Source organism: Bradyrhizobium sp. GW821-FHT13H05 (genome assembly GCF_058804065.1).
Genome location: NZ_JBXAPO010000004.1, coordinates 394423 through 775090, shown reverse-complemented (window position 1 = coordinate 775090; position 380668 = coordinate 394423). Strand labels below are relative to the sequence as shown.

Below are 380668 nucleotides of genomic sequence, written 5' to 3'. Positions count from 1 at the left end.
TCCGACAGCAATCTCGGCGCGATGCCGATCATCGGCCTGTCCGCGCTGGTGTCGCCGGCGGCGATCGAGCGCGGCCGTCAGGCCGGCTTCCACGACTATGTCGCCAAGTTCGACCGTCCCGGCCTGATCGCGGCGCTGAAGGAACAGACCGCGGGCGCTGCCGGCGCCTCCGAGCTGAGCCGGGCGGCGGCGTAAGCAGAACAGGGACCAGGAGACACCAGGATGAGCAAGAAGACCCAAATTGGCGAAGGCGCCATGGTCGAATACGTCACCGCGATGATCGGCGGCCAGCTGTTTGGGCTGCCGATCTCCCGCGTCCAGGACGTGTTCATGCCCGAGCGCGTCACCCGCGTTCCGCTGTCCTCGCGCGAGATCGCGGGCGTTTTGAACCTGCGCGGCCGCATCGTCACCGTGGTCGACATGCGCGCCCGGCTCGGCCTGCCCAAGCCCGAGGACGGCAAGGTGCCGATGGCGGTCGGTGTCGACCTGCGCGGTGAATCCTATGGCCTCCTGATCGACCAGATCGGCGAGGTGCTGCGGCTTGCCGAGGACGGCAAGGAAGAGAACCCCGTCAACCTCGACCCCCGCATGGCCAAGCTCGCCGGCGGTGTCCACCGCCTTGACGGCCAGCTCATGGTCGTCCTCGACGTCGATCGCGTGCTCGAGCTCGCGCCCGAGATGATGGCAGCCTGATACGGCGGCATCGTCGCCGACGGGACTTGCAATTGGAAGTGCCCCCGCAAAGGGGGAAGGAAGCAGAGGTTCAGATGCGAACTTGTCTCGTCGTTGATGATTCCAGCGTCATCCGCAAGGTTGCGCGCCGGATCCTGGAGGGCCTCGACTTCCAGATCCTCGAAGCCGAGGACGGTGAGAAGGCGCTTGAGGCCTGCAAGCGCGGCTTGCCCGACGCGGTGCTGCTCGACTGGAACATGCCGGTCATGGACGGCTACGAGTTCCTCGGCCACCTCCGCCGCATGCCCGGCGGCGACCAGCCGAAGGTGGTGTTCTGCACCACCGAGAACGACGTTGCGCACATCGCGCGTGCGTTGCATGCCGGCGCCAACGAGTACATCATGAAGCCGTTCGACAAGGACATCGTGACGGCGAAATTCCAGGAAGTCGGCTTGATCTGAGCGAACGTCTGGAGCCTGGGCGGGTCCTTCGGCGTTTGTTTTCAACTGAACCGTTTTAGTCTGAGTTGGTGAGTAATGAGTGTTGCGTTCGCAGGTAATTCGACTACGGGCTCGTCGCGCGAAGCCGGGCCTCTGCGAGTGATGATCGTCGACGACTCCGTCGTCATCCGCGGTCTGATCTCGCGCTGGATCGGTGCCGAGCACGACATGGAGGTCGCGGCCTCCTTGCGCACCGGGCTCGAGGCGGTCAACCAGATCGAGCGCATCAATCCCGACGTCGCCGTGCTTGATATCGAAATGCCCGAGCTCGACGGCATCTCGGCGCTGCCGCAATTGCTGGCGAAGAAGCGCGACCTCGTCATCATCATGGCCTCGACGCTGACCCGCCGCAACGCGGAGATCAGCTTCAAGGCGCTGTCGCTCGGCGCGGCCGACTACATTCCGAAGCCGGAGTCGACACGCGAGGCGTCGGCCGCGGACATCTTTCATCACGACCTGATCCAGAAGATCCGTCACCTCGGTGCGCGGCTGCGTCGCAAGCCCGCGGTCGCGAGCCCGCCGCTGGCGCCCGCGAGCCCCGCACCGGCCGCACGTGCACCGGCTGTCGCGCGGCCCGCTGCGCCCGCACCCGCTCCCGCTCTGCATGCTCCGTCGTCAGGGACGCTGTCCACGCGTCCGTTCTCGACCCAGGCACCGAAGGTGCTGCTGATCGGCTCTTCGACCGGCGGCCCGCAGGCGCTGATGGCGCTCGTCACCGAACTCGGCCCTGTCATCGACCGCTTCCCGGTGCTGATCACCCAGCACATGCCGCCGACCTTCACGACCATTCTGGCCGAGCATCTGGCGCGCGCGAGCCGCAAGCCGGCAGCCGAGGCGGTCGATGGCGAGCCCGTGAAGCCGGGACGAATTTATCTCGCGCCGGGCGGCAAGCACATGCGTGTCGTGCGCAGTGGTGCCGACGTCGCGATCGCGCTCGACGACGGCCCCGCCGTCAATTTCTGCAAGCCCGCGGTCGATCCGCTGTTCACGTCCGCCATCGACATCTGGCACGGCAGCATCCTCTCCGTGATCCTGACGGGCATGGGCTCGGACGGTATGCGCGGCGGCAAGGACATCGTCGCCGCCGGCGGCAGCGTGATCGCCCAGGACGAAGCTTCCAGCGTGGTCTGGGGCATGCCCGGTGCGGCCGCGAATGCCGGCATCTGCGCGGCGATCCTGCCACTCAACCAGATCGGCGCCAAGGTCAACCGCCTGTTCGCGGGAGACCGCGCGTGACGCCCACAGATTACGACTATCTGCGCAAGTTCCTGAAAGAGCGCTCCGGTCTCGATCTCTCGCCCGACAAGCAGTATCTGGTCGAGAGCCGGTTGCTGCCGCTCGCGCGCAAGGCCAGCCTTCCCGGCATTCCCGATCTCGTGTTGAAGATCAGGAACGGCGACGGCCGGCTTGCGACCGACGTGGTCGAAGCGATGACCACCAACGAGACCTTCTTCTATCGCGACAAGATCCCGTTCGACCATTTGCGCGAAACCATCCTGCCGGGCCTGATCCAGACGCGCGCGGCGCGCCGGAGCTTGCGCATCTGGTCGGCGGCGTCCTCGACGGGGCAGGAGCCCTATTCGATCGCGACGTGCGTGAAGGAGATGGGTGCGGCCCTCGCCGGCTGGCGCATCGAGATCGTCGCCACCGACCTGTCGCAGGAAGTGCTGGAGAAATCCAAGGCCGGCGTCTACAGCCAGTTCGAGGTGCAGCGCGGATTGCCGATCCAGCATCTGATGAAGTATTTCACGCAAGCCGGCGAGCTCTGGCAGCTCAACGCCGACATTCGCGCGATGGTGCAGTTCCGCCAGCTCAATCTGTTGCAGGACTTCTCCCATCTCGGCATGTTCGACATCATCTTCTGCCGCAACGTGCTGATCTATTTCGACCAGGACACCAAGGCGGTGATCTTCGAGCGCATGGCGAAGGTTCTGGAAGCCGACGGCACGCTGCTGCTCGGGGCTGCAGAATCCGTCGTCGGCATCACCGATGCGTTCCGCCCGATTACCGAGCGCCGCGGTCTCTACCAGCTCAACCCGGCGCGTTCCGGCCGCCCGATGGGTGGACTGATGCCGCAGCCGCTGAAGGTTGCGGCGGCAAGGTGAACTTCTCCTCGTCATTCCGGGCTCACGACTTTGTCGCGCCCCGGAATGACAGAGCTTCTCACAAAATCGCATGCGGCAAAAACCGCGAGCTGTTGCCGGTGATCGGACTCTCGTCCTCGCGGATCGACAGGCCGCACGGCTCGTGATTCACCAGCCAGCTTCCCACCACCGCATAGGAGCCTGAGAAGTTAGGCAGCGGCGACAGTGCCTGCCGGATAAAGCCCTCCGCGCCGTAGGGGCCTGCGTGCTCGTCAAGCGATACGCCGCCGGACACCAGCGTGACATTGGCGCCTTCGCGCGACAGCAGCGGCTTGCGCACATAGGAGCTGCCGAGCTCGGCTGCGCGCGGATCGTCCTCGAAGAAGGCCGGCAGCAAATTGGGATGGTTCGGAAACATCTCCCAGAGCAGCGGCAGGATGCCCTTGTTGGAGAGCACGGCCTTCCACGGCGGCTCGATCCAGCGCGTCGGTGCGTCCTTCAGCTTCGCGCCGAAGGCGTCGTGGAACATCCATTCCCAGGGATAGAGCTTGAAGGCGAGTGCGATGTCGTTGTTATCGAGATCGACGAAGCCGCCCACCTCGTCGCGCCAGCCGATCTCCTCGATGTCGAGCAGCGTGGTCGAGAGCCCCGCCTGCTGTGCTGTGTCCTCGAGATAAGCGAGCGTGCCGGCGTCCTCGTCATTGCCGGTGGTGCCTGTGAGATGCAGATGGCGGCCGGCTGCAATGTCCTTCCACGCTGCGATCAGCTGCTCGTGGATCGAGTTGAACTGATCGGCGCGCGCCGGGATGATGCGGCGTTCGATGGCCTGCTCGAGCCAGGTCCATTGAAACACGGCGGCCTCGAAGATCGAGGTCGGCGTGTCGGCATTGTATTCGAGCAGCTTTGCCGGACCGCGACCATCGAATTTCAGGTCGAGCCGGCCGTAAAGGCTGCGGTCGTCGCGCTCCCAGCTCTCGGCGATCAGGCTCCAGAACGTTTCCGGGATCTGCAAGCGCCGCAGATGCCGTTCGTCGCCGATCACGCGGCCGGCAAGCTCCAGGCACATCGCGTCGATCTCGCCGGTCGGCGTCTCGATGCCGCGCTCGATCTCGTCCAACGTGAAGGCGTAATAGGCGCGCTCGTCCCAATAGCGCTCGCCGTCGATGGTGTGGAAGGCGAAGCCGCATTGCTCGGCGGTCTGCTGCCAATCGTCGCGCTCGGGGCAAATGATGCGTTGCATGGATCAGCCGCCGCCGTGGCCGCCATGGCCATGCCCGCCATGACCATGCCCGCCGTGACTGTGCATGCGATGCAGCGTGCCGCCGAAGCCGCCATAGCTCGGCCGGCAATAAGGCTTGCCGTCGATGCCGGGAACGGCATCGAGTCCTGGGCCGCATGGACGTTCGCGCTTGGTGAATCCCATCGAGACGGCGCCGACTGCGGCGCTTCCCATCAGGGTGAGCATGACCCTTCGCGAGCGTTTCATGTTGTGCTTCCTCCCGCGCGACTTAAAGCAGACCCGCGTGCCGCGTTGAATTCAAAAGCTCGCGCGTCAGCCGCCGCCCGAAAAGCCGTGGCCGAACGAGCCGAAGCCGCCGCGGCTCACGCCACCGGAGCCCGAGTCGGACGACGTCCCCGACGAGGAATGGCTCGAGGAGTCGCTGCTGAAGAAGCTCGATCGCGACGACCAGCGCGAGCCGCCGCTGCCGCCTGACGAACTGCTGCTACTGCTGCAGCTCGTGGTCGTTTGCCCCGGCACGGCTCCGGGAGAGGGCTCGCAATGCTGCCGGGGCATCAGCGTGTAGGCGGTGGTGCCGACCGCGATCGTGCCCATCACCAGCAGCGCGACATGGCCGGAGCGCTTCACCGGCTCGCGCGGTGTCGGCGGCACCGGTGCCGGCCGGCGCTTGCCGAACTCCTTGCTGGAGGGTTTGTTGGCCATGTCAGTTGATCACGTCAGTAGATCATGCAGGCAGCGTTCAGCAGGCCCGCCGCGAGCGAGGACAGCCCGAGCCAGATTGCCGGGGCAAGCTCGCCGGCGGCGATCCGCGCCGACAGGTTCGGCACCGGGACCTTGACGAGGAAGAACACGACGATCTGCACGACCAGCGCGATCGTCGCCCAGATCAGACAGTCCAACACATTGGCCGAATGGGCGATGGCGCTGACCAGCGGTGCCACGAAGCCGAGCAGGCTGAGGCCGAGCGCAATCGCCGCGGCCGGATCGTTCTCGCGGATCAGCTGGAATTCGTTGTGGGGGGTGATGCGGGTATAGACGAACAGATACGCCACGATCGCGACCAGGCCGGTGCAGAAATAGACCAGGAAGGCGGGCAGGCCGGCGAGTGATTGCAGGATCATCGTTCCCCCATCGTGCAGCGACCATTCGTCGGCGGGAGGAGGATAGCGGTTCAACGGCGGAACGGCGATGAAGCCGCGTTCGCATCCCCCCAAAAAACAAAACCCCGCCATTTGCGGCGGGGTCCAGGCTGGGAGGAGCAAGCCCTGACGGGCTCGCGGGTAAAACCTTGGGATCAGGCGGGAATGCGCTCTTCGTGCTCGTGCGGCTCGCGCAGCACGTAGCCGCGGCCCCACACGGTCTCGATGAAGTTGCGGCCTTCGGAAGCGTTGGCGAGCTTCTTGCGGAGCTTGCAGATGAAGACGTCGATGATCTTCAGCTCGGGCTCGTCCATGCCGCCATAGAGGTGGTTGAGGAACATTTCCTTGGTCAAGGTCGTACCCTTGCGGAGCGAGAGCAGCTCCAGCATCTGGTATTCCTTGCCGGTCAGGTGCACGCGCTGGCCGCCGACTTCGACCGTCTTGGTGTCGAGGTTGACGACGAGGTCGCCGGTCTGGATGACCGACTGGGCGTGACCCTTGGAGCGGCGCACGATCGCGTGGATGCGGGCAACCAGCTCGTCCTTGTGGAAGGGTTTGGTCATGTAGTCGTCGGCGCCGACGCCGAGACCCTTGACCTTGTCCTCGATGCCGGCGAGGCCGGAGAGGATCAGGATCGGTGTCTTGATCTTGGAGACCCGGAGCTGCTTGAGCACGTCGTAACCCGACATGTCCGGCAGGTTGAGGTCGAGAAGAATGATGTCGTAATCGTATAATTTACCGAGATCGACGCCTTCTTCCCCCAAATCGGTCGTGTAGACGTTGAAGCTCTCAGACTTCAGCATCAGCTCGATCGACTGCGCGACGGCGCTGTCATCTTCAATCAGCAAAACGCGCATGCCAGTTCCCCATAGTCGCCGCTCCTGGGCGTCAGGTCGGCCGCATTCGCGGCACTCAACAAAACGCCTTTGAACAACTGATTCGGATCCTGACAACAGATGGTTAACAAATCCTGATTCTGGAACGCAAGTCCCTCGGTGCAATTTTTCTCGAATCGCCCTAAGGTCTTGCGCGCGAAGCAGCTTTCGTTATCCGGTTCCGTTCAAGTTCCACTTTAAGAGACGGGCCTAACCGACTCCCGCGACTCAGCCTTCTTCTGAAGGGGAGCCACGCTCAGTCACAAAGACAGTGACGCAATGATTAACGATGCGGGTAAACACGAAGTTAAGCGCCGTTCAGAAATATGGCGAAACTTAAGAGTTTCACCGTGAAGGCCCGGATTTCGAAGGCGACCGCCTTAACGAAGGCCCTGCTATGAAGGCGCGCCCCCTTATAAAGGCCCTCCGATGAAAGCTCTGGCCGAACAGATCGGCGACATCGACGGCGTCAATATCTACGGCCGTGTGGTCGGCGTGCGCGGCCTGATGGTCGAGGTGGCCGGCCCGATCCACGCGATGTCGGTCGGTGCGCGGCTGGTGATCGAGACCGGCGCCAGCCGTTCCATCCCCTGCGAGGTGATCGGCTTCTCCGGCAACAATGCTGTCGTGATGCCCTTTGCCGGGCTCGACGGCGTGCGCCGCGGCTGCAAGGCTGTCATCGCCAATGCCGCCAACCAGGTGCGTCCGTCAATGGCCTGGCTCGGCCGTGTCGTCAACGCGCTGGGCGAGCCGATCGACGGCAAGGGGCCGTTGCCGCAGGGGCCCTCGCCAATGCCGTTCCGCAATACGCCGCCGCCGGCGCATTCGCGCAAGCGCGTCGGCAGCCCGCTCGATCTCGGCGTGCGCGCGATGAACACCTTCCTCACCTGCTGCCGCGGCCAGCGCATGGGCATCTTCGCAGGGTCCGGCGTCGGCAAGTCCGTCCTTCTTTCGATGCTCGCGCGCAACGTCGATGCCGCCGTCAGCGTCATCGGGCTGATCGGCGAACGCGGCCGCGAGGTGCAGGAATTCTTGCAGGACGACCTCGGCGAGGAGGGCCTGGCGCGCTCCGTCGTCGTCGTTGCGACCTCCGACGAGCCGGCGCTGATGCGCCGGCAGGCGGCGTATCTGACGCTCGCGGTCGCCGAGTATTTTCGCGACGAGGACAAGGACGTCCTCTGCCTGATGGACTCGGTGACCCGCTTTGCCATGGCCCAGCGCGAGATCGGGCTGTCCGCCGGCGAGCCGCCGACCGCCAAGGGCTATACGCCGACCGTGTTCACCGAGCTGCCGAAGCTTCTGGAGCGGGCCGGACCGGGCCTGGGGGAGGGCGCGATCACCGCGATCTTCACGGTGCTGGTCGACGGCGACGATCATAACGAGCCGATCGCGGACGCCGTCCGCGGCATCCTCGACGGCCATATCGTGATGCAGCGCTCGATCGCCGAGCGCGGCCGTTACCCCGCCATCAACATCCTCAAATCCGTCTCCCGCACCATGCCGAAATCGGCCGATCCGGAGTTCTGGCCTGTGATCCAGAAGGCGCGGGCGGTGATGGCGACCTATGCCGACATGGAGGAATTGATCCGTCTGGGCGCCTACCGGGCCGGCTCCAGCCCCGAGGTCGACGAGGCGATCCGCCTGCACGAGCCGCTGGAAGCCTTCCTGCGCCAGCGCAAGGACGAAAATGCCTCACTCGCCGACGGCTACCGCCAGTTGGCGCAAATCCTCGGTAATTTGGAAACGGAACGCTAACTTTGTCAGGTCATCATCCGCTCTCACAGAGTAGCAGAGCCGGTCTTGGCCCCGATCGGGCCTGTGGGGAGACCGGTATTGTCCCACGTGCAGCCAGGGGACTTCTGGGGAGTATGAGTCGATGAAGTCACGTGATACCCTCATCCGCCTGAAGAAATTTCAGGTCGACGAGAAGCGCCGCCGGGTCACCCAGATCGAGACCATGATTGCCGACTTCCAGCGGATGTCGACCGATCTCGAGCGCGAGATCTCGACCGAGCAGGAACGTGCCGGGATCAATGATCCCTCGCACTTCGCCTATCCGACCTATGCCAAGGCCGCGATCCAGCGCCGCGAGAACCTGACCCGCTCGGCCGACGAGCTCAAGGGCCAGCTCGACGAAGCCAAGGCCGCTTTGGCCGAGGCCTTCGAGGAGCTGAAGAAGGTCGAGCTCCTCGACGAGCGCGACCAGGCCCGCGAGCGCGCCGAAGAGAACGCCCGCGAACAGGCTGATCTCGACAGCATCGGCCTGATGCGCGCCCGCATCGGCGCCGTCGCCTGAGGCGCCAGCAGCAAGACTTGCGACAACCAGATTTGCGCGAATTTGCAGAACCCGGACCCGCAAGGTCCGGGTTTTCGCATTTGCTATCCACAGCGTGGCGGTCCCGCCCCTTGGTGATGGGCTTTGCCGCGCGCTATGGTAGCGGATGGTTCGCCTCGCCCCGCTTGCGGGGAGAGGCCGGATCGCATCGCCAGATGCGATCCGGGTGAGGGGGACTCTCCGCGAATCCGTCTGCAACCTCCTTTGCGGAGACTCCCCCTCACCCCAACCCTCTCCCCGCAGGCGGGGAGAGGGAGCAGATTAGGGGGCTGAATGCTGACGCCAGCGGAGCTGGTCGGGCTGATTGGGGAGGTCGCCAAGGGCGATCAGGCCGCGTTCGAGCGCCTCTACGTCGCCACGCGCGCGAAACTCTATGGCGTCGTGCTCCGTATCTTGCGCCGACAGGATCTCTCGGAGGAGGTCATTCAGGAGACCTACGTCAAGATCTGGAACAGTGCCGGCCAGTTCAATCCGGCGCTGTCGTCGCCGATCACGTGGATGGCGTCGATCGCGCGCAATCGTGCGATCGATATCGTGCGCAAGAAGACGGAAGTCTCCATCGAGGAAGAGCCTCAGGCGATGGAGGTTGCGGCCGACAGCCCCGATCCGCTGGCGCGCCGCGAGATGACCGAGGAGTTGAAGCGGCTCCTGGAATGCGTCGGCCGGCTCGAGCCGGATCGCCAGAGGCTCGTGCTTCTCGCCTATTACAACGGCTGGAGCCGCGAGCAATTGGCGGAGAAATTTTCTGCGCCCGTCAACACGGTGAAGACGTGGCTGCGGCGCAGCATGTTGGATATCCGGGAGTGCCTCGGACTTTAGAGGAATGATGAGAGTGTCTATGCTGGCGCGGCGTTCTCGCTTCACCTTTCCCATAGGGAGAGGTCGGATTGCATCGCAAGATGCAATCCGGGTGAGGGGGCACGTTCTCTCATGGGACCTGAGCCCCTCACCCGATTTGCTGCGCAAATCGACCTCTCCCTATGGGAGAGGTGAAGGAAGGTGATGGCCTACACGGAGGACCATATCGCGCTCGCCGCGGAATATGCGCTCGGCACCCTCGACGCCGGTGAGCGCGCGCAGGTCGAGACCATGATGGCGGTGGACAAGGCGTTCGCCGATGCCGTCCAGGCCTGGGCCTACCGGCTCGGCGTCCTCAACCAGATGGTCGGCACGATCGAGCCGCGTCCGATCGTGTGGGAGAACATCCGCTCCGAGCTCGAACGGACGGGCTTTGCGCAGGAGCCGCTCGCGCTGTCGGAAGCTGCGCCGCTTCCACCACCCATGCCGGAGTCGTCTTCGTTCGAAGCCGTACCGCCGGAGGCATCATCGGATCGCGCGCAGCAACCGGCGCCGCAGCCGCCCGAGGCGGAGCAGCCCGGCACCGTGCAACCGGCGCCCGATGCAATTCCCGACATCGCGCCGATCTTCATGCCGCAGGTCCATGCGCCCGATCCGGAAGTCGTGCGCGCGCCACCGCCGCCGGTCGTCGACAACAGCAACGTCATCCGGCTCGAGAGCCGCGTGAAGCGCTGGCGCACAATTGCATCGGCCGTCGGCGCGCTTGCGGCTGCGCTGTTGGTGACGCTGTCGCTTCAGATCTTCCAGCCCGATGTGCTGCCGGGCGGCTTGCGTCCTGCGCCGCGCATCCAGACGGTCGAGGTGAAGACACCGGCGCCGCTTGCGGCGTCCTCGCAATATGTCGCGCTGTTGCAAGGTCAGGCCGGCGGTCCCGCCTTCATTCTCACCGTTGACGGCGCGACCAAGAATTTTACCGTACGCAAGGTCGGTGCGACGCCGGAGCCCGGCAAGAGTTTTGAGCTCTGGCTGATCTCCGACAAGCTGCCGCGCCCGCGCTCGCTCGGCGTGATCGGCGCTGGCGATTTCACCGCGCGTCCGGTGCTCGGCGGCTTTGATGCCGAGGTCGTCAACGGCGCCACCTACGCCGTCACCGTCGAGCAGGCCGGCGGCTCGCCCAACGGCCAGCCGACCTCGGCGCCGGTCTTTACCGGCAAGCTGATCGAGACCGTGCCGCCGGCGCAGACGCAGGCGCCGGCGAAGAAGTAGCCGCTTTCGTAGCCCGGATGGAGCGCAGCGCAATCCGGGACCTTCGTGCCACGCGGCGTGAACCCCCGGATTTCGCTTTGCTCCATCCGGGCTACAGTTCCTTGTTCCTGTCGTCACGGTCCATTCCGCCGTCGCATCCCGACAAGTCCCGTCGAATCCACCCCTGATTTGAACCTCCGTCCATTTCGCGGCGTCAAATCCCCGGAATTTGCAGTCGGCGCCGCCGATCATGGTGCCGGAGAGGGGCTAGAAATCAGATGGATGCAGCAAAGACGCCGGGCATCTTCGTCCACCAATATGCGGGGCTACCGCATGGTCCGGCTTTCGAACATTGGCGCGAGCGAGCCTTCGGTTCCTGCGGCCTCGACATCGGGCCGAGCCATGGCGACAGCATCGATTGCCGGCTCCAGATCAGCGTGGTCGACAATATCGCGCTGGCCATTCCGGAGGGCGCTTCTGCGCAATACTCACGCAGTCAGAGCCACCTTGCCGACGGCAGCGACGATCTCGTGCTGATCTCGGCGCATGCGGGCCTCGTCCGCGTCGGACAGAACGGCCACACCGTCGAACTCGCACCGGCGCAAATGGTGCTCGTCGACATGGGCGTCACCGGCACCGTCGGTCACACCGACGACGACCGCTTCACCAGCATCCGCATGCCGCGCCGCGCGCTGCTCGACATCAATCCGCGCGCCGAGGAGAAGCTCTCGCAGGTGCTCTCCGACGGCGCCGTCGCCGAGACCATCTTCCGCTACCACGCGCTCGCCGCCAGTCACGGGCCGCATCTGGATGCCGTCGGCCAGCGCCTGACCGCGCAGCATATGGTCGATCTCGTCGGCCTCCTGCTCGGCACCGATGCCGAGCATGCAAGCCTTGCGCGCGGACGCGGACATGCCGCGGCCCGCCTCGATCTCATGCGCGCCGACGTGATGGCTGCGCTCGGTCGCAACGATCTCTGCCTGTCCGAAGTTGCGACGCGCTCTGGCTTGAGCCCGCGCCAGGCGCAGCGCCTGTTCGAGCAGGTCGGCACCACCTTCACCGAGTTCGTGCTGGAGCAGCGCCTGCTGCAGGCGCGCAAGCTGCTCGGCGATCCCCGTGCGAGGACGCGCAAGATCAGCGACATCGCACATTCCTCGGGCTTCTCCGATCTGTCCTATTTCAACCGCGCCTTCCGCAAGCGCTTTGGCGCGACGCCGTCGGAATTGCGCGAGGGCTAGAGCGTTTTCGAGCGAAGTGGCTACCGGTTCGCGTAAAGAAAACGCGTCAAAACAAAAACCTGGAGCCCCGTTCCGATTTCATCGGAACGGAAAAGGCTCCGAGGCCACGATTTTGTACGGCGGCACACCGCTGTTGCAGTTGGTCGATCCCGGCGAATGAGCTATATCTGCCTGCGCGGGGCAGGCCGCAGGGTTCCTTTGGAAAGCGCAAGTAGGCGAACATGGCGCGTATCGTCGTGCTCGGCGCCGGGTTTGCAGGCCTGTGGGCGGCCATCGGTGCCGCGCGCAAGCGCGACGAGATCGGCGCTAACGGCGACATCGAGATCCGCGTTGTCGACCGCAATCCCTATCACAACATCCGCGTGCGCAATTACGAGGCCGATCTCAGCCAGGTCGCGCTTCCGCTTGGACAATTGCTCGATCCGATCGGTGTCACTCATGGCATCGGCGAGGTCGAGGCGATCGATCCGGTGCGTCGCCAGATCTCGCTGGTCACCAGCGGCGGTGAGGAGATTCTGGCTTATGATCGGTTGGTGCTCGCACTCGGCAGCGAGGTGATGCGCCCCGACATTCCCGGTCTTGCCGACCATGCGTTCGATGTCGATACCTATGCCGCCGCGCTCCGCCTCGAGGATCATCTCACCTCGCTCGGGCGCAGCGCGCCGTCGCTGGGGCGTTCGACCATCGTGGTGGTCGGTGCCGGCTTCACCGGCATCGAGGTCGCGGCCGAGATGCCGGATCGGCTGGCCCGCGCCGGTATCACCGGAAGCCGCCGCATCCTCCTGGTCGATCCCAATCCGGCCGTTGGCGCCACCATCGGCGCGCATGCACGTCCTGTCATCGAGACGGCGTTGGCTTCGCTCGATGTCGAGACGCGGCTCGGCGTGCGCGTCGTCTCGGTCGAGGCCGCCGGCCTGCGCCTGAGCTCGGGCGAGTTCATCCCGGCCCAGACGGTGATCTGGTGCGCCGGCATGCGCGCGAGCCGGCTGGCCGCAAGTTTTCCGGACGCGCGCGATCGTCTCGGTCGTCTTCTCGTCGATCCGTTCATGCGGGTTGCCGATGTCGGCGGTGTGTTCGCAGCCGGCGACGTCGCCTCCAGCGTGGTCGACGGACTGCATCCGACCGTGATGTCCTGCCAGTTCGCGCGCCCCATGGGCCGCTTCGCCGGGCATAACGTCGTCGCCGATCTCGCCGGCCTGCCGATGCTGCCGCTGCGGATCGACTGGTACGTCACCGTGCTCGATCTCGGCGATTGGGGCGCGCTCTATACCGAGGGCTGGGATCGCGAGGTGCGCAGCACAGGCGCAGCCGCCAAGGCGACCAAGCAGACCATCAACCGCAAGCGCATCTATCCGCCGCTATCAGGCAGCAAGGACGAGCTGTTCGCGGCGGCCGCGCCGACCGTGCAGGCGCCGCCGCCGACCTACGGGGCGCCGCGCCGTTGAGCCGGGCCGTGCAGCCGTCGGCCAATCGCCGGCAAATGGCCTGAAGCAGACCTCCAACGCCGCCGCCTATTGAGCTTCAACATAGCGGATGATGCTCTGGTTCTGAACGTTTGCGACCAGTTCATCCGCGCGGGACAAAAGGCGACGGAGCAAGGGCGACGGATTGGCCCGATTGTATCCCAGCGCCAAATCGACCGTTGGCGTGCCGTCCTCGAGCGCTCTGGCGACGACGTTCGGTGCCAGCATGTTCTGCGCATAGAGGGGGACGAGGCTGATTCCGCCCGTGGAGGCCACGAGCGACATGGCCGATGATATGTTTTCGCCTTCGTACTTCGCCTTCAGCGTAATGCCGACCCGAGATGCGTAATTCTGTATGACCTCCTGCAGGACGGGGGACGTTCTTGCCGAGCTGACATAGATCTCGCGGGCCAGATCCTGGGGACGAATCTTCTTGCGCGATGCCAGACGATGTTCGGCCGGCAGCACGGCGATCAAGGGCTCCTTCGCCAATATCTTGAAGACGACGCCCTCCTTGTCTTTCTCGGGACGAAGGAAAGCTATGTCCAGCTTTCCCCGCATCAATGCGAGCGCGAGTTCTGGTGAAGACTGCGTGCTGAGCGTGACTTCAACATCGGGCGCTTCCTCGCGGAGGATGCGCAGAAGCTGGGGGAGCCACATCACCTCCAACCCGACGAGAAAACCCATCGAGAGAACGGGCCTTTGCGGTTGCGCCGTCTGCCGGGCCCCCTCCGTTGCGGCCTCCACCTGCAGCAGCGCCAGCCGCGCATGATCGAGAAACACGCGTCCGGCGGCGGTCAGCGTCACGCCGCGCGCCTGGCGCTCCAATAACTGAACGCCGATCTCGGCTTCCAGATCGCGGATCTGCCGGCTCAGCGATGGCTGAGAGGTGTTCAGTCGCCGCTGGGCGGCGGTCAGCAGGCTGCCTTCTTCAGCGACGGCAACGAAATAGCGCAGGTGCCGGAGCTCCATGACCCCTCGTATATCTTCCAGGCATAGCTCGGAGCCTACAAGGTCTTGGTCATCGGCCAAAGAGGGATTTAGCGTCTCGCGGTCTGCAACCAAAAAGGGACAAGAACAATGTCGACGCCGAAGCCTCGTATCCCCTTCAGCAAAGTGATCCCAGCACTCCAGGCCGATAGGCACGGCGTGATCGCAATTCAGTACGGCCTCAACAATTCTGCAGCGTTATCGAGAGTGGCATCCCTCATTTAGCGGGAAACGCGCGCGAATGCGCAGGAGCGACGAATAGCGCCGCGCCGGATCCGGCGATAACGCGTCGGCGATCGGGTGTTGCCGCGGCAAGGGCTCGCCGGCGAGGCCGCTGAACATCGTGTCTTTTGGAAAGCCAGGGGGCGCGATGTCTGGCCTGATCAGCTTGGGCCTGCCTGGTTTTTTTAGACCCCCGTCCGCAAACTTTTTCAACAAATATCCAACAGCACAGATGGAGCGACTCGATGTCCACGATCACGACTACAGACGGCGTAAGCATCTTCTACAAGGACTGGGGGGCAGGCCAGCCGATCGTTTTCAGCCACGGCTGGCCGCTGTCAGCGGACGACTGGGACGCCCAGATGATGTTCTTCCTTCATCACGGGTATCGTGTGATCGCCCACGACCGGCGCGGCCACGGCCGGTCCGACCAGCCCAGCACCGGCAACGACATGGACCACTGGGTTGCCGACCTCGCGGCCCTGACTGAACACCTCAACCTGCGCGACGCGATCCACATCGGGCACTCTACAGGTGGCGGTGAGGTGGCTCGCTATGTCGCTCGCCACCAGAAGCGCGTCGCGAAGGCGGTTCTGGTCGCTTCATTGACGCCGAATATGTACCGGAGCGAGAACAACGCGTCCGGTCAACCGCCGGAGTGGTTCGAAGCGATCCGGGCAGGCGTGCTGGGCAACCGGTCGGAATTTTACCGCTTCGTGCCTGAGAATCCGTTCTACGGCTACAATCTCGACGGGGCCAAGCCTTCCGAGGCCATCATCGCCAACTGGTGGCGCCAAGGCATGGCCGGTGGTGCCCTCGCTCACTATGCGACTGTCGCCTCCTGGCTCGAAGACTATACCGAGGACCTCAAGAAGATCACCGTGCCGGTGCTGGTGATGCATGGCGAGGCGGATCAAGTCGTCCCGTTCGCAAGTTCCGTGCCGCGTGCGGTCAACCTGCTTAAGAACGGGTCGCTGAAAACTTATCCAGGCTACCCCCATGGCATGCTGACCACCCATGCGGATGTCCTCAACCCCGACCTGCTCTCGTTCATCAGGTCTTGACGACATCTCTCATCCATCATCGCCTCCCGCACGAAGGAGATGCCGTTTGCAAGGCGGCTTCTCCTTCCGGTTCAAGAGACGGCATACGACAGCCGCTTTTGGCTCTAGCGGACCAACGACGACAGGCACGGCGAAGCCCGCTTGTGACCCAGAACAGACCTTCGCCTTTGGAGGTTCTGCCAAGGTTCGCAGCTGCCGATCAATTCTCATACGGATGTGATTTGGGTCTATTGCGCCGCGGTGCCAATACTATTTGGTCGGGCAAAGGACTTATTGGCAGGAGCTAACATGCTCGCGTCGATCCTGTTTAGCCTCGTCGTTATCGGGTTGATGCTTTGGTGCGGGCGCGTAACCGCCAACTTCGCGGCAGAGAGAGGCCGGTCTAAGCGCATTTGGTTCCTCTGGGGAGCGCTGTTCTTTCCCTTCTTTCCGGCTCAATGGTTCGTCTTGGGGCTGCTACCAAAAAAGTAAGGTCGCCTCAGTTGGCGGCCTCTTTCATCTTCCCTGATCCGCCACATTTTGTGCAGGGACGGAACTCATTCTTCTCGCCAAAGCGAAACGGATGCATGCCCCTCTCCTGGCCTGTCCCGTCACACTCTGGACAGTTGCGTTCGACTTCCTTCCGGTTGGTCATGTGCACCTCTCAGTGGCAACTTGTTGAATATCGAGCCAGCGGAGAATGTCTCCCCAAGGGCGGAGACCGCAATATTGACGCGAATGACCCGCAACGGAAGTCGCGCTCATGGACGAACGGCCACAGGATGCCTCGAAAATAACTGGTTTCTTAAGCGCTCCGTCGAGCGACATAGAGATGCGTTTCGTAATCCATGTCGAACTGCCCTCCTAGATCATCTATCGCTGTCGCAATTTCATGGAGCACCTCGTCGCGCTTCGCAGGCTCCATCATCCGGTGATCCGACCGCGTACGCAAATAAGCAGTATAGCTCGATGTCGTGTGCGACCATTTCCACGGATAGCACTTGTGCTCTACGGGTTCGAATACCCCTGACTGGTCAAACCACTCCTTGAAGGGGCCATTTGGCAGGTACCAAGCCTCAGGGGGCGGCCCCCATTTGCCGATTTGACGCAGATAAATTTCCTTGAACTGATCGAGTAACGCGGTCGGTAGTCCCGCTGGAACATGTCCAAACACGGCGAGTGACCCGTCCGGCGAAAGCGCCTCAGCAGCTTTCAAAAACCGTACCTCTGGAGAAATCCAGTGCCAAGACTGCGCGGCAATTATCAGTCGGAACACGGCTGGGGTTGCGGGCAATGCTTCGAAAGTAGTTTCCAATAACTCAACGTTGCTGAAGCCTACTAGGCTCTCACGTGCGCCACGAAGCATTTCCGATCCAGGGTCAGTTGCGATGATCGGAAAGCCTCGCCTAGCGAAGCTCTTCGTTGCTTGACCCGTGCCACAGCCGACTTCGAGGATCTTATCGTTTGGCTTCAAATCGGCATATGAGACGACATCGTCGATTAGCGCATCGGGATAATCGGGGCGTGCCGTCCTGTAGACACTTGCAACTTGATTGAATGTGAAGCGCTGCTCCATGGGTTTTCCTCCGATCGGACTGTGCGGAGTGCGTCGCATTAAAGCTGTTCGTTAGCCATCGTACAATCCATGCGACGACATTGGCCATGACCGTTGTTGGCCCGTAGCTGACCTTGCAGTGCAGTTCGCTGACCGTCAGCTTTGATTCCAGTTGCAGAAATTTGACATGAAGGCGGCTGACCGGGACCTGTTCGGCTGCTTGGCCCAGCCACAAGCCCTGGCGTTGCCCGACGGGCAAAACACTCAGCCTGTCGGTCAATCCGCATGGCCAAAAATATTCCACTTTACCGAAATTCGGAAACGGCGTATGTGTCGCGCAACCCGGCCCAAGGAAGAGGGGCGTATCGCGATCGTCACGAACGCGGGCCGGGCGGCGGTGGACGTGGGTCACATCGGCGCGAAGTGCTTCGCAGGGCGGGCAACCGTGAGCGAAAGCGTCGCGCACACGACCGGTGTGATCGGCGTACGGCAAAATCGTGTGGTCCTGGCGCCCGGGGTCTGTGCGCCAAGTGTTGCGGTGATGCGTGCGGCCCAACCGGGTCCGCAGCATCAGTCATCCGCAAGGCGACGGGGGCAATAGTGCAACGCTCCCCGGGGAGAGCGCGACATAAGCCGTAAGCCCACTGCGCAGGGAAGGCCGGATGTTCAGGCTTCACCTGTATGCCGCTGTGCAGATTCTTGTTGCCACCTTTCGCACAGTGGACCGTGGGTGCCCGGCCGGCACCCGGTCTTCCCTGCGCCCTCTTTCAATTGGGGGTGAGGCGATCATGCAAAGCTCGGGCGAGATGAGCCGCGAGAAGGCGAACGTATGTCAGCGGTAAAGCTGCGAACGATGAAGCGGCCAGTGCTACCCCATACTCCGTCATTGCGAGCGCAGCGAAGCAATCCAGAGTCTTTCCGCGGAGGGATTCTGGATTGCTTCGCTGCGCTCGCAATGACGAGGATGATGCAGTTGTGTGCTCCCAGCGCGTCCGGGACACGAGAGTGGCAACTGTCGTCAACCACACGAATTCAGCGGAGAGTTTGCGCCGGCCCAGCATACCCAGACATGAGAAAGCGCCCGTGGGGGGCGGGCGCTTTCTGTAGTCGACTTGGGGTTGGGGTCGTCTACATATCCACGTGGCGACTTTGGGGGGCTGGTAAAGAGCCGCGTGAATTCATGAAACTCGTCAAATCTCCTTATCGAACGAGGGATGCGTTCGAGCTGGTGATAACAACCGGCTTGCCGGCCTTGATGACGCGGGCGGTCTGGGTCAGACCTTCGTCGGAACCCGTGCGCGCCGTGATGCCGAAGCCTGCCACCGCGATCCCTGCGACGAGGGCGACGACCACGATCTTCAGGTGGGTCGAGCGATCTGCGCTGTAAATCGAGTGGTTCATGGAAGGCTCCTGCCGCCATCTACCCGAAGTAGTCGCTACCCTGTTCAGGCAGGTTCATGCTTCCGGTGCCCAACAACCTAGTATTGGGGGGATTCGTTCCCAAGGGGCGATCACAAGAGCGTGAAATGACGTGAAAGGTCGCGATCGAAAACGACCCTGGATCGTGCGATTTAGTAATTATTTCAAAGCCGTAATGTACCTGCCAGGCGCCTTTTCCGCATTTGGTCGACAAGGCGCCGGGAACTCAAAAACCATTTGCCTGTGGCCGAAAAACACACGGCTTCTTAAGGCAAATCAGATGCTTCCGACCGTTTTCAACCTCGCCCTGGGGTGGATTTCGGCCTGCGAGAGCACGGTCGTCTGGGCCCGGAACCGCTCGACCAGAGAGCGCACGAAGGGACGAATTGCCGCAGAGGTGACCAGCACCGGCGCCTCGCCTTCGCGCGCGGCGCGCTCGAACGCCTCGCGCACGCCGGTCATGAACTCGGACAGTTTCGAGGGCTGCATGGCGAGGCTGCGCTCCTCGCCCTGGCCGATGATGGATTCGGCAAAGGCCTGTTCCCAGCGCGCCGACAGCGCGATCAGCGGCAGATAGCCGTTGTAGGAGGTGTTTTGCGCGCAGATCTGCCGGGCGAGGCGGGCGCGGACGTGCTCGACCATGGTGGACGGATTGCGCGAGAAGGCCAGCGAATCCGCGATGCCTTCGAGGATGGTCGAGAGGTCGCGGATCGAGATGCGCTCGGCGAGCAGCAATTGCAGCACGCGCTGGATGCCGGAGACCGTGACCTGGCCGGGGACGATGTCCTTGACCAGCTCGCTCTGCTCCTTCGGCAGCTCCTTGAGCAGCTTCTGCACCTCGCCATAGGAGAGCAGGTCCGACATGTTGGCCTTGAGCAGCTCGGTGAGATGGGTCGAGAGCACGGTCGCGGCATCGACGACGGTGTAGCCCTTGAGCGAGGCTTCCTCCTTGAGGCTGGCATCGACCCAGGTCGCGGGCAGGCCGAAGGTCGGCTCGGTGGTGTGGATGCCGGGCACCTGCACCTGGCTGCCGCCGGGGTCCATGACCATGAACTGGTTCGGCCAGATCTTGCCGCTGCCGGCGTCGACCTCCTTGATCTTGATGATGTAGGTGTTGGCTTCGAGCTGGACGTTGTCGAGGATGCGCACGGCCGGCATCACGAAACCCATCTCGATCGCGAGCGAACGGCGCAACGCCTTGATCTGCTCGGTGAGGCGGTCGGTGCCGTCGGGGCCGTTGACGAGCGGCAGCAGCGCGTAGCCGAGCTCGATCTTGAGGTCGTCGATCTTGAGCGCCGCGGAGATCGGCTCCTCGGCCGCAGCGGCGCCCGGTGCACCCGGCGTTCCCGGGGCAGGTGCGGTCTTTGCGACTTCGTCAGCCCTGGCCGTCGCCCGGTTGCGGTTGCGGGCGTGCCAGGCGAGCGCGCCGGCGCCGGCGCCGAGCGCCAGGAAGGGAATGGTGGGGATGCCCGGCAGCGCCGCCAGCACCAGCATGACCGCCGCGGACATCGCCAGCGCCTGGGGATAGCCGGAGAACTGCTTCATCAGCGCCTTGTCGGCAGCACCCGAGACACCGGCCTTGGAGACGAGCAGGCCGGCCGCGGTCGAGACGATCAGCGCCGGCACTTGGGTGACGAGGCCGTCACCGACGGTCAGCAGCGTGTAGCTGCGCCCGGCGTCGGCGAAGGACAGGCCCTGCTGCGCGACGCCGATGATCATGCCGCCGACGACGTTGATGAAGACGATCAGGAGGCCCGCGATGGCGTCGCCGCGGACGAATTTGGAGGCACCGTCCATGGCGCCGAAGAAGCCGCTCTCGTCCTCCAGCTCCTTGCGCCGGTGCTTGGCGACCTTCTCGTCGATCAGGCCGGCGGAGAGGTCGGCGTCGATCGCCATCTGCTTGCCGGGCATGGCGTCGAGGTGGAAGCGCGCGGCGACCTCGGCGATACGGCCCGAACCCTTGGTGATGACGACGAAGTTGACGATGATCAGGATGGCGAAGACGATGATGCCGATGACGAAATTGCCGCCCATCACGAAGCTGCCGAAGGCCTCGATGACGTGACCGGCGGCATCCGTGCCCTCGTGCCCGTGCGACAGGATCAGGCGGGTCGAGGCCATGTTGAGCGACAGGCGCAGCATGGTCGAGATCAAGAGCACGGTCGGGAAGGCGGAGAATTCCAGCGGCGCCTGGATGAACAGCGACGTCATCAGGATCAGGATCGAGAGCGTGATCGAAATCGCCAGGAACAGGTCCAGCACGATCGCCGGCAAGGGGAGGATCAGCACCACCAGGATGGTGAGGACGCCGAGCGCCAGCGCGATATCGCCGCGCTTGAGGATGTTGCCGATCTCGGCAAGGGTGGGGAAGCCGGCGTTCGTGCTGCCTACGCCCTGTCCCGCGGTGACGTCGACCATGCTAGCTGCTCCCCCGCGCGACTGACGTCCGCGCGCCCCAATTGTCTGCGCGGCGGCCGAGGGGCCGCCGTTCCGAAAGTGAGGCACCGCACTGGCGTCCACGGGGGATCTCCCGTTTTACGCGGCTGACGACACTCGACTTCACCCGGCAATTCTTGCCGGGTGTATGGTTAGCAAAGGGTTAACGAAGGGTGCGGCAGGAGATCAGACCGGGGTGTTTCGGGGCCCCGGGATGCCGTAAGATCGTAGCCGTCAGGGTGGCAGCCGATGGGAAAGGGCAGGCCGGACGCTCGAACCGCCTAGAGCGCCTTGACGACGTCGGCTGCGCCCATTGGCAATTGGTCGTTCGACTCTTTCCTAATCGACTCCGCGACGTAACGGAGCTCGCGGTTCTTGACGAACCAATAGATCGCAAAGGCCCACAGACCGGATCCCTCCACATACAGAATGTAGGAATCGTTGGCTCGATCCGTGTGCAGGAAATGCATCAGCACCGAGCCCCCCATTGCCAGCAACATGTAGGCGCCGATCAGGAAGTAGGCTGTCTTGAACCGGTTGCGGGTCTTGCTGCTGTTGATTTTCGACAGCGTCGAGTCCGAGTACCAGAATATGATGATGCCGATACACACGAACGCCAGCACCGCGCTGATGCCGTGCAGGGTGACATTCGGGAAGCCGAAATAGGCAAGGGTGAATGGACTCGCTTTGCCGGAGACGGCCATCGGAAAGATTGCGACGAACAAGGTGAAAACGCCAGTCAGGCTGAGCCAGCGGTCTTCATTTTTCGAGAAGCCCTTGTAGCGGTACAGGAACACGCCGACGGCGAAGAGCAGGCCGCAGAACCAAAGTCGGACGGGATAGAGATCCGCCATGCCTTGAGCGGGATTCTGGGCAAAATAGTAATCGCTCAATGTGGGCTGGCGGTGAATTCCCCAAGCCCATCCAACTAAAACCACGACGACCGGAAAAGCCGCAGTGAGCAGGCCCATTCGATTTCGCAGTGTCTGGTAGTTCTCAACGATGGCCTTATCGATATGATTTTGGTCGATGCCCATAATGCGCTCCTATGACTGTAATGAGCGCCATTCTTCCATTATTTAAGGTTGTGGAAAAGAAACAAACTTCACAAAGGGTGTGTAGCTGGGCGGCGTGGTGCGCGAGCACGGTTTGGATTGGTCGCGGTTGGCAGATACCTGCGGTGTCCCAAATGGGCAGCCAGCCCTGATGGGCAGGCGATCCCCAATGCGCCATTGCGCATCGGGGCGCCCAGACCTTTCGGACGCAACGCCCGGGTTAGTGTTTGAGCAGAGGCGACCTACCTTGCCTTCTGCAGCTTCGTCACCGTGTACCCCGAAGCCGCCTCCTCCGCCTCGAAGGTCACCTTGTCGCCGACCTTCACCTGCTTGAGCAAAGCGGGGTCCTTGATGCGGTAGACCATGGTCATGGGTTCATCCATGCCGAGGCTCTTGGCGGGCCCGTGCTTGAGCGTGATCTTGCCGGCGCCCTCGTCGATCTTCTTGACCTCGCCGCTGATCGAGGCGCTCTGCGCCGCGGCCGCGGCGAAGGTCAGACCGAGCGTCAGCGCGAGCGCTGCGGCACTGCGGGTGATCGATTTCATGGCTCTCTCCATTGCTTCAATTCACGGTGACGTGGCCGACCATGCCGTAGTCGCGATGGCCGGGGATCAGGCAGGAAAATTCGAACGTGCCGGCCTTGGTGAACTTCCAGAGGATCTCGGCCGTCTTGCTCGGTGCGAGCCGCACGCCGTTGGGCTCGTCGTGCTCCATGTGCGGATGCTTCTTCATCACCTCGGCATGCGCGAGATTTTCCTTGGGTGTGGCGAGCAGGAATTCATGGTCCTCCTTGCCGACATTGCGCAGCACGAAGCGGACCTGCTCGCCTTGTTTGACCTCGATCTTGGCGGGGGCGTAGTCCATCTCGTTCATCAGGATCTCGATGGTGCGGGCGGGCTTCTTGGGGTCGCCGGGCTCACCGGCCGAAAAGGACTCATGCCCGTGCTGTTCGTGAGCAAGGGACGGTGCGATTGAAAGCGCAGCCAGCGCGGTGGCGAGTTTGATCGTCTTCATCGTCAACTTCTTCTTCTCCAGTTGGTGGTTCATCGAAACTCTCACATCTTCATGTTCTTCATCGGAGGGGCGCTTCCTTTCTGTCGCGCCGGCTCTGCGGCCGGTGGCGTAACTTCGTAGGCGACGGTGCCTTGCGGGAATTTGTAGGGGCCGGGATCGCGGTAATCGTCGCGCGCGAGGCCTTCGCGGATCTTCATCACGGTGAACATGCCGCCCATCTCGATCGGGCCGAACTGGCCGGTGCCGGTCATCATCGGCAGCGTGTTGTCGGGCGCGGGCATCTCCATGGTGCCCATCGCCATGCCGGTCGAGCCCATCGCCATGGCATCCGGCGCGAGCTTGCCGACGGCCTTGGCGAGATCCTTGCGCGACACGCCGATCAGGGTGCGGACCTCGTGGCCCATCGCGTTCATGGTGTGGTGCGACTTGTGGCAGTGGAACGCCCAGTCGCCGGGATTGTCGGCGAGCACGTCGAACACCCTGACCGCGCCGACGGGGACGTCGGTGGTCGTCTCGGGAATCTGCGCGCTCTCCGGAATCCAGCCGCCGTCGGTGCAGGTCACCGCGAAGCTGTGGCCGTGCAGATGGATCGGATGGTTGGTCATGCTGAGATTGCCAACGCGCACGCGCACCTTGTCGCCGAGCCGCACCGGCAGCGGATCGATCCCCGGAAACACCCGCGAATTCCAGGCCCACATGTTGAAGTCGGTCATCTCGTTGACCTGCGGCAGATAGGAGCCGGGATCGACGCGGTAGGTGCTCATCACGAAGACGTAGTCGCGGTCGACGGGGCGGAAGTCCGGATCGCGCGGATGCACGACGACCATGCCCATCATGCCCATCGCCATCTGCACCATCTCGTCGGAATGCGGGTGGTACATGAAGGTCCCGCTTTTCTTCATTTCGAACTCGTAGACGAAGGTCTTGCCCGGCTCGATGTGCGGCTGGTTCAGTCCGCCGACGCCGTCCATGCCGCTCGGCACGATCATGCCGTGCCAGTGCACGGTGGTGTATTCGGGCAGCTTGTTGGTGACGAAGATGCGGACCTTGTCGCCCTCGACCGCCTCGATGGTCGGGCCCGGGGACTGGCCGTTATAGCCCCACAAATTCACCTTCATGCCTTCGGCGAACTCGCGCACCACGGGTTCGGCGACGAGGTGGAATTCCTTCCAGTCGCCGTTCATGCGGAACGGCAGCGACCAGCCGTTCAGCGTGACCACGGGACGATAGTCGGGGCCACTGATCGGATGCAGCGGCGGCTGCATCACCACCTTGTCCATGGTGGGGGCTTCCGGAATCGATGCGGCCTGGACGCGGCCGCTGATGGCCGACGCGCTGGCAAGGGCGGCGCTGCCCAAAAATCCTCGGCGGGAAAACATGCTGGCCTCCATCTCAGTGGTCGCCATCGGCAGGCGCTGCCGCGGCGATGGTGGTTGAATTGTCGCCGCCGGACGCAAGCGCGCCGCCGCCGTTGACGGCGGTCTGCAAGTCGGACTGGGCGAGGAAGAATTTTTGTCTGGCGTCGATCGCGCCTCGCAGCGAGGCCAGGCGCTGCCGCGCCTCTGTGAGCAGCGCGAAGATATCGACCTGCATGCTGGAGAAGCGCAGTTGCATCTCCTCGGTGATGATCTTTCGCAAGGGAACAATCTCGCGCTGGTAGTGGCTGGCGATGTCGTAGGTCGAGCGATAGGCGCGATAGGCATCGCGTGCCTCCGAGCGAACGTTCACGGCGCGCTCGGTGAGGCGGTTGAAGGCGAGACTGTAGGTCTCGGCTGCCTGCCGCACCCGAACCTCCCCGCCGTCGAAGATCGGGATCTGGAACTGCACGTCGAAGCCCCGTTCGCGGAACGGTGAGCCCTCGGGGTCCTGGGTGCGGCGGGAGATGCCGGCGAGATCGAGCAGCGTCACGAAGCGCGTCGCCTCGGTGAGGTTCAGCGACTTCGCCAGCGCCGTCAGCTCCAGCCGCGCGATCTGCAAGTCGATGCGATGGCCGACCGCGTCGGCTTCGATTGAAGGCAACGCCTGCGGCCGGCGCGGCAGCGGCGGCAACTGGTTGGGCAGACGGAAATCGAGGCCGTCGTCCCACAGCCCCATCAGGCGGGCGAGCCTTTCGCGTGCGCTGGTCGCGGCTTGCCGCGCGGTGGCGAGGTCGGCGGTGGTCTCGGCGTAGAACACCTGCTCGCGGGCCTGGTCGAGCTTGTTGATCGAGCCGGTTTCGCCCAGCTTGGCCGCAAGCTGCGCGGTCGATTCCGCCGTTGACTTCGCGTCCGTCAGCAGCACCACCAGCTCGTTGCAGGTGACCGCGCGGACATAGGCGCGGCGCACCTCGGTGGCGAGCCGCAGCGTCGCCAGCGCCGCGCGCAATTGGGCCTGGCGGAAGCGGTCGCGTGCGATCTCGGAGCGGAACGGCAGCGTTGCCAAGGCGAGGATGTCGCCGACCACCTGGCGTTCGATCTCGCTCGCACCATTGCCCGATATCCGCGAGACCGAGAAGACGGGATTGGGCGGCAGGCTCTGCTCCACCATCTCGGTTTCGGCCAGCGCCAGCTCGTTATAGGACGCTTGCAATCCCTTGTTGTTGAGCAGCGCGATCTGCACGGTGGTCTCGATGGTCAGCGTGCGCGCCAGCAACCGGTGGACGGTCGCGTTGATGGTCTCGGCGCCCTCGGCCGTTCGCACGAAGGCGACGTCCTTCTTGATGGCCTCGCCGGTGAGATCCGAGACCGTCGTCATGCCTCCGTCCGGCGAGAACGCCATGCAGCCGGAGAGTCCGAACGCGGTGAGCACAAGCAGGCCGCGCGCGAGATGGTGTGTCATGGCGCGGCTCCTACCGGTCTTGCTTCGGCTGCGGCGCGACGGCGTCGTTGCGGTCGCGCCATGGTGCCGGCGTCGCAGGCCGCCGGCTGGTGTAGGGCGCGATGGTCGACCGATAGCCGACTGGTGCGACCTTCGCTGCCGGATCGGCAGGATCGGCGTCAGCAACCTGCGTCGTTGCCGGCATGCAGCCGGACAGCGTGAGCGCAAGCGCGGCCAGCAGCGGCCAATTCAATGGATAGTGTCGTCCACGCACCGCGGATGCGGCCGCGGGCTTCGCCCCGGAAAGCGTCAACATGATTCATCCCTGATCTGTCGTATGACCACAGGTTCGCGCGCGCGGATGCGCGTGCGGCCCGACGTCGTCGTGTCAGATCAGGCGATGGGGGGACGGTAGAGCCGGGGCGGCGCCTCGCTGTGCAGGCTGACCACGATCTCGGGCGCACAGGCGGAGATCGGCTGAAGCGGCTTGGCGACGATGGGCAGATCGGCCGGAAGTGCGCTCACGCACATCATCGCGCAGCACGGGCCCACTGTCCCCTTGCCGTCATGATGATGCGGGGCAGGAGCGTCCTGTGCGGCGGTCTGGTGATGCGCGTGTGGTCCGGCGTGGTCATGCGACGCGCCGTCATGCACATGGCCGGCTGACATCTGGTCATGCACCGGCACGAGGTCGGCGTGGAGAGCGTCGTCGAAGCACGGTGCCGGACCGTTGCCCCAAGCAAGGCTCGCGGCCGGCGCGAGCACGCAGAACAGGTAGGCGAGGGCGATGATCCGCCCCACCCTGATCCGCATCGATCGCGTCAATCGCAACAGCATTCCGCCGATAGGCTCCTCGCGCGGCAATGTTGCACACGCTGATTGCAAACTAATGGCAAAACGCGCATCCGCCTAGCCGTTCGTATGCAACCGGCTGCGCTTATCCAGCAAATCTGCGACCGCGCCTACACCAAAGTGACGCATGGTCAGACGGAAATTAACCCTTGCGCAATTGTATGGTTAGGCAGACAATCATTCAAATAGGGACCGACACTGTGGTTGGTGCAATGCAGGACGTGGGCGAGAGCTTGCCGGTGCTGGAGGCGGATTGGGTCAATCCTCCGCTCGATCGCACGTCGCCACTTCCGCTTTATGCTCAAATAAAACAAAGGCTTATTGGCTCGATCCTGCGCTGGGAACAGCCCGACCGGCGATTTTTCTCGGACGAGCAGCTGTGCGAGATGTTCTGCGTAAGCCGGGACACAGTGCGCCAGGCGCTGTCCGAACTGGTTCGCGAAGGCATGCTCACCCGTAGCCGCGGGCTCGGCACCTTCGTTGCCGTCCGCAAGCTGGAAGAGCGGTTCGGTCCTGGCATGGACTTCATGCGGCAGTGGGAAGCTGCCGGCACGCCGATCCAGCCTACGCTTCTTGTTTTCGAGCGATGCGGCGCTGACGACCAGATCGCCGCCGCGCTGGAGGTTGAGGTCGGCGCACGCGTTCTCTTCATCAAGCGTACCCGCGCCGCGGCGCGCGTACCCGTCGCCATCGACTATCGCTACCTGCCTGCCGATCTCGTTGACGACTGGGATGAAAGCGCGGCGCTCGCTTCGCCGCTTCATCTCTTGTGGCAGCGCGTCGAGCTTCGCACCGGCGACTTCGGCATCGAGGCCGGCGTCGCGGGCCCCGAGGAGGTTGAATACCTGCATCTTGCCGCCGGCGCGCCGGTGCTGACGCGCACGCTGCGCTACCGCGACGCGACCGGCCGTTTGGTGATGGCGGGCCACACCGTCCATCGCGGCGACCTCGTGCGCTACTCGCTGAGCATGCCGCTGTCGCGTGACGGCAAGGCGCCTGCGGGCGAGATCGACAAGAGCGGCGTGCACGACGATTGAACGACGGGCAACGGGCGGCCGCAAGGCACCCAATTCGAGTGGAGGGGTATCGTGAATTTTGACCGGCGCAACTTCCTGCAACTCATGGGCGGCACGGCATTGGCCGCGACGGGCGCGCGGACCGGCTGGGCGGCGGACGAGCCGATACGCGTCGGCTCGATCCTCTCGGTCACCGGCGCCGCCGCGTTCCTCGGCGAGGACATGAAGGCCGGCCTCCAGCTCGCTGTCGACGAGATCAACGCTGCGGGCGGCATCGGCGGCCGCAAGATCGCCTGGACCTTCTACGACGCCGAGAGCCAGACCCAGAAGGCAATCTCGGCGACGAAGCGCCTGATCAGCCAGGACAAGGTCGAGCTCATCCTCAGCGGCGGCAACATGAGCGGGATCGCGCTCGCGATGGCGCCGATGGCGGAGTCCGCCGGCATTCCCTTCATCTCGAGCGAGGGCGCGCTCGCCATCGTCACGCCGGTCACCGAGCGTAAATGGGTGTTCAAGAGCACGGTCGACGACGAGGACGTGCTCGAGCGTATCGCCGATTATTTCGCCAAGAAGAACATCAAGAAAGTCGCGCTGATCGCGGATACCAGTGGTTTCGGCCAGGGCGCGGTCACGCAGATGAAGAAGGTCGGCCCTCGCCGCAATCTCGACGTCTCTTACGAATCGTTCGACCCCGCCGACACCGACATGATGCCGCAGCTCACCCGCATCCGCGACAGCGGGGCCGAGGCGATCATCTGCTGGACCGTGACGCCCGCCGGCGTCGTGTTCCTCAAGCAGGCACAGCAGCTCGGTCTCGACAACCGCACGCTGGTCCACAGCTATGGCTTCGTCTCGTCCCACTACATGACGCTGGCCGGCGACGCCGCGAAATCGGTGCTGCTGGCGAGCCTGAAATTTCCGGTCGGCGAGCAGCTTCCCGACAGCGATCCGCTCAAGGCCGGCATTCTCCGGCTATTCCGGTCCTATCAGGCGCGCTTCAACCGCGCGGCCAGTCTCTATGCCGCGGAATCCTACGACGCTGCGATGCTGGCGAAAGAAGCGCTGGGCAAGGTCGGCGGCGACGTCTCCAAGCTTCCGCAGGGCATGGAGCAGGTCAAGAATTTCGCCGGGATGAGCGGCGTGTTCAGCTTCTCGCCGGAGCGCCACTCCGGCCTGTCGAAGAAGGACATCGTGCTGATCAACTGGCGCGACGGCCGTTTCAACCTCGCCGACTACGAATAGCCCAAAACAGGAGGGAGGATGCCATGGCACTCTCGCGTGACATGTCGCAAGATCAGGCTTTCGAAATGGTGCAGACCCTGCTCGATGCGCCCGAAAGCCGTTTTCCGCTGACTTTCAACTCGGATCTGCCGCGAATCCGCGAGCTGTTCCACGCAGCGACGCGCAACCAGTGGGATCCGAAGACCGACGTCGACTGGGATCAGCTCAAGCCGGAGAGTTATACGGAAGAGCAGCGCTATGCGGCGCGGCTATACTGGAGCCGTCGCGCCTGGAGCGAGTACGGTGCGATCTCGGAGAGCCCCTCGCTCCAGCTCCGCTTCGGCCTGGAGAACCGTCCCTCCGACATGCAGCTCTTCTTCACCATCCGCTCCCAGGAAGAGGCGCGCCACGCCGAGGTCTGTCACACCATGGCGGAGAAGCTCGGCGGCTACATTGAAAAGCCGGTGCAGCAATTGTTCGAGGGGTCGGTGTCGACCCACGGCGTGCGCCGCGCGACGCTGAATGCGGACGTTCCGCTCGAGGGGATCATCGCCGCGCTGGTCTGCACCGCCGAGGAGATCGCCTTCGACGTGTTCAAGCATCTCGACGACGTGACCCGCGATCCCGTCGCCAAACAGATCGTCCGCTACATCATGCGCGATGAATCACGCCACTGCGCCTTCGGCTGGTACTTCCTCGAGGCGATCTGCGAGACGCTGACGCCGGAGCAGAAGAAGATGATCGAGAACTCCGTCATCACCATGATGGAGAAGGTCGAGCTCAACGGCTACCATTCGAGCTGGCTCGCGCCGGAGAACCCGGCCTCGCGGGCCGAGGTCGAGGCCGACCGCATCACCTACGAAGCCGGGCTCGGCTCGACGGTGGAAGAGGCCGAGAAGCCGGTGTTCGTCGCGACCGTGCAGCGCATCCGCGACCAGATGAAGCCGCTCGGCATCAATCTGCCGCCGTTCCATCACGACAAGCTCGGGGCGATCTGACGTGCAGAGGGCCATGCATCAGGTCAAGCCGACCTTGCCACCGTCGCGCTTGCTGATCGAACGGCGTTTTCCGCTCGAGATGAACGTGACGCTCCCGGAGATCCGGGAGCTCTACGACACCGGCAAGGCCGGCCGCTGGAATCCGCATCGCGACGTCGACTGGACGGCGCTCGACCCCTCGCAATACGACAAGCCGGTGCGGCAGGCGGCGCGGCGCAGCTGGAGCCGCAGGCTCTGGGTCGAGGCGACGGGCCTCACCGAGACCCCCGCGCTGCTGATGCGCTTCTGCATGGAGGCCGGCCGCGAGATCGATCCAAAATTCTATCTCACGGTCCGCAATACCGAGGAGGCCTGGCACGTCGAGTGTTTCGACCGTCTTGCCGAGGCATTTGGCGGACGGATCGCTTCGCCGGCCGACCGCGCCTATGAGGCCACCTTCAACCGCAATCTGCACCGGCGGGCGATGGATGCGGGACAGAACCTCGACAGCTACGTGGCGTCGTTCGCGGCGTTCGAGGACGGCCTCGAACTCGAGCTCTGCCGCACCTGGCGTACCCACACCACCAACCCAACCGTCAAGGCCGTGCTCGATCGCGTCATCATCGACAAGGAGCGTCACGCTGCGTTTGGCTGGCTTTATCTCGACTCGCGCGCGCCGCATTGGAGCGCCAGAGATCGGGCGCTGATTGCCGACGAATTGACCGCGCATGTGCGCGAGACCGAGCTGAAAGGATATCACTGCCCCTGGCTCGCGCCGGAACATGCGGCGGTCGAGGCCGAGGCCGATGCGCTGACGGCTTCGACCGGTCTCGGTGGCGCGTCGCGCGCGGCGGAGGAAGATACGCTGGTGAACTATGCCGCGAATGCGCGGGCCAAGCTCGCGGAGCTTGGAATTGCCTTGCCCCTGTTCGAGTCCAACCGCATGCGAACGTTCTGAGCGCCATGACGACTGCCGTCCTCCAACTGCTCGTCGCCGGGATCGGCACCGGCAGCATCTATGCGCTGATCGCCCTCGGATTCAATGTCGTGTTCAAGAGCACGGGAGCGATGAATTTTGCGCAAGGTGAGTGGGTGGTGATGGGCGGGATGATCTCGGCGCTGCTGTTTGCGGCGACGAGCAATATCGGGCTCGCCTGCGCGCTCGCGGTGGTCATCGTCATCATGGTCGGCATCGTGTCGGAACGACTGGTGATCTGGCCGTTGCGGCGCCCGAACACGCTGTTGATCACGCTCGTCAGCATCGGGCTCGCGATCTGCACGCGCAGCCTGGTCATGCTGGTGCTCGGCAAGAAGCCGGTCGGCTATCCCGGCTTCTCGCAGATGCCGACGCTGGTGGTAGGCGGCATCGCGGTGCAAACGCAGACGCTGTGGATCATCGGCCTGACGATCGCCTTCCTGATCGCGATGCATCTGTTCTTCGAGCGCAGCATGCTCGGCAAGGCGCTGCGTGCGGCGGCGGCCGATCGCGACGCGGCCGCCATCGTCGGGGTGCGCGTCGAGACCACGGTGACGCTCTCGTTCGCGATCGCTGCCTTTGCCGGTGCGCTCGCCGGTGCCATCATCACGCCGCTGACGCTGTCTTCCTACGATCAGGGCGCCATGTTCGGCTTCAAGGGATTCAGTGCCGCGATGCTCGGTGGCGTCGGCAGTCTGCCGGGCGCGGTGGTCGGTGGGCTCGCCCTCGGCCTCCTCGAGGCGTTCGGCAGCTTCTACATCTCCTCCGATTTCAAGGACGCGATCGCCTTCACCGTACTGCTCCTCATCCTGTTTGCGCGTCCCTCCGGCCTGCTTGGCCGCGCCGACGTGGTCAAGGTCTGACCGGATGGCCCAGGCCCGCGCCAAACCCGCTTCGTTGTCGTCCGCTCCGGTCGAGGCGGTATCGCAGCCTCTGCGGCAGCCGGCCTGGACGACCAACGGCCTGTCGGATCACCGGCTCCTGCTGATTGTGTGGCTCGCGCTGCTGGTGGTGCCGTTGGTGGCGCCGAATGCCTATTTCGTCTCGCTCGCCAATATGATGCTGATCAATCTCATCCTGATTGCGAGCCTGAACCTCCTGATGGGCTATGGCGGACAGATTTCGCTCGGCCATGCCGGGTTCTACGGGCTCGGCGCCTATGTCAGTGGTGTGCTCGGCGTGAAGCTCGGACTGAGCGCGTGGATTGGCCTGCCGGTGGCGGCGCTGTTCACGGGGCTCGCGGCGCTGATCATCGGCATTCCGGCACTGCGCCTGCGCGGGCTCTATCTGTCGATGGCGACGCTCGGCTGGAACGCCATCCTGGTGGTGTTGTTCAATCGGCTGATCGACGTGACCGGCGGCCCCAATGGCCTGTTGGGCGTCCGCCCGTTCGCGGTCGGCGGCTTCGCGCTCGACAACGACCTGCGCCAGTTTCCGCTGGTCTGGCTGGTGTCGCTGCTGGTCATGCTCGCCGTCCTCAACCTGTTGCGCTCGCGCATCGGCCGCGCCTTGCGCGCCGTCGCGACCAACGAGCTTGGCGCGGACGCCGTCGGCATCGACAGCTTTCGCACCAAGCTTCTGGTCTTCGTCCTCTCCGCCGGCATGGCCGGGATTGCCGGCAGCCTCTATGTCCATGTCAACCAGTTCGCTTCGCCGGAGACGTTCAGCGTCTCCAACTCGATCCTGCTGGTCGTGATGGTCGCGATCGGCGGCAGCGGATTATATTGGGGCCCGCTGTTCGGTGCGCTGATCTACACCGCCGTGCCGCCGCTGCTTCTTGAATACGAAGACGCCGAGCTGATGCTGTTCGGCTTGGCGATGCTGGTCGTGCTGATCGCGTCCCCAACGGGGATCGCGGGATTGCCGACGATCCTGCGACGCCGGCTCGCAAGGGGGCGGACATGACCGCGCCCCTGCTGCGCACTCAGGCGCTGAATTGCTACTTCGACGGCTTGCGCGCCGTTGCCGACTTGAGCTTCGAGGTCCGTCCCGGCGAGATCAAGGCGGTGATCGGACCCAACGGCGCCGGCAAGAGCACGCTGTTCAACATGATAGCAGGCGTGACCCGCCCGACCTCGGGCCAGATCTTCTACGATGGCATCCGCATCGACGTCATGCCGACTTTTCGCCGCGCCAGACTTGGCATCGCCCGTACCTTCCAGAACCTCCAGATCTTCCGCGAGATGACCGTGCTCGAGAACGTCATGACCGGCCGCCACATCCACGGCCGCGCCGGCGTCATCGGCGCGCTGCTGCACGGCCCGTCGCTGCGTGCGGAGAACCGGGCGATGGCGGATGCCGCAATGGACCTGCTGGCGCGCTTCGAACTCGACGGCAAGGCGGATGTGCTGGCCGGCGATCTCGGCTTCGGCCAGATGAAGGTGCTGGAGCTTGCGCGCGCGCTCGCAAGCGAGCCGAGGCTTCTATTGCTCGACGAACCCGCTGCCGGGCTGCCGCAGGCGGAGGCCGAGCATATCGGCAAGATCATCTCCGCGCTCAATCGTGACGGCATGACGGTGCTGCTGGTCGAGCACAACATGCGCATGGTGATGTCGCTCTCTCACGACATTCTTGTGCTCAACAATGGCATGCGGATTGCCGAAGGCGATGCCGACAGCGTGCGCCGCCATCCCGATGTGCTCGCGGCCTATCTTGGGGAGGGCGAGCATGCTTGAGGTCGTGGGGCTGTCGGCCGGCTACGGACACGTCTCCGTGCTGCACAACATTTCGCTGCGTGTGGAATCGGGCCAGTCGGTTTGCCTGATCGGCGCCAACGGCGCCGGGAAGACCACGCTGCTGCGCTGCCTCGCCGGGCTGTTGCGGCCGAGCAGCGGGCAGATTCGGGTCGAAGGCAACGACATCGCCGGGCGGTCGGCCTCCACGCGGCTCGATTTCGGGGTAACGCTGGTGCCGGAAGGCCGCCGCGTCTTTGCGCCGATGAGCGTGCGCGAGAATCTCGAAATGGGCGCGTTCCGCCGGCTGTGGCCGCGGCGCGACCGCAAGGTCGAAGCCGACATGGATGCCGTCTTCGACATGTTTCCACGCTTGCGCGAGCGGCAGAGCCAGCCGGCGGGGCTGCTCTCCGGCGGCGAGCAGCAGATGCTGGCGATCGGGCGTGCGCTGATGTCGCGGCCGCGCCTGCTGCTGCTTGACGAGCCGTCCATGGGGCTCGCACCCCGGGTCGTGCAGGACATCTTCGCCACCATCCGGCGGCTCAATCAGCAGGGCATCTCGATCCTGCTCGCCGAGCAGAACGCCAACATGGCGCTGCAAAGCGCCGGCTGGGGCTACGTCATCGCGGAAGGCGAGATTGTGCGCGAGGCGGAGAGCGCCGCGCTCGCGCGCGATCCGATCATACGCACCGCCTATCTTGGACTCTGATCATGCATTCTGGAAACGAAATCCTGCACGGCATCGATGACGGGCTCGAGGCGCAATATGCGCTCCGCAACCGTCACCCCGAGCGGGAGGACATCTACCGCGATCACCAGCAGCGCAGCGCCGCGCTGCGTGCGATGGGGAATTGCTGGCTCGACGTTCGTTATGGCGCCGGCCCGCGCTGTTTGCTTGACGTGTTTCCGGCGGGCGAGGGCGCGCCCGTGTTCTTCTTCATCCATGGCGGCTACTGGCGCGCGCTGGACAAGTCCTACGTCTCCTTCATCGCCGAGCACTATCGAAACGCCGGCATGACGGTGGTGATGCCGACCTACGATCTGGTGCCGGAGGTGCGCGTCAGCGGCATCGTCGAGCAGATTCGCCTCGCCCTTACCTGGACGCTGGGCCAACTGAGGCCGGCCCGCGTGGTCGTCGCCGGGCACTCTGCCGGCGGTCAGTTGGCGGCGATGCTCGCGTTGGATCAGGCAGAGAGAGGCCTGGGGCGCATCGCCGGACTGGTCGGTGTCAGCGGTGCCTTCGATCTGCGTCCGCTCCTCAAGACCTCGATCAACCGCGACCTGACGCTGTCGGCCGAGGAGGCCGAGGAGGAGAGCCCGCTCCTGCGGCTTCATCGCCTGCCCAAGCAGGCTAGCCTGGTGCCGCTGCTGGGTGTCGTCGGCGGCGACGAGACCGCGGGATTCAAGCGCTGGACCTCGGACCTGGTTTCCGGCTGGCGCGAACGGGGCAGGGAGGCCCAGTATTGCGAGATCGCCGGTTGCAATCATTTCACGGTGCTCGATCGGATCGCGGAGGTTGATGGGAGCGTCCTGCGCGCCGTGACCGCGATGGTCGCCTGACACGAAAGCGCCTGCTCAGACCGCCTGTCCCACCTTCAGCAACGAGCAGCCAGTGATCTTGTAGCTGCCGTCGCCCTGCTGCTCCAGCGTGTACAGCGCTTCCCAGGCCTCGCCATTGGCGTCGACAATATGGACGTGCTGGGAGATCCAGCTGCCTTCACTCTTGCTCTCGCCGAATTCAAAGCTCTTGTGCCGGTAGACCGGCGGGTAGCCGTTCTGCACCATCGACATGAAGATGTCGGGCGCGGGGAATATCTCCCGGATTGCCGGCGCGGCATGGGAATAGGCTGCGGCCGCATCGTCGCGCGCAAAAGCCTGTTCCTGGGCGCGGATGACGCCCTGCGCCGCCGTGACGTCGCCGGCGAATGCTGGAGCGGCACTGAGGGTGATGATAAAGGCGACGAGCACGGCGGCAATGCGCATGACAGGCTCCGCGTTGAAATCCCGGCGGGGCTGATCCTAGCACGCCCCATGGGACATACGGGCGTGTTATCGCTTCCGTTTCACCGTCGGTTTCGCGGACCTGGCTGTGCGAGCCTTGGTCTTGGGGCCGGGCTTGCCGACCGGCTGCACCCGCAGCCCGTCGACGAATACGTCGAGCATCCGCAGCACCGAGGATTGCCAGCCGGGCTGGTCGTGCATGTAGCACATCCCAAAAAATGCCCGCAGCAAATCCTCCGGGCTGACATCGCCGCGCATCTGGCCGGCCACGATCGCGCGATCGAGCAGCGAGCCGATCGCCTTGGTCAGCCGGTCCATCGAGAACGCCGCGAGCTCCGATGAACTCTGCACCGCGAGCGCCAGGGCAGCCGTCATGCCCTTCTTGGTGGCAACGAATTCGACACCTGAGCGCAGCCAGCGCCTGAGCGCATCGACCGGATCCTTGGCATTCTTCAATTGTTCGGCAAGCTCGCTGAGCTGCTCGACCTCGCGCCGGTACACCGCCTCGAACAAATCCTCGCGGGTCGGAAAATGCCGGTAGAGCGTGCCGATGCCGACGCCGGCGCGTTTGGCGACGGCCTCCAGGCTCGCTTCCGGCCCGCCCGCGTTGAACACGACCTTGGCCGCCTCGAGCACGCGCTCTCGATTGCGCACGGCATCGGCGCGGGGTTTGCGAATCTGGTCGGCCTGGTGGTCCATGCAGGCAATGTAGATCACGAATTGGTTAGATTGAACCCTTGCAATGAACCCATGCAGCGCTGCACCGCGTTGTCCGCGCATGGGCTTTTGACGAATTCCAAATATTTTTCTGCGGCCCTTGTTAAGCGGAGGGTGCCTCCGTATCTTCGTTGGGATGTTGGCCGGGTTTCGCTTGGCCTGCGCATATCGACGGCGGCCACGGAGGTGGCGCGCTGGCCGATGACTCATGTCCATATCTGATCGGAGCCTTGTATGAACCACTCCATCAGCCTCACCGTGAACGGTGCGCGGCGCGACTTCGTCCTCGACGATCCGCGCGTCACGCTGCTCGATCTCCTGCGTGAGCGCCTCCATCTGACCGGAACCAAGAAGGGATGCGACCGCGGCCAGTGCGGCGCCTGCACGATTCTCGTCGACGGCAAGCGCATCAATTCCTGCCTCGCGCTCGCCATCAGCCATGACGGCGCCGACATCCTTACCATCGAAGGCGTCGCGCGCGGCGACCAGCTTCACCCCGTCCAGGCTGCCTTCATCGCCCATGACGGATTTCAGTGCGGCTTCTGCACGCCCGGCCAGATCATGAGTGCGATCGGCATGATGCAGGAAGCACAGGCCGGCAACGATCCCGAGCGCATCCGCGAATGCATGAGCGGCAATCTCTGCCGCTGCGGCGCCTATGCCGGCATCGTCGATGCCGTGCTGGAAGCGCAGGCTGGCATGGACGAATCCAATCAGAGGCGCTCCGCATGAAACAGTTCGATTATGTCAGGCCGGCCACGGTCGCAGAGGCCGTTGCCGCCGCCGCGCAGCCGGGCGCTGTTTATCTCGCCGCCGGCACCAACCTGCTCGATCTGATGAAGGGCGGCGTCAGCCGTCCGGATCGCCTGGTCGATGTCACGCATCTCGGCGGGCTCGATCAAATCGAGACTCTCGCCGACGGATCATTGCGTATCGGCGCGCTGGTGAGCAATGCCGATCTCGCGCATGACGCAAACTTCGCAAAGTCTTATCCGGCGGTCGCCGAAGCGCTGCTCTCCGGCGCGTCGGCGCAATTGCGCAACGCCGCCACCGTCGGCGGCAACCTGCTGCAACGGACGCGCTGTGCGTATTTCTACGATACCGCCAGCCGCTGCAACAAGCGCGAGGCCGGAAGCGGTTGCGATGCGCGCGAGGGCGAGAACCGCACCCATGCCGTGCTCGGCTGGAGCGAGAGCTGCATCGCCACCCATCCGTCCGATTTCTGCGTGCCGCTTGTGGCGCTCGATGCCGTCGTCGAGATCGAGGGCAGGGGCGGCCGACGCGAGATCGCGCTCGACCAACTGCATCGCCTGCCGGGCAACACGCCCGAGCGTGACTCCGCACTTGAACCCGGCGACCTCATCGTCGCGGTGCGCCTGCCGCCTGCGGCGCGCGGCTTTGCCACACATGCGCGCTATCTCAAGGTTCGTGAGCGCACCTCTTACGCCTTTGCTGTCGTCGCGGCCGCGGCTGCGTTGCGGATCGAGAACGGCAAGATCGCGGAAGCACGGCTTGCGCTCGGCGGCGTCGCCGCAAAGCCCTGGCGCGCCCGCGCCGCGGAAGACGTGCTCAAGGGTGTCGCGCCCACGGCGGACGCCTTCCAGGAGGCCGCCTGGCGCGCGCTCACCGACGCAAAGCCATCCGGCGATAATGCCTTCAAGATCGAGCTAGCACGCCGCATCGTCGTGCGTGCGCTGACACTCGCTGCCGCCGGGACGCCCGCGCGTATTGCCGCGCTGCCGGCCTCTCCCTTTGCCTCGACCTCCGGAGCCATCCATGCCTGAGCTTAATCTCACCAGCGCGCCTGCCCATCTGCGCCACGGCTCCAGCATCGGCCAGCCACTGACTCGCCGCGACGGCGTTCTCAAGGTCAAGGGGCAGGCGACCTTTGCCGCCGACAATCATCCGCCCGGCCTGCTGTTTGCCGTCATGGCGGTATCCAGCATCGCGCATGGCCGCGTCACCTCGCTCGATGTCGCTGCCGCAAAGCGCCATCCCGGCGTCGTTGACGTCATGACGCCGAACCACAAGCCGCAGCTCGCGATCGACCCCGAGATCAAGACCAATCCATTCGTGTTCCGGATGGAGGTCTTGCAGAGCAATGAGGTCCGCTACGCCAACCAGCCGATCGCCGTCGTGATCGCCGAGACACTGGAGGCGGCAACGGAAGGTGCGGTGCTGCTGGCGCCGCGCTACGAGGTGCTGCCCGCACTCGTCGGCCTCGATGCCGGCGAAAGCTTTGTGCCGCCGGTCGTCGGCGTCGGTAACCCCACCGAAAATCATCGCGGGGATGTCGAAGCCGGCCTCGCCTCAGCCGACAAGCAGATTGATGCGGTTTACGAAACGCCGCCGCAATATCACAACGCGATGGAGCCGCATGCGATCGTGGCCAGCTGGGACGGCGATCGTCTGCAGATCGACATGCCGACCCAGGGCTTGATGCTGTCGCTGGCGCGCGTGGCCGAGCTGTTCGGCATCGCGCATGACAAGATCCACATCCGCAGTCCGTTCCTCGGCGGCGGCTTCGGCTCCAAGGGGCTGATGTCCGGCCCGCCGACGCTCGGCATCATGGCCGCCAAGCTCGTCGGGCGACCCGTCAAGCTCGTGCTGCGCCGTGAGCAGATGTATGGCCCGGTCGGCCATCGCGCGCCGACGCGTCAGCGGCTGCGCATCGGCGCCGATGGTGAGGGGCGCCTGACCGCGCTCGATCACCACGCCAGGACCGTGTCGAGCACGTTCGACGATTTCTACGAGCCTGCGGCGGACGCCTCGCACACCCTCTATGCGGCACCTGCGATCCGCACCGCGCATGACGCCGTGCGCGTCAACACCGGTACGCCGCTGTTCATGCGCGCGCCGGGCGAGGCGACCGGTTCGATCGCGCTCGAAAGCGCAATCGACGAGATCGCCTGGGCGTGTGGTGTCGATCCGCTCGCCTTCCGCCTGAAGAACTACGCCGAGGTCGAGCCGATCACCGGCAAGCCATTCTCGTCCAAGGCACTGCGCGCCTGCTACGAGCAAGGTGCCGCGCGCTTCGGCTGGTCGAAGCGTTCGCTTCAGCCGCGGCAGATGCGCGACGATGCTGGCCTCTTGGTCGGCTGGGGCATGGGTACTGCGACCTTCCCGGCGCTGATGTTCCAGGCCGAGGCGCGCGCGGTGCTCCGCCGCGACGGCAGTGGTGCGATGGAGATCGGCGCGCATGACATGGGGCAGGGCGCCTGGACCGCGCTGGCCCAGATCGCGGCCGACGAGCTCGGCCTCGATATCGACCGTGTCGAGTTCAAGGCGGGAAGCTCAGACCTGCCTGATGCCGGCATCGCAGGCGGCTCGGCGCATACGGCAACCGCGGGTGCCGCGATCCACAGTGCCGGTGCGGCCGTGATCGCAAAGCTCGCCGATCTCGCCACGACTGACGAGCGCTCGCCGCTGTTCGGTGCCGGCAATGCCGGCGTCATCGCGCGCGACGGCAGGCTGATCCGGCGCGACGACGAAAGCCGCGGCGAGAGCTATGTCGAGATCCTCGCGCGCGCCGGCGTCGCGGAGGTCGAGGCGCGCGGCACCGGCGCGCCAAATCCTGCGGCGATGGAAGAGTATGCCATGCATGCCCATGGCGCAGTGTTCGCCGAGGTGAAGGTCGATCCCGAGCTCGGCCAGGTCCGCGTCACGCGCATGGTCGGCGCTTTCGCGGCGGGGCGCATCGTCAATCCGCATCTGGTGAAGAGCCAGCTGTTCGGCGGCATGATCTGGGGCATGTCGTTCGCGCTGCACGAGGAAGCCATCACCGATCGCCGCAGCGGCCGGATCATGAACGCCAATCTCGGCGAGTATCATATCCCGGTGAATGCCGACGTGCCGCCGCTCGACGTGATCACGGTCGAGGAGCACGATCCGCACGTCAATGCGCTCGGCATCAAGGGCGTCGGCGAGATCGGTATCACCGGCAGCGCCGGTGCAGTTGCCAACGCGGTCTGGCATGCGACCGGCGTACGTGTCCGTCGCTTTCCGATCAAGATCGAGGAATTTCTGACGCAGCGTTGAGGCAAGAGGCGGGGCGAGGCTTGCTCGCTCCGCCGCGGACTAGTGCAGCTTCTTGCGGAGGGCCTTGAGCGCTTCGCGCTGCGTCTCGATATATTCAGCTATAGCCTTGCGCAGCTCCTGCGAATGGAGCTTGTCAGTGTCGCGCTGCACTTCGTCGAGCGCGGCTTCTGCATTGGCGAGCGTGATCTTCATCTGCGAGCCCTGTTACGAAGCGGCCCCGGAGTGCCTAGGAGTCCGGGGCCATAACCTCAGCACCTTTAAGCCAGGCTGCTCGGCTACGTTTCGCAATATATAGAGGTTTGGCGCGCGGAAATTGAGATGGCTCAAGCTCCGTAAGATATCGGAGGCTCCGTAATATCCCGGATAGCGCCGGTGCGCGTCAAAACGTCGGCGGCGTGCAGGCCGAGATCACTTCGCACGGCTTGCCGCCGACGCAGCGGAAGCGATGCGGGCGGCGGCTCTCGAAATAATAGGCATCGCCGGGATTGAGGATGCGGCGCTCGTCCTCGACGGTAACTTCGAGCTTGCCCGAGATCACGATGCCGCCTTCCTCGCCGTCATGGACGAGATGCACGCGTCCGGTGTCGCTGCCGGGCTCGTAACGCTCTTTCAAAATCTGCAGGCTGCGGCCGAACAGATTGTCGCCGACTTGCCGATAGGAGATCGGCTTCTTGCCGACTTCGGTCAGCTCTTCGGAGCGATAGAAGATCTTGCGCCGGCTTTCCGGCTCCAGCGCGAAGAACTCGGCGAGCCCCATCGGGATGCCGTCGAGGATGCGCTTGAGCGCGCCGACCGACGGGTTCATCTGGTTGGATTCGATCAGCGAAATCGTCGAATTGGTGACGCCGGCACGCTTGGCGAGTGCCCGCTGCGACAGCTTGTGGCGGGCCCGGATGAATCGCAGCCGTCCACCGATGTCGACGCTCATGCCCAAATCCCTGTTGCAGGTGTTGCGGATCGCACAAATATGGACCCGCAGCCCCAGTGAAATCAATGGCTTGCAGCTGATCAGAAAAGGACTTGTTGCGCTTCGGAAGCCGTGGCTCTGCTGGCAGGTCAGCAAAGGAGCGTGGCCCGTGACCCTTCATCAGATTCCGAACACTATCAAGACCGACTCGTTCTGGATGCCGTTCACGGCCAACCGTCAGTTCAAGAAGGCGCCGCGCCTGTTCTCCTCGGCCGAGGGCATGCATTACACCACCGTCGACGGCCGCAAGGTGATCGACGGCTCCGCCGGCCTCTGGTGCGTCAATGCCGGCCACGGCCGCAAGCAGATCGCCGCCGCGGTCGAGCGGCAGCTGATGACGCTGGACTTCGCGCCGTCGTTCCAGATGGGCCATCCGCTGGCGTTCGACTTCGCCGAGCGTCTCGCCGAGATCGCGCCCAAGGGCCTCGATCGTATCTTCTTCACCAATTCCGGCTCCGAGTCGGTCGACACCGCGCTGAAGATCGCGCTCGCCTATCATCGCGCCAATGGCCAGGCGAGCCGCACCCGCCTGATCGGCCGCGAGCGCGGCTATCACGGCGTCGGCTTCGGCGGCACCTCGGTCGGCGGCATGGTCGCCAACCGCCGCGCCTTCGCGACCCTGCTGCCGGGTGTCGACCATATCCGCCACACCCATGATCTCTCCCGCAACGCCTTCGCCAAGGACCAGCCGGAGCATGGCGCCGAGCTCGCCGACGATCTCGAGCGTCTCGTCGCTCTGCACGGCGCCGAGACGATCGCCGCCGTCATCGTCGAGCCGGTGCCGGGCTCGACCGCGGTGCTGCCGCCGCCGAAGGGCTATCTCAAGCGCCTGCGCGAGATCTGCGACAAGCACGGCATCCTCCTGATCTTCGACGAGGTCATCACCGGCTTCGGCCGCCTCGGCACGCCGTTCGCCGCCGACTTCTTCGGTGTCACGCCCGATATGATGACGACGGCCAAGGGCATCACCAACGGCACCATTCCCTGTGGCGCGGTGTTCGCGCACCGCAAGGTGCACGACGCCATGATGATCGGCCCCGAAAACGCGATGGAGCTGTTCCACGGCTACACCTATTCGGCGCATCCGACCGCCTGCGCCGCCGGCATCGCGACGCTCGACATCTACAAGGACGAAGGCCTGCTCACGCGCGGTGCGTCGATCGCCGAATACTGGCGCGATGCGCTGCATTCGCTGAAGGGCCTGCCGAATGTCATCGACATCCGCAATTGCGGCCTGATGGGCGCGGTCGAGATGTCGCCGCGGGACGGTACGGTCGGTGCGCGTGGTTACGACGTGATGGTCGATTGCTTCAATCGCGGGCTGTACTTCCGCATGAGCGGCGATAGTTTCGCGCTGTCGCCGCCCCTCATCGTCGAGAAGAGCCACATCGACGACATCGTGTCGATCCTGGGTGATGCCATCAAGCGGGTGGCCTGATAATTGCTCTCGCCGTTGCGAGTGGTTTCCTTGCAGCGGCGAGCGTGATGCCGCGGGAGTTTGACGAAGCGTGAAAGTTCTGATCCTCGGCAGCGGTGTCATCGGTGTCACCTCTGCCTACTACCTCGCACGTGCCGGCCACGACGTGACGGTCGTCGACCGTCAACCAGAGCCGGCACTGGAGACCTCTTTCGCCAATGCCGGCGAAGTGTCGCCCGGCTATTCCTCGCCCTGGGCCGGCCCCGGCGTGCCGGTGAAGGCGATCAAGTGGCTTCTGATGAAGCACGGCCCGCTGGTGATCCGGCCGAAGCTCGATCCTGTGATGTGGGTCTGGCTCGCCAAGATGCTGCGCAACTGCACCAGTGCGCGCTACGCGGTCAACAAGAGCCGGATGATCCCGATCGCGGAATACAGCCGTGATTGCCTGCGTGATCTCCGCCGCGACATCGGCATCCAGTATGACGAGCGTTCGCAGGGTACGCTGCAGCTGTTCCGTTACCAGGCGCAACTCGACGGCACCGGCGAGGACGTCGCCGTGCTCAAGCAGTACGGCGTGCCCTACGAGGCGCTGAGTCGCGAGGGCTGCATCGCGGTCGAACCGGCGCTATCAGGCGTGAAGGAAAAATTCGTCGGCGGACTTCGCCTGCCGCAGGACGAGACCGGCGACTGCCACATGTTCACGCAGGCACTGGCCAAGCATGCCCAGGCGCTCGGCGTGCGCTTCCTGTTCAACACCGGCATCGACCGCATTGTCACCGACGGCGCGCGCGTCAGCGGCGTCGCGACCAGCGCCGGGATGTTGCAGGCTGACTCTTATGTTCTCGCACTCGGAAGCTATTCGTCGCGGATGGCCGCGCCGCTCGGCATTTCGCTGCCGGTCTATCCGGTGAAGGGCTATTCGATCACGGTACCGATCAAGGATGCCTCCGGTGCGCCGGAATCGACCGTGATGGACGAGAGCTACAAGGTCGCGATCACGCGTCTCGGCAACCGCATCCGCGTCGGCGGCACCGCGGAAATCTCGGGCTTCTCGACCAAGCTCTACGATGCACGCCGCGCCACGCTCGACCATTCGCTGACCGACCTGTTCCCGCGCGGCGGCGATCTGTCCAAGGCGACGTTCTGGAGCGGCCTGCGCCCGATGACGCCGGACGGCCCGCCCGTGATCGGCCCGACGCAGTACGGCAACCTCCATCTCAACACGGGCCATGGCACGCTCGGCTGGACCATGTCCTGCGGTTCGGGACGGGTGCTCGCGGATCTGCTGTCGGGCAAGAAGCCGGATGTCGATGTGAGTGCGCTGACGGTGGATCGGTATAATCACCGGTTTGGCTAAGACTCTATCCCCTCGTCATTGCGAGGAGCGTAGCGACGAAGCAATCCAGAATGCCTCCGCGGCGGCAGCCTGGATTGCTTCGCTGCGCTCGCAATGACGATGTGGAGGCGGCGGCGCCTCCCCTCCATCACCGTCATCCTGAGGTGCGAGCTGCACGAGCACCTCAGGATGACGGATTGAGATCGAGCGCGCGGAGCGATGGGAGAGCTACCCCGCACCCGTCACGCAATTTACCCACAGCACGACCGCCTTCGCATCGTTCGCCGGATTTGAAAACCGGTGCGGCCTTCGGCTCGCAAATCTAAAGCTGTCGCCGGTCTTCAGCGACCACGTCTCGCTGTCCACCGTCAGCATCATCTCGCCTTCGAGCACGAGGCCGGCTTCTTCGCCGTCATGGGTGTAGAGCTCGTCGCCGGTGGAGCCGTCGGGCTCCAGATGCACCAGGAACAGGTTCAGCTTGTTGTCGGCGCTGGCCGGGCTGAGCAATTGCTTGGACACGCCGGTTCGCCAGAGCTTGAGTTCAGGCCGCTGAAGTCCGCGCGTCACCACCTGGTCGGAGGCGCCGTCGGCGCCCGGGTTCGCGCCGAACAATGCGGCGATGCCGACGCCGAGCACATCGGCGAGCGTCGCCAGCACGCGCAGCGACGGGGAGGACAGGCCGCGTTCGATCTGGCTGAGAAAGCCGATCGACAGTTCGGTGCGCGCGGCGACGGCCTCCAGCGAGAACTGCCTGATACGCCTGAGATCGCGGATGCGACGGCCGACCGCGACATCCATCGCAGGCTCGGCCGGCGTGGTGATCGCCTTGGCTTTCACCATCTTGGCCGGCTTCTTCGCCGGCTTTGCGGCGGCCGGTTTGCGCATTCTTTTGCCACCGCTCACGTCAAACCGCTTCCTTCATGTGCATGAAAACCGCTTGCATCACTCGCGAAAGTGTGACCAAATTTTCATATTGGTGAAAATAGGCCGAAACGGCTCGGCCCGCAATGTCTGCGATGACGACATTTGCGAGCGCCGCATCGGCCGGACCCAAAGGGGAATGCGATGAAGCGTTTTGGTCTGGCCGCGGTCGCGGCGCTCGCAATTGCAGCCGTGGCGCCGGCCTCGGCGCAGCAGGTGCTGAAGGTCGGCTCGACGCCGACGGGCATTCCCTTCACCTTCCTCGATACCAAGACCAACACCATCCAGGGCATCATGGTCGATCTCGTCACCGAGATCGGCAAGGACGCCGGCCTCAATGTGCAGATCGAGCCGATGGCGTTCTCGGCGCTGATCCCCTCGCTGACCTCGAGCAAGATCGACATCATCGCGGCCGCGATGTTCATCACCGCGCCGCGGAAAGAGGTCGTCGACTTCTCCGACCCCATCTACACCTATGGTGAAGGCCTCGTGGTGCCGAAGACCGACACCAAGGCTTATGCCACACAGGAGGATTTGAAGGGCGAGACCGTCGGCGCCCAGGTCGGCACCGCCTTCGTCGACGCGCTGAAGAAGTCCGGCCTGTTTGCCGACGTCAAGGCCTACGACACCATTCCCGACATCCTGCGCGACGTGAACACCGGCCGCCTCAAGGCCGGCTACGCCGACTACCCGATCCTCGCCTACAATCTGAAGCAGGGCGGCTTCCCCGAGGTGCGGCTCGTCGACAGCTACAAGCCGGCCACGGTCGGCTCGGTCGGCATCGGCGTGCGCAAGGGCGAGACCGCGCTGCTCGGCAAGATCAACGCGTCGCTGGCGAAGCTGAAGGCCAACGGCACCATCGACAAGATCCTCGAGAAGTGGGGCCAGAAGGCGCAAGGCTGAGACATACAGGCTGATCGACAGAGGCTGGTAAGGCTGCCCGATGAAAGGCTTCTGGCACGACGCCGCCGAGTTCTTCCCGATCCTGATGAGCGGCGTCGTACTGACGATCGTCGTCACCATCGGCTCGCTGCTGCTTTCGACGGTGCTCGGCCTGATCTGGGCGATGATGCGGGTCTCCGGCATCAGGGCGCTGTCGATGCTCAGCGCCAGCCTGATCAACGTGATCCGCGGCATCCCGATCATCGTGCTGCTTTTCTACCTCTACTTCGTGATGCCCGATCTCGGCGTCACGCTCTCGGCATTGCAGGCCGCCATCCTCGGGCTCGGCATCGCCTATTCGGCCTATCAGGCAGAAAATTTCCGCGCCGGCATCGAGGCCATCGACAAGGGTCAGATCGAGGCGGCGCAGTCGATCGGCATGGGCTGGTGGCTCACCATGCGCCGCGTGGTGCTGCCGCAGGCGGTGCGCATCGTGCTGCCGCCCTACGGCAACGTCATGATCATGATGCTGAAGGACTCCTCGCAAGCCTCGACCATCACGGTCGCCGAGCTCGCGCTGCAAGGCAAGCTGATCGCATCTTCGACCTTCAAGAACACCAACGTGTTCACGATGGTCGCGCTGATGTATCTCACCATGAGCATTCCGCTGATCCTGCTGGTCCGTCACTTCGAGAAACGGGCCGGCAAGAAATGATCGAGCTCAACGACGTCCACAAGAGCTTTGGCGAGAACGAGGTGCTCAAGGGCATCACCGCCTCCGTCCAGAAGGGCGAGGTGGTCTGCATCGTCGGTCCCTCCGGTTCGGGCAAATCGACGATCCTGCGTTGCATCAACGGGCTGGAAAGCTACGACCGCGGCGAGATCAGCGTCGAGGGCCTGAAGGTCGACCGCGATGCGCCCTCCATCGTGAAGGTCCGCACCCAGGTCTCGATGGTGTTCCAGCGCTTCAACCTGTTTCCACATCGGACCGTGCTGGAGAACGTCGTCGAGGGGCCGCTGTTCGTGAAGAGGGAGCCGCGCGCGCAGGTGCTCGAGCGCGGCCGCGCGCTGCTTGCCCAGGTGGGCCTCGCTGAGAAAGCCGACGCGCATCCGCCGCAGCTCTCCGGCGGCCAGCAGCAGCGCGTTGCGATCGCACGCGCACTCGCGATGCAGCCCAAGGCGATCCTGTTCGACGAGCCAACTTCGGCGCTTGACCCCGAGCTCGTCGGCGACGTCCTCGGCGTGATGCGCAAGCTCGCCGATGATGGCATGACCATGGTCGTCGTCACCCATGAAATGGGCTTTGCCCGCGACGTCGCCGACCGCGTGCTGTTCATCGATGGCGGCGTCATCGTCGAGCAGGGAGCGGCGAAGGCCGTTCTCAATCAACCCCAGCATCCGCGCACGCAGGACTTTTTGCGGCGTGTGCTGCATCCGCTCTGATCGGTCTGTCATGAATACGCGTCTGCCTTTGCCGCCCTCGCTCTATGCCGACACTGCGGTTGCACCTGTCGCAACGCCGCCGCTCGATACGGACAAAAATGTCTCCGTCGCAATCGTCGGCGGCGGTTACACCGGTCTCTCCACCGCGCTGCATCTGGCCGAGCAGGGCGTCGAGGCGCTGGTGCTGGAAGCGCAGGAGCCGGGCTGGGGCGCGTCGGGCAACAATGGCGGCCACACCAATCCCGGCCTGAAGCACGATCCAGATCAGATCGAGGCGGACTTCGGCGCTGAGCTTGGCCGGCGCATGATCGAATTTTCCTACGGCACGCCAAACTTCACGCATGATCTGATCCGCCGCTATCAGATCCCGTGCGAAGCACGGCAGAACGGTACGCTGCGTGCGGCCTATCACGAGGCCAGCGCCGCGGCGATCGAGAAAACGGCGCAGCAATGCATCGCTCGCGGCATGCCGGTGACATATCTGAACCGCGAGCAGTTGCGCGAGATGACCGGCACCGATCGCTATATCGGTGCGATGCTCGATACGCGCGGCGGCGATCTGCATCCTCTGAGCTATGCTCGCGGCCTCGCGCGCGCCGCGATCTCGGCAGGCGCGAAGGTCCATGGCGAGACGCCGGCGCTATCGCTTCGCCGCGACGGTTCGCGTTGGCGCATCCAAACGCCGCGCGCGGTCGTGCGCGCGGATAAGGTGTTGCTCGCCACCAACGGTTTCACGGACGATCTCTGGCCGGCGCTCCGCCGCACCATCGTGCCGGTGTTTTCCTCGATCGCCGCCACCGCGCCGTTGTCCGACGAGGTCGCCCGCTCGATCATGCCGACACGCCCCGTTCTCTACGAGAGCGGCCACATCACAGTCTATTACCGCATCGACCAGCACAACCGCCTCCTGATGGGCGGCCGCGGCCCGATGCGCTGGATCAGCTCGCCGCACGACGTCGCCTATCTCATGCGCTATGCCGAGCGTCTATGGCCGCAGCTCAAGGGCGTCGCCTGGACCCATGGCTGGAACAGCCGGCTGGCCATCACCAAGGATCATTATCCGCATGTGCACGAGCCGGCGGAGCACATCCTGATCTCGCTCGGCTGCAACGGCCGCGGCGTCGCGCTCTCGACCGCGATGGGCGCGCAACTCGCCCGCCGGCTGATCGGCGGCGCCAAGGCCGAGATCGACATGCCTGTCACCGGCATCAATCCGATCCCGATGCACGCATTCTGGCCGGTGGGTGTAACGACCGCCGTGATCGCAGGCCGTGTGCGGGATCGGCTGGGGATCTAACCTCAGCCTTCCGCCACCGCATCGGCCCAAGGCTGAAAGATATCGACCGCGCCGGAATTCGTGTCGCCGTCGCGCATCACCACGCTCGGGCAGGCGAATTTCTGCGGCAAGGCCTGCACGCGGGTCTCCTCATAGTCGAAGCGCGCGACGAGCGCCTTGCGTGCGTCTTCCGGCAGACGCGCGTCGCCGATCACGACAGCGCCTTCGCTGGCGTCGATGCGCGGCTGGTGGATCGCGGCGTCGAGGTCCATGCCGAAATCCATCGCAAAGGACACGAGCTGCATCACCGACGGCAGGATGCGGCGGCCGCCGGAGGCGCCGACCGCGAGCCGTCTGCCGTCCCTGGTCTCGGCGATGACGGGCGTGTAGTTGGTGAGGCAGCGCTTGCCGGGGGCGAGCGAGTTGGTGGTGCCCGGCGTCGGGTCGAACCACATGATGCCGTTGTTCATGGCGATGCCGGTATGCGGCGTCACATATTTCGAGCCGAACGACGAGAGCAGCGTCTGCGTCACCGCCGCGATATTGCCGTGACGGTCGACGACGGAGAAATGCGTGGTGCAGGCGGGTGCGAGATAGTCGGCGCCGAGCGAGCGCTTGCCGTCGGCATCGCCCATGTCTTTGAGCCGCTCACGATAGGCCGACTGCAACGCCACGGCGTATTCGGCGTAGGCGGCCGCGTCGGGCGCGCCCGCGGGCTTGAGATTTTCCTGCAGCAGGCGCAGCGCATGCGCCAGCGTCGGTCCGGCGGTGAGCTCCGGCGTCGCAAATACCTTGCCGCCGCGATAGGGGATCGCCAGCGGCTCGCGCAGATGGCTACGGAACGCGGCGAGATCCTCCACCGACAGCGAGCCGCCGTCGGCCTTGATGTCGGATGCGATGCTCTTGGCGAGATCACCCTGGTAGAAATCGCGCGGGCCGGCCTCGGCGAGGTGCGACAGCGTCGCCTTCAACTTGTCCAGCGGCAGCCGCGTCGCGGATTTGATGCCCCATGGCGCGCTCGGCGGCAGGCCGTCCTTCAGGAACGTGGCCGCGCTTGCGGGATAGCGCCGAAGATCGGCCGCTGATGCTGCGATCGTCAGCGTGGTCCACCAATCGACCAGCAGGCCTTCGCCGGCGAGGGCGACGGCCGGCGTGACCAGATCCTTCCACGGTAGCTTGGCGTGGCGGCGATGCGCCTCCTCCATGCCGGCGACGACGCCGGGCACGGCGACCGCGCCGGGGCCGTGGATGTTGCGATCGTCCTTCACCCGCTGCCAGGGAAACAGATCGGAGGCCGCGCCTTCGCCGCTGAGCGGATAATCGGCGGTGCGCAGGCTCTGCGGGGCGCACATGCCGTAGTCGATCACCTCATAGCGATTTTCCTTGGCGCGGTAGAGCACCATCGCGCCGCCGCCGCCGATGCCGCTGTTCCAGGGCTCCAGAACGTTCAGCGCAAAGGTGGTCGCCACGATTGCATCGACGCAATCGCCGCCCGCTGCCAGCACCTGCGCTCCTACCTCCGCTGCCCGCCGCGATTGCGAGGCCACGATGCCGCCCTTGGACGTGACGGCGGGTTTGCGGACGGTTTGGTTGAGGCTGAACTGATGAGGCATGATGTCGCTTGCTTGTCTTGTCGGTTGTCTTTTCGGTTGTCTTGGCTTCGTTGCGCTGACGTCGAAGCTCTGCATTTGGCGGAGCGCGCGAAGAATGGCACATTGCCGCCAACGAGAACATCAAAAGGGAGAGGCGACATGGCAGGTGTGAAACAGGCGCGGGATGGAGCTGTCGGCATATTGACGCTCGATGAGCCGGCGAGCCTGAACGCGATGACGCCGGATCTGCTCGGCGCGCTCGCCGCCGCCGTCGCCGCGATGACTGGGGATGACGGCGTGCGCGCTCTGGTCCTCACCGGCGCGGGACGCGGCTTCTGCTCGGGCCAGAATTTGAAGGCCTCCGAAGCACTGGGTGAGGACATCGCCGCCGGCGTCATGCGCTTCTACTGGCCGGCCTTCAGGGCGCTGCGCGAATGCCGCGTGCCTGTCGTCGTCGCCGTCAACGGGGTGGCGGCTGGCGGCGGTTTCAGCCTCGCAATGGCCGGCGACATGATCGTCGCGGCGCGGTCGGCGAGCTTTGTCCAGGTGTTCAGCCGCATCGCGCTGGTGCCCGATCTCGGCTCGACCTGGCTGTTGCCGCGCCTGATCGGCCGGCAGCGCGCGCTCGAGCTGATGCTGCTCAACGAGCCGCTGACGGCGGAACGCGCCGAGGAGATCGGTCTGGTGCGGCAGGTTGTCGACGACGACAAGCTGATGGGGGAGGCTTTGGTGCTGGCGCGGCGCCTCGCCGACGGCCCGACGCGTGCTCTGGTCGCAACCCGCGCACTGGTCGAGGAGAGCGAGCACACGACCTACGAGGCGCAGTTCCGCAGCGAGATCGAGCTGCAGGCCACGATCCGCAAAAGCGCAGATGCCATCGAAGGCCGCAACGCCTTCGTCGAGAAGCGCAAGGCGAAGTTTACAGGGCGGTGAAGGAAGGTCGTCTCCCAAACGTATCATGGCCGGGACAAGCCCGGCCACGATACGGAGGAGACGGAAGATCAGCTGGGAAGCGAAGCCGCAGGGCTCAGAGCGAGCGGTCCAGCCGGCTGGCCTGATACTTGGCGTGCCATTTCGGGCCGGGGCCGCGCATGTAGTGGAGCTCGGGGCGGTAGGGGTTGCCCGCGATCCGTACCAGCTTCAGCCATTTGGTGGTGACGAAGGTGAGGGGCTGGCGGAGCAGGGTCAATGAGGCGAACAGCATGGCATCACCTCAATGCGGCTTGCCGAGCATGGCAGTGAAGGGGAGATCGAAAAGATCCTCGCCGTCGGAGCCGCTGACATGGATCACCCAGTCGCGCCAGTCTTCCTCGCCCGGCGTCTGGATCATCGAATTCATGATCTGGGCCGCCCGGTCGCGCGCCTCGGTCAGGCTGGCCACCGCGGTTCCGCTGCGGTCGATCAGCGTGCCGTCCATGTTGGAGCAGTGAAAATAGACCTGGACCATATGCGTCTCCTATTGGGAGCGATCAGGATGGCAAACCGATACCACTCGAAGCATTCGCGAAACATTCGGGCCGAGCCCGGTAAGGGAATCTACGGAGATTGGTCGGAACGAAGGTCGTTACAGGTTTAATCACAGGCGGGTGATGGCTGGACGGCGTTCAGGCGGCATGGAACAAGTTTCACGGAAAGTCCGGGAGGCCACCGTGAACCAGTTCACATTCGGGTGCGAACGCCGAAATCCGCGCGTGTTTGCAGCGGTTTTGGCGGCAGCGCTGCTCGGCTTAACCCCGGCCTCGTCCGAGCCGGTCAGGAAGAGCGGCTATGCCATCGGCACGGACACCTGCGGCAGCGGCGATCTTGCTTTTCCCAGGATCCAGATCGACATGAAGGCGGGATTTTGCGCCGGCCTCGTCGCCAGCGAAGAGGACCACCTCAAATTTCCGCGTTCGATCGTCCAGGTGCCCGGCCGTGAGCTGTTCGTGGTCGCCGACATGGGCGGCTGGGGCCACACCGACGGACGGCTGTTGCTGCTCGATCCGCATGCGTCCCAGGGGCAGCGTTTCAAGGAGCTGCTCACCGGTGTTGAATATCCATTCGGCCTCGTGATCGGTCCGGACAAGAAGCTCTACGCCTCGACCGCCGAGACGATATTCCGGTTCGATCCGCTGGCGGACAATCCGCGCGGCACGGTCGAGACCATTATCCGTCACATGCCGGGCCGCCGGATCACATTGCCTGATGGAACGAGGCTCGACGAGAGCGCGCATCCACTCAAGCAGTTTGTGTTTGATAAGAACGGCCGGCTGTTCGTCAATATCGGCTCCCACAGCGACGACTGCATCACGCCGGCGCCGATCACAAAGCCTTGCGCGGCGGCCGAAGGCGCCTCCGCCATGGCGTCGATCTGGCTGTTTACGCCGTCCGCAGGCGGCATCTTCCCGGCGTTGACGCCGAAGGATCCGGACCCGCCGCACATCGTTTATGCCCGCGGCCTGCGCAACTCGATGGCGCTGGCGCTGCATCCGAATTTTCCGGACGCCGGCTACGCCTTCCTGCAAGGCGAGAATGGCCGCGACCTGCCTGATATCTTCAAGCCGAACGAGGAGATCAACGCGATCGAGCAGGGCAGGCATTACGGCTGGCCCTATTGCTACGACCTGGCGACGCCGAGCCCCGAATTCAGGATCGTGCTGCAATCGGGGACCTACAAATCGCTCTGCACGGCCAATGCGCTGTACAAGCCGCCATTCTCGCTGATGCCGCCGCACGGCGCGCCGCTGGCGATGCTGTATTATCACGGCGCCAAATTTCCGGAGCTGGAGGGCAAGCTGCTGGTCGGCCTGCACGGCTATCGCCCGACCGGCAGCCGTGTCCTCATCTACGATGTCGACGACCACGGCTTTCCCAAGCCGAGCCCTCCGCCGGTGCGCTACCACGTCAGCTGCGCGGCCGATCCGACCCACAGCTTCCAAGCCGACGCGGGCGAGGTCGCCGCCGCGCCGTTCGAGGAGCTGATCGCAGGCTGGCACCGTGTCAACGGCGCGCGGCCGCAGGGCGCGCCGGTCGGCATGACGGTCGCGGAGGACGGCGCGATCTGGCTGGTCGAGGACAAGAACCAGACCGTGATCCGGATCGATCGCGCTGCGGGCGACGCGCCTCAGCCGCTGCCCTGCGACACGCGCAGCCAGGCAATGATCGATCAGCTCGCGGCCTTCGTTGCAAGAGACGCACAGAACAGCGTCCGCCTCACCAGCTTGCGCAAGGGCCTCGTCGAGAAGCATTGCCTCGGCTGCCATTCCGATTTCGGCCTGAAGGCGGGACAATCGGACGCACAGAAGGATTCGACCGTGCTCCGCTTCATGCTCTCGCAGGACGGCTGGATCTATCCCGGCGATCCTGATGCCGGCAGGCTGCGGACACGGTTGCGCGGTCTCGGTGCCGAAAAGCTGATGCCGCCGGGCGGAGAGAGCCTGCCGAGGACCGAGCCCGGTTACACGCGCCTGCTCGATACCGCGGACCTGCTCGCTGCCAGGATGGTCCCGGGCACGCGGATGCGGATCAAGCCTGGCCCGCCGCAGCGCAAGTTCTTCGGCAAAACCAACAAGGAATGCGGCGAAATACCGGCCGCCAAGGTCGTTGTGGTGACACAAAGGAGCGCTGTAGACAAACCCGGCTTCAGCCGATTCTTTCGGCCGGCCGATCCCTATCTCAATGGCGAGTGCAGCGACGACGATGGCTATTACATCCGGCAGGAATTTCTGGTGCCTGTGCAGTAGCATCCTGCTTGTCGCGACGCCGCTTGTCGCTGCGGACACAAAACTGTTCGAGAGCGTGCAGGTGACGCCCGGCAGCGAATATACGTTCGGCATCGAAGGGCCCGCCGCCGATCTCGACGGCAATCTGTTCGTCGTCAATCTCGGCAAGCCCGGCACCATCGGCAAGCTGCCTGCGGGCGGCGTGGCGTCGGAGCTGTTCACGGCACTCCCCGAGGGCAGCGTCGGCAACGCGATCCGTTTCGATCGCAGCGGCACCATGTTCATTGCCGACTACAAGAAGCACAACATCTTCGCCATTTCGAAGGGCGCGACCGAGCCCCTCGTGTGGTTTCATTCCGACGAGATGAACCAGCCCAACGACATCACCATCGGGCGCGACGGCACGATCTATGCGAGCGATCCGAACTGGAAGGGACGCGAGGGCCACATCTGGCGCATCGCGAAAGCCGCGGACGGAACGGTGCAGGGGCAGGTGATGCCGGCGTCGCGCGCGATGGGTACCACCAATGGCATCGATCTCAGTCCTGACGGCAAGACGCTCTATGTCGGGGAATCCAGCAGTGGCCAGATCTGGTCCTATGCGATCAATGGCAGCGAGCTCACCGGCGCAAAGCTGGTCAAGGCGTTTCAGCCGGACACCATCGACGGCTTGCGCACTGACGTCAGCGGTCGCCTCTATGTCGCGCGCATCCTCAAGGGCACGATCGCGGTGATGAGGCCGAACGGCGCGGTCGAGCGCGAGATCCCGCTGAAAGGCAAGGAGCCGACCAATCTCGCCTTCGGCGGCAGCGACGGCAAGACCATCTTCGTCACCCAGCGCCAGGGCGGCTTCATCGAGGCCTTCCGCACCGACCAGCAGGGCCGTGAGCACTGTCTTCAGCGCGGTCGCTGCTGAGCTGCGCGAGCGCTCTGCTTTTTGCGCAGAGGGGCGTGAGAGGGGGCGGCATTCTTCTTGCTTGCACAGGGCCGCCGCAGGGATTTAGACATCTGTGGGCATCGTTAGAGAGCACGCGACCACGGAGTGTTTGAGTGAAAGCCGTCCATACCGAACTGCACCGCAGCCATGATCCGCAATTCTTCCTGGTCCGCGGTGTCGTCAAGCGCACCACTGAGCAGCCCGAGCGCGCCGACCGCCTGCTGAAGGGATTGAAGGACGGCAAGCATCAACTGGTCGCGCCCAAGACATTCGGACAGGGGCCGCGCGCGCGCATTCACAGCCCCGAATATCTGTCGTTCCTGAGCGAAGCCTGGGACGCCTGGAACGCACTCGGCGATTCCGGTCCGGAGATGATCGGCAACATCCATCCGGTGCGCCATGCGGCGACCTATCCGACCCACATCGTCGGCAAGCTCGGCTGGCACACCGCGGACACCGCAGCACCGATCGGCCCGGGCACCTGGGCCGCGGCCTGTGCGGCAACCGACGTCGCGACCACGGCGGCGCAGATGGTGATGGACGGCGAGGATGCGGTCTACGCGCTCTGCCGTCCGCCCGGCCATCACGCCTATCGCGACATGGCCGGCGGCTTCTGCTTCCTCAACAACAGCGCGATCGCCGCCGCGCATCTGCGGCTCAAGCACGAGCGTGTCGTGATCCTCGACGTCGACGTCCATCACGGCAACGGCACGCAAGGCATCTTCTACGCACGGCCTGACGTCTACACGGTGTCGATCCACGCCGATCCCGCCGCGTATTATCCTTACGTGTGGGGCTATGCCCATGAGCGTGGCGAAGGTCCGGGTCTGGGCGCCAATCTCAATATTCCCCTGGCCATCGGCACCGGAGACGACGGTTACATCCAGGCCATGGACGTCGCGCGCAAGGCGATCGAGTCCTTTGCTCCGGGTGCCCTCGTCATCGCGCTCGGCCTCGATGCCTCCGAGCACGATCCGCTCAAGGGTCTCGCCGTCACGACGCCCGGCTTCCGCCGCATCGGCCAGGCCATCGCGAAGATGGGCCTGCCAACCGTGTTCGTGCAGGAGGGCGGCTATCTCTCGGATATCCTGGGTGCGAACCTGACCTCGGTGCTGGCCGGATTTGAAGAGGCGCGGTGATTTCTTCGCCTCTCCCCGCGCCTGTCCCGCCGAAGCCTTGGCGAAGGCGGATGCGGGGAGAGGCGGGACTCAAAACATCCCGCTCGCCGCGAGTGCCTTGCAGACGTGCTGCATCTCTTCCTCGTCCGCGACCATGTCGAGCATAACAGTGGTCAGGCCCTTTGCCGCAAAATCCTTCAGCTTCGCCCCGATCTCTTCGTAGCTGCCGACGAGATAAGGGCAGTCGGCCTGGAACGTCAGGAACGGCAGCAGCCAGTAGCCATTGTCCTGGAGTTCGCCGCTCTGTCCCTCATACAGCCGCCGCTTCCACACGGAGTCGCTGTTCTCCACGGTGAGCGCGAGCAGCTCGCGATCGTCCGCGTTGTCGCGGAAACGTGCCTTCGCGGCTTGCCGTGCCTCCTCGCGGCTCTCGCGCGCAAAGATTCCAAAGTTCATGCCTGGCGCATCGAGGCCGCGATCGAGATCGGGTGGCAGCATCTGCATCTTGATGCAGCCGGTTTCCCTCGCGACACGCTGCGCCGCGTCCGACTGGCCCGCGACCAGAAATTCCGGCATCAGTTCCGCGGGCAGGCGCGGGCGCAGTTGAAGATTGGCCGCGCGGTAGAACCGGCCCTCGAAATTCACCGGCCGTGGGCTTGCCAGCAACTGGCGCATCAGCGCGACGAATTCGCCAAGCCGGACATAGCGGTCGCCATGCGACTGCTCGTCGCCCAGCCCCTGCAAATCGCTGACCGCGGTCCCCGTGATCATGTTGAGATAGATCTTGCGGCCATGGAGCTGCGCAAAGGACGAGACGAATTTTGCCGCCGTGAATGGGTGCATGTAGACCGGATTGACCGCGATCAGCGGCGAGGATCGCGTCGTCGCGGCCATGATGTGCTGAGCCATCGCCCAGGGCTCGACGAACACGTCGTTGCCTTCGAACAGCAAGATGCCTTCGAAGCCGTTGCGGTCGGCGAACTGCGCCACCCGCATCAACTCGCCGACATATTTTTTGGGATCGCGGTTGCGCGAGATCGCGGGAAAGACGCGCAGCCGCGCCGGCGTCATTCAGCCGCTTCCTGGAGCGGCCAGGCATTGCGGGTGATGGGAAGGCCGCCGGTCGCGCGGGAGCCGTCGGCGATCGCGAGGCGATGCGAGGGCGAGGGCGAGCACAGCGAGAAGCGCCATCCCGACGGATCGTCGGCGATATCGGGCTTGAAGCTGATCTCGATGGCCTCGCGCGACACCTGCATCGCGAAGGCGTCGAGCGGCAGATTGAGCCCGAAACCCCTGGCCTTCAGATAGGCCTCCTTGAGCGTCCAGTAGTCGAAGAATCGCTCGATCGCGGCGGGCTCGGGCAGTCCGCGCAGGGTTTCGACCTCTTCCGGCGCAAAGAAGCGAAGCGCGGTGGACAATGGGGCCACCCGGCGCGACACGGTCTCGACGTCGACGCCGACGGCCTCATGCCCCGACACGACGCAGGCGACGCAGCCGTCGGCATGGGACAGGCTGAAATGCAGCGGGGTCGCGGCCGCAGGCGCTGCGACATACGGCCGCCCATAGCGGCCGGCCCCGAAGGACCAGTCGGAGGGCGCGACGTCGGGTGCGACCTGCGACAGAGCCAGGCGCAGCATGGCGTGCGCGAAAATATATTGCCGTCGGTGCCGCTCGAACATGAAGCGGTCGGCGCGGATACGTTCGTCGACCGAGAGTAGTCGTCGGCACGCATCGACTGCGCCCGGCGCGTCAATGGTCTCGATCAGTCCGACAAACAGTTCAATTCTGTCGTCTGCCATCAATTGGGCCCATGGCGTCAGTCGGGGGCGAAATCCCCGGCGCTGACGGAAGAATCAACTGAGCAAGAAATAACTAAGCGGACCGCTTCTAACGGTCCACCCGGGCAATTTCTTGTCGATTTGCAGGCGGGTTTACAGGCGCAAGCTTGTGCGAGACCCCAACTCGACAAACGAGCGGCCCATGTCCCTAAAGTGAAGCCTGAGGATTCGTGCGGCGTCCCGGCCGACGAACCTTACTTCTTCTTCTTGGCTTTCTTCGAGCCGCCCAGCATCGAAAGGCTGGAGTCGACGTCCTTCAGCGCGGACTGGAGCTTCTTCTTCTCGTCGGTCAGCAACTTTTGCAGGGCCTTGCGGTCCTTGTCGCTCAACGAGGTGCCCTTGGTAAATTTGATGAAACCCATAACACTCCCCCGGTTGAAAATAATCGTCCAAATCAAAACGCGAGAATAATCTTGCGCGCTGGCGCCAAATAATCAAGATGCAACTTGCTCATTCACAGCTTTGACGAGTGAATACATGTTCGCCCGTCCTGTACAGCCGGTCATGCCGCCCTGCGGGCGAGCAATCGGCCGAGCGGCGTATTGGGTTGGGCGACGGCGGCCCCCAGCAGAGCGACGAGATCCGTCATCCACGCGCCGACTGTGCCGCCGTCGAGCAGTTCGCCCTTGTAATTGCATGAGCCGGTGATTCCGGTCGGGCGCTCCTTGAGCATCAGCGACAGCCAGGTCTGGTCGATCGGCAGCACCGGCTGCCCCTCGCGCGCGACATTGCCGATCGATTCCATCGTGATGTCAGGCAGATCGAGCGGTTGGCGCAGTGGATTTTGCAGGGTGAAATAGACCTGGAGCAGCGCGGCCGGATCGATCCCCTCCTGCTCCAGATGGTCGGCCAGGATGTTGAACGGCAGTTCCTGCCGCGCATGCGCATCGAGCACGCTCTGGCGCACCCGGGCCAAAGCCTGCGCGAACGACAGATCGGACGTGATTCGGGTGCGGACGATCACCGTGTTCTCGAACGGGCCGACGATTCGGTCGGTGTCCGGCTGGGCGCGGTTGGCCATGGCGGTGGCGATCGAGATGTCGCTGCGGCCGGTCTGGGCCTGCAGCAGCGCCTTCAAGCCGGTCAGGAGGCACATGAAGAGCGTCGCGTTGTGCTGGCCGGCGAACGCCGTCAGCCTGCCGATCAGCTCGCGCTCGAGGCTGACCGGATAATGCCCGCTGGATGCGCCCGGGCTCGCTTCGCCGTCGAAGACCGGGGCCGCGCCGCGCAAATTCTCGGTCCAGTCGGCGGCCTGGCGGCGGGCGGCGTCGGTGCCGCACCACCAGCGTTGCCAGCGCCCGACGTCTGAAAAGGCCGGCGGCAGCTTCGGCAGTGGCGCCGCGGGACGTCCAGCCAGCGCCGCATAGCGGCTCGACAATTCCTCGAACAGCACGCCGATCGACCAGCCGTCGGCGACGGCATGATGCAGCGTCAGCAGCAGCACGTGGTCGTCGGCATGGAGCCGCAACAGCCGCGCCCGCAACAGCGGCGGCCGCGCCGTGTCGAACGGGGTGTAGGTTTCCTGCTGGATCAGCAGATCGATCTTCCTGGATTCGAGGGCCCTGCGCCGCTTGTTGTTGTGCGGATGCCCGTCGCCGATGATTTCGACGGTGAAGGCGGGTCCGAGCTCGCTGGGTGTGGCGATGCGGCTAACGGGTTCCCCGCCGCTCCAGCCGAACGCGGTCCGCAGCGATTCGTGGCGGCGGACGATGTCGCCGAAGGCCTGGGCGAGGGCGGCCGGATCGAGCGGGCCGTGGAGGTGGAAGGCAAAGGGCAGGTTGAACAGCGGCAGGCCCGGCAGGTTCTGCTCGATCCGCATCATCTGGTCCTGCGCGATCGAGAGCGTGGGAAGCCCGCTGTCAGCCAGGCGCGGTACGCTTGCGGCCGGCGTGCGCGGCTTCGCCGCCACGGCCTCGTCGACCCGACGGGCGAGTTCCTCGATCGTCGGCGCCTCGAAGATGGTCTTGATCGGCAGCGACACGCCGAGCGCACGCGCGACGCGCGCCATCGCCTGGCCCGCCAGCAGCGAATGGCCGCCGAGATCGAAGAAATTGTCGGTGACACCGATGCTCTCGACCTTCAGCAGGTCGATCCAGATGTCCGAGAGCACTTTTTCCGTGAAGCGCCGCGCCGGCACCGCCGCATCCGGCGCGGAGGTTTCCTGCTGGGCAGGCGCCAGCAGCGCGGACCGGTCAATCTTGCCATGGGCATTGAGCGGCACCTGATCCAGGAACAGGAATGCAGACGGGACGGCGTGGCCCGGCAGCCGGCTCTTCAGGAACTCGCGCAGCCCGCTGGCGCTGACGCGGTTACCGGACCTTGCGACGATATGGGCGATCAGCCTGACATCGCCGCCGGCCTCGCGACGTGGCTCGACGATGCCCGTGTGCACACTCGGATGGTCAGCCAGCGCGTTCTCGATCTCCTTGAGCTCGATCCGGTAGCCGCGGACCTTGACCTGTTGGTCGGCGCGGCCAAGGCATTCGATCGTGCCATCGGCCCGGCGGCGGGCGAGGTCGCCGGTACGGTAGAGCCGCGCACCTTCCTGGCGCGAGAATGGATCGGGCAGGAAGCGCTGCCGGCTCTGCGCGGGATCGTTGACATAGCCGCGGCCGATTCCGGCGCCCGTGATGCAGAGCTCGCCAGTCACGCCGATCGGCTGCGGCTGAAGATTTTGATCGAGCACATGGAGCTGGGTGTTGGGCAGCGCCGCCCCGACCGGAACATTGGTCGTCGCGGTCGCCGGTGCTTTGGTCAGGCGATGCAGGGAGACGTCGTCAGAACATTCCGACGCGCCGTAGGCGTTGATCAGCGGCACCCTGGGGCAGCGGGCGAACCAGGCGTTGCAGAGATCGACCGGCAACGGCTCGCCGGTCGAGATCAGGACGCGCAGCCTTGCAAAGGCACGCTGGACCTGTGCCTCGTCCATGCGGTCGAGGATCACGCGCAGCAGCGACGGGACGATCTCGAGCACGGTAACGTGCTCGCGCTCGATCTCCTGCGCGAGCAGGATCGGGTCCTGCACGACCGCGTTGCCGCAGATATGCACGCGCGCGCCGACCATGGGTCCTGCGAGGAACTGCCAGACCGAGATCACAAAACTCTGCGGCGCGGTCTGCGCGATCACGTCCCTGGCCGTGAGGCCGAGTTCGGAAATCAGCGACGCCAGATGGTTCGACAGGCCGCGCTGCTCGATCATGACGCCCTTCGGCGCACCGGAGGAGCCGGACGTATAGACGAGATAGGCAAGGCTCGAGCCCGCGCGCCGCGCCGCGCGGGCCGGCTTGGTCGCCCCAGGCGCAATCGTATCCTCGAGCTCGGCCACCTGGATACGCTCGACCAGTGGTTCGAGCAGTGCTTCGACCATGGATGATTGCGCGCGTCCGGTCAGCAGCACCCGGGCCAAGCTCGATCCGAGGATGGTCGCAAGCCGTGCCGGCGGCTGATCGGGATCGAGGTTCAGGAAGGCCGCGCCCACGCGCTGTACCGCGATCATTGCGGCGAGCAGATCGGGACCGCGCTCGACGAGCAAGGCAACCAATGTCTCCGCGCCGACGCCTTCGCGGGCCAGCCAGCGCGCGATCGCCTGGCTACGGCGCGCCAGCTCGCGATAGGTCAGGGAGGTGCGGCCATCTGACACTGCGATTGCGTTCGGCGACTTCTTCGCCTCGCGGTCAAAGCGTTCGCTCAAATTGCCGCGCGTGGTGAAATTGGCCGGCATGCCGTGGCCTTTCGCCAGCAACTGCCGGCGTTCGGCCTCGGTCAGCAGCGGCAGGCGCGAGACGCGCTGCTCCGGATTGGCGATGACCGCCTTGAGCAGGGTCTTGAACTGAGCGGCCATGCCTTCGATCGTCGCCGCGTCGAACAGGTCGGTGGCGTATTCGAAGAAGCCGGTAAAGCGGCCGTCGGCCTCGACCAGTTCGAGCGTGATGTCGAAGCGCGCCACCTTCGGATCGACCTCCAGCCGCCGCGTCGACAGGCCCGGGAAACGTGCCGCCTCGATCGAGGCGTTCTGGAGGATGAACATGATCCGGAACAGCGGATTTCCGTCGCTCCGCCGCGCGATCTGGAGCGCGCGCAGCACCTCCTCGATCGGGAGGTCCTGGTTGCGATAGGCATCCAGCGTGACCTGGCGCACCCGCCGCAACATCTCGCCGAAGCTGGGGTCGCCGCCAAAATCGTTGCGCAGGATCAGGGTGTTGGCGAACAGCCCGATCAGGCGCTCGCTCTCGATCTGGTTGCGGTTGGCGATCAGCGATCCCGTTGCGACATCCTCATGCGCGGTGTGACGGAACAGCAGGCACTGGAACACCGCGAGCAGCGTCATGAAGGGGGTGACGCCCTGGTCCTGGCTCAGTGCGCGGACATCGCCCGAGAGGGCCTTGGAGAACTCGAAATAATGGCGGGCGCCGTGGCCGCTCCAGACCTCCGGCCGTGGCCGGTCGGTCCGCAGCGGCAGCGTGGTGACGCTATCGAGCTGAGTCCGCCAGTAATCGAGCTGCTCCTTCGCCGCCGGTGTCCGCGCCCAGCTCTGCTGCCACAGCGCAAAGTCACGATACTGGAAGGCGGTCGAGGGCAGTGCCGCCACGCTCTTCTTGCGTGCGGCGGAATAATGCGCGGCGAGCTCCTCCCAGAACAGTCGCTGCGACCAGCCGTCAGTGACGAGGTGATGGACGTTGACCACCAGCGCGTGGCTGGATTTGTCGAACGACAGCAGCGTGACCTGCAGCGGCGGCTCGTGCGCCAGATCGAACTGATATTGCGCGAGCTTCAGCGCCTCGCGCCTGACAGTCGCCGCCTGCTTGTCTGCGGGGCAGGGTTTCAGCTTGATGCGCTCGAACCGCGGCGGCGATTGCAGCACGAGCTGCGCCGGCTCGCCCTGCCGTTCGATGAAGACCGAGCGCAGCGCCTCGTGGCGGGCGCAGATCGCGGTGAGACCCGCAGAAAGCGCCGCGACGTCAACCAGGCCCTTGAGGAGCGCGACTTCGACGACATTGTAGTTGTAGCGGGTCGGATCAAGCCGCGACAGCACGTACATTCGCTGCTGCTGGAACGACAGCGGCGCATCCGCCGCTGCGGCCTGGCGCCACGCCGGCAGCATCGTCTGGCGATGGGTCGTGGCGGTCTCGATCCGGGCCGCAAGCGCGGTGACCGTGGCGCAATCGAAGATATCCTCGAACGAGAAGTCGACGTTGAAGCGTTCGCGCAGGCGCGAGCGCATCTGCGTCGCCGCGAGCGAGTCGGCGCCGAGCGCGAACACGTCCTGATCGACGCCGACCTGCGGGAGCTCGAGCAGACCGGCCCAGATCTCCGCAAGCTGGATCTCCAGTGCGTTGCGCGGCAGCTGCACTTCGTCGCGGTCGCCCACTGTTGCGATCAACTCGGCCAGCGCATTACGCTTGACCTTGCCGCTGGCGCCCTTCGGCAGCGCCGCCACGCTGCGGATCAGGCTCGGCACCTTGTAGGCCGCAAGACGCTTTCGTGCGAACTGGCGCAATCCGTCCGAGGTCGCCTCGGAATCCGGACGCAGCACCACGACGGCAGCGACGTTCTCGCCGAGCTTTGGGTGCGGGACGGCGAACACGCCGGCCTCCAGCACGGCCGGATGGCTGAGCAGGACCTCTTCCACCTCGAGCGGCGAGATCTTCTGCCCGCCGCGGTTGATGACGTCCTTGATGCGGCCGACGATGAAGAGATAGCCGTCGGCATCGAGATAGCCGAGATCGCCGGTTCGGAACCAGCCGTTGCGGAACGCGGCCTGCGTCGCCGCCTCGTCGTTATAATAGCCGCGGCTCATATTCGGTCCGCGCAGCATGATCTCGCCGTGCTCGCCGCTCGCAAGCGCGCGGCCCGCCCCGTCCATGATCGCGATCTCGGGACCCGCGGCGCGACCGACCGATCCGATCTTGCGCAGCTCGAACGGATTGGCCGCGATCTGCGAGGCCGCTTCCGTCATGCCGTAGGTTTCGAGCACGGGAACGCCGAAAATCGCCTCCAGCCCGTTGAGGATCGCAGGCGCGAGCGAGGACGAGGCCGAGCGGATCACGCGCAGCGACGAGAACCTCGCGCGGTCTGGGTTCGCTTCGGCTGCCGTCAGCAGCGCGCGATGAATGGTCGGCACCGCCGTGTACCAGGTCGGTTGCAGCTCCCGCATCCAGCCGAAGAACGACAATGCGTCGAAACCGTCGGTGCAGACCACGCTGGAGCCCGCGGCCAGCGCCGTCAGCAGACCGGAGATCAGGCCATGGGCATGAAACAGCGGCAGGGCGTTGAGCAGGCGATCGCGGGATCCGAGCGACAGCACGTGGCCGGCATTATAGGCGGACAGGCACACATTGCGATGCGTGAGCGGCACCATTTTCGGCCGTGCCGCCGTGCCCGAGGTCAGCAGGATGAATGCATCGTCGTCGCCGCGCGAGGCGCCGCTCGTGCTCGCCGGTCCGATCACCGGGCCCGTGAACGCGCAGCCGCCGAGATCGTCTTTCGGCCCCGGCACGAAATCGATCACGGCGATGCCCAGCGCCTTGGCGACATCACGGCTCGGTGAGTTCATATCGGCTCGGGTGACGAGCGCGGTCAGCTTCAATTCGCTGAAATAGCGCTGCAGCTCGTCCGCTGTCAGATCCGGATTGACGGGGATGCAGGCGCCGGCCGACGCCACCGCGATCAGCGCCAGCGCGCTGTCGGCGCCGCGCGGCAGTGCAACGGCGATCCGGTCACTGGGTGCGATGCCGAGCCCGCGCAGCGTGCGGACGAGGACTTGCGTCCGCTCACCAAGCGCGCCGTAGGTGAGAGCCGGCCGGCCCAGCGCAAGCAAGGCAGGGGCTGCGGGCGTCTTGCGGGCGTAGAAGTCGAGAAGGCCGCCGATATGCGCGAATATCTTCGTTTCGGCGCTCGCGCCGACTGATCCGTCTTCCGCTCCGGATGCAATGTCCGACAACGCCATTCCCTTTTGATCCGATTGGTCTATTCTTCCCAAGACTTAGCGAACGCGTCCAGTCTGAGGTGAAGTTCGGGCCCCAAAATCTGTGGTTGAGGGGTCTAAAGCCCTTCGACGGAGTGAAGGTCGGGCAGAATCACCATGCTGGAGAATGAGCCTGTTACGGGGACGGAAGGCGGGCTGAAGCGCTGGCTCGAAGGCATCGGTCTCGGTCACTATACCGATCTCTTCGCGCAGCACCGCCTCGATCTCGATGTCATGGGGGACCTCACCGAGGCCGATCTGGTCGAGCTCGGGTTGCCGCTCGGCGATCGCAAGCGGCTCCGGCGGGCGATGGCGGCGATGTTCCAGGCTGAAACCGCGGAGCCGCCGGCGGCAGTGGCGCGGCCACAGACCCGGACGGAGGTCGGGGCCGAACGGCGCCAGCTCACCACCATGTTCTGCGACATGGTGGATTCCACCGCGCTCTCGGCACAGTTCGATCCGGAAGACGTGCGCGACATGATCGCGAGCTTCCGCGAAACCTGCGTTCGTGTGGTCAAGCATTACGAGGGCTTTGCCGCCCGTTTCGTCGGCGACGGTATCCTGGTCTATTTCGGCTATCCGACCGCGCATGAAGACGACGCCGAGCGCGCGGTTCGCGCGGGGATCGAGATCGTGCGAGTGTTATCGACCGCGCGGGCGATCGAGCCACGTGGCGCACTCAGCCACTCGCCCGCCGTCCGCATCGGCATCGCGACCGGTCTCGTCGTGGTCGGCGATCTCGTCGGGCAGGGCACCGAAGAGCGCGACTCCGCGGTCGGCGAAACCGTCAATCTCGCCGCGCGCCTGCAAGCGCTGGCGCCGCCCAATGGCGTGGTGATCTCCAACTCGACGCAGTCGTTGCTGAAGGGCAAATTCGACTACCGCGATCTCGGCGTCCATGCGCTGAAGGGCATCTCGGAGAAGGCGCAGGCCTGGCACGTGATGCGCGCCACGCGGGTGGAGACCCGCTTCGCCGCCGCCATGGGCGGACGGCTGACGCCGCTCGTCAACCGCGAGGAGGAGATTGCGCTTCTGATGGGGCGCTGGCAGCAGGTCAAGGATGGCGACGGGCAGGTCGTGGTCAAGTTCGGCGAGCCCGGCATCGGCAAGTCGCGCATCATCCAGGAGATATTCGAGCGGATCGCGGGCGACCGGCATGGACAGGTCTCGTTCCAGTGCTCGCCTTATTACACCTCCACCGCGTTCTATCCGTTCGCCGAGCAGCTCAAATTCTCCCTCGGCCTCGACCGCGAGGATGCGTCCGCGCTGTCGCTGGCGAGCCTGGAGACCGCGATCGCCGCCGCTCATGGCGACATCGAGCAGATCACGCCACTGTTTGCCGCGCTGTTGTCGATTCCGACCGGGGATCGCTATCCGCCGCTCGAATTATCGCCGCAGCAGCAGAAGGACGCCACCGTCGCGGCGCTGGTCAATCACTTCCTCGGCCTCGCGCGCGAAATGCCGCTGGTGATCGCGTTCGAGGATCTGCACTGGATCGACCCGACCTCTCGCGAGGTGATCGACCTCCTGGTCGACCGGGTGCAGAACCAGTCGATCCTGGTCGTCATCACCGCCCGCTCCGAATTCCAGCCGAGCTGGAACGCGCATTCGCACATCACCACTTTGGTGCTGAACCGTCTGAGCCGGCAGCTGCGCACGACGCTGGTCGAGCGCGTCGCGGGCCGCGAGCTTCCCAAGGAGGTCGTCGAGGAGATCATCGTCAAGACCGACGGCGTGCCGCTGTTCCTGGAGGAGCTCACCAAGACCGTCCTGGAATCCAACCTGCTGACCGAGCGGCATGGGCGTTACGTGCTGTCAGGTCCGTGGCGCCAGCTCGCGATCCCGGCAACGCTGACGGATTCGCTGATGGCGCGGCTCGACCGGATGGGGCCGTTCAAGCGGATCGCGCAGATCGGCGCCACCATCGGCCGTGAGTTCTCCTACGAGACGCTTCAGGCGGTTGCCAACACGCCGGCGGAGCAGATCGAGGCCGCGCTCGATCATCTGGAGGAAGCCGGGCTGATCATGCGCCGCGGCCATCCGCCGGACGCGCTCTATTCCTTCAAGCATGTGATGATCCAGAACGCCGCGCATGAGAGCCTGTTGCACAGCGAGCGGCGCAAGCTGCATGCGCGGATCGCGCAGGTGCTTGCCGAGATGTATCCGGAGAAGACCGACCGCGAACCTGAGCTGCTCGCCCATCATCTGACCGAGTCAGGCCAGAGCGAGGGCGCCGCCAGCTTCTGGCTCAAGGCCGGCAAGCAGGCGGCCAAGAGCGGCGCCAATCTGGAGGCGATCGGCCATCTGCGCCGGGGCCTCAGTGTCGTGCAGGCCAATGCGCGCATGCAGGGCGCGGACGAGATGGAGCTCGAGCTGCGCATCGCGCTCGGCAACGCGCTGATCGCCGCCAAGGGCTATGCCGTTCAGGAGGTCGAGGAAAACTACATCCGCGCGCTCGAGCTCGGCCAGCAGCTCGACGACGACGAAAAGGCCTTCGCCGCCACGCGCGGGCTCTGGGTATGTCATTTCATCCGAGCCGATCTCACCCGTGCGCACGATCTCAGCGTCGAGCTGCTGAAGTTCGCCAAGCGCGAGCGGCTGAACGAGGGGACGCAGCCGGCGCAGCAGACCGGCTATCTGATCGAGGCGCATCGCTCGATCGCGATGACCATGCTCTATCGCGGCCGCTTCGCCGCCGCACAGCACCATCTGCATCGTTGCATCAACCTCTACAGCCCTGATCTGCACTCCGATCTGATGGAGCGCCACGGCACCGATCCCGGCGTGGTCTCGCTGTCCTATCTCGGCTATCTCCTGTGGTTCCTGGGCCGGCCCGACGCGGCACGCCAGCACAGCGAGCAGGCCATCCTGCACGCGGAGAAGATCCGTCATCCGTTCTCGCTCGCCTTCGCGCTCGTGTTCGGCGCCTATCTCTGCCAGCATCTGCGCGATATCGAGGGCACGCGCGACCATGCCAATCGCGCCATGATCATCGCCACCGAGCACAATTTCCTGCACTGGAAACAGCAGGCCGCGATCCTGCGCGGCTGGGCGCTGGCGCAGCTCGGCGAGGCTGACGAGGGGATCAGCCAGATGCGCTTCGGCCTCGACGAATACGAGGCGATGGATTCCTGGCTGGCCGGCTGCTGGTTCCGCTGCCTGCTCGCGGAAGCCTACGCCAAGGTCGGGATGCGTGATGCCGCCCTGCGCGCACTGGACGGTGCGCTCGCGACCGCCAGGCGGACCGGCGATCACTCCTATCTCGCCGAGGTTTATCGCCTGCAGGGCGAGATTACGCTGTCGGACGGCGACCCGATGTCGGTGCAGGAGGCGGAGGATTTGTTCGAGCTGTCGCTGGAGACCGCGCGCAAGCAGGGCGCGCTGTCCTGGGAGCTTCGCACCGCCGTCAGCCTCGCGCGGCTGTCGCACGATTCCGGCAAGCGCGAGCACGCAAGTCTTCTGCTTTTGCCGATCGTCGGCAAATTCAACGAGGGATTCCTGACGCCTGATCTGAAGCAGGCCATGCAGCTCGTGCGCGAGCTCGGAGGAGACGCGCCTGTCCGTCAGCAGGCCGATCCGGTGTGATGAGCGATCTTGCCGCCGCGCGTGCGCGCTACGTGGAGGGAATCGCAAAGCGCGAGCGGATCGCCTCAAAGCGCCTGCTTGACGCGCTGGCCGCCGTTCCGCGCGAGGATTTCCTGGCGCGCGGACCCTGGCGCATCAAGAGCGAGGCGGGGAGCAGCTACCGGCTGACGCCGGATGCCGATCCCGTTCATCTCTACGACAATGTGCTGGTTGCGATCGACGCGCGCCGCAAGCTCGACACCGGGCTGCCGAGCCTGTGGGCGCATTTCATCGACCTGCTCGACGTCAAGGAGAGGGACAGTGTCGTGCAGATCGGCTGCGGGCTCGGCTATTTTTCAGCGGTGCTGTCGAACATCGTCGGACCAAAGGGCAGGGTGCACGCCATCGAATGCGACGAGCGACTTGCCGTTCGCGCAGCGAATTACCTTCGCCGCTATCGCAACGTCGCGGTCGTCCGTGGTGACGGATGCGAGGACATTGGCGAGCCCGCCGACGTGATCATCGTGCATGCCGGCTTCTCACACCCGCATCCACTTTGGCTCCAGTCGCTTCGTCCGCGCGGCCGGCTCCTGGTGCCGCTGACCCAGCGGGACCGCGAGGGCGCCGCCCTCAAGATCACCCGCAGGGGCAAAGGGTTCGAAGCGGAGGCGGTCCAGCAGATCCGGATCTTCCCCGGCCAGGGCCGCGGCGCAACCGCGCTCGACGACCGCGTCGCCGACTGGTGGCAGCGCGCCTCCGCTTTGGCCCCGCTGCGCTTCCGCGGCGTCGAGCAGGGGCTGCCGTCGGACGGCTAATGCTTCGTTTCATTTTACCTTGATTGCGAATGTAAGTATCCAACGCCTTCCAGCGCCGCTATGACTGCGGCCTAATGGCCATTTGAGCGCGCTCCATGCATTCCGTTGCACTGCTGACTGCCAGCTATGCCAAGGATATCGAACGCTTTTCGCTGCTCAGCGAGAGCATCGACACCTGGCTGACGGGATATACGCGGCATTATGTTCTCGTTAACGATGAGGACGTGCCGTTGTTTGCGCGGTTCGCGTCCGACAAGCGCGTCATCGTTCCGGCCTCGCGCTACCTGCCGAAATGGCTCTTCGCGCTGCCGCCGGCGCTTCAGTTCATCAGCAATCGCCGGGTCTGGGTATCGCTGCTGTCGTCACCCGTGCACGGCTGGCACATCCAGCAGATCCTCAAGATCGCGGGCGTCCTCAACGCGCCTGAGCAGCGCGTCTGCATCCTGGATTCGGACAATCTGTTCTTTCGCGAATTCGACGTCGGCCAATATGCCGGTGGTGAGACGACGCCGCTTTTCGTCACCCGCAAGGGTATCGACGCCACCCACCCGTTGCATGTCCTGTGGCTTCAGACCGTCGATCAGCTTCTCGGCGTCAAGGAGCGCTCGCTCCCCGCCGACGACTATGTCGGCAACGCGCTGGTCTGGGACAAGGATGCCGCGCGGGCGATGACCGACGCCATCAAGTCGGCGACCGGCCTGAGCTGGGCCCTGGCGCTGTGCCGGAAGAAGAAATTCTCCGAGTATCTGCTGTACGGAAACTTCGTCGCGAACTCGCCGGAACATCTGGCGCGGCATCGGGTCACCGAGGACAGCATCGCCGTCTCGCATTGGGACGATACGCGCCTCGATCGTCCGGCCATCGAAGCGATGATGCGGGCCGCCTCGCCCGAGCAGGTCGCGCTCTGCATCCAGTCCTATTCGTCGACCTCGATCGACGACATCCGCGATGTGTTCCGTCTCAGCTCGCGCGATCGTCGCGGCCCGAGCCTGTCGCCCGACCATATCGGCGATGAGGCCGGATTCGAAGTGCGAACGCGCCAGGCTCCGCGTTAAACGTCCTTCGTGAACTTGCTGATCACGTCCATGAACGGCTTTGGCTTGAACTCGCCGTCGAGCGGCAGCGGCCGGTTCGGCTGTTTGTCCTTGCGCGCGAAGGTGCCGTTGATCCAGCTGTAGCGGTCCGAGAGGCCCCAGGTCAGGATCGAGCGCACCGCGCCGCTGGTTGAAATGGCGGTCAGCAGATCGTCGACGCGCTTGGCGACGATGGCGTCGCGCTCCGCCGGATTGCCGGTCAGCTTCTGATCGTCGACGTCGAGCTCGGTGACATACACTTCGAGCCCCCAGGACCGCAGCTCGGTGACGAACTCGGCAAGCCCATGCGTGTCGATCTCGAGCTCGGCGTGCAGATGCGATTGCAGCCCCACGGCGTGCAGCGGAACGCCCTGGTCGAGCAGTTCCATGATGAGGTGGCGGTAGGCCGCGCGCTTGGCGATGAACGAGTCCTTCGCGGACTCGATGTCATATTCGTTGATCGCGAGCTTGACGAAGGGATCGGCGGCGGCCGCGGTGCGGAAGGCCAGCGGAATCCAGCCTTTGCCCAGATGCTGCGTCCAGAACGTATCGCGCCGGTCGGTGATCCCCTTCGGATTGTCCGGGATCGGCTCGTTGACGACGTCCCACGACGTCAGCTTGTCCTTGTAGTAGGACACGACGGTGCCGATGTGGTCGACATAGGCCCGCTCGACGCCCTTGCTGTCCTTGATCTGCTTGGTCCAGTCCGGAATGTCGTGATACCAGGCGAGCGCGTGGCCCCGCATCGTGAGATCGTTGTCCCGGGCAAAGTCCCAAATCGCGTCCGCACGCTCGAAGTTGAACGTGTGTGCGTTCGGCCGCAGCATCGGCCATTTCAGCTCGAGCACCGGCACGACCTGCGTGCAATAGGTGCTGATGGCTTCGCCGAGCCTGGGATCGGCCTGCAAGTCCCAGAGCGTCGCCGCGGCACCAAAGCCTGGGCGCCGCTGCGCAAGCTTCGACGCCGGCAATGCTGACGCGGATGCGCCCGCCGCGAGCGTCGCGGCGCTGCCGAGGAGAAATTCGCGTCTGTCGAGCTTGGCCAATTGCGGTGTTCCTTTGGGAACCAACGCGCCATCGTACCAAGCGGCGCCCTGCAACGCCGGGGTTTCCGATTGTTGGGTTAACTTTGCCGGACGTCGTCAGCCGGTCTGACGCTGCAAGACCGCCTCGGCAATCGCGTAATAATGCAGCGCGCCCTTCTCGAGCGTCAGATTCTCCATCACATAGTCGCGAGGTGCGAAGTCGCCGGCGCCGACATGCGACCAGAAGTCGCCCCACGCGGCGACGAAGCCACCCGCATCGGTGAAAATCGTGCCGCAGCGTGGGTCGAAATAGGGCACCGAGGACACGCCACCCTCGTATCTGACCCGATGCGGGAAATATTCCGGATCCTGCCACGGCCCGCCGCGATCCCAGGCGAACACGGGAACGCCGCTCGACAGCGCCTGCTGGCAGGCGATGCCCTGGCTCTCATGCTCGCACAGGAAGACCATGCTGCGGCAACGCGCCAGCGCAGCCTTGTAGTCGTCTTCCTTGTACTGGCCGTAGCGGATGACTTCGACCGTGCGGCCGCTGGCCTCGAGATGCCGGCGGATCGGCTCGATCAGCTCCGCATCGAAGCGGTCGTGCTCCCAGCGCACCTTGTCGTAGAGCAGCACGTCGACGCTTTTCTGCTCAGGAGGCGCCGGCGTCCACAGATCGGTCTCGATGCCGACCGGCCAGATCTCGACATGGGGCCAGTAGGGCCGGCACATCTCGGCATACCAGCTGCACGGCACCAGGATGGTCTTCGTGTGCAGGTCTGTGAGATGTGCTGGTGCTTCCACCGGGTGGTTGTACATGGCGACCCCGAGCAGGAGAGGGTTCTTCCATGCGAACCAGTCCAGCACGAACGGCCGCCCGATGATGCAGGCAAGCTCTTGCGGATGCTTGCGGATGTAGCCGTAATCGTTGACGCGATAGGGAATGCCCACCCGGTCGAGGCCGGCACAGAGATTGAGGAACACGCGCCGCTGGCCGCTGATCCATGACTTGCCGAGCAGCATCCGCCGCAGCAGCGGCCGGATGTGGCGGTCACCCGGAAACCAGCGATCGTCCCGTTCCTCGAAAAACAGGTTAAGCGTCATCCGCTCGCCGCCATCAGGGGCCGCCGGAACCAGCGGAGCGTCGGCACCGCCATGCGGCAGGTGAGCCGGGTTCGCCCGTATACGCTCGGCAACGTCCATTTCGGTCACGTCCAGGCACTGAAAAACGTCGGACGACGTTTTGAAATCATGGTTTCTTTTCGATGATCGCGGCGGCCGGTTCAAGCACAGGGCAAATTTAACGCTAACGCGCGAAATCCGCCGCAACGTCCCATTCGCGGACCGATTTGCAGACTTATGTGACATTCTTCGGGGATGCTGCGGCGCAGTCCGATTGCCAAGCCTTCGATCGTCAAGCCAAGGTCAAGCCAAGGTCCAACTGATTAACGGCCGCAGAACTCGCAAGACCGCTTCCGGTCCCGTGCCCGCATGCTGAACCGCCATTTCTCCATCTACCTCGTCGCCTACATCCTGCCCGCGGCGGTGGGCTTCTTTGCCGTCACCGCCTACACGCGGCTACTCACGCCCGCCGAATACGGCGTCTATGTCGTCGGCATCAGCCTTGCCGGCATCCTGGGCGCGATCTTCTTTGCCTGGATCAAGCTGTCGGTGTCGCGCTATCAGGCGATGTCGGCGGAGGTGGATTTTCGCGGCACGGCGATGGTCGCCTTTGGGCTCACGGTCGCGGTGCTCTGCGCCGCCACCCCACTGGTCTTCTTGTTCCGCAGCGATGTCAGCGTCGAGCTGCTGCTGGCCAGCATGTTCGTCGCGATCATGGCCAATGCGGTCGATGTCGGCCAGGAGTTCGAGCGCGCCAAGCTGCGGCCGTATCGCTTTGCGGCGATTTCGATCGTGCGCAGCGTATCGAGCGTCGGCTTCGGCCTCGCCGGCATCTGGCTCGGCTGGGGCGGCATGGGCTTGCTGGCGGCGTTCGGCCTCGGCTCACTCACAGGGATCATTCTCAATCTCGTCGGAGACCGCACCACGATCTCCGGTTTCCAGCGCAGCCAGTTCATGCAGCTGGCGCGCTATGGCCTGCCGCTGACGCTCGCGGGCCTCTCGGTCGCGCTGTACTCGACCTGCGACCGTCTGATCGTCGCCTATCTGCTCGGCAAGGACGCTGCCGGCATCTTTGGCGTCGCCGCCGATCTGCCGCGGCAATTCATGGTCATGATAGCCTCGAGCGTCGCCGCGGCAACTGTGCCGCTGGTGTTCCGGTCGCTGTCGGAGAAAAACAACGAGACGACACGCGAGCGGTTGAGCGAGAGTCTCGAGCTGCTGCTCGTGGTCGTCGCGCCCGTCGCGATCTGGCTGGCGCTCGCGGCGGACCAGGTCGCAGGCACGCTCGTCGGCGTCGATTTCCGCGCCGGCGTGTCGGCGCTGCTGCCGATCCTGGTGCTCGCCCGCTTCTTCGGCATCGCCAACCAGTTCTACGTCCAGATCAGTTTTCAGCTCGCCGAGCGTCCCTTCATGCTGGCGGCGCAGTCCTTCCTCACGCTGGTGGTGAGCGTGGCGCTGATGTTCACACTGGTTGCGGGCTACGGCCTCCACGGCGCGGCGCTGGCGACGCTCGCGACCGAAGCGCTCGGCTTCGTCGTCGCAATCGTCCTGATGCACCGTGCCCATCCCGTGCCGTTCGACGTCAACCGTCTCGCCGGTGTGGCGGTGTCTGCGGTGGCGATGGCGGCTGCGATCCTCGTCGCGCGATCGCAGGTCAATGGCTCCGGCCTCGTCCCGCTCATTGTCGTGAGCCTTGCCGGCGGTCTCGCTTACGCCGCCGCGGCATGGCTGTTGAACGTCGCGAATATACGGACGCTGTCCCTGCGCTTCCTGAGAACGTTCAATCGGAAGGCACTGGGCGTCTAGCCGCGCTGTCTCACGAGGCTGCGGTCGCGCTACCCCGGGACGCCGCGGAAATCAGCCGATTCGTCTGCTGCGATACCGCGCTCCGGGGGCGGCCACCGTTTAATATGGCTCACAACCCGCAAAAATGCGGGCTGGCCGGCAAATATGTCCGCCGCTTGATGACGGCGGGATGGTTGTGCTGGCTTTCGGTCTCGGTCGCGGGGTATTGTACAGTCGGCGGGAGCGCTGGCTCTTGGCGTGAGCAATGTCGCTCGGCCCGATATCCAGGCACGAATCAATATGAGAATGCGCGGGGCGCAACGGCCGGAGGCGGCCGTGGGCAACAACCGTGCCTCTCAAGGCGGGCATTTTCAGGAGCAGACCAGTTATGACTCAAAGGACGCCGGAAATCCGCGCATCGGCGCAGTTGCTCGCGCGTTATCGCGAGCCCGACAGTGCGCGCGGTGTCCTCGAACTGGCGATCACGGCGGTGCCGTTCCTCATCATCTGGGCTCTGATCTGGGTCGCTCTCGATCACGGCTATTGGCTGGCTCTGCTGCTCGAGGTGCCCGCGGCGGGCTTGCTGGTCCGCCTCTTCATGATCCAGCACGATTGCGGACACGGCTCGTTCTTCCGCGGCCGCGTTGTCAACGACTGGGTCGGCCGGGCCATCGGTGTCGTGACGCTGACGCCCTACGGTTACTGGCGGCATAACCATGCACACCATCATGCCGGCTCCGGCAATCTCGATCACAGGGGCCTGGGCGACATCGATACGTTGACCGTGCGCGAGTTTCTCGCGCAGCCGCGATGGCGTCGGACGCTCTATCGTTTGTATCGGCATCCTATGGTGATGTTTGGCGTAGGTCCATCGTATCTGTTCATCCTGAAGCATCGATTGCCGCTCGGGATGATGCGCGGCGGCTGGAAACCCTGGCTGAGCACGATGGGCACGAACACCGCGATCGCGGTTCTCGTCGCCGCCATGATCTGGCTGGTCGGCTACGGGCCGCTGCTGCTCGTACATCTGCCGATCATCGTTCTGGCGGCGTCGATCGGTGTCTGGCTGTTTTACGTCCAGCATCAGTTCGAGCACACATACTGGTCCAATGGCGAGACCTGGAATTTTCACGACGCTGCGCTGCACGGCAGCTCCCATTACCAATTGCCGGGTGTCCTGCGATGGTTCACGGCCAATATCGGCGTCCACCACATCCATCATTTGTCCAGTCGAATTCCCAGCTATCGGTTGCCGGACGTGCTGCGCGACCACCCGCAGCTCGCTGGAATCGGGCGAATAACGCTGCTCCAGAGTTTGCGGACCGTGCGGCTGGCCTTGTGGGATGAGGAGCGCTTGCGGCTCGTCTCCTTTGGCGAGGCTGGCCGGTCCGCCGGCCGTCGGTGACACCTTCTTCGGCATCGCCATACAGCTCGCGGCGGTGCCGCTGTTCGCACGCGGCGTTCGTTCGGCGCGGTCAGCGTTTGCCGCTGGCCGCCGCCGTCATGGTGGTCGCCTCAAAACTCTGCTGCCAATATTGCTCGACCTGCTGGATCAGGGCCGGCGGCAACGGAACGTAGTTGAGCGTTTCGGCTTGCGACTTTCCGCTGTCCAGCGACCAGCGGATGAAGTCGATGGCCGCGGCCGATCTCTCCGGCGATTTCGGCTGCCTGGACATCAACACGAATGTCGTGGCCGTGATCGGGTAGGCATCCTCGCCCGGAGCATTGGTGAGAACGAGATGGAAATCCTTCTCGGCCTTCCAGTCAGCACTCGAGGCTGCCGCCTGGAACGAGGCGGCGTCGGGGACAACGAAATGACCGGCGTTGTTCTGCACCACCCCGAACGAGATCTTGTCGAGCCGCTGCAGGGCATAGGCATATTCGAGATAGCCGATCGAGCCCGGAACGAGGCCGACGAGCGAGGCGACGCCGTCATTGCCCTTGCCGCCGAGCCCCACCGGCCATTCGACTGCGGTGCCTTCGCCGACGGTCGTCCTCCACTGCGAGCTGACTTTTGAAAGATAGTTCGACCAGTTGAATGTCGTGCCGGAGCCGTCGACACGGTGAACGACGGTGATCGGCGTATTCGGAAGCGTCAGCTCGGGATTGATCGCGCGAATGGCGGGATCGTTCCAGGATCTGAGCTTGCCGAGATAGATGTCCGCAAGCACCTGCCCGGTGAAATGAATCTGGCCCGGCTTGACGCCGTCGATATTGACGACCGGAACGACGCCGCCGATCACGATCGGGAACTGGATCATGTGGAGCTTCTCCAGCTCCGCTGGATCGAGCGGCATGTCGGTCGCACCGAAATCGACGGCGGCCTTCTTGATCAGGACGACGCCGATGCTGGATCCCACCGCCTGATAGCTGACGCTATTGCCGGTCTTCGCCTTGTAGGCGTCGATCCATTTCGTCATGACGGGCGAAACGAAAGTTGAACCTGCACCGGTGGTTTCGGCAGCGAAGCTTTGCGTCGCGACCAGCAGAACCGTGAGGGCGATCGGTAGGCTGATATGTTTCATCATGCGTCCGACGTTAGCAGCACGCCCGGAACGCCTCTGTGGCTTACGTCACAAGAATGTAATGGAAACAAGAACCATCTAGTTTGGTCTCTGTGTGATGCAGGACCTGGCGACTGAACAGCTCTCTGCACATCTCCGTGATCCCGGTCACATCCTGCTGCCTTGGCGGACGCCGTTCGCCCGGCTCCCGTCCGCGCCGCCTCTGAAGGCGGACATTCTGCGCAGCGATTGACCGCCAGCGCCAGGCCAGCCTCGGCCACAGGCCGCCCTTCCGCCCGCGCGGGCGGTCGTATATGAGAGATTTGTCACCCGAGCGGGCCGAATATCGCTGGATACGGAACGGATGGTGGCTGCGATTTCTTAATCCAAAGATCGCAATCTGATTTTTGACCGGCGGACTGCATTTCGACCGAGGATGGCATGAAAAACCTGATGACAACGGCGCAATCCACCGTGGCGATGCGGCGTTGGGGGCCTCCCGGAATTGTGGCGTTGGCGGCGATGCTCGCATTTGCGGCAGGAGGCCCGGCGACCGCAGCCAAGCAGCCGCGCCAGCCGGCCGAGGCGGTGGCGCCGCGCGAGGCCGGCGAGCCGATCATGGCGGTGGTGTCGATCAAGAGCCAGCAGGTCACCTTCTACGACGCCGATGGCTGGATCCTGCGCGCGCCGGTCTCGACCGGCACCACGGGACGCGAGACGCCGGCCGGCGTCTTCGCCATCGTCGAGAAGGACAAGGACCACCACTCGACCATGTACGACGATGCCTGGATGCCGAACATGCAGCGCATCACCTGGAACGGCATCGCGCTGCATGGCGGGCCGCTGCCGGGCTATGCGGCCTCGCACGGCTGCGTGCGCATGCCGTTCAATTTCGCCGAGGGCCTGTTCGACAAGACCAACATCGGCATGCGGGTGATCATCTCGCCGAACGACGCCGCCCCGGTCGATTTCATCCATCCCTCGCTGTTCGTGCCGAAGCGCGAGGCCATCGCGGCCGCGCCCGGTCGGATCGGCAAGCTCTCCGGCGAGGCCGAGGAGGCCACCCGGGCTGCCGACGAAACCAAGAAGGCTGCGGCAGCGGCAGCGAAAGAGGCGCAATCGCTCCCGGCTTCGCTCCGCAAGCTCGAGCAGCAAAAGGCGCGCGCCGACGCCGAGAACGCCTATGCCGACAAATTGGTTGCGAATGCCCGGAACGATCAGGCCAAGGCAAAGGCCGACGAGCTGAAGCAGAAGGCCGCGACCAAGGCCGCGGATGCGGCCACCCAGCTTGACGCCGCCAAGGCCGCTGCCCAGCCCAAGCGCGACGCCGTCGCTGCAACGAAGGAAGCCGCCAAGCTGGCTGCGACGAAAAAAGCTGACGCCGTGAAGGCTGCGACCGACGCAAAACTCGCGCTCGAGCCGGTCTCCGTCTACATCAGCCGTTCGACCCAGAAGCTCTACGTGCGGCGGAACACGCACAAGCCGGCGCCGGATGGCGGCGGCGAGGTGTTCGACACCAGCATCGAGGTTCCCGTCACGATCCGCAATCCCGACCAGCCGCTCGGCACGCACATCTTCACGGCGATGGCGAAGAACGATACCGGCCTGCGCTGGAGCGTGGTCACGATCGACAGCGGCGACGACGCCAAGAACGCGCTCGACCGCATCACCATTCCGCAGGACGTGTGGGATCGCATCGGCCCGACCGCGTTGCCGCGCTCGTCGATCGTCATCTCGGACGAGCCGCTGAGCGCCGAGACCAACTACCGCACCGAATTCGTCGCCGTGCTGAGCAATCACCCGCAGGGCGGCTTCATCACCCGCAAGCCGACCGCGCCGCCGCCGATGGAAATGGCGAGCGACGACGGCTGGGGCGGCAACGGTTTTGGTTTCTTCTTTGGGCAGCGCGATCCGAACCCGCAGCCGGTCAATCCGCGCCGCCAGCGCGGCGGCCAGTACCAGTATTATCAGCCGGCCCAGCCGATGCAGCGGAGTTTTTGGTAGGACGCGGGGCGCAAGCTGAAGCCTCCTTCGCTTACGGCCGTGCCGTGATCACCAGCGCCTGGATCTTCGCCTCGACGGGGCCGGGTCCATAGCGAGTTCGGATCTCCTCGCCGACGGCGTCCGTCGCGGCCTGAAGCTTGCTCGCATCCCTGGCCTCGATCTCGTTGCGGAGTGGCGTTCCCTGGCAATATGCGAACGCGACATATTCTGGTGTCGGCGCGCGGCTCACCGCAGCAAGCGTCTCGATCGAGATGTGGCGGAAGCCCGCCTGCTCCAGATCGGCCTTGATGACCGCCTTGTCGTGATAGCCGTGCGGCGTCCGCTCCATGAAACGGGGCGGATCATCGGGAAAGATTTTTCCGAGCATGGCCGTCGCCTCGTCCGCGAACACATTCTCCTCGATGCGGTCCCAGACGTTGAATACGAACGTGCCCTCCGGCCGCAACACCCGCTTCGCCTCCTTGTAGCCCTTGACGCGGTCGGGAAAGAACATGGCGCCGAACTGGCAGCAGACCACGTCGAATGTGGCATCGTCGAAGGGCAAGGCGGTGGCATCCGCCTGGCGCCACGTCACACGCTGGTCCTCACCCTGCCGCTGCGCCGCGATCGCGAGCATCGGCTCGTTGAGATCGGTTGCGACGTAACGGATTCCGGGCGGCAGCGCCGCGGTCACGGCCCGCGTGACGGCGCCGGTGCCTGCGGCGGTCTCCAGCAACGTTGACGGGGAGAGAGCGGCGACGCGCCTTGCGATGTCGGCGGCGTAGTGGGCGAAGATCAGCGGAACGAGATACTCGTCGTAGATTTTCGGGATCGAGCCGGCGAATACCTTGTCGGTGGCAGCCATGCTGGCCTCGCTGAAGGTTCGGACGCGAACTCAGGCTACCATGGATCGGCCTCTAGCGCGCCAGCAATGACGTGAACCCGGCCGGTTCCTGCATTGCCTTGCGCGCTTCCAGCGACATCGGCTCATAGCGGCTACCGCTGGCGATGCTGAGCCGGCTTTCGATGCCGTTTGAACCCGCGTAGCAACCTTCGGGCGTGTAGCTGACATAGCCGTCGTCGCCGAATCCGATGGCGGTGAGGAGCACGCGGCGTTCGGCAATGTCCCAGACCTTGATCGTCTTGTCCTCGCTCGCCGAGATCAGTCGCGTGCCGCCGGGGAAGAACGCGACCGCCTCGATGTCCTCCTGATGGCCGGCAAAGCTGGCGAGCAGCCGGCCGCTGTCGGCGTCCCACAAATTCACCGACTTGTCGCGCCCGCCGCCGCCGGTCACGATGCGTCGGCTGTCCGCCGACCAGCCTGCCGACACGACATAATCGCGGTGTCCGGCCAGAAGCCGCGACGCACCGCTCTTGACGTCGAAGATCTTCGCGGCGCCGAGTTCCACATCGGAGCCGGCGGTGACGACGCGCGTTCCGTCGGGCGAATAGGCCACGCGCAGTGCCTTGCGGCCGTACGCGTCCTTCGCATCGATGATGCCGCTGGTGCGATAGAACCTGATCTTGCCGTCGAAGCCGGCCGAGACGAACTCGCCGGAGCCTGATGGCGCGTAGCTCAGCGAGCGCACCGCGGCGCGGGCGGAATCGGAGTTCTGGTGATCGAGCCTGCTCCTGGCCAGCTCGCGGGTTTGCAGGTTCCAGATCCGCACGACGCCATCCTCGCCGGCCGAGGCCAGATATTTGAGTGACGGCTCCGGCGCGAAGGCGACCGCGAATTGCTTGGTGCCGGCGTCAAAAGTCAGGATCTGGCCGTCGGTTTTGAGATCCCAGACCTTCACCTTGCCGTCCCATCCGGCAGAGGCAAGCATCGTGCTGTCAGTCCAGTAGTCGAGCGCATAGACCGCGCCGGCATGTCCCTTCAACACGCGCGTCTGGCGGAACGAGGCTGCGTCCCAGAGCCGGATCGCGCCGTCGTCGCCGGAGGTCGCAATCTGCCTTCCGTCGGGGGAGACGGCGATGGTGCGGACGCTCGCGCCCTCGACATTGGGCTTGATCGAGACCGGAATGAAAGGACCGCCGACGGCGTCATTGCCGCGCCGCGCGGTCCGCGTGGTGCAGGTCGAGGACGGAACGGCGGCGACGCTCTTCGTCTCGGCCACCGGAGGGGCGGCGAGCGCGAGTGGCGTGACGGTCGCCGGAGCGGCCGCGAGCTTCGGTGCGACGACGGGCTTTGCTGCCTCCGGCTGCGGCGGCAGCACAGGCGCGGTCTGCACCTTCTTCGCTTCGACCTCGACGGTGGCGGGCGTCGTGCGAGGCGTCGCCGCGGCAAGCCTGTTGCGCTGAACTTTTGCAAGTTCGGTGTAGAACCCGCTCGGATGTGCGGCGATGTAGAGGTCCCAGGCCTCCACGGTGCCGACGCGCTCGGCGAACTCGTAGTCGCGCGAGGCGCTGTTGTCCGTGGATGCGACCGGAGCAGGTGGCGAAGCAGCGGGCGCGGCCGCCGGTGCCAGTACGACGTCGTCGCCGCCGAGTGAGCCGTAGATGAAAGGCTCCTGCCGGTTGGTTGTGGCTTGCAGCACCTCGTCGCGGACATAGCCGAACGCCTTGCGCAGATCGAGGCCGGGCGTTGCGAGATGATGCGCCAGCGCGGTGGCGAACGGGCTGTTCTTGCCGTCGCCATCGAGCGCGGTGAGCCCGGCCTTGGCGGCGAAGGCCACCAGCGTGTTCGGGCTCGACGGCTCGACCTTGGCAAGGCCCCGCGCAACTGCGCGCGAGGCCATCGTGCGTTTCATGTTCTTGGCGAACGGATTGTCGCGGCAGGCATCGAGGATGACGAGCCGCAGCCGCTTCGCCGGCTCGATGGCGACGAGAATGCGGTCGAGCCCGATGGTCTCGTCATAGACGTCGGTGTCGTTCTCGAGCTGGGCGTCGACCGGAACGATATAATTGTTGCCGTCGATCTCGATGCCGTGGCCGGCGTAATAGACCACCGCGATATCCGCGCTGCGGGCTTTGGCGCCGAAATCGCGCAGCGTGCGCCGCATGTCCTGAGCGGAGAGGTCGTTGCGGGCATCGACCACGGTGAAACCGGCCTTCTTGAAGGTCTCGACCAGAAGATTGGCATCGTTGGTGGCATTGGCGAGCTTGGGGGCGCGCTGATAGGCCGAATTGCCCATCACCAGCGCCATGCGCTGGTCGGCAAGCGCCGCGGGCGGCTGGATAACAAGCGCCAGGGCGGCGAGAGCAAAGAGATAAAAAAACTTCATCACGGCCCCCAAGCCGGGATCTGGAAATGCCGGAAAGAATATCCGACCGGGGCCGCAATACAATTTCTATTTGGTGCTCGCGGATGCTTCTCCGCGTCGCAGCGCCTGCGGTTACGATTTCGTGACGACCTCGCGGATCGGTCGTGAGCCGTCCCAGCTCAAGGCCGCCTGCCGGACTTTTTCGAAGAACGGCCCCTTGGTGCCGCTGATGTCGGAGATCTCGATCACGGTTCCCGGATGCGCCTGGGTGTCGAAATAGGCAAAGCGTCCCTTCTCGCCGCCGATCTGGCCTTCATGGCCGATCCTGTAGCCGAGCCCGATCGCCTTGTCGTAGAGCGCCTGATAGTCGTGGCTCCAGTAGGACATGTGTTGGAGGCCTTCATGGCCGGCGTCCAAAAACTCCCTGTACAGCGAGGGCGCGTCGTTGCGCTGCTGGATCAGCTCGATCTGGAGATCGCCGGAATTGGCCAACGCGATGCTCATCTCGACGGCGGAATCTTGCCCGCGATGGCGGAACCAGTCGGTCTTGACCCGGTCCATGTAGTACCAGGGGCCGACGCCCATGGTGTCGATCCAGTGCGTCATCGCGGCGTGGATGTCCCGCACCACATATCCGTTCTGGCGCACCGCGCCGAAGATGCGGCTCATGCCCGCGCTCCTCTTCTTACCTTGTTCACTTCGGGGCTATCGCATATGGCCGCAGCACGCTGCCGGCCGAGCACGGCCTGCATGGTTCGAGACGCCCGCTTTGGCGGGCTCCTCACCATGAGGGTCTGATACCTCGCCGCAAAACGGGACCTCATCCTGAGGGTCCGCCGCAGGCGGGCGTCTCGAAGGATGGCCGCAAGCGAGCTCTCCGCGACGTCTTTCCTCATTTGCGCCACCCGCGGTTCACTTGACCTCGATGCCTGCGTCCTTGGCAACCTGCTTCCAGGCCGCGATGTCGCGGGCGTTGATGTCGCGCTGCTCGTCGCCCGGCACGAATTGCGGCGTGATGCCGAGCCCCAGAAGCTTCTCCTTCACTTCGGCATCGCCGAGCGCATCCTTGAGCGCCGCCGACAGCTTCTGCGCGATCGGCGGCGCAAGGCCCGCCGGCGCGTACATCGCCCAGGACAGGCTGCGGTCGAACGGCACGCCCTGTTCCTTGTAGCTGGCGACATCAGGCAAGCTCGGCGAGCGCTCGCCGCAGGCGGCCAGCGCCTTGATCGAGCCGTCCTTCACCAGCGGCGTCGCGGTCGCCACGTCGAGCGTGGCAAGGGAGATGTGGCCGCCGAGCAAATCGCCTGCGAGCTTGGCGATGCCGTTGAACGGCACGTGCTCCATCTTGATGCCGGTCTGCTGCATCAGGATTTCCGCGCAGAATTGCCCGGTCGAGCCGATGCCCCAGCTGCCGTACTGGATCGGCTCGCCCTTCTTGGCGAGCGCGATCAGGCCCTTGATGTCATTGGCGGCAAAATCCTTGGTCGCCACCAGGATGATCGCGGAGACGCCGACGCGCCCGATCGTCGTAAAATCCTTGATTGAATCGTAAGGCAGCTTTGGATAGATCGCCGGCGCCAGCACATGCGTGGTCATGCCGCCGACGGTGATGGTGTAGCCGTCGTTCGGCGATGCCGCGACCATCTGCGTGCCGAGCGTGCCGGCAGCTCCGGTGTGGTTCTCGATATAGATGCTCTGCCCGAGCGTCTTGCCCATCTTGTCGGCCAGCAGCCGGCCGACCACGTCGCCGCCGCCACCAGCCGCGTAAGGCAGCAGCATCCGGATCTTGCGGGTGGGATAGGCGGCGGGATCTTCGGCGCGCGACGGCAGCGCCGCCGACAGCAATGCGAGAAACGAAAGCGTGACAGTGCGCAGCATCATGATGGCATTCCCTAATCTTCGAAAAGAAATCTGTAGGCATCGCCGTACCGGATCACACGACCGGCGGTCGGCGTCGGAAAATGGCCGGTGAGCAGATAGCTCGGCGTATCCGCGATCTCTTCCAGCAGCGCCATCCGTGTCGCCACCGCGGCGGCCGGATCGACGTCGGCGGCATTGGACAGCCACGGCGCCGCGCACTGGATCGGATGATGGATCACGTCGCCGGACATCACCGCGTGATCGTGGCCGCCATTGAGGTGGATCTGCATGTTGCCGGCGGTGTGGCCGGGTGCCGGCGCGAAGCGCAAGGCGGCGTCGCGATCGCTGAACAGGCGATGGTCGGTCTCGACGAACTCGGCAAGGCCGGCCGCGACCACCGGCAGCACGGAATCCTCGAACGAGCCGTGGTTCACCGGGCTCCTCGGCGCCGCATTGTGCGCGGCCTCGAAATGCCGGTATTCCTCGCGCCCCATCAGATAGCGCGCGTTGGGGAAGGTCGGTACCCAGCGGCCGTCGAGGAGCCGCGTGTTCCAGCCGACGTGATCGACATGCAGATGCGTGCACATCACGAAGTCGACCTCTTCCGGCGCAACGCCGAGCGCCCGCATGTTGTCGAGATAGGGCTGGTTGAGGTCGTTCCAGACCGGGACGCGCGGCCGATGCTTGTGATTGCCGCAGCAGGTGTCGACGATGGCGGTCCAGCGCGGCGTGCGCACGAGATAGGAGTGATGGCTGAGGATGAAGCGGCCGGTCTCCGGCTCGATATAGCGGTGATCGAGCCAGCTCCGGTTCTCCGCGATCACGGCGTCGGTAACGTTGGCGAACAGCCAGGTCTTGTCGAATGCAAGCGAAGCGATCTCGCTGACGAGGTCGACCCGCATGCTGCCGATTTTGACCTGCCGCATGCTTCAGTTCTTCAGGAGACCGCCGAACGGCACCCAGCGCGTGCCGTCGAAGCGGATCAGCTGGAGGCTGGTCATCGGCGTGGTGTGCTCGGGCGAGTTGCTCACCGCGGTGCCGTTGATCAGCATCGGCAGCTTGACGTCCTTGAGCGACGTCGCCTGCTTCATCACATTGGCGCGGGTGAGGTCGTTGCCGGACGCCTTCAGCACCGTCACCAGCGTCTGTGCGATGGTGTAGCCGTAGACGTTGAGCCAGTCGCTCTTGTTGGCGTCGGGCAGGTACTTGTCCATGAAGGCGAGCCATTCCTTATAGCCGGCATCGTCCTTGTTGGCCGGGTCGGTTGCGTCCTTCAGGTACTGGCTGGAAATGACGCCGGTGGAATTGTCCTTGCCGGCCGGTTCCAGCACGCCGCTGATCGAGGCCGAGACGTTGGAGATGATGGTGACAGGCTTCCAGCCGATCTCGCCGATCTTGCGGATGGCTTGCGCTGCGAATTTCGGCGTCGCTGCGACCAACACGACGTCGGCGCCGGCGGTCTTGAGCTGGAGGATCTGCGTGTCGACCGTCGGCGCCGAGGTCTCATAGGCCACGCGCGCGACGATGGCTTCGCCGCTGCCGAGCCCTTCTTCCAGCGCCTTCAGATAGTCCTTGCCGAGATCGTCGTTCTGGTAGAGCACGCCGATCTTCGCATTGGCGTGGCTCGCCTTGATATATTTGGCGTAGGCGATCGCCTCGTCGCGGTAGGTCGGCTGCCAGCCGACGGTCCACGGAAAGTTCTTGGGATCGTCCCATTTCGCCGCGCCCGACCCCAGAAACAGCTGCGGCACCTTGCGGTCGTTGAGATATTTGTGCACAGCGCTGTTGGTCGGCGTGCCGACGCCGCCGAAGATCAGCAGCACCTCTTCGCTTTCGACCAGCCGCCGCGTCTGCTCGACCGTCTTCGGCGGGCTGTAGGCGTCATCGGCGATGATCATCTGGATGCGCCGCCCGTTGACGCCGCCATCGTCGTTCACCTTGCGGAAATAGGCTTCGGCCGATTTCGCGATCTGCGCGAACGCCGAGACCGGGCCGCTCAGCGGCGCGGTGGTGCCGATCTTGATGGTCTTGTCGTCGGCGCCGGAATCGTACTTGCTTTGGGCGGAGGCGGCGCCGCCTGCAAGCAGCGGCAACAGGATGCAGGCCGCACGAAGGCTGGCAAAGCGCGCCATGACGTCGTCTCCCCAAATTGCTCTCCGCCTCTCAAGGGGCGGAGTTGAAACACGAGAACAGCGCCCGCGGACTTGCGGGCCACGATCGTTGCCGCCAGACTGACAAAACGAACGATCGTTCGTACGGTTGACTAGCGAACGATCGTTCGTTAGTCAAGCCGTCATGGCTGTCCACACCACCAGTGCGGTTGAAGCGGCTGCGCCCACCACGCGCGAACGCATCCTGACCGAAGCGCTCAATCTGTTCGCGCAGAGCGGCTATGGCGGCGCCTCGATGCGCGAGCTGGCGCGTCGCGTCGGCATCCGCGAGAGCAGCCTCTACAACCACTTCTCCGGCAAGGCCGCGATCCTGGAAGCGATCGTGGCCGAGCACGGCCCTGCAAGCTCGGCGAGCCGGCTGGAAGAAGTGCGCTACAAGCAGCTCGCGCGTCAGCCCGCCGCGTTCTGCCGGCAGTTTGCACTGGACCTCGTCGAGCAATGGTCCGATCCGCGCGAGCACCAGTTCCAGAAAGTCATCACCGCCGAGCGCAACCGCGTGCCCGGCATCCGCGCCAAGTTCGCCGATCATTTCTACGCGCGCGAGCAGAGCATGATGACGGACTATTTTCGCGGTTTTGCGCTCGCGGGTCTCGTCTCGACGCCTGACCCGCGCGAGACGGCACGGCTGTTTGCGGCGGGCCTGATCTATATCCGCCTCGAACATTATGTGATGGGCGCGGCGCCCTCGCCGCGGCCGAAGGTGATCGAGGCGATCGATCGCTATCTCGCCTTCTTCCTGTCGCTGATCGCGGCGGGTAACGACGCTGACAACAAGAAACGAAAACCCAAGGGAGAAACGCGTGGCAAGGCTGCCCCTGATTGATCCGGAGACGACGAGCGGCGACATCCGCGCCTCGTTCGACCGCATGCCGGTCAAGCTCAACATCTTTCGCATGATGGCCCATGCCGAGGCCAACATGATCCCGGCAATGCGGCTCGGCAATTCGATCCTGCACAAGCAGAAGCTCTCGGCCGTCAACCGCGAGCTGCTGATCCTCCAGGCGGCGCAGCTGGAGGGCGGCGCCTATGAATGGCGCCAGCACGTGCCGATCGCGCTCGGCGTCGGCTGCACGCAGGGGCAGGTCGATGCAGTGGAGCGCAGCGATTACGATGCTGCCGCGTTGAACGAATCCGAGCGGGCGCTGTTGAAGTTCGGCCGCGAAGTGGTTGAGAACGTCCGCGTTCCCGAAGCCACCTTTGCTGCCGCGCGAAAACATTTCAGCGACCAGGAGATCGTCGAATCCATCGTCGCGCTCGGCTTCTACATGATGATGGCGCGCGTTACCGAGGCGACCGAGACCGATCTCGATCCCGCGGCCGGCATGAAGGTCTATGACGGCGGCAAGAAATAGGGCGGCTGACATGGCGGAAACCGATAGCAAGCCGGACCGTTACGTCCGTCCACCAAGCGCGGAGTCGCTTGGCGAAGCGCCGGGCAGGGGACGCCTGAAGGGACGCCGCATTCTCATCGTCGGCGGCGGCCAGCGCGTGTTCGACGCCGCCACCGATCCGATCGGCAACGGCCGCGCCATGAGCATTTTATGCGCACGCGAGGGCGCCAGGGTTGCGGTGGCCGATCTCAATCGCGCCTCCGCGCAGCAGACCGTCAAGCACATCACCGATGAAGGCGGAGAGGGCTTTGCCATCGCGGCCGACGTCACGAGCGAAGCCGACGTCCAGCGCATGATCGAGGAAGCCCATCGCGCCATGGGCGGCCTCGACGGCATGGTGCTGAACATCGGCACTTTCGGCAAGACCGGGCTCGATAACGTCAGCCCCGAAGAGTGGAACAGGATCTACGACGTCAACGTCCGCGGCCCCATGCTGTGCTGCCGGGCGGCGATGCCAAAGTTCGACAATGGCAGCGCCATCGTCTTCATTTCCTCCATTGCCGCGCTGAGAGCCGGTTCGCAGATGGCGGTGTATGATTCCTCGAAAGCCGCGCTCGGCGGCCTGATGCGCAACATCGCCCATCTCGGCGCGCGCCGCGGCGTCCGCGCCAACCTCGTCTATCCCGGCCTCGTCGACACCCCCAACGGCCGCGAAGCCGGCGCCGGCCGCCCCAACCGCGGCAAGGGCCACGTCCCCTTCGGCCGCCAGGCCACAGCGTGGGAGATTGCTTATGCCGTGCTGTTCTTCCTGTCGGATGAAAGCGTCTATGTCACCGCGCAGACGCTCGCGGTGGATAGTGGCCTGAGCGGGATGTAAGCGGAGATCCGTAGCCCGGATGGAGCGAAGCGCAATCCGGGACCGCCACCTCATCGTGCGAGCCGCCCCGGATTTCGCTGCGCTTCATCCGGGCTACGAAGTAAGCAACGCGTGCCTATCGCTCCTGCGATAACGCGCGCCCGATCAGATAGTCGAGCGAGACGCGCCCCGGGCCGTAAGCCATGATCGCCAGCGCCATCGCCGCCCAGGTGAGATGGATCGGCCAGCCGTCAGGCACCGTGAGCTCGACGATGAGCGTCATGAACAGCAGTCCGAGACCAGCGAATCGCGTGCCGAGGCCCAGTACGAGCAGGATCGGAAACATGATCTCGCCGCAGCCCGACAGGAACGCCATCACCATCGGCGCGGGAAAGTTGGTAGGGTCCACCGGGCAGATGCAGCATGAACTCGTCGCTGAATAGCGTCACCGCGGTGTCGTTGAGCTTGAGGAAGCCACCCCATTTCAGCATGCCGGAGCGCCAGAACGGCACGGCCAGCGCGAGGCGCAGTACGAGCTGGACGAGCGAGGGCGCCGCGATCGTCTGCACCAGCTGATTGGCCTTGTCGACGAGCAGCCCGAGTGACGGCAAGCTGCCACCCGTCGCCATGCGTTGGTCGGTGATCATCATGCGTCTCCGAAAGCAATTGAGGTGAATGCGCCGGCCTCGATCAGGCCGGCGACGTTGGTGGCGATGTCGAAATCGGGCGACGCATCCAGCGCCGACGCGGCGGCTTCGCCGAGCGATTGACCGGATGCGAGGCAAGTGGCGAAGACGGCACCGCCGGGCGGCAGATGCCGGACCGTGACGTCGAATGCGGGTCGCGTGATCAGCGCGTCTTCCGGTGTGGACGCGTCGATGCGTGTGACTGGTGCGTTGTCGCGGTTGGCGGCGAAGATCGTCACGGCCGAAAATATCGAGCGCACGATCCGCGTCGCCGGATGCGGGACGAAGGCGGTGTCGGCCAACTGTTCCGGCGCGATCGCGGACAACCGGGCAGGGGACAGCGGCGCGGCATCGTGCGCATGATAGGCGTCCAGCCAGGCCCGCTCGATGCGGGCGACGTCGGCGAGCCAGGGCATCGTCTGCGCATGCTCGTATCCGGCGATAAAGTCCGGAAAATCCCGCCCGTATTCGAACAGCAACGGCGATACCGGCGGGTTGCCGCGGACGTGGAAGCGCGCTATGGCGCGGAAGAAATCGGGACCGGTGATGCGCTGCACCGCCGGATAGATCGCAGCGAGCGCCTCGATCAGGCTCACGGTGACGTTGTTGCGGTAGACGTCGTAGCGCTTCCCCGCCGCCTTGCCGTTCGGGCCGGTCACGATCGCGGGTGCGGTCCGCGCCGGATCGAGCAGCGCCGGTGCAAAGGCTGATGCAAAGGACAGAATTTGCTCAGGCAGCATGACGCCCTCCCGTCGCACCACAGCGATCGAGAATCGCCTGCGCCGCGGCGGCTTCCGCTCGCAGCACCGGCCAGTCGGGAATCTTGCTGTCCCATTCGATCAGCGTCGGCACAGGGCCGCGGCGGCCGATGACGATCTCATAGAGCTTCCACACGGCGTCTGCGACCGGACCATCATGGCTGTCGATCAGCAGCAGATCGCCTTCGTCGTCCGCCTGCTCGGCGTGGCCGGCGAGGTGGATTTCCCCGACGCGCGCCAGCGGAAAGTCGGCGAGATAGTCCAGCGCCGAGAATCCGTGATTGGTCGCGGACACGAACACGTTGTTGATGTCGAGCAGCAGCCCGCAGCCGGTGCGCGCCACGATGGCGCGGATGAAATCGGTCTCGCTCATCGACGACTCGCGAAACGCGACATAGGTCGACGGGTTCTCCAGCAGCAGCGGACGGCGGATCGCCTCCTGCACCTGGTCGATGTGGTCGCAGACGCAGGCGAGCGTCGCCGCCGTGTAGGGCAGCGGCAAGAGATCGTTGAAGAAGCTGGTCTCGTGCGTCGACCAGGCCAGATGCTCGGAGACCAGCGCCGGCTGGTAACGCGCAACGAGGCCGCGGAAACGCGCGAGATGCGTCTTGTCCAGCGGCTGAGGGCCGCCGATCGACATGCAGACGCCATGCAGCGACAGCGGATGATCGCGGCGGATCACTTCCAGCGCGCGATGCGACGGCCCGCCGGCGCCCATGTAGTTCTCGGCATGGACCTCGAAGAAGCCGCGTTGCGGACCGGCCTCAAGAATCGCCGGAAGATGTTCCGGCTTGAAGCTGGTTCCGGCAACGCCGCCGATGGGGCTGGAATAGCGGAGCGGCACCGCAGACGTCCTGAGCGTGATAGCCGTCGTCATGATGTCGCTCCGCTGTTCCCTGTTGTCGTAATCGCGACGCGTCAGACCGGCTTCAGCGAACCCTTCTTGCCGCCCGGCAGGTCGATGCTGGTGCAGGTGCCGCCCTGGACGAATTTCCAGGCGTTGCCCTGGAAGTCGACGGTCGAGGTGCCCTGGCAGGTCGTGCCCGGTCCGGCCGCGCAATCGTTCTGGCCCTTCAGCGCGACGCCGAAGCATTTTTCTTTCTTGGCGGCCACGGCCGCATCGGCCTCGGCCTTGGTCAGCGGGCCGGCGGCGGCGAGGGTGGCGAGCGCGGTCGACATCGCGCCGGCGAGAGCGAGCGTGGTGATGACGTGTTTGGCAGACATCAGGTTCTCCTTTTGAGATGGCATCGCTGGCAAGCGAAATGCGCATTGTCTCGTTCGCCTCGTTCACAACCCGCGTTACTTTTGAGCTGCTCACGAGTCCGTGAGACCATTGGGGCAGTGCGCACAGGCTTGTGCGCCCGGGCCGGGATTAGCGGGCAACCGGCCGGTCAAATCCAATGCCTTGGCGCTATCGAGACGTTAGCGGGCGGGCATTGGCGACGGCTGATCCGGCCTGCCAGAGGTAACGAACGGCGGAAGCCTCGCGTAAATGTCAGGAACGGTGCCTGCTTCAACGGCGGAAACAGCGATGAACGTCGATCCCGCACGGCAGTTTCGCGAAATCGCCAGGCTGACGGTGAGCATTCGCCTTGCCGTCTCGGCGCTGGTGCTCGCCGCGATCCTGCTGACGGCGGCGCTGTCGAGCCTGTTGTGGTGGCGCACGGCGGAGGCGACCAGCCGGCAGCTGGCCTCGACCATCAACGAGCAGATCGTCGCGGCGGTGCGCAAGGAGGTCGCGGCCATCGTGGACGAGGCGCGCGCCGCGCACACCGCGATCCGCACCCTGTTCCTCCAGAACGTGCTCGACACCCGCGAAGCCGACAAGCGCGAATTCGTGTTCCTCTCGCAATTGCAGTCACAGGCCACGATCTCCTGGGTCGCCTTCGGCTGGCCCGACGGCTCCTTCTTCGCCGCGCACAAGCTCGGCGATCGCCGCCTGGAGATGATGGAGATTTCGCTGACCGATCATCCCGGCGAGCGCCGCGTCGATGAATATGACGTCGTGCCGGGCGATATCGAGTTCGCCAATCGCCGCTTCGAGCCGACCGATTTTCATGTTGCTGAACGCACCTGGTTCAAGACCGGGCTCGCGGCCGAGCAGCCGCAATGGTTCAAGGTCAACGATCATCCGACCGGCGAGCGGCCGTCGATCGCCTTTGCCGGCCCGATCGACGTCTATCAGGAGCGCCAGGGTGTGCTCGCGATCATGATCGAATATACGCGGCTTGCGCGCTTCCTGTCGCAGCTCGAGGTCGGGCGCACCGGAACGGCGTTCATCGTCGATGGCAGCGGCGAACTCGTCGCAGCGCCCGACAAGGATGCCGACGAGCTGCATCCGGCCCGCGGCGACACCAGGCTGCTTCCGCTCGCGCGCGTCGCGCTCGAAGCGGCGGGCGAGGCCGGCCGCAAGGAGGCCTGGCGGAGCCGGCTCATTTCAGGCGGCGCGGCTTACGAGGTCGCGCTGACACCGCTGCCGTTTCCCGGCTGGTCGCTCGCGACCGTGATCCCTGAAGCCGAATTTCTCGGGCCCGTCGAGACGACACTGCGGCGGCTGATCCTTGGCCTTGCCATCGGTTCCGTGCTCGCGGCACTGGCCTCGGCCATGCTGGCACGCTCCGTCATTGCCGCGCCGCTGTCGCGTGTCGTCGGCGAGCTTCGCCATGTCGAGGCGTTTGCGCTGGAACAGGTCCGCCGCCATCCGTCGCGGCTCAAGGAGATTGCCAGCCTGTCGGGTGCCATCGCCGAGATGGCGTCCGGTCTCTCCGCGTTCCGCAAATTCATCCCGGCCGATCTCGTCCGCGCGCTGCTGCGTCAGGGCGTCGAGGCGCGGCCCGGCGGCAGCATCCAGGAACTCAGCGTGATGTTCATCGACATCGCCGGCTTCACCGGATTGTCCGAGCGCCTCGGCGACCGCGTGGTGCCGCTGCTGTCGCGCTATCTCGACCTCACGTCGGAGATCATCGTTGCCAATGGCGGGACCATCGACAAGTTCATCGGCGACGCCGTCATGGCGTTCTGGGGCGCACCGCAGCCGCAAGCCGATCACGCGCTGCGCTGTTGCCGCGCGGCGCTCGGCTGTCGCGAGGCGATCGAGACGTCCGGCCTTGCCGACGATCTCGGCCAGCCGCTCCAGATCCGGATCGGTATCAATTCCGGCCGTATGCTGGTCGGCAATATCGGCTCGGAGCTGCGGTTGAACTACACCGTGATCGGCGACGCCGTGAACGTCGCGAGCCGGCTCGAGGGCGCCAACAAGTCCTACGGCACGCAGATCCTGATTGGGGAAGCGACCGAACGGCTGGCCCGCGGCGCCATCGTCTCGCGCGAGATCGACAGCATCGCCGTGTACGGGCGCGAGGAGGGGCTCTGCGTTCACGAATTGATCGGCATCGCAGATGAAAGCGCCGCTGTGGCCGGCTGGATCGCGGATTACGAACACGGTCTTGCCAACTATCGCGCCCGCCGGTTTGCCGCCGCGCTCGCCGATTTCGACGCCGTGCTGAAGCAACGTGCTCACGATCGCCCCGCCGAGCTGATGCGCGTCCGCTGCCGACAGCTTGCCGCGGCCCCGCCTGATGCGGAATGGCGTCCGATCGCGGCGCTGACGACGAAATAGCCATGAGGCGGAGGTGGCGCGAGCGTCAAATCCTCCCCGGTGGGCGCAGAGATTCACATTGCACCCGCTGGCCATTCCCTCTAATTGTCTTGGACAAATGACCAAATAACATGGTCGCGCGCCGAAGGGGCGCGGTTCGGGATGGAAGCGCAGCATGTCGCAGGACGGATTTGGACTGGCGGGTGTGATCGGAATGCCGGTCGCGCATTCGCGTTCGCCGGTCATTCACAATTACTGGCTGAAGGCGCACGGCATCCGCGGCTCCTATGTGCCGCTGGCGGTGAAGCCGGAGCGGCTGGAGGACGCGCTCGACGGGTTGATCGCGCTCGGCTTCCGCGGCTGCAACGTCACCATGCCGCACAAGCAGACGGCGATGCCGCTGCTCGACCACGTCAACGAGACCGCGAGGCGCATCGGCGCCGTCAACACCATCGTCGTCGAGCAGGACGGCACCCTCACCGGCTTCAACAATGACGGCAACGGCTTTGTGCAGAGCCTGCGCGACGCCAAGGCCGACTGGCGCGGCGATGCGGGGCCGATCCTGCTGCTCGGTGCAGGCGGCGCTTCGCGCGCGGTTGTGGTCGCGCTGCTCGAAAACGGCGCGCGCGAGATCCGCATCGCCAACCGAACGGCGGAGAAGGCAGAGGCCATTGCGAAGGAATTCGGCTCCGCCGTCAGCACGGTGACCTGGGACGATCGCGGCGCCGCGCTCAGCGACGTTGCGCTCCTCGTCAACTGCACCGATCGCGGCATGGTCGGCAAAGGCGCGCTCGAGATCGACCTGTCGCGGCTGAAGCCCACGACGCTCACCGCCGATCTCATCTACACGCCGCTGGAGACGCCGTTCCTGGCGGATGCCCGCGCGCGCGGCTGCACCACTGTCAACGGGCTCGGCCTGCTGCTCAACCAGGCCCGGCTTGCCTTCAAGGCCTGGTTCGGTGTCATGCCCGACGTGACGCCCGAGCTGATCAAGGCCATCGAGGCAACGTTCTGATACGAACCCCGGGGAGTTTTGCGCCATGACAATGCCGGCGTCCCCCAGGATCGATTGCCACATCCACGCTCTCGATCCCGTCCGCTTCCCCTACGCCGACGATACGCCGTATCGGCCGAGCGGGCAGGAGATTGCGCCCGCAGCGCAGCTCATCCGCGTGTTCGACGCCTTCGATGTCAGGCACGCGCTCGTCGTCGCCACCAACACCGGCTATGGCAGCGACAGCCGCATCCTGCTCGACACCTTGAGGCAGGGCGGCGGCCGCTTCAAGGGCGTCGCCGTCGTCGAGAACGACGTCGACATCGCCGAGCTCGAACGACTGAAAGCCGCCGGCGTGATCGGTGTTGCCTTCAACGTGCCGTTTCACGGCGCCGGCTATTATCTCAAGGCCGCGCCGCTGCTGGAGAAGCTGACCAGCCTCGGCCTGTTCCTCCAGATCCAGGTCGAGCACGACCAGTTGCTCGATCTGCTGCCGCTGATCGAAAAATCGGACGTAGCGCTGGTGTTCGACCATTGCGGTCGTCCCTCGGTCGCGCAAGGACTGCAGGGCAAGGCCTTCCAGGCATTGCTGGCCATCGGCCGCGAGCGCGGCGCACACGTCAAGCTGTCCGGCTATTACAAATTCTCGCAGCAGCCGCATCCCTACGAAGACACCTGGCCGTTCATCGCCGCGCTCGTCGAGACCTTCACGCTCGACCGCTGCGTCTGGGGCTCGGACTATCCGTTCCTGCGCGCGCCGGAACGGCTGGATTACGGCCCGCTGCTCGCGGTGCTGACAAAGCTGTTTCCGGATCCAGGCGATCAGCATCGCCTGTTATGGCGAACGCCGGCGCGGCTGCTCGGCTTCGACGAGGCGGCAGACAAAACAAGATAAAAGTAAAAAGGGAGGGAGAACGTCATGAGGCACTTTACACGGCCGGTCGGCATCGCGATTGCGGCATCGCTGTGGGCGAGCGTCGCGCAGGCGCAGAGCACCGTGTACATCCCCGACGTGATCGAGCTGTCCGGGCCCGGCGCGGTCTCCGGCACCAACTGGCGCGACGGCGTCGTGCTCGCCGTCGACGAGATCAATGCTGCCGGCGGCATTCTCGGCCGCAAGATCCAGACCGAGCATCTGGACACCCAGAGCAATCCCGGCATCTCGCGCGCGCAGGTGCAGAAGGTGTTGGACAAGGATCCCTATGTCGTGCTCGGGCCGATCTATTCCGGCTCGGTCAAGGTCAACATGGCGCTGACGCAACAGGCCGAGATCCCGCAGATTGTCGGCGCCGAGGCCGCCGACATCACCACGCAGGGCAATCCCTGGGTGTTCCGCACCGCCTTCGGCCAGCAGTTTTCGATGCCGAAGATCGCCAACTATCTGCACGACAAGCTCAAGGTGAAGACGGTCGCGGTGGTCTGGGTCAACAATGATTTCGGCAAGGGCGGCCGCGACAATTTCGTCAAGGAGATGAAGGCGCGCAATATCGATATCGCGGCTGATATCTCCACCGAGCAAGGCCAGGTCGATTTCGGCTCGGACGTCATCAAGCTCAAGAGCGCAAAGGCCGACGCGATCTTCGTCTACACCAATGAGGAGGAGAGCGCGCGCTTCCTGATCGAGGCGAAGCGGCAGGGCGTCGCAACGCCGCTGTTCGGCGAGACCACGCTGCTGAGCCAGAAAGTGGTCGAGCTCGCCGGCCCCGCCGCCAATGGCGTGCGCGGCCATGTCGGCCTTTCCGCCGACGCTCCGATTCCCGCCATCGAAGACTTCACCAGGAAATTCAGCGAACGTTTCAAATACCGGCCCGACCACAACGGCATCAAGGGCTACACCGCCGTCTATCTCGTCAAATACGTCACCGAGACAATCGGCAAGTTCGACAGCAAGGCCTTTGGCGCGGCGATGAAGGGCCTGACGCTGACGCCCGACAAGGCGCCGGGCATGCTGATGGAAGCAAGCTGGGACCAGAACGGCGACATCGACCGCGCCAGCTTCCTCGCCGAGATCATCGACGGCAAGCAGAAGATCGTCGAGACGCTGCCGAAGCTGAAGGGCGGCAAGGGCGAGTGAGAGCCGCATAGCCCGGATGACGCTTCGCTCCATCCGGGCTACCGGCAGCGTTCAGACCAGCTCAGCCACAAGACGGCCGCTGCGCCGCCTTGCCATGGCGGCCTTCCCGCGCGATAATGGCGTCCATATTGAAGCCTTAAGTTGAGACTACGCCGGTTGCCGGCGATTGATTTCATCAGAACCATCTGTTTTCCGGAGCGGTCATGCGCCTGCTGAAGGTCGACGGAAAGCCGCAAGAGGTGAATGTCGAGGACGACATGCCTTTGCTGTGGTGGCTGCGCGATGAGCTCGGCGTCACCGGCCCGAAATATGGTTGTGGCATTGCGATGTGCGGCGCCTGCACGGTGCATGTCGGCGGCAGGCCCGTGCGGTCGTGCTCGCTCAGGATCGGTGACGTCAATGACGGCGCCGAGATCACCACGATCGCGGGAACGACGCAGGCGCTGCAGGCGGTGCAGGCGGCGTGGATCGAGCATCAGGTGGCGCAATGCGGCTATTGCCAGCCCGGGCAGATCATGGCCGCGGCGGCGTTGCTGCGGGCCAGGGTGGTTGAAGGCAACCCGCCGCTGGCTGAGAAGGACTTGGACGATACCATCAATCACGTGATGTCGGCCAATCTGTGCCGCTGCGGCACCTACACCCGCATCCGCGCGGCCATCAAAGCAGCGGCCGCGAAACTGCAAGGACAAAAGCCGTGAGCCGCATCGGCACGATCTCGCGGCGTCTCGCGCTGCTCGGAGCAGCCGGCGTGGCGGGCGGTCTCGTCTTCGGCTTCTACTATTCCGAGCCGTTCCGCGTGAACCGGCGCCTCGGGAATGGCCTCAAGAAGGGCCAGCACATGCTGACGCCCTATGTGCGGATCGACCGTGACGGCGTCACCATCATCACGCCGCGTGCCGATCTCGGCCAGGGTGCGTATTCCATCCAGGCCGCGCTCGTCGCCGAAGAGCTGGACATCGCCTGGAGCGACATCAGGGTCGATCCGGGCGCGCCAAGCTCGGTCTATTACAACGCCCGGGTGCTCAGGGAGGGCCTTCCGGTTGCCGCCACCAATGACCGGCTCGATTCGATTGCGGAGATCATCAGCGACGGTGTCGGCAGGCTTCTGGGGTTTCAGATGACCGGCGGCTCGTCGACGGTGGCCGATTCCTGCAACAAGCTGCGTCTCGCCGGCGCCGCCGCGCGCGAGGTGCTGCTGCGCGCGGCCGAGAAGCAGACGGGCGTTGCCCGGGACAAGCTCGAGACGCGCGACGGCGCGGTGATCGTCCCGGGCGGACGTGCGCTCAGCTATGCCTCGCTCGCCGAGATTGCGGCGACGATCGCGCTGCCGACCGACGTCAAGCTCCGCGACGAGAAGGATTGGCGCTATCTCGGCAAGCCGATGCAGCGGATCGACATGGTCGCCAAGTGCACGGGCACGGCCACGTTCGGCATCGACATCCGGCTGCCCGGCATGGTCTACGCCACGGTTTGCGCCAATCCGAATCTCGGCGGTGCGCTGCGAAGCTATGACGATTCCCTGGCCACGAAGGCGCGGGGCGTCCTCAAGATCGTGCCGCTCAAGGGCGGCGTCGGCGTCATCGCCGACAACACCTGGCGCGCCTTCCAGGCGGCCAAGCTCATCAAGTTCGAATGGGGCAAGGCGCCCTATCCGGCGAGCACCGCAGCGATGTTCAGGAAGGTGAAGGCCTCCTTCATCCCGAAGCGCCGCGACAGTCACTGCAAGAATGATGGCGACGTCGATGCCGCGCTCGCCGGCGCAAAGGTGATCAGGGCCGAATATCGCGTGCCTTACCTTGCCCATGCGCCGCTCGAGCCGATGAACGTCGTGGCCCAGCTCAAGGACGGCCGCCTCGATATCTGGACGGGAACGCAGATTCCGGCGTTCCTGGTCAAGACCGCGCGTGAGATGACCGGGCTTGCCGAACAAGACATCCACGTTCACGCCCAGCTCTGCGGCGGAAGTTTCGGTCGTCGCCTGGAGGACGACTATGTGCGCCAGGGCATCGAGCTCGCAATGGCGTATCAGGGTCATCCGATCAAGATGACGTGGACGCGCGAGGAGGACATGACGCACGACTTCCCGCGCCCGCTCGCCGTCGCCCGCATGCGCGGAGCGGCCAAGGATCGCCAGGTCGATGCCTACGATCTCGCCATCGCATCTCCCTCCGTGGTCGCCTCGCAGTTCGGTCGCCTGGGCCTCTACATACCGGGACCAGACATGTCGATCGTCGCCGGAGCCTGGGATCAGCCGTTCGCCATTCCGCACTACCGCGTCACGGGCTATCGCGTGCCGGAACTCGTGCCGGTCAGTTCCTGGCGCTCGGTCGGCGCGTCCGGCAACGCCTTCATGCACGAGTGCTTCCTCGACGAGCTGATTCATGCCGCCGGTGCCGATCCGCTCCAGGAGCGGCGCAGGCTCTGCTCGCACGGGCCGTCCGGCGACGTGCTCAAGGCCGTCGGCGAGATGTCGGACTGGGGCCGCGACCTCGGGCCCAACCGCGGACGGGGCCTTGCGTTCACGCTGTCTTTCGGCGTGCCCGTCGCCGAAGTGGTCGAGGTGACTTCCACTCAGGATGGCGAGCGCAGGATCATCACGATCGATCGTGTCTTCGTCGCGGCCGAGGTCGGCAAGGTGCTGGACCCCGGCAATCTGAAGAACCAGGTCGAAGGCGCCGTGATCTGGGGGCTCGGGCACGCGATGAATGCCGAGCTTACCTTTGTCGACGGCAAGACCGTTCAGACCAATTATCATCAGTATGAGGGCATGCGGCTGCATCAGGCGCCGCAGATCGAGGTCAGGGCGCTGGAGACCACCAAGCTCGAGCACATCCGCGGCATCGGCGAGCCCGCCGTTCCGCCAGCCGCGCCTGCGCTCGCCAACGCCATCTTCGCCGCGACCGGGATCCGCGCACGCCGGTTGCCGCTGATCAGCCACGACAAGATCAGGTTCGTCTGAGAGGAGGGAGCCGATGATCCGCTACGCGCTCGCCATCCTGCTGGTCGCGGGTCCTGCGCAGGTGCTGGCCCAGGATTCCACGCCCGGCCTCGCGCTCTGGGGCAAGATCCACGAGGTCTTCTCGCACCCGCGCTGCGCCAATTGTCACGCCGGAACCGATCGCGTGCCGATGTGGTCCGGACCGGAATACGGAGCCGCGCCGCGGCCACACGGCATGAACATCAGCGGCAAGGGCGCCGACGATGGCGCCAACTATCTCGTTTGCACGACGTGCCACTCGAAGCAGAACTCCGCTGCGCCGCACGGTCCGCCCGGGGCTACGAAAAAGGGCGCCGCGGAGTGGCAGCTGGCGCCGGTCGAAATGCAGTGGTTCGGCAAGTCGAGTGCCGAGATCTGCAAGCAGTTCAAGGCTCCCGAGAGCAATGGCCATCGCGAGACGATTGACAAGCTCGTCGATCACGTCACGACAGAGCCTCTGGTGCGTTGGGCATGGACGGTCGAGCCTGAGCGAAGGCCGCCTTATTCGGCGGACGAACTTGGCAAGCTCGTCGAGGACTGGGGCAAGGCGGGTTCGCCTTGTCCGTCGAAATAGAGAAATTCGCGCCCGTCGAACCCGTTGGCAAAACAGGCCCATCTCGCGCATGATGCACGGATGATATCGGCCCCATGCCTCCCGGACGGCTTCACGACATGAAAACCACGCTGCTCAAATCCGAAGACTACGCCCGCTCGCCGTGGAAGAACGGCGGCGGCATCTTCACCGATATTGCGGGCGCCCATCGCGCAAACAGCCCGGTGAAGGATTGGGACAGCCTGCTGTGGCGCTTCGCGTCCACGCCGATCGTTGCGCCCGGTCCGTTCTCCTACATGCCCGGTATCGACCGCCTGCAGATGGTCGTCGCTGGGCGCGGGCTGGTGCTGAAGTCGCCCACGCAGGAATTCGACGAGCGTAACCCTTTTACGACCGTGCGCTTTACCGGCGAGATGGAGATCGTGACCGAGCTCGAAGCCGGCCCCGTCGAGGTCGTGAATTTGATGGCCCGGCGCGGTGCGGCGGAAATCGAGCTTGTGGCGCTGAGAGAGCCCGGCGACCGGGCATTGCCGACCGGCACGCATCTCGTCTATGCGGTTTCCGGCGATTGCGGCATTCGTCTCAATGGCGAGGCGTTCGTCATCTCCGACGGCAGCACGCTGAAGGTCGAGCTGACCGAAGCGTCGAGGCTGGCGCTCATCTCGGGGATTGCGGTGCTGGCGTCGATTCAGCTCGTCGGCTAGATCGCAGCTGCCGTGCGTTTGCGAACAATCCGTGCAACTGGCTAGGTTGACGCGGGCCGGTCGGCGCACGATATCTGCTGTGACGCAGATCGCTGCCCAGAGCCAGGATATGAACGCGCCAGACCAAAATCCCCCCGCCACGCTGTCCGATGGCGTCGTCCACTGGCTGACCAACGGCACGCGCGACGAGCGCTTCATCGACAACATCTTTGCCGAGATGTGCATCCGCCTTCAGCAGGCCGGCATTCCGCTCAAGCGGTCGACGCTTCACGTCCGGATCCAGCACCCGCAATGGCTCGGGGCGCGCTTCATGTGGTCCGACGGCATGCGCGAGGCGGAGATCGCGCGGATCGACTTCGATGTCCTGGAGCGGTCCGAGTTCATCGGCAGTCCCGCCAACGAAATTCTGGAAGGCGCCACCGAGATCCGCGAGAAGCTCGAAGGCGATCCCTCGCTCGGACGCCAGCACGCGCTCTATCACGAGATGCGCGCGAAGGGGCTGACCGACTATGTGGCCTGGCCGCTCTACCACACCCTCGGCAAGCAGCATCTCATCACCTTCGCGACCGACCGCCCCGGCGGTTTCGATGAGGCGCATATCGCTGCGCTGAAGAACCTGTTGCCGGTGCTGGCGCTGGTCAGCGAAATCCGTATCAAGAACCGCCTGGCACGGACGCTGCTCGAGACCTATGTCGGCGCCCATGCCGGCGAGCTGATCCTGGCCGGCGCCACAAGGCGCGGCACCGGCACCACGGTGCGCGCCGCGATCATGATCTGCGACTTGCGCGATTTCACCAAGATCTCCGACAATTGGCCGCGCGACGACGTCATCGATCTGCTCAACGACTATTTCGACGCGATGTCGGAGCCGATCGCGCGGCACGGCGGCGAGATCCTGAAATTCATCGGCGATGGCCTGCTCGCGATCTTTCCGCTTCATGAGCCCAACGCCTGTGCAAACCTGCTGCATGCCGTGACCGAGGCCCGAGCGGCCATGGCCGCGCTGAACGAGCGGAACAACGGTACCGGCCGCGCGCCGCTGAACTACGGCATCGGCGTCCATGTCGGCGACGTCATGTACGGCAATATCGGCTCGGCCACCCGGCTCGACTTCACCGTGATCGGCCCCGCCGTCAACATGGCCTCGCGCCTCGAAGCGCTGACCAAGCAGCTCGGGCGCCCGGTGCTGCTGTCGCGCGACTTCGCCGAGCTGGTGCAGCCGAAATTCGAGCTGGAGCGCGTCGGCAAATACGAGGTGCGCGGCTTCAGCGATCCGATCGAGCTGTTCGCGTTTCAGGGATGATGGTCGGAGCAAGCTCCGGAAGTTCGACGACCGACCGGGTGGTCACCAGATGTGACCAAAGGTCTTCCGCACGCCGGTTGAGGCGTCGCTGCGGCCGATAGATGCGGATGTCGAGATCGACATCCAGTTCCGGCGAACCCGTGCGAACGAGACGGCCGCGGAGGATGTCCTGATGGGTCGTGGTCAGCGGCAGCCAGGCCACGCCGAGCCCGGACAGCGCCATCGATCGCAGTCCATCGGCCAACGAGTTTTCATAGATGCGATTGAGTTGAGGCAGGTCAGTCGCCTCAGTGAGCTTCTGCTCGACGGCCCAGCCGAGCGAGCATTCGCTGCTATAACCGAGATAGGAGATCGACCGGCGCGGCTCCGGCGCCAGATCATGGATGGGCCGCTTGTCGTCGCCGACGGCTGACAACGGTACGAGCTTCTCCTGGCCAATGGTCAGCCACTGGCATGTCGAGATCGACAGCGTCTTTCCGCCGGCCGAATTCAGTCTGCTGGCTTGATCCATGTAGCAGACGACGAAATCGACGGCACCGTCGTCGAAGGCCTCGCAGCATCCCGGGAGGTTGTCGGACAGGATCGTCAGCCGCGTCGATCCGATCGTCGTCTGGATCTGCGGCAGCCACTTCGGAAAGAACGTCACCGACAGCAAATGCGGGGCCGCGAAGCGCACGCTGCGCGTCGCCTTGTCCTGGTCCTCCCGCAGGGCCCGTCTTGTGGCATTGAGCCGCCCGATCACGTCGTTCGCCGTGGCCAGCAGCTGCAACCCCGCCTCGGTCAACTCAACCGGCGATTTGCGGCGGTCGAGCAATGCTGCGCCGGCCCAATGCTCGAGCGATTGCAGCCGGCGGCTCAACCCGGATTGGCTGACACTCCGCAACTCGGCCGCGCGTGTCAGGTTCTTGGTCTCCGCTACGGCGGCCAGATCCTCAAGCCAGCGTACATCGAGCATGATCATCGCTCTCCAGTATCTCTTCTCGTGACCATCATAGCCGGCTTCCACCGATGAGCCGATGCCAATTCCGCATCGCGTCCGCTCGCATTCGCATTGGCAATCCTCAGTGCCCGCAAAGTAGGCTCCCCGCGGGCTGACCGGGTGGGAGAACATCCAATGAGACTGGGCAAATTCGGCATCGTGACGCTGGCATCGATCGCAATCGCGACGGGCTTGGTCACCGCGGCTTCGGCGGAGGCGCCCCCGGCGCAGCAGGGGCCCGGTAACAGCATCATTCTCAAACGGATCCTGGAGCGCGGGGCCATTGACATCGGCCATCGCGAAGCCTCAGTGCCGTTCGCCTACGTCAACGACAAGCAACAGGTAGAAGGCTATTCCGTCGATCTCTGCATGAAGGTGGTTGATGCCGTGAAGCAACGGCTGAACAAGCCTGACCTCAAGGTGACGTTCACGCCGATCAACGTGACCAATCGAATCCCGCTCGTCGCCAACGGCACGATCGACCTCGAATGCGGCACCACCTCGAATTTCCTGACACGCCAGGAGCAGGTCGAGTTCTCGCCGATCTACTACGTCACCGGCACGCAGTTGCTGGTGAAGTCGGCATCGGTGGTCCGGGAGATCGAGGATCTCAAAGGCAAGCGCGTCGCCGCCCTCCAGGGCTCGTCGAACGAGGCCGCGGTTCGCAAGCTCAATGACGAGAAGGCGCTCGGCATCCAGCTCGTCTATGTAAAAGACCTTCCCGAGGGTGTGCTCCTGGTCGAGAACGACCGCGTCGACGCCTTCGTCGCGGACGGTGTGCAGATCAAGGTCTACGCTGCCACCAAAGCGAGGCCGGCAGGTTCGCTTGCGGTCGTCGGGCGCCTGCTCACCTACGACCCCTATAGCGCGATGATACAGCGCGGCGACCAGGATTTCGCCTTGCTCGTACGCGCTGCCTTTGCCGACGCGTTCCGGTCGGGCGAGGCCGAGAAGATCTATGCCAAATGGTTCGACCCGCTGGGTCTGAAGATCGACGGCGAGCTTCTGGCCGCCTTCCGGGTTCAGGCTCTGCCGCGCTGACGATTTCGGCAGGCACGCGATGCAATACCGCTGGAACTGGAGCATCCTGTTCGTCGAGCCATATTTTGGTTGGCTCGTCGCGGGCTTGACATGGACGCTTCTTGTTGCGGGCGCGGCATGGACCATCGCACTTGCAATTGGCTGCGCCGTTGGCGTGTTGAGCACGCTACCGAGCCGGATCGCCCGTGCCATCGCCGCGGCGTACGTGGATCTGTTCCGCAACGTCCCGCTGCTGCTCCAGCTGTTCCTCTGGTACTTCGTGCTGCCTGAACTGCTGCCGGGCTCATTCGGGTTGTGGGTCAAACGCGACTTGCCCATGCCCGAATACTGGTTCTCCGTGGCTGGGCTCGGGTGTTTCACGGCCGCGCGCATCGCCGAGCAAGTCCGCGCCGGGATCGAATCGATCGGCAGTGGTCAGCGCATGGCGGCTGCGGCGTCAGGTTTCACCACCGCGCAAACCTATCGCTACATCCTGTTGCCCCTCGCGGCGCGCAACGTGCTGCCCCCGCTGACGTCGGAGGCCCTCAACATCGTCAAGAACTCGTCGCTCGCATTGACCATAGGGGTGTTGGAGTTGACGGGGCAGAGCCGGCAGATCGAAGCCAATACCTTCCAGGGGATCGAAGCGCTGACGGCCGCGACCGTTCTCTATGTCATGTTGACGCTCTGCGTGATCGTCGGGATGCGTGCCGTCGAAAGACGGGTCTCGATTCCCGGTACCCTGGGGCGAAGCTGATCATGCGGAACCTCGATTGGAGCGCGGTGAGTCACGCCCTGCCATTCCTTTGGCAGGGATTGCAGACGACGTTCCTCCTCGTGGCGCTCGCGATGGCGGGCGGAATCATGCTCGGGACACTCCTTGCGGTCCTGCGCCTGTCGGCGCCTCGTCCTGTCGCCGCGGTCGCCGCCGGTTATGTCAACGGGCTGCGCGCGATTCCGCTGATCATGGTGATCTTCTGGTTCTATCTGCTGGTGCCGCTGTTCATCGGACGGTCGGTGGGCGCGTTCACGTCTGCCCTGATCGCGTTCACCTTGTTCGAAGCCGCCTACTATTCCGAAATCATGCGCGCCGGCATCAATGGCATCTCCCAGGGGCAGATGGGAGCGGCGCTCGCGATGGGCATGAGCAGGATGCAGGCCTACCGCTACGTGGTCCTGCCGCAAGCCTTGCGTCGCATGATGCCCATCCTGCTCACGCAGAGCATCGCCCTGTTCCAGGACAGCTCGCTGGTCTACGTCATCGGTCTCCATGACTTCATGACATCGGTTGGCATCGTGGCCAATCGGGAGGCCCGCTTGATCGAATTCTATCTGTTCGCAGCCCTGGTCTACTTCGCGATCTGCTTCTCGGCATCGCGCGTGGTGAAGCGGCTTCAGCACCGGATGGCCACCACATGACCAGTGCTTTGGCCGCCGGGGTTGTGATGCCGGTCTCGCTGGTCGTATCATCCTGATGGATCAGGGACAGTTCGCCAGAGGAGGCGACGCAGTTTCTGTCAAAAATCCTCAATCATTGAAAGAGACGACGATGAACGCGAATCTTCCAAAGACCAACGCGCCGGGTGGCGACTATGTGTCGGTCATCGTTCACGGCGGCGTTGCCTATGTCAGCGGGCAATTGCCGCGCCGGGGCGATGAACTCGTCTTCAAAGGCAAGGTTGGCGCCGAGATCGATCTGGCGACGGCGCAGCGTGCGGCCGCCGTCTGCGCCGAACTGTGCCTCGCGGCACTCGCGGACGCCGTCGGCGGGCTCGACCGGGTCGAACAGATTCTCCGGATCACCGGCTACGTCGCCTCGGCGCCCGGGTTCGTGCAGCAGTCGCAGGTCATGAACGGCGCCTCGGAAGTCTTCGTCGCGCATCTTGGCAGCAGAGGCCGGCACGCGCGAACGTCGGTGGGCGTGGCCGAACTTCCGCGCGGTGCCCCGGTCGAGATCGACATCATCGCGGCCGTCGGAACCGGGTAATGATCTCCAGGGGATCCCGGCGAGGCCCGTCGGCGGCAGTGGGCGAGAGAGGCGTCTTTACGCATCTGAACGCCGCGGGCGCCGGCCTGATGCCCGCGAGTGTCGTTGCGGCGATCAAGTCTCACCTCGATCTCGAGGCCCGGCGCGGCGTGCACTGGGCGATGGCCGATGCGATGGACGCCATCGACGAGACCCGTATCCTGGCAGCCCGCTTGATGGGCGTCGCCCCGACGCATCTCGCCTTCGGCGAGCAGGCAAGCCGGCTCTGGGCGCTTGCCTTGGCATCGATGCCGCTGAAGCGCGGGGATCGGGTTTTGATCGCACGGAACGATTGGGGCGGAAATATTCTGGGTGCCGTGCGGCGTGCAGTCAGTGCCGGAGCGGAGCTGGTCAGGCTGCCGATGACCAGCAAGGGGCTGATTGACATCGAGGAGGCCGCTGCCCTGGTCGACGAGCGCACTGTCGCGATCTGCGCGTCGGCCGTTGCCAGCAGTTTTGGACTGCGCCAGCCGGTCGAAGCACTTGGTTCGATTCCGCGACCGGAGACCTGCCTCTACTTCCTCGATGGAGCGCAAGCCATCGGTCAATTCGATTTGACACTGCCGGGGCTATCTGCCGACATCTTGGTTGCGCCGGGTCGGAAGTGGCTCAGGGGCGGTCGCGGGCAGGCAATGATGGCGCTATCGGATCGTGCGTTGCGCTGTCTGGCGCAGCCGGTCATCATCGACCAGAGTGCCGGTACCTGGTGCCCGGACGACAGTTTCCTGTTGCGGCAGGATGCCAGACGCTTCGAGGCGTGGGAGTTCTCCGCGGCCGGTCGTCTTGGCTTGCGGGCGTCTCTTCAAGAGCTCAATCGCATTGGCCGATCGAATGTTCGGGCCCACAACATTGCAAAGTTGCACTCTTTGGACGCAAACTTGCGCGACGTCCCCGGTCTCACGGTGTTCGAGGACGAGGCCGCCGACGCGGCCTTCCTCACGTTCCGGCATGCGTTTCTGCCCGCGGATATCGTTGTGGACGAATTGGCAATGCGCGGCATCGCGATCGCGTCTGTGGGCCTCGACTATGCCCGATGGGAGCTCGAAGCGCGGGGCCTCGACAAGATCGTGCGCGTGGCGCCTCATGTCTATTCGTCGGACGATGATATCGGGCGATTCACCGACGAACTCATGCGTCTCGCGAAACGGGCAAGCCAGGGTCGCCGCCACTCAGCCCGGTAAGAGCGCCAGAGCCATTGGCAGATCTTCGACCGCGGGCCCTGTTGCCAACGCAGGAACGTGCAATTACGCTTGATCCCAGGCCCGCCCAAACCTTCCATCGATTGGCCGCACGTTCATGCCAAAATTCCTGCGTATCGGTCTCCACCAGTCGAACGTATCAGGGTACACGTCGAAGGCGTGGTGCGTCAGGCGCGTTGGCTCGACGATTTTCCTGAAATGGGGGGCTGTCGAGGTCCAGGGGGCCGGGGACGGACGACGAGTCCACTGGACGCGTCTGCCGCAGGAGAAGACGATCCGCTGCCGCACGGCGGAGCGTGCCCAGGATTATGCAAAGGCCGCGATCGCGCGGCGACGCAACCATCGCTACGAACCGCTGGCCGGGCCTATTGCGAACCGGCGGCCGTCCGCCGAGCCCAGTGCCAAGCTCAAGCAGGCGCTCGCCACCATCCTGATCGTCGATATCGTCGGCTCCACCGCAAAAGCGGCCAAGCTTGGCGATGCGCGCTGGACCAAGGTGATGGGTCATTATTACGCCGCGGTCCGCAAGGAGCTGAAGAGCTCGCGCGGCAAGGAGGTCGTGACGACCGGCGATGGCGTGGTCGCGACATTCAAGGCGCCGGTCGCCGGCGTCAATTGCGCGACTGCGATGCAGAAGGCGGTGCGCACGCTGGGGCTTGAGATCAGGGTGGGGCTTCACCACGGCGAGTACACGATCAGCGGCGGCGAAATGGTTGGTCTCGCCTTCCACATCGTCACCCGCGTCGCTGCCAAGGCGCGCGCCGGCGAGGTTCTGGTCTCGAGCGCGGTGAAGGATCTGCTGAAGGCGCAATCCGCGATCAGCTTGCGGGATCACGGCATCCACCAGCTCAAGGGCGTGCCGGAGCGGTGGCGGCTGTATCGGGTGGAGGGGTGAGGGAAGCTGCAAGTGCAGCGAGCCCTTCGTCGTCCGCGCCATCGCGGCTGCGCCACGCGGACACCAGGCCCTCCAGCTCGCGGCGAACGCTGTCCACCACGCCGGCCCAGTCGCCTCGCTTCGGCTGCCTGAACAGCCGCATCGAGCGATACCACGGGCTGTCGTCGCGGCCCAGCAGCCAGCGCCAATCCGGATTGAAGGGCAACAGCGTCCAGACCGGAGCGCCCAGCGCGCCCGCGAGGTGAACGACGCTGGTGTCGACCGAGATCACCAGGTCGAGACAGGACACCAGCGCCGCCGTGTCGCTGAAATCCGTCAGCTGTTCCGTCAGGTCGACGATATCTGGACGTTCGCCGAGGAAGGCCCGGTCCTGGTCCCGGACGCCTTTTTGCAGGCTGACGAACTGAACGTCGCAATCCAGCAGGGGAGCAAGCGTGTTGAGTGCAATCGATCGATCGTGATCGTTCTTGTGAGCCGGATTGCCCGACCAGACAAGACCGACGCGGAAGCGATTGCGGGCGCCAAGCCGGTCCTCCCACGCCTTCACGCGCGCCGCCGGGGGCGCGGGAAGATACGGCTCCGGGTTCGGAATCGTATCGAGCCGTGTCCTGAGCGCCAATTGCAGGGTTCCAAGCGGACAGTGCAGGTCGAACGCCAGCGACGCCGCAGACGGTCGGCCGACGCAAGTCGCGACGCCGGACACACCGGCCAGCAGCGACTGGATCGGAGGCTGGACCTCCAGGATGACTCGCGCTCCGAGCGCGGCCACCATGGGGACGTAGCGCGCAAACTGAATGGCGTCGCCGAATCCCTCGTCGGCGTGAAGCAGGATGGTCTTGCCTTCGATCGGTTGGTCACCAAGCCAAAGCGGTTGGGAAAAACCGCGATTGAGCAAACCGACAGGAAGTTTCCAGCGCGCTTCGCGCCCAAGCCAGCCTCGTTCGAAGTCTCCGGTCAGCAACTGAAGTGTCGCCAGATTGTAGGTCGCCACCGCATTGTTCGGGTCGACCGCCAGCGATCTGCGAAAGGTCGTGAACGCTTCATCCAGCAATTGCAGATTCAACAAGACCAGTGCCTTGTTGGAAAGCGCTCCGGAAAAAACCGGTTGAAGTTCGAGCGCCCGATCGAAACACGCAATGGCCTGTTCCATCCGGCCAAGTTTCGCATGAAGCACGCCAAGCTTGTTGTGCGCGTCCGCCAGGCTGGGGTCCAGCGCGATGGACGTCTCGTAAGCCGCCTCCGCTTCCTCGAACCGCTTCGCCTCCTGGAGGCAATCGCCGCGCATTTGATGCAGGATCGCGGAAGTCGGGTCCAGTTTCGCGGCGACATCGAGGCATTCGAGGGCTTCGGCATACCGGCCGAGACTGAACAGCAACTGCCCGCAACTGTTCGCCGCCTCCAGGTACTGGGGATACAGCTGTAGCGCCCGCTGGAAATGCAGCACGGCCTCGTCCGTGCGCTTGCGTTGCCAGAGCATGTGGCCGAGGCAATGCGAGACAACCGCATCCTGCGGTTTGGTAATCGGAGCCTTGCCCTGGTGTTGCCGTGCTCCCGACCGCCATTCGGAAACCAGCCCATCGAGCTCGCGGCGGACGCAGTCCACGACACTGGCCCAGTCGCCTCGCTTGGGCTGCCTGAACAGCCTCATCGACGAATACCACGGGCTATCGTCGCGGCCCAGCAGCCAGCGCCAATCCGGGTTGAAGGGCAACATCGTCCAGACCGGCGTGCCGAGCGCGCCGGCGAGGTGGACGACGCTGGTGTCGACCGAGATCACGAGGTCGAGACAGCCAGCCAGCGCCGCCGTTTCGCTGAAATCCGTCAGCTGGTCCGTCAGGTCGATGATGTCAGGGTGTTCGCCGAGGAAGGCCCGGTCCTGGTCCCGGACGCCCTTTTGCAGGCTGACGAACTGGACGTCGCAATCGACGAGAGCCGCAAGCTCGCGCAGTGCGATCGACCGATTGTGGTCGTTGTTGTGATCCGGATTCCCCGACCAGGCAAGGCCGACGCGGAAGCGGTTGCGCGGGCCAAGCCGGTCCCCCCACGCCTGCACGTGCGCCGCCGGGGGCGAGGGAAGGTAAGTGTCCGCGAACGGGATCGTGTCGAGCTGCGTCCCGAATGCCAGCGGCAGGCTTCCGAGAGGACAGTGCAGGTCGAACGCCAGCGATGTTGAGGACGACCGGCCGACACATGCTGCGACCCCGCTGATGCCACCCAGAAGCTGCTGGATCGGCGGCGGGACCTCCAGGATGACTTTTGCCCCGAGCGCGGCCACCATGGGCGCATAGCGCGCAAACTGGATCGAGTCGCCCAGTCCCTCGTCGGCATGAAGCAGGATGGTTTTGCCTTCGAGCGGGAGGTCGCCAAGCCAGAGGGGTTGCGAAAAGCCGCGATCGACGAGGCCGAGCGACGCCTTCCAGCGGGCCTCGCGGCCGGGCCAGCCTCGCTCGAAATCTCCGGTCAGCATCTGGAGCAGCGCGAGATTCCAGATCGTGTGCGCATTGCGCGGATCGGCCGCCAGCGATGCCTGGAAGGCGGCGAAAGCCTCATCCAGCAATTGCATGCTCCACAACGCCCGTGCCTTTTCGGTCAGCGCTGCGGAAAAATTCGGACGAAGCGCGAGCGCGCGATCGATGCTCGCAAAGGCCTGCTCCATCCGGCCAAGTCTCGAATGAAGCGTGCCGAGGTTCTTGTGCGTCTCCGCCTCGAGGGGGCCCAGCGCAATGGATCTCTCGAAGTCGGCCTGCGCCTCCTCGAACCGGCCCAATCGTTGGAGGCAGAGGCCACGCGTTTGATAGAGCGGCGCGATGCCAGGATTGTGCTTCTCGAAGAGATTGAAGCACGCCAGCGCTTCGGCATGGCGGCCGAGATCAAACAGCTGTTTGCCCTGCTTCAAGACCTCAAAATGTTGCGGCAAATGTTGAGGTGCTACCGTCTTGGCTTGTTGCTTGGCGGCGGCCCGGCGCTCTTGGCGATTCATAAGCTGACCAAAAAAGAGACTACGTGGAATGCTGACCGATCTTCAGTCGCGCGAAGGAGGCGTCCGCCATACTTGCCTTCTCGTTCCGTCAGTTCGCTTCAGCTGTGCATGCGGGACCCGCCGAGCGCGACCTTAGCGACCCGTTGACGCAGTTTCTGGTGCAAAGCTGGTGCGAGGCTGGCGGGGTGAGCATTCTGGTGGGCGGCAACTGCCCGGATCAGCCGGAATCCGGTATGGCTGTGCTCGGTTTTGTTGGGATATAGATCATCCTCCCGACTGGAGGAAAGCTTCGTGGAAATCAGAGAGACACTTGACGATGAAGAGCACGGCGGGGAGCGGCTGAGATTCTGCGTGGTCGATGGCCTTGAAGTCATCGAGTGCTTCGACACACGAGAACAAGCAGAAGCGAAGCTGGAAGAGCTGCAAAACCCGCGCCCCCGATTCTAGGCGGCCGATCTACGGGGCCCTGTCTCCGAGAGCAGGACCCCTTTCTTCCGGGTCACCTCGATATCACCGCACCCCCGTGCCTTTGCAGCGCTGGCACTTCACCACCTTGTCGCCCTTCTTGAGCAGACCCTTGCCCTCGCAGTTCTTGCATTTCTGCTTCTTCTTGATGTTCGGGCCTTTTTCGCTAACCATGGCATTCTCCTGCCGCCAGAGAGCGGTCTTGCGCGGGGGCTCGGCGGAACAGCCGGGCGGTGCCCGGTAAGCCCTACACCCATGCCGGCTTCGGCACCACCGACACCGGCACGCATCCCACCAGGACCTCGGATGTCCGGCTGCCCGGGAGCAGCTTCCTGTCCGACATCGCGCGTCGTAAAGGGGAACGGCGCCGCGCGTTGGGATCACTGCCCCGTCAGTTCATATTTGACCTCGCGGCGAAAGCGCTCCAGCGAGCCGTCCGCCTTCATCTCTTTCAGAACCGCGGCCAGGCGGCCCGCCAGATCGGCATGCTTCCTGTGCAGATAGGGATGAAGCGCGATCGTATCGCCATAGGTCAACAGCAGGCGAACCGAGGTGACAGTCTTGAATTCAGGCAGATACAGCGCGTTCAGCACGGCGCCGTCCAGCTCGCAATAGAAGTCGACACGCCCGGCCAACAACATTTGCAGCCCAAGCTCCGTGGTCGACACGCTCGACAGGCGGTCGCCTGGCAGCACCCCGGACAAGGCGTTCTCGCACTGCTCGACACCACGTCGATAGATCCCGGTCCAGCCTGTCGCGGCCAGATCTCCCAGGCGCGACAGATTGAGCGCCGGATTGCTCACCCACAGCCCGAACACCACGTGATAGAGCGGCTCCTCCACCCGCATTTGCTCCGGATGCGCATCCGCGTAGGCAAAAACGCGCACGAACTGGCCATCGACGGCACCGGAGTCCGCCATCGCGGTCATGCGCGGCGTCGGCATCAGCGTCACCTCGAAGGGAATTCCGAGGCGCCTGAACGCCTCCGCATAGACCCGCCGCTGCCATTTGCCTTCGTAAGTGCTGTCCGGCTGGTTCGTGGCCATGACCAGCGGTTTTATCGGTTCCGACCGGAGGCGGGCAGGCACCACTGCAAACGATGCGAGCAGAGCCGCGATCAGGAGGGACTGCAAATATTGGCGCGGACGGTTGCTGGAAGCCTGGGACATACAGAACGGCATGGCCTGCCTTCGCAAAACGAGTGTCGCGGACCCGACATTCGTTTCGCCGCGAGCACCTTGCGCATTTTCCGCGACAGATTTCGTGATCGTGCCGAAGTGCCCGTTGGGCAAGGCCATGATGATCCAAAAATTGCGCGATGATGGAATAGTGTCGTTGATTTGCCCGACCTGTCAAAATGTTTCTTGCAGGGTTGGCCCAAAGGCATCGATGCCGGCGACGCCCTGTTACTTTGCAGGAGGTTGTTTTCGATATTTGAGTTGGGCGCGCGAGCCATGGCTGCAGGCGCGGCCTCTACCCCGATCGCATCGCGAAAGGACCCGTCTCTGTTCTGAGAGCCGACTGGACGTCCCATGGTGCTCCTGTCCGTTATCCGGACCGCGAATAAGCGCGTTGCAAGATTGGCGCGAATGGAGGGAGAGGATCAACTCCCAATTGACATGATCGAGGTTCCACGAATACGCTTTAAGCTGGGGATGCGCTAACAAGGGGGCGCGCCAATGCGTTGGCGGGTGGCAGTTGTATTTTGCCTAGTTGTACTCATGTCGGGCTGTGCCGATCCTAGGTTCGTTCATGATCCGCAGATCGGATTTTTTGATAAGACCCAATTGCCGCCGCTGTTGAAGTCGCTCCGTTGCGAGTTGGCCACATATATTGCGGCGAATAATCAGCGGAAAATTATTAATGTCGGTCTTTACGATACGAATCCAATTCGCGCCGACAACGAATTTCCTTTCTTTCAGATTGACCCGTCCCGTTTTGGAGGTTTTTCGCTTGAGCTGAAAATTCAGGATTCGCTTGGAACGCAAAGCGGGACGACGGCCGATTGGAAGCGCACCATAGATCCTCTGCACACGAGGGTGTGGCACATTGCTCCAACTGCAGGCGAGCAGAATAGCTATGATCTAGTGGCGGCCTTCCTCCTGCCGCAAGATATTTACGGCCTGCACGAATCCGACGGCAACGAAAGAAAAAACGACGCGCTTGACCGTGTAGTCACGCGGCCAGACCTGCCCTACCTTTGCTACAAAAACATTCCGCGCGAACCTGGAAAGCTGTTTAAGGCAGACATCTATAATGAGATTTTTACTGAACAGAATCTCGTCGACGTTGCTCGAGGGCTATCTGGAGAACCGCAGTTTGATCGCGTGCGCGTAAATGCTGATCTGCCACTAGCCGCGTGGTTGCTGGACGTCGGCACGACGATGAGCACAACTTCGCTCAATGCGCTACCTGGAAAAGACAATGAGCAAATCATTCCAGGGCAAGTGAGCTACGTCTTTACTATTCAAACCAATGTTGGTCTGGACGTTCGAAATACCATCAGCACCTCGTTGTGGACCAGTTTGGGCGCCGAAGCGAGTGGCGGCTTTCAGCACACCGGGACGCTAACTCTGGTGTTGAATGGGTTGGACGCAGTCACGACTTCGGGCGTCAAGTCGGGAAACACAAGCAGGATCTTCAGCAGGCCAATCAAACCTACGACCGTCAGCGTAGCGCAATACTGCCCGTTGCCGAAAATCGGGGCTAAGCCCGGTCCGGGATATCAAATTGGAGAGTATTGTTTGTGGCCTCAGCGAGAGCCCGCTCGTCAGATTGCTGCAGCCCAGCCCAAAAAGCCAAAGTCTGAGAGCGGCGTGGCAAGGCCAGCAGAGGCGCCGCTGGAGGGTGTCCTGCCGACCCAGCCTGTACCGAGGCCGACTCCATCGCCGACGCCGTTGCCACAGCTCGCGCCAGCGCCAGCCGCTAGGCCGTTCTTAAATCGACCGCACGGGACGATCGAGTATCCAGAGTCGCTATCGCCACTAGGACGATAAGCTTTGTCATGGGGAAATAGGATCAGGGGCTTGCTCCATTGAACTCGGGCGAACCTAGGTTGTGAAAGACCGCCAGAGGGCTTCGGTGATTGTTCTCGTTCTTATCCGTGGAAAGTCCCTACATGCGATCGAGCACCTCCGCATCGCACGCTAAGCAACTTGGCTTCGTCGTTAAGAAGATGCTGGCGGTCGCCTGGTGGGTGCAGCCGCGGGCAAAGCTGGTCCCATAGTAGTCTGAAACAAGAAAGCCTCGCCAGCGACGGCGGGGTTTTTCATTTCGGATGTCGTGGGTCGAGGACGAACGTTGATCTATCGGACGGGTGCAGCGCAGTGCAGCATTAGGTCGGCGGCTTGAACCCGCCGCCTGGCTCGGGCTCATCGTCGGATTTTTGTACCAGCTTTGGTTTCGGTCTGAATTCGAGACCTTCGTAGATACCCCGCAGCGACAGAGAGGCCTTCAGCTTTGTAAGCTCGACCACCGCATCGAGAAACCTTAGTAACCTCGTCCTGCCAAAGCCCTTTACTGCCACGTGAACCGTCGGATTTTCTGTATCTACGAACAGTATGCAGTCAAGGGAAGGAACGGCCTGATATTCTGTTAGCTATGGAGACAAGTCGGCCGTGGAAAATGCTACCCGCTCCGAACGATCCCGCAGCGTCGCTCTCGACGCAGCCGCAGCCTTGGCCATCATTGCACGCGACGGTCCGGGCCGGCTGACGCTTGACGCGATTGCGCGCGAGAGCGGCTTTAGCAAAGGCGGCGTGGTGCATCAATTTCGCACTAAGGAGGGGATGCTTAGGGCGCTCTTTGAGCGGCGGATGGTGCGCTTCTAGGAGTTCTCGGCACGTTACAGGACAAAATCACGCTCGGAGTCGCGAATCCTGAACTCGCGACTGAAATCGCCACCGTACGCGCGGCAGCTAAACGCCGAACTCAACGGCGCTGGCTCTGTTGGCCGCGACGGTCGAGAGCCCGGATTTGATGGCTCTTCCTCATGAAAACGACCTCAAGACTATTGCCGCCATCAAGGCGGAGACCGCCGATCGCGACCTACAGCGCCAAGCTCATGCCTGATCTCAGATGGAGATTTTGCGCAGCAAATAATCCAGGGCGATCCGTTCGGCTTGGTTGAGCCCTTGCACTGTAACTTCGCTTATCTGGCGCGCCTCTGGGATTGTAGCCTCGAGGAGTGCCCCGCCAGCGGCGGTCAGGGAGATCACAACCTTTCGTCCATCGTCTTTGTCGCGCTTGAGCGCAATCAGCCCACGGGCTTTCAATCGCTCGACGACGCCTCGGATCGTCGCCTGATCGACCGCCGTCGCGCGAACGAGATCGACCTGCGAGCTATCGCCCTGGTCCCGCAGCGTGCACAACGTCACGAATTGAGCCGACGTCAGTTGGTATGTCGCGAGCCCTTCGTGGAAGATCGCCAAATGACGCTGATAGGCCTTGCGGAGCAGGTGCCCGACCTGCTGCGTTACATCGTAATGGGACGCCGCCGCGTGGCCCAATGGATCGCTCATCGTCGCTCCGAGTTTGCTCGACATTAGCGTTGTGCCCGGTTGCGTGGAAGCTTCCGTGACCGAACCTGTCGTCCTTTATATTGGAGTGTGTACACTTTGTTTGGTAGGAGGTTCTCGGGTGCGGGCTTGATGTGATGTCCAAAAAAGAAGCGAAATAGCAAAGATTGAATTCTATTGAAGCTTGCCAGAAAGAGTGCAGGCGCTATTATTATGGTACCCGAGCTCCCAATGGGCAAGTCTCTGCCGAGCCGCGATGGGGAATTGAAGTGTGACAACGTGCCGCCAAATGCGTCTGGTCGCCTATTCGAAGACCGGCCCAACTGCTCGCCACATGGGCGGTTGGCGGCACCCTGAGTCAGTGTTGGGGGACTTCCTGACGCCCGGTCGTTATACCCAATACGCGCGGACGCTCGAAGATGCGAAGTTCGATGGTTGCTTCTTCGCCGATCTGATCGGGATCTATGATGTCTACGGCGACAGCTACGACACCTACGTGCGCAACGGTGGTCAGATCAGTTACCTCGATCCGATGGTGGTTCTGCCGGTGATGGCCGCAGCGACCAGTCGCCTTGGTCTCGGAATCACGCTTTCAACGACCTTCCATAATCCCTATCACCTCGCGCGCTGGCTGGCCTCGCTGGATGTGATGAGCGGCGGGCGTGTCGCTTGGAACGTGGTCACGTCCGCCGCCGACCTTGAGGCCAGGAATGTCGGCGGAGTCCTTCCGCCGCGAGAGGAGCGCTACGACCGCGCCGATGAGGTGCTCGAGGCTTGTTGCGCGTTGTGGGACAGTTGGGACGAGGATGCCTTCGTCCTCGACAAGGAGAGTGGTGTCTTCGCTGATCCCAGCAAGGTCCATTATGTCGACTACGAAGGCAAATGGGTCCGCACGCGCGGTCCGCTGCCGACTCCCCGCTGTCCCCAGGGGCGCCCCTTTCTCATGCAGGCGGGCAGTTCCGACCGCGGCCGCGATTTCGCAGCGCGCTGGGCCGAGGCAATTTTCACCGATCAGCGGAGCCTTGCGGCGCTGAAGAGCTTCTACGATGACATCAAAGGTCGAATGGTCGGTCTCGGCCGGCGACCAGAGAGCTGCGCGATCCTGCAGGCAAGCACTTTCGTGCTTGGAGAGACGGAATCTATCGCGCGGGAGCGTGCAGCCTACCTCAAGAGCCTGGTGATGCCGGAGACATGGGCGGCTCGGGTCTCGGGCAGCCTCGGTGTGGATGTCGCCAAGGTGCGCGATGCGGAGAGCCTTGCCGCCATGCAGGGCAACCAGGGAATTCGGGGTGCGGAGGACCGCCTCCACGAGGCCATGAAAGAGAAGGGCATCTCCATCGCGGAAGCGGTGAAGGAAGACAAGAACGATGAGATCGTCGGCACGCCATCGCAGGTGGCCGATCATCTGCAGCATCTGTTCGAGTCTGGCGCCTGCGACGGATTCGTCGTTGCTCCGACCTATTTCCCCGGCATGATCGAACAATTCTGTCGGATGGTCGTGCCGGAGCTGCAGCGCCGCGGCATCTTCCGGACTGAATATGCCGGTAAAACACTGCGCGAAAATATGCTGGGATTAAATTGATGGGCGATCGGGCTGGTCAAAGGATGTTCCGGACGTGACCTGGGTTCGATGAAACGCCGAGCGGGAGAGGCGACTGAAATGACTATCACGAAGAGAGTCTTGAACTGGGTCGTTGGGGCAGTTCTCCTGGCGCCTGTGTTTCTACCGGGCATCGTCGAAAAGGCCGCTGCTCAGGCGGTGGACGAGACCGCGCGCGCTGCGCTCCCGGTTGCGGTCCGTGACGGCGGCATATTGCGGGTGGCGACCGCGTTGCAATGGGCGCCCTTCGCGTATCGCTCCGAGAAGGACGAGCCGGTCGGTATTGACATTGGTCTGGCGAAGATCATCGCCGCGAAGCTCGGCCTCAAGGCCGAGTTCGACGATATGAAATTTCCCGGCATCGTTCCGGGGGTCGCCTCCGGCCGCTACGACATTGGAGTGAACCAGATCTCGATCACGCCCGAACGCCTCGGCGCGGCCGACATGATTCCCTACTTCGACACGTCGAGCGTGGTTCTCGTGCAAAAGGGACGCCCTATCAAGGACATTGCCAATCTGTGCGGTCTGACCTTCGTTGTCACGCAGGGCAGCGTCCAAGTCCGGCAACTCAACCAGCTTTCTGAAATCTGCGTCTCCAAAAACGGCAAGCCAATCGCGCAGGAGCTTTACCCGAGCAGTGCCGAAACGCTGCTCGCGGTGGCCAATGGCCGCGGCGATGCCTTTCTCACGGCCGCTCCCCAGGGGGCCTACATTTCGCGTATCAATCCGCGCGTCGAACTGATGCCGGGAGATGTGCCGAATGTCGAGCGCTCGCCGGCCGGTATCGTCGTTGCGAAGGGCAATCTCGCAATGCGCAAGGCGGTCGCGCTGGCCCTCGCCAGCGCTATCGAAGATGGCTCGTACAAGAAGTTGCTTGACGAATACGGCGTCGGCTCCTCGGCCGTCTCGGCCGAGGCTGCGCGTAAATCAGCCGAATGAAGCCGCGGGCAATCGGTGCTCCCAATCGTTCGTGCCAGGCCTTCGTGACAATGCGTTTCGCCGGATCGGCGGTGAACACGAAAACAGGGAAGTTGCAATGACGCTGAATATCGCTGCCGAAACGCAACCCTGGCCCGGCCCTGATGCCGCAGCCGAACATATCGTCGATCCCCCGCGCGTCTGGCGCTGGCTTTGCGTTGCTGCGGTCGCGGTCGGACTCGTCTGGATTGCAAATCAGCTCCTCACCAATCCCGGCTTCCAATGGGACGTCGTGGGGCGATACATGTTGAATCCCACCGTGTTGCGCGGCGTCGCCATGACGATCCAGCTGACAGTGCTGATCATGGTCATCGGCGTTCTCATCGGCATCCTCGTGGCGCTGATGCGGATGTCGCGCGATCCGTTCCTGAATCTCTGCGCGCACGGCTTCGTCTGGTTCTTCCGTGGAACTCCCGTCCTGGTTCAGCTCGTCTTCTGGTACAATCTGGCCGCTCTGTTCCCGCAGCTCTCCCTCGGTATTCCATTTGGCGGGCCGAAGTTCTTTGAGATATCGGCAACTGCCGCGATTTCGTCGTTCACCGCCGCGCTGCTCGGGCTGGGCTTAAATGAAGGTGCGTACATGGCCGAGATCATCCGCGCGGGGCTGGTCTCGGTGGATGCCGGCCAGACGGAAGCCTCGAAGGCTCTCGGCCACAAGCCGTTCCAGACATTTCGCGTTATCGTGCTGCCGCAGGCGATGAAGGCAATCGTGCCGCCGACGGGAAATCAGTTCATCGGGATGCTGAAGTACACATCTATCGCCAGCGTGGTCGCGCTTCACGAGTTGATGCACTCTGTCGAGACGATCTATAGCCGCACGTTCGAGACCATGCCTCTGCTGATCGTCGCCGCGCTTTGGTATCTCATCATGGTGAGCATCCTCTCAGTGGTCCAGCACTTCATTGAGCGACACTACCTGAAGGGTTGGCAGGCGGAGAAGCATCCGCAACCGGCGCAAGCCTGACCGTTCGTCGCTGAAAACTGAAGGAAGCTTCGCGCAATGCCCCAACTCAACGGCGAACATTTTCCACTGGTGCGTATCACCAACGTCTGGAAGAAGCGCGGCGCAAATGTCGTTCTCAAGGGCATCGACATGACGGTCCATCAGGGCAAAGTGGTCTGTCTTCTGGGCCCCTCGGGCGCCGGCAAAAGCACACTGCTGCGCTGTATCAATGCAATCGAGATGCCCGACCGCGGCATGGTCTATGTCGACGGCGCCGCTATCGGTTGTCGCCAGGAAGGAAGCACGTTCATCCGCATGTCGGAAGCCCAAGTCAGTCGGCAGCGCGCCGACATCGGTATGGTGTTTCAGAATTTCAATCTTTTTCCGCACATGTCGGTGCTCGAGAACATTATCGACGCGCCGATACGGGTGCGCGGAGAACGTCGCGCGGTCGCGATCGAGCGCGCGCAGGAGTTGCTGGAGCGCGTCGGGCTTGCAAACAAGATCAAGTCCTATCCGCGCCACCTTTCTGGCGGTCAGCAGCAGCGCATCGCGATAGCACGTGCGCTTGCCATGAAGCCGAAGCTGATGCTGTTCGACGAGCCAACCTCGGCGCTCGACCCGCACCTGACCGATGAAGTCCTCGACGTCATGAAGGGGTTGGCGGGCGCCGGCATGACGATGATTGTGGTCACCCATGAGATCCAGTTCGCACGCCAGGTCGCGGATGTCGCCGCTGTCATGGCGGATGGCGTGATCATCGAATCGGGTCCCGCGTCCGAGGTGTTGACGCGACCGCAGGATCCCCGCACCCGGAAGTTCCTCGCCAAGTCTCTGCCGGAAGAAAAATGACAAGGCGCCCGTTGTGGCGAGGTTCCGCGTCATGGTCGAAGGCGGCCAGATGACCGCGCACAAAGTGGAGAAATGACTATGCAGAGAATGATGCATCTTGGATCGCTGTCGCATGGGGTCGGCGGTCACGTTGCCGGTTGGCGCATGCCGGGTGCTGAATCCGAGAAGGAGAAATTCGAGAGCGTAGCTCGCGCGGTCAAAACTGCGGAGCGCGGCAAGTTCGACTTCGTATTCTTCGCGGACGCTGTGAACACCGGGGCGGACGCTGCGCCGATGTTCGTCGTTCGCTTCGAGCCGTTGACGCTACTCGGGGCGCTATCGGTGGTGACCGATCGCGTCGGTCTGGTGGCGACGGTTTCGACGACATATTCCGAGCCCTACAACGTCGCGCGAGCCCTTGCCTCGCTTGACCATCTCAGCGAGGGCCGCATCGGCTGGAACGTCGTGACGGGGTCCAGTCCCGACGCGGCCGCAAATTTCTCCAGGGACAAGCATCCGCCGCACGCCGAACGTTATGCAATGGCGGACGAGTATCTGAAGGTGACCAAAGGGCTCTGGGACAGCTGGGAAGACGGTGCAGTCGTGGCTGACCGGAGCACCGGTGTGTTCATCGATGCCAGCAAGATGCATGTGCTCGATCATGTCGGCAAGTACTATCAGATCAAGGGGCCGCTGAACGCAAGCCGGCCGCCGCAAGGCTATCCGGTGATCTTTCAGGCCGGCGCCTCGGACCGAGGCCTGGACCTCGCGGGCGCGACGGCCGAGGTTGTTTTCGCCTCGCAGTCCTTTGTCGAGGAGGCCGTTGCGTTTGTCGAAAAGCTGCGCGATTGCGCTGAGGCGGCGGGGCGTCCGCGCGATGCGATCAAGGTCATGCTCGGCGTCTCGCCCATCATCGGCGAGACAGAGGCCGAGGCGCATGAAATTATCGCCCAGCTCGGTGCGATGGTCGATCCCGTTTCCGCCATGCGTGTGCTCTCGGATCGGCTCGGCGCGGACATGAATCAGTTCGATCTCGATGGTCCGGTACCCGAGTTGCCGCCGTCGACGATGATGCAGGGGCATGCCCGCGTGCTGACCTCTGTGGCCAAGCGTCACAATATGACGATCCGCCAGTTGCGCGACTATGCTGCCGTCAGCTCCGGACATCGCGTCGTCGTTGGAACGCCGGTGCAGATCGCTGACGATCTCGAGCACTGGTTTCGCAGTGGTGCCTGTGACGGTTTCGCGATCATGACTCCGTTCTCACCACAGCCCTTTGAGAAATTCGTCGACAAGGTCGTGCCGATTCTGCAGCAGCGTGGGCTGTTTCGGACCGAATATAGCGGTAGGACCCTGCGGGAGCATCTTGGGCTTGCTCGTCCTGTGCATCCCGCGGCCCGGCCTGCTGCGGCAAGTTCGGCGGCTTGATCATGGCATCGTCCTAACCGGCTGATCGATATCAGGCGTGACCTGCCGCTGAGGTCTTGCCGATGTGTGTCTATGGGGCCGCCGCGGATTGTCGCTTCCCGCGGGCCTCAAGTGAGAACGGTCCATGCCTGTGCTCGGCGCGCCGCTTGTCAAGGTCCGCCTGTCCCCAATGAGAGGAGGTCGCTATGTCAACCCAACCTGTTTCCGCCGATGCCGGCGTCGCCGCCGAAGCCATTGACCCGAAGGTGTTCCGTGCCGCCGCGGGAAACTTCGTCACCGGCGTCACCATCGCCACGACGATCGCGGAGGATGGCAAGCCGCGTGGCGTCACGGTGAACTCGTTCACCACGGTCTCATTGAGTCCTCCGCTTGTGTTGTTCTGCGTTGGCCGCAGCAGCCGCAGCTTTGCCGCGTTCAACGACGCGCAGTCCTTTGCCGTCAACATCCTGTCGTCGGAGCAACGGCCGCTTTCGTTGACCTTTGGCTCGAAAGTCGAGGACAAGTTCGCAGGGCAGGACTGGATCAGGGGACGAAGTGGAAGCCCAATCTTCGCAGGCTCTCTCTCAAGTTTCGATTGCGTGCTGCACCAGAAGGTCGAAGCCGGCGATCATATCATTCTGATTGGTCGCGTCATCGACACGAGACGGGCTTCCGGCACTCCACTCGGCTATTTCAGCGGCAACTATATCGATTTTGACATGCAACGCGAAACCGTCGAAGCCTCGAGCGTGGCCGGGCACCGGTTCGGCGGGCTGTTCCACCACGCCGGAAGGCTGCTTTTCCTCGAGGAAGAGGGGAAGCTGTCCCTGCCGTTCGCGCAAAGCCTGGGCGAGGACGAGCGCGAAAGCGGCAGCCTGCTCGGTCGGCTGGACGCGTTGGGTGTGAAAGCTCGGCTGGGCTTCGTCTATTCCGTTTTCAGTGAAGGAGGACGGGATGGACCCTCGATGGTCTATCTCGGCGAGATCGATCAAATAGAGGAGCCAACACGGCCGGAGGTTCAGCTGTTTCGACCCGAGGAAATCCCCTTCGAGCGCATTAGCCAGTTCGGTGGGCTCGTTCGTCGCTACATTCAGGAGCGCGCGGAAGACACGTTCGGACTCTATGTTGGTACTGCCAGCAAGGGGAGAGTGCACCGTGCGCGCTGAGGAGTTCGGCGGACCATGACGTGGGCCGGCGCAGCGCTTGGCACAAACCTTCGCTGCGGGCGGTCTTCGCCGCAACGCCCCGCCTCAGTGAATAATGTTCAGGGCGACGAGAAACCGCGATACCATATTGTAGGCGGCCACGGTGGCGATCGCTTCGACCAGGCCGCGGGCGTCGAAGCGGTTGCGTAGACGCTTGATTAGCGCATCCGGGACGATGACATCGCGGGTCATGCTGTCGGTGAGTTCCAGCACCAGTCGCTCTTCGTCGCTGAAGCGGTCGGCCTCGGCTGGCCAGGTTCTGACAGCCTCGATCTTCTGGTCTGACACGCCCGCCGAACGGGCGTGGGGCGCGTGAGCGGCGAATTCGAAGGTCGCGCGGTTGATCACGGCAACGCGCAGGATCATGAGTTCGCGCAGGCCGGCGGGAATCTGGGTGCGATTGCGCACGGCGGTGAGCATCTTTTCCCACCCGGAGGCAATGGCGGGGCTGTTCAGCAGGGCCTGATAGAGCACGGCGATCTCGCCTCCGCGCTCGGCGCGAATTGTTGCTTCGATCTCGGCAAGTTCCGGGCGGCTCCCTGGTTCGACCAGCGGCACGCGAATGGATGCGGACATGTATGGCTCCTTTTTGGCGCGGCGTATTCAACGGGCAAGAACGAGGCGGCCCTTGACCTGGCCGGCGCGCAGGCGTCCGAGTGCGTCATTCACGGCGTCGAATGCGACCGCCTCAACCGGCAGCGGCTCGACGCGGCCCGACTTGACGATCGCGATCAACTCCTTCAGTTCGTCGACGGTGCCGACATAGGACCCTCGGACGGTGATCGCGCGCTGCACGAGTGGGGGCAGCGGGATCGTCAGTTCCCCGCCGAACAGGCCGACCACGATGCAGGTGCCGCCCTTTTGCAGGGAGGTGACCGCGAACTCCGCCGTGGTCTTGTTCCCGACGAAGTCGATGGCAGCGGCGACGCCGCCGGCGGCCGCGAGCTTTGCTGCCGCATCGGGGGTGCGAGGATCGAGTGCGAGCATCGCGCCGCGGGTGATCGCCAGCTCGTGCTTCGCAGTATCGACATCCGCAACTGCAATGCGGCGGAAGCCCAGCGCCGATGCGATCTGAAGGCCGTTGAGGCCCACCCCACCAAGACCCAGCAGGAGCAGCAGGTCGCGTTCGCGGTCGATCTCGACCTTGCGCAGGGCGCTATAGGCCGTGAGCCCCGAGCAGGCATAAGTTGCGGCCAGCGTGGGCTCAATGCCCGTGACATCGACCAGATATCTCGGGTGCGGCACCACGCATCGTTCGGCGTAACCGCCCGGACGGAAGACGCCGATCGACCTCGGGGTGGCGCACAGGTTTTCCCTTCCGTCGATGCATACGCGGCACTTGCCGCAGCCGATCCATGGATAGACGAGGAAGCTCTTTCCGATCTCCGCGTCGCTGATCGGTGCCTGCGGTCCTTTCGACAACAGACGACCGAGGACTTCATGTCCCAGGATGACGGGCGGGTTGATGCCGCGATCTGCCAGGTTCAGGCGCTTGCCGCCGCCCAGGTCGTAGTAGCCGTCCTGGAGGTGCAGATCGGTGTGACAGACGCCGCACCGGGTCACCTCCACGACAACCTCCGTGTCGACGGGGTCTGGATCGGCCCATTCGACCGGAGTGACTGGTTCGCAGAAGCACCGAACGGCGTATGCGCGCATGTGTTGCTCTCGATTTAAGATTGTCTTCGATCGGCGCTCTCGAGCCGATAACCGTCGTCCCAACGCCGGACGTATCCCACCGGCGAGGCGGGAAAATGGGCCGTGCAACACAGAGTCGGTGTTTCGCAGTAGCGATCCAGAAACGCGCGCCGGGTGCGGGCTGCCAGCGCGGGATCCCTGTCCTTCACGAACGACAGTTCGGGGTAGCGCATCTGCAGAGGGACGTGCAGCAGATCACCCGTCATCACCACGTCGTCGTGCCTCTTGCCGAAGCAGAATGACAGATGTCCCTCGGTATGCCCGGCTGTCGGCAGGATGCGTACGTGATCGCCGATTCGATAGTCGTCGGCGACGATCTCGGCGCGCCCGGCGCTAACGACGGGAAGTACGCTGTCGACATATGCCGGATTCTCCGATTGCCGATTGGCTGCCTCCGTTGCCGCATACTCGCGGCGACCGAATATGTAGCGGGCCCTGGGGAAGGTGGGTACCCATGCGCCGTTCAGCAGGCGTGTGTTCCATCCGACGTGATCGACATGAAGGTGGGTGCACATGACGAAATCGATGTCGTTCACCGACAGGCCAACGGCCGCCAGCGCTTGCATGTACGTGTCGTCGGATCTCATGTGCCATTCGGGCCGAGGCCGATGCTTGTCATTGCCGAGGCAACTGTCCACGAGGATCGTGTGGTGCGGCGTCCGGACGACATAGGATTGATAGCAGAGAAGAAATTCGTCGTTGGCGCCCAGCGCATGCGGCTGCAGCCAGCCGCGGTTCTGCTCGAGCAATTCCGGCGTCAATCCCGGCAGCATCTCGAGCGCGGGCAGGAACGGAGCTTCAAGCTCGACGATGCGGTGAACGGTCAGGTCTTGAACGTGAAATGTCTTGTTCATGGCGGTGCAAGGTATGACGTTAGTCGGCCGACATGGGCACGCCGGTTGTATCCGGCGCCACGGCCCGCGCGTGCGTTGCCCCGATATGCTGGCGCATGCGCCGCTCCGCCAGATCGGCGTTGCGTGCCTTGATGGCCGACATGATTTGCGCGTGAATGCCGATCACCTGTTTACGGGTGTCGGGCGTATCATATTCCTCCGTCGTGGTCGAAACGGCGATGCCATAGGAGATCGCGTACAGGAACGCAGACAGCAGCTCGTTGCCGCTGGCGCGGGCGATTGCGTTGTGCCATTTGACGTTTGCCAGGGAGAATTGCTGAAAGTTGCCGATCGCGTCGATCAACTCCTGATGCAGCGTCCTCAGGACCTCTAGATCCTCTTCGGTGCGGTGGAGCGCGGCCAGGCGCGCCAGCGCCGGCTCGAGAGCGTATCTCGTTTCGTGCAACGTCCGCAGGGAAAGCTTGCGCCCACGAATGAACTGGCCAATGCTGTTGGCCATGGTCTCCTTTCCAGGCAACAAAACGATATTGCCGCCGTAGCGGCCGGGGCGCGCCTGCACGAGACCTTCCGTGGCCAGCATACGCAACGCTTCGCGCACGGACCCCCGGGTCAGCCCCGTCTGTTCGACCAGTTCACGCTCGGGCGGCAGCGCAGCTCCTTCGGAGATTTCGCCGCGCAGAATGGCTTCACGCAGTTGATCCGCGAGCAGATCGTGCGGTTTGGGCGCGGAGACCCGGCTGACGACGACGGTCTTACTCTTGCGCGTTTCCATCTTGCTCCTTCCTCCGGTTGCGGCCGAGTGTGAAGCAGTGAGGATAGGGGGAAAGCGCTAGCGCCAGAAAGGCCTTTCTCACGAGACGATCTTCTAGTTGGGGGAAAGTCATAGCCGCACAAGCTGCTTGCCGAGATTGTCACCGCGCATCATTCGTATGAAGGCGTGTGGCACGTTTTCGAACCCGTTCACGACGTCCTCCTGGAATCGAAGCAGTCCTGCCTTCGTCAACGTCGCAAGGCGCTGAAGGGCCTCGTCGCGCCGATGCCACCAGTCGTACACGACAAACCCCTGAACCAGTGCGCGCGTGGCAATTAGCCTGGAACTGGCGCGCAGCCCGGTATCCTCGCCGGCCGGCCTGCTGGCAACGGCGACGCGACCGACGATGGCGACGCGTGCTGCGGTCGCCAGGTTCTTCATGACGGCGTCGTGGATCTCGCCGCCGGTGCCGTCGAAGAACACGTTGACGCCACCGGGGCAAATCCGTCCGACTGCAGCGGTCAGGTCGGGCGTCTTCTTGTAGTTGATCGTCTCGTCGAAGCCGACGGTCTTGCACCAGTCCAGCTTTCGATCCGAGCCGGCGATGCCGACAACGCGGCAGCCCGCCAATTTGGCGATCTGGCCAGCGAGTTGCCCCACGGCGCCGGCCGCCGCCGATACCACAACGGTGTCGCCGGGCCTCGGGCGCCCGACGTCAAGCATGCCGAAGTACGCCGTCAGGCCCGGCATCCCGAGCCAGGACAGCGCGGCCTGTGGCGGCGTGGTGTTGGCGTCGATCTTGTTTACTCTCGATGCACCAGGAAGATCGGGTGTGAGGACTGCGTATTCCTGCCACCCCACGTCCAGGCTCTCGGCAAGATCGCCGACCTTCCATGCCGGATGATTGGATGCGACGACCTCGCCAACGCCGCCTCCTTGCATGAGGTCGCCGATCCCCATGCCCGCGCCTGCATTCAGTTTGCCGCGCATGTAGGGGTCTACCGACAGCCAGAGGGTCTTGACGAGGATCTGCCGTCCGCCGGGCTCTGGCACCTCGCTCGCTGTCAGTCTCCAGCTGGTCTCGTCCACCTCGCCTTGAGCGTGCGCGGCCAATACCCACTGTCGATTTTTCATCTGACGACCTTCCGTTTCCAGGCCGTTGTGCTCCGCCTGGCAATGTCCGAAAAGCAAAGTATCCAGGCAATAGTTAAATGTCAACCATTGACTTTGATAAGGTCGATTGTCCGAGAAAATACGTCTATTTGCTGGACATCGTCGCGCAACATTGCTAATGGTCAACCATTAAGTTTGAGGTGGCGCTGACGCGGCCACCATCCCAGAGGGATCTCTATGCTCAACCTGACGGAAGAACAGCGGGCGATTACCGATGGCGTTTCCGCCATCTGCAAGCGGTTCAATGACGACTACTGGGTCGACTGCGAGCGAGAGGAACGGTTTCCGAGGGAGTTCCATCGGGCGATGGCCGACGACGGATGGCTTGGGGTGACGATGCCGCAGGAGTACGGCGGCGCGGGACTGGGCATCAAGGAGGCCATGCTCGTGATGCACACCGTGGCATCGCACGGTGGAGGAATGGCGGCGACCTCGTCCATCCACATGAACATGTTCGGCCCGCATCCGATGGTGGTTCATGGCACAGCAGAACAGAAAGAGCGCTGGATTCCGAGGCTGATCTCCGGACAGGACCAGGTCTGCTTCGGCGTAACCGAGCCGGATGCAGGTCTCGACACAACCAGCATCAAGACCTTCGCCAGGAAGGTCGACTCCGGCTATCGCGTCTCGGGCCGTAAGATGTGGATCTCCACGGCGCAGGTCGCCAACAAGATCCTGCTGCTGGTGCGGACGTCACCCAAGCCAGAGAAGGGAAAGGGCAGGGCGACCGAAGGCATGACTCTGTTCTACACGGATCTGGATCGTGCCCACATAGAGGTGCGACGCATTCCCAAGCACGGCCGCGCCGCCGTCGACTCCAATGCAGTCTTCATCGACGATCTGTTCGTTCCCGATTCCGATCGTATTGGAGAGGAGGGGCGGGGATTTCACTATCTCCTGGACGGTCTCAATCCCGAGCGCGTGCTCATCGCAGTCGAAGCCATCGGGATCGGCCAGGATGCCCTGCAACGCGCGGTCCGCTACGCGCGGGAACGCGTGGTGTTCGGCCGTCCAATTGGCAAGAACCAGGGCATTCAGCACCCGCTGGCCGAGTGCTGGGTGAATCTGGAAGCTGCGCTGTTGATGGCCGAGCGGGCAGCCGACCTCTATGATGCCGGCTTGCCCTGCGGTGCACAGGCGAACAGCGCCAAGCTTCTGGGGTCGCGCGCGGGTTACCAGACCTGCCAGCAAGCGGTGCTGACGCTCGGCGGCATGGGCTACGCCAAGGAGTATCACGTCGAGCGGTTGCTGCGCGAAGTGCTTGTGACGCGCATCGGACCGATCACCGACCAGATGATCCTGAACTTCATCGGCGAGAAGGTCCTTGACCTTCCAAAATCCTATTGACGAGGGGAGGCTGCAGACATGCCGGGCCTGTACTATGAAGATCTCTCCGTGGGGCAGACATTCGATCACGCCGTCAGGCGTACCGTGACCGAAATGGACAATGTCCTGTTCTCGGCCCTCACCCACAATCCGGCTCCACTCCACATCGACGAGGAGTACTGCCGAAAGCATACGGAATACGGTCAACGCATCGTCAACAGTGCGTTCACACTGGGGCTAATGGTCGGCGTGACCGTCGAGGACACGACGCTTGGCACCACGATCGGCAATCTCGGATGGAACGAGGTTCGCTTTCCAAGGCCGGTGCTGCACGGCGACACGATCCATGTGCGGACGACGGTCAAGGAATTGCGAGAGAGCCAGTCGCGCCCGAACGCCGGCATTACGATCTTTCTGCACGAAGCCTTCAATCAGCGTGACGAGTTGGTCGCCACCTGTACGCGGGTCGCGTTGATGATGAAAAAGCCGAAGGGCTGAAAGATGAAACCGCTGGCTGGTATCAAGGTTCTCGACTTCTCCAAGGTTTTGGCGGGTCCGCTATGCACTCAGACGCTCGGCGAACTCGGTGCGGAGGTCATCAAGGTGGAGCCGCTCGTGCTTGGAGACGACACCCGCGGCTGGCCGCCGTTTCGCGCGGAAGGGCTCGGCGCTGTCTTCCTGAGCGTCAACAGAAACAAGCGAAGCATCGCGCTCGACCTGAAGACCGAGGCCGGACGGTCGATCGCGCATCAACTTGCCAGGTCGGCCGATATCGCAATCGAGAGCTTCGGCTCGGGCGTCGCCGAGCGCCTCGGCATCGACGCAGACAGCCTGCGGCCGCTGAACGAGCGTCTTGTCCATTGCAGCATATCCGGGTTTGGCCGTAGCGGTCCCCTCAAAAACCTGCCGGGTTACGATGTGATACTCCAGGCGTTCAGCGGCATGATGTCGCTGACCGGCGACGAAGGCAGTGGATATGTCCGCAGCCCGATCTCGCCGATCGACCAGATGACGGGCGCCCATGCACTCGCGGGCATCCTGGCGGCGCTGCTCGAACGGAATCAGACGGGGAAGGGAACGACCGTCAAGGTCAACCTTTTCGAAACGTCGCTCGGTCTGCTTCGATACAATTTGCAGAGCTTCTGGGAGCGCGGGGAGCAGCCGCCGAAGTGTGGCTCCTCTCACGAATCCATGTGTCCCTATCGGGCCTTCGAGGCGGCTGACGGACCGCTTCTGCTGGGCGTGGCGAATGATGGGTTGTGGCGGAAGTTCTGCGCCGTCGCCGATCTGGGCGAAATCGTCGACCATCCGAAATTCCGCAGCAATGCCGATCGCGTGGCGCACCGAGCCGAAACCGATGAGCTCGTGCAGAGGGCTATCGTCAAGCGTTCCGTGGCCGAGTGGAATGATAGTCTTGCCAAGGTCGGCGTGCCCTGCGCGCCGATCAACACGATCAAGCAGGTGCTGGAGCACCCGCATACGGAAGCCACGGGACTCGTTGTGAAATACGATCATCCGCGCGGTGGACCCATCCGATCGGTTGGGCTTCCCTTCACGCTGGGCGATCAACCTCGCGAGGCCGGCAGACCGGCGCCGACGCACGGCGAGCATACCCTGGACATTCTTCAGGAGATGGGTTTTTCCCTGAGGGACATCGAAGGGCTGCGGACGGCAAAGGCCATTGCCTGAGCGCCGTGAGTGCATTCACGATCGGGAGAGGACGCTGATCATGTACCTCCGTTCCATGCTGTATATTCCAGGTGACAACCTCAGAAAGCTCGGCAGGGCGGACGGAAGTGGCGCTGACGCCATCGTGCTCGATCTGGAGGATTCCGTTGCCCCCGGCAATCGGGCCGATGCGCGGAAGAAGGTCCGGGAGTTTCTCGATGCGCGGCCAGCCGGCGCGCGCAAATGCCAGCTCTGGGTGCGCATCAATGCGTTCGACGATTCCGCGCTCGTCGACCTCGCCGCCGTCGTAGGCGGGAATCCAGACGGTGTCGTGCTGCCGAAGATCGATGGGCCCGACGATATTGAACACCTGAGCCACTGTCTGGATTCGTTGGAGGTGCGGGAAGACGTCGCGCCCGGCAGAATCAAGATCTGTGCCGTGGCGACCGAAACCCCTGCCGCCGTTCTGCGCCTGCCGGAATTTGCCGGAGCGAAGCTGCCCCGTCTCGTGGCCCTGAACTGGGGCGCTGAAGATCTCAGTGCTGCCATTGGCGCTTCGACCAACGTCGACAGTTCAGGCGCTTGGGCGCTCACCTACCGCTGGACGCGTTCGGCCGTGCTGCTCGCCGCCAAGGCGGCAGGCGTGCAGGCCATCGAGACGGTTCATGTGGATTATCGCGACGTCGAAGGCTTGCGCGTTTCCTCCAAGGAGGCGGCTAGGGAAGGCTTCACCGGTCGCGCGGCCATTCATCCAGATCAGGTCGGGCCTATCAATGAGGCTTTTGCTCCGTCGTCCGAGGAACTGGAGATCGCGAGGAAGATCATTGCGGCGTTCGACGGGGCGGAAGGGGTCGGCACCGTCGGCATCGATGGCAAGATGTTCGATATTCCGCATCTCAAGCGCGCCCGGAACCTGCTCGCGTTGCACGAGAAATATCGCGGCTCTTGATGCTGGTTCGACAGGAGCCGCCCTCGGGCGGCTCCTGTCTATTCCTGAGGCGCTTGTCCTGAGGCGCTTGGCGGCGATACGGGCGCCGCGGGAATTGTCCTGAGTGCCCGGCGATTCTAGGCCGCGAGGTCTTGTCGAGCCCGGTCTGGGGCCAGCATGGCTCCAACGATCGTCAGGGCACCCGTGAGCAGCACGATGAGCGGAACGGCGTAGACATTCGGCGGGCCGCCAGCGGCCGCCAGGATCGAGGAGGCGACCAGAGGACCGAGCCCCGCGACTGCGCCGGCGCCGATCTGATAGGCGATCGAAACCCCGGTGTAGCGGGTGCGCGTGTCGAACAACTCGGCCAGGAATGCGCCCATTGGACCATACACCATGGAATGCCCGATCTCGAGCAAGGTCAGCGAGACCGGAATAAGCGCCATGTTGGCGTTGTTGAGCGACCAGAACAGCAAGTACATGGCTGGTGGGACGATGATGCTGCCCGCGATCGCCAACACGCGTCGTCCGGTCTTGTCCGAAAGCCAGCCGAAGAACACCGTCAGCACCATCGCGAGAACGCCGTTCACGAACTGGAACAGCAGGATCGTGCTCATGGGCAGATGGAGCGCACCCGCATACGACGTCGCAAACGTCGCGTAGATTTGGTACGATGCTGCGCCGGTCGCGATGAAGATGGCGGTGATCGTCGCTTTCTTGTGCTTCTGAAACAGATCGGCAATAGGCAGTTTTTTCCGTTCTGCGCCTTTCGTCTCCCGTTCTGCCTTGACGAAAATTGGCGTTTCGCTGACGCCCATCCGGACCCAGAGCCCGACGAGCACCAACGCCGCCGACGCAATGAAGGGCACACGCCAGGCCCAGTCCTGGGTCTCTTGTGGCAGGCGGGTGATCCCGGCAAAAATCAGCGTGCCGATCGCGATGCCGAGCCAGATGCCGAAGTTGGCGAGGCTGCCCCAGAATCCGCGATGGTTCTTGTCCATATGCTCGACGAGCATCAGCACTCCACCGCCCCATTCGGCCCCGGCTCCGAGCCCTTGGCAGAGCCGCGCGAGGATGAGCAAGGCGGGCGCCAGGATCCCGATCGTCGCGTAGCTCGGCAGGATCCCGACCGCGAATGTGCTCGCGCCCATAGTGATCATGCTGGCAACGAGAACCTTCTTGCGACCATAGCGGTCGCCGAAATGACCGCCGATAATGCCGCCGATCGGCCGTACCAGAAAGCCGCTGGCCAGGGTTCCGAACGATGCGATCACCCCGACAGCCGGGCTTGTGTTTGGAAAGAACAGGTGAGCGAAGTAGAGGCCCGCCGCCAAGCCGTAAATGTAGACGTCGAAGAATTCGATCGTCGTTCCCAGCAGCGTCGAGAGGATCAGCCGTTGGCGTGATCTTGCCTGCATCGTCGAGACGGAGATTGCCCGCTCTGCTGCCGTCGTCGCGGTCGGCTCGCCGGTCAAATACATTGGCTCCTCCTCTTTGCATTTTTTGCCCCGGCTTGCTGGCCGGCGATTTAGGGACACGGGAGCGGCTCTCGATAATCGCCGTTACACGCGTCAATGGTTAACCATAGGCCTTCGGGCCGGCATCCGCAACAGAATTGATTAGATACTAACGGTCAGCCATTCATCATCTGACGAAATCGTAAATGGTTTAATTGTTGACCAATGGCCGGATGCCGTTAACCTGCGGCGAAGTTCGCCCGACGAGAGGCGGCGCCTGCCGGTGACCGGCTGTGCAGTGGGAGGAATGCGATGCGAATGTGGGCAGTGGTTGAAAACGGCCGACCGTTACAGGCAATCGAACTGGAGACGCCTGATCCTTCGGGGGAACAGGTTCTGGTGGAGGTGTCGCACTGCGGCGTGTGCCACTCCGACCTCCATTTCTGGGAGGGCGAATACAACCTGGGCTACGGAAAGAAGGTCCGTCTCGCAGAGCGGGGAGTGGTGTTGCCCCGGGCTCCAGGTCACGAGGTCGTCGGCACTGTCGTGGCGCTGGGGCCGGACGCCAAAGGCGCCAAGGTGGGTGAGCGCCGGATCGTCTTTCCATGGATTGGCTGCGGACAATGCGACCGATGCGCGGCCGGCGAAGACAATATGTGCACGAGACAGTCGAGCATTGGCGTCGTTCGACACGGCGGCTTCAGCTCGCACGTATTGGTGCCGCATTGGAGATATCTTGTTGATCCCGGAAACCTCGACCCGGCGGTGGCTGCCACCTACGCCTGTTCAGGAATTACTGTCCTCTCGGCTATCCGCAAGCTTGGGTCGATGCCGCCCGACAGCGCGGCGCTGCTGATCGGGGCGGGCGGGCTCGGACATTCCGCGATCGCCATGCTCCGCGCTCTCGGCCACCGCAATATCGTCGTCGTTGATACCGACGAGAACAAGCGCGCGGCGGTGATGGAAGCCGGTGCGACGGCCTTCGTGGATGGGAGAGTGGATGACCTCGCGGCGGAGATCGTCAAGTGTGCCGGTGGATCGGTCCTGTATGCGATCGATTTCGTGAACAACACCAAGACCGCGAATGCCGCATTCAACAGTCTCGGCAAGGGCGGCAAGCTTGTGCTGATCGGACTCGGCGGCGGTGAACTCGATATCCCTCTTGCGAGTATGGTGTTTCTGCCCAGAAGCGTGATGGGGTCGTCGACTGGAACGCTTCAGGACCTGAAGGATGTGGTCGAGCTGGCGAATTCCGGAAAACTCAAGCCCATTCCGATCGATCACATGCCTCGTGATCAGGCGAATGAGGCATTGGACAGATTGAGGGCAGGCCGGGTCACCGGACGAGTTGTTCTATGCGACAACTGCGCGGTTTAGGCTGAAGTAGATCACCAACTCCGCAATCCGAGCCTGTTTCGAGGAACGGCTCGGCCGGATTCGCGATGCGAGTGAGCGGCCGCGCATGCACGGCAACCTTGGGCTGAGCGAGGATTGCCGCGCGTTTCGCCTTGGCGGAGAGCGGATCGCTGTCGTTGACTCGCGGGATAGCCGGCCAAGCAAAGGCACAGCGATCGCGAATGCAAGGCGGCCAAGCACGATCGTGGGCGCCCTGCACTGACCAGGGACGGCGGCACCCCACGAGGCGGATCGATGATGCCATAGCGGCTTCTTCAGCGCTCCTCAGTCGGGTTGCCTCCAGTTTATTGCGCACCATTCCGATAAATCTCATCGGTGACCAACTCCATCCAGGTCACGGTGTTTCCGTTCAGCGCCTCGGCGATGGCGAAATGCGTCATCGGCTGGTCGGCGCTCGCGCCGTGCCAATGGCGCACGTTCGGCGGAATCCAGACCACGTCACCGGGACCGACTTCCTGTCTCGGTCCGCCTTCCTTCTGCACCCAGCCGCGGCCTGAGATGATGAACAGCGTCTGGCCGAGCGGATGGGTGTGCCACGCGGTCCGGGCGCCCGCGGCGAACGCGACCGTGCCACCTCCGATGCGGGCCGGCTCCTCGCCCCGATACAGGCCCGAGACGTGCACCTCGCCGGTGAAGCGATCGGCAGGGCCGATCGACGTTGTTTCAGGCGTCGAGCGGATGATCCGCAAAGCGGCCTCCGGCACAGCAGACGGTTGCGCGGTGGCTTCTCGACTGGCGAATACGCGCTCGAGAACGGGGACCGCCGAGATTGCGCGCGGCCATCCTGCATAGAAGCCGAGATGTGTCGCAACTTCGGCCGCTTCCGTGCGGGTCAGGCCATTGTCCATGGCACGATTGGCATGGAAGGCGAGCTGTTCGGGCTGCCCGATGGCTATGAGCGCCGCCATGGTGACGAGGCTGCGGTCGCGTGGCGACAGCTCCGGTCGGCGCCAGAGATCGCCGAACAGCACGCGGTTCGTGAGCTCGGCGAAAGCCGGGGCGGTCGGTCCTACCGTGCTGTTCACTCTGGCTGCTCGCGCGACTTCCGTCGCAGCTTCGAGCGTGATCGGAGTGGCATCGCCGGACTTGACGGCGCCGATCCTGCGCTCATCGAACACCTTCTTCACCTCGGTGACGGCGGAAATGGCGTTCGGCCAGCCCGTATAGAAAGCAAGTTGGGTGATGAGTTCGCCGATCTCGCCGGGCTTCACGCCGTTGTCGAGCGCCCGCCGGACGTGTCCGGGGATTTGCCCCGTCTTGCCGGTCGAGACGAGCCCGGCCACCGTGACCAGGCTGCGGTCGCGCGGGGCGAGCTCCTTGCGGAGCCACACCTCGCCGAACAGCACATCGTCGGTGAAATGGCCGAGCCCAGGAGCCACTTCATAGACCGCTGGCGGGGCAACGCGATTGCGCTTCACCTCTTCCGCCTCGACGCCTGCCGCGGCGAGTGCCGAGAGCGCAATTCCGGCAGCGATTGTCTTCATGATGCCGTCTCCTTGATCGAGTGTCGGTGCCGCGTCCTCAGCTCATACCGAGATCGAAGTTCTTCAGTGGCAGATTGCGAACCCGCTTGCCGGTTGCTGCGAAGACCGCGTTCAGGACGGCGGGAGCCGCGACGGCGATCGTTGGCTCGCCGACGCCGCCCCAGAAACCTCCGGACGGCATCGCGATCACCTTGACCTCCGGCATCTCGTCGAGGCGCATCACGTTGTATGTATCAAAGTTCTGCTGCTCGATCCGCCCGTCCTTCACGGTGCATTCGCCATAGAGCATGGCGGAGAGACCGTAGACGAAGGAACCCGCCACCTGCGCTTCGACCTGCTGCGGGTTGACGACGTGGCCGGGGTCGGTGGCCGCGACGATGCGGTGGATTTTCAGCTTGCCCCGTGAGACCGACACTTCGGCCGCGGCAGCCACATAGCTGCCGAAGCCCATCACCTGGGCGAGGCCGCGATAGACGCCCTGCGGCGGCTTGGTCTCCCAGCCGATGCCCTTGGCCGCGGCTTCGAGCACCGCGAGGTGCTTGGGATGGTTCGCCATCAGCTTGCGGCGGAAAGCCAGCGGATCCTGGCCCGCGGCGTGTGCGAGCTCGTCGACGAAGCATTCGAGATAGACGGCGTTCTGGTTGAGGTTCACGCCGCGCCACGCGCCCGGACGGATGTGCGGGTTGCGCATGGCATGGTCGATCAGTACGTTCGGAAAGGTGTACCCGATCGCCATTTCCGCGCCACCGGGCATCAGCCCCTGAAAAACGAAGGGATCGCCATTGTTCGTCATCGCCGACGGGTAGGCATAGATCGCGATCGACTGGCCGGAGATGCGCATGTGCAGGGCTTCAACGTTGCCGTCGCTCGTCAGCGAAGCGCGCAGGCGACACTGGGTGACCGGGTGGAAGCGGCCTTGCGCCATGTCTTCCTCGCGGGTCCACATCATCTTCACCGGTGTGCCCGGCACTTGCTTGGCGATCAGCGTGGCGATGCGCAGATAGTCGGTCTGGAGCCTCCGGCCGAAGCTGCCGCCGATGCGCATGACGTGTATTTCGCACGCTTCCGGCGGAAGTCCGGCGGTGGTGGCCACGGTGTTGAGCGCCGCATCGGCTACCTGTGTCGGCCCCCAGACGTCACAGCGCTCGGTCGTCCAGCGCACGGTCGCGCACAGCACCTCCATCGGGGCGTGGTTCTGGTAGGGAAAGCTGTAGTCCGCCTCGATGACCCGTGCAGCTTTCGTCAGCGTGCCCTTGGCATCACCGGCTTGATTGCCGATATAGGATGTGTCCGCGCCCAGGCCCTCGCGCAGCGTTTCGGCGATGGTCGCGCTGGAGACTTTCCCGTTCGGCCCTTCGTCCCATTCGATCGGCAGGGCGTCGAGCGCGGTCTTGGCGCGCCAGAAGGTGTCGGCGACGACTGCCACGGTCTCGTCGTCGACGCGCAGCACATGCTTGACGCCGCGCATGCCGGTGATCGCCTTTGCGTCAAAGCTCTTCAGCTTGCCGCCATGGACAGGACAGCCCCTGGGAACGGCGACAAGCATGCCCGGCATGCTGTAGTCCATGCCGTAGACCAGCGAGCCATTGAGCTTGTCGCGCGTGTCGAGACGCTTCAAGGGCTTGCCGGCGATCGTCCAGTCCTTCGGATCCTTGAGCTTGATGTCGGTCGGCGGGGTGATTCCGTTCGCCGCCGCGGCAACGGCGCCATACGTGGTCGAGCGCCGGGTGCCGGCATGGGTAATCACGCCCTTCATCGCCGTGCATTGTGCGGCGGGTACGCCCCACTGAGTTGCCGCGGCCTGGACCAGCATCGCGCGCGCCGTAGCTCCGCCCATGCGCACATATTCCTGCGAGCCGCGAATGGCGCGAGACCCGCCGGTCGACAAATCCCGCCACACGCGATCGCGCCGCCGGTTCTCGCCGGGCTTGACCAGTTCGAAGCGCACCTTGTCCCAATCGCACTCGAGTTCCTCGGCAACGAGTTGGGCGAGGCCGGTGAGCGAGCCCTGTCCCATCTCAGTGCGGGCGATGCGGATGATCACGGTCTCATCCGGCTGGATCACGACCCAGGCGTTGACCTCCGGCGCAACCGTTTGAGCGACGGCGCGCATCGGCAACGGAAACGAGAAGCCGAACGTGAAGGCGCCTGCGATGGCGCCCGAGCCGGCGAGGAATCCGCGGCGCGAGAGGTTGCTGTCGCGCTTGCCAGTCTGGCTCTGCATGGTCATCGATCTCTCCTCAGCCACGGTTCGTCGCCATCCGCTCGGCGGCGAGCTTCACACCGGCGAGCACGCGCGGATAGGTGCCGCAACGGCAGATATTGGTGATCTCGGAGCGAATATCGTCATCGCTCGGGCGAGGGTTCTGTGCGAGCAGCGCGGATACGGCCATGATCATGCCGACCTGGCAGTAGCCGCATTGGGCGACATCGAGCTCGGCCCAGACGTCCTGCACCGGATGCGGCTTGTCGGCGCCAAGTCCTTCGATGGTGACGATCTTCTGGTCCTCGGTCACGGCACTGATCGGCAGTGCGCAGGAGCGCGTGGCGGCGCCGTCGACATGCACGGTGCAGGCCCCGCACTGGGCGACGCCGCAGCCATACTTCGTGCCGGTCAGGCGGACATGCTCACGGATAACCCAGAGCAGCGGCGTGTCGTCCTCGACGTCGACTTCGGCGACTTTCCCGTTGATGTTGAGCTTGGCCATCTTGTGTTCCGGTTTGGTATGGAGGGGGCGAGCTAGTTGGGCGCTGCCAATCCCAGGAGATAGGCAACGATGTTGGTGCGATCGGTCTCATCGGGCACGGAGACCGTCATCGTCGTGTCGGCGACCATCGCGCGCGGATTTGAAATGAACGTGCTGATCCGTGCGGCATCCCACGTCACGCCAAGATTGCGCATGCCCTGTGAGTAGCGGGCGCCATCGACGCTGCCCGCCTTCCGACCGGCGATGCCGGCAAGCGATGGACCAATCCGGTTCTGCCCCGGCTGGACGGTGTGGCAGGCTCCGCAACGTTGACGGAATAGACGTTCACCTGTTGCCGCATCCTGTCCGCACGCCGGTCCGGGCATTGTGGCCAGCATGACCAAGAGACGTATGACAGCCCGTTTCATTATTGCTTCGCCATTGATTAAGTGCCGCCGATGTCGATGTGGAGATGCCTGACGTAGCCCGTCGCGGTTGTCTGCCTCGACACTTCGCAACATGCGGCGGGTTCGCGTTCATGCGAGCGCCAAGCTATCAGCCGCGACCGATACCGATTAGGTCGGCGGCATGGCATGCGCTTATGCTCTTGATTCATGAATGGTGCAGAATCGCACGGCTAGTCGGTGAAACGGCCGCATATCGGCGACCACGACACCGTCCATGCACAGCTGCGCACGAAACTGCGGCAACGTGACACGGCCATTCCCTAACCGTCCTCGGCTCGCACCAACCGCAACCCGATGCTGATGCCGCGGTAGTCCGGCTGATAGGGACGACGTGCGGATGACCGCCAGCCGTCGCCTGTCTCATGCCAACTGCCACCGCGGACGACCCGGCCTGAACCCGAGGCCGGACCTTGCGGGTCGCGTGCCGGGCTGCTCGCGTAGTAGCGCTCATCAAACCAGTCCTGTACCCACTCCCACACATTGCCGTGGATGTCGTACAGACCCCATGAGTTGGGCTGCTTTTGCCCGACCGGGTGCGTCGAACCCGTCGCGAAGCTCTCGCCGTGCCAGGCGTGGCGGCTCAGCTCCCGTGCGTCGTTGCCGAACGAGTAGATGGTCGTCGTTCCCGCCCGCGCGGCGTACTCCCACTCCGCCTCGGTCGGCAGCCGATATTTGTTGTGACCTTCCGTCGCATTGAGCCGGCGGATGAACTCCTGAGCATCATTCCAGGACACCGTCGCTGGATTGGTCGGATGCCTCAATCGCTCGGCCATGCCGGGGAGTTCGTAGAACGGATTCGACCGTGACTGTGTGTAGGGGTTGGACCCCATCACGGCTTCCCATTGTGCCTGCGTGACCTCGTAGCGGCTGAGATAGAACGGCTTGCTGATCGTGACTTGATGTGGCGGCCTCTCGCTGCCAAGCGCTTGGCGGTCGTCCGGTGCCGCGCCCATCGGGAAGTCACCGGCCGGAATCCGGACAAACTCCATGCCGACGCTGTTTCGCAGCGTCGCGCCTGCCGACATTTGCGTGGTTTCGGCGCTGGCGGCTCTTATCGGAAGGGCCGCCGGAAGAGCGCCTGCGATCACGCCGCTGGCGATGCCTGCCCTCATCATTTTTCTGCTCGACATGATCTTTATGCTTCCGCCGGTGTCCTCAATTCGTTCCGGATAACACCTCGTCGAATGGATGATTAGTCGTTCAATACCGAACGCACTTATCCGTTCGATTCATGGATGCGACGAAGTCGGGATGCACCGGTTTTCCTGCAATCGAGCCAAAACCGCTCGTGCGGCGGCGCTCGCTTATGAATCCCAGACATATGCGTATGCCGAATTCATGAACTAGCGTGTGCGTGTGACGACGAGTAGTATCGAAGGTAAGTTAGAGACCACCAGCGACGTCGCTCTCTCGATCGCTTCGCGGTCAACAATGCACGAAAGGAAATCGTCATGAGCAGCGTCATCGTCGTCATCGGACCAGGATCTATCGGGCAGGCCATCGCGCGGCGTGTCGGCGTCGGGAAGAAGGTGTTGCTGGCTGACCTGCGCCAGGAGAACGCGGAAGCCGCGGCTGTTGTGTTGAGCAACGCCGGCTATGAGGTGAGCACCGCAACGGTCAACGTATCCTCGCGCGAATCGGTCCGTGCGCTCGTTGAAAAGGCCACCGCCCTTGGCGACGTCACCGGCGTCATCCATGCTGCCGGCGTTTCGCCGTCGCAGGCGTCGCCGGCGACGATCCTTTCGGTGGATCTCTATGGCACCGCATTGATCCTCGAGGAGTTCGGCAATGTGATCGCCCGCGGTGGTGCGGGCGTTGTCATCGCATCCCAGTCCGGGCACCGCCTCGGCGCGCTGACCGCGGAACAGAACAAGGCGCTGGCGACGACGCCCGCCGACGAATTGCTGTCTCTGCCCTTCCTGCAACTCGACCAGGTAAAGGATTCGCTCCACGCCTATCAGCTTTCAAAGCGCGGTAACTCGCTTCGGGTGATGGCCGAGGCCGTGCGATGGGGCAAGCGCGGGGCGCGCGTCAACACGATCAGCCCCGGCATCATCATCACGCCGCTGGCCAAGGACGAGCTGAGCGGTCCGCGCGCCGAGGGATATCGCCGCATGATCGACCTGTGTCCCGTTGGACGGGCGGGCACGCCCGATGAAGTCGGCAACGTCGGTGCCCTGCTTATGGGGCAGGATGGTGCATTCATCACCGGTAGCGACTTCCTGATGGATGGCGGCGTCACGGCCTCCTACTGGTTCGGCGAACTGGCTCCGCAGTAACTGACGCCGTTCATCGCACACCATGACCCACAATAACCCTACTTCGCGCGCCGCGGTTGCCGTCGTGGCGGAGCCGATCGATACTGATTCCGCGGCTGTATCTCCGCCGGCAAAACCTGATGCCCGCCGACAAGGCTGGTGGGTGCTGGGCATCCTTAGCCTCCTGATGGGCTTCGCCTCGATCTCGACGGATCTTTATTTGCCGGCCATGCCGGCGATGGGCCTGGCGCTCGGGGCCAGCAGCGGCGCGGTCGAGTGGACCGTTTCCGGCTATCTGATCGGCTTCAGCCTTGGTCAGCTCCTGTGGGGATCGATCAGCGACCGTTATGGCCGCCGTGTACCGATCGCAATCGGGATTGTGCTGTTCGTGATCGGCTCGGCGGGCTGTGCGATGGCGGGCAGCGCTCCAGCCATCATCGATTGGCGCATCGTGCAGGCGATCGGAGCATCCGCCGGCGTCGTATTATCGCGGGCTATGGTCCGTGATCTCTATGAAGGCGCACGGGCGGCGCGGATGCTGTCGACCTTGATCACGGTGATGGCGATCGCTCCTCTGCTTGGGCCGACGGTCGGCGGCGAGATTCTCGCTGTCGCCGGATGGCGCGCGATCTTCTGGACCTTGGTCGGCATCGGCTTTGCGACGCTGGTCGCCTTGCTGAGCCTCCCGGAAACACTGCCAGCCGAGCGGCGCAGCCAGGAGCCCCTGAGCGGCGCATTGATCCGCTACGGCGAATTGCTTCGTAACCGGCGACTGCTCGGCTACGCCGGCGCGGGCGGCTTTTTCTACGGCGGCATGTTCGCCTATGTCGCGGGAACGCCATTCGCCTACATCGTCTATCACCATCTGCCGGTTGAGCTCTACGGCTTGCTCTTCGCATCGGGCATCGCCGGCATCATGATCACCAACATGATCAACGCGCGCCTGGTCGGGCGCTTCGACAGTGACCGGCTGCTGGTCTATGGCACGGTGATGGCTGCCGTCGCGGCTCTTGTGCTTGCCCTCACGGCCTGGACCGATTGGGGCGGTCTTTGGGGTCTCGCCGTGCCACTCTTCGTCTTCGCATCGGCAACGGGCTTCATCGTCGCGAACTCGATCGCGGGTGCGTTGAGTGATTTTCCGGATCGGGCCGGGGCGGTGTCGGCGCTGATCGGGGCGTTGCAATACGGCAGCGGCATCATAGGCTCCGGACTGGTCGGTGCGCTTGCCGACGGCACTGCCTGGCCGATGGGGCTGGTGATTGCACTGGCTGGGCTGGGCAGTCTTCTCAGCACGCGGCTCTTGGCGTCGCCGGCCGCCACGCGATAACGAGGAGCAGCACCCATGCGCCCGAAGATCATTTGCCACATGGTGAGTTCGATTGATGGGCGGCTCATCGTCAAGCGCTGGACACCGCCGGCATCGGGGATCGACCGCGCCGCGCTCCTCGATTACTACGAGGAGGTCGCCGGCCGGTTCGAGGCCGATGGGTGGATTGTCGGCCGTAAGACCATGGAAGAACTTACCCGGAATGTCGTGCGGCGACGCACGCCGACGCAAGCTCCGAGCGCCGGGCGATTGCCGCATGTCGCCGAACATCATGGGCGAAACCTCGCGATCGCCATCGACCCGCAGGGACGAGTGCACTACGGCGCGGATAACATCGGTGGTGACCACGTCGTCGCTGTGTTGGGGGCACAGGTTTCCGATGACTATCTCGCCGAGCTGCGAGCGAGTGGGCTCTCCTACGTTTTCGCCGGGACGGACGGGCGCGATCTATGCTCGGCCATGGACACGATCGGCGAAGCCTTCCGCGTTCGCACGCTCTTGCTCGAAGGCGGTGGAGGAATCAACGGCAGCTTTCTGAAGGCGGGACTGATCGACGAGATCAGTCTGCTTGTCTATCCCGGCATCGATGGGCTTGCCGGTGTGCCGAGTATCTTTGAGTATGCCGGACGTAGCGATGAACGACCAGCGGCCGGGCTGTCGCTTCGACATCTTGCCAGCGAGACGCTTGAGGGTGGTATCGTTTGGCTACGCTACTCGGTCGAAGCCGTTTCCGGACCAAACTGAGCCTTCAGCCGTGGTGCCGCGCTGAGTTTAGTCAGGGCCGCGATGGCTTCCTCGGCGGCGCGAACGCCACTTTGATAGGCGCCATGAGCTGTCGAGAAATCGGTGACGTGTGTCGCTTCGCCGGCAAAAAACAGCCGATCGTCGAATGGGCGCGCCAATGCGAGGCGGGCGGCGGCCTCACCCGGCAGGGCGTGACTGTAGCCTCCACCAATCGTTGGCATCCCTGCCCAGTCGGACGCAATCAGGGGACGTAGGTGTTTGCGCACATCCGCGCCGAACAGCGCGGCGAGCTGATCGATCGCGCGCGCATAAGGGGCGTCGGCCCCATGGGTGTGCGCGGCGCGAGCGCCGTCTCCGCCAAGGAAGCATTCGACCACCGGCCAACCGAACGGACGGATATAGTAGGCTCCCGTCGCAGCGTCGTGCGGATCGCCCAGAACATAGGTTTCGGGCTCGAATGGGCCTTTGCGTCCGATCTCGAGGAAAATCTTCTCATTGTTGCCGAGCGGCAGGCGCGCGGCGGCATCGCGCCAGGGATCGAGCGCCGCCGGCCAGCGGATCTCATCGCCGGCAAGAACATGTGTTGAAGCGGTAATGATGACGACCCTTGGGCGGATTGTCCCTCGCGCGGTTTGGAGAACGACGCGTTGTTCATCGAGCCTCAGGGCTTCGACCGGCGTTGCAAACGACCGTCCGGCCGATCGCGGCAGGCTCGCCGCGATCAACGTTCCGTATCCGGCCGGTACGCGCCAGTTGCGATGGGTCGAGGCCGTGTCATAGGCCGCGTAGTCTTGCGCGGAGATGCGTTCCAGCTCGTCGCCGCTGATGAAGCCGCTCATCGCCTGAAGGTACGCCGTCCATCGGCCTTCAGGAACGAGCGCGTCGGCAGCGCAGTCGCTGGCCGGAGGCGTCTCGATGATCCGCTTGCCCCAGACGGCGAAGGCCTGCCTTGCTTCGGCACGATCGGAAGGTGGAAAGCCAAGATCCTGGTATTGCATACCCCAGGCGTCGGGTCCGCGGTCGATGGCGAAGCCCTGCTCCTTGGCCATGCGAGTCCATGGATTGCGGTCGGCCGAGTGCAGCCAGCCGCAACCGAGGTCGAGCGGAAGTCCCGCGACGTTGCAGGTCCAGGACCGGCCGCCGGGACGCGGCAAGGCTTCGACCAACAGCGTGTTGAGCCTGGTTTGCGCGAGGCGCTGGGCGGCACCAATGCCGGCTGCACCGGCGCCGATAATCGCAATATCGGGTTTTGCCTTCATGGCTTGCCGCGCGGCGGGTGCTTAATCTAGTGCGTGACGCCGAGCAGACGACGCAGCTCGGCGAGGCCAGTGTTGGCCCTGAAGCCCGGACCATGGCGCTGGAAGCTTCTGGCGGCGGCAAGATTGCCCACTGCCAGTGGCTCGCATCCCGCGTCGCGCACGAGCTGGACGGCAATTTCGACCGCTTCCTTGTCGTCGCCCGCGAGCGGCACGGCGAGCTTTCGGCCGCCATTGGCGGAGGTTTCGACGGCAGTGGCGTCGACGGCGCTGAAGGCGCGGACCAGCCGCGTACCTGGCAGAAGCCGGGCCGAGGTCTCGCCCACACCTTCGAGCTCGGCCTCCCCCTGAAGTGGTTCGCCGCCCCAGGGATTGCTTGCGTCAAGGACGATCTTGCCTTTGAGCGCGGCCGCATGCTCGCGACCGATGGCGGGCAGCGCGGCGTAAGGCGTTGCGACCAAAGCAACCGGACCGAAGGCCGCCGCCGCGGCCACCGTTCCGGTGCTTGCGCGGGGCCCAAGCTTGTGCGTCATGGGGGCGAGCTTCTCCGGGTTTCGTGACGAGAACAGCACCTCGTGGCCGGACTTGACCCAGGCACGTCCGACCGAACCTCCCAACCAGCCGGCACCAATCACACCAATGCGCATCTGCATTCTCCCGGTTATTTGGAGCCGCCGTACTCATCATCCGTCACCTTCTGCATCCAGGTGACCGCCGATCCGTCCTTCATCTCGGCGACGGCGATGTGCGACATCGCGCAATGAGGCGCCGCTCCGTGCCAGTGCTTCTCGCCGGGCTCGAACCAGATCATGTCGCCCGGTCTGATCTCTTCGATCGGCCCGCCTTCACGCTGCACCCGGCCGAGACCGGCCACGACCAGCAATGTCTGCCCGAGCGGATGCGTGTGCCAAGCGGTCCGAGCACCAGGTTCGAAGGTAACGGTGGCCGCGCTCAACGCGCCGCTTCCCGAGAACGGCGCGTCTACCCGCACGGCGCCCGTAAAATATGCTTCAGGCCCTTTGTTCGAAGGGTGCGAACCACTGCGTTTGATATCCATCTTCGACCTCGCGGCAAGCGCCTGCGGCATTCTGACCGCCAGCAACAGGATTCATTGTAAGCAAGATGCGTCTCGTGAATTAGCCGTTGTAAAATGCATGCGCTCATGTCCATAGTTCATGAATGCAGCGCGAAGACCTTGTCGATCTCAATGCGTTCCTGATCGTGGCCGAGGAGAAGAGCTTCACGCGCGCGGCGGCGAAGATGGGTACCTCCCAGTCGGCCCTGAGCCACACCATTCGGCGGCTTGAGGCACGGGTCGGCGTGCGCCTGCTCACCCGAACGACCAGAAGCGTTGCGCCGACCGAAGCCGGGGAGCGGTTGCTTGGTACCTTGCGGCCCGCGCTCGATAATATCGGTACTGAACTGGCATCTCTGGGTGAACTGCGCGAGAGACCCGCGGGGACCATCCGCATAACCACATCTGAACACGCGGCGAATACGGTGCTTTGGCCAGCGCTCGAACGTGTACTCCCCAGCTATCCCGACGTCCACGTCGAGCTCAGCCTCAATTCTGGCTTGACGGACATCGTGGCGGAGCGTTTCGATGCCGGTGTCCGCCTCGGCGAGGCGCTCGCGAAAGGCATGATCGCCGTGCGGATCGGCCCCGACCTGCGGATGGCGGTCGTCGGTTCACCGTCCTATTTCAAGAAGAGGCCGATCCCCAAGACGCCGCATGACCTTGCGGAGCATCAATGTATCAACCTTCGTATGCTGAGTTCTGGCGGTTTCTACGCCTGGGAGCTTGAGAAAAACGGTCGCGAGGTGCGTGTTCGCGTCGACGGCCAGCTTGCCTTCAACAGCGCAACAATGATCGTGCGGGCCGCATTGTCAGGCGCGGGCCTCGGCTTTGTGATGGAAGACACCGTCGCGGACCACTTGGCGCGCGGGCGTCTTGTGCGCGTCCTTGAAGACTGGTGTCCTCCTTTCACAGGATACCACCTCTATTACCCTAGCCGCCGCCAACCGTCGGCCGCGTTCACAATGCTTGTCGACGCGCTGCGCTACCGCAAGAAATAGCAATCCTTTATTTTCGGCGGCTCGGCCGGCAACATCCTCGCGCTGAAACCGTCAACTCACTCATGAATTCAAGTCATGAGCTTATGCGCAAGTCGATCTCTAATGCCATCGCGCGAACACTTCTAGAGTTGCTCCATCTGCTGGCCAAGACGGGATGCGGCCGGGCCTCGGCTTGAAATGACGAATGGCCGATCACGGCCGCTTTCGGTTTCAGCAGGACCGGCGCGTCAGACGTTCGCCCTCCCGGCGATCGGGCGACCTCTGACGAGGCCAACGCAATGAAGTTAAGGAGAAAGAGATGCTGGGAACAATCATGCATGGACCGCGCGATGTGCGTTGCGAGGAGGTCCCCGAACCGAAGATACTCCATCCGACTGACGCCATCATTCGGCTGTCGGCGACCTGCATCTGCGGCTCGGACCTGTGGCCCTTCCGCGGCCTGAACGAAATCACCTCGCCGCTCTCGATGGGGCACGAATATTGCGGCATTGTCGAAGAGGTCGGCAGTGCGGTCACCACCGTTCGGCCGGGGCAGTTCGTGGTCGGCTCGTTCTGCATCTCCGACAACACCTGCCCCCATTGCCGATTCGGCTTTCAGTCGTCCTGCGAGAAGCGCGAGTTCATGACCGGTGCGCAGGCGCCGCTTGCCCGTGTGCCGCTTGCCGACGGCACGCTGGTCGCAACCGCGGAGCTGCCTTCGGACGATTTGATCCCGAGCCTGCTCGCGACATCCGACGTTCTCGGCACCGGCTGGTACGCAGCCGATGCGGCGCGCGTGCAACCCGGTTCGACCGCCGTCGTCGTCGGCGATGGCGCGGTCGGCCTCATGGGGGTCCTCTCCGCAAAACAAATGGGCGCTGGTCGCATCATCGCAATGAGCCGGCATAAAACACGCCAGAATCTGGCCCTCGAATTCGGCGCGACCGATATCATCTCGGAGCGCGGTGATGAGGGGGTGGCCCGGATCAAGGAGCTAACCGGCGGGGTCGGCGCGGATTCTGTTCTCGAATGCGTCGGCACGCAGGAATCCATGATGCAGGCGATCAATTGCGCGCGTCCTGGCGGCTCTATCGGGTTTGTCGGCGTGCCGCATGGCGTCCAGCTCGACGGGCAAGGATTGTTCTTTGCTCAAAAGAATCTGCTGGGAGGTCCTGCTCCCGTGCGTCGGTTCCTTCCGCATCTGTTGGGCCTCGTGCTGGAGCGCAAGATCGAGCCCGGCAAGGTCTTCGACCTGACGCTACCGCTCGCCGACGTGGCGGAGGGGTACCGCGCGATGGACGAGCGGCGCGCGATCAAGACGCTTCTTCGCGTCTGATCGCCGACGTTCTGACACAGAGAGAAAGCGTGGCGGCTCCGGCTCGGACGCACCGCGTCCGACCGGACTGCCACGGATCATCACTTAGACGGATATCGAGCGGGTGACGCGCCAGCCTGTTGCGTCCAGTTTAGCTCAGGCCGGCTGACGCCAGGCGCATCAAGGCTTCGGGAACGCCGACGCGCCGGTAGGACTCGGTGACGAGGCCATCATTCCTCAAATCCTGGCGGCGCTTCTCGACGAAGGCTCGCTCTTCGTCGGTCACGTCGTGCTCACGTTTGCGCAGCCATTCCATGTACGACGGGTCGACCTCCTTGACCGGCCTAGCCGCTGTGGATACCGAAGGCGGCCTGTTGTCGGTGTAGCGGGGTCGCAAGACGCTGTTCGGATTGTACTCCGTCCGCGTGTCGTTGCCGGCGATGACGAGATCGGGATCGGTGACTCGCCCCGACGGGCTGTAGACGAATGCCGACGTAATCCGGTCGAGTGCCGCGTCGACTTCTTTGGGACGATGGATGACGTCTCGCGGTTGCCGCTCCGGAACGGCCAGCCGCGTGATGCCGCGATCGTTGATGGCGTCGAGGACCTCGCGATGGTCGAGCGAGGTGATGATCTCGCGCCGCGCTGGCCAGAAATCATAGGGCGCGTGAGCGCCATAACCCCTGCCGATGTGAAAGGCATAGATTTCCGGGTAGACCGTCAGCTCGGTCCGACGGCTCGGCTTGATGTCGTAGAAGGAGGTGATGGCGATCTGGAGCAGATGAGTGGCGCCGATGCCGCCAAGAGCTTCGTCGATCACCAGGCCGAACCGGTCGTGCGGATTCCAGTTCGGCAGCACTTCGGCGATCGAAGCCGGCTTTCCCTCGATCGCCACGTCGAACATGTCCGCCTTCAGTAATTTCACGACATGCATTTCGTGCCTCCTGGAAGTGCGTCGAGCGCGCGACTGATTGCCGCTAGGAGACGTCGCGCTGCCAGGCAGGGCTCGGCAACGAATGTAACCGCGCGGCTGCCTCCACCGTGTTGCGCAAGAGGCAGGCGATGGTCATGGGGCCGACGCCACCCGGCACCGGCGTGATGGCTCCCGCCACTTTGCTGGCTTCATCGAACGCGACGTCGCCGAGGAGCCTGGTCTTACCCTCGTCCGTGGTGATTCGATTGATGCCGACATCAATGACCAGCGCGCCAGGCTTGATCCAATCGCCGCGCACAAACCGCGGTCGACCAACCGCGGCGACGAGGATGTCCGCCCGCCGACAAACGTCAGGCAGGTTTTTTGTGCGAGAGTGGGCGACCGTCACCGTGCAGCTCGCCCGCATGAGCAACTGCGCCATCGGCTTGCCGACGATGTTCGACCGTCCAATCACCACGGCATCCAACCCGGCGAGATCCGGGCGTATCGACCTCAGCATGAGCATGCAACCAAGCGGGGTGCAGGGGACAAGGCTCGGCGCGCCCGTCGCGAGACGGCCGACATTGCTCGGATGGAAGCCGTCGACGTCCTTTGCAGGCTCGATCGCCTCGAGAATTTTCTGCGCGTCGATGTGAGCCGGGAGAGGCAGTTGAACGAGGATGCCGGAGACACGCACATCCGCATTGAGCTGTGCGATCAGTGCAAGCAGGCTTGACTCATCGATGGACGCCGGCAGGGCATGGTCGAATGAGACGATGCCGGCGCTGCTCGCCTGACCGATCTTGTTGCGGACATAGACTTGGCTCGCAGGATCGTCGCCGACGATGACAACAGCCAGTCCCGGGCGCACGTTCCGACGGACCAGATCGGCGGCGGCTTCGGCGACCTCTGCGCGGAGACGGGCGGCGAATTCCTTGCCGTCGATGATTTGAGGCTCGCTCATGGGAATATCACCGTCCGATTACCGCTCAGGAGGACGCGGCGCTCGACGTGGAGTCGTACGGCACGGGCTAGAACGGCGGCCTCGACGTCGCGGCCGGCCGCGACGAGATCCTCCGGCTCGAGCGAATGCTCCGCGCGCGCGACATCCTGTTCGATGATCGGACCTTCATCCAGATCGGCCGTCACGTAGTGCGCGGTTGCGCCGATCAGCTTCACGCCACGGGCGTGAGCCTGATGATACGGTTTGGCGCCCTTGAAGCTGGGGAGGAAGGAATGATGGATGTTGATCGCCCGGCCTTCGAGGTTTCGGCAAAGCTCGTCGGAGAGGACCTGCATGTATCGCGCGAGCACGACGAGGTCGACGCGCTCCTGTCGCACGATTTCGAGCAGGCGCGCCTCCTGGACGGCTTTGGAATCCGGAGTAACCGGCAGATGATGGAAGGGAATATCGTAGGAAGCGGCGAGCTTGTAGAAGTCCCGATGGTTGGAAACGATCGCCGGGATCTCGATGCTCAGCGCGCCGGTGCCGTAGCGAAACAGCAGATCGTTGAGACAGTGCCCGAACCGCGAGACCATCAGAAGCACGCGCGGCTTCACCTTGCAGTCGTGGATCCGCCAACTCATGGCGAACTCGCCGGCAACCGGCGCGAACGCGTCCGTCAACGTGGCGGGTGCGACCGGGGATTGCGCGGCAAAGGAGACCCGCATGAAGAAGGTCTGGGTCGGGCGTTCGAGGAACTGGGCGCTGTCGAGAATGTTGCAGCCGTTCGCTACGAGGAAGCCCGAGACGGCGTGGACGATTCCGATCCTGTCCGGACAGGAGAGCGTCAACACATAGTCGGGGAGCGGTGCTGCCATCGTCGCGATTCCAGCCGTTGTTGCAGAGGAAAGAGATTTCGGATCGGAGGGCGGCGTTGGCCGAGTGGACCTGGGCTGCGCATTCCGCGCCTTGCGGACGCCGCCCCGTGGTCTCTCGGGCATCGAGAGGCTCAATAGTGAGGTGGCGTAATGATCCAGACGACCTTGGTCGGGATCTCGGATGGATTTGCACAGCGGTGGACGTCGGTGCTCTTGAAGGAGAAGCTGTCGCCCTCTTCGAGCCGATAGAACTGGCCGGACACCCAGAGATCGAGCGTCCCGGAGAGAACCAGCCCTGCCTCGACGCCATCGTGGCTGTAGTCGCCACTGTCGGCGCCCGGCTCGATAGTGCTCAGCAGGACCTCGAGCGGACCCGACAGGTTGGGTGACAGCAGCTCTTCGGTGATGCCGAGCCCGGTGAAGGTGAGGCGGCGTCGATTTCCCCGTCGCACCACGACATCGCGCTCCTCCGGGGGACTGGCGGTGTCAGTCTGGAAGAACCAGTTCATGTGAACGCCGAGGACGTCGCTGATCTTCTTGAGGACCCCGATCGGCAGCTTCGATTGGTTGCGTTCGATCTGGCTGAGGTATCCGACCGATATGCCTGCCTCCGCCGCCACATGCTGCAACGTGACGCGCTTTGCCTTCCGCAGATCGCGAAGCTGTGCCCCGATATCCAGCTCATGATCGAGTTGGTCCTCCGCCACGAGGGGACTGGACTTGTCGGCCATTTGCAACTTGCGAACTGCCATGTCTTTCCTCTGTCTTGTCAGGCGACGGCGAGAGCCGATTCAGCGGCCTCGCCGAGATCCCTCACCCGCAAATTGGTCGGGTCATAGAACGGGCGCAGCGATACCTTTGCAGGGATGCGTTCTCCCGCCACTTCTATCTCATATGTTCCGCTGTTCACGAAGGCTGCGTCCACAGGATTGCCGCCGTTGTCGATGTAACCGAGGCCAAGCGGCTTGCCGATCGTGTGGCCGAACATTCCCGACGTGATGCGCCCCAGGAGCTTGCCGTCACGCCAGATCGGCTCATTGTGGTAGAGAAGCCGTCCGGGGTCGCTGAGTGCCACATGAACCAGACGCCGCTTCAGACCGCCTTCCTTCTGGCGAAGCAGCGCGTCACGTCCGATGAAGCCGCCGGCCTTGTCCCAGGCGACGGTGAAGCCCAGTCCGGCCTCCAGGGGCGTGTCTTCGTCGGTGATGTCGTGGCCCCAGTGGCGGTAGGCTTTTTCCATGCGCAGCGAATTCAGGGCGTGGTAGCCGGCCAGCCGAAGGCCGAGATCCCGCCCGGTTTCCGTGATCCGGTCATAGACGCCCTGTACGAATTCGGTCGGCACGTATAGTTCCCATCCAAGCTCGCCGACATAGGTGATGCGGCTTGCTCGGACCCGCGCATAGGCGAGATCGATCACTTGTGAGGTCGCGAAGGGGAAGGCCTCGTTCGAAAGGTCGGCGTCCGTCAGGCGCGACAGGAGCTGGCGCGACCTGGGTCCCATCACACCGAGCACCGCCTGGGCGGACGTGGAATCGAAGGCGATGGCCCGCGCCCCGTCGGGGATGTTCCGGCGCAGCCAGGCGAGGTCGCGTGTCTGGGTCGCTGCGGCCGTCACGATCAGGTACCGGTCCTCGGCCTCGCGTGTAATCGTGAGGTCGGCCTCGATCCCGCCGCGTTCGTTCAGCCATTGCGTGTAGACGATCTTGCCGACTGGAACCGCGACGTTATTGGCGCAGATGCGATTGAGGATCGCTTCCGCATCCGGCCCCTCCAGCACGTACTTGCCGAACGAGGACTGGTCGAAGAGGCCGACGGCATTACGCACAGCTGCATGTTCCGCACCTGAATGGTCGAACCAGTTCTGGCGTCCGTAGCTGTACTCATATTTCGGTTCGACGCCCGGCGGCGCGTACCAATTCGGCCGCTCCCATCCGGCAACCTCGCCGAAGCAGGCGCCGCTGGCAAGGAGGCGGTCATGCAGCGCGGAGCGGCGCACGCCTCGCGCCGTCTCCGGCTGCCGGAACGGCCAGTGCATCGCGTAGAGCAGGCCGAGCGCCTCGACTGTGCGGTCTTGAAGGTAGCTGCGATTGCGCTGGAACGGCATCACGCGGCGGATGTCGACATCCCAAAGATCCATCGGCGGATGGCCATCGACAATCCAGTCGGCCAGCACCTTGCCGGCTCCTCCCGCAGACTGGATGCCGATCGAATTGAAGCCGGCCGCGACGAACAGATTTCGTACCTCGGGCGTTTCGCCGAGGAGGTAACGGTCGTCGGGCGTAAAGCTCTCGGGGCCGTTGAAGAAGAGCTGGATGCCGGCAGTCTCGAGCGCGGGCACGCGCCGAATCGCGGCTTCGAGCAAAGGCTCGATATGTTCGAGATCGTCGGGCAGGGAGTCGAAGGAGAAGTTTTCCGGGATACCCTGCATGCCCCATGGCTTGGCCACGGGTTCGAACCAGCCAACAAGAAGCTTTCCGGCATCCTCCTTGAAATAGGTGCAGGCATCGCCATCCCGCAGCACCGGAAGATGGCGGGGCAGCCCCGGGATCGGTTCGGTCACGATGTAAAAGTGTTCGGCGGCATGAAGCGGTACCGTCGTCCCGGCGGCCGCGCCAAGCCGATGCGCCCACATTCCCGCGGCATTGACGACGACATCAGCTTTGATGTCGCCGACGCCGGTCCTTACCCCAACGGCCCTGCCGCCCTCGACGATGATCTCCTCGACCTTGACGTTCTCGAAGATGCGCGCGCCACGCGCCTTGGCGGCCTTCGCCAAGGCCTGGGTCGTGTCGATCGGATTGGTCTGGCCGTCCTTGGGAAGATGCACGGCGCCAACGAGGTCTTCCGTCACCATGAAGGGCCAGAGTTCGCCGGCACGCTGGGGAGTTAGAACCTCGACATCGAGTCCGAAGCAGCGCGCCATGGATGCGCCGCGCTTCAGCTCCTCAAAGCGCCCTTCATTGGTGGCCAGCGCCAATGATCCAATTTGCAGGAAGCCGGTTGCCTGGTCGGTTGCCTTCTCGAGAGAGGCATAGAGTTCGGTGGTGTATTGGGCCAGACGCGTCAGGTTGTGCGTTGCCCTGAGCTGCCCCACGAGGCCAGCGGCGTGCCAGGTCGTTCCCGACGTCAGCTGCTTGCGCTCCAGCAAGACGATATCGGTCACGCCACGCAAGGTGAGGTGGTAGGCGATGCTGCATCCAACGATGCCACCACCAACGATGACCACCTGCGCTGCTCGGGGTATTTCGGCCACCGGGGGAATCCTTGTCCATGCGTGTCGACGATGCGTCGCCGTGAATATTAAGTCCAAAATTTCATATTTGTGAATACATTTTTTTGAAACGGTGTCCTCGTTGGCACGGACGCGCGTCGAGAATGGAGCGCTCAAGGTTGTGCTGACGTTTCCAAAGCGCTCGCCTTCAATCGGACCATCGCTATTCTCGAAATTAAATACTCCAATATCGTCAGTGTGTTGGTTCTATTTCTCCAGCGCTGCGGCTATCGTCACTTAGAAAGCGTATGAATTTTATGTTGTCAAATTATCACCTTTGTGAAAAACTTCAGTATATTTTCACGTGCTGCAAGCGCGAAACGCGCTATCGAAGAGGAAGTGAAGCGTGTCCCTTGCCTCTGCTGCCGATAAGCACGGAGCGTCCGCAACAGACCACCGCACGCCGCCGTCGCTGACGCGACGTTTCCGAGAGCCGCTCGTTACATTGGCACTCCTCGGCCCCGTCCTGATCTTTCTGGCAGCCTGCTTCATCATTCCTTTGATTGGGCTCCTGAGGATCTCCTTCTCGGCGCCGGCGGGCCCGCTTTCGGCCTATCGCGCGATCGTGGCGACCGCCGTCTATCGTGAGGTCTTCCTCAATACCTTCGTTCTCGCGCTCAACATCGCGACCCTCTCGGTCCTGTTCGCGTATCCAACCGCCTACATGCTATCGCGGCTAAAGGGCTTCGCGCTGACTCTCGCGTTTTGGTGCGTACTCCTTCCGCTCTGGATCAGTGTGCTGGTTCGCACCTTCGCGTGGATCCTGCTGCTGGGGCAGAACGGACCGGTCAACAACATCCTGGTGGCGAGCGGGCTGGTGGGGCAGCCCCTACAATTCCTCTTCAACAGCGCCGGCGTCTATATCGGCATGCTGCATGTGCTGATGCCCTATGCACTGCTACCGATCTACAGCGCGATGCGAAGCGTCGATCCGCGGTTACTCCAAGCGAGCGAGGGGCTTGGCGCAAGTCCACTCCGAACCTTCGCGCAAGTCTATCTGCCACTGACTTTGCCGGGCCTCGCGGCTGGCTTCCTACTGGTCTTTCTGATGGCGTTGGGTTTCTTCGTCACCCCGGCGCTTCTGGGCGGCATCAAGAACCTGACGGTCGCGATGCTCATCGACCTTTTCGTGACCGAGCAACTGGTTTGGCCGCTCGCCGCGGCCGCGGCGTTCTGGCTGCTCCTGGTCGTGCTCGTTCTGGTCGTCCTGGCGAGCCGCTTCATCAACGTGACCGCCACGGTTGTAGCCCGATGAACCGCATTCCGCGCGTTGCCGCGTACACCGTCGGTTCGGCCGTCATCGCCTTCCTGATCTTACCTATCCTCGCGGTTGTCCCTGCGTCATTTAACCACGCGAGCTTCATCAGACTGCCTCCGGACACCGTGTCGCTGCGCTGGTACCGCGCTTTCTTCGCCGACAGCGAGTGGTACAGCGCATTGCTGACGAGCCTCGAAGTCGCCGCGCTGGCAACGTTGTTGTCCGTCGGCCTCGGGACCGCTGCGGCCCTTGGCTTGGAACGGATCTCGCCCGGCAAGCGGGCGATCGTCACGGGCCTCGTGATTTCGCCGATGGTCGTGCCGGTCATCATGACTAGCATCGCGCTGTATTACGTGATGCGCCCCTTGGGCCTCCACGGGACGCTCGTCGGCCTTGCACTGGGACACACTTTGCTCGCGCTGCCGTTTGTGGTCGTCAACGTCGGCCTCGCGCTCAGGAGCGTTGATCCCATTTGTCTTCGCGCAGCTGAAGGACTTGGTGCTTCTCCAGTGAGGGTATTTCTGACGATTACGCTACCCTTGATCATACCGGGGCTGGCCGGCGGTGCGGCCTTCGCTTTCATCACATCCTTCGACGAGGTTGTCGTGTCGATCTTCCTTGCGGGCGTTCAGGCAAAGCCCTTGTCCGTGAAGATGTGGGAGACGATCCGCGTCGAATTCACGCCGGTGACAGCCGTGGCTTCGACCATTTTGTTGGTGGTCACCTTGGTCGTGTTCGCGGCCGTCAAACTGCTGGCCGAACGGCGCCAAGGTCGGGAGAATCTCAATGCAGGCTGAAACCTTTACTCTCAGTTTTCGTGATGTCGCCAAGACGTTCGACGGTGTCCGGGTCCTGCACCCGCTATCGCTGGACATAGCCGCCGGCGAATTCGTGACCCTTCTCGGCCCCAGCGGATCCGGCAAGACGACCTTGCTCAACATTGCCGCAGGCTTCATCACGCCGGACCAAGGCTCGCTATCGATTGGTGCCACCGACATTACGGCGCTGGCTCCGCGGAAGCGCAACATAGGCATGGTCTTCCAGAACTATGCACTCTTTCCTCATATGAGCGTTTTCGACAATGTCGCCTACGGGCTCCGCGCGCGCGGCGTTTCCGTTGCCGACATCAAGAGCCGCGTCGGCCGCGCGCTTGAGATGGTCAGGCTGGAGGCCTTGGGAGCGCGAAGCATTCGGCAGCTGTCGGGCGGTCAGCAACAGCGCGCGGCGCTGGCGCGCGCATTGGTGATTGAACCTTCCGTTCTGCTGATGGACGAGCCGCTCGGCGCTCTCGATCGGCAATTGCGCAAGCACGTTCAGCTCGAGATCCGCCGCCTCCATCGCGAGTTCCGAAGAACCACGCTCTTCGTTACGCATGATCAGGAAGAAGCCCTGGCGATGAGCGACCGCATTGCCGTCATGCGCGACGGACGGATCGAGCAGATCGGCCGGCCGAACGATCTCTATCAGAAGCCCGCGAATTTCTTCGTCGCGTCGTTTCTCGGCGAGTCGAACATCCTCGAGGGCCGCGTCACCGAAATTTCCGGCGGCGTGGCGCGCATCGACGTACCGAGTCTCCAAATGGACGTGCTGGGCGATGCCGCGCCGGGCGTTGTGGTCGGAGCGGAGGCTGCCGCGCTCATCCGGCCCGAGGCCGTCTCGCTGGCTGCTTCAGACGCAGACGGTCTTCCAGCCGATATCCGGGAAGTCGTGCATTTGGGTGAGATCCTCGCGATACGGCTTGCTTTATCGTCCGGGCAGGATTTCTGGCTGCGTTGTTTCTCCGGCGTGGACGTGCCGGACGGTGGCCGCGCAGCACGGCTCACCTGGCGGGCACAGGATGTCCGCATCGTTCCGCTCCAATCACCGCAACCGTAGGAGAACTGCCATGCATACCAGACGTCAGACACTCCAACTTCTCGGCGCAGCCAGTGCCACCGGACTGCTCGGGGTAACTCAAGCCAGGGCACAAGGACGCCCGTTCACCTTCTGCTCCTTCGGCGGTGCGTCCGGCGGCGCTATGAAGGCCGCGTTCATGGATCCGGCATCCAAGAAATTTGGAGCTCCGATCGCCAACGTGTCGCCGACCAACTACGCTAAAGTCAAAGCGATGGTCGAAGCCAAGGCCGTCGAATGGGATCTCGTCGACGTCGGAGGTCAGTTCATATTCCAGGGACGCGATCAGGGTCTGCTCGAGAAGCTCGATTACTCCATCATCGATGCGTCGAAGCTCGATAAGAGGTGGGTCAGCGAGTACGGCATCTACACGTTCGTCGGCGCCACGGTCTTCGCTTACAATACGAAGGCTTTTCCTGAAGGGAAGGCGCCAACCTCGTGGAAGGACTTCTGGAACGTCAAGGATTTTCCCGGACCGCGCTCGCTCTATACGCGCATGTGGTACAACTATGAGGCCGCGTTGCTGGCCGCGGGTGTGCCCCGCGACCAAGTCTATCCAGCGACGGACGACAAGGTGAAGCTTGCCTTCGACAAGCTGAGAGAGATCAAGCCGCACGTAAAGGTGTGGTGGTCGACAGGTGCCCAGCCGGCGCAGCTTCTTTCATCCGGTGAGGTTGCGCTTGCTTTGGCCTGGAGCGGTCGCATCCTCGACGTGATGAAGGAAAATGCCCCTGTCGGATTTACCTACAAGGACTCGCTTGCGTGGGGCGAAGCCTTTGTCGTTCCGAAAGGTACGCCGAACCGCGATCTCGCGATGAAGGTGATCGACTATTGCATCAGCGACGAGGCGCAGTCGGCCCTATTGCCACAGGAAGTCTACGGTCCAGCGCTCGCTTCCGCTGCTGCAAAGGCAAGTGCGGCGCAGGCCAAGATCTTCGTCTCCCATCCGGACAATCTCAAGGATGCCTGCATCATCAACGACGAAGAGGTCGCGAAGTACGCCACAAAATATGAGGAAGAATGGAAGAAATTCCAGCTCTCCTGATTGTGGGCGCCGGGCTTGCCGCCCGGCGCACCGTCCATCTCTGCCTTGAATGGCATTCGCAGTGCCGGCCAAACCGGACAACGAAGGCACAATAGAATGGCTACCTTCGAGCGTTTGTTCTCGCCTCTAACGCTACGCAAAACCGAGATACGAAACCGCATCCTCTCGACCGGACATCAGACCAATCTGGCGCAGGGCGGGGTCCCGGGAGATGATCTTGCTGCCTATCACGAAGCGCGGGCTCGCGGCGGTGCCGGCCTGATCATCGTCGAGTCGGCCCGGTTTCATGAAACCGCGTTGAGCGATTCCTCCGAACTCAACGTCAGTCACGATGATTGCATTCCGGGCTATCGAGGTATCGCTGAAGCCGTGCACCGGCATGGGGCGAAGGTCTTCGGGCAGCTTTCGCATGCCGGGCGCGTTTCGAAACGCATGCGGGGAGGACTGCGCGACGTCGCCTATGCGCCGTCGGCCGTCCCCGACAATCGCTTCCATACCATGCCACGGGCAATGCCGCTGGACCTGGTGGAGGAGATCGTTGCCGCTTGCGGGATGGCAGCAGGCCGCTTTGCGCAAGCTGGGCTCGATGGCGTCGAACTGGTGGCGAGCCATGGGCTTCTGTTCGCCCAATTCCTCAATCCGATGACGAACCGGCGTACGGACAAGTATGGCGGTAGCCGTGAGAACCGGATGCGCTTCGTCACGGAATGCCTTCGCGCGGTCCGTGTCAATGTAGGCGATGATCTCGTGGTCGGCATGCGGATCTCCGTGGAAGAGATCGAGGCCGATGGTCTCGATGCCAACGAAGTCATTGCAATAACCAAAGAGCTGGCTGCGCGCGGTGCGCTGGACTACATCAACACGACCATCGGTTCGATGGCAGGTCCTGGCGGATCAGTCCATGTCGTACCGCCGATGGACATCAAGCCGGCCTATGTGGCGCCAAAGGCCGGGGCCCTGCGTGCGGCGGTCGGATTGCCGGTGTTCGTGGCCGGCCGCATCAATCAACCTCAAATCGCGGAGGAGGTTCTTGCTGCCGGTTTGGCCGACATGTGCGGAATGACCCGGGCCATGATCTCCGACCCCGATATGGCAAATAAAGCCAAGGCCGGACAGCTAGATGACATTCGCGCCTGCATCGCGTGCAACCAGGCCTGCATCGGCCATTTCCAGGCCGGCTTCTCGATTTCCTGCATCCAGAACCCGGTCACGGGGCGCGAGCGCAGGCTGGGACCCGCCGTGCCTGCGGCCGTGCGCAAGTCCGTGCTCGTGGCCGGCGGCGGACCGGCCGGCATGAAGGCAGCGGTGACGGCAGCTGAACGCGGTCATCGCGTCGTTCTCTGCGAAAGCGCGAACCGTCTCGGCGGGCAGGCGCTGCTTGCGCAACTCTTGCCGGATCGCGCCGAGTTTGGCGGCTTGATCACCAATCTCGAGCAGGAACTTCATCGACTCGGTGTCGACATCCGCCTGAACACTGCCGTCGACAAGGCCTTGGCCGAGCGGCTGGCCGTCGACGTTGTGGTCATAGCTACTGGCGCCACGCCATATGCCCCCCCGATCGAGGGGCGGGAGGACGCGCATGTTGTGGAGGCCTGGGATGTGTTGACCGCTCGCGCAAACCCGGGTTCGAAGGTGCTCATCGCCGACTGGCGCTGCGATTGGGTGGGCATGGGGCTTGCCGAAAAACTCGTTCGCGACGGACGTCACGTCCGTCTCGCCGTCAACGGAACCCACGCCGGTCTGAATCTTCAGACGTATCTGCGTGATTCCTGGGAGGCAAAGCTGCACGCGCTCGGCGTCGAAATCATTCCCCATGCACGCATCTACGGTGTCGACGCCGATACGGTCTATCTTACGCACACCATTTCAGGCTCGCCGATCATCTGCGAAGATGTCGAGACAGTGGTGATGGCCGCAGGCCATGAATCCGTGACAAGCCTAGAACAGGAGCTTGCGTCATGGACCGGCCAAATCTACCTCGCGGGTGATTGCCTGTCGCCACGCACCGCGGAGGAAGCGGTCTACGAGGGCCTGCTTGTAGGGCGGCAGATATGATGGGTGATCCAGCTGAGATCATCAAGTGATCCGCGGGACGTTCCCAAGGGTCGCGTCGGAACATCGAGCGCAGAGGTCGATCAACCGACGCGGGTCATGGGGCACGGACAGGAGATATCATCCGTTTGTGCCAACATCTCAAATGGCCACAATAAGCGAATGTCGGTATCGCTGGTTGCGCCTCCCCGCAACTCGATGGGACGGGGACACCTGCGATGCTTCTCCTGCTACCCAGCCTTGGAGATCCGCTGACGCCTGAAGAGGCCAAGCCCTTCACGGGCTTTCTGCTTCAACATCATCGTGCTGGAGCCGTACTCGGCTCCGTTTGTGCAGGGGCTTTTCTGCTCGGCGAGACCGGATTGCTAACGCGCCAGGCAGTCACGACTCATTGGACCCACGCTGATCTGTTCAGGTCGCGATTTTCTGAGGCACAGGTCGATGCCATCGATCAGGGTACGTTCAATTGACCAAGCTGATGCTCAAGGCGCAGTCGGCTTGCATGTGATTTTGCGGCGAGGCGCTTCCATTCCTCTAGATATGTGCAAACGTACTCTGCAATCACCTTCGGCGCGCGCAACACGGCCTTTAACCCGTTAGAACTGCACTTTCCACGGTGTCCAAATAGAAAGTCTTGGCGTCAGGACACGTGCCGCTCTCCGTCGCAGCCGAGCAGCTAATTCTCGGGTTGGTAGGGCTGGTTGCCCTCCACAATTGACGTTTTTAGATCTCGACAGCTCAGCGGCCGGCAGGACTTAGCCAAAACGATCTGACGGCACTTGCCAATAACATTTCTGAATAGTTCAATTCGTTCATGGTATTGGACCCCGGCCCCGCTGTCTCCATACCGTCACATAGGGGCAGATCTATTCTTCCGGGGCTATGAAGAGCAGCGGAATGATGCAGGGGAAAGGCGTGAGTATGGTAAAGGCTTTCCAATCAGTCGTCGCGGTTGGGGTGCTTAGTGCACTGGCAAGTCTTTCGCCTTTCACCACAGTGCGTGCGGCCACCACAACAGACAAAATTCTCAGCGAAAAGAAGCTGACGGCTGGCATTCATGGCGGAAGGCCGTGGGGCTATCGCACGCCAGACGGCAAGGTTGAGGGATTCAACGTCGACATCGTGCGGGCGGTGTTCGAGCCACTCGGTGTGACGGAGATCAACTTCGTTACGGGAGATTTCGGTTCTCTCATTCCTGGTCTCATCTCCAACCGCTTCGATATTGTCGATTCAAGTGTGGTGATAACGGCGGAACGCTGCAAGCTCGTCAGCTTTGGGGATCCCGAACTCACGAGTATCGATGCGCTTTTGGTGAAGAAGGGAAATCCTCACAAGATCGCCAGCTTCAACGATGTCATCAAAGATCCTGCCTTGAAAATTGGCGGAAGCCGCGGCAGTCAGCAAGCGAAGAACGCCGAGTTGGCAGGTCTGAAAGACCAACTGCAACTGTTCCAGAATACGGAATCGACCGTGTCCGCCCTTGTCGCCGGACGCGTCGATGGAATTACCTTCACCTCGGGCACCGTCAACGCTCTTCTGGCGACCCCCGCAATCGGGGCTTCCACCGAACGCGCGAAGCCGTTTGTCGGGCTCAGCGATGCAAATGGCAAGCCTGTCGCTTCCTACGTGGCGGCCGTCTTCCGCCAGCAAGATACGGACCTGCGCGACCTCTTCAACAAGCGCCTGGCGGAATTGAAGGCCGATGGGACGATCGCCAAGATCATGGCGCGCTATGGGTTCGAACCGGACGAAAAGGCGCCCGACGGATTAACCGGGACGGAAGTCTGCGCTGGCAAGAACTAGGAAGTCCGTTCCCAGATGAGCTTCCTGGATATCCTTGCCATCATATGGAGCGGTGCGGGCGTGACGGCGGAAGTCACACTGCTGAGCTTGGCCTATGGTATTCCCTTCGCGCTGATTTTCGGAGTTCTCCAATATAGCGCGACAGGGTGGCAGAGGGCGCCGGTTACCGTGGTGATCGAGTTCTGGCGTAGCTCGCCGGTCGTGATCCTGCTGTTCGTCTTCTATTATGCGTTGCCGCTTGCCGGCCTGACGCTGCAGGCAATGACCGTCAGCACCATGGTGCTGGGATTGAATATAGGCGGCTACGGAAGCCAATCGGTGCGCGCCGCCCTCCAGGCACTTGATCGTGGCCAGTATGAGGCGGGCATGGCGATCGGTCTCAGCCGGTTTCAAACGCTGATATGGGTCGAATTGCCCCAGGCGCTCAAGGCGATGATCCCGAACTTCGTGAATCTCCTGATCCAACTCGTCAAGGGCACGGCGCTTGTCTCGCTGCTCACGCTCGCGGATATGACCTTCAGGGCCAAGGAGCTCGCGTTCTCGACCTTCGACCCAGCTTCGACCTATGTCGCGCTGCTGCTGTCGTATTTCGTCATCTGCTATCCACTGACCGTTCTTGGTCGTCAATTGGAGCGCCGGCTTCGCGTGGGAACGGAGCGCGGCCGTGTTTGACGTCTCCTTCATGCTGTCTGCGGTTCCGATCATCGTGAAGGCGATGGGGACGACGATCTGGGTAGCTATTGTCAGCAGCATGGGAGCTGCGGCACTGGGCTTTTCCTTTGAAATCGCCAGACGCTCCGGCCCGATACCCGGCGTGGTGATGAGGTTTCTGATCGACTTCATTCGCTCGACGCCGATCCTGGTGCAGATCTACTTCTTCTATTTTGTGCTGCCGCACTATGGCGTGACTCTGCCGGCACTTGTCATCGGCGTGTTCGCCCTGAGCTTGTACTACTCGGGATATCTTGCGGAAGTATTCAAAGCGGGCATCGATAGCATTTCTCGCGGTCAGTTCGAAGCCGCGCAAGCTCTGGGCCTCAGCGGATGGGACACGACCCTGCGCGTGATATTTCCGCAAATGCTGCGCGCTGTCGCTGCGCCAATGGGAAACTATTTTGTCTCCGTGTTGAAGGCGACGCCGTATCTGGCGGTCATCTCCGTACATGAAATGCTCGGAGCGGCTCTCGACATTGGCTCGGAGAGCTTCCGCTATCCTGAACCCATGATTGCGGTCGGAATCATTTTCCTGTGCCTCGCTCTGATTATTGCGCAGGCGGTTCGCTGGATGGAGCTTCGTCTCCTGGCATCTGACAAACGCTGATGACGGAAAAACCATGACAACTAGTCAACCAGGCGACGACGGCAAAGGGTGCATCGTGGAAATCGGTGGCCTGCATAAGTGGTACGGCCAACACCACGTTCTAAAGGATATCAACCTCGACGTTCGAAACGGCGAGAAGATCGTGATTTGCGGGCCTTCCGGGTCGGGGAAGTCGACCCTGATCCGATGCATCAATGGGCTCGAACGCTACAGCAAGGGCAGCATCCTGGCGAATGGGCAGCTGGTCAATGATCAACCGCGACATCTGCGCCAAATCCGCCAGGAAGTTGGAATGGTATTTCAAAATTTCAATCTATTCCCGCATCTCACCGTCATAGAAAATTGCACACTCGCCCTCACCAGGGTGAAGAAGATGCCTCGCGCGGAAGCAATCGAGATTGCCAGATACTATCTCGAGCGAGTGCGCATTCCAGAGCAGGGCAGCAAGTATCCTAGTCAGCTATCGGGCGGGCAACAGCAACGCGTTGCCATCGCGCGGTCGCTTTGCATGAAACCGAAGGTCATGCTCTTCGATGAACCGACATCCGCGCTAGACCCTGAGATGATCAAGGAAGTGCTGGATGTCATGACAGGACTGGCTCGAGACGGCATGACGATGCTCTGCGTCACTCATGAGATGGGATTCGCAAGGGAAGTCGCCGACCGCATCGTGTTCATGGACGCCGGCGCGATAGTGGAGGAGGGTGATCCTGAAGCGTTCTTTGGTGCGCCCAAGCACGAGCGCAGTCGCAAATTCCTGTCCCAGCTGCTGCATTGATGTTCAGTTGCGTGCGCGCACGCCAATGATCTGGCGCGGACCGCGAGGAAGGCGGACGTCGCCAATAACGTTCGTGAATAGATGCACCCTTCCTTGGTATTGGAAGAGGCCCTGCTGTTTTCATACGGTGCGCGCATTGGGGCCGTCTCTCGTCAAGAAGTCGGTGCAGCCAAACGAAAGTCATCGGATCGTCTAGAATGCACGTCATTCAAGAACTCTCTGAATTCACCGCCGCACACCGCGAGGGTAGTCTGCCAGACTCGGCTCGTGAGATGTGCTCGCTGCTGATCATGGATCTTGTTTCGGCCAGTGCCGCCGGTCTCAATTCAGATCTCGCCAAGGCGGCGCGCGACACGTCAGCAGGCATCTTTGGCGGCGGCGATGCGTCGGTCTGGTTCACGTCGAGCTCTCAGAGCATAGCCGGGGCTGCAATGGCCAACGCCGCTGCAGCAAGCGCTCTCGATATCGATGACGGTCATCGCGGCGCGGCCGGGCATCCTGGAGCCGGTATCATACCCGCCGTATTCGCTGTGGCTCAGTCCCTCAATTCGCCTGACGAGCGGATATTCGATGCCTTGGCGCTCGGATATGACGTCGGACTTAGGATCGCGGCATCGCGACCGACGCCGACAATCGAGACGTATAGCAGCGGACGCTGGGTCAACTACGGAGTTGCCGCTGCCGTTGGCCGCTTATTGGGCCTCAGTGCGGACGAGATCGCCCATGCTATGGCCATTGCAGGTGCGGAAGGGCCGATAAGCTTTCCCAAGGGAAGTTCTCTCTACCAGGGCAGTACAGTCAAGGAAGTCATCCCGCCAGCAGTCGTGGCCGGTTTGACCGGAGCGTATCGCGCAAAGGCAGGCGCTACTGGCCCTCGGGATCTGCTTGACCGGAACGACAACTTCGACCGCTCGATCGTCACGGGAGGATTGGGCGAAACGTGGTGGCTCGAAGGTTGTTACCTGAAGCCCTACGCCTGCTGTCGTCATATGCACGCGGCGATCGACGCAATCGACGCCTTGAGGCGATCCGGAACGCCGATTATCAGTCTCCGAATCGAGACATTTCCTCGTGCGCTAGGCCTTGCCAATGAGCGCGCGCCGAAAACCCTTGAGGGCGCCCAGTACAGCTTTTACTTCAGCTGCGCGCTTGCGGCGATCCACGGAGCCAACGCGCTTCAACCAGTTGATCCCAAATGGTTGGAAGACGAGCGTGTCCTCGAGCTTGCCAGCCGGATAGAACTCATCGCGCACGACGATTTTCGCGATGCGTTTCCCAAGGCGACGCCTGGTCGCGTGATCATGGATCAGGGGCAAGGTCCGGAACGTCTCAACGTACCGCATCCTCGGGGCGATGTCGCAAATCCGATGAACCGGACGCAGGTCGTCGAGAAGTTCAAGCGGATTAGCCGGCATACGCTAAGGGAGGAAACGCGGGCGGCGGCTATCTCCGCTGTCGACAGACTGTCGAGGGAGGGTTTCCAGCCACTCTTCGCCGCGCTTAGGGGAAGCTGAACGATGCTGACGATCATCAGTCTTCGCACCTTGGAACTCCGCAGCTGACGTCAGCGTCCTTCAATTGTCGAACGGCGTTGCCGGATACGGCGCCGCCGTTATCGACCACCAACCGAAGTGAGAGTTCAATGAAAATTCGCGAAGTCAGGATCTACTGCGCCAAGACGGGCCGCCTGCACCCGGTCGTCATCGAAATTCTTACCGACGAGGGCATCACGGGCGTGGGCGAGGCAGGTGTCGCCTACGGGCTGGGCCAAACGGCAGCGGCGGGCATGATCAAGGAAATTGCCGAGCGAATGCTGATTGGCAAGGACCCATCGCGCATCGAGGCGCTCTGGTCGGAGATGTACGATCATACGTTCTGGGCAAAGGGCGGGGGAGCGATCGTCTTTGCGGCCATCAGCGCAATCGAGCAGGCCCTCTGGGATATCAAAGGCAAAGCGCTGGGTGTCCCGGTGTACGAGTTGTTCGGCGGAAAGTTTCGCGACGAAGTCCGGGTTTACGCCAACGGCTGGGGGCAAGAACACGTGCAGGTCAAGCCGTTCGCGGACGCGGCCGAGAAGGCCGTGGCGGAAGGGTATGACGCGCTCAAGTGCTATCCTTTCGCCTACCGCGACCCGGACCCGCGGGCGACGTCCCGGCATCCATCGTTGCGTTCGCTAGATAAGGATATCCTGAAACTCGCCTATGAGAAGGTAAAAGCCCTGCGATCGGCGGTCGGTCCGGATGTGGACATCATGTTGGACCTCAGCGGAGGTTTGACCTGCGACGAGACGATCAGATTCTGCCGTAAGCTCGAAGATCTCGACATATTCTTTGTCGAGGAACCCTGCGACCCCTTCGATGTTGGCGCGCTCAAGAAGATCTCTGATCATGTGCACATGCCGATCGCGGCCGGAGAGCGTCTTTACACGCGATACGGATTCCGAAAGGTATTCGAAGCGCATGCCATCGACATTGCGCAACCGGATATCTGCCTCACTGGCGGTCTGATGGAGACGAAGAAGATCGCCGCGATGGCTGAAGCCTATGACATGCGCGTTCAACCGCACATTTGCGGCAGCCCGTTGGCGACCGCGGCGGCGCTCCAGATTGGAGCGTGTATCTCGAACTTTGCGATTCAAGAGCTCTATCCATATTGGCGGACCTCTCCCGGCTACGTCGAGATTACGGACAATCCGCCTGAGGCACGCGTCAAGAATGGGAAGATCGACATACCCAACACGCCTGGCCTGGGCATAAATCTGGTTGCCAAAGCGGTGGAGCCGTTTCTCTGGGGCACCGTGAACAGCAACTGAGGTGGACCGAGTCCCTCGCGGCCTCCCTGCAAAGCGTCAGGTTGCTGTTGTACCTCCGGGATCCGCGCGCTCCCATGCGAGCGAATCCGATCCCATACATGATGGTCGAAGGGCGTGACGTTATGGCAGCCGCAGGAAGTTGGCTTTTGGCGCCTCGAATCTACGTCGAGAATGTTCGCGGCCGGGATCCTGCCTACGACGTCACGGGCGAGGCCGTTTTGCGAAGCCTCGATCCAATATACCGCCCGGTACAATTGACGTGCCGCTTTTCCGATGAGCGCGATCTAGATGCTTTCCGATGCGCCGACATCCTCATTGCCGGCAGGCTGCCTACGTCGGTCATTGCTTCCGACGCCAAAGCTCTAAAGATCATCCAGTGCACCAGCGCAGGCGTGGAGAATTATGCTCCTTTTGATTGGCTGCGACCGACAACCACGCTGACCAATGCGAGTGGCGTCCATGCCGCCAAGGTTGGCGAGTTCAGCCTTATGGCAGCGCTGATGCTCTCTGAGGGTGTACCGGCTATCGCCACATACCAACGGCACCATATATGGAGAAGAAAATTGCGCGGCATATCGGCCGGACGTCGCGTGTTGATCTATGGTGTCGGTGCCCTTGGCGGAGCTGTTGCCGAGCGACTGCATGCTGCCGGCTTCCGTATCACCGGCATCAGCCGCAGTGGACGGCCACATACCGCCGTCGAACGCATGACAACGCCCGATCGCCTGCATGACGAACTGCCCCTGACGGACATTCTGATCCTCGCATGTCCGCTGACGCCGGAGACGCGCGGAATCATTGGCGTCCGCGAATATGCTGCCCTACCCGAAGGGGCCAGTGTTCTCAACATTGCACGTGCAGGCGTGATTGATCATGCCGCGCTCGCATCGTTTCTGGAAAGCGGCCATCTGTCTGGAGCCATTCTCGATGTATTCGAGACGGAACCTCTGCCCGCCGATGCGGCTCTGTGGGATGTGCGGAATTTGATGGTTTTCCCGCATGTCTCCGCGGACGCGCCTGACGGATACATTGATCGCTGCCTTGCAATCCTTTCCGAGAATCTCCGGCGAGCAAGCGATGGTTTGCCCTTGCGCAACATAGTGGATCCGCAACTAGGCTACTGATCGGCCGGCCTCGGGCGATTGGCTTGGACGAGGGCCCTAATCCGCTTGGCTCCGTGGATTCCGAATCCACGGCCCGGGCGGCGCAATCTTTCCAATGGCGCTTTTGCTCTCCTCGTCGCTGATAATTGCGTGGTCCTCAAATATCTTCTGCAAGAAATCAACAATATGGGTATGCGCGATCTTGCGGAAGGCTTTGACAGCCGGCGACATCTGTCTGTCAGGTGGGTAGATCATCAGCGCGCGAAAGGTAACCCGTGGTACAAAAGGGCGGGCAATCAACTCGCCTACCGCGACACCAGAGAGAGAGTACGGATTGGTGAGGCCGACACCCATTCCTCTTGAGACGAGTTGACAGATGGAAAGGGCGAAATGTGTTTCGTGGACTACATTTCTCGTTACTCCGCATTTTTCGAAGACGGCGTCGATGCGTTGCCGCGTCGCGTCTACATGCGATAACGAGATGAATGGCTGCTCGGCCAAATCCTCTGGCTTGATCACCGATTTTTTGGCAAGCGGGTGGCCGGGCGGCATGACGCAGACCACAGGCGGTGCCACAAAATGTTCGGAGATGATTCCGGATAGGTCGATCTCGTCAGCTGCGAAGCCTATGTCAAATTGATCGTTTGCAACGCCATCTCTGACAACGGCAGAGCTAACAATATCCATCTCGATGATTGTTTTTAGTTTCGCCTTCGAGAAACGCGCAACCATGTCTGGTATGAATGAAAAACCAAGCGAAGGAAGCGCGGCTACCCTCAGATGTCCCAGCGCATGCGTGCGGATATCCTGAGCGATGACTTCCAATTTCCGGAGCGACAGGAACGCGCGGTCGACTCCCTGATGGAATGCCCGCCCCTCGGGTGTGGGTCGCATCCGGCCACTCTCGCGATCGAACAACTTCAGCCTGACCTCAGATTCAAGTTGGCTAATCAGTCGGCTCACGGCAGGCTGTGATATTCCCAACAGCTGCGCTGCCTTGATCGTCGTTCCCATTGTCATAAGCGCGTTGAAGGCTTCAATTTGCCGATGACTGATCATGTTATTACATTTCTGAATAGCTTTGGGTTGACACCGTATTAGTCATATTCCACCCGCAGGCGCTATCCTCAAAAACAGTTGTCTGCGAAAAAAGCGCTGAGGCGATCGTTGACTAGGTCGGCCCCAGCATAGCTATGACGCCGGTCAGGATACTTCCGGCGGTCACACGTTTCATATCCGAGTGAGAAGTCGATGGAGGCGACATTTTCGCGCGGAGTTTCTGACCCGATCGCATGCAACGAGCATCCGCCATCGCGTGTGCTTCATCGATGTCTTGCCGACGCGCTGCCCGAATTGTTGAGAAGGTCGTGCGCGACATGCCGGCCAGGCCGTCGCAATTCTTCCAGCGTCCAGCGATGGGCAGGAGCTACACCGAGACGTGACCGTCGGGCTGCTCCATGACCGAACTTGGCATCCACGGGGCCGGGTTTTCCTGTTCATCGTCAAGTATGCCCTCTGCACGCTCGGCCACCAGGAGATCGGGCCTGCGATCGTATTCGGATGGTGTGCCGCGATAGATGCCGCAGGTGCTTTGGATCATTATCTTGAGTGCACCTCCGTTATTGAAACCGGGTGATGTTGGTGGCCTGCCAATTCTACGTCCAGCTCAGATCTGGCCGAAATCCCCAACGCCTTCGGCCAAGGAGCTCGGAGCGAACTTTGGTGAGCCCGCGATTGCGCGCTAGCCGGAAACAGTGTCCTTGCGTGAATAGAGCGCCGCCGCAACGACGATCACCGCGCCTTTGATGATCAGTTGAGCCTGGACCGGCACGCCGAGCAGCAGCACCTCGTTGGCGAGAGTGACGATGATGGCCGCCCCGGTGAGCGCGCCGAGGATCGAGCCGCGGCCGCCGCGCAGCGACACCCGTCCAACGACACAGGCGACGATCGAATCGAGCTCGTAGCCTTGTCCCACCCAGTTGTCGACGAGCCCGACATAGCCGCTCAGGATCAACCCGGCGATGACCGCAAGGCAGCTCGAGATCAGGTAGCAGGCGATCGTCACCGCGTCGGCGCGGATGCCGAACAGGTGCCCGGTCACCGGATTGCCGCCGACGATGAAGATCCTCCGTCCGAATGCGGAGCGATGCAGCACCACGGCCAGCACCGCCGCCAGCACCAGCAGAACCAGCGCATTGTAGGGCACGCCATGGAATTTGCCGGAGCCGAGCACGCGCAGGAACGGCGGCACGTTTCCGGACGGCGCGCCTTGGGTATAGGCGAACCTGAATCCCTGCAGCAGGATCATGGTCGCGAGCGTTGCCAGGAACGGGGAGACCTGGCGCTTGGTGACGAGGAAGCCGTTGAGCAGGCCGACGCCAATGGCAACCCCCACCGCCGTCGCGACGATGACGGGCACATTCTGGTCGGCCCCCGCGAAGCCGGTCGCGATCACCGCGGCCGTCGCCATCATCGAGGCGACCGAGAGATCGAGGCCGCGAACCACCATCACCAGGCTTTGTCCCATGGCGACGATCGCGAGCGGCGCGACCTGCAGCAGCAGGTTGGACAGGTTGCCGGGACTGACAAAGGCCGGCGACGTCACGCCGCCGAGCAGGAGCAGCAGCGGCAGTGCGAGGGCTGCGCCATAGCGCGCCATCAGGTTGCGGACCGACCAGTACGGTGCGGTGGGGCCGGCGATTTCGGCGGAGCCTGACATCCCCTGGGTCACCCCATCCTGCGGCGTTCGACATAGACGGAGACGGCCAGGATGATGATCACCGCCTGCGCCACCAGCTGATAGTGCTTCGATACGTCCATGAAGTTGAGCAGATTGTTCAGCAGCGCAATCAGGAAGGCGCCGAACAGCGTGCCGATCACGCCGCCTTTGCCGCCGCTCAGCAACGTGCCGCCGAGCACCACTGGGGTGATCGAGGCCAGCGTGTAGTTGACGCCGGTATAGGGTTGTCCGACACCGAACCTCGCGGCGAGGTAAAGCCCGGCCGCCGCGCAGCAGAAACCCGAACTGCCGTAGACAAGCATCAGGATGCGCGTCCGCCGCAGCCCGACCAGGCGGGCGGAATTCGCATCGTCGCCGAGCGCGTATATCTGCCGGCCGAGCGGCAGATATCGCAGTAGCAGCGCGATCAGGATGCCGAGCACGACCGCCAGCGTGGCCCCGATGGGAATGCCCGCAACTCGCCCATAAGCGAGCACGGTGAAGCTACGCGGCACCCGACCGACTGGTCCGAGCGTGTAGAGCAGGGTCACGCCTTGCAGCACCGCGCCCATGCCAAGCGTCACGATCAGCGGATGGACACGCAAGGCGACGACCAGGCCGGCGTTGAGCATGCCGATGCATGTCCCGAGCGCGAGCACGCCGATGACGACCGCAACGACCCGATCCGGATTGCCGTTGATGAGGCCTGAGGTCAGGCACGACGTCAGACTGATCAGCGATCCGACCGAGAGGTCGATGCCACCGCTCAGCAGGGTTAGGGTTTGCCCGATGCTGACCAGCGCAAGGTCGGTGGTCTGCTCATAGACGTTGAGCAGATTACCCAGCGTCAGGAACCGGTCGGATACCGTTGCGCCGACGAGATAGACGGTGCAGATCAGCACGAGCACGCCGGCAAGTCCCGCATTGCTGCGCAGCCACCAGGGTGTTGTGAGACGGGCGGCGATCGCGCTCATGCGGCGCGCTCGCTGGTGGCCAGATGCATGATGCTTTCCTCCGTGGCGTCGCATCCCGGCAATTCGCCGGTGACCCGTCCTTCGCGCATGACGATGACGCGGTCAGCCATGCCGATGATTTCGGTCAACTCCGAACTGATCATCAGGATGGCAAGGCCGGACGCGGCAAGCTCGCGCATGATCCGGTAGATATCGGCCTTGGCGCCGACATCGACGCCGCGTGTCGGTTCGTCGAGGATCAGCACCGATCTGCACAGACGCGCCCAGCGCGCAATGATCACCTTCTGCTGGTTGCCGCCGGACATCGTCGCGACCGGCGTCGCGGGTCCGCGGCAGGCGATGCGGTATCGTGCGATTTCGCGGGCGGCGATCGCCGTTTCGCGCTCGCGCTCGATCACGCCGTAACGCGTCACCTCGCCAAGCGCGGGCCCGCTGATGTTGGCAGAAATATCAAGCAGCATCGCCAGCCCCTGCGATTTGCGATCTTCGGTGACGAGGCCCATGCCGAGCCGGATCGCCCTGGCGGGCGACATTGACGTCAAGCGCTCGCCGGCGACGTGGAGCGTGCCCTGCGAGATCGGGACCGCGCCGAACAGGCCAAGCGCGAGGTCGGTCCGTCCGGCGCCGACCATACCTGCGAGCGCGACGATCTCGCCGGCATGCAATGCGATCGAGACGTCCCGGACCCGGTCGCCGATACAGATGGCGTCGGTTCGCAGCACCGGTTGATCCGTCCTCGTTGCTGTCGCCCGCGGCGGAAACAGATCGCCGAGATCGCGTCCGACCATCATCGAGATCAGCCGTTCGCGGGTGACTTTGGCGGTATCCGTGGTCCCGACCAGACGGCCGTCCTTCAGGATCGTGGCGCGATCGCACAACGCGAAGACTTCGTCGAGACGGTGCGAGATGAAGAGAACGGAGACGCCGGTTTCGCGCAGCCGGCGCAGGCGCTCGAACAGCAATGCGACCTCGCGCCCGGCGATCACGGCGGTGGGCTCATCGAGGATCAGCAGGCGCACATTGTGCGTCATGGCGCGCGCGATCTCGACCATCTGCTGGTCGGCGATCGAGAGCGACGCCACCGTCGCGCGAGGATCGAAAGAGATGCCGAGCTTGCGCATCAGTTCGGCCGCCTCCTTTCGTGTCCGCCGGTGATCGACCATGCCGAGCGCGTTGCGCCGTTCGTTGCCGAGGAAAATATTCTCGGCAACGGACAGTTGCGGGAACAGTGCGAATTCCTGGTAGACGACGTGGACTCCGGCGAGTTTTGCCTCGCGCGGCGACGACCAGCTCGCGGGGTGACCTGCGAAGATGATCTCGCCCTCGTCGGGCGCAATCGCGCCGGCGATGATCTTGATCAGGGTGGATTTGCCGGCGCCGTTTTCGCCGAGCAGGCCGTGGATTTCGCCGGGCCGAACCTCGAGGTTCACGCCGCCGAGGGCGCGTACGCCGGGAAAACTCTTGGAAATGCCTTTGAGCGTGAGCATGCGGCTGGTCTTGCCCCGATTCTTACCCCGTTGGCGCATCGGCCGGGCCGGTACGCCAAATGCTCGCGCTTCAGTGCGGATAGTCGATCTTGAACGTGCTCGGATTGTAGCCGGGGCCCATGCCGCCGGACACCAGCATGTCGTCGGGACCATCGGGCACGATGTGCTGTTCGGCATACATGTCGGGCTTCGGGATCGAGGACGTCTCATCGCCGTGGGTCAGCACGATGTTGCTGTTGATGGTGTAGACGCAGGGGACCGAGGCGCCGGACAGGACTTTCAAGGCAACGTCGAGCGCCGTGCCCATCATCGCCGGCGGATAGTCGATGTCGAGCAGCGGGAACTTGTTCTTGATGGCCATCTTCATCGGCCCGTTCATGTCGGCCGAGGTCATCGGCGGAATCTCGCTGCCCTTCCAGCCGGCTTCGAGGAAGGCCTCGATCGCGCCTGGCACCTGCAATCCATGCGGCGCGAACACCGCGTTGATGCTGTGGCCGTATTTGGCGATCATCGCCTGCATCACCTGCTTGCCCTTCACCGGGCTCCAGTCGGAGTAGACGGTCTCCAGGATCTTGATGCCGGGATTGGCCGAGAACACCTGCATCGCGGGCTTGACGCGGTTCTCGTTCGGGCTGGAGCCGGCCTGCCCGCCCAGGATGATCACATTGCCCTTGCCGTTCAGCTTCTCGACGATCCACTGCGCGAACAGGCGGCCCATCATCGCGTCGGAGGCGGTGACGAAGGTGACGAAGTTGTCGGAATCGACCCGGCGGTCCACCATCACGACCGGGATGCCGCGTTCGCTCGCCTGCGTGACGGCAGGATCGAGCGCCTGCGAGGTATTGGCGCTGACGATCAGGAGGTCGACGCCGCGGGATACCAGGTCCTGGATGTCGGCGACCTGCTTCGCATCGTCGTGGCCGGCATCGGTGATCAGCAGTTTCTTCACCACGTCGGCGTGGTCATGCGCAGCTTTCTGGAGCGAGTGCAGGCCGACCACGCGCCAGCTGTCGCCGAGGCCGGCATTGGAAAAGCCGATGACATAGGGCGGCGCCTTCTTGAACTTCGCGGTGTCGCGAATGCAGACGTCGAGCGCCGGGTTGAACAGGAACGTGCGTGGCGCACCGGAATATTGCGCCCGTGCGGCGTTCGGTATCGCTACGGCCAGGCCGGCCAGCAACAGACAGCTCGCGATGTTGGCTCTCATTGGTAGTCCTCCCCTTTGATCTTCGTGATCATGGCGACTTGAGCGTCGCTCTAACCAATCAACCCCGGTTCTGGCGCCGTCTCACGACGGCGCCGCCAGTTGCGTCGACACGAGTATCTTCAGCTTGTTGTTACTCGGCGCGGTGAGGACATCGAAGCCCTTCGACACGACGTCCTCGGCACGGATGCGGCCGTCGATGATCTTCGAGATCGGTAGCTTGCCGGACTCGACGAGCCCGATGATGCGCGGCCACATCGTGATGGGATAACACCAGGTCGCCTCGATGGTGATGTCCTTCAGTGCCCACAGCATCGGGTCGGTCGAGGCCTTGCCGACATGCAGGCCGGCCTGGACCACGACGCCGCGCCGGCGCACGGCTTCGACGCAGGTGTTCAGTGCGCTTTCGTTGCCGACACACTCGATGGCGACGTCGACGCCGACATTCTCTTCGGTCTGCTCCTTGACGCGTGCGACCACGTCTGTGGTCTTGGGATCATAGACCCCGGCACAGATGCCCCAGCTCTCGATCGTTTGCCGCCGCGATGCATTGGGCTCGGACACGTAGATTTTGGCGGCGCCGGCCGCATGCGCGCACAGGATCGTCAGCGCGCCAATCGGGCCTGCACCCGCAATCAGGACGGTGCTGCCGGCCTGGACGCCGCCGCGGTCCACCGCATAGAGCGCAACGGCTGCCGGCTCGATCATCGCGGCTTCCTCGTCACTGACGGACTCGGGTACTCTGATCGCGTTGTAGTCGTTGATGACGGCGAGGTCGGACATGCCGCCCCACGCCCAGCTAAGGCCGACGCAGCCCATTTTCTCGCTGAGATGATTGAGGCCGCGCCGGCTGTAATAGTCGTTCATCGGCATCACCAGTGGCTGCACCGAGATGCGATCGCCGCGCCGGACATGCGTCACGTCGCGGCCAACATCCAGAACTTCCGCCGAGAATTCGTGGCCGAGGATCTGCGGCAAGGTCGCTGCGGTGAACACATGCGGCGACGCAGGCGTGACGATGGGCCCCGCAATGTATTCGTGGAGGTCGGTGCCGCAGATGCCGGTCCACAGCGGTTTCACCAGGAGCTGGTTGGCGCCCATCTCCTTGGGTTCAGCGACGGGTTCGACACGAATGTCTTTCCGTCCGTAATAGCGAACTGCCTTCACGGGGCGCTCTTCCCTTTTTAGACGGAGGGGGTTGCCCGCTCCTTATTTTGTTACCGGTCGAAACTGTTCCGAGAAGGGGAATTTTGGTCCCCACACTGGAGCTGCCGGTTCCAAAAGGTTAGAATAGACGCCTTGGAGCCACAATATGCAGTGATTTCCCTTCACTGGGGAATGAAGCGCCCTAATTGGCCCATTCTACAAAGAAAAAGAAGAAGTCTCGCCCAACGAACGCGACGACACGAGAGGGAGGCGGCAGAATGGCCATCGACCGCATGAAGGACATCAGCGTCTTCGTCCATGTCGCGGAAGCCAAGAGCTTCACGGCTGCTGCCGAACGCATCGGGCTTTCGCGATCGGCCGTCGGAAAAAGCATCGTTCGGCTCGAGGATCGGCTCGGCGTGAGACTGCTCCAGCGAACCACGCGTAGCGTCTCCTTGACCGGGGAGGGCGCGGCCTTTCATGAGCGCTGCGTGCGGCTCCTCGCCGATCTCGACGAAGCGGAGATGGCGATGCTCAGTCATTCGCAAGCGCCGCGCGGACGACTCCGGCTGGATCTTCCCGTCTCATTTGGGCGATTGCACGTGCTGCCAGTCCTCAATGCCTTCATGCGCAAATGGCCGGAGATTTCGGTCAGTGCCTCCTTTGGCGATCGTTACGTCGATCTCATCGACGAGGGCGTCGATCTCGCGATCAGGATCGGCGGAAGCGAGGACTCGCGCCTGATGACCCGGCAGCTGGCGCCGCATCGTCTGGTGACTTGCGCATCGCCTTCGTATTTCGCCGGCAGAAGCCCGCCACAGGCCATTGAGGAATTAGGCGACCATAGCTGCCTCGCCTTCGTCCATGGCGGCCGGCCCGTCGAATGGCGCTTCAGCGAGAACGGGCAATCCCGATCCGTCGCGATCAGCGGCCGCTTCGCCGCAACGAACGCGGAAGCGCTGCGCGACGCGACGCTTGCGGGATACGGGATCGCGCGCCTTGCCACGTTCCTGATCAGTGACGATCTGCGTGCCGGTCGATTGGTTCCTGTGCTCGAGGGGGTTGATGCCGACGGCCCTCCAATCCGCGCCGTCTATCCGTCGAGTCGGCACCTGTCCCCGAAGGTGCGCACCTTTATCGACGCGTTGCTCGATGCGTGGCGTCCGGAGCCGCCATGGGATAAGCGAGACTGAGATATTGGCGGTTTGCGGTTGATCAGGCTTCAGCGCTTCGGATACGCTCAATACCGCCGAGGATTGAACACTATCCTGATCGGCATTGTGCAATCGCCACAAACCTTGCGGGCGTCAGAACGAACTGAACGAGAATCGATGCTCCGGAAGGCCCTGCGCGACGCCGTGAATGGCAAGAACATGACCGGCGTGGGGTTCGATGCTCAGCTGCTGCGGATCCAGGAATTTTCTGGCCGTCGTCACAAACAGCGTTTTGAGATCATTTCCTCCGAAGCACAGGCACGTCGGACTGGTCACAGGCATCGGGACAACGGTGTCAATCTGCCCGTTCGGCCGATAGCGGACAATCCGGCCACCCGAAAAGAAAGCCGTCCATAGTCCGCCGGCTACATCAATGCACGCGCCGTCAGGTCTTTCCTTCGAGGCACTGTAGTCCGCAAACAAGCGTCTGTTCCGGATCACGCCATCATCGAGATCGAAGTCGAACATCCACGTACAGTATCGCCGTGTGTCCGTGAAATAGAGCGTGCGATTGTCTGGCGAGAACGCAATGCCGTTGGTCACGATGACGCCGTCGAAGATGTGCGCCACCTGACCGTCGCCGGTCACGCGATACAGCGCGCCGTTCGGACGATGCAGCTGGTTGTCCATAGTGCCGATCCACAGGCGGCCGCGCGCGTCCACGCGGCCGTCATTGAGACGGTTGTCCAGGCCACGTTCGACCTCGATGACGGCCTGACGATGGTGGAGCGTCAGATCCTGCGCGAGCAGATGCGAGCCGTCTGCCGTCAGGGCCTGGCTGCCGAGGAATTGGCAATCGTAGGACGTGACGTGATGGGCGCCGGTCGCCGGATCGAAAGATTGATGCAGCCTGCCGTCGATGTCGACCCACCACAGCCTGCGGGACTGGTCGCACCACAAGGGCGTCTCGCCGAGAATGTCTGCGCTGCTGACGGCGGTCTCGACTTTGCCAGGGGAAATCGAGTTCACAGTCATGCCGGAATCCGGTTCCAGCCGCGGGCGTCGTCACCAAAGGCCTGATAACCGTCCGGCGTCACGGCAATCGTATCCTCCAGCTTGATGAAGCCCCGCCGCGGATGCGGCAGCGTCGTTTCGATCGAGATGACCATGCCAGCCTCCAGAGGCGCGTTGGCGTCGTCGGCGGGATACGGAATGGGGCCGTTCGCCGTCAGGCGCGGCGCTTCGTGGCTGACGATGCCCATGCCATGGGCGACGAAGTGCATCTGCTTGCCGTGGGCGGATCGCGCGAGCGCTTCGTTCGCGGCGGTGTAGATATCGGTACCGATAAGACCCGCTCGTATCGGAGCGCGGGCCGCCTGCTGGATCTGGTCGATCTCCGCGAGCAGATCGACAAGCTCGCGGTTCGGTGTCCCGTGCACGGCCATCCGGCAGAGATCGCCGATATAGCCTCGATAGTTCCCGCCCGAATCCAGCGAGACGATATCGCCGGGCTCGAGGCGCTGCTCGGACGGCGCCCGGTTGAGGCTCGTTCCCATCGTCACCAGCGCGTATTCGAAGATCATGTCGCGCGACAGCTCCGCGTGGCGCAGATGATCGATAATCTCGCGCTTGCTCTGACCGGCGCGGGTACGGCTGGCCGCGTCCGTCATCGACGCGACCACGCGCTCGGACGCCTCACGGAGAATCTCCAGCTCGGCCGCGGTCTTGATCGACCGCAGTTTCTCCAGCGGCCGCATCGCCTCGACGAGTTGGCAATCCAGTAGCTCCCTGCGCAGCACGTCTGCCGCGTCAGTCGGCAGGAACGACAGCTCGGCGCCGACACGAAGCGCGGGTGTCGCGATAGCCTTGATACGCTTGAGCGCGAGCGTCATCGCCTCGACCGAGGTGGACGATCCGAACACGACCGGCGGCATCCAATAGCCGGCGCTGGTTCGGTTCTGGACGCTGTCCCGCTCGTTCCGGTTGGCAATATAGGCCGACTTGTCCAGGTCGCCCTTCACATAGACGAAGATCGGCAGAAACCGGCTGATGCCGATCGCTTCCATGTAGTCGAACTGGAAGTGATGGTACCCGCCGAGAAGATACTGGATGTTGTGCTTCGACGTCACGACCACGACGTCGATGCCGGCATCATCGAGCAAGCCGTCGAGCCTGGCCGTGGAAAATGGAATGTTGGCGTGCATTGATCGTTCTTCTGCGTCGACGATTTGCTTCTGCTTGGCAGGCGAGGGCGCTCAGACGTCCTTCCAGGAGGACAGGGCATGCGCGACGCAGCCATTGATGTGCTCGCTCAATACGGCCCGGGCGCTCTTGATGTCCCGCTTCAGCGCGCATTCCAGCAGCGCCTTGTGCTGGTTGATCGTCTCCGTGCCGCGATAGCGCAGCGCGTAGCGGAAATATTTGTCGAATACGATGGCGTGCGTGTGCATCAACTCGCGTGAGCCGCAGCTCGAGATCAGCGCCTGGTGGAATTCTCCGTCGTAGCGTTTGCGCAGCTCGGGATCGTCGCCCTCGGCGAGAACGGTGCGCTCGGTCGCCGCCAGCTTGTGATGCGCCGAGACCACGCGGCCTTCCCATTCGACATCGCCGGCGCGGAACGACTCGGCCATCGCATGATGCTCGAGCAGGATGCGCAGATCGGCGAGCTCGCGCAGGTTCTGGATCGAGATCGGCGCTACCTCGAAGCCGCGCTGGCCTTCGGCCACCACGAAACCTTCTGACGTCAGGCGATTGAGGATCTCACGCAACGTCGAGATGCTGACGCCGTAATCCTCCTTCATGGCATCGAGCTTGAGGCGCCCGGAGGGCGTCAGCACGCCGAAAATGATGTCGGACCTGATGCGCTGATAGCCGCTGTCGCCCGCCGACAAAGGCCGTTCCTCGAGTGCCGTCATGCCGTCTGATCCCGCTCGTCCACATCGCCCGCCGCATGTCGGACGGCCGAACCATCAATGTTGCCAGCACTATAGCAGAATCCAAACATCAGAGGTCTATCGAAATCTCATATGAAATTGATAATATAGTTTGACGCCGGAATATATGTATGATGTGTAAATCAACTGAGGGCATGGAAAACAAGCGCGCTTAAGCCGCCGTTCGTGCCCGTGGGAACAGGGAGGAAACGATGAGCTTGTGGGTACGGGCGCTGTCAGCGACGGCGATCTGCGTGGCGTTGACGGCCGGCGCATCCGCCGCGGATGACATTCAGGAGCGGACGATCAGGTGGGGCCACCTGAACAACACCGATCACCCCGTCAGCTTTGGCGTGCAGAAATTCGCCGAGATCCTGCTGGCCAAGAGCGGGGGCAAGATGAAGGTCCGCGAGTTCGCGGCCTCCCAGCTCGGCAACGAGTTGCAGCAGCAATCCGCGCTGCGCGGCGGCACCCAGGAGATGCTGTCGGCCTCGACGACATCGCTCGCGACCGTCATTCCCGAATTCGGCCTTGTCGATTTCCCGTTCCTGTTCAACACGACCGAGCAGGCCGACGCGCTCGCCACCGGCAAATTCGGCACGGCGATGCTCGATACCTTGCCGTCGAAAGGTCTGATCGGTCTCGGCTATTGGGGCCTCGGCTTCCGCAACGTCACCAACAGCACCCGTCCCATCACCAAGCTCGAGGATTTCAGCGGGCTCAAGCTTCGCGTGATTCCGAACCCAGTCTATCTCGAGACCTTCGGCGCCTTCAAAGCCAATCCGGTCCCGATGGCTTTCGGCGAGCTGTATTCGGCGCTGGAGACCCGCACCGTCGACGGCGAGGAGAATCCCTACACGGTCATCCTGTCAAACAAGTTCTACGAAGTGCAGAAATACGTCTCCGCCACCAATCACACCTTCACCCTGAACATTATCCTGGTGAGCAAGATCTTTTGGGACAAGCTGTCACCGACCGAGCAGCGGCTGATGCGCGAAGCCTATGAAGAGAGCCGCGGCTACCAGAAGCAGCAGACGCGCATTCAGACCGAGAAGGCGCTGGCGGAATTGCAGGCCAAGGGCATGCAGTACAACGCGATCACCCCCGAGGAGACCGAGCGCATGCGCAAGACGTCGCAGCCGGTCGCGGACAGGATTTCTGCCAGCTTTCGCCCCGAGACGGTGAAGCTCTTCCACGACGAAGTCGAGCGCATTCGCAAGGATGTGAAGTAGTCGACTTCTTCATCACGCAGGCGCCGGAGCCGGCCCATGGCCGGCTCACACCCCACATTCGGCTGGAAGTCACTCATGGCGCGCGCTCTCGACCTCTATTGCAGCTTCCTGAAGGCCGTCATTGCCGCCTGTCTCGCGGTCATGGTGGTCCTCGTCTTCGGCAACGTCGTTCTGCGTTACGGCTTCAACTCCGGCATCACGATTTCCGAGGAGCTGTCGCGCTGGCTGCTGGTCTGGCTCACTTTCCTTGGCGCCATCGTCGCGCTGCGCGAGCACGCCCATCTCGGCGTCGATAGTCTGGTCCGGATGTTGCCAGCCTACGGCAAGCGCATCTGCTTCGTCATCAACTACGGCCTGATGCTGTTTGCCGATTGGCTGCTGCTCTCGGGCAGCTGGCGTCAGACCATCATCAACATCGACGATCGGGCGCCGGCGACCGGCCTGTCGCTCGGTATCTTCTACGCCGTCGGCGTGGTGTTCGGCGTGTCCGCCGCGGTGATCCTTTTCTACGACCTCTTCCGTGTCTTCACCGGGCAGGCCAGCGAAGCCGACATGGTGGCCATCAAGGAATCGGAAGAGCACTGATGTCGCCGCGCCGATTCTTGCCGTTTGGCACTCGCATCCTGCAAACTACCAGGACCATGCCATGACGATAGCCGTCTTCACGTTCTCGCTGCTGGGCGCCATGGCGCTCGGCATGCCAATCGCCTTCGCGCTGATCGTCTGCGGCGTGGCCTTGATGAGCACGATCGACATGTTCGATGCCCAGATCGTGGCGCAGAACGTCATCAATGGCGCGGACAGCTTTCCGCTGATGGCCATTCCCTTCTTCATGCTGGCGGGTGAGGTCATGAACAAGGGCGGCCTGGCCAAGCGCATCGTCAATGTCGCGCTCGTTGCAGTCGGGCATTTTCGCGGCGGACTTGGTTACGTCACGATCCTGGCGTCCTGCATTCTCGCCTCGCTGTCGGGCTCGGCCGCGGCCGACGCCGCGGCGCTTGCATCCCTTCTGGTGCCGATGATGGTGGCGGCTGGACACAAGAAGTCCTATGCGGCGGGTCTCGTGGCGGCCGGCGGCATCATTGCTCCCGTCATTCCGCCCAGCATCGGGTTCGTCATTTTCGGCGTCGCCGCCGGCGTCTCGATCTCAAAACTGTTTCTGGCGGGTATCGTGCCCGGGCTGCTGCTCGGGGCCGGACTCTGCTTCGCCTGGGCGTGGGTGGTGCGGCAGGAAAACCTGACGCCGCCGCCGCGAGCCTCCTTGTCCGAGATGATGAAGGCCGTCATCGACGGGTTCTGGGCGCTGATGCTGCCTGTTATCATCGTGGTCGGTCTGCGTTTCGGTATCTTCACGCCCACGGAAGCTGCGGTCGTCGTCGCCGTCTATGCGCTGTTCGTGGCGACCTGCATCTATCGTGAATTGAAGCTGTCGCAGCTTTACGAGGTGTTCGTTTCCTCCGCGGTGACGACGAGCATCGTGATGTTCCTGGTCGCGGCCGCGCTGGTGTCCTCCTGGCTCATCACCGTATCGGAGATTTCCGCACAGGTAGTTGATCTCCTGAAGCCGTTCATGGGCAACAACACATTGTTGATGCTCGCGATCATGGTCGTGGTGGTGATCGTCGGAACGGCGCTCGACATGACGCCGACGATCCTGATCCTGACGCCGATTTTGATGCCGATCATCAAGGCCGCGCATATCGATCCCGTCTATTTCGGCGTGCTCTTCATCATCAACAATGCCATTGGCCTGATCACGCCGCCAGTCGGCGTGGTGCTGAACGTCGTTTGCGGTGTTTCCAGGATCAGCATGGACGACATCATCAAGGGCGTCTGGCCCTTCATGATCGCGCAACTGATCGTCCTGTTCGCGATGGTATTATTCCCGGGACTGGTGACGATCCCAGCGAAATGGTTCGGCGGCTAGCCGTATCGGAAACAACGGAACGGAGTAGGGACAATGGCCGCGAACATCATGATCCTCAATGGGCCCAATCTCAATTTTCTCGGCATCCGGGAGCCGCACATCTACGGCCGGACGACGCTGCAGGAGATCGAGGCGAACTGCCAGGCGCTGGCCGATCAGCTCGGCGCGTCGGTCTCGTTCCATCAGTCCAACATGGAAGGCGAGCTCGTCGGCCTGATCCAGTCCGCTCATGGCAAGGCGGACGCGATCATCATCAACCCGGCAGCCTATTCCTTCACCTCGATCGCGTTGATTGATGCACTGAAGATTTTTGAAGGCGTGAAGATCGAGCTCCATATCTCCAACATCCATGCGCGCGACGAGCTTCACCGTCATTCGATCACGTCGAGCGCCTGCACGGCCGTCATTTGTGGCCTCGGCCCATACGGCTATCTCGCCGCGATGCTGGCGGCCGTCCAAAAGCTCGGACGATTGCCTGACACGATTCCGCCGGCTCTTCACGGGCTTGCCGCCGCCGGCAAGGCGTAAGCTAAGGGGAGAGCGGGATGCGTGGAGCGGGATTTCTTGCCATCTGGAGCGACGTCGCGGCGCCCGATCTGACCGATTACCGGCATTGGCTGACGCGCGAGCACACGACCGAGCGCGTCACGACCAGGGGCTTCCTGGCAACGCGTGTCTTTCGCGCGGCAAGGGACGACATCAACCGCTTCTTCATCCTGTACGAGCTGGACGCGCCCGAGGTCCTCGACGGCGAGGCCTATCTGGCGCGCCTCAACGCACCGACGCCATGGTCGCAGCGCATCATGCCAAAGCTCGGCAATTTCATGCGGGGCGGGGGCACCATGGTCGTGCGCGCTGGGCGGGGCGAGGGGGCCACCATCATGGCGCTGCGGATCGAGACATTGCCAAAAGACCCGCAAAAGCTGGCTGAGGCGCTCGTCGCGTGCGACGGGGTCGCCGCCGTGCAGATTGGGACGACCGACGAAGCGCGGACATCGGTGCAAACAGCCGAAAAGGGCATGCGGAAGGACGAGGGCTTTTTCGCGGGGCTTTTGCTGATCGAGGCGCTCGACGCGGCCTCGTTGCGGGGTGCCTTGCACCAGGCGCGCGCGATTGCACCCGAAATCCTGGGCCAGGCAAGCGAGCCGGAAGTCTATCGGGGCATGTTCGCGCTCGACGCCCGCATTGCCGATTTCGGCTGATGGCGATTTTCTCGCTTGCCGCGTTGACCGCACTCGAGCTCGCGCCGCCCGAGCTGATCGAGGTGGCGGCCCGCTGCTGCTACGACAAAGTCGGGCTCAGGTTGTTGCCGGCGACGCCTGGCGGGATTGCCTATTGCCTGATGGACGATGCGCCGCTGTTGCGGGAGACGCTGCGGCGGCTGCAATCGACGAGGGTGACGGTCGCCGATCTCGAGGTCGTTGCGTTCAGGCCGGAGGCGGACATCGCGTCCTTCACTCTCTTCTTCGAGGTGGACGGCGGAAAAAATCATCAGATGTGAGTCAGAGCCCTTATTCCATGCAGAAACACAACGGAACTGAGTGCGACTGGGGTACTCACCGACGGGCGAAGCACGTTCCCTTGTCATGCCAACAAGATCAGACATCCTTGCCGACCGTCATGATCGAATTGGAATGATGCCCTGAACGTCACACCGCCTCCCTGGGGGTCAGCGAACGTTGTGACCACGCGTCGACGTGCTGAAGTAATACTTGCCGTAATTTCTGCTTGCGCGGTTGTATATCTCGGGTGGGTCCAACGAGAGTGACCGATGCTACGACCTCTCCGCGCTGATTGCGGACGGTTGTCCCGAGAGCGGACCGTGTACCCGACAATCGCACGTTTTCCGCAATCCGAGTTCTCCTGATTTCCTCGTACTCGCTCAAAAACGCATCGACGGCCTCCGTCTCATCCGGATTTCGTCGCCGGATATAGGCCTGAAGATCGGCGTCCTGCCGCGCGGCCAGTAATGCCTTGCCGCCCGCCGTAGTTAGCAAAGTGCGGCGAATGTTTGAACGAGACTCCACCGCGGACAGAGCGTCTCCGCCAGCTTCTGCGATGTAGATCAACTGGTCGCCTGCCGCGACACCCAGAAATACAGGCACACCAGTTTTTTCGTGCAGCGCAACGAGATCTGCGTGCGTGACGAGGCCGGCGCGAATATGACCGCTGACGAGCGTCAATCCATATACCGCCGGGCCCAGGTAGAAGCCACGCTGTTCTTCGTAGAGCCATCCCTTGGCCAACAATCCGCGAACGAAGCCGTGGACCGAGCTCGGTGGGGCATTGAGCGCTCGAGCGAGTTCGGCAAAAGCGATGCCAGGCTTGTAGACCACTTCTTCAAGAATGCGCGTGACCCGATCAACTGTTCGATGAGTTGGCGGCTCGGGCGCGGGACGCGTCGCCAGCTTACGTTTAGCCTCCTTAGGCATTGATCGGATACTCCGCAAAGACGAATTGACCTCGTTGATATCATCTTTCGAAGGTTGCGTTCAAAGAGATTGACGAACCTGAATCAAGAAGATCGATCGCAGCTTCTCGATTCGAAGATCTCGGAGACGCACGAACCGCGCCAAAGCGCCCTTGACACGGCTGGTCGATGCCCGCTATAGCCATTCAGAATAGCGAATAAGAATTCGTATATACGAAGGAGGAGGCATGCTCGAGACGGAAGAATTCACCAACGAATTGGCGCGCGGTAAGTTTACCGACGAGCTATTTGCCAAGATGCGCGGAATGATCGGCACCGAGCTGCGCACCGACGGTTGCGTGAACAACGAACATGCTACTCGGCTCGCGATCCTGCGCTTCTGCGAGGGTATCGGCGACGATAACCCGCTGTGGACCGATCCCGTCTATGCGTCTCGAACACACTTTGGTCGATTGGTTGCGCCACCAAGCTTCATATTTGCCTGCCTGGCCTCGGTACAGTTCGGCTGGCCGGGACTCGGAGGCTTCCACGTCGAAACCATCCTCGACTTCTTCCAGCCGATCCGCGAGGGCGATCAGATCAAGGCAAAAGTCTGGTTTGACGGATTTGACGATCCGGTCGACAGCAAATTCGGCGGTCGCCGCATCAAGGATTATGTGCGGCAGGAGTATTGGAATCAGAACAACGAACTAGTCGCGAAATTCATTTGCTCGCGTATGCGCTTTGAGCGTACGGAAATGCAGGCCCGGCGAGAGAGCCGCAAGATCCAGCTTCCGCATCCGTGGACAGAGGAGCAGATTGCGGAGATCGAATCCAGCATCCTCGCTGAGAAGGAGCGCGGTGCGACGCCGCGGTTCTGGGAGGATGTAGATGTCGGTCACGAACTCGACACGATAACCAAAGGCCCAATCGGCCTGACCGATGAGATTGCTTTCGTCTGCGCCGGGGCAGCCCCAATCCCGCGGCTTTCAGCGCATAAGGTTTCCCTGAAGAACTATCGCAAGCACCCGAAATGGGCATTTCGGGATCCATCCACTCTTGCACTCGAGCCCGTCTATTCAGTGCATTACAACGATTATGCCGCCCGCTTTCAGGGGGCTCAAGCTGCTTACGACGTGGGCATCCAGCGGACCTGCTGGCAAGTCCACTCGCTCACTCACTGGATGGGCGATGCAGGAACAATAAAGCGCGCCACATCTCAGTATCGCAGCCACGTTTATCTCTCCGACGTCGTAAAGCTTAGCGGGCGCGTTGTGGCAAAGGAAATCGATGCTGACGGCGATCATGTCGTACAGGTCGACACCTGGGCCACCAACCAGCGCGGGCAGAACGTGATGCCGGGAACAGCGACAATACGGCTTCCACTGCGGGACTTAGCAACGACAACTAACAACAGTTAGAAGACATGCCAGTGGCCGGCAACAAGTGCGAACAGGTCGCGAGCAACGCAGCATTGTCTTCCAGGGATGTTACCGCAAATGGAAGCGTCGCATCGTGGATTGGCGCGGGCGGCGGATCGACCGAGGCGCTCAACCTGCACGGAAGATATCCGAATCGCGCTCAAAGGAGCAACGATATGTCTGAGGCAGCGATCTTCTGGGGTGATCAGATCGAAGTGGAGGAGATCGCCGGCGTACCGTTTAAGATGTACGCAAACCGGCCGCATCACATCGACGAATTGCTTCCGTTTGCGGACCGCTGGGATGAGCGACCTTATGTCATTCAAGGCGAACGCATTCTTACTTTCCGCGATATGCGGCTTGCGAGCGCAGCCAAAGCACGGACACTCGTCGAAGACGGAGTCAAACCAGGCCAGCACGTGCTGATCTTGGGCTGGAATAGTCCGGATTGGGTGGTCAATTTTTGGGCCTGCATACAGATGGGCGCTGTGCCTGTATTGGGCAATGCGTGGTGGAGTGAGGGCGACCTCGCGTATGCGCTGTCCTTGCTGGAACCCACACTGGTACTTGCCGATCAGCGCGGGGCGTCGAGAATGCCAAGCGGATGGCGTCGCGGACAGTGGGAGTTGGACGAGAAGTCCCTCGTCACGCCAACTTCTGCGAGTCCGGGGGCAGTCGGAGGCAAGCCAGACGAGAACTCCCCGGCCGTCATAATATTCACTTCCGGCACCGAGGGACGAGCCAAGGCAGTTGTGCTGTCACATCGAACATTCCTCGCGTCGATGTTGATGATGCTCAATGTCACGCGTCAGTTGCCCTACAAGTTCAATGAGACAATTGGTGAAATCTGCCTCCACACGGGTCCGCTGTTCCACATTGGGGGACCACATGTCCTGCTGCGGAGCGTCACTGTCGGCAATACGCTCGTTTTTCCGAGCGGTCGCGTTGAAGCAGCCGAGGTTTTGGCGCTGATTGAGCGGCATCGCGTCGCTCGTTGGACAGCCGTAGTACCGACTGTCGTGAATCGCCTTCTCGGTCACCCGGACGCAGTACGACGCGATCTCAGTAGTTTGCGAGCGATCGGGATGGGCGGCGCACCCGTGCATGCCGAACTACTGGGGCGCATTCATGAGAAGCTACCAGGTGTAGAGGCGCGTATCGCCGTTGGTTACGGCCTGAGTGAAAACGCTGGCCAAGCGACCGCAGCCTCTGGAGCGAGCACTGCAAAACGGCCAGGCTCAGCGGGCAGACCTCTGCCACTGGTCGAAATCAGGGTGGATCCGCGCGAAGGCCTGCCGGATGGAGAGATTCTGGTGCGTTCGCCAACCCAGATGTCCGGCTACTACGGCACGACCAATTCACCGATTGACGCAGAGGGCTGGCTTCATACAGGTGACTTGGGACGAATCGACGACGACGGACTACTTTGGATCACCGGTCGTACCAAGGACATCATCATCCGCGGCGGCGAAAACATAGCGCCGGCCGCGGTAGAGAAGGCGCTGACGACGCTGCCGGTCGTGGCGGAGGCGGCAGTGATAGGAGTGCCACATCCCGATCTCGGCGAGGAGGTCATGGCATTCGTTGTGCTGAAGGACGAAGCGACCGTAGAACAACTCAAGCAACAGCTACGGGACAACCTGCCGTCATTCGCGATGCCGAGCCGATGGAGCCTTCAGACCGAGCCTTTGCCGACTAACCAAACCGGCAAAATTGACAAACCGTCGCTTCGAGCCAGAGCACAGGCAGCAATCAGTTCAATACACAAGCAATGTAGCGCAATTGAACTAGGGCTCTCTGACTAGCAATTGACGCTGGACAATAATCTAGCGCGCTAAGGGAGAAATGGCATGCCCGGACTAGGGATTAGGTGTGGCCGCGAGTTTGCGGCAATACTCTTCGCTTCGGTGATGCTTTCGGGTTCGGTGGGAGCACAGGTGCCTGGCGTCATAGGCCCGATTCTTGCGGCAATGCCACCCGGCGCTGATCTTGCGCACGATTACTCGCATTTGGCGTCGGAACCGAAATTCGATTTGTCACGCCGCGGATATCTCGAGACGGAGTATTTTCTCGAAGGTAGGCCCGCCGCCGTCGATGTACCAATCGCTACGAACACAGGATCGAACGGCGGGGAGTCGTGCTGCAACCTGTATGGCTCTAACGAGCCATTCAGCCAAGAGAAGGTCGCATCGCTTTATCCGACCCACGATGACTATGTTCAAAAGGTCCGGGATGTCGCGATGAAAAATCTGGAGGACGGATTTCTTCTCAAGGAGGACGCCGATGATATGGTTCAGGCGACAGAGTCGCGTATCGGGACGCCATGGCCCGCGCCGATTCCGTGAGGTCTCCTATTGGAGCGTCGTTTGATATTTCGGAGAGAGGCGCCTGTGGTTGAAGATGAAGACGCGCGTCGTAGCGACAGCCCATTTCTAAGATGGTTGAACACAGCTGTCGAGGAATGGCGGGACGGTTATGCTCGCGTCGCTCTCGTGCTTCAGGCGCATCATCTGAACAGATCGGGGGTCGTTCACGGCGGTGTGTTGGCTGCGCTGCTTGATCATGCCGCGGGCTTGTCGGGATTGTATTGTCCGGTACAGGGCAACAAGCGTTACGGCACGACTCTGTCCTTGACTTCCAATTTCTTGGGACAGAGCCGAGCTGGCAGGGTGATCTCGATCGGCAACCGTATCTCGGGCGGAAGAAAGGTGTTCTTTTCTAATGCGGAGGTGCGCTCGGATGCGGGCATTCTGTTGGCAACAGGTTCAGCGGTGTACCGTTATCGAAGCGGCAGCGAAATTCCGACGGGAGTCCCGGCAAAGCGGACGGCGTAATCAACTCGTGCATCGGAAGTGCAGAATCGACGACGAAGGCCCGTAGCGCGAACAAACTACCGAAACAATCAGATCTACATAGGGAGGGCAGCAAAGATGAGCGCTCTGGAGGCATTGAAGACTGCAGCGCCCGTCGATCGGGAGAACGCGATCGAATTTCAAGGTGTTGTTGCGCGGTTCGCAAACTTTCATGCAATGGGCCCGACGACCTTGTCCGTCAAGCGTGGAGAGTTTTTGGCGATCGTAGGCCCGAGCGGCTGCGGGAAGTCGACGCTTCTCAATATGGTAGCCGGGACTCTGAGACCCGCCGAGGGCTTGGTCCGCTATAAGGGAGATCTCGTCGAAAGTATCAACTATGATGTTGGCTATCTCACGCAGAAGAATTTCTGCCTGCCTTGGCGTACGGTCGAGGCGAATGTGCGTCTCCCGCTTGAGTTTCGCCGAATTCCAAAGACGGAGATGGACGAAAAGGTTCGTTGGGCCCTGGAGAAAGTGGGCTTGAAGGGCTTTGAAAAGGCTTATCCAAAACAACTTTCCGGCGGCATGCTCCAACGCGTGATGATTGCGCGCACACTGGTTTATAGCCCGGACATTTACCTCTTGGACGAGCCCTTCGGCAGCCTCGATGCTCAATTGAGGACGCGCATGCACGGAGAGTTATTGAAACTCTGGCAGGAGACGGGCGCCACGTTTGTGTTTGTTACGCATGACCTACAGGAGGCGATTACGCTGGCGGATCGTGTCGTCGTAATGTCGAAGAGGCCAGGGCGACCAAAGGTCGTGTTGGACATCGACCTTCCGCGTCCGCGCGATGTCATCGACATTCAGGGCAACGCCGCGTTTGGAGCCTATTTTAGGCGGCTCTGGGCGGCACTAGACGTGCATTGAGGAGCCAGAAATGTCCAAGATCGACGAAGACCGCGATCAGAAGCGGAATCCTGGTCAGAGGCGGCGGCTGGGCGCCGACTGGGCGCTGCAAATTGCGATAGCGCTGGTTGCGCTGATCTGTTGGGAAGCGATTGCGCGTATTTTCCAGACTGAATTCTGGACGAGTAGCCCAAGCGCTGTTGCGATCGAGCTTGGCACTTGGGCCTCCTCCGGACAACTTGCGTCAGACCTGCGGCTAACCCTGCTGGAGGCAGGCGTTGGCTTCTTGATTGGGAGCGTTGCAGGTGGCTTGACTGGGTTCGTGTTGGGGTGGGTTCGTCGATTGGGCGATCTGTTGGAGCCGTTCATCTTGTCGCTTTACACGCTGCCGAAGATCGCACTCGCACCTCTATTCGTCTTGTGGTTTGGCATAGGCGCTTTCAACAAGATCATGTTCGCGGCAATGCTCGTATTCTTCATGGTGTTCTTTACGACGTACCAGGGGACCAGGCAGGTCGATCGTGACTTGGTCGAGAACGCCAAGTTGCTAGGCGCCCGGCGCTGGGACATCTGGACCAAAATTGCGATTCCGTATTCGGCCGTTTGGGTGTTTACCGGCATCCGGATCGGACTGCCTTACGCCCTGATCGGTGCGATCGTCGGTGAGTTTGTCGCCGCGGAAGGCGGGGTAGGCTTTCACATTAAGGAGGCGACTTCTTTCTTCAATACGGCTGCTGTATTCGCGGGACTCATCGTGCTGATGGTCATTAGCATGATCCTCCTGCTACTATTGAAGCTGCTCGAAGCCCACGCGCTCGGCTGGCAGGAAGCGAAGGGCTCTATCCAGAGCGATACGACGGTCTAACCAAGAAGAAGACTAGCCGGCCCGCCTGCGAGGCGGAGCACCAATGTTCTGCGCGCCGGCGCGGGACCATCCATGACTATAGTTCGGCTTGCCCCCAAATGTTCATATCCCCGCGATCGGTGTCACGCATTGCCGCGCCAGCCAACGGCATCACCCAGCCTTCCGCAGTCGGCGATCTACCCGACGCTATGCCAACCGACTCGAGCGTGGCTTTTGCAGGCGAAGCGCGCATCGTCTTGTCAGCGCGTCCCGGGGCCAGCGCGGTTGACGGTGTCGATCGCCTTCACGTTCCAAACCGGCCTCGCGGTCTCGAAATCGCCGTGCGCTCCATTGACAGACCCGCAGGTCCAACGTAGTAAATTCATATATCTGAATAAGAATTCGTATATACGAAGTAGCGGCCGGAGGAGATCAAATGAAATTCCGCTCTGTCATGCGAGTTCTCGCTTCTGCGGCTTTCGTGGTGGCTGCTTCAAATACGGTGTACGCCCAACCGAAACGAGAAGTCTCGATAGGACTGTCTTCCAGCAGCTTTCTCACAGCCGGCCTCCGCGTCGGGCAGGAACTGGGACTCTTCGACAAGTACGATCTTGAAGCGAAATTCGTCATCCTCGATGGGTCGACAGCCGCACTATCCGGATTGATGGCCGGTTCTATGAACCTGATCGTCGTCGGGTTGCCCGACTTCATTGCCACTTACGCGCGCAATAACAACGTCGTCGCGATTGGTACAGCCTATCAGGGATTCGGTACGTCCCTGGTTGTTTCGAAGGCCTTTGCCGACAACGTCGCGGTTTCGCCGAACGCGCCCTTGAACGAAAGGTTGATGGCGCTCCAGGGCCACGCGATCGCTTCAGTAGCAGCCACTTCAATCGGTACGGTGCCTTATAAGACCGCTATGCAAGCTGCGCGCACAAATCTCAGCATGACCTATATGAGCTTGGCCGCGATGCAAGCAGCACTCGAGCGCGGCGCGATCGTCGGCTATATCGCGAGCGCACCCTTCTGGGCGCTCCCCGTCGCCAAAGGTACTGCCGTGCTCTGGATCAATGGACCCAAGGGCGAACTACCAAGCGAATCGACCCCGGACATTAACGCAATTCTCCTTACGACCCGGAGTTTCGCGGCGGCAAATGCCGACCTGACCAAGAAATTGAGGGACATCCTTGCGGATCTCGCTGTAGCGGTTCGAGAACGACCGCAAGAGGTGAAAGCGGCGGTGGCCAAATTGTATCCTAGCCTCGATGCTTCGACGCTTGATCTTCTGGCTGCGACGGAGGCGCAGGGTTGGGCGGCGATGCCCCTCACGAAAGAGATATTAGCTCGCAATATCTCCGCCGTGCGTACATCCGGCATCCCCGTTCCTGGCATAGCCACGCTTGATGCGGGGCAGATGATTGTACCATGACCGCAGCGCTTTGCGCTGAACGCTCTAAGCAAGCGATCATCACAAATTGATTGCGCCACGGAGAAATACCTGATGACGATTGCGAGTGGAAAACAAGCCGACACGGACCTGCCCCGCTATCCGCTGTCGGGAATCACCGTTCTCGACTTAACGCAAATTTACAACGGTCCGTACGCCACGTTTCTGATGGCGTTAGCTGGCGCTGAAGTCATCAAGATTGAGCCGAAGACAGGGGAAAACCTCCGCAGTCGAGGCGACCTCGGCGGAGTGGCCTATCCATTCGCGATGCTCAATTCAAATAAGAAGCCTGTGACCCTCAATCTCAAGACCGAGAAAGGCAAGCAGCTACTTCGCGAGATGGTTCCGAAGGCCGATATCCTAGTCGAGAACTTTGCTCCCGGTGTTATGGAGCGACTTGGCCTCGACGCCATTAAACTCCAGAAGCTCAATCCACGCCTCATCTATGGATCAAGCTCCGGTTACGGCAGTGATGGTCCTTATCGCGATTACCCGGCCATGGACTTGGTAATGCAGGCGATGTGTGGCGTACTCAATTCGACGGGCTTCGCGGACGCACCGCCCGTCAAATCTGGGGCCGCGTTGTGCGACTTCTTCGCCGGCATCCACCTGTTTTCCGCGATCATGCTGGCACTTTATGATCGAGAGCGAACGGGCGTCGGGCGAGTGGTGGAAGTTTCAATGCAGGATGCCACGTACTGCTCGTTAGGATCAAATTACGGCATGCTGCATGCACGTGGCGACGCTGCGCCCGAACGCACCGGTAACCGGCACGGCGGCTTAGGGGTGGCTCCGTATAACGCCTACCAGACGTCCGACGGTTTCGTTGTCGTGAATGCTCCGGCGGACCATCACTTCCAGGCAATACTCGATGTGATCGGTCGATCCGATTTGAAGACCGACCCTCGACTAAAGACCCGCACCGACCGGGTTATCAACTTCGAACTCGTAGACGAGTTGGTTGAGACTTGGACAAGGAGCAGGACAAAAAATGAGGCCGCCGACTTGATGCTCGCGCGGTCAGTTCCCTGCGCGCCCGTGCGCAATTTGAAGGAGGTCATGAGCGACGCGAACATGCTGGCACGGGGGAGCCTCCAACCAATCGATCATCCAGAGCTCGGGCGGATTAACGTTCCCCACACACCCTTGAACATTGCAGGTGTACCGCGACGGCCAATCGAACCCAGCCGGCCGCTTGGGGGCAGCAATACCGAGATATTCGGAACGTGGCTTGGTCACACGAAGGAGGAACTCGATCAACTGCAAGCGGAAGGGGTCATCTAGCTGCAAGGGGCGAGTGTGGCGCCGCGAAAGAGGGCGGAGCCATCAGCTGAGCGCAAGGCGGCAGATTGAATACCAGGAAAGTGAAAATGCGGCCATTCCAACATTTCGAACCGGCGCTACGTCTCCATGTGGGAGCGGGGTCTCTCGCAAATCTTGGCCACGAACTCGATCGGCTTGATTGTCGGAGGGCCGTGATCTTCTCGGGGTCGACGTTAGCGCGCAGTCCGCTGCTCGATGGTGTGCGGAATGCACTGAAGGAGAAGTGTGCTGGCGTCTTTCCCGGCGTTCGGGTGCACAGCCCGATCAATGTCGTTCTTTCCGCGGCAGACGAACTCAGACGTCTCGAAGCTGATTCCGTGATTGCCGTCGGAGGTGGATCAGCCATCGTAACCGCGAGAGCAGCAAGCATTGTACTTGCGGAAGGTGCAGACATTGCGTCTCTTTCCACCTCGATGGATGCCACAGGTCAATTGATAAGCCCAAAGCTCCTCGCTGCTAAGATACCTCAATTTGTAGTGCCGACGACACCGACCACGGCGATCGTCAAAGCCGGAAGCGCCGTTTTCGACACCGAGGCCAAGAAGCGTCGTGCTTTGTTCGATCCGAAGACGCGGGCGCAGGCAGTCTTCATAGATCCCGATCTGGTTCGCTCAACTCCTTCGCAAGTCATCATCGGCGCGGGCCTCAACACGCTAGTAATGTCAATTGAAGGGCTTGCGTCTCGTCGCGGGGATCCGGTGTCCGATGCGCTCTTGATGCACGCAGTGCGTCTCACAGCGAAGTGCTTCCAGGAGAGGAGGGTGATAGACGAGGAATCAGCGCGAACCGAATTGACGCTTGCGGCGATCATGTGTGGAAAAGGGACCGACCATACGGGGGCCGGAATCGCATTGACGATGGGTCATGTGATCGGATCACGTCATGAGATAGACAACGGCATCGCAAACGCGATTCTCTTGCCAGCAGTAGTCCGGTTTAACGGAGACGCGGCGAAGGCGGCTTATGAAAAGGTGGCCGCTGCGATGGGCCTCGCGCACGCGATAGGCGATGACTTGATTCCAGTTCTGACCGAGAAGTTCGGCCAACTCTTCGATGCGCTTGGTGTGCCTCGTCGCCTCCGCGATGTCGGAATCCAGCAGGGCGCTCTCCCGGAGATCGCTGCACTCGCTATGGAGGACTGGTTTCTGCGCGGTAATCCGAGGGCTGTGATGCACGTTTCGGAGCTTGAAGAAATTCTCCGGGAGGCCTGGTGAGGCGCCGCGACGACGTCAGCAGCGTCGTCATGAACCAGTCGGCAACCGTGGCCTGGAGTATCTGAACCAAGCGCGCAGTCGCCGCGCCGAGAGCCTCAAGTCTGACATCGCCAAATCCTCGTTCATCGATATTGCCGACGTCGGTTTCGCCGACAGAAAGGCGCCAGGCGGGACAGGAAAGAACCCTTTTCATCCGGCAACGAAGCGGCTATGTCCGAGCTGTCCGAAGATTGTCCGACGGCATACCAGTATGGCTATGAACGATATGCTCGTGGAAAGACCTGTCGCCTTGCGCGAACAGGTCGTCGGCAATTTGCGCAATGCCATCATCAACGGACAGTTTGCGCCGGGAGCCCGGCTTGTCGAGCGTCAGATGTGCGAGCTTCTTGGCGTGAGCAGGACGCTGGTCCGCGAAGCGCTCCGCCAGCTGGAAGCGGAAGGCTGGGTTCGTATCCTGCCCTATCGCGGTCCGATCGTGGCCAGCATGACACCCGAGGAGGTTCGCGATCTCTATGAGGTGCGCTCCGCCCTTGAGGGAATTGCGGCTTTGCGGGCGGCGGAGCGCGCAACGCCGGAACAGCTGGATCGCCTTGCCGCGGCCGTCGATGCCATGACAAGGGCGCAGAGTCGGGGCGATTCGACGCGCCATCGCCAGCAGGTGCACGTCTTTTATGAAGTTCTGCGCGAAGCCGCGGGCAACGCGCTGCTTCAGGCCCAGTTAGAGACGATGAGCGCCCGCATGGCCTGGCTGCGAAGTTTTACGCTGGTGCGGCCGGAGCGCGCGGCAATAGCGGTCAAGGAGGAGGCGCGCCTTCTTGCTGCGCTTCGCGCCAGGGACGGCGCGCGCGCACGCGAGCTCTGTGAGATGCATCTCCGCGCCGCTGGCGAAGCCGTGGTGGCGGCCTTTCAGGCACGCTCGGCTCAGGATTTACGCAGCCGGAAGAAATAATGCCATCAGGGCAGCTCTCGCTTGCCGCGAACTACGGCGCCCCGGCAATGCGCTTTCCGTAGCATTCTTGGTGACATGCCTCACCCGTCGTTCGCGAGTTTGATGGTGAGCGGCCGCGGCGATCCCTGCATTGCCCCGCATCAGTCGCGCCCAAATTCTCCGCACGGCGGTCGGTTGACCGAGGCTCAGATTGTATTACGGTCTACGATATAAGAAAAAGCGGAAGCAAAGGGTGATGCGCCCGCCCAACAACAGAGTGGATCAAAGATGATCGCCAAGCTTGGTTACGCAGCCTCACGCGCCATCCTGTCCGCCTTGGTCGCGGCCGTCCCCTTCGCCGCATCGGCCGAGACGATCACCGCCGCTTCCGACGTGGGCTTACCGCCCTTCGCATTCAGCGGGGACGACGGCAAATATCGCGGCATCGACATGGACATCGCCGCGGCGCTGTCCGAGCAGATCGGTGCGACGATCGAGATCATCGACCAGCCCTGGTCGACCACCTATCCTGGATTAAACGCCAAGAAATTCGATATCGTGCTTGCACCCGCAACCGTTTCGGCGGAACGCGCCAAGGCGATGCTGTTCGTGGAACCTTATGGTGACGCCATCTACGGCTTCCTCACAAAGAAAGCCGGCCCCAAGATCACGACGATCGACGATTTGCGGGGCAAGACCATCGCGGTGAACAAGGGCAATTTGTTCGACCGATGGCTCAGCCAGCGCGAGGCCCAGTATGGCTGGACCATCAACCGGTTCGACAAGACCAGCGATGCCGCCGCCGCCGTGGCGTCGGGCCAGGCCGATGCGGCGATGATGTATGTGGCGGCGGCGGGCTGGATGTCGAAGCAGAACGCAGCGCTTGCGCCCTCGACCTTCACGATCAACAACGGCGAGGTCTATGCCTATTCGGTGCGTCTGGCCGACAAGGAGCTGCGCGAACGCCTCGATCGCGGGCTCGAATGCCTGAAACAGAAGGGGACGCTGGCGACGATCTTCAAGAAATGGACGGATCTCGATCCAGCTCCCGGAGGAGCTGTGGTGACGATCGCCGCCGGTTATGGGGTGCCGGGCTTTGCGAATTACGACGAGGCTCCGCACAGCCTGACCTGCAAATGAGCGCCACTGTCGCCATGCTCGACGTAGATCCAGGCGCGAGCAGCGCGACCGCGACGCGTCGGCCGGTGCTCGAGTTGTATGGGCTTCGCAAATCATTTGGGGTGGTCGAGGTCCTGAAAGGTGTCGATCTCGTCGTGCGCGAGGGCGAGATGGTGTTCATCATCGGCTCGTCCGGCAGCGGCAAGAGCACTCTCCTGCGATGCTGCAATCGGCTGGAGGAGCCGTCGGACGGCGCCGTCATGGTCGAAGGGGTCAATATCCTGCGACACGGCGTCGATCTCAACCAGGTCCGCCGCCGGATCGGGATGGTGTTCCAGTCGTTCAATCTCTATCCCCATATGACGGCCCGACAGAACGTCACGCTGGCGCTGCGAAAAGTTGCGAAGAAAGATCGCGCCGAGGCCGATGCGATCGCCGAGCGCATGCTGGCCCGCGTGGGCCTCGGCGACCGCTTCGATTTCTATCCGGGCGCGCTGTCGGGCGGTCAGCAGCAGCGCGTGGCGATCGCGCGCACCCTTGCGCTCGATCCCCGCATCGTCCTTTTCGACGAACCGACCAGCGCCCTCGACCCGGAACTGGTGAACGGCGTGCTTGGCGTCATGCGCATGCTGCGCGACGAAGGCATGACCATGGTCGTGGTCAGTCACGAGATGCGGTTCGCCCGGGATGCCGCCGACCGTATCGTGTTCATGGCGGAGGGGCAGATCGTCGAGGAGGGGGCGCCCCGCGAGATCTTCGGCGCCCCCCGGCATCCAAGGTTGCGCGAGTTTCTCTCCAGTGTCGGAGGAGCCTGACGGCATGGACTCCTTCGCGGACAATTTCCTCAACTGGTCGGTGGCAGGGGACTACATGCCCGAGCTGCTGGCCGGCATGTGGCTGACGCTGAAGCTCGCGGTCATCGTCAATGTCTGCGGCCTCGTGGCGGGAACCCTGCTTGCACTGCTGCGCTCGTTGCGCGTTGGGGTCGTGAGCTTCCTTGTGGTTCTGTTCGCGGACGTCATGCGCGCGTTGCCGCCATTGATGCTGATGGTGGTGGCCTATTTCGGACTGCCCTATTTCGGCATGAAGCTGAACGGCTTTGCGGTGGCGTCAATCGTGCTCGCCGCGGTGCTTGCGTCGTTCACCGAAGAGCTGCTCTGGGCGGGATTGGCCGCCATTGCCAGGGGCCAGTACGAGGCGGCCCGCTCGACCGGGCTGACCTTTATCCAGATGATGCGATATGTCGTCCTGCCCCAGGCCTTTCGGCTGATCCTGGCGCCACTGACAAGCCGGATCATTGCCACCACCAAGAACACGGCGCTGGCGTCGGTGGTTGCGGTTCCCGAGTTGCTGTCGCAGGCAAATGCTGCGCAAGGCTATTCCGGCAATGCCTCGCCGCTGACGGTCGCTTCCATCGGCTATCTCGTCATCCTGCTGCCGATGGTGATCGTCGCCAGACGGCTTGAACGCGTGAGGAAGCTGGCGTGATGGGCGGGTTCGCGGACGCATTCCTCAATACGGCGGTGTTGGCGCGGGTCTGGCCGCTGCTGCTGTCCGGATTCGGAACCACCGTCATTCTGTCGGTCCTCGTCGTGCCAGCGGGGCTGATGGTTGGGCTCTGGGTCGCGCTCCTGCAAACGGTTCCGGTTCGGCCGCTGCGCTGGATCATGGTGGTCTATACTGACCTGTTCCGCGCCTTTCCGCCGCTCGTTCTCCTGATCTACGTCTACTACGGACTGCCGTTCTTCGGCATCAACACCAACGCGCTGTGGTCCGTGGTGATGGCGCTGACGCTGAACACGTCGGCCTATTTCGGCGAGGTCTTCCGCGCCGGAATCGAGAGCATCCCGCGCGGGCAAATCCAGGCCGCGCGCGCGACCGGACTGACGGCAGGCCAGACCACGGCCTATGTCGTGTTGCCGCAGGCCGTCCGCAACCTGCTTCCTGATCTGACCAGCAACGTTCTCGAGACGATCAAGCTCACCTCGCTTGCCAGCGTCGTCACGTTGCCCGAATTGTTGCGCGCGGCGCGGCTCGCCCAGGGCAACACCACCAATGCCACACCGTTGATTGCCGCCGCCGCGATCTACCTGGTCTGCCTCTGGCCGCTGGTACGGCTGACCAGCCGCTTCGAGCGCCAGCTTCTGGCGGCAAGAACATGAGTATGAAGGCCATGCAGCTTCAGACGTTGACGGCACGCAGAGGTGCGCGTCTTTCCTTCGACATCGGCGGGACATTCACGGATTTCGTGCTGGAGGAAGGCACGACGGGCAAGCGACATTTCTGGAAAGTGCTGTCCACGCACCAGGATCCGGCGGCGGCCGTGATGGAAGGCATCGAGCATCTGTTGTCGGAGGCGCAATTCGGCGCCGGCGATGTCGAAGTGGTGCTCCACGCCACGACCGTCGCCACCAATGCGATTCTGGAGCGCAAGGGAGCGCGAACCGCGCTCGTGACCACGAAGGGATTCCGCGACATCCTGCTGATGGGGCGGCAGAAGCGCTACGACACCGACGATCTGCGGCTCGTCAAGCCCGAACCGCTGATCAGGCGCCGCGACATCTTCGAGCTCGACGAGCGCGTCAGCCACGACGGAGCCGTGTTGCGCGAGCCCGACGCGGCCCATATCGATGCAACCGTCCGGCAGTTGCTGGATGGCGGATACGAAGCGATCAGCGTCAGTCTGCTGCATGCCTATGCCAATCCCGGCCACGAGCAGGCGCTGGCGATGGCCTTGCGGCGCGCCGCGCCCGGAATCTGCGTCTCGCTCTCCAGCGCGGTGTCGCCAAAATTCCGGGAATATGAACGCACCAGCACCACGGTTGCCAACGCCTACGTGCAGCCGATCGTCACGCGCTACGTCACCCGGCTGAGCGAGGCGCTGGGAGGACGCGGATTGCGACCAGATCTGATGGTGATGCAGTCCAATGGCGGCCTGGTTTCGCCGGCGCTTGCGTGCGAGACACCGATCCGCATCGTGGAATCCGGTCCGGCGGCCGGCGTCCTGATGTGTCGTTCGGTCGGCCTCCAGGAAGGGATCGCCAACCTCCTGACCTTCGACATGGGCGGCACGACCGCAAAGCTCGGCGCCATCGACAACGGCGAGCCCGCAACCCTCGCCACTTTCGAGGTCGACCAGGTTCGCTATACCAAGGGAAGCGGGCTGCCGCTCAACATCTCCGCGATCGAGATGCTCGAGATTGGCGCTGGCGGCGGCAGCATCGCGCGCGCGGAATTGGGGACGATTGCCGTCGGGCCCGCCAGCGCCGGCTCCGAGCCCGGTCCGATCTGCTATGGCCGCGGCGGCAAGCTGCCCACCGTGACCGACGCCAACGCCGTCCTCGGCTATCTCAATCCTGCGTTCTTCAATGGCGGCCGGATGGGATTGGACGTCGAGGCGGCGCGACGCGGAATCGAGACAGAATTGGCCAGGCCGCTCGGTCTCGACACGGCCAGCGCCGCCTGGGGGATTCACCGCATGGCGACAGCGAACATGGAGCGCGCGCTTCGGATCGTCTCCGTCGAGCACGGCCGTGATCCTCGCCGCTACGCGCTGGTGGGGTTTGGCGGCGCCGGTCCGCTCCACGCCGCGCGCCTTGCCAGGCAGGTCGGCATCCCCAAGGTGATCATCCCGCATGGCGCGGGATTGGGATCCGCGGTCGGGCTGATGGAGGCCGCGCCGAAACTGGACCATGCGTTGACCCGCATCACGCCGCTGGCATCGGGATGCCTGCGCGTCGCGCAGGCCACGCTGCGGGAACTTGAAAGTTGGGCGCGAACGAATCTTGCGCGCCTGGAGGGCGCAGAGGCTGCGTCGTTGCGCTACGGCGTGACCGCACGCTACGTCGGTCAAGGCTACGAAGTCGCCTTTGATCTCCCGTCGGCGGCCGCGGGCGAGAGCGCCTTCATTGCCGAGTTTGGACGACGGTTCGGTGCCGCCTATCGGGCCTTGTACGGCTTTGATGACCCGTCTCGCGCCATCGAGGTCATCGACTGGTCGGTGACCGCATGCGTCGAGGCACCGGCGGCCTCGCCAGCGCAGCGTCAATCGCCGTCATCGCCGGAGCGGCGCTCGGCCGTGCGGAGCAGGCCGGTCTATTTTCCGGAGTGCGGCGGATACAGCGAATGCGCCGTCTACGATCGCTACGCGCTCAAGGTGAATGAAGCTGTCGAGGGGCCTGCCATCGTGGAGGAGCGGGAATCGACCATCGTGCTCTTGCCCGGCGACGTCGCACGAACGAGCGCGGCCGGCCATCTGATCGTCTCGATCCGGGAGCGGGAGTCGTCATGAGTGGCATGTCTCTTCAGCTCGCCGGGACGCCCACCGTCGACGCGATCGATCTATCGGTGATCTGGAGCACGCTGGTTTCGATCGCGGAAGAGATGGGGACGACGTTGCGCGCAACGGCGTTTTCCGAGGCCGTGCGAGAGGCGGATGATTTCTCGACCGGTCTGTTCGACCGGCACGGCCGCCTGATCTCGCAAGGCAATTTCACGCCCGGCCATCTCGGCTCGATGCCCTACGTGGTCCAGGCTGTCGAGCACTATTATCCACGGGGTACCCTGGAACCCGGCGACAGCGTGATCCTCAACGATAGTTGGATGGGATCAGGCCACTTCCCGGACTTCTACATGGTGACGCCGGTTTTCGCGGAGACGGAGTTCTGCGGATACGTCGTCAATATCGCCCATCATGTCGATGTCGGCGGCGCGGCCCCCGGCAGCCAGAAGGTGATGGGCGTAACAGAGGCCTTCCAGGAGGGCATTCGCATCCTTCCGGTTCGCGCACTGCGCGGCGGCAAATGGGACGAGGAGCTGCTGCGCGTTCTGCTTGCCAACGTCCGGCTCCCCGACATCGTCCGTGGCGATCTCGATGCGCAGCGCAATGCGAACTTCACGGGCGCTGCGCGGTTTCGTGAGCTCATCGGCAGCTATGGCAGCGCAAAGGTCGAAGCGGTCGTGGAGGAAATTCTCGACCGCTCCGAGCAGCGCACACGCGAGTTGATCCGCGCTGTGCCCGAAGGTAGCTACGCATTCGAGGATGTGCTCGAGACCTGCATCCCCGGCGATCCGCTGGTCCGCGTCGCCGTCGACGTAACGGTGGCGGGCGGCGAGGTCGTCGTCGATTTTTCCCGCAGTGGCGATCAGGTCGCCGCCGCCATCAACGCCTACATCAATTTCACGCGCGCTCACGGTTTCTTTGCCATCAAGGTCTTCACGGGCGCGCGGCTGCCGCACAATGAGGGCGGCCTTCGCCCGATCAAGGTGATCGCGCGGGAGGGGAGCTTCTTCAACCCGCGCTTTCCCGCGCCGAGCGGCGGCCGAGCCGCCATCCAGATCCGCATCTTCGAGGTCATCAACGGCGCGCTCGCGAAAGCGCTGCCGTCGCGCGCGATGGCGGGATTCTCGCATTGGAGCAACCCGATCATCAGCGGCTCGCATCCGCGCACGGGCGGGCGGTTCATCTATTACGATCTGATTTTCGCCGGATATGGCGCGCGCGAAGGCGTCGACGGCATCGAAGGGCTCGCCCCGGTTTTGAACTGCGCCAACATTCCGGTCGAGGTCCACGAGGCCTACAATCCGGTCCTGATCCGCTGCCTTGAAGCCATTCCGGATTCGGGCGGCGCCGGCACGCATCGCGGCGGCTGCGGTGTTCGCAAGGACATCGAGCTGCTCGCCGACGAGGCGACCGTCACGCTTCTCGGCGATCGGCACATGCGGCCGCCCTATGGCCTGTTTGGAGGCGAGCCCGGCGCGCTTGCGCGAACGGTCCTGAATCCCGATGGCGCTGCTGAAGAGTTGTTGTCCAAGCAGACCGCGACCTTGCGCAAAGGTGATGTCCTCAGTCTCAGGCTCGCGGGCGCCGGCGGCTACGGCCCGCCGGGCGGGCGGACCACTTCTGCAATCGAAGAAGATCTTGCCGACGGTTACGTCACCCCGGAAGGCGCCCGTGCGCGTTACGGCCGGACCTAGCCGCCGTCGCTTATCCCCGAAGGAGAACGTCTTGTCCCAATTGCTCGCCAACAGTCCGCATGCCCGCGACATTGCGTCCGTGCTGCACCCCCAGACCAACCTTCGCAAGCACCTCGAGGTCGGTCCCTCGATCATCACGGGCGGCGAGGGCATCTGGGTCACCGATATAAATGGCAAACGGTACATGGAGGCGACCGCGGCGCTGTGGTGTGCCTCCCTCGGGTTCAAGAGCGAGCGGCTGGCAAAAGTCGCCTATGAGGCGATGCGTACGCTTGGCTACTATCAGATCTTCCGTCACGCATCCCACGAACCTGCGATCGATCTCTGTGAGAAGCTGCTGCAGATCGCGCCGGTCCCGATGTCGAAGGTGCTGCTCCAGTGCTCCGGTTCGGAAGCCAACGATACCGCGGTCAAGCTCGTATGGTATCACTGGAATGCCCAGGAGAAGCCGGAAAAGCGCAAGATCATCAGCCGGCTGTCGAGCTATCACGGCTCGACCTGCGTTGCCGTGTGCTTGACCGGAAAGCCCGAATACCACCGGGGATTCGGCTTGCCTTTCGATGGCTTCCTCTACACCGATTGCCCGCACTACTATCGTGACAAACTGGAAGGTGAGAGCGAGGACGCCTTCTCGACCCGGATGGCGGATTCGCTCGAGAAGTTGATCCTCGCCGAAGGGCCGGAAACGATCGCAGCTTTCTGGGCCGATCCGGTCCAGGGCGCGGCGGGCGCGTTGCCGCCACCGGCGGGCTATTTCGAGAAGATTCAGGCGGTGCTGCGCCGCTACGACATCCTGCTGGTCGCCGACGAAGTCATTTGCGGCTTTGGCCGCACCGGGCGGATGTGGGGTTGTGAAACCTACGGAATGGTTCCTGATATCATCACCTGCGCCAAGGCGCTCTCCGCGGCGATGCAGCCGATCTCCGCGGTGTTGATGAACGAGCGCATCTTTCAATCGATGCTGGTGCAGAGCGATCGTCTCGGGTCGTTCGTGCACGGCTACACTTATGCCGGCCATCCCGTTGCTTCGGCGGTGGCACTGGAAGCGCTGCGCATCTACGACGAAATGGATCTGGTCGGCCGGGTGAGGGCGCTCGAGCCGGTATTCCTGCGCGCGTTCGGGGCCTTGACCGACCATCCGCTCGTCGGCGACTTCTCGGGTGTCGGTCTGATCGGGGGTGTCGAGCTCGTGACCGACAAGGCGACGCGGCGCGCGGTCCCGGCAAGCGTCGCGGCGCGCGTCGAATATCATGCGCGGGAGCAGCAGGGCTTGATCTTGCGGCTGGTCGGCAACCGGGTCGCACTGTCGCCCCCGCTGATCATCTCAGCGGATGAGATCGAGGAGATGGCCGCGCGACTGCGCGGTGCACTCGATGCGACCTGGGCCGAGCTGTCGTCCAATTCCGTTGAAATGGCCGTGTGATGGAAGGTATCGCAATGAATGGTGCCAGAGCCGATGCCGAATGGAAGGCAAGGTGCGACCTTGCCGGGCTCTACCGGCTGATCGCTCACTTCCGCATGACGGACCTGATCTACACCCATATCAGCGCGCGGGTGCCCGGTGCCGAAGGCCATTTCCTCATCAACAACTATGGTGTCGCCTTCGACGAGATGCGCGCCTCTGACCTCGTCAAGATCGACTACGACGGCAACATCGTGGACGAGGCCGAGCAGGCCAAGCGGGTCAACAAGGCTGGGTTCGTCATCCACTCCGCGATCCACATGGCCCGCCATGACCTGACCTGCGTGGTGCACACCCACACGGCTGCCGGCATTGCGGTGTCGTGCCAGGAACAGGGCCTGTTGCCGATCAGCCAGCACGCACTGAAATATTACGGCCATATCGGCTATCACGGCTACGAGGGGATCGCGCTCGATCTCGACGAACGCGAGAGCCTTGTTCGCGATCTCGGTCCGCACCGGGCGATGATCCTGCGCAACCACGGCCTGCTTGCCGGAGGACGAACGATTCCCGAGGCTTTCGACCACATCTATTTCCTGGAGCGCGCCTGTCAGGCCCAGATCGCGGCTCAGGCAGGGGGCGGCAAGCTGGTTCTGCCGCCGGAAAGCGTACGGCTGCGAACTGCTGCGCAGTTTCACGACCTTCCCGACGTACCCTTCTATTGCGATCTCGCCTGGGAAGCCGCGCTGCGCGGCTTGCCCGGCGGACCGGCAGCGCATTGTTGCTGATGACCACCGGACTTTGAATGACTGCTTGCGGGCGCAGAGAGGGTCTTCGCAAGAAGACCCCGGCTGAGTTGGATGACGTTGGAAGAATCTGGCTTGCAAAGTCCGGCTACTCGGATTGCAGTTTGGAACAACTGCTCTGGCTCGGCGGTCGATCTTGATCTCCTGATTGGTGAGCGCATTCCAGAGGGCACGGCACTCCTCGCGCGAAAGGGTTTCAGGTCGATTCTCGGGAAGTCGGACAGAAGGGCGACGTTTTCTTTCGTCGCCAACTGGGAGACGGAGGTCGCGAGCACTCCGAAGAAATCGGTGTCGGACAGCCGCTTCAGCAGGTCCTCCGCACCCCGCCGAATTCGTGCCTCAGAAGCCGCACATCGTCGCTGAGGAGGTGACCAAGAGACATCTGGGGCTCTCGCGCGCTGTCGTGGCAAACCGTCCAGCCCGGCGGGCCTGAGGGCATTCCGCGGCGCTGCCATCCCTTCTCGGAATAAGCAAAGACATGGGAGGGCGAATGCATCTCCAATGAGGCCCACACTGGACTCGCGGAGGTCTTTGACTGGGATCCGGGATATGCAAGTCGCGGGAAAAGGCTGAACTGACCCCCCTCGCTTTTTTCGAGCTCCAGAAGCGGAGAAAAAATCGAGGCGAAATTCGAAAGTTCTTTCAGGAGGATGCGGGATCGAGTCGTTCTCAAAACGAAATCGAGTCGTTCTCAAAGTGTCCGCACAGCATTTGCGACCATGCGGAGCGCGCTGCGGAATACGCGATTGGCATCTTATTCGGTTATCTGGCGCCGTGCTTCGTTGACTTGGCGCTGATGGCGAGTTTCTCCGCTCCCTGGGTGCCGTGCTTTTCGAAATCGGCCAAAATGCCCTCGTCGGACAGATCAAGTTTCTTGGAATTCTTCCAGTCACGGCGCGATGTCTTGACGAGCCGTTTCACGACATGCTTGGCGTCGGTCTCGACGGCCAGTTCTCGTCTTGCATCGAAACTGCCCGGTGTGAGGTTGATCGATCCCACAATCGCGCGCTTCTCGTCTGCGAGCAGCATCTTGCCGTGCAGCTTGAGATCCTTGAGTTTATGGACCTTCGCCCCTACGTCGTGCATGATACGAAGACCGCCGACCGCTTCAACTAGTTTGTTCTTCTTCAGCTTGTGGGCGGGGCGGGCCATGATTCGGACGCGAACGCCGCGATTCAGGGCTTGAACCAGCCGCTCGATAATGACCGTGTCCTGATAGCGTTCGTTCTGGATCCAGAGGCTCTTCTTGGCTCCGTCGATGAAAGCCGCAATACGCTCGCGGCCGTCGTTCGGACACCAGATGAGGCGTGATGTGGAATCGGGTTTGAACGGCTTTCGCGACCAATCGGCGTTGAAGCACGCTATCATCTCGGCAACTTCGCGCTTGCTCGTGGTTACGACGGCATAGTCACGGGTTTCCGTGAGGTCTCGCGTCTCCCAGTTGAGGGATTCGACAAAGCCAAATGTATCGTCGATCACCATCGACTTCTGATGCGTCAGCGCAAAAGCTTCGCTGCTGTTCCGGACTTTGACGCCAGCTTTGAGCAATAGCTTGCGAGACTTTTCGTTATCGATTTTCCCGTCGCGTCGCGCTGGGTTTAGCATCACACGGACGTTGACGCCGCGGCGTTTCGCGGCGATCACCGCGCTCAGCAGCGTCGGATCGGTGAACAGAAACATTCGAATGTTGAGGGAATGTACGGCCGCATCGATAGGATCAAGTATTGATTTGGCGGTGTCGTCCGGGAGGACGATTAACCTATGCGACATGGCTTAGACTCCTCAAACTGGCGAAGGCGACTGGCCGATCCGTGCCTATGCCGCGCTGGTCGGTCTTGCGACGGCTGGTTCATACTGGACACGGTGCAATTCGGCGTAGACGCCCCCGCGTGCAACGAGTTCGTCATTTGAGCCTTCTTCGGCCACGACGCCGTCCTTCAGGACGATGATCTTGTCGGCGTCGACGATGGTACTGAGGCGGTGCGCGATCATGATGACCGTACGGCCCTTCATCAGACGTTCCAGGCCCTCGATGACGAGACGCTCGGATTCCGTATCGAGCGCTGCCGTGGGCTCGTCGAGGATCATGATGGGACTGTTGCGAATGACTGCGCGCGCTATGCCGATGCGCTGGCGCTGGCCGCCGGAAAGTGTGTCACCTCGCTCGCCGACAGGGGAGTCGTAGCCGTACGGCATGCGACGAATGAACTCATCCGCGTTGGCAATTGTTGCGGCCGCGATGATCTCTTCATCGGTCGCTCCGGGGCGTCCATAAGCAATGTTCTCGCGAATGGTGCCGCGAAACAGTACTGTTTCCTGCAGCACGAAACCGACCTGGGAACGCAGCGATGCGAGCTTGTACGTGGATACGTCTTGCCCGTCGATCAGCACTCGCCCGCCGGTAGGATCGTAAAATCGGGGAACGAGGCTCAACACCGTCGATTTTCCGGAACCCGTTGGGCCGACAATACCCACGACTTGGCCGGGCTCGATACTGAACGAAACGTTGCGCAATACCGGGGCATCGTCACCGTAGCCGAAGGCGACATGGTCGAAAGTGATGGCGCCCTTGACGCGGCCGGGGTCTGTGGCATCGGCGCGCTCTTGGATGATGTCGTCGGCGGACAGGATGGTTTGGATACGCTCCAGAGCCACCGTCGTCTGCGCGATCGCGCTCGTCATGCTTGCAAGGTCTTTGACCGGTTTGAAAAATTTTGACAGATACGCCAGATACACGGTCAGCGCTCCGGCTGTCATCGTTCCCGCAACGATCAGGGAAGTGCCCTGCCAAAGCACAATCGCTGTACAGATCGCCACCACGATATTGACCATCGGTGACAGCAGCGATTTCACCTTTCGCGCCTTGAGCGCGGCTTCAACGGTCGCGTGGCTCGCGGCCTCCAAATGGGCGACTTCGAGATCCTGCCTTCCAAATGCCTTGACTGCACGAACAGAACCGAGCCCCTCCTGGACGACCGCGACGATGTCGCTCTGTCGCGCACGGACAGTTCGCGTGACTTCCTTCACCGCTTTCTTGAAATGAAAGAGAAACACCACCAGGAAGGGGGTGAAACCGACGGCGATCAGGGTGAAATCCCAATCGAGCCAGAACATCAGCCCGACCATGAAGACGATGGTGATCAGGTCAACGACGATGTCGAGTGTAGATGATGACGCAAAGCTTTGAATCGTCGCAACATCACTGGTGATGGTGGACATCAGCGCGCCAGTCTTGACGTTGTCGTAGTAGCGCAGAGAGAGGCGGTGTAAATGCTCGTAAATGCGAATACGCAAGTCGTTTGCTACCCACTGCCCCACGCTTGTGGTGTAGTAATTGTCGATATAGGTGGCGATCGCTCCGAAGACGGCGATAAACAGGGTCGCGACTCCTGCGAACAGGGCAACACCGAGTGTATGACGTCCAAAGCCGTAATCGTGCGCCCATGCGAGCCAGTACGGAAGCTTGTGGTGTCCGAGGGCGTCGTCGAGCACGAGCTTGAGTGGCCACGGTGCCGCGAGGCTCATGGCGATCTCGACCAGCATTGCGATGAAAACAATGATTAGCCAGCCTCGGTATGGCCGGAGGAGGTCAAGAACCAGGCGGCTCAACCGGCCGCTCTTCGCCGGCTGTGCGTGGGTCGCCTCGTCTACTGAAACGGCGGTCTCCGCGACGGATTTCGGAAGCGGCATTGCTGATCACCTGGTCATGGCGGCCTTCTGGTTCAGCCAAAATTCCACGGTGTTACGTCGCCCGCTATGCAAAATCGGCAGGTCGTGGAGGCCAGATTAGTCGCGTGAGAGAGCTCAAATTCCGATCGGGCAGGACTCCGAGCTTCGGTTCGATATCGTGGGAGTTGTCGTCCCGCGGTCGGATTTTGCATAGACGGCGCCACGCCTGGATAGACATGATTGGCGAAAGCGGTCTCGTCGTGGCCGTTGAGCCAAAACACGAATGAGGATCCAGCAGATGCCCATCTCGATTTCAATGATCGTTCTGAGCTCGCAACTGGTCATGCCGGTGGCTGATGGCGTGCCGAAGTTCGATATCGCGCGGAGTTGCAAGCTCGATGTTGCTGCTACCGTCGGCCTCTCCGTTGATCAGTCGCTAAAGAGCTGCATCTTTGACGAACAGCAGGCTAAGCGGCAGCTCGCCGGCCAGTGGTCGAAATTTCCCGTGCCGAGCCGGGCAAGCTGTGTCTCGCAAGAGAGCGTCGGCGGCACGCCAAGCTACGTCAGCTTGCAGACCTGCCTCCAAATGGGGCAGTGGGTGCGTTAGTAGCTCAACCGTAGTGATCATATTCGCTCAGCGCAATCCGAACTTCACGTGCAAAATCTACCAGCGAGATGGTGAACCCGCCGAGCGAAATCATGAAGAAGATAGCGACCCCTCGCTCGTGCTGTATCTGAAGGAACGCCGTTACAAAAGCGACGATCACGAGAAGCGTCACCGCGATACTTGCGATCACTGCCCAGAAGATCGCCCGATTCATCATCGCCGCGCGCTGCATCAGGCGCGGCAGATCGGCCTTCAGTCGGCACCGGACCGGATCGTCGTCAGATATCCCGTTCAGGATCATCGTGCGGTCAACGATCCGGTTCAGGCGGGAGATCAGAATAGCGATGAAGGCGCCCAGTGCGCCCAACAGGAAGGCGGGGGCCGCTGATTGCGCGATGACATGAGATAGCTGGGTTACGGTTGGCGTATCGGTCAACATTGAGCGGGCTTCCGGTTCACGATCAGGCCGCGTCGTTCAGGCCGCCCAACCTGTTCGCCGTCAAGTAACGCACCATCCGATGGATCGACTATGCAAAATCGGCGTCGTCTGCGTTGCGCCGTCGATTCATTGGGATGGATAATCGGCGTTGCGCGCCGATCGCGGTCCGATTTTGCATAGGCAGATGACGACACCGGTTCGTATAGCTACTCCCGCGCATCGTCTCGAGCAGGGGCTCATCTACAGCAGCGGGCATGCGCGACCCGCGGAGTGATCAATCATGCCCGACCACCGCTTTATCAAAGTTGTAGGTCTCGCCGCGCTGGTGCTCTTGTGCCCGGCGTTTGTCTCGGCACAGCAGCCCCCTCCGGGCGTCCAGGCCGGTATGCTGACCTGCAACCTCGCGCCGAGCATCGGTCTGATTGTCGCCGAGAGCCAGCGGATGAGCTGCCGGTATGCGCCCAACGGGCCTTATCCGCCCGAGGACTATAATGGTGTGCTGAACACGGTCGGGCTCGAACTCGGCATCACCGCAGGCGGAGCCATGGCGTGGGGCGTGTTTGCTCCGACTCAGGGGACGCCGATCGGAGCGTTGGCCGGCGAGTACGTGGGCGCCAGCGGCGACATCGCAGTCGGGGTCGGAGTCGGCGCTAATGTCCTGTTCGGCGGCTCAAATCGTACGATTGCGCTGCAACCCTTGTCGGTCGAGGGGCAGGCGGGTTTGAACGTGTCCCTGGGAGTGTCGGGCCTGACACTCGCTTTAGCGCCCTGACGCCGATGGCAAGCCCCACGATCGCACGGTGGCCACGATGGCTGAGGCTGACGATCGTAGGGGCTGCGACCGCGGGAGTCATAACCGCCGGTTGGCTTTCGTATCGCCACTTCGCCAAGCCAATCGTTTTGACAGTCGCGGCCGGCTCGGTTGATGGCGAGGCGCTGGCGCTGATTTCAGCGGTCGCTGCGCGTCTTACAGCCTCGAACGCACATGTCCGATTGAGAGTGGTAGATAGCGATACCTCCGCCGGAGCATCGGGACTGCTGGCTGCGCACAAGGCCGACCTCGCCGTCGTTCGCGGCGATACCGGCGGCCTGGAGGATGCCAGGAGCGTGCTCCTGCTGACCCACGGCGTGGTTCTGCTCATGGCGCCTTCAGCGGCGAGCGGCGATAGTCTTGGTGAGCTTCGCAATACGACGATCGGCGTCATCGGTGGGGCGATTAACCGGCCGACGGTGGATGCGCTGAAGCAAATTTATCCGTTTGATCGCGCCAACGTCATTTTCCAGGATGTTGCCTTGGCCGACGGTGGGACCGCGCTTTCGTCCGGCCAGGTTCATGCCCTTCTTGCGGTCATCCCGCTGACCGGGAAGTACCTGGCCAAAGTCAGGCAGTTCTTCCGGCAGGACCGGATCAAAGGATCGGCCCCGAAACTGATCGAAATCGAGTCGGCCGGCGCCGTCGCCAACATCGCCCAGTATTACGAAAGTTACGACATCCCAAAGGGAACCTTGCGCGGCGCGCCACCTGTTCCATCTGATGATCTGACGTCGCTTCGCGTTTCGTATTTTCTTGTCGCAAACAAGTCAGTGGGTGACAGTGCCATCACTGACCTGGCCCAGTCCCTGGTCGATGTCCGGAGGGACCTGTTGTCGCAATTTCCTATATTGGCGCAAGCTGCCGCACCGAGCACCGACGCCGATGCGCTGATCCCTATCCATCCGGGAGCTGCGACGTACTACAACGGAAACCAGCAGAGCTTCCTCGATAAGTATGATGACAAGCTCTATTACGGATCGCTGCTGCTGGGCTCCCTGATTTCGATTGTGGTTGCTGCGTGGCGCTTCGCCGGTTCCGGGACCGCCTCCCAAAGCATGCTTGAGCCGCTCTACGAGCTCGGCAATGAGATCAAGGCCGCAGGCAGCGAGAGCGAGTTGGAGCAGATTGAGAAGCGGATCGATTACATTCTGAGGTCGGAAATGGCCCGGAACGCGAGCGGCGAGGGGGCGGACAGCACGGACATGGCCGCGTTAGGCTTGGCGGCCCACAGGCTTCAGTATCTGATGAGCCATCGCAGGATATGTCTTCGCGGTGCCACATCCGCCGAAACAGCGTAATTTTGGCTCCCGCTTCGGCCTTGTCTCCCCCTGACGAACGAGTCTGCCCAGCCAAATCTCGCCATCGCTGGCATAAGGATCACCTTCGCCGTTGCGCCCGTTCAGGGTGGGACCAATTCCCTCTGATAAATGTTTTCGGCATCCCGGCCTTGTTCAGCCCTTCAATGAGTTGATCCCGTTCTTCATCGATATTCGGAGCGATCTTGTGCGTTACCTGGCTAGTGTCGCGGCTCAGGGTGACTCCGCTGTCGAAGAGTATGGTCGCAGACGCGGAATTGATTGCCCTATTTGTTCACCATCCGCCGTGTCGGCGTCACGGTGCTGGTCGGCGCCATCGGCGAGATCGAGAACGTCAGCCAGGTATTCCAGCCCGATGGACGATTTTCGGCGGCGAACTCGCCATAGGCTTTGACGTTGAGATATCCCTGCATGCCCCCAACGGGGAAGAGGTATCCGAGTTGCGGACCAATTCCGAAGACTCGGGATCGAAAACCACCGAGGATGGGATTCTGACCGAAGTCGTCCGTGACCTGCTGATAGGCATATCCCACCAAGCCGACGAAAACCTGCTTGGAAAGAAACTGGGAAACGCCCCAGTCGAGATGGAAATCGATGCCGTTCTGATACTGCGTGTCCTGGTTCTTGAAGTTGTAGGTGAAGCCGGCAACGGCGGAAAACTCCCGACCGGCCGCCGGATTAAAAAATGTGTATCCGCCGCCGCCATCGATTGCGCCATGACCGATGCCAAGGTTGGAGAGGCGTGTAGGATCATAAGCGCCCACCGGGATGTCGCCGGTCACATAGGTCATGAAATTATGTACGCCCGCATTCCATTTCAGCGTGGCTTGCGGATACAGATCTCCCACCGACGTAAGCGAATCGGACAGGCTTCCCGTCCGGGTCGTCGCAAAGGGACCAACCGCCGTGGTGAGCGTTCCGTCGATGCCGGTAGCGGCGCGACCGAACAGGCCGGTAACGCCGATGGCCAGCTGTCCACCCAGGACAGGTGTTGCGAACGTGTAGGTCGGATTGAGCAGCACGAGGTCGGCCTGCGCGTTGAGATTTGCGTTCAGGCTGACATTGATGTTCGCCGGGATCCTTCCAATCTGGATCTGTTTTGCGGCAGCTACCGCGCCGGAAGCTTCGACCGAGGTGTGATAGTAGACCTCGGCCCAGGACCAGCCTGGTACCTGAGGAGTGGCGGCGAGGCTTCCGAACCGACCGGGAAGCCAGTAGGACACCCCGCTTTCGTCCGCGCAGGCCGCCCCGGGCAGCGAAGCAGATATCGCCATGGCGAGGCCGGCGGAGTGTGCAAGCCAATGCACGGCGCCCCGTGTGAAGATATTGCCCGTCATCTGCATGTCTCTCTCAATGCCGTTATGCTCAGAGTCGCGATTGAACTTTGGAATTGCAGCAGTGACTATGCAAAATCGGCCACGTCACGCGCGCCGGCTCTTGCTGTGGCGCTAATGTCACGCTCAGGTTGTCTCCCGATGTGCACGGTAGAAACGCGAATTCTCACACGTAGATATCGGCTCGGTCCTGGTGATCAGCGGTATGGTTCGCGTGCGCTGTGGCAGCCGAAGCGTGCTGCAAGGTCTGAGAGGGGCTTTCGCCAAAGACCTTGCGGTACTCAACCGAAAATCGTCCCAACTCGGCGAAGCCAAAGCAGGTCGCAATCTCCGTTACTGTCGAGAGATGACCATCAGTCGCCATCAGGGCGCGCCTTGCCTGCTTGAGGCGCAGCATTCTCAGATGGCGGCAGGGCGGCAAGCCATGGATTCTGTGAAAAGCTTTGCGAAGGGTCCGCTCGCTGACTGAAAGGGCGGCACACAAGGCCGAAATCTGGATCGGCTCGTCGACTTCCGCGAGTGCGAGAATTTCAGCCTGTTCGACGAGGCCGCGGCACGAATTGTCTCGGGCTGCACGGTTTGATTCCGTCTTGGTTATGGCCGTCATATGAATTGTCATCGTGGCACCCGCACTGCGCAAGAAACACAGCAGATCGTTCTGCCCGGCACCAAAACACCACAGCGCCGCGGCGCGGCCTATTGTCCTTGAGGGCAACGTCAGGTGGTCGGGCTGCCGATCACCCGATCGGTTGGTGCCGGCAGCTTCGATTCTTCCGGTGATAACGGGTCGGCGCCTATGCAAAATCGGACAACAGTCGCCTTTGAGTGACTATGCGACTGACTGCCATCTCGTTTGGAACAACCTTTCCGTCCCTGCCATTGTCGGTTTCTGCATAGCCGCTGCGGATCACGTTCTGCACATTTACCGTTCGTTCGAAGCGTTCGCGCAATCCCGATTCGAAAGAATGGACAGAGCATGAGGAATCGATTTCTTGCAGTTGGTTTAATCGCGCCGCTCATTGTGAGCGGATCTCTGACCAACGCGGACGCTCTACAGCTATTGGGCCAACCTCCGGCGCTTCACGATGCTGTTTCGCCGGGAGCCGAACCTGTCGCCGTTCGGCGGGGTGCCGTCGTCGCGCGTGGGCCGCAGGGAGGTGTGGTCGCCGCCGGCAGGACGACCGTCGTTCGTCCCGGCGTGCGCCCGGTGCATCCAATCGCTCGCCCCGGCGTGCGACCTGTGCATCCGATTGCTCGCCCTGGCGTTCGTCCATGGGTGCGTCCGGCGCGGTATTACTGGCTCCCAGGAGGCGCCATCGCGGCTGGTGCGGCCATCGGCTTTGTCACCGCGGCATCCGTCGGGGCATATGCTGGCATAGCTCCAGGCCCGAATTATTGCTGGTACTATACCGACGCCAGCCGCACCAAGGGCTTCTGGGACGTGTGTCCTTGAGCTGACGTCGCGAAGACGCGCCTTGTCTTGCGGCGATTCGAAGTTGCGATCTCGTCGAAAATCTCGATCAGGGATTTTCGAAGTCCTTTGCCGGCGGCGCGAGCAATCCCGTCTTTTCGGCGATCGAGACGGCCTCCGCAAAAGATCGTACCTGCAGCTTTTCCATCACCATATGCCGATGTGCCTTGATGGTTCGCTCGGATGTACCAAGCTCAAAGGCAATCTGCTTGTTCATCTTGCCCCGAACCATAAGCGCAAAGACTTCGTTTTCCCGAGGTGTCAGGGTTGCGATCAGGGATCTGAGCGAATTGATCTGATCCTGTTGTTGCCTGGTTGCCGCAAATCTGGCCAGCGCGCGACCTATCGCATCCAGCAAGATCTCCTTGGATACGGGTTTCATCAGAAAGTCTTCGGCGCCGGCCTTGATCGCGCGCACGCTGGTGGGAACGTCACCCCGGCCGGTCATGAAGACAATCGGCCAGCCGTGCGACAGCTTCGCGAGCTCTTCCTGGAGTTGCAGTCCATCGAACGACGGCATATTCACATCGAGGAGAATGCAACCGGGCTTGGCAGTCTCGATGCTGCGCAAAAACGAACTTGCGGAGTCATGATCGGCGATCTCGAAGCCGGAAACCTTCAATACACGCGAAATGGCCGCCCGGAACGAGGCGTCGTCATCTACAATATGTATTACGGGTGCACTGGTCATTCTCTCGTTCGGAATCACTTCGGTAGCTGTGATGCAGCAACTGGCGGCGGGCGCTTTAGTTAAGTCAGAAACGATACCAGGCGTCGTCGGGTTATCCGATTGGAAATATAACGCCGAGGGCTGAAACTAGCCAGTCCACGGCAGCAACGCCCAGCAGTATTTTGGCATCCATTATGTGAAGTACGCCGGGGCCCCCGCGCGAAGCGGATCGCGTTGGCTAGAGGTAGGCCGTGTAGGAGCTGACCCAGACCAGAATGGAGGCGAGCAGCCCGATAACGCCCGCATTCGCGGCAAAAGCGGTTGCGCTTCCGGACATCCCGAGCCGGAGCGAGTCGCGGTTCAGCTCGTCGGGAATGGATATCTCTGCCGGAAAGGCCGACGCCCCACCGATCGCATTGGTCCGCGCCAGTGTACCGGATGTCGCAATTTGTCCTTGGCCGATCCCCTTTGGAATTTCAGTGATTTTGGCGCGGTAGATTCGGCCCGGAGCGTTTTCGAACACGATATCGACGGGCACGCCGGCCTTGATCGTCTGGAAGCCGTTCTGTGAAAATACTCCGACAATTGTAATTTCATTCTCGACGACAAACGACATCGTCGAGCGCGCCTGGAGAGCACGATCTCCGACGGTGAGCGCAACAGACGTGACGTAACCGTCGGCCGGCGCGCGAATGCTTGTCTGCGATAGCTCCCAACTGGCATTCTCCAGTTGGGCCAGAATCTGGGCAACGGAGGTGTTCACCCCACCGATTTCCGAATCCAGGGCGAGCTTGGCGCTCTGCTGAGCGGCTTTGGCCACGTTGAGCTGCGCCAGTGACGTTTCGTATTGATTCTGCCGATCCTGTCCCTGGAATTGTGAATTGGCTTCGTCAGCCACGAGTTTCTGAATGTCTGCCAGGCGCTTCGCGCTATACGAAACTTGCGCGGTCAGACCTGCGACATTTGCGGCTGCCTGGTCGTAGTTCGACTTCAGGATCTCGGTTTGCTGTTTGGCGGCAGCAAGCGACGCCTGCAATTGCGTGACCTTGTATTGAAATGGTGCCGGATCAATCTGAAACAGGATGTCTCCTGACTTCACCGCGACGTTCGGCTTTACCGGAATCGCCACCACCTGACCCGTCACATTCGGCGTCACCTCGACCACCCGGCCAGCGACCGTCACCTTGCCCGACGGTGTCAGATAGTTAAACAGCGCGAGGAACGTCGCGAGGATGGACGCGCCGACTAGTATCGAGATCGTTCCCGACAGCCAGCCCCAGCGCACGAGCCTGAACCTGAAGAACACGGCCCACATCGCAGCGATATAGAGGCACAGGATAATGACCACGGCGGAGCCCCATCGTTCGGGTGCGAGATCGCCATTTGCCGGCAATCGATCTATGCGGGCTATGCAAAATCGGCGCGGTGAAAATCTTCGGACCAAACGGTCAGCGTGCTGGTTTTTGCATAGTCGATGCAGCGTGACTTCTCCATGGTGGCCGGCAAGCGAGACCATTCGCCGGAATCATCGTGACCAACAGGGAGAGCGCTATGAGGCAGGCGTCGATACGCAAAGTCGGAGCGTTCAGCCTCGTCGCGGCCGGGCTGGCGTCGGCCCTGATTGTTTCGGGCATGCCAGATGCCCACGCTCAGGAAGATGGCGCGGGAAAACTTCTCAAGGCCATGTCGGACTATGTGGCGAGCCAGAAGACCATATCGGTCACCTACGATTCGGACATCGAAGTCGTCACCTCCACCCTGCAGAAGATTCAGTTCACCAGCTCCGGGCAGGTGCAATTGTTGCGTCCGGACAAGCTCCGCGCCACGCGCACGGGCGGCTATCGCGACGTCGAAGTCGTGTTCGATGGCAAGCTGGTTACCGTGAACGACAAGGATACGAAGAACTACGCTCAGATCGAAGCCGAAGGGACTGCCGACCAACTGATCGACGTGCTGCGCGACAAGAGCGGCGTCGTGGCCCCCGGGGCCGACCTGCTGCTGCCGAACGTGTTCGATGTGATGATGGCGGACGTTGTCGAAGGCACCGTGATCGGAAAGGGCGTCATCGACGGCGTCGAATGCGACCATTTGGCATTCCGCAACGTCGAAACGGATTGGCAGATCTGGGTTGAATCCGGCGCCAGGCCGATCCCGCGCAAATATGTGATCACGAGCAAAGGCGTCGGCGAAGCGCCGCAATACACCCTGCGCATCAAGGAATGGAAGAGCGATCTGCCGGCGGATGCGTTTGCGTTCAAGCCGGAACAGTCCGCCAAGAAGCTGGCCCTGGGTGAACTCGGCGACATCGACGAAGTACCGCACGGCGTCGCCAGCACAGGAGGCAAGAAATGATCCGCATATCGAAAACTCTGGTTCGTCTCTCGACTGTCACGATCGTCGGCGCAGCGGCGCTGTTGTGGAGCGGGCGATCGCCGCTGGACCCGAACGCCGCTCTGGTCTCCTCCGCCGAGGCGAGGATCGGGCGGCCGCTTACGCCGATGAGTTATGCCGGCGTGGCCCGACGGACGACGCGGCGCGCCGTTGCCGTGGGCGCGGTGGCGGCTGGAGCCGCCTATGCTGCGCCGGTCGTGGCGGCACCTGTGCCGGTTGCCGCGCCTCGTTGCGTTCAGGCGGTCGATCCCTACGGACGCATTTACACGCGCTGCTATTAGGGCTGGCGTTGGGCGGCGGGGGCAGTCAACCGCCGTCGACCAATATGTGCGAAGGGCGGACATTCAGGCGAGTCAGGTTTGCCTGTTCTTGCATAGCCAGCCGTCGCACAGGACGCCAACCATTTACCTGTTGCCAAACTCGCTTGACCGCAAGCTGCGAACCGAAAGGAATTGTTCTGATGTTTACAAAACGCGATCTGCTTCGTTCCGCAGCCCTGGCTGCGATCACTGTCACGACGGCGAAAGCTGTTCCGGCAAACGCACAGGCCAAAGCGGAATGGCCCGACATCCGCGAGGCCAAGGCGATCGCCGAGGAAGGTTTCATCTACGGGCTGCCGATCGTAATGAATTACGCGGTCATGTATGAGTATTCAGTCGACAGGAACTCGGGGCAATTCAAGGCGCCGTTCAATCAGATCAATAACGAGGCGAGGGTCTTCACATACAAAGACACGGCCGTCATAACCCCCAACAGCGACACACCGTACTCGGTCGTATGGACCGATCTGCGTGCCGAACCGATCGTGTTTTCGGTGCCGGCTGTCGAGAAGACTCGCTATTATTCGGTGATGCTGTGCGACGGCAACACGTTCAACTACGGATATGTCGGTAGCCGCGCGACCGGCGGCGAGGCCGGTGACTATATGGTGGTCGGTCCCGATTGGAAGGGCGCTACCCCGCCCGGTATCAAGAAGGTCTTCCAGTCCTCGACGCAGTTCTCGATCGTTGTCTACCGCACACAACTTTTCGATGCTGCAGACATGCCGAATGTCGAGAAGATCCAGGCGGGCTACAAAGTGCAGCCCCTGTCGGCCTATCTCAAGCAACCGGCACCGGCCGCCGTACCGGCCATCGACTTTCCCAAAGCCAATGCGGAGTTGGTGAAGAAGAATTTCTTCGAGTACCTCGACTTCGCCTTGCAGTTCGCCCCGGCCGGGCCGGAGGAAACGCAAATTCGCGCCAAGCTCGCCCGAATTGGCGTCGGAGCCGGAAAAACCTTCGACTTCAGGGATCTTCCACTGACGCACAAGATTGAAGTCGGGCTGGGAATGAGAGACGGCGAAGAGAAGGTCGAAAAGTATCTTGCCGGCGGGCAGAAAAATGTAAACGGATGGAAAATCGGATCGCTGTTCGGAGACCGGCAATTCTTCAGCGGCGACTGGTTGAAGCGCGCCGCTGCGGCCAAGGGCGGCATCTACGGCAACGACGCGGTTGAGGCCGTCTATCCGCAGACGAGGACGGTTGCCGATGGCGAGGCCCTCGATGGTTCCAGGCACAGTTACACCCTTACTTTCGCAGCTGGACAATTGCCGCCGGTGAACGCGTTCTGGTCGGTGACGATGTACGACGGCAAGACACAGTTGCTGATCGAAAATCCGATCAACCGCTACCTGATCAACTCGCCGATGCTGTCCGGCATGAAGAAGAATGCCGATGGGTCGCTGACGCTTTACATCCAGAATAAATCGCCGGGCGCCGACAAGGAGGCGAATTGGCTCCCCGCGCCGAACGGAGAAATCTATCTCGTTATGCGTCTGTACTGGCCGAGGCCGGAAGCGCCGTCGGTCCTGCCGGCGGGCGAGGGAACGTGGCAGCCGCCTGGTATCAAGCGGGTCTGATGGCACTTGGACCAATCATGCCGCCCGGAAAGTGACTTGAGCGCGCGGACTCGTGCGGGCCGTTTTTGGCCGGCGCGAGTTCGGGTGTGACTCACAGGCGCCTCCGCAGATAGCAAGGAATGCTTCAACGCTCAGTTGCCGACCTGTGCTCAACTTGCGGGCGCCCGGCAGGAAGACGCGGAGTTGCTCAACACGTCGCAGAGCGGCTGCTGCAGGCCTCGCACGTGAGCATCGTCGCAACGTCAGAGAGCGAAAGAAGCGGGCGAGAAGTCGTTCAGTGCTGCAAGGCCTGGCCCAGCAAGTCGGTCATCGAAGCAATTGCTGTCGTGTTCAAGGGCGTGCGGGCGATGCCTGGTATCAAGACGAAGCCGCAGGCGGGTCTGTACGAAGCCGAATCGGAGGACGTTTCCGTTGGGGGCTGCTAGCGACGTATCATTACACAGCCTTAGCTTTGACGAATATTCTGACACGGTTATCGGAGCGGCGGTGAACTTCCTGCTGACCGGTCCCAGTCAGGCGCCCTGGTCGGTCGGTCATTGCAAATTGGATTCGATCGTCTTGCAATTTGGCGTGGAGGGAGGCTCCAAGATCTTGCACGGAATTTCGCGTTCGGATGCCCTGACCTTTGTTTTTCAGGACCTGAAAATTGCCGATCGCCTGATTTTTGACGGTCATATTCTTCAGCCTCGGGACTTTGTTGTGCTTCCGCCTGCAAGCGATTTTACGTTCGCCTCGTGCGGCATCCATCGATGGATGTCGATTTCGATGCCGGTTGGCCTCTTTGAATCGTTTGCTGTTAAGGCCGACAGAAAATATCTTGCTCAGGTCGAGAAAGAAAAGTGCGTTATTTCGCCTCCGCACCAATTGCTCGGATGTTTGACCGCGGCAGCAGCCAGCACCGCCGTGCTCATACGCCAGAGACAAGCGTCGATGCTCCATGGCGGTGGTATTGCCCGCTTGTTAAACCAATTGATCGCTGCAATTGCGGATTCGGACTACCGAATATGTCTCCCAACAGAGAAGTCACGCTTGTCCAGCGACATCGTGACAAAGGCGTTGAAGTATGCGCGTGGTCAGAAATGGGAAGGGCTTCAGGTTTCTAAGCTGGCCCTCGCGGCTGATGTCACAAGCCGGACGCTGCTGAGGACGTTCCGGCAGCAGCTGGGCGTTGGACCGGCAAGCTACCTTAAGCTACGTCGGCTCAACATGGTTCGCCGTGCGCTCCGCGGAAAATGTGAGCCGTCAGGTAAAATCACAGACATCATGAGCGAGCACGGCGTTACTGAATTCGGTCGGTTTGCCTCTGAATACAAAGCGCTTTTTGGAGAGCGTCCATCGGAGACGGTGGCGAGGTCGAGGCCGCAAAAAGTAGGCTGAGGCGATCCGCTTCAGCCGCAATGTGCAAATTCGGCAAGTGCAGTTCGCGCCGCCGACGAAACAGAGGGGGCGTTACGCTGCAATGTATCGAATTTGCAACGGGCCAGTTTCTTTCGGTTGGTTGTCCGATTTTACATAGCGACCGAAAGTTGACCCAAATACTTTCGGTGCAGGCCCTCAAACTTGCGGCTGATGTGTTTCCAGAGGATTTGAAAAAATGAGAAAGATCGTACTCACGGCTGCGGCCTTCGCTGCATTCGCTGCCCCCGCGTTCGCTGCCGACCTGCCGCAGCGGGCTTACGCCCCGGTCAAGGCTCCCGTAATGGCTGCGGTCTACGACTGGACCGGATTCTACATCGGCGGCAATGGCGGATATGGAACGAGCCGTAACTGCTGGGGTGTCGTACCGGCGGGTGGCGTGGTCATTTCTGACGGTTGCCACAGTCAGTCGGGAGGCGTCATCGGTGGACAGGTGGGCTACCGCTGGCAGGCTGGTCAGTTTGTGTTCGGCCTGGAAGGCCAGGGCGACTGGGCAAGCATGCGCAGTTCACACGTGAGTGTTGTCAATCCGCTTCTTACCGATTCCTCCAAGGTCACTGGCTTGGGCCTTTTCACCGGCCAGATTGGCTACGCCTGGAACGCGGCGTTGCTGTATCTGAAAGGCGGCGCAGCGGTGACGAACAACAATCTGCTTCAAGCGACCACGCCTGGAGGCGTTGGCCTGAACTATGCGACCTCAACCCGCTGGGGCGGCGCCATAGGCGTTGGGTTTGAATACGGCTTCACGCCGAACTGGTCGGCGGCCATTGAATACGATCGCCTGATCATGGGCAATGCGAACAACTCCTTTTCAGTACCGGCAGGTGCTGCTGCTGTGGTCAATCGCATCAGTCAGGATGTGGATTTGGTCACCGTGCGCGTGAACTACAAATTCGGTGGACCCGTCGTCGCGGCATATTGATCGTTGATGGCTAACGCGGGGGCCGGCTTGGCAGTCGGCCCCCGTCCATAAGAGCGCGCCCGCGACTTGATTGAACGGTTCTTCGACAAGATCAAGCGATGTCGGCGAGTTGGAACCTGATACGACAGGTTCGCAGCCTACTATTTGGCGTTCGCCAAATTCGCATCAATCTGAGTCGAGCTACGCGCGATGAGTCCGCGCCCTGGCTCAAACATCCGTCATGAAAAGTCGCCGTGGTTCGGCAAAGCGGACATTCGCACGCTGCGCGGCATGCCGAAGCTGTCGATGGGCCGACAAGACGTGTCGGAGTTCGATGTCTCGTCCGGAGGCGGCCCGCTCAATGTTTTCCGATCGGTTCGTTTTTGCATAGTCGGTGTTTCATCGCGCACCCATAGTGCCTGATAGCGCGACCGATTGCTGATGACATTGGCGGTAACCCGAATCCCAACAGGAGAGGTAGAGATGACGAGTACAAGATTTGTTCAGATGGCTGGGCTGCTCGCCGTGACGGCGATATTGGGCAGCATGGCGACGGCCGGCGCCCAAACTGCACCGGCGCCGTTCGCGTTGAAAACGATTGGCGCGCCGGCCGCCGCAGCCAAGCCTGAGATCGTTCCCTCGCTGTTCGTGCTCAATTCCCGTGCGGCGACGTTGCAGGGCGAGACGCTGGTGCTGACGGGCATTGCCCCGAGCTCCATCATATTTGCCGACCGCCCGGTGCGATCCGCCGGCCACCAGCCCACCGCCGACGTCATCGCGGAATGGGGATCGGGTGACGACAGCTTCACCAAGAATCCTCCGAACGCGACCTTGTCCGTATTCGGCAAGGACGGCGCGGTGAAGGACGCGGTCGTGGTGCTGAAGAATCCGAAGCTGGAGGGTGACAAGCTGACGTTTACCGTTCAGACCCTCGAAGGGGATATTGCCGGCGCGGACGGCGGGGCCGCGCTGTTCATTGACATCATCGGCCGGCCGCTCACGCCGCTGTCGTTTGCCGGTGTCGCACGGCGTACGGCATTCCGGGGCGCGATGTATGCCGGTGCGGTCGGGGCGGCCGCGTATGGAGCGGCTGCCTACTACCATCCGTACGCTTACGCCTATCCCCGTCCGGTCTGCGGCTACTACCCCTATCCGCCCTGTTACTGAGAAGAGAGGCGGCGGGGGAGATGCAGACTCCCCCGCTTCGATTCAGCGACCATGCGACGAGCTCGGCAGGAGAATGGAATGGAGTGCAAGATGTACAGGGCCCTGATTTTCGCAACGATACTGTCCGCGACGACGATTCCGGTTGCCCGCGCTCAGGTTGATTTGAGCACCTATGCCGACGCCAACGGCTTCTTGAATGTGCAGACGCTGACATGCGCTCAACTTGCTGGGACCTGGCAAGGCGATGCCGACCGGCTGACGGCCTGGTATAGCGGCTGGTACAACGGGCTCGCTCGCAAGCATTATATGGATATCGTCAAATCAAAAGAGGCCGAGCATGAGGTCATCGTCTATTGCAAGGCGAACCCCGGTCAATTGATCATCGAGGCCATCGCCGTCGTGTTCAAGGACATGCGGGCGAAGCTGGGGATTGAAATGAAGCCGTGAAATCTCGCGGTTTGATGTTACGACAATCTGGGCGCCCTTGCCGCAGGGCGGATTTTGCATAGTGCCAAAAGGACATCGGTGCAGAACTGTTGTTTGCAAGCCGCGCGCTGGAACCAATTCGATCGCGGCTCGTATCTGATCTGGGATTGCGTTTCTTGCCGAGCGGATAACTGCAAACAGCCAATGATCGTATCGTCATGCGCACCATAGCTGTCGTCGATGACAATCCCAGCATGCTGCAAGGTCTGAACCGCCTTTTGTCGGCCCACGGCTTCCAGGTCAGAACGTTTGCCTCGGCGGAGGCGTTCCTGGAGGCCGATGTCGGGTGCGAGGCGGACTGTTTGCTCCTGGATATTCACCTTGGGGGAATCTCAGGCATCGATCTGCAACGGCAATTGATCGCGTCAGGTAGGGAATTGCCGGTTATTATGATGACGGCCATCGATAATGAGATCACCCGGCAGGAGGCGTTCGACGCGGGTTGCTTTGCGTATTTGAAGAAGCCGTTTCTGTCAAAACTGCTCATCGATGCCATTGGAAGGATTCCTTGAGGAATCGAGCTCGGTTTCTCGACGAGTGCAGGGGGTTGTCGCGGAACTTGATGCTTATAATTACTCTCCCAAGCGCTGGGCAAGCCGAGTAGGATTGGGTTCTCGTCACATTGTGACATCTCGCGTAAACGGCTGCCCTGTCGCATGATAGCTCGAATACTGTTCAACTCGATCGTTCTGCTCCTGGCGATGACCGGTGCGGCGTTCTCCCAGTCTAAGCGGGTGCTGATTGTTCATTCGGTTGGCCGAGATTTTTCGCCGTGGGATGACTACGCAAGAAAGATCCGCGAAGAGTTGAAGCTTCAGTCGAAAGATCCCATCGATATCTTTGAGGTGTCGCTGTCGACGGCCCGCTTCCCCGACGGAAATGAAGACGCCTTTGTCAGCTATTTGAACGCGGTTTTTACCGAGCGCAAACTCGACCTCATCGTGACGATCGGCGGCCCCGCGGCACGATTCTTTCAGCAAAACCGTCAGCGGATTTTTCCTTCGATCCCGGCCTTGTACGCGGCCCTCGCGCAGCGGATGTCGTCGGACGCGCCGGCGACCGATGCAATGGTTTCGGTAACTGTCGATGTATTGAGCACTCCCGACCAGATCCTGAAGCTGGTTCCGGAGACGACCAGGCTCTTCATCGTGATCGGAAGTTCTCCGATCGAGAAGCTATGGCTGGAGGAGATGCGCAAGCTGTTCCAACCGCTGACAAGCCGGATCGACATCACTTATTCCAATGAACTGTCGCTGGAGAAGATCCTTGAGCAGGTGGCTATCCTGCCGCCCCGGACTTTCATCGTCTACGGACAGATGTTGGTGGACGCCGCCGGCGTCGTGCACGAAGGCAATCGAGCCATAGATCGGATACATGCGGTCGCCAATGCGCCAATCTTTTCAGAACAGGACGCGTTCTTCGGCCAGGGGATCATCGGCGGCCGGATGACGAACATATCCGATGTCAGCCGACAGACCGCCGCCGTTGCCGTTCGCATTCTGGGCGGAGAGTCGCCGGGCAGCATCAAAACGCCTCCAATCCCCGCTGCATCGCCGAGATACGACTGGAGAGAGCTGAAGCGCTGGAATATCAGCGAGAGCCAGCTGCCGCCAGGCAGCGAGGTCATGTTTCGCGTTCCGAGTGTGTGGGAGCAGTACCGGCTGCAGGTGTCGGCTGTTACGGCTGCTATCCTGCTGCAGGCCGGTATCATTGGATTGCTGCTGGTCGAGCGGCGCCGGCGCCATGTCGCCCAAGCCGAGGCCAACAGTCGTCGTCAGGAAGTGGTCCGCTTGAACCGCGTTACAACCGCCAGTGTTCTATCGTCGTCCATAGCGCACGAACTTAACCAGCCGCTCGGAGCGATTTTGAGCAATACCGAAGCTGCGCAGGTGCTGCTGAAGGCGAATCCACCGGACGTTGCTCAGCTCGGCGAGATTCTTTCCGATATCGTCCGGGACGAGCAACGGGCCAGCGACATCATCAGCGGACTGCGAAATTTGCTGAACAACAGGACGGAATCCGATTTGCGAACGTTCGATTTGAACGATTCCGTGCGGGACATAGTCAAAATTGTCTCTCCTGAAATCACGAGGCGGGGGGTGAACTTGCGTACCATTCTCACGCCCGAGCCGTTACGGGTGCGGTGTGATCCGATTCATCTGCAGCAGGTCCTCATGAACCTCGTGATGAATGGCGTGGATGCGATGGACGAGGTGATCCCGCGCAATCTTTCGATCCGGACCGCGCTGGCTGACGCTGATGGCATCGAGGTCCAGATATCCGACTCAGGAACGGGTATTCCCGACAGCAAGCTGGCCAGCATCTTCAATGCATTCGTCACAACGAAGCCGCAAGGGACGGGGCTGGGACTCCCGATCGCTCGAACGATCCTTGAAAGCTATGGGGGCGAACTCTGGGCTGAGAACCGCGCCCGCGGGGCCGTGTTTTCTTTTAAGCTTCCGCTGGCCAAGGCTTAGGTAATAAGAGGAGTGGTCACATTCGCCGCACCGATTTGGCCCAGCGTGACGACTTTATCTTTCCATTAATGGCACGAACGGTCGGTCACAGCTCCACTGGTGCGCCAGGACCCTTTCCATCGGAAGGGTACCTCATCGCGAGTCGGGCGCCTTTGATGATTATGGATTTTGATCCACGGACGCAGGCGAGACGACCAAATTGGCAACTTATCCGAGGCGGTTTGAAAAAAACGCCACTTCCCGCCATACAAGAAGTGCCTGATTTTATTGGTGAGCCTTCTTGGACACGTATCGAACTCTTTGTGTAGTGCCGGGAGCGGAACTTCGCGAGACCTTTGAAAAAGTTAAAATGCTTTCAGCGATGTAGCTGACACAGAGGGCGGGATTCCTATGTCCCGGCCCTCTCGATAGTCACTGGATCTTGGTGGATTGCAGGCTAGCGTTTCTTGGTCGTTGCCCGCTTCTTCGGGCCGGCAATCGAGCGTTTGCGTGCTTGGAATGCCGCGCCAGAATCGTAGGGAATCCACCAGGCATGACCTCCTTCGTCGGGGATAGCAGGAAGACGACCGTCAATCTTGTCCGGACTGATTCCCGCCAGGACCTGAAGCACGTCTTCAATGACCCACGGAGACAAGCGGTAATATTGGTGGCCGTAGTGCGTTTCGCCGTTATCGCCTTGGGTCCGCCCCACATCCGAGCAATCTACTGAAGTGACCGTTTTCGGAAGCTTGCCGAGGTCGCGCGGTCCCCAAGCTCCAAGGCGGGGAAAGCCGTTGATGGCATTGCTTGCTGAAAGCGCGAGGTCGCCGCCGTTCTTGTAAACGGGAACCTTCTTGGCAAGCACTATAAGCGGCTTGAGTTCGTTTGCTTTAGATAGGGCATCGTAGTTTTCGTCGGCCGCCATCAGGAATGCGCTTTCAAACAAGGTTTTGCTGCGCTCCTTCGCGGGGATCAACTGTATTGCATTCCTCAGTGCGTAATTGCCCATCGAATGTGCGACAATGTGCAAAACGGGAAGATTCGATTTCGACGCCGCAAGTACGGCAAAGAGCCTCCGGAGAGAATCTGCAATCGCATTCGCGGATTTTGCGGCCGCGTCGCGATCCGCCTTATAGCTGGGAATGTCGACCTTGCCTTGCGAAGGCCATGAGAAGCAGAAGATATCCGCGGCCTTATAGCTGTCCATTACCTGGGCGGCTCGGCTCATCGAATCGAGGAATTTCGAATCGAAGCCTGGGAGCAACACCAAGCCGTACGACGGGTTTCCGACCGTGGTCAGCTCGGCCGCGACGCGATCGCGTGCAAACGACGCTATATCGTTTCCGCTGTGCATATCCGGGCGATAGATTGCTGCGTCGATGGGTGGATCGACTTGTAGGGAATTGGGATCAGGCACCCAACCGCTGTCGGGCAAGTTCGATCGGTGGATGACGTTGATGGATCCAGTGACATAGTGCTTCGGATTATTATCCCGGAATTTTGGGCCGAAGAGTTCGGGCCCTGAGACAGGGTTTCGATTTGTGGCAAATCGGACGCGAATAGTGTCGGGCATGATGGCTTCCTCTGCTGACGAACTTTGAATATCTGGCAACCGTCGAACGCGCCTTAGTTGGCTCGCTGTTTTGCCGTAAATCCGAAGCCACGTAAGCAGCTCCGGATTCGCTTGGCCGCGAGGTGCTATGCGGCGGCGCTATTTACTGCAGCCGGCCTGAAGTACCGGACTAGTTGTGCTTTCGCGGTAGGCAACGAGGACGTTGTCAGGCCAGTCATTCCGGAAGGCATAGGCTGCACCGATCGCCGCGAACCCGGGTTGTTCGGCGAGCGCGCGAGCAAGATCGGCCTGAGATGATCTCGCCGGACTCTTTGCGAAGTCTATCGCCTTGACATTTGGATCATGTAGCGAGCACGCGAGTAGGTTAAGTCCAGGGGCTTGAGCACCACAAGAGCCGGTGACAGTCGGGCTAAATTTGTGTTCGCAAAGTTTGTCCGGCGCGGCCGAATCGATCGAACATGTTCCCACTGGATTGTTGGCTTGAAAAAAGGTGCACGTGAACTTTGCCGCCTGAGCGGGAAGGCTCAAAGCTGTAACGACTGCGACTGCAGCCGGAATAGTGAGCTTATGCATTTTGATCCTCCATGAAAGCCACTTGAGTATGGCGCGGAGGAGCATGCACGGATGGCGTGAGGCGTCCGTCAGACCAGCGCAAGTAAGTCGTGAAAAATGAGAGGCAAGAAAAGAAAATACTGTTTGACTGCGTACGCACAGGGCTCGCCGACGAGGACGTAATGGAGCGGTCGCGGGCAATGTGCTGCGCTGCCACGCAGGGTGTCCTGTCGTTGGGGCGGCTCGCGCAATGCCGATCGCTGCTCGAGCGAAGCAGTTGTTTAACGCGGGATCGACGTTGGTCGCGTCAGCACTTGGGCTGGCAAAGGAAATCGAGCGACGGCTCAACGCCCTCATGACTATTTGTGGTGATCGTCCGAAATGTTCTCAGGATCTCTTGACCGCAGGATATCTGCGTTTCGGGATTTTCGGATCACGAGCCGGCTGGAAGATAAACTTCCCAAGACGCGCCTGATCCGTAGGTGGCACCGGGATGATGACGTCGCCCTCGCCAGACGCAACCGGCGCGACCGTGGTGGCGAGCGCGTCGTAAGTAGGTGAGTTCATTATCTGCAGCTGTTCTGCCGCGTAGCGCACGATCTGCGGCGCAGCGACGCTCGTCCCCCTCATCGCAACGACCGATCCGCTGAACGTTCCTGCGGCAAGCTTACCCCAATGCGCGTCGCCGTCGTCGGCAAAGGCGGAGTTGTCTGGGCCAGGCCGGAGCCTGGTCGGGCCGCTCGATGTGTAATCGGCCGGAGGATGATTGTCGGTCGCTTCCGCAGCCCCAACGACGATCGTGCGACCGGGCGGGTATGTCGCAATCGACGACAGAGTATCCTCGTAGATGATCGGACAACCGGGCGCCTGCCGGCGATAGTCGCCGGTTTTCTCGTCCCGTTCGTATGCGAGGGGATGATCGAGATGCGACTGCCGCCCGCGACGCGGGTATCCGAACGGCGTATCGTCGCGCTGGACATAGAAATGCGCAGCGATCGTTCGCCGGCCCAGATTTTTGACCGACACTCTCCATCGGCCGGACGGTGCCAGATGACGATGTTGATCGTTGCGCGCTGTCGGGTTGATAACAAAAACAAGGCGTTCCCGCGTCTCAAAGGCATCGCAATAGACGCCGGCAATCGCCAGATCATCCACCATGAGTTCATTCATGATCCCTGCCTTGGGGCAGATTGGATAGGGCGCGACACTCTCCGGCGGAGCCAACGTCACTTCGACCGGAAACAGTGAAGGCGAACCGGCTACGTCTTCGAGCCAAATCTCGAGGTAGTTCGAAGTGGCATCGTCTGGAAGGATAACCCATTCCAGAACCTTATGCTTATCGGCATCGAGCTCGATTCTTGCGGTGGCGCGGGCGCGATAGCTATTGCCTGCAGGCAAAACCAGCTGCGTCAACCCCACATGTTTGTTCCGGTATTCGACCAGTTCAGTGAGCGCCTTTTCAATATGCTGCGTGCCATCCTTCGGGCCCGCCCAAAGGCCGTAGCTGAAATTGATGACGAGCGGTACTGCCCGTTTTCGTCTTCCGTCCAACTTGATTCTATCGGCCCAGACCATGATCATTCTGGCAGCTTGCAGCACATAGCTGCCCATGGTGACGCCGGATGTGTCGATGGTCGCTACCGATGGCAACTGAACAGCTAGAATCGGGCGAGCTTGAGGATTGCCGTAACCGCTCGCGAGATCGAGCACGTGGGTCCCGTGCGTGGCACGTGATGCAAGTGGATTGTAGGTATTGTAGCGGAAATCAGTTACGCCGACTGCGCGGTAAATTTCTTCCTCAGTGTCCCAAGTTTTGAGACACTGGTTGATGCTGTCGTTGTCGAGCCGCTTGCCGAACACGACGCCTTTGTCCGGGACGCGAGCGTGCTCGATCTGCTGAATCCATAGCGCTTTGATCCGAGACGCCTGCGGGCCGCTGCGGAACTGTTCGTGCGCAAAAGCAATTCCATCGTCGATGATGCCGATCGCAACTGTTTCGTTCAGCAATAGCGATGGCGGAAATGTTAGCGGCTTGCGTTTGACGCTGCGGTTGTTGAACCTCAGTCCTTCAATTGGAGGGCCGGTATCGATCGTCAAATAAAAGGACGTCTGCCCGTAACCTCCACTCCGCGTATAGACGTACGATTCCAGGCGATAGATGAAAAACTGCATCTGAACGTCTTCAAACGGCGGACCAACTTGATGGCTCGCTATGTCGTCAATCAGGTCACAAAGGTGCTTAAATTCATCATCTGACATGCGAATGGTAAGATAATCCGGCTCAGCACCGTCGTCGGGCAAGCTACCATTCTCGACTGCATCGCGCAGTTCGCAAAGGCTCAGCAAATAGTCACCATTAATTGGAACGACCTGGATTCGAGCAGAGCACCAGCTTTCGCCGTCTTTGGGTGTGATCCTCCGCGTCCGGTATTCCCAGTCTAGATAGGGATCTGGACGTTCGCGGTTGCTCTCACGCCACTCCGCGTTCATGACGCCCTCTTGGGTTTGGAGTGGACCACCAACCTGCATTCCGCGAGCGCTTCATTCCAAAGATATTCCAGCAGGTCTGATTTATCGACATCGAATGGCTTGCCACCTTTGTGGATGATGGCACTATCGTCTCCCTTGCGCTTATAATTCATCGCCAGCACGCTCTTGTAACTGAAGTCGCCTTCGAACCCGCGACCGTCGAAGACGAGCGGCTGCACCGTTCGCTGGCAGAAACGCGCTAGGTAGAATTCGGCCAATGTAACGCCAAGCACCATGCCAGCGACGCTATCAACCGGAAAGTGAACGCCGGCTACAGTGCGGTTGATCGCAATTCGTTCGGCAATTCGCATGAGCTGGACGAAGGTCTGGTCGACGGGTGTGACAGCTTGCTTCGTTTTTTTGGGGTTCCTGGCCGCAACTATCAATCCGTAGAAAACTAAGGCGGCAGCGAATGACTCCGTTGCGTGACCGCTGGGCAGAGAACTGTGGCCTGGTGTTGGAATCATCGGCTGAATCTGTGGTGAGTATTCCGCGGGGCGGCGGCAGGCCAACGCGTGTTTGACCCGCATCTCTATGATTCCAGTTACCTCAAGCACTAGGTTCAATAGCTCGGCCGTCCGCCGCATCCGATTTGGATGCAGAAACCCGACTGATCCCAGAAACGATAGGATATCGGTTATCTCGGATACAATCTCACCGCTACGTTCCATCCGCAGAGCCGCGTAGTTACTCACATATTCAAGCTGAGCGGCGAAATCCCGCTCTTGCGGTCGGAACATGTGGATCAACATATGTCGACTACCCGTTCGACCGCGGTATTCGACCGCGACCGAGTCTTTGCCGTCTTTGCCGCCGTCATCGTATTGGATTCCGGATAGCATCTCGGCTTGCATAGTCCGCAGTCTGACCGGAGTCGACCAGAGATCCAGAGCGGTTTCATCCGCAGGATAGTGTGGCGGTGGCGCATGGATCGAATGCCATGGTCCAACTACACCTTCACGATTGGAAACCAGTGCCCGCGCGCCAGTGAATGAACCGATGCGTGCACCCTCGCCACTTTCACCACTTTCACCACTCTCACCGCTCTCGCCACTTTCACCGCTCTCGCCGCTTAGCCGCGCCATCGGATTCCTCCCTCGCAAAAGCCTATCGGCCGAATATCAAAGCCCTTTCGCGGACAATGTTCGGTTTGGAGGAGCCGAGGGTCAAGGCGGCGGCTCGCGAATTAACGCGATTTCACGCCGATTTCACGTTGACAGTTCTATCGTTCAGAGGTTCACTATCATGGGTTGTATTGGTGTTTTTTGCTGTATCCATTTTTGCGAGGCAGGCGAATCATTCGTCGCGAGCCAACCATAGGAAGTTTAGGCGCAAAGCTGTGTATCCGGCTTGTCGGACCCTTTCGGGTGCACGGGCCGGGCGGTCACGATTGCACACCGAGGGGACGCAAGGCCTGTGCGATCCTCGCGATGTTGGCCTTGTCTCCGGACAACAAGCGCTCGCGCGTCTGGCTGCAGGACAGGTTGTGGGGAAGCCGCGCGGCTGAGCAAGGCGCTGCCAGCTTGCGCCAAAGCCTCTCCGAGATACGCCGGGCGCTGGGAGCGGAGCAGGGCGCTCTCGTCGCAGATCGTTACGTGCTGGCGCTCGATCAAAGCCGGTTCGAGTTAGACATCGATCGACGTGCTTCCGACGGAATGGTGTCTGGATCGGATCTGTTGGAAGGCCTCGATATTGGCGAAGAAGGGTTTGAAGACTGGCTGCGCGGCCAGCGGCAGACGGTAAGCGATCGTTCAACCGCCGCAACGGACGAATGCCGTGTTGTTCAGTCTGCAATTTCCTCTCGTGCAGAACACCCGAGCTATCTTCAAGACCGAGTAGTCATTGTCCGCGGATCGCAAGCTGGTATGCAGGACGTCTCGCTGATCGCAAACAGCCTGCTGGATTCTGTGGCTAAGACGATAACCGAGCTCGGCGCCGCTAAAGTTCTGGATTGCCGTGTAGTCGGTGCTCATATCGAAAATGACGATGATCTTTCGGATTCCCGTGAAACGCTTTCGTTGCGTTCCGACGTGTTTGGATCGGACACCAAGCAAATTGTCAGGCTCGCCCTCTTGCAGCTGCCGAACAATACTCTGTCATGGTCGTCGACAATTCAGCTATCTGGAAACGATGCGCTCGATCTGAACGACCCGAGCATAATGCGATGCATCAATCTGGTGGTCAGCGTCGCGATCGACCACTTCACCAAGGTCCGCTTGAAAGGGTCTGAAAGAACCGCAGCTTCTGCACTATGTCATTCGGGTATCCTTCACCTTTTTCGTTTGGGTAAGATGAATTTTGAGGCAGCTGATAGGCTGTTTGCTAACGCATACGAAATTGAGCGTCGGGGCATCTATCTGGCATGGCGTGCCTATTTAAGGACGTTCTCTCTTGCGGAGCGGCAATATTCTTGTCGCCAAACGATCGAAGCTGAGGCCCTCGATTTCATGCATCGCGCGCTGGAGATGGAGCCGTACAATTCCTATGTGGCGGGGTTAAGTGCGCATGTCCAGACCATGATGCGGCGCTCATATGTTGCCGCGTATGAGTTAGCGGAGCGTAGCATTCAGTTGAACCATGCCAACCCTATTGGCTGGGCTTGCCTCGGGATCGCTAAGAGCTATCTTGGAAAATCCGAGGAAGGCTTTCAGCATACGCTGCTGGCGCGTGCGATTGCGGGCTCGGCACCATTCCGATATCAAATCGATGCGTTAAGTTGTATCGCGGGGACTATCGCGGGCGACCTCGGGAAGGCTATCCATTTGGCTGAGGCGAGCCACGCGTTGGCCCCCAAGTTTGCCCCACCGCTGCGCTATCTGTCTGCGCTCTATGCGCATGAAGGGCAGCACGACCTTTCCGCCGAAATGGTTCGAAGGCTCCAAGCGAGCGAGCCTGATTTTTGTTACGACAAGCTGCGGGACAAATCTTACCCCGCGGCCGGTTTGCATCGAACATCGATCATCGCCTCGTTGCCCCGAGGACAGACTTAACGAATTGGTCTTGCGAAGATCCGCCCAGATAGGACTCGAACAAGAAAGTTGCGACCGATCACCATATTGAGGGCGCAGGTCGAAAGCCGTTTCCCAACTGCTTGTTTGTTAAATGGAAATTCTACGTGGTGGGCCCGGCAGGACTCGAACCTGCAACCAGACCGTTATGAGCGGCCGGCTCTAACCATTGAGCTACAGGCCCCGCCGCGGGACGGCGCGCGAAACTTGCGCGGCCGGCAACGGTGCGCGGTTCGTTTACAGGGATGGAGGCGGGGGTGCAATGCTGGCCTGATCGAGACGGAACGCGGGATTGCGCGGAAAGCGCACGCGGGTCGGACGAGGATAGAATTCGGAATAATCGCATTATGCCCCTGTTTTGCCCGACGAGTCAAAGGGTCTTTGGCGCATGGGCCGGCGCCTCTCTTGGGGCTTCCCTAAGCCTTTGTGATTGCTCAATTCTTCTACTGTGCATGGGGTTGTTTTCGCGCTTTTTGTGTTTGAGAGGCCTGTTGGCCCCTCAAACGTCTTGACGGTGAGTCTTGATCCCGCGGCGGCTACTGCCTAGTCCACCGACACCCCCGCGAACTCCACCACCTTCCGCCATTTCTCCGTCTCGTCCGCGACCAGCTTGCCGAACTCGGCCGGCGTCATCGGCTTGGGGATGCCGCCGGTCTCGGCGAGGCGGGCGACCAGCTTCGGGTCCTTCAGGGCCTCGTTGACGGCCTTGTTGAGGATCTCGACGATCTCGGGCGGCGTGCCCTTCGGCGCGGAGATGCCGTAGAAGCCGACCGATTCGAAGCCGGGCACGGTCTCGGCGATCGCGGGCACGTCGGGCACACCAGGCCAGCGCTGCGGCGAGGTCACGCCGAGGGCGCGGACATTGCCGCCCTTCGCCTGCTCAAGCGCGGACGGCAGATTGTCGAAGATCAGCTGCACCTTGTTGGAGATGATGTCGGGGAAGGCGATCGCCGAGCCGCGATAGGGCACGTGCACCATGTCGCACTTGGTCATCGCCTTGAACAGCTCGGCCGACATGTGCACCGAGGTGCCGTTGCCGGACGAGGCAAACGAGATCTTGCCGGGATTGGCCTTGCAGTAGTCGATGAACTCCTGGACCGTCTTCACCGGCATCGCGTTGGAGACGACCAGCATGTTGGTGAGCTGCATGATGCTGGCCACCGGCACGGTGTCGCGCAGAAAATCGTAAGGCAGCTTCTTGTACAGCGAGGTCGAGATCGCGTTGTTGGGCGCGACGAACAGCAGCGTGTAGCCGTCCGGCGGCGAATTGATCGCGGCGGCGGCCGCGATGTTGCCGCCGGAGCCGGCCTTGTTCTCGACGATGAACTGCTGGCCGAAACGATCCGACAGCCACTGCGCCATGATCCGCGCCACGATGTCGACCGGCCCGCCGGCGGCAAAGCCGATCATCCAGTGCACGGGGCGCTCGGGGTAGCCAGCGGAGGCGGGAGGGGCAGCGCTGAAAAGACCAAAGAGAAAAACCAGCCCGAAAACACTGTTACGCAAAATTCGCAACATGACGCCTCCCATTGTTCTATTGTCGTTGGGTTGCATGCTTTCACAAAATCGGGCCGCTGCCTACTTCGCCGCAAGTCGGTGTTGACGCAGGCCCGCCGGGACCGACCATGAGATTCGCATCTCCTATCCTTCTCGCCGCGGTGCTGCTCGCCAGCCCTGCCGCTGCTCAAACCGGAGGCACGGCCATTCCGACCACGACACTCAGCCTTTCTCTCAGTCTTGGCACCGCGACGCCCGGCGGCGGCTTCCCACTCTATGGCAATGCCTTTGCGCAAGCGATGAACGCGGCTGATGCGCACATCACCATCGCTCCGCGCAACACCAAGGGCAGCAACGAGAACATTCCGCTGCTGGAGAAGGGCGAGCTCGATCTCGCTTTGGTCGCAGGCGAGCCGGCCTATGAGGCCTTCGCCGGCATCGGCCGCGCACCAGTGCGGCTGAAGATTCTGACTGCGATCTATTCCAACCCCGGCATGTTCGTGGTGCGTGCGGACAGTCCGTACAAGACCATCCGCGATCTCGTCGGACAGCCGGTGGCGTTCGGCGCCAAAGGCTCGGGCCTGCCGATCCTGGCGCGCTATGTGCTCGATGGCCTCGGTCTCAAGCAGGACGAGGATTTCAAGGCCATCTATCTCGATCGCGCCGGCGATGGCCCCGCGATGGTCGAGGATGGCCGCGTCGCCGCACTGTGGGGCGCCGGCATCGGCTGGCCCGGTTTCGCCGCGGTGGCATCGAGCGCATCAGGCGCGCGCTTCATCGCGCCGAGCGCCGAAGAGATCACGCGCATCCGCGCCAAGCACGCGTTCCTGAAGCCGATGATCGTGCCCGCCGGCAGCTACCCAAAACAGTCCGAACCGATCGCCTCGCTCGGCTCCTGGAGCTTTGTGCTGACGCGCGAAGATCTGCCCGACGATGTCGCCTATCGCCTGGCGAAGACGCTGCACGGCGCCGAGGCGATGTTCTGCAAGCAGCTCGCGCAGGCCTGCGAGACCACCGCGTCGAACACGGTCGCGGCGGCGCCGAAGCCCGAGCTGATTCATCCCGGCGTGATGAAGTACTTTCGCGAGATCGGGCTGGTGAAGTAGCCACGCACTTACTTCCCTTCTCCCCTTGTGGGAGAAGGTGGCGCGAAGCGCCGGATGAGGGGTATCTATCCGCGAACTCGAAGCTGAAAGACGACTCGCGGAAGCAACCCCTCACCCGGCTTCGCTTCGCGAATCCACCCTCTCCCACAAGGGGAGAGGGTGCACCGTCACCACGGCCTCAGACTCGCCAATCTCACTTCTTCACCATCGCACATGCCGGGTCCGGCGGGCCAAAGGCCTTCTCCCCCGAGATCGTTGTGAGGATCTTGTAGTAGTCCCACGGATATTTGCTCTCTTCCGGCGTCTTCACCTGCACCAGCCAGAGGTCGTGCACCATCAGATTGTCCTCGCGAAGCTTGCCGTTGCGGGCGAAGAAATCCTCGACCGGCTTCTCGCGCATTTTTGCCGCGACCTTGAGCGGGTCGTCGGTGCCGGCTTCCTTGATGGCGTTGAGATAGTGGATCACGCTCGAATAGACGCCGGCCTGCCACATCGACGGCATCTTGTTCATCTTGGCGAAATAGCGCTTCGACCATTCGCGGGTCTTGTCGTCCATGTCCCAATAGAACGACGTCGTCAGCAACAGGCCTTGCGCGGCCTGCAATCCGAGGCCGTGGATGTCGGTGATCAGCGCCAGCAGCGCCGCCATCTGCTGGCCGCCCTTGAACACGCCGAACTCCGAGCCGGTCTTGATCTCGTTCATGTTGTTGGGGGGGCCTGCCGCAATGCCGATGATCTTGGCCTTGGAGGCCTGGGCCTGCAGCACGAACGACGAGAGATCCGGCGTTGCCAGCGGCGGTCGCACCGAGCCCAGCACCTTGCCGCCATTGGCGGTGATGACGCTGGAGGCATCACGTTCGAGGGAGTGGCCGAAAGCGTAATCGTCGGTGATGAAGAACCAGCTGTCACCGCCGCGCTTGACCACCGCGTCCGCCGTGCCGACCGCGAGCGCGCGGGTGTCGAAGACCCACTGCATCGCGTAGGGCGAGCAGAACTTGCCGTGGAAATCGGCGGTGCCGGTGGAGTGGGTGATGAACAGCCGCTTCTTCTCATTGGCGACGTTCTGCACCGCGAGCCCGACCGCGGAGACCGGCACGTCGACGATCAGATCGACCTGGTCGACGTCGTACCAGCGCCGCGCGATCGCGCCGCCGATGTCGGCCTTGAGCTGATGATCGCCGATCACGATGCTGATCGGCTTGCCGAGCACGGTGCCACCGAAATCGTCGATCGCCATCTGCGCCGCCGTCACCGAGCCCTGGCCGGTCGGCGCCGAGGCCGGGCCGTTCATGTCGGTGAGCACGCCGATCTTGACGACGTCGTCGGACACCTGCGCCATTGCGGCGCCCGGCAGCAGCGCCGCCACCAAGGCGGCCGCGACCGGCAGTCCAAATCTCGCTGGATTCACGCTTGTCCTCCCCTGATCCGGCTCGTTGGCCGGTGTTGCTTTTTCCCGGGTACGGCCCGGCTGAATTGGTTTCTTTTGCAACTATTTTGGGGTGGGCGTCAATCTCAGGCCGCGAAGCGGATTTGCCCCGCAGGTGAGGGATCGTAGCCGGTCAGCTCCTCGGCGCGCTGGCGCAGCCGCCGTTCGCTGAGAAACCGGATCAGCGCCTGCATCGGCGGGCGGAAATAGCTGCGCTGCCGCATTGCCAAGTCAAGGTTCTCCCAGACCAGCGGGACGAAATCCAGCCCGGCCGAGCGCGCCGCGGCGCGCGTCGCGATCCCGCAATCGGCTTGTCCAGCGCGGACCATTTCGGAAAGATCCGGCCCGGTGAGGGCCGGCGTCTCCACCCGGCGCAAATCGCGGGTGGTGGCGTCCGTGCGCTTCAGCAGCACGTCGAGCAGCATCTGCGCGCCCGTGCCCTGTTGTCGCATCGCCATTTTGGCGCCGAGTGCGAGCACGTCGGTGAGACTGCGCAGCCGCTTCGGATTACCCGGCGGCAGCACCAAGCCCTGCTCACGGCGCACAAAAGCGACCAGCAGCGCGTCATGCAGGTCCGGCGCGTCCCGCAGCGCCGTCACACTGGCGTCGGAGGCAACATTGCCGGCGGCATCCAGGCTGTGGAAGTGCACTGCCACGGCCGTCACCTCGTCGCGCTGCAGGCGCTCGAGCCCGCGTGCGCTTCCCTCGCTCATCGATCCCAGGCCGGAACCGGATTCGCGCAGGCTCCAATCCAGCAGTTCGTCCTGGCTGCCGCCCATGACGGGTGGCGGCTCCGTGGCCAGCATGCCCGCAGGGCGCGCCAGTCCGGACAGCACCCAGAGATCGAGCTCGTGCCGCGGGAATAGCCACTTCCCGGTCACCTTGCTGCAGGGGATCGCGCCGGTCGTGACAAGTTCGTAGAGCTTGCGTTCGCCAAGTCGGAGGTAATCAGCGGCTTCACTGGTCGTCAGGAATTCCATCCTGCATTCCTATGCAAATTCTTGCTTCTTTTTGGACTTTCGTCGCAGGTGGAATTCTGCATTTCACTTTATGTCCGCCAGGACCATGCCTGATCATCTCGTTGCTTTGCAACACATCCTGAGACGCGATGTGATCTTGGTTGACGATCTTGCGACGCGCGAATGGTGCGGGCCTTGCGACTGCCTCGTTCGTGATTGCAATCAACGTGCCGGTTGATTGATTGCCGAAATTTCCCGAGTGGACCGCCGCAACGCGATCGGCCGCGCGCAGCGAAGCCCGCTGCCGGTAGTGATATGATTTCTGCTCTATCTCTTGGTGTTCCGGCCGGGCTCGCAATCGGCAAACACGTCACGAGTGCGGCGCAATCGATCATCATGATTGCGCACATCAAAGGGAACCAGCCATGGCTGCTCGCCGCCTGCCTATTGGACTAGCGCTTCTTTGCGGCCTTGCTGCGAGTGTTTCGGCCTCGATCGCGGAGGACCGAACTATTGTGCTGGCCTCGACCTCATCGACGCAGGAGTCCGGCCTGCTCGATCATCTTCTGCCGATCTTCCGTGACAAGACCGGCATCGACGTCAAGGTGATTGCGCGGCGCGCCGACGAGGTGCTCGACGGGGCGCGCAAGGGCGAGGCGGATGTCGTGCTGATTCATGCGCGGCCGCAGGAGGAAAAATTCGTCGCCGACGGTTTTGCCGTGAAGCGCCTCGACGTGATGTACAACGATTATGTGCTGGTCGGGCCGAAGAGCGATCCCGCCGGCGTGAAGGGCAAGGACATCGCGACCGCGCTGAAGGCGATCGAGGCCAAGGGTACGCCGTTTGTGACGCGCGGCGATCGCTCCGGCAGCCACGCCGCAGAGCTCGCGCTCTGGATCGTCGCCGGCATCGACATCGCCGCGGCCAAGGGCGCCTGGTATCGTGAGGCCAAAGAGGGCATGGGCGCGGCGCTCGAAGCTGCGCGCGTCGCAAATGCCTATGTGCTGTCGGACCGCGGCAGCTGGATCGCCTTCAGGGAGCGCGGCGACCTCGACATTATCGTCGAAGGCGACAAGCGCTTGCTCAACCAGTACGGCGTGATGCTGGTGAACCCCGAAAAATTTCCAGGCGTGAAGAAGGATCTGGGGCAAAGCTTCGTCGACTGGCTGATCTCGCCGGAGGGACAGGCGGCGATCGCCGGCTACAAGGTCGACGGGCAGCAGCTGTTCTTTCCAAATGCGGACAGATCGGGCGGCTGACATCCGGATCTTCCTGCAGTTGCCAAAGCGGGCGATGCATGGTCCATCATGGCGTATGACCCAGCGCCTGCCGCCATCGCTGACGCCGCTCGACACCGCGCTCGCCGCGTTGCTGAACGAGTTGACGCCGCTTGCACCGGTGGAACTGCCGCTGACCGAAGCGGCCGGCTGCATTGCGGCGGGGGCGCCGCTGCTTGCGGCCCATCCGCCGCACGACACTGCCGCCGCGGACGGATGGGCGTTGCGTGCCAACGATCTCGTCGGTGCGTCCGCCTATTCGCCGCTACATCTGACTCATGTGCCGCCATGGGTCGAGGCCGGCGATGCGATGCCGGAGGGGTGCGACTGTGTGCTCGATGCCGACGCCGTCGAAATATCCGGTCCGCTTGCGCAGGTGCTGGCCGAGGGCGTGCCGGGGCAGGGCATCAGGCGCGCCGGAAGCGACATCGCCGCCGGCACGCCGGCCGGTGCAGAGGGGCATCCGATCGGTCCGGCCGATCTGTTGCTCGCGGATGTCGCGGCGCTGAACAGGCTGAGTGTGCGACGGCCGCGGCTGCGTATCGTCAATGTCCCCGGCGCGTCGACGACGGCGCATATGATCGCCGGGACCGCACGCGGGGCGGGACTGGCCGCGACGGCGCTTGAGGCGGCCGCGCGCGATGAAGCATCGATTGCCGATGCGCTCGATGCTTCCGCCTGCGATCTGCTCCTGATTGTCGGCGGCAGCGGCGTCGGCCGCCATGATGCTGCCGTGACCGCGTTGGGGCGGCGCGGCGAGGTGATCGCCCACGGCATTGCGCTTCAGCCGGGCCGCACCGCCGCGGTCGGGCGGCTTGGACAAGTTCCCGTCCTTGTCTTGCCCGGCTCGCCGGATCATGCGCTCGCGGCATGGCTCGCGCTCGTGCTCCCTCTCGTCGATCGTCTGTCGGCCCGCCGACCGCGCCGGCAGATGACCTTGCCGCTCGCGCGAAAAATCGCGTCCGGCGTCGGCATTGCCGAAATCGCATTGCTGGCCGAGGAACATCAGGCGTGGGTTCCGATAGCGGTGGGCGAATGGTCGTTCAACGCGATCGCCCGTGCGCATGCTTGGCTGATCATTCCCGGCAGCCACGAGGGATTTGCGGCAGGCGCGACCGTCGGTGCTTATCTGATGCGGGAGTGATATGGGTTCCGGCATGACCATGATCCCGCAATCGCAAGACCGCAGCGTGCTCGAACAGGAGCAGTTCCTCAAGATCCTCTCGCGTGAGGAAGCGATGGCGCGGTTCGAGTCGGCTCTGTTCCCACGCGCGATCCCGGGTGAGGCGCGCAGGCTCGGCGCTGCGCTGGGTGGGGCACTTGCCGAAGACGTCACGGCGCCGATCGACGTTCCACCTTTCGACCGTTCCAATGTCGACGGCTTCGCCGTCCGCTCGGCGGACCTCGCTACGGCCGGCGAAGGCGCACCTGTCCGCCTCGTGCTGAACGCCGAGATCATTCACTGCGGCACTGCGCCGACGCTGCAAGTCGCAGCAGGAACCGCGACGCTGATCGCCACCGGAGGCCCGCTGCCGCGTGGTGCCGACGCCGTCGTCATGGTCGAGTATACCCAGCCGACCGGATCTGACGCGATCGAGGTGCGTCGTGCTGTCTCGCCGGGACAGTTCGTGTCCTATGCGGGCTCGGACATCGCGCGCGGCGAGGCGCTACTGCGTGCCGGCACGATCGTCGGATCGCGCGAGATCGGCATGCTGGCGGCCAGCGGCATCGCCGAGGTGAAAGTCGCGCGCAAGCCGCGTGTCGCGGTGATCTCCACCGGCGACGAACTGGTCCAGCCCGGTGAGGCGCTCGCGCGCGCGGAGATCTACGACACCAACGGCGCGATTGTCGCGGCGGCGATTGACGAGAACGGTGGCACGGCAATCTTCCTCGGCGCCATTCCCGACGATGAAACGCAGCTCGAATCCGCGATGCGCCGCGCGCTGGCGGATGCCGACATGCTGGTGCTGTCGGGCGGCACCTCGAAAGGCGCTGGCGATGTGTCCCATCGCATCATCGGCCGGCTCGGTGCGCCGGGCATCATCGCGCATGGCGTTGCGCTCAAGCCCGGCAAGCCGCTCTGCCTTGCGGTTTGCGACGGCAAGCCGGTGGTGATCCTGCCGGGCTTTCCGACCTCGGCGATGTTCACCTTCCACGACATGATCGTGCCGGTGTTGCGCAGGATGGCCGGCCTTCCGCCGCGCTCGGACGCGAAGGTGAATGCGACCGTGCCGGTGCGGATCTCTTCCGAGCTCGGCCGCACCGAATTCGTCATGGTCTCGCTGGTCGAGGGCAATGACGGCCTGATCGCCTATCCCACCGGCAAGGGATCCGGTGCGATCACGTCCTTTGCGCAGGCCGACGGCTTTTTGCGCATCGATGCGCTCGCTGATCAGATGCCGGCGGGGACCGACGCCGAGGTCACGCTGTTCACGCCGCATGTGCGTGTCCCCGATCTCGTTATCGTCGGCAGCCATTGCACCGGCCTCGACCTCGTCACCGCGCAGCTTGCACATGCCGGCATCACCGTGCGCTCGATCGCGGTTGGCAGCCTCGGCGGCCTTGCGGCGGCGAAGCGCGGCGAATGCGATCTGGCGCCGATCCATCTGTTCGACGACAAGAGCGAAAGCTACAACACGCCGTACCTCGTCGAGGGGCTCGAGCTCGTGCCAGGCTGGCGGCGAATGCAGGGTATCGTGTTCCGCAAGGGCGACAAGCGCTTCGAGGGGCTCGGCGCAAAGGAAGCCGTCGCCGCTGCGCTCGCTGATCCCACCTGCATCATGGTCAACCGCAACCAGGGCGCGGGCACGCGCATCCTGATTGACCGGCTGCTCGGCGGTACGCGGCCCGAAGGTTACTGGAACCAGCCGCGCTCGCACAACGCCGTGGCCGCCGCTGTCGCGCAGCACCGCGCCGACTGGGGCATGACCATTGCGCCGGTCGCCCATGCGGTCGGCCTCGGTTTCATTCCGCTGGCGGAAGAGCATTATGATTTCGCGCTGGTGGCGGCGCGCAAGCAGCGTCCGGCGGTGCAGGCTTTTCTCGATGCACTCGGCTCGGACGAAGCGCGCGCGGCGCTGGAGCGAGCGGGCTTTCGGCCTGCGTAGTGTAGACGACGACGCGGCATTCAAGCCACGCGGAGAACAGGGTGGGGGACGCAATGGCAAGGCCGCTTTCGGTTGCGATCGTCGGTGCCGGCATGGGCGGGCTCGCGACCGCCGCGGCGCTCAGGCGCGTCGGCATCAATGTGATGGTCTACGAGCAGGCCTCCCAATTCGCCCGCATCGGCGCCGGCATCCAGATCGGCTGCAACGCCATGAAGGTGTTGCGCGCGCTCGGGCTGGAAGCGCGGATGCGAGCCCAGTCCTTCTATCCACGCTCCTGGAACAACCGCGACTGGAAGAGCGGCGACATCAAGTTCGACATGATCTTTGGCGAGAGCGCCGAAGAGAAATTTGGTGCGCCCTATCTGCTCGCCCATCGCGGCGATCTGCATGCGGCGCTGGCAAGCGTGGTGCCGAGTGAGCTCGTGAAGCTCAATCATAAGCTCGTTGGCCTTGACGAAACCGGCGACGGCGTCCGGCTGAGCTTTGCCGACGGCAGCAGCGCAGTGGCCGATGCCGTGGTCGGCGCGGACGGTGTGCATTCAGCTGTGCGCGACATCCTGTTCGACACCGCGCCCGTCAAATTCACCGGCCGCATCGCTTATCGCACGACCTTTCCCGCTGCGCTGCTCGGCGGCGAGACAATCGACGACTGCACCAAATGGTGGGGCGAGGACCGCCACATCGTGATCTACTACGTCAAGCCCGACCGCAGCGAGGTCTATCTCGTCACCAGCCAGCCCGAGCCGGATTTTCGTATCGAGTCCTGGTCGGCCAAGGGTGACGTGCGCGATCTGCGTGCTTCGTTCGAAGGCTTTCATCCGCAGGTCGGGCAGGTGCTGGCGGCATGCCCCGACGTGCACAAATGGGCGATCATGGATCGCGAGGCGCTCGATCACTGGGCCGACGGCAAGGTGACGCTGCTCGGCGATGCCTGCCATCCGATGACGCCTTACATGGCGCAGGGTGCGGCCATGGCGATCGAGGACGCCGCCGTATTGTCGCGCTGCCTCGACGGTATCGACCGCGACGGTGTCGCAGATGCGTTCCGCCGCTTCGAGACGACACGGAAAGAGCGGACGACACGGGTGCAGGAGACCTCGCGCGCCAACGTCTGGCTCAGGGAGCGGACCGATACGAGCTGGGTCTACGGCTACGACGCCTGGTCGGTGCCGCTGGCGGCTTGAGCTCGATTAAGACGCCTCATCCAGCGCCGCCAGCCGTTCGGCTTCCGCGATATCCTCGACCGTATTGGCATTGAAGAACGGATCGAGCGGCTCGGTCGGCCATGTCACTGTTGCGAGCGGATGGCGCGCAGTCCAGCGATCGATCCTGCGGACGTCCTCGACCACCAGCGCGTGACGCAGTTGCTCGCGCAAATCCACGCGCCAAAGTCCGATCACCGGATGCGTCTGGTCGCCTGATGCCGCAACGGCGAGCTGCGCGTTCTCTTTGCCCCGCGCTTCATGCAGGCGCGCGACGAGATCGCGCGGCAGGAACGGGCAGTCACCGGCGGCGCTGAGCACCCATTCGACCTCCGGCCGGTTCGCCGCGGACCAGTCGAGCGCGGCGAGGATGCCGGCGAGCGGGCCGGGAAAGCCGGGCACGTCGTCGGCGACGACCTGCAAGCCGAATGCGGCGAAGCGCGCGGGATCGCCATTGGCGTTGAGGATCAATCCTTCGCATTGCGGCTTAAGGCGCGCGACTACGCGCTCCAGAATGGTGCGGCCGCCGATGGTGCGCATCGGCTTGTCGCCGCCGCCCATGCGTCGTGCGAGACCGCCGGCGAGCAGCACGCCTTGCGTGGCTGGAAAGTCAGTCGTCACCAGCTTCACCCTTGCGCTTGTGCTTTGCGGACTCTTCCTCGACATAGTCGAGGTTCTGGTCGTAGACGATGCGCTCTTCACCCGCGAGCGCCATGAAGCGTTTTCCGCGTGCACGCCCGACCAGCGTCAAGCCCACCTGTCTTGCAAGATCGACGCCCCAGGCGGTGAAACCGGAGCGCGACACCAGGATCGGAATGCCCATCCGCACCGTCTTGATCACCATCTCCGAGGTAAGGCGCCCCGTGGTGTAGAGGATCTTGTCGCCTGCATCGACGCCGTGGCGGTACATCCAGCCTGCGATCTTGTCGACGGCGTTGTGGCGGCCGACGTCTTCGGTGTAGCAGAGCGGCTCGCCTTCCTTGCACAGCACGCAGCCGTGGATCGCGCCGGCTTCCAGATAGAGGGAGGGCATGGTGTTGATGGTCTGCGTCATCTGGTAGAGCCAGGAGGTGCGCAGCTCAGCCTTCGGCAGCGCGACGCTCTCGACGGCTTCGAGCAGATCGCCGAAGGCGGTGCCCTGCGCGCAGCCCGAGGTCTGGGTCCGCTTCTTCAGCTTGGCTTCGAAATTGGTGTGATGCTCGGTGCGCACCACGACCACCTGGAGGTCGTCGTCGTATTCGACCTCGGTGACCGCGTCATTGTATTTCAGCATGTTCTGGTTCAGCAGATAGCCCAGCGCCAGATATTCCGGGTAGTCGCCGATCGTCATCATGGTGACGATCTCCTGCGAATTCAAATAGAGCGTCAGTGGTCGCTCCATCGGCACCTTGATCTCGACCTTGGCGCCGGACTGGTCGGTCCCGGTCACGCGCTGGGTCAGGCGCGGATCGTCGGGATTTGGGACGATCAGGGGCACCGGGACTTTGTCGATCTTCATCATGGCCGTGACGTTAGCATGACATTCGGGTCAAGCCGATATAAGCATGGCGGGAGAGAGCGCAAAATGCCGCCTCTTTGTCATTGCGAGCGAAGCGAAGCAATCCAGACTATTTCCGCGGCGGCAGTCTGGATTGCTTCGTCGCTACGCTCCTCGCAATGACGAAAGAGAACGGCGGTTCCACAGGACCAGGTCGCTCGCGGAGACGGAGCTGGAATGAAAGTCATCGGCCTTGCAGGCTGGAGCGGTGCGGGCAAGACCACGCTGCTGACGCGGCTGATCCCGCATTTCAATGCGCAGGGCCTGCGGGTCTCTGTCATCAAGCATGCGCATCACCAGTTCGACGTCGATGTGCCCGGCAAGGATTCCTGGCGCCATCGCGAGGCGGGCGCGGCCGAGGTGCTGGTGGCTTCGTCGAACCGCTGGGCGATCATGCACGAGCTGCGCGGCGCGGCCGAGCCGCGGCTGCCGGAACTATTGAGCAAGCTGTCGGCCGTCGATCTCGTCGTGGTGGAAGGTTTCAAGCGTGAGCCGCATCGTAAGATCGAGGTGTATCGCGCCGCCAATGGCAAGCCGCTGCTGTTTCCCGACGATCCCGGCATCGCTGGGATCGCGACCGATATAGCGGTTGACACTCGCCTACCGACTGTCCATCTCGATGATATCGAGGCCGCGGCGGCGCTGCTGCTGCGTGCGGCGATGCCGGTCGAGGAAGCGGTGGCAAAAAGCGCCGCGATGCGCTGACGAGGTACCATGGCGCAACTGTCGGACGATTGTTTTGCCTTCGGCGGACCGATGATGTCGGTCGACGAGGCCGTTGGCCTGATCACGACTCGTGTCAATGCGATCGCCGGTTTCGAAACCGTGGGACTCGTCGATGCGGACGGGCGCGTGCTGGCGCGCGATATCGCGGCACCATTGCCGCTGCCGCCGTTCACCAACTCGGCCGTCGACGGCTATGCCGTGCGCAGCGCCGATCTTCCTGATAGCGCGGAGCAGGCGTTTCCGCTCGACGGCCGCATCCAGGCCGGCGGCCTTGCGCAAGCGTCGATCAAGCCCGGCCACACCGCGCGCATCTTCACGGGTGCGCCGATGCCGCCCGAGGCCGAGACGGTCTTCATGCAGGAGGATGTCTGCATCGACGAGGCCGGCAAGATCGTGCTCCCGCCCGGGCTTAAGCCCGGCGCGAATGTCCGCCCCGCGGGCGAGGACATTCCGCAAGGACACGTCGCGCTGCGCGCCGGCCAGCGCCTGCGGCCGCAGCATGTTGCGCTTGCCGCGGCCTTCGGACTGACCAGGCTCGATGTGGTCAGGCGCATTCGCGTCGCGGTGTTCTCGACCGGCGACGAACTGGCCTCGCCCGGCGAGCCGCGCGCGGCCTCGCAGCTGTTCGATTCCAACCGCTTCATGCTGATGGCAATGCTGCGCCGGCTTGGCTGTGAGGTCAGCGATCTCGGCATCCTGCGGGACGAGCGGGCTTCGCTCGCGAATGGCCTGAAGCAGGTGGCAGGCGGCCATGACCTGATCCTCACCACCGGTGGCGTCTCCACCGGCGAGGAGGATCACGTCAAGGCGGCGGTGGAGAGCATTGGTTCGCTGGTGCTGTGGCGGATGGCGATCAAGCCCGGCCGACCCGTTGCGATGGGCATCATCGGCGGCACGCCGCTGATCGGATTGCCCGGCAATCCCGTTGCGAGCTTTGTCACCTTCGTCCACGTGGTGCGGCCGACCGTGCTGGCGCTGGCAGGCAGTCTGCCGGAGACGCTGTTGCCGATCCCGGTGCGTTCGGCGTTCGCCTACAAGAAGAAGATCGGCCGCCGCGAATATGTTCGCGCCTCGTTGCGGCGCGGAGAGGACGGCGCTCTTGAAGCGGTCAAGTTCCCGCGCGAAGGCGCCGGGCTGTTGTCGTCGCTAGTCGAGACCGATGGCCTGATTGAACTCGGCGAGGACATCATGCGTGTCGAGCCGGGGCAGGGCGTAGGTTTCTTGTCCTATGCCGATCTGCTCTGATGCAGTTGCGTTGACGCCATCGCCTCACCCCGCCATGTTGCGCCCATGACTAGAATGAAGACCAGAACCACGCTCGATCTTACCGGGTTGAAATGCCCGCTACCCGCCCTGAAGACGCGCAAGGCGCTCAAACCGTTACAGCCGGGCGATCAGCTCGAAGTCCACTGCACCGATCCCCTGTCGGTGATTGACATTCCGAACCTGATCCGCGAGACCGGCGACACGGTGGAGATCACCGAGCGCAACGACGCGCGCATCGTGTTCTTGATAGAAAAATCAAATGGTTCGATAGAGGGCGTCAATGGTGCGCTGCGTTCGTGAGAACGTTACCGCGCTGATACCGACCTTTTGTCTATCGACATCGATCATGGCTTCTGCCCAAATTGACTTTCTCCGTGCAGGCGCGGAGGTTGAGTCTTGTCTGCGATACGCGGATCAACGGGCCGCACACGAAGCTTGCACGTCGTATCGGGACAGAGCCCCGCTCGAGGGGTTAACTTTTGGATGTGCGTGACGATCCTGGCGCGCGTCGGATGATTGTGCGGAGCAGCAGGGACAGAGGCTGCACCGCAACGGGCTGAGGACAGGATCTTAGCGGCAGGTTGCTCAGAAGGGCAGCTGAGGGGAGGAATCTATGGCTACTATCGAGAGCGCTGGGACCATTTCGGGCGCTGGCGCGGGTTTTCTTGATCGCGAGCGGACCATCGCAACCGCCGGCTTCAATCGCTGGCTGGTGCCGCCGGCGGCGCTCTGTATCCATCTCTGCATCGGCATGGCTTACGGCTTCTCGGTGTTCTGGCTGCCGCTCTCGCGCGCGGTCGGCTTGACCGCGCCGAAGGCGTGCGCAGACATGTCGCTATTCCAGGAACTGTTCACGACCAGCTGCGACTGGAAGGTCGCCAGCATGGGGTGGATGTACACGCTGTTCTTCGTGCTGCTCGGTATTGCGGCTGCGGTCTGGGGTGGCTGGCTGGAACGCGTGGGTCCGCGCAAGGCCGGCTTCGTCTCGGCGCTGTGCTGGTGCGGCGGCCTCTTCCTCGGTGCCATCGGGGTCTACACCCATCAGCTCTGGCTGCTGTGGCTGGGTTCGGGCGTGATCGGCGGCATCGGTCTTGGCCTTGGCTACATCTCGCCGGTATCGACGCTGGTGAAGTGGTTCCCGGACCGCCGCGGCATGGCGACCGGCATGGCCATCATGGGCTTCGGCGGCGGCGCCATGATCGGCGCGCCGCTGGCGAACCTGCTGATGAACTACTTCAAGACTCCGACCTCGGTCGGCGTCTGGGAGACCTTCGTCGCGATGGGCGTCATCTACTTCGTGTTCATGATGATCGGCGCGTTCCGCTATCGCCTGCCGCCGCCCGGCTGGCAGCCCGAGGGCTGGACCCCGCCGTCCAAGGCCAACGCGATGATTTCGAAGGCCAACGTCCATCTCAACGACGCGCACAAGACACCGCAGTTCTGGCTGATCTGGTGGGTGCTCTGCCTGAACGTGTCGGCGGGTATCGGCGTGATCGGTATGGCCTCGCCGATGTTGCAGGAGATCTTCGCCGGCAAGCTGATCGGCCTGCCGGATGTCGGCTTCAACGCGCTCGATGCCGGGCAGAAGGCGCAGATCGCGGGTATCGCCGCGGGCTTCGCCGGATTGCTGTCGCTGTTCAACATCGGCGGCCGCTTCTTCTGGGCCTCGCTGTCGGACAAGATCGGACGCAAGAACACCTACTATACGTTCTTCATCCTCGGCATCGTGCTCTATGCGTTGGCGCCGACCTTTGCGGCGATGGGCTCGAAGCTGCTGTTCGTGCTCGGCTTCGGCATCATCCTGTCGATGTATGGCGGCGGCTTCGCGACCGTGCCGGCCTATCTCGCCGACATGTTCGGCACGCAGTTTGTGGGCGCCATCCACGGAAGGCTGCTGACGGCATGGTCCACCGCGGGCATTATCGGCCCCGTCGTGGTCAACTATATCCGCGAGTTCCAGCTCGCGGCCGGCGTGCCGCGTGACCAGCTCTACAACACCACCATGTACATCCTGTGCGCGATGCTGATCGCGGGCCTGATCTGCAACTATTTGATCAAGCCGGTCGATCCGAAATGGCACATGAAGGAGGCCGATGTCGCCAAGTTGCAGGCGGCGAGCGCCAGCGCCGCTGCTGCGGGGCCGCACGGTTCCTACGGCATCGGATTTGGCGGGCTTGACGCCAAGGCGGCGCTGTTCTGGGCCTTCGTCGGCGTTCCCCTGCTCTGGGGTGTCTGGAAGACGCTGGAGAGCGCGGTCAAGATCTTCTGATCGCCGTCGAGACAGAAGCGGGACGCTTATCAAAGGCGTCCCGCGGCGTTCGTCCTTTTAGACATCATCGAGAATGGGACTTAGGGGGATTCTGATGCTTCGTACCCGTATCTGCCTTGCCGCCGTGCTGCTGGCCGCAAGCGTTCATGCCGCGTCCGCGCAAACCGCGGCGGCGCCTGCCACCACCGCACCGGCCGCGACCACCGAGGCCAAGCCGGGCAAGATCAAGCTCACCGTGCAGAAGCTGAAGGACATGAAGGCGAAGTGGACCGCCAACAAGCCGAAGCTGAAGGCCTGCCGCACTGACGTGAAGGCCAAGGGCCTGATCGGCGACGACCGCTGGTTCTACATCGAAGAGTGCATGAACAAGACCTGATGCGGGTTCCACGTCGCGTTTGCGTAAGGGGGCGTGGCAGCGCGACTGCCCGCCTCCTAAATGGTTATAGAGACGTTCTAAATTTGCTTGGCGTCTGGTATACCAGAAGCTAGAATCGCCCGGAATGAGACCTGACCGAGGGGATGCGGGCGACGCGATTCCCGAATGTCAGGCCTGGAAATGCGGGTGGATCGCGATGGCAATCTCGCCCTGAGATCATCGCGCTTTTAGGGAGAACGCGGCGTTTCCATGAGCAGCAACGACGACGTTCACAAGGTCAGAGAATTCGAGCATCCGGGGGAGGGGCGCCGGCGCGCCAAATCCACGCCCAAAGGGCGCCAGGTCGATCCGACCGCCGCGCATGAGATCGAGCAGCTGCTTGGCGACCGGCCGCGGCGGCGCGACCTGCTGATCGAATATCTGCACCTGGTCCAGGACAGATATCACCAGATCTCGGCCGCACATCTCGCCGCGCTCGCCGACGAGATGAAGCTTGCGTTTGCCGAAGTATTCGAGACCGCGACGTTCTACGCGCATTTCGACGTGGTAAAGGAAGGCGAGCCCGATATCGCGCCGCTGACGATCCGCGTCTGCGACTCGCTGACCTGCGCAATGCTCGGCGGCGAAAAACTGCTCGCGGATTTGCAAGACGCCGCGGGCCCCGGCATCCGCGTCGTGCGCGCGCCCTGCGTCGGTCGCTGCGACACTGCACCTGCTGCGGAAGTCGGACATAATTTCGTCGACCATGCCACCGTCGCCAACGTGCTGGCCGCAGCGAAGGCCGGCGAGACGCACGCGCATCTGCCCAAATATATCGACTACGACGCCTATGTCGCCGGCGGCGGCTACAAGCTGCTCAATCGCGTGCTATCAGGCGAATTGCCGAAGGACGATCTGCTGAAGGGGCTCGACGACGCCTCGCTGCGCGGCCTCGGCGGCGCCGGCTTCCCGACCGGGCGCAAATGGCGCGCGGTACTCGGCGAGCCCGGTCCGCGGCTGATGGCGATCAACGGCGACGAGGGCGAGCCCGGCACGTTCAAGGATCGCGTCTACCTCGAAAGCGATCCGCATCGTTTCATCGAGGGCATGCTGATCGGTGCGCATGTCGTGCAGGCCTCCGATGTCTACATCTATCTGCGCGACGAATATCCAGCCTCGCGCGAGATTCTCGAGCGCGAGATCGCCAAGCTCCCGCCGGGCGGTCCGACGCTGCACATGCGCCGCGGCGCCGGCGCCTATATCTGCGGCGAGGAATCCTCGCTGCTCGAAAGCATCGAGGGCAAGCGCGGCTTGCCCCGGCACAAGCCGCCTTATCCGTTCCAGGTCGGCCTGTTCGGCTTGCCGACGCTGATCAACAACATCGAGACGCTGTGGTGGGTGCGCGACATCGTCGAGAAGGGCGCCGATTGGTGGAAGGGCCATGGCCGCCATGAGCGTCACGGCCTGCGCAGCTTCTCGGTCTCGGGGCGCGTGAAGAATCCCGGCATGAAGCTCGCGCCTGCGGGCATCACGGTGCGCGAGCTGATCGACGAATATTGCGGCGGCATGGCCGACGGCCATCAGTTCTACGCTTACCTGCCGGGCGGGGCCTCCGGCGGCATTTTGCCGGCGGCGATGGACGACATCCCGCTCGATTTCGGCACGCTGGAGAAATACGGCTGCTTCATCGGCTCGGCCGCGATCGTGATCCTGTCGCAGAAGGACAGCGTGCGCGCGGCGGCGCTGAACCTGATGAAGTTCTTCGAGGACGAGAGCTGCGGCCAGTGCACGCCGTGCCGCGTCGGAACCCAGAAGGCGGCGTTGCTGATGCAGAAGCCGGTCTGGAACCGCGCCCTGCTGGAAGAATTGAGCCAGGCGATGCGCGATGCCTCGATCTGCGGGCTTGGACAGGCGGCATCGAACCCGCTGACCACCGTGATCAAATATTTCCCTGACGAGTTCAAGGAAGCGGCCGAATGACCAAGATTACGTTCGAACTCGACGGCAAGCAGGTCGAGGCCAGTCCCGGCGAGACGATCTGGCAGGTCGCGCACCGCCAGGGTCGCGAGATCCCGCACCTCTGCTATTCGCCGGCGCCCGACTATCGCCCCGACGGCAATTGCCGCGCCTGCATGGTCGAGATCGAGGGCGAGCGCGTGCTTGCGGCATCCTGCAAGCGCACGCCGTCAGTCGGCATGAAGGTGAAGACCGAGAGCGCGCGTGCGGTGTCTGCGCAAAAAATGGTGATGGAGCTGCTCGTCGCCGACCAGCCGGCGCGCGAGACCTCGCACGATCCGGACTCGAAATTCTGGCACTGGGCCGAGACGACCGGCGTCACCGAGAGCCGCTTCCCCGCGGCGGAGCGTTGGGCAACCGACGCCAGCCATCCGGCGATGCGCGTCAATCTCGATGCCTGCATCCAGTGCGGCCTGTGCGTGCGTGCCTGCCGCGAGGTCCAGGTCAACGACGTCATCGGCATGGCTTATCGTAGTCACGGCTCCAAAATCGTGTTCGACTTCGACGATCCCATGGGCGAGTCCACGTGCGTCGCCTGCGGCGAATGCGTGCAGGCCTGTCCGACCGGAGCCCTGATGCCGGCCGTGATGCTCGACGAGAACCAGACCCGCGTCACCTATGCCGACAAGAAGGTGGATTCGCTCTGCCCGTTCTGCGGCGTCGGCTGCCAGGTCACCTACGAGGTCAAGGACGAGAAGGTGATTTATGCGGAAGGCCGCGATGGCCCCGCCAACCACAATCGCCTCTGCGTCAAGGGCCGCTTCGGCTTCGACTACATCCACCATCCGCATCGCCTGACCAAGCCGTTGGTGCGGCTGCCGAATGCGAAGAAGGATTCCAACGACCAAGTCGATCCCGCCAATCCCTTCACCCATTTCCGCGAAGCGTCGTGGGAAGAGGCGCTCGACATCGCCGCCAAGGGTCTCGTCAAGATCCGTGACACCAATGGCGTGAAAGCGCTGGCGGGCTTCGGCTCGGCCAAGGGCTCGAACGAAGAAGCCTATCTGTTCCAGAAGCTGGTGCGCACCGGTTTTGGTTCGAACAATGTCGATCACTGCACACGGCTGTGCCACGCCTCGTCGGTGGCGGCGCTGTTCGAAGGCCTGAGCTCTGGCGCGGTGTCGGCGCCGTTCGCGGCCGCCATGGACGCCGAGGTCATCATCGTGATCGGCGCCAACCCGACCGTGAACCACCCGGTCGCCGCGACCTTTATCAAGAACGCCGTCAAGCAGAACGGCGCAAAACTGTTCGTGATGGATCCGCGCCGGCAGACGCTGTCGCGCCATGCGACCAAGCATCTGCAGTTCAAGCCCGGCTCCGACGTCGCCATGCTGAACGCGATGATCAACACGATCATCACGGAAGGCCTGACCGACGACCAGTACATTGCCGGCTATACCGAGGGCTTCGACGACCTCAAGGAGAAGATCAAGGAGTTCACGCCGGAGAAGATGGAGGCGATCTGCGGCATCCCGGCGCAGACGCTGCGCGAGGTCGCGCGGACCTACGCGCGCGCGAAATCGTCGATCATCTTCTGGGGCATGGGCATCAGCCAGCACGTCCACGGCACCGACAATGCGCGCTGCCTGATTGCGCTGGCGCTGATCACCGGCCAGGTCGGTCGGCCCGGCACCGGCCTGCATCCGCTGCGCGGCCAGAACAACGTGCAGGGCGCCTCCGACGCCGGTCTGATCCCGATGTTCCTGCCGGACTATCAGCCGGTCGGCCGCGACGATTTGCGCGGGGCCTTCGAGAAGCTGTGGGACCAGGACCTCGATCCCGTGCGCGGCCTCACCGTGGTCGAGATCATGAACGCGATCCATGCCGGTGAGATCAAGGGCATGTATATCGAGGGCGAGAATCCCGCGATGTCCGATCCCGATCTCCAGCATGCGCGCCAGGCGCTCGCCATGCTCGATCATCTCGTGGTGCAGGATCTCTTCGTCACCGAGACCGCATTCCATGCCGATGTCATCCTGCCGGCCTCGGCCTTCGCCGAGAAGGAAGGCTCCTTCACCAACACCGACCGGCGCGTGCAGCTCGCGCGCCAGGTGATCAAGCCGCCGGGCGATGCACGGCAGGATCTCTGGATCATCCAGGAGATCGGCAAGCGCATGGGCCTGCCGTGGAATTATGCCGGTCCCGGCGATGTCTTCACCGAGATGGCGCAATTGATGCCGTCGCTGAAGAACATCACCTGGGAGCGGCTGGTGCGCGAAGGCGCGGTGACCTATCCAGTCGACGGTCCCGACATGCCCGGCAACGAGATCATCTTCACCACGGGCTTCCCGACCGCGAGCGGGCGGGGCAAGATCGTGCCGGCTCACGTCATCCCGCCGGACGAGATCCCCGACGACGAGTATCCGATGGTGCTTTCGACTGGCCGCGTACTGGAACACTGGCACACCGGCTCGATGACCCGCCGTGCGCAGGTGCTCGACCAGATCGAGCCGGAGGCGGTCGCGTTCATGAGCCCGAAGGACATGCGGAAGAAGAAGCTCGCCCCCGGCGATTTCATTCGTCTGGAGACCCGCCGCGGTGCGGTCGAGGTCAAGGTCCGCTCCGATCGCGACGTGCCGGAGAACATGGTGTTCATGCCGTTCTGCTATGCCGAGGCGGCTGCGAACCTGCTTACCAATCCGGCGCTCGATCCGTTCGGCAAGATTCCGGAATTCAAGTTCTGCGCGGCGCGGGCAGAGCGCGCGGAGATGAGGGACGCGGCGGAGTAGGGGAAGGCCTCGTCGTCATCGCGCACGAGGCTTGCCACATAAACCGCTGTCATTCCCCGCGGAGGCGGGGAATCCAGTACGCCGCCGCCCATCGATTCAATCATAACTGTCTCGGCGTACTGGATCGCCCGGTCAAGCCGGGCGATCCAGTGGTTGTGTGGTGCCAGCTTGCCCTACCGTCATTGCGAGCGCAGCGAAGCAATCCAGATTGTCTCCGCGGGAAGACTCTGGATTGCTTCGTCGCTTCGCTCCTCGCAATGACGGTGGTAAACGTAGCCGATGTCCAAAGTCACTCCCGCCACACGCGCGCTTACGGCCGCCGGTGTTCCATTCACCGTTCACACCTATGACTACGATCCCGACGCCGAGAGCATCGGCCTTCAGGCAGCCTCTGCGCTCGGCGAAGACCCGGCGCGCGTGTTGAAGACGCTGATGGCGCTGGTCGACGGCAAGCCGGTCTGCGTCATCGTTCCGTCACACCAGGAAGTCTCGATGAAGAAACTCGCTGCCGCGGCCGGCGGCAAGTCGGCGCAGATGATGAAGCCGCCCGAGGCCGAGCGCGTTACCGGCTACAAGGTTGGCGGCATCAGCCCGTTCGGGCAACGCAAGCAGGTAGGCACCGTGATCGAGCAGAGCGCGCTCGCGCATGAGTATGTGTATGTCAATGGCGGCCAGCGTGGACTGCAGGTGCGGCTCAAGCCGGCCGATGTGCGGGACGTGTCGAGGGCGGTCGCCGCGGAATTGGTCGCCTGATCGGCGCGCTCTGCTACTGCTTCTGCAGCAGCTTGAGCCGGCAGCGCAGCGCCTCGCGGATGTGCGCGCGGGCGAGCTGCTCGGCCCTGTCGCCGTCGCGTGCGGCAATCGCGTCGATGATCTTCTGGTGCTCGCCGTGGCTGGTCGAGGGGCGTCCCGTCACCGTGAAGGTGGTCGGACCGAGCAGCGCGATCCAGTCCTGTAGTTCCCGGGAGGCGTTGTCGAGATAGCGGTTGCGCGCGGCGCGGCAGATGGCCTCGTGGAAGGCGCGGTTGAGCCGGGCCATCTCCGCGGCGTCGGTCCCGGACGCCTCGACAAAGGACTGTTCGATATCCCTGAGCGCGTGGACCTCTGGCGCTGAGGCGTGCTCAGCGGCTAGGCGCGCGGCGGCGCCTTCCATGATCTCGCGCATGGCATAGAGCTCGAGCACTTCTGATATGTCGAGGTTGCGCACGATCAGGCCGCGGCCGCCGGCGGGCTCGACGAAGCCGCGCGCCGCGAGGCGGCCGAAGGCTTCGCGAACCGGTGTGCGGCTGACCTTGAGCCGCTGCGCGACCTCTTCCTCGCGCAGGCGGTCGCCGGCGCGGTAGCTGCCGGCCTGGAGCGACTCGCAAAGCGAGCGGAACACGGCTTCGCCCAGTGCGACACCGGCACCGCGCGCGATCAATCCGCCTGCCTTTGCCGGGCGTCTGGCCATGCATCCTCATCGGCCGCCAAGCGCATCCTGCCCATGCAGAGATGCCGCTTGCGCCGGTTTTGTATATCTTTGTATACAAAGGTGCGCAATGGCAGGCCGCATTGACCGGGTCTGCCGGCGGGCAGAATGTCTCTAACTTCGTCGCATCGGGCAGACGGCATGAGCAGCAAATACGACGTGCTGGTGATCGGCGGCGGCAACGCTGCGCTATGTGCGGCGATTAGCGCCCGGCGCGGCGGCGCCTCGGTGCTGGTGCTTGAAGGCGCGCCGAAATTCTATCGCGGTGGTAACACCCGCCACACCCGCAACATGCGTTGCGCCCATGATGCCGCCACCGAGATTCTGACGGGCCCCTATACCGAAGACGAGTTCTGGGAGGATCTGTTACGCGTCACCGGCGGGCAGACCGACGAGGTGCTCGCCCGCCACATGATCCGCGAGTCCAAGGACATCCTGAACTGGATCGTGGAGCAGGGCGTACGCTGGCAACCCTCGCTCGGCGGCACGCTGAGCCTCGGCCGCACCAACTCCTTCTTCCTCGGCGGCGGCCGCGCGATGCTGAATGCACTCTATCTGACTGCCGAGCGGCTTGGCGTCGACGTGGAATACGACGCCGAGGTCACTGACCTCGTGATCGAGGACGGCATGTTCCTCGCAGCTCGCCTCAAGCGGCCGATCAAGGGCGAGACCGAGATCCGCGCGACGTCGCTGGTCGCCGCCGCCGGCGGGTTCGAGGCCAACATCGAGTGGCTGAAGCAATATTGGGGTGAGGCCGCCGACAATTTTCTGATCCGCGGCACGCCCTATAACCGCGGCTCGATCCTGAAGATGCTGCTCGACAAGGGCGTGGAGGAGGTCGGCGATCCCACCCAGTGCCATGCGGTCGCGATCGACGCCCGCGCGCCGAAATTCGACGGCGGCATCATCACGCGCCACGACTCCGTCGTGTTCGGCATCGTCGTCAACAAGCATTCGCAGCGCTTCTACGACGAGGGCGAGGATATCTGGCCGAAGCGCTATGCGATCTGGGGCCGGCTGGTCGCGGCGCAGCCCGACCAGATCGCTTACATCATCTTCGATTCCACTGTCGTCACCAGCTTCATGCCGACGCTGTTCCCACCGATCGCCGGGCAGACGATTGCTGAGCTCGCCGGCAGGCTCGAGCTCGACCCAGTTGCTCTGGAAAAGACGATCACCGAATTCAACGCCGCGGTGCGGCCCGGTACGTTCGATCATACGATCCTGGACGATTGCGTGACCGAAGGCGTTACGCCGCCAAAGACGCATTGGGCACGCCGGATAGAGACGCCGCCCTATCTCGCCTATCCGGTGCGGCCCGGCATCACCTTCACCTATCTCGGCACGCGCGTGACCAAGGAGGCGCGGATGCTGATGGCGGACGGCAAGCCGTCGGCCAACATGTTCGCGGCCGGCGAGATCATGGCCGGCAACGTGCTCGGCAAGGGCTATGCTGCCGGCATGGGCATGACCATCGGCAGCGTGTTCGGGCGGATCGCAGGGCGGGAAGCGGCGCGCCATGCCAAGAACTAGAATGAAGAAAAGATACAGGGAACAACCATGTCACGCATTGCCATTGCTTCGATCACGGCGCTGCTGATCGCCGGCCAGGCCCGCGCCGCCGAGCCGATCACCCTGCGCGACATGGGCTCGTTCCATGTCGGCGGACGCCTTGTCGAAATCTCCGGCAAGCCGGTGAGGGAGGTCGTGTTCGCGCCTGGCGGCGTGCCGGCCAAGGTCGATCCCAACGGCACCTATCAGGTCGAGCAGATGTACGTGCAGTATTTCCTGCCGGCAAACGAGAAGGGCGCCTATCCGCTGCTGATGTGGCATGGCGGTGGACTGACCGGCGTGACTTACGAGACCACGCCTGACGGACGCGAAGGCTGGCTGAATTATTTCCTGCGCAAGGGATGGGCGGTCTACAATTCCGACGCGGTGGAGCGCGGACGCGCAGGCTGGGCGCAATACCCCGATATCTTCAAGGGTGAGCCGGTCTTCCTCACCACGGCCAATCCGTTCGAGCGCTTCCGCATCGGCGATGGGCCGAACTCCTACGATCCCGATCCGGCCAAGCGGAAATTGTTGCCGGGCAACCAGTTTCCGGTCGAAGGCTACGAGAATTTCGTCAAGCAGAACGTGCCGCGCTGGACCACGACTGACGACGCGACCGTCGCCGCCTATATCGCGGAGATCGATCGCGTCGGTCCCTCGGTGATCCTGTTCCATAGCCAGGCTGGCACCTTCGGCTTCAAGGTCGCGCAAGCCCGGCCCGACAAGGTCAAGGCGCTGATCGCAATCGAGCCGGCCGGCATCGGCGATCTCGCCAAGGCAGATGTGCTGAAGAACATTCCGACCCTCATCATCTATGGCGACTATATCGAGCGCGATTCGCGCTGGCCCAAGATCCGCGCCAACGGCATCGCCTTTGCGGACGCCATCAAGGCGGCCGGGGGCAGCGTCGACATCGTCGATCTCCCGCAGGCCGGCATCAAGGGCAATTCGCATATGGTGATGATGGACAAGAACAACCTCGAGGTCGCAGCCCTGATCCAGAAATGGCTCGAGGGCAAAGGCCTGACGAAGTAAAAGCCATGCACGGAACCCAAATTCTGGACGAAGCCGACCGCCTGATGACGGTCTGCAATTCCTGCCGCTACTGCGAGGGTCTTTGCGCGGTATTTCCCGCCATGGAGATGCGGCGCGCCTTCTCCGACGGCGACCTCAACTATCTCGCCAACCTCTGCCATTCCTGCGGCGCCTGCTACGTCGACTGCCAGTTCTCGCCGCCGCATGAATTCAACGTCAACGTCCCGCAGACGCTTGCGATCGCGCGCGCCGAATCCTATGCGGCCTATGCCTGGCCGCAGGCGCTGTCGGGCGCCTTTGCACGCAACGGCCTCGTCATCAGCATCGTTGCCGCGCTCAGCATGGCAGCGTTCATCCTTGGTTTCGCCGCGCTGAACGACCGCGGCGTGCTGTTCGGCGTCCATACCGGGCCGGGCGCGTTCTACAGACTGATGCCGCACAATGCGATGGCCGCGCTGTTCAGCGCCGCATTTCTCTACGCCATCCTCGCGCTGGCCATGAGTGTACGCGCGTTCTGGCGCGACATCGGCACGCCGATCGGCGGCCGGGCCGATGGCGGCTCGATCTTCCAGGCGATCCGCGATGCCGGCGAGCTGCGCTATCTCCATGGCGGCGGCGTCGGCTGCTACAACGAGGACGACAAGCCGACCGACCGGCGCAAGCTTTTCCATCACCTCACATTCTACGGCTTCCTGCTGTGTTTTGCCGCGACGTCGGTCGCAACGCTCTATCACTACCTCTGGGGACGCGAAGCGCCGTATCCGTGGTGGGATCTGCCCGTGGTGCTCGGCACGCTCGGCGGCATCGGCCTCATCGTCGGACCAATCGGGCTGTTTGTCGCGAAGTCACGCCGCGCGCCGGAGCTGCTCGACGAGAGCCGCTACGGCATGGATGTCGGCTTCATCGCCATGCTGTTCCTGACCGGGCTCACCGGCATGCTGCTTCTGATCCTGCGCGAGACTGCTGCGATGGGGCCGCTGCTGGCATTGCACCTTGGCGCGGTGTTCGCGCTGTTCATCACCATGCCCTACGGCAAGTTCGTGCACGGCATCTATCGCTTCGCGGCGCTGGTGCGTTACGCGCAGGAGCGGCCTAGCGAAGCTGGCTCCTGAGAGTCAGACGGTGCGGAATCGGCCTTCGTGCAGGAAGGCGATTGTCTGTGCGATCGCGGCGGAGTGACGCGGCAGCCCGGTGTGGGTCGCCTTCACGACGACATGGTCGGCCATGCCGGCCAGCATCGCGCTTTGCACCGAGACGCGCCCGTCATTCGGCTTCGGCAGGACGAAGAGGCCAGCGACGGGATCGATGAAGCGGTTTCCCGCGATCACGCCGACGGGATAGTCCACGGCGGGCAGGGCGTTCGGCCGGGGCTCGGTCGTGAGCTCGAGCCCCGCAGGCCCGTAGAATGCGCGGTACAGCCGAGATCCACTCAGGAGATCGGCGATTTCACTGCCGCCGTTGGGGGTGCCCAGCATCACGATGCCGGCGAGCCGCGCCGGGCGATATCTGGCGATATAGGCGCGCGCCACGAGGCCGCCCATTGAATGCGCGACGAAGTGCAAGGGTGCGTCGCGCTGAGTGAAGCTCGTGACCGCCGGATGGATGTCGTCCGCCAGGGCCGCGATCGGCTTGCGGCGGCTGGCATAGTCGATGTTGAGCGTTGTGAAGCCGCCCCCCTGAAGCGACCGCTCAAGGCTTTTCATGGATGCCGAGGTGCGCGCGATGCCGTGAAGCAGAACCACTCCCGGGCATCGCGCGTCGCCTGATTGAGGTGCCTCGTGCATCTTGGCTTACGCCACCTCGCGCTCCGGCGCGGACGCCTGCTCGCGGGCCATCGTCGTCGCCGTGACATAGTCGGTCTTGCCGGTGCCGAGCAGCGGCACCTTGTCGACCACCATGATCGCCGCGGGAACGGTTAGCTCAGAGGCGCCGATCGCCTTGGCCTGGGTCTGCATCGCGCTGCGCTCGGCACTCTTCTCCGTGGTCAGCAGCACGATGCGCTCGCCCTTGCGCTGGTCCGGGATCGACACGGCGACCGAGCCGGCCTGCGGCCATAGCGTTGTCGCGATAGCCTCGACCGCCGACAGCGAGACCATTTCGCCGGCGATCTTGGCAAAGCGCTTGGCGCGGCCCTTGATGGTGATGAAGCCGGCGGCGTCGATCGCCACGATGTCGCCGGTGTCGTGCCAGCCCTCGGCTAGCGGTTCGAGCACGCCAGGATTCTCCGCGCGCAAGTAACCGAGCATTACGTTCGGTCCGCGCACCGAGAGGCGTCCGCCTTCCTCGATGCCGGGGACCGGATCGAGCTTGCTTTCCATCAGCGGCGAGAGGCGGCCGACGGTGCCGGGGCGGTTGGCCATCGGCGTGTTCATCGCCAGCACGGGCGCCGTCTCGGTGACGCCATAGCCTTCGAGGATGCGGATGCCGTAGCGCTCCATGAATACTTGCCTCGTGCGGTCCTTGACCGCCTCGGCGCCGGCGATCACGAGGCGTAAGGTGCGGAAGTCGTAGGCATGGGCCGAGCGTGCATAGCCGGTGAGGAACGTGTCTGTGCCGAACAGGATGGTGGCGCCGGTCTGGTAGATCAGCTCGGGCACGATCCGGTAGTGCAGCGGCGAGGGATACATGTAGATCGGAATGCCCGCGAGCAGTGGCATCATCATTCCGCCCGTCAGCCCGAACGAGTGGAACACCGGCAGCACGTTGAACACCTTGTCATTGGCGTTGGCATCGACCCGCGCCAGTGCTTGCGCCGCGTTGGCAAGGATGTTGCGATGGGACAGCACCACACCCTTGGGCGTGCCTTCCGAGCCCGACGTGAACAGCACGACGGCCGGATCGTTGGCCTGGCGGGCAACGCGCGGCGTCGTGCCGGCGAGCAGGCCCTTGATCTTGTCGGCGGTGCCGATCGAGGCGCGGACATCCTCGAGATAGACGACGCGCGCCTCCGCGGAGATTGCGGCCATCAGCTTGTCGAGCTTGCCCTTCTCGATGAAGGCCTTCGAGGTCAGCACGGTCTTGACCTGCGCGGCCTTCATGGCGGCGAGAACATTGACCGGGCCGGCCGAGAAGTTGAGCATCGCCGGGACACGGCCGATGTTCTGCAGTGCCATGAAGACGACGGCGACGCCTGCGGAGTTCGGCAGCAGCACGCCGACATTCTCGCCGACGGAGGTGCCGGTCTCGAGCTTGCGGCTCAGGACCTGCGCGCCGAGGATCAGCTTGCGATAGGTCAGCTGGGTGCCGAGCGCGTCCTCGACGATGACCTTGCCGGTGTCGCGGTCGCGATAGGCGTGTCCGAGCGCTTCGAACAGCGTGTGATCGAGCATGGCATTCTTGACCATCGCGTCGATCATCACGTCCTGGAGCGCGGCGCCAGCGGCATTGCGGCGCGCCTTGCCCTTCAGCGCCGGATCGACCGGAAGCTTGACCGGCGGCAGGATCGTGACCGTCACCCGCGGAAACCACGAGCGCTTGATCTGACTGCTGTTGAGGTAGCTTAGATGCGAGCGCTGCGCGCCTTCGATGCGGACGGGCACGACCACGGCGTCGGCCTTGTCCGCGATCATCGCGGTGCCGTCATAGACCTTCATCAGCGAGCCGGAGACGGTGATGCGTCCCTCCGGGAAGATGACGACTGGTTCGCCGGCGGCGACGAGCTTGATCAGGTCGCGCGCGGCCAGCGGCTTGGTCGGGTCCATGGTGTAGTGCTTGACCACGCGCAGGAACGGCTTGGCCCACCAGGCCTTGGCGATGCCGGTATCCACCGCGAAGCTCGCGTCGATCGGCAGCACGGCGTGCAGCAGCGGGCCGTCGATCAGGCTGACATGGTTGGGCGCGATCAGCATGCGGGTGCCAGGAGGCGGCAGGTTCTCGAGCCCGCGAACCTCGGTGCGGAACAGGGCGCGAAACAGCAGTCCGCCGAAGTCGCGCACGCCCTCCTTGCCCCATTTCGTCAGCACGAACCACACCGCGCCGAAGCTGGCGAGGCCGAGGCCGAAGAAGATCCAGCCGACATGCAATCCGCCCGCCTGGAGCAGCGCGACGAACAGCGAGCCGACCACCATGAAGGCGGCCTGCAGCACGTTGCCGGCGGCGATGATGCGGGCGCGCTCGGACGGAGCCGACCAGGCCTGGACGGCGGCGAACGAGGGGACGACGAACAAGCCGCCGCCGAATGCGAAGGCGACGAAGTCGGCCAGCATGCGCAGTCCCGCGAACGAGGTTGCGAAATCGGCCGCGGTGATCTCGTGACCCTTGCTGGTCACAGCGATGGCCCATGCGAGATCGAGGCCGGCGCAGCCCATGATGATGGCGCCGATCGGCACCAGCGCGAGGTTCGGGCGAACGTGACTCAGGCTGGCCGCGAACAGCGAGCCGATGGCAATGCCGATCGCGAAGGTCGCAAGGCACAGCGTGACCACGCCTTCGGTGCCGCCGACGACCTCCTTGACCAGTGCCGGCAGCAGCGAGAGCACGATGGCGCCGACCAGCCAGAACCAGGAGACGATCACGGTCCCATCCCACAGACGGTGGTCGGCGTGCAACGTCTTGAGCAGGCCGAGCGTCGAGGTCCAGGGATTGGCGTCGACGGGCAGATCGGGCGCGGAGGGTGTTGTCTGCGGGATGCGGGAAGCGAACGCCCAGGACAGCAGGGCCAGCACGACCACGGCCGAAGCGACCCAGCCCATATGCGCGGAGCCGGCCACGAACTGCCCGCCGGCGACGGTACCGAGCAAGATGGCCATGAAGGTCGCGCCTTCGACCAGCGCGTTGCCGGTCGCGAGTTCGCCGAGTTCGAGCTGATCCGGCAGCATCGAGTATTTCACGGGGCCGAACAGGGCGGCGATGATGCCGAACAGCGCGAGCGCTGCGAACAAGAGCGGCACCGAATGCAGGAAGAAGCCGGCGGCGGCAGAGGCCGCAGCAAAAATCTCGGCGAATTTGAGTCGCCTTGCGACGACGGATTTGACGTATTTGTCCGCGAGCTGGCCGCCGAGCCCGGACAGGATGAAATAGGGGAAGATGAAGACGGCGCCAGCCACCGTCACCAGGGCGTCGCCGTGGCCGGTTGCGGCACTGTAAAGCAGGATGATGACGAGTGCGTTCTTGAGCACGTTGTCATTGAGCGCCGAGAAGAATTGCGCCCAGAACAGCGGCGCGAAGCGGCGTGACGACATCAATTCGCTGATCATGATCAGTCCTGTTTTGGAAAAGCAGCCTGAGAGAGTTACGTTGTCGGTAAGGCGTCACGACCGGAATCGTATGGGACGAACAATGGCTGGATGACGACGGTCGCCGGCCTGCTCAGTCCCCTCGGTCCCTCCGATCCTTTTGGTCTCCAAGTGGTCTCGTTAGGTTCGCAAATATCTGGGTCCGGCCGCAGTTCGGGCGCAAAGGCCGCACCTACCGGGTATCGAGCCGGCGATGAGGAAAAGCTGAATCGCACCGCCGAGGGCCTCGGAATCCGTTGCGAATGTCGGGACATGGTAATTCCTTCCTTGCGTCCGGATCTTGCATTCGAGCCGACCGGAACGTGCGGGCTGCGCTTGCCTCAGGTGAGATGGGCGAGGTGGCGAAAGGGCGAGAGGCGACCGAGCAGGCTGAAGCGGCGGCCTTCGCGACGGGTGCGGGAGCGGTTCGCCCGCCACATCCGGAAGGTCGCGCGGCGCTCAGTGAGCACGCCGGCAATGTCGCAGGCATTGGCGATGCGATCGATCGGCGCCATCGCGAGCTTGAGGACGGCTCGGCCGAGGCCTGTCACCAGAGCCGCCGCGTCATCAACAAAAGTCGTGGCAATATCAACAGCGAGGGTTTGCATTTTGCAGGTCTCCAGGTTAATTTGAACAATGTTCACATGAGTAGCTTTAAAATGAACAATGTTCAAGAAGAATCGCTGCGAGACCAAAAAAAGTTTCGAAGGCGGCTCCAGATCCTGGAAATTGCCCGCAGCATTATTGCGGCTAAGGGTTTGAGATCGTTGAAGGTTCGAGACGTTGCGGAAGCTGCCGGCTGCTCGGTCGGCAGCGTCTATAATGAGTTCGGCGACTTCGACGGGGTGATCCTGACCGTCAACCGCGAGACAGTTCAGGCGTTGACGGTGCGGCTCGGCCGAGTTCCGACTGATGATCCTGTCCGCCAGCTCTACGGGCTGGCCGCGACCTATCTCGAATTCTTCGCCGAGCACGCCAACCTGCTGCGGTCGCTGTTCGAGCATCGGATGGAGGACGACCGTCCCTATCCTGACGACATCCTTCAGATGGTGATGGACGCCTTCGCGCTGATGCACCCGCCTTTGGTGCGGCTGCTGCCGGATGCGGATGACGTCAAGATCGCGCTGTTGTCGCGCACGCTGTTTTCAGCGGTGCACGGCATCATCTCGCTCGGCCTCGAGGAACGCATGGTCGCCGTGCCGCCGCAGATGCTGCGCCAGCAGGTCGATCAGTTCGTCGACGTGCATCTTGCGGGTCTCGGAATTCTGCCACTGCCGTGACAGGGGCGGGCGTCACGCGCGCGCGGCTTCGCGCGGCCGTGCTGCGACGAGGACGACGTCCGGCCGCACACTGTCGACCTGAACCCGGTTGCGTCCCTTTTCCTTGGCGCGATAGCAGGCGGCATCCGCGCGCCGCATCGCGTCCTCAAGCGTGGTGTCGCGGTCGGCGATGCAGGTGACGCCGATGCTGGCGGTCACCGCGAAGCAACGATCGTCCCAGGCAAAGCTGAATAGCTCCAGCGATCGCCGCAGCCGCTCGGCGATATCGACGGCGTTTGCGGGCGAGCACTGCGGCAGGATCAGGCCGAATTCGTCGCCGCCGAGCCGGGCCACCAGATCATGCGGCCGCCGGTCCTGTTGCAGCAGGCCGGAGACCTGGCAGAGCAGGCGGTCGCCGGCGAGATGGCCGCAACTGTCGTTGACGTTCTTGAACTGGTCGAGATCGAGCAGGATCAGGGCGAGCGAACCCGCCGCGATATTGTCCAGCTCGCTTTGCAGCCGCGCCTCGAAGGCGCGGCGGTTGGCAAGGCCGGTCAGCCAGTCGTGCGAGGCCTGCCAGGCGAGACGCTCCTTCTCGTCATGCAAGGCATCTTCGAATGCCTGTCGTTGCAACACCAGGCGCCGGGTGTGCCAGATCAGGAGCAGGATCAGCGTCACGGCGGTGGCGATGTTGATGCCGGTCAGTGTCACCTTGATGGCGCGGGAGCCTTCGCCCAGCACTGTGGAGAAGCGGTTGGCGTGCACCGTGAACTGGGCGTTGAGCTCCGAGAGCCGCGACGACAGGACTTGCTGGCGGGCGCTGTCGTGAATGGGGCCCTTCTCCAGCTCGGACCGGATGACCTCGCCGAACACGCTCAGCTCCAGCAGCATGGGGTCGGTGGCGGCCCATTCGCGGATCGCTTCCTCGAGGAAGCTGACGCGGTTGAAATAGCGGAACAGCCAGATCAATCCCGGTACGTCGTCGGGATGGTTGCCGCCTTGCAGGAAGCCGACACGGGCGGCCTCGACGTCGATCGGATCGCGCTCCAGTGCCCAGCGCGCGAACTCGTCGCCGATGGGAACGGCGAGCGAGGCCTGGTATTGCGCGAACTGGCTCTTGTCGCCTGAATGCAGATGGAGATTGAGGAAATAGACCGCGTTCTTTTGCGAGCGCGACCATAGCGCTTCGCCCGCGACATAGGCGCGGACCGACGACATCACCTCGAGGCTGAATCCCGCAATCGCCGCCTGGAGCACGACGACCATCACGAAAGGCGAGACGAGCTTGATGACATGAAGGAAGCTGTGTCCCTTCGTCGACGACGCTGTTCTGCGAAACACCCTACGTTCCCCAAATCGATCAACGATCCCAAACGATCCCAGCGGAGCGTTGCGCCTGCAACGCCAAGTAGAGGAGAAGGTTGCTTAACTCGACCCCAAAGAGGCGGGTGACTCGATCGTAGGGTGAAGGCGTTGTGAAGCGGACGCGCGCAGATCGTTGTAAATGCCGACAAACCGGAACCGGCGCGGTATTGGCGACCCAATACCTCGCGTTCGTATCGCGCGGTTGACCTGATCGATAAAGTTGGGGCCGGTGCTAGACCAGCACCGGCTTGCGTACGCGACCGGCGTCGCCGAACACCCGCAGATAACGCTCGATCTCCGAGGGGAGGCCGGTCGCTTTTTCCGGATTGTCGGAGAGCTTGACGGCCGGATGGCCGTCGGCCGACGACACCTTGCAGACCAGCGAGATCGGATCGAGATTGAACGAGCCGTCCGGGGTACAGCCGACGAAGTCGTTGGTCAGGTTGGTGCCCCAGCCGAAGGAGAGCCGTACCCGTCCGGAGAAATGGTGATAGGTCTCCTCGATCGAGCCGACATCCATCGCGTCGGAGAACACGAGCAGCTTGTCCCGGGGATTGCGGCCCTTCTTCTCCCACCAGGCGATGATCTCCTCGCCGGCCTGGATCGGCGGTGCGCTGTCGGGGCGGAAGCCGGTCCAGTCGGCGACCCATTCCGGCGCATCGCGCAGGAAAGCCTTGGTGCCGAATGCGTCGGGCAGCGCGATCAGGAGGTTGCCGCCATAGGTCTGGCGCCATTGGTCGAGGATGCGATAGGGCGCCCAGCGCAATTCCTCGTCGTCCTTGGCCAGCGCGGCCGCGACCATCGGCAGTTCATGCGCGTTAGTGCCGATGGCCTCGAGGTCGTTGTCCATCGCGAGCAGCACGTTGGAGGTACCGATGAAGGACGAGCCCAAACCTTCCTTCACGGCCTCGACGCACCAGCGCTGCCAGAGGAAGCCATGGCGGCGGCGGGTGCCGAAGTCGGAGAGCCGCAAGTTCTCCAGCTCGCGCAGCCGCTCGACCTTGGTCCACAGCTTTGCCTTGGCGCGGGCATAGAGCACGTCGAGCTCGAAACGGCCGCGGCCCTTGATCGCCGCGCGCGAGCGCAGCTCGTTGAGGATGGCGAGCGCCGGGATCTCCCACATCGTGGTGTGGGTCCACGGCCCGTGGAAATGGATTTCGTACTGGCCCTCGACCTTGCGCAGCTCGTATTCGGGCAGGCGGAATTCGGCCAGCCAGCGGATGAAGTCCGCCGAGAACATGTGGGTCTTGCCGTAGAAAGTGTTACCGGCCAGCCAGATCAGCTCCTTCTTGGTGAAGCGGATGGTGCGGGCGTGGTCGAGCTGGGCGCGCAGCTCGCCCTCGTCGATGATCTCGGCGAGGCGTACATGGCGCGAGCGGTTGATGACCGAGAAGGTCACCTGCCGATTCGGGTAGTCTTCCCGAATCATCTGCAACATCAATAGCTTGTAAAAGTCGGTATCAAGCAGGCTGCGGATGATGGGATCCAGCCGCCAGCTGTGATTGTAGGTCCGGCTCGCAATATCGGTCACTGTCATGGCCGAATTCTAGCGTGGCCGCCCGCGCGCAACCAGTGGGTTTGGCGAAGGGCTGGCCACCGAGCGGTACCGGGCGAGGGTGCAGCCCCCGGGGCCGGGCACGTCAGCCGCGGAGAAATAATTCCCTGGTCCAGCGCAGCGGTGCCTTCAGCCGCCAGGAGGTGAAGCTTCGGACCGCCGCCAGTTGCGCCCGAGCATCGTCCGTCTCCGCCAAGAATCCGTGCCGTTCGGCCGCAATTGACTGGAGTTCGGCCAGGGCCGAATCCCGCTCCGCCGTGACCCAGTCGCGCATCGTCGCGTCCTCCCGCCACAGGCTGAACTGGCGGGCGAACGCCTGGCGAACGGGCGTTCTATCGATCCTGTGATCAAGCGTTCGACGGCGATGCGTCGAGCCATGCGCTGATCCAGCGCCCACTCGCGGAAGCGGCTTGAGGATCGTGTGATTCCACGACCTCGCGCCCCGCTACATCGCGTCGAACTGCCCAGTGAGCGTGACGCGCGGGCCGTGCGTGTAGCGGTCCGGCGTGAGATTATAGCGGGACAAGCCGGCCTCGTTGAACAAATTGATGAATGCATCGAGCCGATAGCCTGCGCCGAGCTTCAAATTCTGCGTCAGCCAATAGGACACGCCGACCTGGATGTCGGCGCTCAGCACGCCGGCAAACAGCCGATCGCTGCTCGTGTCGAGCGTGTCCGTGACTGGGAAGACGACGCCGGAGAGATAGGACGGCGTGACCGAAGACAGGCTCCTCGCGCTGCTGACCGACTGTTGCCGGCCGAGCAGCAAGGCGACGTCGCCTGCATAGTCGAACGACCATTTGCCGGCGAATGGAACCGAGCCTTCGACGCCGATGAGGGGCCCCGCGCCAAGGAAGCTCGCGCGCGTGTCGTACACATTCGAGGTCGTGGCGGAGTAGCCGGTGACTGCAGGAAATCCGGGCACCACGATTGGAGCGAGGCCGCTGAACGTGGCCACCGCAACGTCCGAGTTCGAGCTCCGGGTGACGAATTCGGCAATGCGAACGCCGCCCTTCAACTGAAGTGCGCTTGGCCCGCTGCCGGCGATGTCGCGTCCGACAGCGAGATCGGCGAGCCAGTGCGTTTCCTTGTAGGCCGCGCCATAGGTGGTCGTTGCTGTTGCGCTGGCACCGCCAAAGGCGATGGTTTCCGTGGCCGAGTCCAGGCCGGTGCTCTTGCCTCCCTCGCCGTAGCGGAACTGGCCGCTGATGTGCCAGGGAGACCCGGCGAAGCGATGGTCGAATCCGATGGCGGATTCCCAGCCGACCTTGGGTGTCAGGTCAAATTGGCCGGTGAAGCCGTAAGTACTGGAGATCGGGTCACCACCGCTGAAGATGGCGCCGCCTTCGATCCAGGCTTTGAACAGCGCCGGACCGGCAAGCGGTGGCGCCTTGACCGGGAAGTCAGCGGCATAGGCCTGCAACGGATTCTTGCTCTGCTGCGAAACTGCCGACACGGCGAGGATCGTTGAGTTCTCCTGGTGCGGTCGGGCCGAGGTCCTGGCTGCTTCGACCGCCGTGCGAGCGCCTTGCGATTTCAGCCGCGTATTTTCTTCGATCAGGCGTTGGTTCTCGCGCAACGCGGCGTTTTCCTTGCGGATCGCCGCATTCTGCCGTTCCAGAAATTCGAGGCGGGCATTGACATCTTCGAGCTCTCCGGCAGAGGCGCTTGCCGCCGTCAATGCCGCAGTTGCGCCCAGCATGACTGCAAAAGTCTTTTTCATTGTCTTCACCTCGTCCCACCAGTGGCGGGACCGTGGCGCGGAATCACGGACCTCACATCAACCATACGGTTGAGCGCGGCCGCTCACCGCGTTCGGGGAGACATTTCCGAACTCCGGTGTGGCCAATCGGACGCAGTCGATACGTTCAGCCGCCCGCTGCCGTCGCCGCGACAATCTCGAGCTGGTTCCTGATCCAACGATGGGCCGGGTCCTTCTGATAGCGCTGGTGCCAGACCATGAACATCGGCAGTTCCGCCAGCGTCCGCGTGCGCGAGGCCAGTGGAATTTGCACATGTGTAAAGCCGCGCATCACGCCGGCAGCAAGGAGGCTTGGCATGCTCGCCAGCATCTGCGAGCCGCGCAGGAAAGACGGAACACCGGAAAAGCTCGGCACCGAGATTGCGATGTCGCGATGAAAACCGTTCGCCGCCAGCCGGCGGTCGAAGTCGAGTCGCTCATTATCGGTATAGACGACAGTGATGTGACGTGCCGCGAGATAGGTGCTGCGGCTGGACGGCGCGGTGCGCGCCTTGGGATCGAAGTAGCAGACGTAATGGTCGCTGAGCAGCCGCTTCTGCACGATGTCGACGCCGGACGGCGGCAGCGGCGTGATCAGGAGATCGCAACGGTTCTCGCGCAGCATCGCAGGCGAGGGCGATTGCGAGGGGATCACGCGCAGGTTCAGGCTCCTCACTTGCGCGGCGACATGGCCGAAGAAACGCGGTAGCAGCAGGTCGCGCTGGAAGTCGTTGGCGGCGATCGTCAGCGACAGCTGGGACTGTGCCGGCGCGAAGCTGACGCCTCCGGCGAAGCTGCGCATCTCGTCGATCAGCGCGCGTGCTTTCGCGGCCAATGCTTGCGCATGCGCGGTGGCGACGATGCCGCGGCCGGACTTGGCGAACAGCGGATCGCCGGCGATCCGCCGCAGCTTGTTGAGGCCGTGGCTGACCGCCGATTGCGTCAGGCCGAGCCGCGTTGCCGCCGCCGTCACCGAGCCTTCCTCCAGCACGGCCAGGAACAGTTCGAGCGCATGACCGTCGAGCGCCAAATGATCGATTTCTTTCATGTAATTCATTATAATCGATCTATTTATCTTGAGAATAGCCTGTCCCATGATCTCCCGATAAGCCGCGCACCCGGACCGGGGCGCCACAGGGAGAGACAACGCCGATGAATGCCCAGGCGCCAGCCTTGCAGGATCCCCGCCTCAACCGCCCCGAGCCGTTCACACCCCCGCTCGGCGACGGCGGCTTCTTCCAGCGCGACCGCTCGATCCATCCGCCGGCGCATGCGCCAGGCTATAAATCCTCGGTGCTGCGCTCGCCGCGCCAGGCGCTGCTGTCGATCGAGAACTCGGTCTCGGAGATCACGGGGCCGGTGTTCGGCCACAACGATCTCGGTCCGCTCGACAACGATTTGATCCGCAACTACGCCAAGGACGGCGATCCCGTCGGCGAGCGCATCATCGTCCATGGCCGCGTGCTGGACGAGACCGGCCGCGGCGTGCCGAACACGCTGGTCGAGTTCTGGCAGGCCAATGCCGGCGGGCGTTACCGGCACAAGAAGGACACCTATCTCGCCCCGATCGATCCGAATTTCGGCGGCTGCGGCCGCGCGCTGACCGACGACACCGGCTACTATTACTTCCGCACTGTGAAGCCGGGCCCCTATCCCTGGCGCAACTTCGTCAACAGCTGGCGTCCCGCCCACATCCACTTCTCGGTGTTCGGTTCGGGCTTCGCGCAGCGGCTGATCACGCAGATGTACTTTGAGGGCGATCCCCTCATTCCGGTCTGCCCGATCCTGACGACGATCCCCGACAAGGACGCGCTCGACCGTCTTGTGGCGCCGCTCGACCTCAACGCCTCGACGCCGTTCGATTCGCTCGCCTACCGCTTCGACATCGTGCTGCGCGGCCAGCGCTCCACTTATTTCGAGAACCGCCCGGAGGGGAACTGAGCCCATGCCGCAGCCGCTCAACTATCTCAAGGAAACCGCCTCGCAGACCGCCGGGCCCTACGTCCATATCGGCCTGATTCCGGCCATGGCCGGCTTCGATATCTTCGAGAAGAATTTTTCCAACGTGCTGGTGACGCCGAACACCAGGGGCGAACGGATCACGCTGGAAGGCAAGGTGCTCGACGGCAGCGGCTCGCCGCTGCGTGATGTGCTGCTCGAGATCTGGCAGGCCAATGCGGCCGGCCGCTACAACCATCCGGCCGATCGTTCGGCCGGCGCGCTGGAGCAGGAGTTTCGCGGCTGGGGCCGCGCCGGTTCCGACTTCGACAGCGGGCTCGTGAACTTCGAGACCATCAAGCCCGGTGCCGTCACCGACAAGGCGGGACGCAAATGCGCGCCGCACGTCAATGTCTGGATCGTTGCGCGCGGCATCAACATCGGCCTCAACACCCGGCTCTATTTCTCTGATGAAGAGGCTGCCAACGCCGCCGATCCCGTGCTCAATCTGGTCGAGCCGCCAGTGCGCCGCAAGACGCTGATTGCCACGCGGAGCGAGCGCGGCGGCGAGGTCGTGTATTCCTTCACGATCAATCTGCAGGGGCCGGACGAGACGGTATTCTTCGACGTGTGAGGCTCACATCTCATCGCCATGGAGCTGCGCGCGGAAGGCGCGCGGCGACAGGCCCGTGGCCGCGGCGTAGACGCGGCTGAAATAGGCGGGGTCCTCGAAGCCGAGGGCGTAGGCGATCGTCGAGACCGGCAAGTTTGTATAGACGAGGTTGCGCCGCGCCTCGCGGATCAACCGGTTGAGGATCAGGTGTGAAGCGGTGTCGCCGGTGGCTGCCCGCGTCACCCGGTTGAGATGGGTCGGCGTGATCGAGAGCGCGTCGGCGTAGTCAGCGACGCTCCAGCGTTCCAGATGATGCTGCTCGAGCAGCGCCTCGAAGCGGCGGAACAGCCCGCTTTCCGCCGTGCCATTGCCGCCGCTCTCGCTGGTAAGCGCGCGTGCGACCAGCCCGACCATGGCGGCCGACAGGGCGCGCAACACATGAGCGCGGCCGAAATCGCGGGCGGCGTGCTCGGCGAAAATCTGCTTCATGGTGGTGCGGATCTGCGGTGTGCCCCGCACCACCGCCGATCGCGATAGCGCCCCGCGCAGGCCTTCTGCCGCGAGCAGCGCCTCGTCGAGAATCTCGGCGGCGATGGTCAGCACCCAGCCTTGCGTGTCGGGCACGAAGCGGAAGCCGTGGACGTGTCCGACCGGCACGTTGACGATCTGCATCGGCTTTAGCTGCACCACGCGTCCGTCGAGCGTCGCCTCGCCGCCGCCGCGCTCGATCAGCAGCACCTGGTGCAGCCGGGCGTGCCGGTGCACGGCCAGCGTCCAGTCGTGCAGCACCGAGCGCGACGCGATCGTCTCGCAATGCACGACGTCGGGCAGGTCGCCGGACTCGCCGAAGAGGTTGTAGACCCGGATCGCGGGGGCAGGGGCTGCTGTTCTCATGTTCGAATTGTACAAGACAATGGCGAAAGCCTCCATCGGTTTGCAGCCTCTCATCTGCAAAAAGCGCAGTGACGGGAGGACGCAAAAATGAAAGTTCAGGTCTGCATCATCGGCGGTGGGCCGTCCGGGCTGTTGCTGTCGCAGCTCCTGCACCTCAAGGGTATCGACACCATCGTGCTGGAGAAATACGGCCGCGATCATGTGCTGGCCCGGATCCGCGCCGGCGTGCTCGAGCACGGCTTTGCAAAACTGATGCGCGAGGCGCAATGCGGCGAGCGGATGGACCGCGAGGGCGAGATCCACGGGGGATTCGAGATCGCTCATGACGGCATGCTCTCCCACATCGACCTGCACAAGCATTCCGGCGGCAATTCGGTGCTGGTCTATGGCCAGACCGAGTTGACGCGCGATCTCTACGAGGCGCGCGATCGGCTCGGCGGCAAGGTCGTGCACAACGCGCAGGACGTGACGCCGCATGATCTGACGTCGGACCGGCCATACGTGACCTACCGTTCGAACGACGAGATTGTTCGCGTCGATTGCGACTACGTCGTTGGCGCCGACGGTTTTCACGGCGTCAGCCGCCGGTCGATCCCGAAGGACGTGCTGCGCGAATACGAGAAAGTCTATCCGTTCGGCTGGCTTGGCGTGTTGTCGCGCACGAAGCCGGTGTCGCCTGAGCTGATCTATGCGAAGCACGAGCGCGGCTTTGCGCTGTGTTCTCTGCGTTCGCAGGTGCTGAGCCGCTACTACATCCAGGTTCCGTTGACCGACAAGGTGGAAGAGTGGAGCGACGATTCGTTCTGGGCCGAGCTGAAGCGTCGCCTGCCCGGCGAGGTCGCCCACCGACTGATCACGGGCCCGTCGATCGAAAAGAGCATCGCGCCCTTGCGCAGCTTCGTCGCCGAGCCGATGAGCTATGGCCGCCTGTTTCTCGCAGGCGATGCCGCCCACATCGTGCCGCCGACCGGCGCGCGCGGGCTGAACAGCGCTGCCTCCGACATCTACTATCTCTACCACGCTATGCTCGCGCACTATCAGCGCGGCGACGATTCCGGCCTCGATGGCTATTCCGCCAAGGCGCTGGCACGGATCTGGAAGGCGCAGCGTTTTTCGTGGTGGATGACGATGCTGCTGCATCGCTTTCCCGACCGCCTCGACTATGAGGATCGGCTCCAGCAGACGGAGCTGGAATACCTGCTGTCGTCCGAGACAGCGCAGCGGCTGCTGGCGGAGAATTACGTGGGGTTGCCGTTCTAGCGAGGCGGGGTATCGCAGAGGCGCGGCGACGCTCCGCTACTTCCCTTCCAGGATGTTGACCGGCGTCCAATCCGACGGCGGTGGATTTGCGGCGAGCGCTTTCGCGCGCTTTCCAAATAGCGCTGACGCCGGATCGATTTCCGCCGTTCGCCCGAACGCATCAGCCGCCTTCGCAAACTCCCTTGCGCGCCAGCACGCCAGCCCTTCCGCATACGCTGCGGCGGCCTTCGTCTGCTCGGCGTTCTCCGCGCCCTTCTCTGCGAGCGGCTCGAATACCTTGATCGCCTCACCGCGCCCCATCACCTTGATGGCGTCGAGCTCGCGCCAGGCGAAAGTGTCGCCGGTTTGCGCGACCGTCGTTTCCGAGGCCATGATGGCGGTGCCGTAATATTTGTTGGCGCCCTCGAGCCGCGAGGCGACGTTCACGGTGTCGCTCATCACGGTGTAGTTGAAGCGGCGGCGGGAGCCGATATTGCCGACCACGGCTTCGCCGCTGTTGAGGCCGATGCGGTGCGACAGGCCGTGGCCGGCGAAGGCGGGGTTGTTGGCGTTGAGCTCCGCCAGCTTGTCGTGGCACTTCAGCGCGGCGCGGACGGCGTTGCCCGCGTGGGCGGGATCGTCGGCGGGGGCGCCGAACATGGCGACGATGGAATCGCCGATATATTTGTCGACGTAGCCGCCATGGCCCTCGATGATGTCGGTCATGGCGGAGAGATATTCGTTCATCAGCGTGACCAGCTCGCCCGGTGTCATCGTCTCGGCAATGGACGAGAAGCCGCTGAGGTCGGAGAAAAACATGGTGACGTTGCGCATCTCGCCGCCGAGCGCCGGCATCTTGCCGGAGGCGACCATGGTGTCGATCACCTCGGGCGCGAGATAGAACGCGAAGCTCTTGCGCAGGAAGCGTTCATCGCGATCGGCGAGCACGAAACGGTAGCCGATCATCATCGCGAGCGCGGTGAGGCTTGCGAGCGCAGGCTCGGTCAGCGGCAGCGCCAGCGCGTGAACGAACGCGCCGATGGCCGCGATGGTGTAAGCGGCGGTGAGGATGAACCAGGCGATCATCGCGCCGCCAGGCGCGAGCATGCAGGCCGCGCAGGCGATCACGGCTGCAAATATGATCGTGAGAATGTTCCGCGTGGGAAAGCCGAGCTCGGTGACGGCATCGTGCTCCAGCAGGTTTCGTACGACCGCGGCATGGACGAAGACGCCGGCGATCTCGCTGCGGGCCTTTTGTGCGGAACTTGTCGGCGCAGGCAGGGTGCATCGCGGCGCCGGCGTGCCGTCGTATCCGCCCGACAGGCGCATCGAAGTGAGCTTGCGGTCGTCGAAGGTGAGGATGCTGCCGAGCAGCACGACCTTGCCGTCGAAGGCGCGGCGGAAAAAGTCGGTGTCGCCTTTCTCCACACAGGCTCGCAAATCGGCAAAGGAATAGGCGGGGATGTCGCGGCCCATGCCGCGGAAGTTGAGCGTCAGCGTGTTCGGCACCGCGCTCGGGATGACATGCCCGGACAATGTCGTCTCGCCGGATGGAGCAGTCTCCGGCGTTGCACCAAGCGCGCGCAAGGCAAGCTCGAACGCTATCGCCGGAACCGGCTTACCGTCGATGGAAAAGCTCAGTGGCATCCGTCGGATCACGTCGTCGGCGTCGGTATAGACGTTGAGGGCGCGGATATTGGCTCTCACCGCGAGTTGCTGCGCGCGATCAGGCCGCTCTGGATGGTCATTGCTCAGCCTCTCGCCGAGCAGCAGCTTGCCGCCGTCGGAGAGTTTTCGGAGGGCAATGAGGTAGTCCCGGTCAAATCCCTTCAAGCGGCTGCCGAACGACGCGTCTCCGAAAGGAATTTCCGACTGCTCGATCGAGCTCGGAAAGATGACGTCGAAGCCGATCACTTTGGCGCCGCCGTCGGTGATGCTGCCGAGCACCCGGGCGATCTCGCGCGTCCAGGTCTGCGTCGGCGATCCCTTGAAGGGCGGGGTGTCGTAGGTCTCGCCGTCGATCGCGACCACGACGACCGGCGATGTCGCGGGATCGCGGCTGTCGCCGATGATCTTGCCGCGCAGCGCCGTGAGGATGTCGAGCGAGAGACCTTGCAGCGTCTGAAGCGGCGGAGACGTGAAGACCGCGCCCGCGAGGAGCGCAATCAGGATCGCCGCAACGATGTCCCGCCCACCGATCCGCCGCATCGCCCCTTCGCAAGCCGTTTATTCGAGCCGCAGCAGGCGGCCGACGATCGGCGTCGGCGATGATGTGGCGCTGGCGTCGACCTGGAAGGCATAGCGCTTGGCGCCGAGGATGGCGAGATAGCTGCCGCCCGGGGTCAACGCTTTCCCGGCTTTGGCAAAGTCATAGAACTTGCCGCCGATCATGGTTTCGTTCTTGAGCGGCACGGTGATCGTTGGCTCCTTGCCGTCGGTACGCTCGATCACCAGCGTGCTGCCGCTCTTGGCTTGCACCAGCGGGGCGACGCCGTAGAGCGTCGGCAGCTTGGCCGGTGCGTTCTTGGCGTCCGAGCGCATGGTGCGGAAGGTGGTGGCGGCGCTCTGGTTGGCCTCGCGCTCGGACAGTTTTGCTGCGTTGGTATCGCAGGGCACCTTTTCCCGCTTGACCTCGCCGAGTTGCACGGTGCTCTGCTCGGCGCCGACCAGAACGACGCCTTCGCTGATGGTCTCGCGCAGGCAGGATTTGAGATAGCTGAGCGTGATACTCGCCTTCGGCCCGAGCTTGATGATCTTGCCCGGCGCCACATAGTCCATGAACGCGATGCCGTCGACCTTGCCCTGGACGTCCTCGACGATCGCCGCCGGAGTCTCCGCCAAAGCGGGCGCCGCAACACAGAACGCGCCGACAACGGCGCCAATCAGGCTTCTCATGGGTATTCTCATCCAATTCGACCGATGTATTGCCGGTCCCCGCCCTGATCCGATGCTTAGCAGCGAAGCGCTCAGGCAAGTGTGACCGGAATCACTCTTTATTGTTGGTGCCACTTTAGCAGGAACAGGTTCAACCCGGCGACCGGAGAAAACGGAGCCGCGGCAAGCTGTTGGCCGGATAGATCGAGCTGTTGGCTGGATAAATAATGTCAGGCGGCGGGGACCGCCTCGACCGGACGGCTCTCCACTGCACACTCTATATCAGGAACCAGCGGGGCCTCGGTCTTTTGATATGGAGTCGCCTGTTGCCCAGCGGCGATCTCCACGACGTCGTCCCAGCGCGACAGGAAGGCCTCGACGCAGGCCGGATCGAATTGCCGGCGCTGGTGCTCAACCAGATAGTTGCGCGCCACGTCCAGCGGCATCGGCTCCTTATATGGCCGCCGCGTCGTCAGGGCGTCAAAGACGTCGGCAACCGCGACCACGCGTGCGGCGATCGGGATCTCGTCGGTCCGGAGGCCGTTCGGGTAGCCCGCGCCGTCCCAGCGCTCGTGATGGCCTGCGGCAATTTGCGCGCCGAGCTGGATCAGCTCGCAGCTGGAGTCGGCCAGGATCTTCTCGCCGATCGTGGCGTGGGTGCGGATCACGGCCATCTCCTCGTCGGTCAGCTTGCCGGGCTTGAGCAGGATGTTGTCGGGAATGGCGACCTTGCCGACGTCGTGCAGGGGCGCTGCGAGATAGATGTCGCGGCAGAGCCGGGGCGGCAGACCGAGCTGCTCGGCGATGATGCGGCTGTAGCGGGCGACCCGCAGCGTGTGCTCGCCAGTGTCGTTGTCGCGATATTCGACCGCGAGCGCGAGTCGCAGGATGATCTCTTCCTCGCGCTCGCCGAGCTTGCGTGTCGCGGCCGCGACCTCACTGGCCAAATGGGCGGCGCGATCATTCAGCTTGCGTACGGCTGCACCAAGCTGAATCAAATTCCGCAGGCGCACCGTCATCTCGACGCTCTGCGGCGCCTTCGGCAGGAAATCGGTTGCACCAGCCTGCAGCGCTTCCATCTTGACGTCATCCGTCTGCCGCGACGTGATCATCGCGATCGGGATATCGGCGCAGCCGGGAAGTGTGCGGAGCGTGCGGATGAAGCTGATGCCGTCCATATGCGGCATCTCGTAATCGACTAGCACGAGATCGAACACGCGTTCGCGTGCGCAGGCGAGCGCGTCCACGGGATCGAGAAAGGTGGTGGCTTCGACCAGACCTTCCGCCTCGATATGCCGTTTCAGGAAGTTGAGGACGGAGCGGCTGTCATCAACAAGAAGCGCTTGGGTCAGCATCGGGGCCGGGGCTCTCTTCGCTGGCAAAGGCACGGACCGATTGCATAACCCGCGCAAATTTAACGCGAAGCAAATGCGTATGCCGCCCGGCGTGCCGTGGATATGCGCGTCCAGCATGCGATTTCAGCAGGCTATGCACGTTTGCATGCAGTTGCGCGAAGTCCTTGGGAATGTGACCCGTAGTTGTACGGAGCTCTCTGTTAGGGGTTTGCTCATCCGATTCACGTCAAACGAGTATCGGAATCTTGCAAAGGCGGGGGCAGCGATGGCGCTCAATCCGACGGAGCCGAAGTGGTCGTTGCGGTTGCCCGCCGATTGCAGCATTGCGGCCATTCGTAGCGTCTATGATCTCATTCGCGAGGCGTTTGGTCGCCAGGAGCGGCTCGAGATCGACTGTTCGAGCGTCGACAAGGCCGACGTGACCTCGATCCAGCTTCTGCTGTCGACCGCCAGGACGGGCGAGGCCCAGGGCCGCCCGGTGGTGCTCACCTCATTCTCCCAATCTCTGCGCAACACCCTTCGCCGCGCCGGCTTCGCCAGCGAGGCGATGATCGATCAGCATTTCCTGCAAAAGAAAGATGGCACCTGATGGCCACGATTCTGACCGTCGACGATTCCCCCAGCATCCGGCAGATGATCAAGGTCGTGCTCGAGCCGGCCGGTCACAACGTGATCGAGGCCGGTGACGGCGCGCAAGGGCTCGCCAAGGCGCAGGCCGGCAAGCTCGACCTCGTCATCACCGACCTCAATATGCCCGTCATGAACGGGCTGGAGCTGATCCGGGCGCTGCGCAAGCTGCCGAGCGCGGTCGGCATGCCCATCGTGTTCCTGACCACCGAATCCAACGACACGGTGAAGCAGGAAGCCAAGAGCGCCGGCGCCACCGGCTGGATCACCAAGCCGTTCAAGCCCGAGCAGTTGCTTGCCGTCGTCGGTAAGTTGGTGCGTGCATGAGTGCGATGGACCCAACAGAGGTCTTTCGCCAGGAAGCCAGCGAGCTGTTCGAGGTCCTGGAAGGGGCCCTGCTCGATCTCGGCCAGCGTCCCGACGACCGCGAACTGGTCGATTCCGCCTTCCGCGCCCTGCACACGATCAAGGGGTCGGGCGCCATGTTCGGCTTCGATAAGGTCGCCTCCTTCACCCACGAATTCGAGACCGCCTTCGACCGCGTCCGCAAGGGCGAGATCAAGCCGACCCAGGAGCTGATCTCGGTCGCGCTCGCCGCCAAGGATTACATTCGCGCGTTGATCGAGGATCCGCAGTCGACCGACGACATCATCGGCGAAGCCATTCTCGACGACCTCAGGCGCTACGTGTTCCCCGACCAGGCCGCCGCTCTTGTCGCCGAGATCGCAGTTGCGCCGCCGCTGGCGCCCGCCGAGAGCAAACAGGCCGGCTGGCACCTCTATCTCGAATTCGAATCCCACATCCTGCGCAACGGCTCGAACCCGCTCGACCTGCTGGAAGATCTCTGCAAGCTCGGCCCCTGCTTCGTCGTGCCTGTAACCGACGGCATCCCGTTCCTCGACGAGATGGAGCCGGAAGACTGCTATCTGAAGTGGGACGTCAAGCTGCACGCGGCCTGCGACAAGGATGCGATCGACGACGTCTTCATGTTCGTCTCGGACGAGATGAAGTTGACGCTGTCTCCCCTGGAGCAGGTCGAAGCGCCTGCGCCGATGCCGTTGTTCAATCTCCTCGACGAGGAGCCGGCTCCCATGGCTGAGACGCCTGTGCCGGTGATCGAGGTTGCTACCGCGCCCGTCGCCGCACAGCCCGTCCCAAAGGCGGAGCCCAAATCTGAATCCAAGCCGGAGCCGAAGCCCGAAGCCAAGCGCGACGATCGCGGCATCGCCACCGTCCGCGTTCAGGCCGAGCGCCTCGACGAGTTGATGGACCGGGTCGGCGAGCTCGTCATCGCACAGGCGCGGCTGACCCAGCTCGCGGCCTCCGGTTCCGATCTCTCGATCAAGATGATCGCCGAGGAAATCGAGCGCCTGGCCTCGTCCTTGCGCGACACCACCATGGGCGCGCGCATGGTGCCGATCGGTTCGCTGTTCGGCCGCTTCCGTCGCCTGATCCATGACCTGTCGCGCGATCTGTCCAAGCCCGTCGATTTCGTCACCACGGGCGAAGACACCGAGCTCGACAAGACCATGATCGAGTGTCTCGCCGATCCGCTGGTGCATTTGATCCGTAACGCCATCGACCACGGCATCGAGGATACCGCGACCCGCGCTGCCAACGGCAAGACCGAGCAGGGCCGGATCGAGCTCGCCGCTGTGCATTCCGGCGCGCAGGTGCTCGTCACCGTGAAGGACAATGGCGGCGGTCTCAACACCGCGCGCATCCGTGCGAAGGCGGAAGAGCAGGGGCTGATCGCGGTCGGCGCTGTGCTGACCGATCACGAGATCCACCAGTTCCTGTTCCACCCGGGCTTCTCGACCGCGCAGACCATCTCTGCACTCTCAGGCCGCGGCGTCGGCATGGATGTGGTCAAGCGCACCATCGAGAACATGCGCGGGACGATCGACCTGTCGACGAGGCCCGGTCAGGGCACCACGGTGACGCTCCGTCTGCCGCTGACACTTGCGATCATCGAAGGCCTGCTGATCCGCGTCGGCGAAGGCCGCTACATCATTCCGTTGTCCGCGGTGGAGGAATGCATCGAGCTGACGGCCGAGGACGAGCGCTCACGCGGCCGCAACTTCCTCAACGTGCGCGGCAATCTCGTGCCCTTCCTCAGGCTGCGCGAGATCATGACCGCGTCGGGCACGCCCGACCGGCACCAGAAGACGATCATCATCTCGACCGGCGAGACTCACGTCGGTCTTGTCGCGGACCAGATCATCGGCAACCACCAGACCGTGATCAAGTCGCTCTCCAAGCTGCATTCCGACGTCACGATCTTCTCCGGCGCGACGATCCTGGGTGACGGCACGGCGGCGCTGATCCTCGACGTCGCGCAGCTCGTCGCTCTGGCGCAGTCGAAGGTCGAGAAGCAGCATATCAGCGAGGCGGCGTGATGAACGAAGGTTTGGCAGGCGAACATCAGGCCGACGCAATGCAGGTCGTGATGATTGGCCTCGGCGAGGAGAAATTCGCGCTCGACGCCGGCCTCGTGCGCGAGATCATCGATCCCGTTCCGGTGACCAAGGTCGCGGGCGCGCGGGCCTTCGTTCCCAGCGTCATCAACGTGCGCGGCAACGTCATTCCGCTCGCGGATTTGCGCATCCGATTCGGCATGCCGCAGCTCGCGGACTCCGCCGATACACGCATCGTCGTCATCGAGATCGAGCTCGACGGCGAGCCGGTGTTGGTCGGCGTCACCGCGGACAAGGTCTACGAGGTTACCGAGATCTCGCAGACCGACGTGCAGCAGACGCCGCGCGTCGGCATGCACTGGAAGCCGGAGTTCATTCGCTTCATCGCCAAGTGGCGCGAAGAGTTCGTCATCGTTCCCAACATGGAACGCATTCTGAATTGAAATGAGGTCTCGGGCGAGACTGGGTAGGGGCTGGAAATGAGATTTACTGTCAAGGCAAAGCTTGCCAGCGCGTTCGGTGTGGTCCTGTTGCTCTCGATGGCCGCGGGCGGTCTCGCTTATGTGAAGCTGAGCGAGATGATCGACACCGCCGACAGCCTGATCTCACGGGCGAGCCGGATGGAACACGCGGCCGAGCTCGAGAAGGGCATTCTCCTTCAGGTCCGCGCCGAGAAGAACCTCATCGTGGCTCCCGAGAGCGAAGCGGAGCGCTTCCTTGCCGAAATCGCCAAGCAGCGCGAGAGCCTCCTCAAGCTGAAGGAGGAGATTCACGCGGTGGCTTCGCCTGAGGGCAAGAAGCTCCTTGACGCATTCGGCGCCGCCTATGCGCGCATGAATGCAGCTCAGGATGAAGCCCTCAAGGCCGCCCGAACCGACAAGGCGAAGGCAGCCGAGCGCTCGATGACCGATGTGCGCAAGGCCGTCGGCGAGGCGATGGAGGCTGCCAACGTCTACATTACCAACGTCAAGAAGAACATGGCCGACCAGGGAGCCCAGGCTCACGAGGACGGTAACCGGGCCCACATGATATTGATCTCGGCGGTGCTGGCCTCGCTCGCGATCGGCCTGATTGCGGCGGTCTGGATATCGATCAGCATTTCCCGCGGCCTCGGCCGCGCGGTGGGTCTTGCCGGTGCGGTGGCGGGCGGCGACCTCAGCCAGATGATCAACGTCTCGAGCAATGACGAAATCGGCGATCTCGTCAAATCGCTGAACATGATGGTGGAAAAGCTTCGGCAGGTCGTCGAAGAGGCCCTCACTGCGGCCAGCAACGTTTCCGCCGGCAGCCAGGAGCTCTCGGCGAGCGCCGAGCAGCTCTCGCAGGGCGCCACCGAGCAGGCCTCGTCCGCCGAGGAAGCCTCATCCTCGATGGAGGAGATGGCTTCGAACGTGAAGCAGAACGCCGACAACGCCAACCAGACCGAGAAGATCGCCGCGCAATCGGCCAAGGACGCCGAAGCCAGTGGTGTCGCCGTGGGCCGCGCTGTCAACGCGATGCAGACCATCGCCGAGAAGATCACGATCGTGCAGGAGATCGCGCGCCAGACCGACCTGCTCGCGCTCAACGCAGCGGTTGAGGCCGCGCGGGCCGGCGAGCACGGCAAGGGTTTTGCGGTGGTCGCCTCCGAAGTGCGCAAGCTCGCCGAGCGCAGCCAGGCCGCAGCGGCCGACATCGGGACGCTGTCGACGGAAACCGTCAAGGTCGCCCAGGAAGCCGGCTCCATGCTGTCCAAGCTCGTGCCCGACATTAAGAAGACCGCCGAGCTGGTCCAGGAGATCACCGCGGCCTGCCGCGAGCAGGACGTCGGTTCTGCCCAGATCAACCAGGCGATCCAGCAGCTCGACAAGGTCGGCCAGCAGAACGCCAGCGCCTCCGAGCAGGTGTCCTCGACCTCGGAAGAGCTGGCGTCACAGGCCGAACAGCTCCAGTCGACCATCTCGTTCTTCCGCATCGAGCATGCCGGCCGCGGCGAGCCTGCTGCGGCGGCGCCGATCGATCGCGCCGTCAGCCAGCTGCGCTCCAAGGCGGCACATATGGCGGCCGCAGATCGCGGTGCAAAAAAGCCTGTGCCCGCTCGCAAGCCGGCACGCGCGGTGAAAGTTGCCGGTGGCGGCGGCTTCGCCTTCGACATGCATGACGGCGAAGACGATCGCGACGCCGAATTTCAGCGCTGACCGCAATCTGAAAACCACCTGACCCTGGACTGCATCATGGCCGCAACCTCGCAATATCTGACGCTCGGGCTCGCCGGCGAGACGTTCGGCATCAGCATCCGCAATGTCCGCGAAATTCTCGACATGCGGCCGATCTCGCGGCTCCCGCATGCACCGAGTTTCCTGCTCGGCATGATCGACGTGCGCGGTGCCGGTTATCCGATCGTCGACCTCAGGACCAAGCTCGGCCTGCCGAGCGTCGCTGCGACCGAGGCGACCCGCATCATCATCCTCGACGTGCCGATGAAGGACCGCCTGGTCGGCGTCGGCTTCGTCGCCGATTGCGTGTTCGAGGTCACCGACATCGACGAGCAGGCAATCGAGCCGATCCCCGAGGTCGGCGGCAAATGGCAGTCCGACTATGCCGCCGGCATCGGTCGCAAGGGTGAGAAATTCGTCGTGATCTTCGATCTCGCCAAGCTGATGGCACATGACGAGATTCCGGAAGGACGTAACGCGGCCGCGGATTCATCCCGCGCCGCCTGAGTTTGCAAGTGCGTGGCCAAGCGTAAGCACCCCAATTCGAACCAACGAGACTGACTGACATGAGATTCACCGTCAAAGCCAAGCTTGCGAGCGCCTTCGGCGTCGTCATCCTGCTCTCCATGATCGCCGGCGCGGTCGGCTACATGAAGCTGTCGGACATGGTCAGTACGACCGAGGTCCTCGTCAGCCGGGCGGCCCGCATGGAAAAGGCCGCCGAGTTGAAGGAAGGCATTCTGTTCCTCGTGCGCGCCGAGAAGAACTCGATCCTTGCGGCGAGTGATGCGGAGTATGATCAGTTCGTGGCCGACCTCGCCAAGAGCCGCGAAGCGGTCGCCAAGTCCAAGGACGAGATCACCGCGGCGGCCAGCGAAGGCGGCAAGAAGCTGATGGAGGGTTTCTCCGTCGCATTCGCCAAGCTGAACGCCTATCAGGACGAGACGGTTCGGCTTGCCAAGACGGACAAGACGAAGGCGCTCGACCGCTCCATGCATGACGGCCGCAAGGTCGTTGCGGACGCGCTGGAGGCGGCCGACGGCTACATCAAGAACGTCAGGAAGAACATGGCCGAACAGGCGGAACAGTCCAAGCAGGACGGTGCCCGCGCCGAAATGCTGCTGATGAGCCTGGTCATCGCCTCACTCCTGATCGCCGTTGTTGCGGCGACCTGGATCGCGATGAACATCAGCCGCGCCCTGGCGCAGGCCGTCGGCCTTGCCGACGCCGTTGCGATCGGCGATCTCAGCCACAAGATCGAGTCCTCCAGCAATGACGAGATCGGCGATCTCGTCAAGTCGCTGAACGCGATGACGGTGAACCTGAATGCGACGGCGGCGCTGGCCAACCAGATCGCGCAGGGCGATCTCACGGTCGAAGCCAAGCCGCTCTCGGACAAGGATACGCTCGGCCTCGCGCTCGAGCGCATGGTGGAAAAGCTCCGGCAGATCGTGTCGGAAGCCCTGACCGCGGCGCAGAACGTCTCCGCCGGCAGCCAGGAGCTGTCCGCCAGCGCCGAGCAGCTCTCGCAGGGCGCGACCGAGCAGGCCTCGTCCGCCGAGGAAGCCTCATCCTCGATGGAGGAGATGGCTTCGAACGTGAAGCAGAACGCCGACAACGCCAACCAGACCGAGAAGATCGCCGCGCAGTCCGCCAAGGACGCCGAGGCCAGCGGTGCCGCGGTCGGTCGTGCCGTCAATGCGATGCAGACCATTGCCGAGAAGATCACGATCGTGCAGGAGATCGCGCGCCAGACCGACCTGCTTGCTCTGAACGCGGCCGTCGAGGCCGCGCGCGCGGGCGAGCACGGCAAGGGCTTTGCGGTGGTTGCATCCGAAGTGCGCAAGCTTGCCGAACGCAGCCAGGCGGCCGCGGCCGAGATCGGCACGCTGTCGACCGAAACCGTCAAGGTCGCGCAGGAAGCCGGCAATATGCTGTCCAAGCTCGTCCCTGACATCAAGCGGACGGCAGAGCTCGTCGAGGAGATCACCGCGGCCTGCCGCGAGCAGGACGTCGGTTCGGCCCAGATCAACCAGGCGATCCAGCAGCTCGACAAGGTCGGCCAGCAGAACGCCAGCGCGTCCGAGCAGGTGTCCTCGACCTCCGAGGAGCTCGCCTCGCAGGCCGAGCAGCTCCAGTCGACCATCGCTTACTTCCGCATCGACCACGGCGCAAAGAGCCAGGCGCCGGCACCGATCGACCGCGCGGTCAATCAGCTGCGCGCCAAGGCGGCCACCATGGCTGCGGCCGAGCGTCCGGCCAGGAAGCCGCTGGCCAAATCGGCGCGCGCGATGAAAGCAGCCGCCGGCGGCGGCTTTGCTTTCGACATGAATGATGGCGAGGACGATCGGGACGCCGATTTCCAGCGCTAAGACCCTCTTGGAGATCGGCCCACCCCTCACAGGCGGGCCGATCTTTCGTCAGCGATTGCGTAAACGCGTAGGACTCAAGATGGCCCGATCGGCCCGACATTCAGCGCAGGCGGCCATCCCGGATCGAGGCATTCAGTCATGATGCCCGCCGTGCAGGATACGGCCGTCCATCTGTCGGATCGCCACTTCCGGACCATCGCCGAATTGATCGAGGGCCAGGTCGGCATCAAGCTGCCGCAGGGCAAGCGGCTGATGCTGGAAGGGCGGCTGCACAAGCGGGTGCGCGCGTTGAATTTTTCCGACCTCAACGAATATGTCGACAACCTGTTCGAGGCCGAACATTTCGACACCGAGCTGACCCATCTCATCGACGTGGTGACGACCAACAAGACCGACTTCTTCCGCGAGCCGCAGCATTTCACCTTCATGCGTGACGTCGCGATCCCGGCCCTGCTCAAGCTGCACGGGCGCAAGAGCGCGAACCTGAAGATCTGGAGCTCGGCGAGCTCCACCGGCATGGAGGCCTACACCACCGCGATGGTGCTGGACGACATGACGCGAAACGGCTCGCGGTTCCAGTACCGCGTTCTCGGGACTGATATTTCAACCGCGGTGCTGCGCCTCGCCAAGACCGCGATCTATACGCGTGACGTGCTCGCGCCGGTGCCGGAAGACTTCGTGAATCGATATTTTCTGTCGTCGCGGGACAAGTCGCGCGGCGAAGTTCGGGTGGTGCCGGAGTTGCGGCGCATGACGCATTTCATGCGGATGAACCTCATGGATGCGTCCTATCCCGTCGATCGCGACGTCGACATCATCTTCTGCCGCAACGTCCTGATCTATTTCGAGCGCGAGACGCAGCGCAAGGTGATCGAACAATTGTGCAGCCATTTGCGGCCCGGCGGCTATCTGCTGGTCGGGCATTCGGAATCGATGATTCACAGTGCAGTGCCGGGTTTGAAGCAAGTTCAGCCAACCATTTTCCAGGTCTAGCCGGAGCGCAACCAAAATGCCGAGGGAGAAAGTTCGCGTGCTGATCGTGGACGATTCGGCGTCGGTGCGCCAAATCCTTCAGACGATCCTTTCCGAAGATCCCGACATCGAGGTGATGGCGACTGCCTCCGATCCCTTCGTCGCGGCCCGCCGCCTCGAAAAGGAGCTGCCCAACGTCATCATTCTCGATCTCGAGATGCCGCGCATGGACGGTATGACCTTCCTGCGCAAGATCATGGCGCAGCGTCCGATCCCGGTGATCATCTGTTCCTCGCTAACAGAAGAGGGCTCGAACGTGATGTTCGAAGCGTTCGAGGCGGGTGCGGTGGACATCGTGCCGAAGCCGAAGATCGACACGCGGCAGGCGCTGCTCGAATGCTCGACACGGCTGCGTGAGGCCGTGAAGTCGGCGGCGCGCGCGCGGGTGCGCCCGCGTTCGGAGCGCCGGGTGGTCGAGAAGAAGCTGACGGCCGACGCGATCATCCCGCCGCCGGTGCAGGGCAAGGTCCGGCCAACGACGGAGCGCATCGTGTGCATCGGCGCATCGACGGGCGGCACCGAAGCGCTCAACGACGTCCTCGAGATGCTGCCGCCGCATTGTCCTCCCATCGTCATCGTCCAGCACATGCCTGCCGGTTTCACCGCCGCCTTCGCCAAGCGTCTCGACAGTGTCTGCCAGATCCGGGTCAAGGAGGCGGAGGACGGCGAGCCGGTGCTGCCGGGCTGCGCCTATATCGCGCCCGGCGCCCGTCACATGCTGCTCCAGCGGATCGGCTTGCGTTACCAGATCGCGATCAAGGACGGGCCTCCGGTGTCGCGGCATCGCCCGTCCGTCGACGTGCTGTTTCGCTCGGCCGCCCAGCATGCCGGCGCCAATGCGCTCGGCGTGATCATGACTGGCATGGGCGACGATGGCGCACGCGGCATGCTGGAGATGCGCAGGCTGGGTGCTTCGACGCGGGCGCAGGACGAGGAAAGCTGCGTGGTGTTCGGAATGCCCAAGGAAGCCATTGCCCATGGCGGTGTCGAGAAGGTGGTCTCGCTGCATCATATTCCGCGCGAGATCATGCTCTGGTACCAAGCCGGGCACGTGGCGGCGGTGGGCTGATCGCAAATGTCCGTCATTCCGACCAATACGCTCACTGAAGCGGTCGCCGCGATCGAGGATGTCTCGTCGCGGATCGAGGACGTCTTCGCGCGGGTCGGCCAGGAGCTGGGGCGCGGTCACCTCATCTTCAAGGAGCTGAACCAGGGCCTCGCGACGCTCTCCGAGGAACTCTCCGGCGCCGAGATCGAGGGCGCCGCGACCGCGTTGCAGGAGATCGCCGCGCGGCTCAGCGAGCTCGCGCAGGCGTTGCCGGCCGAGAGCGCGCTGCTCGCGACGATCGGCACCAGCACGACGGAAGCGTCCTCACTGCTCAAGCCGCTGTTCAAGCACATCGGGATGATCACCATCATCGCGCGCAGTGCGCGGATCGAGGCGGCCTCGCTCGACGGTGATCGCGAAGGCTTTCTTGCCTTCACGCAGGAGGCTTACGATCTCGGCAAGGCCGTGCAGCAGTCGATCGAAGGCTGTGCGCGGGACCAGCAGCGCCTCTCGGAGGCGGTCGCCGCCGCGTCCGCCCGGCAGAAAGAGTTCGAGAGCCGCTACGGCAAGCAATTGGTATCGGAGAGTGCCGCGCTAGGCGAGGCCTATTCGGGCCTGCGTGACCAGCGCCGCAACAGCAGTCATCTCGCGGACCTCGCCAGCGCCAGCACAAAGAAGATCGCGGAGGCGGTCGGCGGCGCCATCATTTCGCTTCAGGCTGGCGACAGCACGCGTCAGCGCCTTGAGCATGTCTGTCACGGCCTCGGCCTTGCGTTGGAATCCTCCCCGAGCCTCGTTCCCGAACCTGTTGCGAGCCAGGACGGCGTGCGCGCGATCTGCCAGTTGCAGGCGGCCCTGCTCAGGGACGCCCAGCGCGAGTTCGGCGGCGACATTGGCCAGATCGTCCGCGCGCTGACGGCGATCCTGAACGATGCCGGCAGCGTCGTCGGCCACGGCCGCACGCTGTTCGGAGGCGAGGACGGCGGTTCGTCGTCGTTCCTTGCGCGCATCAAGCAGACACTGGCACATGCCTCGAACCTGATCACCACCTGCGAAGGCGCCGGCCGCGCGGTCGACGAAGCGCTCGCCATCGTCGAGGACACGCTGACGAAATTTCGCCAAGCCATCGCCGGCCTTGCCGAGGCGACTGTCGACATCACGCTGATCGGGATGAATGCCGGTCTCAAGGCGAGCCATCTGGGCAGCCGCGGCAGCGCCTTCGTCGTCATAGCCAACGAACTCAAGGCGACGGCCGACCAGGTTTCGGCGGGAGCTGGGCGCTTGCGGCCCGTGCTCGACGGCATCGAGCGTTCGGCAAAGGAGCTGAAGGAGCTCCGCGTGCAGGGCGACCCCACACAGCTTGCCAAACTCGAGCCGCAGATCCTTCAGGCGCTGCGCGAGGTCGAGGCCGGCAACGAACGGCTTGGCAAGCTGATGAGCCGGCTGGTCGATGAAGGCGCGGAATTCGAGGGCCTGATGAACTCGGCGCAAGGCCTTATGATCGCACTCGGCGAAAGCTCCGCGACCTTGCCCGCGGTTGCCGCGCGGCTCGAGACGGCGAGTGCGGGCGCGCAGCGGCCGCAGCCGGAGGTGCAGGATCAGGCGATGCTCGACGGTCTGTTCGCGCGCTACACGATGGAGCGCGAGCGCGACGTTCACCGGGAATTTTTGCAAATGCTTGGGGTGGCGTCGGTCGCTGCCACGCGCCGCGTCGAAGCGGTCGAGACTGCGGATGACGGCATAGAATTGTTTTGATGTCGCTGCCGGCCTCGTGTGTTGGCGGCAATTCGATGGATTGGGTTTGCAGGGCGTTAACCTTGCCCGCAGGGCTGGCAGTTCGGTCATTGTCGCGCCCCAGAGTTGGTTGCACATACGAGTCAATTTTCACGTCGAGAAATTTTCCCATGCTGAGAGACGGTACATACGCCGCCTGGTTCAGGACTCCCCGTGGCCAGGGCACCGGCGTTGTGGATCTGACCGAGGGCAGGATCTCGGGCAGTGACAGCTTCTTCACCTATGGCGGGTCTTACCGCGTCGATGAGCTGCGCTTCTCGGCTGTGCTGACCGTGAACCGGCATGCGGATGGCCCGCCGAGCGTGTTCGGGCTGGATGAGGTCGAGGTCGACCTTGCCGGTGTGTGCAACGGCTTGGTGGCGACCTGTTCGGGAACGGCCAAGCAAGTGCCCGATGTGAAGTTCGAGGCGACGCTGATCTACAGTCAGGAAGATTCGCCGGCGGCCGACGCCCGATGCGCGGTCGTCAAGCTCAACGCCGACAAATTGCCCAGGGGACTCGACAGCCGTTCACGGCCGCGCCATCCGTTGACGCCGCCCAGACCTCCTTCGTCTTAGTCTTGCGTTGACGCTGTTGCAGCGAGGGCAAGTCGCGCGAGAGTCGCACAACAAAACTTTTAGACATGAAAACCTAATCTGCGGGCGGACAATTGTGGTGGGAAGAACATGCCTCAGATCTGGATGACATACGACGAACTCGCGAGACTTTGTGAGTGCACCAGCAGTGACGCCAGGTTGCGAGCCATCCACTTGTCGCTTGATCGTCGTAAAAGTCGCGACGGAGCGACCCGCGTCAAACTGGACCTGGCGCTGACGGCCAAATTCTTCGCATCGATCCGCGAGGCGGATTTCGATCTCGATAGTGCCATCGGGGCGCTCCAGGCCACGCATCGGCAGATGGCCGAACTCCTGACGCCGAACGAACTCCGTGGCAGGCGCGGGGTGGCCTAAGCCGCCGCGAAGACCGTCACTATTCAGGGATTGTGTCGCGGGAGCCGAGATTGCCGCTATAGTTGTCCCGAATCAGGCATAAATCGGCATCCGGAATTTCGGGCGCGACCAGGGGTTCCAACCCGCACGGGCCTGAGAGCCTGCTGGAGGATGCGATGAGGAAAGCCAACTATCGGGTCTGCGTGATACTGTTGAGGACGGCGACGCTGGGTGGGCTGGTCATCACGACGGTCGCTACGGCAAACGCCGAGGTCGTGAAGCTGCAGGCCGACCTCAAAGGCAGCAATGAGGTGCCTCCGAACAACTCATCCGCGTCGGGCAAGGCAGAAGCGAGCTACGATACCGAGACGAAAGCCCTGACCTATACGGTCACCTATGCCGGCCTGACGGGTCCCGCATTGGGCGCGCATTTCCATGGCCCTAGCGAGGCCGGCAAGAACGCCGGCATCGCCCTGCCATTCAAGACCGTCCAAACCCCGATCCAGGGCAGCGCCACGCTCACGGACGCGCAGGCCGCGGATCTGCTCGCCGGCAAGTGGTACGCGAACATTCATACTGCGATGAATCCCGGTGGTGAGTTGCGCGGGCAGATGATGAAGTAGGGATCGATTCCCTGTGTCGCTGATGACGTGGCTTACGCCTGGGCCGTCTACTTCAGGACGGCGGCCTGGGTAAGAAGGCCAGAATCGTCTGGGCGAGGATGACGCCGACAGTGCCCCCTGCCGCCTTTTGCAGCACGTCGAGGAAGCCCGGATCACGATCGGGCGTCAGCGCCTGCAACAATTCGAGCCCCATTGCGACGGCCACGACGAGAGAGCAGGCCAAAGCGAACCGTCCGGGTAGCAGGAAGGACAGAAGAAAGCCCAACAGGCCATAGGCGCTGAAGCGCTCGATGACGACGACCCAATAGGCTTCGGCATGGCCCATGAGCGCGGGCCTGCCGGCGAGCCTCGCCAAAGTCGCGTAGGCGATGAGGGCGAGGCAGATGGCCGCGGCTGCGATGAGGTGCTTTTGACGCATGGCCCAGCATAGCCGTTTGAGCGCCGTCCCGCTTTGAAAGGCGAGAATATCGTTAAAGCTCCGGTCGATTCTCTGCCCCGGCTATCGAGAATTGTTTCGCGGTGCAGGCCTTTGGCGGGTGTAGCTGCAAACCCTCCCGGCGGAACAATACGGCGTCAAGGGAGGGGCCACGTTAGTCAGTGGATTGGAGAACGTTCGGCTCTGCTGGGTCGGTACCGGTTTTCCGGATTTCCCGATTTGCTCCTCCGCGGCGGAAGAGGCCACGGTCGTCGCGATCACGCACAACAACAGGAATGATTGACGCGCACCCATCAAAAGCAAACGCGATTGGAGGGGCGAAGTTCCTCCCGCGCAGCCATATGAAGACGGACTGCCGTCAAGCGGGCGGTGACTCAAGGCCGCCGAATGGGATTGCAACACGGTCGGTTCGAATCGTTCAATAAGCGGCGTAGAGCCCCAAACGAAATAGCAGCCGTCTTTCCAGGAAGGCAGATTGCGACATTACATCGCATAAGCAGACGACGGATACGAGTACGTTGCCGTCATCCAAGCGGGGAATGGTAGTTCGACTATTGTTTGGCTTGAGGCCCGGTTGGCGGTTCCGTTGCAGTCTGCTGCGCGCGCTGCAATCCATCGATGAGGGCCGCCACGAGCTTGGGGCCGATTGGCACCATGACCAGATCGTTGTCTACCTCCATGCGCAAAATGGTGTCGGTCGACTTCTGATCCCTGATGACGTCCACGCGGCGTGGAACCAGCACAAGCCGCACGGGCGGGCGGGCGGGCTTGGGGGAATCATCTGGCATGGTGGCGGTACCCAATGGCAACGTAAATCAATTTAGCATACCTTTGCCGCTTTCTAGGGGACGACACAATCTTGATTGTCAACCCAAGGCTGGTCAAGCACACTCAAGCGTGTCTTTGGTGACGTCAAGGGTAGCGTGCTGTAACCTTGACGCACGGATTTTGAGTCGAGCGAGAATTGCGAAGCACTGGTACTGATAATTTGTCTGTGGGAGCAATTGCAACGTCAGGGGGCCGATCAAATGGCATCGACCGCTGGATGTCCAGACAACGAGCATGCGCCGGGTGAACGCATCGTGGTTAACGAGGCTGCGGGACGACGTCTCGGCGGCAGGCAAGGCTTGGTTGTTGGTTTTGGTTCTACGCGATCGAGGCTTCGCGTATTGCTCGACGGCTCAAGAGGTCCGATCACCCTGCACGCAACCTTCGTCGATCCGATTGCAGGGCGTCATGTCTCCTAGCGGGAGAGCGCGTTCAACGGCGATGAAAGGGAACCGATTGGCCGTGAGCCGGGCGAAGGGGTCTGCTTGTTCAAATGCGAGTCCTGCTTAATCATTTTTCGAGTGTGAGCTTGTCTTAACGAGACCGTTTTCATCAGACTGTGCCGGCGTAAAGGCACAACAGACATTGAGCGATTCAAATGAGACGAAAGGCGCGCCAGACGGGTCGATCAAAAGCGTTGCGCCATCGGAGCGCAATAGCCGGCAAGGTTCGCGAAGCCGACCAAAGGCTCGATGAATTTCTCATCGGGATATTGGAGGCGCTCCAGTCCGCTGCGGAAAAGGCTGCGGATCCGCATACGAGGGTGAGGCGAAAGCAGAAGTAAAACTTTTGCCCCCGGCCAGCTCATGGGCTGGCTGAGCTGTCCTGGCTTAGGCGACCATCGCTTTGGCCGCGGGGGCTGTCTCCGACCGGCGCCCAACGTGACGCCTTTCCAAAATCTCGATGAATTGTCCGTACGGCAGTGGGGCCGCGACCAGGTAGCCTTGGCCTTCCTCTACGCCGCAGGCCATGAGGGCGCGGACCTGATCCTCGGTCTCGATGCCCTCAGCGACGACGGTCATTTCGAGGTCCTTCGCGAGTGTAACCAACATTTCCACAATCGTCGTGGTCGAGGCGTCGATCGTGATCGTATCGACGAAGAACTTGTCGATCTTGATGGTGTTGGCGCCAAGGCCCTTTAGACGCGATAGACCGCTGTGGCCAACGCCAACGTCGTCGATGGCGACGCGGAAGCCGTAGCCGCGGAGCTCCGCGACCACGGCGGCTGCGTGGGCGAGGTCGTCGAGCTCGTCGCGCTCGGTCACCTCGATCATGATCTGGCGTGTGGAAACCCTCGCCGAAAGAACCGTGCGGCGGAGTATTTCGACGAAGCCGGCGCTGAGCAGGTGCTTTGGCACGACGTTCAACGACAGCTTGAAATCCTTGTTGGCCCGCAGATGCGGCCTAAGATCGGAAAGAGCGCGCTGCAGCAGGTGCCAGGTCATGGCCTGGATACGTCCGCTCGATTCGGCCAGCGGAATGAAATTCATGGGCGGAACCACGGAGCCGTCCGCGCGCTGCCAGCGCGCCAGAATCTCGCAGCCCTTGATCCCGCCCGTCCTCAGATCGAAGATCGGCTGGAAGTAGGGCTTGAACTCGTTGCGGGCGAGCGCGCGATCGAGATCGGCGATCGGTCCCTCCATCCGCCGGCTCCGCGCGAGCAACAGGCCAAAAAGGACGCCGAGCGCGAGCGCGACCGCCATCGCGGGCCAATAGATTTCGGTGTTCCAGTGCGACAGCACCGAGCGTTCGACGCGAATCGTGGTGCGCAAGGGATAGCGCACTGAGGTTTTCTGGAAATCGGTCGGGAACTGGAGCGCCTTGTCCGCATCCAGCGTGAACTCGCCGAGTTTTTCGCCGTTGTTCAGGGCCAGCAGCACTTCGCTATGAGCGCGCAGCTCGGCCGGCATGATGTCGAACAGGCTGGCATTGATGCCGAGGATGGCGACGAACGCCTTCTTCGCGTCGAAGTCTCTCAGCACGCCCAGTGCGTCGCCGCCGAACTGCTCGACACGGAACAGGAACAATTTCTTGTTGTGCGAGGCCAGCATGTCCGCGCGATGGACCCAGCCTTTGTCGAATTCGAGCGTCTCAGAATAGGCCGAGCAGATCACCGAGCCGTCAACGTTGACGAGACGGACGTCCTTTATCGCGGAGCGCTGGTAGACGTGGAGGCGGACCGCCTGCAAGGCGGTCGGATCGCAATTGGCAAGGCCGCGTCCGGCAAGATCGTCGAGACTTGCGGCGGCGAAATCGACTGCGAACTCGGACCGACGCAATACGACCTCGGTCAGTGCGTCGAGCTGGCGTGCCTGCTGATGGTAGATGAAGCCTGTGGCGGCGAGGTGACCCGCCAGACCAAACGCTACCGCGCTCGCAAGGACGAGCACCACCAGCATGAAGTTTGGCCGCCGTAATGTCATCCGGCCCGGGAGGGGGTTAAAAATGGAATGACACGGACCTTATCGCGGCAGGCGCTAAGATTGGGTTTAGCTCGGCCGGGATTTGCGGGGGCAGGAAGGGTGCGAATATGAACGATGTTCTTGCCGGCATCGTGCATACCGGGATCTCTCCAACCCTACATGAGGCGGCTATGCAGTCTCCCCGAGACTGCGCAGGGCGGGAACCGGGCGGATGCCAAAGAGGTCAGTCGCGCTTAGGACATAAGCGCATCCAAAATTCGGTTATTCCGATAAGAAAGCATGAGCGGTGAGCAAAGGGTCGCGGGGCAACGCCGGTCAGAGGCCTTGAAGCCCGGTACGCATCCCCAGTGGGACCTCGGCGGCCGAACCTGCCGACGCTATTCCTTCTTCCCGGCCTTGGACTTGAGGGCAAGGCCAAGGCGCAGTGCCATCCTCTTGATGGCATCGGGTGACCGGCCGAGCTGCTTGGCCGCCTCTTCCAATGTTGTCGAAGACTTTGCCAGCTCCATCAACCGACGGTCTTCCTTGAACGACCAGGGCTTGCGCGCCATAACAATCAAATCCTTCTCGCGACAAACGACAAAGCCGCCAAGCGACCCATGTTCGCTCGACGGCTTTGCTTGGGTGGGGCCGGGCCTTGGGGAAGCCCGGTGCGGAAAGGAATAGGCGATCGGTGCAACTTCGCAACAAACTACGTGGATTAAGCTAACTGCTCAACCTTACCGAGAGGAAATTGGCATCTAAGCCACCGTATGACCACGGCGTTTCGGTGAGCGGGACGGATCGCGCAGACCGATGCCGGTGATGGAGAATGTTCTGTCAGAGGTCGGTGGTCGCAAGGTCCATCAATGCCGATTACAATTCAATATGGACGGCCGGCATACATCATCGAGGCATCGAGAACATGTGGGAGGTGGTTCGGCCACGGCCACGGATAGAAGCGCCGGCAGCCGAAGAGTTTCAGCCTTTATTAACCATCGGGGGCCCATTTTCGGTTTGGGGCATCAAACCCGGAAATTGCACGCATGTTTCAACTTTTCCTGCGGGCTCGCGCCCACAATTTCCTGAGAGACCGTTTAGGCGGGGAGCAGATTTTTCGCGCACGCTCGCCCGAACGTGACACCGAAACGGACATCGCACGTATCGAGGCCATCATGCTGGCGATTGAAGAGGCGCTGCGTGCTGCAGAGCGTGAGCAGTCGGGCCTCTATCGTCGGGTGGAGGATGTGCTGGCGCGGGCGGCCGTAACCTTCGGCAATGGTGATGACGAATATCTCGAGCGAGAGTCTCTGGACAATCACCATCAGGATTTGTTCGACAGAGAGATCCTGAATGGCCAGCGCCGGCTGAAGGAGCTCGGCGCTTCGATCGCTCATTTCAAATTCTTGAAAGCGGCCTTGCAAAGTCGCTTCCCGGAATACAGGCCCCCAGGGAGCCACACCAATTGAGAGCTGAAGCGGCAAACCGAACTCTCTAGCCTGCGATAACCTCAAGCACCGGTTCGCTCAGTCTGGCGAGCTCGGCCGAGATGGCGTGGCTTCTTGGGAGTACACCCGCCGAAAAAGCACGCACATAAGCGAGCCGGGAGGCGATTGGACCGCACACCACCTCGCCCAGCTCGGCCAATGCAGCGACAATTTGCTGTCCCTCAAGGGTGCGCGGATCGACGCGATTGGGAACCAGAAAGGTTGGTACATTCGCGTCGCGCTTGTTGCGCGCAAAAGCAATGGCCGAAATCGTTTCTTCCGTCGCACTCAAATCGAGGCCCGACGGCGTACAGGGGAGAACGACGACATCGGCGACGGCAACTGCGGCCCCCACGGCGTATTCGTGAGGGGGCGTATCAATAATCGTCACGGCGCCTGGAGCTGAACGGATGAGGTTGGCCCAGCGCGCCGCATCACCGTATTGCAACGGCACTTCTGAAACGCGGAAGGGGAGCCGTCCAGGTGCTGCCCATTCCGAGGCGGAGCGTTGCGGGTCGGCATCAATGACGTCCACCAGGATCCCGCGCCGATGCAGGTCGCCGGCCAAGCTTATCGCAATGGTCGTCTTGCCCGCCCCGCCTTTTCGCTGGACGACTGATATTACCGAGCGCATTGGCCTTCTCTCTTGTCGAGCGCTGCGCCCTTTCCGACGATCCTGGTCCATCAATCCAACGAATGATTTTGTCATTCAAGCTTCGGCTGATTGCCAGGGACCAGATTGGCAACGAGGTGTTGCATTCTTGCCTATCGCGCCCTGGCTTCCCCAACGGTTTCGATTGCTGATCATATCGCGGTGCGGCGGAGTGACTCGCCAGAAGTGAGACTTTGCCCTATAAGCCTTGGTTAATATTTTCCTAATCTCGTTTCCGCCGGTTGGGTTGTTAACTGTGGCTGATATTACTGACTACCAGCTTCCGCGAGTAGCGGGCCGCTTTGCCAGGGTTTCGGGCCTGAGACACGGGCTCCCCGGCCATCTGGTCGGGCCTGCCGTATTTGTGGCTGACCTGTGTCTTCTTGTGCTCGCCAGTGTGGCTTCCGCCGTCGGCTATCATCGGGTGATGTTGCAGGAATCCGGTGACATTGCCACCTTCGTCGGGTTGGCTTGCGCGGTCTCTTTCTATCTCTCGATATTCCTGACCTATCGCGGCAACTATTCCGTTAGTCGGCTCATGCGGCCGGTACTGCAGTGCCGTGAGGTCACGCTTGCATGGGGCGCGGTCTTTCTCATGCTGGTGACGCTGGCGTTCCTGCTCAAGGTTGGGCCGAATCTCTCGCGCGGGGCCACTCTTACCTTCTTCTTCACCGGTTGGGTGGCGCTCGTGGGCTGGCGCGCGCTCCTCAGCGTGCAGCTTCATCGAGCGCGCGCCAGGCGAGCGATCGCGCCAAGGCCGGTCGTGGTCATCAGTGATCGGCCAATGGAGGAGACGGCTCCGTATCTGGTCGATCTGACGCTTAACGGGTACGATGTCGCGCGCACGATGATCGTCCCGGCATCCTCGGACCTGGATCATCTTGGCCAGGAGCTGATCCAGGTTGCCAGCCCGGAGTATCGTACCGACAGTTTTTTTCTGCTGATGGACTGGGGGCAACCTGACCGGATCGGCCAGGTTGCGGAGATGCTGCGGGCCCTGCCGCTTCCCGTGCGGCTGTTTCCCGATCCCAAGTTCGTTCGCTTCCTTGGACGGCACCAGCTGTCCGTCGGCGGCGTCTGGGCCACGGAGATACAGCGCGCTCCGTTGAGCGTTGAGGAGCGGTTTGCAAAGCGTGCGCTCGACGTTGTTGTCGCCGCCGCTCTGCTGTTTCTGATGTCGCCGCTGATGCTTGTATCCGCGTTGCTGGTCAAACTCGGTTCGAAGGGCCCGGCTTTCTTCACGCAAACGAGGACGGGCTTTAGTGGTGTACCGTTCAGGATTCTCAAGTTCAGAACCCTCACCACGATGGATGATGGGCCCGTGGTCAGGCAGGTGTCACGCGAAGACGATCGGCTCACACGCGTCGGCTCCGTGCTGCGGCGGACCAGCATTGATGAGCTGCCACAGCTCATCAATATCCTGCGCGGAGAGATGTCTTTGGTCGGCCCGCGACCGCATGCTACCGCCCACACCGATCATTACGGTCAGCTGATTGCAAATTATGCATATCGGCATCACGTCAAGCCAGGCTTGACGGGTTGGGCCCAGGTCAATGGATATCGCGGAGAGACAACCCTTGCTCAGATGAAGGCCCGCGTCGATCACGATCTCTGGTACATCGACAATTGGAGCCTTTGGCTCGATATCAAAATTCTGCTGAAAACCTGTTTCGTCGTGCTCAAATCGTCAGCTTACTAACCTTCGATTTTGGGCGCTTTTCCTCACGGCGTCAACCGCAGGATGTGCGCCGGTTACGCGGACCACGTTAAAGTTCCGTATACATCCACATTTACTATCAGATTTGAATTCTGCCCGGGAACTGAGCATTGCTGCACGCGCGCGCGGCATAGATGCCGTCAAATCGTCCATAACACGTTGTAATTAAACAGAAATTTTTAATAACGCGCTGCACAATTCTAACGATTGACTCTCCGTACTCGTACGGGATAACTAACCAATAGTTAAGCATAAGGGTTTTCCGCCTCTCCTTTGAGCATCGAGGCGGAGCCCCCGGGCGAACGAAATATTGATTTGGAAGTGAGCCTGGGTCTGGCAGGGCCTTCGGTGAAAAAGGGGCAGTAATTATGTCTACCTACGACTATACCGAGACACAATTTAATGCGCTGCTTGCACCGCATGTTGATTCGACCACGCTTACGGCTATTGACAACTATCTGATTTCGAAGGGGTTCTTCCCCACTCCGACTGATACAATCCGGGTTGAGGGCCTCAACGGCTATAATCCGATCGACCCAACGGCGAACGTCCTGATCGAGGGTGACTCGCCTGCGGGCATTACAACGGATGCGAACGATGCCCTGATCGTCGTCGAGCCCGGCGCCAATCTGGTTGTTCACGGAACCCAGTCTGTTGGTATCGTCATTGCTGATGGTGGCCCGGGCAAAGTGGTTCTACAGGACAGCGGCAACGACGTCGTCTGGGGCTCTTCCGGCAACGATACCATCCTGGCTGGTGGCGGCAACGACACGATCTATGGCGGCGATGGAAACAACCTTCTCGTCGGCGGAACTGCCGGTACGAGCTCGATCTATGGCGGCGCCGGCAATGATACGTTCGTGAGCGTCGCCGGTGGCACCAACCACTTCATTGGTGGTGGCGGTAACGATACCTTCTACGGCGGTGCCGGCAACGATACGCTTGAAGCGACAGGCAGCGGTCACAACGTGCTTTACGCCGGATCGGGCAGCCAGACACTTATCGCGGGCAATGGCGGCGATACCTTGTGGGGTGGTGCCGGCAGCGACTCGATGGTCGGCGGTACTGGAAACGACAGCATCGTTTCGCTTGGTTCAGGTAACAACACCCTGATCTCCGGCGGAGGCAACGATGTTCTGACGTCGGCAAGCACCGGCAACGACTCGCTCGTCGGCGGTTCGGGCAGTGCAACGCTCAACGCTGGCTCTGGTGATGACACGCTTGTCGCTGGCTCCGGTGCCAACTTCCTCGACGCTCAATATGGCACTGGCCATTACACTGAGCAGTTGGATGGCAATGATACCCTCTATGCCGGTAACAACACGAACGACATCACCGTGGGTGGCAGCAGCAACCAAGTGGTGTTGTTTGGCGGAACTGACAATGTGACCGTTACGGGCGGCAGCAACACAATTTGGGCTGGTTCCGGCAGCGATACGATCGATGGCAGCGGTTCTAGTGGCGGTAACCTCTACATTACCGGTTCAGGTACCTCGTCCATCACGGGTGGCTCAGGTAACGATCAGTTCGAGGTCACGTCGCTCACGAACAGCACGATCGATGGTGGTGCAGGCAGCAACGTGGCTTACATGGACGGCCTCAATTCGACCGATGTCACCATCAACACTACCGCTGGTGTTACGACGGTCACCGATGGCACTCACACTCTGACCTTGACCGGCGTTCAGGATCTCATCTTCAACGATACCGACTACAAGCCGTCGTAATTGGTTTAACAAACGCATTAAAAACGCCCCCGGTTGGGGGCGTTTTCTTTTGGGCTCGGATCGCTGACGCCATCTGCGCTGAGCTGGTCGAGCGCACAATAATCACAGACCGACCTTGGGAACGTGGATGATCCTATTGTCGCGTCTGGCTGGGCGGAATCACGCGCCGGGCGCGGTCCAGGCCATCGATCAAGGTCGAAACCAGCCGAGGACCGATCGGTACGACATAGGTCGTTTTATCGTCGATTTCCATTTCCAGGAAAGTATCGGGCGAGAGGTGGTCCTTGATGACGGTGATTCTCCGCGGAACCATCGTCATCCGTGATGCATCCCCGAACTGCCGAGCCGTCTGGCTCAATTGAAGGGCGACCTCAGCCAGGACTTCGCGGGAAAACACTGCCTCGATGGTCCCATTTTGATCGGTCTCGATCGGGATCGTAACGTCGTTCCCATCGCCGCTGGCGGCGGCTTGTTGTGTTGCGAGGACGCGGATCGGTCCTGGTATGTCGGGCATCCCTTTGCTCCGGTCTGGTCCGCGGAAGTTTGTGCTGATGCGGGGTTGTTTGTCCATCCCAGCGATGCGCGCTGCAGGCCGGTGGCGTCCCGTCTGCGTCTCAGCGATTGGTAGTGGCGAAATCCATATCCTGCAGCAAAGCCGAGTACCAACAGCCCAAACAAAAATAGCCAAACGATCTCTTGAGTGACCACGACGCGGAATCTCCCCAGCCCAAAGGTCACCTAGGTCGGAGAGCTGACGTAAGCCTTACAGAAAGAGCGACAGTTTGGCTTGGCGATGTCCACCGCGCCGGCTTCCATCGCCCTACGCGCGTATGGACTTGTAGAGACTACTCGATGAAATCGAGCCCGCCATGATGCAATTCGCCCAGGATTTGAGCCTTGTCGGCCTTTGGCATGAGAGCCAGGGCGTAGAAGTCGTAGCAGTTGCCTTTGATGACCAGCACCTCCTCAAAGCGGGCCTCCAGGAGCAAGCGCGCGATCCGTTCTTCCGTGAAGCCGCTATTGTGGGCCATATACAAGTTGCCCTTTTCGATCGACGCTGCGTGTCCATAAATCATGTCGAGGGCGGTAATCGGTCCGAGTGGGGATTGGTAGGCGATTTCCTCTCCGCGCCCATTTGCAACAAGAGCTGCGATCGGCTCCAGATCCGGCGAGGTGATGAGGGCGAATCCGTCGGCCCTCAGGATACGGGCGATGCCACGCAAGGCAGAACGGACGTCATGGGGGTGAAGATGTTCGAGGCTGTGCGAACAGTAAACCGCATCGAAGGTCCTATCGGCAACCTGGCTCAGATCCTCGAGCGAACCCACGATATCCGGGGCGACGCGTGGATCGATGTCCATGCGCACCTCCTGCCAACCGCCATTGCGGAAGGCAAGTTGTAGCCGCTCCGCATTGACGGGCCCGCTTCCGGCGTTGAGGACCTTTTTTACCATTGCATCGAACCTACAAAACGAACGGCTTTTAAATCCTGCTGCTTACCTACAAACACGTTCGCCTACTTCCTTATTCCTTGTTCGACGTCGGTGGAGAGCCGCTACGGATCCTATTTGAATTAAAGAGTGCTCGGTGCGCTCAAGGAAAACTGCGTTAATTTTCAATATCATCGATCAGAATCCGGGTGGGAGCTCGACCGCGGCAGGTGCCAAATTGACGCGGGGCGTGCGAGCGCGCGGAGGCCATGCCAAGGCGGAAAACGGTACTGCGTCGAGCGACAGATTTGGGTTGTAGTAGGGGTCCTCGAGGAGATGCTCTCCCCATTTGTTGCGGAGGTTCCGGAGCTCGCGTTCAAAGCGCGCGGCCTTGTCGCCAACCTGGTCCCGGCCGCGGCTGGCCGATTCGTGATGGTAAAGTCGGGCTGCCGGCGTCCATACGATGCGCTTACCCTGACTGCGCAGCTTCAGACAATAGTCGACGTCGTTGAAGTTCACCGGAAAGCGCACCTCATCCAGGCCCCCCACGGACAAATAGTCGCTGCGACGGGTCAATAGACAGGCTGCCGTGACCGATCCGCATTCGCGCGCAACCTTCAGCATGTCACCATAGCCCGGGTCACTCGCGAGCCGGTCATTGCCGATGTGCTGGGCCCCAAAGCTCGGACCTAGCGCAACGCCGGCGTGCTGGATCATGCCGCTTGGCCACAGGAGCAGCGCACCGACGGCGCCTACGTCGGGTTCCGCAAGGCGGCCCTGCATCTCGGCGAGCCACGCAGTGTCCATCGCCCTGATGTCGTTGTTCAGAAGAAGAATGTCGTCGCTGTCGCAAGCCGCAACAGCGAGATTATTAATGCGTGCGAAGTTGAAGGGGCCGGGGGCAGCGAGCACCTGCGTCCCCTTGTCCCTGAGTGTCTCGAGATAGTCGAGCATGTCGGCATCGCTCGAGTCATTGTCAACGACCAGTACACGCGCGTGCGCCTTGGCGAGCGCAGGCGCGATGCTCGAAAGGCAGGTTTGCAGCAGATCCTTGCGGTTGCGGACCGGAACGATCACCGTGAGCGTACGTGGCCTCGGCTTTCGGGTCACGCGGGCCGCTGGCAACAGCGCGCCCCGCTGGGCGGTCGCCTCGACTACGATCCTGCGACCGGAAAGATGACTATGGCTTGCCTTTGCCAGGAGGCGACCGTGTGCGACCAGATCCAGTGGTGGCATGCGCCCGAGCGGAGTTGGCACATGCGCGACCAGCTCATGGAGTGAAGCGTTATCTTTGTCGAACTGGCTATTGAATAGACGGTAGAGATTGGTTGGACTGGCCTCCAGCGCGGCCTCAACCGATGCACGGTCCATCGCAAATAGTTGCGCGCAATAACCCTGTTCCAGCATCCGTTCATAGTCGAATGCCGGCAGAAGCAACGGCCAACGACGTGCATCCTCGCCATCGATCTCCAGGTCGCAGTAGACAATGTGCGCGTTGGGTATCACGGCAAAGCCGGCAACGAGTTCTGAAAGCGCGGCCGGTTCGAACACCGTTCCGGCCTGTGCGAAGATGACGATCTCCGCGTCACTTGCGTCATGAGCGAGGAAGTCGCGTAGTTCATCCGGATCGAAAGTCCCCGGTCCCTCGATGGGAGGAAGAGCTGCGGCGACCCAGTTGTTGTGTCGCTGCTCATCCAGGCTCTCCAGCGAGATATCCTCATTGTTCCCCGCAATAAGCACTACGGCGGTAGCGCGGTCGGCGGAAGAACCCACCCCAGGAGCAGGCGACTGCGATGTTTCAAAGTCCCAGCGCCTGCGCCAGTCTTCGTAAGACGTAAAGGGTGATGAGGCCGGCAATAGCCGATCGAGCATCCGGCCACGCAGCCGCTCAGACTCTGTCTCGCTAAAGCCAGCGAAAAACCTCTCCACGGCATCCGGAAAGGCTACAAACGTCAAAGGCGCCGCGGTCAACTGCACCTCATCTTCCGTGATGAAGTGGACCCGGCGTACCCGTCCGTCCGCATAGTCGGCCGGCAGATGCAGATCGAAAGCTTTGACCAGGTTGGCGTTGTCGATGCCGCCCACATGAGTGAAGCCACTGGCGCGGGCTTCCGCGACGGGTTCACTGTCGACGACGGCACGGACCATCGGCGACTCGGCTGGTGGGCATCGCACCCATCCCTGAAATCGCAAGCCGCCCCGCCAATCCACGCTGCCGGCGCCACGGCTGTCGGCGATGTTCTCGTGGGCCGCGTCGAGAGAAATCGAACGGCCGATCGCTTCGTCGCTGTTGGCGATTCGGATCTCGGCCAAGTGGCTATCCGCGAGCATCTCCGGGGTCAGTGCGAAACTGAAGCCGTAGCACCCGTCGCCAATGCCTTCAGAAGCGAGTTCCGGGGCGAAGGCGTCGGCACGCACGACGCGCACCGGAACACCGTCGAGTAAAAGTTCGAGCACGAACCGCCGGGCAAGGTCCTTGGAGTCATAGGCAAAACCGGAAAAGCAAGCTTCGGCGCTCCGGCCAAACTGCGTCCGCAGCGAGGCTGCCGTCGTGAAATTCGTACCCCTGCCCACCGGCCGCCGAAATCTCATCACTACCTCACGCTCCAAGCAAGCAGATCCGCGCCTGCCGCGTCCTCGTCGCGCGTGGGCGAAAGTGGCAGGTCCAATTCACCTGCACCATTCATACCGAACGACCAATCGAAGAAGGCAAGGGGGACGTCGACGTCTCTGAAGGCGGCCGCGATCAAAGGATGGCCGAACAAAGGTGCGCGCCGAGCGACCACGAGCCATCCAAGACGATGGTGGATTGCAAGGCTGCCGAGTTCGTTGGCAGCGACGGGTCCGGTGACTACCACATTACCGAACGCCATGAGTGAAAGGTCATTGAATGTCTCGCCCAGCACCACCAGCTTCATCTGCGGTTGATCCTTGCGCATCTGACGAATAATACAGCGCATCAGCGCAAAATCGGCGGGCTGCTGTCCCACCGCGAGCAAGCCGAATGTGTCGCCGCGCTCCGCGATGGCTGTGGGGCGCTGGATGTCGTGGAACACTTCAGCTCTGTCCATCAGTTCGATCCGCCGTGCCAGATGTCTGGGCAGCCGTTGGCGCAACAAGGCCTCAGCCATCGTATCCGGCGCGATGATATGGCTCTCGTGTGTCAGATGTTCCAGCCAGCCATCGAGGGCTTCGCCATCGCACCCGCAGACCTTGCCATTGGCAAGGGCCGGGCACAGTTGGCCTTCCTCATTGAAACCCCCATGGTGGCACCACAGGCCTCCGTCAGCTATCAGCAGGTCAAGGCGTGCGCCTTGACCTGTCAGCTCGCGCGCGAACGGTATTGGCAGGCGAGCTGGATCCGCGACCACGAGGCGGGAGGGAGCCAGTGCGGTTAAGGTCTCTGCCAGCTGCGCAGCATCCGCAGGCAGGCGAAACTCAAGCGATTGCGGAAAGTCGTTTCCTGCATCGCGTAAGGTCAGCATCGCTTCGCCCGGCGTGAGCGTTGCGACCAGCGCTCGCCCGCCGAGTTCGCACGCAAATTTCGATGCAACATCGGCCACCGCGCCAGGACCAGTCATGACAATCGACGTGCCTCTCCTATCGACAGCGAGCTCACGTTCGATCGCCGCGCGGCTTGCCCTGAGCGGATCCTGTGCCTTGAAGGCGGCGCTTTCATTGCGATAGTTCGGAAAGCGCAGGCGAAGCCTTCCGAGATTGAGCACCACCAGGGCGCGCTTTTCGGTCTTGAACGAGGCCGAGCCGGAATGGCCGACATATACCGAAGGGGCACAAACATTGCGAAAACCGTGCTCGCGCGCGCGAAGACAGAGATCTACGTCTTCAAGGTAGCCGCGATGATAATGGTCCGACAATCCGCCGACCGCATCGAGGCAGGCGCGGGTGATATAAAGGCAAAAGCCGATGCCATCCGGCATATCGACGATGCGGCCGGCGTTGACGCGCGCGGCGAATGCATCCAGGCGCGCAACATCCTCATCCGCGGGCAGGGGGTTGGCGGCGAACGCGAGCGGCAGGCTGGTGGCTTCGCCATTGTTGGAGAGTGGCGTGACCGTGCCGATGTCGGGAGCTGCGTGGGCGGCCTTGCTCAGTCGCGTCACGAAGCCCTTTGGCACCACAGTGTCGGCGTTGAGCAGGATCACGTCGCCGGACGGAACGGCACGCAGCGCGCGATTGACGGCCCCGATGAAGCCGAGGTTGTCGGCGTTGCGGATCAGTTGCACGTTCGAGGCTGCTGCAAATGAATCAAGCAGCGAAGCAATACGCCCGTCGGGCGTCGCATCGTCGACCAGAACGACTTTGACCGGATCGCGATCCGCGATTGCTTTCATCAGACTTTCCAGGCAGCGGCGGGTCGCTTCGAAATCGTCATAAACCGGGACGATGACAGTGACCTCAGTGGCACGACCCTTCCCACGGCCGATGGAGTCCTTCGCGAGTCGTACGCTGCGTTTCACCGGACTTGCGGCTAGCGGTGCAGGAAGGACGCTTTGCACGATCACGCGTCGGCCGAGCTTCAGCCTCGCCACCCGGCGTGTCGTTGAAGCAGGAAAGGGTACGTTGAAGCCAGCCGCATGATCGGCCTTGCTTGCCAGGATGTGCTGGGGGTCACTCTCGATCGGATAGGAGACGGCGCCCGCATCACTCTCGATCCGCAAGCTCATGTGCCCGCGGCCCTGCCAGGCGGCCCAGCCCGTGATGCCATCGCCGACGCGGTGGATAGCCCCCACTGCGATCTCACCTTTGGTTTTCAGCTGCGCGATGGCTGCGCCGAGCACCATCATATCGCGGTCGAGTTCGATCAGGCGGCGAGCGGCAGCTTCCCGCTCTCCGTCATCGCCCCATTGCATCAGGCGCCGGTTGGCGGCGAGGTCGTCGGGGGCCAATTCGAGCGCTTTGGCGATGTCCTTGAGCGCTGCGGCCAGAAAGCCGGACCGGTAGGCTATCTCGGCACGGAGTGTATAGTGGCGCGCCTGGGCAACGGGCAGGATACGGCACCGACGATCGGCGTGGCGAAACGCTTCGTCCAGTTCGCCACGAGCCAGGCTCGCGATGGCGGCTCTTTCCAGCGCGGCAGGATGTTGCTCCGGATCGAGGAGGGCTGCAACTCTTTCCGGTACCGCGTCCATCGCCTCTAGCGCTCGCGGTTTGACGCGGCGCGCTTTGGCGATGCGGCTTCGGCTGCCGGTGCGATCCTGTAGAAGTCCATCAGGCGCGGCAGGCAAACCGTCTCGAGATCGTAGCGGCTGACGACGGTTTCTCGGGCGGCGCGGCGCATGCCGGCAAAGCTTCCTGGATTGGCCAGAGCGTCGATCACGCGCTCGGATAGCTGCTCGACATCGAAGAACGGCACCAAAATGCCGTTGCTGCCGTCGATGATCTCGCGCAGCGGAGTAGTATCCGAGCCGATCACCAGGCAGCCCGCGCTCATGGCCTCCAGAAGCGACCACGACAGAACGAAGGGATAGGTGAAATAGATATGCGCGCTCGAGATCTGGAACGCCTTGAGGAAGTCCTCGCGGTTCAGGTCTTCTGTGAAATGAATGCGGCTGGTGTCGACCTTGCCTTCGATTTCGCGGAAGAAGTAGGAGCGCCAGCTATGGCCTTCCGGCGGCGACAGCCCGTAGGAATTGCCGGAGCCGCCGACGATCAGGATCTGGGCCTTCGGCCGGGCCGCTATGATCGCAGGCAATGCGCGCAGGAAACAGTGGAAGCCGCGCAACGGTTCGTGGCTGCGGGTTGCAAAGGTCACGACCTCATCGGCCTTGGTCAGCACCTTGCCCGATCGCAGGGTCAATGCCGCGTCGTCACGCGGTCGGATGGCCTCCGTGTCCACGCCCTCGTGGATCACCTCGATCTTGCTCTGGAATTCGGTCGGATAGGTTGAGCGTTGCCACATCGTCGGCGAAAGGCCTACGTCCGCATCGTCGAGTGCCAGGAGCGTGGCCGCGTTTTTCAGATGAATGCGGACGTGGCCGTCGACGCCCATGTCGGGGAATTCGGGATCGAATCCTACGTCCTGCCCATTGGCGCGATAGTAGAACTCGCAATAGGCGACGATGCGGGCCTCGGGAAACAGCGGGCGCAAGGGCAACATCTCACCCCAGCCGGGATGGGCGACGACGAGGTCCGGAATGAAACCCTGTTGCTTCAAATTGGAGGCGGCATAGAGCACCTGTTCGGCCCGGCGGCATTCGGCCTCAAAACGTCGCGAAAACGGATGCGCCGCGGCCAATTCGCCTTCGGGGATCATGTACTTCTTTAATGAGACGCCCGGCACCGCGCGTGCGGTCGGCGACCCGATCGCCGCCATCTGAATGTCGTCCCGGCCGGAAAGCGCTTTGGACAGCGGAAAGAACTGCGCGGGAAAATTGTTATGAACAAAAAGAATTTTCTGCATGGGTCCTTCGCGGCGGCCTCCGATCACCAGTCCTAGCACTGGAATCGTTACCGTGCAGAGCTGACACAATTTAACGCTAAAATCGGTCTGTTTGCCAACGTCTGGTCTGCATATTGCTTTACAAGCGGTGTGTTCGCTATGATGAGCCGCAAGTTTCCGGGGGCTACAATGAATTCGACGTCACTGCGGAAGTTGCTTGATCTGCAGAAGGGCCTGTTCCTGATCCGATACGACTCGGCCGAAGACGCCGGGCAGCCGCCAAAGGTCAGCCTGTCGGCCGATCGCCAGAGTGCTGACTCGATTGAATTCCTGTTGCCTCCCGACGTTGAGGAACCGGTATTATGGTCGCCGGGCGCCAGTATTGTAGTTCGTACGTCAGGTTCAGCCCGCCTTCAGGTCGAGGTGAGCGCGCGTTCGGCGGGAGGATCGCTCGGGGCACGGATCCAGTCGGCATCGCTCTCCACGGATCCGCTTGGCCTGGCGGCGCTGGAAGATGCGCCGGTTGATCTCTCAGGTTTTCGCTTGCTCGGTCATCTCGCGGGCCGCGGTGATACACTTGTGGGGCTCGGCGAATGGCTCGGTGGTCCCATGGCGCCGACCCGGATCGAGGGCGTCGGCATTGATTGGTCTGGGCGGCCTCAGAACTTTGGATTTCGTCATTCTGTTCGCATGGGAGGGACTGGCGAGGCCAAGGTATCAGAATTCGTTGAGGCCGGCGGATATTCCGGAACCCGTGGTCGGGCGATGCCCCTCGTCGGGGCGACATTCGAAGTTTTTGGCGTTGCAGCGCAGCACTATGAAATCATTGCGGATGCGATATTTTTGGGATCACCGCAGATGAAGGTCGCAGGTAGCCGCGTGGTGATCTCTGGCCCCACGGGCCGCGAGCCTTTGGTGGGCCTCCGATTGCAGATTTCTTCGACAAAGCGCGATGTTGAACGAGCTAGGGTGGCTTCTGCTCCGCTTGGAGCGCCTAGCCCAGATATCCCTCAAGAAGCGGCACAGAAGCCGATGGTGCGTGGGGGCGGCAGTCGTGTGCGCGTTTTTCGTAGCCGAGCAGCGGCAAAGCCCTGAATTGTGGTCTTCTTTGTGCGTTGCGGTGCAGTTGTCGGTTTGCTCCGAGGTCCCAATGGGCGCCGAATAATATATCGTAATTTCAGCGAGTTGCGCTTCTGCTCGCCTTAACCTCACCTCCGGCTACCGCAATTTAAGGATTGGTTTTCAGCCCTCAAAGGGCTACACTTTGAGTGTATTTTGCATTGCACAAGACGCGGCCGGTTGTCGCTGCTTGAACACGCACAGAGGTTTGCATGGCTATGAGCGTTTCGTCAGTCGAGACCGCGGATGGTTCCAATATTCCGGTGGAGGGAAACGAACCGAGCGGACTAGCGGCGCTGGTGATCGTGGCCCGTCAGCATGGCTTACACCTTACCGTTTCGCAGCTTATCCATGACAACGTGCTCAGTGGTGGCGAAGTTACGTCAGCCGATATTGTCAGATGTGCCAACAGTTCCGGAATGAGGGCCAAGATCGTTCGGCTCGACTGGGAAGGGCTTAGCCATCTAAAAAAGGCACTCCCCGTAATTCTGTCACTCAAGGACGGCAGCAAGATGGTCATGCTGCGCCGTGAGGGCGACGAAAATAATCCTCGGGTCGTTCTTCGAGATCCGAACGTTGGCGAAGACGCTCTTCTGGTGATTGATCGGGGCCGCCTGGAGGATGTCTGGACCGGCGAGGTCGTTCTGGCCAAGCGCGATTACGATATCTCCGATGAGACTCAGCCCTTCAGCTTTGGCTTTATCACGGCCTTGATTTTTCGCGAGCGACGTATTGTGCGGGACGTTGCCGTCGCTGCGCTGGTGCTCGGTTTTCTCGCGCTGGCGCCGATCATGTTTTGGCGCCTCATGTCGGACAAGGTCATCTATTATAAGGCATTCAGCACGCTCTACGTTCTGTGTCTCGCGATGGTTGTGATTATCGCATTTGAGACCATGTTCTTTTTCCTCCGCCAGTACATGGTCCATAACTTGACCGCGCGGTTGGACGTAAAGCTTTCTACCTACGTGTTCGAGAAAGTCCTAAATCTTCCTATCGATTTCTTTGAGCGTACACAAATCGGCCTAATCGCGCACGATATGCGCGAGGTCTACAAGGTTCGAACATTTTTGATGGGACAACTATTTGGGACGATCTTGGACTCGGCTACATTGTTTTTCTTTTTGCCAGTGATGTTCTTTTTTAGTCCTCTAATGACGTCTATGGTCCTAGCAATTTCTGGACTTATAGTTGGTTGGCTACTGCTGATGCTGCCGCGTTATCGGAAGGTGCACGGGGCCGTAGTGGCAGCCGAGAGCCGGCAAGGCGCCTTCATGGTGCAAAATTTTAGCGGTATCAGGACTGTCAAATCTCTAGCGTTGGATGCACGTCAAAAACATATTTGGGACGTTCATGTTGCTCGGGTCGCCAAGGCACGCTTCGCTGAAGGACTGACGGCTGTGACTATCCAGTCCGTTGTGCGACCGCTCGAACGGTTAGCAGTAAGTGCCCCATTTGCTGTGGGTGTCTATCTGGCGCTTAGCTCGACAGACACGGTATATGTCGGCGCTCTATTCGCCTTTCTGATTTTATCTCAACGGGTTGCGTCGCCGTTGATGCAGATGGCTCAACTTGTCAATCAATTTGATGAAGCTCGGCTAGCTGTCGCGATTGTCGGAGATTTGGTCAACCAACCTCCAGAAGAGGGGCGTTCTGGACATGGTGTGCGCTCACTTTTACTGGGCAATGTCGAATTTTCCAATGTGACGTTTAAGTACAAGGGCGCTGTTTCGCCGGCGTTAAATGGGGTCTCTTTTGAAATTCCCACTGGAACGACGCTTGGCGTGATGGGTAAGTCTGGCTCAGGTAAGACCACTATTACGCGCCTTTTGCAACGGCTGCACTCAGACTACGGCGGACTAATTAAGATCGATGGCATCGACGTTCGCGAATACGATGTCGATCATCTCCGGCGCAATATCGGAGTCGTCCTGCAGGAGAATTTCTTATTCAGCGGTACAATTCGCGAGAATATTGCGGCAGCCAAGCCGGATGCGACCTTTGATGACGTTGTTCGAGCAGCGCGGCTGGCGGGGGCAGAAGAATTCATCGATAAGCTGCCCCGCGGGTACGAAACCTACATCTACGAGGGGTCGACTAATCTGTCAGGCGGACAGCGTCAGCGTTTGGCGATCGCGCGCGCCTTGATTGTCGATCCGCCAATTCTGATCCTCGACGAGGCAACGAGCGCCCTTGATGCCGAAAGCGAGGCGATCGTGAACGCGAATATTTCACGGATCGCGCACGGGCGGACGTTGATTATTATTTCGCACAGGCTCTCGTCGTTAGTCGATTGCGATGCGATCCTGGTTCTCAACCGGGGGTCGGTGGACGACGTCGGTCGTCATGAAGAACTGCTCGCACGCAATGAAATATACGGCAGCCTATGGCATCAACAAAACAGGCACACGATGACAGCGCGCCGTCCCCGCCCAAATTATGGAGGGCCGACCCTTGTCTCGTAATGCCCCCGCCCTCAACACTGTTCGGCGGTTCCAGTCCGAGACAGACGAAATCCGGGAGGCCCCCGAACCGATTGCTTCCCGTTTGACTCTCTGGGTTTTGGTGGCCTTCCTCGCGTCGATGATCGCGATTATGTGCCTAACGCGGCTTGATCGGGTTGTGACCAGCAGCGGCGGCAAGATCGCGCCGCTCGACCAGATTAACGTGCTGCAGGCGCTTGACCCATCAATTATCAAGACGATCGATGTGCGCGAGGGTGAACAGGTTGCGGCTGGCCAGCTTTTAGCTACTCTTGATGCTACCTTCGCATCCGCCGACGTTACTCAGTATAAGCGGCAAGTAGCGAGCCTCGAGGCGCAAGTATTGCGCGACAAGGCGGAGCTGAGCAATGCTCCGTTAGTGTTTCCCGATCGCTCTGATGTGGATTTCGGCAATTATGCCGCTTTGCAGAAGGCCTTTTACCAACAGCGCAAGGCTCAATACGACGCTCAGGTCGCAAGCTTCGAATCCAAGATCAGTCAGACCGAAGCGACGATCCAAAAGCTGCAGAAAGACGACGAGCGATATGCGCAGCGCGACGACGTCTTACAGAAGATCGAGTCGATGCGTACGTCATTGGCCGAGAGCGGCAGCGGGTCGAAGCTAAACCTCTATATTTCGCAGGATGCTCGTCTCGAGCTGCTGCGCCAGATGGACAATACGCATAATAGCCTCTTGGAATCTCGACACTTGCTCGAATCGCTGAAGGCTGATCGCAGGGCCTTCATCGAGCAATGGAATGCTCAGCTTAGCCAGGATTTGGTGACCACGCAGAATTCACTTGATGGCGCGATGGCTTCTTATGACAAGGCCGTGAAGCATCAGGATTTGGTGCGCCTGACAGCGGACGAGCCATCTGTCGTATTGACCTTGGCAAAGCTCTCTGTCGGCTCCGTGCTCAAGCAGGGAGATCCCTTTATCACATTGATGCCGTTGAAGACGCGGCTTGAGGCTGAGATCAAGATTGCGTCCAGGGATGTCGGATTTATACGACCCGATGATAATTGTACCCTTAAGATCGACGCATTCAATTTTGTTGAACATGGTACTGCGGACGGAAAGATCCGCTGGATCAGTGAGGGTGCTTTCACCACCGACGACAATGGGCAGCCCGTTGACGCTTACTACAAGGCACGCTGTTCGGTCGACCGAACCGAATTCAGGGGCGTGCCCGACAATTTTCGCCTGATACCTGGCATGACTCTCACCGGTGACGTTCATGTTGGTACCCGGTCAGTAGCAATGTATGTCATCGGGGACATGCTCAAGGGCCTTGGTCAGGCCATGCGCGAGCCTTGATGAGCGCTGGCATGGCCGGACCGAAATTGCTGCGTCGGATAGGGCTGTGGACGTCACGGCGTCCCCTGGACCTACTTAACCGTGGGAATGCTGCGCTAGATAGCGGAGCGTTCTGGGACGCTTTCGATGCGTGGCGGTCCGCTGCGAAAGTTGGGTCAGCTGAAGCCGCATTTCGAATCGCGCAACTCTACATGCGGGGGCAGGGTGTCGCGCGATCAATCCCTGATGCGGTTTGCTGGTACGAGAAGGCCGCGGAAGCTGGCTATATTGAAGCTTCCCTTCAGTTGGGTAGGATCCTGCTCGACGGCGCTGCCGTAGGTCTCGGACCGAACTCGTCAGAAGCTTGGTGTAGAGCCGTCGAGAGTAGGAAGGGCGATGAGGGGGGAATCGCCAGAGTGATTTTCCCCCGCGGGCTATCTGTAGAGAAGCAACCAGAACGAGGCTTTGCCTGGATCGCTATCGCAGCTTCGGCCGGCAATCCGGAGGCTCAAGCGCTTCTAGCAGACTTGTTGCGGCAGGGGCGCGGTTGTGAACGGAACTTGGCCACGGCCAGGGAATGGTATGAGAAGGCCGCCGAACAGAACTTCGCAGGTGGCGAATTCGGGCTTGGCGATATCTTTTACCAGGGTCTTGGCGTTCCGAAGGATCCCGACGTTGCTGTGGCTTGGTATCGTAAGGCAGCTGAAAAGGGGCATGTTCGCGCTCAGGTAGCGCTCGGTTTTCTATATCTGAAGGGAGACGGGGTTTCGCGGGACAGCACAGAGGCTGCGCGCCTCTTTGCAGAAGCTGCCCGGCACGACGACGTGACCGCGCTCTACAATATCGGACTGATGTACCTTCGCGGCGAAAGCTTGCCGAAATCGGTCGATAAGGCGGAAACGGCGCTCCGCAAGGCAGCTCGGCGGGGGCATCTGCCATCGATCTTGGCACTCGGCGAACTTTATTCCCAAGGCGTAGCCACCGAGCCGGACCTGCGAGAAGCCGCACATTGGTATATTCAGGCTGCCGAGCGTGGTGACGTTCAGGCGCAATTCCTAACCGGCCGTTTCTATGCAAACGGCAGCGTGGTGTCGCCCAGTGTCCGTGAAGCCGCCAAGTGGTTCTTGCGCGCCGCTGAAAATGGTCACGCTACAGCCGCCTACAATGCTGCCGTGTTCTATCTCAATGGAACCGGCATAGTGCGCGACGTTGCAGCTGCGCTCAAATGGTTCGAGTTTGCCGCCAACGCGGGCATCGGAGCTGCGCAAATGCAGCTAGGACGGCTATATTCCGCTGGTCAAGTGGTAGACCGCGATCCAGCCCTCGCTGAGCTTTGGCTAAAGAAGGCCGCAAGTGGCGGTGACCCGGAAGCCAAAGTTGCGTACGCAATGTTTCTCCTTCAATCGGACAGGGCGGAGCAAGCACGGAGCTCGGCGGTGGACTTACTAAACCAAGCGAGCAGCATGGGTCATCCACCAGCGAGCCTGCAACTCGGAAATTTGTATGCGGGTCGGTTTGGCGGACCGATCGCGTTACCCGAGGCGCTAGCTTGCTATTCGCGCGCTGCTGAATCTGGCATGCCTGATGCGATGCTGGCATTGGGTGCACTATACCTCGATAGTCGCAATAACAACCAAGACGGAGTAAAGGCGGCGTTCTGGTTCGAAAAGGCGGCTGAGGCTGGTCAAGTGCTCGCGCAATTTCAGCTTGCGGTGATGTACTGTACCGGCAACGGTGTTGAGAAAAATCTGGAGCGAGGTGTTGGCTGGTATGACGCCGCCGCGCACCAAGGTCATCTACTTGCTCAGTACAATCTCGCGGTGATGCTCTCAAAAGGGCAGGGGTGCGATCCAGATCTTGAACGGGCTGCCGAATGGTTGGGAAGGGCGGCCGAAGGCGGTATGCCCGAGGCGCAAGTCGCATTGGGGGACGCGATCCTAACGGGGCGCGGGATAGCGAAAGACTTACCCGCTGCGATTTCCTGGTACGATAAAGCTGCTGAACAGGGAAGTGAAGCCGCTCGGCAGCGTTTAAACTCTATCGCGGCGCCATCCATCCCCGCACCTACTTAGAACGAAATCATGCGCGTCGTTCAATCCTGACGCTCGCAGTTCGATCAATGTGTCTTCACTGCAAAGGGGGGATTTGCATCGCGGAGAGATTCCAGCGTCCCCAGCATCTTCCGCAGTCTGGACCAATCGGCGTTCCGAAGGTCATAAAATTACCGTCCGCGAGGAGATCACCTTCAATGGTTCCCGTTACTCCTAAGTTATGAATGTAGCCTCCAAGACATCCAGGAACACACAATATTCTTGGGTCCTTCCAATCAGAACCATTGTCGGACGAAAGCTCAACGATTGCTGAGTTTACGGAGTGAGCATCGCGAATGTAGAAAATTCTGTAAAGCTTGGCGCGATTGTCCCATTTGACGTCCACCGACCAAGTATTCGTGATCGAGGTGGGCTTAAGATCGGTCCAACTCGTCGGATTTCCAGCTTCCCCATGGAGCAGGCGGGGGCAGGGGCGATCGCAGGCGCTGTCGTCAGTGTACCAAATCTCAAGTCTGCCATTCCTGACGAGTACTGACTGCTGTCCGGCGCCATAAAAGCCGGAGTGCTCCGGCCGCGCCCGATAGGGTTGAATAATCGGCACCGGGTCTGGTGCATCAGTCTCCCAAGTTTGCCGTTTGGTCCACTTGGCATAGGGACCCTCGAGCCTACGAGACCTGGCGACGAAAATTTCGGTCTGCACATCACGGCCAGAGCCCGAGTAAAACAGATAATAGTACAAAGTGTTGTCTACCGGGTCCCGAAAGGAAACCACAGAAGGATCGCAAGCTGCGCGTTCGATATCGTGGTTTGAAGCGGAGAGCAGAATGTGTGGCGACGTCCAAAGCTTTCCGTCAACGCTTGTCGTGTAGCGGATGTCGTCCCAATACCCTCCATGCCCGGTGCTACAAAACCAAGCATGGAATACACCCCCGGATTGTATGAGTGCCGCACCATATGAGTAAGTAATACCGAGGGATCGAGAATCGACGATCTTCCAAGGCCGAAGAGCCGTTTCAGAGCCTGCAGAATCACAAATTGCCAATGACGCGGCACTCACGATCAGCCAAAAAGCGACCGTGGCTCTCTGCCGGCGTTTCCCAAGCCTCAAGGCTTTGCCTAGCAGCCAGCGTTTACGCAAAGACATGAAGTTCTTCTTTAGGGCATCCCGTCGCTTGACCAGAGTACCATTTCTGGGCAAGTTTTGCGCTATTGTTGCGGTGCAAGATTGGCGCATGATTTTGGCACCGATGTGAAGTCGAGTTTGTTTTAAAGGAGCACGCTGGGGCAATGCTGTCTATATTGGTAATTTCCCGCTCGGAGGAACGGCTTTACAAGTTATTTCAGTCCATATCTCACAGCAAAGTTGCTGAAGATGTCGAGGTCCTCGTTTCCTGGAATGGAAAGGGAGAGCCTCCAAGCTTTGAGGGCCGCTTAAACGATCTGCGGATCTATTATTATATTCAGCGTCCGTACAATTTTGCAAAGAATAACAATTCACTGGCTAAGCATGCTTCAGGCGACAAGATCCTCTTCCTGAACGATGATATGATTCTCGATGAGGATTGTCTGGCGCGCGCGATCGCTGAAATCAACAAGCCCGAAATAGGAATTGTTGGTGCCAATCTGCGGTACGAAAACAACAAAATTCAGCATGCTGGCATTCGGTTTCGCGATGGGCACACGCCGTATCATGAGTTCAAGCATGACGTCGATTACCGAGATCCCCGGGTCATTAGTGACAAATTTGTTCCCGCGGTGACTGGCGCCTTCATACTGATGCGTCGGGCTGAATTCCTGAGCATCAAGTTTGATGAGAAGTTCGAAGTTGCTGGTGAGGATATCGCCCTCTGCCTCGAATATCGTCACCGCTTCAAGCGGGGTGCGCTGTATTGCGGTTCAGCTACCGCTGTTCACTATGAAAACGCAACCCGGAGAGAGACGAATGAACGCGACACGCCTCAAGGTGACAGGGAGCTAATCAAAAAATACGCGGAGCGCGATGTCGCTGGCGTTCCACTAACGGAGGTGCGGCGGCCCCGGGTTCGAATAGTGACCGAGAAAGAAGGTTGGATCATGCACCGCAAGGCGCTTGAGATCCAGGTCGGTATGGGCGATCAATACGTTAAGATCAATCAGGATTGGCCGGACGCCGAAATTCACTATTACATCAATTATGGCTACATCAATAAACGCCCTTCCAAGGGTCTTTTTCTGGCTAACTTCACACACTACGATCCCGACAGCTTGGCGGAGAAATTCGTCGAGACTGCGCATGGCGTTGATCATTGTGTGTCCGTGTCAAAGCTCACGACACAGAAGTTACTCGAGCTGGGCGTGCCGTCTGACAAAATCACTACGATTGTCGTGGGCGCAGACCATCGATTTACACCCAAGCTCCTGCTCGGAATAGCCGGGCGTCCCTACAAGGGAGGCCGTAAGGGAGAGGACCTGATCCAGGCCATTTTGGCTGACGAAGAGCTCATGGCGAAATGTCAGCTCGTCGCCATGAATTCTGATTGGAAGTTGCCGACGATTCAGTGCTCTGACACGGCTGACTTCTATCGCGCGCTCGACTATCTGCTTATTACGGCGAGGATAGAGGGGGGGCCTGTTCCGTTTATGGAGGCTCTGGCTTGCGGCACGCTAGCGATCGCACCGGCAATTGGTGTTGTTCCGGAGTTTCCGCACGTGCCCTATGAGGTGGGTTCGTTCTCCTCCCTGAAGAGCACGATCAATGCACTTTATGAGGACCTCAAGCTCGCCAAGGGACAGGTTGCGAAAACCATGTTTGGCGTGAATTGGGGGGGGTGGTCAGTCCGGCACGAGAAAATGTTTCGGCGGCTGATGCTGTCAGCTCCGTTGAGTTGAGCTTATCGCATCGCGGGGATGGTCTCATGACTAACGAGAAGCAAGTATTGGGCAAGATCGGCGCGGCGCGCCTTTTCAATCAAAAATGGTATGAGAAGACAGTCGGAAAGACGTTTGAGACGGCGGAGCTCGCTCTCGCGGATTTCGCGAAATCCATCGCGACTGAGGATCGAGATCCCAATCCTCTGTTCAACTCCAAGTTCTATCGTTCGCTTTATGCAGCGGAAATTCCGAATGGAATGTCGGCGATCGAGCATTATCTGGTCGAGGGGGCGACCCGCGATCATCAATTCCATCCGGCAATTGATGTGCGTTGGGTTAAGTTGCAACTTCAAGCGCGTGGCGTCTCGGACGATGTCCTGGCCGCGTTGTTACACAAATGTTCTGCGCTCGAACTCGATCCTCATCCCTGCTTTTCAGTGCGATTCTACTTTCGTCGTTATCCTGAACTGCTGAGCAGGCGCGCTCATCCGATCATTCACTACCTGGAAAACGGGGCGCGTGAAGGCAGATCTCCGCATCCGCTTTTTTGGCCAAACTGGGTTCAGCACTGTGTCTCCGCAAAGCAGCCTATCAGTGTCTTCGATTTCGTCTCCGACGAGCGCCATGCCAAGCTCGATCCGAATCCCTATTTTGATGCTCAGTTCTATCTGGCTCAGAATCCGGATGTTGCGGCCGCTAAACTCAATCCACTTCAACATTATCTGCAATATGGATGGATCGAGGGAAGGAGTCCGCATCCAGATCTCGACATCAATTGGTTCAAAACTCACTACGAGCTGCAGTTGCGGGTACTCAGGAGCGATCCTCTCAGCTTCATCGTGTCTAACGATAACGGCAGGATCAACGTGAATGGCAACGGCCTTTCGTTGAGATTCAAGAAAGGGACCGAAGCCGCATCGGTTCAGGACCATCGACGCAAGCAGTTCGGTCTTCAGACGTCTGTCTCGTCTTCCGGGCGCAAGAGAGTTGCGTTCTTTAGTCATAATCTTCGGTTCCAAGGGGCGCAAAACAGTCTTTTTGAGCTCGCTCAGGGTGTCAACACGCTGCCGGACCACGAAGTCGTCGTGCTTGCGCCGGATCAGGGGCCTCTCAGGGAGGCCTATGCGGCAGCAGGGATAAATGTGCAGCAGTATAGGCTGCCAGTTCGCGGAATGGAGAGTGCGTCGGAATACGAGAAGGTGTGGAAGAAGTTCCGAGAACAAATCGCTGCGCTCGAGCCGGATATCGTCCACTGTAATACGGTTCAAACCTATCATGCCATTGCCGCCGCCTCCGAACTCGGCATTCCATCACTCTGGAACATTAGGGAAAGCGAGCCCCCAAAGTCTCATTATGATGGGCTTTACCCGTCTGCGGCTCCGAAGCTCGATCTGGCGATAAGCTCGCACGGGCTGATGGTCTTCGTTGCGGAGTCAACGGCCGAGCTTTGGAAGTCCGAGTTTCCCGAGATACGATATCGCGTGATTCAGAACGGCATTAATTATGATCGCATTGCCGCGTCGTGCATTAATTTGCCGCGGTCACACGCTCGCAAACTGCTCGGGATTGGTGATGATGATGTGGTCTTCGTCAACGTCGGGACCTGGACCGAGCGCAAGGGGCAGATGGACCTGGTGAAGGCCCTCCAGAAAGTCAGCCCAAGGCATTGGAACAGGATCATTGCAGTTCTCGTCGGCGCGAACCAGTCTGGCTATGCTAGCGAGGTGCGGTCGGCGATTGCTGAGTTGCCTGCAGCGCTGGCTACCCGGCTGAGAGTGGTTGATGAGACGGCCGGTACGGGGGAAAGGCTCAAGGCTCTTGCGGCGTACCGGGCCTCGGATGTGTTTGTCATGACATCGCGGATCGAAAGCTATCCGCGGGTTGTCAACGAAGCCCTGTTTTTTGGCATGCCCGTGCTGTCGACGCGATGCTTCGGCACTGTAGAGCAGATAACTGAAGCGGAGAATGGCTTCTTCTATCAAGCAGGTGACGAGGCCGGGCTCGCTATGGCGATGTCGCGCTTGTTGAGCGACGCCACGCTTAGGACAGAAATGTCCAGCAACGCAAAGTATTCAGCGCATCACAAGGTGGTTCAATACAGGCAGATGATCGAGCTCTACCGTCGATGCTACTCTACTATTTTTGAAGCTCGTAATCCCACGAAGGCAGCGGCTTAGTCTGACAACGCCTTGCTGTCCCTGGTCGTTTCGTCATGGCGAGAAAACGTCTAGCAAGAAACAGGTTTGCGTTCTAACCTACTGATAAAGCTAATAATTTTTTATGATCAAGATGTCATGGGCATTTGAGATAGGGCGCAGGATATCGCGCAACTGTTTCGACTGCTGCTTCGGCGAGATGTGAACAATGATTGTTAGCAGGAGAAAGGCGGCACTTCGCTGCTTTCGCTTATCTCGGTGATTCGAGCATCAAAGGAGCTTCGTTCGCAGATAATCGGCGCAGCGGATGTGAACGGGCTTCGATCGCTGGAAGAGCTGGCAGCGCTTCCTCGGAAAGTCTTCCACACTAGCGGCAAAGTCAGCCCAATCGGTGGCTAGCGACCGTTCAGATCGTCTTCTCAATTGGCGGGTTCGACGGAAGATTAGGGAGTATGCTCGACGAACGATGGATCGAACTCAACCTTAAGGCCGCCAAAGCTCGGCTCGTAAGAGGGCGCGTTCTTGAAGGCAGCGAATCGCTGTTTCTGAAGGAGCGAACTTGTGCCTTGAAGGGGCGAGTGAACGGCCCCAGACACCATCGAAGGGGTGGACCTCTATATTCCCAATGAGCTAAATCGCCGGCGATGACCTATTTTTTAGGTTGTGCAGCTGATCAGGTTTCCATGCACAACCTTGGTTTCTATTTTCTCGGAGCTGCAATCGCCAGCGTGCTTGCGATCCTGTTTTTCACGCGGAACACGCCGGGCCACAGGAAAATTATTTTTCTTCTGCTGTCTCCCGCCATCATTGCTCTTGTCTCAGTCGCGCTGCTCAGCATCTTGGCGAGGGTGATCTAATACCACTTGCTCTGCGCCGCGGACGAGCACGCCGATAGCTGTGCTACCCCGACCGACCATGTCAGAAGTCCTATTGGACGAGTTAACCTCAAGGCCAGCCGGTATATTGCATTGCGGCGCATGACCTGCAATCTTGTGCCGGACAAAGGAGGAGATTGATCTTGAGTATTTGGAAGAAAAAGCGTCGCTCTTTTGCCCCGCCTGCCCAACCGAATCCCAGCATAGCTACCAAAAAAGTGAAGGAAATTACAGAAATGGACGACAGCCGCTTTGAAGTTCCCGCTGCTATTCTTACCGCAGCGATCGTTGCCAAGAGCAGCCTTGAAGGCGAGCAGCTAGTGGACATGGCCGCCAAGCTTCAGCGCCGATTTTTTAAGTCGCTCAAACAGGCTAGGAAGCTCGACGCGCAAGAAGAGTGATTTAAGCTCAAACCATCCCCCTTCGGCGCTTCATTATTTCTTTGACCCGCCCGTGCGCAGCGACCCTATCATGGTTTTTCGAGTAGAAGCTGAAGAATTGCTCGACCAGGCCAGCCGGCGTGTAGAGGCGCTGGCTGGTCACTTTAAAGCCAAGCCTATTGGTATCTGAGAACTCGATGTTGGCGCCGCGAAAAAACTTAGCCCGAGGGAACGTCATCCTTTCTGCACGATAGATATATTCGTTTTCAGTATATGCCGCGCTGTTCAAATCCAAATCGCGAAAAAACTCCGGCTCGCCTGGCACCAGACCATTACCTAACCTAGCAAGAACTCGAACCGCCACCTCACTCATCACCAAAGCAGAAGGGTGATTCATGACATAGAAGAGTCGCTGTTCGCGAAACCGACCTTCTATGAAGTCGCTAATCGCAATATCGCAATAGGACTCACGCTCCCGCAAGTCACGAAACGCCCTCTCGATTGATTGCGAATACCAAGCCTCGTCAAGGTCGGACGCCCCGGCAAGAAGCGCGGCCGCCCGACTCACTTCCCAACCCTGCATGTAAGCGAACAGCACCTTGTCGCTGTGATAATCAAGCAGTGGTCCGGTAAAGTTGCTGTACTCGGCATCCCGCAAGACGTCGAAATCGGGACTGTAGCCGGCGAAGTAAGCATTCGGCCAAACGATAAGGCGGTCACCAAACCGAGATCGGAGATAAGCAGACCGGACGTATTCAATATGGTATGAATCGGACACGTATTGAGCGATCACCCAGTCGCAACCTTCGACCGCTTTCTCAAAGAGCTTTGGATCAGCTTGCATCTGGTGCACGGCCGGCAACGGATCGTACTGAAGATCGCCGTGGTAGGCCTGAAGCAGCGGCGCCAACGAGGCAATCTGGCAATTACCGATTATGCAAACCTTCATCTTTCCGAAACCTTAGCTTAGTAAGCTTTGAGATTGTCCTTTTTTCCTCCTAAAGTCCAGAGGGTTACCAGGTTTCAGCCATGTCCGAAAAACAAATTATCCGGGAAGATGTCATCGGCGAGATCGGATCCGCAATTGCCGCAGCCGTAAAGCGCACGCCAAAAACGAACGATCAAATTGATTGGTGAAATCACAAGGGCTGACCGTTGCCGGTCACGCGCTGTCCGTTGTTGGTGACAAATTCCCAATGAGTGCCTTGGGACAGCGAGAGCGAACGCAGACACCCCCGCTGTCCCAAGGACAGAGGTCACCAATTTTTCGCGCGTAAGCATCAGAGCTGGACGGCGTACACGATGATCCGCCGCGGCACCGCAAGAAAGGCCGCGCCGCCGCTGGTTACGAGGTACATCCAGAGGCTGGATTTGCCGCTGGCGAGCTTCAAGTCTTGCTGATCGATCGGTTGCGCCTTGATGTAGCAGGTCGAGCCCAGATCCACCGGCGTGCCGATCGTGATCCTGCCGCGATAGGCGTCGAGATCCGTGGCGCCGTTGAGGGTCCACGCGCCGTTGTCGGCGATCGCGCTGGGCGGCGTCACGGAATAGAACTGCGCGTGGTAACCGCCCTCGCCAGACAGCAGCGCCGTCTCGTCGATCTTAAGAATAACGTCGAGGATTCGGATCAGTGAGCCAGGTGGTACCGGCCGGCCGTCCTTATCAACGAACACGAGCTCTGTGGCGTCGCGATCACGTCGCCGGCGCTGTACGCGGCAGGTGTGAATGTCGCGCTGGCTGTAGTGCCGCTCGGGTGGATGTCCATCGCCTGAGTTCCTTACAGGAAGCTGCCGCCAACGCGATCTTCGAGCTCATTTTTCGCGACGATCGTGGATCGTCAGCGTATCGAGCTTCACGCAATCTCGCGCTTACCCACATCGCTCGTTCGCATATTGCCATATTATACAAGTTTGAAAAACCAAGATCAGCTTATTAAAAATTTGTGGAGTTCGGCCTGATCTATTTCGAGTGCATAAACGCACTTGCCCCGGGCATCTTTCGTAATGATCCATCGGCCGTCGGGGCTAATTGCCGGATGAGCTTCGTAAGGTTGGATACTCTTGCCGCTGTTGACCTCGTTGGTCGCTCGAAACACAAATTCACGTTCGCCGTTGGACATGTTGATGACGGAGATGTCCGAATAGACAAATGAGCTGTTCGATTTTGTCCAGTCAGAAGCAGCCCTTGTGCATACATCAAATCGGTGCTCGTCCAGACCGGCTTCGCCCAAAGTTGATGCAACTGCCCAACGTCCGTCGCTGCTTATGTTGCAATGACTGTCGCGGTTTGATTCGCTTATGAGTTTCGCGTGTCCATCGAAATCGATCGAAAAGATTCCCCGCGGGGAAGCGGAGCTGTCCGCATAAGCCACCACAACGACTCCAAGTTGATCGAACCGGGCTCTCTCGTGACCCAATTCGTATCTCGTACCGTCGGGACGTGCTTGATCGAATATACATACCGGGTCGGGATGATGAACCTCATGCCAGACCCAAATGCGGCGTCGCGAATGTGGTGAGCCATCGCTGAATACGATCCAGGAAGGGTCAAATGGAGAAAAGTGTGCATGATCTATCGGCCAACTGGCTTCGAAAACTTTTCGAACCGATCCGGTTGCTACGTCAATCATATCCAAACGGTATTGGCTGCTGGTAGGGGTTGAATATCGGCAGACGAGGGCGGTCCTCCCGTCCGGAGAAATGTCGCAGTCAGCGAGCGCTCTCCAGCCCGTCCAGCTTGTTACAACGCGGTGCGACTTGGTTCGAGCATCAATAACCACAAGACGATCGAAAAATGGTACCACGATGGTGCTGTCACCGCCGATTGCGTAGTACAATCGCGGATCTTCAAGTTCGGTAATGAATTCGACCGTGCCGCTATCCGGGTTGAAGGCGAAATAAGATGTTTCCCGACTGCCTTCCTCATGTTTTGCAAGCAGACAGACGTTGTCCTTCAAGAAACCGTTTGAGTGCGGGTATGTAAAATAGGTGTTTGTCGGTGAAGCCACGGAGCGCTTGATAATCCTCTGCGTTGTTTCGTAGCGGCATTTGGCGCCCGCCGGCCCGACCAGCGAGAGCCCAATTGATGTTGAGGCTAAGGCTAGAAAGCTTCGTCTTGATATCTCCATGGTGCATGCTCAAGGAAAGTTAGGTATTGAGGGGTCTGAATTGCGAGCGCTTGTCTTGTACCACAATTCTTGCTGTTTATTCTTGGAAGTAAATATAGAACTAGAAGTGTCAAAATTCGTCGGGACAAGCTGATGAAAAAAACGTCAATCATAGTCACGGGTTGTGCAGGCTTTGTTGGACATTCGGTGTCGAAATGCTTTCTCGATCGCCGCTTCGATGTGATCGGTATAGATAACTTGATCCCGTACTACGATGTCAATTTGAAGTTACGTCGGCTGCACGAGCTTGGAGAATATGCAAACTTCGATTTTCACGAAATTGATATTGCTTCAAGTTCAGCGGTTCGCGCCATCTTCGAATTGGCGCGGCCCAAACTTGTCGTCCACCTCGCTGCTCAGGCTGGAGTTCGGTATTCGCTCGATAATCCCGAAGCATACACCAATTCCAATGTGGCTGGCTTCCTCTCCATCCTGGAAGCGTGTCGTCATCATCCGGTCGAGCATTTGATCTATGCGTCGTCTTCATCCGTTTACGGGGCCAACACAAAGGTCCCCTTCCACGAATCCGATCCCGTGGAAAGGCCCGTCTCGCTCTATGCGGCGACAAAACGTGCCAATGAGCTGATGGCGCAGACTTACAGCCATTTGTTTCGGATCCCCGCAACGGGCTTACGCTTCTTCACGGTCTACGGGCCCTGGGGACGTCCAGACATGGCCTATTTCAAGTTCACAGACGCGATCATTCGTGACCAACCGATAGACGTATACAATAATGGCGAGCTCTGGCGAGACTTCACGTATATTCGCGAGGTAGTGGAAGCCATTTGGCGGTTGTCCGACCGTCCGCCGGCTGACAGTGTCGGAGAGCCGCGGGCGGGGCGGCCGGACGTCTCCGTCCCTCACCAAGTCTTCAATATTGGCAATCATACTCCGGTGAAGCTCGCCCGCTTCATAGAAGTTCTGGAGAGCCTTATTGGCAAAATGGCCATAAAGCGCTTCTTGCCAATGCAGCCGGGCGATGTCGTCCGCACGTTTGCCGACGTAAATGCGTTGCGAGAGGCCGTCGAATTTGCTCCGAACACCTCTATAGAGGCAGGACTGGCTGAGTTTGTGAAGTGGTATCGGGCCTATTACGAGTGCTGACAAGTTCGGCCTGTAGAGTCGAGAAGCTAGACGATGCTTTATAAAAATCGCGCATCTCGCTATGTTCAACTCGAGATCCTGGTCTCCATCTTTAAACCTCGCCTGATCGTCGAGGTTGGAACCAACCGGGGCGATAGTGCAATTCTGATGTGCGAGGAGGCGCTCAAGCACAGGCGCGATGTACGCTATGTCGGTTACGACGTGTTCGATACGATGGACGAGGCCTTTCATCGCGAAGCGCTAAACGGAAAGGGCTTCTTCCGGCGTGCGGAGGTTGTGCGCAGGCTTGAGCAGCTTGTGCAAAAGCACCCCGGTTTCAGCTTCGAACTCGTCGAGGGACAGACAATCGACACGCTGCACGGGCGGCAAGTCCGAGCGGATCTCGCGTTTATTGATGGCGACCATCGCCGAGAGACGATCTACAACGATTATTTGGCGGTCCGCTCGAGTAAACTGACTATTTTCGATGACTATTATGACGTAAGCCAGGAGCCGGGGCGATCACTGGTCGGAAAGTTCGGCTGCAATTCCGTTGTTGAGGGGCTGCCGAATTTAACCATTCTGCCAGTTTCCGATGATTTCCCTGCGACGGGTCAAATTCGAATGGCGATGGTCGAGCAGGGTGGCAGCGTCTTCAGAACGCTGTTGGACCGCTTCCGGGTACGCTAGGGCTTAGACTTTGAGAATGGAAGCTCGAGCCCATATTCGGATAATTTTGCACCGAACTGAGGGATGGGGATGTAAGAAGCACTGGCAAAGCGCTGATAATATTGCTCGGGCGTCTCCAGCAGATAGCGTGCGACATGGAATCCCGGCCGCTGATCCGCGATGTATTTCTTGATGGTGTCAGGTTCAAAATCCGAAATCGTCTGTACAATCTTTTGTCGTGCATGCTCGCGCATGAGCTCAAGCGGCTTATAGTGGTAGTGCACGTAGACTATTGGCGTCCGAACTCGTTCAACGCTATGCATGGCGGTGCCGACGTGAAAGCCTCGATCAAGATCGCGGCAAGCTCCCTTTGCATAAAAGCACTTCCGTTGATCCGGCGATGGCCGGAACATGCCGGGCTTGATAGGGCTATTGTCATAAGCCCCTTTTATCATGAGTGTATGGGGCGACTGGGCAAACGGAAGCAGGGCTTGGGTGATGTCATTCGGTTCGAATGAGAGTTTGTCATCATCTCCAACTCTTCCAACGAATTCATCACAATCGAGGGGAAAATAGAAGTCTGCCGGATCGCTTTGATCCATCGACCTGATCAGCGAAGAGAAAAGGCGTCCCTTTCCATCGAAATCAGCAAAGGTGCTCTTGCCAAGATCGACGTGCACCCCTCGCTCTTGCATCTCCAGCAGCACCTTGTGGACCTTCGGCGAGGATGATCCATTATCGAAGACGTAGAGATTTTCGTAACCGAACGTCGTGCCATGATAGACGATCCAGGGTTCGACCAGATCATCCTCATTCTTCAACATCATCAGACAACGAATTCGCAACTGCATTGGTCCTTAAGCCCACTCAACCACGTCGGATCGAAGGCTCTTATATGTTGGGGATTGAATGGTGTGGGAAATCTTCACACTGCCTCGCTGTTCCTCGCCCGTGGTGTTGTACTGTTGATGGTCCTTAGCGCGATTCCCGATCGTTAGGAATGTGGTTAAATTTGTTAAGGATAAGCGCCGAGCGACAAGGCTCTGTAGAAGATAACCCTTGAGAGGCGCTTTCAATCCGTGTTGCGTTGCAACAAAATGCGCCTTGGAGATAATTGCTTGATTAGTGTGCACATCGATGAGTGTAGGGTATCTCTAGATAGGCGCTGCGTCGCCATCCGCGGGTGGTGCGTTGATTTACTTCAGCCCATCCTGAGAGCCTATCTCCTCTCCTCGAAGAGTAAAGCAGCTCAAAAGGTAACCCTTTCCTTTCATCCGCGAGGAGACGTAAACGCGTCGGTAGCCTCCTTGTTGGGCCAGGCAGAGGATGGGTTTGGCAATTGCTGGTATGGTCTTTCATGCTTCTTCGAATTTGAGAAGCCACTCCCCGTAGCTGATCGCCTACTTTTAGAACTGCATGATGCATCAGGCCATGTTGAAGTCCATCCCGTTGCCGAGCGCAGCTCTACAGCAAGCGGGGAAGTTGGGAGCAACAATTGGCAGCAGCGTGCGGCCGGTTGTTTGATCAACTGCGACACGGTGGCTCAGAGTGAGGGAATTGTCCGTGCAAGTGGATGGCTGTTTTACGAAAAGCCGCTGCGGGCTGTGTATGTTGTTTCGGGCGATCTGACGCGGCAGCTCCGACCCGCGGAACTGACATTTACTCCTCGGCCGGACGTATGTGCTCACCTGGAGCTCATTCAAGGTGATCCAAGGGTCTGTGGATGGATCTTCAACGCGTTCGCGGGCGACCGCCGGGCCGATATCATCTGGTTCCTTTTCGACGACGATACCTCGACCTCCCTGGCGCTTGATACCTTGCTGTTGGATCCACATCGGCGCGCCGTGGTCCCATCAGCCGGATTGTCACCTGAGGTCGATCGACTGCGCTCGTTTGTCGCATATCAGTCGCAGCTTGGGACCAAGGCCGGGGCGACCTCGAAACTCGGGGCGAAGTTAATCGACCATATGGTCTGCATCGACGGAGGAGACGATTTCGACGACTTCGATTTGATCTGGTGGTGCCAAACCTTGGAGCAAATGAAGGGCGCGAACGTTGTGGTATCTCTGCCAAGCAAAACGATTGCGCGACTGCTTTCGCTGGCTCGTTACTTTGACATATCCACCCGTGGTATCCACCTCGTAGCTGCCGGCGCACTTGTCGATGTCGAAGTTTTGCCTAGTGCCGATCGATATACCGTGTGCGGTAAACGTTCAAAGCTGGTCGCCCCCCTGGACGTCGAGTTGGTTGAAAGCGAAAGCGCTGCCCTCTTATCCGCCTCTCATGCCGTTTTCGATACGGTTGTGTTTGAACGCATCAACGTTATGGCGGGAGATGGCTTCGGCGTTGTCAAACCACAATCGGTACCTCATTCTGGCTATCCCAAGGGATTAGTTTTGCCTGCCGGCGCTGTGTCCTTCAAGGCGAGTTTTCTGAGCAGCTGCTCGGAATTTTTCGAACTCGGAACGCGCTTTGGTTGGATGGCTTCACTGGCCAATTTGCGCGCAGACCGAGATCAATTATGGGAGCTTCCGATAGTAGAGGGATCTGACCGAATTGCTTACATCGGAGAGTCGAACGATTGGAGCGAAAGTCGAGCGCTCAATCAGCTTTATATCTCAGTTTCCTCGACGCGCGCGGGGCGAATATGAGTCAGCTCAGCATTGAGCACGCGGATACGATATTTTCGAGCCATATTCCGGTCGCGGGAACTGATTTCTGCCTTGCAATAACGCACGAGAGGAATGGGCAGCAAGGTCTTTTATACGTCCGTGATCATGTCGCTTATTTTAACATATGGGTAAACCCGACCACGTTCTCCGGGGAAGGGCTCACAGATCTTCTTGACTTCATGCGATCCCTTTTAATGAAGCAATCTTTTGCGCAGGTGAGGGTTAGGGGAGCGCTCGTATTGCCTTTCTCGCATCTAATCGCGCTCAAGCTTTTGTTGCGATCGGCTAGTTTCGAAATCAGCTTTGACGAAGGTGAACATGAATGTCTAAGAAATGGATCTTTCGTTGCGTTTGACGGGACGCCTTGCGATGGGGCTCACCCCGTCAAATGCAGCAAATGTTTATATGGCGTCTTTAGTGCGACGGAATTGAATGCGCGGTCCGCGCGAATTGCTCAGTTTGTGAACGCGCTCGAGTGAGGCAAATGGATTCGAATCTGGGCTTGTTGGCGGCATTTCAAGACCTCGTTCGCCGCAAGACATTCTTCGACGCGGAGTTGACCTACCTTGAATGGATGATGTCCCGTGAGAAAGTCATTTCACAACGTCGACAGCGCGCTCTTGTGGAGAAGTTTGAAAGATTTCCGTTATTTTCAATCATAATTCCGACGTTCAATCCGGATCCTGAGTTTTTTCTGGCTTGTGTACGGTCTATCTACTTCCAAGGTTACGACCGATGGGAGGTGTGTATCTGCGACGACGCGTCCAACTCTGTTGATGTTGAACGTCTGCTTGATCAAATGCCAGGTGACTTTCGATCGAGAGTCAAATTGGTCAGGAACGATTTTAATCGTCACATCTCCTATTCAACCAACCGAGCCATCGAGGTAGCTGAAGGCGATTATTGCGTCTTGCTAGATCATGATGACAAGCTGCAAACTGATGCCTTGTTTCTTCTGGCCCTTTGTCTCAATCAAAAGCCTTATGGGTTTATTTATTCAGACGAAGATAAAATTGATGAGTCTGATAGGCGGTTTGCTCCTTGTTTCAAACCGGATTTGGATAGGATACTCCTACTTGCTACGAACTATATTTGCCATCTGAGTTGCATCGAAACCCGGCTTGTTCAGGCGGTCGGTGGTATGCGTGAGGGTTTTGAGGGATCCCAAGATCACGACCTGATCATTAGGTGTCTCGACCAATTGCCGGACGATCAGGTATTTCACATCCCGCGGATACTATATCATTGGCGGCAAAGTGCATCGTCAACGGCGGCAGACCCTGCGGCGAAGCCATACACGTGGCTTGCTGGCCAACGTGCGGTTTCAGAAAGTCGGCTTGTTTCAGAGTCGCATGGCGAAGTGGAAAAAGGTCCGTTTCCCAATACTTACCGAGTGAGGTGGCCGGCCCCGGCTGTACAGCCCCTGCTCTCAGTCATTATCCCGACGAAGGACTCGGTGGCGTCGCTTCGTTTGGCCATCCAAGCTGTCAGAGAACAAAGTTATCCAAATATCGAGCTGATTGTCTGCGCTAACAACCCTTCAACAGACGATGCGATGCGTTATCATCATGAGCTGGGTGCGGCCGGTTTAGCTCGGATCATTGATTGTGGGGGGCCATTCAATTTCTCGGCAATTTGCAATCGCGGGGCGAGGCTCGCCCAAGGATCCATTTACTTGTTTCTAAACGATGACGCAGCTCCGATAGGGTCTGACTGCTTGGCGGAAATGGTAAGCTGGACGAGTCAAGAAGTTGTCGGCTGTGTGGGGGGGAAGCTCATGTATCCTGACGAAACCGTACAGCATGCGGGCGTCATCCTCGGAATTGGCGGAAATGCCTCGCACGTATACAAGGGCCTTCCCCGTAAAAATCCTGGATATTTTGGCCGACTTCAACTGCATCAGGAATACAGCGCTTTGACGGCAGCCGCGATGATGGTCCGCGCGGCTACGTTCCGTGCGGTCGCCGGCTTCGACGAGGTGGCATTTCCGGTAGCATATAATGACGTCGATTTTTGTTTGAGAGTCATGGGACTCGGGTTGCGGAATGTCTACGTGCCGTCGTGTGAATTTTGGCACGATGAATCAAAGTCGAGGGGGTCAGATCTTAGACCTGACCGAAAATCGGATTTTGTATGCGAATTTTCTCACCTATTTGGTCGCTGGAGGGAGAAGCTTCTTCAAGACCCTCACTTCAACATCAATTGCCGGCTGAACGTAGAAGACTGGCAAGCAATGCCATGACATCATTATAGCTCGTTGTTAGCTGGGCTCGTATTCGTAGTTTTGAATAAGATTATTTATCTCTTCGTAGGACAATGCCGAGTCACGGCGAGGTACGAAGAAGGCCAAAGATTCGATCTCGCTTATCTTCTTCGCAAACTTTTCTACGACGTGGTAGTGCTTCCGCGTGTAGTCATGGATCGCAATAATCGCATTCGGACAAGCCTGAACAGCTCTTAGGAAACACGCCACGCGAAAGCGCCCATCCACTAGCACCATGTCTGCTTCGCCCGCTGCTGTCGTTTCAAAAACTTTCGATGAGTAAAGAGGCCATAGGTGCCGTTTTGATTGGTCGATTGGATAGCCCCATTCCTTCGTAGGGCCGATATCGACCAGGATGAGCCCGAGCTTGGACCTGTTCTCGCCAGCTTCTCGTGAGACTCGATCTAGCCACTCTGAAGAAGAATCGACAACGATAGCCCAATCCTTGGGCGATTTCAGGGCGAGGATTGTGGATCCTCCAGCTCCGAACTCCAAATACTTCCGCGAACAAGTCAAGAAGGAGGCAAGAAGTGTTGCCTCTGTTATCGTCATGCCTACCTGCATATCAAACTCCGAGACTGAAATTGAGTTCGTCGACAGTGGCGGTTGCGCCGTAAGTCAAAGCGTCTTGGTTGCCGTGGCTCGTGATGAGTTGAGCTTGGATGATGCTGGACTACCGTGTCCACCAATTCCGCGTCATGTCTTGATACTGCTTTCGCTTCTTTTCGTTTGTCGTTCATTGGGCCAAAGCTGAATGCTTTGAGCTAAATTCGGCGCGAATTTTTATTGGAAGACAATCAGGAGGCCGCGACCTCGGCGAGGCAGCGATGCCAACTCTCGGGAACTATTAAGAGCATTATCTCTCTACTATTGGCCATGCTCCAGAGTATTATTGGTGAAGTCCCACGCGCTTTGCCTTATACCCGCGGTCCAGGATCGTTCGCCACCAAGGCTCCTGCTGGATATACCACCGCACCGTCTTCTCGATGCCGCTCTCGAAATTTTCCTCGGCACTCCAGCCGAGTTCGCGCTCGAGCTTCGAGGCGTCGATGGCGTAGCGGCGATCGTGGCCGGGGCGGTCGGTGACGAACGAGATCAGGCGGCGGTGCGGGCCGTCGGCGCTCGGGGCGACGTCATCGAGTAGGTCGCAGATCGTCTCCACCACATGCAGGTTGGTGCGCTCGTTGCGGCCGCCGACATTGTAGGTTTCGCCAACTTGGCCGCGCTCCAGCACTAGCGTCAACGCCTTGGCATGATCTTCGACATAAAGCCAATCCCGTATATTCTTGCCGTCGCCATAGACCGGTAGTTTTTCGCCGGCCAATCCCTTGATGATCATGTGCGGGATCAGCTTCTCCGGGAAGTGATACGGCCCGTAATTGTTGGAGCAGTTGGTCACCATGGTCGGCAGATCATAGGTCTCCCGCCAGGCGCGTACCAGATGGTCGGATGATGCCTTGCTTGCCGAATAAGGCGAGTTCGGCGCATACGCCGTGGTCTCGGTGAACAGGCCCTCCTCGCCGAGTGAGCCGAACACCTCGTCGGTCGAGATGTGCAGGAAGCGGAAGCGGTCGCGCGTCTCGCCGGATAGCGTGCGCCAATGGCGCAAAGTCTCCTGGAGGATCGTGAAGGTGCCGACGATGTTGGTCTGGACAAATTCGCCCGGCCCGTCGATGGAGCGATCGACATGGCTTTCGGCTGCGAGGTTCATCACCGCATCCGGCTGGTATTTTTCGAACAGTTTGCGCAGGCCTGCTGCGTCACAGATGCACTGTTTCTCAAACGAATAGTGCGGGTTACCCTCTGTGCCGGGAAGGGACTCGAGATTCGCAGCGTAGGTCAGTTTGTCGATGTTAACTACCCGCGCGTGAGTATCGCGAAGTAGGTGCCGCGCCACTGCCGATCCGATGAAGCCGGCGCCGCCGGTGACAAAGATCGTGGAGCCCTTGAAACGCATTGACCTCGTCTCCGTTGGATAGGTCAGCGCATCAAGGCGTAGGAGCGCGCGACCGATTTCAGATATTCACCATAACTGCTTTTGGCCGACTTCTCAGCGGCCTTCTCGAACTGCGGCAGTGAAATGTAGCCCTGCCGCAGCGCGATCTCTTCGGGGCAGGCGATGCGCAGTCCCTGGCGTTGCTCCAGGATCTGCACGAAGTGGCTGGCCTCGACCAGCGAGGCGTGCGTGCCGGTGTCGAGCCATGCAAAGCCGCGGCCGAGCACCTCGACAAACAAGTCGCCGCGCTCGAGATAGGCGTTATTGACGGAGGTGATTTCGATTTCGCCGCGCGCCGACGGCTTCACGTTGGCGGCGATGTCGAGCACGTCGTTGTCGTAGAAATAGAGTCCCGTCACGGCCACGTTCGACTTCGGCTGCTTCGGCTTTTCTTCGATCGACAAGGCGCGACCGGAGTGGTCGAGCTCGACCACGCCATATTGCTCCGGCTCATTGACCACATAGCCGAACACGGTCGCGCCCTTCTTGCGGAACGAGGCGCTCGAGAGCATGCCCGGAAGCCCGTGACCATAGAAGATGTTGTCGCCCAGGATCAGCGCGACGGAATCGGAGCCTACGAACTCGCGCCCGACGATGAACGCGTCCGCCAAGCCGCGCGGCGTCTCCTGGGTGGCGTAGGCAAAGCGCAGTCCGATCTCGGAACCGTCGCCGAGCAGCCGCTGGAATAGCGGCTTGTCCTGCGGAGTGGAGATAATAAGGATGTCCCGGATGCCTGACAGCATCAGCGTCGACAACGGATAATAGATCATCGGTTTGTCGAAGACGGGCAAAAGCTGTTTCGACACCACCGTCGTCACCGGGTAAAGGCGCGAGCCGGTGCCCCCGGCGAGAATGATCCCCTTCATAGCCCCTCACAAATTTACCGTTTTAGAAAGTAGCAGATAGCGTGCACTGCACAAGTTTGTTATAGAGGTAGAGTAAATTGACGACGCCGAGGTGGTGGCGCTAAAAATGAATGTAGTAAAGACAGATATTCCAGAAGTTCTGATTATTGAACCTAAACTATTTGGCGATCAGCGGGGCTTCTTTCTGGAGACCTACCAGTTCCAGCGCTACGTGGAGGCGGGTATTGCGCGGCCGTTCGTGCAGGATAACATGTCCCGCTCGAGCTATGGCGTGCTCCGTGGTCTGCATCTGCAAAATCCCTTCACCCAAGGTAAACTAGTCAGCGCAATGCGCGGCCGTGTCCTCGACGTTGCAGTCGATGTCCGCGTCGGAAGCCCGAATTTTGGGCGGCACGTTGCCGTTGAATTGAGCGAAGAGAACCGTCGTCAGTTGTGGGTCCCTAGGGGCTTTGCCCACGGCTTCGTAGTGCTCTCCGAGACGGCCGACTTCTTTTACAAATGCGATGACCTCTACAGCCCGAAGGATGAGGTCTCCATCCGCTGGAATGATCCCGCGATAGGGATCAAATGGGGTGTCGACCAACCCTCGCTCTCGGCAAAGGACGCTGACGCCCCGCTGCTGGCGGATGTCAAGAATCTTCCGCTCTATGGTCAAATCTGATGCGCATCCTTCTGACTGGAACTGCAGGGCAGGTGGGAGGAGCGCTTCTTCCGCTGCTTCGAGACAAGCATACGGTCATTGCCCCAGCCGTTGAGGAGTTCGATCTCTCCAAGCCAGCTTCCCTCTTGAGCAAGCTTGATGCCTACCAGCCTGATTTCATCATCAACCCCGCAGCTTATACCGCCGTTGACAAGGCCGAAGACGAAGCCGCGCTCGCCTTCCTAGTCAACGGCGATGCGCCAGCCGCGCTCGCCCACTGGGCCGCTGTGCACGTCGTGCCGATCGTTCATTTCTCGACCGACTACGTCTTTGACGGCAGCGCGCGTGCTGTCTGGCGTGAAGACGATCCAACGGGCCCGCTTTCGGTCTATGGTCGGAGCAAGCTTGCGGGTGAGAGCGCGGTTCGAAGTGCCGGCGGTCCGCACCTGGTCGTACGGACTGCATGGGTCTATGCCGCGCAAGGCGCGAATTTTATGCGCACCATGATCCGCCTTGCCAAGGAACGAGAGTCGCTTCGGGTGGTCTCGGATCAATTTGGAACACCAACGACGGCGCGTACAATCGCGTCGACGCTTGTTCAGATTTTGCAGGATGGCGAGTCAGGCCTGCCCGAAGTCTTCGCGCGCGCAAAGGGTCTCGTTCACCTCACCAATTCGGGTGAGACCAGCTGGCATGGTTTTGCCAGCGCAATCGTGGAAGGATTGCGGTCCCGGGGTACGCCGCTGAAGGCGGCCGAGGTCATCCCGATCGCCACAAAGGATTACCCGACCAAGGCAACGCGACCTACCAGTTCTAGGCTGGATCTGGCCCGGCTTAGGGAGGCGTATGGTCTCGTAACTCCGAGTTGGGAAGACGGGTTGGTAGAAGAGCTGGACGCGTTTCTCACGCTCGAAAGAGACCCGCCATAGGTTTGTTTGACTGTCCGATTGATACTCTCGATTTGGTTGTTGTACTGGTGGTTGACGATGGGTAGGCGTATCACTCCCGTGATCATGTGCGGCGGCGTAGGCACGCGCCTGTGGCCGGCTTCGCGCGAGGTGCGCCCGAAACAGTTCCTGCCGCTGTTCGGCACGCGCTCGACCTTCCAGGACACGCTGCTGCGCGTCTCGGATGCCGCGCTGTTCGATCGTCCTGTTGTCATCACCAATGCGTCCTATCGCTTCATGGTGCTGGAGCAACTCGCCGAGATCGGCATCGAAGCCGACGTGATCCTCGAGCCGATGCGGCGTGACTCCGGGCCTGCGATCGCTGCGGGCGCGGTGTTTGCGCAGAACCGCGCGAGTGACGCCATCGTGCTCGCGCTCGCCGCCGACCATGTGGTGCGGGACAATGCCGCCTTCGTCGCCGCGTGCCGTGAAGGCCTCACGGCCGCGAGCGCCGGGCGCATCGTCACCTTCGGCGTCAAGCCGGAGCGGCCGGCGACCGAATACGGCTATATCAGCCCGGGCGAGGTGATCTCCGGCACGGTGCACGCGGTCGTGCGCTTCGTCGAGAAGCCGGATGCGGTGAAGGCGGCGGACTACGTCAGTTCGGGCTATCTCTGGAACAGCGGCAACTTCATGTTTCCGGCGACCCTGCTGCTCGATGAATATCGGAACGTGGATGCTGCGAGCGTGCAGGCGGTCTCCGATGCGGTCACCAATGCCGGTCACGATCTCGGCTTCGTGACGCTGGAGCCGCAGGCATTCGGCGCGGCGAAGGCGATCTCGATCGACTATGCGGTGATGGAGAAGACCTCGCGCGCAGCGGTGGTGCCGGTGTCCTGCGGCTGGTCCGACGTCGGCTCCTGGCACGCGGTGTGGGAGCTGTCGGAGAAGGACGCGCAAGGCAACGCTTCGCATGGCAGCGCGGTGTTCGAGGACTCCCGCAATTGCAACGTCACCACCGATGCCGCGCTGGTCGCGCTCGAAGGCGTCGACGATCTCGTCGTGGTGGCGACGGCGGATGCCATTCTCGTCTCGCGCCAGAAGGATGCCAATGGCCTGAAGCGTCTCGTGACCAAGCTGAAGACGGTCGCACCGAAGGTCACCGAGGAGCATCTGAAGGTGCATCGGCCCTGGGGCAGTTATCAGTCGGTCGACAATGGAGAGCGCCATCAGGTCAAGCGCATCGTGGTCAAGCCCGGCGGGCGGCTGTCGCTGCAGAAGCACCATCATCGTGCCGAGCACTGGATCGTGGTCCGCGGCACGGCCCGCGTCACCGTCAACGAGACCGTCAAGACCGTGCACGAGAACGAGTCCATCTACATCCCGATGGGCGCGGTGCACCGGATGGAGAACCCCGGCAAGATCATGCTGGAGCTGATCGAGGTCCAGACCGGCTCCTATCTCGGGGAAGACGACATCATCCGGATTGAAGACGACTATCAGCGGAACTAATCAGAGAAGTGCGCGGCGCGCGGGCATAAGAGTTCTAGCACTAATCAAGGGGTTTTTCATGCACATCGCGATGATCGGCACGGGCTATGTCGGACTGGTGTCCGGAGCCTGCTTTGCGGATTTCGGTCACGACGTCACCTGCGTCGACAAGGACGAGAAGAAGATCGCGGCGCTTCATCGCGGTGAGATTCCGATCTACGAGCCGGGCCTCGATGAACTGGTTGCGACCAACGTCAAGGCCAAGCGCTTGAGCTTCACCACCGATCTGTCCGCGCCGGTGGCGGATGCCGACGCCGTGTTCATCGCGGTTGGCACGCCCTCCCGCCGCGGCGATGGTCACGCCGACCTCTCCTACGTCTACGCCGCCGCGCGCGAGATTGCGCAATCGCTCTCGGGCTTCACCGTCGTGGTGACGAAATCCACCGTTCCGGTCGGTACCGGCGACGAGGTCGAGCGCATCATCCGCGAGACCAATCCCAAGGCCGACGTCGTGGTCGCCTCCAACCCCGAATTCCTGCGCGAAGGCGCTGCGATCCGCGACTTCAAGTTCCCCGACCGCATCGTGGTCGGCACCTCCGACGAGCGCGGCCGTAAGGTGATGAGCGACATCTATCGCCCGCTGTCGCTCAACCAGGCGCCGCTGATGTTCACGGAACGCCGCACCGCCGAGATGATCAAATACGCGGCGAACGCGTTCCTCGCGACCAAGATCACCTTCATCAACGAGATCGCGGACCTTTCCGAAAAGGTCGGTGCCAACGTGCAGGAGGTTGCCCGCGGCATCGGTCTCGACAACCGCATCGGCACCAAATTCCTGCATGCGGGCCCGGGCTTCGGCGGCTCGTGCTTTCCGAAGGACACCAAGGCGCTGATCAAGATTGCGCAGGACTATGACGTGAGCTTGCGCATCGTCGAATCCGTGCTGGCGGTCAACGAGAACCGCAAGCGCGCGATGGCGCGCAAGGTGAGCCAGGCGCTCGGCGGCTCGCTGCGCGGCAAGACCATCGCGGTGCTCGGCCTCACCTTCAAGCCCGACACCGACGACATGCGCGACGCGCCGTCGATCCCGCTGGTCACCGGCCTGCTCGATATGGGCGCGAAGGTAAAGGCTTACGATCCCGTCGGCATGGAGCAGGCCAAGGGCGAGCTGCCGACCATCACCTACTGCGAAGACGCCTATGCCTGCGCGACTGGCGCGGATGCCGTCGTCATCGTCACCGAATGGGTGCAGTTCCGCGCGCTCGATCTCGACCGGCTGAAGAGCGTCATGGCGCAGCCCATCATTGTCGACCTCCGCAACATCTATCGTCCCGAGGACATGCAAGCAGCAGGCTTCGTCTACGAGAGCATCGGGCGCGTTGCGGCTCGCCCAACGGATTGATCATTAGGCTCGACCTGGGGATCGAAGCCGCGTGAGAGGGTTGGTGGATGCACATCTCTGTTGGCTAAGCTACTGCCTGGTTGTGCACGGCGGAGCCACCATGAGCTGTGAGCGCCGCAGACCTTCAATGAGCGCGGTTACCAACTTTGGCCCAAGTGGTAAGACGAAGACTTCGCCATTGATCGCCAGATGCAGAAGCGTATCGACGTTATTCGCGGCCTTGGTTATGTCGATCCGCTGCGGGACAACGAGTCGAGCCTGCGACCTCTTTGCGTGACGAACTTGCATTTTCGGTCTTCCGTATAGATGTCGATCCTCGGCTATTAGCAGTTGCGAGAATGGCTAGGTGATCACGGTCACTTGAGGCTATTTCAGCGGACAATGTTGAGACATGCGGTAAGAAATTCGCCTTCTCTATGCCGTAATCCGACCGCGTGGACACGATTGGCGCAAGCTAACAGTTTTGGCTTTTGCACCCGAATTGGGTCATTCGCTCCTCTCAGTTGGTGGATAGAGCGCCGCAAGACGGTCCAGCGGCATCGTTCGTTCAGAGGCGTTGAGGAGGCGCCGGCTCGCCACGCGTTCAAGCTGCCAATCAGGTCGATCGAATTGGTCGCCGGCCCAAATTTGTGGACACGTCTTACCAGACCGGTCGAATACCCAAACAAAATAGTAGTCGTCTTCCATGGATGCCGTTTTGAACGATGCCGCTTTGGTTCGTCCACTCCCTCAGCGGGCAGGACAGGCGCGAACAAGCTTCGCGGCGAGTCTGAGCGCGCACAGCTTCAGTTAGGCTTGCCGCATAATCTCTGCGAGACTGCTCGGGAGCTGTCCGGCCGCCAGTCTTGCCTGCGCGCCCAAAATGAGAGCGACGCTTGTGGCGTCGACGATCTCTGTGCTGAGACACATACTTACGGCTTGCGAAAACGGAATTCGCTGTTGGGCAATGCTCTCCTCTTGCGCCGGTGCAGGGCTCCCCTCGCGAAGCTGCCAAGCAATAAAGCACGGGGCAAGCTCGTTGGTCACTCCGGGTGATGCTGTAAGATCACAAAGGTGAAGCCACTCGTCTGCCTGGTAACCAGTTTCTTCCATGAGCTCCTGCTTCGCGCCGTCGAGCGGATCGGTTCCGAGCGGGATTCCACCGCGAACGCATTCCCAAGTGTAGCAGTTGAGCGGATAGCGAAATTGGCCGACGATTGTCGTGAAGCCATGGCTGTCGATGGGAAGGACCGCCACGCCTCTGAATTTGACCTGGATCCAGACGTAGGGATGCGTCTTGCCGCTGCGATGGCGTACAGTGTCGTGGCGAGCGATATAGTAAGGACAGTCAAAAGCGATTTCGGAATTCAATTGCTGCCACGGATTGGATTCGTCCATCACACTCGCGAGCTCCTGTTTTTGGCTTTTATGGAAGCAAAGCCAATGTCGAGCTGCAAGCCTTTTGCGGGTTCATGGGGGCGTCTTTGTGCGCAGAAAAAAGCCCGCTCTGCGAGCGGGCTCAGCTAATCGTCTCGTATCCAATGGTGGTGAATAGGATCCAGCAACTGCGAGAAGGCTCGTCAGTTGGGCGCGCGGGAGCCAGATTTCGGCGCAACATGCCAAGCAGCTCGAGACTTGATGTCACATCGGATCGGCTGTCTGGCTTCGTCTCGTGGTTGGGACATAACTATGTGATGGAATTCCATGGAAATAATGATCAGCGCGCAGCCCGTAGCGACTATGCGCTCCGGGTGCTTACCGAACTAGTTGTCGGCACCCAATCCTCGCGTCGGTCTGGGTGAGCTGCTGCGGACACCGAGATTAGGTGTTTCATGAAGCCGGAGGTGGGCGATGAAGAGACGGAAGTTTAGTCGCGAGTTCAAGATCGAGGCAGTCAAGCTGGTCAGGGAACGCGGGGTGTCGGTGGCGCAAGCCAGCCGCGATCTGGACGTTCATGAGAACGTTCTGCGCAAGTGGGTGAAGGAGTTTGGCTCCGACCCGGCGCAGGCGTTTCCCGGCCACGGGCAGATGAGGCCTGAGCAGCTAGAGATCGAGCGGCTTCGTCACGAGGTTGCCAAATTGAAGGCCGAGCGGGATATCCTAAAAAAGGCCGCAGCCTTCTTCGCGATGGAAGCGACATGAAGTTCGTCTTCATCGCGGAGCACCGGGCGATCTGGCCGGTGGCATGGCTATGCGATGCGCTGGGGGTGTCGCGGTCGGGCTTCCATGCCTGGCTGAACCGCTCTCCCAGCGCCAGAGCCAGATCCCGCAGCGACGAAGAACTCGGCGCCAAGGTCAAAGTCAGCTTCATCGCGCGACCGCACCTATGGTGGGCGCCGGGTGTGGCGCGATCTGCTCGCCGATGGGGCGAACTGTGGCCTGCACCAGATCGAGCGGCTGATGCGCCTACAGGGCTTGCGGGCACGCCCGCGTCGGCGGCGCTTGCCAAAGGATAACGGCGACCGGCAGCTCGAGACGGTGCCGGCGAACCTGCTGGACCGACAGTTTGCTGCCGAGCGGCCTCAGTGACGAGGTCTATTCGCCTTGATCGGGCAAATAGCCGTGAACACTGTTTGCGCTCAGGATCAGAAGGGCCGCGAGCACCTCAACTTCCGCATTGGGGGGCAATCTAATAGATCGCGACTATTGCGGGAAATGTCGCAGGGCAAGAGAAGTAAGCATCTGAGTTGTTTGTCTTTTTCGAAGGCTGGCCTCTTGTTCGTAAACGCGACGGCAGATAACGGCAGAAGAAGAGAAATCGTCGATTTGCGGTTGCGGCACCGCGGCAACAGCCGCAAGGAATCCAAGCGAAGGCCCACTGCCGGCTATACACAGGGCCGCCATCCAGTTAATTATTCCAGCTGATTGATGGCCGAGGGGCGGTTGGGGGAATCGAGATGCGTGGACTGTTCGTTGCCATATTGCTGGCCGTGACGTGTTTCGTTTCCGGGACAGTTTCGTCTGTGTCTGCCGCCGACAAGAGCGTCGAGGTCCGTCATCGTGACGGCACTTATGTCAAAATGCGACATGCGCATCGCTATCTACGATGCCCCGATGCTTACTCCTGCTATCCGCTTTATGGTGCGTATGGTCCGTACGGTGGCCGGCCGTATTGGTCCGCTTATTCGGGCTTCGTCCCGGAAGAGTACCGCTGAACCGACAAGTCGAGCTGTTTTCAGGTTAACGCGCGCGGATCCAGTGCCGCGGGCGCTTTCGTTCGAGGCCAAGGCGAGCGCTGCGCATCGGCGAATTGTCATTTTGGGTGGATCGATTCTGCCGGCATCTGTCATTGCGGACAGATCGCATTTCCAAGAGTTGGACAGCTTCTATCGTTCATTCACATAAAGCCTCGTTCACTATTATTGCGTGCAATACCGCGGCTCCCCGACGTGAAAAGTGTAGTCTACATCACAGCGCAGAGATGCGAAGCCGGTTAGCTTGGCGCTCGGGGCCCCTGCGGGTCGGCTGGCCGAGTAATTTTACGAAGTCGTGAACCCTGAGGGTGAACTTCCCGAAAAGTCGTAGAGACTAATCTGCGGGCACGATGAATATTGTGGGACGCTTGGTGTTTACGTTGACGATAGAAATTTGTCGAACCGTGTTATTCATCTGCGTCATGCGCGCAACTTTCGACGTGAAATGTTTTTCAAGCAAATGGGCCTGCCGGGGCCGCTAGGTTTTCAGACTCCGGATTGCAGCCATGCATGCCATGTATAGCGCAGTGGGCATGTCACATGCGCGTCGTTGCGACCCGGATAAGAGAGGTTGGCGCGACCCTTGCTGTGCAAGGTGAGCTTTGATCTCTCGTGAATGGGGGCGTGCTAATGAGCGACAGAACTGTGCCGGAACGGATCAACGAGTTCCTTATTCGTTGTGCTGGACGGGCTTATTGCGATCATTGCATTCAGGAACGGCTTGGACTTCGCTGGCGCCAGCAGGTGCAACTCGTGACGGCGACGTTAGGGGTAACGTCCGGATATCGCCGAAGCACAGCTGAATGCTGCACATGCCTCGACACCAAGCACGTCACGAGCTTCATCGGATCGACCCGGTCTGCCAGCGCGAACACTACGTTGACTTTGCCGAAAGCAATGGAGGCGAAGGAGTTCCCGTTGAAACGCGTGCCGTCAGGTGACGCGCGCGCCGGAGGTTCGTCTCCGGCGCAAGCCGCCAGAAGTGCCGACAACTGATGCCGAGCTAGCTAGGCCTGCATCTTGCCGACCGTGGACCAGAAGGTCGATTTCCGCGGTGACTGTATCCGCACCCACTGATAGGGCGATTTGGTCCAGACCTTGACGTCCTGAAACAGGCTGTCGGCGACAACGTCACCCGTCTTGCTCCTCACCACCAGAACGAGGTGATGCTCACCCCAGGTCGTGATGACTTCCGCCAGCAGAAGCGTATGGGCCGGCCAGCCGCGCGCGATCAATTCATGGCGTTTCGTTACCGCGTAGTCGTTGCAGTCGCCCGTCTTGGGTGAAATGACCCAGCGTTCTTCGGCAACGCCGGCCAGGTTAGGTTCGAAACGGATGGATTCGTTGATCTCGCGATTGATCTCGCGCAGCTCACGCCAGCGCGCCTCAGTGAGTGCGATCGGACCTGGACGAAAGCGGTTGCGCGAGGTCGAGCAATCGGATGGATATTGCAGACAAAAGCGCGTGTGCGCGAATGGCGCAAGCGTTGGCCCGGTCAGTGCGATCTTCTGCAACTGGCCCCGCAGCATGTTCGGCAGGCCGACAAAACCCGCATGCGCCTGCTGCGCCAGACAAGCCGCGCCCAGAATGGCGATGGCGCTAATCGCTTTGATGATCCGACGCATGAAATCCCCCGTCATGTCCCTTCGTTATGCGGACTAGTACAGGGAAAGGTTTTCGGACCGATTGGGCAGCGCGTCGCAAGTTAAGTTGAATTTGCGCCAACCTGTCGAGACCTTGGTAACCATGACGGGTTGGCGCAACCCCGGCCGTCTTGATCGGCTTGATTCAGCCAGCAATCACGCGGGGCCCAAAACGCTTTGAAGCGCTTATGCATCCCCGCCCCGGGGACAAGTCGGCGCAAGTCGCCGGCCACGCGTTGTGAGGCGCTGCGCAAAAGCGGGGCTCAATCTCGCAATATGCTTGCCGGGTGATTAGCTTTCTCTCATCAAGTGTTAATGATGGGCCGCATGCGGCAACCTCCTGGATGATTAAGGACGTGATCGCGAACGTCGCCAGCGGGTTGATCGGTGATGCGTGGGGTGTGGAGTGACATGGTTGACCTGACGACGAATCTTGCGCGGCCCCGGCTTCCGGACGGAGTGCGTGTCTATGCCGTCGGCGATATCCATGGCTGTGCCGATCTCCTGGAGAGTGTCTTTGCCCGCATCGATGCTGACCGGGGTGTCTCTACTGCGCCACGATGCATCGAAGTCTATCTCGGCGACATGATCGATCGCGGCAGCGATTCACGGCGGGTCATCGAGCTCTTGATCGAACGAGCCGAGAAGTTCGAGGTCGTTTGCCTCAAGGGCAATCACGAGGAGCTGGCGCTTCAGTTCCTGGGCTCGCCTCAGCTGTTTACCGACTGGGCCGGACTCGGTGGTCGCGAAACGCTGCTATCCTATGGATTGGTGCCGTTGGTGCGTCAGCCCGACGAAATGGAGGCACTCGCCAACGCCTTTGGCGCCGCCCTCCCGCCGGCGCATCGGAGCTTCCTCCTCGGCTTGCCCGCCTTCTTCACCAGCGGCGATTTTCTGTTCGTCCATGCTGGTGTCAAGCCGGGGGTCCCCCTCAACCGTCAACGGGAGTCCGACCTGCTTTGGATCAGGGAAGAGTTTCTCAGCTGGGATGCCCCCTTTGAGAAGATGATCGTCCACGGGCACACCCCCGTCCTGGAACCCGATTTCCGGGACAACCGCGTCAACATCGATACGGGGGCCTATGCCACGGGGCGGTTGACCTGCCTCAGGATCGAAGGGAGCACGCTTAAGGTCGTCTAGCGCCGGTCCCGAGAGACTCGCCTTGGTTGCATGCCGATTGATCGAAGCGTCGCGTTTTTGGGCGATTTTCTGCGGTGCAACGTGGCAAGAATGTCACATCCGTCAAGGGCTTCGCGACGATCCCGGCCGTTTCATATTGCGTCGTTGGAATCCATGGTATGCAATTTGAAGCAGGCGGGGACTGGGGAATAAATGTTTCGAGCGCGTTGCAAAAACTGGCTCATTTTAGCCATTGCGGGGCTTGCGCTTGCAGGCTGCTCGGCAATGCCTGCCACCGGTCCGTCGAGTTCGGATGTCAAATCCGCCGCCGCGAAAAATCCAGACAGTCTTCCTTACGCACTCATACCCCTTACCTCGGGGGCCATTGGCGTGCTGTCTGAGGCAACGCCCCGCTTGTTCTTCGGCAACACCGGGCGTCATTCGCCTCGCGAGATCCGGTTTGGAGTGGGCGACGTCGTCAGCGTGACCATTTTCGAGGCGGCAGCAGGCGGGTTGTTCATCCCCCGTGAGGCCGGCGTTCGTCCCGGTAACTTTATTACGTTGCCGAACCAGTCCGTCGACAGTGCGGGCAACATTTCGGTGCCCTTCGCGGGCGCGATTGCGGCCAAAAACCGTACCCCTAGCGAAGTTCAGCAGACCATCGTGGATCGCCTCAAGAATCGAGCGATCGAGCCTCAGGCTGTTGTTGCGCTTGTCGATCAAAAGACGTCCTTGGTCAGCGTCCTGGGTGAGGTCAACAGTCCGAGCCGCTTCCCGCTTACCGCCGCGGGTGATCGCATTCTGGATGCGATTGCCCGTGCGGGTGGTCCGAAGGGGCAGGGTTTCGACACCTGGGTCATGCTTGAGCGTAGCGGTCAGCGGATGACGGTTCCGTTTGGCGCGCTGGTATATGAGCCCAATAACAACGGCTACGTCGACGCCAACGATACGATCTATGTCTACCGCGAGCCGCAGACCTTTGTGGTGTTCGGGGCCTCCGGTCAGCAGGGCCAGTTCAACTTCGAGGCCTGGCGAATTTCGCTTGCTGAGGCCATGGCAAAGGCTGGCGGTCTCAACGACTCTCTGGCCGATCCAGCTTCAGTCTTCGTCTATCGTGGCGAAAGCCGTGACGTCGCCGAAAAGCTCGGTATTGACGTGACGAAGTTCAGCACGCCTCTGATCCCGGTCGTGTATGTGGTCAACCTGCGCGATCCGGCCACCTACTTCCTCGCCACCAAGATGCAGATCCGCAACAAGGACGTCCTCTACGCCTCGAACGCGACGGCGGTAGAGACCGCGAAGATCCTGCAGTTCATCCGACTGGTGAACGCAACGGTTAACGACCCGATCGTGACCGCCACGAACGCCTATACACTCAGGGGCGCAATCCGCGGCACGTCTGCAGCCACCACGTCCTCGGCGACGTCGCCCTGATGCGACGTCTTCAGGCTTGCTAGTTGGTCGAAGCGGGCGGTTCTGTTCGGCTTTCGCGGTTCTTTGCGATGCAGACGGTATTTTCGTCGTTGTCCTTCCTTGCATTGTCTTGCGTGTTAATAGGAGCTCCGCTGTTTGTGGGCTCGACTGCTCCGGTCACCATTGCGCTTTGGTGCATCGTGCTTGCGACGGGGCTGGCCTCAGCTGACATGGCGCCGCTGCGTCGCGAGCAGCGACGATGGGTTTGGCTGGTCGTTCTTATCGTTGCCGCCTATGCCGCTGTGGTGCTCGCTCAAACGCTATCGCCGGACCTGACCAATCTGCCGTCCCATCCCGTTTGGGCGAAGGCGTCGGCTCTTTTGGGACAACAGCTTTCGCCGTCTGTATCGATCGTTCGCGAGCAGCCGCTATTCGCGATCGGCTCTCCGATGGCAGCGCTGATGGCGGGGTTGCTGGGCTATGTCGTCGGTGCAGACCGGAGGCGGGCCCAAAAGGTGCTCGAGGTCATAGCCTTGTCGGGTGCAAGTCTGGCTCTCTTCGCCATCATTTCTCACCTGATCAACCCTGCGAAGCTGTTCTGGTGGGACAAGTTTGCCTATGCGGGAGTTCTGACCACCCCCTTCGTCAATCGCAACGCTGCGGCGCTGTACTACGGCGTTTGCAGTATCGTCGGCGCCATGCTGTTTTGGCAGATGCTCCGTCCGCGCCTGCCAGCCGGCAAGATGAGCTTCTCGGCGCTCATCGAGGCCCTACCGGGGATCTTGCATTTTCAGGGCATGGTTCTGGCCGTACCGCCGGTCCTTTGCCTAACCGCGGTTCTGCTGACCGCCTCCCGGGCCGGGACAGTCCTGGCCCTGGTTGGGCAGGTTCTGGCTTTTACCTTGTATTTCTGGCGTAACCTGTCGCGAAGGGGCGGTCCTGTCGTCACGCTGATGCTTGGGGGCCTGATCGCCTTGATCATGCTCCAGACGCTCAGCGGCAGCGCCGGGAGCCGCTTCAACGAGCATGGTCTGGTCGATGAGGGACGCCTGGACACCTATCGATCGACCTTTCGAATGATTGCGGACTTTCCCTGGCTTGGGGTCGGATTGGGTGGATTTCCTTTCGCTTTTCCGCTCTACCGGACTGGGAGTGTTTGGGGAGTCTGGGATCGGGCCCACAACATCTTGCTGGAAATCGCGGCCGAAGGCGGTATTCCGTTGGCACTTATCGTCGTGTTGGCCTGGCTATTGGTCCTGCTTCTGCTCATCCAGGGAATCCGGCGTCGGCGCCGGGATACCGTTTACCCGGTCGTTGCACTGACAGCCGCAACCGTGGCGCTGGTTCACGCAATGATCGACTTTTCCCTCCAGATTCCGGGCTTTTCCCTGCCGACAATGACGCTGGTCGGGGTCGGCGCCGCCCAGTCGTTCGCCACCCGCAAGGCGGAAAGTGGTAGGCTGAGCGGCGGACGTCCCGTCGAGATGGCTAATTAACCGTTAACGGCAATTCGTCTGATAAGTATTGGTGGCCGCAAGCTCCGCGTGCTAGTTTGCAATGCAAGAGTAGAAGGAGAGTTCACATGTGGTTTGTTAGCGGACGCCTGCCGCTTGCCGCGTGCTTGTTTGTGGCATGCGCGAGCCTTGACGGCGTTGCCTTCGCTGCGACGTGCTACGATCCCAACCAGCAGCTTCCGGCAAGTGCAGTGACTTCTTTCCTGAGCGGGCCCACGTCTGCACTGACCGGTGCGCCGCAGGGAGGTGGGGGACTGATCTCTCAGATCCGCGATCTCATCGCGACCGACTCCCGAACTTTGCCGGCTGTTCTGGACCTATTGAGCGGTGCCAACGACGCCCAGAAAAGCGCAATTGCGTCAGGTCTCGCCCAGGCGGCACGCATTTGTGTCAGCAAAGATCAGGATTATTATACCTCTCTGCAAACCGAAATCGCCAAGAGGGGCGAGCAGGATCCCGCATTCAGGGTGCTCTACGCCTCGGCCAACGGAGACTTTGGAACAGGTGCAGGTGGAGCGGGCGCAGGCGGTTCTCCAGGCGCTTCGGGAGGTGCCACCTCCGGAACGGCGACGACGGGCTTCGGGACCGGGGGGGCTGAGGGCATTAACGGGAACGGCGTGAATACCGGCAATTTTACCTATTCGTCGTCGGTCAGCGGTGTGAACAACTCGAGTACGTCGGTTAGTCCGTAAGTTAATTATCAACTCAGTAGGTTTGGTAAGATATCATCCTCGCGTCGACCAAGAGGCGCGAGCGGCAAGAGGATGATATGATAAGCGCTGCCTCGTTCCGCTGGCCATGCGCGGGAGGCGGTAGGGCTTTTCTTTTGCCAGGAAATTCATGCTTTACGTCAATCCTGCATCCAAACTGACGCAACCTGACGGACACGCCCAGCGCAACGCCAGTAATGGCGTTGCCGACATGATCGGTTTTGCCCGAAGGCAATCGACCATTATCATTGCCGTCTCGCTTGCCTGTCTCGCCGCAGGCGTCCTTTACCTGGTCAATACGCCGCCCAGCTTCACGGCCCAGGCGACGATGATCATCGACACCCGCAAGAACAATGTCTTCCAGCAGCAATTGCTGATCGGCGACAGTCCCGTGGATTCGTCCATGGTCGAAAGTCAGGTCGAGGTGTTGCGATCGGAGAACATCGCCTCCGCCGTGATCAAGCAGCTTCGGCTGACCGATGATCCCGAGTTTGTGGGCCCCGGAGGCGGTCTTCTTGGAGGTCTCGTCAGCACGGTTTCCGGCTTTCTGGATTCGGATGCGCCACGCTCGCAGACGGCGCTCAATCGACGTGCGGTCGAGGCCTTTGCCAACCGTCTGAGCGTCAAGCGGGTTGGTTTGACCTATATCATCGAGATCGCCTTTACCTCGAATGATCCCGCCAAGGCGGCGCAAATCGCCAATGTCGTGGCCGACGCCTATATCAACGATCAGCTCAACGCCAAGTACCAGGCCACTCAGCGCGCCAGCGTGTGGCTTCAGGAGAGAATTGCCGAACTGCGCAAACAGTCTTCGACTGCCGAGCGTGCCGTCGTCGATTTCCGCACGAAGAACAACCTGGTCAATACCGGTGGCCGGTTGATCAACGAGCAGCAGCTGAGCGAGGTGAACACGCAGCTCATCCTGTCCCGTGGCCTGACCGCTGAGGCGAAGGCCCGCCTCGATCGCATCAATGATATCGTCAAGGCCGAGCCGGATGCGACCGTTACAGACACGCTGAAAAACGAAGTCATCACCAAGCTCCGACAGCAATATCTGGAACTCAAGGGTCGCGAATCCGAATGGTCCGCGCGTTATGGCGCGCAACACCAGGCCACCGTTCAGTTGCGCAACCAGATGCAGGAATTGCGTCGTTCTATCGGCGACGAATTGCAGCGCATAGCCCAGACCTACAGGAGCGACTACGAGATCGCAAAGCAGCGCGAGCTGGCGCTTGAAAAGGGTTTGAGCGACGCGGTGTCCGATACCCAAGTCACTGATCAAGCCCAGATCATGCTCCGTGATCTGGAGAGTTCGTCGCAAACTTATCGGACGCTCTACAACAACTTCCTGCAGCGCTATACGGAATCGGTCCAGCAGCAGTCGTTCCCGATCACGGAGGCACGCGTGATTACCGCGGCTTCGCCACCTCTGACGAAGAGCAAGCCGAAGACGACGCTGACCTTGTTGGTCGCGAGCTTCCTGGGGCTCGGTCTCGCGATGTTGGTGGGGCGGCTGCGTGACTTGTCGGACCGCTCGTTCCGTACCAGTGACCAGGTTGAAACGATCCTCGGTCTCAACTGTATCGGCATTCTGCCGCTGCTACCGCGGCAGCCTGCGGCAACGGACGGATTGCTTCCTGTTCCAGCGAATTCGGGTGGGACGCATGTGATCGATCACGGATCCGAGGTGTTCTCCGAAATCGTCAACGCACCGTTCTCCCGGTTCACGGAAGGCGTCCGCGCGCTCAAGGTCGCTGCAGATCTGGCGAACATCAACCGCGCCAAGCGAGTTGTCGGCGTGACATCGACCCTTCCCAATGAAGGAAAGTCGACCATTGCGGCCTCGCTTGCGCAACTGATTGCGCAGAGCGGGGCCCGCGTGCTTCTGATCGATGCCGATCTTCGCAATCCGTCGCTCACGCGCAGGATCACGCCGCAGGCGACGTTTGGCCTGCTCGAACATATTCAGGGCACCAAATCGTTCGATGAGGTGATCTGGACCGAGCCCGTTACGAAGCTCGATTTCATGCCGGCTGTCGTCGGCAGCAAGATCGCCCACACGAACGAGATCCTGTCGTCCCAATCGATGGAAGCACTTTTTGATCGGCTCAAATCGGTTTACGATTACATCGTCGTGGATCTGTCCCCGATCGCCCCTGTCGTCGACGTTCGGACCACGGCCGCACTGATCGATTCGTATATCTATGTGGTTGAGTGGGGCCGCACCCGCGTGGACGCCGTCTCGCATGCACTGGCCGATGCCAAGAACGTTCATGAGAAGCTGGCCGGTATCGTGCTCAACAAGGCCAATTTCTCGACCTTGAGCCGGTACGAATCGCACAAGGGCAGCTACTATCATAACAAATACTATTCGCGTTATCGCGAAGAGTGACGGCCGTGCCCGCGTGGTTCGTCAGGGTTGTTGCACTCTGCCTTGCGCTTGCGTCTTTCGCATGGGGATGTGTGATGCTTCCCGTCTTTTGGCGCAGTAGGGCGATCGAAGCGACCGCGGATCTGATTATTCAGGGCTACCAATTTTCGACCTCCGAGGTCGCCTCAGAGGTCGCCAAGGTGGAGTCGTACGGGCCAGTCTCCAAGGCGTCTGTCAGGCGCAGTCTCGCCGTTCTCAAACTGCGTCTTGTTGAAGATGCTCTTGCGCAAGGCGATCGTCTCTCGCTCGACCGGCGCTTCGGAGAGCTGAAGCGCAGCGTGCTCGAGCTCTTCGAGGTGGATCCGTCTGATTCATTTTTCTGGATGATTTACTACTGGAGCCAGCTGACGACAGAGGGCTTTACGCCCTCTACACTGAGTTTTCTCGAGTTCTCATACGACCTCGGCCCAAATGAGGGCTGGATTGCGATCAAGCGCAACCGCCTGGCGCTTGCCGTCATGTCGCAGCTTTCGGATCGCATGACAAAGCGCGTGGTGGACGAGTTCGCCGGAATGGTGGCTTCGGGTCTGATCGTCGACGCGGCTGCCAGCGTCAACGCCGCAAGCGCGCCGGTGAGGTCCAGGCTCCTCGCCGGGCTTGTGGCAGCGCCGATCGCCGAGCGTGAGCGACTTGCGCGCTATTTCAGCGACACTGGGATAGAGGTCGAAGTCCCCGGCGTGCGGTTGCCGGAGAAACGGTTTTACTGAAGGTGGAGGCGTCGAGGTTATCTACTACCCCGCCTCGGCGTTCCCGCTAAATTTCGCCGGCCGTCCCCAGAATACCCGGTCGATTGCGTAGGCCAGGATCAGCGGGCCGATGCAGAAGAGGAAGAAATCCAGGATCTTGTATCCGCCATCTCTCGCCCACTGCAGCAGCAGCCCCACCATCCAAAAGTAGGCGCAGTAGAAGTACATCGATATGCCTGGTTGGCAAAACCGTCGAAACATGGCGCCGAAAAACCAGCCGCATAGACCGAGCGTGGCCACGACGCCCGCGTAGCCGAGACTGATCCAGCCGTCGCCAACGAGGGATGCAGTACGGGAAACGAAGTGCCCATAGGCGGAAAGATTGACCCACTGCACCGGCGACCCCACCGGTTTGTCCGGCCAGATCATCCGTGGAATGGGCTGGGTGAAAATGCCGAGATATTGCGTGAAGTAGGAATACGTTCCGCTGACCGCGGGGACTTTGGCGATGACGTAGGATAGAAAATCGAAATTGGCGAAGTCCGGATGGGCGCCGAACGATGATTTCGCAATATCGAAGCTGAATTCGATCTCGCCGGTCGTCAGGAACTTGATCAGGCTATCGCGATTTTGTCCAATCATCACGAACAGCGCAAGCACGATCACCATGCCGGCGTAGTGAGCTGAAGTGAACGCGCGACGCCGGTGGATGTAAAGCGTCATCATGCTGGCGACCAGCGTCGAAATCACGATCTCCCACCTCTCGCCGAGTTGCAGGGCGACCAGGGCGCAAAAGAAGATGGCAAGATAGGACCACCAGCGACCGCGCGTCATGTGGATCAGCAGTGCAGCAAACGGGAAGGCGAAGTTGCGTGCGTTGACAACATAGGCGGTCGTGTCGGCAAATAGCTTCTGCCCCGTCGCCGGGTCGATCGTCATGTTGATCTCGCCCAATTCCTGGAACACCGTGACGCCATAGGTCTGGCGCATGGTAAGTGCGAGGAACAACGAATAGAAGATCAACGGCGACAACAAAACAAACGCGACCAGAAAGGAGCGCGCCTCGGATTGCGAGAGGCGAATATAGTCGAATGTGGGTTCGGTGGGCTTGAAGTCGAGGGCGAGCAGGTAGGCCATAACGAAGCTGACAAGGCCAACGTCTGCAACAAAGAGAGTTTGTACAAACTCCCCTTCGGTCGGCATGAACATCATGAACTCGAATTCGGAGCGCAGGTCGAACAGATGGACGATCAACGGGCGCTGCACGAAAACGATGAAGTGAAAGGCCAGATACAGGAATAGGCCCGAATAGATGTTGAGGTAGCTCCTGGCGTTCAGGCCGACGACCAGCCCGATGAACAGGATGACGTGCAGCGCAAGCGCAATTTCGATCATTTCGTCTTTCCCGCACCAATCGGTCGCGCGCGGCCGCGCTGGGCTTGCGTCACGGTAGTGGTACCTCGCCTGAGAAATAATTAAAGTTGCCTATCTGGCCCAGCTTTGTAATAGGAAATTCAAGCTGCTTCCGGGCCATTTCCCGACCCTCGTCGCTGACGGTGATCGTCACTTTGCCTTCCACGAGATCGAACCGATGGTGCTGGACGCCAGCTGACAAGGTGGCCAACTGCCGGTGCCCGTCCGCTGCGATTTCGACCGTCAGGGGCCGGGGCAGAAAAGCCGTCACGTAGATTCCATCCACAAGGTCCTCCGATCCCTTCGGACGGCCCTGTTCACCTGTGTCGGGCGACACGATGCCATAGGCAGACTTCGGGTGAGGGCGGTAGAAATAGTAGATCGACGGATGCTCGATCGCCGGACGCCGGGATGTGGTGAACCAGTCGATGAAAAAGCGACTTGCCTTCAGGAAGGCCTCGTGGCTCAGCAATGGGCCCCAGCCGTAATTCCAAAGGTCCTGTTGTTTGATCTCGCCATAGGGGGCGACATAGGTGGATTCGCCCCAATCGTTCCAGGTGACGATTTCGACCCAGTTCGCTCCTGATTCGATAGCCGCTGTCCATTGCGCCGCCATACCCTCGAACCCCCCGCTCTCGAATAGTCGGAAATTGCCGCGCAGGCCGCGATAATACGGGCTGATACCAATCATGGAGACCTTGCCGGCGAGCTTGCTGCGCTCGGCGACCAGGCGGCCATCCGTTGGCGGCTTGCGGTATCCGAGATCAGGACCGAACACGAAGTAGCCGTCAATCTCCGGATGGTCTCGATAAAGGTCGTCGAGGAACTGGGCGGTCGGATGGCTGTGGTTCTGTGCCCAGATGCGCTCCGAGGGATATTGGTAGTTGGGAACGAGGAATGGCTTTACTCCCGCGCCTGAGAGGCGTTGGACCAAGCGGGCGCCCCATTCGGGGGCGCCCGAATAGGTGCTCACGACCGGGCGTCCGTTGACGCGGAGATAGGCCTGGCTTCGGGACAATTCGGTGAGCATGGTCGCGCTGTCTTCAACCGGCGCATCGTCGAAAGACAGAAAGAGCTTGAATGGCTGGCTGCTCAGCTCGGCTGCCTTGAAGATCCGCCGGCTAACGTCGAGATAGTGAGGCTCCCGCGACCAGCCCGGCACATTCAGAACAAAGCCATCGATTCCGGAAGCCCGCGCGGCCGCGATTTCGTGAGCGAAATCTTCGACGGTCGAGCCGAGCCCTTTCGCCGGACAGCAAACCATATAATGGGCAAAGACCATTTTGGGTACGGTGATCTGCTGGTCCGCCCGGATCGCGTGGCTGGATGCGGCCAGTGCCAGGATCGTCACGATGATAAGGCGCCGGATGTTCGTCAGCATGGTCGGTGAAACAATCGAGATAGGAATGGTCGTTGAATTCGTCCCGGGACAGTGGTTTGAGTGTTTGGCACGAATCTTCTAGCTTTTCGAGAAACAGGGACGCCGCGGCGGCGAACAGGACGTGAGCCTTGGAAAGCGCAACGTGGTAATTGCCGCTGCATTTCCGCCGCCGCTGCACGGTTTGTCGAAGATCTCCGACTCAGTTGCCTCTGATCTTGCAGGGCTGGCCGATGTGCATCGCTATGACCTCTCGGCGCGCTCGCTGGCTCGCTCCCCAACCTATCATTGGCGCAGGTTCTTGTCCGTTGTCATTGCAGGTGCGGGGGTCCTGCGCAATGGGCTGCGCTCCAATCCAGCCGTCTACATTCCTGCCGATGGCGGCTTTGGTCTGGTCTACACGTTCATCCTGACCGTGCTCGCCCGGATCTCGGGACAGACTATCTTCATTCATCACCACTCCTTCTCCGCAATCGACCGGCAGCAATGGCTGATGAAGGCGCTGGTCGTGGTTGCGGGAGAGGGCGCCTTCCACGTATTTCTTTGCGGAGTCATGCAGCACCGGTTTCGCGCGCAGTATTCTGGTCGATGGAAGGGGCTCATCTCATCAAACGCCGTTCATCTTGCCGCAGCCGCCCAATTGCCGGACGGCGGCGGAGAGGCCGTCAGGCTTGGTCTCCTGAGCAATCTCACCCGCGATAAAGGCCTCTATGCGTTTCTCGACGTGCTACGGGCCTGTGTTGCGCGAGGCATTCCGGTTCAAGGCCTGCTCGCGGGACCCGTCGAGGACAAGGACGATGCCGCGGCGGTCGAGCGTGCAAGGTTGGAGTTCGGCGAGCTGCTCACTTATTTCGGTCCGCTCTATGGCGCCGACAAGGACCGCTTCCTGTCAGGGCTTGACGTGTTCGTTTTTCCGACAAGCTATCGCAACGAAGCGCAGCCAAACGTCGTGTTCGAAGCCATGTCCGCGGGCGCCGCCGTGATGGTGTTCACCCGAGGGTGCCTGAGCGAAGATGTCAGCCCTGAATGCGGCCTCCTGATCGATCCCGCTGCTGATTTCGTAACGGCCGCCTGCACGCAGATTGCGAATTGGAGCGAGGATCGCGCAGCGCTTCTGGCCGCCAGGGCTGCATCACGGGGACGGTTTGTTGAGCGCAAGGAGCGGGCCGTTGAAGGGTATCGGCACCTGCTTTATGCCATTGCCGATTGCGAACCTCCGGCTGCTTCAAGGATCACATCGGCCTCTCCTGATTGACGCGTCTGTTTGCGGCGTAGGTTCGGCGATAGGCTTCTGCGATCTTCAGAGCTGTATCGGCCATATTCGGGAAGGTGTCACGGCTTGCGATGGCGCCTTGTCGCAGACTCTGCCGCAGGGAAGGCGACGCGTAGGCCTGATGGATGGCCTCGGCGATCGCTTCCGGCGAACGGACCGGTACGACGAAGCCGTTGACGCCGGGCTTAATCACGTCCTTGGCGCCGACGTGCTCGGTGACGACGGCCGGCAAACCGCAGGCAAGTCCCTCCGTCACCACGAAGCCGAAGCCGTCCTGGACCGATGGCAATACCGCGAGGGAGCTCTCCTGGTAGAGGCGGACAAGATCGCTGCGCCCAAGGGGACCAAGGTATTTGAACAGCCCCTCATAGGGTTTCAGGACTTCCCTCATTTCCTGCCTGATGGTACCGGCAAAGACGAGTTCTGCGCCTTTCAGCTTGAGCGCTTTCCAGGCTTCCAGCAGATAGATGTGCCCCTTGATCGGGTTCAGCTCCGCGACACAAAGCACACGAAAAGGCGCGTCCTTTGCGGGAGCTTGCGCCGGCGCGAACGTCTCGAGATCGGTCGGGAGCGGAATCACGTCGATACGGTCAGCGGGGAAGCCTGCCGCAACGAAGCTCTCACGGACGAGGCTGGAGAGGCAGTAGATTCGATCGCAAAGCGCGATCTCGGCGAGTGTGTCTGCGACCTCGGACAGAAACGGAGCTTGCGGAATCGATAGATGCTCGAGTTCGAGCCGCATTTCGCGTTCGAAGAAGTGCGGATGGCAGACGATCGGATGGCCGAGGATCGCCGCGCCTTCCTTCTTGGCTCGTTGCAGAAGGCTGAGCGCCTTGCCCTGAAGCACGGCGTGCACAACGTCGCAGGGCCGCCAGGCGGCGTGAGCGGAAGCGCGCCATAGCTTGTCATAGAGCGGATAGATCGTATTGGCGAAAGCGTGATGGAGATATCTTGCGTGAAATTGCAGCAGATACTCCTTCAGGAAGAGGTTTTGCGCCTGGGACGTCTCGATCTGTAGCCGCGCTGCATCGTTCGACAGCCGCGAGGCGTAGTAGACGCGCTGCAGATGTGCCACCTTGTTCAGTTCGGGAACAAGCTGAAGCTGTTTGAAATCTCCACAGACTGCAATATTGACCGTTGGCTGGAAATCCTCAGCCATGGTGCTTCCTCTCGGCAACGAGAGACCCGAGTTGCCTTTCAAATTCGCCCAGGATGGAGTCCTTGCGCCAACGCTCACATGCCAGCGCCCGTCCTCGTTCTCCCATGCGCGCACGCATGCCGTCACTTCGAGCCAGTTGTAAGATCGCTGCGGATAGTGCCTGCCGGTCCGACGATGAGACGGCAATTCCGGCGCCTTCGATCTCGGTCGCGAGCTGGGTGCCCGGCTCCGCTATCGCCACGGCCGGTCGACCGGATGCCAGGATGGGGGCGAGTTTGGACGGAAGCATGAGATCCGCGACCTGGGCGCGTTGCGGGATTAAGTGGATGTCCGCGGTGGCGAGCAGCTCTCGCATCCGCTCGTTCGGCTGGAGATCGAGAAACTTCACATTGGAAAGGGGCGCCGAGAGGTGTACGAGGTGCTTCAGCAGCGCTCCGCCACCGCAAAAGACAAAGACGATCTCGGGCGCCTTGTCCTCGAGCACAGCTGCCGCTTCGGCGAGACTCTCGATACCTTGCTTGGCCGCGATACTGCCGGAATAAAGAGCGATGACGTGCTTGTCCGACAGGCCGAGTTGCTTGCGGTAGTCCGTCATGCGATCAGCAGGGCTGATTGCTTCCGTGTCGACCCAGTTGCGAAATTCGATGCTCCTTTCGCGGGAAGCGCCCTTGTCGTGCAGCCGGTCCATCATGCGCGGCGAAATTGTTGAGACTCGATCGAAGCGGCGAAGGATATTGGATTCGACGCTCATTGCAGAGCGCCGCAGGGCATTGCCCGCAAGCATGCCCAGTTCAAAGGCCGCGTCCAGCTCGAAATCCTGGATGTGAAGCCAGCTGGCGGTTCCGAACATCCGCGATACAGCGAGCGCCGCCGGGGCGATCAGGAATGACGGCGTAACTGCAAGCAGGACGTCCGGCTTGAGGCGATATGCGGACATCGCCAATTTCGGCGCGCTCGACATTGCGAATGAAGCGTGGCTCAGGATTCGGCCGGTTTTGCCGGTCGGGGTTTGGCGAGGCAAGTACAGCGGGCAATGGCAGATCTGAACCTGTTTCCTGATCTCGTGCTGATAGGATCGGCTATCGTAGCCCTCGGCGAGCTTCCAGGTTGGATAGTAGGGATGCGCCGTGACCACCTCGACGGTGTGACCGCGCCCTGCCAACCACTCGCACAGCTCGCTGGAGTATTTTCCGATTCCGGTCAGCTCAGGAGCGTAATTGAGGCCATACGCCAGAATCTTCATGGAAAAGAACGAGTCCCCCGAACGCGATGTGCTTAAAAGCCAGTTGCTTGCGGCCGTGCGCTCGGGCCAATGTGGTTAATCCTTGCATCTTTGCCCCAACCACCGCCGAACGATCAGTATAAATCTCATCTTTAGACGCTATGCTCTATTAACGAAACAGCCGTTTCAGAACATCATGAACGGCATTTGAGGTCGGCCTCCGGCTGGTTTGCGAGAGCATTTTGAAGATGCCAAATGACGACGTCCGCGTTCAGGATCTTTCCAGGTTTACCAATCCGCAAGGGTTTCGCGGCCGGTCGGCGCTCTTCGTGCAGTTGTGGTGGATTGTCGAGGCGCTCCTGGTTCGGCCGACGCCGCAGATATTCTTTGCGTGGCGACGGTTCATCCTGCGGCTATTCGGCGCCAGGATCGGGCCGGGCGTATTGATCAGGCCCTCCGTGCGGATCGTTTACCCCTGGAAGGTCTCGATCGGCGCGAATTCCTGGATCGGAGACGATGTCAATCTCTACAGCCTGGGCGAGATCGACATCGGGCACGACGTGGTGGTGTCGCAAGGAACTTATGTGTGCACCGGTTCACACGATCACCTGAGGGCTGATTTCTCGATCTTCGCGCGTCCGATCGTCATCGAGCCCGAGGTCTGGGTTGCTGCGCAATGCTTCATCGCGCCTGGCGTCAGGATCGGCCGCGGGGCGGTCGCGCAGGCCCGCGCCGTCGTGATGCGTGACGTCGCGCCCATGACAATCGTGGGCGGCCATCCTGCCGTCGTGATCGGGTCGCGCCTTCCCCGCAAGGAGATCTAGACGCGTGCCGCCGGCGGGCGGCTCACCTGGAAGCGTGCCTGACAGTCAATCCGGCCAGCGTACGATGCCCGGTAATCACTCCGCCGATTTCGGGCAAGAGCAGGCAGAGTCCGATGACCCAGAGTTGACCTGAGGCAGGCAGCAGGAAGATCGCGGCGGACATGCCGAGGGCGAGGCCGATGGCATAGCCGAACGAAATAAGCCCCACACGGTTGAGCGCGCTCGCTGCGAGCAGCATGCCGTCAAAATAACATCCAAGTAGCGCGACCAGTGCGAGAGCGAACATCAGCTCCCAGTCCAACGCGATATGTCCGCCGGTCCAGCGTGGAATGATCACGGGGGCCAGCAGCAGCTCCGCAACGAGAAGGATCGCGGCGAGCGACGTGGCGTTCCGGAGCATTTTAAGAATCAGATGACGAACGTTCTGGATGTCGCCTCCGGCCCACATCCGACCGACTTCCACCTGGGTGGCCTGCGAGGTCATGGTGGCGAGGTTTCTCGCGGTCTTGGTGTATGTCGCCATCACGCCGAACGTGGCCAGCGCGATTGGTCCGAGGCTGTGCGATATCAACAGGCGCGGCACGTACACACCCAGAATGTTGACGCAGATGAAGATCACGAAAAAGCCTGCGGCCGGCCTGCAGATGCGCGCCAGAATGTCGAAGTCGAAGTTGGTCCAAGAGAGTGAAAGCCACGTCGCTTTCCGTGTCGTCCAGATCAGATGGAGCACCACGTTGAGTGTGGCTCCCGCCAGCATCAGCGCAGCCACGACCAGGGGGCCCGCGCCTGAACGAAGCGCCAGGCCGATGCAGATGAGTTCGATCGTCTTGGAGACTGCGGCGATTGCGTTCGGCAGGGCTGCGCCCTGTGCCGCTGATAGGGTGCCGGCGAGCGGCTCGCTGAGGAAGGTGATAAGCGTTGCGCCGCCGAGCATGACGACGAGCAACTTTGGTTCGGGCATGTCGTCGAGCGATATTCCGGCCAATGCCCGCAGGTCGGCCAGGGCCAGCGCGAGACCCAGGACGGCAACACCGACCACAATGCTGGCTGTGAGGGTGACGAGGGAGGTGGCGATGGTCCGAGACGCCTTTTCAAACTCGCCACGCGTCGATTGCAGAATGACCTCGGCTGCGGCCGCCTGTCCGACACCGACATTGGCCAGTGCCCCAAAGCCTGCCAGCGCAGCCAGCGCCAGCCACTCGCCATAGGATCGCGCGCCCCAGCTCGAGAGAAAGAGAGGAACCAGAATGAGCTGTTCGGCGACCCGGACCGTCCGGGCGAACACAAAGGCAGCAAACGCGCTGCGGATTCTCCGCCGGACGGCGACAAAGCTAAGAGTGACGGTTGTCATTGCGGCCTGGGCCCGAAAATTCCAACGACCTTAATCCAAATTCGTTAAATTCAGCGAATCCCAAGCCAGGTTTGGTAGCTTGAGCGCCAGTTGCCCAAAAGATGCCTTTGCCAGATTTGCTGTTGTCTCGATAGAGCGGAAATAGAAGGTTAACCTGAAATCGATGCATCCCCTTTCGCTTCTCAAGAATACCCTGGTCCCGGGAGGCCGGAGCCCGCGCCGAGTCAGGTTCGGGTTGTATAGCGGTATCACGCTCGACATGGACCTTCGTTCACAAACTCAGATGCTGCTTGGCCTCTGGGAACGTGAGACCTATTCCTTCGTACGCTCGGCGGGCGTCAGTGCGAACTGGTTCATCGATATCGGGGCGGGAAGTGGCGAGATGTCACTCTACTTCCTTCGCAAGCCCGGTCCCATCAAGGTTGTCGCCGTCGAGCCAAATCCTGCGGAGGTTGAGGCGTTCCGGCATCATCTCCAGCTCAATGGGCTTTCGCCCGATGCCTGCCAAATCCTCAACAAGGAGGTCGGCGGCCATAGCGGGGCTGTGTCGCTCGCAGATCTGCTCCGCCCCTTGCAGGGAAGGGGCTTCATCAAGATCGACGTCGACGGTGCTGAGATGGAAGTTCTCCGCAGTGCCGGAAAACTGCTCGATGCAGGGCAGATCGCCATGCTGATCGAAACACATTCCGCGCAGCTAGAGTCCGATTGCAGGGCTTGGCTGGACGAGCGCGGCTACAGGACATCGATCATAGACAACGCCTGGTGGCGACGGGTGCTGCCTGATGGGCGCGTGATCGCGCATAATCGCTGGCTGGCAGCCGCGCGGTAGCCAGAGCATGATCCGGAAGAGTGCGCAGCGGTCTTCCGAAAAGATCATGCCAGAAGCATGAGCCAGTGCACGATGATGCTTCATCGTGAGTCGATGTCGGCATTCTGTGCGCCATCGGCCATCACGTTCCGCACCTCTTTACGAATCCTTAACCTGTCCTGCGAGGCCGCCTCATGGCAGCAGCTCTCTTCAGCCGGGCCTTGAGGTTCGGGGGCCATCATCGCGACCCGGTATCGGGTTGCGGCGCTGATTCTCGCGCGCCCGATTGCGGTCTGGATCGCCTGCTGGCTCGCCGTTCGTCAGGACGCGGGAACCACCACGCCGGTCTGGCTGGTCGGCCGAGAGCTCAGCTATCTTGCGGCGGCTTCCCGGCCGTATGGAACCAGCCGCCGCTTGCCCGGGCTCGAGTCTCAAATCTCGGTAATTTAATACCGAAAAGCTCCGATTTGCCTGCGGATCGCATAAGATGCGAAGCTTGGTGTGCTTAACCGTGCCTTGCGAGGACTTGTCTTCGGAAGTTGCAGGAGAAGGCTGTTGGAACGGCGGTTTGGATGACGTCAGGCTCACTTCAGAGGTCGGTCAAGGAGATCGCCACGGCACACCCGGAGGTCGAGTTTGCGCTTGTGCTCGCCCGAACGATCGACTCCTTGCAGGCGGATCCTGAGCAGCTTCGAAGTGCAGTCTACGACCTCGCGCGGCACAAACTCGAGCAGCTCTCTCACGATGACCCCGCCGAAAAGGATCGCCTGTTGCAGGCGCTCGAGGTGGCGATTGCGGGTGTTGAGGCCCATACTAGGAACAATCCTGTCCAACCGGCCGCATTGCCGCCGCCGCGCCCGGTCCGGCTGCAGCATGATGACGGGCTGATTGCCGCCGCTGACATTGAGCATGTGGCGCCGCGGAGTGGGTTCGGCTGGAGCGCTGTCGCCTCATCACCGGCCGTGCCGTCCGGCCGCAGACGTTCGAGATGGTCGTCGTCAACGCCGTTGCGCTATCTCGCGATGTTGGTTTTCCTTGTCGGTGTCGTTGGGCTTATTGTGGCGCAACGCCGTGGATGGGCGCCGCCATCGTTCGAAAAGTTCGCGTCGCGCTATTGGGCCGTGCGGGTGCACGAGACGCCGGTTTCGCAGGATACGAATACGGGCGCTGTTAGTGTGGCGCAGATAAAGCCGGAGCCCGTGCGCAAAGTGGATCCTCTGCTTCCGACAGCTTACGGCGTCTATGCGATCAGCGGGGAGCATCTGCACGAGCTGCAGTCGTTGCAGGGACGGGTCCCCGATCCCCGCGTGGCCATTTCCGCGGCGATCTTGAAGCCCAGCGAGACGATGTTGCCGGAAGGACTGGTTCGTTTCGTCGTGTTCCGAAGGGAAACGACGGCGAGTGACTCATCCGACCCGATCGAATTGCGCGTAGTAGCCCAGGTCAGGCAGGCCACGAATTTCGATGGATCGGGAAAGCCGGTCGTCTCCAGCGAGAAGACCTGGGTCATTCGCAACATCTCGCTCCCCTACCATGCTGCTCCGCTGAAGGACGAGCCGGGCATGTATCAGGTGCTTCCGCGCGATCCGAACCTCGCTCTGTCTCCAGGTCGGTATGTGCTGGCACTGAACGGTCTGGCCTTCGATTTCACGGTTGAAGGGAAGATTATGGACAAGCGACAGTGCCTGGAGCAGATCGTCGCTGCGAATGGCGTATTCTATTCGGAGTGCCAAAAACCATGAGTTTGTTCTTGAAAGTATGAATGCCTCCGCTCGCGTGGTTGCGATGACCACGTCCGGGAGCGACACCAGCGTCAAGCACCGGGTCAATTTGAGAGGCTACTCATGCGAAACCAATCCGCAGCTGCGCTTTTCATCGTTCTGCTATGGTCAACAACAGCTTCGGCAGAGCCGACTTGTCGCGAGCAAAAATCGCCGACTGACCGCCTTACTTGCTACGACAAGCTTTATCCACCCGCCAAGCAAGAGGCCAAGCCAACGATCAAATCGACGGCGGATTTCTATAGTGGCGAGGAAGAAACGATGAAACAAAAACTGAAGCCTATTTGCAGAGGTTGCTAGCTGCATGGCATCAGCGCCCCCCACCCCTGAAAGAGCTAACCAGCAGCCTTGAGGAGTAAGTAGGCGTGTCCTCACCAAGATCGCCTGCAGTTTTGCTCGCTCGAATTTGCGCGACGCGACCCTTCGCGCCTCAGTCGCTGGCGAAGGGGGCAGGTCGCACCAGTGTGGGCTTGACCCGGCGACCATGATCATCCGAACTGAGCCACGTGGTCGCGGCGTTGGTCCGTCGTTTTGCGAGGCGAAGGCTTCGGGCGCGAAGAGTGTCGTCGTCCGGGACACCGACACTCCGCTGTCGATGACATGGTGGATGCCTGCGTGTCTCTGATAAAGACTTATTCCGGTGCCGAGCTGGATGCGGCGTCAAGACGCATCTAAAGAGCAAAACAGCTCGTCATTGCCGCGAGGCACGAAATCGCAACCATGCGGATCGGGCGGGGCTAGTGTCCGGCCCCTGGACATCTTTCCCCTCGTCCTCCCGAAAGAGCGATGGAACAACCAGCGCCGTACAGACATAGCCGAGCTGAAGCAGGCACGCGGACGAGACAACCCAGAGTAGCGCAGATCCCGCGGTTTCGCCTCCAAACAGAGAGGCAGAAGCCACAACCGCCGAGCCGACAAAAATTACGGGTAAAAGTATGATAAATCGGAACCGAATCCCGAGAACCATCCCGATTAGAAACGCAGCCAGTGCCAACGTCGTCAAAGCGATGTCCTCTAATTGCTCGACTTAGTTCTTAATATCCGTGGCCTAATAATGGCTTAAGTCAGAAGCCCAACTTTTCTCGATGGGTGTGGTCAAGCCTGTATTGGCACATCTGTTTTGTTCGTCGATCCCGCCTGGCGGTGTGCCCGAACGAAATTTCGCTGCAGTGCTGTTATCGAGCGCCCCTTCGCAAACGAACCGGCAAAGAGAGAAGTTCAGCTTAAAAAGCGTGGTGGCTGGCGAACGCGATCGTCCTGACGCGGCACGGCGCAAACCCAGTGGACAAAGTGCCAAAGTCGCCTCGAAGCTGAGCTGCTGGTCTTCATCGACGAGACCTGGACCCGAAGAGGCATGACGCACTTGCGGGGACGGGCCCCGCGCGGGCAGTCCCTTCAAAGGAACGATCTGCACGGACAACCAGCAAGTGCTCGCCGCATCTAAACTGCGAGCATTCTCTCCCCTTGGATGCTCATGAGAGTTAGATTGCCTGTCGCGTAGGCGCCGGTATCGATGTTGACACGGTTTGCCAGGACTTCGGCGGCGCGGACCGGAGTGTGACCATGGACAATATACTTGCCGAAAAGCCTATCGCTTTGCAGGAATTCTTCACGAATCCAGAGCAGGTCGCTTTCTCTTTGCTCAGCCAGAGGTACGCCTGGTCGAACTCCGGCGTGGACAAAGAAGAAGTCTCCACAGGTAAAGCTCAGCCGCAAATCGTCCAGGAACTCGAGATGCTCAGTCGGCATTGCACGGATCAAATCGCGCAAAATCGAGGCGGGATCGTCACGCTTTAGATCTGGGGGCGGGAGCCCATAAGACATTAGCGTTTGGGTGCCGCCAACGCGAATCCAATGTTCGAACAAGGTCGGGTCTTTGAAAACCCTCACCAGAAATGCCTCGTGGTTTCCTTTGAGGAAAACGGTGTTCCCCTGCCGGCTTCGCTTGATCAAGATATCGATGGTGGAGCGCGTGTCCGGGCCCCGATCGATATAGTCGCCCATGAACACCTCGATCGCAAGGCGCGGCCGACTGTGGGCAATGTCGGCGTCGATCACCCGCAGCATGGGCTTGAGCAAATGCGAGCAGCCATGAATATCCGAAATCGCGTAGATCCGAATACCGTCCGGCAGTCGCGGCTTATGAATTGGCCGGTGTGATCGGGCAAGAGATATCATGGCGCGTGTACTCGGTAGGTCGTAGGGATAGCTTCGCAGAAGTCGGTCCGCGTCCGGAGAAAATAGAATGGCAGCTGCTTTCCCTTGACGCCTGATTGCGCCCAAGGCGGGGCATGAATCCACATGCTTCTTAGTTGTCGGCCCCAGTTGAGCACAGGCAAGTTCACCAAGCTACGTCGCCAACATGCTCCTGCGCATGATGAGCGTTGGCTAAGTCAAGCATGAGCGAGCCTGGACCAAGCGGATTGCCGAAACTCGCGTCAAGCGGGAGAAGCCCGGCTTGCTCGATTAGTTGACGCATTCTTCGTGCCGTCGTCGAGGTCTGTTCGATCTTCGCCGCGAAGCGGCCTCGCCAGGCGGGCAGAATAAGGTGGCATCGGTTCATACCGCCAGCATACGATTTCCCTGGATGCTCATCATTGTGAGATTGCCCGTCGCATAGGCGCCCGTATCGATATTGACGCGGTTCGCCAAGAATTCGGCGCTCCGGACGGGCGTATGGCCATGGACGATATATTTGCTGAACTGTTCCTCGCTCCGCAGGAACTCTTCGCGAATCCAAAGCAGATCGCGTTCGGTCTGCTCGGCCAAGGGAACGCCGGGGCGAACGCCGGCGTGGACAAAGAAGAAATCTCCGCACGTAAAGCTCAGCCGCAAATTGTCCAGGAATTCCAAATGCTCGGTCGGCATCGCGCGAATTAGGTCGCGCAATATCGATGCTGGCTCGTCCCGCTTCAGATCCGGGGGCGCAAGCCCGTAGGACATCAAGGTCTGGGTTCCGCCGATGCCAAGCCAATCTTCGAACAATGAGGGGTCTTCAAAAACCCTCACCAGAAATGCCTCGTGGTTTCCCTTAAGGAAGACTGTGTTACCCCGGCGACTTCGCTCGATCAGGATGTCGAGGGTCGAGCGCGTGTCCGGACCGCGATCGATGTAGTCGCCCATGAAGACCTCGATCGCATAGCGCGGCCGACTATGGGTGACGTCGGCATCGATCACGCGCAACATGGGTTCGAGCAGGCGCGCGCAGCCGTGAATATCCGAGATCGCATAGATGCGGACTCCTTCTGGCAATTGCGGCTTGTGAATTGGCAGGCGTTGTCGGGCAAGAGATATCATGGTGCGCTGCCGATCGGGTGATCACTAAAGTGTCCCAGGATCAAGGACCCCAGAGGAGGTCTATCCAACGCGGGCATCGTGGGCGTCTCGCCTTTCTCCTGCGTGATCGCGAAAAAAGAAGGGTACGGCATTTCTTCCGCACGGCACCAGCGAGCCAAGTCCGTTTGAATTGCATCGCTGGTGTGAGAAGTACGGCAAAGATGCATGCCTCGACGAAAATCCGTGATACATCCGCAGATGGCATTTCATCGAAATTCTCGTAATTGCTCCGCTGTGTTCTTTCCATGAGGATGTGGCGCCTCAATGCTGAGCTGAAATGTGTTCACTCTAACTCCCATGCGCCAGATTCAATGCGAAACCTGATTCAAAATAGGGCAGCGCGTTCGTGCATGTGTCAGCACTGTGACGACATTTTAAGCGCGTCGAATCCGAGATGCGCATTTCAACAGACTGCTGTCATCCTTGCACTGCAAAAGTTTTGCGTGCAGCGCCACAATGTCGCTGCGATCACTCAACACCTTTGACGTGGGGAAGTGACGAGTCTTCAGCATCACGATGAGCGTCAGACACTCTCTCGATACGCAGAGGTTCGAATGGCTGTTGCAACTTATGGTTCTGAAGGCGCTCATGCGCTGTTATCTGCGCGTGGCGGTGCTCTTCAGAGGCCGTTTCAGATCGTGATCATCGCGGCAGACTTTCTGCTGATCATGTTGTGTTACGTGGTCGGAGCTTCCCTATATGGCGCGGCAGTTGCTTCAACTGCCGACGGCGCTTCGGTCGGCGCGGGATTTTTTGTCGGCGTCGTATTCGTCACGGTCGCCTATTTTCGGGACGTCTATTCCACGCACCGCTTGCTCAATCTTATTTGGCAGCTACGAAAAGTGCTCTTGATTTGGCTGACGTCGCTGACAATCCTGGCCGTTGCGGCTTTCCTGCTGAAATCGACGGACAATCTGTCCCGCGGCACTGTCATCGTCTTCGCCGCGATCGGCGGAGTTGGCTTGATCAGTCTCCGCTTCGCCTGGCAAGCCGTGTTCGGTACGAGCTTTGCGAGAAGTCGGCTGGTCGATCGCAAGGTGATCCTGCTCAGCCTGAAGCCCCTCGATTTCACCTCCAGCCGTTTCAAGGACTTGCGACGGAACGGTTTCGACGTCATTCGCCATTTCGTGCTCGGGGTCGAACACGACGATGGCCACTGGGAACGACAAATTCGAGATGTCATCCGCCAGTCGCGCTCGGCTGATGTCGACGAATACCTGCTGGCGATCGACTGGAATGAGCTCCCGATGCTTCGAAAGCTCGGGCCATATTTACGAGCCGTGCCGCAGCCGATACGCCTGCTGCCGGACGATCCGATCGCCGATCTGGTGGCGCGCCCTTTCCTCCCGGTCAGCGGGACAGTGGCGGTTGAAATTCAACGACCGCCTCTGAGCGTCCTCGAACGGTTGCAAAAGCGCTGTCTTGACATCGGAGTGGCTGTGTTTGCGCTCGTGGTGCTGACGCCGCTGCTACTGACCGTGGCCGTGCTGATCAAGCTGGACTCTCCGGGAACCGTCATCTTTCGGCAGTCCCGCCGCGGATTCAACGGCAAGCCGTTCGAGATCTGGAAATTTCGGACCATGACCGTGAGCGAGAATGGGCAGACGATTACCCAGGCAACCAAGAGGGATGTGCGGGTCACCAAGATCGGGCGCTTCCTTCGCATGACGAGCATCGACGAATTGCCGCAGCTTTGGAACGTGCTGCGCGGCGACATGTCTCTCGTGGGGCCGCGTCCGCATGCACTCGCCCACGACAATTACTACGACGAGCTCATCAGCAAGTATGTCTACCGCCATCACATGAAGCCGGGGTTGACCGGCTGGGCTCAGGTCAACGGGTTCCGGGGAGAAACGCCGACGATCGATCTGATGGAAAAGCGGGTTGAGTACGACGTCTGGTACGTCGGCAACTGGAGCATTTGGCTCGATCTGAAGATCATGGCGCGGACTGTATCGGCAGTCATGTTCCAGGAAGCCTATTAGGTCCGGGTTCCTCAAGGGAACCAGCTAACCATAGAGTGCGCGTTGACGGCTTAAGTTTGGTCTCGCGATGACTTCCTGAAGAACCGAACGATCGCGTCGCGCAGCGCAAGCAGCGGTGGGACAAGGACGAAGAAGGCTCCCATCGCGACGGACACCACGACGTGACGGAGCGAGAAGGGCTCGTCCTGCTCCAGCTCAGTTCGGCTTGGATCGATAGGCGCGCGCGAAAGGGTTGTCGCCATAGGCGCCACCCGCCGACGCGGCTTGCGCGGGGGGATCACGATCAACACGAACAGGATGTTGAGCAGAACCCAGATAGTCAAAATCGTGAGGATGATCAGCATCCAGAACCACCGAAAATGAACGTTAAGTATGCGCTCAGGTTAGCCTTTGGGAACCGAGAAGGAAAGATGCCCAACAATTCGGCAGTTTAAGGCCAGTTGGGTCGGTCCTTCTTGTGGACGAACGGGCGCAGGCAATGGCGCACTGTCCTAGCCGTCACGCTCTTCGTCAATCCTTGCTTTGGGCTAGGGCAATGATCACAATTTGTGGATTCCGGACGAATACGGAGATCGAGCGGCCGGCCAGGCCGGCACGCTCGTCCAAGTTCTCTCGGTCCTGCATCCGCTCGCGCAGACCGCCGCCTGACAGATTCCGTTACGTGCAGCAGGTCACTGGGTCGGGATCCGTTGCTCCAGGCAACGCGAGGCCCAGAGGCGTAGGGCGTAACTCTTCGCCGGTGACATCGCCTCAGGCATGTTCGACGTAGTAGCTGTTATGGTGCTTGCCCTTATAGGCCTCGATGCGCTTGAGCATCTTCGGGTTGGCGCGATTGAGCACGGCGCCAAGCAACTTCTTCTGAAGGACTTCCGACCCGGAAACCGATTCCTGAAGAGCGCTTCGCGTGGTCTGGCCCCATTCGATCACATAGACCATCGCATCGATGAGATGACTGGCGGCCTTGGAGTCCGCCACCGGCATCACCGGAGCAAGATCAATCACGACGTACTCGTAGTTTTCCTTCAGCACCTTGAGGAGGTCGCCCATTGCTTTCGATGCAATGATGTCGGCCGAATTGACCATGCGGGAGGCAACGATCGATGGCAGGAAGTCGAGCCCCGTTTCCTTGCTTCGTTGGACATGATAGCCGAGGCTGCTCGGATCGCTGAGAGCCTCGACAAGTCCGGTCTTTGCGTTGGGCGCGAGTTCGCGTGTGAGCGAGCGGGTATGCAAATCGCCGTCAATCAGGATGGTGGGATGCCCGGTCAGGGCTATCAATTGGGCGAAATTGGCGGCAACAGTCGTTTTTCCTTCCCTGGGCAGCGACGACACGATGCCGATCACCTTGATTTCCCGGGTCAGGCGCGCAACGTCGATTGAGACCTTGATGTTGCGCAGCGTTTCCGCAAACCGCGAAAATGGATGATCGACGACGTAGCGGGACAATGCGGGCGCGCCGGCCTTGGCGGACGTCGAAAGCAACGCGCCGGCCCTCGTTACCGGACGAATGTCGGGCAGGACACCAAGGCACTTCACGCCGAGTTCATCCTCGACTTCGCCGGGGGTCCGCAGGACGTCGCTCAGCAGCTCACGCGCAAATGCGGCCCCGAAGCCGAGGCAGAGGCCGCCCACCAGACCACCCACCAGCGCCAGGACGGTGCGCGGAGAACTTTTGCGATCGGGCTTGGTTGCAGTGCTGATGATGCGCGCTTCGCTGATCGGGAAGCTCTGGTTCTGCGTAGTGCTTTGCAATTTCTCGAGGAAGTTGTTGTAGAGATTGCGATATGTATCGGCGGCGCTCTCGAGATCGCGCAGCTGGACCTCCGCCTGACCTGTGTGACCGGCCTGGGCCACGAGGTCCTTTAAGCTCTTGTCGAGCGATGCTTCCCGGCTCTTTGCGATCTCATAGTCGCTGCGATAGGCGTCCCTAATCCGGTGCAGCTCGTCGGCGATATTCTTGCGCAGCTCATCCATCTTGCTGGCCAGGTTGACCGCCGCAAGATGAGTTTTGCCGTAGCGCTTGGACAAGTCGGCATAGTCGGCCGCGATGTCAAGATATTGCGCGCGCAGGCGGGTGATGACCGAGTTGTTGAGAGCATCGGTCACCGTCGATTGCGTGACGTCCTGACCGGATATCGCCTCGATTCGATCGAGGCGAGCCTTGGCCTCGGCCGTTGCCGCCCGCGCCTGAACCAGCTGCGTATTCAGGTCTGACAGCTGCTGTTCAGACATCAGGCCCCGACTGGTTCCGACAATGTTGTGCTCGGCCTTGAAGGTTTGCACGGCGCGATCGCTGGCTGTTGCCTGCTCACTCAGCTCGATGCTCCTCTGCTGGAGCCATTCGCTCGCCCGTTTGGTGGACTGATACTTGGCCTCCAGGGCTCCAACGATGTAGGCGTCGGCGATGGCATTGGAGATCTTGACGGCCTTGTCCGGTGTCCGCGCGCGATAGTTGAGGGACAGAACATACGTGGTCAGAACGCGTTCTACTCTCAGATTCTTCTGAACCAGCTCGACCGCAGCATGTTCGATCCGCTCCTGGGTCGGCGGTTCGCCGGATTCGAACAACGACATCACCTTGCCAAGGATGGCTGTAAGGAGGCCAGGAGCTGAACCATTAAACTCGGGATCGTCCGTCAAATGCAGACGGCGAACGACCGAAAGGATCAAATCGTCCGAGTTGATCACCTCGACCTGGCTGTCGACGAAGCCGGTATCGATGAGCGCGGTATTAGAACCGCTGTCCTTGTCCAGAACCTGGGCCTGCCGCGTATCCATCATGATACGGGTGTTCGCCGTATACATTGGTTGCGCCAGGACCACGTAGACCAGCACCAGAGCCAGCGAAACTCCGACCGTCACGGCGACGAGCGGCCATTGGCGGCGCAGGACGTCGGCCACGCGCTCGAAGCTGAGGACCGCGCCGCCGAACTCGATGCCGAACCTGTGTCCCGACTGGAACTGTTCTCTGGGCTGATACATTTGCAAATTCACTGCCTTTGACGATCACGGATCAATACGGAATGGGAACGGGCTTGAACGGGTCAGTCAGCTTGGTCTTCCATTCGCCTTCGAGAAGAGTTCCGCCGCGAGACGGTTGTGCTGCGCCCTTGTCTTGCGATTGCGCCTGGACGCCGGAGTCATCTTCTCCCGCCGCCGAATAGCCTGCCTGTACGGAGAGATCGCCTATTCGCTGCGTGAAATCCTTGATCTTGCGCGCCGCGGCCGGCTTCGTCGATGTGCAGCGTCCTTCCGCAATCCGGAGCGCCGCGCCGATCGACGAACGATCGGTTGACGTCGACTCGGAAATGAGCGTCTGCACGGACGGCAATACCGAGGGATTTGTCGCGATATAGATGGACAGGCGGGCTCTCAGCTTCTCCTTGTCGTTGCGCAGCCGTTCCAGGAGCGAGGACGGCGACTTAACGAACGCGTCGAGTTCGGGTTGCGGGGCGCGGTCTGAGAAGTCGATGCACTGGGCGTGGCAGGCCCCGATGCTCAACGCGATCAGAGAAGAAGCGGCCAAGACAATGGATAGCCATCTCGGCTTGGTACAAAGATGCGTTAGTCCGCAGCTCATCCGTGTCCCTTCGTTCCTGTTGCAAGAAGAAAACAGGCGGATCTTGGCGAGTAACTGTGTCAATTTTTGTGCGATGCAAAAGTTGGTTCCTTCAATCGCGTCGATTGCATGCGCTGCCTGATTTTCAGACGGTTGTATGAGAGATGGCTTGCAATGCCTGCGAGGTCGGCAATCTGGCGCTCACGAATTTTGCAGTGTGAGAATGTATGAGGCGATAATCGGACATCACTCGTCGCAAAAGTGACACAGGCTTTCGTGCGCGAGATTGTTCCAGCGACACATGAGCGCGGGCCAGCGATGTCATCCGTATGGATCGCATCGTAACAATGCCCGGTTTCGCGCATGGTTTGCACGCAAATGTTCGCAACGATCTGCATCCGAGAAGATTCGCGCGTTGCCTTGCATGCGCTAAAAACAAAAATGGCGTGAACTTGTCGCTTGCGTGTCGAAACGATCTTTGAGCGATGAATTTGTCGTCGGCTGTCATGCGTCCGACGCGAGTCCGCAATCGTGAAGATTGAAAGCGCGCGAGAGCTGATACACAGTGCTGCGGTGCAATAGCTTGGGAATGTTGATGTGACGGAGCTGATTCATCGTGAGAAGGCGCATGTCCTGCCGCTCGACAGTATCCGGGGCATTGCCGCGACGTCGGTGGTGATTCACCATCTGCTGCTGATGCCGACGTTCCTTGCTGCGTTTCCGCACAACGCGTGGATCAACTGCTCGTTCTTCAGAAGCGCGTGGCTGCTGGTCGATTTGTTCTTCGTTCTCAGCGGCATCGTGATGTCGCTCAGCTATGTCGAGAGCGGCTTCGGGCGATTTTCGCTGCGTGAGTTCATGGTGCGGCGTCTGGCGCGGGTCTATCCGCTGCACATCGTCATGCTGATCGCAAATCTTCTGTTCCGCCTCCTGCGCATCGGCCTGGTGATGGCGGGCGTGGTGGTCGCCGCGCCGGCGGCCTTCGAGGTGAACAACGCCTATTCCTTCGTTCTCAACGTTCTGCTGCTCCACTCGATGGGGTTCATCGACTATCTCAGCTGGAATGCGCCGAGCTGGAGCATCAGCGTCGAGTTCTACACCTATCTGGTGTTCGGCCTGATCGTGCTGCTCTCCCAACGCGTGCGGTCGCTGACTCTGTTCTATGTTCTCTGTGGTCTGCTTGCGGTGGCAAGCCTGGTCTTCATCATCTTCGGGCTCGACAAGAGGAGCCTCGGGCTCCAGACCGATTTCGGCATCCTGCGCTGCTTCGTCAGCTTCTTTCTCGGCGTGCTGACGGTGAGGATTGTCGATCGCCTGCCCGGCAAGCCGGGCCCTGCCGTGCAGGGTGCGTTGCAGCTCGTCGCCATGATTGCCAGCATCGTTCTGGTCAGCCTGGCGGAGACCAACCCTGCGGCAACGTTCCTCGCACCGGTGACGTTCGCGGTCTTTCTCGGCAGCCTGTTGGCCTTTCCGGACGCGCAGCTGGTGCCGCGGATTCTGGTCGCCAAGCCGCTGGTCTGGCTCGGGCGCCGCTCTTATTCCATCTATATGGTGCACGCGCTCGTGGTGCTCCTCGCCGAGTATTTCGTGCGGGCGGTCGGAATGGGGCGGATCGCCGCGCTCGACGCGATCTGGCCGGGCCTGCCGGCGACGCTGAACCTCGTCGTCGGGCTGGCCGCCGTGCTGATCGTTTCGCATTTCACGTATCTCTATGTCGAGATTCCCGGCGGCAAGCTGCTGCGAAATGCGCTTGGAAGCCGCCGGGAATTCTCGCCGTCTCCCGCACGCTCGGCGCGGCTGAGCAACTGAGCCCGGTATGAGCATTCTCGCGCTGCATAGGCCGAAAATCACGCTGATCAGCCTCAACATCGAGGCGCTCGCGCTCGCGGTCTATCTGGTCCGCGACGCCTTCGGCGGCGTGATGCGCTATTATACCAGCATCTATCACGTGGATGCGCTGTGGTATCTGCCCGACGGCGTTGCGCTCCTCTGCCTTGCCCAGTTCTTTGTCCATTGTGTCTTGCGCAATCGCAGCACCCTGGCCCTGCTGGTGCTCGTTCAGATCATGCTGTCGCTCGTGCTCGGCTACTTCATGATGGGAACGGCCAACGCCGCGATCTCGTCGTTCAAGATGATGCTGCCGGTGTTCGTTGGATTCTGCTTTTGCGATTCGAGCCTGGGCTCGTACCGAAAGCTGCTGTCGGTGATCGCCGCAACCTTCTATCTCTCGGTGATCGGCGTTCTCCTGACGAAGTTCTACCTGATGCCCTGGGTGGGCTATAAGTACGAGTCCTTCGGCGCCGTGCGCGAGGCCGGTCGACTCTGGTGGGCTTATGGCGGCGACGATCAGCGCTTGATGGGCTTTGCAGCCGACAACACCATGGCCGCCTTCTTCATCCTCGTGTCGTTCGCAATCACGTCGATTCGCATGAGCACGTTGTGGTGCCTCGTGTTCGGCTCCCTTGCGATCTACACCATTCGCCTGACCACCAGCAAGACGACCATGATCGTTCTCGTCCTCTATTTGATTTTGCTGGTGTTCGTGCGGATGCTGCCGGAGAAATCGCGCTTTCCGGCGATCAGATCCATCGCGCAATGGTCTTTCGCCGCGATCTTCGTGCCGTTCTTCATGATTGTGCTCGCTTCGGGGACCGCGGCGGTGCCGCACTCGACCCTGTTCAGCATTCTCGATCGCATCAACAACAGCTGGCAGCTGCCCTTTGTCTATATGAGCCAGCTCATGCCGATTGGTCTGGTGACCGGGTGCGGTGCGGGCTGTTTCAACTACCCGCAGAAGCTGTTCTCGCCGCTCGCCGCCTTTTGGGTTCCTGTCGACAATTTCTATATCGGGACCTACCTGATGTTCGGGCTGCCGTTCGTCGCGTTCATGGTGATGGTGTTCCGGGCGACATTCGGGGCAACCGATGTGTACAAGCTGACGCTGATCTTCGTGGTCAATTTGTTCACGATCACCGTCCTGAACTACGGCCCGGCGTCGGGGCTCCTGATCATCGCCTTGAGCTTCAGCGAGGTGTTCTCGAAGCGCGCCGCCTCTGCACGGGCGGCTGCCGCCCCGACAATCCCAATGCCGAGGCCGGTGCGGTCAGTGGACGGCTTCGGCGCGGACATACCAGAGGCGGCGGGCAGGACCAGGTGAGAACGAATGATGCATAAACGGCTCGCATTCATCGATACGCTGCGCGGCATCGCCGTGCTGTCGGTGCTGGTCCAGCACGTGCTGGAGGTGATCGTGCAGAAACACCCGACCGGCGCGTATTACTGGCCCATTCACGACGTGATCGGCTACTACATGAATTTCGGCCGGTTCGGCGTTGTGCTGTTCTTCTTCGTCAGCGGCTTCGTCATTCCGTTCAGTTTCCCTGATAGCGCGACGCCTGTGCGGGATTTTGCGATCAGCCGCTTCTTTCGGCTCTACCCGGCCTACTGGACCTCGCTGCTGGTCGGGCTGGTGACGATGCAGATGCTGGAAGCGAAGGTCTATCCGCTGTCGCAGGTCGTCGTGAACGTGACGATGTTGCAGACCTTCGTGAACGTCCCAAATCTCTGGGTGTTCTACTGGACGCTGGCAATCGAGCTGTTGTTCTACGTCGGATGTACCGCTCTCTTTGCGATGGGGCTACTGAACCGCCGCTTCACCGCGGTGACGATCGTCGTTGCTGCCGCGCTGATCGGGATCACAGCCGCGCTTCTGATCGAGAACAGGACGGTCTCGTCGTTGATGGAGGTCGGGTTGAACCTCTCGGCCATGTTCCTCGGCAAGGTCATTCGTGACGCGGTGATCGGCGGCAAGCTTCGATGGTCCCACGTGACCGTCTGCACGCTTCTCTATGCCATCTTCGCCATCACGCTGGCCGACCGGCGGTTCGGCGGCGTCTATCAGGAGAACTTCTTCTACACCTACTCGATCGGGCTGGCCTATGTCTTCGCTGCGCTCGTCTTCATCGTCTTTGCCGTCTTCGGCGAGAGGCTGGCATGGCGTCCCGTGGCGTTCGTCGGTGTGATCAGCTATTCGGTCTACCTGATGTCGCCGTTCGTGATCGTCTGGGTCCACAAATTCGTCTGGCTCGGCGACGGACCGCTGGGGTGGTCGATCTTCATGGCCCTGATCGTGGCCTTGTCGATCCTCGTCAGCTGGATGACATTCGCGTTCGTCGAGAAGCCTAGCATCTCCTTCGGGCAGAAGTTTCGCTCGGCGCGGAGGAAGCCGGTCGTTCTCGATCCGGCGCTCAGCACGCAGGGTGCAGCGGAGTGATCAAGGCACCGCACCAGCACGGCGCCGCGTATGACGGATCGTTCGTCCCGTCGGTCCAGGGACTTCGGGGCATCGCGGCGCTGAGCGTGCTGATGGACCATTTCTACGACATGCCGAAGGGCGGCATGTACGACATCCCGAATCCCGGCTTCCTGCCACCGCTCTGGCCCTGGCTGCAATCGACGATCAATGTCGGCGGGCACGGCGTCGAGCTGTTCTTCATGATCAGCGGCTTCCTGATTCCGGCGAGCCTTGTGCGTCATGGCTCGGTGGGGCGGTTCTTCTTCGATCGAATCCTGCGCATCATGCCGGTGTTCGTCGTCCTGCACCTTGCCCTGTTCGTGGTCGGACCGATCGTCGGCTACAAGTTCTTCCGCGGCATCGATCTGGCCAGCTTTGCTGCGATCTTCTCGGCGAATCTGTTCTTCGTGCAGGATGTGCTGGGCTTGCCCATTGCCCAGCAGAATGCATGGACATTGACCTATGAGTGGGCGTTCTACATCTGGTTTGCGCTGACGTTCTCGATGCTGCGTTTCGGGGGGCGGTTGTTGGCGGCGCCGCTGCTCCTGCTCGGGATGGCGTGCCTCCTGCATTGGCCGATCACGGCGTTCTTCTGCATCGGAATGCTGTTCAGCGCCACCGGCTTTCGTATCTCCATTCCGGGACCCGCCGGCCTGATCGCTGGCCTGGCCTGTGGCGCGGCGATGTACGCCAGCCTCGTGCTATTCCACCCGTTCGTGGCCCTCATTCCCGGTCTTGTGCTGTTCGGTATGGTGCTGGCCCCGGACTCGGGGCTTGCCAAGGCTCTGAGCACACCAGCCCTGCAATATGTCGGCAAGATCAGCTACAGCCTCTATCTCGTGCATCCCTTTGTGCTGTTTCCCTTGCAGATGATCGGGCTGAAGCTCGTCGCAGCCGGCGTCGACCGTTGGTTATTGTGGGCAGGCTTCATCGTGCTCGGCCTGTTGATGTCGCTGGTCGCGAGTGCGATCAGCTACGATCTGATCGAGGTCAGGCTGAGGCGTCTGCTGGATGGCGCGGTTCGCGCCACGCTGTTTCGACCGCTGAGCAAGATGGAGCAGTCTGTCTAATAGATCATGATTGGCTCACTGTGCGGCCGGCGAGCTGATAATAGGCGGGTAACAGTCCTTCGGCGATGCGGTCCCAGTTCAGCAGACCGGTAGCGGTTTGGTGTGCACCCTCGGTCAATCTCGCAACGAGCGATGGGGAGGTCAGGACGCGTTCGAGCGCATCGGCCAATGCGACGGCATCACCGGGAGGGACCAGGAGCCCGTTGACGCCGTCAGTCACGACGTCAGGGATTCCGCCGGTCGCGCTTGCGACGACTGGGCGGCAATTGCCATAGGCGGACGCCAGCACGCCGCTTTGCGACGCATCCTTGTAGGGCAGGGCAACCACGGTCGCGGACTGAAACAGCCGTCCGGTATCCTGCGGAGAGATGTAGGCGTTGATCGTCTTGACGGTCGGCATCGATTCCATCCGCGCGCCGAGACGCGTCATCTCGGGACCGCGGCCGGCGACGATTGCTTCGTGCGCCACCCCGCGCTGGGCCAGAAGGTCGAGCGCATCGATGAAGACATCCAGGCCCTTGTAGGCCCACATTCGTCCAAAAAACAGGATGCGGGCGGGTTCTGGCTCTGTCACCGCGCTTTGCGCCGGCGGAACCATGAGCACGCCATGCATACTGGACAGGACCCGGCCCTTGAAGTCGGGCGAGGCGCGATGGAAATCACCGACACAGCTTTGGCCGTGCATCGTGACGAGCGAGGCCGATGCGCGCATATGCCCACGCCAGGCATCTTCGCGCGGCGAGGTGCCTGAACCGCCTTCCGAATGTGGAATGGCGTCATGCACGGTCAGCGCCAGTGGAATTCCGAGCGGTCGCAGGAGCTGGATCAGCCTGGATGTGTAGATCTCGGGAACTTCGTGACAATGAATTACGTCTGGACGAAACGAAATTATGTCGAGGAAGGAAGCCGGAATGCCGAGCGCGCCGCCGCGGCGCAGGCTGAGGTCGCGGATGCGCGTATTGAAGGGCGCTGCAACCGCGATGTCACCCAATTCCCATTGCTGGTTGGCATCCTTGCGATTGAGCACGAGACGGACGTCGCAATGATGCGCCAATCCCGACGCGAGGCGGTAGGAATATTCTGCAAAATGCGGGGCGTAGATCGCGACACGCAAGCGTCTGTTGCTGCGACTGGCAGGCGGAGTAGGCGAATTTGTCAAGGCATCCATCTTGCATCACATCGCTGAGAACCACTGAAGTGTAGTCCACGATTTGAACTCACTTCTACTCTAAATCGGATTTCTCGATGGCACTCGCTGATTGCCATCACGTCGTCGCAATGTCGCGAGCATTTGGTCGCCGAAGCGATCGCGGAAGTGGACACATCGCAAGTGGCCATCGATCGTCACTCCATAGCGGGTGATTGTGGTTGGATCTGTCGGAATTGGGTCGATTTGTTGATGAACGTCACGAAGTCCGGACAACATCAGGTCGTGGTCGCCTTGCTATGGTCGCTTGCCCAGAATTGGGGCGGCCGCGCATTGTCGTTCGTCTTGTTCCTGGTCCTGGCGCGGCTGCTCGATCCATCGGATTTCGGCCTCGCCGCGCTGGTCGCCTTCATCCTGCTGCTTCTGAGCTCGATCTCGGAGTTTGGATTCGGTGACGCATTGATTCAGCGGCGCACGCTCGAGCCTGCCGATGTGACGCTGCCCTTTTTTTGCTCATTCGCGGCTTCAGCCATTCTGGCGGTGTCGATCAGTCTGCTTGCAACGCATATCGAACGCTGGCTCGACGTGAAGGGGCTCGCGCCGCTGTTGACGGCCGCGAGCCTGTCGCTTCCGATCGGCACGGCGACACTGTTCCAGGAAGCGCTGTACAAGCGCCAGATGGATTTCCGCGTGCTTGCCGTCAGGACCATGGTGGCGACCGCCATTTCCGGCGTCGTCGGGATTGCCTGCGCCTATGCCGGCTTTGGTGCGCTTAGCCTCGTCATCCAGGTGGTGGTTCAGAGTGCAATCAGCGGCCTGTGGCTCTGGAGCCAGCCGCGATGGCTGCCGATGCGGGGCTACGACCTCAAGAGTTTTGCCGAGCTCTCCGGCTACAGCGTCCACGTGGTGTTGAACAGGCTGCTTGATTTCGCCATCGTCCGTACCATCGACATGATCATCCTGTCCCTCTATGGCGTGGCGGCGCTCGGAATCTACACGGTTGGCGCGCGGGTCTATATCATCCTGATGCAATTGCTGACCCAGGCCGTCATGGACGTCGCGCTGAGCGCGCTGTCCCGGATTGCTCACGAGCGCGATCGCATTGCGGGCGCTTATCTGCGCAGCGTCAGTCTCGGTGCGCTGGTCGGCTCTCCGGTCTTCGTGCTGCTCGCGGCGATCGCACCGGAGTTCTCCCTGCTGCTGTTCGGAGCGAAATGGAGCGGCAGTGAAGCGGTGATGCGGCCGTTGATGCTGATTGGCGCAATTCAGACGGTGCAGTTCGTCAACAGCGCTTATTTCGGCGCCCTGGGCAAGCCTAACTACGTCTTCCTGCTGAACATCCTGAAGTTCTGCACGGTCGTGCCTGCCATGTTCCTGCTT

333 protein-coding genes, 1 tRNA gene and 2 pseudogenes (1 of these 336 cut by a window edge) are annotated in these 380668 nt (G+C 61.8%); 199 read left to right on the top strand and 137 right to left on the bottom strand.

The features are described 5' to 3' along the window. The 5 genes from AC1RR3_RS16805 to AC1RR3_RS16785 form a co-directional block, all read left to right on the top strand. On the top strand, window positions 1-195 hold a 195-nt coding region (locus AC1RR3_RS16805; RefSeq protein ID WP_492824216.1), incomplete at its 5' end, for a hypothetical protein. Window positions 196-222: 27 nt separating this feature from the next. Continuing rightward, entirely contained in the window at window positions 223-693 is a 471-nt protein-coding gene (locus tag AC1RR3_RS16800) for a chemotaxis protein CheW (protein WP_492824215.1), read from the top strand. Between the two features lie 74 nt (window positions 694-767). Next, window positions 768-1133: a response regulator gene (locus tag AC1RR3_RS16795; RefSeq protein ID WP_007600538.1), complete on the top strand. Its 366-nt coding sequence runs from the start codon at window positions 768-770 to the stop codon at window positions 1131-1133. Window positions 1134-1208: 75 nt separating this feature from the next. Continuing rightward, complete coding sequence (locus AC1RR3_RS16790; protein WP_492824214.1) at window positions 1209-2408, top strand: protein-glutamate methylesterase/protein-glutamine glutaminase; 1200 nt, start codon at window positions 1209-1211, stop codon at window positions 2406-2408. Continuing rightward, the gene (locus tag AC1RR3_RS16785; protein ID WP_492824213.1) at window positions 2405-3277 is read left to right on the top strand and encodes a CheR family methyltransferase; all 873 of its coding nucleotides are present in this window, start codon (window positions 2405-2407) and stop codon (window positions 3275-3277) included. The genes AC1RR3_RS16790 and AC1RR3_RS16785 overlap by 4 nt, the downstream gene beginning before the upstream one ends. Before the next feature lie 58 nt (window positions 3278-3335). On the opposite strand, the gene AC1RR3_RS16780 is transcribed toward AC1RR3_RS16785, so the two are convergent. The 5 genes from AC1RR3_RS16780 to ctrA all read right to left on the bottom strand — a co-directional run bounded on the left by AC1RR3_RS16780 (window position 3336) and on the right by ctrA (window position 6492). Continuing rightward, window positions 3336-4496 (bottom strand): glutathionylspermidine synthase family protein, encoded by a 1161-nt coding sequence (locus AC1RR3_RS16780; protein ID WP_492824212.1) that lies wholly within the window; start codon window positions 4494-4496, stop codon window positions 3336-3338. A 3-nt stretch (window positions 4497-4499) separates the two neighbouring features. After that, the gene (locus tag AC1RR3_RS16775) at window positions 4500-4742 is read right to left on the bottom strand and encodes a hypothetical protein (protein WP_492824211.1); all 243 of its coding nucleotides are present in this window, start codon (window positions 4740-4742) and stop codon (window positions 4500-4502) included. A 66-nt stretch (window positions 4743-4808) separates the two neighbouring features. Next, entirely contained in the window at window positions 4809-5198 is a 390-nt protein-coding gene (locus AC1RR3_RS16770) for a hypothetical protein (RefSeq protein WP_492824210.1), read from the bottom strand. A 14-nt stretch (window positions 5199-5212) separates the two neighbouring features. Then, window positions 5213-5617: a DUF350 domain-containing protein gene (locus AC1RR3_RS16765; RefSeq protein ID WP_492824209.1), complete on the bottom strand. Its 405-nt coding sequence runs from the start codon at window positions 5615-5617 to the stop codon at window positions 5213-5215. A 173-nt stretch (window positions 5618-5790) separates the two neighbouring features. Continuing rightward, a complete protein-coding gene (ctrA, locus tag AC1RR3_RS16760; protein ID WP_008138878.1) occupies window positions 5791-6492 on the bottom strand; it encodes a response regulator transcription factor CtrA in 702 nt (233 codons plus the stop codon). A gap of 447 nt (window positions 6493-6939) precedes the next feature. Between ctrA and fliI the strand changes: the two genes are divergently transcribed. From fliI to AC1RR3_RS16730, 6 genes are all read left to right on the top strand, one after another. Further along, window positions 6940-8265, top strand: coding sequence for a flagellar protein export ATPase FliI (gene fliI, locus AC1RR3_RS16755; RefSeq protein WP_492824208.1), 1326 nt, complete (start codon window positions 6940-6942; stop codon window positions 8263-8265). A gap of 121 nt (window positions 8266-8386) precedes the next feature. Beyond that, a complete protein-coding gene (fliJ, locus tag AC1RR3_RS16750) occupies window positions 8387-8806 on the top strand; it encodes a flagellar export protein FliJ (protein ID WP_254116553.1) in 420 nt (139 codons plus the stop codon). A gap of 312 nt (window positions 8807-9118) precedes the next feature. Beyond that, entirely contained in the window at window positions 9119-9664 is a 546-nt protein-coding gene (locus AC1RR3_RS16745) for a sigma-70 family RNA polymerase sigma factor (protein ID WP_492824207.1), read from the top strand. 183 nt (window positions 9665-9847) lie between these two features. Then, window positions 9848-10909 carry an anti-sigma factor gene (locus AC1RR3_RS16740; RefSeq protein ID WP_492824206.1) on the top strand — a complete coding sequence of 354 codons (1062 nt, stop codon included), beginning with the start codon at window positions 9848-9850 and terminating at the stop codon, window positions 10907-10909. A gap of 257 nt (window positions 10910-11166) precedes the next feature. Beyond that, entirely contained in the window at window positions 11167-12126 is a 960-nt protein-coding gene (locus AC1RR3_RS16735) for a helix-turn-helix transcriptional regulator (RefSeq protein ID WP_492824205.1), read from the top strand. A gap of 221 nt (window positions 12127-12347) precedes the next feature. Then, entirely contained in the window at window positions 12348-13571 is a 1224-nt protein-coding gene (locus AC1RR3_RS16730; RefSeq protein ID WP_492824204.1) for an NAD(P)/FAD-dependent oxidoreductase, read from the top strand. 66 nt (window positions 13572-13637) lie between these two features. Here the strand turns inward: AC1RR3_RS16730 and AC1RR3_RS16725 are convergent, their stop codons facing one another. Beyond that, window positions 13638-14561, bottom strand: a complete 924-nt coding sequence (locus AC1RR3_RS16725) for a LysR substrate-binding domain-containing protein (protein WP_492824203.1) — start codon at window positions 14559-14561, stop codon at window positions 13638-13640. A gap of 485 nt (window positions 14562-15046) precedes the next feature. Between AC1RR3_RS16725 and AC1RR3_RS16720 the strand changes: the two genes are divergently transcribed. Next, a complete protein-coding gene (locus AC1RR3_RS16720; RefSeq protein ID WP_492824202.1) occupies window positions 15047-15865 on the top strand; it encodes an alpha/beta fold hydrolase in 819 nt (272 codons plus the stop codon). A 784-nt stretch (window positions 15866-16649) separates the two neighbouring features. On the opposite strand, the gene AC1RR3_RS16715 is transcribed toward AC1RR3_RS16720, so the two are convergent. The 10 genes from AC1RR3_RS16715 to AC1RR3_RS16670 all read right to left on the bottom strand — a co-directional run bounded on the left by AC1RR3_RS16715 (window position 16650) and on the right by AC1RR3_RS16670 (window position 26956). Continuing rightward, window positions 16650-17420 carry a class I SAM-dependent methyltransferase gene (locus AC1RR3_RS16715; protein WP_492824201.1) on the bottom strand — a complete coding sequence of 257 codons (771 nt, stop codon included), beginning with the start codon at window positions 17418-17420 and terminating at the stop codon, window positions 16650-16652. Window positions 17421-18599: 1179 nt separating this feature from the next. Beyond that, on the bottom strand, window positions 18600-18800 hold the full coding sequence (locus AC1RR3_RS16710; RefSeq protein ID WP_011084994.1) for a hypothetical protein: 201 nt from the start codon (window positions 18798-18800) through the stop codon (window positions 18600-18602). 294 nt (window positions 18801-19094) lie between these two features. Beyond that, a complete protein-coding gene (gene flhA, locus AC1RR3_RS16705) occupies window positions 19095-21236 on the bottom strand; it encodes a flagellar biosynthesis protein FlhA (protein WP_492824200.1) in 2142 nt (713 codons plus the stop codon). A 299-nt stretch (window positions 21237-21535) separates the two neighbouring features. Beyond that, window positions 21536-22291 (bottom strand): hypothetical protein, encoded by a 756-nt coding sequence (locus AC1RR3_RS16700; protein WP_492824199.1) that lies wholly within the window; start codon window positions 22289-22291, stop codon window positions 21536-21538. A gap of 260 nt (window positions 22292-22551) precedes the next feature. Continuing rightward, on the bottom strand, window positions 22552-22854 hold the full coding sequence (locus tag AC1RR3_RS16695; RefSeq protein ID WP_492824198.1) for a copper-binding protein: 303 nt from the start codon (window positions 22852-22854) through the stop codon (window positions 22552-22554). A gap of 16 nt (window positions 22855-22870) precedes the next feature. Further along, window positions 22871-23356 (bottom strand): cupredoxin domain-containing protein, encoded by a 486-nt coding sequence (locus AC1RR3_RS16690; protein WP_492824197.1) that lies wholly within the window; start codon window positions 23354-23356, stop codon window positions 22871-22873. Window positions 23357-23364: 8 nt separating this feature from the next. Beyond that, on the bottom strand, window positions 23365-24702 hold the full coding sequence (locus tag AC1RR3_RS16685) for a multicopper oxidase family protein (RefSeq protein WP_492824196.1): 1338 nt from the start codon (window positions 24700-24702) through the stop codon (window positions 23365-23367). A 13-nt stretch (window positions 24703-24715) separates the two neighbouring features. After that, the gene (locus AC1RR3_RS16680) at window positions 24716-26140 is read right to left on the bottom strand and encodes a TolC family protein (protein ID WP_492824195.1); all 1425 of its coding nucleotides are present in this window, start codon (window positions 26138-26140) and stop codon (window positions 24716-24718) included. A 10-nt stretch (window positions 26141-26150) separates the two neighbouring features. Beyond that, window positions 26151-26435: a hypothetical protein gene (locus AC1RR3_RS16675; RefSeq protein ID WP_492824194.1), complete on the bottom strand. Its 285-nt coding sequence runs from the start codon at window positions 26433-26435 to the stop codon at window positions 26151-26153. 77 nt (window positions 26436-26512) lie between these two features. Continuing rightward, window positions 26513-26956: a hypothetical protein gene (locus AC1RR3_RS16670; protein ID WP_492824193.1), complete on the bottom strand. Its 444-nt coding sequence runs from the start codon at window positions 26954-26956 to the stop codon at window positions 26513-26515. Window positions 26957-27183: 227 nt separating this feature from the next. Between AC1RR3_RS16670 and AC1RR3_RS16665 the strand changes: the two genes are divergently transcribed. From AC1RR3_RS16665 to AC1RR3_RS16625, 9 genes are read left to right on the top strand one after another with little or no spacing between them, the layout of a single operon-like run. Continuing rightward, entirely contained in the window at window positions 27184-28008 is an 825-nt protein-coding gene (locus AC1RR3_RS16665; protein ID WP_492824192.1) for a GntR family transcriptional regulator, read from the top strand. Between the two features lie 51 nt (window positions 28009-28059). Next, window positions 28060-29229 (top strand): ABC transporter substrate-binding protein, encoded by a 1170-nt coding sequence (locus tag AC1RR3_RS16660; protein WP_492824191.1) that lies wholly within the window; start codon window positions 28060-28062, stop codon window positions 29227-29229. A gap of 23 nt (window positions 29230-29252) precedes the next feature. After that, window positions 29253-30206, top strand: coding sequence for a ferritin-like domain-containing protein (locus AC1RR3_RS16655; protein ID WP_492824190.1), 954 nt, complete (start codon window positions 29253-29255; stop codon window positions 30204-30206). A gap of 13 nt (window positions 30207-30219) precedes the next feature. After that, on the top strand, window positions 30220-31143 hold the full coding sequence (locus AC1RR3_RS16650) for a hypothetical protein (RefSeq protein ID WP_492824189.1): 924 nt from the start codon (window positions 30220-30222) through the stop codon (window positions 31141-31143). A 5-nt stretch (window positions 31144-31148) separates the two neighbouring features. Next, window positions 31149-32024 carry a branched-chain amino acid ABC transporter permease gene (locus AC1RR3_RS16645; RefSeq protein WP_492824188.1) on the top strand — a complete coding sequence of 292 codons (876 nt, stop codon included), beginning with the start codon at window positions 31149-31151 and terminating at the stop codon, window positions 32022-32024. 4 nt (window positions 32025-32028) lie between these two features. Then, a complete protein-coding gene (locus tag AC1RR3_RS16640) occupies window positions 32029-33066 on the top strand; it encodes a branched-chain amino acid ABC transporter permease (protein WP_492824187.1) in 1038 nt (345 codons plus the stop codon). Then, a complete protein-coding gene (locus AC1RR3_RS16635) occupies window positions 33063-33836 on the top strand; it encodes an ABC transporter ATP-binding protein (protein ID WP_492824186.1) in 774 nt (257 codons plus the stop codon). Before AC1RR3_RS16640 ends, AC1RR3_RS16635 begins: the two co-directional genes overlap by 4 nt. Continuing rightward, window positions 33829-34542 (top strand): ABC transporter ATP-binding protein, encoded by a 714-nt coding sequence (locus tag AC1RR3_RS16630; protein WP_492824185.1) that lies wholly within the window; start codon window positions 33829-33831, stop codon window positions 34540-34542. The genes AC1RR3_RS16635 and AC1RR3_RS16630 overlap by 8 nt, the downstream gene beginning before the upstream one ends. 2 nt (window positions 34543-34544) lie before the next feature. Further along, a complete protein-coding gene (locus AC1RR3_RS16625; protein WP_492824184.1) occupies window positions 34545-35393 on the top strand; it encodes an alpha/beta hydrolase in 849 nt (282 codons plus the stop codon). A 15-nt stretch (window positions 35394-35408) separates the two neighbouring features. Here the strand turns inward: AC1RR3_RS16625 and AC1RR3_RS16620 are convergent, their stop codons facing one another. Beyond that, window positions 35409-35816, bottom strand: coding sequence for a DUF4864 domain-containing protein (locus AC1RR3_RS16620; protein ID WP_492824183.1), 408 nt, complete (start codon window positions 35814-35816; stop codon window positions 35409-35411). 66 nt (window positions 35817-35882) lie between these two features. Continuing rightward, a complete protein-coding gene (locus AC1RR3_RS16615) occupies window positions 35883-36533 on the bottom strand; it encodes a TetR/AcrR family transcriptional regulator (RefSeq protein WP_492824234.1) in 651 nt (216 codons plus the stop codon). A 252-nt stretch (window positions 36534-36785) separates the two neighbouring features. Here AC1RR3_RS16615 and AC1RR3_RS16610 point away from each other — a divergent pair, with 252 nt between their 5' ends. From AC1RR3_RS16610 to AC1RR3_RS16600, 3 genes are read left to right on the top strand one after another with little or no spacing between them, the layout of a single operon-like run. Continuing rightward, window positions 36786-37283, top strand: a complete 498-nt coding sequence (locus tag AC1RR3_RS16610; protein WP_008140891.1) for a (2Fe-2S)-binding protein — start codon at window positions 36786-36788, stop codon at window positions 37281-37283. Beyond that, window positions 37280-38335 (top strand): FAD binding domain-containing protein, encoded by a 1056-nt coding sequence (locus AC1RR3_RS16605; protein WP_492824182.1) that lies wholly within the window; start codon window positions 37280-37282, stop codon window positions 38333-38335. Before AC1RR3_RS16610 ends, AC1RR3_RS16605 begins: the two co-directional genes overlap by 4 nt. Further along, the gene (locus AC1RR3_RS16600; protein ID WP_492824181.1) at window positions 38328-40589 is read left to right on the top strand and encodes a xanthine dehydrogenase family protein molybdopterin-binding subunit; all 2262 of its coding nucleotides are present in this window, start codon (window positions 38328-38330) and stop codon (window positions 40587-40589) included. The genes AC1RR3_RS16605 and AC1RR3_RS16600 overlap by 8 nt, the downstream gene beginning before the upstream one ends. Window positions 40590-40628: 39 nt before the next feature. Here the strand turns inward: AC1RR3_RS16600 and AC1RR3_RS16595 are convergent, their stop codons facing one another. Both AC1RR3_RS16595 and AC1RR3_RS16590 read right to left on the bottom strand, forming a co-directional pair. Further along, window positions 40629-40781, bottom strand: coding sequence for a hypothetical protein (locus tag AC1RR3_RS16595; protein WP_492824180.1), 153 nt, complete (start codon window positions 40779-40781; stop codon window positions 40629-40631). A gap of 187 nt (window positions 40782-40968) precedes the next feature. Continuing rightward, window positions 40969-41517, bottom strand: a complete 549-nt coding sequence (locus tag AC1RR3_RS16590; RefSeq protein WP_492824179.1) for a cupin domain-containing protein — start codon at window positions 41515-41517, stop codon at window positions 40969-40971. A 148-nt stretch (window positions 41518-41665) separates the two neighbouring features. Between AC1RR3_RS16590 and aptA the strand changes: the two genes are divergently transcribed. Beyond that, the gene (gene aptA, locus AC1RR3_RS16585) at window positions 41666-42994 is read left to right on the top strand and encodes an omega-aminotransferase AptA (RefSeq protein WP_492824178.1); all 1329 of its coding nucleotides are present in this window, start codon (window positions 41666-41668) and stop codon (window positions 42992-42994) included. A gap of 70 nt (window positions 42995-43064) precedes the next feature. Beyond that, on the top strand, window positions 43065-44330 hold the full coding sequence (locus AC1RR3_RS16580; protein WP_492824177.1) for a D-amino acid dehydrogenase: 1266 nt from the start codon (window positions 43065-43067) through the stop codon (window positions 44328-44330). Between the two features lie 207 nt (window positions 44331-44537). Here the strand turns inward: AC1RR3_RS16580 and AC1RR3_RS16575 are convergent, their stop codons facing one another. Next, entirely contained in the window at window positions 44538-45194 is a 657-nt protein-coding gene (locus AC1RR3_RS16575) for a helix-turn-helix domain-containing protein (protein ID WP_492824176.1), read from the bottom strand. Window positions 45195-45374: 180 nt separating this feature from the next. Here AC1RR3_RS16575 and AC1RR3_RS16570 point away from each other — a divergent pair, with 180 nt between their 5' ends. Genes AC1RR3_RS16570 through AC1RR3_RS16555 form a run of 4 tightly spaced genes read left to right on the top strand, consistent with a single transcriptional unit; the run spans window position 45375 to window position 48852 of the window. Next, on the top strand, window positions 45375-46133 hold the full coding sequence (locus tag AC1RR3_RS16570) for an ABC transporter substrate-binding protein (protein ID WP_492824175.1): 759 nt from the start codon (window positions 45375-45377) through the stop codon (window positions 46131-46133). 40 nt (window positions 46134-46173) lie between these two features. Next, on the top strand, window positions 46174-46827 hold the full coding sequence (locus AC1RR3_RS16565; protein WP_492824174.1) for an amino acid ABC transporter permease: 654 nt from the start codon (window positions 46174-46176) through the stop codon (window positions 46825-46827). Further along, window positions 46824-47555, top strand: a complete 732-nt coding sequence (locus tag AC1RR3_RS16560) for an amino acid ABC transporter ATP-binding protein (protein ID WP_492824173.1) — start codon at window positions 46824-46826, stop codon at window positions 47553-47555. Before AC1RR3_RS16565 ends, AC1RR3_RS16560 begins: the two co-directional genes overlap by 4 nt. 10 nt (window positions 47556-47565) lie before the next feature. Next, the gene (locus AC1RR3_RS16555) at window positions 47566-48852 is read left to right on the top strand and encodes an NAD(P)/FAD-dependent oxidoreductase (RefSeq protein WP_492824172.1); all 1287 of its coding nucleotides are present in this window, start codon (window positions 47566-47568) and stop codon (window positions 48850-48852) included. Window positions 48853-48854: 2 nt separating this feature from the next. On the opposite strand, the gene AC1RR3_RS16550 is transcribed toward AC1RR3_RS16555, so the two are convergent. Continuing rightward, window positions 48855-50444 (bottom strand): gamma-glutamyltransferase family protein, encoded by a 1590-nt coding sequence (locus AC1RR3_RS16550; protein ID WP_492824171.1) that lies wholly within the window; start codon window positions 50442-50444, stop codon window positions 48855-48857. Between the two features lie 138 nt (window positions 50445-50582). Between AC1RR3_RS16550 and AC1RR3_RS16545 the strand changes: the two genes are divergently transcribed. Continuing rightward, complete coding sequence (locus AC1RR3_RS16545; RefSeq protein ID WP_492824170.1) at window positions 50583-51356, top strand: enoyl-CoA hydratase-related protein; 774 nt, start codon at window positions 50583-50585, stop codon at window positions 51354-51356. A 94-nt stretch (window positions 51357-51450) separates the two neighbouring features. Here the strand turns inward: AC1RR3_RS16545 and AC1RR3_RS16540 are convergent, their stop codons facing one another. Together AC1RR3_RS16540 and AC1RR3_RS16535 are read right to left on the bottom strand one after the other, a co-directional pair. Further along, window positions 51451-51627 carry a hypothetical protein gene (locus tag AC1RR3_RS16540; RefSeq protein ID WP_492824169.1) on the bottom strand — a complete coding sequence of 59 codons (177 nt, stop codon included), beginning with the start codon at window positions 51625-51627 and terminating at the stop codon, window positions 51451-51453. Window positions 51628-51636: 9 nt separating this feature from the next. Then, complete coding sequence (locus tag AC1RR3_RS16535) at window positions 51637-51870, bottom strand: DUF6894 family protein (protein WP_492824168.1); 234 nt, start codon at window positions 51868-51870, stop codon at window positions 51637-51639. 202 nt (window positions 51871-52072) lie between these two features. Between AC1RR3_RS16535 and AC1RR3_RS16530 the strand changes: the two genes are divergently transcribed. The 3 genes from AC1RR3_RS16530 (at window position 52073) to AC1RR3_RS16520 (ending at window position 56200) form a co-directional block, all read left to right on the top strand. Then, window positions 52073-54145: a PQQ-dependent sugar dehydrogenase gene (locus tag AC1RR3_RS16530; protein WP_492824167.1), complete on the top strand. Its 2073-nt coding sequence runs from the start codon at window positions 52073-52075 to the stop codon at window positions 54143-54145. Further along, window positions 54102-55040 carry an SMP-30/gluconolactonase/LRE family protein gene (locus AC1RR3_RS16525; protein WP_492824166.1) on the top strand — a complete coding sequence of 313 codons (939 nt, stop codon included), beginning with the start codon at window positions 54102-54104 and terminating at the stop codon, window positions 55038-55040. Before AC1RR3_RS16530 ends, AC1RR3_RS16525 begins: the two co-directional genes overlap by 44 nt. A 134-nt stretch (window positions 55041-55174) precedes the next feature. Next, the gene (locus AC1RR3_RS16520; protein WP_492824165.1) at window positions 55175-56200 is read left to right on the top strand and encodes a histone deacetylase family protein; all 1026 of its coding nucleotides are present in this window, start codon (window positions 55175-55177) and stop codon (window positions 56198-56200) included. 69 nt (window positions 56201-56269) lie between these two features. Here the strand turns inward: AC1RR3_RS16520 and AC1RR3_RS16515 are convergent, their stop codons facing one another. The 4 genes from AC1RR3_RS16515 to AC1RR3_RS16500 all read right to left on the bottom strand — a co-directional run bounded on the left by AC1RR3_RS16515 (window position 56270) and on the right by AC1RR3_RS16500 (window position 64963). Continuing rightward, window positions 56270-57250, bottom strand: coding sequence for an LLM class flavin-dependent oxidoreductase (locus AC1RR3_RS16515; RefSeq protein ID WP_492824164.1), 981 nt, complete (start codon window positions 57248-57250; stop codon window positions 56270-56272). Further along, a complete protein-coding gene (locus AC1RR3_RS16510; protein ID WP_492824163.1) occupies window positions 57247-57978 on the bottom strand; it encodes a 4'-phosphopantetheinyl transferase family protein in 732 nt (243 codons plus the stop codon). The genes AC1RR3_RS16515 and AC1RR3_RS16510 overlap by 4 nt, the downstream gene beginning before the upstream one ends. A gap of 233 nt (window positions 57979-58211) precedes the next feature. Then, a complete protein-coding gene (locus tag AC1RR3_RS16505) occupies window positions 58212-58379 on the bottom strand; it encodes a hypothetical protein (RefSeq protein ID WP_492824162.1) in 168 nt (55 codons plus the stop codon). A gap of 140 nt (window positions 58380-58519) precedes the next feature. Next, on the bottom strand, window positions 58520-64963 hold the full coding sequence (locus AC1RR3_RS16500) for an amino acid adenylation domain-containing protein (RefSeq protein WP_492824161.1): 6444 nt from the start codon (window positions 64961-64963) through the stop codon (window positions 58520-58522). 135 nt (window positions 64964-65098) lie between these two features. Between AC1RR3_RS16500 and AC1RR3_RS16495 the strand changes: the two genes are divergently transcribed. The 3 genes from AC1RR3_RS16495 to AC1RR3_RS16485 all read left to right on the top strand — a co-directional run bounded on the left by AC1RR3_RS16495 (window position 65099) and on the right by AC1RR3_RS16485 (window position 70415). Continuing rightward, the gene (locus AC1RR3_RS16495) at window positions 65099-68566 is read left to right on the top strand and encodes an ATP-binding protein (protein WP_492824160.1); all 3468 of its coding nucleotides are present in this window, start codon (window positions 65099-65101) and stop codon (window positions 68564-68566) included. Further along, the gene (locus AC1RR3_RS16490; RefSeq protein WP_492824159.1) at window positions 68566-69360 is read left to right on the top strand and encodes a protein-L-isoaspartate O-methyltransferase family protein; all 795 of its coding nucleotides are present in this window, start codon (window positions 68566-68568) and stop codon (window positions 69358-69360) included. The genes AC1RR3_RS16495 and AC1RR3_RS16490 overlap by 1 nt, the downstream gene beginning before the upstream one ends. 95 nt (window positions 69361-69455) lie before the next feature. Further along, window positions 69456-70415 carry a DUF6492 family protein gene (locus AC1RR3_RS16485; protein ID WP_492824158.1) on the top strand — a complete coding sequence of 320 codons (960 nt, stop codon included), beginning with the start codon at window positions 69456-69458 and terminating at the stop codon, window positions 70413-70415. On the opposite strand, the gene AC1RR3_RS16480 is transcribed toward AC1RR3_RS16485, so the two are convergent. Together AC1RR3_RS16480 and AC1RR3_RS16475 are read right to left on the bottom strand one after the other, a co-directional pair. After that, the gene (locus tag AC1RR3_RS16480; protein WP_492824157.1) at window positions 70412-71479 is read right to left on the bottom strand and encodes an endo-1,4-beta-xylanase; all 1068 of its coding nucleotides are present in this window, start codon (window positions 71477-71479) and stop codon (window positions 70412-70414) included. The two genes, AC1RR3_RS16485 and AC1RR3_RS16480, sit on opposite strands and share 4 nt — an antisense overlap. Window positions 71480-71575: 96 nt before the next feature. Next, the gene (locus tag AC1RR3_RS16475; RefSeq protein WP_492824156.1) at window positions 71576-72661 is read right to left on the bottom strand and encodes a glycosyltransferase; all 1086 of its coding nucleotides are present in this window, start codon (window positions 72659-72661) and stop codon (window positions 71576-71578) included. 288 nt (window positions 72662-72949) lie between these two features. Here AC1RR3_RS16475 and AC1RR3_RS16470 point away from each other — a divergent pair, with 288 nt between their 5' ends. Beyond that, window positions 72950-74386: a lipopolysaccharide biosynthesis protein gene (locus tag AC1RR3_RS16470; protein ID WP_492824155.1), complete on the top strand. Its 1437-nt coding sequence runs from the start codon at window positions 72950-72952 to the stop codon at window positions 74384-74386. A gap of 367 nt (window positions 74387-74753) precedes the next feature. Beyond that, window positions 74754-75770: a fatty acid desaturase gene (locus AC1RR3_RS16465; RefSeq protein WP_492824154.1), complete on the top strand. Its 1017-nt coding sequence runs from the start codon at window positions 74754-74756 to the stop codon at window positions 75768-75770. Between the two features lie 70 nt (window positions 75771-75840). Here AC1RR3_RS16465 and pstS read toward each other — a convergent pair whose 3' ends face one another. Continuing rightward, window positions 75841-76893, bottom strand: a complete 1053-nt coding sequence (pstS, locus tag AC1RR3_RS16460) for a phosphate ABC transporter substrate-binding protein PstS (protein ID WP_492824153.1) — start codon at window positions 76891-76893, stop codon at window positions 75841-75843. 417 nt (window positions 76894-77310) lie between these two features. On the opposite strand from pstS, the gene AC1RR3_RS16455 reads away from it, so the two are divergent. Further along, window positions 77311-78873: a L,D-transpeptidase gene (locus AC1RR3_RS16455; protein WP_492824152.1), complete on the top strand. Its 1563-nt coding sequence runs from the start codon at window positions 77311-77313 to the stop codon at window positions 78871-78873. Window positions 78874-78904: 31 nt separating this feature from the next. Here the strand turns inward: AC1RR3_RS16455 and AC1RR3_RS16450 are convergent, their stop codons facing one another. The 6 genes from AC1RR3_RS16450 to AC1RR3_RS16425 all read right to left on the bottom strand — a co-directional run bounded on the left by AC1RR3_RS16450 (window position 78905) and on the right by AC1RR3_RS16425 (window position 86050). Beyond that, on the bottom strand, window positions 78905-79717 hold the full coding sequence (locus AC1RR3_RS16450; RefSeq protein ID WP_492824151.1) for a class I SAM-dependent methyltransferase: 813 nt from the start codon (window positions 79715-79717) through the stop codon (window positions 78905-78907). 52 nt (window positions 79718-79769) lie between these two features. Further along, a complete protein-coding gene (locus tag AC1RR3_RS16445; protein ID WP_492824150.1) occupies window positions 79770-82079 on the bottom strand; it encodes a caspase family protein in 2310 nt (769 codons plus the stop codon). Window positions 82080-82190: 111 nt separating this feature from the next. Next, window positions 82191-82727, bottom strand: coding sequence for a VOC family protein (locus tag AC1RR3_RS16440; protein ID WP_492824149.1), 537 nt, complete (start codon window positions 82725-82727; stop codon window positions 82191-82193). A gap of 243 nt (window positions 82728-82970) precedes the next feature. After that, on the bottom strand, window positions 82971-83939 hold the full coding sequence (locus tag AC1RR3_RS16435) for a Bug family tripartite tricarboxylate transporter substrate binding protein (RefSeq protein ID WP_492824148.1): 969 nt from the start codon (window positions 83937-83939) through the stop codon (window positions 82971-82973). Between the two features lie 11 nt (window positions 83940-83950). After that, the gene (locus tag AC1RR3_RS16430) at window positions 83951-84844 is read right to left on the bottom strand and encodes an MBL fold metallo-hydrolase (protein WP_492824147.1); all 894 of its coding nucleotides are present in this window, start codon (window positions 84842-84844) and stop codon (window positions 83951-83953) included. Window positions 84845-84847: 3 nt separating this feature from the next. Further along, window positions 84848-86050, bottom strand: a complete 1203-nt coding sequence (locus AC1RR3_RS16425) for an ABC transporter substrate-binding protein (protein WP_492824146.1) — start codon at window positions 86048-86050, stop codon at window positions 84848-84850. 163 nt (window positions 86051-86213) lie between these two features. Between AC1RR3_RS16425 and AC1RR3_RS16420 the strand changes: the two genes are divergently transcribed. The 3 genes from AC1RR3_RS16420 to AC1RR3_RS16410 are packed head-to-tail and all read left to right on the top strand — an operon-like array spanning window position 86214 to window position 88297. Beyond that, entirely contained in the window at window positions 86214-86912 is a 699-nt protein-coding gene (locus AC1RR3_RS16420; protein ID WP_492824145.1) for a TetR/AcrR family transcriptional regulator, read from the top strand. Further along, complete coding sequence (locus AC1RR3_RS16415) at window positions 86890-87441, top strand: carboxymuconolactone decarboxylase family protein (protein WP_492824144.1); 552 nt, start codon at window positions 86890-86892, stop codon at window positions 87439-87441. The genes AC1RR3_RS16420 and AC1RR3_RS16415 overlap by 23 nt, the downstream gene beginning before the upstream one ends. A gap of 10 nt (window positions 87442-87451) precedes the next feature. Continuing rightward, on the top strand, window positions 87452-88297 hold the full coding sequence (locus AC1RR3_RS16410; RefSeq protein WP_492824143.1) for an SDR family NAD(P)-dependent oxidoreductase: 846 nt from the start codon (window positions 87452-87454) through the stop codon (window positions 88295-88297). A 115-nt stretch (window positions 88298-88412) separates the two neighbouring features. Here AC1RR3_RS16410 and AC1RR3_RS16405 read toward each other — a convergent pair. The 4 genes and pseudogenes from AC1RR3_RS16405 to AC1RR3_RS16390 all read right to left on the bottom strand — a co-directional run bounded on the left by AC1RR3_RS16405 (window position 88413) and on the right by AC1RR3_RS16390 (window position 90944). Further along, window positions 88413-88923 (bottom strand): annotated as a pseudogene (locus AC1RR3_RS16405) (DoxX family protein). Continuing rightward, window positions 88923-89702 (bottom strand): HvfC/BufC N-terminal domain-containing protein, encoded by a 780-nt coding sequence (locus AC1RR3_RS16400; protein WP_492824142.1) that lies wholly within the window; start codon window positions 89700-89702, stop codon window positions 88923-88925. The pseudogene AC1RR3_RS16405 and the gene AC1RR3_RS16400 overlap by 1 nt, the downstream one beginning before the upstream one ends. After that, window positions 89692-90597: an MNIO family bufferin maturase gene (bufB, locus tag AC1RR3_RS16395; RefSeq protein WP_492824141.1), complete on the bottom strand. Its 906-nt coding sequence runs from the start codon at window positions 90595-90597 to the stop codon at window positions 89692-89694. Before bufB ends, AC1RR3_RS16400 begins: the two co-directional genes overlap by 11 nt. A 41-nt stretch (window positions 90598-90638) precedes the next feature. Further along, window positions 90639-90944, bottom strand: a complete 306-nt coding sequence (locus AC1RR3_RS16390; protein ID WP_492824140.1) for a BufA1 family periplasmic bufferin-type metallophore — start codon at window positions 90942-90944, stop codon at window positions 90639-90641. Window positions 90945-91251: 307 nt separating this feature from the next. Here AC1RR3_RS16390 and AC1RR3_RS16385 point away from each other — a divergent pair, with 307 nt between their 5' ends. The 9 genes from AC1RR3_RS16385 (at window position 91252) to AC1RR3_RS16345 (ending at window position 101923) form a co-directional block, all read left to right on the top strand. Then, a complete protein-coding gene (locus AC1RR3_RS16385; RefSeq protein WP_492824139.1) occupies window positions 91252-93339 on the top strand; it encodes an adenylate/guanylate cyclase domain-containing protein in 2088 nt (695 codons plus the stop codon). A 154-nt stretch (window positions 93340-93493) separates the two neighbouring features. After that, the gene (locus AC1RR3_RS16380) at window positions 93494-94333 is read left to right on the top strand and encodes a shikimate dehydrogenase (protein ID WP_492824138.1); all 840 of its coding nucleotides are present in this window, start codon (window positions 93494-93496) and stop codon (window positions 94331-94333) included. 25 nt (window positions 94334-94358) lie between these two features. Further along, complete coding sequence (locus AC1RR3_RS16375; RefSeq protein WP_492824137.1) at window positions 94359-95207, top strand: amidohydrolase family protein; 849 nt, start codon at window positions 94359-94361, stop codon at window positions 95205-95207. A gap of 24 nt (window positions 95208-95231) precedes the next feature. Then, window positions 95232-96386, top strand: a complete 1155-nt coding sequence (locus tag AC1RR3_RS16370; RefSeq protein WP_492824136.1) for an ABC transporter substrate-binding protein — start codon at window positions 95232-95234, stop codon at window positions 96384-96386. A gap of 203 nt (window positions 96387-96589) precedes the next feature. After that, on the top strand, window positions 96590-97084 hold the full coding sequence (locus AC1RR3_RS16365) for a (2Fe-2S)-binding protein (RefSeq protein ID WP_492824135.1): 495 nt from the start codon (window positions 96590-96592) through the stop codon (window positions 97082-97084). Continuing rightward, window positions 97081-99345: a xanthine dehydrogenase family protein molybdopterin-binding subunit gene (locus tag AC1RR3_RS16360; RefSeq protein ID WP_492824134.1), complete on the top strand. Its 2265-nt coding sequence runs from the start codon at window positions 97081-97083 to the stop codon at window positions 99343-99345. The genes AC1RR3_RS16365 and AC1RR3_RS16360 overlap by 4 nt, the downstream gene beginning before the upstream one ends. A gap of 13 nt (window positions 99346-99358) precedes the next feature. Then, window positions 99359-99937, top strand: a complete 579-nt coding sequence (locus tag AC1RR3_RS16355; RefSeq protein ID WP_492824133.1) for a hypothetical protein — start codon at window positions 99359-99361, stop codon at window positions 99935-99937. Between the two features lie 98 nt (window positions 99938-100035). Further along, on the top strand, window positions 100036-100620 hold the full coding sequence (locus AC1RR3_RS16350; protein WP_492824132.1) for a HutD/Ves family protein: 585 nt from the start codon (window positions 100036-100038) through the stop codon (window positions 100618-100620). Between the two features lie 109 nt (window positions 100621-100729). Then, the gene (locus AC1RR3_RS16345; protein WP_492824131.1) at window positions 100730-101923 is read left to right on the top strand and encodes an adenylate/guanylate cyclase domain-containing protein; all 1194 of its coding nucleotides are present in this window, start codon (window positions 100730-100732) and stop codon (window positions 101921-101923) included. Here the strand turns inward: AC1RR3_RS16345 and AC1RR3_RS16340 are convergent. After that, window positions 101886-102884, bottom strand: coding sequence for a LysR family transcriptional regulator (locus AC1RR3_RS16340; protein WP_492824130.1), 999 nt, complete (start codon window positions 102882-102884; stop codon window positions 101886-101888). The two genes, AC1RR3_RS16345 and AC1RR3_RS16340, sit on opposite strands and share 38 nt — an antisense overlap. A 153-nt stretch (window positions 102885-103037) precedes the next feature. Here AC1RR3_RS16340 and AC1RR3_RS16335 point away from each other — a divergent pair, with 153 nt between their 5' ends. From AC1RR3_RS16335 to AC1RR3_RS16310, 6 genes are all read left to right on the top strand, one after another. Further along, entirely contained in the window at window positions 103038-103943 is a 906-nt protein-coding gene (locus tag AC1RR3_RS16335) for an amino acid ABC transporter substrate-binding protein (RefSeq protein WP_492824129.1), read from the top strand. 19 nt (window positions 103944-103962) lie between these two features. Next, a complete protein-coding gene (locus AC1RR3_RS16330) occupies window positions 103963-104679 on the top strand; it encodes an amino acid ABC transporter permease (protein WP_492824128.1) in 717 nt (238 codons plus the stop codon). After that, complete coding sequence (locus AC1RR3_RS16325) at window positions 104679-105341, top strand: amino acid ABC transporter permease (RefSeq protein WP_492824233.1); 663 nt, start codon at window positions 104679-104681, stop codon at window positions 105339-105341. Before AC1RR3_RS16330 ends, AC1RR3_RS16325 begins: the two co-directional genes overlap by 1 nt. Before the next feature lie 130 nt (window positions 105342-105471). Further along, complete coding sequence (locus tag AC1RR3_RS16320) at window positions 105472-105909, top strand: RidA family protein (RefSeq protein WP_492824127.1); 438 nt, start codon at window positions 105472-105474, stop codon at window positions 105907-105909. Beyond that, entirely contained in the window at window positions 105909-107129 is a 1221-nt protein-coding gene (locus tag AC1RR3_RS16315) for an aminotransferase class V-fold PLP-dependent enzyme (protein ID WP_492824126.1), read from the top strand. Before AC1RR3_RS16320 ends, AC1RR3_RS16315 begins: the two co-directional genes overlap by 1 nt. Window positions 107130-107244: 115 nt before the next feature. Next, window positions 107245-108042, top strand: coding sequence for an adenylate/guanylate cyclase domain-containing protein (locus tag AC1RR3_RS16310; protein ID WP_492824125.1), 798 nt, complete (start codon window positions 107245-107247; stop codon window positions 108040-108042). Here AC1RR3_RS16310 and AC1RR3_RS16305 read toward each other — a convergent pair. Continuing rightward, on the bottom strand, window positions 107996-111022 hold the full coding sequence (locus AC1RR3_RS16305) for a tetratricopeptide repeat protein (protein WP_492824124.1): 3027 nt from the start codon (window positions 111020-111022) through the stop codon (window positions 107996-107998). The two genes, AC1RR3_RS16310 and AC1RR3_RS16305, sit on opposite strands and share 47 nt — an antisense overlap. Before the next feature lie 291 nt (window positions 111023-111313). Here AC1RR3_RS16305 and AC1RR3_RS16300 point away from each other — a divergent pair, with 291 nt between their 5' ends. Beyond that, on the top strand, window positions 111314-111469 hold the full coding sequence (locus tag AC1RR3_RS16300) for a hypothetical protein (RefSeq protein WP_492824123.1): 156 nt from the start codon (window positions 111314-111316) through the stop codon (window positions 111467-111469). Between the two features lie 63 nt (window positions 111470-111532). Here AC1RR3_RS16300 and AC1RR3_RS16295 read toward each other — a convergent pair whose 3' ends face one another. Beyond that, window positions 111533-111661: a hypothetical protein gene (locus AC1RR3_RS16295; RefSeq protein ID WP_256374932.1), complete on the bottom strand. Its 129-nt coding sequence runs from the start codon at window positions 111659-111661 to the stop codon at window positions 111533-111535. Between the two features lie 206 nt (window positions 111662-111867). Further along, window positions 111868-112785 (bottom strand): substrate-binding periplasmic protein, encoded by a 918-nt coding sequence (locus tag AC1RR3_RS16290; protein ID WP_492824122.1) that lies wholly within the window; start codon window positions 112783-112785, stop codon window positions 111868-111870. 423 nt (window positions 112786-113208) lie between these two features. On the opposite strand from AC1RR3_RS16290, the gene AC1RR3_RS16285 reads away from it, so the two are divergent. The 3 genes from AC1RR3_RS16285 to AC1RR3_RS16275 all read left to right on the top strand — a co-directional run bounded on the left by AC1RR3_RS16285 (window position 113209) and on the right by AC1RR3_RS16275 (window position 115558). After that, window positions 113209-114483: a hypothetical protein gene (locus AC1RR3_RS16285; RefSeq protein WP_492824121.1), complete on the top strand. Its 1275-nt coding sequence runs from the start codon at window positions 113209-113211 to the stop codon at window positions 114481-114483. A 621-nt stretch (window positions 114484-115104) separates the two neighbouring features. Next, entirely contained in the window at window positions 115105-115317 is a 213-nt protein-coding gene (locus AC1RR3_RS16280; protein ID WP_492824120.1) for a helix-turn-helix domain-containing protein, read from the top strand. A 118-nt stretch (window positions 115318-115435) separates the two neighbouring features. Continuing rightward, on the top strand, window positions 115436-115558 hold the full coding sequence (locus AC1RR3_RS16275; RefSeq protein ID WP_492824119.1) for a hypothetical protein: 123 nt from the start codon (window positions 115436-115438) through the stop codon (window positions 115556-115558). Window positions 115559-115560: 2 nt separating this feature from the next. Here the strand turns inward: AC1RR3_RS16275 and AC1RR3_RS16270 are convergent, their stop codons facing one another. After that, the gene (locus AC1RR3_RS16270) at window positions 115561-116007 is read right to left on the bottom strand and encodes a MarR family winged helix-turn-helix transcriptional regulator (protein WP_492824118.1); all 447 of its coding nucleotides are present in this window, start codon (window positions 116005-116007) and stop codon (window positions 115561-115563) included. 286 nt (window positions 116008-116293) lie between these two features. On the opposite strand from AC1RR3_RS16270, the gene AC1RR3_RS16265 reads away from it, so the two are divergent. The 6 genes from AC1RR3_RS16265 to AC1RR3_RS16240 all read left to right on the top strand — a co-directional run bounded on the left by AC1RR3_RS16265 (window position 116294) and on the right by AC1RR3_RS16240 (window position 122929). Further along, window positions 116294-117586, top strand: a complete 1293-nt coding sequence (locus tag AC1RR3_RS16265; RefSeq protein WP_492824117.1) for an NtaA/DmoA family FMN-dependent monooxygenase — start codon at window positions 116294-116296, stop codon at window positions 117584-117586. Window positions 117587-117685: 99 nt separating this feature from the next. Then, on the top strand, window positions 117686-118543 hold the full coding sequence (locus AC1RR3_RS16260; RefSeq protein WP_492824116.1) for an ABC transporter substrate-binding protein: 858 nt from the start codon (window positions 117686-117688) through the stop codon (window positions 118541-118543). A 97-nt stretch (window positions 118544-118640) separates the two neighbouring features. Then, window positions 118641-119546: an amino acid ABC transporter permease gene (locus tag AC1RR3_RS16255; protein ID WP_492824115.1), complete on the top strand. Its 906-nt coding sequence runs from the start codon at window positions 118641-118643 to the stop codon at window positions 119544-119546. A gap of 36 nt (window positions 119547-119582) precedes the next feature. Continuing rightward, window positions 119583-120377, top strand: coding sequence for an amino acid ABC transporter ATP-binding protein (locus AC1RR3_RS16250; protein ID WP_492824114.1), 795 nt, complete (start codon window positions 119583-119585; stop codon window positions 120375-120377). Between the two features lie 72 nt (window positions 120378-120449). Then, window positions 120450-121784, top strand: a complete 1335-nt coding sequence (locus tag AC1RR3_RS16245; RefSeq protein WP_492824113.1) for an LLM class flavin-dependent oxidoreductase — start codon at window positions 120450-120452, stop codon at window positions 121782-121784. A gap of 185 nt (window positions 121785-121969) precedes the next feature. Continuing rightward, window positions 121970-122929: a flavin reductase family protein gene (locus AC1RR3_RS16240; protein ID WP_492824112.1), complete on the top strand. Its 960-nt coding sequence runs from the start codon at window positions 121970-121972 to the stop codon at window positions 122927-122929. 84 nt (window positions 122930-123013) lie between these two features. On the opposite strand, the gene AC1RR3_RS16235 is transcribed toward AC1RR3_RS16240, so the two are convergent. The 5 genes from AC1RR3_RS16235 to AC1RR3_RS16215 form a co-directional block, all read right to left on the bottom strand. Then, window positions 123014-123544: a carboxymuconolactone decarboxylase family protein gene (locus AC1RR3_RS16235; protein WP_492824111.1), complete on the bottom strand. Its 531-nt coding sequence runs from the start codon at window positions 123542-123544 to the stop codon at window positions 123014-123016. A 27-nt stretch (window positions 123545-123571) separates the two neighbouring features. Next, window positions 123572-124624 carry a zinc-binding dehydrogenase gene (locus AC1RR3_RS16230; protein WP_492824110.1) on the bottom strand — a complete coding sequence of 351 codons (1053 nt, stop codon included), beginning with the start codon at window positions 124622-124624 and terminating at the stop codon, window positions 123572-123574. A 14-nt stretch (window positions 124625-124638) separates the two neighbouring features. After that, window positions 124639-125517: an MBL fold metallo-hydrolase gene (locus tag AC1RR3_RS16225; protein ID WP_492824109.1), complete on the bottom strand. Its 879-nt coding sequence runs from the start codon at window positions 125515-125517 to the stop codon at window positions 124639-124641. Between the two features lie 19 nt (window positions 125518-125536). Continuing rightward, complete coding sequence (locus AC1RR3_RS16220; RefSeq protein WP_492824108.1) at window positions 125537-126289, bottom strand: FadR/GntR family transcriptional regulator; 753 nt, start codon at window positions 126287-126289, stop codon at window positions 125537-125539. 108 nt (window positions 126290-126397) lie between these two features. Continuing rightward, on the bottom strand, window positions 126398-127402 hold the full coding sequence (locus tag AC1RR3_RS16215; RefSeq protein ID WP_492824107.1) for an NADP-dependent oxidoreductase: 1005 nt from the start codon (window positions 127400-127402) through the stop codon (window positions 126398-126400). Window positions 127403-127618: 216 nt separating this feature from the next. Here AC1RR3_RS16215 and AC1RR3_RS16210 point away from each other — a divergent pair, with 216 nt between their 5' ends. From AC1RR3_RS16210 to AC1RR3_RS16195, 4 genes are read left to right on the top strand one after another with little or no spacing between them, the layout of a single operon-like run. Then, window positions 127619-128788 carry an acyl-CoA dehydrogenase family protein gene (locus AC1RR3_RS16210; protein ID WP_492824106.1) on the top strand — a complete coding sequence of 390 codons (1170 nt, stop codon included), beginning with the start codon at window positions 127619-127621 and terminating at the stop codon, window positions 128786-128788. Between the two features lie 18 nt (window positions 128789-128806). Beyond that, window positions 128807-129265, top strand: coding sequence for a MaoC family dehydratase (locus AC1RR3_RS16205; RefSeq protein WP_492824105.1), 459 nt, complete (start codon window positions 128807-128809; stop codon window positions 129263-129265). Between the two features lie 3 nt (window positions 129266-129268). Then, the gene (locus AC1RR3_RS16200) at window positions 129269-130456 is read left to right on the top strand and encodes a CaiB/BaiF CoA transferase family protein (RefSeq protein ID WP_492824104.1); all 1188 of its coding nucleotides are present in this window, start codon (window positions 129269-129271) and stop codon (window positions 130454-130456) included. Between the two features lie 40 nt (window positions 130457-130496). Continuing rightward, window positions 130497-131384, top strand: a complete 888-nt coding sequence (locus AC1RR3_RS16195; RefSeq protein WP_492824103.1) for an HpcH/HpaI aldolase/citrate lyase family protein — start codon at window positions 130497-130499, stop codon at window positions 131382-131384. A 116-nt stretch (window positions 131385-131500) separates the two neighbouring features. On the opposite strand, the gene AC1RR3_RS16190 is transcribed toward AC1RR3_RS16195, so the two are convergent. Next, complete coding sequence (locus AC1RR3_RS16190; protein ID WP_492824102.1) at window positions 131501-132844, bottom strand: MFS transporter; 1344 nt, start codon at window positions 132842-132844, stop codon at window positions 131501-131503. Window positions 132845-133132: 288 nt separating this feature from the next. On the opposite strand from AC1RR3_RS16190, the gene AC1RR3_RS16185 reads away from it, so the two are divergent. Continuing rightward, window positions 133133-134197 (top strand): alcohol dehydrogenase, encoded by a 1065-nt coding sequence (locus tag AC1RR3_RS16185; RefSeq protein ID WP_492824101.1) that lies wholly within the window; start codon window positions 133133-133135, stop codon window positions 134195-134197. 323 nt (window positions 134198-134520) lie between these two features. Here the strand turns inward: AC1RR3_RS16185 and AC1RR3_RS16180 are convergent, their stop codons facing one another. The 5 genes from AC1RR3_RS16180 to AC1RR3_RS16160 all read right to left on the bottom strand — a co-directional run bounded on the left by AC1RR3_RS16180 (window position 134521) and on the right by AC1RR3_RS16160 (window position 140004). Continuing rightward, window positions 134521-135720: a (R)-mandelonitrile lyase gene (locus AC1RR3_RS16180; RefSeq protein WP_492824100.1), complete on the bottom strand. Its 1200-nt coding sequence runs from the start codon at window positions 135718-135720 to the stop codon at window positions 134521-134523. Between the two features lie 37 nt (window positions 135721-135757). Next, a complete protein-coding gene (locus tag AC1RR3_RS16175; protein WP_492824099.1) occupies window positions 135758-137950 on the bottom strand; it encodes a xanthine dehydrogenase family protein molybdopterin-binding subunit in 2193 nt (730 codons plus the stop codon). 10 nt (window positions 137951-137960) lie between these two features. Further along, a complete protein-coding gene (locus AC1RR3_RS16170; protein WP_492824098.1) occupies window positions 137961-138428 on the bottom strand; it encodes a (2Fe-2S)-binding protein in 468 nt (155 codons plus the stop codon). A gap of 32 nt (window positions 138429-138460) precedes the next feature. Further along, entirely contained in the window at window positions 138461-138835 is a 375-nt protein-coding gene (locus tag AC1RR3_RS16165) for a c-type cytochrome (protein WP_492824097.1), read from the bottom strand. 299 nt (window positions 138836-139134) lie between these two features. Beyond that, window positions 139135-140004: a formylglycine-generating enzyme family protein gene (locus AC1RR3_RS16160; protein ID WP_492824096.1), complete on the bottom strand. Its 870-nt coding sequence runs from the start codon at window positions 140002-140004 to the stop codon at window positions 139135-139137. 321 nt (window positions 140005-140325) lie between these two features. On the opposite strand from AC1RR3_RS16160, the gene AC1RR3_RS16155 reads away from it, so the two are divergent. The 3 genes from AC1RR3_RS16155 to AC1RR3_RS16145 all read left to right on the top strand — a co-directional run bounded on the left by AC1RR3_RS16155 (window position 140326) and on the right by AC1RR3_RS16145 (window position 143203). Further along, window positions 140326-141153 (top strand): SDR family oxidoreductase, encoded by an 828-nt coding sequence (locus AC1RR3_RS16155; protein WP_492824095.1) that lies wholly within the window; start codon window positions 140326-140328, stop codon window positions 141151-141153. A 142-nt stretch (window positions 141154-141295) separates the two neighbouring features. Beyond that, complete coding sequence (locus tag AC1RR3_RS16150) at window positions 141296-142459, top strand: multidrug effflux MFS transporter (RefSeq protein WP_492824094.1); 1164 nt, start codon at window positions 141296-141298, stop codon at window positions 142457-142459. A gap of 15 nt (window positions 142460-142474) precedes the next feature. Then, complete coding sequence (locus AC1RR3_RS16145) at window positions 142475-143203, top strand: dihydrofolate reductase family protein (RefSeq protein ID WP_492824093.1); 729 nt, start codon at window positions 142475-142477, stop codon at window positions 143201-143203. Here the strand turns inward: AC1RR3_RS16145 and AC1RR3_RS16140 are convergent. Genes AC1RR3_RS16140 through AC1RR3_RS16130 form a run of 3 tightly spaced genes read right to left on the bottom strand, consistent with a single transcriptional unit; the run spans window position 143170 to window position 145516 of the window. Next, window positions 143170-144462 (bottom strand): flavin monoamine oxidase family protein, encoded by a 1293-nt coding sequence (locus AC1RR3_RS16140; RefSeq protein ID WP_492824092.1) that lies wholly within the window; start codon window positions 144460-144462, stop codon window positions 143170-143172. The genes AC1RR3_RS16145 and AC1RR3_RS16140 overlap by 34 nt on opposite strands. 26 nt (window positions 144463-144488) lie before the next feature. Continuing rightward, the gene (locus tag AC1RR3_RS16135; RefSeq protein ID WP_492824091.1) at window positions 144489-145106 is read right to left on the bottom strand and encodes an NADPH-dependent F420 reductase; all 618 of its coding nucleotides are present in this window, start codon (window positions 145104-145106) and stop codon (window positions 144489-144491) included. A gap of 14 nt (window positions 145107-145120) precedes the next feature. After that, on the bottom strand, window positions 145121-145516 hold the full coding sequence (locus AC1RR3_RS16130) for a (R)-mandelonitrile lyase (RefSeq protein ID WP_492824090.1): 396 nt from the start codon (window positions 145514-145516) through the stop codon (window positions 145121-145123). 122 nt (window positions 145517-145638) lie between these two features. Between AC1RR3_RS16130 and AC1RR3_RS16125 the strand changes: the two genes are divergently transcribed. Continuing rightward, the gene (locus AC1RR3_RS16125; RefSeq protein ID WP_492824089.1) at window positions 145639-146535 is read left to right on the top strand and encodes a LysR family transcriptional regulator; all 897 of its coding nucleotides are present in this window, start codon (window positions 145639-145641) and stop codon (window positions 146533-146535) included. A 298-nt stretch (window positions 146536-146833) separates the two neighbouring features. Next, on the top strand, window positions 146834-147850 hold the full coding sequence (locus AC1RR3_RS16120; RefSeq protein ID WP_492824088.1) for a zinc-dependent alcohol dehydrogenase family protein: 1017 nt from the start codon (window positions 146834-146836) through the stop codon (window positions 147848-147850). A gap of 130 nt (window positions 147851-147980) precedes the next feature. Here the strand turns inward: AC1RR3_RS16120 and AC1RR3_RS16115 are convergent, their stop codons facing one another. From AC1RR3_RS16115 to AC1RR3_RS16095, 5 genes are all read right to left on the bottom strand, one after another. Further along, window positions 147981-148763, bottom strand: a complete 783-nt coding sequence (locus tag AC1RR3_RS16115) for a hypothetical protein (RefSeq protein ID WP_492824087.1) — start codon at window positions 148761-148763, stop codon at window positions 147981-147983. A gap of 43 nt (window positions 148764-148806) precedes the next feature. Continuing rightward, complete coding sequence (gene folD, locus AC1RR3_RS16110; protein ID WP_492824086.1) at window positions 148807-149706, bottom strand: bifunctional methylenetetrahydrofolate dehydrogenase/methenyltetrahydrofolate cyclohydrolase FolD; 900 nt, start codon at window positions 149704-149706, stop codon at window positions 148807-148809. Beyond that, a complete protein-coding gene (gene purU, locus AC1RR3_RS16105; protein ID WP_492824085.1) occupies window positions 149703-150563 on the bottom strand; it encodes a formyltetrahydrofolate deformylase in 861 nt (286 codons plus the stop codon). Before purU ends, folD begins: the two co-directional genes overlap by 4 nt. Before the next feature lie 131 nt (window positions 150564-150694). Continuing rightward, window positions 150695-151315 carry a helix-turn-helix domain-containing protein gene (locus tag AC1RR3_RS16100; RefSeq protein WP_492824084.1) on the bottom strand — a complete coding sequence of 207 codons (621 nt, stop codon included), beginning with the start codon at window positions 151313-151315 and terminating at the stop codon, window positions 150695-150697. A 17-nt stretch (window positions 151316-151332) separates the two neighbouring features. Beyond that, window positions 151333-153816 carry a GcvT family protein gene (locus AC1RR3_RS16095; protein ID WP_492824083.1) on the bottom strand — a complete coding sequence of 828 codons (2484 nt, stop codon included), beginning with the start codon at window positions 153814-153816 and terminating at the stop codon, window positions 151333-151335. A gap of 364 nt (window positions 153817-154180) precedes the next feature. On the opposite strand from AC1RR3_RS16095, the gene AC1RR3_RS16090 reads away from it, so the two are divergent. From AC1RR3_RS16090 to AC1RR3_RS16030, 13 genes are all read left to right on the top strand, one after another. Next, window positions 154181-155089: an ABC transporter permease gene (locus tag AC1RR3_RS16090; RefSeq protein WP_492824082.1), complete on the top strand. Its 909-nt coding sequence runs from the start codon at window positions 154181-154183 to the stop codon at window positions 155087-155089. Then, window positions 155086-155889: an ABC transporter permease gene (locus AC1RR3_RS16085; protein ID WP_492824081.1), complete on the top strand. Its 804-nt coding sequence runs from the start codon at window positions 155086-155088 to the stop codon at window positions 155887-155889. The genes AC1RR3_RS16090 and AC1RR3_RS16085 overlap by 4 nt, the downstream gene beginning before the upstream one ends. Then, entirely contained in the window at window positions 155879-156967 is a 1089-nt protein-coding gene (locus AC1RR3_RS16080) for an ABC transporter ATP-binding protein (RefSeq protein WP_492824080.1), read from the top strand. The genes AC1RR3_RS16085 and AC1RR3_RS16080 overlap by 11 nt, the downstream gene beginning before the upstream one ends. Next, window positions 156930-158030 (top strand): ABC transporter substrate-binding protein, encoded by a 1101-nt coding sequence (locus AC1RR3_RS16075; protein ID WP_492824079.1) that lies wholly within the window; start codon window positions 156930-156932, stop codon window positions 158028-158030. Before AC1RR3_RS16080 ends, AC1RR3_RS16075 begins: the two co-directional genes overlap by 38 nt. Window positions 158031-158126: 96 nt before the next feature. Next, a complete protein-coding gene (locus tag AC1RR3_RS16070; RefSeq protein ID WP_492824078.1) occupies window positions 158127-160085 on the top strand; it encodes an oxidoreductase in 1959 nt (652 codons plus the stop codon). A 215-nt stretch (window positions 160086-160300) separates the two neighbouring features. After that, entirely contained in the window at window positions 160301-160552 is a 252-nt protein-coding gene (locus AC1RR3_RS16065) for a DJ-1/PfpI family protein (protein WP_492824077.1), read from the top strand. Between the two features lie 427 nt (window positions 160553-160979). Beyond that, window positions 160980-161885, top strand: a complete 906-nt coding sequence (locus AC1RR3_RS16060) for a transporter substrate-binding domain-containing protein (protein ID WP_492824076.1) — start codon at window positions 160980-160982, stop codon at window positions 161883-161885. 15 nt (window positions 161886-161900) lie between these two features. After that, a complete protein-coding gene (locus AC1RR3_RS16055) occupies window positions 161901-162557 on the top strand; it encodes an amino acid ABC transporter permease (RefSeq protein WP_492824075.1) in 657 nt (218 codons plus the stop codon). Then, window positions 162550-163206 carry an ectoine/hydroxyectoine ABC transporter permease subunit EhuD gene (gene ehuD, locus AC1RR3_RS16050; RefSeq protein ID WP_492824074.1) on the top strand — a complete coding sequence of 219 codons (657 nt, stop codon included), beginning with the start codon at window positions 162550-162552 and terminating at the stop codon, window positions 163204-163206. Before AC1RR3_RS16055 ends, ehuD begins: the two co-directional genes overlap by 8 nt. A gap of 13 nt (window positions 163207-163219) precedes the next feature. Continuing rightward, a complete protein-coding gene (locus AC1RR3_RS16045) occupies window positions 163220-163984 on the top strand; it encodes an amino acid ABC transporter ATP-binding protein (protein WP_492824073.1) in 765 nt (254 codons plus the stop codon). Between the two features lie 197 nt (window positions 163985-164181). Beyond that, on the top strand, window positions 164182-165498 hold the full coding sequence (locus AC1RR3_RS16040) for an MmgE/PrpD family protein (protein WP_492824072.1): 1317 nt from the start codon (window positions 164182-164184) through the stop codon (window positions 165496-165498). A gap of 128 nt (window positions 165499-165626) precedes the next feature. Beyond that, window positions 165627-166796: a mandelate racemase/muconate lactonizing enzyme family protein gene (locus AC1RR3_RS16035; RefSeq protein ID WP_492824071.1), complete on the top strand. Its 1170-nt coding sequence runs from the start codon at window positions 165627-165629 to the stop codon at window positions 166794-166796. A 98-nt stretch (window positions 166797-166894) separates the two neighbouring features. After that, complete coding sequence (locus AC1RR3_RS16030; protein ID WP_492824070.1) at window positions 166895-167920, top strand: D-2-hydroxyacid dehydrogenase; 1026 nt, start codon at window positions 166895-166897, stop codon at window positions 167918-167920. Between the two features lie 36 nt (window positions 167921-167956). Here AC1RR3_RS16030 and AC1RR3_RS16025 read toward each other — a convergent pair whose 3' ends face one another. The 7 genes from AC1RR3_RS16025 to AC1RR3_RS15995 form a co-directional block, all read right to left on the bottom strand. Next, entirely contained in the window at window positions 167957-168958 is a 1002-nt protein-coding gene (locus AC1RR3_RS16025) for a LysR substrate-binding domain-containing protein (protein WP_492824069.1), read from the bottom strand. 367 nt (window positions 168959-169325) lie between these two features. Beyond that, window positions 169326-169499: a hypothetical protein gene (locus AC1RR3_RS16020; RefSeq protein ID WP_492824068.1), complete on the bottom strand. Its 174-nt coding sequence runs from the start codon at window positions 169497-169499 to the stop codon at window positions 169326-169328. A gap of 141 nt (window positions 169500-169640) precedes the next feature. Beyond that, window positions 169641-170618, bottom strand: a complete 978-nt coding sequence (locus tag AC1RR3_RS16015) for an ABC transporter permease (protein ID WP_492824067.1) — start codon at window positions 170616-170618, stop codon at window positions 169641-169643. An 8-nt stretch (window positions 170619-170626) separates the two neighbouring features. Continuing rightward, window positions 170627-171592: an ABC transporter permease gene (locus AC1RR3_RS16010; RefSeq protein WP_492824066.1), complete on the bottom strand. Its 966-nt coding sequence runs from the start codon at window positions 171590-171592 to the stop codon at window positions 170627-170629. Beyond that, window positions 171589-173079 carry a sugar ABC transporter ATP-binding protein gene (locus AC1RR3_RS16005; RefSeq protein WP_492824065.1) on the bottom strand — a complete coding sequence of 497 codons (1491 nt, stop codon included), beginning with the start codon at window positions 173077-173079 and terminating at the stop codon, window positions 171589-171591. Before AC1RR3_RS16005 ends, AC1RR3_RS16010 begins: the two co-directional genes overlap by 4 nt. A 70-nt stretch (window positions 173080-173149) precedes the next feature. Then, on the bottom strand, window positions 173150-174286 hold the full coding sequence (locus AC1RR3_RS16000; protein WP_492824064.1) for an ABC transporter substrate-binding protein: 1137 nt from the start codon (window positions 174284-174286) through the stop codon (window positions 173150-173152). Window positions 174287-174367: 81 nt separating this feature from the next. After that, window positions 174368-175450 carry a 2,3-butanediol dehydrogenase gene (locus AC1RR3_RS15995; RefSeq protein WP_492824063.1) on the bottom strand — a complete coding sequence of 361 codons (1083 nt, stop codon included), beginning with the start codon at window positions 175448-175450 and terminating at the stop codon, window positions 174368-174370. Between the two features lie 257 nt (window positions 175451-175707). Here AC1RR3_RS15995 and AC1RR3_RS15990 point away from each other — a divergent pair, with 257 nt between their 5' ends. Beyond that, on the top strand, window positions 175708-176622 hold the full coding sequence (locus AC1RR3_RS15990; protein ID WP_492824062.1) for a LysR family transcriptional regulator: 915 nt from the start codon (window positions 175708-175710) through the stop codon (window positions 176620-176622). Between the two features lie 114 nt (window positions 176623-176736). Here AC1RR3_RS15990 and AC1RR3_RS15985 read toward each other — a convergent pair whose 3' ends face one another. Genes AC1RR3_RS15985 through AC1RR3_RS15975 form a run of 3 tightly spaced genes read right to left on the bottom strand, consistent with a single transcriptional unit; the run spans window position 176737 to window position 179498 of the window. Next, the gene (locus AC1RR3_RS15985) at window positions 176737-177618 is read right to left on the bottom strand and encodes an SMP-30/gluconolactonase/LRE family protein (RefSeq protein WP_492824061.1); all 882 of its coding nucleotides are present in this window, start codon (window positions 177616-177618) and stop codon (window positions 176737-176739) included. After that, the gene (locus AC1RR3_RS15980; protein ID WP_492824060.1) at window positions 177615-178787 is read right to left on the bottom strand and encodes a M24 family metallopeptidase; all 1173 of its coding nucleotides are present in this window, start codon (window positions 178785-178787) and stop codon (window positions 177615-177617) included. The genes AC1RR3_RS15985 and AC1RR3_RS15980 overlap by 4 nt, the downstream gene beginning before the upstream one ends. A gap of 51 nt (window positions 178788-178838) precedes the next feature. Continuing rightward, window positions 178839-179498 carry a GntR family transcriptional regulator gene (locus AC1RR3_RS15975; protein ID WP_492824059.1) on the bottom strand — a complete coding sequence of 220 codons (660 nt, stop codon included), beginning with the start codon at window positions 179496-179498 and terminating at the stop codon, window positions 178839-178841. A 230-nt stretch (window positions 179499-179728) separates the two neighbouring features. Here AC1RR3_RS15975 and AC1RR3_RS15970 point away from each other — a divergent pair, with 230 nt between their 5' ends. The 6 genes from AC1RR3_RS15970 (at window position 179729) to AC1RR3_RS15945 (ending at window position 184176) form a co-directional block, all read left to right on the top strand. Next, entirely contained in the window at window positions 179729-180748 is a 1020-nt protein-coding gene (locus tag AC1RR3_RS15970; RefSeq protein WP_492824058.1) for a TRAP transporter substrate-binding protein, read from the top strand. Window positions 180749-180823: 75 nt separating this feature from the next. Further along, the gene (locus tag AC1RR3_RS15965; RefSeq protein WP_492824232.1) at window positions 180824-181333 is read left to right on the top strand and encodes a TRAP transporter small permease; all 510 of its coding nucleotides are present in this window, start codon (window positions 180824-180826) and stop codon (window positions 181331-181333) included. Window positions 181334-181394: 61 nt separating this feature from the next. After that, complete coding sequence (locus AC1RR3_RS15960) at window positions 181395-182675, top strand: TRAP transporter large permease subunit (RefSeq protein WP_492824057.1); 1281 nt, start codon at window positions 181395-181397, stop codon at window positions 182673-182675. A gap of 33 nt (window positions 182676-182708) precedes the next feature. Next, window positions 182709-183203, top strand: a complete 495-nt coding sequence (locus AC1RR3_RS15955; protein WP_492824056.1) for a type II 3-dehydroquinate dehydratase — start codon at window positions 182709-182711, stop codon at window positions 183201-183203. A 17-nt stretch (window positions 183204-183220) separates the two neighbouring features. Next, a complete protein-coding gene (locus AC1RR3_RS15950; protein WP_492824055.1) occupies window positions 183221-183877 on the top strand; it encodes a hypothetical protein in 657 nt (218 codons plus the stop codon). After that, entirely contained in the window at window positions 183877-184176 is a 300-nt protein-coding gene (locus tag AC1RR3_RS15945) for a hypothetical protein (protein WP_492824054.1), read from the top strand. The genes AC1RR3_RS15950 and AC1RR3_RS15945 overlap by 1 nt, the downstream gene beginning before the upstream one ends. Before the next feature lie 148 nt (window positions 184177-184324). On the opposite strand, the gene AC1RR3_RS15940 is transcribed toward AC1RR3_RS15945, so the two are convergent. Beyond that, window positions 184325-185107: an IclR family transcriptional regulator gene (locus AC1RR3_RS15940; protein ID WP_492824053.1), complete on the bottom strand. Its 783-nt coding sequence runs from the start codon at window positions 185105-185107 to the stop codon at window positions 184325-184327. A 226-nt stretch (window positions 185108-185333) separates the two neighbouring features. On the opposite strand from AC1RR3_RS15940, the gene AC1RR3_RS15935 reads away from it, so the two are divergent. The 18 genes from AC1RR3_RS15935 to AC1RR3_RS15850 all read left to right on the top strand — a co-directional run bounded on the left by AC1RR3_RS15935 (window position 185334) and on the right by AC1RR3_RS15850 (window position 205248). Beyond that, entirely contained in the window at window positions 185334-186506 is a 1173-nt protein-coding gene (locus AC1RR3_RS15935) for an FAS1-like dehydratase domain-containing protein (RefSeq protein ID WP_492824052.1), read from the top strand. 11 nt (window positions 186507-186517) lie between these two features. Then, window positions 186518-188311, top strand: a complete 1794-nt coding sequence (locus AC1RR3_RS15930; RefSeq protein ID WP_492824051.1) for a class I adenylate-forming enzyme family protein — start codon at window positions 186518-186520, stop codon at window positions 188309-188311. Between the two features lie 45 nt (window positions 188312-188356). Then, window positions 188357-188851, top strand: coding sequence for an alpha/beta hydrolase domain-containing protein (locus tag AC1RR3_RS15925; protein ID WP_492824050.1), 495 nt, complete (start codon window positions 188357-188359; stop codon window positions 188849-188851). A 45-nt stretch (window positions 188852-188896) separates the two neighbouring features. Beyond that, the gene (locus AC1RR3_RS15920) at window positions 188897-189340 is read left to right on the top strand and encodes a PaaI family thioesterase (protein ID WP_492824049.1); all 444 of its coding nucleotides are present in this window, start codon (window positions 188897-188899) and stop codon (window positions 189338-189340) included. 96 nt (window positions 189341-189436) lie between these two features. After that, complete coding sequence (locus AC1RR3_RS15915) at window positions 189437-190228, top strand: ABC transporter ATP-binding protein (RefSeq protein WP_492824048.1); 792 nt, start codon at window positions 189437-189439, stop codon at window positions 190226-190228. A 10-nt stretch (window positions 190229-190238) separates the two neighbouring features. After that, window positions 190239-191072: an ABC transporter permease gene (locus AC1RR3_RS15910; protein ID WP_492824047.1), complete on the top strand. Its 834-nt coding sequence runs from the start codon at window positions 190239-190241 to the stop codon at window positions 191070-191072. Window positions 191073-191487: 415 nt separating this feature from the next. Next, a complete protein-coding gene (locus AC1RR3_RS15905) occupies window positions 191488-192480 on the top strand; it encodes an ABC transporter substrate-binding protein (protein ID WP_492824046.1) in 993 nt (330 codons plus the stop codon). Window positions 192481-192552: 72 nt separating this feature from the next. Beyond that, window positions 192553-193782: a CaiB/BaiF CoA transferase family protein gene (locus AC1RR3_RS15900; RefSeq protein WP_492824045.1), complete on the top strand. Its 1230-nt coding sequence runs from the start codon at window positions 192553-192555 to the stop codon at window positions 193780-193782. Window positions 193783-193868: 86 nt separating this feature from the next. Continuing rightward, window positions 193869-195035 carry an iron-containing alcohol dehydrogenase family protein gene (locus AC1RR3_RS15895; protein WP_492824231.1) on the top strand — a complete coding sequence of 389 codons (1167 nt, stop codon included), beginning with the start codon at window positions 193869-193871 and terminating at the stop codon, window positions 195033-195035. Continuing rightward, entirely contained in the window at window positions 195007-195984 is a 978-nt protein-coding gene (locus tag AC1RR3_RS15890; RefSeq protein ID WP_492824044.1) for a GntR family transcriptional regulator, read from the top strand. Before AC1RR3_RS15895 ends, AC1RR3_RS15890 begins: the two co-directional genes overlap by 29 nt. A gap of 267 nt (window positions 195985-196251) precedes the next feature. Then, window positions 196252-197103, top strand: a complete 852-nt coding sequence (locus tag AC1RR3_RS15885; RefSeq protein ID WP_492824043.1) for a substrate-binding periplasmic protein — start codon at window positions 196252-196254, stop codon at window positions 197101-197103. 101 nt (window positions 197104-197204) lie between these two features. Continuing rightward, window positions 197205-197897, top strand: coding sequence for an amino acid ABC transporter ATP-binding protein (locus tag AC1RR3_RS15880; RefSeq protein WP_492824042.1), 693 nt, complete (start codon window positions 197205-197207; stop codon window positions 197895-197897). A 4-nt stretch (window positions 197898-197901) separates the two neighbouring features. Then, window positions 197902-198570 carry an amino acid ABC transporter permease gene (locus AC1RR3_RS15875; RefSeq protein WP_492824041.1) on the top strand — a complete coding sequence of 223 codons (669 nt, stop codon included), beginning with the start codon at window positions 197902-197904 and terminating at the stop codon, window positions 198568-198570. Continuing rightward, complete coding sequence (locus tag AC1RR3_RS15870) at window positions 198570-199244, top strand: amino acid ABC transporter permease (RefSeq protein ID WP_492824040.1); 675 nt, start codon at window positions 198570-198572, stop codon at window positions 199242-199244. The genes AC1RR3_RS15875 and AC1RR3_RS15870 overlap by 1 nt, the downstream gene beginning before the upstream one ends. Further along, window positions 199241-201373, top strand: a complete 2133-nt coding sequence (locus tag AC1RR3_RS15865; RefSeq protein ID WP_492824039.1) for a hydantoinase/oxoprolinase family protein — start codon at window positions 199241-199243, stop codon at window positions 201371-201373. The genes AC1RR3_RS15870 and AC1RR3_RS15865 overlap by 4 nt, the downstream gene beginning before the upstream one ends. Next, the gene (locus AC1RR3_RS15860) at window positions 201370-203058 is read left to right on the top strand and encodes a hydantoinase B/oxoprolinase family protein (RefSeq protein ID WP_492824038.1); all 1689 of its coding nucleotides are present in this window, start codon (window positions 201370-201372) and stop codon (window positions 203056-203058) included. The genes AC1RR3_RS15865 and AC1RR3_RS15860 overlap by 4 nt, the downstream gene beginning before the upstream one ends. A gap of 31 nt (window positions 203059-203089) precedes the next feature. Beyond that, window positions 203090-204481, top strand: a complete 1392-nt coding sequence (locus AC1RR3_RS15855) for an aminotransferase (RefSeq protein ID WP_492824037.1) — start codon at window positions 203090-203092, stop codon at window positions 204479-204481. Window positions 204482-204495: 14 nt separating this feature from the next. Further along, window positions 204496-205248 (top strand): class II aldolase/adducin family protein, encoded by a 753-nt coding sequence (locus AC1RR3_RS15850; protein ID WP_492824036.1) that lies wholly within the window; start codon window positions 204496-204498, stop codon window positions 205246-205248. A 780-nt stretch (window positions 205249-206028) separates the two neighbouring features. Here the strand turns inward: AC1RR3_RS15850 and AC1RR3_RS15845 are convergent. Together AC1RR3_RS15845 and AC1RR3_RS15840 are read right to left on the bottom strand one after the other, a co-directional pair. Then, complete coding sequence (locus tag AC1RR3_RS15845; protein ID WP_492824035.1) at window positions 206029-207036, bottom strand: phospholipase D-like domain-containing protein; 1008 nt, start codon at window positions 207034-207036, stop codon at window positions 206029-206031. Between the two features lie 45 nt (window positions 207037-207081). After that, complete coding sequence (locus tag AC1RR3_RS15840) at window positions 207082-208956, bottom strand: ABC transporter ATP-binding protein (RefSeq protein WP_492824034.1); 1875 nt, start codon at window positions 208954-208956, stop codon at window positions 207082-207084. A 277-nt stretch (window positions 208957-209233) separates the two neighbouring features. Here AC1RR3_RS15840 and AC1RR3_RS15835 point away from each other — a divergent pair, with 277 nt between their 5' ends. Next, a complete protein-coding gene (locus AC1RR3_RS15835; protein ID WP_492824033.1) occupies window positions 209234-209542 on the top strand; it encodes a hypothetical protein in 309 nt (102 codons plus the stop codon). Between the two features lie 4 nt (window positions 209543-209546). On the opposite strand, the gene AC1RR3_RS15830 is transcribed toward AC1RR3_RS15835, so the two are convergent. Further along, a complete protein-coding gene (locus tag AC1RR3_RS15830) occupies window positions 209547-209981 on the bottom strand; it encodes a DUF2721 domain-containing protein (protein WP_492824032.1) in 435 nt (144 codons plus the stop codon). 280 nt (window positions 209982-210261) lie between these two features. On the opposite strand from AC1RR3_RS15830, the gene AC1RR3_RS15825 reads away from it, so the two are divergent. Then, complete coding sequence (locus tag AC1RR3_RS15825; RefSeq protein ID WP_492824031.1) at window positions 210262-210753, top strand: DUF992 domain-containing protein; 492 nt, start codon at window positions 210262-210264, stop codon at window positions 210751-210753. A gap of 128 nt (window positions 210754-210881) precedes the next feature. Beyond that, window positions 210882-212093 (top strand): TAXI family TRAP transporter solute-binding subunit, encoded by a 1212-nt coding sequence (locus tag AC1RR3_RS15820; protein ID WP_492824030.1) that lies wholly within the window; start codon window positions 210882-210884, stop codon window positions 212091-212093. Between the two features lie 79 nt (window positions 212094-212172). Here the strand turns inward: AC1RR3_RS15820 and AC1RR3_RS15815 are convergent, their stop codons facing one another. From AC1RR3_RS15815 to AC1RR3_RS15795, 5 genes are all read right to left on the bottom strand, one after another. Continuing rightward, window positions 212173-212295, bottom strand: a complete 123-nt coding sequence (locus AC1RR3_RS15815; protein WP_492824230.1) for a hypothetical protein — start codon at window positions 212293-212295, stop codon at window positions 212173-212175. A gap of 82 nt (window positions 212296-212377) precedes the next feature. After that, window positions 212378-213385 (bottom strand): SphA family protein, encoded by a 1008-nt coding sequence (locus AC1RR3_RS15810; protein WP_492824229.1) that lies wholly within the window; start codon window positions 213383-213385, stop codon window positions 212378-212380. Window positions 213386-213611: 226 nt separating this feature from the next. Beyond that, entirely contained in the window at window positions 213612-214064 is a 453-nt protein-coding gene (locus AC1RR3_RS15805) for a helix-turn-helix domain-containing protein (RefSeq protein WP_492824029.1), read from the bottom strand. Between the two features lie 901 nt (window positions 214065-214965). Beyond that, complete coding sequence (locus AC1RR3_RS15800) at window positions 214966-215607, bottom strand: response regulator transcription factor (RefSeq protein ID WP_492824028.1); 642 nt, start codon at window positions 215605-215607, stop codon at window positions 214966-214968. Between the two features lie 217 nt (window positions 215608-215824). Continuing rightward, complete coding sequence (locus AC1RR3_RS15795; RefSeq protein ID WP_492824027.1) at window positions 215825-216934, bottom strand: HlyD family secretion protein; 1110 nt, start codon at window positions 216932-216934, stop codon at window positions 215825-215827. 203 nt (window positions 216935-217137) lie between these two features. Between AC1RR3_RS15795 and AC1RR3_RS15790 the strand changes: the two genes are divergently transcribed. From AC1RR3_RS15790 to AC1RR3_RS15750, 9 genes are all read left to right on the top strand, one after another. Further along, window positions 217138-217938 carry a DUF2092 domain-containing protein gene (locus AC1RR3_RS15790; protein WP_492824026.1) on the top strand — a complete coding sequence of 267 codons (801 nt, stop codon included), beginning with the start codon at window positions 217138-217140 and terminating at the stop codon, window positions 217936-217938. Continuing rightward, window positions 217935-218258 (top strand): hypothetical protein, encoded by a 324-nt coding sequence (locus AC1RR3_RS15785; RefSeq protein WP_492824025.1) that lies wholly within the window; start codon window positions 217935-217937, stop codon window positions 218256-218258. The genes AC1RR3_RS15790 and AC1RR3_RS15785 overlap by 4 nt, the downstream gene beginning before the upstream one ends. Before the next feature lie 179 nt (window positions 218259-218437). Beyond that, window positions 218438-219877, top strand: a complete 1440-nt coding sequence (locus AC1RR3_RS15780; protein ID WP_492824024.1) for a DUF1254 domain-containing protein — start codon at window positions 218438-218440, stop codon at window positions 219875-219877. 486 nt (window positions 219878-220363) lie between these two features. Next, a complete protein-coding gene (locus AC1RR3_RS15775) occupies window positions 220364-221254 on the top strand; it encodes a helix-turn-helix domain-containing protein (protein WP_492824023.1) in 891 nt (296 codons plus the stop codon). Window positions 221255-221471: 217 nt separating this feature from the next. Then, on the top strand, window positions 221472-222215 hold the full coding sequence (locus AC1RR3_RS15770) for an outer membrane protein (protein ID WP_492824022.1): 744 nt from the start codon (window positions 221472-221474) through the stop codon (window positions 222213-222215). 486 nt (window positions 222216-222701) lie between these two features. After that, a complete protein-coding gene (locus AC1RR3_RS15765; protein WP_492824021.1) occupies window positions 222702-223361 on the top strand; it encodes a hypothetical protein in 660 nt (219 codons plus the stop codon). A 90-nt stretch (window positions 223362-223451) separates the two neighbouring features. Next, the gene (locus AC1RR3_RS15760; protein ID WP_492824020.1) at window positions 223452-223808 is read left to right on the top strand and encodes an HdeA/HdeB family chaperone; all 357 of its coding nucleotides are present in this window, start codon (window positions 223452-223454) and stop codon (window positions 223806-223808) included. Window positions 223809-224005: 197 nt separating this feature from the next. Beyond that, entirely contained in the window at window positions 224006-224359 is a 354-nt protein-coding gene (locus tag AC1RR3_RS15755) for a response regulator transcription factor (protein WP_492824019.1), read from the top strand. A 144-nt stretch (window positions 224360-224503) separates the two neighbouring features. Beyond that, window positions 224504-226324, top strand: coding sequence for a sensor histidine kinase (locus tag AC1RR3_RS15750; protein ID WP_492824018.1), 1821 nt, complete (start codon window positions 224504-224506; stop codon window positions 226322-226324). Window positions 226325-226760: 436 nt separating this feature from the next. Here the strand turns inward: AC1RR3_RS15750 and AC1RR3_RS15745 are convergent, their stop codons facing one another. The 3 genes from AC1RR3_RS15745 to AC1RR3_RS15735 form a co-directional block, all read right to left on the bottom strand. Beyond that, window positions 226761-227876: an alpha/beta hydrolase gene (locus AC1RR3_RS15745; protein ID WP_492824017.1), complete on the bottom strand. Its 1116-nt coding sequence runs from the start codon at window positions 227874-227876 to the stop codon at window positions 226761-226763. Between the two features lie 939 nt (window positions 227877-228815). Then, window positions 228816-230918 (bottom strand): S8/S53 family peptidase, encoded by a 2103-nt coding sequence (locus AC1RR3_RS15740; protein WP_492824016.1) that lies wholly within the window; start codon window positions 230916-230918, stop codon window positions 228816-228818. Beyond that, window positions 230915-232042, bottom strand: coding sequence for a phosphatase PAP2 family protein (locus tag AC1RR3_RS15735; protein WP_492824015.1), 1128 nt, complete (start codon window positions 232040-232042; stop codon window positions 230915-230917). The genes AC1RR3_RS15740 and AC1RR3_RS15735 overlap by 4 nt, the downstream gene beginning before the upstream one ends. A gap of 345 nt (window positions 232043-232387) precedes the next feature. Here AC1RR3_RS15735 and AC1RR3_RS15730 point away from each other — a divergent pair, with 345 nt between their 5' ends. Further along, window positions 232388-233947, top strand: a complete 1560-nt coding sequence (locus AC1RR3_RS15730; protein ID WP_492824014.1) for an AfsR/SARP family transcriptional regulator — start codon at window positions 232388-232390, stop codon at window positions 233945-233947. A gap of 126 nt (window positions 233948-234073) precedes the next feature. On the opposite strand, the gene AC1RR3_RS15725 is transcribed toward AC1RR3_RS15730, so the two are convergent. Together AC1RR3_RS15725 and AC1RR3_RS15720 are read right to left on the bottom strand one after the other, a co-directional pair. Then, window positions 234074-234149 (bottom strand) — tRNA-Ile (locus tag AC1RR3_RS15725). A 359-nt stretch (window positions 234150-234508) separates the two neighbouring features. Then, window positions 234509-235483: a Bug family tripartite tricarboxylate transporter substrate binding protein gene (locus AC1RR3_RS15720; RefSeq protein ID WP_492824013.1), complete on the bottom strand. Its 975-nt coding sequence runs from the start codon at window positions 235481-235483 to the stop codon at window positions 234509-234511. A 107-nt stretch (window positions 235484-235590) separates the two neighbouring features. Between AC1RR3_RS15720 and AC1RR3_RS15715 the strand changes: the two genes are divergently transcribed. Then, a complete protein-coding gene (locus AC1RR3_RS15715; protein WP_492824012.1) occupies window positions 235591-236568 on the top strand; it encodes a TAXI family TRAP transporter solute-binding subunit in 978 nt (325 codons plus the stop codon). Between the two features lie 193 nt (window positions 236569-236761). On the opposite strand, the gene AC1RR3_RS15710 is transcribed toward AC1RR3_RS15715, so the two are convergent. Together AC1RR3_RS15710 and AC1RR3_RS15705 are read right to left on the bottom strand one after the other, a co-directional pair. Beyond that, window positions 236762-237976: an ABC transporter substrate-binding protein gene (locus AC1RR3_RS15710; RefSeq protein WP_492824011.1), complete on the bottom strand. Its 1215-nt coding sequence runs from the start codon at window positions 237974-237976 to the stop codon at window positions 236762-236764. A gap of 104 nt (window positions 237977-238080) precedes the next feature. After that, window positions 238081-238974 (bottom strand): substrate-binding domain-containing protein, encoded by an 894-nt coding sequence (locus AC1RR3_RS15705; protein ID WP_492824010.1) that lies wholly within the window; start codon window positions 238972-238974, stop codon window positions 238081-238083. A 404-nt stretch (window positions 238975-239378) separates the two neighbouring features. Between AC1RR3_RS15705 and AC1RR3_RS15700 the strand changes: the two genes are divergently transcribed. From AC1RR3_RS15700 to AC1RR3_RS15685, 4 genes are read left to right on the top strand one after another with little or no spacing between them, the layout of a single operon-like run. Further along, window positions 239379-240212 carry an ABC transporter substrate-binding protein gene (locus tag AC1RR3_RS15700; RefSeq protein WP_492824009.1) on the top strand — a complete coding sequence of 278 codons (834 nt, stop codon included), beginning with the start codon at window positions 239379-239381 and terminating at the stop codon, window positions 240210-240212. A gap of 55 nt (window positions 240213-240267) precedes the next feature. After that, complete coding sequence (locus tag AC1RR3_RS15695; protein ID WP_492824008.1) at window positions 240268-241374, top strand: molybdopterin-binding protein; 1107 nt, start codon at window positions 240268-240270, stop codon at window positions 241372-241374. A 13-nt stretch (window positions 241375-241387) separates the two neighbouring features. Further along, window positions 241388-243337 carry a molybdopterin biosynthesis protein gene (locus tag AC1RR3_RS15690; RefSeq protein WP_492824007.1) on the top strand — a complete coding sequence of 650 codons (1950 nt, stop codon included), beginning with the start codon at window positions 241388-241390 and terminating at the stop codon, window positions 243335-243337. A gap of 53 nt (window positions 243338-243390) precedes the next feature. Then, on the top strand, window positions 243391-244521 hold the full coding sequence (locus tag AC1RR3_RS15685; RefSeq protein ID WP_492824006.1) for an FAD-dependent monooxygenase: 1131 nt from the start codon (window positions 243391-243393) through the stop codon (window positions 244519-244521). Window positions 244522-244527: 6 nt separating this feature from the next. Here the strand turns inward: AC1RR3_RS15685 and mobA are convergent, their stop codons facing one another. Together mobA and fdhD are read right to left on the bottom strand one after the other, a co-directional pair. Continuing rightward, window positions 244528-245205, bottom strand: a complete 678-nt coding sequence (gene mobA / locus AC1RR3_RS15680) for a molybdenum cofactor guanylyltransferase MobA (RefSeq protein WP_492824005.1) — start codon at window positions 245203-245205, stop codon at window positions 244528-244530. Continuing rightward, complete coding sequence (gene fdhD / locus AC1RR3_RS15675; RefSeq protein ID WP_492824004.1) at window positions 245150-246040, bottom strand: formate dehydrogenase accessory sulfurtransferase FdhD; 891 nt, start codon at window positions 246038-246040, stop codon at window positions 245150-245152. Before fdhD ends, mobA begins: the two co-directional genes overlap by 56 nt. Before the next feature lie 213 nt (window positions 246041-246253). Here fdhD and mobB point away from each other — a divergent pair, with 213 nt between their 5' ends. The 8 genes from mobB (at window position 246254) to ybaK (ending at window position 256190) form a co-directional block, all read left to right on the top strand. Beyond that, window positions 246254-246781: a molybdopterin-guanine dinucleotide biosynthesis protein B gene (gene mobB, locus AC1RR3_RS15670; RefSeq protein ID WP_492824003.1), complete on the top strand. Its 528-nt coding sequence runs from the start codon at window positions 246254-246256 to the stop codon at window positions 246779-246781. A gap of 9 nt (window positions 246782-246790) precedes the next feature. Further along, window positions 246791-248047 carry a molybdopterin molybdotransferase MoeA gene (locus AC1RR3_RS15665; protein ID WP_492824002.1) on the top strand — a complete coding sequence of 419 codons (1257 nt, stop codon included), beginning with the start codon at window positions 246791-246793 and terminating at the stop codon, window positions 248045-248047. Window positions 248048-248092: 45 nt separating this feature from the next. Further along, a complete protein-coding gene (locus tag AC1RR3_RS15660; protein ID WP_492824001.1) occupies window positions 248093-248368 on the top strand; it encodes a sulfurtransferase TusA family protein in 276 nt (91 codons plus the stop codon). Between the two features lie 313 nt (window positions 248369-248681). Further along, complete coding sequence (locus AC1RR3_RS15655; RefSeq protein ID WP_492824000.1) at window positions 248682-250337, top strand: OFA family MFS transporter; 1656 nt, start codon at window positions 248682-248684, stop codon at window positions 250335-250337. A 94-nt stretch (window positions 250338-250431) separates the two neighbouring features. Beyond that, window positions 250432-250713, top strand: coding sequence for a hypothetical protein (locus AC1RR3_RS15650; protein ID WP_492823999.1), 282 nt, complete (start codon window positions 250432-250434; stop codon window positions 250711-250713). Window positions 250714-250962: 249 nt separating this feature from the next. Then, window positions 250963-252672: an NADH-ubiquinone oxidoreductase-F iron-sulfur binding region domain-containing protein gene (locus AC1RR3_RS15645; RefSeq protein WP_492823998.1), complete on the top strand. Its 1710-nt coding sequence runs from the start codon at window positions 250963-250965 to the stop codon at window positions 252670-252672. Further along, on the top strand, window positions 252669-255437 hold the full coding sequence (fdhF, locus tag AC1RR3_RS15640; RefSeq protein WP_492823997.1) for a formate dehydrogenase subunit alpha: 2769 nt from the start codon (window positions 252669-252671) through the stop codon (window positions 255435-255437). Before AC1RR3_RS15645 ends, fdhF begins: the two co-directional genes overlap by 4 nt. A 279-nt stretch (window positions 255438-255716) precedes the next feature. After that, window positions 255717-256190, top strand: a complete 474-nt coding sequence (gene ybaK, locus AC1RR3_RS15635) for a Cys-tRNA(Pro) deacylase (protein WP_492823996.1) — start codon at window positions 255717-255719, stop codon at window positions 256188-256190. Between the two features lie 13 nt (window positions 256191-256203). Here the strand turns inward: ybaK and AC1RR3_RS15630 are convergent, their stop codons facing one another. Further along, window positions 256204-256887 (bottom strand): GntR family transcriptional regulator, encoded by a 684-nt coding sequence (locus AC1RR3_RS15630; protein WP_492823995.1) that lies wholly within the window; start codon window positions 256885-256887, stop codon window positions 256204-256206. A 159-nt stretch (window positions 256888-257046) separates the two neighbouring features. Between AC1RR3_RS15630 and tcuA the strand changes: the two genes are divergently transcribed. Genes tcuA through tcuB form a run of 3 tightly spaced genes read left to right on the top strand, consistent with a single transcriptional unit; the run spans window position 257047 to window position 260606 of the window. Then, window positions 257047-258438, top strand: a complete 1392-nt coding sequence (gene tcuA, locus AC1RR3_RS15625) for an FAD-dependent tricarballylate dehydrogenase TcuA (protein ID WP_492823994.1) — start codon at window positions 257047-257049, stop codon at window positions 258436-258438. A 27-nt stretch (window positions 258439-258465) separates the two neighbouring features. Next, window positions 258466-259494, top strand: a complete 1029-nt coding sequence (locus AC1RR3_RS15620) for an alpha/beta hydrolase (protein WP_492823993.1) — start codon at window positions 258466-258468, stop codon at window positions 259492-259494. Window positions 259495-259499: 5 nt separating this feature from the next. Beyond that, window positions 259500-260606 carry a tricarballylate utilization 4Fe-4S protein TcuB gene (gene tcuB / locus AC1RR3_RS15615; protein ID WP_492823992.1) on the top strand — a complete coding sequence of 369 codons (1107 nt, stop codon included), beginning with the start codon at window positions 259500-259502 and terminating at the stop codon, window positions 260604-260606. 3 nt (window positions 260607-260609) lie between these two features. On the opposite strand, the gene AC1RR3_RS15610 is transcribed toward tcuB, so the two are convergent. From AC1RR3_RS15610 to AC1RR3_RS15600, 3 genes are all read right to left on the bottom strand, one after another. Continuing rightward, window positions 260610-261278 carry an alpha/beta hydrolase gene (locus AC1RR3_RS15610; protein WP_492823991.1) on the bottom strand — a complete coding sequence of 223 codons (669 nt, stop codon included), beginning with the start codon at window positions 261276-261278 and terminating at the stop codon, window positions 260610-260612. 6 nt (window positions 261279-261284) lie between these two features. Continuing rightward, complete coding sequence (locus AC1RR3_RS15605; RefSeq protein WP_492823990.1) at window positions 261285-264689, bottom strand: acyl-[ACP]--phospholipid O-acyltransferase; 3405 nt, start codon at window positions 264687-264689, stop codon at window positions 261285-261287. A 359-nt stretch (window positions 264690-265048) separates the two neighbouring features. Continuing rightward, window positions 265049-265315, bottom strand: a complete 267-nt coding sequence (locus AC1RR3_RS15600) for a hypothetical protein (RefSeq protein WP_492824228.1) — start codon at window positions 265313-265315, stop codon at window positions 265049-265051. A gap of 51 nt (window positions 265316-265366) precedes the next feature. Here AC1RR3_RS15600 and AC1RR3_RS15595 point away from each other — a divergent pair, with 51 nt between their 5' ends. Continuing rightward, window positions 265367-265987 (top strand): TetR/AcrR family transcriptional regulator, encoded by a 621-nt coding sequence (locus AC1RR3_RS15595; protein ID WP_492823989.1) that lies wholly within the window; start codon window positions 265367-265369, stop codon window positions 265985-265987. A gap of 12 nt (window positions 265988-265999) precedes the next feature. Here AC1RR3_RS15595 and AC1RR3_RS15590 read toward each other — a convergent pair whose 3' ends face one another. The 5 genes from AC1RR3_RS15590 to AC1RR3_RS15570 all read right to left on the bottom strand — a co-directional run bounded on the left by AC1RR3_RS15590 (window position 266000) and on the right by AC1RR3_RS15570 (window position 271684). Further along, window positions 266000-267307, bottom strand: coding sequence for a GGDEF domain-containing protein (locus AC1RR3_RS15590; RefSeq protein ID WP_492823988.1), 1308 nt, complete (start codon window positions 267305-267307; stop codon window positions 266000-266002). 256 nt (window positions 267308-267563) lie between these two features. Continuing rightward, a complete protein-coding gene (gene pncB / locus AC1RR3_RS15585) occupies window positions 267564-268868 on the bottom strand; it encodes a nicotinate phosphoribosyltransferase (RefSeq protein ID WP_492823987.1) in 1305 nt (434 codons plus the stop codon). Between the two features lie 103 nt (window positions 268869-268971). Beyond that, a complete protein-coding gene (locus AC1RR3_RS15580) occupies window positions 268972-269160 on the bottom strand; it encodes a hypothetical protein (RefSeq protein WP_492823986.1) in 189 nt (62 codons plus the stop codon). A gap of 171 nt (window positions 269161-269331) precedes the next feature. Beyond that, window positions 269332-270609 carry an Lpg1974 family pore-forming outer membrane protein gene (locus AC1RR3_RS15575; RefSeq protein ID WP_492823985.1) on the bottom strand — a complete coding sequence of 426 codons (1278 nt, stop codon included), beginning with the start codon at window positions 270607-270609 and terminating at the stop codon, window positions 269332-269334. A gap of 145 nt (window positions 270610-270754) precedes the next feature. Next, window positions 270755-271684, bottom strand: coding sequence for a LysR family transcriptional regulator (locus AC1RR3_RS15570; protein ID WP_492823984.1), 930 nt, complete (start codon window positions 271682-271684; stop codon window positions 270755-270757). A 95-nt stretch (window positions 271685-271779) separates the two neighbouring features. Between AC1RR3_RS15570 and pcaH the strand changes: the two genes are divergently transcribed. Together pcaH and pcaG are read left to right on the top strand one after the other, a co-directional pair. After that, window positions 271780-272568: a protocatechuate 3,4-dioxygenase subunit beta gene (gene pcaH, locus AC1RR3_RS15565; RefSeq protein ID WP_492823983.1), complete on the top strand. Its 789-nt coding sequence runs from the start codon at window positions 271780-271782 to the stop codon at window positions 272566-272568. 4 nt (window positions 272569-272572) lie between these two features. Further along, the gene (gene pcaG / locus AC1RR3_RS15560; protein WP_492823982.1) at window positions 272573-273199 is read left to right on the top strand and encodes a protocatechuate 3,4-dioxygenase subunit alpha; all 627 of its coding nucleotides are present in this window, start codon (window positions 272573-272575) and stop codon (window positions 273197-273199) included. A gap of 3 nt (window positions 273200-273202) precedes the next feature. On the opposite strand, the gene AC1RR3_RS15555 is transcribed toward pcaG, so the two are convergent. Continuing rightward, entirely contained in the window at window positions 273203-274108 is a 906-nt protein-coding gene (locus AC1RR3_RS15555) for a helix-turn-helix domain-containing protein (RefSeq protein WP_492823981.1), read from the bottom strand. Between the two features lie 51 nt (window positions 274109-274159). Between AC1RR3_RS15555 and pobA the strand changes: the two genes are divergently transcribed. Further along, on the top strand, window positions 274160-275332 hold the full coding sequence (gene pobA / locus AC1RR3_RS15550; RefSeq protein WP_492823980.1) for a 4-hydroxybenzoate 3-monooxygenase: 1173 nt from the start codon (window positions 274160-274162) through the stop codon (window positions 275330-275332). A gap of 36 nt (window positions 275333-275368) precedes the next feature. On the opposite strand, the gene AC1RR3_RS15545 is transcribed toward pobA, so the two are convergent. From AC1RR3_RS15545 to AC1RR3_RS15535, 3 genes are all read right to left on the bottom strand, one after another. Further along, the gene (locus AC1RR3_RS15545) at window positions 275369-277519 is read right to left on the bottom strand and encodes a CHASE2 domain-containing protein (protein ID WP_492823979.1); all 2151 of its coding nucleotides are present in this window, start codon (window positions 277517-277519) and stop codon (window positions 275369-275371) included. Window positions 277520-277537: 18 nt separating this feature from the next. Continuing rightward, a complete protein-coding gene (locus tag AC1RR3_RS15540) occupies window positions 277538-278206 on the bottom strand; it encodes a hypothetical protein (RefSeq protein ID WP_492823978.1) in 669 nt (222 codons plus the stop codon). Between the two features lie 209 nt (window positions 278207-278415). After that, window positions 278416-279540: an HD domain-containing phosphohydrolase gene (locus AC1RR3_RS15535; protein ID WP_492823977.1), complete on the bottom strand. Its 1125-nt coding sequence runs from the start codon at window positions 279538-279540 to the stop codon at window positions 278416-278418. 265 nt (window positions 279541-279805) lie between these two features. Between AC1RR3_RS15535 and AC1RR3_RS15530 the strand changes: the two genes are divergently transcribed. The 13 genes from AC1RR3_RS15530 (at window position 279806) to AC1RR3_RS15470 (ending at window position 292577) form a co-directional block, all read left to right on the top strand. Next, a complete protein-coding gene (locus tag AC1RR3_RS15530) occupies window positions 279806-280129 on the top strand; it encodes an STAS domain-containing protein (RefSeq protein ID WP_492823976.1) in 324 nt (107 codons plus the stop codon). After that, window positions 280129-280494 carry a response regulator gene (locus AC1RR3_RS15525; protein WP_008142319.1) on the top strand — a complete coding sequence of 122 codons (366 nt, stop codon included), beginning with the start codon at window positions 280129-280131 and terminating at the stop codon, window positions 280492-280494. Before AC1RR3_RS15530 ends, AC1RR3_RS15525 begins: the two co-directional genes overlap by 1 nt. After that, on the top strand, window positions 280491-282566 hold the full coding sequence (locus tag AC1RR3_RS15520; protein ID WP_492823975.1) for a chemotaxis protein CheA: 2076 nt from the start codon (window positions 280491-280493) through the stop codon (window positions 282564-282566). The genes AC1RR3_RS15525 and AC1RR3_RS15520 overlap by 4 nt, the downstream gene beginning before the upstream one ends. Beyond that, window positions 282566-283027: a chemotaxis protein CheW gene (locus AC1RR3_RS15515; protein ID WP_492823974.1), complete on the top strand. Its 462-nt coding sequence runs from the start codon at window positions 282566-282568 to the stop codon at window positions 283025-283027. The genes AC1RR3_RS15520 and AC1RR3_RS15515 overlap by 1 nt, the downstream gene beginning before the upstream one ends. Before the next feature lie 36 nt (window positions 283028-283063). Beyond that, a complete protein-coding gene (locus tag AC1RR3_RS15510; RefSeq protein WP_492823973.1) occupies window positions 283064-284761 on the top strand; it encodes a methyl-accepting chemotaxis protein in 1698 nt (565 codons plus the stop codon). Window positions 284762-284797: 36 nt separating this feature from the next. Next, window positions 284798-285286 (top strand): chemotaxis protein CheW, encoded by a 489-nt coding sequence (locus AC1RR3_RS15505; RefSeq protein ID WP_492823972.1) that lies wholly within the window; start codon window positions 284798-284800, stop codon window positions 285284-285286. Between the two features lie 59 nt (window positions 285287-285345). Further along, window positions 285346-287151, top strand: coding sequence for a methyl-accepting chemotaxis protein (locus AC1RR3_RS15500; RefSeq protein WP_492823971.1), 1806 nt, complete (start codon window positions 285346-285348; stop codon window positions 287149-287151). A gap of 138 nt (window positions 287152-287289) precedes the next feature. Next, window positions 287290-288144 carry a CheR family methyltransferase gene (locus AC1RR3_RS15495; RefSeq protein WP_492823970.1) on the top strand — a complete coding sequence of 285 codons (855 nt, stop codon included), beginning with the start codon at window positions 287290-287292 and terminating at the stop codon, window positions 288142-288144. A 16-nt stretch (window positions 288145-288160) separates the two neighbouring features. After that, window positions 288161-289252 carry a protein-glutamate methylesterase/protein-glutamine glutaminase gene (locus tag AC1RR3_RS15490; RefSeq protein ID WP_492823969.1) on the top strand — a complete coding sequence of 364 codons (1092 nt, stop codon included), beginning with the start codon at window positions 288161-288163 and terminating at the stop codon, window positions 289250-289252. A 6-nt stretch (window positions 289253-289258) separates the two neighbouring features. After that, window positions 289259-290986 carry a chemotaxis protein gene (locus tag AC1RR3_RS15485; RefSeq protein ID WP_492823968.1) on the top strand — a complete coding sequence of 576 codons (1728 nt, stop codon included), beginning with the start codon at window positions 289259-289261 and terminating at the stop codon, window positions 290984-290986. Between the two features lie 149 nt (window positions 290987-291135). Continuing rightward, window positions 291136-291582, top strand: coding sequence for a hypothetical protein (locus AC1RR3_RS15480; protein WP_492823967.1), 447 nt, complete (start codon window positions 291136-291138; stop codon window positions 291580-291582). A gap of 192 nt (window positions 291583-291774) precedes the next feature. Further along, entirely contained in the window at window positions 291775-291975 is a 201-nt protein-coding gene (locus AC1RR3_RS15475; RefSeq protein ID WP_492823966.1) for a hypothetical protein, read from the top strand. Window positions 291976-292130: 155 nt separating this feature from the next. Beyond that, the gene (locus AC1RR3_RS15470; protein WP_492823965.1) at window positions 292131-292577 is read left to right on the top strand and encodes a CHRD domain-containing protein; all 447 of its coding nucleotides are present in this window, start codon (window positions 292131-292133) and stop codon (window positions 292575-292577) included. Between the two features lie 52 nt (window positions 292578-292629). On the opposite strand, the gene AC1RR3_RS15465 is transcribed toward AC1RR3_RS15470, so the two are convergent. The 4 genes from AC1RR3_RS15465 to AC1RR3_RS15450 form a co-directional block, all read right to left on the bottom strand. Further along, window positions 292630-292995 carry a VanZ family protein gene (locus AC1RR3_RS15465; protein WP_492823964.1) on the bottom strand — a complete coding sequence of 122 codons (366 nt, stop codon included), beginning with the start codon at window positions 292993-292995 and terminating at the stop codon, window positions 292630-292632. A 569-nt stretch (window positions 292996-293564) separates the two neighbouring features. Next, window positions 293565-293801 carry a hypothetical protein gene (locus AC1RR3_RS15460; protein ID WP_492823963.1) on the bottom strand — a complete coding sequence of 79 codons (237 nt, stop codon included), beginning with the start codon at window positions 293799-293801 and terminating at the stop codon, window positions 293565-293567. An 870-nt stretch (window positions 293802-294671) separates the two neighbouring features. Continuing rightward, a complete protein-coding gene (locus tag AC1RR3_RS15455) occupies window positions 294672-296240 on the bottom strand; it encodes an EAL domain-containing protein (RefSeq protein WP_492823962.1) in 1569 nt (522 codons plus the stop codon). Window positions 296241-296641: 401 nt separating this feature from the next. Further along, entirely contained in the window at window positions 296642-296815 is a 174-nt protein-coding gene (locus AC1RR3_RS15450) for a hypothetical protein (RefSeq protein WP_492823961.1), read from the bottom strand. A gap of 474 nt (window positions 296816-297289) precedes the next feature. Here AC1RR3_RS15450 and AC1RR3_RS15445 point away from each other — a divergent pair, with 474 nt between their 5' ends. After that, a complete protein-coding gene (locus AC1RR3_RS15445) occupies window positions 297290-297712 on the top strand; it encodes a hypothetical protein (protein ID WP_492823960.1) in 423 nt (140 codons plus the stop codon). 25 nt (window positions 297713-297737) lie between these two features. On the opposite strand, the gene AC1RR3_RS15440 is transcribed toward AC1RR3_RS15445, so the two are convergent. Continuing rightward, a complete protein-coding gene (locus AC1RR3_RS15440) occupies window positions 297738-298439 on the bottom strand; it encodes a nucleotide-binding protein (protein WP_492823959.1) in 702 nt (233 codons plus the stop codon). A gap of 199 nt (window positions 298440-298638) precedes the next feature. On the opposite strand from AC1RR3_RS15440, the gene AC1RR3_RS15435 reads away from it, so the two are divergent. Together AC1RR3_RS15435 and AC1RR3_RS15430 are read left to right on the top strand one after the other, a co-directional pair. Then, on the top strand, window positions 298639-300081 hold the full coding sequence (locus AC1RR3_RS15435) for an exopolysaccharide biosynthesis polyprenyl glycosylphosphotransferase (protein ID WP_492823958.1): 1443 nt from the start codon (window positions 298639-298641) through the stop codon (window positions 300079-300081). Window positions 300082-300467: 386 nt separating this feature from the next. After that, a complete protein-coding gene (locus AC1RR3_RS15430; RefSeq protein ID WP_492823957.1) occupies window positions 300468-301826 on the top strand; it encodes a calcium-binding protein in 1359 nt (452 codons plus the stop codon). Window positions 301827-301959: 133 nt separating this feature from the next. Here the strand turns inward: AC1RR3_RS15430 and AC1RR3_RS15425 are convergent, their stop codons facing one another. From AC1RR3_RS15425 to AC1RR3_RS15405, 5 genes are all read right to left on the bottom strand, one after another. Then, the gene (locus tag AC1RR3_RS15425; RefSeq protein WP_492823956.1) at window positions 301960-302340 is read right to left on the bottom strand and encodes a hypothetical protein; all 381 of its coding nucleotides are present in this window, start codon (window positions 302338-302340) and stop codon (window positions 301960-301962) included. Window positions 302341-302671: 331 nt separating this feature from the next. Then, window positions 302672-303280, bottom strand: coding sequence for a class I SAM-dependent methyltransferase (locus AC1RR3_RS15420; RefSeq protein ID WP_492823955.1), 609 nt, complete (start codon window positions 303278-303280; stop codon window positions 302672-302674). Between the two features lie 174 nt (window positions 303281-303454). After that, a complete protein-coding gene (locus tag AC1RR3_RS15415; RefSeq protein WP_492823954.1) occupies window positions 303455-305848 on the bottom strand; it encodes a glycosyltransferase in 2394 nt (797 codons plus the stop codon). 2 nt (window positions 305849-305850) lie between these two features. After that, window positions 305851-308406 (bottom strand): glycosyltransferase, encoded by a 2556-nt coding sequence (locus AC1RR3_RS15410; RefSeq protein WP_492823953.1) that lies wholly within the window; start codon window positions 308404-308406, stop codon window positions 305851-305853. A 5-nt stretch (window positions 308407-308411) separates the two neighbouring features. Further along, the gene (locus AC1RR3_RS15405) at window positions 308412-309677 is read right to left on the bottom strand and encodes a glycosyltransferase (protein WP_492823952.1); all 1266 of its coding nucleotides are present in this window, start codon (window positions 309675-309677) and stop codon (window positions 308412-308414) included. 168 nt (window positions 309678-309845) lie between these two features. Here AC1RR3_RS15405 and AC1RR3_RS15400 point away from each other — a divergent pair, with 168 nt between their 5' ends. The 4 genes from AC1RR3_RS15400 to AC1RR3_RS15385 all read left to right on the top strand — a co-directional run bounded on the left by AC1RR3_RS15400 (window position 309846) and on the right by AC1RR3_RS15385 (window position 316624). Beyond that, on the top strand, window positions 309846-310751 hold the full coding sequence (locus tag AC1RR3_RS15400) for a hypothetical protein (protein ID WP_492823951.1): 906 nt from the start codon (window positions 309846-309848) through the stop codon (window positions 310749-310751). 242 nt (window positions 310752-310993) lie between these two features. Beyond that, on the top strand, window positions 310994-313237 hold the full coding sequence (locus tag AC1RR3_RS15395; protein WP_492824227.1) for a peptidase domain-containing ABC transporter: 2244 nt from the start codon (window positions 310994-310996) through the stop codon (window positions 313235-313237). Beyond that, window positions 313212-314573, top strand: coding sequence for an HlyD family type I secretion periplasmic adaptor subunit (locus tag AC1RR3_RS15390; protein WP_492823950.1), 1362 nt, complete (start codon window positions 313212-313214; stop codon window positions 314571-314573). Before AC1RR3_RS15395 ends, AC1RR3_RS15390 begins: the two co-directional genes overlap by 26 nt. Beyond that, window positions 314573-316624, top strand: coding sequence for an SEL1-like repeat protein (locus AC1RR3_RS15385; protein WP_492823949.1), 2052 nt, complete (start codon window positions 314573-314575; stop codon window positions 316622-316624). The genes AC1RR3_RS15390 and AC1RR3_RS15385 overlap by 1 nt, the downstream gene beginning before the upstream one ends. A gap of 55 nt (window positions 316625-316679) precedes the next feature. Here the strand turns inward: AC1RR3_RS15385 and AC1RR3_RS15380 are convergent, their stop codons facing one another. Continuing rightward, window positions 316680-317747, bottom strand: a complete 1068-nt coding sequence (locus tag AC1RR3_RS15380; protein WP_492823948.1) for a hypothetical protein — start codon at window positions 317745-317747, stop codon at window positions 316680-316682. A 143-nt stretch (window positions 317748-317890) separates the two neighbouring features. Here AC1RR3_RS15380 and AC1RR3_RS15375 point away from each other — a divergent pair, with 143 nt between their 5' ends. The 4 genes from AC1RR3_RS15375 (at window position 317891) to AC1RR3_RS15360 (ending at window position 322885) form a co-directional block, all read left to right on the top strand. Continuing rightward, window positions 317891-319471, top strand: coding sequence for a glycosyltransferase (locus AC1RR3_RS15375; RefSeq protein WP_492823947.1), 1581 nt, complete (start codon window positions 317891-317893; stop codon window positions 319469-319471). A 26-nt stretch (window positions 319472-319497) separates the two neighbouring features. Beyond that, the gene (locus AC1RR3_RS15370) at window positions 319498-321630 is read left to right on the top strand and encodes a glycosyltransferase family 4 protein (RefSeq protein WP_492823946.1); all 2133 of its coding nucleotides are present in this window, start codon (window positions 319498-319500) and stop codon (window positions 321628-321630) included. A 623-nt stretch (window positions 321631-322253) separates the two neighbouring features. Then, window positions 322254-322466: a hypothetical protein gene (locus tag AC1RR3_RS15365; protein WP_492823945.1), complete on the top strand. Its 213-nt coding sequence runs from the start codon at window positions 322254-322256 to the stop codon at window positions 322464-322466. A gap of 161 nt (window positions 322467-322627) precedes the next feature. Next, window positions 322628-322885 carry a hypothetical protein gene (locus AC1RR3_RS15360; protein ID WP_492823944.1) on the top strand — a complete coding sequence of 86 codons (258 nt, stop codon included), beginning with the start codon at window positions 322628-322630 and terminating at the stop codon, window positions 322883-322885. A gap of 7 nt (window positions 322886-322892) precedes the next feature. On the opposite strand, the gene AC1RR3_RS15355 is transcribed toward AC1RR3_RS15360, so the two are convergent. The 3 genes from AC1RR3_RS15355 to AC1RR3_RS15345 form a co-directional block, all read right to left on the bottom strand. Further along, window positions 322893-323813, bottom strand: coding sequence for a WcbI family polysaccharide biosynthesis putative acetyltransferase (locus tag AC1RR3_RS15355; RefSeq protein ID WP_492823943.1), 921 nt, complete (start codon window positions 323811-323813; stop codon window positions 322893-322895). Between the two features lie 331 nt (window positions 323814-324144). Further along, window positions 324145-324537 (bottom strand): hypothetical protein, encoded by a 393-nt coding sequence (locus tag AC1RR3_RS15350; protein ID WP_492823942.1) that lies wholly within the window; start codon window positions 324535-324537, stop codon window positions 324145-324147. Window positions 324538-324788: 251 nt separating this feature from the next. Further along, on the bottom strand, window positions 324789-325820 hold the full coding sequence (locus AC1RR3_RS15345; RefSeq protein WP_492823941.1) for a TolB-like translocation protein: 1032 nt from the start codon (window positions 325818-325820) through the stop codon (window positions 324789-324791). A 303-nt stretch (window positions 325821-326123) separates the two neighbouring features. On the opposite strand from AC1RR3_RS15345, the gene AC1RR3_RS15340 reads away from it, so the two are divergent. Then, window positions 326124-327134, top strand: a complete 1011-nt coding sequence (locus tag AC1RR3_RS15340; RefSeq protein WP_492823940.1) for an NAD-dependent epimerase/dehydratase family protein — start codon at window positions 326124-326126, stop codon at window positions 327132-327134. A gap of 33 nt (window positions 327135-327167) precedes the next feature. Then, window positions 327168-327803, top strand: coding sequence for a class I SAM-dependent methyltransferase (locus AC1RR3_RS15335; RefSeq protein WP_492823939.1), 636 nt, complete (start codon window positions 327168-327170; stop codon window positions 327801-327803). Here the strand turns inward: AC1RR3_RS15335 and AC1RR3_RS15330 are convergent. Then, window positions 327800-328609 carry a glycosyltransferase family protein gene (locus AC1RR3_RS15330; protein WP_492823938.1) on the bottom strand — a complete coding sequence of 270 codons (810 nt, stop codon included), beginning with the start codon at window positions 328607-328609 and terminating at the stop codon, window positions 327800-327802. The two genes, AC1RR3_RS15335 and AC1RR3_RS15330, sit on opposite strands and share 4 nt — an antisense overlap. Before the next feature lie 480 nt (window positions 328610-329089). Here AC1RR3_RS15330 and AC1RR3_RS15325 point away from each other — a divergent pair, with 480 nt between their 5' ends. Beyond that, a complete protein-coding gene (locus tag AC1RR3_RS15325) occupies window positions 329090-330433 on the top strand; it encodes a hypothetical protein (protein ID WP_492823937.1) in 1344 nt (447 codons plus the stop codon). Window positions 330434-330938: 505 nt separating this feature from the next. Beyond that, window positions 330939-332696 (top strand): glycosyltransferase family 2 protein, encoded by a 1758-nt coding sequence (locus tag AC1RR3_RS15320; protein WP_492823936.1) that lies wholly within the window; start codon window positions 330939-330941, stop codon window positions 332694-332696. Between the two features lie 18 nt (window positions 332697-332714). Here AC1RR3_RS15320 and AC1RR3_RS15315 read toward each other — a convergent pair whose 3' ends face one another. The 3 genes from AC1RR3_RS15315 to rfbA all read right to left on the bottom strand — a co-directional run bounded on the left by AC1RR3_RS15315 (window position 332715) and on the right by rfbA (window position 335579). Beyond that, the gene (locus AC1RR3_RS15315; RefSeq protein ID WP_492823935.1) at window positions 332715-333281 is read right to left on the bottom strand and encodes a hypothetical protein; all 567 of its coding nucleotides are present in this window, start codon (window positions 333279-333281) and stop codon (window positions 332715-332717) included. Between the two features lie 325 nt (window positions 333282-333606). Further along, on the bottom strand, window positions 333607-334674 hold the full coding sequence (gene rfbB / locus AC1RR3_RS15310; RefSeq protein ID WP_492823934.1) for a dTDP-glucose 4,6-dehydratase: 1068 nt from the start codon (window positions 334672-334674) through the stop codon (window positions 333607-333609). A gap of 23 nt (window positions 334675-334697) precedes the next feature. Beyond that, window positions 334698-335579 carry a glucose-1-phosphate thymidylyltransferase RfbA gene (rfbA, locus tag AC1RR3_RS15305; protein ID WP_492823933.1) on the bottom strand — a complete coding sequence of 294 codons (882 nt, stop codon included), beginning with the start codon at window positions 335577-335579 and terminating at the stop codon, window positions 334698-334700. Window positions 335580-335685: 106 nt separating this feature from the next. Between rfbA and rfbC the strand changes: the two genes are divergently transcribed. From rfbC to AC1RR3_RS15285, 4 genes are read left to right on the top strand one after another with little or no spacing between them, the layout of a single operon-like run. Continuing rightward, a complete protein-coding gene (rfbC, locus tag AC1RR3_RS15300; RefSeq protein WP_492823932.1) occupies window positions 335686-336240 on the top strand; it encodes a dTDP-4-dehydrorhamnose 3,5-epimerase in 555 nt (184 codons plus the stop codon). Continuing rightward, window positions 336240-337148, top strand: coding sequence for a dTDP-4-dehydrorhamnose reductase (gene rfbD / locus AC1RR3_RS15295; protein ID WP_492823931.1), 909 nt, complete (start codon window positions 336240-336242; stop codon window positions 337146-337148). Before rfbC ends, rfbD begins: the two co-directional genes overlap by 1 nt. A gap of 57 nt (window positions 337149-337205) precedes the next feature. Beyond that, the gene (locus AC1RR3_RS15290; protein ID WP_492823930.1) at window positions 337206-338618 is read left to right on the top strand and encodes a mannose-1-phosphate guanylyltransferase/mannose-6-phosphate isomerase; all 1413 of its coding nucleotides are present in this window, start codon (window positions 337206-337208) and stop codon (window positions 338616-338618) included. 58 nt (window positions 338619-338676) lie between these two features. After that, the gene (locus AC1RR3_RS15285) at window positions 338677-339999 is read left to right on the top strand and encodes a UDP-glucose dehydrogenase family protein (protein ID WP_492823929.1); all 1323 of its coding nucleotides are present in this window, start codon (window positions 338677-338679) and stop codon (window positions 339997-339999) included. Between the two features lie 789 nt (window positions 340000-340788). Here the strand turns inward: AC1RR3_RS15285 and AC1RR3_RS15280 are convergent. After that, a complete protein-coding gene (locus tag AC1RR3_RS15280; protein ID WP_492823928.1) occupies window positions 340789-341376 on the bottom strand; it encodes a hypothetical protein in 588 nt (195 codons plus the stop codon). Window positions 341377-341829: 453 nt separating this feature from the next. Between AC1RR3_RS15280 and AC1RR3_RS15275 the strand changes: the two are divergent. After that, window positions 341830-342501: pseudogene (locus tag AC1RR3_RS15275) on the top strand (IS3 family transposase); the annotation flags it as partial. A gap of 1678 nt (window positions 342502-344179) precedes the next feature. Here AC1RR3_RS15275 and AC1RR3_RS15270 read toward each other — a convergent pair. Then, window positions 344180-344797, bottom strand: a complete 618-nt coding sequence (locus AC1RR3_RS15270) for a transglutaminase-like cysteine peptidase (protein WP_492823926.1) — start codon at window positions 344795-344797, stop codon at window positions 344180-344182. A 429-nt stretch (window positions 344798-345226) separates the two neighbouring features. Here AC1RR3_RS15270 and AC1RR3_RS15265 point away from each other — a divergent pair, with 429 nt between their 5' ends. The 6 genes from AC1RR3_RS15265 (at window position 345227) to AC1RR3_RS15240 (ending at window position 352709) form a co-directional block, all read left to right on the top strand. Further along, window positions 345227-345955 (top strand): metallophosphoesterase family protein, encoded by a 729-nt coding sequence (locus AC1RR3_RS15265; RefSeq protein ID WP_492823924.1) that lies wholly within the window; start codon window positions 345227-345229, stop codon window positions 345953-345955. Between the two features lie 192 nt (window positions 345956-346147). Next, window positions 346148-347368, top strand: a complete 1221-nt coding sequence (locus tag AC1RR3_RS15260) for a polysaccharide biosynthesis/export family protein (protein ID WP_492823923.1) — start codon at window positions 346148-346150, stop codon at window positions 347366-347368. A 23-nt stretch (window positions 347369-347391) separates the two neighbouring features. Beyond that, window positions 347392-348843, top strand: a complete 1452-nt coding sequence (locus AC1RR3_RS15255; protein WP_492823921.1) for an O-antigen ligase family protein — start codon at window positions 347392-347394, stop codon at window positions 348841-348843. An 86-nt stretch (window positions 348844-348929) separates the two neighbouring features. Continuing rightward, a complete protein-coding gene (locus AC1RR3_RS15250; RefSeq protein WP_492823919.1) occupies window positions 348930-349553 on the top strand; it encodes a hypothetical protein in 624 nt (207 codons plus the stop codon). A 148-nt stretch (window positions 349554-349701) separates the two neighbouring features. Next, window positions 349702-351963: a polysaccharide biosynthesis tyrosine autokinase gene (locus AC1RR3_RS15245; RefSeq protein WP_492823917.1), complete on the top strand. Its 2262-nt coding sequence runs from the start codon at window positions 349702-349704 to the stop codon at window positions 351961-351963. 74 nt (window positions 351964-352037) lie between these two features. After that, the gene (locus AC1RR3_RS15240) at window positions 352038-352709 is read left to right on the top strand and encodes a hypothetical protein (RefSeq protein ID WP_492823915.1); all 672 of its coding nucleotides are present in this window, start codon (window positions 352038-352040) and stop codon (window positions 352707-352709) included. Between the two features lie 24 nt (window positions 352710-352733). Here AC1RR3_RS15240 and AC1RR3_RS15235 read toward each other — a convergent pair whose 3' ends face one another. Together AC1RR3_RS15235 and AC1RR3_RS15230 are read right to left on the bottom strand one after the other, a co-directional pair. Continuing rightward, window positions 352734-354083 carry a hypothetical protein gene (locus AC1RR3_RS15235; RefSeq protein WP_492823913.1) on the bottom strand — a complete coding sequence of 450 codons (1350 nt, stop codon included), beginning with the start codon at window positions 354081-354083 and terminating at the stop codon, window positions 352734-352736. A gap of 49 nt (window positions 354084-354132) precedes the next feature. Next, window positions 354133-355482, bottom strand: coding sequence for an endo-1,3-alpha-glucanase family glycosylhydrolase (locus tag AC1RR3_RS15230; protein ID WP_492823911.1), 1350 nt, complete (start codon window positions 355480-355482; stop codon window positions 354133-354135). Between the two features lie 121 nt (window positions 355483-355603). Between AC1RR3_RS15230 and AC1RR3_RS15225 the strand changes: the two genes are divergently transcribed. Then, window positions 355604-356734, top strand: a complete 1131-nt coding sequence (locus AC1RR3_RS15225; RefSeq protein ID WP_492823909.1) for a glycosyltransferase — start codon at window positions 355604-355606, stop codon at window positions 356732-356734. On the opposite strand, the gene AC1RR3_RS15220 is transcribed toward AC1RR3_RS15225, so the two are convergent. Together AC1RR3_RS15220 and AC1RR3_RS15215 are read right to left on the bottom strand one after the other, a co-directional pair. Continuing rightward, a complete protein-coding gene (locus AC1RR3_RS15220) occupies window positions 356712-357911 on the bottom strand; it encodes a glycosyltransferase family 4 protein (RefSeq protein ID WP_492823907.1) in 1200 nt (399 codons plus the stop codon). The genes AC1RR3_RS15225 and AC1RR3_RS15220 overlap by 23 nt on opposite strands. After that, window positions 357904-359154, bottom strand: a complete 1251-nt coding sequence (locus tag AC1RR3_RS15215; protein WP_492823905.1) for a WcaI family glycosyltransferase — start codon at window positions 359152-359154, stop codon at window positions 357904-357906. Before AC1RR3_RS15215 ends, AC1RR3_RS15220 begins: the two co-directional genes overlap by 8 nt. A 227-nt stretch (window positions 359155-359381) precedes the next feature. Here AC1RR3_RS15215 and AC1RR3_RS15210 point away from each other — a divergent pair, with 227 nt between their 5' ends. Then, entirely contained in the window at window positions 359382-359957 is a 576-nt protein-coding gene (locus AC1RR3_RS15210) for a WcaF family extracellular polysaccharide biosynthesis acetyltransferase (protein WP_492823903.1), read from the top strand. A gap of 22 nt (window positions 359958-359979) precedes the next feature. On the opposite strand, the gene AC1RR3_RS15205 is transcribed toward AC1RR3_RS15210, so the two are convergent. Further along, on the bottom strand, window positions 359980-361308 hold the full coding sequence (locus tag AC1RR3_RS15205; protein ID WP_492823901.1) for a polysaccharide biosynthesis protein: 1329 nt from the start codon (window positions 361306-361308) through the stop codon (window positions 359980-359982). A 235-nt stretch (window positions 361309-361543) separates the two neighbouring features. Between AC1RR3_RS15205 and AC1RR3_RS15200 the strand changes: the two genes are divergently transcribed. The 3 genes from AC1RR3_RS15200 (at window position 361544) to AC1RR3_RS15190 (ending at window position 364197) form a co-directional block, all read left to right on the top strand. Continuing rightward, a complete protein-coding gene (locus AC1RR3_RS15200) occupies window positions 361544-362137 on the top strand; it encodes an FkbM family methyltransferase (protein WP_492823899.1) in 594 nt (197 codons plus the stop codon). Between the two features lie 551 nt (window positions 362138-362688). Continuing rightward, window positions 362689-363858, top strand: coding sequence for a hypothetical protein (locus AC1RR3_RS15195; RefSeq protein WP_492823897.1), 1170 nt, complete (start codon window positions 362689-362691; stop codon window positions 363856-363858). 102 nt (window positions 363859-363960) lie between these two features. After that, on the top strand, window positions 363961-364197 hold the full coding sequence (locus AC1RR3_RS15190; RefSeq protein ID WP_492823895.1) for a hypothetical protein: 237 nt from the start codon (window positions 363961-363963) through the stop codon (window positions 364195-364197). A gap of 1140 nt (window positions 364198-365337) precedes the next feature. On the opposite strand, the gene AC1RR3_RS15185 is transcribed toward AC1RR3_RS15190, so the two are convergent. Both AC1RR3_RS15185 and AC1RR3_RS15180 read right to left on the bottom strand, forming a co-directional pair. After that, a complete protein-coding gene (locus AC1RR3_RS15185) occupies window positions 365338-366075 on the bottom strand; it encodes a metallophosphoesterase family protein (protein ID WP_492823893.1) in 738 nt (245 codons plus the stop codon). A 381-nt stretch (window positions 366076-366456) separates the two neighbouring features. Continuing rightward, complete coding sequence (locus AC1RR3_RS15180; RefSeq protein ID WP_492823891.1) at window positions 366457-367194, bottom strand: metallophosphoesterase family protein; 738 nt, start codon at window positions 367192-367194, stop codon at window positions 366457-366459. A 593-nt stretch (window positions 367195-367787) separates the two neighbouring features. Between AC1RR3_RS15180 and AC1RR3_RS15175 the strand changes: the two genes are divergently transcribed. Further along, window positions 367788-369218: an undecaprenyl-phosphate glucose phosphotransferase gene (locus AC1RR3_RS15175; protein ID WP_492823889.1), complete on the top strand. Its 1431-nt coding sequence runs from the start codon at window positions 367788-367790 to the stop codon at window positions 369216-369218. Window positions 369219-369268: 50 nt separating this feature from the next. On the opposite strand, the gene AC1RR3_RS15170 is transcribed toward AC1RR3_RS15175, so the two are convergent. The 3 genes from AC1RR3_RS15170 to AC1RR3_RS15160 all read right to left on the bottom strand — a co-directional run bounded on the left by AC1RR3_RS15170 (window position 369269) and on the right by AC1RR3_RS15160 (window position 372744). Next, complete coding sequence (locus AC1RR3_RS15170) at window positions 369269-369562, bottom strand: hypothetical protein (protein ID WP_492823887.1); 294 nt, start codon at window positions 369560-369562, stop codon at window positions 369269-369271. 406 nt (window positions 369563-369968) lie between these two features. Beyond that, window positions 369969-372200: a GNVR domain-containing protein gene (locus tag AC1RR3_RS15165; RefSeq protein ID WP_492823885.1), complete on the bottom strand. Its 2232-nt coding sequence runs from the start codon at window positions 372198-372200 to the stop codon at window positions 369969-369971. A gap of 31 nt (window positions 372201-372231) precedes the next feature. Next, window positions 372232-372744 carry a hypothetical protein gene (locus tag AC1RR3_RS15160; protein ID WP_492823883.1) on the bottom strand — a complete coding sequence of 171 codons (513 nt, stop codon included), beginning with the start codon at window positions 372742-372744 and terminating at the stop codon, window positions 372232-372234. 630 nt (window positions 372745-373374) lie between these two features. On the opposite strand from AC1RR3_RS15160, the gene AC1RR3_RS15155 reads away from it, so the two are divergent. From AC1RR3_RS15155 to AC1RR3_RS15140, 4 genes are read left to right on the top strand one after another with little or no spacing between them, the layout of a single operon-like run. After that, window positions 373375-374586: an acyltransferase family protein gene (locus AC1RR3_RS15155; RefSeq protein WP_492823881.1), complete on the top strand. Its 1212-nt coding sequence runs from the start codon at window positions 373375-373377 to the stop codon at window positions 374584-374586. Window positions 374587-374593: 7 nt separating this feature from the next. Then, window positions 374594-375934 carry a hypothetical protein gene (locus AC1RR3_RS15150; protein ID WP_492823879.1) on the top strand — a complete coding sequence of 447 codons (1341 nt, stop codon included), beginning with the start codon at window positions 374594-374596 and terminating at the stop codon, window positions 375932-375934. 6 nt (window positions 375935-375940) lie between these two features. Beyond that, window positions 375941-377050 (top strand): acyltransferase family protein, encoded by a 1110-nt coding sequence (locus AC1RR3_RS15145; protein ID WP_492823877.1) that lies wholly within the window; start codon window positions 375941-375943, stop codon window positions 377048-377050. Then, window positions 377047-378141: an acyltransferase family protein gene (locus AC1RR3_RS15140; RefSeq protein ID WP_492823875.1), complete on the top strand. Its 1095-nt coding sequence runs from the start codon at window positions 377047-377049 to the stop codon at window positions 378139-378141. Before AC1RR3_RS15145 ends, AC1RR3_RS15140 begins: the two co-directional genes overlap by 4 nt. Window positions 378142-378145: 4 nt before the next feature. Here AC1RR3_RS15140 and AC1RR3_RS15135 read toward each other — a convergent pair whose 3' ends face one another. Next, a complete protein-coding gene (locus AC1RR3_RS15135) occupies window positions 378146-379255 on the bottom strand; it encodes a glycosyltransferase family 4 protein (RefSeq protein ID WP_492823873.1) in 1110 nt (369 codons plus the stop codon). A 285-nt stretch (window positions 379256-379540) separates the two neighbouring features. On the opposite strand from AC1RR3_RS15135, the gene AC1RR3_RS15130 reads away from it, so the two are divergent. Beyond that, on the top strand, window positions 379541-380668 hold the 5' portion of the coding sequence (locus AC1RR3_RS15130; protein WP_492823871.1) for a lipopolysaccharide biosynthesis protein. 330 nt of this gene lie beyond the right edge of the window; 1128 of the gene's 1458 nt are visible here — the first part of the coding sequence; the start codon lies at window positions 379541-379543; the stop codon falls past the right edge of the window.

Bases quoted from the DNA above. Each gene is read 5' to 3' on its own strand.
- AC1RR3_RS15990 (WP_492824062.1), top strand. From the start codon at position 175,708: ATGGCCATCGACCGCATGAAGGACATCAGCGTCTTCGTCCATGTCGCG.
- AC1RR3_RS15685 (WP_492824006.1), top strand. From the start codon at position 243,391: ATGGCAAGGCCGCTTTCGGTTGCGATCGTCGGTGCCGGCATGGGCGGG.
- AC1RR3_RS15410 (WP_492823953.1), bottom strand. From the start codon at position 308,406: ATGGACGCGGTACCGGAAAGAGTTGCAGCCCTCCTCGATCCGGAGCAA.
- AC1RR3_RS15740 (WP_492824016.1), bottom strand. From the start codon at position 230,918: ATGAACGCGGAGTGGCGTGAGAGCAACCGCGAACGTCCAGATCCCTAT.
- AC1RR3_RS16365 (WP_492824135.1), top strand. From the start codon at position 96,590: ATGCGCCTGCTGAAGGTCGACGGAAAGCCGCAAGAGGTGAATGTCGAG.
- AC1RR3_RS16140 (WP_492824092.1), bottom strand. From the start codon at position 144,462: ATGAAGGCAAAACCCGATATTGCGATTATCGGCGCCGGTGCAGCCGGC.
- AC1RR3_RS16420 (WP_492824145.1), top strand. From the start codon at position 86,214: ATGGCTGTCCACACCACCAGTGCGGTTGAAGCGGCTGCGCCCACCACG.
- AC1RR3_RS16200 (WP_492824104.1), top strand. From the start codon at position 129,269: ATGAAACCGCTGGCTGGTATCAAGGTTCTCGACTTCTCCAAGGTTTTG.
- AC1RR3_RS16075 (WP_492824079.1), top strand. From the start codon at position 156,930: ATGTCCGCATCGTTCCGCTCCAATCACCGCAACCGTAGGAGAACTGCC.
- AC1RR3_RS15440 (WP_492823959.1), bottom strand. From the start codon at position 298,439: ATGACAAAATCATTCGTTGGATTGATGGACCAGGATCGTCGGAAAGGG.
- AC1RR3_RS16225 (WP_492824109.1), bottom strand. From the start codon at position 125,517: ATGAACAAGACATTTCACGTTCAAGACCTGACCGTTCACCGCATCGTC.
- AC1RR3_RS16065 (WP_492824077.1), top strand. From the start codon at position 160,301: ATGCTTCTCCTGCTACCCAGCCTTGGAGATCCGCTGACGCCTGAAGAG.
- AC1RR3_RS16245 (WP_492824113.1), top strand. From the start codon at position 120,450: ATGACTATGCAGAGAATGATGCATCTTGGATCGCTGTCGCATGGGGTC.
- AC1RR3_RS16770 (WP_492824210.1), bottom strand. From the start codon at position 5,198: ATGGCCAACAAACCCTCCAGCAAGGAGTTCGGCAAGCGCCGGCCGGCA.
- AC1RR3_RS16700 (WP_492824199.1), bottom strand. From the start codon at position 22,291: ATGGGCATCGACCAAAATCATATCGATAAGGCCATCGTTGAGAACTAC.
- AC1RR3_RS16590 (WP_492824179.1), bottom strand. From the start codon at position 41,517: ATGAGCGTCGACATCGGTGGACGGCTGCGATTCATCCGGGCCCGCCAC.
- AC1RR3_RS16025 (WP_492824069.1), bottom strand. From the start codon at position 168,958: ATGATCAGTCATCGGCAAATTGAAGCCTTCAACGCGCTTATGACAATG.
- AC1RR3_RS15385 (WP_492823949.1), top strand. From the start codon at position 314,573: ATGAGCGCTGGCATGGCCGGACCGAAATTGCTGCGTCGGATAGGGCTG.
- AC1RR3_RS15965 (WP_492824232.1), top strand. From the start codon at position 180,824: ATGGCGCGCGCTCTCGACCTCTATTGCAGCTTCCTGAAGGCCGTCATT.
- AC1RR3_RS15950 (WP_492824055.1), top strand. From the start codon at position 183,221: ATGCGTGGAGCGGGATTTCTTGCCATCTGGAGCGACGTCGCGGCGCCC.
- AC1RR3_RS16485 (WP_492824158.1), top strand. From the start codon at position 69,456: ATGCATTCCGTTGCACTGCTGACTGCCAGCTATGCCAAGGATATCGAA.
- AC1RR3_RS15895 (WP_492824231.1), top strand. From the start codon at position 193,869: ATGCGGCCATTCCAACATTTCGAACCGGCGCTACGTCTCCATGTGGGA.
- AC1RR3_RS16490 (WP_492824159.1), top strand. From the start codon at position 68,566: ATGAGCGATCTTGCCGCCGCGCGTGCGCGCTACGTGGAGGGAATCGCA.
- AC1RR3_RS16715 (WP_492824201.1), bottom strand. From the start codon at position 17,420: ATGGAGCAGCGCTTCACATTCAATCAAGTTGCAAGTGTCTACAGGACG.
- bufB (WP_492824141.1), bottom strand. From the start codon at position 90,597: ATGACGACGGCTATCACGCTCAGGACGTCTGCGGTGCCGCTCCGCTAT.
- AC1RR3_RS15535 (WP_492823977.1), bottom strand. From the start codon at position 279,540: ATGCTGACCCAAGCGCTTCTTGTTGATGACAGCCGCTCCGTCCTCAAC.
- AC1RR3_RS16030 (WP_492824070.1), top strand. From the start codon at position 166,895: ATGATGGTCGAAGGGCGTGACGTTATGGCAGCCGCAGGAAGTTGGCTT.
- tcuA (WP_492823994.1), top strand. From the start codon at position 257,047: ATGAGCAGCAAATACGACGTGCTGGTGATCGGCGGCGGCAACGCTGCG.
- AC1RR3_RS15530 (WP_492823976.1), top strand. From the start codon at position 279,806: ATGGCGCTCAATCCGACGGAGCCGAAGTGGTCGTTGCGGTTGCCCGCC.
- AC1RR3_RS16135 (WP_492824091.1), bottom strand. From the start codon at position 145,106: ATGCGCATTGGTGTGATTGGTGCCGGCTGGTTGGGAGGTTCGGTCGGA.
- AC1RR3_RS16340 (WP_492824130.1), bottom strand. From the start codon at position 102,884: ATGATCATGCTCGATGTACGCTGGCTTGAGGATCTGGCCGCCGTAGCG.
- AC1RR3_RS15270 (WP_492823926.1), bottom strand. From the start codon at position 344,797: ATGCGTCGGATCATCAAAGCGATTAGCGCCATCGCCATTCTGGGCGCG.
- AC1RR3_RS15700 (WP_492824009.1), top strand. From the start codon at position 239,379: ATGGCTGCTCGCCGCCTGCCTATTGGACTAGCGCTTCTTTGCGGCCTT.
- AC1RR3_RS15570 (WP_492823984.1), bottom strand. From the start codon at position 271,684: ATGAATTACATGAAAGAAATCGATCATTTGGCGCTCGACGGTCATGCG.
- AC1RR3_RS16270 (WP_492824118.1), bottom strand. From the start codon at position 116,007: ATGAGCGATCCATTGGGCCACGCGGCGGCGTCCCATTACGATGTAACG.
- fliJ (WP_254116553.1), top strand. From the start codon at position 8,387: ATGAAGTCACGTGATACCCTCATCCGCCTGAAGAAATTTCAGGTCGAC.
- AC1RR3_RS16625 (WP_492824184.1), top strand. From the start codon at position 34,545: ATGCATTCTGGAAACGAAATCCTGCACGGCATCGATGACGGGCTCGAG.
- AC1RR3_RS15260 (WP_492823923.1), top strand. From the start codon at position 346,148: ATGTTTCGAGCGCGTTGCAAAAACTGGCTCATTTTAGCCATTGCGGGG.
- AC1RR3_RS15280 (WP_492823928.1), bottom strand. From the start codon at position 341,376: ATGGACGAATCCAATCCGTGGCAGCAATTGAATTCCGAAATCGCTTTT.
- AC1RR3_RS15520 (WP_492823975.1), top strand. From the start codon at position 280,491: ATGAGTGCGATGGACCCAACAGAGGTCTTTCGCCAGGAAGCCAGCGAG.
- AC1RR3_RS15365 (WP_492823945.1), top strand. From the start codon at position 322,254: ATGACCTATTTTTTAGGTTGTGCAGCTGATCAGGTTTCCATGCACAAC.
- AC1RR3_RS16425 (WP_492824146.1), bottom strand. From the start codon at position 86,050: ATGGCGCGCTTTGCCAGCCTTCGTGCGGCCTGCATCCTGTTGCCGCTG.
- AC1RR3_RS16285 (WP_492824121.1), top strand. From the start codon at position 113,209: ATGTCGGGCTGTGCCGATCCTAGGTTCGTTCATGATCCGCAGATCGGA.
- AC1RR3_RS15630 (WP_492823995.1), bottom strand. From the start codon at position 256,887: ATGGCCAGACGCCCGGCAAAGGCAGGCGGATTGATCGCGCGCGGTGCC.
- AC1RR3_RS16250 (WP_492824114.1), top strand. From the start codon at position 119,583: ATGCCCCAACTCAACGGCGAACATTTTCCACTGGTGCGTATCACCAAC.
- AC1RR3_RS15835 (WP_492824033.1), top strand. From the start codon at position 209,234: ATGCCCATCTCGATTTCAATGATCGTTCTGAGCTCGCAACTGGTCATG.
- AC1RR3_RS15605 (WP_492823990.1), bottom strand. From the start codon at position 264,689: ATGATCAGCGAATTGATGTCGTCACGCCGCTTCGCGCCGCTGTTCTGG.
- flhA (WP_492824200.1), bottom strand. From the start codon at position 21,236: ATGGTCGACGTCACCGCGGGACAGGGCGTAGGCAGCACGAACGCCGGC.
- AC1RR3_RS15405 (WP_492823952.1), bottom strand. From the start codon at position 309,677: ATGCAGAAAATTCTTTTTGTTCATAACAATTTTCCCGCGCAGTTCTTT.
- AC1RR3_RS15420 (WP_492823955.1), bottom strand. From the start codon at position 303,280: ATGGTAAAAAAGGTCCTCAACGCCGGAAGCGGGCCCGTCAATGCGGAG.
- AC1RR3_RS16310 (WP_492824125.1), top strand. From the start codon at position 107,245: ATGCCAAAATTCCTGCGTATCGGTCTCCACCAGTCGAACGTATCAGGG.
- AC1RR3_RS15780 (WP_492824024.1), top strand. From the start codon at position 218,438: ATGTTTACAAAACGCGATCTGCTTCGTTCCGCAGCCCTGGCTGCGATC.
- rfbC (WP_492823932.1), top strand. From the start codon at position 335,686: ATGAATGTAGTAAAGACAGATATTCCAGAAGTTCTGATTATTGAACCT.
- AC1RR3_RS16690 (WP_492824197.1), bottom strand. From the start codon at position 23,356: ATGAACCACCAACTGGAGAAGAAGAAGTTGACGATGAAGACGATCAAA.
- AC1RR3_RS15905 (WP_492824046.1), top strand. From the start codon at position 191,488: ATGAAATTCCGCTCTGTCATGCGAGTTCTCGCTTCTGCGGCTTTCGTG.
- AC1RR3_RS16290 (WP_492824122.1), bottom strand. From the start codon at position 112,785: ATGGCCTTGCCCAACGGGCACTTCGGCACGATCACGAAATCTGTCGCG.
- rfbD (WP_492823931.1), top strand. From the start codon at position 336,240: ATGCGCATCCTTCTGACTGGAACTGCAGGGCAGGTGGGAGGAGCGCTT.
- AC1RR3_RS16190 (WP_492824102.1), bottom strand. From the start codon at position 132,844: ATGTATTTGACCGGCGAGCCGACCGCGACGACGGCAGCAGAGCGGGCA.
- AC1RR3_RS16120 (WP_492824088.1), top strand. From the start codon at position 146,834: ATGCTGGGAACAATCATGCATGGACCGCGCGATGTGCGTTGCGAGGAG.
- AC1RR3_RS16125 (WP_492824089.1), top strand. From the start codon at position 145,639: ATGCAGCGCGAAGACCTTGTCGATCTCAATGCGTTCCTGATCGTGGCC.
- AC1RR3_RS16055 (WP_492824075.1), top strand. From the start codon at position 161,901: ATGAGCTTCCTGGATATCCTTGCCATCATATGGAGCGGTGCGGGCGTG.
- AC1RR3_RS15810 (WP_492824229.1), bottom strand. From the start codon at position 213,385: ATGGCGATATCTGCTTCGCTGCCCGGGGCGGCCTGCGCGGACGAAAGC.
- AC1RR3_RS16010 (WP_492824066.1), bottom strand. From the start codon at position 171,592: ATGAGCGCGATCGCCGCCCGTCTCACAACACCCTGGTGGCTGCGCAGC.
- AC1RR3_RS16575 (WP_492824176.1), bottom strand. From the start codon at position 45,194: ATGCGCAAACCGGCCGCCGCAAAGCCGGCGAAGAAGCCGGCCAAGATG.
- AC1RR3_RS16040 (WP_492824072.1), top strand. From the start codon at position 164,182: ATGCACGTCATTCAAGAACTCTCTGAATTCACCGCCGCACACCGCGAG.
- AC1RR3_RS15970 (WP_492824058.1), top strand. From the start codon at position 179,729: ATGAGCTTGTGGGTACGGGCGCTGTCAGCGACGGCGATCTGCGTGGCG.
- AC1RR3_RS16510 (WP_492824163.1), bottom strand. From the start codon at position 57,978: ATGGCAGACGACAGAATTGAACTGTTTGTCGGACTGATCGAGACCATT.
- AC1RR3_RS15730 (WP_492824014.1), top strand. From the start codon at position 232,388: ATGTTGGCCTTGTCTCCGGACAACAAGCGCTCGCGCGTCTGGCTGCAG.
- AC1RR3_RS16230 (WP_492824110.1), bottom strand. From the start codon at position 124,624: ATGCGCGCATACGCCGTTCGGTGCTTCTGCGAACCAGTCACTCCGGTC.
- AC1RR3_RS16345 (WP_492824131.1), top strand. From the start codon at position 100,730: ATGAACGCGCCAGACCAAAATCCCCCCGCCACGCTGTCCGATGGCGTC.
- AC1RR3_RS16685 (WP_492824196.1), bottom strand. From the start codon at position 24,702: ATGTTTTCCCGCCGAGGATTTTTGGGCAGCGCCGCCCTTGCCAGCGCG.
- AC1RR3_RS15315 (WP_492823935.1), bottom strand. From the start codon at position 333,281: ATGCAGGTAGGCATGACGATAACAGAGGCAACACTTCTTGCCTCCTTC.
- AC1RR3_RS15985 (WP_492824061.1), bottom strand. From the start codon at position 177,618: ATGACTGTGAACTCGATTTCCCCTGGCAAAGTCGAGACCGCCGTCAGC.
- AC1RR3_RS16130 (WP_492824090.1), bottom strand. From the start codon at position 145,516: ATGGATATCAAACGCAGTGGTTCGCACCCTTCGAACAAAGGGCCTGAA.
- AC1RR3_RS15455 (WP_492823962.1), bottom strand. From the start codon at position 296,240: ATGCTGGTGGTGCTCGTCCTTGCGAGCGCGGTAGCGTTTGGTCTGGCG.
- AC1RR3_RS16795 (WP_007600538.1), top strand. From the start codon at position 768: ATGCGAACTTGTCTCGTCGTTGATGATTCCAGCGTCATCCGCAAGGTT.
- AC1RR3_RS16780 (WP_492824212.1), bottom strand. From the start codon at position 4,496: ATGCAACGCATCATTTGCCCCGAGCGCGACGATTGGCAGCAGACCGCC.
- AC1RR3_RS15695 (WP_492824008.1), top strand. From the start codon at position 240,268: ATGACCCAGCGCCTGCCGCCATCGCTGACGCCGCTCGACACCGCGCTC.
- AC1RR3_RS16355 (WP_492824133.1), top strand. From the start codon at position 99,359: ATGATCCGCTACGCGCTCGCCATCCTGCTGGTCGCGGGTCCTGCGCAG.
- AC1RR3_RS15705 (WP_492824010.1), bottom strand. From the start codon at position 238,974: ATGGAATTCCTGACGACCAGTGAAGCCGCTGATTACCTCCGACTTGGC.
- AC1RR3_RS16305 (WP_492824124.1), bottom strand. From the start codon at position 111,022: ATGAATCGCCAAGAGCGCCGGGCCGCCGCCAAGCAACAAGCCAAGACG.
- AC1RR3_RS15460 (WP_492823963.1), bottom strand. From the start codon at position 293,801: ATGCCAGATGATTCCCCCAAGCCCGCCCGCCCGCCCGTGCGGCTTGTG.
- AC1RR3_RS15500 (WP_492823971.1), top strand. From the start codon at position 285,346: ATGAGATTCACCGTCAAAGCCAAGCTTGCGAGCGCCTTCGGCGTCGTC.
- AC1RR3_RS15770 (WP_492824022.1), top strand. From the start codon at position 221,472: ATGAGAAAGATCGTACTCACGGCTGCGGCCTTCGCTGCATTCGCTGCC.
- AC1RR3_RS16045 (WP_492824073.1), top strand. From the start codon at position 163,220: ATGACAACTAGTCAACCAGGCGACGACGGCAAAGGGTGCATCGTGGAA.
- AC1RR3_RS15735 (WP_492824015.1), bottom strand. From the start codon at position 232,042: ATGGCGCGGCTAAGCGGCGAGAGCGGTGAAAGTGGCGAGAGCGGTGAG.
- AC1RR3_RS16435 (WP_492824148.1), bottom strand. From the start codon at position 83,939: ATGATGCTGCGCACTGTCACGCTTTCGTTTCTCGCATTGCTGTCGGCG.
- AC1RR3_RS15230 (WP_492823911.1), bottom strand. From the start codon at position 355,482: ATGCTGACGAACATCCGGCGCCTTATCATCGTGACGATCCTGGCACTG.
- AC1RR3_RS15180 (WP_492823891.1), bottom strand. From the start codon at position 367,194: ATGATATCTCTTGCCCGACAACGCCTGCCAATTCACAAGCCGCAATTG.
- AC1RR3_RS15665 (WP_492824002.1), top strand. From the start codon at position 246,791: ATGGCGCAACTGTCGGACGATTGTTTTGCCTTCGGCGGACCGATGATG.
- tcuB (WP_492823992.1), top strand. From the start codon at position 259,500: ATGCACGGAACCCAAATTCTGGACGAAGCCGACCGCCTGATGACGGTC.
- AC1RR3_RS16650 (WP_492824189.1), top strand. From the start codon at position 30,220: ATGCATCAGGTCAAGCCGACCTTGCCACCGTCGCGCTTGCTGATCGAA.
- AC1RR3_RS15715 (WP_492824012.1), top strand. From the start codon at position 235,591: ATGAGATTCGCATCTCCTATCCTTCTCGCCGCGGTGCTGCTCGCCAGC.
- AC1RR3_RS15375 (WP_492823947.1), top strand. From the start codon at position 317,891: ATGCTGTCTATATTGGTAATTTCCCGCTCGGAGGAACGGCTTTACAAG.
- AC1RR3_RS15960 (WP_492824057.1), top strand. From the start codon at position 181,395: ATGACGATAGCCGTCTTCACGTTCTCGCTGCTGGGCGCCATGGCGCTC.
- AC1RR3_RS16445 (WP_492824150.1), bottom strand. From the start codon at position 82,079: ATGAAGTTTTTTTATCTCTTTGCTCTCGCCGCCCTGGCGCTTGTTATC.
- ctrA (WP_008138878.1), bottom strand. From the start codon at position 6,492: ATGCGCGTTTTGCTGATTGAAGATGACAGCGCCGTCGCGCAGTCGATC.
- AC1RR3_RS16545 (WP_492824170.1), top strand. From the start codon at position 50,583: ATGGCAGGTGTGAAACAGGCGCGGGATGGAGCTGTCGGCATATTGACG.
- AC1RR3_RS16180 (WP_492824100.1), bottom strand. From the start codon at position 135,720: ATGAAGACAATCGCTGCCGGAATTGCGCTCTCGGCACTCGCCGCGGCA.
- AC1RR3_RS16535 (WP_492824168.1), bottom strand. From the start codon at position 51,870: ATGGTCCAGGTCTATTTTCACTGCTCCAACATGGACGGCACGCTGATC.
- AC1RR3_RS16195 (WP_492824103.1), top strand. From the start codon at position 130,497: ATGTACCTCCGTTCCATGCTGTATATTCCAGGTGACAACCTCAGAAAG.
- AC1RR3_RS16505 (WP_492824162.1), bottom strand. From the start codon at position 58,379: ATGGGTTTCATCAAATTTACCAAGGGCACCTCGTTGAGCGACAAGGAC.
- AC1RR3_RS15395 (WP_492824227.1), top strand. From the start codon at position 310,994: ATGAGCGTTTCGTCAGTCGAGACCGCGGATGGTTCCAATATTCCGGTG.
- AC1RR3_RS16170 (WP_492824098.1), bottom strand. From the start codon at position 138,428: ATGGCCAAGCTCAACATCAACGGGAAAGTCGCCGAAGTCGACGTCGAG.
- AC1RR3_RS16265 (WP_492824117.1), top strand. From the start codon at position 116,294: ATGCGTCTGGTCGCCTATTCGAAGACCGGCCCAACTGCTCGCCACATG.
- AC1RR3_RS15505 (WP_492823972.1), top strand. From the start codon at position 284,798: ATGGCCGCAACCTCGCAATATCTGACGCTCGGGCTCGCCGGCGAGACG.
- AC1RR3_RS15470 (WP_492823965.1), top strand. From the start codon at position 292,131: ATGAGGAAAGCCAACTATCGGGTCTGCGTGATACTGTTGAGGACGGCG.
- AC1RR3_RS15265 (WP_492823924.1), top strand. From the start codon at position 345,227: ATGGTTGACCTGACGACGAATCTTGCGCGGCCCCGGCTTCCGGACGGA.
- AC1RR3_RS16440 (WP_492824149.1), bottom strand. From the start codon at position 82,727: ATGAGCCGCATCTTCGGCGCGGTGCGCCAGAACGGATATGTGGTGCGG.
- AC1RR3_RS16725 (WP_492824203.1), bottom strand. From the start codon at position 14,561: ATGGAGCTCCGGCACCTGCGCTATTTCGTTGCCGTCGCTGAAGAAGGC.
- AC1RR3_RS16005 (WP_492824065.1), bottom strand. From the start codon at position 173,079: ATGCTCACGCTCAAAGGCATTTCCAAGAGTTTTCCCGGCGTACGCGCC.
- AC1RR3_RS15220 (WP_492823907.1), bottom strand. From the start codon at position 357,911: ATGGCTGAGGATTTCCAGCCAACGGTCAATATTGCAGTCTGTGGAGAT.
- AC1RR3_RS15430 (WP_492823957.1), top strand. From the start codon at position 300,468: ATGTCTACCTACGACTATACCGAGACACAATTTAATGCGCTGCTTGCA.
- AC1RR3_RS16555 (WP_492824172.1), top strand. From the start codon at position 47,566: ATGAATACGCGTCTGCCTTTGCCGCCCTCGCTCTATGCCGACACTGCG.
- AC1RR3_RS16540 (WP_492824169.1), bottom strand. From the start codon at position 51,627: ATGCTGTTCGCCTCATTGACCCTGCTCCGCCAGCCCCTCACCTTCGTC.
- folD (WP_492824086.1), bottom strand. From the start codon at position 149,706: ATGAGCGAGCCTCAAATCATCGACGGCAAGGAATTCGCCGCCCGTCTC.
- AC1RR3_RS16215 (WP_492824107.1), bottom strand. From the start codon at position 127,402: ATGAAAAATCGACAGTGGGTATTGGCCGCGCACGCTCAAGGCGAGGTG.
- AC1RR3_RS15690 (WP_492824007.1), top strand. From the start codon at position 241,388: ATGACCATGATCCCGCAATCGCAAGACCGCAGCGTGCTCGAACAGGAG.
- AC1RR3_RS16695 (WP_492824198.1), bottom strand. From the start codon at position 22,854: ATGAAATCGATCACCCGCAGTGCCGCAGCGCTCGCGCTGACGCTCGGT.
- AC1RR3_RS16720 (WP_492824202.1), top strand. From the start codon at position 15,047: ATGTCCACGATCACGACTACAGACGGCGTAAGCATCTTCTACAAGGAC.
- AC1RR3_RS16205 (WP_492824105.1), top strand. From the start codon at position 128,807: ATGCCGGGCCTGTACTATGAAGATCTCTCCGTGGGGCAGACATTCGAT.
- AC1RR3_RS15465 (WP_492823964.1), bottom strand. From the start codon at position 292,995: ATGCGTCAAAAGCACCTCATCGCAGCCGCGGCCATCTGCCTCGCCCTC.
- AC1RR3_RS16470 (WP_492824155.1), top strand. From the start codon at position 72,950: ATGCTGAACCGCCATTTCTCCATCTACCTCGTCGCCTACATCCTGCCC.
- AC1RR3_RS15390 (WP_492823950.1), top strand. From the start codon at position 313,212: ATGGAGGGCCGACCCTTGTCTCGTAATGCCCCCGCCCTCAACACTGTT.
- AC1RR3_RS15150 (WP_492823879.1), top strand. From the start codon at position 374,594: ATGAGCATTCTCGCGCTGCATAGGCCGAAAATCACGCTGATCAGCCTC.
- rfbA (WP_492823933.1), bottom strand. From the start codon at position 335,579: ATGAAGGGGATCATTCTCGCCGGGGGCACCGGCTCGCGCCTTTACCCG.
- AC1RR3_RS15765 (WP_492824021.1), top strand. From the start codon at position 222,702: ATGGCTGGGCTGCTCGCCGTGACGGCGATATTGGGCAGCATGGCGACG.
- AC1RR3_RS16675 (WP_492824194.1), bottom strand. From the start codon at position 26,435: ATGTTGACGCTTTCCGGGGCGAAGCCCGCGGCCGCATCCGCGGTGCGT.
- AC1RR3_RS16380 (WP_492824138.1), top strand. From the start codon at position 93,494: ATGTCGCAGGACGGATTTGGACTGGCGGGTGTGATCGGAATGCCGGTC.
- AC1RR3_RS15490 (WP_492823969.1), top strand. From the start codon at position 288,161: ATGCCGAGGGAGAAAGTTCGCGTGCTGATCGTGGACGATTCGGCGTCG.
- AC1RR3_RS16790 (WP_492824214.1), top strand. From the start codon at position 1,209: ATGAGTGTTGCGTTCGCAGGTAATTCGACTACGGGCTCGTCGCGCGAA.
- AC1RR3_RS15400 (WP_492823951.1), top strand. From the start codon at position 309,846: ATGAATTCGACGTCACTGCGGAAGTTGCTTGATCTGCAGAAGGGCCTG.
- AC1RR3_RS16210 (WP_492824106.1), top strand. From the start codon at position 127,619: ATGCTCAACCTGACGGAAGAACAGCGGGCGATTACCGATGGCGTTTCC.
- AC1RR3_RS15540 (WP_492823978.1), bottom strand. From the start codon at position 278,206: ATGAGAAGCCTGATTGGCGCCGTTGTCGGCGCGTTCTGTGTTGCGGCG.
- AC1RR3_RS15235 (WP_492823913.1), bottom strand. From the start codon at position 354,083: ATGATCGAAATTGCGCTTGCGCTGCACGTCATCCTGTTCATCGGGCTG.
- AC1RR3_RS16370 (WP_492824136.1), top strand. From the start codon at position 95,232: ATGAGGCACTTTACACGGCCGGTCGGCATCGCGATTGCGGCATCGCTG.
- AC1RR3_RS16145 (WP_492824093.1), top strand. From the start codon at position 142,475: ATGCGCCCGAAGATCATTTGCCACATGGTGAGTTCGATTGATGGGCGG.
- AC1RR3_RS15980 (WP_492824060.1), bottom strand. From the start codon at position 178,787: ATGCACGCCAACATTCCATTTTCCACGGCCAGGCTCGACGGCTTGCTC.
- AC1RR3_RS16320 (WP_492824127.1), top strand. From the start codon at position 105,472: ATGAACGCGAATCTTCCAAAGACCAACGCGCCGGGTGGCGACTATGTG.
- mobB (WP_492824003.1), top strand. From the start codon at position 246,254: ATGAAAGTCATCGGCCTTGCAGGCTGGAGCGGTGCGGGCAAGACCACG.
- AC1RR3_RS16085 (WP_492824081.1), top strand. From the start codon at position 155,086: ATGAACCGCATTCCGCGCGTTGCCGCGTACACCGTCGGTTCGGCCGTC.
- AC1RR3_RS15545 (WP_492823979.1), bottom strand. From the start codon at position 277,519: ATGCGGCGGATCGGTGGGCGGGACATCGTTGCGGCGATCCTGATTGCG.
- AC1RR3_RS15580 (WP_492823986.1), bottom strand. From the start codon at position 269,160: ATGCGCGACTGGGTCACGGCGGAGCGGGATTCGGCCCTGGCCGAACTC.
- AC1RR3_RS15870 (WP_492824040.1), top strand. From the start codon at position 198,570: ATGGGCGGGTTCGCGGACGCATTCCTCAATACGGCGGTGTTGGCGCGG.
- AC1RR3_RS15900 (WP_492824045.1), top strand. From the start codon at position 192,553: ATGACGATTGCGAGTGGAAAACAAGCCGACACGGACCTGCCCCGCTAT.
- AC1RR3_RS16330 (WP_492824128.1), top strand. From the start codon at position 103,963: ATGCAATACCGCTGGAACTGGAGCATCCTGTTCGTCGAGCCATATTTT.
- AC1RR3_RS16680 (WP_492824195.1), bottom strand. From the start codon at position 26,140: ATGACACACCATCTCGCGCGCGGCCTGCTTGTGCTCACCGCGTTCGGA.
- AC1RR3_RS16550 (WP_492824171.1), bottom strand. From the start codon at position 50,444: ATGCCTCATCAGTTCAGCCTCAACCAAACCGTCCGCAAACCCGCCGTC.
- AC1RR3_RS16165 (WP_492824097.1), bottom strand. From the start codon at position 138,835: ATGAAACGGGCTGTCATACGTCTCTTGGTCATGCTGGCCACAATGCCC.
- AC1RR3_RS16605 (WP_492824182.1), top strand. From the start codon at position 37,280: ATGAAACAGTTCGATTATGTCAGGCCGGCCACGGTCGCAGAGGCCGTT.
- AC1RR3_RS16745 (WP_492824207.1), top strand. From the start codon at position 9,119: ATGCTGACGCCAGCGGAGCTGGTCGGGCTGATTGGGGAGGTCGCCAAG.
- AC1RR3_RS15355 (WP_492823943.1), bottom strand. From the start codon at position 323,813: ATGAAGGTTTGCATAATCGGTAATTGCCAGATTGCCTCGTTGGCGCCG.
- AC1RR3_RS16450 (WP_492824151.1), bottom strand. From the start codon at position 79,717: ATGGCTGCCACCGACAAGGTATTCGCCGGCTCGATCCCGAAAATCTAC.
- AC1RR3_RS16610 (WP_008140891.1), top strand. From the start codon at position 36,786: ATGAACCACTCCATCAGCCTCACCGTGAACGGTGCGCGGCGCGACTTC.
- AC1RR3_RS15915 (WP_492824048.1), top strand. From the start codon at position 189,437: ATGAGCGCTCTGGAGGCATTGAAGACTGCAGCGCCCGTCGATCGGGAG.
- AC1RR3_RS16740 (WP_492824206.1), top strand. From the start codon at position 9,848: ATGGCCTACACGGAGGACCATATCGCGCTCGCCGCGGAATATGCGCTC.
- AC1RR3_RS16400 (WP_492824142.1), bottom strand. From the start codon at position 89,702: ATGCTGCCTGAGCAAATTCTGTCCTTTGCATCAGCCTTTGCACCGGCG.
- AC1RR3_RS15425 (WP_492823956.1), bottom strand. From the start codon at position 302,340: ATGCCCGACATACCAGGACCGATCCGCGTCCTCGCAACACAACAAGCC.
- AC1RR3_RS15245 (WP_492823917.1), top strand. From the start codon at position 349,702: ATGCTTTACGTCAATCCTGCATCCAAACTGACGCAACCTGACGGACAC.
- AC1RR3_RS15645 (WP_492823998.1), top strand. From the start codon at position 250,963: ATGAGCAGCAACGACGACGTTCACAAGGTCAGAGAATTCGAGCATCCG.
- AC1RR3_RS15745 (WP_492824017.1), bottom strand. From the start codon at position 227,876: ATGCCCGACACTATTCGCGTCCGATTTGCCACAAATCGAAACCCTGTC.
- AC1RR3_RS16430 (WP_492824147.1), bottom strand. From the start codon at position 84,844: ATGCGGCAGGTCAAAATCGGCAGCATGCGGGTCGACCTCGTCAGCGAG.
- AC1RR3_RS16475 (WP_492824156.1), bottom strand. From the start codon at position 72,661: ATGGACGTTGCCGAGCGTATACGGGCGAACCCGGCTCACCTGCCGCAT.
- AC1RR3_RS16255 (WP_492824115.1), top strand. From the start codon at position 118,641: ATGACGCTGAATATCGCTGCCGAAACGCAACCCTGGCCCGGCCCTGAT.
- AC1RR3_RS16515 (WP_492824164.1), bottom strand. From the start codon at position 57,250: ATGACGCCGGCGCGGCTGCGCGTCTTTCCCGCGATCTCGCGCAACCGC.
- AC1RR3_RS16350 (WP_492824132.1), top strand. From the start codon at position 100,036: ATGAAAACCACGCTGCTCAAATCCGAAGACTACGCCCGCTCGCCGTGG.
- AC1RR3_RS16655 (WP_492824190.1), top strand. From the start codon at position 29,253: ATGGCACTCTCGCGTGACATGTCGCAAGATCAGGCTTTCGAAATGGTG.
- AC1RR3_RS15975 (WP_492824059.1), bottom strand. From the start codon at position 179,498: ATGACGGCACTCGAGGAACGGCCTTTGTCGGCGGGCGACAGCGGCTAT.
- AC1RR3_RS16595 (WP_492824180.1), bottom strand. From the start codon at position 40,781: ATGAAGATCACGCTCGCCAATGCAGAAGCCGCGCTCGACGAAGTGCAG.
- AC1RR3_RS16295 (WP_256374932.1), bottom strand. From the start codon at position 111,661: ATGGTTAGCGAAAAAGGCCCGAACATCAAGAAGAAGCAGAAATGCAAG.
- AC1RR3_RS15610 (WP_492823991.1), bottom strand. From the start codon at position 261,278: ATGCACGAGGCACCTCAATCAGGCGACGCGCGATGCCCGGGAGTGGTT.
- AC1RR3_RS15285 (WP_492823929.1), top strand. From the start codon at position 338,677: ATGCACATCGCGATGATCGGCACGGGCTATGTCGGACTGGTGTCCGGA.
- AC1RR3_RS16465 (WP_492824154.1), top strand. From the start codon at position 74,754: ATGACTCAAAGGACGCCGGAAATCCGCGCATCGGCGCAGTTGCTCGCG.
- AC1RR3_RS15215 (WP_492823905.1), bottom strand. From the start codon at position 359,154: ATGAAGATTCTGGCGTATGGCCTCAATTACGCTCCTGAGCTGACCGGA.
- AC1RR3_RS16495 (WP_492824160.1), top strand. From the start codon at position 65,099: ATGCTGGAGAATGAGCCTGTTACGGGGACGGAAGGCGGGCTGAAGCGC.
- AC1RR3_RS15320 (WP_492823936.1), top strand. From the start codon at position 330,939: ATGGATTCGAATCTGGGCTTGTTGGCGGCATTTCAAGACCTCGTTCGC.
- AC1RR3_RS15480 (WP_492823967.1), top strand. From the start codon at position 291,136: ATGCTGAGAGACGGTACATACGCCGCCTGGTTCAGGACTCCCCGTGGC.
- fdhF (WP_492823997.1), top strand. From the start codon at position 252,669: ATGACCAAGATTACGTTCGAACTCGACGGCAAGCAGGTCGAGGCCAGT.
- AC1RR3_RS15750 (WP_492824018.1), top strand. From the start codon at position 224,504: ATGATAGCTCGAATACTGTTCAACTCGATCGTTCTGCTCCTGGCGATG.
- AC1RR3_RS16710 (WP_011084994.1), bottom strand. From the start codon at position 18,800: ATGAACCACTCGATTTACAGCGCAGATCGCTCGACCCACCTGAAGATC.
- AC1RR3_RS15755 (WP_492824019.1), top strand. From the start codon at position 224,006: ATGCGCACCATAGCTGTCGTCGATGACAATCCCAGCATGCTGCAAGGT.
- AC1RR3_RS15935 (WP_492824052.1), top strand. From the start codon at position 185,334: ATGCTCGAGACGGAAGAATTCACCAACGAATTGGCGCGCGGTAAGTTT.
- pstS (WP_492824153.1), bottom strand. From the start codon at position 76,893: ATGATGAAACATATCAGCCTACCGATCGCCCTCACGGTTCTGCTGGTC.
- AC1RR3_RS15805 (WP_492824029.1), bottom strand. From the start codon at position 214,064: ATGACAATTCATATGACGGCCATAACCAAGACGGAATCAAACCGTGCA.
- AC1RR3_RS15335 (WP_492823939.1), top strand. From the start codon at position 327,168: ATGCTTTATAAAAATCGCGCATCTCGCTATGTTCAACTCGAGATCCTG.
- AC1RR3_RS15340 (WP_492823940.1), top strand. From the start codon at position 326,124: ATGAAAAAAACGTCAATCATAGTCACGGGTTGTGCAGGCTTTGTTGGA.
- AC1RR3_RS16185 (WP_492824101.1), top strand. From the start codon at position 133,133: ATGCGAATGTGGGCAGTGGTTGAAAACGGCCGACCGTTACAGGCAATC.
- AC1RR3_RS16410 (WP_492824143.1), top strand. From the start codon at position 87,452: ATGGCGGAAACCGATAGCAAGCCGGACCGTTACGTCCGTCCACCAAGC.
- AC1RR3_RS16070 (WP_492824078.1), top strand. From the start codon at position 158,127: ATGGCTACCTTCGAGCGTTTGTTCTCGCCTCTAACGCTACGCAAAACC.
- AC1RR3_RS16455 (WP_492824152.1), top strand. From the start codon at position 77,311: ATGAAAAACCTGATGACAACGGCGCAATCCACCGTGGCGATGCGGCGT.
- AC1RR3_RS15860 (WP_492824038.1), top strand. From the start codon at position 201,370: ATGAGTGGCATGTCTCTTCAGCTCGCCGGGACGCCCACCGTCGACGCG.
- AC1RR3_RS16080 (WP_492824080.1), top strand. From the start codon at position 155,879: ATGCAGGCTGAAACCTTTACTCTCAGTTTTCGTGATGTCGCCAAGACG.
- AC1RR3_RS16115 (WP_492824087.1), bottom strand. From the start codon at position 148,763: ATGCATGTCGTGAAATTACTGAAGGCGGACATGTTCGACGTGGCGATC.
- AC1RR3_RS15515 (WP_492823974.1), top strand. From the start codon at position 282,566: ATGAACGAAGGTTTGGCAGGCGAACATCAGGCCGACGCAATGCAGGTC.
- AC1RR3_RS16560 (WP_492824173.1), top strand. From the start codon at position 46,824: ATGATCGAGCTCAACGACGTCCACAAGAGCTTTGGCGAGAACGAGGTG.
- AC1RR3_RS15830 (WP_492824032.1), bottom strand. From the start codon at position 209,981: ATGTTGACCGATACGCCAACCGTAACCCAGCTATCTCATGTCATCGCG.
- AC1RR3_RS15655 (WP_492824000.1), top strand. From the start codon at position 248,682: ATGGCTACTATCGAGAGCGCTGGGACCATTTCGGGCGCTGGCGCGGGT.
- AC1RR3_RS15660 (WP_492824001.1), top strand. From the start codon at position 248,093: ATGACTAGAATGAAGACCAGAACCACGCTCGATCTTACCGGGTTGAAA.
- pcaG (WP_492823982.1), top strand. From the start codon at position 272,573: ATGCCGCAGCCGCTCAACTATCTCAAGGAAACCGCCTCGCAGACCGCC.
- AC1RR3_RS16600 (WP_492824181.1), top strand. From the start codon at position 38,328: ATGCCTGAGCTTAATCTCACCAGCGCGCCTGCCCATCTGCGCCACGGC.
- AC1RR3_RS16565 (WP_492824174.1), top strand. From the start codon at position 46,174: ATGAAAGGCTTCTGGCACGACGCCGCCGAGTTCTTCCCGATCCTGATG.
- AC1RR3_RS15790 (WP_492824026.1), top strand. From the start codon at position 217,138: ATGAGGCAGGCGTCGATACGCAAAGTCGGAGCGTTCAGCCTCGTCGCG.
- AC1RR3_RS15720 (WP_492824013.1), bottom strand. From the start codon at position 235,483: ATGTTGCGAATTTTGCGTAACAGTGTTTTCGGGCTGGTTTTTCTCTTT.
- AC1RR3_RS15450 (WP_492823961.1), bottom strand. From the start codon at position 296,815: ATGGCGCGCAAGCCCTGGTCGTTCAAGGAAGACCGTCGGTTGATGGAG.
- AC1RR3_RS15175 (WP_492823889.1), top strand. From the start codon at position 367,788: ATGGCTGTTGCAACTTATGGTTCTGAAGGCGCTCATGCGCTGTTATCT.
- AC1RR3_RS15415 (WP_492823954.1), bottom strand. From the start codon at position 305,848: ATGAGATTTCGGCGGCCGGTGGGCAGGGGTACGAATTTCACGACGGCA.
- AC1RR3_RS16235 (WP_492824111.1), bottom strand. From the start codon at position 123,544: ATGTCCGCATCCATTCGCGTGCCGCTGGTCGAACCAGGGAGCCGCCCG.
- AC1RR3_RS15525 (WP_008142319.1), top strand. From the start codon at position 280,129: ATGGCCACGATTCTGACCGTCGACGATTCCCCCAGCATCCGGCAGATG.
- AC1RR3_RS15250 (WP_492823919.1), top strand. From the start codon at position 348,930: ATGTGGTTTGTTAGCGGACGCCTGCCGCTTGCCGCGTGCTTGTTTGTG.
- AC1RR3_RS16020 (WP_492824068.1), bottom strand. From the start codon at position 169,499: ATGATCCAAAGCACCTGCGGCATCTATCGCGGCACACCATCCGAATAC.
- AC1RR3_RS15600 (WP_492824228.1), bottom strand. From the start codon at position 265,315: ATGCAAACCCTCGCTGTTGATATTGCCACGACTTTTGTTGATGACGCG.
- AC1RR3_RS15785 (WP_492824025.1), top strand. From the start codon at position 217,935: ATGATCCGCATATCGAAAACTCTGGTTCGTCTCTCGACTGTCACGATC.
- AC1RR3_RS16630 (WP_492824185.1), top strand. From the start codon at position 33,829: ATGCTTGAGGTCGTGGGGCTGTCGGCCGGCTACGGACACGTCTCCGTG.
- AC1RR3_RS15875 (WP_492824041.1), top strand. From the start codon at position 197,902: ATGGACTCCTTCGCGGACAATTTCCTCAACTGGTCGGTGGCAGGGGAC.
- AC1RR3_RS15840 (WP_492824034.1), bottom strand. From the start codon at position 208,956: ATGCCGCTTCCGAAATCCGTCGCGGAGACCGCCGTTTCAGTAGACGAG.
- AC1RR3_RS16735 (WP_492824205.1), top strand. From the start codon at position 11,167: ATGGATGCAGCAAAGACGCCGGGCATCTTCGTCCACCAATATGCGGGG.
- AC1RR3_RS15510 (WP_492823973.1), top strand. From the start codon at position 283,064: ATGAGATTTACTGTCAAGGCAAAGCTTGCCAGCGCGTTCGGTGTGGTC.
- AC1RR3_RS16765 (WP_492824209.1), bottom strand. From the start codon at position 5,617: ATGATCCTGCAATCACTCGCCGGCCTGCCCGCCTTCCTGGTCTATTTC.
- AC1RR3_RS15825 (WP_492824031.1), top strand. From the start codon at position 210,262: ATGCCCGACCACCGCTTTATCAAAGTTGTAGGTCTCGCCGCGCTGGTG.
- AC1RR3_RS15195 (WP_492823897.1), top strand. From the start codon at position 362,689: ATGACGTCAGGCTCACTTCAGAGGTCGGTCAAGGAGATCGCCACGGCA.
- purU (WP_492824085.1), bottom strand. From the start codon at position 150,563: ATGGCAGCACCGCTCCCCGACTATGTGTTGACGCTCTCCTGTCCGGAC.
- AC1RR3_RS16060 (WP_492824076.1), top strand. From the start codon at position 160,980: ATGATGCAGGGGAAAGGCGTGAGTATGGTAAAGGCTTTCCAATCAGTC.
- AC1RR3_RS15845 (WP_492824035.1), bottom strand. From the start codon at position 207,036: ATGTCGCATAGGTTAATCGTCCTCCCGGACGACACCGCCAAATCAATA.
- AC1RR3_RS15380 (WP_492823948.1), bottom strand. From the start codon at position 317,747: ATGTCTTTGCGTAAACGCTGGCTGCTAGGCAAAGCCTTGAGGCTTGGG.
- pcaH (WP_492823983.1), top strand. From the start codon at position 271,780: ATGAATGCCCAGGCGCCAGCCTTGCAGGATCCCCGCCTCAACCGCCCC.
- AC1RR3_RS15760 (WP_492824020.1), top strand. From the start codon at position 223,452: ATGTACAGGGCCCTGATTTTCGCAACGATACTGTCCGCGACGACGATT.
- rfbB (WP_492823934.1), bottom strand. From the start codon at position 334,674: ATGCGTTTCAAGGGCTCCACGATCTTTGTCACCGGCGGCGCCGGCTTC.
- mobA (WP_492824005.1), bottom strand. From the start codon at position 245,205: ATGTCGAGGAAGAGTCCGCAAAGCACAAGCGCAAGGGTGAAGCTGGTG.
- AC1RR3_RS15170 (WP_492823887.1), bottom strand. From the start codon at position 369,562: ATGCTGATCATCCTCACGATTTTGACTATCTGGGTTCTGCTCAACATC.
- AC1RR3_RS15205 (WP_492823901.1), bottom strand. From the start codon at position 361,308: ATGACAACCGTCACTCTTAGCTTTGTCGCCGTCCGGCGGAGAATCCGC.
- AC1RR3_RS15910 (WP_492824047.1), top strand. From the start codon at position 190,239: ATGTCCAAGATCGACGAAGACCGCGATCAGAAGCGGAATCCTGGTCAG.
- AC1RR3_RS16670 (WP_492824193.1), bottom strand. From the start codon at position 26,956: ATGCTGTTGCGATTGACGCGATCGATGCGGATCAGGGTGGGGCGGATC.
- AC1RR3_RS16775 (WP_492824211.1), bottom strand. From the start codon at position 4,742: ATGAAACGCTCGCGAAGGGTCATGCTCACCCTGATGGGAAGCGCCGCA.
- AC1RR3_RS15485 (WP_492823968.1), top strand. From the start codon at position 289,259: ATGTCCGTCATTCCGACCAATACGCTCACTGAAGCGGTCGCCGCGATC.
- AC1RR3_RS16390 (WP_492824140.1), bottom strand. From the start codon at position 90,944: ATGTCTGCCAAACACGTCATCACCACGCTCGCTCTCGCCGGCGCGATG.
- fdhD (WP_492824004.1), bottom strand. From the start codon at position 246,040: ATGATGAAGATCGACAAAGTCCCGGTGCCCCTGATCGTCCCAAATCCC.
- AC1RR3_RS15495 (WP_492823970.1), top strand. From the start codon at position 287,290: ATGATGCCCGCCGTGCAGGATACGGCCGTCCATCTGTCGGATCGCCAC.
- AC1RR3_RS16730 (WP_492824204.1), top strand. From the start codon at position 12,348: ATGGCGCGTATCGTCGTGCTCGGCGCCGGGTTTGCAGGCCTGTGGGCG.
- AC1RR3_RS16000 (WP_492824064.1), bottom strand. From the start codon at position 174,286: ATGAGAGCCAACATCGCGAGCTGTCTGTTGCTGGCCGGCCTGGCCGTA.
- AC1RR3_RS16570 (WP_492824175.1), top strand. From the start codon at position 45,375: ATGAAGCGTTTTGGTCTGGCCGCGGTCGCGGCGCTCGCAATTGCAGCC.
- AC1RR3_RS15865 (WP_492824039.1), top strand. From the start codon at position 199,241: ATGAGTATGAAGGCCATGCAGCTTCAGACGTTGACGGCACGCAGAGGT.
- AC1RR3_RS15620 (WP_492823993.1), top strand. From the start codon at position 258,466: ATGTCACGCATTGCCATTGCTTCGATCACGGCGCTGCTGATCGCCGGC.
- AC1RR3_RS15165 (WP_492823885.1), bottom strand. From the start codon at position 372,200: ATGTATCAGCCCAGAGAACAGTTCCAGTCGGGACACAGGTTCGGCATC.
- AC1RR3_RS16800 (WP_492824215.1), top strand. From the start codon at position 223: ATGAGCAAGAAGACCCAAATTGGCGAAGGCGCCATGGTCGAATACGTC.
- AC1RR3_RS15575 (WP_492823985.1), bottom strand. From the start codon at position 270,609: ATGAAAAAGACTTTTGCAGTCATGCTGGGCGCAACTGCGGCATTGACG.
- AC1RR3_RS16100 (WP_492824084.1), bottom strand. From the start codon at position 151,315: ATGGCAGTTCGCAAGTTGCAAATGGCCGACAAGTCCAGTCCCCTCGTG.
- AC1RR3_RS16375 (WP_492824137.1), top strand. From the start codon at position 94,359: ATGACAATGCCGGCGTCCCCCAGGATCGATTGCCACATCCACGCTCTC.
- AC1RR3_RS16220 (WP_492824108.1), bottom strand. From the start codon at position 126,289: ATGGAAACGCGCAAGAGTAAGACCGTCGTCGTCAGCCGGGTCTCCGCG.
- AC1RR3_RS15595 (WP_492823989.1), top strand. From the start codon at position 265,367: ATGAACAATGTTCAAGAAGAATCGCTGCGAGACCAAAAAAAGTTTCGA.
- fliI (WP_492824208.1), top strand. From the start codon at position 6,940: ATGAAAGCTCTGGCCGAACAGATCGGCGACATCGACGGCGTCAATATC.
- AC1RR3_RS16665 (WP_492824192.1), top strand. From the start codon at position 27,184: ATGCAGGACGTGGGCGAGAGCTTGCCGGTGCTGGAGGCGGATTGGGTC.
- AC1RR3_RS15925 (WP_492824050.1), top strand. From the start codon at position 188,357: ATGCCCGGACTAGGGATTAGGTGTGGCCGCGAGTTTGCGGCAATACTC.
- AC1RR3_RS15240 (WP_492823915.1), top strand. From the start codon at position 352,038: ATGCTTCCCGTCTTTTGGCGCAGTAGGGCGATCGAAGCGACCGCGGAT.
- AC1RR3_RS15445 (WP_492823960.1), top strand. From the start codon at position 297,290: ATGTTTCAACTTTTCCTGCGGGCTCGCGCCCACAATTTCCTGAGAGAC.
- AC1RR3_RS15650 (WP_492823999.1), top strand. From the start codon at position 250,432: ATGCTTCGTACCCGTATCTGCCTTGCCGCCGTGCTGCTGGCCGCAAGC.
- AC1RR3_RS15955 (WP_492824056.1), top strand. From the start codon at position 182,709: ATGGCCGCGAACATCATGATCCTCAATGGGCCCAATCTCAATTTTCTC.
- AC1RR3_RS16645 (WP_492824188.1), top strand. From the start codon at position 31,149: ATGACGACTGCCGTCCTCCAACTGCTCGTCGCCGGGATCGGCACCGGC.
- AC1RR3_RS15885 (WP_492824043.1), top strand. From the start codon at position 196,252: ATGATCGCCAAGCTTGGTTACGCAGCCTCACGCGCCATCCTGTCCGCC.
- ybaK (WP_492823996.1), top strand. From the start codon at position 255,717: ATGTCCAAAGTCACTCCCGCCACACGCGCGCTTACGGCCGCCGGTGTT.
- AC1RR3_RS15800 (WP_492824028.1), bottom strand. From the start codon at position 215,607: ATGACCAGTGCACCCGTAATACATATTGTAGATGACGACGCCTCGTTC.
- AC1RR3_RS16315 (WP_492824126.1), top strand. From the start codon at position 105,909: ATGATCTCCAGGGGATCCCGGCGAGGCCCGTCGGCGGCAGTGGGCGAG.
- AC1RR3_RS15185 (WP_492823893.1), bottom strand. From the start codon at position 366,075: ATGATATCTCTTGCCCGATCACACCGGCCAATTCATAAGCCGCGACTG.
- AC1RR3_RS15290 (WP_492823930.1), top strand. From the start codon at position 337,206: ATGGGTAGGCGTATCACTCCCGTGATCATGTGCGGCGGCGTAGGCACG.
- AC1RR3_RS15370 (WP_492823946.1), top strand. From the start codon at position 319,498: ATGACTAACGAGAAGCAAGTATTGGGCAAGATCGGCGCGGCGCGCCTT.
- AC1RR3_RS16385 (WP_492824139.1), top strand. From the start codon at position 91,252: ATGAACGTCGATCCCGCACGGCAGTTTCGCGAAATCGCCAGGCTGACG.
- AC1RR3_RS15190 (WP_492823895.1), top strand. From the start codon at position 363,961: ATGCGAAACCAATCCGCAGCTGCGCTTTTCATCGTTCTGCTATGGTCA.
- AC1RR3_RS16500 (WP_492824161.1), bottom strand. From the start codon at position 64,963: ATGGCGTTGTCGGACATTGCATCCGGAGCGGAAGACGGATCAGTCGGC.
- AC1RR3_RS15330 (WP_492823938.1), bottom strand. From the start codon at position 328,609: ATGATGTTGAAGAATGAGGATGATCTGGTCGAACCCTGGATCGTCTAT.
- AC1RR3_RS15145 (WP_492823877.1), top strand. From the start codon at position 375,941: ATGATGCATAAACGGCTCGCATTCATCGATACGCTGCGCGGCATCGCC.
- AC1RR3_RS16160 (WP_492824096.1), bottom strand. From the start codon at position 140,004: ATGTCGAGCAGAAAAATGATGAGGGCAGGCATCGCCAGCGGCGTGATC.
- AC1RR3_RS16615 (WP_492824234.1), bottom strand. From the start codon at position 36,533: ATGGACCACCAGGCCGACCAGATTCGCAAACCCCGCGCCGATGCCGTG.
- AC1RR3_RS15850 (WP_492824036.1), top strand. From the start codon at position 204,496: ATGAATGGTGCCAGAGCCGATGCCGAATGGAAGGCAAGGTGCGACCTT.
- AC1RR3_RS15945 (WP_492824054.1), top strand. From the start codon at position 183,877: ATGGCGATTTTCTCGCTTGCCGCGTTGACCGCACTCGAGCTCGCGCCG.
- AC1RR3_RS16015 (WP_492824067.1), bottom strand. From the start codon at position 170,618: ATGTCAGGCTCCGCCGAAATCGCCGGCCCCACCGCACCGTACTGGTCG.
- AC1RR3_RS16155 (WP_492824095.1), top strand. From the start codon at position 140,326: ATGAGCAGCGTCATCGTCGTCATCGGACCAGGATCTATCGGGCAGGCC.
- AC1RR3_RS16620 (WP_492824183.1), bottom strand. From the start codon at position 35,816: ATGCGCATTGCCGCCGTGCTCGTCGCCTTTATCATCACCCTCAGTGCC.
- AC1RR3_RS16525 (WP_492824166.1), top strand. From the start codon at position 54,102: ATGGCTATTACATCCGGCAGGAATTTCTGGTGCCTGTGCAGTAGCATC.
- AC1RR3_RS16635 (WP_492824186.1), top strand. From the start codon at position 33,063: ATGACCGCGCCCCTGCTGCGCACTCAGGCGCTGAATTGCTACTTCGAC.
- pobA (WP_492823980.1), top strand. From the start codon at position 274,160: ATGAAAGTTCAGGTCTGCATCATCGGCGGTGGGCCGTCCGGGCTGTTG.
- AC1RR3_RS16240 (WP_492824112.1), top strand. From the start codon at position 121,970: ATGTCAACCCAACCTGTTTCCGCCGATGCCGGCGTCGCCGCCGAAGCC.
- AC1RR3_RS15210 (WP_492823903.1), top strand. From the start codon at position 359,382: ATGCCAAATGACGACGTCCGCGTTCAGGATCTTTCCAGGTTTACCAAT.
- pncB (WP_492823987.1), bottom strand. From the start codon at position 268,868: ATGACAGTGACCGATATTGCGAGCCGGACCTACAATCACAGCTGGCGG.
- AC1RR3_RS16175 (WP_492824099.1), bottom strand. From the start codon at position 137,950: ATGACCATGCAGAGCCAGACTGGCAAGCGCGACAGCAACCTCTCGCGC.
- AC1RR3_RS16640 (WP_492824187.1), top strand. From the start codon at position 32,029: ATGGCCCAGGCCCGCGCCAAACCCGCTTCGTTGTCGTCCGCTCCGGTC.
- AC1RR3_RS16335 (WP_492824129.1), top strand. From the start codon at position 103,038: ATGAGACTGGGCAAATTCGGCATCGTGACGCTGGCATCGATCGCAATC.
- AC1RR3_RS16035 (WP_492824071.1), top strand. From the start codon at position 165,627: ATGAAAATTCGCGAAGTCAGGATCTACTGCGCCAAGACGGGCCGCCTG.
- AC1RR3_RS15555 (WP_492823981.1), bottom strand. From the start codon at position 274,108: ATGGAGGCTTTCGCCATTGTCTTGTACAATTCGAACATGAGAACAGCA.
- AC1RR3_RS15940 (WP_492824053.1), bottom strand. From the start codon at position 185,107: ATGCCTAAGGAGGCTAAACGTAAGCTGGCGACGCGTCCCGCGCCCGAG.